Source organism: Saccharibacillus sp. CPCC 101409 (assembly GCF_030518235.1).
Classification (GTDB): Bacteria; Bacillota; Bacilli; order Paenibacillales; family Paenibacillaceae; genus Saccharibacillus.
This window is the reverse complement of the sequence record NZ_JAULSA010000006.1, coordinates 1-360,666: the sequence shown is the minus strand read 5'-3', so window position 1 is coordinate 360,666 and position 360,666 is coordinate 1. Positions and strand designations below refer to the sequence as shown.

At 58.4% G+C, this 360,666-nt stretch carries 309 protein-coding genes, 7 tRNA genes, 3 pseudogenes, 4 CRISPR repeat arrays and 2 riboswitches; of the genes and pseudogenes, 87 read left to right on the top strand and 232 right to left on the bottom strand.

The window, feature by feature from the left end:
- A partial coding sequence (locus tag QWJ34_RS15910) for an IS66 family transposase (RefSeq protein ID WP_302729268.1) occupies positions 1-588 on the top strand: 588 nt, incomplete at its 5' end.
- A gap of 287 nt (positions 589-875) precedes the next feature.
- On the opposite strand, the gene QWJ34_RS15905 is transcribed toward QWJ34_RS15910, so the two are convergent.
- Positions 876-1,349 (bottom strand): VOC family protein, encoded by a 474-nt coding sequence (locus QWJ34_RS15905; RefSeq protein WP_302729266.1) that lies wholly within the window; start codon positions 1,347-1,349, stop codon positions 876-878.
- 151 nt (positions 1,350-1,500) lie between these two features.
- Here QWJ34_RS15905 and QWJ34_RS15900 point away from each other — a divergent pair, with 151 nt between their 5' ends.
- The gene (locus QWJ34_RS15900; RefSeq protein WP_302729264.1) at positions 1,501-2,442 is read left to right on the top strand and encodes a helix-turn-helix transcriptional regulator; all 942 of its coding nucleotides are present in this window, start codon (positions 1,501-1,503) and stop codon (positions 2,440-2,442) included.
- Between the two features lie 84 nt (positions 2,443-2,526).
- Here QWJ34_RS15900 and QWJ34_RS15895 read toward each other — a convergent pair whose 3' ends face one another.
- The 9 genes from QWJ34_RS15895 to QWJ34_RS15855 form a co-directional block, all read right to left on the bottom strand.
- Positions 2,527-3,264: a hypothetical protein gene (locus QWJ34_RS15895; RefSeq protein WP_302729263.1), complete on the bottom strand. Its 738-nt coding sequence runs from the start codon at positions 3,262-3,264 to the stop codon at positions 2,527-2,529.
- 42 nt (positions 3,265-3,306) lie between these two features.
- Positions 3,307-3,708 (bottom strand): hypothetical protein, encoded by a 402-nt coding sequence (locus QWJ34_RS15890; protein WP_302729261.1) that lies wholly within the window; start codon positions 3,706-3,708, stop codon positions 3,307-3,309.
- Between the two features lie 58 nt (positions 3,709-3,766).
- Entirely contained in the window at positions 3,767-4,393 is a 627-nt protein-coding gene (locus QWJ34_RS15885) for a class I SAM-dependent methyltransferase (RefSeq protein WP_302729260.1), read from the bottom strand.
- 2 nt (positions 4,394-4,395) lie between these two features.
- A complete protein-coding gene (locus QWJ34_RS15880) occupies positions 4,396-5,298 on the bottom strand; it encodes a class I SAM-dependent methyltransferase (protein ID WP_302729258.1) in 903 nt (300 codons plus the stop codon).
- Between the two features lie 126 nt (positions 5,299-5,424).
- The gene (locus QWJ34_RS15875; RefSeq protein WP_302729256.1) at positions 5,425-5,664 is read right to left on the bottom strand and encodes a hypothetical protein; all 240 of its coding nucleotides are present in this window, start codon (positions 5,662-5,664) and stop codon (positions 5,425-5,427) included.
- 45 nt (positions 5,665-5,709) lie between these two features.
- Complete coding sequence (locus QWJ34_RS15870) at positions 5,710-6,183, bottom strand: NUDIX domain-containing protein (RefSeq protein WP_302729255.1); 474 nt, start codon at positions 6,181-6,183, stop codon at positions 5,710-5,712.
- Positions 6,184-6,216: 33 nt separating this feature from the next.
- Complete coding sequence (locus QWJ34_RS15865; protein WP_302729253.1) at positions 6,217-6,780, bottom strand: AAA family ATPase; 564 nt, start codon at positions 6,778-6,780, stop codon at positions 6,217-6,219.
- Positions 6,777-7,358 carry a hypothetical protein gene (locus tag QWJ34_RS15860; RefSeq protein WP_302729252.1) on the bottom strand — a complete coding sequence of 194 codons (582 nt, stop codon included), beginning with the start codon at positions 7,356-7,358 and terminating at the stop codon, positions 6,777-6,779. The genes QWJ34_RS15865 and QWJ34_RS15860 overlap by 4 nt, the downstream gene beginning before the upstream one ends.
- 66 nt (positions 7,359-7,424) lie before the next feature.
- Positions 7,425-7,652, bottom strand: a complete 228-nt coding sequence (locus QWJ34_RS15855) for an oleate hydratase (protein ID WP_302729250.1) — start codon at positions 7,650-7,652, stop codon at positions 7,425-7,427.
- Positions 7,653-8,160: 508 nt separating this feature from the next.
- Between QWJ34_RS15855 and QWJ34_RS15850 the strand changes: the two genes are divergently transcribed.
- Both QWJ34_RS15850 and QWJ34_RS15845 read left to right on the top strand, forming a co-directional pair.
- Complete coding sequence (locus QWJ34_RS15850; protein WP_302729249.1) at positions 8,161-8,979, top strand: class I SAM-dependent methyltransferase; 819 nt, start codon at positions 8,161-8,163, stop codon at positions 8,977-8,979.
- Positions 8,980-9,248: 269 nt separating this feature from the next.
- A complete protein-coding gene (locus QWJ34_RS15845; RefSeq protein WP_302729248.1) occupies positions 9,249-9,755 on the top strand; it encodes a PBECR4 domain-containing protein in 507 nt (168 codons plus the stop codon).
- 141 nt (positions 9,756-9,896) lie between these two features.
- On the opposite strand, the gene QWJ34_RS15840 is transcribed toward QWJ34_RS15845, so the two are convergent.
- The 6 genes from QWJ34_RS15840 to QWJ34_RS15815 form a co-directional block, all read right to left on the bottom strand.
- Positions 9,897-11,672 carry an oleate hydratase gene (locus QWJ34_RS15840; protein WP_302729247.1) on the bottom strand — a complete coding sequence of 592 codons (1,776 nt, stop codon included), beginning with the start codon at positions 11,670-11,672 and terminating at the stop codon, positions 9,897-9,899.
- Between the two features lie 167 nt (positions 11,673-11,839).
- Entirely contained in the window at positions 11,840-12,178 is a 339-nt protein-coding gene (locus QWJ34_RS15835) for a hypothetical protein (protein WP_302729245.1), read from the bottom strand.
- 1 nt (position 12,179) lies between these two features.
- Complete coding sequence (locus tag QWJ34_RS15830; protein ID WP_302729243.1) at positions 12,180-12,884, bottom strand: class I SAM-dependent methyltransferase; 705 nt, start codon at positions 12,882-12,884, stop codon at positions 12,180-12,182.
- Between the two features lie 216 nt (positions 12,885-13,100).
- Entirely contained in the window at positions 13,101-13,304 is a 204-nt protein-coding gene (locus QWJ34_RS15825) for a hypothetical protein (RefSeq protein WP_302729241.1), read from the bottom strand.
- 117 nt (positions 13,305-13,421) lie between these two features.
- Entirely contained in the window at positions 13,422-13,709 is a 288-nt protein-coding gene (locus QWJ34_RS15820; protein ID WP_302729240.1) for a hypothetical protein, read from the bottom strand.
- Positions 13,710-13,874: 165 nt separating this feature from the next.
- Positions 13,875-14,726: a helix-turn-helix transcriptional regulator gene (locus tag QWJ34_RS15815; RefSeq protein ID WP_302729239.1), complete on the bottom strand. Its 852-nt coding sequence runs from the start codon at positions 14,724-14,726 to the stop codon at positions 13,875-13,877.
- 151 nt (positions 14,727-14,877) lie between these two features.
- Between QWJ34_RS15815 and QWJ34_RS15810 the strand changes: the two genes are divergently transcribed.
- Positions 14,878-15,789, top strand: a complete 912-nt coding sequence (locus QWJ34_RS15810; protein ID WP_302729237.1) for an SDR family oxidoreductase — start codon at positions 14,878-14,880, stop codon at positions 15,787-15,789.
- 68 nt (positions 15,790-15,857) lie between these two features.
- Here QWJ34_RS15810 and QWJ34_RS15805 read toward each other — a convergent pair whose 3' ends face one another.
- Complete coding sequence (locus tag QWJ34_RS15805; protein WP_302729235.1) at positions 15,858-16,427, bottom strand: TetR/AcrR family transcriptional regulator; 570 nt, start codon at positions 16,425-16,427, stop codon at positions 15,858-15,860.
- Between the two features lie 188 nt (positions 16,428-16,615).
- Between QWJ34_RS15805 and QWJ34_RS15800 the strand changes: the two genes are divergently transcribed.
- Genes QWJ34_RS15800 through QWJ34_RS15790 form a run of 3 tightly spaced genes read left to right on the top strand, consistent with a single transcriptional unit; the run spans position 16,616 to position 19,092 of the window.
- Positions 16,616-17,533: a helix-turn-helix domain-containing protein gene (locus QWJ34_RS15800; protein WP_302729234.1), complete on the top strand. Its 918-nt coding sequence runs from the start codon at positions 16,616-16,618 to the stop codon at positions 17,531-17,533.
- A gap of 17 nt (positions 17,534-17,550) precedes the next feature.
- Positions 17,551-18,318, top strand: a complete 768-nt coding sequence (locus QWJ34_RS15795; RefSeq protein ID WP_302729232.1) for an ABC transporter ATP-binding protein — start codon at positions 17,551-17,553, stop codon at positions 18,316-18,318.
- Positions 18,319-19,092, top strand: coding sequence for an ABC transporter permease (locus tag QWJ34_RS15790; RefSeq protein WP_302729231.1), 774 nt, complete (start codon positions 18,319-18,321; stop codon positions 19,090-19,092). It begins immediately after the preceding gene.
- A 57-nt stretch (positions 19,093-19,149) separates the two neighbouring features.
- Here the strand turns inward: QWJ34_RS15790 and QWJ34_RS15785 are convergent, their stop codons facing one another.
- Positions 19,150-19,890 (bottom strand): sulfite exporter TauE/SafE family protein, encoded by a 741-nt coding sequence (locus QWJ34_RS15785; protein ID WP_302729229.1) that lies wholly within the window; start codon positions 19,888-19,890, stop codon positions 19,150-19,152.
- A 530-nt stretch (positions 19,891-20,420) separates the two neighbouring features.
- Between QWJ34_RS15785 and QWJ34_RS15780 the strand changes: the two are divergent.
- A pseudogene (locus QWJ34_RS15780) lies at positions 20,421-21,333 on the top strand (helix-turn-helix transcriptional regulator).
- Positions 21,334-21,850: 517 nt separating this feature from the next.
- On the top strand, positions 21,851-22,645 hold the full coding sequence (locus tag QWJ34_RS15775; protein WP_302729228.1) for an SDR family NAD(P)-dependent oxidoreductase: 795 nt from the start codon (positions 21,851-21,853) through the stop codon (positions 22,643-22,645).
- Between the two features lie 24 nt (positions 22,646-22,669).
- Here QWJ34_RS15775 and QWJ34_RS15770 read toward each other — a convergent pair whose 3' ends face one another.
- The 11 genes from QWJ34_RS15770 to QWJ34_RS15720 form a co-directional block, all read right to left on the bottom strand.
- Entirely contained in the window at positions 22,670-23,461 is a 792-nt protein-coding gene (locus QWJ34_RS15770; protein ID WP_302729227.1) for an SDR family NAD(P)-dependent oxidoreductase, read from the bottom strand.
- A 3-nt stretch (positions 23,462-23,464) separates the two neighbouring features.
- Positions 23,465-23,815, bottom strand: a complete 351-nt coding sequence (locus tag QWJ34_RS15765; protein WP_302729226.1) for an ArsR/SmtB family transcription factor — start codon at positions 23,813-23,815, stop codon at positions 23,465-23,467.
- A 224-nt stretch (positions 23,816-24,039) separates the two neighbouring features.
- Positions 24,040-24,978 (bottom strand): DUF4340 domain-containing protein, encoded by a 939-nt coding sequence (locus tag QWJ34_RS15760; RefSeq protein WP_302729225.1) that lies wholly within the window; start codon positions 24,976-24,978, stop codon positions 24,040-24,042.
- Positions 24,975-26,378, bottom strand: coding sequence for a GldG family protein (locus QWJ34_RS15755; protein ID WP_302729224.1), 1,404 nt, complete (start codon positions 26,376-26,378; stop codon positions 24,975-24,977). Before QWJ34_RS15755 ends, QWJ34_RS15760 begins: the two co-directional genes overlap by 4 nt.
- A 4-nt stretch (positions 26,379-26,382) precedes the next feature.
- Entirely contained in the window at positions 26,383-27,096 is a 714-nt protein-coding gene (locus QWJ34_RS15750) for an ABC transporter permease subunit (RefSeq protein WP_302729223.1), read from the bottom strand.
- Positions 27,093-28,364, bottom strand: a complete 1,272-nt coding sequence (locus QWJ34_RS15745; protein ID WP_302729221.1) for an ABC transporter ATP-binding protein — start codon at positions 28,362-28,364, stop codon at positions 27,093-27,095. The genes QWJ34_RS15750 and QWJ34_RS15745 overlap by 4 nt, the downstream gene beginning before the upstream one ends.
- Before the next feature lie 1,016 nt (positions 28,365-29,380).
- A complete protein-coding gene (locus QWJ34_RS15740) occupies positions 29,381-29,983 on the bottom strand; it encodes a restriction endonuclease (RefSeq protein WP_302729220.1) in 603 nt (200 codons plus the stop codon).
- 68 nt (positions 29,984-30,051) lie between these two features.
- Entirely contained in the window at positions 30,052-30,711 is a 660-nt protein-coding gene (locus QWJ34_RS15735) for a hypothetical protein (protein ID WP_302729219.1), read from the bottom strand.
- Between the two features lie 135 nt (positions 30,712-30,846).
- Positions 30,847-31,497, bottom strand: a complete 651-nt coding sequence (locus QWJ34_RS15730; RefSeq protein WP_302729218.1) for a TetR/AcrR family transcriptional regulator — start codon at positions 31,495-31,497, stop codon at positions 30,847-30,849.
- 110 nt (positions 31,498-31,607) lie between these two features.
- On the bottom strand, positions 31,608-32,765 hold the full coding sequence (locus QWJ34_RS15725; protein WP_302729217.1) for a YhgE/Pip domain-containing protein: 1,158 nt from the start codon (positions 32,763-32,765) through the stop codon (positions 31,608-31,610).
- 312 nt (positions 32,766-33,077) lie between these two features.
- Positions 33,078-33,962, bottom strand: coding sequence for an S-layer homology domain-containing protein (locus QWJ34_RS15720; RefSeq protein ID WP_302729216.1), 885 nt, complete (start codon positions 33,960-33,962; stop codon positions 33,078-33,080).
- A gap of 121 nt (positions 33,963-34,083) precedes the next feature.
- Here QWJ34_RS15720 and ytxJ point away from each other — a divergent pair, with 121 nt between their 5' ends.
- Positions 34,084-34,443, top strand: coding sequence for a bacillithiol system redox-active protein YtxJ (ytxJ, locus tag QWJ34_RS15715; RefSeq protein WP_302729215.1), 360 nt, complete (start codon positions 34,084-34,086; stop codon positions 34,441-34,443).
- Between the two features lie 299 nt (positions 34,444-34,742).
- Positions 34,743-35,072, top strand: coding sequence for an MGMT family protein (locus tag QWJ34_RS15710; protein ID WP_302729285.1), 330 nt, complete (start codon positions 34,743-34,745; stop codon positions 35,070-35,072).
- A 373-nt stretch (positions 35,073-35,445) separates the two neighbouring features.
- Here QWJ34_RS15710 and QWJ34_RS15705 read toward each other — a convergent pair whose 3' ends face one another.
- The 14 genes from QWJ34_RS15705 to QWJ34_RS15640 all read right to left on the bottom strand — a co-directional run bounded on the left by QWJ34_RS15705 (position 35,446) and on the right by QWJ34_RS15640 (position 49,995).
- The gene (locus QWJ34_RS15705; protein WP_302729214.1) at positions 35,446-35,763 is read right to left on the bottom strand and encodes a hypothetical protein; all 318 of its coding nucleotides are present in this window, start codon (positions 35,761-35,763) and stop codon (positions 35,446-35,448) included.
- A gap of 107 nt (positions 35,764-35,870) precedes the next feature.
- Entirely contained in the window at positions 35,871-36,917 is a 1,047-nt protein-coding gene (locus QWJ34_RS15700; protein WP_302729213.1) for an arsenic resistance protein, read from the bottom strand.
- Between the two features lie 16 nt (positions 36,918-36,933).
- Positions 36,934-37,965 carry a leucine-rich repeat domain-containing protein gene (locus tag QWJ34_RS15695; RefSeq protein WP_302729212.1) on the bottom strand — a complete coding sequence of 344 codons (1,032 nt, stop codon included), beginning with the start codon at positions 37,963-37,965 and terminating at the stop codon, positions 36,934-36,936.
- An 81-nt stretch (positions 37,966-38,046) separates the two neighbouring features.
- Positions 38,047-38,355 carry a hypothetical protein gene (locus tag QWJ34_RS15690; RefSeq protein WP_302729210.1) on the bottom strand — a complete coding sequence of 103 codons (309 nt, stop codon included), beginning with the start codon at positions 38,353-38,355 and terminating at the stop codon, positions 38,047-38,049.
- Positions 38,356-38,706: 351 nt separating this feature from the next.
- Positions 38,707-40,066: direct repeats of the CRISPR family, unit length 32 nt; unit sequence GTCGCACCCCGTGCGGGTGCGTGGATTGAAAC.
- 101 nt (positions 40,067-40,167) lie between these two features.
- A complete protein-coding gene (locus tag QWJ34_RS15685; protein WP_302729208.1) occupies positions 40,168-40,338 on the bottom strand; it encodes a hypothetical protein in 171 nt (56 codons plus the stop codon).
- Positions 40,335-41,699, bottom strand: coding sequence for a DNA-binding protein (locus QWJ34_RS15680; protein WP_302729206.1), 1,365 nt, complete (start codon positions 41,697-41,699; stop codon positions 40,335-40,337). The genes QWJ34_RS15685 and QWJ34_RS15680 overlap by 4 nt, the downstream gene beginning before the upstream one ends.
- Positions 41,700-41,928: 229 nt before the next feature.
- Positions 41,929-42,285, bottom strand: a complete 357-nt coding sequence (locus QWJ34_RS15675) for a helix-turn-helix domain-containing protein (RefSeq protein ID WP_302729204.1) — start codon at positions 42,283-42,285, stop codon at positions 41,929-41,931.
- On the bottom strand, positions 42,272-43,078 hold the full coding sequence (gene cmr6, locus QWJ34_RS15670) for a type III-B CRISPR module RAMP protein Cmr6 (RefSeq protein WP_302729203.1): 807 nt from the start codon (positions 43,076-43,078) through the stop codon (positions 42,272-42,274). Before cmr6 ends, QWJ34_RS15675 begins: the two co-directional genes overlap by 14 nt.
- Positions 43,075-43,488, bottom strand: a complete 414-nt coding sequence (gene cmr5 / locus QWJ34_RS15665; RefSeq protein ID WP_302729202.1) for a type III-B CRISPR module-associated protein Cmr5 — start codon at positions 43,486-43,488, stop codon at positions 43,075-43,077. The genes cmr6 and cmr5 overlap by 4 nt, the downstream gene beginning before the upstream one ends.
- Entirely contained in the window at positions 43,488-44,423 is a 936-nt protein-coding gene (cmr4, locus tag QWJ34_RS15660) for a type III-B CRISPR module RAMP protein Cmr4 (protein ID WP_302729200.1), read from the bottom strand. The genes cmr5 and cmr4 overlap by 1 nt, the downstream gene beginning before the upstream one ends.
- Positions 44,424-44,451: 28 nt before the next feature.
- Positions 44,452-45,711, bottom strand: coding sequence for a type III-B CRISPR module-associated protein Cmr3 (gene cmr3 / locus QWJ34_RS15655; RefSeq protein ID WP_302729198.1), 1,260 nt, complete (start codon positions 45,709-45,711; stop codon positions 44,452-44,454).
- Positions 45,680-47,632, bottom strand: a complete 1,953-nt coding sequence (cas10, locus tag QWJ34_RS15650) for a type III-B CRISPR-associated protein Cas10/Cmr2 (protein ID WP_302729196.1) — start codon at positions 47,630-47,632, stop codon at positions 45,680-45,682. The genes cmr3 and cas10 overlap by 32 nt, the downstream gene beginning before the upstream one ends.
- Positions 47,602-48,927, bottom strand: coding sequence for a type III-B CRISPR module RAMP protein Cmr1 (gene cmr1, locus QWJ34_RS15645; protein ID WP_302729194.1), 1,326 nt, complete (start codon positions 48,925-48,927; stop codon positions 47,602-47,604). Before cmr1 ends, cas10 begins: the two co-directional genes overlap by 31 nt.
- A 33-nt stretch (positions 48,928-48,960) precedes the next feature.
- The gene (locus tag QWJ34_RS15640; RefSeq protein WP_302729192.1) at positions 48,961-49,995 is read right to left on the bottom strand and encodes a DUF6602 domain-containing protein; all 1,035 of its coding nucleotides are present in this window, start codon (positions 49,993-49,995) and stop codon (positions 48,961-48,963) included.
- A gap of 300 nt (positions 49,996-50,295) precedes the next feature.
- Positions 50,296-51,456: a CRISPR direct-repeat array (repeat unit 32 nt; unit sequence GTCGCACCCCGTGCGGGTGTGTGGATTGAAAC).
- Between the two features lie 372 nt (positions 51,457-51,828).
- Here QWJ34_RS15640 and QWJ34_RS15635 point away from each other — a divergent pair.
- Together QWJ34_RS15635 and QWJ34_RS15630 are read left to right on the top strand one after the other, a co-directional pair.
- Positions 51,829-52,464, top strand: a complete 636-nt coding sequence (locus tag QWJ34_RS15635) for a hypothetical protein (protein ID WP_302729190.1) — start codon at positions 51,829-51,831, stop codon at positions 52,462-52,464.
- Positions 52,445-53,374 (top strand): nucleotidyl transferase AbiEii/AbiGii toxin family protein, encoded by a 930-nt coding sequence (locus tag QWJ34_RS15630; protein WP_302729188.1) that lies wholly within the window; start codon positions 52,445-52,447, stop codon positions 53,372-53,374. Before QWJ34_RS15635 ends, QWJ34_RS15630 begins: the two co-directional genes overlap by 20 nt.
- Before the next feature lie 192 nt (positions 53,375-53,566).
- Positions 53,567-54,200: a CRISPR direct-repeat array (repeat unit 32 nt; unit sequence GTCGCACCCCGTGCGGGTGCGTGGATTGAAAC).
- Between the two features lie 187 nt (positions 54,201-54,387).
- Here QWJ34_RS15630 and QWJ34_RS15625 read toward each other — a convergent pair.
- The 14 genes from QWJ34_RS15625 to QWJ34_RS15560 all read right to left on the bottom strand — a co-directional run bounded on the left by QWJ34_RS15625 (position 54,388) and on the right by QWJ34_RS15560 (position 73,525).
- Positions 54,388-56,808, bottom strand: coding sequence for an ABC transporter ATP-binding protein/permease (locus tag QWJ34_RS15625; protein ID WP_302729186.1), 2,421 nt, complete (start codon positions 56,806-56,808; stop codon positions 54,388-54,390).
- A gap of 171 nt (positions 56,809-56,979) precedes the next feature.
- The gene (locus QWJ34_RS15620) at positions 56,980-58,215 is read right to left on the bottom strand and encodes an MFS transporter (protein ID WP_302729184.1); all 1,236 of its coding nucleotides are present in this window, start codon (positions 58,213-58,215) and stop codon (positions 56,980-56,982) included.
- A gap of 397 nt (positions 58,216-58,612) precedes the next feature.
- Positions 58,613-59,442: direct repeats of the CRISPR family, unit length 32 nt; unit sequence GTCGCACCCCGTGCGGGTGCGTGGATTGAAAC.
- Between the two features lie 146 nt (positions 59,443-59,588).
- A complete protein-coding gene (locus QWJ34_RS15615; protein ID WP_302729182.1) occupies positions 59,589-60,383 on the bottom strand; it encodes a formate/nitrite transporter family protein in 795 nt (264 codons plus the stop codon).
- Between the two features lie 451 nt (positions 60,384-60,834).
- The gene (locus QWJ34_RS15610; protein ID WP_302729180.1) at positions 60,835-62,124 is read right to left on the bottom strand and encodes an MFS transporter; all 1,290 of its coding nucleotides are present in this window, start codon (positions 62,122-62,124) and stop codon (positions 60,835-60,837) included.
- Positions 62,125-62,447: 323 nt separating this feature from the next.
- The gene (locus tag QWJ34_RS15605; protein WP_302729178.1) at positions 62,448-63,173 is read right to left on the bottom strand and encodes a type 1 glutamine amidotransferase; all 726 of its coding nucleotides are present in this window, start codon (positions 63,171-63,173) and stop codon (positions 62,448-62,450) included.
- A gap of 73 nt (positions 63,174-63,246) precedes the next feature.
- A complete protein-coding gene (locus QWJ34_RS15600) occupies positions 63,247-63,948 on the bottom strand; it encodes a hypothetical protein (protein ID WP_302729176.1) in 702 nt (233 codons plus the stop codon).
- A gap of 4 nt (positions 63,949-63,952) precedes the next feature.
- Positions 63,953-64,396 (bottom strand): DUF6376 family protein, encoded by a 444-nt coding sequence (locus QWJ34_RS15595; RefSeq protein WP_302729175.1) that lies wholly within the window; start codon positions 64,394-64,396, stop codon positions 63,953-63,955.
- Between the two features lie 175 nt (positions 64,397-64,571).
- A complete protein-coding gene (locus tag QWJ34_RS15590; protein WP_302729173.1) occupies positions 64,572-65,513 on the bottom strand; it encodes an AraC family transcriptional regulator in 942 nt (313 codons plus the stop codon).
- Positions 65,514-65,861: 348 nt separating this feature from the next.
- Complete coding sequence (locus QWJ34_RS15585) at positions 65,862-66,647, bottom strand: carbohydrate ABC transporter permease (protein ID WP_302729284.1); 786 nt, start codon at positions 66,645-66,647, stop codon at positions 65,862-65,864.
- A 132-nt stretch (positions 66,648-66,779) separates the two neighbouring features.
- A complete protein-coding gene (locus QWJ34_RS15580; protein WP_302729172.1) occupies positions 66,780-67,661 on the bottom strand; it encodes a carbohydrate ABC transporter permease in 882 nt (293 codons plus the stop codon).
- Positions 67,662-67,677: 16 nt separating this feature from the next.
- Positions 67,678-69,006, bottom strand: coding sequence for an ABC transporter substrate-binding protein (locus QWJ34_RS15575; protein WP_302729170.1), 1,329 nt, complete (start codon positions 69,004-69,006; stop codon positions 67,678-67,680).
- Positions 69,007-69,243: 237 nt separating this feature from the next.
- Positions 69,244-70,215, bottom strand: a complete 972-nt coding sequence (locus QWJ34_RS15570; protein WP_302729168.1) for a response regulator — start codon at positions 70,213-70,215, stop codon at positions 69,244-69,246.
- Complete coding sequence (locus QWJ34_RS15565; RefSeq protein WP_302729166.1) at positions 70,187-72,085, bottom strand: cache domain-containing sensor histidine kinase; 1,899 nt, start codon at positions 72,083-72,085, stop codon at positions 70,187-70,189. The genes QWJ34_RS15570 and QWJ34_RS15565 overlap by 29 nt, the downstream gene beginning before the upstream one ends.
- Positions 72,086-72,574: 489 nt before the next feature.
- The gene (locus QWJ34_RS15560; protein WP_302729165.1) at positions 72,575-73,525 is read right to left on the bottom strand and encodes a helix-turn-helix domain-containing protein; all 951 of its coding nucleotides are present in this window, start codon (positions 73,523-73,525) and stop codon (positions 72,575-72,577) included.
- Positions 73,526-73,680: 155 nt separating this feature from the next.
- Here QWJ34_RS15560 and QWJ34_RS15555 point away from each other — a divergent pair, with 155 nt between their 5' ends.
- Positions 73,681-76,173, top strand: a complete 2,493-nt coding sequence (locus tag QWJ34_RS15555; RefSeq protein ID WP_302729163.1) for an FAD-dependent oxidoreductase — start codon at positions 73,681-73,683, stop codon at positions 76,171-76,173.
- Between the two features lie 736 nt (positions 76,174-76,909).
- Here QWJ34_RS15555 and QWJ34_RS15550 read toward each other — a convergent pair.
- The 5 genes from QWJ34_RS15550 to QWJ34_RS15530 all read right to left on the bottom strand — a co-directional run bounded on the left by QWJ34_RS15550 (position 76,910) and on the right by QWJ34_RS15530 (position 80,611).
- On the bottom strand, positions 76,910-78,268 hold the full coding sequence (locus tag QWJ34_RS15550; protein WP_302729162.1) for a DUF6080 domain-containing protein: 1,359 nt from the start codon (positions 78,266-78,268) through the stop codon (positions 76,910-76,912).
- A 140-nt stretch (positions 78,269-78,408) separates the two neighbouring features.
- Positions 78,409-78,741, bottom strand: a complete 333-nt coding sequence (locus QWJ34_RS15545; protein WP_302729161.1) for an EamA family transporter — start codon at positions 78,739-78,741, stop codon at positions 78,409-78,411.
- Positions 78,725-79,063: an EamA family transporter gene (locus QWJ34_RS15540; protein ID WP_302729159.1), complete on the bottom strand. Its 339-nt coding sequence runs from the start codon at positions 79,061-79,063 to the stop codon at positions 78,725-78,727. The genes QWJ34_RS15545 and QWJ34_RS15540 overlap by 17 nt, the downstream gene beginning before the upstream one ends.
- A complete protein-coding gene (locus QWJ34_RS15535) occupies positions 79,051-79,689 on the bottom strand; it encodes an HAD family hydrolase (protein WP_302729157.1) in 639 nt (212 codons plus the stop codon). Before QWJ34_RS15535 ends, QWJ34_RS15540 begins: the two co-directional genes overlap by 13 nt.
- Positions 79,690-79,693: 4 nt before the next feature.
- The gene (locus QWJ34_RS15530) at positions 79,694-80,611 is read right to left on the bottom strand and encodes a decaprenyl-phosphate phosphoribosyltransferase (protein WP_483314277.1); all 918 of its coding nucleotides are present in this window, start codon (positions 80,609-80,611) and stop codon (positions 79,694-79,696) included.
- A gap of 273 nt (positions 80,612-80,884) precedes the next feature.
- Between QWJ34_RS15530 and QWJ34_RS15525 the strand changes: the two genes are divergently transcribed.
- The 4 genes from QWJ34_RS15525 (at position 80,885) to QWJ34_RS15510 (ending at position 83,408) form a co-directional block, all read left to right on the top strand.
- A complete protein-coding gene (locus QWJ34_RS15525) occupies positions 80,885-81,838 on the top strand; it encodes a GNAT family N-acetyltransferase (RefSeq protein WP_302729153.1) in 954 nt (317 codons plus the stop codon).
- Between the two features lie 252 nt (positions 81,839-82,090).
- A complete protein-coding gene (locus QWJ34_RS15520) occupies positions 82,091-82,321 on the top strand; it encodes a hypothetical protein (protein WP_302729151.1) in 231 nt (76 codons plus the stop codon).
- Positions 82,322-82,335: 14 nt separating this feature from the next.
- Entirely contained in the window at positions 82,336-82,833 is a 498-nt protein-coding gene (locus tag QWJ34_RS15515) for a GNAT family N-acetyltransferase (RefSeq protein ID WP_302729149.1), read from the top strand.
- Entirely contained in the window at positions 82,830-83,408 is a 579-nt protein-coding gene (locus QWJ34_RS15510) for a GNAT family N-acetyltransferase (protein WP_302729147.1), read from the top strand. The genes QWJ34_RS15515 and QWJ34_RS15510 overlap by 4 nt, the downstream gene beginning before the upstream one ends.
- A gap of 158 nt (positions 83,409-83,566) precedes the next feature.
- Here QWJ34_RS15510 and QWJ34_RS15505 read toward each other — a convergent pair whose 3' ends face one another.
- Positions 83,567-84,331 carry a hypothetical protein gene (locus QWJ34_RS15505; RefSeq protein ID WP_302729146.1) on the bottom strand — a complete coding sequence of 255 codons (765 nt, stop codon included), beginning with the start codon at positions 84,329-84,331 and terminating at the stop codon, positions 83,567-83,569.
- A gap of 264 nt (positions 84,332-84,595) precedes the next feature.
- Between QWJ34_RS15505 and QWJ34_RS15500 the strand changes: the two genes are divergently transcribed.
- Positions 84,596-86,635, top strand: coding sequence for a S9 family peptidase (locus QWJ34_RS15500; RefSeq protein ID WP_302729144.1), 2,040 nt, complete (start codon positions 84,596-84,598; stop codon positions 86,633-86,635).
- Positions 86,636-87,136: 501 nt separating this feature from the next.
- On the opposite strand, the gene QWJ34_RS15495 is transcribed toward QWJ34_RS15500, so the two are convergent.
- Positions 87,137-89,182, bottom strand: a complete 2,046-nt coding sequence (locus QWJ34_RS15495) for a Na+/H+ antiporter (RefSeq protein WP_302729143.1) — start codon at positions 89,180-89,182, stop codon at positions 87,137-87,139.
- A 40-nt stretch (positions 89,183-89,222) separates the two neighbouring features.
- Positions 89,223-90,578: an aminotransferase-like domain-containing protein gene (locus QWJ34_RS15490; protein ID WP_302729141.1), complete on the bottom strand. Its 1,356-nt coding sequence runs from the start codon at positions 90,576-90,578 to the stop codon at positions 89,223-89,225.
- Positions 90,579-90,704: 126 nt separating this feature from the next.
- Between QWJ34_RS15490 and QWJ34_RS15485 the strand changes: the two genes are divergently transcribed.
- A complete protein-coding gene (locus QWJ34_RS15485) occupies positions 90,705-91,622 on the top strand; it encodes a DMT family transporter (RefSeq protein WP_302729139.1) in 918 nt (305 codons plus the stop codon).
- A gap of 627 nt (positions 91,623-92,249) precedes the next feature.
- Here the strand turns inward: QWJ34_RS15485 and QWJ34_RS15480 are convergent.
- Entirely contained in the window at positions 92,250-93,203 is a 954-nt protein-coding gene (locus QWJ34_RS15480; protein WP_302729137.1) for a cation diffusion facilitator family transporter, read from the bottom strand.
- Between the two features lie 341 nt (positions 93,204-93,544).
- On the opposite strand from QWJ34_RS15480, the gene QWJ34_RS15475 reads away from it, so the two are divergent.
- On the top strand, positions 93,545-94,228 hold the full coding sequence (locus QWJ34_RS15475; protein WP_302729135.1) for a FadR/GntR family transcriptional regulator: 684 nt from the start codon (positions 93,545-93,547) through the stop codon (positions 94,226-94,228).
- A 163-nt stretch (positions 94,229-94,391) separates the two neighbouring features.
- On the top strand, positions 94,392-95,603 hold the full coding sequence (locus QWJ34_RS15470) for a CynX/NimT family MFS transporter (RefSeq protein WP_302729134.1): 1,212 nt from the start codon (positions 94,392-94,394) through the stop codon (positions 95,601-95,603).
- 92 nt (positions 95,604-95,695) lie between these two features.
- On the opposite strand, the gene QWJ34_RS15465 is transcribed toward QWJ34_RS15470, so the two are convergent.
- Together QWJ34_RS15465 and QWJ34_RS15460 are read right to left on the bottom strand one after the other, a co-directional pair.
- A complete protein-coding gene (locus tag QWJ34_RS15465) occupies positions 95,696-97,489 on the bottom strand; it encodes an ABC transporter ATP-binding protein (protein WP_302729133.1) in 1,794 nt (597 codons plus the stop codon).
- A gap of 149 nt (positions 97,490-97,638) precedes the next feature.
- Positions 97,639-98,055: a GNAT family N-acetyltransferase gene (locus tag QWJ34_RS15460; RefSeq protein ID WP_302729132.1), complete on the bottom strand. Its 417-nt coding sequence runs from the start codon at positions 98,053-98,055 to the stop codon at positions 97,639-97,641.
- Positions 98,056-98,312: 257 nt separating this feature from the next.
- Between QWJ34_RS15460 and QWJ34_RS15455 the strand changes: the two genes are divergently transcribed.
- Entirely contained in the window at positions 98,313-98,747 is a 435-nt protein-coding gene (locus QWJ34_RS15455) for an Rrf2 family transcriptional regulator (RefSeq protein ID WP_302729130.1), read from the top strand.
- A gap of 132 nt (positions 98,748-98,879) precedes the next feature.
- On the opposite strand, the gene QWJ34_RS15450 is transcribed toward QWJ34_RS15455, so the two are convergent.
- The 4 genes and pseudogenes from QWJ34_RS15450 to QWJ34_RS15435 form a co-directional block, all read right to left on the bottom strand.
- Positions 98,880-99,716 (bottom strand): protein kinase domain-containing protein, encoded by an 837-nt coding sequence (locus QWJ34_RS15450; RefSeq protein ID WP_302729283.1) that lies wholly within the window; start codon positions 99,714-99,716, stop codon positions 98,880-98,882.
- Between the two features lie 909 nt (positions 99,717-100,625).
- Positions 100,626-101,120: pseudogene (locus tag QWJ34_RS15445) on the bottom strand (GNAT family N-acetyltransferase); the annotation flags it as partial.
- Between the two features lie 243 nt (positions 101,121-101,363).
- Positions 101,364-103,313 carry an amidase family protein gene (locus QWJ34_RS15440; protein WP_302729129.1) on the bottom strand — a complete coding sequence of 650 codons (1,950 nt, stop codon included), beginning with the start codon at positions 103,311-103,313 and terminating at the stop codon, positions 101,364-101,366.
- A 48-nt stretch (positions 103,314-103,361) separates the two neighbouring features.
- The gene (locus tag QWJ34_RS15435; protein ID WP_302729127.1) at positions 103,362-103,883 is read right to left on the bottom strand and encodes a tetratricopeptide repeat protein; all 522 of its coding nucleotides are present in this window, start codon (positions 103,881-103,883) and stop codon (positions 103,362-103,364) included.
- A gap of 578 nt (positions 103,884-104,461) precedes the next feature.
- Here QWJ34_RS15435 and QWJ34_RS15430 point away from each other — a divergent pair.
- Positions 104,462-104,710, top strand: coding sequence for a hypothetical protein (locus tag QWJ34_RS15430; RefSeq protein WP_302729125.1), 249 nt, complete (start codon positions 104,462-104,464; stop codon positions 104,708-104,710).
- 19 nt (positions 104,711-104,729) lie between these two features.
- On the opposite strand, the gene QWJ34_RS15425 is transcribed toward QWJ34_RS15430, so the two are convergent.
- Positions 104,730-106,526 (bottom strand): glycoside hydrolase family 2 protein, encoded by a 1,797-nt coding sequence (locus tag QWJ34_RS15425; protein WP_302729124.1) that lies wholly within the window; start codon positions 106,524-106,526, stop codon positions 104,730-104,732.
- Positions 106,527-106,683: 157 nt separating this feature from the next.
- On the opposite strand from QWJ34_RS15425, the gene QWJ34_RS15420 reads away from it, so the two are divergent.
- Complete coding sequence (locus QWJ34_RS15420; RefSeq protein ID WP_302729123.1) at positions 106,684-107,808, top strand: ArsR/SmtB family transcription factor; 1,125 nt, start codon at positions 106,684-106,686, stop codon at positions 107,806-107,808.
- Positions 107,809-108,216: 408 nt separating this feature from the next.
- Here QWJ34_RS15420 and QWJ34_RS15415 read toward each other — a convergent pair whose 3' ends face one another.
- The 9 genes from QWJ34_RS15415 to QWJ34_RS15375 form a co-directional block, all read right to left on the bottom strand.
- Positions 108,217-110,793, bottom strand: a complete 2,577-nt coding sequence (locus QWJ34_RS15415; RefSeq protein WP_302729122.1) for a helix-turn-helix domain-containing protein — start codon at positions 110,791-110,793, stop codon at positions 108,217-108,219.
- Between the two features lie 156 nt (positions 110,794-110,949).
- Entirely contained in the window at positions 110,950-112,464 is a 1,515-nt protein-coding gene (locus QWJ34_RS15410) for an extracellular solute-binding protein (RefSeq protein WP_302729121.1), read from the bottom strand.
- Positions 112,465-112,507: 43 nt separating this feature from the next.
- On the bottom strand, positions 112,508-113,386 hold the full coding sequence (locus tag QWJ34_RS15405; RefSeq protein WP_302729120.1) for a carbohydrate ABC transporter permease: 879 nt from the start codon (positions 113,384-113,386) through the stop codon (positions 112,508-112,510).
- Positions 113,387-113,446: 60 nt separating this feature from the next.
- Complete coding sequence (locus tag QWJ34_RS15400) at positions 113,447-114,427, bottom strand: ABC transporter permease (RefSeq protein ID WP_302729118.1); 981 nt, start codon at positions 114,425-114,427, stop codon at positions 113,447-113,449.
- A gap of 445 nt (positions 114,428-114,872) precedes the next feature.
- Positions 114,873-116,624 carry a helix-turn-helix domain-containing protein gene (locus tag QWJ34_RS15395; RefSeq protein WP_302729117.1) on the bottom strand — a complete coding sequence of 584 codons (1,752 nt, stop codon included), beginning with the start codon at positions 116,622-116,624 and terminating at the stop codon, positions 114,873-114,875.
- 646 nt (positions 116,625-117,270) lie between these two features.
- Positions 117,271-118,302 (bottom strand): ABC transporter substrate-binding protein, encoded by a 1,032-nt coding sequence (locus tag QWJ34_RS15390; protein WP_302729115.1) that lies wholly within the window; start codon positions 118,300-118,302, stop codon positions 117,271-117,273.
- Positions 118,303-118,521: 219 nt separating this feature from the next.
- Entirely contained in the window at positions 118,522-119,517 is a 996-nt protein-coding gene (locus tag QWJ34_RS15385) for a hypothetical protein (protein ID WP_302729114.1), read from the bottom strand.
- Positions 119,518-119,601: 84 nt separating this feature from the next.
- Positions 119,602-121,548 (bottom strand): ABC transporter permease, encoded by a 1,947-nt coding sequence (locus QWJ34_RS15380; RefSeq protein ID WP_302729112.1) that lies wholly within the window; start codon positions 121,546-121,548, stop codon positions 119,602-119,604.
- Positions 121,523-122,293: an ABC transporter ATP-binding protein gene (locus tag QWJ34_RS15375; protein ID WP_302729110.1), complete on the bottom strand. Its 771-nt coding sequence runs from the start codon at positions 122,291-122,293 to the stop codon at positions 121,523-121,525. Before QWJ34_RS15375 ends, QWJ34_RS15380 begins: the two co-directional genes overlap by 26 nt.
- 227 nt (positions 122,294-122,520) lie before the next feature.
- Here QWJ34_RS15375 and QWJ34_RS15370 point away from each other — a divergent pair, with 227 nt between their 5' ends.
- Together QWJ34_RS15370 and QWJ34_RS15365 are read left to right on the top strand one after the other, a co-directional pair.
- Complete coding sequence (locus QWJ34_RS15370; RefSeq protein WP_302729109.1) at positions 122,521-123,393, top strand: CPBP family intramembrane glutamic endopeptidase; 873 nt, start codon at positions 122,521-122,523, stop codon at positions 123,391-123,393.
- An 18-nt stretch (positions 123,394-123,411) separates the two neighbouring features.
- Positions 123,412-124,014, top strand: a complete 603-nt coding sequence (locus tag QWJ34_RS15365; protein WP_302729108.1) for a TetR/AcrR family transcriptional regulator — start codon at positions 123,412-123,414, stop codon at positions 124,012-124,014.
- Positions 124,015-124,145: 131 nt separating this feature from the next.
- Here the strand turns inward: QWJ34_RS15365 and QWJ34_RS15360 are convergent, their stop codons facing one another.
- The 5 genes from QWJ34_RS15360 to QWJ34_RS15340 all read right to left on the bottom strand — a co-directional run bounded on the left by QWJ34_RS15360 (position 124,146) and on the right by QWJ34_RS15340 (position 130,753).
- Positions 124,146-125,141, bottom strand: a complete 996-nt coding sequence (locus QWJ34_RS15360) for a sensor histidine kinase (protein ID WP_302729106.1) — start codon at positions 125,139-125,141, stop codon at positions 124,146-124,148.
- A complete protein-coding gene (locus QWJ34_RS15355; protein ID WP_302729104.1) occupies positions 125,138-125,848 on the bottom strand; it encodes a response regulator transcription factor in 711 nt (236 codons plus the stop codon). Before QWJ34_RS15355 ends, QWJ34_RS15360 begins: the two co-directional genes overlap by 4 nt.
- A gap of 6 nt (positions 125,849-125,854) precedes the next feature.
- On the bottom strand, positions 125,855-127,369 hold the full coding sequence (locus QWJ34_RS15350) for a beta-N-acetylhexosaminidase (RefSeq protein ID WP_302729102.1): 1,515 nt from the start codon (positions 127,367-127,369) through the stop codon (positions 125,855-125,857).
- 177 nt (positions 127,370-127,546) lie between these two features.
- The gene (locus QWJ34_RS15345; RefSeq protein WP_302729101.1) at positions 127,547-129,292 is read right to left on the bottom strand and encodes a glycoside hydrolase family 13 protein; all 1,746 of its coding nucleotides are present in this window, start codon (positions 129,290-129,292) and stop codon (positions 127,547-127,549) included.
- Between the two features lie 477 nt (positions 129,293-129,769).
- Positions 129,770-130,753, bottom strand: a complete 984-nt coding sequence (locus tag QWJ34_RS15340) for an SMI1/KNR4 family protein (protein ID WP_302729100.1) — start codon at positions 130,751-130,753, stop codon at positions 129,770-129,772.
- Between the two features lie 543 nt (positions 130,754-131,296).
- Between QWJ34_RS15340 and QWJ34_RS15335 the strand changes: the two genes are divergently transcribed.
- Entirely contained in the window at positions 131,297-135,958 is a 4,662-nt protein-coding gene (locus QWJ34_RS15335) for a cadherin-like beta sandwich domain-containing protein (protein ID WP_302729098.1), read from the top strand.
- Positions 135,959-136,139: 181 nt separating this feature from the next.
- Here the strand turns inward: QWJ34_RS15335 and QWJ34_RS15330 are convergent, their stop codons facing one another.
- The 19 genes from QWJ34_RS15330 to QWJ34_RS15240 all read right to left on the bottom strand — a co-directional run bounded on the left by QWJ34_RS15330 (position 136,140) and on the right by QWJ34_RS15240 (position 156,698).
- A complete protein-coding gene (locus QWJ34_RS15330) occupies positions 136,140-136,934 on the bottom strand; it encodes an ABC transporter permease subunit (RefSeq protein WP_302729096.1) in 795 nt (264 codons plus the stop codon).
- Positions 136,935-136,953: 19 nt separating this feature from the next.
- Positions 136,954-137,754, bottom strand: coding sequence for an ABC transporter permease subunit (locus QWJ34_RS15325; RefSeq protein WP_302729094.1), 801 nt, complete (start codon positions 137,752-137,754; stop codon positions 136,954-136,956).
- Positions 137,751-138,647 (bottom strand): ABC transporter ATP-binding protein, encoded by an 897-nt coding sequence (locus QWJ34_RS15320; protein WP_302729092.1) that lies wholly within the window; start codon positions 138,645-138,647, stop codon positions 137,751-137,753. Before QWJ34_RS15320 ends, QWJ34_RS15325 begins: the two co-directional genes overlap by 4 nt.
- A 21-nt stretch (positions 138,648-138,668) precedes the next feature.
- Positions 138,669-139,286: a TetR/AcrR family transcriptional regulator gene (locus QWJ34_RS15315; RefSeq protein WP_302729090.1), complete on the bottom strand. Its 618-nt coding sequence runs from the start codon at positions 139,284-139,286 to the stop codon at positions 138,669-138,671.
- 259 nt (positions 139,287-139,545) lie between these two features.
- Positions 139,546-141,285: a SulP family inorganic anion transporter gene (locus tag QWJ34_RS15310; RefSeq protein ID WP_302729089.1), complete on the bottom strand. Its 1,740-nt coding sequence runs from the start codon at positions 141,283-141,285 to the stop codon at positions 139,546-139,548.
- 184 nt (positions 141,286-141,469) lie between these two features.
- Positions 141,470-142,444, bottom strand: a complete 975-nt coding sequence (locus QWJ34_RS15305) for an oxidoreductase (protein WP_302729088.1) — start codon at positions 142,442-142,444, stop codon at positions 141,470-141,472.
- Positions 142,445-142,694: 250 nt separating this feature from the next.
- Positions 142,695-142,901, bottom strand: a complete 207-nt coding sequence (locus tag QWJ34_RS15300) for a hypothetical protein (protein ID WP_302729087.1) — start codon at positions 142,899-142,901, stop codon at positions 142,695-142,697.
- A gap of 139 nt (positions 142,902-143,040) precedes the next feature.
- A complete protein-coding gene (locus QWJ34_RS15295; RefSeq protein ID WP_302729086.1) occupies positions 143,041-143,310 on the bottom strand; it encodes a hypothetical protein in 270 nt (89 codons plus the stop codon).
- Between the two features lie 100 nt (positions 143,311-143,410).
- Positions 143,411-143,725, bottom strand: coding sequence for a hypothetical protein (locus QWJ34_RS15290; RefSeq protein ID WP_302729085.1), 315 nt, complete (start codon positions 143,723-143,725; stop codon positions 143,411-143,413).
- Positions 143,722-144,303 carry a GNAT family N-acetyltransferase gene (locus tag QWJ34_RS15285; RefSeq protein WP_302729083.1) on the bottom strand — a complete coding sequence of 194 codons (582 nt, stop codon included), beginning with the start codon at positions 144,301-144,303 and terminating at the stop codon, positions 143,722-143,724. The genes QWJ34_RS15290 and QWJ34_RS15285 overlap by 4 nt, the downstream gene beginning before the upstream one ends.
- On the bottom strand, positions 144,300-144,830 hold the full coding sequence (locus tag QWJ34_RS15280) for a hypothetical protein (protein WP_302729082.1): 531 nt from the start codon (positions 144,828-144,830) through the stop codon (positions 144,300-144,302). The genes QWJ34_RS15285 and QWJ34_RS15280 overlap by 4 nt, the downstream gene beginning before the upstream one ends.
- A 211-nt stretch (positions 144,831-145,041) precedes the next feature.
- Positions 145,042-145,683 carry a beta/alpha barrel domain-containing protein gene (locus QWJ34_RS15275; protein WP_302729080.1) on the bottom strand — a complete coding sequence of 214 codons (642 nt, stop codon included), beginning with the start codon at positions 145,681-145,683 and terminating at the stop codon, positions 145,042-145,044.
- A gap of 15 nt (positions 145,684-145,698) precedes the next feature.
- Positions 145,699-146,589, bottom strand: coding sequence for a 4-hydroxy-tetrahydrodipicolinate synthase (gene dapA, locus QWJ34_RS15270; RefSeq protein ID WP_302729078.1), 891 nt, complete (start codon positions 146,587-146,589; stop codon positions 145,699-145,701).
- A gap of 18 nt (positions 146,590-146,607) precedes the next feature.
- Positions 146,608-147,204: an SIS domain-containing protein gene (locus tag QWJ34_RS15265; RefSeq protein ID WP_302729076.1), complete on the bottom strand. Its 597-nt coding sequence runs from the start codon at positions 147,202-147,204 to the stop codon at positions 146,608-146,610.
- A 29-nt stretch (positions 147,205-147,233) separates the two neighbouring features.
- On the bottom strand, positions 147,234-148,505 hold the full coding sequence (locus QWJ34_RS15260; RefSeq protein ID WP_302729075.1) for a PTS ascorbate transporter subunit IIC: 1,272 nt from the start codon (positions 148,503-148,505) through the stop codon (positions 147,234-147,236).
- Between the two features lie 34 nt (positions 148,506-148,539).
- Positions 148,540-148,827, bottom strand: a complete 288-nt coding sequence (locus tag QWJ34_RS15255; RefSeq protein ID WP_302729073.1) for a PTS sugar transporter subunit IIB — start codon at positions 148,825-148,827, stop codon at positions 148,540-148,542.
- Between the two features lie 14 nt (positions 148,828-148,841).
- Positions 148,842-150,923: a BglG family transcription antiterminator gene (locus tag QWJ34_RS15250; RefSeq protein WP_302729072.1), complete on the bottom strand. Its 2,082-nt coding sequence runs from the start codon at positions 150,921-150,923 to the stop codon at positions 148,842-148,844.
- 557 nt (positions 150,924-151,480) lie between these two features.
- The gene (locus tag QWJ34_RS15245) at positions 151,481-155,851 is read right to left on the bottom strand and encodes a 2-hydroxyacyl-CoA dehydratase (RefSeq protein WP_302729070.1); all 4,371 of its coding nucleotides are present in this window, start codon (positions 155,849-155,851) and stop codon (positions 151,481-151,483) included.
- An 85-nt stretch (positions 155,852-155,936) separates the two neighbouring features.
- Positions 155,937-156,698 (bottom strand): TetR/AcrR family transcriptional regulator, encoded by a 762-nt coding sequence (locus tag QWJ34_RS15240; RefSeq protein WP_302729069.1) that lies wholly within the window; start codon positions 156,696-156,698, stop codon positions 155,937-155,939.
- 306 nt (positions 156,699-157,004) lie between these two features.
- On the opposite strand from QWJ34_RS15240, the gene QWJ34_RS15235 reads away from it, so the two are divergent.
- A complete protein-coding gene (locus QWJ34_RS15235) occupies positions 157,005-158,573 on the top strand; it encodes a serine hydrolase domain-containing protein (RefSeq protein ID WP_302729281.1) in 1,569 nt (522 codons plus the stop codon).
- A 39-nt stretch (positions 158,574-158,612) separates the two neighbouring features.
- Here the strand turns inward: QWJ34_RS15235 and QWJ34_RS15230 are convergent, their stop codons facing one another.
- Positions 158,613-159,269 (bottom strand): NAD(P)-dependent oxidoreductase, encoded by a 657-nt coding sequence (locus QWJ34_RS15230; RefSeq protein WP_302729068.1) that lies wholly within the window; start codon positions 159,267-159,269, stop codon positions 158,613-158,615.
- Between the two features lie 129 nt (positions 159,270-159,398).
- On the opposite strand from QWJ34_RS15230, the gene QWJ34_RS15225 reads away from it, so the two are divergent.
- Entirely contained in the window at positions 159,399-159,758 is a 360-nt protein-coding gene (locus tag QWJ34_RS15225; RefSeq protein ID WP_302729067.1) for a MerR family transcriptional regulator, read from the top strand.
- A 184-nt stretch (positions 159,759-159,942) separates the two neighbouring features.
- Here the strand turns inward: QWJ34_RS15225 and QWJ34_RS15220 are convergent, their stop codons facing one another.
- The 3 genes from QWJ34_RS15220 to QWJ34_RS15210 all read right to left on the bottom strand — a co-directional run bounded on the left by QWJ34_RS15220 (position 159,943) and on the right by QWJ34_RS15210 (position 163,232).
- Positions 159,943-160,434 (bottom strand): copper amine oxidase N-terminal domain-containing protein, encoded by a 492-nt coding sequence (locus tag QWJ34_RS15220; protein ID WP_302729066.1) that lies wholly within the window; start codon positions 160,432-160,434, stop codon positions 159,943-159,945.
- A gap of 147 nt (positions 160,435-160,581) precedes the next feature.
- Complete coding sequence (locus QWJ34_RS15215) at positions 160,582-161,946, bottom strand: hypothetical protein (RefSeq protein WP_302729065.1); 1,365 nt, start codon at positions 161,944-161,946, stop codon at positions 160,582-160,584.
- A 176-nt stretch (positions 161,947-162,122) separates the two neighbouring features.
- Entirely contained in the window at positions 162,123-163,232 is a 1,110-nt protein-coding gene (locus QWJ34_RS15210) for a substrate-binding domain-containing protein (protein ID WP_302729064.1), read from the bottom strand.
- Positions 163,233-163,360: 128 nt separating this feature from the next.
- Between QWJ34_RS15210 and QWJ34_RS15205 the strand changes: the two genes are divergently transcribed.
- The 5 genes from QWJ34_RS15205 (at position 163,361) to QWJ34_RS15185 (ending at position 170,019) form a co-directional block, all read left to right on the top strand.
- Positions 163,361-164,263: an ROK family protein gene (locus QWJ34_RS15205; RefSeq protein WP_302729063.1), complete on the top strand. Its 903-nt coding sequence runs from the start codon at positions 163,361-163,363 to the stop codon at positions 164,261-164,263.
- Positions 164,264-164,365: 102 nt separating this feature from the next.
- On the top strand, positions 164,366-165,313 hold the full coding sequence (gene manA, locus QWJ34_RS15200) for a mannose-6-phosphate isomerase, class I (protein ID WP_302729062.1): 948 nt from the start codon (positions 164,366-164,368) through the stop codon (positions 165,311-165,313).
- 161 nt (positions 165,314-165,474) lie between these two features.
- On the top strand, positions 165,475-166,749 hold the full coding sequence (locus QWJ34_RS15195; protein WP_302729061.1) for an AAA family ATPase: 1,275 nt from the start codon (positions 165,475-165,477) through the stop codon (positions 166,747-166,749).
- A complete protein-coding gene (locus QWJ34_RS15190) occupies positions 166,742-167,443 on the top strand; it encodes an RloB family protein (protein WP_302729059.1) in 702 nt (233 codons plus the stop codon). Before QWJ34_RS15195 ends, QWJ34_RS15190 begins: the two co-directional genes overlap by 8 nt.
- 221 nt (positions 167,444-167,664) lie before the next feature.
- The gene (locus QWJ34_RS15185; RefSeq protein WP_302729058.1) at positions 167,665-170,019 is read left to right on the top strand and encodes a M13 family metallopeptidase; all 2,355 of its coding nucleotides are present in this window, start codon (positions 167,665-167,667) and stop codon (positions 170,017-170,019) included.
- Between the two features lie 165 nt (positions 170,020-170,184).
- On the opposite strand, the gene QWJ34_RS15180 is transcribed toward QWJ34_RS15185, so the two are convergent.
- Positions 170,185-170,820, bottom strand: a complete 636-nt coding sequence (locus tag QWJ34_RS15180) for a nitroreductase family protein (RefSeq protein ID WP_302729056.1) — start codon at positions 170,818-170,820, stop codon at positions 170,185-170,187.
- Positions 170,821-170,940: 120 nt separating this feature from the next.
- Here QWJ34_RS15180 and QWJ34_RS15175 point away from each other — a divergent pair, with 120 nt between their 5' ends.
- A complete protein-coding gene (locus QWJ34_RS15175; protein ID WP_302729055.1) occupies positions 170,941-171,309 on the top strand; it encodes a helix-turn-helix domain-containing protein in 369 nt (122 codons plus the stop codon).
- Positions 171,310-171,432: 123 nt separating this feature from the next.
- Here the strand turns inward: QWJ34_RS15175 and QWJ34_RS15170 are convergent, their stop codons facing one another.
- The 11 genes from QWJ34_RS15170 to QWJ34_RS15120 all read right to left on the bottom strand — a co-directional run bounded on the left by QWJ34_RS15170 (position 171,433) and on the right by QWJ34_RS15120 (position 186,544).
- Positions 171,433-172,509 carry a sensor histidine kinase gene (locus tag QWJ34_RS15170; RefSeq protein WP_302729279.1) on the bottom strand — a complete coding sequence of 359 codons (1,077 nt, stop codon included), beginning with the start codon at positions 172,507-172,509 and terminating at the stop codon, positions 171,433-171,435.
- Positions 172,510-172,610: 101 nt separating this feature from the next.
- Positions 172,611-173,315, bottom strand: coding sequence for a response regulator transcription factor (locus tag QWJ34_RS15165; RefSeq protein WP_302729054.1), 705 nt, complete (start codon positions 173,313-173,315; stop codon positions 172,611-172,613).
- 270 nt (positions 173,316-173,585) lie between these two features.
- A complete protein-coding gene (locus QWJ34_RS15160) occupies positions 173,586-174,335 on the bottom strand; it encodes an SDR family NAD(P)-dependent oxidoreductase (protein ID WP_302729053.1) in 750 nt (249 codons plus the stop codon).
- Between the two features lie 61 nt (positions 174,336-174,396).
- A complete protein-coding gene (locus QWJ34_RS15155; protein WP_302729052.1) occupies positions 174,397-175,833 on the bottom strand; it encodes a hypothetical protein in 1,437 nt (478 codons plus the stop codon).
- 473 nt (positions 175,834-176,306) lie between these two features.
- Entirely contained in the window at positions 176,307-176,957 is a 651-nt protein-coding gene (locus tag QWJ34_RS15150) for a ThuA domain-containing protein (protein ID WP_302729051.1), read from the bottom strand.
- A gap of 708 nt (positions 176,958-177,665) precedes the next feature.
- Positions 177,666-179,078: an MATE family efflux transporter gene (locus QWJ34_RS15145; protein ID WP_302729050.1), complete on the bottom strand. Its 1,413-nt coding sequence runs from the start codon at positions 179,076-179,078 to the stop codon at positions 177,666-177,668.
- A gap of 170 nt (positions 179,079-179,248) precedes the next feature.
- Positions 179,249-180,430, bottom strand: coding sequence for a GGDEF domain-containing protein (locus QWJ34_RS15140; RefSeq protein WP_302729049.1), 1,182 nt, complete (start codon positions 180,428-180,430; stop codon positions 179,249-179,251).
- A 21-nt stretch (positions 180,431-180,451) separates the two neighbouring features.
- Positions 180,452-180,973, bottom strand: coding sequence for a GNAT family N-acetyltransferase (locus tag QWJ34_RS15135; RefSeq protein ID WP_302729047.1), 522 nt, complete (start codon positions 180,971-180,973; stop codon positions 180,452-180,454).
- Positions 180,974-181,472: 499 nt separating this feature from the next.
- Positions 181,473-183,935 carry a glycogen/starch/alpha-glucan phosphorylase gene (locus tag QWJ34_RS15130; protein WP_302729045.1) on the bottom strand — a complete coding sequence of 821 codons (2,463 nt, stop codon included), beginning with the start codon at positions 183,933-183,935 and terminating at the stop codon, positions 181,473-181,475.
- A gap of 272 nt (positions 183,936-184,207) precedes the next feature.
- Positions 184,208-185,311 carry a glucose-1-phosphate adenylyltransferase subunit GlgD gene (gene glgD / locus QWJ34_RS15125; RefSeq protein WP_302729043.1) on the bottom strand — a complete coding sequence of 368 codons (1,104 nt, stop codon included), beginning with the start codon at positions 185,309-185,311 and terminating at the stop codon, positions 184,208-184,210.
- Between the two features lie 90 nt (positions 185,312-185,401).
- Positions 185,402-186,544, bottom strand: coding sequence for a glucose-1-phosphate adenylyltransferase (locus tag QWJ34_RS15120; protein WP_302729041.1), 1,143 nt, complete (start codon positions 186,542-186,544; stop codon positions 185,402-185,404).
- A 609-nt stretch (positions 186,545-187,153) separates the two neighbouring features.
- On the opposite strand from QWJ34_RS15120, the gene QWJ34_RS15115 reads away from it, so the two are divergent.
- On the top strand, positions 187,154-187,627 hold the full coding sequence (locus tag QWJ34_RS15115) for a DinB family protein (RefSeq protein WP_302729040.1): 474 nt from the start codon (positions 187,154-187,156) through the stop codon (positions 187,625-187,627).
- A 143-nt stretch (positions 187,628-187,770) separates the two neighbouring features.
- Here the strand turns inward: QWJ34_RS15115 and QWJ34_RS15110 are convergent, their stop codons facing one another.
- The 9 genes from QWJ34_RS15110 to QWJ34_RS15070 all read right to left on the bottom strand — a co-directional run bounded on the left by QWJ34_RS15110 (position 187,771) and on the right by QWJ34_RS15070 (position 198,921).
- Entirely contained in the window at positions 187,771-189,573 is a 1,803-nt protein-coding gene (locus QWJ34_RS15110; RefSeq protein WP_302729039.1) for a family 20 glycosylhydrolase, read from the bottom strand.
- A 152-nt stretch (positions 189,574-189,725) separates the two neighbouring features.
- Entirely contained in the window at positions 189,726-190,946 is a 1,221-nt protein-coding gene (locus tag QWJ34_RS15105) for an N-acetylglucosamine-6-phosphate deacetylase (RefSeq protein WP_302729038.1), read from the bottom strand.
- On the bottom strand, positions 190,943-191,737 hold the full coding sequence (locus tag QWJ34_RS15100) for a glucosamine-6-phosphate deaminase (RefSeq protein WP_302729036.1): 795 nt from the start codon (positions 191,735-191,737) through the stop codon (positions 190,943-190,945). Before QWJ34_RS15100 ends, QWJ34_RS15105 begins: the two co-directional genes overlap by 4 nt.
- 233 nt (positions 191,738-191,970) lie before the next feature.
- On the bottom strand, positions 191,971-192,777 hold the full coding sequence (locus tag QWJ34_RS15095; protein WP_302729034.1) for an energy-coupling factor transporter transmembrane component T family protein: 807 nt from the start codon (positions 192,775-192,777) through the stop codon (positions 191,971-191,973).
- Positions 192,774-194,717 carry an ABC transporter ATP-binding protein gene (locus QWJ34_RS15090; RefSeq protein WP_302729032.1) on the bottom strand — a complete coding sequence of 648 codons (1,944 nt, stop codon included), beginning with the start codon at positions 194,715-194,717 and terminating at the stop codon, positions 192,774-192,776. Before QWJ34_RS15090 ends, QWJ34_RS15095 begins: the two co-directional genes overlap by 4 nt.
- A gap of 111 nt (positions 194,718-194,828) precedes the next feature.
- Positions 194,829-195,440: an ECF transporter S component gene (locus QWJ34_RS15085; RefSeq protein WP_302729030.1), complete on the bottom strand. Its 612-nt coding sequence runs from the start codon at positions 195,438-195,440 to the stop codon at positions 194,829-194,831.
- A 177-nt stretch (positions 195,441-195,617) separates the two neighbouring features.
- A riboswitch (TPP riboswitch) is annotated at positions 195,618-195,734 on the bottom strand.
- Between the two features lie 142 nt (positions 195,735-195,876).
- Positions 195,877-196,884, bottom strand: coding sequence for an SDR family NAD(P)-dependent oxidoreductase (locus tag QWJ34_RS15080; RefSeq protein ID WP_302729029.1), 1,008 nt, complete (start codon positions 196,882-196,884; stop codon positions 195,877-195,879).
- Between the two features lie 540 nt (positions 196,885-197,424).
- The gene (locus tag QWJ34_RS15075; protein ID WP_302729028.1) at positions 197,425-198,210 is read right to left on the bottom strand and encodes an AraC family transcriptional regulator; all 786 of its coding nucleotides are present in this window, start codon (positions 198,208-198,210) and stop codon (positions 197,425-197,427) included.
- Between the two features lie 24 nt (positions 198,211-198,234).
- Positions 198,235-198,921, bottom strand: a complete 687-nt coding sequence (locus QWJ34_RS15070; RefSeq protein ID WP_302729027.1) for a MarR family winged helix-turn-helix transcriptional regulator — start codon at positions 198,919-198,921, stop codon at positions 198,235-198,237.
- 154 nt (positions 198,922-199,075) lie between these two features.
- Between QWJ34_RS15070 and QWJ34_RS15065 the strand changes: the two genes are divergently transcribed.
- On the top strand, positions 199,076-199,516 hold the full coding sequence (locus QWJ34_RS15065; RefSeq protein ID WP_302729025.1) for a GNAT family N-acetyltransferase: 441 nt from the start codon (positions 199,076-199,078) through the stop codon (positions 199,514-199,516).
- On the opposite strand, the gene QWJ34_RS15060 is transcribed toward QWJ34_RS15065, so the two are convergent.
- Both QWJ34_RS15060 and QWJ34_RS15055 read right to left on the bottom strand, forming a co-directional pair.
- Positions 199,500-199,931: a protein kinase family protein gene (locus QWJ34_RS15060; RefSeq protein ID WP_302729023.1), complete on the bottom strand. Its 432-nt coding sequence runs from the start codon at positions 199,929-199,931 to the stop codon at positions 199,500-199,502. The genes QWJ34_RS15065 and QWJ34_RS15060 overlap by 17 nt on opposite strands.
- Positions 199,928-200,632 (bottom strand): aminoglycoside phosphotransferase/kinase family protein, encoded by a 705-nt coding sequence (locus QWJ34_RS15055; RefSeq protein ID WP_302729021.1) that lies wholly within the window; start codon positions 200,630-200,632, stop codon positions 199,928-199,930. Before QWJ34_RS15055 ends, QWJ34_RS15060 begins: the two co-directional genes overlap by 4 nt.
- Before the next feature lie 214 nt (positions 200,633-200,846).
- On the opposite strand from QWJ34_RS15055, the gene QWJ34_RS15050 reads away from it, so the two are divergent.
- The 5 genes from QWJ34_RS15050 to QWJ34_RS15030 all read left to right on the top strand — a co-directional run bounded on the left by QWJ34_RS15050 (position 200,847) and on the right by QWJ34_RS15030 (position 208,071).
- Positions 200,847-201,842, top strand: coding sequence for a BadF/BadG/BcrA/BcrD ATPase family protein (locus QWJ34_RS15050; RefSeq protein WP_302729020.1), 996 nt, complete (start codon positions 200,847-200,849; stop codon positions 201,840-201,842).
- Between the two features lie 364 nt (positions 201,843-202,206).
- Positions 202,207-204,198 carry an outer membrane protein assembly factor BamB family protein gene (locus QWJ34_RS15045; RefSeq protein ID WP_302729018.1) on the top strand — a complete coding sequence of 664 codons (1,992 nt, stop codon included), beginning with the start codon at positions 202,207-202,209 and terminating at the stop codon, positions 204,196-204,198.
- 27 nt (positions 204,199-204,225) lie between these two features.
- On the top strand, positions 204,226-206,157 hold the full coding sequence (locus tag QWJ34_RS15040) for an outer membrane protein assembly factor BamB family protein (protein ID WP_302729016.1): 1,932 nt from the start codon (positions 204,226-204,228) through the stop codon (positions 206,155-206,157).
- Between the two features lie 140 nt (positions 206,158-206,297).
- Complete coding sequence (locus tag QWJ34_RS15035) at positions 206,298-206,891, top strand: TetR/AcrR family transcriptional regulator (protein WP_302729014.1); 594 nt, start codon at positions 206,298-206,300, stop codon at positions 206,889-206,891.
- Positions 206,892-207,105: 214 nt separating this feature from the next.
- Positions 207,106-208,071, top strand: coding sequence for an NADP-dependent oxidoreductase (locus QWJ34_RS15030; protein WP_302729013.1), 966 nt, complete (start codon positions 207,106-207,108; stop codon positions 208,069-208,071).
- A 213-nt stretch (positions 208,072-208,284) separates the two neighbouring features.
- On the opposite strand, the gene QWJ34_RS15025 is transcribed toward QWJ34_RS15030, so the two are convergent.
- Entirely contained in the window at positions 208,285-209,151 is an 867-nt protein-coding gene (locus QWJ34_RS15025; RefSeq protein WP_302729011.1) for an MBL fold metallo-hydrolase, read from the bottom strand.
- A gap of 255 nt (positions 209,152-209,406) precedes the next feature.
- On the opposite strand from QWJ34_RS15025, the gene QWJ34_RS15020 reads away from it, so the two are divergent.
- The 3 genes from QWJ34_RS15020 (at position 209,407) to QWJ34_RS15010 (ending at position 213,343) form a co-directional block, all read left to right on the top strand.
- Entirely contained in the window at positions 209,407-210,654 is a 1,248-nt protein-coding gene (locus tag QWJ34_RS15020) for a PQQ-dependent sugar dehydrogenase (protein ID WP_302729010.1), read from the top strand.
- Between the two features lie 118 nt (positions 210,655-210,772).
- The gene (locus tag QWJ34_RS15015; RefSeq protein WP_302729008.1) at positions 210,773-211,978 is read left to right on the top strand and encodes a PQQ-dependent sugar dehydrogenase; all 1,206 of its coding nucleotides are present in this window, start codon (positions 210,773-210,775) and stop codon (positions 211,976-211,978) included.
- Between the two features lie 183 nt (positions 211,979-212,161).
- Positions 212,162-213,343, top strand: a complete 1,182-nt coding sequence (locus QWJ34_RS15010) for an undecaprenyldiphospho-muramoylpentapeptide beta-N-acetylglucosaminyltransferase (protein WP_302729006.1) — start codon at positions 212,162-212,164, stop codon at positions 213,341-213,343.
- Positions 213,344-213,815: 472 nt separating this feature from the next.
- Here the strand turns inward: QWJ34_RS15010 and QWJ34_RS15005 are convergent, their stop codons facing one another.
- Genes QWJ34_RS15005 through QWJ34_RS14995 form a run of 3 tightly spaced genes read right to left on the bottom strand, consistent with a single transcriptional unit; the run spans position 213,816 to position 215,820 of the window.
- A complete protein-coding gene (locus QWJ34_RS15005; protein WP_302729005.1) occupies positions 213,816-214,826 on the bottom strand; it encodes an ADP-ribosylglycohydrolase family protein in 1,011 nt (336 codons plus the stop codon).
- A gap of 24 nt (positions 214,827-214,850) precedes the next feature.
- Positions 214,851-215,327, bottom strand: a complete 477-nt coding sequence (locus QWJ34_RS15000) for a YfbM family protein (protein WP_302729004.1) — start codon at positions 215,325-215,327, stop codon at positions 214,851-214,853.
- A gap of 22 nt (positions 215,328-215,349) precedes the next feature.
- Positions 215,350-215,820 (bottom strand): YfbM family protein, encoded by a 471-nt coding sequence (locus tag QWJ34_RS14995; RefSeq protein WP_302729003.1) that lies wholly within the window; start codon positions 215,818-215,820, stop codon positions 215,350-215,352.
- 376 nt (positions 215,821-216,196) lie between these two features.
- On the opposite strand from QWJ34_RS14995, the gene QWJ34_RS14990 reads away from it, so the two are divergent.
- Positions 216,197-217,504 (top strand): aminotransferase class I/II-fold pyridoxal phosphate-dependent enzyme, encoded by a 1,308-nt coding sequence (locus tag QWJ34_RS14990; RefSeq protein ID WP_302729001.1) that lies wholly within the window; start codon positions 216,197-216,199, stop codon positions 217,502-217,504.
- Between the two features lie 94 nt (positions 217,505-217,598).
- Here QWJ34_RS14990 and QWJ34_RS14985 read toward each other — a convergent pair whose 3' ends face one another.
- The 12 genes from QWJ34_RS14985 to QWJ34_RS14930 form a co-directional block, all read right to left on the bottom strand.
- The gene (locus QWJ34_RS14985; protein ID WP_302729000.1) at positions 217,599-218,087 is read right to left on the bottom strand and encodes a DinB family protein; all 489 of its coding nucleotides are present in this window, start codon (positions 218,085-218,087) and stop codon (positions 217,599-217,601) included.
- Positions 218,080-218,616: a DinB family protein gene (locus tag QWJ34_RS14980; RefSeq protein ID WP_302728998.1), complete on the bottom strand. Its 537-nt coding sequence runs from the start codon at positions 218,614-218,616 to the stop codon at positions 218,080-218,082. Before QWJ34_RS14980 ends, QWJ34_RS14985 begins: the two co-directional genes overlap by 8 nt.
- A gap of 612 nt (positions 218,617-219,228) precedes the next feature.
- Positions 219,229-220,683, bottom strand: a complete 1,455-nt coding sequence (locus QWJ34_RS14975; protein ID WP_302728997.1) for an ABC transporter permease — start codon at positions 220,681-220,683, stop codon at positions 219,229-219,231.
- Positions 220,680-221,441 (bottom strand): ABC transporter ATP-binding protein, encoded by a 762-nt coding sequence (locus QWJ34_RS14970; protein ID WP_302728996.1) that lies wholly within the window; start codon positions 221,439-221,441, stop codon positions 220,680-220,682. Before QWJ34_RS14970 ends, QWJ34_RS14975 begins: the two co-directional genes overlap by 4 nt.
- Before the next feature lie 42 nt (positions 221,442-221,483).
- Positions 221,484-222,926 (bottom strand): DEAD/DEAH box helicase, encoded by a 1,443-nt coding sequence (locus tag QWJ34_RS14965; RefSeq protein ID WP_302728994.1) that lies wholly within the window; start codon positions 222,924-222,926, stop codon positions 221,484-221,486.
- A 161-nt stretch (positions 222,927-223,087) separates the two neighbouring features.
- Positions 223,088-223,507 carry a universal stress protein gene (locus QWJ34_RS14960; RefSeq protein ID WP_302728992.1) on the bottom strand — a complete coding sequence of 140 codons (420 nt, stop codon included), beginning with the start codon at positions 223,505-223,507 and terminating at the stop codon, positions 223,088-223,090.
- 44 nt (positions 223,508-223,551) lie between these two features.
- Positions 223,552-224,787, bottom strand: coding sequence for an MFS transporter (locus QWJ34_RS14955; RefSeq protein WP_483314274.1), 1,236 nt, complete (start codon positions 224,785-224,787; stop codon positions 223,552-223,554).
- 58 nt (positions 224,788-224,845) lie between these two features.
- On the bottom strand, positions 224,846-225,277 hold the full coding sequence (locus QWJ34_RS14950; RefSeq protein WP_302728990.1) for a MerR family transcriptional regulator: 432 nt from the start codon (positions 225,275-225,277) through the stop codon (positions 224,846-224,848).
- 195 nt (positions 225,278-225,472) lie between these two features.
- Positions 225,473-225,769, bottom strand: coding sequence for a hypothetical protein (locus tag QWJ34_RS14945; protein ID WP_302728988.1), 297 nt, complete (start codon positions 225,767-225,769; stop codon positions 225,473-225,475).
- Positions 225,770-225,853: 84 nt separating this feature from the next.
- A complete protein-coding gene (locus QWJ34_RS14940) occupies positions 225,854-226,648 on the bottom strand; it encodes an SDR family oxidoreductase (RefSeq protein WP_302728986.1) in 795 nt (264 codons plus the stop codon).
- Between the two features lie 109 nt (positions 226,649-226,757).
- The gene (locus QWJ34_RS14935) at positions 226,758-227,531 is read right to left on the bottom strand and encodes an SDR family NAD(P)-dependent oxidoreductase (protein ID WP_302728984.1); all 774 of its coding nucleotides are present in this window, start codon (positions 227,529-227,531) and stop codon (positions 226,758-226,760) included.
- A gap of 51 nt (positions 227,532-227,582) precedes the next feature.
- Positions 227,583-228,041, bottom strand: coding sequence for a chemotaxis protein CheX (locus QWJ34_RS14930; RefSeq protein WP_302728983.1), 459 nt, complete (start codon positions 228,039-228,041; stop codon positions 227,583-227,585).
- 444 nt (positions 228,042-228,485) lie between these two features.
- On the opposite strand from QWJ34_RS14930, the gene QWJ34_RS14925 reads away from it, so the two are divergent.
- The 7 genes from QWJ34_RS14925 (at position 228,486) to QWJ34_RS14895 (ending at position 237,380) form a co-directional block, all read left to right on the top strand.
- The gene (locus tag QWJ34_RS14925; RefSeq protein WP_302728981.1) at positions 228,486-229,388 is read left to right on the top strand and encodes a LysR family transcriptional regulator; all 903 of its coding nucleotides are present in this window, start codon (positions 228,486-228,488) and stop codon (positions 229,386-229,388) included.
- Positions 229,389-229,425: 37 nt separating this feature from the next.
- Positions 229,426-230,235, top strand: coding sequence for a histidinol-phosphatase (locus tag QWJ34_RS14920; RefSeq protein WP_302728979.1), 810 nt, complete (start codon positions 229,426-229,428; stop codon positions 230,233-230,235).
- A gap of 43 nt (positions 230,236-230,278) precedes the next feature.
- Positions 230,279-232,099 carry a sensor histidine kinase gene (locus QWJ34_RS14915; protein WP_302728977.1) on the top strand — a complete coding sequence of 607 codons (1,821 nt, stop codon included), beginning with the start codon at positions 230,279-230,281 and terminating at the stop codon, positions 232,097-232,099.
- Complete coding sequence (locus QWJ34_RS14910; RefSeq protein WP_302728975.1) at positions 232,074-233,642, top strand: helix-turn-helix domain-containing protein; 1,569 nt, start codon at positions 232,074-232,076, stop codon at positions 233,640-233,642. Before QWJ34_RS14915 ends, QWJ34_RS14910 begins: the two co-directional genes overlap by 26 nt.
- 170 nt (positions 233,643-233,812) lie before the next feature.
- Entirely contained in the window at positions 233,813-235,522 is a 1,710-nt protein-coding gene (locus QWJ34_RS14905; RefSeq protein WP_302728974.1) for an extracellular solute-binding protein, read from the top strand.
- Positions 235,523-235,572: 50 nt separating this feature from the next.
- The gene (locus QWJ34_RS14900; RefSeq protein ID WP_302728973.1) at positions 235,573-236,463 is read left to right on the top strand and encodes an ABC transporter permease; all 891 of its coding nucleotides are present in this window, start codon (positions 235,573-235,575) and stop codon (positions 236,461-236,463) included.
- Positions 236,464-236,489: 26 nt separating this feature from the next.
- Positions 236,490-237,380, top strand: coding sequence for a carbohydrate ABC transporter permease (locus tag QWJ34_RS14895; protein ID WP_302728972.1), 891 nt, complete (start codon positions 236,490-236,492; stop codon positions 237,378-237,380).
- A 278-nt stretch (positions 237,381-237,658) separates the two neighbouring features.
- On the opposite strand, the gene QWJ34_RS14890 is transcribed toward QWJ34_RS14895, so the two are convergent.
- The 8 genes from QWJ34_RS14890 to QWJ34_RS14855 all read right to left on the bottom strand — a co-directional run bounded on the left by QWJ34_RS14890 (position 237,659) and on the right by QWJ34_RS14855 (position 246,823).
- Complete coding sequence (locus QWJ34_RS14890; RefSeq protein ID WP_302728970.1) at positions 237,659-238,252, bottom strand: GNAT family N-acetyltransferase; 594 nt, start codon at positions 238,250-238,252, stop codon at positions 237,659-237,661.
- 34 nt (positions 238,253-238,286) lie between these two features.
- On the bottom strand, positions 238,287-239,084 hold the full coding sequence (locus QWJ34_RS14885) for an AAC(3) family N-acetyltransferase (RefSeq protein ID WP_483314276.1): 798 nt from the start codon (positions 239,082-239,084) through the stop codon (positions 238,287-238,289).
- A 43-nt stretch (positions 239,085-239,127) separates the two neighbouring features.
- Positions 239,128-240,306 carry a cation:proton antiporter gene (locus QWJ34_RS14880; protein ID WP_302728967.1) on the bottom strand — a complete coding sequence of 393 codons (1,179 nt, stop codon included), beginning with the start codon at positions 240,304-240,306 and terminating at the stop codon, positions 239,128-239,130.
- A 367-nt stretch (positions 240,307-240,673) separates the two neighbouring features.
- The gene (sdhB, locus tag QWJ34_RS14875; RefSeq protein ID WP_302728966.1) at positions 240,674-241,462 is read right to left on the bottom strand and encodes a succinate dehydrogenase iron-sulfur subunit; all 789 of its coding nucleotides are present in this window, start codon (positions 241,460-241,462) and stop codon (positions 240,674-240,676) included.
- A 323-nt stretch (positions 241,463-241,785) separates the two neighbouring features.
- Entirely contained in the window at positions 241,786-243,531 is a 1,746-nt protein-coding gene (gene sdhA, locus QWJ34_RS14870) for a succinate dehydrogenase flavoprotein subunit (RefSeq protein WP_302728964.1), read from the bottom strand.
- Between the two features lie 17 nt (positions 243,532-243,548).
- Complete coding sequence (locus QWJ34_RS14865) at positions 243,549-244,217, bottom strand: succinate dehydrogenase cytochrome b558 subunit (protein ID WP_302728963.1); 669 nt, start codon at positions 244,215-244,217, stop codon at positions 243,549-243,551.
- 578 nt (positions 244,218-244,795) lie between these two features.
- Positions 244,796-245,467, bottom strand: coding sequence for a potassium channel family protein (locus QWJ34_RS14860; protein ID WP_302728962.1), 672 nt, complete (start codon positions 245,465-245,467; stop codon positions 244,796-244,798).
- Positions 245,468-245,482: 15 nt separating this feature from the next.
- Positions 245,483-246,823: a TrkH family potassium uptake protein gene (locus QWJ34_RS14855; RefSeq protein ID WP_302728960.1), complete on the bottom strand. Its 1,341-nt coding sequence runs from the start codon at positions 246,821-246,823 to the stop codon at positions 245,483-245,485.
- Positions 246,824-247,103: 280 nt separating this feature from the next.
- Here QWJ34_RS14855 and QWJ34_RS14850 point away from each other — a divergent pair, with 280 nt between their 5' ends.
- Positions 247,104-248,867, top strand: coding sequence for a CPBP family intramembrane glutamic endopeptidase (locus QWJ34_RS14850; RefSeq protein WP_302728958.1), 1,764 nt, complete (start codon positions 247,104-247,106; stop codon positions 248,865-248,867).
- 475 nt (positions 248,868-249,342) lie between these two features.
- Here the strand turns inward: QWJ34_RS14850 and uvrC are convergent, their stop codons facing one another.
- From uvrC to QWJ34_RS14830, 4 genes are all read right to left on the bottom strand, one after another.
- Complete coding sequence (gene uvrC / locus QWJ34_RS14845) at positions 249,343-251,514, bottom strand: excinuclease ABC subunit UvrC (RefSeq protein WP_483314275.1); 2,172 nt, start codon at positions 251,512-251,514, stop codon at positions 249,343-249,345.
- Positions 251,515-251,789: 275 nt separating this feature from the next.
- Positions 251,790-252,110 (bottom strand): thioredoxin, encoded by a 321-nt coding sequence (gene trxA / locus QWJ34_RS14840; protein WP_302728956.1) that lies wholly within the window; start codon positions 252,108-252,110, stop codon positions 251,790-251,792.
- Positions 252,111-252,325: 215 nt separating this feature from the next.
- Positions 252,326-253,273, bottom strand: coding sequence for a primosomal protein DnaI (gene dnaI / locus QWJ34_RS14835; protein WP_302729275.1), 948 nt, complete (start codon positions 253,271-253,273; stop codon positions 252,326-252,328).
- Positions 253,274-253,599: 326 nt separating this feature from the next.
- Positions 253,600-255,105, bottom strand: coding sequence for a replication initiation and membrane attachment family protein (locus QWJ34_RS14830; RefSeq protein WP_302728954.1), 1,506 nt, complete (start codon positions 255,103-255,105; stop codon positions 253,600-253,602).
- 435 nt (positions 255,106-255,540) lie between these two features.
- Between QWJ34_RS14830 and hemQ the strand changes: the two genes are divergently transcribed.
- Positions 255,541-256,287: a hydrogen peroxide-dependent heme synthase gene (gene hemQ / locus QWJ34_RS14825; protein WP_302728952.1), complete on the top strand. Its 747-nt coding sequence runs from the start codon at positions 255,541-255,543 to the stop codon at positions 256,285-256,287.
- A gap of 864 nt (positions 256,288-257,151) precedes the next feature.
- On the opposite strand, the gene QWJ34_RS14820 is transcribed toward hemQ, so the two are convergent.
- From QWJ34_RS14820 to QWJ34_RS14810, 3 genes are all read right to left on the bottom strand, one after another.
- Positions 257,152-258,414 carry a HAMP domain-containing sensor histidine kinase gene (locus QWJ34_RS14820; protein WP_302728950.1) on the bottom strand — a complete coding sequence of 421 codons (1,263 nt, stop codon included), beginning with the start codon at positions 258,412-258,414 and terminating at the stop codon, positions 257,152-257,154.
- Positions 258,402-259,076 carry a response regulator transcription factor gene (locus tag QWJ34_RS14815; RefSeq protein ID WP_302728948.1) on the bottom strand — a complete coding sequence of 225 codons (675 nt, stop codon included), beginning with the start codon at positions 259,074-259,076 and terminating at the stop codon, positions 258,402-258,404. Before QWJ34_RS14815 ends, QWJ34_RS14820 begins: the two co-directional genes overlap by 13 nt.
- A gap of 168 nt (positions 259,077-259,244) precedes the next feature.
- Positions 259,245-260,435, bottom strand: a complete 1,191-nt coding sequence (locus QWJ34_RS14810; RefSeq protein WP_302728946.1) for an NAD(P)/FAD-dependent oxidoreductase — start codon at positions 260,433-260,435, stop codon at positions 259,245-259,247.
- A 457-nt stretch (positions 260,436-260,892) separates the two neighbouring features.
- Here QWJ34_RS14810 and QWJ34_RS14805 point away from each other — a divergent pair, with 457 nt between their 5' ends.
- The 8 genes from QWJ34_RS14805 to QWJ34_RS14770 all read left to right on the top strand — a co-directional run bounded on the left by QWJ34_RS14805 (position 260,893) and on the right by QWJ34_RS14770 (position 267,718).
- A complete protein-coding gene (locus QWJ34_RS14805) occupies positions 260,893-261,894 on the top strand; it encodes an NAD(P)/FAD-dependent oxidoreductase (protein WP_302728944.1) in 1,002 nt (333 codons plus the stop codon).
- A gap of 337 nt (positions 261,895-262,231) precedes the next feature.
- Complete coding sequence (locus QWJ34_RS14800; RefSeq protein ID WP_302728942.1) at positions 262,232-262,432, top strand: hypothetical protein; 201 nt, start codon at positions 262,232-262,234, stop codon at positions 262,430-262,432.
- A 21-nt stretch (positions 262,433-262,453) separates the two neighbouring features.
- Positions 262,454-263,161, top strand: a complete 708-nt coding sequence (locus QWJ34_RS14795) for a TraX family protein (RefSeq protein WP_302728940.1) — start codon at positions 262,454-262,456, stop codon at positions 263,159-263,161.
- 116 nt (positions 263,162-263,277) lie between these two features.
- Positions 263,278-263,562 (top strand): hypothetical protein, encoded by a 285-nt coding sequence (locus QWJ34_RS14790; RefSeq protein ID WP_302728938.1) that lies wholly within the window; start codon positions 263,278-263,280, stop codon positions 263,560-263,562.
- A 329-nt stretch (positions 263,563-263,891) separates the two neighbouring features.
- Entirely contained in the window at positions 263,892-264,929 is a 1,038-nt protein-coding gene (locus tag QWJ34_RS14785; protein WP_302728936.1) for an ABC transporter substrate-binding protein, read from the top strand.
- Between the two features lie 329 nt (positions 264,930-265,258).
- Positions 265,259-266,179 carry an ABC transporter permease gene (locus QWJ34_RS14780; protein ID WP_302728934.1) on the top strand — a complete coding sequence of 307 codons (921 nt, stop codon included), beginning with the start codon at positions 265,259-265,261 and terminating at the stop codon, positions 266,177-266,179.
- Positions 266,179-266,973, top strand: coding sequence for an ABC transporter ATP-binding protein (locus tag QWJ34_RS14775; protein WP_302728932.1), 795 nt, complete (start codon positions 266,179-266,181; stop codon positions 266,971-266,973). Before QWJ34_RS14780 ends, QWJ34_RS14775 begins: the two co-directional genes overlap by 1 nt.
- A gap of 253 nt (positions 266,974-267,226) precedes the next feature.
- The gene (locus tag QWJ34_RS14770) at positions 267,227-267,718 is read left to right on the top strand and encodes a type III toxin-antitoxin system ToxN/AbiQ family toxin (protein WP_302728931.1); all 492 of its coding nucleotides are present in this window, start codon (positions 267,227-267,229) and stop codon (positions 267,716-267,718) included.
- A gap of 356 nt (positions 267,719-268,074) precedes the next feature.
- Here the strand turns inward: QWJ34_RS14770 and hprK are convergent, their stop codons facing one another.
- Positions 268,075-268,989: an HPr(Ser) kinase/phosphatase gene (hprK, locus tag QWJ34_RS14765; protein WP_302728929.1), complete on the bottom strand. Its 915-nt coding sequence runs from the start codon at positions 268,987-268,989 to the stop codon at positions 268,075-268,077.
- A 156-nt stretch (positions 268,990-269,145) separates the two neighbouring features.
- Complete coding sequence (locus QWJ34_RS14760; protein ID WP_302728928.1) at positions 269,146-269,508, bottom strand: HesB/IscA family protein; 363 nt, start codon at positions 269,506-269,508, stop codon at positions 269,146-269,148.
- A 443-nt stretch (positions 269,509-269,951) separates the two neighbouring features.
- On the opposite strand from QWJ34_RS14760, the gene mqnE reads away from it, so the two are divergent.
- Entirely contained in the window at positions 269,952-271,058 is a 1,107-nt protein-coding gene (gene mqnE, locus QWJ34_RS14755; protein ID WP_302728926.1) for an aminofutalosine synthase MqnE, read from the top strand.
- A 57-nt stretch (positions 271,059-271,115) separates the two neighbouring features.
- Positions 271,116-272,180 carry an NAD(P)/FAD-dependent oxidoreductase gene (locus QWJ34_RS14750; RefSeq protein WP_302728924.1) on the top strand — a complete coding sequence of 355 codons (1,065 nt, stop codon included), beginning with the start codon at positions 271,116-271,118 and terminating at the stop codon, positions 272,178-272,180.
- Between the two features lie 196 nt (positions 272,181-272,376).
- On the opposite strand, the gene QWJ34_RS14745 is transcribed toward QWJ34_RS14750, so the two are convergent.
- On the bottom strand, positions 272,377-272,634 hold the full coding sequence (locus tag QWJ34_RS14745; RefSeq protein ID WP_302728922.1) for a YuzB family protein: 258 nt from the start codon (positions 272,632-272,634) through the stop codon (positions 272,377-272,379).
- A gap of 201 nt (positions 272,635-272,835) precedes the next feature.
- On the opposite strand from QWJ34_RS14745, the gene QWJ34_RS14740 reads away from it, so the two are divergent.
- The gene (locus QWJ34_RS14740) at positions 272,836-273,081 is read left to right on the top strand and encodes a NifU family protein (protein WP_302728920.1); all 246 of its coding nucleotides are present in this window, start codon (positions 272,836-272,838) and stop codon (positions 273,079-273,081) included.
- 232 nt (positions 273,082-273,313) lie between these two features.
- Here the strand turns inward: QWJ34_RS14740 and QWJ34_RS14735 are convergent, their stop codons facing one another.
- The 16 genes from QWJ34_RS14735 to QWJ34_RS14660 form a co-directional block, all read right to left on the bottom strand.
- Positions 273,314-274,174: a MetQ/NlpA family ABC transporter substrate-binding protein gene (locus QWJ34_RS14735; protein ID WP_302728918.1), complete on the bottom strand. Its 861-nt coding sequence runs from the start codon at positions 274,172-274,174 to the stop codon at positions 273,314-273,316.
- A 35-nt stretch (positions 274,175-274,209) separates the two neighbouring features.
- Positions 274,210-274,878, bottom strand: a complete 669-nt coding sequence (locus tag QWJ34_RS14730) for a methionine ABC transporter permease (RefSeq protein WP_302729273.1) — start codon at positions 274,876-274,878, stop codon at positions 274,210-274,212.
- On the bottom strand, positions 274,878-275,894 hold the full coding sequence (locus tag QWJ34_RS14725) for a methionine ABC transporter ATP-binding protein (RefSeq protein ID WP_302728917.1): 1,017 nt from the start codon (positions 275,892-275,894) through the stop codon (positions 274,878-274,880). Before QWJ34_RS14725 ends, QWJ34_RS14730 begins: the two co-directional genes overlap by 1 nt.
- 115 nt (positions 275,895-276,009) lie before the next feature.
- Positions 276,010-276,144: riboswitch (SAM riboswitch) on the bottom strand.
- A gap of 309 nt (positions 276,145-276,453) precedes the next feature.
- Positions 276,454-277,362 carry a COX15/CtaA family protein gene (locus QWJ34_RS14720; RefSeq protein ID WP_302728916.1) on the bottom strand — a complete coding sequence of 303 codons (909 nt, stop codon included), beginning with the start codon at positions 277,360-277,362 and terminating at the stop codon, positions 276,454-276,456.
- 277 nt (positions 277,363-277,639) lie between these two features.
- Positions 277,640-277,990 carry a thioredoxin family protein gene (locus tag QWJ34_RS14715; RefSeq protein ID WP_302728915.1) on the bottom strand — a complete coding sequence of 117 codons (351 nt, stop codon included), beginning with the start codon at positions 277,988-277,990 and terminating at the stop codon, positions 277,640-277,642.
- Positions 277,991-278,099: 109 nt separating this feature from the next.
- Positions 278,100-279,713, bottom strand: coding sequence for a putative polysaccharide biosynthesis protein (locus QWJ34_RS14710; protein ID WP_302728914.1), 1,614 nt, complete (start codon positions 279,711-279,713; stop codon positions 278,100-278,102).
- A gap of 46 nt (positions 279,714-279,759) precedes the next feature.
- Entirely contained in the window at positions 279,760-280,239 is a 480-nt protein-coding gene (locus QWJ34_RS14705; protein WP_302729272.1) for a DUF456 domain-containing protein, read from the bottom strand.
- A 60-nt stretch (positions 280,240-280,299) separates the two neighbouring features.
- A complete protein-coding gene (locus QWJ34_RS14700; RefSeq protein ID WP_302728913.1) occupies positions 280,300-281,133 on the bottom strand; it encodes a Cof-type HAD-IIB family hydrolase in 834 nt (277 codons plus the stop codon).
- Between the two features lie 205 nt (positions 281,134-281,338).
- Positions 281,339-282,316, bottom strand: coding sequence for a Gfo/Idh/MocA family protein (locus tag QWJ34_RS14695; RefSeq protein ID WP_302728912.1), 978 nt, complete (start codon positions 282,314-282,316; stop codon positions 281,339-281,341).
- A gap of 163 nt (positions 282,317-282,479) precedes the next feature.
- Positions 282,480-283,358: a metal ABC transporter permease gene (locus tag QWJ34_RS14690; RefSeq protein WP_302728911.1), complete on the bottom strand. Its 879-nt coding sequence runs from the start codon at positions 283,356-283,358 to the stop codon at positions 282,480-282,482.
- Complete coding sequence (locus tag QWJ34_RS14685; RefSeq protein WP_302728910.1) at positions 283,359-284,306, bottom strand: metal ABC transporter permease; 948 nt, start codon at positions 284,304-284,306, stop codon at positions 283,359-283,361. It lies immediately after the preceding gene.
- A gap of 55 nt (positions 284,307-284,361) precedes the next feature.
- On the bottom strand, positions 284,362-285,168 hold the full coding sequence (locus tag QWJ34_RS14680; protein ID WP_302728909.1) for a metal ABC transporter ATP-binding protein: 807 nt from the start codon (positions 285,166-285,168) through the stop codon (positions 284,362-284,364).
- A 28-nt stretch (positions 285,169-285,196) separates the two neighbouring features.
- Positions 285,197-286,150, bottom strand: a complete 954-nt coding sequence (locus tag QWJ34_RS14675; RefSeq protein WP_302728908.1) for a metal ABC transporter solute-binding protein, Zn/Mn family — start codon at positions 286,148-286,150, stop codon at positions 285,197-285,199.
- A 176-nt stretch (positions 286,151-286,326) separates the two neighbouring features.
- Entirely contained in the window at positions 286,327-286,785 is a 459-nt protein-coding gene (locus tag QWJ34_RS14670; protein ID WP_302728907.1) for a hypothetical protein, read from the bottom strand.
- Between the two features lie 183 nt (positions 286,786-286,968).
- Positions 286,969-287,427, bottom strand: a complete 459-nt coding sequence (locus QWJ34_RS14665) for a hypothetical protein (protein WP_302728906.1) — start codon at positions 287,425-287,427, stop codon at positions 286,969-286,971.
- Positions 287,428-287,514: 87 nt separating this feature from the next.
- Positions 287,515-288,249, bottom strand: a complete 735-nt coding sequence (locus QWJ34_RS14660) for a hypothetical protein (RefSeq protein ID WP_302728905.1) — start codon at positions 288,247-288,249, stop codon at positions 287,515-287,517.
- A gap of 176 nt (positions 288,250-288,425) precedes the next feature.
- On the opposite strand from QWJ34_RS14660, the gene QWJ34_RS14655 reads away from it, so the two are divergent.
- Together QWJ34_RS14655 and QWJ34_RS14650 are read left to right on the top strand one after the other, a co-directional pair.
- Positions 288,426-289,016, top strand: coding sequence for a hypothetical protein (locus QWJ34_RS14655; RefSeq protein ID WP_302728903.1), 591 nt, complete (start codon positions 288,426-288,428; stop codon positions 289,014-289,016).
- Between the two features lie 76 nt (positions 289,017-289,092).
- Positions 289,093-291,300 (top strand): glycoside hydrolase domain-containing protein, encoded by a 2,208-nt coding sequence (locus tag QWJ34_RS14650; protein ID WP_302728901.1) that lies wholly within the window; start codon positions 289,093-289,095, stop codon positions 291,298-291,300.
- A 104-nt stretch (positions 291,301-291,404) separates the two neighbouring features.
- Here the strand turns inward: QWJ34_RS14650 and QWJ34_RS14645 are convergent, their stop codons facing one another.
- The 5 genes from QWJ34_RS14645 to QWJ34_RS14625 form a co-directional block, all read right to left on the bottom strand.
- Positions 291,405-291,929 carry a YcxB family protein gene (locus tag QWJ34_RS14645; protein WP_302728899.1) on the bottom strand — a complete coding sequence of 175 codons (525 nt, stop codon included), beginning with the start codon at positions 291,927-291,929 and terminating at the stop codon, positions 291,405-291,407.
- A gap of 176 nt (positions 291,930-292,105) precedes the next feature.
- A complete protein-coding gene (locus QWJ34_RS14640) occupies positions 292,106-294,163 on the bottom strand; it encodes a peptidoglycan D,D-transpeptidase FtsI family protein (RefSeq protein ID WP_302728898.1) in 2,058 nt (685 codons plus the stop codon).
- A 116-nt stretch (positions 294,164-294,279) separates the two neighbouring features.
- Positions 294,280-296,379 carry a peptidoglycan D,D-transpeptidase FtsI family protein gene (locus QWJ34_RS14635; protein ID WP_302728897.1) on the bottom strand — a complete coding sequence of 700 codons (2,100 nt, stop codon included), beginning with the start codon at positions 296,377-296,379 and terminating at the stop codon, positions 294,280-294,282.
- Between the two features lie 41 nt (positions 296,380-296,420).
- On the bottom strand, positions 296,421-297,551 hold the full coding sequence (locus QWJ34_RS14630; protein WP_302728895.1) for a transglutaminase domain-containing protein: 1,131 nt from the start codon (positions 297,549-297,551) through the stop codon (positions 296,421-296,423).
- A gap of 64 nt (positions 297,552-297,615) precedes the next feature.
- A complete protein-coding gene (locus QWJ34_RS14625; RefSeq protein ID WP_302728893.1) occupies positions 297,616-298,053 on the bottom strand; it encodes an ATPase in 438 nt (145 codons plus the stop codon).
- A 259-nt stretch (positions 298,054-298,312) separates the two neighbouring features.
- Between QWJ34_RS14625 and QWJ34_RS14620 the strand changes: the two are divergent.
- Positions 298,313-298,642: pseudogene (locus QWJ34_RS14620) on the top strand (toprim domain-containing protein); the annotation flags it as partial.
- A 202-nt stretch (positions 298,643-298,844) separates the two neighbouring features.
- Here QWJ34_RS14620 and cyoE read toward each other — a convergent pair.
- A complete protein-coding gene (gene cyoE, locus QWJ34_RS14615; protein WP_302728891.1) occupies positions 298,845-299,771 on the bottom strand; it encodes a heme o synthase in 927 nt (308 codons plus the stop codon).
- A gap of 357 nt (positions 299,772-300,128) precedes the next feature.
- On the opposite strand from cyoE, the gene QWJ34_RS14610 reads away from it, so the two are divergent.
- Complete coding sequence (locus QWJ34_RS14610; RefSeq protein ID WP_302728889.1) at positions 300,129-300,308, top strand: hypothetical protein; 180 nt, start codon at positions 300,129-300,131, stop codon at positions 300,306-300,308.
- An 81-nt stretch (positions 300,309-300,389) separates the two neighbouring features.
- On the opposite strand, the gene trpS is transcribed toward QWJ34_RS14610, so the two are convergent.
- Both trpS and QWJ34_RS14600 read right to left on the bottom strand, forming a co-directional pair.
- Positions 300,390-301,376 (bottom strand): tryptophan--tRNA ligase, encoded by a 987-nt coding sequence (trpS, locus tag QWJ34_RS14605; protein WP_302728887.1) that lies wholly within the window; start codon positions 301,374-301,376, stop codon positions 300,390-300,392.
- 566 nt (positions 301,377-301,942) lie between these two features.
- Complete coding sequence (locus QWJ34_RS14600) at positions 301,943-302,350, bottom strand: O-methyltransferase (protein WP_302728885.1); 408 nt, start codon at positions 302,348-302,350, stop codon at positions 301,943-301,945.
- A 379-nt stretch (positions 302,351-302,729) separates the two neighbouring features.
- Here QWJ34_RS14600 and QWJ34_RS14595 point away from each other — a divergent pair, with 379 nt between their 5' ends.
- From QWJ34_RS14595 to QWJ34_RS14585, 3 genes are all read left to right on the top strand, one after another.
- On the top strand, positions 302,730-303,761 hold the full coding sequence (locus QWJ34_RS14595) for a LacI family DNA-binding transcriptional regulator (protein ID WP_302728883.1): 1,032 nt from the start codon (positions 302,730-302,732) through the stop codon (positions 303,759-303,761).
- A gap of 303 nt (positions 303,762-304,064) precedes the next feature.
- Positions 304,065-305,315: a PTS ascorbate transporter subunit IIC gene (locus tag QWJ34_RS14590; protein ID WP_302728882.1), complete on the top strand. Its 1,251-nt coding sequence runs from the start codon at positions 304,065-304,067 to the stop codon at positions 305,313-305,315.
- A gap of 56 nt (positions 305,316-305,371) precedes the next feature.
- Positions 305,372-305,716 (top strand): cupin domain-containing protein, encoded by a 345-nt coding sequence (locus QWJ34_RS14585; RefSeq protein ID WP_302728881.1) that lies wholly within the window; start codon positions 305,372-305,374, stop codon positions 305,714-305,716.
- 148 nt (positions 305,717-305,864) lie between these two features.
- Here the strand turns inward: QWJ34_RS14585 and QWJ34_RS14580 are convergent, their stop codons facing one another.
- A complete protein-coding gene (locus QWJ34_RS14580) occupies positions 305,865-307,664 on the bottom strand; it encodes a M3 family oligoendopeptidase (RefSeq protein ID WP_302728880.1) in 1,800 nt (599 codons plus the stop codon).
- A gap of 144 nt (positions 307,665-307,808) precedes the next feature.
- Here QWJ34_RS14580 and QWJ34_RS14575 point away from each other — a divergent pair, with 144 nt between their 5' ends.
- Together QWJ34_RS14575 and QWJ34_RS14570 are read left to right on the top strand one after the other, a co-directional pair.
- Complete coding sequence (locus QWJ34_RS14575) at positions 307,809-307,994, top strand: YycC family protein (RefSeq protein WP_302728879.1); 186 nt, start codon at positions 307,809-307,811, stop codon at positions 307,992-307,994.
- Positions 307,995-307,998: 4 nt separating this feature from the next.
- Positions 307,999-308,229, top strand: a complete 231-nt coding sequence (locus QWJ34_RS14570) for a hypothetical protein (protein WP_302728878.1) — start codon at positions 307,999-308,001, stop codon at positions 308,227-308,229.
- Between the two features lie 632 nt (positions 308,230-308,861).
- Here QWJ34_RS14570 and QWJ34_RS14565 read toward each other — a convergent pair.
- The 8 genes from QWJ34_RS14565 to QWJ34_RS14530 form a co-directional block, all read right to left on the bottom strand.
- A complete protein-coding gene (locus tag QWJ34_RS14565) occupies positions 308,862-310,184 on the bottom strand; it encodes a 6-phospho-beta-glucosidase (RefSeq protein ID WP_302728877.1) in 1,323 nt (440 codons plus the stop codon).
- Complete coding sequence (locus QWJ34_RS14560; protein WP_302728875.1) at positions 310,181-311,155, bottom strand: N-acetylglucosamine kinase; 975 nt, start codon at positions 311,153-311,155, stop codon at positions 310,181-310,183. Before QWJ34_RS14560 ends, QWJ34_RS14565 begins: the two co-directional genes overlap by 4 nt.
- Before the next feature lie 97 nt (positions 311,156-311,252).
- Positions 311,253-312,914: an extracellular solute-binding protein gene (locus QWJ34_RS14555; protein ID WP_302728873.1), complete on the bottom strand. Its 1,662-nt coding sequence runs from the start codon at positions 312,912-312,914 to the stop codon at positions 311,253-311,255.
- Between the two features lie 19 nt (positions 312,915-312,933).
- Positions 312,934-313,827, bottom strand: coding sequence for a carbohydrate ABC transporter permease (locus QWJ34_RS14550; RefSeq protein WP_302728871.1), 894 nt, complete (start codon positions 313,825-313,827; stop codon positions 312,934-312,936).
- Positions 313,828-313,849: 22 nt separating this feature from the next.
- Positions 313,850-314,806 (bottom strand): ABC transporter permease, encoded by a 957-nt coding sequence (locus QWJ34_RS14545; protein ID WP_302728869.1) that lies wholly within the window; start codon positions 314,804-314,806, stop codon positions 313,850-313,852.
- Between the two features lie 69 nt (positions 314,807-314,875).
- Positions 314,876-315,817, bottom strand: coding sequence for an AraC family transcriptional regulator (locus QWJ34_RS14540; protein WP_302728868.1), 942 nt, complete (start codon positions 315,815-315,817; stop codon positions 314,876-314,878).
- 1,469 nt (positions 315,818-317,286) lie between these two features.
- Entirely contained in the window at positions 317,287-317,988 is a 702-nt protein-coding gene (locus QWJ34_RS14535) for a DUF2225 domain-containing protein (protein ID WP_302729271.1), read from the bottom strand.
- 90 nt (positions 317,989-318,078) lie between these two features.
- On the bottom strand, positions 318,079-318,456 hold the full coding sequence (locus QWJ34_RS14530) for a globin domain-containing protein (protein ID WP_302728866.1): 378 nt from the start codon (positions 318,454-318,456) through the stop codon (positions 318,079-318,081).
- 597 nt (positions 318,457-319,053) lie between these two features.
- Between QWJ34_RS14530 and QWJ34_RS14525 the strand changes: the two genes are divergently transcribed.
- The gene (locus tag QWJ34_RS14525; protein WP_302728864.1) at positions 319,054-319,854 is read left to right on the top strand and encodes an NAD kinase; all 801 of its coding nucleotides are present in this window, start codon (positions 319,054-319,056) and stop codon (positions 319,852-319,854) included.
- Positions 319,855-320,002: 148 nt separating this feature from the next.
- On the opposite strand, the gene QWJ34_RS14520 is transcribed toward QWJ34_RS14525, so the two are convergent.
- On the bottom strand, positions 320,003-320,812 hold the full coding sequence (locus QWJ34_RS14520; RefSeq protein WP_302728862.1) for a YutD-like domain-containing protein: 810 nt from the start codon (positions 320,810-320,812) through the stop codon (positions 320,003-320,005).
- A gap of 189 nt (positions 320,813-321,001) precedes the next feature.
- Positions 321,002-321,859: a helix-turn-helix transcriptional regulator gene (locus QWJ34_RS14515; protein WP_302728861.1), complete on the bottom strand. Its 858-nt coding sequence runs from the start codon at positions 321,857-321,859 to the stop codon at positions 321,002-321,004.
- Positions 321,860-321,963: 104 nt separating this feature from the next.
- Between QWJ34_RS14515 and QWJ34_RS14510 the strand changes: the two genes are divergently transcribed.
- The 5 genes from QWJ34_RS14510 to QWJ34_RS14490 all read left to right on the top strand — a co-directional run bounded on the left by QWJ34_RS14510 (position 321,964) and on the right by QWJ34_RS14490 (position 327,143).
- Entirely contained in the window at positions 321,964-323,034 is a 1,071-nt protein-coding gene (locus QWJ34_RS14510; protein ID WP_302728859.1) for a Gfo/Idh/MocA family protein, read from the top strand.
- A 2-nt stretch (positions 323,035-323,036) separates the two neighbouring features.
- Positions 323,037-323,951: a sugar phosphate isomerase/epimerase family protein gene (locus QWJ34_RS14505; protein WP_302728857.1), complete on the top strand. Its 915-nt coding sequence runs from the start codon at positions 323,037-323,039 to the stop codon at positions 323,949-323,951.
- 72 nt (positions 323,952-324,023) lie between these two features.
- Complete coding sequence (locus QWJ34_RS14500; protein ID WP_302728855.1) at positions 324,024-324,905, top strand: sugar phosphate isomerase/epimerase family protein; 882 nt, start codon at positions 324,024-324,026, stop codon at positions 324,903-324,905.
- A gap of 223 nt (positions 324,906-325,128) precedes the next feature.
- Complete coding sequence (locus tag QWJ34_RS14495; protein WP_302728853.1) at positions 325,129-325,995, top strand: helix-turn-helix transcriptional regulator; 867 nt, start codon at positions 325,129-325,131, stop codon at positions 325,993-325,995.
- A 128-nt stretch (positions 325,996-326,123) separates the two neighbouring features.
- Positions 326,124-327,143, top strand: a complete 1,020-nt coding sequence (locus tag QWJ34_RS14490) for an ABC transporter substrate-binding protein (RefSeq protein WP_302728852.1) — start codon at positions 326,124-326,126, stop codon at positions 327,141-327,143.
- A 134-nt stretch (positions 327,144-327,277) separates the two neighbouring features.
- Here the strand turns inward: QWJ34_RS14490 and QWJ34_RS14485 are convergent, their stop codons facing one another.
- From QWJ34_RS14485 to QWJ34_RS14430, 12 genes are all read right to left on the bottom strand, one after another.
- Positions 327,278-328,066, bottom strand: a complete 789-nt coding sequence (locus tag QWJ34_RS14485) for a TrmH family RNA methyltransferase (protein WP_302728850.1) — start codon at positions 328,064-328,066, stop codon at positions 327,278-327,280.
- A gap of 660 nt (positions 328,067-328,726) precedes the next feature.
- Positions 328,727-329,401, bottom strand: a complete 675-nt coding sequence (locus tag QWJ34_RS14480) for a potassium channel family protein (protein ID WP_302728849.1) — start codon at positions 329,399-329,401, stop codon at positions 328,727-328,729.
- 24 nt (positions 329,402-329,425) lie between these two features.
- Positions 329,426-331,009, bottom strand: a complete 1,584-nt coding sequence (locus QWJ34_RS14475) for a peptide chain release factor 3 (RefSeq protein ID WP_302728847.1) — start codon at positions 331,007-331,009, stop codon at positions 329,426-329,428.
- 166 nt (positions 331,010-331,175) lie between these two features.
- Entirely contained in the window at positions 331,176-332,732 is a 1,557-nt protein-coding gene (gene zwf / locus QWJ34_RS14470) for a glucose-6-phosphate dehydrogenase (protein WP_302728845.1), read from the bottom strand.
- A 274-nt stretch (positions 332,733-333,006) separates the two neighbouring features.
- Positions 333,007-334,773: a sugar-binding protein gene (locus tag QWJ34_RS14465; RefSeq protein ID WP_302728844.1), complete on the bottom strand. Its 1,767-nt coding sequence runs from the start codon at positions 334,771-334,773 to the stop codon at positions 333,007-333,009.
- Between the two features lie 556 nt (positions 334,774-335,329).
- Positions 335,330-335,983, bottom strand: coding sequence for a response regulator (locus QWJ34_RS14460; protein ID WP_302728842.1), 654 nt, complete (start codon positions 335,981-335,983; stop codon positions 335,330-335,332).
- A gap of 1 nt (position 335,984) precedes the next feature.
- On the bottom strand, positions 335,985-337,007 hold the full coding sequence (locus tag QWJ34_RS14455) for a sensor histidine kinase (RefSeq protein ID WP_302729269.1): 1,023 nt from the start codon (positions 337,005-337,007) through the stop codon (positions 335,985-335,987).
- 86 nt (positions 337,008-337,093) lie between these two features.
- Positions 337,094-337,741, bottom strand: coding sequence for a cell wall-active antibiotics response protein LiaF (gene liaF / locus QWJ34_RS14450; protein WP_302728840.1), 648 nt, complete (start codon positions 337,739-337,741; stop codon positions 337,094-337,096).
- 216 nt (positions 337,742-337,957) lie between these two features.
- Positions 337,958-338,680: a PspA/IM30 family protein gene (locus QWJ34_RS14445; RefSeq protein ID WP_302728839.1), complete on the bottom strand. Its 723-nt coding sequence runs from the start codon at positions 338,678-338,680 to the stop codon at positions 337,958-337,960.
- A gap of 1 nt (position 338,681) precedes the next feature.
- Positions 338,682-339,203: a PspC domain-containing protein gene (locus tag QWJ34_RS14440; protein WP_302728837.1), complete on the bottom strand. Its 522-nt coding sequence runs from the start codon at positions 339,201-339,203 to the stop codon at positions 338,682-338,684.
- A 7-nt stretch (positions 339,204-339,210) separates the two neighbouring features.
- Entirely contained in the window at positions 339,211-339,882 is a 672-nt protein-coding gene (locus QWJ34_RS14435; protein ID WP_302728835.1) for a PspA/IM30 family protein, read from the bottom strand.
- Positions 339,883-339,967: 85 nt separating this feature from the next.
- Positions 339,968-340,273, bottom strand: coding sequence for a hypothetical protein (locus QWJ34_RS14430; protein ID WP_302728834.1), 306 nt, complete (start codon positions 340,271-340,273; stop codon positions 339,968-339,970).
- A gap of 387 nt (positions 340,274-340,660) precedes the next feature.
- On the opposite strand from QWJ34_RS14430, the gene mprF reads away from it, so the two are divergent.
- Positions 340,661-343,540 carry a bifunctional lysylphosphatidylglycerol flippase/synthetase MprF gene (gene mprF, locus QWJ34_RS14425; protein WP_302728833.1) on the top strand — a complete coding sequence of 960 codons (2,880 nt, stop codon included), beginning with the start codon at positions 340,661-340,663 and terminating at the stop codon, positions 343,538-343,540.
- A 188-nt stretch (positions 343,541-343,728) separates the two neighbouring features.
- On the opposite strand, the gene QWJ34_RS14420 is transcribed toward mprF, so the two are convergent.
- The 3 genes from QWJ34_RS14420 to QWJ34_RS14410 are packed head-to-tail and all read right to left on the bottom strand — an operon-like array spanning position 343,729 to position 347,540.
- Positions 343,729-345,261 (bottom strand): PTS transporter subunit EIIC, encoded by a 1,533-nt coding sequence (locus tag QWJ34_RS14420; protein ID WP_302728832.1) that lies wholly within the window; start codon positions 345,259-345,261, stop codon positions 343,729-343,731.
- A 15-nt stretch (positions 345,262-345,276) separates the two neighbouring features.
- Complete coding sequence (locus QWJ34_RS14415; RefSeq protein WP_302728831.1) at positions 345,277-346,710, bottom strand: glycoside hydrolase family 1 protein; 1,434 nt, start codon at positions 346,708-346,710, stop codon at positions 345,277-345,279.
- A 2-nt stretch (positions 346,711-346,712) separates the two neighbouring features.
- Positions 346,713-347,540: a MurR/RpiR family transcriptional regulator gene (locus tag QWJ34_RS14410; RefSeq protein WP_302728830.1), complete on the bottom strand. Its 828-nt coding sequence runs from the start codon at positions 347,538-347,540 to the stop codon at positions 346,713-346,715.
- A gap of 410 nt (positions 347,541-347,950) precedes the next feature.
- On the opposite strand from QWJ34_RS14410, the gene QWJ34_RS14405 reads away from it, so the two are divergent.
- A complete protein-coding gene (locus QWJ34_RS14405) occupies positions 347,951-348,706 on the top strand; it encodes an alpha/beta fold hydrolase (protein ID WP_302728829.1) in 756 nt (251 codons plus the stop codon).
- A gap of 122 nt (positions 348,707-348,828) precedes the next feature.
- Here QWJ34_RS14405 and QWJ34_RS14400 read toward each other — a convergent pair whose 3' ends face one another.
- The 4 genes from QWJ34_RS14400 to QWJ34_RS14385 form a co-directional block, all read right to left on the bottom strand.
- Positions 348,829-349,863 (bottom strand): Gfo/Idh/MocA family protein, encoded by a 1,035-nt coding sequence (locus QWJ34_RS14400; RefSeq protein ID WP_302728828.1) that lies wholly within the window; start codon positions 349,861-349,863, stop codon positions 348,829-348,831.
- Positions 349,864-349,979: 116 nt separating this feature from the next.
- Positions 349,980-351,098: a Gfo/Idh/MocA family protein gene (locus QWJ34_RS14395; protein WP_302728827.1), complete on the bottom strand. Its 1,119-nt coding sequence runs from the start codon at positions 351,096-351,098 to the stop codon at positions 349,980-349,982.
- Positions 351,099-351,191: 93 nt separating this feature from the next.
- On the bottom strand, positions 351,192-351,974 hold the full coding sequence (locus QWJ34_RS14390) for a sugar phosphate isomerase/epimerase family protein (RefSeq protein WP_302728826.1): 783 nt from the start codon (positions 351,972-351,974) through the stop codon (positions 351,192-351,194).
- Between the two features lie 15 nt (positions 351,975-351,989).
- Entirely contained in the window at positions 351,990-353,177 is a 1,188-nt protein-coding gene (locus QWJ34_RS14385; protein ID WP_302728825.1) for a Gfo/Idh/MocA family protein, read from the bottom strand.
- 176 nt (positions 353,178-353,353) lie between these two features.
- Here QWJ34_RS14385 and QWJ34_RS14380 point away from each other — a divergent pair, with 176 nt between their 5' ends.
- Positions 353,354-354,232, top strand: coding sequence for an AraC family transcriptional regulator (locus tag QWJ34_RS14380; protein WP_302728824.1), 879 nt, complete (start codon positions 353,354-353,356; stop codon positions 354,230-354,232).
- 189 nt (positions 354,233-354,421) lie between these two features.
- On the opposite strand, the gene uxaC is transcribed toward QWJ34_RS14380, so the two are convergent.
- From uxaC to QWJ34_RS14360, 4 genes are all read right to left on the bottom strand, one after another.
- Positions 354,422-355,828: a glucuronate isomerase gene (gene uxaC / locus QWJ34_RS14375; RefSeq protein ID WP_302728823.1), complete on the bottom strand. Its 1,407-nt coding sequence runs from the start codon at positions 355,826-355,828 to the stop codon at positions 354,422-354,424.
- Positions 355,829-355,945: 117 nt separating this feature from the next.
- Positions 355,946-356,806, bottom strand: a complete 861-nt coding sequence (locus tag QWJ34_RS14370; protein ID WP_302728822.1) for an SDR family oxidoreductase — start codon at positions 356,804-356,806, stop codon at positions 355,946-355,948.
- Between the two features lie 107 nt (positions 356,807-356,913).
- On the bottom strand, positions 356,914-357,978 hold the full coding sequence (locus tag QWJ34_RS14365) for a mannonate dehydratase (RefSeq protein ID WP_302728821.1): 1,065 nt from the start codon (positions 357,976-357,978) through the stop codon (positions 356,914-356,916).
- Between the two features lie 155 nt (positions 357,979-358,133).
- A complete protein-coding gene (locus QWJ34_RS14360; protein ID WP_302728820.1) occupies positions 358,134-358,793 on the bottom strand; it encodes a GntR family transcriptional regulator in 660 nt (219 codons plus the stop codon).
- Positions 358,794-359,031: 238 nt separating this feature from the next.
- Here QWJ34_RS14360 and QWJ34_RS14355 point away from each other — a divergent pair, with 238 nt between their 5' ends.
- Positions 359,032-359,781: a hypothetical protein gene (locus QWJ34_RS14355; protein WP_302728819.1), complete on the top strand. Its 750-nt coding sequence runs from the start codon at positions 359,032-359,034 to the stop codon at positions 359,779-359,781.
- Positions 359,782-359,938: 157 nt separating this feature from the next.
- Here the strand turns inward: QWJ34_RS14355 and QWJ34_RS14350 are convergent.
- The 7 genes from QWJ34_RS14350 to QWJ34_RS14320 form a co-directional block, all read right to left on the bottom strand.
- Positions 359,939-360,019, bottom strand: a tRNA-Leu gene (locus QWJ34_RS14350).
- 13 nt (positions 360,020-360,032) lie between these two features.
- Positions 360,033-360,109: transfer RNA gene (locus QWJ34_RS14345), tRNA-Arg, on the bottom strand.
- A gap of 28 nt (positions 360,110-360,137) precedes the next feature.
- Positions 360,138-360,211: transfer RNA gene (locus tag QWJ34_RS14340), tRNA-Cys, on the bottom strand.
- A gap of 10 nt (positions 360,212-360,221) precedes the next feature.
- A tRNA-Gly gene (locus tag QWJ34_RS14335) sits at positions 360,222-360,296 on the bottom strand.
- Positions 360,297-360,325: 29 nt separating this feature from the next.
- A tRNA-Gln gene (locus tag QWJ34_RS14330) sits at positions 360,326-360,400 on the bottom strand.
- A gap of 11 nt (positions 360,401-360,411) precedes the next feature.
- Positions 360,412-360,484, bottom strand: a tRNA-His gene (locus QWJ34_RS14325).
- A 43-nt stretch (positions 360,485-360,527) separates the two neighbouring features.
- Positions 360,528-360,601: transfer RNA gene (locus QWJ34_RS14320), tRNA-Trp, on the bottom strand.
- Between the last annotated feature and the right edge of the window lie 65 nt (positions 360,602-360,666).

The window sequence follows — 360,666 nt, the reverse complement described above, 5'->3', positions numbered from 1 at the left end:
GACAGCTATGCGTCGTATTTCAAGACGCATTACCGCTTCGAACACGCGCTGTGCGGCGCGCACTTGCTTCGCGAATGTCAGGGCATTGCCGAGCATGACGGGCATGCCTGGGCAAGCCAGATGCATGCCTTTCTGCAGGAAGCCTGGAAAACGGCCAAAGCGAGCCGCAGCGCGCAGCAGCCGCTGACCGAGGCCGGACTTGGCAAGTGGGAAGCCCGCTACGACGCGATTCTAAAAAGCGGCGAAGCGGAATGGGCGCAAGACGAGCTTCGGGAAAAAACCGGACCCCGCGGACGAAAAATGGGCAGCAAAGCGAGCAATCTCGGCAACCGAATGAACGCGCAAAAACCGGCGATCCTCCGGTTTCTTTCCGATGCCCGGGTGCCGTTTGACAACAACCAGGCCGAACGGGACATTCGCATGACGAAGGTGAAACAGAAGGTATCCGGCTGTTTTCGGACCGAGCAGGGAGCGAAACAATTTGCTCGGCTGCGCTCGGTGATTTCGACCTTGATGAAACAGGGCAAACCGCTCCTCGATTCGTTGACCTACGCCTTACGCCACCGTACCTCGCTGGTGGGGTGCTAAGTAGTAACCGCAGGTACACCTATTTTGTAGAAGCGGCCGCGTTATTTTAAAATAAGCGCTCACGTACAACTATTTGCCGAAAAAAGCTCCATAGAGGCGGAAAATCGGCGATTTAACGGTATGAGCGCAGCTATTTCGCCAAAAGACGCAAATTCGAGGAGAATAAGTGTACGTGTGCCGTTATTTCGAAATCCGGAACCCTGATTGGAGCCGAAGGCGATATTGAAATCGAAACCTACCGGCTCGGAAATAAGAGCCGAGTCGAGATTAAAGTGGAGATTGGCGCCTCAGAACTCATGCCGCGTCACCGTAAACTGAAACACCACGCCGAACGGATCGCGCACGGCGGCGTAGCCGGAGCTGAACGAATTCGGAGCCAGCGGCGACAGCACCGTTACCCGCTCGTCGGCGGTCAAGCGGTTGTACAAGCGTTCGATCTCCGCATGATCCCGCGACTGGATGCACAGCGAGAAGTCGTTGCCCGCGCTCCACGGCCGCGTCCGATCCATCTCTTCTTCGGCCAGCATCAGCTTGCCGCTGCCGATTTGCAGCACGGAATGCGTGACGTAGTCTTCCTGTCCTTTTTCAAAGGTAAACGATTCGTCTCTTCCCGCCATGTCCGCATAGCTGACTTTCAGCAGAATCTCGGCATCCAGGGTCCGGACGTAGAATGCAATCGCTTCGGCGGCGCGGCCGTTCAGCGACAGAAACGGAATGACTTCGAACGTTGACGCAGCCTGCTTATTGGAATTCGGGGTCATGATGATTCCTCCTCTTCGATTGGGTTACACTAAGAAGTATAGGCAACAAAGGTGTCAAAACCTGGACCCTTTTATCTGTAATCTTGCAGAAAGTCCGGCTGGCGGCGAAGCTGCGAGGCGGAGCGAATCTACGCGAAAAGGAGGCTGTCCCGTGACCAAAGCCGAGCGCCTGGGCGTGATGCAGCGTTTTGTCTACCGCAAACGCCGCTTCACCCTGCGCGAGCTGATGGACGAATTCGGCATTTCCCGCAGCACCGCGCTGCGCGATGTGGCTTCGCTCGAAGAGATCGGGCTGCCGCTGTATGCGGAGCACGGACGCGGCGGCGGCTACCGTCTGCTCGAAACGGCGTCGCTGCCGCCCGTTTCGTTTAACGACCGCGAACTGCTGGCGCTGTATTTTGCGATGCAGGCGCTGCGCAGCTTCTCGGGCGAGCCGTTCAACGTTTCGCTGCAGGCGATCGACGCCAAGTTTTTGGATATCCTGTCGCCCGAACAGCGGGAAGAAATCGAGCGCTTCCGGCATCGGGTAGCGTTCGTGCACGGCGAGCAGGCGGAGCCGGGCGAGTACCTGGAAGAACTGCTGCGGTCGGCGGTCCGCGGCCGGACGCTGCGCATTCTGTACGCGTCGCCCGGGCGTAAATCCGCCAGCCGGCATATTCAGCCTTTCGCCGTCTACGCCGCGCGCGGAAGCTGGTACTGCCGGTCTTTCGATCTGGACAAACGCGAATACCGCGTGTTCCGCTGCGACCGTATCCGCTCGGTCGAACCGTCGGACGCCGAGCCGGCGGCCGGCTGGGAAAGTCTCGACCTGCGCAGCGCGCATACGCTGCGGCAGCCCTCGTCAGAAGCGGTTTATTTCCGCTGCCGGGCGGCGGAGGCGGACGAAGCCCGGCTGAAACGCTCGCTTTATCCGACGATGGAGCTGGTCCGCGAACGCGGCTCGCTGTATCTGACCGGCAGCTACGAACCGCAGGAAACCGGGTTTATGCTGGATTATCTGGCGGGCTTCGGCGAGGCTTTGCGGATTCTGGAGCCGGCGTCCCTGAAAGAAAAACTGCGGGATTATTATCTGCGGCGGATCGAGCGGCTTTGACGTTTTTTCATACGCAAATAAACCGGAAGCCCGCCTCGATTGCAGAGACTGCGGCTTCCGGTTTATTTTTGAAATCCAGTTTCCTTACATCCCCATCCGCTGCGCGATCTTGAGCTGAATATACGGTTTGACGAAGATCGACACCAGCAGCGTATACGACAAAGCCAGCAGCAGCGCATACAGCAGAAAGTGGCGATCGCTGCCGAACAGAACGCGGAAACGCTCGGCCGGTCCGCTCGCGATCGGCCGTCCGGCGGCCTGATTGTACGAGAACCAGTAATCGTAGTACACGCTGAGCATGGATTGAAGATAGACCGCCAGCACGACGAAGATCACGTTCAAGACCGGAATCGCCGACAGAATCGAATTGACGATCCCGATCGCGAAACCGAACAGCAGCATAATGAAAAAGGTGATAAAAAAGTAGCGCAGCCCCGTTTTCATCACGGTGCCGAGATTCATCCGTCCGCGCAGCGCAAGACCCGGCAGGAAAAAAAGTCCCGACGCGATCACGCGTACGACCAGTCCCGCCAGCACGCCGATCGCCAGCAGCTGGAACAGACCGGTCAGCGCGTCGATCCATTGATATTGCGAAATCTCGTCGCCCGCGCCGGCCAGAAACTGCATCGTCAGCGCGAACAAGTTAAACAGCTGCATGATATTGTGCATCTGCGTCAGCGTCAGCAGCAGCACGGCGACCGCCGTCGGAAGCGCGAGCAGCAGCAGATGATATTTCAAAAAGTCCCAGTACCCGTATCCCCGCGACATGCCGTAAGAGCGCCTGTCCGTTTCGTATCCTCCGTACGCCGATCGATCGTCCATTGATTCTCGTTCTCCTTTTCGATTGGAATGTTCAAGCTTTTTTCAATCCGCCTCCGGCCGCCAGAAAAAATCGCCGCGCAGAGCTTCAAAAGCGTTATAGCCTTCGATGATCTCGACCGATTCTTTCGGCGCGGCGCACCAGTCGATGATTGTTCCCACCAGACCGGGCGTGATGATCGCATCGTCCCACACCGGAGTTCGCACGACGCACCGGACGTCTTCGCGGTCTTCCAAACCGGCAAATTCCTTGCCTTCTATGACCATCATCGGCCTGGCGAGGCCCGAAGCGGACTGCCCCACTTCGTACGTGACAACCAGCCTGCGGTCGTCCGAGATCAGCCGGAGCTTGATGCGTCCCTCATCTTCCAGGTCTTCACCAACTTTCCAGTAAAAAAGCCTGCCGTTTCGGACGATCTTGCGTTTGCCTTTGGATCGTACGCTCATCGCGGCTCGCCTCCCCTTACTTGCCTTCTTCCGATGCTTTACCCGCCGCCGCGTGCGGTCAAATCATCCTGAGCCCGACTTCCCACAGCCGCTTGACGCGTCCGTAACGATCCGATTCGTACTCCTGCACATGCAGCGGCTCCCATTCGGCGATCGGGAAGAAGCGTTCAATTTGCTCCCGGTCGAAAAAGCGCCGCAAAATCCCTTCGCTTTCGTACAGATAAGGCTCGTCGGTCGGCGACGGATCGGGGGCGCGCTTCAGCTCCTCCACCGCGTTCAGCCGGCACAGCAGCAGCCCGTCTTCGCGCAGCGCGCGCCGGATGCCGCGGACGATGCCGAACGTCGTTTTTTCGTCAAAATAATGCAGGCTGAGGTCGGCGACCGCCGCTTGAAGCGAACCGTCCGCAAAAGGAAGTCCCGCCGCCATATCCATACGCAGCACCGGAAGTTCCGGCTGCTCGCGCCGCAGCCGCTCCAGCGCCGTCTCCGACAGGTCGCAGGCGATCACCGGATATCCCGCCGCATGCAGCGTTCGCGCATTGTGCCCGAGCCCGCAGCCCAGATCGAGAATTGGTCCGGCGTTTCGGTCCAGCAGAGGCTCGTAGCGCTCCAGCCAGCCGTCGTGCTCCGGGCGAAACGACGGATCGGCGAAAGCTTCGTTCCAGTAGGTCTCGCTTCGTTTCACCGTCACAGCGCCGGCCTGATTCCGTACGAGATAAACAAACAGCCTGCGTCCACGATAGAGATCTTATCTTGATGCTCGCGCAAATATTCCGCCATGGACCGTTCGCATTCAAACACGATCACCGCTTCCTCCTCGCTCAAGCCGCGCTCGACCAGATGGCGGACAACATCGGAGCGGCGATCTTCGGTCATCTCCATTACGGTCGAGTAGTCGGCGAGAAACGAATTCAAATTGCGCCGGTATTCCTCCTGTTCGCCATGCGGATTCACAAATGTGACTCGGTCGTTCATGCGCGCCCCGATCTGCTCCAGTCCCGCTTGCTGCATATAGACGGGCATTTTAACGCCGATACAGAAGTCTTTGCCGCTGCGTTCCAGGTCCCGGCTGCGCAGTTTCTGCGCCGCGCCCAATACATTCAGTCCCGCGTAATCCAGCCCGTCCAAATAGATCGCCGCATTCCCGACATCCCGGCTGAGCTCTATACACACTACCCGGCCGCCGGGTACGACGGAGCGCTTCATTTTGTCCAGGATGATCCCGGCGTGCGGAATATGCTGGAGCACGCACTGGCAGACAGCCAGATCGTAGTCGGCCCGCGGCTCGTAATCTTCCAGATCCGCCTGGATAAACGTCGCTTCCCACGGCGAGTCTTCAAACAAAGAGCGGGCTTCTTCGATCAGGCCGCCGCCTTTGTCAATACCGGTATACGTACTGCCTTCCGGCAGAATCGGCAGCAGAATCGCACCCATAAACCCGAGTCCGCAGCCATAATCGACTACGCTGACCGGCCTGTCGATCTTCCACACCCGCTCTACCAGAAATTCCAGATAATCATCATTCCACATCGAACCTCTGGACTCTTTTAAATACTCGATCCGGCTGTTCCAATGATAATCCGTGCTCATCTTCTCGTTCCCCCATCATTCATCGTTCGTGTAATAATTCCGATAAACTCCAGCAGCTCCCCGCGCCGCAAATCCTCGAATACCGTCGGTCCTAATCGCGGTTTTCCGTTCCCCGTCAATCAAGCGTCAATTGTTGAACAGGGACATCGTATAAATAAAAGCCGTCAGCACGAGCAGTCCCCACACGATCAGCCCCAGTACATAACCGATACGCCTCTCCTGCCGGTCTCGAAACGGAATGCGCACATGCCAGTGTCGCCAGGCCAGAAAACCCAGCACGAAGATTCCGACGAAAAAACCAAGTCCCAACAGAAAAAAGATCAAAGCGAATATCCCCATGATCAAAAAAGCCAGCAAAATCCCCATGCCGCACGCTCCGTTTTCTCCATTTTCTTCGCTTTCTTCAAACTCTTATGTACGCAGCACGTCCGACCGGCCGCTTCGCAAATCCTCGAATACCGGGCGCTGCACCGAGCTGATTTCTTCGAGCGTTATATCGGCCGGAGCGCGAAATTCCAGACGCAGCGACTCGTTTTCCGTGTCCCTGAATCGCAGCGTGCGTCCGTCTTCCTCCAACTTCCCGTCCAGATCGACTTTTGCTTCGAAAATAAACATCACGAAGACTACGCGTCCGCCGTCCGGGTATTCGTAGCGCATGCGCGGTCCCGTATAAATGCCGAGCAGCGAGCAGTCCGTCACTTCGAGCCCCGTTTCTTCAAGCACTTCGCGCCGCATCGTTTGCTCGATCGTTTCCCCCGGTTCCATACCTCCTCCCGGCAGTCCCCATGCGCCGTAATCCGATCTTTGCTGCAATAGAAGGCATCCCGCTCCATCCCGGATTACCGCGCCTCCGGTTACGAGGGTGCGTTCCTGCTTCTCGTTCATGTTTGATTCACTCCTTTTATACAGGCATGTAGATCAACGCATCCTGCGGCCGCCCAGTTCTTCCAGCACCAACTTCACCCGCTCTTCGACGCTGTGCGAGCCTTCGATCCGCAGGATCGGGCAGGTCAGGTCCGCCATCCAGCGTTCGTGCAGCTTGAGGCTGCGCACTTCTTCGCCCGCATGGTCGTACAGCGCCGCCCATTCGAGAAATTCCTGCGATTCCCGGTGCATTCGCCCGCCGGGCAGCACGTCTTCGCCGTAACGCTCGATCTCGCGCGCCCGCAGCCGGGCCAGGCGCTCCTCGGGCGGCACATGCAGGAAAACGACGAAGTCGAATAACGGCTTAAAGTCGTCGCCCCAGCCGCATACCGCTCCGGTCAGCATCCAGCGTTCGTGCCGATCCAGATCGGCTTCCAGCAGCCTGGCCCGCTCTTCGGGCGGCCGGGCCTCGTCGAATTTACGCGCCCAGAAATAATCGTCGCCGTCGAGCACCGTATGCGGCAGATTATCGCTCAGCGCCCGGCCGAGCGTAGTTGCGCCGGAGCCGGATGCACCGAGAATGTGCAGATGCCGGTACGACGTTTGGAATGGTTTCATGATATCCTCCCGCTCTGCCGTTCGACGACCGCTTTGCGGATCAGCAGCGCAGCCACCGCCGCGATCGCCGCCCAGCCGACGAACAGCAGGTACGTATTGGTATGAAAAAAGTGGCTGTTCAGATGAATGGACAGCAGGCCGCCGGATGCAACCGACTCCAGCTGATGCGCATCCAGCTCTCCCGTTCGATCTTGCAGCGCTTCCGCAATCCGGGTCCGAAGCTGCCGATAACGCATCGCCTGGATCTCGAAGCCCGCGGCCTGATGAGCCAGCAGACCGAACAGCACAACCAGCAGCAGCCGGGAACGCAAGCGCCGAAAAGGGGTGAGCCAAGCGATTTGGAAGATCAGCGTAAAACCCAGAATAAGCAGCGGGATCGTGAGCAGCAGCGCGGGATTGCCGTTGCCGGACGGATCGCCGGGCTCTACGCTCCCAGCATGTCCCAATCCGAATATCAGCGCAATCAGCAGCAGATTAACGATGATTGCCGCCGGGCTGATCAGCCGCCGGCCGAGCGCGGCCGCGATTACACCGACAACAAACAAACCGGCCACGGCAATCAGGATGAGCATCCACATCAGGGTTCCTCCTTGTTTGTCATTTTTGGAAGCTTCTCCATACTGAACGCCGCGGCGGAGATCGAACTACTCGATAAAAGCGAAGTTCACGCAGCCGTCCGGTACGATCTTCGGCAGGTCGCCCACGGTGCGGGACATGAAGAACGCCGTAATACAAAGCATCGTGTACGGAATACAGCAGGCACCCGTCGCGGCCATGTCCGGGATCTCTTTCGATTGGAGAAAATCAATGCGAGTATTGCGTGTACTCGTCTCCCCGTTCAAGAATTGCCGTAGGGGTGAGCGGCACCGCACACAGCAGCAGAGTGAAGAACGCGCCCCAGATGAAAAGCGTAATTCTGACTCGATGAGATTTGGGAACTTGCGATTTGATACAATATCTAATCCAGAACACTTGCAGCGGAATAAAAATACACAGAAACAGCGTACCGTAAATAACCAATTTGAATAGAGTGACCAACAGCCCCGCTATGGAAAGCGCAAAAAAGAACATCCCGCACACTCCCGCTTCAGCGAATTTTCTTCGGTTCTTACCGCAAATATCGTGATCGGCAGCGCGGCCAGCAGACTGAACATATTCAATTCCCCAAAATAGTTCATCTTCGATCTCCTTTGACGCTTTCTTATTTCGCCATCTTTCGGTTCTTACATAACGATTCCCTGTTCTTTCCTGATTTCCTCTTTTTCATAAAAGGTTATGCAAACGGTCCTTTGCTTATAAACGCCGCGGCGGAGGTGATCGTTAACGCAATCTGTGCCATAATATTGAAAGAAAAAGAAACCGAAAAGGAGTGAGAACGCCATGCTGGAGCATGTACGCAAAAACAACGTGGAGCGTTTCAAAGGATTCGGCAGTCTGTACGACCGCAACCGTCCGGCGGCGCCCGAGGAAGTGGTGCGCATTCTGGAAATGTATCTGGGCGAGCCGCCCCAAACCGTCGTGGATGTCGGCTGCGGAACCGGCCTGTCCACCTTCCTGTGGCTGGACCGCGCGGAACAAATCGTCGGCATCGAGCCGAGCCCGGATATGCGAGGAGTCGCGGAGGAGAAATGGCGCGCGGCGGGAAGTCCGGACAAGCTGTCGTTTCGCGAAGGCTACTCCGACGATCTGGAGCTGCCGGACGGATCGGCGGACCTGATTACCTGCTCGCAGTCGTTTCACTGGATGGACCCGCAGCCGTCGCTGGCCGAATTTTCGCGCGTGCTGCGCCCCGGCGGCGTGTTCGCCGCTTACGACTGCGACTGGCCGCCCGTGCTGAACGAGGAGATCGAAGCCGCCTATCTGGCGCTGAACGAACGGTCCGACCGCCGCGCGGCGGAATTGTCCCCGGAGCGGGAGCAGGCGCATAAACGCTCGAAAGACGAGCATTTGCGGCAGATTCGCGACTCCGGCCTGTTCCGCTACTCGCGCGAAATCGTGTTCCACAACTGGGAAGTTTGCGACGCCGAGCGGTATACGAGTATCGCGCTCAGCCAGGGCGGTCACCAGACCGCGATCAAGCGCGGCGCGCAGGATGTGGCGGATATGGCGGAAGAATTCCGGCGGCAGGCGGACGAATTTTTTGGCGGCGAGGCAAAAGATATGCTGTTCAGCTATCGGATGCGGCTTGGGGTGAAGTAACATACATTGATTTTTCTCGCCCAATTATTGAAAAATGCTAGTTATTCATGTATAATTTACAAGAATCCATAGAGATTTCTTACGCGGAAGGGCACTCTCGCGTACCCGCTTGGGGGTATTAAAGTGGTGATATTCAATTTTCAATCTACTTTAGTGAAAAAAAATACCATTCCTATCCCGCAGGGAGATGTTCTCTGCCGCTGCCAATTTTCTATAATGCGAATCGACCTTGATTATAATCGAGGTCGATTCTTTAGTTAGGGGAAATTATGAATCTATCAGTTGCCGATCTAGCTAGTTTAGAGCAGGTTCCTACGGAAGAAAATTTAAATTCACAAACTTTAGCTTCTTTTTACGAACAATATTTATGCAACAAAATTTTTGATTACAAAGTAAGACATTCTGTTTCGCATATTAAACTTCATTTTAAAAGAACAGATCTACCTCATCTGCTAGGAATTCAGTATTTAAAAACCGGTTCCCATTATAAAGGGCGTAAAGGATTTAACGAACTTCAATCAGGTAAACTTACGCTCAGTATGTTTAAGGAAGCAAACTTGGGAGCTTATGAGTCCGGAATTAGCAGAATCTTATTTTTCCCTTTTATTTATTCTTTAGTTTATGAACCAACCTGTATCGTATTCAATCCTCAAATTGCTCGCAGCAGCATTAATGCCGAATTTATGTTTTATAATCAGAAATGTGGCAGATACATACATTTAGGCCTTAGGAAAGAAGAAAGTACCGACTTATATATTCCCGTTACTTTTATTTAAAGAAAAAATATTTATAGAGGTATGAAGACTATAATAATCGACCAATTGCATGTGTCTGAAGAAGAAAAAAATATTAAAAGGCGCCTCAGTTAAGTTATACTGTGAAGCGCCTTTTTATTTGAATTATAAAAAATTATAGAATCACACAATCCCGTACTTCTTCAACAGATCCCCGATCACCGTGCCCGATACTTTCCGCAGCACGCCCTGCTCGATCAGCTTCAGCAGCACCGGCTGCTTGAGGTCGGTCAGCTTCCTGCCGTCCATCATCTTCGAGGTCGAGTCCAGCAGCACGCGGATATCGAACTCGGACGCGAACACTTCCGGCACGCCGCGGTCTACGCCGAGCAGCGTATACACGGCTTCCATCGCGGTCCGCACCGAGTATTCGGTCGTGAACACCGTGTCGCGCTCCGTGTCGGCGAACTGTCCGATAAAAGCAAAGTTCACGCAGCCGTCCGGCACGATCTTCGGCCGGTCGCCCGCGGCGCGGGGCATAAAGAACGCCGTAATATAAGGCATCATGCACGGAATACAATTGGCGCCCGTCGCGGCCATATCCGGGATCTCTTCGACCGGCACGCCCATATGATACAGCCATTCGGCCGTGATCTCTTCGCCCGTGCACTCGCTCATCGGCTTCTTGATATAATCGCCCGGCACGTCCGGGAACAATCCGTACACCCAGACCACGAGCCGGTCTTTCGGCTGCTTTTGGAAATGCGGCTGGCGGTTCAGCGTCCAACTCATCAGCCAGCTCGAATCTTTGACGCTGACGATGCCGCCGGTGACCACTTTGCCGCTGAACGGATCGCGCCGGCAGATTTTTTCAATATAAGGCGGAATCCGGTCGTCCAGCGTGGTCACCGTCGCCGATTCCCATTTGGTCGCATCGATATTCGTGCAGAACTTGTCCGGGCGGCCGAACGAATCGTCCTGCGCCGCGATGTTGCGCCACAGCTGCCAGCATCCGCCTTCGCCCGACTGCGTATTCAGCACCGGCGCGTGGGCATGGTCGCCGAGCGACGAGTTTTCCGTACAGCTTCCGTTGGTCACGAATACCAGGTCTTCTTCGGTCAGATCGATCGTTTCCGGCTGCCCGCCGCGCACGCACTGTATCTTCGCCGCCACTTTGCGCGTGCCGCGCTGCTCGAAGACGACGTTGGTCACGCGGGTATCGTATACGAAATGCACGTCATGCTCTTCCAGGTATTTCAACATCGGTTGAACGAGCGATTCGAACTGGTTGTACTTGGTGAACTTGAGCGCGGAGAAGTCCGGCAGCCCGCCGATATGATGGATAAACCGCTGGATGTAAAGCTTCATTTCGAGCGCGCTGTGCCAGTCTTCGAACGCGAACATCGTCCGCCAGTACAGCCAGAAGTTCGACGCGAAGAATTCTTCGGTAAACACATCTGTAATCTTGCGGTCGTACAGGTCTTCGTCGCGGGTCATAAACAGCTTGACGATCTCCATCGACGCTTTTTCGCTCAGTCCGAATTTGCCGTCGGTATGCGCGTCTTCGCCCCGGTTCACGGTGGCGCGCATCAGCGAGCAATTGGGGTCCTTTTTGTTCAGCCAGTAGAATTCGTCCAGCACCGAAGCGCCTTCCGTTTCCAGCGACGGGATCGAGCGGAACAGGTCCCACAGACATTCGAAATGGTCTTCCATCTCGCGTCCGCCGCGGATCACGAAGCCTTTGTTTTTCTCTTCGCCGCCGTCGAGCGCCCCGCCCGCCAGGTTCAATTCTTCGAGGATATGGATGCGCGATCCTTTCATCTGTCCGTCGCGAATCAGGAAACACGCCGCCGCGAGCGACGCCAGCCCCGCCCCGACGAGATACGCCGATTTGCCGTCCACGCCTTCCGGTTTCATCGGTCTTGCGAACGCTTCGTAATTGCCGCTGCTGTAATACATGAGCATTCCCTCCATGAATTCGTTGTGGGGTATATCTTCGGAATATGCTCACAGCATAGGCTTTTTGAAAAAAGGAACCTATAGACAATCGCCGCCCGATGCCGAATTTTTGGACATTGGCGGCGATTTGTCTAGAGTTGGCGCTCGCGGCGGACACCCGATCTAAATTATCTTAAAGGATCTTCGTCTCCCGGATGATTAATCTGTTCGATGACATATCGGCCGTTCTCATATCCCTCGTAGGTTACAAAATACTCTTCGTTCGTTTCGATTAGATTCCAGAGGTTGTCGTCGTCGACTTCGATCTGCACTTCCTGTACGTCTTCGGCGCTGGAATTATATCCGACGATCCACTTTGTCTTGTAGTCTTCCGAATGATCTTTTTGCGTCACGCGGATAAACATCGTCGACGAACTGATCGCTTTGCCGCTCCCGCTTCCGCATCCCGTTAGAGCCGCGGCAAGCAGGATAAAGACCAGCCCCGTTTTGGCGAATCCAAATTTCATATTAGCCCGCACCCTTTCTTTGAGCCGCAAACGTTACCCAGACTCCCCTGAATTCGATTTGTTTGCCCTGTTTGTGTTCGTGTACGGTTTGGGGAACGTGTTTCTCGATCAGGATCTCCCAGCCGGCGTACAGCTCCCGCAGTAGACGCAAAGCCTCCCCGGTCGGCAAATTCAACTCAATTAACCCGTCTTGTTCCACGCCGCTCTCCGGATCGTACTCTTTCACTTCCGTATTGATAAGAACGCAGTTGATCCCGTTTCGTTGCGTTCCCCGGATCATTCTTTCCACGACCGCGCGAAAAGCTTGGACGTTCGAAACATGTTCCAGGCACGAGCAGACCACGATGTAATCGTAGGCTTCGGAAGCGATCCCGTAATATTCCGCGTCCGCGGCCTCAACGGTTATCGCTCCCTGAACGTTGTACTCTCCTATGTATGCCGACAATTTGTCGATCGCGACCGGCAGCAGATCCACCGCATGTACGGTTCCGCCGAACTCCTGGATTCTTTGAGCGATCGGGATGCTGTTCCGGCCCACGCCGCAGCCCAGATCGAGCACGCTGACTTTTTCAAGATTCAACCGCTCCAATAAATCCATTACAATCTGAACAGGCCTGGACAACCAGCTTCCGGGCTGAAAAAGAGGCGTTTCCTCGTAAAATTTCTCATGGTAATCCGCTTCGGCTTTTTTAGGATGTGTACGCAAACTCCGAAGGACGCAGATTGAGCTGAATTTTCGTTCTCATCAAGGAACTTTTTCGAAGGCGTGCCGGGGCACGTCAAGGGAAAGTGACGCAGAGGAGGGCGAAAAGGCAGCTAAAGATGCACGTCGCTGAGTTTGCGTACACGGCCTAACTTGAGTGAAGGTTTTGTTCATGGTTCACCTGCTTTGGAGGATTTGTCCGGATTCGATCCAGCACGCTCACATCTTCGCTTTTCGGGTTCTTGCTTTGTACAGCTCTTTTCCTGTGAGGATTAGAAATATCGCGGAAACGGTCATAATCAAAAAACCGAGAATCATCATCCCCCGTTTTTCGCTGTAGTTATTTATCATCAGCAGACCGCTCAAGAAATTCAGGCCGAATATAATGAAAAATGTTTTGGCAGGGATTTTAGCTTTGTTCATCGACAGTACTCCTCTCCATTCATGCCGGCACAGATACCCGCTTCAACGTCGTTGACGGGATGATCGCGATCCAGCAGCGTCCCGTCCAAGTCGAACAGAATTCCTTTGATCAGAGTCTCATCTCCCTTCGTATTCTTTGAAAAAGGTTCCATCCACATACACTTCGTATTTGGTTTTCCTGAATCCGGCCAGCAGCAGCTTCCTGATCTTATCGATCTTGATCCAATGTCTCTCTTCGTACCCGACTTCGAATTCATAGGTCTTGACCAGGCTGAAAGACATCGTTTGGAAATCGCTCATTTCTTCTCGGCCATCGACTTTGATACTCAGGTTCCCTACGATTTGATTGAATTCAAACTCCACGACGTGCTTTTCCCGATATCCGATCTCAAACGAAAATTTCATGGAACGACCTCTTCATTTCATATTTTCATCCCATATCCGATTGCGCTCTGCCGCATCAATAAACAGGATCTATTCGTTCTAATACTAATTATACCAAATTATTGAACGTATTTATTTGAAGTATTTTATTTTGCTCCGATACTTCTTCGCGCTTTTGCTTTCTTTTCAATTATGCTCATCGACGGTTAAAGCCATCCACTCCTTCATTCGCTGATCGGTCGGAGTCCCCGCAGCCGGCGTATAAACAGCCATGACAAAGTCGGTATTTTCGGAAACGGAAAACGTGGTGTGATTGAACTCCAGCAGGCCGACCTTCGGAAGAATAAAATCTTTTTTGCCCGCCTGGGTCTTCGAAACGTCGTGCCGCTCCCAGAACATCCGAAAATCAGCGCTGGCCTCCATCAATCGATGGACGAGGTAGGTGTACCAGGGATCATCGATATAAACGGCATACCGGCTTCTAAACTGTGCAACCAGCGAAGCCGCGAATTGATCCCAATTCACAATCTGCCGTTTATTCGTTTCCAGCATAAAGATACGCCAAAGAATATTCGTTTCGATTTCTTCATGCCGGTCAAAGTCTCCCAACAACGCTTTGGCTGCTTCGTTCCAGGCAATCACGTTCCATTTTTCATTGGATATATAGGCGGGGTAAGTACCGAACCTGTCGAGAATCTGCTGAAGGATCGGTGAAATCGGTTCTTCCGATGTCAACACGGGCGCCGAAGAGGCCGCGTTTGCCAAAATAAAAAAGTGATTCCGCTCGTCTTCGCTTAGTTGAAGCGTTCCGGCGAGGCTGAGCAGCACCTGCTCGGACACCCGGATATCTTTGGCCTGCTCCAATGCCGTGTACCAGGGGAGCGAAATCCCCGATAAACCGGCTACTTCCTCGCGTCGTAATCCGGGCGTCCGGCGGCGCGATGTATCGATATTCAAACCGACATCGGCCGGCGCAAGGCGCTGTCTGCGCGTACGCAGAAAATCTGCGAGTTCTTTTCTTCTCGATGGTTTATCCATGGAATCCCCTCCGTATTGTCGCGCGTTTATCCTAATATTTTCAATAGTAGTATGCACTCTGCTGCTATAAATGCCGTTCTGGCTGCGAGAAGCGCGGTGGCGTATTGTATGGATTACAGATTCGACCTGTACTGAAATGGAGGCAAAAACAATGAGAATTTTTTTGACGGGAGCCACGGGTTTTGTCGGCTCGGCGGTTCTGCGGGAACTTGCGGATCACGGTCATCGGGTCCTGGGGCTTGCCCGTTCCGAACAGTCGGCAGCCAAGCTCGGCAAAGCCGGAATCGACGTACTGCGCGGAGACTTGAACGACCTGGAAACTCTGCGCCGGGGCGCCCATGAATGCGATGCGGTCATTCATGCAGGGTACAACACCGCATTTAGCGAAAATGACGATGCCGCCAAACAGCGTCAAAACGCGGAAAAGGACGGTCAGGCAATCCGGGCTATCGGAGAAACGCTGCAAGGAACGTCGCGTCCTTTTATCGTCACTTCGGGCACGGCGCTGGTTGCTCCCGGCAGGCTGGCCTACGAAACAGATCGACCGGTCTTTACTCCCGAACAATTCCCGCGCGTTTTAACCGAGCAGGCTGCGGACATGGTCGCCGCGCAGGGCGTAAATATCGGCGTCGTTCGTCTTTCTCCCACTGTACATGGAAAAGGAGACCACGGCTTTATTCCGCTGCTTATCGATATTGCGCGCGAAAAAGGGGTTTCGGCCTATATCGGGAACGGGGAAAATTGCTGGAGCGCCGTTCATCGGCTCGATGCAGCCAAGCTGTATCGTCTCGCGCTCGCTAACCGGACTCCCGGCGCGCGTCTGCACGCCGCCGCCGACTCCCGCATTCCTTTCCGCGAGATTGCCTCTGCTATAGGCCGCAGTCTCGGGGTTCCCACAGTCTCTATTTCCCCGGACGAAGCGTCCGGGCACTTTGGCTGGTTCAGGCACTTCGCCGAACTCGATGCGCCGGTTTCGTCCGAACAAACGAGGAAACAATTCGGCTGGAATCCATCCAACCCGTTTCTTCTGGACGATCTTCGCGAAGGCGGTTACTTCGACTAAGTAAGCTTCCCCTGCTCTCAGAACGCCCACACCCGCCGCTTGCAGCGCAACCGGCGGGTGTTTTTTTATTAAACCGTAAACCCTCCGCCCTCAAACCGCTCCAGCGCCCCCGCGAAATCGCCGTGGATCAGCACGCTGAGACGTCCGACGATGTCGTGCGGCTGTTCTTTCATCCCGTTTTTGAGCCAGTCCAGCACCAGCCCGACGAACGCGTATTTATAGAAGTGGGCGATAAACGCTTTGTCGTCTTCTCGCACGTTCATTCCCGCCGCTTTCTCTTCGATCACGCCCATCAAGAGCGCAACCGTCTCCTGGTGCAGATAGCGTTCCAGATACTCGCGGTTGACGGAATGATAGGTGTTCAGCACAAAGTTCCGGTTGTCCAGCACGTATTCGAAAATATGCAGGAAGCCCTGCTGCCACGTCCCGTACGTCTTTTTGCCGTCCAGCGCTTTCGCGGCTTCGTTCGTATAGATCCAGTCGATCAGATCGTAGATGTCTTTGAAGTGGTAGTAAAACGTCTGCCGGTTCACTTCGCAGTCTTCGGCAATATCGATCACCGTGATCTTGTCGAGCGTTTTTTGCGACAGCAGCTTTTTGAGCGACGCGGCGAGCGCGCGCTTGGTTACCTGGGTCATGAAGCTTCGCCTTCCTTCCTTTTTGCGATAAAAATCGTCTATCCTTTTGCTTTTTGCCGAAAAAACGCGTTTTGCAACCATCCGTAGCGCCAAAACAACCGACGGTTGCGGCGTTTTGTATTTGCTTCCGCCCGGTTTCCGGTTAAGCTGATGGCGTCGACGAAAATAACGGAAAAGAGGCTGACTCTATGTTAACCCCGATCGAGATCGGAAATAAAATCGCGGAAGCCCGCAGGTCCAAAAATCTGTCGCAGGCCGCGCTGGCCGGACAGCTGTCGCTCAGTCCTCAGGCGGTCGGAAAATGGGAACGCGGGGAGTCGCTGCCGGATATTCTGACGCTGGACCGGCTGGCGCGGATTCTGGATATCGACCTGAATTATTTTTCGGAAAACGAGGCCCGGGAAGCCCGCGAGCCGTTCTCTGCGGACGAACATCCTGCGCTCCCTCCGGTCCGTGAATTACCGATTCCGCCGGCATCCGAGCAAAGCGGAAAAAGTCCCGGCTGGAATATGTCTGCGGGAAGCTGGGCCGACGCGGATTTCTCCGGTCTGGAAGGCCTGCATGAAAAGTTCGGCTCGTCGCATATTCGCCGCTGTTTATTCGTCGGTTCGCAGCTGTCCGGGCTTCTGCTCAAAAGCAACCATGTCGAGCAGTGCGATTTCTCGGACGCCAGCCTGGCGGGCAGCCGGATCCGCAATTCGAACCTCGTCCACAACGAGTTCCCAAACGCGTCCCTGCAGAAAGCGGTCGTATCGGACAGCCATATCAAGAACTGCGATTTCTCCGGCGCGGACTTTACGGAAGCGGATATTCGATCGTCTTATTTTCAAAAATGCACGATGACCGGCACAATCTGGTCGCGCACCCGCTTCGGCGCCACGCATTTCGACGGAATCGTGCTGGAAGGAAACTTCGACGGCTGCGCGTTCGAGAACTGCGGGTTTACCCGAACGACGTTTCAAAACGCGACGTTTACCCGCACCTTTTTCAAAGGAAAAAGCTTGAAAAAAGTGCGGTTTGTCGACTGCAAAGCGGACCGGCTGACCTATGCTTTTCTACAGAACGCCGGAGCGGATATGAACCAGATCGAGCTGATCGCTCCCTAAAAAAAGGAGGAAACGAAATGCCAACCCAGGAGTTTGCCGTCTCGGTGCGCGGGCTGACCAAGTCGTATTCGGGTACGCCGGTGTTAAGCGGAGTGGATTTCGAGGTGGAAAAAGGGAGCGTGTTCGCGCTGCTCGGTTCGAACGGCGCGGGCAAAACGACGACGGTGCGCATTCTGTCCACGCTGCTGCGCCCGGACGGCGGAACGGCTCTTGTCGGCGGATATGACGCGGTGTCGAATGCCGGCGAGGCGCGCGCTTCGATCAGCCTGACCGGACAGTTCGCCGCCGTGGACGAGATCCTGACCGGACGCGAGAACCTGATCCTGATCGCGAAGCTGCGCCATCTGCCGCAGCCGCGCCGGATTGCGGACGAGCTGCTGGAACGCTTCGGCCTGACCGAAGCCGCCGATCGCCGGGTCTCGACGTATTCGGGCGGCATGCGGCGCAGGCTCGATATCGCGATGAGCCTGGTCGGAAGTCCGCAGGTGGTCTTCCTCGACGAACCGACAACCGGGCTCGATCCCAAAGGGCGCCTCGAGGTGTGGAAGACGGTCAGGCAGCTTGCGGGCGGCGGCACGACGGTGTTCCTGACCACGCAGTATCTGGAGGAAGCCGAACAGCTCGCCGACCGGATCGCCATTTTGCACGGGGGAACGATTATCGCAAACGGCACGCTGGCGCAGCTCAGAGAGATGTTCCCGCCCGCCAAAGTCGAATATATCGAAAAGCAGCCGACGCTTGAGGAGATTTTCCTCGCTATTACCGGCCATAAGGAGGAGAAGTAAATGGACACCGCCAAACCGCGATTTCTCAGCGATACGACCGTGATGCTCGGGCGCTCCATGCGCCATATTTTCCGCAGCCTGGATACGATAATCACGGTCACGATCATGCCGATCGCCTTCATGCTGCTGTTCGTGTACGTATTCGGCGGCGCGATCCGCACGGGAACGGGCGGCAGTTACGTGAATTATCTGCTGCCCGGCATTCTGCTGATCGCGATCGGCACGGGCATCTCGTACACCGCCGTCCGGCTGTTTACGGACAAGCAGGGCGGGCTGTTCGACCGGTTCCGCTCGATGCCGATCGCGCCGTCGTCCCTGCTGTGGGGGCATGTGCTGACCTCGCTCGTTTCGAACTTTATTTCGCTGATCGTCATTGTGCTGACGGCGCTGCTGATCGGCTTCCGCTCGCCGGCGGGACCGCTGGCGTGGCTGGCCGTGATCGGCATCCTGGCGCTGTTCACGCTGACGCTGACCTGGGTCGCCGTCATCGCCGGATTGTCCGCCGGATCGGTGGACGGCGCAAGCGCTTTTTCGTATCCGGTCATCTTCCTGCCGTTTATCAGCTCGGCGTTCGTCCCCACCGATTCCATGCCGGGCCCGGTGCGCGTCTTCGCCGAACACCAGCCGGTCACGTCGATTGTGGAAACGCTGCGCGCCCTGCTCTCGGGAGAACCGGCCGGCGGCGACATCCGGATTGCTCTTGCGTGGTGCGCCGGGATTCTGGTCGTCGCGTACGTATTGGCGATGAGGGTATACAAGCGCCGGATCGGTTGAAAAAAGTCGGTTGAAAAATCGGAAACGAAAGTGTTCGATCCGGAAGCCGGGACGCCCTTACACCCAGCCCAATCCGGTCAGCGCCGTCCAGATGCCGGATACGAGAATCACCCACAGCGACGCCGTTTTGAACAACTTCTCGTTGAATCGGCGCGCCGCGTATGCTCCGGCCCAGACGCCGAGCAGCATCGCGGGAATCATCCAGACGAAAAAGACGCCCATATCCGCGTTCAGCAGCCCGCCCGCGGCGAAAGCGGCGACGCTGACGATATTCAGCGCCACGCCGTTCAGCGCCAGATTCGCCCGGAACGCCTGCTTGCTCATACCCTGATTGGACAGGATCAGCGCAAGCGGCGGGCCGCCGACCGAGATGCTGCCGTTCAGCAGGCCGCTGAGCAGGCCGGCCGTTACGAAAGCGGCCCGCTCGCTGCGGATCGGCAGCGAGCGGCCGAGCAGCATCAGCGCCGCAAACAGCGCGATCAGAATGCCGATCGCCGCTTTGAGCGTCTGGGCGCTGACGACCAGCAGCAGATAAGCGCCGAAAGGCGCGGCGATCATGCCGGCCAGGATCAGCAGCCACACCTGCCGCACATTCACATGGCGCCGGTTCGGAATCACCACCATCAAACTGGTGACCAGACTGAAGATCACGATCAGCGGAACGGCCTGCTGCAGCGGAAGAAACAAGCTCAGCAGCGGCAGCGAGATCAGCGCGAAGCCGAAGCTGGTCAGACTCTGGATAAAGCTTGCGGCCAGGATAATCGCCATCCCCGCCGCCAGTATGCCGAATGAGGTCATGTTTGCTTTCCTTTCCTGTCGCGCCGGATTTCAGGATTTCGCATGCCGGATTGCGGGACTTCGGGATTCGAGGATTCAGGGATTCGAGATTCAGGGATTCGAGATTCAGGGATTCGAGATTCAGGGATTTCGTGTACCGGATTCCGGGCGAGGCGGATTTGTTTTCGGGTAAACGCTTTCTTATTTAAAGATAGCGTATTTGCGACTGTAGCAAAAGGAAAATCACCGGAAAAGTAAAAGAAGCAAAGGCGCGCGGACTGTAACGGATCGAGGCGGCGCTTAGCCGTCAAAAGCCGGAGAAATCCGCAGGACGCAAAAGGCGTTCTAAAGGAATGACGATCCGTTACATCTTCGGATCGGCCGGTTATGCAGCAGCCGCTTCCTACCGGAAGCGGCTGTCGGCGTTATCGGCGGATCGATTGGCGTTATCCGCTAGTTACAAGGCGGAGCGCGGAGGGTAGGATAAGACAAGTAAACCGGCCGCATGCCGGAGGAGGTGTTGAATCTTGAAATCGCAATCCGGCGGAAAGATCACGTTTCCGCTCGGCTTCTGGGCGGCAGCAAAGCGGCTCGGCATCGAAACCCGCGATCTGGCGGGCGTACGCCGAGCTTGCCGGCGGTACCGCCGCCGCGATCGCGGGAATGGCGACCGCTTTCGAGCCGGTCCGGTATCCGCCGACCGTATTGGCGACCTATCACGCCCGCGACTATCGCGATGCGCTGCACCGCATGGCGCGCTACAAGCGGATGTGTCCGCCCGAGCATCTGCGCATCGCCGAACATAACGGGGTCTGCACCCTCGACCTGGCATGGACGAGCCCCGGAACCGGAACGCAGGGGCCGGCTGTACTAAGCGGCCTTACCCTGGTCTTCCTGCTCGAACTCGGCCGGCGCGGCACCGGACGCCCGCTGACCGCGCGGGCCGCCGAGTTCATGCAGCCCCTGGAAGACGAGGAAGCGCTGGAGCGTTATCTCGGCTGCCCGGTCCGAACCGGCGCGCCGCATAACCGGCTGACGCTGCACGCCGCGGATCTGGATCTTCCGTTTATTACGTATAACGAAGAACTGCTGGAACTGCTGACGCCGGCGCTGGACCGGTCGCTGGACGAACAAACCGGCGTCCGTTCGTTTGCCGAAACGGTCAAATGGATCATGAAGCGCGGCTTCTCCGCGGGCCGGACCGATATCCGGGCCATTGCGCGGGAACTGGGCCTCAGCACTCGCACACTCCAGCGGCGGCTGACCGCCGAACACACCGGCTTCGCTTCCCTGCTGGCCCAGGCCAGGCACGAGCAGGCCCGCGAATACCTGGCCGACGCTTCGCTGGATATCCGCGAAGTCGCTTTTCTGGTCGGCTACGAAGACCAGAATTCGTTCTACCGCGCTTTCCGCTCCTGGGAAGGCGACACCCCCGCCAACTGGCGCGCCAAACAGGGACGGTAGAACATCACTGCCGTCCCTTCGGGTCGCACAGAAACTATTTTGCGCACAAATAACCTTCAAGATTCGCAAAAAATAGCGTCATATACACCTTTATTTCGAGCGAATTTTGCTTTTCCGAACAAATAAGTTCACCTGTACCTTTATTTCTCGCTTTTCCGCTTCTTTACGCGCTCTTACTCCCAAATAATTGTACCTGCGCAGCTATTCTCTATTTTGCACAAGAACCTGCTTTTAAAATGCGTTAAAGGACGGTAGATCGCAACTACCGTCCTCTAACCAACACATCACACCCGGATGTGTCGAGAAAGTCTAGCCTGAGAAAAGGCGATTCAGGCAGAGGGGGAATTTCGTGAAGAAACGATAGTGTTCGCCTTTGAAACCGGGAAGATTCCACTGGAGTCTAATCAAACTTCCTGGTTTCAATACGCGATCGGAACGAAACTCCCCCGGCGCCCTCTTGCCTTTTTTGCCGGATTTTCCCGACACCATCCCACCCTCAAAGGAGCATACTCCCATCATGGATCTGCAATTAACCAACCAAACCGCCTTGGTCACAGGAGCGACCCGTGGCATCGGCAGGGCGATCGCGTTCGAGCTGGCCCGCGAAGGAGCCGACGTGCTCGTCAACGGGCGCAGCTTCGAAGCGGCGGAACGCACGGCTGAAGAGATCCGCGCCGCTTTCCCTTCTACTTCGCCCCGTCCCGCCTCGGCCGACCTGACCGACCCGCGGCAGCGCGAATCTCTGTTCCAAAGCTTCCCGGCGGTCGATCTGCTCATCAACAATATGGGCATTTACGCAATCACCCGCTACGAAGACGCGAGCGACGAAGTCTGGGAAACGTATTTCCGCACGAATGTGCTCGCCGCCAATGCGCTGTGCCGCTTTTACCTGCCCGGTATGCTGCAAAGCGGCGGCGGACGGATCTTGTTTATCGCCAGCGAAGAAGCCGTCATGCCGTCGGGACAGATGCCCCAGTACGCCGCGGCCAAGTCCGCGCTGCTGTCGCTGTCGCGCAGCCTGTCGAAGCTGACCGCCGGAACCGATGTGACGGTCAATACGCTGCTGCCGGGACCGACGCTGTCCGAGCACGTACGGGCGATTATCGAATCGGTGTATGCGGACGAAGACATGACGTTCGAGGAGAAAGAGCGGAACTTTATGGCCGGCAATTTGCCGCAGTCCGAGCTGCGCCGGTTTATCCGTCCCGACGAGATCGGCCGGCTGGCCGCTTTCGTGTGCAGTCCGCTCGCTTCGGCTTTTCGCGGCTCGCCGATCCGCATGGACGGCGGGATCGTGCCGACGATTTATTGATGCCGCGCATAAACCGCTCTAAGCTCACGCCGCGCCGGAACTATTTTTCCTGAATATCCGGTAGGCGATGCCCACTACGAATTTGCGCGGGAAGATGCGGGCGATCTGGGCGGTCCAGTAGTTGCCCCGGCCGTCGACGACCGTCATTTTGCCTTTTTCCAGCGCGCGAAGTCCGGTTCGGACCACCTGCTCCGGCGATACGTCTTTGCCCGGACCGACCGCGCCTACTCCCATGACTTCCTGGATATTGGTCGCCGTCCGGCCGGGGCACAATGCGACGACCGAGACGCCTTTGTCTTTCGTTTCCGCCCAAAGCGCTTCGCTCCAGGAGATCATAAACGCCTTCGTCGCGCCGTACACCGCCATAAACGGCGTCGGTTGAAATCCCGATGCGGAGGCGACATTGATTACGGCTCCCCGGCGGCGCTCCAGCATATCCTGCAAAAAGTGATGCGTAAGACTGACGACGGTCAGCACGTTGAGCCTGATCTCGTCCTCCTGTTTTTTCAAAGAAAGTTTATCGAAAAATCCGTAGGATGCCACTCCCGCGTTGTTGACCAGCAGATCGACTTGCAGCCGACGCCGCTTGACCTCGTCGTAAACGCCGAGCGCGGTTTGTTCATCGGAAAGATCGGCGATAATTACGTCCACTTGAACGCCGTGCCGGGCCGATAGGTCCTCAGCCAGCCGCTGCAATTTGTCTCCGGAACGGGCGACGACGATCAGATTCATGCCTTTTCGAGCCAGTTCTCCGGCAAAAGCCGCCCCGATCCCCGACGACGCTCCCATAATCAATGCCGTTTGCCCTTTGTACATTCGTCAATCCCCGCTTTCCGCTTGTTGTTGGGTTTCGCACTGCATCAGCAGTTCGGTCAGAGCTTTGAGCTGTTTAAGCTTGTCGATGGAATCCAGATAATAAAAGTTCATGGTGCCGCGTTTATGGACGTTCACGATCTGCGCTTCTTTGAGAATCCTCAGGTGATGCGACACGGCCGGCCGGGACAGGTTCGTGCGCTCGGTAATCTCGCCGACCCGCATGCCGGGCGTCCGCGAGAACCGCATCAAAGTGATAATAATCGCCTGCCGCGTTTCGTCCCCGATCGCGTTCAGCAGCTTCTGATTGCGCTTGAACGCCTGCGACAATTCCGCTCCGCCGTTCAGGTCTACCATGACCCGCCTCCCTTCGGTCGAACGGTTTAAACCGCCGAGTGCTTACAGGATAGCATGACCGCGGCGGCGGGACTACATCGGGAAAGAAAGTCGAGACGGTTGCCGGGACGGGAATGCCGGAGCCGCGGCAGCCTGTTTCCCGCGGATTCCCTTTCATCGGCAAAAAGGCCCGCCGGCTTCTCCGTGAAGTCGGCGGGCCTTTGTTCGGGTTCCGCAATCTTTGCTTATTCTCCGCCCGCGTCTTCCGTATCCGAAGCTTGGACCGGCGTTTCCGCCGACTTCAAATCTTCCGGCTTCACGGCGAACGCCCAGCCGCTATCCTGCGGAATCACCCACACAAGCGTATCGACATCGGGGTCTTTTTTGCCGGTGTACGTCTGCGTCGTTTGTTTGCCGTTCTCGGTCGTGACGAGCTTCAGCGTGAAGTCGTCCGCGGCTTTCGACAGCGTCGACGCTTTCACCGGCAGCCGGTCGCTGACGATATATTTCAGCGAACCGGATACGGTCGTCGCCTGCGCGTCCTCGATCGGCTTGCCGTCCAGCGTCCAGGCCGGGGAAGTCGCGTCCGACGCCGTATTCGCCAGCGTCCAGCCGGCCGGGCCGCGTGTGTACGTCAGCTCTTTCAGGTTCGCGTCGTCCCAGGAAAAAGGCGACGTGTCGACCAGTTCCGTGATGCTCGGCAGCAGCGAAGACGCCGTGTTCGAATCGAGCCGGATCACGGAGCCGTCGTTTATACGGGCGTAATCGGCCGTGCCGGTCGGCAGCGCGCCGCCGATCGCGAGCGTAACGACCGCGCCGTCTGTTTCGGTCAGCGTGACGCCTTTCTTGGACGCGTCGAGACCGTACTGCGAAGCGTCTTCCGGCGCTTCTTCGATCACGCCTCCCTGCTCCGCCGCGGACAGCGCGCTCAGCAGGGAATCGACGGCATACGAGTTGACCGGGTACTTGTCCGGCTCGGTGAACGCCCAGCCTTCTTCGTTTTTGACGAGCCGGTAGGTCAGGTCGCCGTTGGCGACCCGGATGCCGGCGATCTTCGAGGTATCGAGATCGGCCAGCTTGACGGCCTGCGCTTCTTCTTCGCGGAAAAAGTTCTGCGAAAACGCGTAGCCGAGACCACCGAGGAATATCAGCAGCAGGATCAGCGTCGGGATGTATTTTCTCATACGCGTCTTCGTCTCCACCAGAGCAGCACGCCCGCCAGTACAAACAGCAGCGGGAATACGACCATCGAGCCGATCAGGATATAACGGGCCTGCGGAGCGGTCAGGTACGCCGTTTCGTACTGCTGCTGCTCGCGCGCCCGGATCGTCAGGTCGTTTGCGTTGCCGCTCAGGTAGTTAATGCTGTTGAGCGCGAAGTCTTTATTGCCCTGCTCGCCGATCTGGTCGTCGGTCAGGAAGTACGATGTGCCGAGCAGCACCGCTTTGGGTTTGCCGTCCGCATCGTCCGCCGCGTAGCCGAGATAAAGCGGGCCGCTCAGGTCGGTCCCTTCGGCGTATTCGCTGGTCGATTGCAGCAGCCCGGCCAGATCCGTTTCCCCGTAGCTTTCGGCCGACGTGCTCAGCAGCGGCGAAACGGTCAGGCCTTCCGGCGCTTCCGCGGCCGCGCTCAGCGCGACGGACAGATAAGTCATCGGGTAGACTTTGCTGTCGCGCAGTTTCTGCGTGATCGCATGCGATTCGTAACTCGGCACGACCGTCAGCGGATCGTACAGCTGCGTGTTCGTTTTGTCCACCGCAATCGCATGCTCGTCGGTTACGCCGTATTTTGCCATAAGCGCATCGATATTTTTCCATTCTTTTTTCATCTCCGGGTTGAAGCCCAGCGACAGGAACAGTTTGCCTTTGCCGTCCAGATACGTCTCGATCAGCTTGAGTTCTTTGTCGCTCAGGTCCGTCTCCGGCGCCACGATCATCAGCAGGTCGGCGTCATCCGGAATCTTGCCCGTTTGATACAGCTGAAGCTCTTCGGCTTCGGTATTGTCGGCTTTGAGCCCGGCGGTCAGCTGGGTCATCTTGGTCAGGTCGAATTCGCCGTGGCCGACCACGACGTAGGCTTTGCGGGTTTCGGTCGAAATCAGCGCGTTCAACGCGCCCGTCAGCTTCGATTCGCCCAGGAACGTATACGAGCTGCTGTCGCCCGAACCGAACATATCCTGAAAAGTGATCGTTTGCGTTTTCTCGCCGTAGGTCAGCACGACCGAGCTCGAAGACAGATTGTACTGGCGCGCAAGTTCGGGCTGCTGCACGAGACTATAGGTGTGCACATCGAGCCTGCCGCTTTTTTTCGCATATTCGCCGGTCAGGTCGGTCACTTCGCGCGTCACCAGTTCCCCGTCCGTATCCTGATTCGTAAACACCTCCATCTTGACCTTATCCGGCAGCTTGCCCAGCACGGTGTTCGTCTGGTCCGACAGCGTATACTGCTTGTTCGCGGTCAGGTCGAGCTGGAAGCCGGAGGCCTTGTTCAGAAACAGCGTCAGCAGCACGAAGATTCCGATCGAAGCGACGGCGACGATCAGCGTGTTCGTGTGGTGCAGGACTTTCTTCGTTTTCTTGTTCATCGGTCTACCTCCACCGTTTCCGTTCGATCACCTGGATGCTGAGCACGACGAACAGCAGCGCAAGCGTTACGTAGAAGATCACGTCCGGCCCGTTAATCACGCCTTTGGTCAGGTTCGAGATGCGGTCCGGCAGCGAAAAAGGTCCGATCCACTGCGCCAGCGACTCGTTCTGCGATACCAGCGTGCCCGTCAGCCAGAACATGAGCAGCAGCACGAATCCGGCCACCGCCGATACCATCTGGTGCTGCGACAGCGAGGAAGCGAACAGCCCGATCGCCATCATCGCCGCGCCCATCAGGAACACGGCGAGCACGGACAGCCAGAGCGTCAGCATATCCAGCGTGCCGAACAGAGACATGATCGCCGGGTACACGAGGTTGCAGAGCAGCAGCATCAGCAACACGCCGAGCGAAGCCAGGTACTTGCCGAGCACGACTTCCGTCACGCTCGCGGGAGAAGTCAGCAGCAGCTCGTCCGTGCCCTGGCGGAATTCTTCCGATACCAGCCTCATGGTCAGGATCGGTACGACGATGAGCAGCATAAACAGCATATCGCCCAGGATCAGCCGGTAATCGATCACGCTCGGCTGGTACGTCACGAAGTCCACATAGAACATAAAGCTGGACATCAGCACATAGATCGCGAAGGCGAAGTACGAAGTCGGGGTCAAAAAGTACAGCCGCAGCTCTTTGCCGCAGATCGCGAGAATCCGGTTCATCGCCGCTCACCTCCGTCATCGGTTTGGTCCGGCGATTCGGGGGAAACGGCTTCGACGGAAAAGTCTTCCGCGGCGGTTTCGGCTTCGGATTCGACCGGGGACGACCCGGCGTTGTCCGCCGTCAGCTTGAGGAATACATCTTCCAGCGTCAGATTTTCTTTGTGCAGCTCCAGGATCGGCAGATCGGCTTCGGCCAACAGGCGGAACAGCTCGACGCGGAAGTCTTCATGGCCGTCCGCCGTCAGCAGAGCGCGGACGCTGCCGTCTGCGGAAGACGCAGGGTCGGCGGGAACGGCGGAATTCGCGGGAACGACGCTTGCGGATTGAACCGGCTGCTCAGCTTGTACCGGCCGCGGTACGGACGAGGTTTCGTCAGGCGCCGTTTGTTCGGGCACGCTTTGTTCAAGCTCGGGTTCAAGCGCCGCGGAAACGTTATCATCCTGCGGCAAAACGCGACCGGCTTCCACCGGCTCCGCTTCGCGCCCTTCGGCATCCCGGTGGATCTCGGCGGAGATGCCGCGCGCGCTCGCCCAATCGCCCAGCACTCTCTCGACGCGCCGGCGTTCGCCGCGCACTTCGAGCGAGACCGCGAAGCGGCTTTCCATCCTTTTCCCGATCTCGTCCGGCGCTCCGTCCATCACCAGCTCGCCGCGGTTGATAATCAGCACCCGGTCGCACAGCGCGCCGACTTCCTGCAGGATATGCGTGCTCAGCAGCACCGTATGGTTCTCGCCCAGCTCGCGGATCAGGCTGCGGATCTCGATAATCTGGCTCGGGTCGAGGCCGGATGTCGGCTCGTCGAGCACAAGCAGATCCGGCTGATGGATAATCGCCTGCGCCAATCCCAGCCGCTGCTTGTAGCCTTTGGACAAATGCCGCACCGACTGCTTCTCGCGCCCGTTCAAGCCGAGCCTCGACACCATTTCCGCGATGCGCAGCTTCTGCTCCCTCGCCGGCACGCCGCGCAGCTTCGCGACAAACTTCAAATACGCCTCCACCGTCAAATCCGGGTACAAAGGCGGCGTTTCCGGCAGATACCCGATCTTGGCCCGCGCCCTGCGCGCTTCGTCGTGCACCGACAACCCGTCGACCGTGATCGTTCCTTCCGTCGGGTACAGATAACCGGTAATCATGCGCATCGTGGTCGTCTTGCCCGCGCCATTCGGCCCGAGAAACCCGACGATCTCCCCGCGCTGCATCGAAAAATCGATATTCTGCACGCCGCGCCCGCCGTCGTATCTTTTGCTCACCTGCTTTACTTCGAGCACTCCACTTCATCCTTTCCGTCTTCTATGTAGCTCCGGTCCGCTTGACGAACCTCAAAACTGTTCTAAGGCGTGTCTTAAAACTTCGAAGGAAGCAGATTTGACTGAATTTTCGTTCTCCGCGACTTGTCTCAAATCGATGTTCGGTTTCGCCCGTTTGAATCGCACCTAAGCCGTGTGCCATTCAAACGAACGAAAGCCTACTATAGGAGTGAGACAAGCGACTGTGCAAGGAACTTTTCCGAAGGCGTGCCGGGGCACGTCAAGGGAAAGTGACGCGGCCGTTGAATGAAGCGTACACGCTTTAAGTACGGTTCATTCGTTGAATGAAGCGTACACGCTTTAGGTACGATTCATTAGAGGGCGAAAAGGCAGGTAAAGATGCACTTCAGTAAGTTTTAAGATACGCCCTAAATATAGGCCGGAAAACATAAAGGCGGATTAAGTGGAGTTTAGGACTTGCTTAAAAAATTGTGTCTAAATCGTGTCAGAGCGGACGCGGGCGGATTAAGCTTGCAACAAAAAGAAGCCGGCTCCGATCGGGGATCGGCGGCTTCTGCTGCTGAGGCTGTTAGGTTTTGTGCCCGGTTTGGGTTCGCGTAAGCTTGCAAGACTGCGCAAAAGAGATCATTTTGGGGGATCAGGCGTCGAGTTCGCGCGGAATGTTGCAGGGATGCATCATTCTGAGCATTCAAAGCCGATTTCACGCAAAATATTGCAGGAGTGCATCATTTACGTACGAAAAACGGCTTCGGGCCGGTATCGGGGCGAAAATGATGCACGTACGCAACAATCGGTTCATTTCGCGTGATTTCTTTGAAAAATGATGCACATACGCAGGATTTCCTTCGGCCGATTCTCACGCGGTTTGGGTGCGAATCCGTCTGAGAATTTGTACACGGGTCAGATACAAATTCTCAGACGGGCGAAACCGATCGTTTATTTGAGACAAGTCACCGGCAGGGATTTATAAACTTTTCTTCACGGGGACGCTCGGCTCGCCTTCGTTTCGGGTCCGCTTAACTTTTCGGCTCCAGCACGCGCGGGGCTTCTTCCGGCTCGCTCTCGATCAGCTCCATCGCTTCTTCCGGGCGCCGCGCTTTGAACGCCGCGATCATCTCTTCGAGATCGTCGCGGTCGAGCAGGGTCACGCCGTTGTAAGCGGCGAGCTTGCGGCAGGCGCCGGTGTAGCGGCCGGACGTCAGCACGATCGCGCGCTGCGCGCCGTACACCCGCATCGACCCGTATACTTCCTGCACCGCCGACAGCCCGACCGGATTGCTTACCGAATAGCGTTTGGCCTGGAGCACCGTGCGCGCGCCGTAGCGGTCTTCGAATACCAGATCGGCTCCGAAGTCGCCGCTCGTATTCGTTTTGTACACATCCTCATAGCCGAGTTCGGTGAACAGCCGGTGCAGATACCGCTCGAAGTCCGATCCGTCCAGCATGCCGTCGATGTCTTTGAGGGTGATGCGCTTGGGATCGAGCTGGCGGCGGATACGCCGGCGGCGCAGCGCCGCCAGCCGCAGCGCGACCAGAATCAGCAGCAAAGCCGCTCCGAGCGCAATCCACGGCAGCGCGCCGCCGCCCAGCCAGCCGAAGCTTTCCTGCGGCAGATTCATGAGGTTTCGTTCACTCCTTATCGATTCTCCGGCGGACCTGCCGATGCGGGCGGCGCGAACGATCGTGTTCAGTCACGCCCGGCGGCTTCTTCGAGAAAGTCCGTGTACACCTCGGCCAATCGCTTGAGTATGTCGATCGAGCCGGGCAGGTCGGCCGTTTCCAATCCGTGATTCGCGCCTTCCACTCTTACCGTCCGGACGTCGGACACGCCGGATATATCCGCCAGCCGCGACGTTTCATCCGGGCCGAACGCGGGATCTTCGGTTCCGTACACGACGGTTCCGCCCGTTCGCTCGATATGCGGCAGCGTCAGCGAGATCGGCGTCAGGTACAGATGCCGCAGTTCGTCCAATCCGCGTGAACGCTCCAGAGCAGCGGACACTTCGCCCACCGCGATACTGCCCAGACTTTTGCCGACCAGCACGATCCGCTTGTAGCCGCTCTGTACCTTCTGCACCGCCTCGGCGGATTCGCGCATGACGACCGGAACCTGATCGCGCTCCAAAGCCCGGTGCGCTCCGAAGTACCCGTATTCGATCTCCAGCACATCCAGTCCGGCTTCCAGCGCCGCCCGGCGCGCAATATGCAGCACCGGCCGCGCGCAGGAATAATTTTGCCCCGGCAGCAGCACGACCAGCGTATCCGATCCGTTTCCGTGCAGCGTATGCACGGCTTCCCCCCAGTGGGAAGGCAGCCGGATTTCTTCGCGTTCTCCTTTAATTCCCAAGCGTTCTCGCTCCTTTTCGACCGGCCGCATCGTCGTATGTCCCGCCGACCGGCCGTTTATGTTTACCGCTGCTTGCTCTCCCGATTGTATCACGATTTGCGGATTGCAAAAGCCCTCGCCGGTCGCGGCTTGCGTTCAGCTCCGTGCTCCCGGTTCGTGCGCCGGCCAGATTCTTTCCGGCGTAAACTCCGGTTCTCCGCCGTAACCCAGGCCGCCGAGGATATAACACAGCACATCGCTCACCTGCGTCTCGACATCCGGCGGTTCGCTTTCCAGCACCGGCTCAAAACTCGTGCCGAAGCCGCCGAACAGAATACTGCCCGCTACGTACACGCATACCGCGTCGAGCGAGCGAAACCGGAACAAGTTCTGCCGGCCGCCTTCTTCCATATACTCCCGCATCAACCGCCAGATCAGCAGCTTACGCTGCTGCATCATGCCGGTCCGCGGCGTCCGCCGGGTCATCTCCTGATGGATGATCTGCGAAATCTCCGGATCGGCCGCCCGAAAACGCACGATCTCCCGCGTAAGCGAACAAACGCCCGCAACCGGTTCCAATTTCAGCGCGCGCAGCCGATCGATAATCTCGCCCATCGGGATAAACGCGTCCAGCAGCGCTTCGAATACATGTTCTTTACCGCCGTAATAGTAAGATACCAGCGACAAGTTCGCGTCCGCTTCGCGGCAGATTTCCCTTACCGTCGTCGCTTCGAAGCCTTTTTGCGCGATCAGCTTTTTGGCCGCGTACAGAATTCTCGTCTTGACATGTTCCTCTTCCCTGACCATCGCCCCCACCTTCCGCTTGATGACAAAAGGCCGCCGCATCCGCGGCGGCCTTTCCTCGTTTGCTATTGCCGATGCTGTCCGATCCTATGGCTTATACGTCCATCATACCATCAAGCTTCGGCCGCCGCCACAACGGGAGGAACCGGAGCTTTGTCCCGGCGCAGCGCGGTCGAGACGACGATCAAAGCCAGCGAAACGACGAGAATAATCAGCAGGCCGGCCGCGTCGGCGCCGATGCCCGGGCCCCCGAACAGCGTGTTCATCAGCCCTTCGACCGCGTACGTCGCCGGGAAGATTACCCCGAGCGAGTGATAGAAGTCGGGCAGCAGTTCTCGCGGCATCATCGCGCCGGACGAAACGAGCTGTACGGACAGCACCACGATATTGAACAGCATGCCGCCCATATCGAAGACGAACAGGAACATCTGGGCCACAAACATGAAGGTTAGCAGGAACAGGGCCTGGAAGCCCCACAGCGCCAGGAAGCCGTGCGCCATCTGTCCGCCGAACGCCGCGACGAGCGACGTGCCGACCAGCGACACGATCACCGACGAAGCCGCCGTGACGATCAGCCGGACCGCCATGCGCGGCCAGCGTCCAAACCTCGCGCCGAGCGCTTTCGACGAGATCTGGAAGTTCTGCCCCATGATCATCGCGCCGACATAGGAAGCCAGCACCATCATCATCGGCACCATCTGGTTGTTCATGCCCTGCACGGTATTGACGGACTCCACGTTCGAAACGACACGCTGCGACACGACCGCGGCGGCGCTCTGCGCCTGGCCTTCCGGCAGCTTCGCCTGCGAGGACAGAATGCCCGCGAGGCCGTTGGTCACCGCCTGTTTATTCACGGTTGCGGTGATATTGTCGGCGATCGAGGTCATCATGTTCTTGATCGTGACCGGATTGGATTCATTGATCAAATAGTTGATCTTCGCCGGTTCCTGCGACTGCGCCGCGGACGTGAAGTCCGCCGGAATCTCGACGATCATCTGCACATCGCGGCTTTGCAGCATATCCTGCGCTTCGGCCAGGCTCATGCCGGTCTGCACGCCGACGGGCAGATTCTCCTGCAAATTCTTCACGATCGCGGCGCCCATGACTTCGTCCTCGTTGACGATCGCGACGTTCAGCCGGTCGATCCGGTCCGTAATCCCCTGATAACCGGTCATCCAGACCACGGTAAAAATCAGCTGGAACAGCACGGCGGTAATAATGCCCACGCGCGTCGTAGGCAGCTTCAGAAACGCTTTAAACACTTGACTCATTTCGTTCTCCTTTTCCCGAATCCGCATTCGCGGAGTTACTTAAACCCACGTTTAAAACATTTGTTTTAAATCTTACTTTTGAAGTATATCCGCTGTTTCAGCAAATCGTCAAGCTTTATTTTCAGGTTGTTTACGCATTAAAGACAAATGAAAAAGAGCCCGCGGCGCGGACCCTTTTTCAATCGATTCAATAGTGTCTTTCAAGCTTCCCTTCTTCGACCGCGATCGCCGCCGACCCAACCTTCGCCGGACACCGCGACAAACAACTGCTCGCTCACCGCATCGTGCCGGCCGACTCTGTTTGATAACCGCTCAACCGTTTTCTTTCACCGTAATATCATAAACGACCGGCACGAAAATATAGTCGCTCGCCGGGTAGGAAGTGCCGGATGCGGCGGGCGAGGTCAGGGTATACGTAATGACCGCGTCCGTATCGGACACGAATTCCACTTTGTTGATCTTGAGCCCGTAGCCGGTTCCCGGCAGATTGGAGCGGGTCAGCGTGACTTTGTTGTACTTGGGATCGACGTTTTCGACTTTGTAGGTCACGGTTCCTTTACCGGAAGAAGCGTAGCTTTTGTTGACCATGCGTTCGGCGCCGTAGATCATTTCCGCCGCTTCGATGCGCGTGATCGCGGCCGTCGGACGGAACTTTTTGTTCTTGTCCAGTGAAGCGATCTTGGTCAGCAGCAGGTACTCGATCGCCATCCGGTTCTTGGAAGCGATCTGCTTGGCATCGGCGATCGTCGCGTATTTGGTCACTTTGGCGTAGTTGCCTTTTTGCAGCAGACCGAGGTACAGCAGCTTGGCGAACTGTTCGCGCGTCGGATTGCCGCCCGCGTTCCAGTCTCCGTCGATCGTAACGCCCCGCTCCAGCGCGGTCTTCAGCGTTGAAGCGTACCAGGCGTTGGCGGGCACGGAAGCGTACCAGGCCGGCGCGTTGTTTTTCTTTTTGACCGAATCCAGATCGATCGCGTTCACAATCAGTTGCACAGCCTGCGCGTTCGTCAGTTTGTTGTTCGGCGCAAATTTGTTGGTGGTCACGCCCTGGATCAATCCTTTGTCCTGGAGCGACTGCACGATTTCCGCCTGCTTGGCGTCGGTCAGATCGGAGAACGCCCGGACCGGCGCGGCGTTCGTCAGCAGCAGTCCGGCCGCGGCGGCGGCCAGAATGACGCTGCGCATTTTGATTAACATGGTGATCCCCCTCCCGCTGGTTGTCCGATTGTACATGTATGGTTCTATCATAACACGCTCCGCCGGACAAAACGGGTATAATAAGAACAGAAGCTTTATCATCCGAAAGGAGCGTGCACCGATGAAACCCAATTACCGCGAAATCACTTCGGCTTCGGAATGGACGCAGCTGCTGGAAGGCTCGGACGAACAGCCGGTGCTGCTGCTCAAGCACAGCACGTCCTGCCCGATCAGCGGAGCGGCGTTCAAAGAATTCAGCGTTTACACCCGCAAACCGAAACGCCCGATCGTCTGCGTGCTGGTCAAAGTGATCGAGTCCCGCCCGGTATCGAATCTGATCGCGGATAATCTCGGCATCAAGCACGAGTCGCCTCAGATCCTGCTGATTCGAGGCGGCGAGGCGCTGTGGAACGCTTCCCACTGGGACGTAACGTACGAGCGGATCGAGCAGCAGGTCAACGAAAGGATTGCGAAGGAATGAAGGATGTCAGGAAGGTTGGAAGCAGCAGCGAAACCCGGGACGGCAGGAACAAGCGGGAGATTGAAAAGCTGAGGGAAGAATTCGATCGGGAGCTGTTGAAAGAGCTGGAAGCGGCGGAAGAAGCCGCAGGTTCAGGCGCGAAGCGGGAGACGACGGCGGTGAATTCCGGCGCGATAGCGGAAGCGGCGGAAGAAGCCGCAGGGACCGAGCGGGCGGCGGAAACGATCGCGGGAACGGCAGGCGCCGGAGCGGCGGGCATGACAGATGCCGGAGCGGCGGCGGAAAAAGAATGGAGCGATCTGGCTCCGTTTACCCGGAGCGTGATCGAGGTGATCCGCGCCATCCCCGAAGGCCGGGTGATGAGCTACGGCCAGGTGGCTGCGGCGGCCGGCAGTCCGCGCGGCGCGCGGCAGGTCGTGCGCATCCTGCATACGCTGAGCGGCAAATACGGCCTGCCGTGGCAGCGGGTCGTCAATATCCGCGGCGAGATCGCGCTGGACGAGAACGGCGGCGGCAGCGAGCAGCGCGATCGGCTGGAAGCCGAAGGCGTCGAATTCGGCCTGAGCGGCCGGATCGACTTGGGACGCTATCGGCACGAGCCGGATGCGGAGCGGGAAGTGCAGGGGTGAGGCGGAGTTGAGGCGCGGCGGTAGATCGCCGCAATTGAATAGAAGCAGCGGCGATATGCCTGCCGGTACGGACGGGCTTGATGGTGTAGCGGGTGTAGGAAGTCCACACCCGCTTTTCGTTTGCGGCTGCCTCGGCGACCGAAGCTACATTGACGAAAAAGCAATGAGGAAGCGTAAAATTGGCTGCTCTCGAAGCTAGATTGCTTTTTATGCAACGTACAGAGGCGAAAGCGGCAAAAAAGAGCGAAAATCGGCTTCTACGTTGACAAAAAGTCAACGCAGCCGAATATTCCGCTCCAATGTGCGCGCTACGCTGCCTAAAAAGCAGCGTAGCTATAAATAGCAGGATTGCGGAGCGCACTGCTGCTTCTGCTCAGCCTGGCGGCAGAATAATCGGCCGATAAGCGAGCGCCCGATCCACAACCTCCTCGGCGTCCAGATCGTCCCGGAAGATCAAGTCCGATACGCCCGGCATGGTTACATTGGCCTGAAGCAGTTCCAGGTAGAAATCCCGAAGCTCGCCTGCGTCGGGTTGTTCAGCCGGCGTTTCCGCTTCTTCCGGCCCGGCTGCTACCGCCCGTTCCGGTTCCTGAATGCGGCGCACGATCTCGATCAACTCGTCGCGCGTTATGTCTTCGATCCGCGCCGCGGCCCCGCCGGAACGCGGTTCAAGCTCTGTTCGCAATCGCATAGTTCCGCTCCCTTCGTTCAGCTGCCGTCCTCATGCCATCCGGCACCTGCTCCGTTCCCCTGCTCGATTCCTTCTTTCCTCGTCGCGCCGACGCGCGCCGGCGGCGTTCAAGCCGCAGGTCGCTTCTTCTCCTTCCACAACCAGCGCGGCACGGCGCGCACATACACCAGCTCGCCGACTAATTCGGTCATCGTCTGCGTGACGATGACCGCCGCCGCGATCCCCGCCGCTTCGCCTGGCAGCGACAGCGCCAGCGGCAGCACGACGAGCGAATTGCGGGTAAACGCGCTGAAGATCAGCGCGCGGCCCGAACCCGCGTCCAGCTTCAGCAGCCGCCCGGTCAGCCGGGCGAGCGGCGGCATCAGCAGCAGAAACAGCGCGTAGACCGGCAGCACGCGCAGAACCGCGCCGAGATCGGCCGCGATCCGCCCGATCTGCGAAGCCGTGACCGCAATCAGCACCAGCGCCATAAACGGCACCGGTATCCACGCCGCGGCGTCCAGCACCCGGACGCCGAGAGGCGCGCGTCCGCCGCTCTCTGCTCCAGGCTCCGCTCCCTGCTCCGCTTCCTGTTCAACCGTTCCGGTCCCTCCTCTCGCCCAGAACTGCGTCAGCAGCGCCGCCGCGAGCGGCAGCACGATCAGCGTCATAAACGCTTCGATGAACGGCCCGATCCTCATCAAACCGGCCGCTTCCGGCCCGGCGAATAACGTCAGATACAGCGGCAGCAGCGCCATCTGCACGACAAACAGCACCGGCGTCGCGGCCAGGATCGCTTTTTCGTCGCCTTTTCCAAGCCCGGTAAACACAATCACGTAATCGATGCACGGCGTCAGCAGCACCAGGCACACCCCGATCGTCACCGCCGCCGGCTGCGGAAACAGCGCAAGCAGCCCCCATACGACAAGCGGCGCGACGATGAAGTTGGCGATCACCAGCGCCGCGATAAAACGCCCGTTCGCCAGCGACTGCCGCAGCTTCAGAAACGGGACCATCGTAAACATCCCGTACAGCAGCACCGCGAGCAGCGGAGAGATCAGCGCGCCCATGCTCCGTCCGAAACCGCCGCCGAGCAGCCCGGCCGCAATGCCGATCGCAAGCGCGGCCGCATAAACGGCGATCTGGCGGCGCTCCAGCCAATCCCTTTTTTCCATGTCCGTCACCCGCCTTTCAGAAAAAACCGTCCCGCCGAAAAGTCACGTTCCGCGCATGCCGCAGCTTCCGCAGCACCGCCGGTTTCCCGTCGATCAGATGGTTGGATATCGTCAGATATTGCAGCCTGTGCAAATTCCCCAGCTCGTCCGGCAGTCCGGTCAAGCCGCTGTAATTAATATCGAGCACGAGCAGATTCTCAAGCTGCCCGATCTCGGGCGGAAGGATCTTCATCGTCAGTTCTTCTTTCGCAGGCGGTTTCCAATCGGGACCGGCGTTCGGATCGAGGTGACTGCCGTTGGAGACGCTGAGTTTTTGGAGCGTTTTCGCCCGGCCGACCGCGGCCGGAATCCCGTGCAGATCACGCGTGTAAACGTTCAGCTCTTCCAGCAGCGGCAGATCGAACAGGCTGTCCGGCAGCTCCGTGATCGCGGCGTCGAACAGCTCAAGTGTGCGCAGCGAAGGAATTTCGTGCAGGCGATGCAGCAGTCCCGCCGTGCCCGTTCCCGACAGATTCAGCCGGTCGGAAGCGTGATACCGCGCCAGTTCGAACGTTTCGTCCGGCGCCAAAGGGTCGCGGTAATCGCCCAGCATCACGCCCCGGAGCGTTTCCCGCAGCAGTTCTGCTTCCTCCGCCGTCACGCGCAGCTCCTTGTCCTCTTCGTGCGTCACCGTCCGGAGCCAGTCGCCGCCTTCCGCATTTTGAAAACACAGGTCCTCAGGCATCCCTTTTCCGATCCAGCCCAGCAAATTGTCCGTGTATTTCTTCAGAATAACGGCGGCTTCGGGGCAGCATTTCCAGATATAAACCGGCTGGTCGTAAGGAAAATAACCTCCGCCGGCTCTGCTGTAACCGACTCCGCTCCATTTTTCCCCGACCAGATACGGCTTCAACTCCTCGGCAATTCGCAGCGGCATCATCGGCGGAATATCGTACTCCTCGCCGCCCGGCGTCCGCGTATCCTTCAGCGAAAACGTCTCGCACTTCTCCATCGCGTAATCGATCAGGCGGTAGTAAGCTTCCCCGGACGGGTTGTTGTAGATTTGCATGCGGTTTCTCCTTTATGCAAAAAAACTTTGCTACCACACCGGAAACGAGTCGCTCGACGTCTGCGTATACGCCTGCTTTCCTCATGCGTCGCGGACATATAAGCGATATCTTCGTGCGAAACCGCGCTCATCAAACACTGACCTTCCTTTGAAAAAAAGGCGAGGTCTTCGGGCAGTTTGGGATGATTCCAGCCGAACAGATGGGTAACGGTGGTCTTGAGCAGAACGGCCGTTTCCGGGCAGCAGCGGCCATTCGGGAATCGGCGCATCATCCGGCTGCGGCACACGCTTAATACGCGGACCTTTAAGCCAAAACGTATCGGCGCGCTCGATCATGTAATCGATCAGCCTGCGGTAGGCTTTGCCCGACGGGTCGTTGTAGATGAGCATATCAGGCTCCTTTCGGATCGGACATCGGATAGGGACTTTTTCTTGATTCTCCTGCGTTCGGCTATGATTCATCTTACTATACGCCGCCCTCTCGTGACCAACCAAGCGAAATACTGCCCGACCGATCCGTGCAAACTCCGCCGCCGGTACTGGAGAAGTTATACGATTGCCGTGTTGAAAAAAGTGCGAACCTGAAGCTCCCATGAAATCCCCGGGAGGTTCGCACCCCGCGTCCCGCAAGGATTTGTCCAGTTTTACTTGTATTTTTGTCCAGTTTGAAATACGCTGATTTTGAGGTTCGCACTTTTGAGTCGAAAAAGCCTTGCGGGTCAAGGGCTGGGAGTGGGGACAGTCGCACCCCGTGCGGGTGCGTGGATTGAAACATCAGAGTTCGAACGTTCGGGTAACCGATATTTTTGTCGCACCCCGTGCGGGTGCGTGGATTGAAACAATGACGCACGAGCTGCCGGAACAATCTTTGGATGGGTCGCACCCCGTGCGGGTGCGTGGATTGAAACAACACCTGGCACCGAATAAACAGCGCTGATCAGCCGCGTCGCACCCCGTGCGGGTGCGTGGATTGAAACTACCATGCAGTCACTAAGCACATTAAAGTCGTGTCGCACCCCGTGCGGGTGCGTGGATTGAAACCCGTTGCAATCGTGTTTCCACGGTGGCAAAAATTTGTCGCACCCCGTGCGGGTGCGTGGATTGAAACGGATACCGATAGTTTAGTATTTTATGGGGATACGCGTCGCACCCCGTGCGGGTGCGTGGATTGAAACCCGGTCACGTGGTCCAGCTCCTCGTAAGGATGCAGCGTCGCACCCCGTGCGGGTGCGTGGATTGAAACGCCGAGGGCGACAATGACAAGGAGGATATGCCGCAAGTCGCACCCCGTGCGGGTGCGTGGATTGAAACGACGTATATTGCAAAGAAGAAAAAACAGGATGCCGTCGCACCCCGTGCGGGTGCGTGGATTGAAACTTTTGATTTTGCAGTTACCAGTTTTGAGCGCTCACGGTCGCACCCCGTGCGGGTGCGTGGATTGAAACCGAAAAGGATGGTGTTTTTCGATGCCGAGGCCGAGTCGCACCCCGTGCGGGTGCGTGGATTGAAACGCACATCGAAGGCTATATTTGGAACGAATGCGCGTCGCACCCCGTGCGGGTGCGTGGATTGAAACCGGTTGTGGAAGGTCGTCGTCCGCTTTGTCGCCAGGTCGCACCCCGTGCGGGTGCGTGGATTGAAACCGGAGCGGCTTTTTTCGTGCGCAAAAAAGGAGAAGTCGCACCCCGTGCGGGTGCGTGGATTGAAACATCCATTTTTGCACACCCTTCCTCTCAATATCGGTCGCACCCCGTGCGGGTGCGTGGATTGAAACAGTTCGCTTCCCGAACACGTGCAGCGGGACCTCGTCGCACCCCGTGCGGGTGCGTGGATTGAAACATCCCTACGATCGTTAATCAAGCGCGTCAAGCCGGTCGCACCCCGTGCGGGTGCGTGGATTGAAACATCCCTACGATCGTTAATCAAGCGCGTCAAGCCGGTCGCACCCCGTGCGGGTGCGTGGATTGAAACATCCCTACGATCGTTAATCAAGCGCGTCAAGCCGGTCGCACCCCGTGCGGGTGCGTGGATTGAAACCAAAACCCTTATATTAAACACATCCCTAAGTGGTCGCACCCCATACGGATGCATGGATTGAAAAGGATATTTTCGAACAAATACCGTAAATCGCCTGATATTTACCCCAAAACAAAAAAAGACACCGTTATGGCGTCTTTTTTCCACTTCTGCAAATATATAAGATCACCAAGTACCACTGCCGCCGCCGCCAGTACCATTTGTCGTTAATATGCAGTAGTTAGGATCAACAATATCTGAAGGTGTAACGAACGTTTTTGGAAGATGACTAGAGACACCGTTAAAAGTCATTAACAAAACAAAAGCCATGATAGAATTGGCGAGAACTTTTTTCATACTTCCGATAATCCTCCTATGACCTCTTCATAGCACATTTGTTGTACAGAAGAAGACCATTTTTTATACTTTTCAAAAACAGGAACAAATTTTATAAATGCGTCCTTATCTTTTATCTTAACTATCCTTTTTAAGCCGCGCAATAGATATTCTAGAGCCTGCTCATATTCTTTTCGATGAAGAAAATAAAGAGCGGATTCATAGCAAATCTCAATGTAGAAGTTAAAGCTATTGGCTTGATTGTAGTAAGAATTCTCGTAGTCGTAAATTTCAATCTGAGGTAAAAATTTAGAGAGGAGAAGATCCATAGAATAACCGTAACGATTAGCCGATCCCAGCACAAAGGTAAGCACGACAAGCAGCTCTATTGGGTTCTGATCAATAAAATCTTCGCATTCTTCTAGCACGCCCTTGTTTCCAGCCAGTAGTTCAAGATTCAATCGATTCTCTCTTGCAAAAAAGCTGAATTTGGCAACTTCTTTTTGCCCTTCCGCGTCTAGACCAGGAAAATTACTCAAGTCCGCATAACCGGATATGTATTCTTTCGCTTTACTATAATCACGATGAAAAAACATGACATTTTGCATCGACAAGAATCCATACCCATAATAAACGACGAAAGGATACCGCCCTTCCCAAGTTTCCGCTGTTCCTTTAGCTAATGCTTTCTCCATTTGCCGGTACACAAGCTGAGAAAAATTAAAAAGTTCACGCGAATGCCGCTCGGCTTCAACTTTCTTGTCGAGTGACAGATAGACGTTAATGAGTCGCATCAATCCATCTAAGCGATGATGCGTCGGAAGCCGTTCGCAATAAGGCTCAAATTCGATCGCTGCCCGCAAAGATTTTTCAGCGTCTGCCCCAGCTGCCGCACAAAAAAGACGATAACGACTAATCGCCAACTTCTCAGAATGTTGATACTTTTCATTCAGCGCTACACACTCATAAAAAATAATGGACTCTTGCACTTTTCCGATAGAGTGTAAAGTTTCGGCAATTTCAAAGATCATTTCAAGGTGTTTAAGGTCCTCAAGAAGTCGATTAAGTATTTCTTCAATACAATCAACACGTCCTAATTCGGCACAACGAATCAGAAAAGGTTCAACTCGGCGACGATTCGGCTTTCCCTCATAAAAACATTCTTCTATGTATAGATCAAAGTGCCAATCCTCCGGACAATCAAGCGCACGAATAATGAGCTCAAATTGATTCAGTGAAATGGGCTTCGGTGGATGACCATTCAGTATTGCGCTAAAAATCCCCCGGTTCACTCCGGAATGTTTGGAAAAAGCAGAAAAATTCATCCCGAGTTTTGTGATGCCCGCTTCAATCTCGGATCGAAGCGTGATCGTCGTTTCCATTTAAGCACCTCTTTATATTTCTCGGTTCAAAGCACTTATTTATAATGTGTATAATTTAATCCTTTTATTTCAATTAATTAACAATATACATTATTTAAAACCAGTGGTCAATTCGAAACTTTACAATATGGCGCACTAGTCGAATGAAGGCCTTAAATACAAAATGCCTCTTCCCGCTCCAACCATGGTCGAAGGAAAAGAGGCACTTCATTATCTACTATTCAGCCGTCTAGTTCAGCATCTCCACCGTAATCTCATCCTGCTTGGAATTTGCCAGCTTAACTCCAAGCACCCTAAATACTTTATCGATCGCCTCCAGCTTCGCTCCGCCGAAGCCCGATTCGATTTGGGAGATGCTTTCCTGTGTAATGTCAGCTTTGTCAGCCAGTTCGGCTTGTGTCAGACCGGATTTTTGACGATGCACAAGCACCAGATTAGCAACGAAAACGGAGAAGCTGTCCAGATAGTCGCAAAGTTCACGATCTGCTCGGGACTCCTCAACCAACTTGACGAATTCCTGTCCAGGTTTACTATGTGGCCGGCCGGTAACTTCCGAAATCGGAAAATCGGAATTATGCTGACTCATTCCGTTCACTCTCCTCCATTCTCCCATACCCCGCATTCGTTTTCGCCCCAATCCCTTCCCGTTCCAACGCTTGAAGCAGGATCTCTTTCGCAATCTCCAGCCACTGGGCTGCCGATTCTTCTTCTCCTTCGCAGGTAAGCACGATAAGAAACTCTCCTCCGGCCGTCAAAAAAGGAATCGGAACCGACGAGTCGTCGTCTCTCGGCGCCGGATGTTCGTTGCGCTCGTTTCCTTCCGCAATCACAATCCCGTTATAGTCCTGGTGATGCGGCGTCAACACGTCCAGTTTCAGCGCATCTCCGGCCTTGTCCGGTATAATCAGCGCATCGTGAAATCGAATAAAGCCGGCCGCGGCCTGCGATCCGAACAGCACTTCGGCGTCGCTTCCTCCCTGCCTGAGCGCCGACAACGATTCTTCCGCTCCCGCTATGCTGTGCGCATAATGAACCGCCAGTCCTTTTAACGCGGTTGCGGGCAGATAAGGAACGCCGTAGATCCGGTGCAGCGCCAAACCCGTCTCCAGCACTCCCCCGCCGCCGTGCCCGACCGCAAGCGGAGATACCGAACGTACCCGGAAAGAGAGCTGTGCTTTTTCCGAAAAGTTCGTCTCCCGATAATATCGATCAAAGCAGTACTCATACTCGGCCTGACGTTCCTTGTCGAAACTATTTTTATAAGCCTGAATGACGTTTTCGTAAAAAGGCTGCTTGTTCTTGCCGTCGCCAATCACATCGGTCAAAGACAAGCCGTTTACTTTCCATTTGCTTCTGTTCAGCGTCAGATAAGCGTTCATTGAATCTCCTCCAAAGCAAGCTCATCCGTTCCCTGTTCCACATTCAGAATCGCTTCGGCATATCGTTTAAACCAGACCGAAGCACTCAGCACCTCCCGGGAAAGAGCCAAATAATCGGCGCTTTCGGCTGAAATATTCTTTGCATTCTGCCAGTCCTGCTTAACGGCTTCCCCCATATTCTTCAAATACAAACGGTAGGCCTGCGCCGCAGCCGTATTGCTCGACTCGCCTTTAGCCTTAAAAAAAGCAAAAGCAAGCCTCAGCCCATTCGTCATCACGAGCGAAGGGAATCGATGGCAAAGCTGTCCGTACGCCGCTTCGAACGCCTGGCCCTGCGACTTGGCTTGAGCGCGAGCTTCATTAATCCCTTTATAGGCCGCTTCCGCATGACGCTGCTGTGCCGATTGCATTACGCTTTCCCTCCTTTCGGAATCAAGCAGCGCATCCGGCCTTTGCCGACGCTTGCGTTACCGCCGATCTGCAGAATGCTTTCTTTGGCAAGCGTACCCAGCATTTCATCCCGTTCCGCATCCGCAAAGCGTTTACTTACCTGATCGCACCAGATCATCCCGTAAAAAACAGCTTCGGTCGGGACATATTCTTCGTACCAGAGCGCTCCCTTTTTCACCGTCTTGGTTTCCTCGTTAATACGAATCCGCGGCTCGATCTCGCAGCACATCGTGACAAAATACTGGAACGTATCGTCCGACACGAGTATGATGCGCTGCTGCCAGATTTCCCGCTCTTCTGTATTTTTCTCAAAAAGCTGCTTGCCCACAGCCGCCGCCCAAGCCGTAAAGTTCTCCTGTACCCGCGCCGTCCCTTCAAACTCGTCCAGATATACTTGGCCCGTCGCTTCCGTTGCTTCACCCTTCAGATTCCCCAGGACCGATCCTTTCGCTACCCAAGCTTGCACAGTACCTTCGACAAGCTGCCGGTCAAAAATATCCAGCTGCTCCAAAAGTGGAATAGCCGCTTCAAGTCCCGCCGACTTTACGTCGCGCCGCATACGCTTCAACACCAGCGGGCAGGTTACGTAGGCAAACGTCCCATAGCGGCTGCCGACCGGGAACGCCAGAATCCGGCTGTCCGTCATCACGAGCGCGCCGGCATTCGCATCCTGATCGCCGCCCGTGCCGAACGCCCGATTAATCCACTTTTCATCTTCGGTCCGCGTCAGGTAGTAATCCCGCTGCACGCCCTTGATGCTGCTGCCCGGGATCATCGGCCACTGCGTCGCTTTCTCGCGCATGATCGGCAGATCGATCGCCCCTACGCCTTCTCCCGCGCCCACATGCAGCGGCGACAATCCGTGCAGCCAGTATAAACGGCTTGTTTGCGTCATCTCGTTTGGCTCCTTTTTATGTAAAATGCTAGACCGTCCAGCTTCCCCACAGCGCGAGACCGAATCCGTCTTCGGCATCGTGCGCCTCCGCGCGCCGGTTCAGGTCGGAGACGGATTGCAGCCACTTGTCCCGCGCCAGTTCGGCGGGATCGCCGCTTACGACTTCAAAAAAATACACGCTGCCCGCCGGCGCCATTCGCCGCACGGCCCGGGCCTGCGGACCTTTCTCGCCGCTGTAGGCCCAACCGGATACAGGCTGCCAGCGCGGAATACACGCCCAGCGCAGCTGGAGTTTAACTTTCTCGCTCAAACTTTCTTTGGAAACCAGCTGCTCGTCCAGCCAACCGGGAATCCAGCCTTTACGGAAAAAAGCGGGCGTCGCCAGCACCATGCGGACATAACGTTTACCTTGCAGCGCTTCGGAGATCGATGACGGACAATCCCAAAACGACGTTGACCCATGCTCTTTGACAGAGCCTGCCCCGCCTGCTTCCGTTTCGCCAAAATGAACCAGCCTGCGCTTGCCGCCAAGCGTGTGCAGCTCCGAGAAGTCGTTCAAATTCCGCCGCAGCGTATCCGGTCCTTCCACTTCCGCTTCCAGTGTCATGCCGTCCGGAAACACCAGCGATTCGGTAGAAAAAAGCCGCTGGTCCTTTGCTGTGTAACGCTCCGGATCGATCGCGGTATGCGTGCGTTCTTCACGTACAAACGGATGCAGGAAAAGCGACGGCTTATTCGCGTCTGTCCCGGCCCCCGACCAACCCTCCACCTGCTTTGCACTCTTTTTTTCATCCACCTGTTCGGTCAGCCACTCCAGCATCCAATCCTCCGATACGTAAGCGGGCGAAGATTTCAGCCGTTTATGCGTTCCCGCGCCGAGAGGCAGCCACAACTTATCTTCCAGCCGACCTTCCTTGCCTATGCCCCAGAATCCGGACTCGCCGTAATCCCCGCTCTCGCGATTTACCGGATTGATGCGATGAGCTTCAATAGAAGACTTACTTCCGCTTTCCCCGTCTTTTTCATAAAATTCGATGTCCTGCGGCGCTGTGAAATACAGACTCCCATGCAGCCGATACAGCGGACCGCGGACTTTCAATTTCTTGATCGCGTCGTGACGGCCGGCATCCGGTTCTTTTTTGATCAGCAGCGTACGAAGACTTCCCGCAAACGTACTCGGCATGACATCGCTCAGCGTATGCGCGCGAATACCAGGCACCGCATCGAACGGCCTGCCGTCCCGCACCAGAATAGGGTCAAGGGGTGAGGCTTGCAGACGCTTCTTCATAGACCGTTCCTACCTCCTCCAGCTGAATTGCCAAAATAAACTGCTCCGCCATCCGCTGCAATTGCTCTAACGGCTGCGGGGTCAACGGAAATTGCTCATGCAGCTTATTCGCCCAGCCCTCCGCTTCCTTCGCCGATTTATGCTCCGGTTTCTTTTTGCGCGCAAGCCTCTTTATTTCGCTCCAAAGCAAGTCCTCCAGTTCCTTCTCGCTTTGCAGCCAGGAAGACGAAGCTTGCAGATTCCGGTACGTCCGGTATAGATCGCGCAGCTCGTAAGCGAACCCGGCTGAGAAATCTTCGGCTTTCAGCCAATCATGAATGTACTGCATCCGTTTGACGGGACTGTTCGTCTCGGTCATAAACGGCAGCGCCACCCGCAGCAGATCGCCGCCGCCCCGCTTATGCACATGCACCGCCAGTGCGCCTCGCGTCTCTTTGGCCTGCCGCTCCGCCGCCTGCGCCAGCTGACGCACTTCTTCGAGCGGTTCCAGCATATGTACAATCGCAATGCCGACCGAGAGCGTGACCTTTTCGGCGGATTCGCCCGATGCTGCGGCGAGTCGATCCGCGATCCCCTGCATCTTCTCGCCAAAGGCCTCATACAACTCCCGGGCCGCGGAGATACATTGATGCACGGGCAGATAAGCCATCACATCGTCGCCGCCTCCGTACACCAGCGTTCCCCGGCGACCGTTTTGTTTCAAAATTCCGGCTGCCTGCTTGGAGAATTCGGATAGCGCTTCGGAAAATTTCCGGTGCATATCAGCATTGTCGATCTTGCGCAGAAGTCTGCCCATACGATCGCCGTCCGCAACAAGAAAAGCGTAATAGGGAGAAGGCTGCGCAACCGTGTCGATCGGTTCCTCGCTTTTGCGCAGGCCGTACAGCTTCTCCAATTCGCATACGATCTTTGTTTGCAGTTTGGAGATCGATTCGATTTTGCTGAAATCCCAGACTTTATCGTGTTCTTCCAGATAGTCCTCGATCCGGCGCGCATAGAACAACCGGGCATCGCAGCCGCCTTCCCGGTCCATGAGCGCGGACGCTCCGCCCGAAATACCCAAAATTTCCGCTGTTTTATTCAGGTATCGATTAACGGATTTTTGCATGGCTTCATCGTGCTTGAGCCGATCTTCATACGGGAAAAACGCCGTCTCGCATACGGAGCGGAACGCTCCCTGCTTGAGCGCGCCGGCTGGGTTCTGCGCTTTGAGCGAAAGACGCTTGACGACGGAAACAGCATCGAGCGCTTCGCCCGTCTTTACTCCCAGCCGAGTCAGGCGTTCCTTGTGCTTCACCCGATCCAGCCAGACCGATTCGCGGCCGCCGTCCAGGGATGACTTTTCTTCTCCAAACAGGCGGCCCGGATCGTTGTAAATAAAGTCGCGCAGCGTTTTGCGGGCGGCCAGCAGTTCCTCGACATGCGCCAGCGCTCGGCTGTATGCCGTTTGATGGTTATAGGATTTGTCCTGCCAGCTGCCCAGCTTCGTCCAGGCCGCGTAGCACTCGATCAGATCGCCGATCTGGCGGTCCCATGTTCCGAGATTGACGAATTCTTCAACTTCAAGCAAAGCCCGATCAGCGAATTCCCGCCATTTCCCCGTGATCGCACGGCGAACCTTCCAGGCCGTATCGCGCGGGTTGTCCGTTTCGATGATGCCGAGGATTTTGTTGGGCGCGCCTAGAATCGGGGAATCGGCAGCGCCCTGAGCATTCTCGGCCGCGTGACGGGAATCTGACAGTACGGGATATATAAGGTCTCCGCCCGCCTCGCGAAGCGCTTCTGCCCCCGCCTTCGCCAGCTCCGACAGCAGGTGCGAACCGAACCACAGGTCGCGAGTGCGCCGCGCCTGGGCGATGAATTCTTGTACGGGGCCAATGGAGAAAAGGATTAGCGTTTGTTGAGGTTTGTGCTCTGACAAAATCGTTCAACCTCCTCGCTGTTTAGGAATGCTTCTATGGCGGAATTACGGAGAGTCCCGTTTCGATCTACCATTGGATTGTTGTCATAATGAATTTTTGGATGAATTTCCTTTTCGCCATATGACCACTTATCGGTACGTCCTACCCGCTGCAATTCAAGTTTTTTCAAAGGCGGCTGGTTCAAAAGAATAATAAGTCCAATAGCATCCTGCCGACCGTAAGCAAGCGGTTTCAGAATAACAGGCGAAGCCAAACGATCTTTACCGGCTGGCAGCAGTTGAGTTTTATACGGTTCTTTCTCGAACCATTGTCTTTTTCTCAGTTCAGCAATGGGTATGTTTTTATCCTCATCAAATTTCTGTTTGAATTCAAAGATGATAGGCAGGCCAAATTCCGCTCGCGGAAAAGCAATCAAATTGGCAGGCTTATTGTGCGGGTATCGTTTGTGATGCTTAGGATGCTTCATCCGAGTAATGGTACGGATCGAATCCGCTTCCGGCCAGTGGCTTCTCCCCGGCCGGTTTGGCTGTTTGCCGTCATTTGCACGTCTGCGGAATACTCGGTAAGCTTCAATGGCTTCATCCCAATTTTGCTTGACCTGTCCTTGCTGCGAACGTACTTTAAATCGATTGCTTAATGTAGGCCATTCTCGACTTTCGCCGGCAGGAAGCAGCTTCAGATCGTAATCTTTTACTTTTCGGTCAAACCAGTTTGGAAAACGATTGGCGACAACCTCTGCTTTTTGTGGTGAAAAATCAGGACAATACAAACTGCCGCAGCCTCTGCGCGTTCGAGAACCGATTCCTCCAAAATTGATCCATGCCCATAGCGCCGCTTCGATTTCCGATTTTAAACTTGCATCCTTGTATTCGATATGAAGTTCAAAAGTATAGCCTACAGTATATTCCGCCTGTTTCTTGGCCTTTTCCATCTCGTCGCCAGCAGAATACAATGCATACTTGGGAAAGGACATTCTTCGCTTTAAATTCACCTTCTCGCCGCTTACCCATACTTTCACTGGGCTCGGCCGCTCTGTATCTCCAAAAATTTCGGTTTCTCTTTTTCTTAATTCATATGTAGTATCAAATTTGGCTCCGCGAGTCGCACGCCACCAAAACCGCAGCTGCCCTCGAATTGCGCTTGCACGAATAGGCGTCTCGCCATCTACTTCCCCCGCTTTCGCTCCGCCACCGAACATGGGAGTGACGAGTGTGATCGGATACTTTTCCACTGCTGCATGATCGACTTCCAGACTTTTTAACATATCTGGATTCGGCTTGCTTAACGTTCTCATTTCATCCCCTCTTTTCAGATGGTGTGTTAAGGGCTATTCCTTCTCTTGAGCGATCTCTTTAAAGGCTTTAGCGTAAGCGAAATGCGGAAATAGCATAGGATTATTAATGAGCATAAGAAGTTGATTGAGCTGAAAGTTTAGTGTAAGGAGCGGGTTATTTTCGATTTTTAAGTTGGCGAGAGTGTTAGTGATGGCAATGTCGTGTTCGATCTTTGGGTTGGCAGGATTATCACTGTTCACAATTTCGTTTTTGATTAATTCAAAGCTCACTTCTGGATACCTTTTGCTTAATTGATTTTTATGTTTTTGAATTTGTTCTTCTTTTGTATGGTTCCATATCGTTTTGGAAAGATGTTGTGGGATTACACGTAAAGAATGGTCCTCAGTTATTTCTGGCTTTTCTACTCCTTCTAATTCATTCAACCTTTTCCCCCACCAGCCTAGCTTCTTGTTTTCATGTTTTACAAACAATTCAAAGCTGTGCTGTCCTTCTTCCTCCTTTTTCAAAAGAATAAAATCAAAGCTATCGCCTAATTTTTCTTTAATATTCTCCAAACTACCAGCGTCCTTGCGGCTAAGGTTGCTGGCGAGAATAAGAATGGGACGGGAACGCTGCTGCGTTGCATTGGTGATTCCCGTTGCATAACCAGTCACGATTCGTGCGATTCCAGATGCCTTTGGTTTAAGCTTACGAATTTCAGAGGCCCATTTTTTTAAACTTTTTTCCTTCCAGCTTGAACTTTTGCATTCGATCGCTACGGCCACCGCTTCGATAGGGATAAATTTGAGCGTGTTGTACTGAAAGACATAAGGCGTGTAAGCCTCGTCGTAAACGGCAATGTCGACTTCACGGGAACGGTTTTGCTCGGAATCAATGATAATGACCCCCTGCGCCATGGAATACTTCATCGGGATGATGCTGCGGAAGAATTTGATCCACATTTCTTCCCGATAATTGCCGCTAATGCCCCCATGTTCTGAAGCAATGTCGATCTCCTCGACCATCATCTGATTAAGGTACCGGTAGTTCTCTTTAATCCGTTTGAATACTTTCTTATCTTGAGCCATGCCTGCTCCTCCTAACTACTTCATCTTTATTTATTTTCTTTTCGATGTAATAAAAGAGATAAAGATATCTATTTACCATTGTATTACACATTGTCTTTGGCGTCATGTGACTAAAGCAAAAACTCAAAAAAAGTGCGAACCTGAAGCTCCCATCAAATCCCTGGTAGGTTCGCATCCCGCGCCACATAAGGATTTGTCCAGTTTAACTTGCGTTTTTGTCCAGTTTTAAGTAGGCTGATTTTGAGGTTCGCACTTTTGAAGGTTAAAGGCCTTGCCCGGTAAGGGCCGAAAGTGGGAACAGTCGCACCCCGTGCGGGTGTGTGGATTGAAACAATCCTTCCTGCAGCAGCTTGCGCACCTTCGCCTTGGTCGCACCCCGTGCGGGTGTGTGGATTGAAACATGAAGTCGAACGAAACGCCTGTTTCTGCGGCGATGTCGCACCCCGTGCGGGTGTGTGGATTGAAACCAGTGATAAGCGCCGCCATCAGCAATACGAGTGGTCGCACCCCGTGCGGGTGTGTGGATTGAAACCAAACCTTCAACCCTTTGCGGGGCGCGGGTTTGGGTCGCACCCCGTGCGGGTGTGTGGATTGAAACTCGCCTGTCGTGTGGTAGGTCGAGATGTCGTGTTGTCGCACCCCGTGCGGGTGTGTGGATTGAAACAAAAGTATAAGTCGGCTGTTCCGAAGCCTACGTGTCGCACCCCGTGCGGGTGTGTGGATTGAAACCCGTCTTTGTTGAACCCGCGCATTGTCGTACACCCGCGTCGCACCCCGTGCGGGTGTGTGGATTGAAACTTGAGCCCGGCAGCGGCAATAGCGGCCGGGAACGAGTCGCACCCCGTGCGGGTGTGTGGATTGAAACTCCCAATTGAGAATAACCATTGAGAGCAAAAGTAGTCGCACCCCGTGCGGGTGTGTGGATTGAAACGGACATTTACAGTTCGGTTTATAAACGTGTCCTTGTCGCACCCCGTGCGGGTGTGTGGATTGAAACGCCTGAATGAATAGCTTTAAACCGGTCCTGACAAGTCGCACCCCGTGCGGGTGTGTGGATTGAAACGGATCGTGAAGCTGAATAAAAGCATAAGGTTTGCCGGTCGCACCCCGTGCGGGTGTGTGGATTGAAACAGCTCATCCAGCAGCTTCTGGCCGCGCTTGTCGGCGTCGCACCCCGTGCGGGTGTGTGGATTGAAACAGCAGATCAAGGAAGCGACTCGCTGGCTCGGGGTGTCGCACCCCGTGCGGGTGTGTGGATTGAAACTTTAACGTAGCTTTTACCGACGTTAATACGCTCACGTCGCACCCCGTGCGGGTGTGTGGATTGAAACTCTCAGGTAGTATTTGGCTTGCTCTGTTGTTAAGTCGCACCCCGTGCGGGTGCGTGGATTGAAACGCGTGAACCATATCTCATTAATTAATTTCCTCCGTCGCACCCCGTGTGGGTGCGTGGATTGAAACGCCGTTGCGATCCCACTCGCGTTTTACGTCGCTGTCGCACCCCGGCGGGTGCGTGGATTTAAACTACGCCCACAAAACAATCTCCAACGTCGCAGCCAATCGCGCCGCAAGCGAATGTAAATTTAACCTAAAGCGACTCTGCCATGAAGTTCATCAGCCTTTTCACACTTCACATCTATATACCAATCAAAACCTGTCTCCGCCTGAAATGATTCGAATCATTCCAGGCGGTTGCCTTACATTTACGCAATCGCAAAGCACTCCACCCAAACTCCTGTAAAAAACGCACAAGGAGTTTCTTCTTTCGCTTTATTGTCACGTTTTTATATATTATAATTATTAAAAAGTTATTTTTTGAAAGGAGAAGTTACTGTGGATTTTCTGCAAGAGCTGATCGCGCAATACGGATACGACGAGCCCATTTTATCAGAACAGCTTCGCAACGATACGGCTCTCAAAGACGAAGCTCTGCGCCAACGTCTAAAGCGTCTGGTCGAGCAGGGCAAGCTTCTTCGTTACGATAACGGCATCTATTTTATTCCCAATCCGAACTCTGTCCTTAAAAAGAAGACGCTGAGTTTCAATAAAGTCGTAAAACGAAAATACCTCTATTACAACAGCGCAACGATTGGGTATCGTACCGGCGTGTCTTTTGCCAATGAACTGAATCTTACGACTCAGACCGCCGGGACGCTGGAGATCGTAACGAATAAAGAAACCAACATCAAAAGGCTGAAAAAAATCAAAGAACGCCCTATTATCCTGCGCAAACCGCGGGTTCCTGTTACAGAAGAAAACTATAAGCTGCTGCAGGTCATCGATCTGTTATCGAGTGCCGATCGGTTCAGCGAAAAAAACAACGAGCAAACCCTTTCCGCAGTACTTGATTACCTGCAAGACAGCAGTCTTTCTTCCAAGCAGCTTCGGGAAATTCTCAAAAGCTATCCTTTTAAAACAAGAGCCAAAATCTACGAAAGCGGGTTGTACGATGCGATTGCACAAAGATAGGAACATTTTCGAACAAATCATCGCTGTTACTTCGGAAGAAAGGTCCATCCCGGAAGAACAAGTTGAAAAAGACTATTACGTATCGCTTATGCTCAAAAATCTTGTTCAGCAAATGCCTCAAGTCGTTTTCAAAGGCGGGACCTCGCTGTCCAAGTGTTACGGGGTCATTCAACGTTTCTCCGAAGACATCGACATCCATTATGCGGTCAACCGCAAACCTTCCCAAAACGATAAAAGGGTCTTCAAGCAAAATATCGAGCAGGCCATCTTGCAAGCGGAATTGACTCTATTAAATAGCGGCTCGATACGTTCAAGGAGTGATCATAATCTATATGAAGTCGCTTTTGCTCCCGTGACGTCTTTCTCGGAATCGGTCAGGCGGGAACTGTTGATTGAAACGTATGTCCCTATTAAAGCTTTTCCGGTCGATCACCTTGAGGCTTCTTCTTATATCTTTCAATATTTGCATCAAGAAGAGGAAAACGAACTGATCGAAACGTACAGTCTCAGTCCATTCAAATTGAATGTTCAGCGGATCGACCGTACATTTATCGATAAACTTTTTGCTCTTTGCGATTATTACGATTCTAAAAAGTTCGCCAGAAATTCCAGACACCTTTACGATTTACATCGAATTTGGAGTACCCAACAATTTGAAAAAGAAGAATTTCGGGTGCTGTTCGAGCAGGTACGCAGGGAACGACAACTTCGGCAAAACGTGAATGTTTCTTCGGCTGACGGATATCCGTTGGCCGATAATTTACGTAGTATTTTGGAAAGCGATGTCTTTAAGTCGGACTATCTTGGAATCACAAATACACTGCTGTTTGAAGCCTGCTCTTATGAAACGGCGAAAGCGGGATTGTCCGATTTTCTTGCGCTGGAGTGGATCATCGATTCGGATGAATAGCATTGCGCATTAAGGATAAAAAAAGTGCGAACCTCAAGCTCCCATGAAATCCCCGGGAGGTTCGCACCCCACGTCCCGTAAGGATTTGTCTGGTTTAACTTGTGTTTTTGTCCAGTTTTAAATAGGCTGATTTTGAGGTTCGCACTTTTGAAGGTTAAAAGCCTTGCGGAGCAAGGGCCCGAAGTGGGAACAGTCGCACCCCGTGCGGGTGCGTGGATTGAAACTCGTCGTGCTGATGATCCGGCTGCTCCGCATCGACCTGTCGCACCCCGTGCGGGTGCGTGGATTGAAACAATAGTGGCAACGCCATAAGCTGGATAAATAACTTTGTCGCACCCCGTGCGGGTGCGTGGATTGAAACCAAGCTCCTCAGTGTAGACGCCACATTTAAGGAGTCGCACCCCGTGCGGGTGCGTGGATTGAAACCTGATCACGGGGTGATTGAGGTCAGCTACAACGAGTCGCACCCCGTGCGGGTGCGTGGATTGAAACACGAAATCACGCGGCAGATGCGTCAGTTGCCGCTTTGTCGCACCCCGTGCGGGTGCGTGGATTGAAACACGTAAAGAAGCGAAATCGGGGAAAGCGCGATACGTCGCACCCCGTGCGGGTGCGTGGATTGAAACATTTTGTATTCCTCCTCATTTTGTGTGTCCCTCTGTCGCACCCCGTGCGGGTGCGTGGATTGAAACCGGGAGATCGTGTCCATCTGAACGGTCAGGTACTGTCGCACCCCGTGCGGGTGCGTGGATTGAAACATGTTCCCGTACCGAATACAATCCTCATCCAAAAAGGTCGCACCCCGTGCGAGTGCATGGAGTGACCCTATTTAACTCTATAAAATTTAGAAGTACTTCTGTCCTTCCTCTAAGCCAGACCCTTAGACTAAACCCGATTCGGAATCCACCCTCCCCATCCCGCCACACCTCCCAACATATCCAAGCCGCAAAAACCGAAGCCGGTCTGCACGCAGACCAGCTTCGGTTCAATATATCTTTTTCCGTTCATTCCCCTCACTCCGACCGCAGAGCGATTACCGGATCTTTCTTCGTAGCCGCCCGGGCCGGGATCAGGCCGGCGATCAGTGTCAGCAGCATGCTGCCGGCGACCAGGATCGCGGCGTGCAGCGGCGACAGCTGCGCAAGGTTGTTGATATCGAGTATGCTCAGGATCACCCGGTTGACAACGAGCGTCAGCAGGTAGGCGATCGAGATGCCGAGCGCGCCGGCGACAAAGCCGACGATCAGCGTTTCCGCGTTGAACAGTCTCGAAATATCTTTCTTTCTTGCTCCGATGCTGCGCAGGATACCGATTTCTTTGGTGCGTTCCAGCACGGACACGTAGGTGATGATGCCGATCATGATGGTGGATACCACCAGCGAGATGGCGGCGAAGCCGGTCAGCACGTACGAGACCGTATCCAGCACGGTTTGGATAACGGAGCCGATCATCTCGGACAGGTCCGTATAATGGATCTGGTCTTCGGCCGCTTTGCCTTCGTTATACGCATCCAGATAGTCTTTGATCCGCTCTTTGCCGGCAAAGTCTTTCGGATAAATACTGATGCTCGAAGCGGTCGTATCCGCGCCCAGCGCCTGCATGCGAAGCTGTTTCAGCTCGTCGTCGGCAAAAGGCGCGTTGGACACGACATCGTGCGCCGAATCTTGCTGCGCCTGCGCGATCGCGGAACCGGCCGCATCGTCGGATACCCGCTTGGTCAGCGCTGGCGTATAAGCCAGACCCTCGGACAGCAGGCCGCTGGAAGACGATACGTCTTCTTTGAGCCGCAGAATGCCCGTGACTTTCAACGCCGTCCCATTAGCATCCGCATACAGCTTGGCGTAATCGTCCGCGCTGGCGGGAGCGAACAAACCGTTCTGTCCCCGCGAATAATACTCGTCGTTGGGCACGACTTTCAGGATCGATTGGCCGATCAGGTCGCTGAGTTTCAAATTGCCGGTTTCGCCGCTCATCCCGATTTTGTCGAAAAAGGCTTTGTCCACTTCGTTTCGGGAATTGACGACAAGCGCCACTTCGTTCGCGGCCGACGGATAACGGCTGCCTTCCCCGATCAGATCGTACATGGACAGAATAAAAGACTCATCGCCCGGAATCTCCTGCCAGTACAAGGGCGCGGCGCCGAATCCCCCGGGCGAGGCCCCTCCGCCGCCGGCTCCCGAAGCCGCCGCGGAAGCGGACGTCTCGAACTTGACCACTTCGCCGCCGCCTTTGGCGAGCACGTTCATGTCCACGCCGCTTCCGTAGGATACGGCATTCACCGCGCCCGGAAGTTCGTCTTCGATGTTCGCGACATAATCGAAATACTCCGGGGTCAGCACGTTCGTATGCTGCTCGGTGTTCTCGACGCTGTCGTAAGCGACCAGCACATCGCCGTCCGGAAATTCTTCCTCGCCGCTGCCGCTGTCGCCGCCGGTCAGCGCGTCCGGCGGGCCGGAAGGCGCTTCGATCTGCTGCGCCGTTTCCGATACGGTCAGCGGGAATCCGGCCAGCGTTTCGGCCTGGAGGTTGGCGATATAATTGGATAGTCCGTTCGACAGCGCCAGCACCAGCGCGACTCCGATAATCCCGATGCTGCCGGCGAATGCCGTAATCAGCGTCCGGCCTTTCTTGGTCAGCAGGTTGCGGAAAGAAAGCGAAGCGGCAGTCGGCAGCGACATCGAAGTTTTGCCCAATTTCAGCTTCTCCCCGCCTGCCGAAGAGCCTGCCGGAGCATCGGGAAGCAGCGCGTCCTGCGGGAGCGGATGGCTGTCCGACAGCACTTCCCCGTCGCGCAGATGGATAATCCGGCTGCTGTAGGCTTCCGCCAGATCGGCGTTGTGCGTCACCATGATCACGAGTTTCGTTTGCGAAATCTTTTTGAGAATCTCCATGACCTGAACGCTTGTCTGGCTGTCCAGCGCTCCCGTGGGTTCGTCCGCCAGAATGATATCCGGATCGGTCACGATCGCCCGGGCGATCGCCACGCGCTGCATTTGTCCGCCCGACAGCTGATTCGGTCTTTTGTTCAGCTTGTCGCCCAGTCCCACCGATTCCAGCGCGCGCCTGGCTTTCTCGCGGCGTTCGGATACGGAGATGCCCGACAGCGTCATGGAAATCTCCACGTTTTGCAAAATGGTCTGATGCGGAATAAGATTGTAATTTTGAAAAACGAATCCGATCGAGCGGTTGCGGTAAGCGTCCCAGTCGCGGTCTTTGAAATGCCGGGTCGATTTGCCGCCCAGGATCAGGTCGCCGTCGTTGTACCGGTCCAATCCGCCGATAATGTTCAGCAGCGTCGTTTTGCCGCAGCCCGAAGGGCCGAGGATCGATACGAACTCGCTTTCCCTGAATTCCAGCGAAACGCCTTTGAGCGCATGCACGACTTCGCCGCTGTGATACGATTTCTTGATATCCGTTAATTTCAACTTCGACACGGGTGCTCCTCCTCTTTCCTGCCGTAAGCGGCTGACTTTAGGGTAGCAGAGAAAGTTAAACGGCAGCCGGGAGCAAGTTAAACAGAAGATAAACTGACGTTAAACAAACGTTAAAAAAAGCCCGAGTCCTCCCGGATCGGGCCTGCCGCTGTTTCGACTTTTGCTTCGCGCCTACCTGCCGTCCTCCACGACTTCATACGTCTTCAAATCCCGCAGCATCGGGAACAGGAACATCCAGATCACGGCCACGGCCAGCGTGCCGGCCCCGCCGATGATCGTCGCGGGCACCGCTCCGAGCAGACCGGCCACGGTGCCGGATTCAAACTCGCCGAGCTGGTTCGACGTGCCGATAAACAGCGAATTGACCGCGTTGACCCGTCCCTGCATCTCCTGCGGGGTGTTGATCTGCACCAGCGTGGAGCGGATCACGACGCTGACCACGTCCGAGGCGCCGATCAGCAGCAGCGCAAACAGCGACAGCCAGATGTTGGTCGAAACGCCGAACAGGATGGTCGCCAGCGCGAATACGGCCAGCGAACCGATCAGCATTTTGCCGATCGAGTTCTGCATCGAGACGCGGGTCAGGATCACCGAGACAACAAGCGCGCCGACCGCCGGAGCGGAACGAAGGATGCCAAGTCCCCAGGGGCCGGTGCGAAGCACATCGTCGGCGAAGATCGGCAGCAGCGCCGTCGCTCCGCCGAGCAGTACCGCAAACAGGTCGAGCGAGATGGTGCCGAGGATGATTTTACGCTTGAACACGAACCGCAGTCCGCTCAGGAACGATTCCATGCCGACGGCGTCGCTCTTTTTGACGAAACGCACAACTTTGACCCCAAAAACAAGCACGACCGACAGCAGCAGCGCGCCCAGCGAAACGGAGTACGCATACGCCGGGCCGATCGCCACCAGCACGCCGCCGAGCGACGGGCCGACGATCTGTGCCGTTTGTCCGGCGGAAGCGGACCAGGCCGCGGCGTACGGAAGCTGCTCTTTGTCCACCAGATCGGGCACAAGCGCGGCGGAAGCCGGGCTTTCGAACGTGCGGCATGCGCCGAGAATAGCCGCAGCCACGAGAATATGCGCGGGATCGAGCCAATGGCGCAAACTGCCGAGCAGCAGCAGAACCACCACGACGGCCTCCAGCAGCTGGCAGATATAGACGATGGTGCGCCGGTCGAAGCGGTCCGCCGTTTGTCCGGCGGGCAGCGTCAGCAGCAGCATGGGCAGAAACTGCGCCAGGCCGACGAAGCCGAGCTGGAATGCGCTGCCGGTCAGCGCGTACATCTGCCAGCCGATCGCGACCGACAGCATCTGAAAAGCGGTCGTCGAGAAGATCCGGGCCGTCCACAGCCGCATAAACGAAGCGTTGCCGCGGACAGAGGATCGGGTATGGGTATCGTTCAAAATAGATTTCCTTTCATGGCAGAAGCTTCGGATCGAAGTACGGAATAGAGGTGCCGTTACGATCGAGGCGAAATCGCCATTTTTAATTGCTTGCAGCTGCATGTAAATACAGTCCCGTTGAATGTTACGCCTGGTGTATAGGAATGTCAATTTTATTTTTATGTCTAAATGTACGTATCGAGCAAGGATAGAATCGTATCGAAGATTGTTAGATAGGACTTGTAAAAAAGTGCGAACCCCAAGCGCCCATGAAATCCCCGGGAGGTTCGCACCCCGCACGGTTAGCGGGTTTGTCCGGTTTCGTTTGCCTTTTTGTCCAGTTTCTCTTACGCTGATTTTGAGGTTCGCACTTTTGAAGTCGAAAAGCCTTGCGGGGTAAGCGCTTGAAGGTGGGACAGTCGCACCCCGTGCGGGTGCGTGGATTGAAACAGGAGGCGGTCGCGGAATGGCACGACGTTCTTCGTCGCACCCCGTGCGGGTGCGTGGATTGAAACGTAGCGGTGAATACACCGCCGGATTTCAAAAGACGTCGCACCCCGTGCGGGTGCGTGGATTGAAACAACCAGCTTCGGCAGGGCGTTATTCATCTTGATGTCGCACCCCGCGCGGGTGCGTGGATTGAAACGAAGCCTCGCCCGCTGAAATCCAAAGAAGCGAAAGTCGCACCCCGCGCGGGTGCGTGGATTGAAACCTAACGCGCCTGTTATATGGCTTAATGGTATTTCCGTCGCACCCCGCGCGGGTGCGTGGATTGAAACAAAGCCGTCGATCGGCGAAGCTGGCGAAGATTCTCGTCGCACCCCGCGCGGGTGCGTGGATTGAAACACTCGGTAACGGAGACGACCGGTCGAAACAGGTGAGTCGCACCCCGTGCGGGTGCGTGGATTGAAACGAAAAGTACCCATCGCTCGAAGAGCAGCTTGAACGTCGCACCCCGTGCGGGTGCGTGGATTGAAACATCTTACGTTCAGCGGCCTTGAAACCGAGGTCACCCGTCGCACCCCGTGCGGGTGCGTGGATTGAAACGGGTCGACGTGTAATGGCGACGCCGTCCGCTGATCCGTCGCACCCCGTGCGGGTGCGTGGATTGAAACCGGAAAGCTCGGGAACATTACAACGGGTTCCAAGATCGCACCCCGTGCGGGTGTGTGGATTGAAACAAAATCCGCCTGAACATAAGGGTAAATTCGTCTTCGTCGCACCCCGTGCGGGTGCGTAGATCAAACCTACTCTTACGTCCGCTTCAAATCGGCGTTAACGTCACCTCCCTCCAAACTCGCAGCACAAAAAAGCGAACCGACGATCGTCGGCTCGCTTTTTTCGCTGCATTTCTTTTTACCAAAGCATCTTACCAAAGCATCTGAATCTTCCGCTCAATGCTTCTTGTCCTCTTCCTCCAGGAACGGCAGGTTGACCGCGTAGTACATAAAGCCCATCAGCACCACGCCGCCGACCAGGTTGCCGAGCGTTACGGGAATGAGGTTGTGCACGACGCCGGCCATCGAGATTTCCGCCGGGTGGTTGACGACGAGCGCGATCGCGAACGTACACATATTGGCGATACTGTGCTCGTAGCCGGAGATGAAAAAGCAGAAAACGAACAGCATCATCGCGAACATTTTGGCGCCGTTTTCCTTCATGAACATCGGGACGAAGAACGCCATGCAGACGAGCCAGTTACACAAGATCGCGCGGAAAAAGAGCTGCATGGTCGGCGCTTCCATCTTGTGCTGGACTACGTTCAGCAGAAACCCGTTGATATCCGGCGAAGCGAACAGTCCCGTCAGGAAGATGAATCCCGCGAAAAAAGCCGCTCCGATCAGGTTGCCGACGTAGCTCGTCACCCACAGCTTGACCACTTCGCCCCAGCGCAGTTTCTTGCGCAGCGCCGCGTAGGTGTAGTAGAACGTGTTGCCGGTGAACAAGTCGCCGCCGCCGTAGGAGATCAGGATGATCGCCGCGCCGAATGTGATCGCCGCCATCGGGTAGGTCATCGGGGACTCGGCGAGGTAGAAAAAACTGCCCGCTCGGAACGCGACGATAACGCCGAAGCCGATAAACATACTGGCCAGGATGGAACGCAGGACATAGCGGATGATGCTTTGTTTGTAGATTTTGTGCTTTTTGAGTGCGAGTAGCTCTACGTTTTTTAACGCTTCTGTTTCCATGTCGACCTCCGCATATCCTCTGGATTTGTTAAGCCCGGGCTGCTGATAGGGTGCTGTATGCTGCGATGTTTTATGCTTAACACGCCCGTTTGCGTTTGAATCATTTCCCTATTCTATCGGATTGCGGGGCGGGTGGACATGGGGATAGGGGATTATTTTGAATTTGAATAATGAAAAACCGCCGCAAGTGCGACGGTTCAAAAAGCGGGAAAGTCTCGTTAAAAGAAAAGGTAGTGGGAGCGCCGGGGGAATTTCGTTCCGATCGCGTGTTGAAACCAGGAAGATCGATTAGATTCCAGTGGAATCTTCCCGGTTTCAAAGGCGACTGCTAACGCTTCTCCACGAATTTCCCCCTCTGCTTTTCCGCCTTTTCTCAGGCTGGACTTACCCGCTAAACAAACCGCCGTAAAAGCAGCGGTTTATCTGGCGAAGGAGACCGCCCGGCTTTTCGTCAAGCCTGGGCCTGAGATGATGCGGGTTCGCGCAGGGTTTGGGTATGGGCGGCATGGCGTTCTTTGGCGTATGCGATATACGTCAGCAAGCTCAGAACGGCAATTCCGGCCATCATCCACTGGACATAAGACGGCGGCAGGGTGTCGAGCATACGGCCGGCGGTGACGGAGAACAACCCGCCGCCGATGGCGCAGCCGGCCATCAGGATGCTGGTGTTGCGCGCGATATTGCGCGGCATCAGCGTTTTGGAATAGACGAGCGTGACCACGTACAGGCCTGACAGGGTCAAGCCGAGCAGGACGATCAGCACGTAGCCGACGGCGGCGCTGCGGTTGACGGCGAACAGCGCCAGCAGCGCGATCATACCGATCCAATGAATAAACAGGTATTTGCGGTAGCCGATTCTTTCGGCTTCGTAACCCGCGAACATCCGGCCGGCGATCATCGCGGCCCAGAACACGGTGACGCTGATCGGGGCGGTGCCGGCATCGGCCATGCCGGTCTCCAGCATCAGCGACGGCAGGTAGTTCACGAGTCCGATATCGGTCGCGCCGTACAGGAAGAACAGCAGGATAAAGGCCGGCAGCATCCACGCGCCCGGAGCGCGCCGAATGCGCTTATTGCGCGCCGACGGATGATGGGTCGCGGCGGCGGCAACGACCGCGCCGACCGGACCGGACGAAGCCGCGCCCGCCGGAACGGCGCTCGGCACTTCGGCTTGGTGCGCCGGCAGGAACAGCGCTTCGGCTTCGTTGAAGCGGGTAAAACGCACGAACGCCGACAGCAGCACGCAGTAACCGGCGATGCCGAACAGCGCGTAGTTCCACAATCCCGAATGGATCAGCACCCCGATCGCCAGCGGCAGCATCAGCGAGCCGACGCCGAACGCGATCTCCAGCCGGCTCATGGCGATCGCCGCGTTGGACTGGAGTCCTTCCAGAATCACGGCCGCAATGACGGATTCGATAATCCCGCCGAGGAAGCCGGCGACCGCGATTCCGACCAGCAGCACCGACCACGGCGGCAGGAACGCGATCAGCAGATACGAAGCGGCGACGCCCCAGGCGCCGATGTGGAGCATTTTCTTTTTCGACATATTATTCGCCAGCCACGGCTGGATCAGCATCCCGACGATCGACGCGCCGAACTCGATAAAGATCAGCGTTCCGGCATCGGTATACATCCGGTCGTACATCGGCAGCAGCACGGTCAGAATCGACGCCACGGTAACTTTGATAAATCCCATCAGGAGATAGAACAAACTCCCCATCCAGACCAGCTTTTTCAAGCGCTTGTCAGTCCTCCTTCAATCGACGCTTCCGTTATTTCGGAAACGAATCGTTCGGCTTGGTCGAGCGCCGCATTCGAAGCTTTCAAGGAAAGACCGAAAACGGTTTATATCCAAAATGGACGTTTGCCCTTTTTTCATCGTAAAGAGCGGCCGGTTCGTCATCGCCGACCCGGCCGCCGCTCCTGAAAAGATTATACCGAAAATTACTGCGCGGTACAGAGTTTTTCAAGAAAATTCCGCAATAAATTTTCCGTTTTCCAAAAACTTCCGAATGAGCCTCTGCCTCGGGGCCTATCTTTAAACGCACTCTAAAACTTGCCCTAAGCCGAATCGGCTTCCTTTTCGAGGTTTATCGCGGCAAAATCGTTCAGGATGCCGTGCAGCAGCGCGAACGATTCCTCGATGCGCGAGAACTCGCGGACAATCTCTTCGCCGCTCTGAATCGACGGACTGACCGCCGCCGGCAGCAGATCGCCGCTCCAGGTATCCAGCATGGTGCGCAGGCAGGATTGCGACGTTTCCAGATGGAACTGCACCGCGAGGATACGGTCGCCGCAGGCGTAAGCCTGGTTGACGCAGTGCTCCGAGCTTGCAAGCCGTACCGCGCCCGGCGGAAGATCGAACGTATCGCCGTGCCATTGGAGCGACCGGAAGTTCTCCGGCAGACTCGCCAGCGCCGGATGGCGCTCGGCGCTGCGCGCGATCTCGTGCCAGCCGATCTCTTTGCGCGAGTGCGGATACACCCGCCCGCCGAGCAGCTCCGCCAGCATCTGCGCGCCGAAGCAGATTCCGAACACTTTGACGCCGCGATCGATCGCCTCGCGGACGAAAGCTTTTTCCGGCGCCAGCCAGGGATACTTTTCGTCCTCATAAGCGCCCGCGGGCGAACCGCCGACTATAAGCAGATCGGTGTGGCCCAGCAGCGCCGCATCCGGCGTTTCCTGCGTCGGATTCAGAATCGTCAGGCGATGACCTTCTTTTTCGGCCCAGTCCGTGAAGACAGCCGGATCGTCGAAATCGAAATGTTTGAGCAGAATGACGTTCATGCGCAATCGCCCTTTCTTTTTTTCTGCTCATTATAAAGATTTGAAGCTGACATGGGCAAGGGCTGTGCAAATTCTACCCTTCGAAATATTTTTTAGCCGCTAGCTGTCTTTCCAGATCCTCTATACGCTCATCGTCAATCGGATTCTCCTGCAGCTTTAAAAGGCACCCCTCATGCAGCTGTTCCACATTAAAAATCGGCGCTTCCCGCACTCGTTTCTCTCCGATCTCTTGTACACGCTCCGAACTCCAGTAATTCATCCAGTGCATACGCTTCGATAAATTTCGGCTTCCTTGATCTTTACGCCTCTTGTTCCAGTCATTGACAACAGCCGCCCATTCAGGCCGAAAAACTTCAATGCACCGTTTGAACACAGACTCGACCCGCTCTTTATCCGGTTCGCTGCCGAGTGACAAACCAGACGGCAAACCTATAATAAAGGTATTGTTGAATATAGGTTTTTGTATGCCGACGGTCATTTGTATGGATACCCGATCCTGCTGTTCCCAAGAGGAAATAAAATTAATCGAATAACCCAAATCCAAAAATTCAATCTCACCTTCACGGTTGATCCCTTGACGCAGAGCCTTTTTAAAAGTGCTCAATTCCCATTGAAAAGGCTGTTTGTCGTACTTTTCGTTCAACTGGTATTTAGGATAAAAAGTCTCTCCGTACTCCATCAACACTTCCATCAATTCATAGGCCCGCTCTGCCGCTTCGTCAAAACTCTCCCGCTTCGGCTTTGCCCAGAAAATCAATGAATGGCTCTGCTCCATTGCCTCATTCTCCCAACTGTCTGAACTGCTCCAGCAGCCCCTGAATCTCCCCGATCGTCTGCATCACTTGAGAATTCTCCAGCACTTCCGGCGTGAACTCGCCCGCTTCGGCGCGCTGCCGGAGCCGGTCGATCTCCGTGTTCAGCGAGGCGTTGTAACCGCTGAGGCGCTCGTGCAGGTCCTGCGCAAAAGCCGGCGCTTCGACCTGACCGAATTCGCCGATGCGGCTCTGCACGTTTTCCAATTCCGCGTTCAGCTTCTCCGCCGCCTGCGGATCGTTCGCCGCGTCCTGCGCCAGCTGCGGCAGGTCCTGCGCCCACTGCGAAGCTTCATTAATGTAAGAAACCGCTTCGCTCGTATAATTGACCGTGCGCCCGGCTTCTTCCACCGCCGAACAGCCCGCAAGCGGAGCTCCGAATAACGTTAAAGCCAGAATCATCTTTTTCATCGTTTGCACTCTCCTCCAGCCGCGGCACCCACAGCTCCCTCAAGAGAGGGAAGTCCGGAACGCCGGCGTCTTTTTTCCGTTACATACTGCGCCCGGCGCCCGGAGGTTTCGCTTTGCAGCATTAGAAATCGATGAGAAACGACGCTGCCCGAAAAAGCCGAGCGGCCGCGCCTTCTTATACGTCCCGGATCGGCAGATACAAATCCGCTTCGCAGTAATCTTCGCGCGCCAGCGTGCCGTCGATATATTCGAAATGATGACCGTGCGCCTGCTCGTACGGCGAGCGCTCGATCCATTGGTCCATATAACCCCAGATCTCGTTCAGGTGGTCGATCGTCAGGTTCTCCGGGTGAAAGCCGCCGATGTATTTGAACACCGCGTACTTGCCCGGCGGCAGCTCGGCGGTATCCCACTCCGACTCCAGCCCTTCCAAAGACGACACCTCGGCCGAAGTCAGATAATCCGTCGCGTCGTATCCGTATTCGTCCCGGTACAGCGTCAGCCCGATATACACGCTCGGCCGCAGGTTGTTCGGAATCTTCCCGTACTCGCTGTAGTAAAAAGAAACCCCGTGCGCGTTCGCGGTATACTGCTGCATATTTTCCCGCACCACGATCTTGGCCTGGCGTCCGGCGTAGAAGCTGCGCGGTTTCATCACAAAAGTCGGCTCGAACACGACGCCGCTTCGAATCTCGTGCAGCCCGGCCGTATCGTATTTCTCGACCAGCGGAATCGCGGCCGCGCCTCTGCGGAACTGCGCCGGAGTCACGCCGAACTGGCGCTTGAACGAGCGGATATACGATTGTTCGTGCTCGAAGCCGTAGGACAGCGCCGTATCCAGCACCGTGGCATCCGATCGGCCGCCGAGCAGATGGTGCGCGCTGGCGGACAGCTTGCGGGCGCGGATATACTCCATCAGCGGAAGTCCCGTCGCGGCCCGCATCAGGCGATGCAAATAGAACTTCGACAGGTGCACGTGCCGCGCCAGTTCGTCGAGCGTCACTTTATCCGCCAGGCGCCGCTCCACTTCGTCCAGCACGCGGTCGATCGTTTCGATTCCGCCCGCGATGCGCGGCGAATCGCCGCCGGCTTCTATCCTCTTTTCTTTGTTATCCATGCCGCATCTTCTCTCTTTCCTGCCCAGACAGCTTCCGGTCCCATTCTTTTCTTCATCCTACCAAAAAACAGCGCACAAAAAAACGCCGGAAAGATCCGGCGTCAGACTGTCGAGAAAGTCTGATTTTGAGAAAAGGGAAAGAGCGGAGAGAGAAATTCAGTGAAGGAGCGATAGCGTTCGCCTTTGAAATCGAGAAAATTCCACTTCAATTTAATCCTTTTTCTTGATTTCAACACGCGACCGGAACGAATTTCTCTCGCAGCTCTTGACCTGATTTTGCGAATAGGATTTTCTCGGCCACCTAACGCCGGAAAAATCCGGCGTTTTTCTTGTCACGCGCATTTTCGTTTACCCTTTGACCGCGCTGCCCGCCACGCCCTGGATGATGTAGCGCTGGCCGATCAGGAACACGAGCAGCATGGGCACGATGCCGGCGGTGGCGGCGGCCATCATACCGTTGTAGTCGACCGTATTTTCGAGGATGAAGTTCTGCAAACCGAGCGGCACGGTGAACAGATTGCGGTCGAGCAGGAACACCAGCGCATTCTCGTAATCGTTCCAGTGCCAGGAGAAGTCGATGATCGCGAGCGTCGCCAGCGCCGGCTTGGCCAGCGGCAGCATCAGGCGGAAGAAGATGCGAAAATGCCCAGCTCCGTCGATAAACGCCGCTTCCGTGATCTCGCCCGGCACGCCGAGGAAGAACTGCCGCATCATGAACACGCCGAAGATGGTGAACATGCCGGGCAGGATCAGCGCCAGATGCGTGTTATAGATGCCGATCGCGTCGAACATGATGAATTTGGGCACGAACAGCACCTGCGGCGGCACCATCATCATGGACAAGTACAGCAGGAACAGCGGCTCGCGGCCTTTAAACCTAATCCGGGCGAATCCGTAAGCGGCCAGCGACGACAGAAACACCGCGCCCGCCGTGCTGATCAGCGAAATTTTCAGCGAATTGGCGTAATACGTCGCGAAGCCGTCCGGGCCGGTCCAAACGCGCAGATGGTGCTCCCAGTTCAGGCTGGACGGAATCCATTTGACCGGGTAGACGAATACTTCGGCGGGCGATTTGAACGAAGTGCCGACCATCCAGATAAAAGGCACGACCATCAGCAGCGCGAAGCCGGCCATGACGAGCGTCAGCAGGGCGCGGCCCGGCGCGATCGCTTCGAATTTCCGCAGCCGCCGGCGCGACGCCGCGGCTGCCTGGCCCGCGCTTCCGGCGCGTTCTTCTTTGACATGATCCATAGCCGCAGCCTCCTCTCAATAGTGGACCCAGCGTTTCTGGCCGATCCATTGCAGCGCCGTAAAGGCCAGGATAATCACGAACAGCGCCCAGGAGATCGCCGACGCATAGCCCATCTCGTAGTAGCGGAACGCGTTCTGGTAAATAAACAGCGACAGTACGGTCGTGCTGCTGCCCGGCCCGCCCTGCGTGACCGCCTGGATGATGCCGAACGTCTTGATCGACATAATCAGGCCGGTGATCAGCAGCAGGAACGTGGTCGGGCTGACCAGCGGCCATACGATCCGCCGCAGGGTCTGCCAGGGACGCGCGCCGTCGATCTTCGCCGCTTCCAGCAGCTCCTCGGGCACTTCCTGAAGGGCGGCCAGGTAAATAATCATATTGTAGCCGAGCATAAACCAGATCCAGATGATATCGATCGCGAACATGGAGCTGTCGGTGGTGGACAGCCAGCCCGGCGGATGCGCGATGCCGATCGAGCGCAGGAATCCGTTGATCGGCCCCGACGTCGGCTGGAACAGCAGCATCCAGACGAACGCGACGGCGACGCCGCTGGTGATATAGGGCATGAAGTACAGGGCGCGCAGCGTTTTTTTCCAATAAACCGATTTGTTCAGCGCCACCGCCACGAGAAAGGCCAACAGGATCGACACCGGCACCGACAGCAGGAACACGACCGTATTGCGCAGCGCCGTGTAGAACAGTTCGTCTCCCAGCATCCGCTGAATATTGGCGAAGCCGACGAAGTGAATCTCCGGATTCATAAACGTATAGTCGGTGAACATCAGGTAGAACGAATAGATGGCCGGCAGGATAAAAAACAGCAGCACCCCCAGCATATTCGGCCCGATAAACGCGTATCCGAGCAGGCTTTGCCGTTTCAGCCAAGATTTGCCCATGCTTCTCACTCCTCCGCTACTTGTTCTTAGCCAGCCAGGCGTTGTGCAGCTTGACCATCTTCTGCATCGTTTGCTCTAAGGTCTGGTCGCCCAGGAAATACTTCTCGTATTCCTGCGCTCGCATATCGACCATCTCCTGCGACAATTCGCGGGTGAATGTCGGCGTATCGTTGCCGAACAGCACGTATTCCAGCGATTCTTTGTCGTACGTCTCATCCTGCCCGTCGAGCATCCGTTTGATCGCTTCGTCGCGGTCGGCCGCGTTCGACGCCGGAATGCGGCCGCCCGGCGCCATAGGCAGCATGCCTCCGTCGGCGTACCATTTGAGGAACTGCCAGGCTTCATCTTTATGCGCCGACTTGGCGTTGATCGAGATCAGGTCGCCTACGCCGCCGCTGGTGGAATAATCCGCTTCGTTCTCCATCAGGCGGGGAACCGGCGCGAACGCGATCTTGAAGTCGCGCGGGAAATCGGTCTGGTTGTTCGAGCTGCGCAGCAGCCAGCCGCCGATATTCAGCATGGCCGCGTCGCCGCCGAGGAACAGATTCTCCACCGGCATCTTCGACGTCAACTGCTCGCCGAGCGGCGGCGTGGACGCGTCTTCGGTCATCATCGCGTTCAGCGTTTCCAGCCAGGTCGCGACCAGGGGATCGTCCATATTCGAACTTCCGTCCTGCTTCGTATAGCCGTCCGCGACCATCGCCGAATCCAACGGATCGGAGAACGTCGCCGTATGCTGCACCAGACCGTACTGGAAACCGGACTGCTTGAGCTTGCTTGCGTATTGACGCGCTTCTTCCCAGGTCCACTCCTGCGGCACCGGCAGACCGGCTTTATCCAGCGCGTCGGCGTTGAGAGCGAAGAACGTCGCGTTGCGCGTCGTCGGCAGGCCGTAGTATTTCCCGTCGATCTTCCACGAAGCCGCTTCCTCGCCCATCGTCTTGTCGATATCGTAGTCGGTAAATTCGGCCATATCCAGCGCCACGCCGGACTTGGTCCGCTTGTCCAGATTGGACATGGCGTAATTGACGAACAGATCCACGTTCTGTCCGGTGGACAGCGCCGTATCCAGCTTCAGATTGCCGTCGTCGTCGTTGACGTAGCGCACGTATTCCACCTGGATGTCCGGGTGCTCCGCGTTCCAGTCGTCCACGACTTCCTGCGGGCCGTTCTCCGGCGGCACGCCGCCCCACATCGTCAGCTTGACCGTTCCGTCTTTCGCGTCCGAATCGCTTCCCGTTGCGGCGGACTGCGAACCCGCGTTCATCCCGACGCAGCCCCCCAGCAGCGAAACCAGCAGCACGCCCGCCGCCGCGGCGCTCCATCTTGATGTTTGTTTCCTCATATTCGCGACCTCCCTGAATTCGAAGTGGTGCAGCTTTCCTTTTCAATGTATCAGGGAAGCGCTTACGTTTTTAGCCACAAATCCATGTTTCGGACCGAAGGAATCTGTGCAGTTTGCACCGGGCGCCCGCCGGATCGAAGCACCGTGCAGCATCGATTTCTTCTATCGCCGCGGGATCAAGGCCACAGGGCGAAGCCCGGCGCGGCGAAGCGCTGCCGATCGGGCGCGGCCGAAGCGCTACGAACGGCGCTCGGCCGCGGAAGCTTCGCGCCGGGCGCCTTCCTGCTCGCGGCCGCGATACTGGCTGGGCGTAAGACCGGTCAAACGCTTGAAGATCTTGATAAAATAGTTGTCGTTGGCGAAGCCCACCCGCTGTCCGATCTCGTGCACGGGCAAAGCCGTTTGCCGCAAATAGTCCGACGCCCGGGCTATGCGCACGCCGTGCAGGTAATGGATCAGGGTGCGGCCGGTCTTTTTCTTGAACAGCGCGCTGACGTAGTTCTCGCCCATCATCACGTAACGGGACATCGATTTGACGGTGATATCCGTTTCGTAATTCGCATGGATATATTCGACGATGCGGCGCACTTCCGGGTGCGCGATCTCGTCCTCGCGCTGGAGGCGAAAAGCGTCTTCGGGCTCCCGCGGGCCGACGGGCGCTTCGAGAGCCGCCGCAGCGCCGGACAGCCCCCGGGAAGACGCGTCCGGAGCGCCTGAACCGCAAGCGGCCGGTTCCGGCGCCTGCGAAATATCGGCGGAGCCCGCGGCCCGGCCTTCCGGTCCGGCCGCAGCGCCGTTCCCGCGCGCTTCGCCGGATTCGGCGGCCCGTTCGGCGGACAGCTCCGCGCCGACTTTGCGCAGCGTGTCGCGCAGCGAGTTGACGCTCATCGACAGCTTCAGGATATAGTTGGACGCGCCGTATTCCATCGCCTGACGCACATACTCGAATTCGCCCATGCAGGTCAGCATCACAAACTTGCTTCTCACGCCTTCGGCGCGCGCCGTCTTCAGCAGCTCCAGCCCGTCGAGTCCGGGCATCACGATATCCGACAGCACCAGATCGGGACGGTCGCGCCGGATCAGCTCCAGCGCTTCTTCGCCGTTGCCGGATTCGCCGATCACGCGAAAGCCCAGCTCTTCCCACGAAATAATCTCGCGCACCGATTCGCGCACGAAGACTTCATCCTCCACCAGCAGCACGGTCCACATCTTCTCGTCCTCCTTCTTTTGCGATCGGCCGTTCCGGTTCAGCGGCGGGGCGGTAAGGCGTCGAGAGCAGGAACGGAATCCGGAAACTCACCCGCGTGCCGGGCGCAAGATCCGTCGTTTCCAGCCCGCCTTCTCCGCGAAACAGCAGCTTCAGCCGCTCTTTGAGGTTCGACAGTCCGATGCCCTGCCGTTCGCCGGATCGCTTCAACCGCTTCGATTCGTCCATCCCGATGCCGTTGTCTTCCACTTCGAGCACCAGCAGTTCCTTTTCCCGGCGGACGACGATCGAGATTTCGCCCCGCTGTGCCAGATGCGAAACGCCGTGCCGGATCGCGTTCTCCACCAGCGGCTGCAGGCTCAGCTTGGGCACGAGCGCGTATTCCAATTCTTCGTCGAACAGGCAGGTAACCGAGAACGCATCGCGGTAGCGCATGCGCTGGATATGCAGATACGCCTGTACCAGCTCGATCTCGTCTTTGAGATAGATCAGTTCCACCTCGGAATCGAGGCTGGCTTCAAGCAGCTTGCCGAGCGATACGCACATCTCCGTGATATCGTCGCTGCCGCTGCGGATCGAACTCCATTTCATCGTATTGAGCGTGTTCAGCAGAAAATGCGGATTCATCTGCGCCAGCAGCATATGCACGCGCACCGCTTCTTTCTGGCGTTCTTCGGCTTTGAGCCTGCGGATCAGCTCGTGCGTATCGTCCAGCATCGTATTGAACGTGCGCGTCAGTTCCAGCACTTCGCCCCGGCTGCGCTCTTCGGAGATGCGCACGCGCAGATTTTTGCTGGCGGCTTCTTTCATCCGGCTTTGCAGCAGCGACAACGGACGGGTAAACGCGGACGAGATCATGAAAGCAAACAGGACAAACGCCGCCGTCAGCGCGTAAAAAGTGATAAAATACCGGCTTTTGAGTTCCGAAATTTCCGCGAACAGCACATCCAGCGGAATCCGGCTCACCATATACCAGTCCAGCGATTCGATATACACGTAGTTGACCAGCATCCCGGATTCCCGGTCGGTCACATACGAGCGCTCCGCGCCGCCGCGTATCCGCCGGATCACCGAATCGTCCAGTCCGATCTCTTCCGCCGACCGTGCCAGGATCTCCCCCGTGCCGGTCATCAGAAAATAATCCTGGCCGCCCGGCGTTTCCTTGAGCGCGGAGCGGAACCACGACGAGTAGTCGATCCCGATGCGCGCCATCCCGTAAGGCTCGCCTTCGGGCGCGCGCATATAGGCATACAGCGACAGCAGGTACGGACTCGACGACACTTCGCGCAGGATATTGTTCTCGTCGCGCGGGTCCCAGCGGTAATACAATCGGTCCGGCCCGGAAGGCGATTTCTCTTCCGCGTTTCCCGGCTTGGCATCGAGCTGGCGCTGAAATCGTTCGCGGTAGGGCGCGTACTGCAGCTGCTTTCTCGGCGGATACGACGTATACATATGGCCGTGGAAATCCAGCAGCGTGAAATAAACGTACGGATTGTACAGAAAAAAGCTGTTGCCGAGCGACTTGAATTTTTCTTCGATCAGGTCCTGGTTATCGAGCATGCTGCGGTTCTCCGGCTGCTGCATCGCGCCGCGCACCGAAGAATCCTGCTCGAGAAAAATAAGCGTTTTGTACGCGATGCTCATCTGGTCCTCCAGCGTCCGGTTGAGCTGGACCAGCTGCTCGCGGCTCTGCCGGCTGATCTTCTCCTCGACCAAACGTTCGATCTGGCGGTAGTTGTACGCGTTCAGCAGCGCAAACGGCACCAGGATCAGCAGCACGAACGCGGCGAACAGCCGGTACTTCAGCCGCTGCGGGACGAGGGACTTGCGAAACGGACCGAAGAATCGAACAGGCTTGCTCCATCTGCGCATCGGCTTCCCGCTCCTTCCCGGATAGAAATTGCTTTCATTATATCATCGTCAACATGAAGATCGGCCGCCCGGCGGCGAAACGCTTACAATTGCATGGATTTGTGATATTGGAAAAGAGTCCGGTTACGGAAAGCCGCGGCAGATGCGTAGATTTGTTCTATCGGAAAAAGAGAAAGGACGTGCGCTGCCGTCAGGATAGGCAGCGGTAAAAGAGCGGAAGGGCGCCGGCCCTATGCGTCGACGGCGGTAAGACGATGGACTGACGCAGCCAAAGGCCGCCGACTCCATGCGCCGATAGCGGTAAACCGAAGGATTATACGCGGCGGCGGCGGCGGTAAGCCGATGGGCTGACGCAGCCAAAGGCCGCCGACTCCATGCGCCGATAGCGGTAAACCGAAGGATTATACGCGGCGGCGGCGGCGGTAAGCCGATGGGCTGACGCAGCCAAAGGCCGCCGACTCCATGCGCCGATAGCGGTAAACCGAAGGATTATACGCGGCGGCGGCGGCGGTAAGCCGATGGGCTGACGCCCGTTTCGGCAGCGAAGACCCGGCTCAGGTAGAAGCCGTTCTCGTACCCGCAGCGTTCGGCGATCGCCGCCAGCGTCAGCTCGGTCTCGTCCAGCAGCCGCCGCGCCCGGCTCAGCCGGACCGACCTGAGAAAGCGCGAAGGCGTCTCGCCGAACGCCGCCCGGAAGCGCCGGGTGAACTGCACCGGGCTGAGCCCGAGCTCGCGCGCCAGACTTTCAAGCTGGAGCGGCGAATCGAAGCGCACTTCGATCTCTTCGGCGGCGCGCGCCATCAGCGCGTCTTCGGTAAAGCGCGCGGAATCCCCGCTTCCGCGCATGCGCTCCGCCGCGTGCAGACGCAGCAGGTCCAGCGTCAAATGCGCTTTCCAGGCAGCCGCGGCCGGCGAATCGTCGTCGGCCGCCTGCCGCAGATACGCGTAGTCCGAACTCAGCCGCCGCGTGTCTTCGAACGTCAGCAGCCCGCCGCCCGGCGGCAGAAGCCCGTCCGTATTGCCCCGCTCGAACTGGAGATAGTGAAAAGTCAGCGGCGCGACCGTCTCGCGCCGCAGAATGCCGCCGGGCGGGCACAGCACCGCCGCGCCGAACCCCGCTTCGCCGGCAGTCTCAAGCGGTTGGACCGAAAAGTTTGACGCGTCGGGCAGAACCGGCGTGTTTGACGAGTTGGCTGAGATCGTCGGGTTGGGCCGGATCGACGGATTCGACGGGCCTGGTACGTCGGACAGGCTTCGCGGAGCGTACACACGCGAAGAAGACAAACGCTCCGGCCGACTCTCCCGATCCCCGGGCTCCTGCACAATCTCGAAGCGAAACGATCCTTCTTCGACCGCGAACAGCGTCCACGCCGGATAAAGGTCTTCCGCCAGGTCGAACCGGGCTTTGCGCTTCCAGTAAATATGTCCGTTCCATTTCATCGCCTGTCGCTCCTTTCGTTGCTTCTATTGAAATAAAGTATATGCTATTCGACGCAATCGTGCATGGGAAAAGAAAGTTTCGGATCTTAAGATGAAACCAAAGATATATAGGCGAAATCAGACTTTTCAATCCATTACACGGGGAGCGTGCGAACATGCGAAACGAAACGGTGCGAAGCGATATCACGGTGGTCGGCGGAGGGCTGGCCGGCGTATGCGCGGCAATCGCCGCGGCGCGGCTGGGACGGAGCGTGGCGCTGGTGCAGAACCGGCCGGTGCTCGGCGGCAATTCCAGCAGCGAAGTGCGGGTATGGGTATGCGGGGCGACGGCGCACGGACTGAACCGCTATGCGCGGGAAACGGGCATTATGGGCGAACTGTTCGTCGAGAACCAATACCGCAATCCGGAAGGCAATCCGTATCTGTGGGACCTGGTCGTACTGGAAGCGGTCAAAGCGGAATCCGACATCGCACTGTTCCTCAATACGGACGTGCACGAGGTCGAAGCCGACGGACCGGAAGATTCCCGGCGCATCCGCTCGGCGACCGGCTGGATGATGGGATCGGAGCGGCGTATCCGGTTCGAAAGCGAAGTCTTCCTGGATTGTACCGGCGACGGGCTGCTCGGCTTCCTGGCCGGGGCGCGCTATATGCTTGGACGCGAAGCGCGGGATACGTACAACGAAGAATGGGCGCCGGAGATCGCCGACGATATTACGCTGGGCAGCACGATGCTGTTCTATACGAAGGACGCGGGCCGGCCGGTCAAGTTCGAGCCGCCGTTCTTCGCCAAAGATATCGCGCAGACGTCGATTCCGCTGCGCCGGGTGATTCGCAGCGGCGATTCCGGCTGCCATTACTGGTGGATCGAATGGGGCGGCGAACGCGACACGGTGCACGACAACGAACGTATCCGCGACGAGCTGGCGTCGGTCATCTACGGCATCTGGGATTATATCAAAAATTCCGGGCAGTTCGACGCGGACAACCTGACGCTGGAATGGGTCGGCTCGCTGCCCGGCAAGCGGGAATACCGCCGCTTCGTCGGCGATTACGTGCTGAACCAGAACGATATCGTCGCGCAGCGGCGCTTTGAAGACGACGCGGCTTTCGGCGGCTGGTCGATCGACCTGCATCCGCCGCAGGGGATGTACGCCACGGAAAGCGGCTCGAAGCACTACCACATGGACGGCGTTTACCACGTCCCGTTCCGTTCGCTGTATTCGGCGAACGTGGACAATATGCTGATGGCGGGCCGCAACATCAGCGCTTCGCACGTCGCGTTCGGCACGACGCGCGTGATGGCGACCTGCGCGGCCATCGGGGAGGCCGCGGGCACCGGGGCCGCGCTGTGCTCGGCCCTGGGCGTGACGCCGCGCGAACTGTACGCGCGGCACACGGACCTGCTGCGCCGGACGCTGCTCCGGCGCGGGGCTTCGGTCGTCGGGCTGCGCAGCGACGACGGTCTCGACCTGGCGCGCGAAGCCGCGGTCGACGCGTCCGGGTCGCTCCGGCGCCTCGCGCTGGAGCAGCCGGGCGAGGCGCGCGGGCTTGCGCGCGACGCGGCGCTGCTGTTTCCGGCGGACCCCGGCGTGTCCGGCGTATCCCTGCTGCTCTCGGCGGACGAAGACGCCGAGGTAACGGCCGAGCTGTGGGATACCGGCCGCGGCGAGAACTACGTCCCGCATACGCTGCGGGACTCGGCGAAGGCCCGCGTGGAAAGCGGCGGCGAAGCGCGCTGGGTGCGCTTCGATCTGAACTGGCGGCCGGACGCGCCGCAGAACGCGTTCCTGATCGTCCGCGCCAACGCCGCGGTCAAGCTGTACCATTCCGCCGAGCCGCTGAGCGGCGTACTGGCGTTCGAACGCGGCGCCGAAGCCGCCGTGCCTTCGGACCTGGAAGACCGGCTCGCGAACCAGCCGGTCGTCGAATGGCAGATACGCGGCCTCGCGCGCCGTCCGTTCTGCTTCCGGCTGGAGTCGGAAACCGACGCCTACAATCCCGCGCAGGCGGTCAACGGCTACCACCGGCCGTTCGCCGGGCCGCGGCTGTGGAACTCCGGCCGCGCTTTTGCCGGACATTCCGGCAGCGCCGCCCCGCACGCAGCGGCCGGCGAAGCCATTCCTTCCGCCGGAGTGTCCGGCACCGCCACTCCGCGCGCAGCGGCCGGCGAAGCTGACACATCCACGGAGCCGCCCGGCACCCGCACTTCGCACGCAGCGGCAAACGAAGTCGATTCTTTGGCCAAACTGCCCAACGCCGACGCTTCGCCGGCCATCGCCATCGAAACGTCCGAACCCTGGCTGCGCCTGACCTGGGACGCCGGGCAAACGGTCGGCGAAGTCCATCTGACTTTCAACGACGACGTGAACGAAGACCTCGTCAATCTGCATCATCACCGGACGGAGTTCGACGTGATCCCCGAACTGGTTCGCGATTACCGGCTCGAAGCGGCCGGAGCGGACGGCCGCTGGACGACGATCGCTTCCGGGCGCGGCAACCGCCGCCGGCGCGTCGTGCACAAGCTGGCGGAGCCGGTATGTCTGCGCAGCCTGCGCCTGGTCGTCGAAGACACCAACGGCAGCCCGTACGCGGAGCTGATCGAGATCCGCGTTTACGCCGACGACCCCGAAGCGGCGCGCGGCTGAGCCCGGCCAATATCCGGCTTCGCTGCTCGCTTTGCATTTTTCGCTTTGCGTCTTGCGTCTTGCGTCTTGCGTCTTGCGTCTTGCGTCTTGCGTCTTGCGATTTTCATTCTCCGGCTCCCCGGCGCCACTCCCCTTTACCCGTCCACCGAATAAAGTCACGCCAACCAGGCTGTTCCAAGTCGTTTCGGACGACTTTTCGGAACAGCCTGGTTTGGCATTGAAGATCCCCTTTAACCAAATCCGCAAATAACGGCGCACATACACTTATTTCCGATGAATCCCTCTTTTTCGAGCAAATAGATGCGTGTATACAACTAATAACTCGTTTTCACACCCGATCCCGCTTTTTTTCGCAAAATAGTTGTACCAGCGGCGTTATTCGGAGCATAAACGGCTGAAGCCGCGAAATAGTTGTATCTGTGCAGTTATCGAGTTCCATCCAATCGATCCAATCGATCCAATCGATCCAAGCGCTCCAAACGTACCAAGCGTGCCAACTGCGCCAGCCGCACAGCACACACGTCTACGCCTCGATCTATTCGATTCCGCCCAAACAGAACACGGCTTTCCTCTTCCGCCGTTGGCCTCTCTCTTCCGCCGTCAGTCTGCTTCTTCCGCCGTCGACTTCCCTCTTACACCGCCGGTCTACCTCTTACACCGTCGATCCGCCTTTTCCGTCGACGATCTGCTTCTTACACCGCCGATTCGCCTTTTCTACCGCCGTTTGCGGCTTCGGTCAGGCGCGGCCGTTTAACGCGGAAAACGACTGCGCCGATCCCATCGATCCCGTCGATTCCGCCGACTCCCCCATCTCCTCATACGCCCCATCGATCGTCCGCAGCGTTTCGGCATGCCGGTACACATTGTTCGCGATCGTCGTCAGCAGCGCCGCCAGCAGCACAGCGGTCAGCGCTTTTTTGAACAAGCCTTCCCGCAGCCCGATCGCAAACGCGCCGCCCAGCAGGAAGATCGCGAACAAATAATGCCCCGCGTACAAATACATATCGTACGTAAACACTTTAAGCCCGAATCCGGCCCCCAGATGCAGCGCGGCGGCAAAAGCGATATAAGCCCCGAGCGTCCACGTTTCCCGTTCCCGGATGCCGCGCAGAAAACCCGCCACCGACAGCAGCAGCAGAAATCCGCCCGTCAGACGGACGTGCAGCGGATAAGGTCTCGTCAGATCCGTCACGAACGCCGCCATGCCCGGATCGAGCAGATGCACATGCGGCGCAAGAATCGGGTTGACGCCGAGCATGTAGAAGACCGGATAATGAACCGACAGCTTAAAAGCAGCCGAATACCCCGTCCCGCCCGCTTTCAGGCTGCTGGACCACCCTTCGATCCACGCCTGGCCGAAACACAGAAACTGCACGGCGGTCCCGATCGCGACAAAACCCAGCGCCAGCAGCACGATTCGAACATACCGCAGGATTCGCTCCCGGCCGCGCCGGACCCGCATATTCATCAGCAGCGCCGCGCCGAACGGAATAACGTTGGTCGAAGTGAGCGCGAAATGAACGGCGGCCAACGCCGCGAACGGCCACGAGCGTTCTTTTTCCCCGTCCGCTTCGCGCGCTCTCGCATACTGCATATACACCACGGACAGCACGATCGCGAACTGGACGTACGGATACGAATCGGGAATCAGCGCGGTAAAGATCAGATACGAGCTTGTCCCGAACAGCGCGGCGACCAGCAGCGGAAGCAGCAGTTTGTCGGTCTTGCGGCTCAGAACAATCAGCACCAGCGCGGCGGACGCCCCGTTGACCAGCGATTGCAGCACCAGGAAAAAAAGATTGCCGCCCAGATTGCGTGCCGCCGCCCCCAGCGGAACGGCCAGCAGCGACATCAGCGGATGAATCACGGACGAAGTGCCTATGCCGTAATACATCGACGGATCGAAGTTGAACAGGTTCAGCGTAAACTCCGGCGTCGCAAACGGCGTATGCGCCCGCAGCGTTTCCGCATTTCCCGCCATATACCGAATGTAAGGCGCGTTCAGCCCGATATAAAAAAGCGCCAGCACCAGCACCAGCAGCGACGCCGCCGTATTGATCCGCCTGTTTGCAAATAAGTAGCTTCTAAAACTCATGGTAACCTCCAACCGGCATTCATTCTTTTTCAAAAACGCTTATTCACGTCACTAACGACTTGTCTCAAGCAAATGGAAGGTTACGTCCGTCTGATTCGCACAAGAACCATGAGCGATTCAGACGAACGTAAACCTACTATCTAAGTGAGACAAGCGACTAGCAGCGCCAGTCCGCCCAGAATAAACAAAATCCCGAACCACCGCAGCGGGCCTACCTTCTCTCCAAAGTAAAATCGGGCGAGCAGCAGCGTCCACACATAGGTCAGCGCATTGGCGGGCAGCACCACCGTCAGCGGCAGGACGCGCAGCAGCGCAATATTCAGCAGAGCGCCCAGTCCATAGAAACCGAAACCGAGCAGCAGATGCCGCAAACACCGTCCGTCCGCGTACAATTTGAGCCCCGCCGCGCCCAGCGCTCCGCAGAGCGTCATCGGCAGAAGCAGCGGCAGGAGCCAGCTATTTTCGTTCCACACTGGTCAGCGTCACCCCAATTCCGAGCAGCAGCACCGCCGCTATTTTCGATAAAGTCAACGTTTCGCCCAGCAGAAAATGCCCGTACCCGAGCGCAAACATATACCCCGTGCACAGCAGCGGATAAGCGACCGACAGCTTTTCCAGCGCAAACGCCCGGATCATCAGCAGCGCGCCCAGCCCGTAGCAGACAAAGCCGAGTCCCAGATACGCCCAGCTGTCCAGTCCCCATTTCCAGAACAATTGCCCCGTCGCCGTCAGGAAAGCGGACAGCAGCATCAGCCCTTTTCCGGTATGCCGGCCTGCGCCGTTCATCGTCTCCATCGCAGTTCCTCCGCTCCCGGCACCCGCCTGTTGATAAAATATTTCCGCGCCGCCAGCTCCATCACCGGCAGATCGGACAGCGAGTCGGAGTAGGCGCACGAACGCACGAAGTCGATCTCAAGTCCGCGCTCTTCCAGATACCGGCGGATACGGCGGACTTTTTCTTGCCCTTTGCAGTTGCGCCCTTCGATCGTGCTTGTGTATCCGCAGCCGTCCGCGCCCGGAGCCAACAGCGTGCCGATCACGCCGTCCACTTCGGGCAGACTGCCGAAAAATTTGGCGTAAGCGTGCGGCGAAGCCGTCACCAGCAGCACGTGGCAGCCTTCTTGTTTGCGTTTGCGCATCTCCTCTGCCGCCTGCGGATAGATGGATCGGGACAGCACCTGTTCGTAAAAACGCTCCAGATCGCGCTCCGTCATGGTTGCAATCGCGTGAAAATAACTGCGTTTGGCCGACTCGACGCTCAGCAGTCCCAGCTTGAACAGCAGCGTGTGAGCGGCGATCGCGGGCAAACGCAGCAGCTGCGCCGGCGAACGCCGGATAGCGTAGCGGACGAACTGGAACATGGAATCGCTGTCGATCACCGTTTTGTCGAGATCGAAGATGGCGAGTTTGATAATTGACATAGGTCTACTCCAAAAAGGCGAAAATGCACACGACGGAAATCGCGTACAGCGCCACGGTCATAAGGATCGGTTTGTCTTCGAACAGGACTTTGTCCGGCGAGCCGCCTTTGTTCTCGATATGGATCAGGTACAGATAGCGGAACATGCCGTATACGACCAGCGGAATGGTCCACATCAGGTGGATGCTGCGGCCGGACGTGAACGTAAACAGCGAGTAGCTGATAATCGCCCCCGTCGTCACGATCGTGTTCATCTGGTCCAGCAGCACGATCGAGTAGCGGTCCAGCACTTTGCGGTGCGAGCCGGTGTCCTGACGCAGCAGCACCAGCTCGTGCCGGCGTTTGCCGATCGCGAGAAACAGCGACAGCAGCAGCGTGCACAGCAGAAACCACGGCGTAAACGGCACGTCGATCAGCACCCCGCCCGCGATCGCTCTCAGCACGAAGCCGGCCGCGACGGTCATGACATCCAGAATCACCACATGCTTGAGCGCGAACGAATAAGCGGTATTGATCGCAAAATAAATCACGCACAGCGCGCCGAACAGCGGATTCAGCCAGAAGGAGGCCGTCAGCGACAGGAGCAGCAGAATGCCGCCGAACGCGGCCGCCTGCCCCGCGCCGACCCGCCCCGAAGCGATCGGCCGGCGGCATTTGACCGGATGTGCGCGGTCCCGCTCGCGGTCCGCCACATCGTTGAGGATATACACGCAGCCCGCGACCAGACAGAAGATCAGGAAGCCGAGCAGCGTTTCGCCCGCGGTGCGCGGAGAAATCTTTTCATAGGAAAACAGCAGCGCCGCGAACAGCAGCAGATTCTTGGTCCACTGTTTGGGCCGCAGCAGCAGGAGCAGTCCGCCGGTTACGCTGTTTGCGCCGCCGGATTCGGAGCGCCGGGAAGATTGCGTGGAAGGATCGAGCATAAACAAGCCAAACACCCCTTTCGTTTCATTCGCTTGCGCCGCCGAAGAAGCGGAAGTCCGGCTCGGCTTCGACGCACGCTTTACCCCAAATGACGAATACGGTTGAAAAAACGTTCACTTTTGCCGGTATTTTGTTTCGAAAGCCGGATTACGGAGGACGACGAATGCTGCGATCGAAACGTTAAACTGCGCAAGAACGGTTCATTGTCCGCCGATATTCTGCGGCATACTGAGCGTAGGCAGGCTGCCTGCCGGAAAAGAGGAATATAAACCATGAACGAAAAATTCGATGCAAAAGATAAGCCGGATCTTGAAATCCGGCCGTTTGCCGAAAGCGACTTCGAGGCGCTCGGCGCTTTCTACGACGCGGCGGTCAAAGACCGGCGCCTTGTTTTCTGGTGGGTCGGCGAACAAGACAACTGGCCGAATGTGTTCGGCGCGTTCGAGCAGGGCCGTCTGGTCGGCAAAGGCCAGGTGGAAGTGCTCGCGATCATGCCGCCGGAATCCGGCGCTTCGGCGCGGCACCGGATATTTTTCAATATCAAAACGCTGCCCGAGCGCGCCGCGGACGCGGAGCTGCTCGGCGCGCTGTACGCCAGGGTACACGCACGGGCGCTGGAATTGAAGCGGGAACTGCCGGCCGCCCACGGCGCGATGCTGTGCTTCGGCAATTACGCCGAAGAAACCGCGAACACCGATTACTTTGCCGGCCGGGGCGGATTCGCTCCGCTGAACAAGCAGTTCCTGATGAGACGGGAGCTGGACGGCGGCAAAGCGCAGCCGATCGAGACGCGTGAACTGCCGGACGGTTATGCCTGGCGTGCGTTCGATAAACTGACGGACGAACAAAAGGAGCAGTATCTGGCGCTCGATCGGGAGATCTGGCCCGAAACGACGATCGGCCCCAAACGGCTGGAGGATATGATGCACCAGCCGGGCTGGCGTCTGCTGCAAATCGAAGCGGACGGCGAACCGGCGGCCAGCCTGATGTACTGGATCGAGGAAGAAGACACCGGCGAGATCGATGAGGTCTTTGTCCGCGAGCCGCATCGCCGGCGCGGCCTCGCTTCCGCCCTGCTGGCCCGGGCGCTGGAAGAAATCCGCGCCGCGGGCTGCTCGGAGGCCGAACTGGACGTCGAGACGCTGAACGACTCGGCGCTGCGCACGTATACATCGGCGGGCTTCCGCATTGTGACGGAGGAGCAGCGTTACGGGGTCGAGCTGTAGACTCGGCGGGGTTCAAGGGGCAGTGCTAAGGCAGCGATGAGCTGCCGGGAGCGACAGGCCGGGAATCGGATCGCCGGTATGGAACGATTTCGATGGGCTGCGGCCGGCTTCGACTGGCTCCGGCTCGCTCGGCCATATAGCCTTTACCGGATGGAATAACTTCTACCGGCAAGAAAGTTGTCGTGGCGATCACATTTTGCCCGGATATGCGGCGTTTTCGTAAAAATGTTGCCGCTGCGATCCCATTTTCCTTTGAAAAAGCCCGATTTCTTCTTTTTCGCTTGTAAATGTGATCCAAACGACATCGAATACGCGGATATCCTTCTACGCAAATTCCTGCCCGAAGACCTGGACGACTTCTGCGCCGTCGCGCGTACAGCCGACCTCCCTTCGAACGGCGTGCTGCAAACATGCGGTTCGGTCCGGATTGGCGCGATCGAGCTTGAAGACGGTACGCACAACCCGTACAGGCTGTACCAGTAAAAGGAGGTTCTTGTATGTTAAAAAAGATAGAAGAATACGAAATCGAGCCGTATCTGAAGCTGCTGGGCGAAGTGGAACACGAACGCCTCGATCTGACAGATCTCCGGCACGAAGCATGGCTCAGACGCCGTATTCATCTGAATTACGCACGCGGCGCGCATTATATCGCTCTGCATGACGATGACAATCCCGAAGCATTCGGGATCGTTTCGGTGCTGCATGAACCGGCGCCTCCCGGCATCGAAGCCTGGGGTGCGCGCGCCGAAATCCTGCAGATCGGCGTAAACCGCTCCTGCCGCCGCGCCGGCATCGGCAGCCGGCTGCTTGCCGCCGCCGAACGGTTCGCGCGCGATCGCGGCGTGTACTGCCTGTTCTTAATGACGTACGGCGAAGATTACGACGTGATCGCTTTTTACGGCAAAAACGGCTATATTCCCGTCGCCAGTATCCCGGACGTGTTCGGTCCCGGCACGGAAGGAAATCTGGTCTTGCGCAAGGTTGTAAGCAGTTGAAGCCACGAGAAGCCGAGCCGCGGCTCCAGGCCAACTACGCCGCAATCCGGATTCGCAGGATGCGGCCCGACGACGTTTCTCTGCTAGCGCAGGTGGACCGCTCCGAGAAGATCGAACGCATCTGCAGGGTCGAGAACGGACAAGAAGTCTGGACCGAAGCCGGGCATGAATGTCCGGGCTGGAACGACGAGCAGCTGGAAGGCCTGCAAAGCCGTTTTCTGCGGGAGCTTGAAGCGGGCGGCACGGCGTTCGGCGCTTACGACGGCGAGCGGCTGGCGGGATTCGGACTGCTGGGCCATCGCCGGATCGGGCCGAAGCGCGATAAGCTCGCGGTCGATCTGATGTACGTCGGCCGGCCTTACCGCAGACGCGGTATCGCCACCCGATTCATGCAGCTGCTGGGGCAAGCGGCGGCCGAAGCCGGCGCCGGGTATCTGTATATTTCCTCCGCCGAAAGCAGTTCGGCGGTCGGTTTCTACCGCAGCATCGGCGGCGAGAATACGGCCGAACCCGACGCCGAGCTGCTGGCGCTGGAACCGCTGGATATTCACATGACGCGGCGGCTGAAGTCTTAACGGTCCAAACGGACGGAATTTCCTCAGTCAGGCGCCGCGAAATCTTCGATTTCGCCGAGCGCGGCAAAGATAGGCCAAAAAGGACGGGAAACGCGGCTCTTCTCCGCATCCCGTCCTTTCCTTTTCCCCGTATAATCGACTGTTTAACGCGCAAGCGCTCATCTTCCGCCGTCCAGCTCGCCGTACACGTCCAGCGCCGTTCGCACCACCGCTTCGGCAAGCCCCGTCCTTCGGGAGATGCGCTGGGACCAGGTCTCGTCGCCGAGCGGGGCGCTCTCGTAATAGAGACCGCAGTCCGTGTTCACATGCGAGCGGCCGCGGTCGTACTCCCAGCATACGGTGTGCCCGTCCAGCCGAAATCGCCGCTCCGCCAGCGCAAAACGCAGCAGCCGCTGCGAATAAGCCGCCGCTTCCGCAAATTCCGCTTCGTCCGCCGGCCGCAAATTGAACGTTTTGCGATGCTCCCGGCCGCCGGCGCGCCTGAAGCGAATCTGCGCCTGCCGTCCGTCGGACTTCACCGAGATCCCCATTCCCGCCACAAAACCTTTCAGCAGGTCTTCCGTATAATCTTCGCCGTCCAGATCGACCAGCACCGGCTGTACCCACTGGTCGCCGAGGTCGCACAAATAGCGTTTGCCGTCCGAGCCTACCGCGATTACCGCGGCGTGGGCGCTCGCCGAGCCGAACCCGCTTCCGACCGGATAGCATTCGATTCCGTCCGCGCGCAGTTCGTCCATCAGCCAGTACGCCAGATCGAAACAGTTGCCCGACGTCCCGAACTCTTCCCGCTGCTCTCGCATCCGCTCCACGCTGCGCAGTTCGAATTGTTCGCCCCGCGCATGCAGCCACGCTTTGGTCAGCGTCTCCATCGGAACATCGTCAAACCGTTTCCAGACCCCTAATATCTCTTCCGTCGCTCTCATATCCGATTCGATTCACCTTTCGTCTTCCGGACCTATCGGCCGCAGCGGTGCACGGACCGGAAAGTCTGACTTTTAGTACTTGCAAATCGCTGATGTCATCCATTTTACGGGATTTTTATCCAAACGCCAATGAATCGCAGGTCACAAAAAAGTTGCTTTCGGCAAAAGATACCCACTTATCAATTTGCCGATTATTCGAACATCCCGTATCATGGAAAGCAGTAAAATGAAAGTTCAGCACAGTCTGTTTGAGGAGGATGAATCATGACCGAAAAACGCGGATTGACCGCGGAAGACTTGTACCGCTTTGTGTGGGTCGGCGCGCCGGACGTCTCGAAAGCGGACGGGCGCATCGTATATACGGAACGAACGGTGAACGAGAAGCGGGACGGTTATATCACGAAAATCCGGGCGATGGACGAACACGGGAAAAACGATTTCGTGTTTACTTCCGGCGAGCAGGACGCTTCCCCGCTGTGGTCGCCGGACGGCTCCAAACTGGCGTTTGCGCGCAAGCATCTCGATAAGCGGCAGATCTGGATTCTTCCGGCGTCGGGCGGCGAAGCGCGGGTGCTGACGAAGCTTGCAAACGGCGCGGGCGGCTTCAAATGGTCGCCGGACGGCTCGAAGCTGCTCGTTTCCTCGCAGGTGGACGCGGAACGGACGGATGGAACTCATTCGGATAGAGAAGACGCAAACCGCGATTCGAAAGAAGATCAAGACAAGCCGCTCGAAGCACAAGTAATCGACCGCATCCGCTACAAAGGCGACGGTTCCGGCCTGTGGGACGGCAAGCGGACGCATCTGTTCGTCGTCGACGCGGAAAGCGGCAGCGAAACCGCGGTGACGTCCGGCGATTTCGACGCGGAAAGCTTCGCCTGGTCGCCGGACGGCTCGAAGATCGCGTTTGCCGCCTACATTCCCGAAGAAGGCGACGACACCGATCCGGATCTGCTGCTGGTGAGCGACCTGTACGTGGCCGACGCGGACGGCGGCAATCGGCGCAAACTGACGGGTTCGGACTGGGGCGTCGGCCAGATGGCGTTTGCGCCGGACGGCTCGAAGATCGCGTTCTTCGCGAGCGACCGCTCATACCATAACGCCACGCTGAACCGGCTGTACCTCGTGCCTGCCGAAGGCGGCGAGATCGCCTGCCTCGTGCAGGACCGCGATCTGCTGATCGGCAACTCCGTCGTCGGCGATATGCGCTCGGGCCTCGGCTCGCCGGCTCCCCTGTTCAGCTCCGACGGAAGTTCGGTATACGCGCTGTTCACAAGGCACGGAAGCGCGGGGCTGGCCCGCTTCGCGGCGGACGGCTCCGGCCACGAAGTGCTGCTGGGCGGCGACCGCGATGTGTACCAGGTAACGCCTGACCACAACGACGGCTTTATCGTCGCGGTCTCGGATGCGCTGAACCCGGGCGACCTGTACCGCTTCGCGCCCGGCACGAAGGAAGAAACGCGGCTCACCGATTCCAACGGCGTCTGGCTGGGCGAGCACGAGCTGAGCGCGCCGGAAGCGTTCTGGGTGGAAACCAAGGACGGCTGGAAGGTGCAGGGCTGGATCATGAAACCGGTCGGATTCAAGCAAGAGTCCGGCGGCGGACCGTCCCAAAAAGTGCCGACGATCCTCGAAATCCACGGCGGTCCGCATATGATGTACGGCCATACGTTTATGCACGAGTTCCAGCTGCTGGCGTCGCAGGGCAATGCGGTGATCTTCTCCAATCCGCGCGGCGGACACGGCTACGGCCAGGAATTCGTCAATGCGTGCCGCGGCGACTACGGCGGCGGGGACTACCGCGACCTGATGGAAACGGTGGATTACGCGCTGGAACGCTTCGACTACATCGACGAAGAGCGGCTCGGCGTCACGGGCGGCAGCTACGGCGGCTTTATGACCAACTGGATCGTCGGCCACACCGACCGCTTCAAAGCGGCGGTGACGCAGCGGTCCATCTCCAACTGGATCTCGTTCTACGGCGTCAGCGATATCGGTTTCTTCTTCACGGAAGACCAGATCGGCGGCGACGTCTGGCAGAGCACGGAACTGCTGTGGAAACACTCGCCGCTCGCTTACGTGCAGCAGGTGCGCACGCCGCTGCTCATCCTGCACGGCGAACAGGATCTGCGCTGCCCGATCGAGCAGGCCGAGCAGCTGTTCACCGCGCTCAAACGCCTGGGCCGCAAAACCCGCCTCGTCCGCTTCCCGGGCGCCAGCCACGACCTGTCCCGCGGCGGCCATCCGTCGCTGCGAGTGGCGCGGTTATCGCATATCGCGGGGTGGATGGAGGAGTATTTGTAACGTAGATGTGCGGCGCGAGCCTGCATCCGAACCTATCCTGAAAATGAAAGCCGAAGGGCCTGCCGAACGACTCGGCGGGCCCTTTTTTTGCGAGTTTGGAGACGCGTTTCCGGACATGCTTCGAATGCGCTTCGGGGCGACTTCTGGACGCATTTCCGCTTCTAACGGAACTCACGGACGCTAAATGCCTCCTCACTAGAGTTTTACAGCCGAATTTGCTTCAATAAGCGCATCTGGTTCCGTTAGAAAATCAAAAGTGCCGAAAACGCAGCAATAGCGTCTCCTCGTTCCGTTAGATTTCGGCGCTCCCCTTTCCATGTTCCATGCGAACCGAATCCGCGCGTTGTCCCCTCGTTTTACGCGCAAAAAAGCGGCGCGGCCGTCCCGGTGGACGTGCCGCACCGCTTGGTTTGCTCATTTTCCGCTTAATCCTTCTTTCTTTGCCGGCGGCGGGGCCGATCGGCGTCGTAGCCTGCCCGCCGGCCTTCGCCAAGCCTCGACTCAATGCCCGAAATTCTCCTCCTCCGGCACGTCCGTCTCCAGGTACCGGATAAACTGGCGCAGGCGGCCGGCGAGTTCGCGGGAGATCTCGCCTTTCTCGAACAGGCGCTGCACGTGGTCGCGCTGTTCCTGGATCGCGGCGAGACGTTCCTGCATCCGGTCTTCGCGCTCGGCGCGTTCTTCCGGATTCTCTTCGGCCAGGAAGCCGAGACCCGTTTGGTTCAAACGGTCGACCAGCTGCTGGTAGCCGGTAATCAGGCGTTCGGCTTCAAGCCGGTTTGCGGCGTTCGTGCGCTGCCGGACCGCTTCGATGGCGGCCTGCGCCATGCGCGTCTTGGCGGTTTGCAGCGAGCAGAAGGCCCGCTTGTCGGGGAATTCCCCGCGGCGGCTGCGCGCGAACATCGCAGCCGCGAACCGGCCGATATCCGCGGCCGGCGCGGCGACGCGCGCTTCCAGGCGGCCCGGGACGCTTTCTTCGATGCGCGTCAGGTGCTCGAACAGCGGCGTCGCTTCTTCCTGGCCAAGGTCGCCCGTCTGCACCATCTTGTTCAGTTCGCGGCGCTGCGCCCGGATGCCGGCGTACATCAGGTCCGCTTCGCGGCGCGGCGCGTCGGGATCGACGGCGTAGGAAGTCGTGGCTTCCTCCATCCGTTTCAGGTAGTTCGAAAAGTCCTGGATCTCGGACGCGGCGATGCCGGAGCGCCCTTCGGCCAGTTCATCCTGGCCGATCCGCTGCGCGATGGCGCTCAGGATCTTGCGCTTGAGCGGCTGTTCGGACTGCGGAGCGGTTACGGCGGATTCTTTGGCCGATAGCAGCGGCAGCAGGATGCTGGCCGCAAGCAGCGTGAACAGGATCACGCCCGCCGCCAGGAACAGGATCAGGTCGCGTTCGGGGAACGGCGTGCCGTCCTGCAGCGCCAGCGGAATCGAGAATGCGCCGGCCAACGTAACCGCGCCGCGCACGCCCGAGAGCGAGGTCTGCACGGAAGCTTTGAACAGCGGACGGCCGGTCCGCGCACCTTCTTTGCTTCGGCTGGTCGCGGTCCAGTACAAGTGAATCCAGACGAAGCGCAGCAGGATCAGGCCCGCGGAGATCCAGGTGACATGCCACAGGACTTCCCAGTTGCTGACTGTACGGTCTTCGAAAATATTACCCAGTACTTCCGGCAGCTGCAAACCGAGCAGCACGAACACCAGGCCGTTCAGTACGTACAGAAAGACCGACCAGGTGCTGTTCGAGACAACCTGGAGTTTGACGCGCACCGATTCGGCGCGATCGCGCTCGATCGCGTGCACGACGCCGCCCGATACGACGGCCAGGATGCCGGAGACGCCGATATGCTCGGCGGCCAGGAACAGCACGAACGGCGTAACGAGCTGGAGCAGCACATGCAGGGTCTCGTCTTCCATCCCGAGCCGGCGCAGGAACACGCGAATCCGGATGACGACGAAAGAAAGCAGCGCGCCGACCACAAGGCCGCCGACCGCGATCAGGAGGAAGCTCCAAGAAGCCTGATAGATCGAGAACACGCCGGTTACGGCGGCGGCGACCGCGAATTTGAACGCCACCAGGCCCGAAGCGTCGTTCATCAGCGCTTCGCCTTCCAGCAGGCGCAGGATGTCTTTGGGCAGATTGATCCGCCCGGCCAGCGAGCTGACCGCGACGGCGTCGGTCGGCGACAGGATCGCGGCCAGCGCGAACGCGGCGGCCAGCGGGATCGACGGAATCACCCAGTGAATCAGGTAGCCGAATACGACGACCGTCACGAACACGAGCCCGAGCGCCAGCAGCAGAATCGGCGCCCGCAGATTCCACAGCTCGCCGCGCGGGATCATGCGCCCGTCGTTAAACAGCAGCGGCGCGATAAACATCACCAGAAATAGTTCCGGCTCCAACGGCATATGAATATGCGGCGGCAGCAGTTCGGCGAGAACGCCGAGGCCGATCTGGATAAGCGGCACGGGAATAAACGGAAGAAAGCGGTTGACCACGTTCGAGGCCCCGATGATCCCGAGCATGACCAGGATACTGATAAAAAGCTCCATGCGGCGTTCGCTCCTTTTGATCATATCTACAATTTACAATTTACAGTCGGCAGGAACGCGCGGCGTTCGCCAGCTCCTCGGCGACGACGGCGACGCCGGAACAAATATCTTCTTCGCGGACGCCGGATACGTTGAGCTTCAGCATGTCTTCGCCCCGGTATCCGCTCAGGTAATGCTCCCGCGCCGTCTCGGCCCGGATCGAACGTCTGCGCAGCCGCTCGATCGCCGGCGTCAAAGCGGCCGCCGCGCGCGGCAGCAGATGCGTATGCACGCCGCCTGCGGTCGGCAGCGGGCCCGTCAGCAGGTCGGGATACGCCGCGCGCGCCGCCCGTACCGCTTCGGTCAGCAGCTCCGAACGCCGCCGGTAGCGGGCGCGGATCTTCTCCCGGTGCCGGTTGAACATGCCGCTCTTGAGATACAGCTCCAGCGCGGCCTGCGACAGCATCGAGCTGTCGATATCCAGCAGCCGCTTGTAGCGTCCGAACGCGTCGACCAGCTCGCGCGGCAGCACCGCCGCTCCGATGCGCAGGCCGGGGAACAGGATCTTCGAATAACTTTTCAAATAAATCGTGCGTCCCGAAGTATCGTAGGCGTACATGGGGTCGGCTTTGGCGTCTTCTTCGAGATCGGCCATATAATCGTCTTCGACGATATACACGCCGTACCGCGCCGCCAGCCGCACGATATCTTCTTTCTGCGCGCGCGTGTACGAGCAGCCGAGCGGATTGTGGAAGCGCGGGATCGTGTAGAAAAATTTGACCTCCCCGCTCCGGAAAATCCGTTCCAGCTCGTCCAGGTCGATCCCCTCCGCGTCCCGGCGGATGCCGATCGCGGGAATGCGGTGCGCTTCGAGATACGCGGCGAACAGCGGATAAGTCGGCTGCTCGACCAGCACCGCGCGCCGTCCGCCGGGAAACGGCATATCTGCCAGCAGCGCCAGCGACTGCTGCACGCCCGACGTGATAAAGATGCGATCCGGCTCGGCAAACACCTGGTAGCCCGCGAGATGGCGCTGCATTTCCCGCACCAGTGACGGGAGGCCTTTGGGCGTCCCGTAAATAAACAGATCGTTCCGGTACGTATCGATCGCTTTGTTGAGGCACTGCTGGAAGTCCAGGTACGGAAAAATCTCCGGGTCCGGCGCGGACTGCGCGAAATCGATCGTCCGTCTGGCTTCTTCTTCCCGCTGCGCGCAGCCGAGCACGTAATAACCGCTTTTGGCCGACGCGTAAATCAGATGGGTGCGTTCCAGCTCGGACAGCGCGCGGATCACGGTGCTTTTGCTGCATCCGTAGCGGCCGGACAGCACGCGGATCGAGGGCATCTTGTCCCCTTCCTTGAGCGAACCGGCGATCATGACTTCCAGTTCGTTCAGCAGCTCCATATATTTATACATCCGTTTCCCCCTCCTCGTCCCGCAAACTGTACCGGTACAGATCGGCGTTTTTTACATTGTACCACGTCTATCGTCCCTTTAAAATGAAAAACGCAATCCCAAATCCCAGGCAAAGGATGAATGCTTATGCAGCCCGCCGCTTCGCGCAAAGCTTATGCCGCCGCTCTGCTGACCGCGCTGATTATCGGCTTTTCTTTTTTGTTCGTCAAGATCGCGCTGCAAACCGCGGACCCGCTCGATATCCTGGCTTACCGCTTCGCTCTTTCGTTCGCCGCCGCTTCGCTGTTCGCGTTTCCGGGACGGGACGTTTTGAAAAAAGGACTTCCGGCGATTGTGGGCACTCTGCCGCTCGCCGCGCTGTATCCGGTGCTGTTCTTCACGTTCCAGACGTTCGGCCTGCTCTACGCGTCTTCGGCCGAAGCGGGCATGATCCAGGGCGCGGTGCCCGTATTCACGCTGGTGCTGGCCGCTCTGACGCTGGGCGAGCGAACGGGCGCGGCGCAAAAATTCTTCACGCTGCTGGCGGTACTCGGCGTCGCCTGCCTGTTCGCCGGACGAACCGGAACCGTATTCTCCGCCAGCCTGCTCGGCATCCTGCTGATCCTGGGCTCGGCGCTGTCGCAGGCCGGCTACAATGTGCTGGCGCGCCGGATGACCCGCACGCGCAGCCCGAAAGAACTGACCTATTTTATGAATCTGCTCGGCTTTGTGTTCTTCGGGCTGCTGGCGTTCGGGCGCCATCTGCTGAACGGAAGCCTGCCCGAGCTGATTGCGCCGCTGGCTTCGCCGTCCTTTATCTTCGCTGTAGTTTATCTCGGCGTTCTCTCGTCGCTCGTCACCTCGTATCTGTCGAACTATGCGCTGTCGAGACTGGAAGCTTCGCGCATGAGCGTATTCGGCAGTCTGTCCGCGGTGGTCGCGCTCGCCGCCGGCGCGCTGCTGCTGGGCGAAGAGCTGCGTCCGGCCGCGCTGATCGGCGCGGCGGCGATCCTCGCCGGCGTGATCGGCGCCGCCCTTTCCGGCAAGCGGAAGCGGGAAGCTTGAATCGGCTTCCCCGCTGTCTGCCGTCCACTTTCCCGGCCGGCTGTGATCCGCAGCGCGGAAGGCGCAGGTTCGAAGCCGCAGGAGCCAATAGCCAAACCGCACAGCGGCAAATGCACAAAAAGCGAAGCTCTCTCCGCGTTCGCCGGGAACGCGGGAAAGAGCTTCGCTTTAACGTATAAAGAAATCTGTTTTTGAATGGTCAAGTCCATAATGATGTGTAAAAAAACACTTTCCCAAAAAGGAGACACAACCGGTATTCTTTTTACGCCCTCACCGTGCAAGTCCTTTGAAGCCCCGCAGAAAATGCTGACTTTTCGTCCGCATTTCGAGGTGAAAAAGAACAAGTACGGCAAAATGCTGACTTTTCGTCTACATTTTACAAACCATTCGTCATTTTTTGCGATGTTCACGTCCAAATGTGTACATTTAGTCAGCATTTTCGTTCGATCCTCAAATTTTCCGTTCAAATGCTGACTTGGCGTCAACATTTAAGATGCAGCATGCCCGGTGCTCCCCTTCCGTCTTGAGCGGCGGCCAGCGTCTTCCGACCTCGCTACTAGATCGACGAGTCGTCTCTTTTTTACACACAAATATGGACTTGGCCCCGCGTTTTCCGCCTCTGCCGCCTTAGTCCTTCGGCAGCTCGGCGCCTTCGATACGGACCGGCGCTTCCGGAACCGCCGCGGCCGGAACGCCGGGATACCACGGATTCAAATGGATCATCACTTCGCTGACGTTCGGATGCTTGGCGATGATCGCTTTTTTGATCTTGCGGATCACGTCGTGGCCCTGCTGGATCGTCAGCCCGGCGTCGATGCCGACCCGCAGGTCGATAAGGATATACTGCCCGTGCTCGCGCGCCCGCATACGGTCGATCCGCTTCACTTCCTCCACGCCGCGAACGATGTTTTCCAGCGATTTTATTTCCTCGCCGCCGATCGCTTTTTCCATCAGGATATCGATCGATTCGCGCGCCATATCGGCCGCAAGCTTCAGCACCAGGACGGCGACGATAATCCCCGCGACCGGGTCGCCGTAGGCCAGCGCCGGCACGCCGATCATCTCGCCCAGCAGTCCGAGCCCGATGCCGATTACGGCCGCGCCCGACGCGTAAACGTCCGCCAGATGGTCCTGCGCGGTCGCGATCAGCCCCTTGCTGTTCGCGCGCCGTCCGATCCCGATCGTGTACACGTACAGCGCCAGCTTCCAGATCAGCGACAGCGCGGCGGCGATCAGCGCGACGATATGCGCCTGCGGAATCGGCGCAAACAGCGCGACGATCGAGTGATACCCGACGTACAGCGCGGCCAGCAGTAGAATGGTGGCGACGACGCTGGCCCCGATGACCTCCGCTTTGCCGTGTCCGTACGGATGATCTTCGTCCGGCGGCCGGCTGGAGATGCGCATCGAACCGAGCGCCGCCGCCGACGCGATCACGTCCCCCGCGTTATGGATGCCGTCGGCGATCAGGACCTGGCTGTTAAACAGAAATCCGACCGCGACTTTCAAAATGGTAAGCAGCACATTGCTGATCAAGCTGATCCATGCCGCAAAAATCGACTGGCTTTTCGCCTGCTCCATCTGTTATTCCCTCCGTCATGTTTGTTGTCCTAAGGAAACAAAAAAAGTTCGAGGGGCTTGTTCAGCCTCGAACTTTTATCAAAAAATACCCTATGCGACGATTGATTTGCTTTGTGCCGTGTATGTTCATATGCGTTGTCTCCGAATTGGTGGATTTTTGGGATTTATCGAAATCCGTCAAGGTGTATTATTATACCGGATCACAGGCGATTTGGGAACCGTTTTGTTTTAGCTTTTAAGCAGATCTCGCAGCTTCGCCTCCCCTCTTTACATTTTCCTCGTCTGCTTTTATACTGATTCAAGCAAAGATCCAATCATCCTACCTTTGGAAAGGGGACGCCATGTTCGAAAAATTGGAGAAACAAACCCTGTCCGGGCGCGTGTATGCCCAGCTTGAATCTATGATCGCCAAAGGCGACTGGGAAGTCGGCAGCCGGATTCCGCGCGAAGCCGATCTGATGGAAAAGCTCGGCGTCAGCCGCAATACGCTGCGCGAAGCGATTCGCGGGCTGGTACAGGTGGGGCTGCTGGAAACGCGTCAGGGCGACGGCACGTTCGTGACAGCCAGCAGCGAGCTCAGCGCCATTCTGCACAAGCGAATGATCCGTTCTTCGGAGATCGAAGCGCTCGAAGTGCAGCACGCGCTGGATCGCGAAGCCGCCGTGCTCGCCTGCGTGCGGCGCACGGACGAGGATATGAAGAATATCCGTCACTACTCGGAACTGTGCCGGCGGTCGTTGGACGGCGAAGACCACGACATGTTCAAGAACGCCGACTGGAATCTGCATCGCAGCGTAGTCGCGGCCGCCCGCAATCAGCTGCTGACCGATCTGTATCAGAACCTATTCGAGAAGCTTCAGATCTCGATCACATCCACCCGCACGATATCCGGCAGTTTGTACGAAGTGGGGCACCCCACTCTGATCGCCGCGATCGAAGACCGCGACGCCGACCGCGCGGTGAAGGCGGTCGACGATTATATCGCGCATTTCAAGCAGCAGCAGGAGAACCGCGCGGAAGAGTAAGCCGCTTTTACGCAAAGAGGCTTCGACCAACCGAAGAAAACCCGGGACGATAAGCTTTCTCTGCGCGCTCCGCAGCGGTTACGGCCGCCCGAGCACGGATCGAAAGCCGGCCCTTTATATTTATGCCGCTTGCCAAAGCGGCGGGAACGGAGCTTGATTATCCATGAAAAAAACCGAACTTCCGCGTACGGAAGACGCCTCGAACGGCGTCTATTATTTGCTGCTCGCCGGCATTCTGCTGGTAGCCGCCAACCTGCGCACCCATATTACCTCGCTCAGCCCGATTATCGAGTCGATTCGCGACGCGCTCTCGCTATCGAGCACGATGGCCGGCTTCCTGACGACGCTGCCGCTGCTCGCTTTCGCGCTGCTGTCGCCTTTCGTCGCCAAATGGGCGCGCATCTACGGCGCCGAACGCATGATCTTCGTCTCGCTCGTGCTGATCGTGATCGGCAGCCTGTTCCGCCCGTTCGGCGGCGTCTTCTCCTTGATGGCCGGCACGTTCCTGATCGGTCTTGCGGTCGCCGTATTCAACGTGCTGCTGCCGAGCATCATTAAGCGGGAATTCCCGCAAAAAATCGGCGTCATGACCGGATTGTATTCGATCATGATGGGGATCTTCGCTTCGACGGCGGCCGCAATCAGCGTGCCGGTGGCAAATACCAGCCTCGGCTGGCGCGGCTCGCTGCTGATCTGGACGATCCTGTCCGCGATCGGCCTGATCGTCTGGCTGCCGCAGCTGCGGCGCAATACGCGCGCGGCCAACGCTACCGCGCCCGACGTGCCCAAGCGCAGCATCTGGCGTTCGCCGCTGGCCTGGTCCGTCACGATCAATATGGGCATGCAGTCGTCCATCTATTACATCATGGTCGCCTGGATGCCGAATATGATGCACGCGCAGCATCTCGACGCGACGATCGCGGGTTACATGCTGTCGCTGTTCCAGCTGCTGATGATCCCGGTGAACTTCATCGCGCCGATCATGGCGGCCAAAGTCAAAGACCAGCGGCCGCTCGTGCTCATGACGGCGGCCAGCTACGTGCTCGGCATCCTGGGCTTCCTGTTTGCCGGCGGCTCGCTGACGATTATCGTAATCGCCATCGTATTCTTCAGCCTGGCCGGCGGTTTCTCGTTCAGCCTGGTCATGATGTTCTTCTCGCTGCGCACATCCAGCGCCGCGGAAGCGGCCGATCTGTCGGGCATGGCCCAGTCGGTCGGCTACCTGCTCGCCGGCTGCGGACCGCTCGCTTACGGCGCGCTGCACGATATGACCGGCGGCTGGACGGTTCCGTACGTGATTATGTTCGGCATCATCGCCGTTTACCTGGCGACCGGATTGTTCGCGGGACGCGGCGGCAGGTACGTGCACGAATAAGATAAACCGTGCCAAAACGGCTCTTCCCCCGGGGAAAGAGCCGTTTTTCGTCCGCCTGCTTATAAACGTGGATCATCTTCGCCTGCTTCCGATCAGATAAAAGACTTCGCGTACAGTTCCGCATAAATCCCGCCGCGCGCGAGCAGCTCGTCGTGCGCGCCCTGCTCCGTGATCCCGCGCTCCGTCAGGACGACGATGCGCGATGCGCCGCGGATCGTGGACAGGCGGTGAGCGACCACCAGCGTCGTGCGCCCGACGGCCAGCCGGTCCAGCGCTTCCCGGACCGCCGCTTCGCTTTCGTTGTCGAGCGCGCTCGTCGCTTCGTCCAGGATAAGCACCGGCGGATTTTTGAGAAACAGCCGCGCGATGCTCAGCCGCTGCTTCTGTCCGCCCGACAACCGCACGCCGCGCTGGCCGATCTCGGTCCGGTAGCCCTGCGGCAGACCCGCGATAAATTCATGCGCGCCCGCCTGCCTGGCGGCTTCGACGATCTGCGCTTCGTCCGCGTCCGGCCTGCCGTAGCGGATATTGTCCTCCACGGTGCCGCCGAACAAATACACATCCTGCTGCACCGTTCCGACCGCGCCGCGCAGCGACTCCAGCGTCCACTCGCGCACATCGCGCCCGTCGAGCAGCACCGCGCCGCCCTGTACGTCGTAGAAACGCGGGATCAGCGAACAAAGTGTCGTTTTGCCGGAACCGGAAGGCCCGACCAGCGCCACGTACTCGCCCGCCCGGATATGCAGCGACAGTTCGTTCAGAGTCTCGGATTCCCGGCTGTCGTAGCGAAACGATACGCCGCGAAATTCGATGCCGCCGGCGGCACGCTCGAGCCTGCGGGCGTCCGGACGGTCTTCCACCGACGGAACCGTGCGCATAATCTCCATAAAGCGCTGAAAGCCGGTCACGCCTTCCTGCAGCTGCGAGCTCATATGCGCCAGCCGCTGCACCGGTTCGGTCAGATAGCCGATATACAGCAGAAACGCGATCAGGTCCGCCAGATCAAGACGGCTGCCCGCGATCCGCACGCTTCCGACCAGCACCGCCGCGACCGTAATGAGCTGAAGCACGGTTTCGAACGTGTTGTAGAACAGCGCTTCCGCCCGGTACGTCGCTTTGCGGCTGCGAAAAAAACGCTCGTTGGCCTGTCCGAATTTGCCGTTCTCCAGCTTCTCCCCGCCGAACGATTGGACGACGCGGATGCCCGCCAGACTGTCTTCGGCCTGCTCGTTGACTCCGGCGATGCGCTCTTTGTTGTGCGTGAGCGTACGGTTGAGCTTTTTGTTGAACACCAAAGTCAGCAGACCCAGCACCGGCAAAAAAGCGAATACCGTAAGCGTCAGCGGCGCGTCGATCGTAAACAAAATGATAAACGCGCCGACAAAGCGGACCGAATATTTCAAATAATCTTCGGGCCCGTGATGATACAGCTCCGACAGCAGCAGCAGATCGTGGGTCAGCCTCGACATCAGCTCGCCCGTCCGGCGGCGGTCGTGAAAGTCGAACGACAGCGTCTGCATATGCGCAAACAGCTCGCCGCGAATATCCCGCTCCATCCGCGCGCCGACTTCGTGTCCTTTATAATCCACAAAGTAACCGCCGGCGTTCTGGATCAGGATCAGCGCCAGCATGGCAGTGCCGATCCGCACCGCTTCGCCGATAGCGAAAGCGTTACCATTTGCAAGCGTTTCTTTGGTCAGCTGACGCACCAGCAGCGGGAGCGCCAGGCTTGCCGCCGATACGATCGCCGCGCATACCAGCACCGCCGTAAACAATTTCAGATGCGGGCGGTAGTAAGACAGAAATTTTTTGACCGGAAATTTGCCGTTCGAAGACCGCTGCTTCGAAGACTTCCGTTTCGAGAATCGCGGATTTGAAAAATCCATGCGTTACCCCTCTCCGTGTGGGTGATTCCACGGACAAGGGGGCGAATCGCCTTAATGCTTCAGGAAACCGCGCCGCCCTTATCCGTCCGGCTGCGTCGATTCGTCGCTCTGCTCATGTTTACGACCTCCTTGAAGTTTGAGTGCGCCAATTATAACATACCCGACTGTTTCTTGTAATTTCGCAGCATCATGCCGTTGGCTTTTCTCATGCCCTGGCGCGCGTAGAAGCTTTCCAGCTCCGGATCGCACAGCAGGTCGACCATATAATGCCCGTCCAGCTTTTTCAGCATCCGCCGCGCAAGTTCCCGGCCGATGCCCTGGCTCTGATACGCCGGAATCACTTCCAGCAGCGGGATATAAGCGCTCAATACCCCATCGGACAGCGCATTGATAAAGCCGATGATCTGCCCGCTCTCGTCGTCAAGCGCCAGTACGACGTGAGCCGAACCGTGCAGCACGCGCACAAAAGTCTCGGGACTCGGCGGATTCGGCCAGCCGGCGAAAAAGCCCTCCGCAAAAGAATCTTCCTTAATCGATTCAAGGCTGTCGACATACTGAATGGTCATAGGGGCCTCCTGATTATCCTCGCTTCGAGGGAATATGGCTGTGCGCCGCCGCGATCCTTTTTTTGCGAAAATGAAGCTTTGGCGCTCGAACCCACCCGGATCGTATGGAAAATCCCAAATCCTGGTGTAACGATCTTACAAGAAGATTGACTAGAAATCCAGGGATTGCGACAATGGAAACAGAACATTCCGTACATCCGGCCTTGATGGCAGCTTGGCTGCCGGGCCATCCAATCCATAAATAAGGGCGGTTGACGATGAATTATTCCAAAGGCACGAACTATGCGCTGCATACGATGCTCGATCTGGCGACCCGCTCCGCGGACGTCAAAGTAGGCGTTCAGGAGCTGGCGGCGAAGCAGCGGGTCTCTCCGACCTATCTGTCCAAGATTCTGACCAAGCTGGCGAAAGCCGGGCTGATCGACTCCTACTCCGGCGCGCAGGGCGGATACTGTCTGCGGCGCGACAAATACGAGATTTCGTTTCTGGAGATTATCCAGGCCGTCGAAGGCACCACGCCGCTGTTCAAAGGCTGCGACTCCAACGGTCCCGGCTGCCTGATCGAAGGCGTCATGCGCGAATCCGAGCAGAAAATGGACGATCATCTGCGCGCGACCACGATTGGCCGGATTGCGGACGAAATGCCGCAGCATCTTCATCATTCGGGCGGGCAGGCGGCCAAAGAATCATAACCCTTCAGGCAATGCGTTTGTTCAAAAAAGGACTTCAAATCCCACAGCGGCCTGTGGAACATGAGGTCCTTTTTGCATGAATTTCCCGCTTTCCGGCTTCAAGCCCGAACGGCCGCGGTCTTCGTTCGGCCCCTACCGCTTTCTCCAATCCGACAGCATCTCCTGTACCGAAGCGTACCGCTCCTCCCGGAACTCGGATACGGCTTTGAGCGCAGCCCGGTACAAGTCTTCTCCGGCATCCCACAATTCGCGCGAACGGTCGCGCTCGCCGCCCAGCAGGCTGAACGCCATCGCACCCATCGCGAATACGTTTGTGCGCGAGTCGATCGGCGCGCCCAGCTCGAACTCCTCCGGCGACATAAAGCGCGACGATCCCCACATCCGGCCCATTTGGTTGACGTAAGGCTTGGGACGGTAAAAGTCGATATCGCAGATCGTAAGCCGCCCGGTGTCGAAATCGTAGATCAGACTGCCGTCGTAAAAGTCTATCGCCACGTATCCTAACGACTCCACATGGGCATGAAAATCGAGGATCGCATCCATCGCCGCGATCCGCCGTTCGGCCGGCAGATGGCGGAATCTCGCGGTCGGGGAATCGGGATGCTCGACCGGAAGTTCGGCGCCCGGGCGCAGCAGTTGACCTTCCGCCCATTCGAACAGCAGCGCGTAGCCGTCCGGCGTTTCGAAATGATCCAGCATGCGCACCAGCTCCGGATGCCTCAACGTCTGGTAAACGTCCGCCGCTTCCCTCAGCGCGTTTACGGCATCGGACGTCCGCCCTTCGTACTCGGCGGTCGGCGCGCCCGCGTATTTGATAAACACGCGCTGGCCTTCGATCGCAAGTCCGAACGAGATATTGCCGGAATCCTGGCGGTCCCAGACGCGGAACACCTGCCCGAACGGCGCCAGCCAGTTGAAATCGTGCGGTTCTTTCAGCACGAACGGAATACCGTCGATCCACTGCTCGATCAGCCCGTCGTCCGGCAGGGGCACGTCTGCCTGCGCCGGCTGAACGTCGACCACGATTCCCGACACGGCCGCCGGCACGGCGGGTTCGCCGCTCGCTTCCGTGACTTCCGCCGCGATTACCGGGGACTCGGGTTCATATTCCGTTTCCGCAAATTCCGGCGGGTCCGGATGCTCCGGCCGGGCGCCGAAATCCGGGGAAGGCTGCTGCGTTTCGCCGAAAAACTCGGCGGACGGTTCGGCGGAAGCTTCGATAAAGGGATCGGAAACACCCTCGGAAGCAGCCGGATGTCCAAAAGACGCGGGATCGCCGGAATCGCGCGAAACATCGCCGTAAGTTTGGCTTTCATCGTGTCCGGACGCTTCGGGAACCTCCGGTGCCGCGAAAGATTCGGGCGCGCCGGAAGCACCGGGCGTTCCAAAAGTTTCAGCGGCTTCCGGAGCCGCAAAAGTTCCGGAAGCTTCGAAATATTCTTCGTTTGCGGTCAGGTCCCGCTCGTCGGGCGCCGCCGCTTCAAACGCCTGCCCGATGCCCGGCTGCGGTTCTGCTTCCGGTTCGAACGCATCGATCGTGTGCCCTTCCGCTTCGAGCGAAGCCACGTCGATAACCGGGACGGCTTCGACTTCAACCGGATCCGCGGGCGCCCCGACCACTTCGGGAGAGTCGGCCGATTCAAATACTTCCGCGAGCTGCACTTCCGGAAGTCCTTGCCGTTCCTGCGCCTTAGCCGGTACAGCCGGCTCGCGCGCTTGCGCCGCCGCGTTCGCCGCTGCCGAAGGCGAAGTCTCCGGCCGGTATAGCCGCTCGCGAATCCGCCACTCGTCTTCGAGCAGCGCGTAGACGCACTCGTCCAGCCATTGTCCGTCTTTGAGGATATTGCGGCGAAAATACGCTTCCATCCGCAGCCCCAACTTCTCCGCCAGCTCGCGGGAAGCGCGGTTGTCGGGCGGGCAGGACACCGTAATCCGGTGCAGACCTAGATCGGTAAAAGCATGCCCGAGCAAAGCTTCCGCGGCTTCGAACGCATAGCCGCCTCGCCGGTGCTCCGGCCGGATAAACCATCCAAGCTCGTGCGTGAACGGCTGCGCGTGCGGGCGGTAGATCATATGCCCGATCCGCTCGCCGCCCGCCGCGGACAAAACGGCATAAATGCCGGCGGGTCCCGGCAGCAGGCCGGCCGCCTGTCCGGAGCGCAGCTCTTCGCGGCAGCCCCGCGCGGCATCTTCCTCGTCCGGATCGGACAGCGCCGCCTGCCATTCCTCCGCCGTAAACGGGCGGATCGACAACCGCCGCGTTTGCGTCAAAACGGCCGGAACGCCGCCTTGCTCTTCTTGTCCGCCGGAACCGTAAGTTTCCGGGCTGCCGCCCGGCCGCAGCGCTTCGCCCGGCTCTCTGTCTTTTTCCATGAAATTCCCTCCCCTGTAACCGACCCCGATCGGTCTTCCCGAATCTCGCAGCGGGAGCGCCGTCTGCGGCTGTTTGTCTGTACGGCGCCGGGCCGTGTTTATAGGCGAAATCGCCTGTTTTCAAACGTTTTTCTTAACACAAGGCTTCGCTGCCGAGCGGGTCTTTTCCTGCCCGCGCGCAAGAAGTGAAGATTTTTTAACCCTTTTGGCCGCGGGCGAGATTCCGTTGCGGCACGCCCGCGCTTACGAATACCGCTCCGGCGGCCTGCGGCGCTTCGCTTTGCGCTCGTACCGGTGCGCGATCTCGATCAGCAGCGGATCGGACAGCGCCGTTCCGGACAGCAGCAGGCCGACCGGCTGTCCGGACTCGGTATAGCCGGCCGGAACGGACACAAGCGGGTAACCGGCGCGCGCCGCCAGATCGGAGCCTTCGCTGCCGGTAAACACAAGCGCGTGCACGCCGTATTTGAGCAGCGCAAAGTCGATTCCCCGTTCGCCCGCTCGGCGGATGCCGCGAGCTTTGCCTTCGATATACGCTTCGTCGTCCATAACGCCGCCGTCCGCTTCGGACTCTTCCAGCAGATGCTGGCCGTAGCGCAGACGCCGCTCTGCGTGCTCCGCGTTGAACGCGATCAGCTCGCCCAGATTCGCGGGAAACTCGCCGTGCGGCTGCTCGGCGAGAAAAGCGTCGATCGCCGCTTTGAATTCGCGCCGCAGCACGATGCCGTCGGCTTGCGCTTCTTCCGCATCGCCGTGCGCCGATCCTTCTTCCGGCTCGTCCGCCGGAAACTCCAGCCCGCGCCGCACTTCGATGCCCGCGCGCTCCAGATCTTTCAGCGCCCGTTCGAATACGGCCGCCGTGTCCGGGTCCAGCTTCTTCGCATACGACTCGACCACGCCGACCTTCAGCCTGTCGGGCATGGCCGAGCGCTCCGGCAGAAACGAAACCGGCCGCTGTTTCAGCAGCGTGCAGGCATCCGCTTCGTCGCCGAACGCCATCGCTTCCAGGATCAGCGCGGCGTCCAGCACGGTCCGCGCGATCGGACCGAGCGTGTCCTGCGACAGCGACAGCGGAATCACGCCGCTGCGGCTGATCAAGCCGACGGTCGGCTTGATGCCGACGACCGAATGGGCCGACGCCGGGCTGACGATGGAGCCCGACGTTTCGGAACCGATCGCGCCGAGCGCGAAGTTGGCCGACACCGCGGCGGCCGAACCGGTGCTCGATCCGCCGACGGGGTAATCGCCGTACGGATTACGGGTCTGGCCGCCGCGCGAACTGTAGCCGGACGGCATCTTCCACGACATGCAATTCGCCCATTCCGTCATATTGACTTTGCCGAGCAGGACGGCGCCGGCTTCGCGCAGCCGGGCCGCGGCGAACGCGTCCCTCTGCGCGCGGCGGCCTTCCAGCGCCAGCGAACCGGCCGTCGCCGTCATCTTGTCGGCGGTATCGATATTGTCCTTGAGCAGGACCGGCACGCCGAACAGCGGCAGCGAGCCCAGCTCGTCGAAGTTGTCGTCGAGCTGCTTCGCCAGCGCGGCGGCGTCCGGATTGAGTTCGAGCACAGCGTTCAGTTCGCCGTCCAGACGCCCGATCCGCTCGATATACGCCTGCGTCAGCTGGAGACAGGTCCAGCGGCCGCTTTGCAGCTTCTCCTTGAACGTTTCGATCGTCAGTTCAAGCAGGTCTTCGTCCGTAATCTCTTCGCGGTCGTGCGCCGCGTTGGAACGAAGAGCGCTCCGGTTCGCGGAAGACGAAGCCTGCGGAACTTCTTCGTCCGCGGCAAACGAATTCCGCAGCTTGAGCGCGGAAGCCGTGTCCGCCGCCGATGCCGCAGCGGCGGCGCCGGCTGTATCGGCAGCCGGGCCGCTCGAAGCGGCCCGCGTGTCCGGCGCCGCGCCGCTTGGCGCGCCCGGGCTCGGGCCCGGGTGCGGGTTCGCCGTGCGGGGCGAACCGGTTCCGCCGGCCGGTGAAGCGCCGGCGGCGGCGGGATTCGTCGGCGCCGACTCGGCGCTTTGGCGCTCGCGCCGCAGCCCGCTCGCCGGCCCCGTGCCGGCGGCCGGCCGGGCGATCGGAATTTCGTTCTCCACCGGCGTGCCCAGCCGGCTGTCGGCGGCCCGGCCGCTGCTTGGTTCGCGTTCCGGCCGGCCCGAGCGCTGCCGATCGTGTTCGTGTTCGTTTTCCCGCATCGATCTTCGGCCCCCTGTTCTGGTGATTCTGTCTTCGTTCCCTACGGCTCAATCTTCCGCCGGATCGTCCCGGTCCCAGACCCGATCCAGCTTGTCCGCATAATAGCGAATCGCTCTATGATAGCTTTGTACCCCTTCGTGCGAGGAATGATCGGCGATTTCCGTCAGCAGCAGGTTCATCGCTTCGGCGTGCCGGCCCAGATTGTGCAGCGCCATCGCCTGGAAAACGCGCAGTTCGGCCCGCTCCGGATATTCCGCCGCCGCCGCGCGCAGAATCTCGGCCGCCCGTTCGTATTCGCCGAGCACCCGATACGTGCTGCCCAGCCCGAGCAGCGCTTCCGCGCGGTCCGGCTCGCCGAGCCCCAGCTCCAGGCTGCGCTCGTAATACGGCACCGCCGCGCGCTCCAGTCCCAGATTGTCGTGCGTCGAAGCCAGCTCGTACAGCAGCATCGCCGATTCGCCCTGCCGCTCCAGCAGCTCCAGCATCATCGTTCTCGCTTCTTCGCCACGGCCTTCGCGGCGCAAGCGGACGGCCTGCTCCAACCCGGTCGTTCGATTTTCCGTGTCCACTCCCGTTCCTCCGCTTCCGTTTGTCGTACGCCGGACTTTTTCATAAAGTAAGCGCTTGACAAAAGCTTACCACAGTTCGCCGATCGGCTGCCAAACCCTTCGACAACCTCACAGCGCCAAAAAGCTTTGTCCGGATGCGGCGGCTCCCGAAGAGGAAACGAAACCGACATCGGACAAAGCGTTTGGCGCGAACAGATACAGCAAACGCGGACTACGCAAAAAATCCGGCCGGCCAGGTCGCTGCGGAGTTCCGTTTTGCCGATCGAACTTTACCCAACCGCCAGGCGACTGCCCAAACGCCGCGCGATACGCGCGCTAACGGAACGTACAGACGCTAAACGCCTGTTTTTCCACGTATACGAATTCTAACGGAACGAGGCGACGTTAAAATCAGCAAATCGGCCGAAATCGTCCCTTTTCAGTGAACGGCAGCACGCTAAAGGAATGACGTTCCGTTACAGCTCCGAAAGCGGGAAAGCGGCGGAAAGATTTAGTCCATCGATTGAGACAACTTCCTCGTCCAACGTCGAAAAAACGCCTCGAACGCAGCCCCGGGTCCATAAGGAGGACGCCGCAGGATGCGCGCGAAGCGCTTTTTCAATCAAGCATTCAACCAAGCATTCAATCAAACATTCGCTCAAAATGCCCTCGAACCCTCGCGTCGGCAGCAGGCGCCCGAACCGGTAACGGTTAACGCAGCGAGCCGATTACGTAAACCGCCGCGCTTCCGCAACTTTCGCCGCTTCCCGCAGGAAGGCCGCCGGATACATCCGCCGCATTTTCCACCCGGATTTCCGGCGTACACGCCGGGCCGGCTTCCTTTTTAACGAGTCGAAGCCATTCCCTTTAACGCCCTTCGTTAATCGCCCGGATCTTGTCCAGCGGAATCTTCGGCACGCGGTCGTAGGTCAGCAGGCCGTTGATCTCCTGTTCGACGTCGGTGAGCTGCGTATAGCAGTAGCCCTGCACGAGTTCGGCTTTGAGCAGCGGGTCGATCACGCTCCGCAGGCGCTCTTCGAAATCTTCGTCGCTGCTCGCGCCGGAGTAGCCCCAGCCTTCCCAATCGCTTTTCTTGTACGCGATGCCGCCGAATTCGGTGACCAGGATCGGCTCGCCGCCGTAGGAATAGCCGTAGGCGATAATCGGATGGCCGCCCGGAATCAGGCTGAGCGCTTTGTCGGCACTGTCATAGCGTTCTTCCAGCACTTCGCGCTGCCACTCGTAGTCGTGAATGGTGATGAGATCGCTCGTCGTGTGCTCCCAGCCGTCGTTCGAGATGACCGGACGCATCGGGTCGAGCGATTTGGTCAGGTGCACGAGCGCTTCGGAATGGTGCTGCTGGACTTTGTCCCGCGCCAGATCCGGCACGCCCCAACTTTCGTTCAGCGGCACCCAGACGACGATCGACGGATGGTTGTAGTCGCGGTCGATCGATTCGATCCACTCGCGGTTGAAGCGCTCCACATACTCGTCCGAGTACATATAAGCGTTCGCCGCTTCGCTCCACACCAGCAGGCCGAGCTTGTCGCACCAGTAGAGGTAGCGCGGATCTTCGAGTTTCTGGTGTTTGCGCGCGCCGTTGAAGCCCATTTCCTTGGTCAGCTCGACGTCCCTGCGGATGTCTTCGTCGCTCGGAGGCGTCAGGTTGCCGTCCGGGAAATAGCCCTGGTCGAGCACCAGCTTCATCTTGTACGGGCCGTTGTTGAGACACAGCTTGCCGCCGTCGATCGAGATCTTGCGCATGCCGAAGTAGCTGTCGACCGTGTCGGTTTCCGCGCCGTTTTCGATCAGGGTAAACGTAATATCGTACAGGCTCGGGTTCTCCGGCGACCACCAGGTTTCGCGCTCGTGGAAGTTGAAGTTGCTCAGCCCGATCGCATGGTTGACGGTCCGGCTCGATACCGAATACGTCTGCTCCGCCACCGGCTGTTCGTTAAACGAAATCGACACCCGCAGTTTGAGATCGGTTCCCGGCGCGAAATTCGCGACGTAAGGCATGATCTTGACGCACTTGTTGTCCATGTCCGGCGTGATTTTGACTTTTTCCAGATAGACCGGCGATACCGCCTCCATCCAGACCGTCTGCCAGATGCCCGTCGTGCGCGTGTAGAAAATGCTGGCCGAATCCTGCTTCCAGAACTGTTTGCCGCGCGGCAGCTCCAGATTCCGGCTTTCGTCGAGCGCCTGCACAACCAGCGTGTTGGAGGCGGATTCCCGGTTCAGCGCATGCGTGATATCGGCTTTAAAAGGAGTATGTCCGCCTTCGTGCCGCGCGACGAATACGCCGTTCACCCATACTTTGGCTTCGTAATCGACCGCGCCGAAATGCAGCAGCACATTCTTATCCGCGAACGATTCCGGAATCTCGAACGTGCGGCGGTACCAGACGTTGTCGTGGAAATCCGGGTCGCCGATGCCGCTCAGTTTGCTTTGATACGCGAACGGAACCTGGATTTTTTGCGAAAAAGATTGTTCTCCGCCGTACCAGTTTCCCCGAATGCCTTCGTTTTTGTCGTCGTACGCAAACTCCCATTCGCCGTTCAGATTGGCCCACGCTTCGCGCCGGAACTGCGGCCGCGGATATTCCTCCCGATAGATCGATTCCGCCGCGCCGCCCGTTTCCGTCCCCTGCACCGTGCTCATTGTGTATTCGCTCCTTTTGTTAACTTTAAAGTTATTTAAATAATACGCTTACATCTTCGAAAACAGTATGCAATAAACGTTCATTTAAGTCAACTTTAAATTGATTAAATAACTTATGAGTTATACAATAGACACAAAGAAGCGGAGGAGAGAAACCATGAACGTGCCCGTAACGCTGCAAAATATGCCCCTGCTCGAATGCTTCGCCTCCGAAACGCGCGTGCGGATCGTCGAGCTGCTGGGCGAGAAACCGATGAGCGTCGGCGAACTGGCCGAGGAGCTGCAATTGTCGTCGGCGATCGTGACGAAGCACGTCCAGAAGATGGAGGGCGCCGGCCTGCTCGCGACCGAAAGCGTCTCCGGCATCCGCGGACGGCGCAAAGTCTGCCGGCTGGCGCTCGACAGCCTGGTGCTGAATTTCCGGCCGCGGCCGTCCGAAGAAGAGCGCAGCGCTTATTCCGTATCGCTGCCGGTGGGCCAGTATGTGGCCCACGACGTCAGGCCCACCTGCGGCCTGGCGTCGGAAACGCGGATCGTCGGCATGGTGGACGATCCCCGTTACTTCGCCGATCCGGACCACGTATCGGCGCGGCATCTGTGGTTCGGGTCCGGTTACGTCGAGTACCGGATTCCGAACTACCTGGTCGGCGGCCAAACGGTCCGCGAGCTGTCGGTCACGCTGGAGCTGGGCTCGGAAGCGCCCGGCTACAACGCCAACTGGCCGTCCGATATCGACTTTCATATCGGCGGCCTGCATGTGGGCACCTGGACGTGCCCGGGGAACTTCGGCGGCACGCGCGGGCAGTATACGCCCGCCTGGTGGAGCGAACATAACAGCCAGTACGGGCTGCTCAAGACGCTGTCCGTCCGGGCCGACGGGACGTTTATGGACGGCATGAAGCTGTCGGACGTCACGGCGGACGACCTGGGCATCTCGGCGGCGAACGGACCGGCGTCCGACGCCGCAGCGGACGGCGCGGAAGCGCTGGGTCCGGGGGCGGCGGGCGGCAGGGCGGATCGGGCGGCGGCAAGCGCAAAGGCGAGGGAAGCGGCGGACACGGCCGCGCGCGGCAAAGCGGACAGGACGGCGAGCGCAGCCGCGGAGACGCGTTCCGCATCGAACCGCCCGGCGGGCGGCGAGATCGCGCTGCGGATCGAAAACCGCGCCGACGCCGGCCATCCGGGCGGCGTCAGCCTGTTCGGCCGCGGGTTCGGCAACTACGACCGCGATATCGAAGTATCGGTGAAGTTCGGCGACGGCGGCGAGGAACGGCGGGGATAGCGCGGCGGCAAGAGAGGGCGGCGCCGCCCGCCTGAACGAATCGGAACTCCGCGATCGCCAGTCAACCAAGTGCGAAAATCCACTTTATTTCGCCGAACAAGCCCCGCCCCTATCCAATCAAATGCAAAAATCCACCTTATCTTCTTCCGGAAGCCGACAATCGCCGAGCTCCGAAGATTAAGGTGGATTTTTGCAGTTTATGCGTCAAATCGGACGAATTCCCACGGAATAAAGTGGATTTTGGCAGCTCGCTGTGCGGATTGGCTGCCTCTGGCCTGCTGCGCGGTTCGGCGATCCGGAGCTCGCGATCCGGGCTGGCTTGCCGTTCGCACAGAACCCCTGCTCGCCGCACGAAATGCCGCGCACAAGATATATCCATAATATTGGCCAGCAGGACTTTTTCGCCGTTCAGCCTTCCTTCTCCGCCCGGTATTGTCCGGGCGTCATGCCTTCCTGCTTGCGGAACAGCCGGATAAAGTACGAAGGATGATAGCCGACGGCTTCGGCAATCTCGTTGACTTTGAGATCCGTCGTGCGCAGCAGCTCGCGGCCTTTGTCCAGACGCAGCGTCATGACGTAATCGACGAACGTCTGGCCGTATGTTTGCTTGAACGAACGGCTGAGCGCGTACGGGCTGACGCCGAATCGCTCGGCGCAGCGTTCGAGCGAGAAGTCCGCCGTGTAATCCCGCTCAAGCTCCAGGCGCACGCGCTCGGCCAGCCGCCCGGTCTCCAGCTGCCGGCCCGCTTCCAGTTCGCGGCCGTAAGGCTCCAGCACGCGCAGCCGCAGGAAAGCCTCGATCGCTTCCGGCTGGCGCAGCTCCAGCAGCCGTTCGTACAGATCCGCTCCTTCCGCGCCTTCGGGCCGCGCGCCGTTCTCCAGCATGACGTGCAGCAGGCTGCCCAGCAGATGCAGCGCTCCTTCCCGCAGCTCCGCTTCCGAAGCGGAGCGCCGCGAAAGCTCGGCGACGAAGTTCCCGGTCAGCCCGGACGCTTCCCCGATCCGGCCGAGCCTGACTTCCTGGATCAGCTCTTTCTCCAGCGCAAACGGATAAGCGCCGCCCGCTCCCGCTCCGGGCAGCAGCTCGCCCAGATGCAGCACGCGGCAGGACTCGGCGTCCGGCACGCCGCGCAGAACGCCGCGCAGCGCGTGCAGCAGTTCCGGCACTTCAAGGATGCCGCCCGCTTCGCCGGTACAGACTACCGTCCGCAGCCGCAGCGTGGCGCGCACGACCGACGCCAGTTCTTCGGCGAGCGCTTTGCGCGCCGAATCGGGCGCGCTTTGTCCGCCGCCCGGGGAGACGATGCCGGCTTCAAAGGAAGTCCCTGCATGAAACATAACGTTCTCCCCGGCAGCCGTCGGCCGGAATCCGGCCGTTTCGCCAGGCTCCGTCCATCGCCCCGATTCCGGCGGCGCGCCTCCATGCTTCCGGACTTCGGAAGCCGTGCCTTCATCCGGCTCCGTATACGGAATCAGCGCGGCGACGCTGCCGTCCTGAAAGTTCACGACCTCGGCCCGGTCCCGGCGCTGACCGATGAATTCCCGGACGAGGTTCGCGGCCGCGAACGTCATCAGCAGCTCGTCTTCATCGCGGAACTGCGATTCCGGCGGCGACAGCACGCCGACGCGCAGCAGCACGACGAAGAGCCGCTCGCCGCTCTCCAGCGGCCAGCCGAAATGCGCCATCCGCGGCAGCAGTTCGCGCTCGTCCAGCGAGCGGTAATGTCCTTGCATCAGCTGCATGAAGAAAGCCGCGCGCAGCTCGGGATACGTCCGCTCCAGCCGCGCTTCCGCTTCGCGCTTGGCTCCTTCCAGCTCGCGCCAGCTGCGCTCGATATGGCGCAGCTCGTCGTAATCTTCTTCGCCGCCTTGGCGAAGCAGACCGCGAAGACCCCGCCTGCGGCTCCGGCCGGGCTGCGGCTCGGCCGCGCGCGATGCGCCGAGCATATCCGCCAGCCGACGGATCGGCAGGTGCAGGCGGCGCGATGCCAGCCAGGCGAGCAGCAGCGCCAGCAGCATGCTGGCGAGGCTGACGCCGAGCAGCGAACGGGACAGCATGACGACCGGGCGGGTCAGCGCTTCGATCGGCGACACCGTCGCGTACGTCCAGACCGCGCCGGGCCGCTGAAGCAGGCTGTACGAAACGGAGTACGTTTTGCCCCGCCACTTGAACAGATACGAATCGGACGGCTTCTCCCCGTCCGACGCCCGCGACGAAAGTTCTTCGCGCAGCGAGCTTTCGAACAGACGGTCTTCGGGCATGCCGTCCGCGACGCGGATCACGGACCGACCGCCTTCGGCATACAGATACGAAGCGCTTTTGTCTTCGAACGACGCTTCGCCCACGAATTCCTCCAGCTTGCCGCGGTCCAGGCTGAGCAGCAGCGCTCCGTACGGCGCGCCGTAGCCCGGAAGCTTGCGCACCAGCACCACCGAACCGGGGTCCGACGCGGTCCAGCGGAAATCTTCGATCCAGTAGAGATCGGCGTGCCGCTCCACCAATTCCTGAAATCGCTTACGGTCTTCGGCGAACGAAATCTGCCGCACGCCGCCCGATTCCGACAGCAGCAGCGGTTCGCTGCGGTTGAGCAGCAGCCGCGCGTCTTCCAGACGCGGATAAGTCGCTTTCATCAGGCCGAGAAACCGGTACAATTCGTTCGTGCGCTGATACTCCATGCTCAGGTTGGCCCGCTTCAGCGTGCTGCCGAGCCTGGGGTCGAGCGACCACTGGCTGGCCGACAGTTCCAGCTGGTCGAACAGCTCGTCCAGTCTCGCCGCCGAGCGCTCGACCAGCGTCCGGTGGCTCGCCATCACTTCGCGTTCGATATGCGCGGTGCCGAGCGCGTACGACGCGGCGGCGATCAGCGCCGTGGGAATACTCGCCATGCACAGCGCCAGAATCAGGCTGTAGCGGTAGAATCGCCCTCTTCGTTCGCGGCTTCGCCCGCCCGGCAGCTTTTTGACCCAATCTCCGATGCGCGTCATTCCGTTCGCTCCTTCCCCCGTATGCCGGCCGCTTGTTCGCGGAATGCTTTTTTCTCCGCCCCTATTTTATGTAAAAAAGCCCAAAATCGCAACAGACTTCCGCATCGGCGGAAGCCTGCCCGAATTTCACTTTGCTTCACTTTATTTCGCTTTACTTCACTTCGAAGCCTTCCGCTGCGCGTACGCTTCGTTCAGCTCTCCTGTGATCTTTTGCAGATCCGCGTTGGTTTTCAGCTTCGCGACGTAATCGTCCCACGCCGACAGCGACTGCTTGCCGAGCACGACTTTCGTTTTCATATCCTGGATTTCCTTGCTCAGCTCCGGTCCCGCCGAGACGTTCGTTTCCGAGTACAGCCCGACCGCTTTGTCCGGGATGCTGATCGCGGCGCGCTCGTCGATAATCTTTTTGTTGCGCTCCAGAATATCCTGCGGCATGCCAACCCGGTACGCGCGCTGATACTTGTCGTACGGCATAAAAATCTGTCCGAGCGCCTGCTGGGCGACGATATCCGTTTTGGCCTGCTCGGTCGTCGTTTTGATGCCGTTCTCCTCGGTGTAATGCACGCCTTCCAGCCCGTAGCTCGCCAGCGTTCCGCCTTCTTCCGAAGCGCCGTAATCCATCAGTTCGAGCAGCTTTTTCATTTTGGCTTCCGGCACGCTTTTGGGAATGACGAACATGCAGAAGAATCCGCTGTCCCGGTTGACGTATCCGTTCATCGACACCAGCGGCAGGAAGTCGGCGTCCGGATTGGTTTTGAGCTGCTCCTCCATCGGCTCCCACGCCGCTTCGACCGTATTCTGCGACGCTCCCGCATGGCCGGCTTTCAGCTGATCTTTGGTCTGGCTTTCTTTGAGCACCGCCAGATCTTCCGAGATCAGCCCGTCTTTATAAGCGTTTTGCAGCCATTCCAGCGCGTCGCGCATCTCCGGCAGCAGGTTGACGTTGGTCAGCTTGCCGTCCGTTTCCTTCCAATCGCCGGTCGTCCCGGTAAAAGCATTGACGAGCGTCGAGTAGCTGCCCATATTGCTCTGGCTGACGTAGCCCGTAAAGCCGATCGTGTCGTCCTTGCCGTTGCCGTCGGGATCGTCTTCGGTAAACGCGCGCAGCACTTCGTAGAACTCGTCCGTCGTTTGCGGCACGTCCAGTTTCAGATTGTCGAGCCAGTCTTGTCGTAAAAAAAGAAACGAACCGCCGTCCACCGGACGCACGCGCGGAATGCCGTAGTTGTTGCCGTCGGCCTGCTTGGTGTTGATCCACGTTTCTTCCGGAAATCCCGCCAGATTCGGATAATCTTTGATAAACGGCGTCAGATCCCAGAACGCGCCCTGCTGCACCATCGTGCGCATCTGCGCCGAGAACGGATCGTCCACCAGCATCAGATCGGGAATATCGCCGGACGCCAGCGTCACGTTGACTTTGTCTCCGTAGCTGTTCGGCGAAACCCAGGTAATATTCAGATCGGTGTTGGTCCGCTTTTCGATTTCTTTCAATACCACATTTTCGGCATCGGGCGGCTCGGGCGTAAAATACATCGACATTATGCTGACCGGAAGCGGTTTGCCGTCCTCCGGCACGCCGGAAGCCGCATTTTTGCTCCCGCAGGCGGTTGTCAGCATCGACAGAATCAGCACGGCGGACAGCCCCGCTTTGACGCGCGCATTTTTCCTCATATCTATCGCTCCTTTTCGTTTCGGTTGATTGGCTTTGCTGCGTTTATTCTTTGACCGAGCCGACCATCGCGCCTTTGGCAAAGTGCTTCTGCAGGAACGGATACACGCACAGAATCGGCACGGTGGCGATGACGACGGCGGCCATTTTCAGCGTTTCGGTCGGAATCTGCTGCTCGGCGGCCATCTCCGCCGCGGCGCTGCCGCCCGATGCCGTCGACGAGTCGATCAGCATATTTTGCAGCAGGACCTGCAGCGGCTGTTTGCCGAAATCGTTGATATACAGCAGCGCCGTGAAGAACGTATTCCAGTACGCCACCGCGTAGAACAATCCGAACGCCGCGAGCGACGGCAGCGACAGCGGCAGGATAATGCGCCACCAGACGCCGATATCGTTGCAGCCGTCGATGCGCGCCGCTTCTTCCAGGCTGGACGGGATGCTGTCGAAAAAGCCTTTCATCAGCAGCACATACCACCCGCTCGTCAGCACCGGCAGGATTAGCGACCAGATACTGTTGATGAGATGCAGATCGCGCACAAGCAGATACGGCGGGATAATGCCCGGATTGAACAGCGTCGTCAGCAGGATCAGCAGCAGCACCAGCCTTCTGCCCTGGAGACGTCTGCGCGACAGCGCGTAGGACAAACACGAAGTTACGAACAAACTGAGCACCGTCCCGACCGTGGCGAGAAACGCGCTGTTGCCGATCGCCCGGATAAACGCGCCGGTGGACAGCAGATATTTGTAGGAAGCGAGGCTCCATTTGTGCGGGAACAGCGTCGCTTTGTTGCGGATAAACTCCGACGGATCGGTGAACGACACCACCAGCACGTAATACAGCGGAAACAGCGTCACGAGCCCGATCAGCGTCAGCAGCAGGATATTGAATACGTTGAACGCGCGGTCTCCTTTATTTTCGACCATTGCGGCTTTCCTCCTCTCGGGGTTCGATCAAACAGCGGGTTTGCAGCCGGACGCGGCCGGTCAATACACGCCGTCTTCCCCGAATTTCTTCGCCAGCTTGTTCGCCCCGATGACCAGAATCAGGCCGACAATCGATTTGAACACCCCGACCGCCGTGCTGAAGCTGAGCTGGCCCTGCTTGATGCCGAGGCGGTACACATACGTATCGAACACGTCGGCCACATCGGACACCGCGCCGTTCATCATCAGGAACACCTGCTCGAAGCCGACGTCCATAATATGCCCGATGCGCAGGATCAGCAGGATAATGACGACCGAGCGGATGCCCGGCAGCGTGATATGCCAGATCTGGCGGAACCGTCCGGCCCCGTCCATCTTCGCCGCTTCGTTCAGCTGCGGATCGATGCCCGCCATCGCGGCGAGAAACAGCACCGTGCCCCAACCCGCGTCTTTCCAGATGGATTGAACCGTCAGCAGTCCCCAGAAATAATTCGGATTGGTCAGGAAGTCGATCCGGTGCAACCCGGCCGCGGCCAGCAGCTGGTTGATAATCCCTTCGCCCGTGGACAGCAGCAGGAACGTGATGCCCACGATAATGACCCACGACAGGAAATGCGGCAGATACACGATCGACTGGATCGTTTTCTTGAATTTGGCGCCGCGCAGCTCGTTCATCATCACCGAGAGCAGGATCGGCAGCGGGAAAAAGAACGTCAGCGACAGCAGATTGATCGCCATCGTGTTGCGGAACAGGATCAGAAAGTCGGGATTCGAGAAAAAGCGGATGTAATGCTCCAGTCCCACCCATTCGCTGGCCCACATTCCCTGATACGGCGAGTAGTTCTGAAACGAGATCAAGATCCCCCACATCGGCACGTACTTGAACAGGATAAAAAAGACGATGCCCGGCAGCATCAGCAGATACAGATACCGGTCGCGTTTGACGCCGTTCCAGACGCTTCGCCATCGTCCCGCGGCCGCGCTTTCCGTGTAGGCGCTTTCAATTTCTTTCTTGCCGGCCGCTTCGATCCGGGAAGCCATAGTGCCCCACCTCCATGGTATGATTTGACTGCGTCCGGTGCGCTGCCGGAAGCGGTTAACGACAGCATAGAGGGCGGACGGGTTTCCGGCAATCGACGCTTTTTGCGGAACGGACGCACAGCGGAGAAAGATCGCCGTTTTATTGTATACGCCTACAAAAAAGCGTGAAAAAAGCCCGGATTTCCGCGGAATCACACGGAAATTTCCGGGCGTTGACTTTTTTTGCAGCGGCGGTGGAGAGGCGGAAATCGCCGGTAAAACGCGGCTTTTCGTCGAAAGCGTGCCAAATAAAAGCTCTGTGTGCGCGGTGCGGCTTGAACCGTCCCGGATAGCGGAAGCAACCGGGTATTCACGAAGCAGGTCGAAGAGAATCGGCTGCGCGGACAAGGCCGGAAACGGCCCGCTCCAGTCGGGCGCCCGGGGTTCGCAGCTTAGGAAACGTATCCTATGCTTGGCCGAGCGCGTTCATAACATCGCGTACTTTACGCTCGTGCGCCAGCAGCCCGTAGTTCATCCAGGCGAAGAAATCCGCTTCGTATACCCGGCCCGCGCGGACGGCGGGCAGGCCCCGCCAGACCGGATGCTCCAGCAGCCGGCGTTCGTCGCCGGGGCGTTCGTTCTCCGATTTGTCGAATACGACAAAGAGATGGTCGGCGTCCAGCCGCGGCAGTTCTTCCGGCGCCAGCAGCACCTGGCGCCGCCCTTCGGGCAGCCGGCGCAGCATGGCCGGCGGCTCCAGGCCGAGCTGGCCGTACAGCACCGGCCCGGTGTAGCCGGTCCGCTCGGCATACAGCATGATATGCCGGGCGGAAACGCGCAGGCACGCGACGGTGCCGAGCCCGGCGGCGGGCGAAGCGGAGGAGCCGGCGGAAAGACCGCGTTCGCCGCGGCGGCCTGCGGCCGCGGCGAGCGCGGAGCGGGCTTCGCGCGCCGCTTCGGCGCAGCGGCGCAGGGCTTCTTCGGCCGCGGATTCCCGGCCGAACCATTCCGCCGCCCGGCGCAGCCTGGCCTGCCAGGATTCGCCGGGCGGCTCGATTCTCAGGCTGGGCGCAAGGCCGTCCAGACGGTCCAGGTTCCAGCGTTCGAAGCCGTCGTCGAACAGCAGCACTTCGGGCTTCAGGCGCGACAGATCTTCGCGCGTCCCCTCCGCGATATCGAACGCGGGCACCCCGCCGAGCGGCAGGTATTCCTGCACGCCCCAGGCGCGGTGGCTGTACTGCGCGACCGGCACGATGCCGATCGCGAGCAGCGCGTCTTCGAGATACGGCGCGAAGACGCGAATTTCCCGGCGGTGGAAGCGCCGGTACTGGCCGGGCGACAGCCCGGCCGCTTTCTTGAAGCGGCGGCCGAGATAATACTCGCTGCTGAAGCCCGTGCGCTGCGCGATCTCGTGCAGCCGGTCGTCGGTCGCCAGCAGCAGGCGCTTCGCCTGCCCGATCCGTACGTCGTTCACGTAGTCGAGCGGCAGGCGGCCGGTCATCTCCTTGAACAGATTCGTATACGCCCAGCGCCCGACGTCCGCGCTTTCGGCCAGCGCCTCCACGGTCAGCGGCTCGCGATAGTCCCGCCCGATCCGCTCGACCGAACGGCGCACCGCTTCGCGGACGCTCTCCGCGCTGCCGGCGCGCGGACGTTCCGCCTGCTGCCGCACCGCGGCCAGCAGCAGCTCCTGGAACAGGATCTGCCGCCGCAGCGCCGCGGCGGCTCCGTGCTCTTCGCGGCGCGTGTGCAGTTCCTGCGCCCGCTCCGCGAAGAACGAGAAAGGCGCGCAGTCCAGCGCGCCCGCAAAAGGCAGCCCGCGCTCCGCCGGCGCGGGCCCGCCGTCGGCGTCCAGCATCCTGAACGCCAGCCGGTACAGCGTCAGGGGCTCCGCCTCGCGCGCATCCCGCTCCGGCTCCGCCCCCGCGAAGGCGCCGAGAATCAGCCGCCCCCGCGCCAAGCGATAAGCCGCTCCGCCGAATCTCAGCGTCCCGCTTCCTCCGGTCACGATCCACAGCTCCGCCCCGGCAGCATCCGCCTTTTTCTCGCCGCGCGCTTCCCGCCCGGCTTTCTCCCGCAGAGCTTCGCCGGTCTCCGCTTCCTGCGGTTTCTCCGCCGTCGAAGCGGCCTGTTCGCCGCTGACATCCGCGCCAACGACCCGCCCGTCTGCCTCGTAACGAATATCCGTCAATATGTACGCGCCAATCGGCTGCTCCATCGTTTCGCCTCCTATTCCCCCGCACCGTACCGCCGAATCGTCGATCTTTTTTGCCGTACAGGCGCCGCTTCTCAACATGTCCCTTAATTGAGAACCGTTATCACTGGTGAACAGTATAAAACAAACTCGGGAATCCGACAACGTTTTAACCTCAAACGCAAATGTCGATACGTCATACTGCGATAAATATTTGGAGCGTGCAGGCGTTCAGCCATCCGTACACTCTAACGGAACTCCGTGACGCTATTCGCCTCTTTTATACGATCTCCACAGGCTAACGGAAACAGATGCGCTTAATCCCCCGTAATCCGTTTATCCAAAGCTGCTTTCCGCCAAATAACGCCGCCGGGTTCCGTTAGCCGCTTAACCTCCATCTCCATAGGCGCTGCGATGCGCGGATAGCGTCAAACCCAACCGCCGAAGGTCCGCCCCGCCGTCGTTTCGATGCGCAGACAGCGGCAAAAAGCGTCCGAAAAGTCCCAACGACTTCCCGAACGCCTCGCAAAGCTTTATCGACTTGACCTACTCGATTCGCTTTATCTACTTAGCCTGCTTGATCTACTTTAGCCACTTTATCTGCTTGATCCGTTTCACCTGCTCGACCCGCTTTATCGACTTAATCCGCTTCGGCCCGCCTATTCCCGTTTTACGGCGCCAGATGCTTCATCACGTCTTCAAATTTCATCAGGTTCGCCCGGATGCCGCCGGACTGCCAGTACGAACGTTCCACCACATACACATGATCGTTCTTCACGGCTTTGAGCGACTGCCAGACCGGGCGTTCCAGCAGCTTCTCGGCTTCCTTGTTCTCTTCCGAATCCCAATCGCCGTTGGCCGGGAAAATAAAGATATGATCCGCGTCGAGATCGGCCAGGCCTTCTTCGGAAATAATCTCCTGGTATTCCGTCATCTCGCCCGCCAGCGGATGCGGCGTCAAGCCCAGTTCGCTGTAAATCGAGCCGGTGTAGCGGTTTTTGACGCCGAACAGCGCCATCGTTTTGTCGCCGCCGTTCAGACGCAGCACCGCGACCGTTTCGCCGCCGACTGTTTCCTGCAATTTCGCTTTATCGTCCGCGACCGTCTGTTCGTATTGATCCAGCACTTCCTGCCCCTTGTCCGGGATGCCGAGCGCGTCGGCGACGGCCAGCAGCACTTTTTTCGAATCCTGGAGCACGTCTTCCGGCAGGCGGTACGTCGGCGCGATCTTCTCGTACGTCTCGTAAGCCGCTTTGTCCATGCCGCCGTCGAGCATAATCAGGTCCGGCTGCTCCGCGAGCAGCGCTTCCGGACTTCCGCTGATATCGAATTTGGGCGCGTCCAGATCGAGATAGTCCTGAATGCCCCAGCTCGGGTGATACCACTGCACAACCGGCGTAACGCCGAGCGCGACCATATAGTCTTCCAGATAAATGCCGGCCGGGCGCTTCGGATGCGCCGGAATCGTCACTTCTCCGAATTCGCCCTGAATGGCGCGCGTTTCGCCGTCTGCCGGATTCGCATCGCTCTGCGTCGAGTCGGCCTGCGTTTGTCCCGACGAAGATGTCTCCGTTCGCGGCTCGTCCGTCTTCTGCGCATCGCCCGCCGAACCGTCCGCCCCGCAGCCCGCCAACGCCGCTCCGCACACGAGAATCAGCGCCAGCGCGCCGGTTTGTATCGCTGTCCATCTGCTGCTTGTCATCTGTTATGCCCCCAATTGATTATCGTTCTCAATGATCTGTTCCTCATTCTAGCTGCTGTCCCAAAGAGAAACAATGCACATCGGGGGCGTGTTTTTTGCACAAATACACGGCAAAAAGCCGGAATCGTCCCGGCTTTGCGTCCAAAATCTTAATTTTGCGTCTGCGCGTTTGCAAGTTTTCGCTTTCTCGCCGAAGCTGCTGCGCTGCACCCTTTCGGCTCACCGCCATTCTTCCAGCTTGAACACATGCAGCCTGGCGGCTTTGACCAGCAGCAGCGTATCGCCGCGGCCGTCCGCCAGATCCGGCTCGAACGTCCGGCCGTCTTCAAGGGCGAACAGCAGCGTGTCTCCGTGCGTCAGCACGCCGGAGTCGTCCCGGCTCAGCAGCAGATACTGCCCGTGCGCGCCGTATCCTTGGTCGAACAAGAACCGGCGGCCGTCCGAGGCGAACGCCGACGCTCCTTCGAGTTTGGGATCGAGAAACGAAACTTCGGGCGCCGCCGCCGGACCGGACAGCCTGCACAGCCGGAAATCCGAGTAATAATAAAACCAGACTTCGTCGTCCGATACGACGTTCAGCGCGTAGCAGTCCTGGATATTCGCTTCGACGTTCGTGAATACGCGAATGCCGTTTGAATCCCAGGCGATCAGTCCGCTTTCGCCGATCGGCGTGACCCAGCCGCGATTGCCGAATACCCCTTCGCCGAAATAGCTTGTCCAGATCAGGCCGCCGGCCGTCGTCTGCACGTTCTGGATGCCGTCGCCGAGCACGAAGCGGCGCAGCACAGCGCCGTTCCGGCCGAAGACCGCGGCGTTATCGTCGATCCGGTCGTGCGCGTAATAAGAACAGCGCGCTCCGACCAGCAGCAGTTCGTCTTCGCCCAGCGGCTGGATAAAGTGATAATTGAAACTTTCGCCTTCGATCCGGACTTCTTCCACGATGGAGGCGTCCGTCCGCAGCGGGTCCGCTTCTTCGCGCTCCGCCCGCTCCTCGCCGATATCGACGATCAGCGCTTTGTATGCCGCCGGACGCTTCAGCTCCGTCGGCACGAACGAGCCTTCGATCCGCTCGGGCGTTTCGTCGATCAGCAGGACGTAAGCGCGTCCGTCGTAGCCCAGCGCGGCCGAGACGAACGACCAGCCTTCCAGATGTTCGGACAAATCGGCCGCGGCCGCAAGCGGCACCACGATCCGCTGCGCTTCATTTTTCGCCATATCGATGTTCCTCCTGTTCGCAGCGCCGCCGCAGGCTTGCGGAAAGCTCGCGGCGGCGCGTTTCTTTCTGCTTATTTTATACCCCTATACCATGACTTTCTTCAACCGGCCGATATAACGCGTCTGCACGATCAGGAAATACACCGCCTGCACGGCCAGGAAAGCTCCCATCGTCAGCAGAATCGGCACGCTGATGTCTTGAACGCTGATGAGCGCCAGAATCGGGTCCAGCACGACGAAGGTCTGGACCGCGGACACGAGGATCGGGATAAAAAACAGCAGCGCGATTTGCAGGGTAGCGGATTTGCGCATCTCGCCGATGCTCAGTCCGGTCTTCGACAGCGAACGGTACATCTGCGCGTCGCGCGACAGCTCGGCATGCAGTTTGAAGTACAGGAAGCTGGCCGAGGTCAGCGAGAACATCAGCGCGATAAAGATGCCGATAAAACTGAACACCGCCATATACTGCCGGCCTTCCTCGTAGCTCCCGGCGCGGCTGTTCATATAACCGGATGTGCCGTCGGCGGCCTGCATCTCCCGGATCGAGCGCTGGAGTTCCATGCTCAACCGGACTTCCCGGCTTTCCGGGTCGTACGGCTTCGAATCCCAGTCGGGAACGCGGTAATAAACGCGCGTAATCGAAGGCCGGCCGTCCCCGCGAACCGATGCGATTCCGCCGTAAGTCTCGTCGGATACGACCAGCATGGGAGTAGAGCTCACTTTGCTGAACGAGGCTCCGCCCGCTGTATTTTCGATTTCCAGCGGCTCGTTCAAGGATTCCGCCGGCATCCCCCCGCCCACAACCGGAGCGTTTTTCCAGACGAAGCCGTCCGGAAGCAGCAGCAGCGCGGCGCGGGGCGTCTTCGCTTGATAGGCGGGCGTCTTCCAGTCGGCCGACACCCGCCGGTAATCCGAAGCCGCCACCACTTCGATATAAGGACCTTCCGTATCGACGGTCGAACGCGTATCGGTAAAAGCGATTTCTTGCGCTTGGTAATCGATGCCCGACGCGTCCAATTTCTCCGCGATCTTTTGCATATGCGCTTCTTTGGAAGCCGTGTCGCCGTAATAGTTGAGCTTCATCGCGTAAGGATCGCTGGCATAAGCGCTTTTGGCCTGCTGCCAGTTGAACACGACGAAGCCCGTGCTCATGGCCGCGATGGACGTGACGACGGTGACCAGGAACAGCACCCGCGCGTTATCTTTGATTTTATAAGCCATCTCGGAGATCCACAGCAGGTTGATCCGTTTCCAGACGAACGCCCGGCGGCGCTTGAGCAGACGCATGAATAGGACGGACAGCTGCGAATAGAAGAAATAAGTGCCCGCGATCCCCGCCGCCGCGGCGACAAAGATCGACGACGGATTGAAATCCTGTTTCTCCGTATGCAGCGCCAGATATCCGACAACCAGCAGGGCGACGCCGAGCAGCGCCAGCCAGATCGAGACTTTGGGCTCCGTTTTCGGCTTGGCGCTGCCCTGGATCAATTCAAGAACGTTGCGTTTACGCACAAACAGCAGCGTCAGTACGGAAATCGCCAGAAACAGGATCGAAAACGCGCCGAAAGTCAGCAGCGCGGCCTCGACGGGCCAGTAAAACGGCAGCTCGCCGGTTCCCGTCATCTTCGCGGCGGCCAGCAGAAACAGCTTGGACAGCAGCAGCCCGCCCGCCAAACCGCTGAGAATCGCTCCCGCTCCGATCAGGATATTTTCCAGAAAAACCAGCCGGTTAAGCTGCGAAGGCTTCGCCCCCAGCATCAGCAGCAGCCCGAATTCCTTGTTGCGCGACTTCAGGAACACGCTGATCGAATACAGCACGAAGAAGAAAGCGAATACGAAAATAATGTACTCCGCCGTGCTCATGCTCGCTTTCGCCATCCGGTGCATGCCTTCCCGGTCGTTCGCGGGGTGATAAATAAACACGGCGAACGAAAAAAAGATCATGACCATAAACGCGCTGCTCAGGAAATAAGCGAAGTAAGCCCGCGCGTTGCGCTTGACGTTGTTATACGCGAATCGAGGAAAGTTCATGCGCGCCACCTCCCCAGAACGAGAGGGTGTCGATAATTTTCTGGAAAAAGGCCTGGCGGCTTTCGCCCCGGTGAATCTCCGCGGCCAGCCGCCCGTCCTTGATAAACACGATGCGGTGGCAGTAGCTCGCGGCCAGCGGATCGTGCGTCACCAGCATGATCGTGGTCCGCTCGCGCTCGTTCAGGCTCTCCAGCGACTCCATCACGATGCGCGACGCATTCGAATCGAGCGCGCCGGTCGGCTCGTCCGCGAGCAGGATCGACGGGCTGGTAACGACCGCGCGGGCGATCGCCGTCCGCTGCCGCTGCCCGCCCGAGATTTCGTAGGTACGGCTGTTCAAAATGTCCGTGATGCCGAGCCGGTCCGCGATTCTATGCAGCCGCTCGTCCATTTCTTTGAGCTTTACGCCGTCCAGCGTCAGCGGCAGCACGATATTCTCCGCTACGGTCAGCGTATCGAGCAGATTGAAGTCCTGGAATACGAAGCCCAGCTCGCGCCGCCGGAACCTGGCGAGTTCGTTGCGCTTCATCATGTACGGATCCTGTCCCCCGATCTTTACCGTGCCCGAGCTCGGCGTGTCGATGGTCGACACCATATTGAGCAGAGTGGTCTTGCCGCTGCCCGACGGCCCCATGATGCCGACGAACTCGCCTTCCGCGATCGTCAGATGGATATCGGCCAGCGCCTGCGTGGACACTTTGCCCGGATAAACTTTATTCAGATTTTCGGCTTCCAAAATATTCATTCCCGGATTCCCCTTTCTTTCACTCGTTTCCAGTCTAATGCAGACGCTGTACGGCGGCTATGGGTTCTTCTTAACGCTTTCTTACATGCCGGTTAAGGCGGCGTTCGGGCGTGTACGGTGAAAAAATTGTCAATACAGGCGCTTCAAATAGTTGACTTGGCGCCGATAAACCTTTACATTCATTTTACCGACTGTATAGTCGGTAATTAATTTAAAAGGAGTTAATCATGAAAAAAAATGCTTCGCTCTCTCCGCAAACGGACTACGGCCTCGACCCCAAAATCGGTTTCACCTGGAAATCGGTACTCGGCCTGATTCTTATTTTCGCCGTCTGGCTTATTCTTAGCCCGCTGTTCGTTTCGCTCGCCAACTCGCTGTTTCCGGCTACAATCTCCGGTTTTCCCGGTCTGGTCGTGCTGTATTTGTCTTTTGTCACTCTGCCGCTGGGCCTTTTTCTGGTCGGTAAGCTGTTCTTCGGCATTTCGCCCCTGAAGCTGCTGACGGAAGGCAGACGCCCCAATATACGCCGAATCGTACTATACTTCTGCTCTACGCTGCTGCTCTGTCTGCTGTATCTGCTGCTCGACTGGATGCTGCATCCTGCTGTGTTTTCCGTCGATTTCCGGCTGATTCCCTGGCTGAGAAGCCTGGCGGCAGCTCCGCTCATTCTTCTTGCGGCGGCTTCCGAGGAACTGCTGTTTCGCGGTTATTTGTACCGGATGTTCAGACCGCTCAAGAACGGAAGCGTCTGGGCGATCCTGCTGCCGGGACTTCTGTTCTGCCTGATTCACGGTTATAATCCGGAAGCGGCCGCCAATCCGCTGCCCGCGTTTCTATACTATTTGACGATGGCGCTCCTGCTCGGCTTTATCGCGCGTCGCACGAATGGCCTCGGCGCGCCGATCGCCGCCCACTTCGCGATTAATCTGTTCCTGGCTTCCATCCTGACGTATCCGTCCTCAACGCTCGAAGGTACCGGAATCGGCGGGATAATTGTGCGCGAAAAACTCGAATTCGGTTTTGTATTGATCGTACTTTTTGTTATGGTTATAGGGTACACCGCATACCCATTCTTTTTACGAAAAAGAGGCCGAAAGTGAGCCTCCATGGAGGACGCCGTGACCCGCAGAAGACTGCCGGCCGAAGAGGCCCGAACCTTGATTTTGTCGCACGCCCGCGATCTTTTTATTGAAAAAGGCTACGACCGTACCACAATGGACGATGTGTGCGCGGCGACAGGCATGAGCAAAGGAAATCTGTATCACCATTTTAAAAACAAAGAAATTCTTTATAAGCAGCTGATTGCCGAACACGTGAAACGGTTTACGGACAGCTGGCTTGAATCGCCCGGGCCGGCGCTGCCTCCTGCCGAACAGCTGCTGGCGTATGCCGCCCATTACGGCCGCGACTGCGAAAATCCGCTGCTGCAATCGGCCGAAGAATTCGTGCGGTCGCTCAAACCGGATTCCGATACGCTGCAAGATATGCAGAGTATGCTGGCCCGCAGCGGCGATACCCTTCGCGGGATTGTGGAAAAAGGACTGGCAAGCGGAACGTTTCTCGGAGCCGGGACGGAACCGCTCGCTTTCGCGATCCTGTCGCTTCTGACCGGCACTTCCCAGCTCTGCCTGGCGCTGCCGCCGATGAGCGGCGACGAATATGCCGATTATCACGTCCGGGCGGTCCGCCTGCTGCTTCACGGGATCGAGGCGCGCCGCTAAGCGCAGATTGGACTTCGCCGGCGGACTGCCTCCAAAAAAAGACCTTGCCGCCGCCATAAGCGGAAAGCAAGGTCTTTTAAACGTACAAATCGCACTCGGGCGGCTTCCGCTCCGTACGGCGCGATCTGCTTCTATTCGCCCGGCGCCTTCCGGAACAAGATCCGCAGCGTCGTCCCTTCTCCCGGCTCCGATTCCAGCTCGACGCCGTGTTCCAGACGCTTGCAGACCTCGCGCACCAGATACAGCCCCATGCCGGTCGATTCTTTGTACTGCCTGCCGCGCTGTCCGGTAAAATACGGATTGAATACCCGCTGCAGATCTTCGCGCGCGATGCCGATGCCTTCGTCGGCAATCTCAAGCACCGTATGCGATCCGCGGCTGTAAGCGCGAATCTTTACTTTCCTGCCTTCGCCTTCCGTGTAATTCGCCGCATTGGTCAGAATCTGTCCCAGAATAAAGCGCAGCCACTTGGCGTCGGTATAGACGTTGATCCGCTCGTCCACTTCGATGACGGGCGAGATCCGGCGCTTGATAAACAGCCGCCGCTGCTCGGCCAGCGCTTCGCCGATCGTGCGCAGCAGCGGCGGCCGTTCGACGGCGAAGTCCTGTTCGAAGCGTTCCAGCCGCGACGTGTAAATGACCATTTCCAATCCTTGGCGCAGCCGGTCCAGCTCTTCGTTCATGCTGCTTTCCAGTTCGTCGTCTTCGAGCTCGCGCACGGACAGCTGGAGCACGGACAGCGGCGTCTTCATCTGGTGTACCCAGCGCCCGATAAACGTCACATGCCGTTCCATCGCGCTGCGGCGCGCGGCCAGTTCTTCTTCGTATTCGCGGTCGTACACGGCAATCAGCCCGGTCACCGCTTCGGCCAGCGGCGCGTCGCCGAGCGGTTCCAGCCGCTCGCCTCGCCGGACGTTCGGCTCGCTCAGGCGCCGGTACATCCGGCGAAGAGAGGCATATCGCAGCAGCAGATAGCCGGCCAGCACGGCGGCGCTCAGCAGCACGCCGTACAGCACGATCGCGGGCGGGCGCCCGTCTCCGCTGAGCCAGTAAAGCAGCGGCACGAGCAGCGCGTTCAAGGCGAAGAACAGCAGCAGCGGAAGCTGGTCTTTCCAGAACAGCTTCACGGCCGCTTCCCTTTTTCCCCGTCCGGCGAAGCGAGCATATAGCCCGCTCCGCGCACCACTTCGATGCCCGCCTGCGCTCCCAGCTCCTTAAGCTTTTTGCGGACCCGCGTCACATAGACGTTCAGCGTGTTGTCGTCGATAAAATGATGATCTTCCCACATCAGCCCGAGCAGCCGGTCGCGGCTGACGACCCGGCCTTCGCGCCGCATCAGCGCTTCGAGCAGCAGCGATTCTTTGCGGCTCAGCTCCGTCGAATGCTCGCCGCAGACCAGCAGAAACCGTTCGGGATAAAGCTTCATCCCGCTGCCTTCGACGACCGCCTCCTGCGGCCCGGCCGCGTATTCGCCGTACGCCCGGCGCAGCTGGCTGCGCACTTTCGCCAGTACCACTTCCGCGTGAAACGGCTTCGTCATATAGTCGTCCGCCCCGTTTTCCAGTGCCATAACCTGGTCCATCTGCCCGTCGCGCGCGGAGATAAACAGAATCGGGCAGACCGATTCCGCACGGATCTGCCGGCACCAGTAGAAGCCGTCGTATTTCGGCAGATTGACGTCGAGCAGCACCAGGTCCGCCGACGCCTCGCGGAACTCGTCCGCGATCCGTTCGAAATCCTGTGCCACCTTCGCCTCATAGCCGTATTTGTCAAGCTCGCTTCGCAGCAGTTCCGCGATCTTGGGATCGTCCTCCACGATCAGAATGGTATACATCGGCGATCAGTTCCGCAGTCCCGCCGCCTCGCACGCCTGCGCAAAAGCTTCGTAATCTTCGTAGCGTTTCCCGCCCGTCCAGGCTTTCTCCGCCAGCGCGCGCAGCGGTTCTTTCAACCCGGTCGCGACTTCTTCTTCCGTCTGCGCGTCCGGCCGGTCGCTCCAGACCGAGAACGAGCAGCCGATCAGGGCGTCCGGGTAAGGAGCGGCCCACTCCTGCGGCCGGTTCTCCGCGATGCGCGGCAGCAGGCCCGGATGCCAGTAGTCGTAGATGCGCGCGCCCGTCGGATAAACGTAACCCGCGTTCTCGCCCAGCACGTAGTAAAAATAAGCGTCGTTGAAGTTGACCAGCTGGTGTCCTTTATCGAGAAACACCTGCGCTTCGGCCATATTGGGGTCCCACTTGGTCCAGTAGGTAATTTGCACGGACGGCTTGAGCGCCACTTTCTGCTCCCGGTTCTTGCGGTATACGCCGTCGTTCCAGGCGCGCACCGTAAAGCCTTTGCGCTCCAGCCGCTCCGCGACCTCGTTCAGATACGAAACGTAGGCGTCCACTTCCGTCCCGCCTTCGATCCCCAGCGTATCGCGCGCGTGCGCGCCGAGCTGCGGATAAGAAGCGAAGCGTTCGAACTGGATAAACTCGTCGCCGCCGATGTGGAAATACGGGCTGCCTGCGAACAGTTCCGCATACTCGTCGATCAGGTCGAACACGAACGCCACCGCTTCCGGGTTGGTGATGTCCAGCGCGCCTTTTGCCGCTTCCCCTTCCGCAGTAGTCAGCAGCCACTCCGGCTTATTCCGCAGCGCATAGCCCAGATGCCCCGGCGAATCGAGCGACGGAATCAGCGTGATATGGCGGCGGCGCGCTTCCGCGATAATTTCGCGGATCTGCGCTTTCGTCAGATAACGCTCCGACATGACTTCCGGATGACGTTCGCTTTCGAACGTAAAGCCTTCGTTCTCGGAAAAATGCAGCTGGAGCGTATTCAGCTTCAACTGTTCCATCTCCCGCAGCCGGTCCAGAATCCATTCCTGCGTGTAAAATTTGCGGCCGATATCCAGATGCAGCGCGCGTTCGCCTATTACGGGCCGGTCTGCGATCACGCCGTGCGGCAGGCCGTCGCCCGCCGCCAGCAGCTGGAGGATCGTGCGCAGTCCGTAGGCGGCCGCGCGCTCGCTGCCGGCCGTCAGGCGGACGATGCCGCCGATCTCGATCCGGTAGGCTTCGGGGTGATTGAAGCCGGTATCGCCGGAGATCGAAACCAGTTCGACCGCGAGATCGCCTTCGTCGGCTTCGTCGAAACTGCCGAAGCGCAGCGGATTGGCGAGGACGCCGGCATCTTCGAATTCTTCGCGCATGGCGTCGACGGTTTCGCGCAGCGTCGAAGCGGCTTCGCCGGACGGCTGTTCGACGACGATCAGCGCGGACGCGGGGTTGGGATGCCAGACGCCTTCGCCGGTTTGGTCGTAGCGGGCGGCGCTCGGGACGGAACGGCCGGTGTATGTAGGATTAGGAGTCATTATGCTCACCTCTTCATTAAAAATGGCGGTGCTTTCCCCGTAAGTATAGCGGTTGGGGGCGAAAATGCCAAAGAAGAGGCGCCACTGCTGCGCCTTATCCATCAAAAAAAGAGCACGGCAATGCCGTGCTCCTCCGGAGGTGTTGCAATCATATTGTCTTTATGCGAGTTATATTCGTTACGACAATCGGTAGACGTAATAATCGTACGGCGCAAGCTCGGTAACGTCTTTCTTCAATAAATCGCTTCTGTGTTCGTCGGTACAGACGACGCAGTCGGCGGTTTGGAGGTCGGCGAGCAGGGACTGAGGCAGTCGGGCCTGCCGGGGCGACGTGGAGAAATTCAGGACGATCAGCCAGCGTTCGCCTTGTCTTTCGCGCACGTAGGCGTAGATATGTTCGTCGTCGTCCAATTCCGGTACCGGCTCGTACGAACCCAGCGACAGGGCCGGGTGCTCGCGGCGAAGGCGGATCATCCGGCGGTAGAGGTTCAGCACGGAAGCCGGATCGTCTTCTTGAAGCGCGGCGTTGATCTCGGATTTGTTCGGGTTGATCCGCTGCCACGGCGCGCCCGTCGTGAAGCCGGCGCCCGGTTCGGACGTCCACTGCATCGGGGTGCGGGTATGGTCCCGGGCTTTGCCCAGTATCCGGCGCAGGATGGTTTCCGGTTCCATGCCGCGCTCGTTGACCATCAGGTCGTAATAAGCGAGCGCCTGCTGTTCTTTGATGTCTTCGATACTGTTGAAAAAGTGCGCGTCGGTCATCCCGAGTTCTTCGCCCTGCAGCAGATTCGGCGTGCCGCGCAGCGTCATCAGGAACACGGACAGCATTTTCGCGGATTCTTCCCGGTGGTGCTCGTCGTCGCCGAGGTAGGACACCATGCGCACATGGTCGTGGTTGCTGAGGTACATGCCGATCCAGGCGTCTTCGTGCAGGTCTTTGAGCCATTTGCGCATAATGTCTTTGAGCATGCTCAGCTTCCACGGCTTGGAGCGCCACATATCGTCGGGTTCGTCGCAGATCTTCGAAGCTTCGATCATCAGGATCAGATCCAGTTCTTTGCGCTGCGGCAGGGTATATTTCTCCACGTCCTCGACCGTGACCTGCGACGATTCGCCGAGGGTGAACACATCGGGGTAACGGTCGAATACTTTTTCGCGCATCTCGCGCAGGTACTCGTGGATACGGGGACCGTTTTTATAAAATTTCTCGCCGCTGCCCTGGATGCGCCGGGTTTCGTCGGTATCGGGAAAGTCTTTGTTTTTCGACAGCACGTTCGCGGTATCGACCCGGAAGCCGTCCACGCCTTTTTCCAGCCAGAAGATCATCGCTCGATACAATTCTTCGCGCACCTGCGGGTTGTCCCAGTTCAGGTCGGGCTGATGCTCGGCATACGTGTGGAAATAATATTGATCCGACGCCTCGTCGTAGGTCCAGGCCGGATCGCCCAGGAAAGACGTCCAGTTGTTCGGCGGGCTTCCTTCTTCGCCGCCGGGACGCCAGATGTAGTAATCGCGGTACGGGCTGTCCGGGGACGCAAGCGCTTCTTGGAACCAGCGGTGTTCGGTCGATGTGTGATTCGGCACGATCTCCATCACCAGCCGGATACCGCGTTCGTGCAGCGCCTCCAGCAGTTCGTCGAAATCGTCCAGCGTGCCGTATTCGGGATGGATCGAGAAGTAGTCGCGCACGTCGTAGCCGTAATCCCGGTTGGGAGAATCGAAGATCGGGGACAGCCAGACGGCGGTGACGCCGAGCTGTTCGATATAATCTATTTTCTGAATGATTCCGCGCAGATCGCCGACTCCGTCGCCGTTGCTGTCGTTGAAGCTGCGTACGTAAATTTCGTAAACGATATTTTCTTTCCAGTCCATATCGGATTGAAGCTGCTTTGGCCCGTGGGCTGCATCTAGTTGTTTGGACATATTCTTCCTCCTTCAAAAGCTATCTGCCGGCTGTGTATCTTTCTATTACCCAAAAAACGTAAGCGGCTAAAGATATGTCGGGAATATGCTGAAAAATAACGAAGAATCGGACGGTAAAAAGGCTTCCCGTTTAATGGAACGGAAAGCCTCAGGGTGTCGAGAAAGCGAGGTAGGGTTCCAAACAGAAAATAGCGGCACAGGTACACTTATTTGGGGCGAAATCCTTCGATTTCTTCAAATAACGACTCAGGTGCAGCTATTCGGGAGCCAAAGGCCGAATCGAAGCGGAAAAGCTCGAAATAATGCTATGAGCGCAGTTATTTTCTCGAAAACGTAAGATTAAGCCGGAATAAGGCGATATACGCATCTATTTAGATTCGTCCTGCCTATTAAGGTTACATCCAATCGTTTCTCGACAATCCAAGGCTTCCCGTTTACAAAACGGCAAGCCTTTTTCACGCAGCTGGTCGGCGCCGGTTACGACCGGAATTCGCCGGCGCGCCGCGCCAGCCGCTGCTTGTAAGCGTCCGTGAAGTCCAGTGCGCCGTCCGGACCGATTGCGGCGATATCGCCTTCGCGGATGCGCTCGTCCAGCCAGTCGGACACAAAACCCGGGGCGTAACCGCCCGTTTTGAACACGTCGCCCTGGCCGAAGACCAGAATCGACTCGTAAGCGGCCAGATAAGCGTCCCGCCGCACCGGGCCTTCCGCGTTGGCGTACAGCAGGAATTCCAGATCGTACATCAGATGCGACTTGGGGTCGGCATGCAGCGAGAAAAAGCCTTTTTCCTCTATAATGGCTTGGGCCAGGCCGCGAACGACGCTCTCGGCATCCGGCAGCACCGCGCCCGCCGCATCGGATATTCGCCGCAGCAGCGGCGTAAACGGCGCGCGGCGCGCCGTGTCCAGATCCGCCTGCTTGTCTTCTTCCGACGTATCGTACACCGATTCGTTAACGAGCCCGCGCACGAACGTTTCAAAGTCCTTCGCCAGAAACGTCCGCTCCGGTTCTTCGCCTTCCGGCATCTCCACATCGACGTGGATGACGCGCGGTTCGCCCTGCGGGCCGCATTCGCTGTAATCCAGCATGATCGCGTCGTGTCCCGCCGAAGGACATTCGCCGAACACGATCCCGATATCGGGATAACCCCAGTTGTCGATCATATGGCGGCTGCCCAGATCGTCGGAGTCGATGCCCCACTGCCCGCCCAATCCGCAGATTGCGCTGATCGCGACATGATCGTCCGCCCACGACGTCGGCTCGTCCACCGGAAAGCAGCCGTTGACCGGGCTTCCGCCGTTCTTGGTGCGGATCAGCTCGATATACGATGCCGGCAGCTTATAGCCCAGCAGACGTTCCGCTTCCGCGACCCGCTCGTCCGTCACCTCGCCGGGTCCGGTGTAACCGTCGTAATCGTCCCAGAATGCGGACAGGTCGAAATCTTGAAAACTTTGGCTCACAAGCTTCCCCTCCCTATTTGAACGAACAAATTCGGAATAAACAGATCGAATACCGATTATTTTACTATAGCTAATCCTCGTTCGTATAATCTTGAACTGATTTTTTGGAAATTGTCAAATAATAGCTATCAAACCTGCTGATATTGTTTAATTCATTTGTAAATATATAGTCTTTATTCTTTAGTATTCAATTTAATTTTAAATGATCCCGCTAGGGCGTGTCTTCAAACTTCGAAGGGAGCAGATTTGTCTGGATTTTCGTTCGATACAAGGAACTTTTCCGAAGGCGTGCCGGGGCACGTCAAGGGAAAGTGACGCCGTAGAGGGCGAAAAGACGGCTAAAGATGCACTTCAGTAGGTTTGAAGACACGCCCTAGGGAAAGGATGTGTTCGATTCCGCCGTATTTTAAAATTCCGAATCAACCCGCAAATTATTTTCCTTTTTCCCGCGCCTCCATAATTCTGTCGTCATTATTCGTCCAACTGCATTTTTACCCGCCTGCTTACCGCTTTCCATTCTTATTCAGAGAAAGGGGCACCTCCATGCCGGCTCATCGCTCTGTTCGATCCCTTTATCGCTTTACTTCGTTCCTGCTCTCATTTCTGCTTGTATTCGCTTCCTTTGCATGGCTCGGCGCTCCCCCCGTATCCGCGGCTTCGACGTGGACCAAGCTGCCTGCGACGACGTCCGGCGCAGATATCGCCAAAGCGGTTTACGGCAACGGCCAGTGGATCGCTCCCGAATACAACGGGAAAATACTGGTTTCTTCCGATGCCGTTACCTGGACCGAACGAACGATAGACGCCGCTTACGGCGCGCAATTGTACGACGTTGTATATGCGGGCGGACAATGGGTAGTCGTAGGCGCGGACGGCGCGATCTATACTTCTTCGGACTCCGTGGCCTGGACAAGCCGCGGACCCAATACCTCCGGCCGAAATATCAGCGCGGTTACGTATGCCAACTCCACTTATGTGGCGGTGGGCAATAAAGGCGATATTTTCTACTCCGCCAACGGCGCGATCTGGACCAAAACTTCCGCCGGCGCCAAAGATTTTCTGGGCATCGCTTACGGAAACAGCCTTTTTGCAGCCGTTGGCGAAGGCGGAGCGATCTATAGTTCGCCCGACGCTCAAACGTGGACGCAAAGAGGCGCGCAAACCGAATACTTGTACACGGTCGCCTATTTGAACGGCGCATTCTATGCAACCAAAGACGGCGGGATTTATACGTCGTCCAACGGAACGTCGTGGACCGCTCAAGATATCTCCGAGGCTTCAAACGCTCTGCTGTACGGAATCGCGTATGCGGGAGGCAGATACGTGTTGGCAGGCGCAGGCGGACTGATCCTGTCTTCGACGAACGGCACGTCATGGAGCATTGAAACCTCCGGCACAACCAACGATCTGTACGGGGCCGGCGCAAGCTCCGGCAAATTTGTCGCGGTCGGGGCAAACGGAACGATTGTGACACGGGATACATCCGGTTCGCTCTCGACCGACTCCGCTCTCGCCAGCCTGGCGATTAGCGCGGGAACATTGACTCCTTCGTTTACTTCGGGCAATACGAGCTATACGGCAAGCGTATCCAGCGCAACAACAAGTATTACCGTAACGCCGACTACGGCGAATGCCAACGCAACCGTAACGGTTAACACAACAACGACAGCCAGCGGAAGTGCTTCCGGTCCGATTCCGTTGGCTCCAGGAAACAATACGATCGAGACTATCGTCACCGCTCAGGACGGAACAACCAAGACGACGTACACGATAACGGTCAATCGGGCAGCCCCGGCAAGCAGCGATACCAAGCTGAGCGGCTTAGCCGTCGATCAAGGCTCATTATCGCCGGCTTTCGCTTCGGAAACCACGAGCTATTGGGTCAATGTGGACAACAGCGTAACCGATATCAATGTCACGCCGACGGTGAATCAATCCGGCGCAACCGTCACCGTGAAAGGCGCGGCCGCAGCAAGCGGCAGCGCGCAAAAAGTGTCTCTGACGGTCGGGAACACTTCGATTCCGATTGTAGTCACGGCCGAAGACGGATCGAAACGAACGTACACGTTGAATGTGAATCGGGCTTTTAGCGCCAATGCCGATTTGAGCGCTTTGTCCGCCAGCACCGGCACATTGTTTCCGCCGTTTGCTTCGAACAAAACCAGCTATACGATCAACGTTCCCAATTCGGTCGACAGCATTGCTTTTACGCCGACCGCCGCGGACAGCAGCGCCACGATTACTGTGAACGGCAGGGATACGACAAGCGGAAACAGTTCGGCCAATATTCAGCTGACCGTAGGCGTAACCACGATCCAGATCAAAGTCACGGCACAGGACCAAACGACCACCAAAAGCTATGCCGTTAACGTTGTCCGCCCCCAAAGCTCCAATGCCGATCTGAGCAGCCTGACCGTCAGCTCCGGCACATTGTCGCCAAAATTCGCTTCGGGAACCACAAGTTACACCGTCGACGTGCCGAATACGACAACCGGCATTACGGTAACGCCGACGGCGGCGGAAGCTAACGCGACCGTAAAAGTAAACGGAACTCCGGTAACCAGCGGAAGCGCATCCGGCCCGATTCCGCTGGCGGCGGGCGCCAACACCGTCGAAGTCGTCGTCACGGCGCAAAATAACACGACCAAAACGTATATACTCACCGTGAACCAGGTCTCGCCCAGCAGCAATGCGAACTTGAACGGCCTCACGATCAGCAAAGGCGCTCTAAGCCCTTCGTTCGACAAGGCGACAACCTCCTATACCGCCACCGTGGATTATACGGCAGGCAGTATCGATATTACGCCGACGGTAAGCGATCCGAACGCAGCGGTCACTGTAGACGGAAAAACCGCAGCGAGCGGCAGCCCTTCTACCGTAACGCTGAAGACCGGAAGCAATCCGATCGAAGTGAAAGTAACGGCGCCGAACGGATCGGCCCAAACGTATACGATCAACGTTACTCTTTTGCAAAATCCGACCCTGTCCGGCCTGACGATCAATCCGGGAACGCTGACGCCGGCTTTCGATTCCGACTCCGCACAGTACGGAGCGAAGGTCGACTATTCGGTATCCGCGATTCAGATTACCCCGACGGCCGCGGGAAGTCCGCAGACGCTTACCGTCGCGGGAACGGCCGCTGCAAGCGGCGTCGCATCGAATGTGCCGCTGAAGACAGGGGTCAATACAATCGAGGTCGTCGTTACGATGAGCGACGGCGCGACGAAGACGTATACCCTGACCATCACGCGCGGCGAGATCGGCGATCAGCAGGCGGTCGATGCCGATAAAGCATCGCTGCAAATCGGATACGCGCCCGGCGATAACGATTCTTTCGTTACACAGAACCTGGCTCTTCCGGTATCGGGAGCCAACGGCACCTCGATCGCCTGGACGTCCGACCGGAACGAATCCGTGGGAACGGATGGAACGGTGCGGCGCGGTCCATACTCGGAAGGAGACCGGAGCGTCGAATTGACGGCGACAATCAAGCGCGGAACGGCTGTAGAGATCCGCAAATTCCAGGTTACGGTCAAAGCGCTTCCGGCTTCCGCGGCTGCCGATCTGAAGGCTCTGGCGATCAACGGGCAGACGCTTGTTCCGGCTTTCGATCGGGAAACGCGCAGCTACAGCCTCAATGTTCCTTATTCCACCGCAAGCGTAACGGTAACGGCTTCGGCATACGATCCGAACGCAGCCTTTACGATTCAGGGCGCTGCGGCAGCGGACGGCTCTTCTTCCGCTCCGATCGCGCTGAATGTGGGCGGTAATGCAATTACCGTCAAAGTCACCGCGCAGGACGGAACCACGCAGCAGACTTATACCGTCAACGTTACGCGCGCGGCGAATACGTCCACCGAAACCGGCGGCGGCACGGGAACCGGAGGAACGGGAAGCACGACCCCGACGCCTTCCGTTACGACTCTGGCACCTTCCGCCTCTAATCCGGTACCGTCCGCTTCCGGCGGATTCGAGATTCGCGTCAACGGGCGTCCGGTCGAGCAGATTGCAACGGGTTCGCCGACGCAAACCGGCGGGCAGAACACATTCAACGCCGTAATCGACACCGGCAAATTGTCCTCGCTGCTGGCCGCCGAAAGTTCAAGTCCGCTGGTCGTCGTTCCGGTTACGACCGAAGCCGACAAAGTCAGCACCCGCTTGACCGGAGAAGCCGTTCAGCTGCTGCAAGAACGCGCCGCGACGCTTCGAGTCGAAACGACGCTCGGCAATTACACGCTCCCCGCTTCCGAACTGCGCCTCGCGCAGCTCGGCGGAACCGTAGGCGGCAACGCGGATTCCGAACAGCTGAATGTCGTAATCACGGTGCAGCGCAGCGACGACGCGGCCGTATCGGCACTGAATAAACGCGCCGCGGCCGAAGGATTCAGTGTGGTGCAGGCGCCGGTAGACTTTAATATCGCCGCGTCTTACGGCGGTCAAACGATAGAGCTGAATACTTTCTCCGACTATGTGGAGCGCGAGCTTCCCGTTCCGGCCGGTTACGATCCGAACCGGATCACGACGGCGGTCGTGATCGAAGCGGACGGAAGTCTCCGACACGTGCCGACGGCGATCACCCGCGCAAACCAGGATTACTTCGCGAAGGTCAACAGCCTGACCAACAGCGATTACGCCCTGATCTGGAGCCCGAAAGAATTCTCCGATGTCGCGGGATTGTGGTCGCAAAGCGCGGTTAACGATATGGCTTCCCGCCAGATCGTGGACGGCGTCGACGCTTCGCGCTTCGATCCTTCCGGCAGCGTGACGCGCGCCGAATTTGCGGCAATCCTGGTCCGGGCGCTGGGCCTGCCGGATAACGAGACGTCTTCGACGTTCCGCGACGTTCCTTCCGGCGAATGGTATACCGGCTCGGTAGCAAAGGCCGCGCAGTACGGCCTGATCGACGGATATGCGGACGGAACGTTCCGTCCGCAGGCGGCGATCTCGCGTCAGGAAGCGTTCGCGATTCTCGGCCGCGCCGCGAAGATCGCAAAGCCGGCCTCGACTTCCGGCGGAACTTCGCTCTCCGACTACAGCGATGCCGCCCGAGTCGGAAGCTGGGCAAGAGACGCCGTGCAAGCCGTGCTCGCCGCCGATCTCGTGCAAGGCAGCGGAGGCCGACTCAAACCGCTGAGTCCCCTGAGCCGCGCGGAGACGGCGGCAGCCGTGCAGCGCCTGCTGCAAAAATCCGGGCTGATCGACTGAAATCCACCGCGCAAACAGAAATAAAGAAACAAAAACTTCCGGTCTTCTGGAGACCGGAAGTTGAACTATCCAGAAACCCGTCCTCCGTCCGGAGCGTCGGGTTTCTTTTTTACGGCGTTCTTTTTGCACGATTTTTCGAAGACTTCGCTTTCCGACTTTCCTGAAGCGGGCTGAGCTCTGCTCAAAGATTCAACTCGCGCCGGCCGTAGAACCGATAGGTCAGCGCGGCGAGAACGGCCGTCAGCGCAAGCGCCGATAGAGCGATTCCGATGCCCAATCCGTTTCCTTCCGCAATGCGGTCGATGCTGAAATACTTAAACGGCGACAGCGCGTTGAGTATACTCAGGCGATCGGTCAGATCCGTAATCTTGGCGATCGCGAACGATCCGAGCAGGATGCCGGCCGCCGCCGGGCCGGAATTCTTGGAATTGCGCAAACACGCCGACAAGAACGCGCCGAGCGACAGAAAGATCAGCTGTACGATGAACATGCTCAGCAGGAACAGCACGATTTCCGCGGCGACGCTTTCCCCTTTATTGTACGCGTTTACCATGACGACGGAGGAGATCAGCGTCACCAGATTGAGCACCGCGACGTTCGCCAGGGCGGCCGCCAGCTTCGCGGTCACGACCGAAGAGCGCGAGATCGGCTTCGTCATCAGAAACTCCGCCGTCTTATCCCGTTCTTCCTTCGCAAGGATGCCGCTTCCCAGCAGCGCGGCGTGCGCGGCGGCCGTCAGCTCGATATACGTAAACAGCAGGGCGAAGAACCCGCTCATCGTCGTCACGTCCAGCGTACCGATTCCCAGCAGCGCTTTTAACGAAAACGGCATATGCTCGAACACTTCGCTGCTTGTTCCGCCGGCGGAATACGCCGTATATTTGCCCATTCCGCCGGCGACGAGCAGAAACATGCAGGCGCTCCATATCGTCAGCGATTTTCGGTTGGCCTTCATTTCTCTCCAAAACAAATTCATGATCGCGCCCTCCCCATGCTTATCCCGCATGAATGTCTTTGCGGATGTACCCCCCGTAACTCACGGCGATGCCCGCCGCAACGATTAAAATGCCGGCAAGCATATAAGACCATTCGTACCCGGCATCCCGGATGATGCGGAAGCTGTCGAAGTATTTGAACGGCGAGAGGTAGCGGGCCGCCTCGTCGCCTGCGTCCGATGCCAGCAGCGCGCCGAGCACATAGAATCCGAATACCGTACCGAGCGAGATCGACAGCACATTTTTGAGCCGGGCAAAAAAGACCGAAACCGCAAGCCCCAGCGCCAAAAATATCAACTGAATAAAAAGCAGCGTCAGATTGATCAGCAGAAACGTCTTCCCGCTGTAACCCCCGGCGGCCACGGCGCTTGCGACAACGGATACCGCGGCGAAGAAGACGAGATCCGTCGCGACCAGCGCGGTGCACGCCGCCGCCAGCTTGGCCGTAACGATGGAAGATCGCGAGACGGGCTTGACGAGCAGAAAGTCCGCCGTCCGCTCGCGCGACTCTTTGGACAGGATCGACACGCCCAGGTTCATTCCCTGGATCGCGCCGCAGAGCGTAACGAACGCAAAGACCATCGAATAGAAGCCGAGCAGCGACGCGACCGTATCCAGATCGATGCCCAGCATCTCGCGCACCGGTTCCGGATAACCGCTCAGCAGCTGCTTGAAGCCCGCCGCGTCGGAGGCCATGCCCGGGTAAACGGCGAGAAACAGCGAAGCAAGCGCGATCATGGAGCACGTCCAGATCAAGGCCGATTTGCGCAGCGATTTCAGTTCATGCCCGTACATATTCATCCCGCCCGATCCTCCTTCGCGTAATAATGCAGGAAGATCTCCTCCAGATCGGGCTCTTCGATCGAAATATTGCGCAGCTCGATGCCGGAAATCCGGCGCAGCATATCGTTGATATCGCCTTTGAACATAAACGTAACCGAGTTGGCGCCCTGACCGTTCTCCAGCTTGCTTACGCCTTCGATCTGTAAATCTTCCGCGCGAATCGCCGACGCCGCTTCGAGGGTGAACCGTTTGTAGCTGTCGGCCTGAAGGTCGCTCATTTTCTCCAGCTTGATCAGCTCGCCTTCCTTGATAAAAGCGACCCGGCTGCACATCTTCTGCACTTCGCTCAAAATATGCGAGGAGAAAAAGACGGTCGCCCCTTTGCGGTTCTCCTCGGCGAGCAGATCGAAAAACCGCTGCTGCATCAAAGGATCGAGACCGCTCGTCGGCTCGTCGAGAATAATCAGCTTCGGCTCGTGAAGCAGCCCCTGCACGATGCCGACCTTCTTCTTATTGCCGAACGAAAGGTCGTCGATCTTCTTGTTCAAATCGAGGTCCATGATATCCGCCAGCTCGCGGATGCGCCGCGCGCAGTCTTTCTTGTAGAAGCCGGCCGAATAGTTCAGCAGCTCCCGCACCCGCATATGGTCGTAGTAGAACACTTCGGACGGCAGATAACCCAGTTCGCGGCGTATGTCCGGATGCTCCAGGCAGCTTTGGCCGAAGATGGTCGCGCTGCCGCCGGTCGGACGCATCAGCCCGAGCAGCGTGCGGATCGCCGTCGATTTGCCTGCGCCGTTGGGACCGATAAAGCCGAAGATTTCTCCTTCTTCCACCGTCAGATTTATATCCGCGATTCCCCGCGATTTGCCGTAATGCTTGGTCAGGCGGTTCATTTCGATTACGTTCATCCCGTCATCCCCCAGCGCTGATTAATGGAGATACTCTTCTTTGTAAAAATGATTCCGCAGCAGTTCCATGACTTCGTCGAACTCCCGCACGATGGCTTCCGGGTCGATCGCGGCGGAGTTCGGCTGTTCGCTGACGATTCCTTCCGAATAGCGGACGAGTATCTTCATGACCGTCTGCGGGTCCACGCCTTCCTTGAACTTGGAAACGTCCATTCCTTCCAGCGCCATCTGATTGCGCAGCCCTTCGCTCGACGCGATAAACGCTTTGATCTCCGGTTCCACTTCCGGGTCCTGCTCGAAGAACATGCTGCTCAGAAACGACAGGATCGCGCGGTGTCTGGCGAGTACCGCCAATTTGATAGCGCTCGCCATGCGAATCCGTTCGAAAAAATCGGTAATGTCCGGATCGAACTTTTCCTGCACCGCTTCTACCACGATATCGCTGCAAAATTGCATCAAATCCAAATACAGTTCTTTTTTGGTGCCGAAATAATGAAAAACCATCGCTTTCGAGATGCCCGCCGCCGCGGCGATGTCGCTGACGGACGCTTTTTTGTAGCCGTTGGTGCTGAAAGACAGAAGGGCGCCGTCCGTGATCTGTTTCTGCTTGTCTGCCGGCAGATGGGCCAATTTCTCCATAGCCACGCTCCTTGTTCAAAATCTCCGAAACGATCGGCGTCCAAAATGTCGACCGATTCGGTTTACGCCTCTACTATATTCTCATCGACCGATTCGGTCAATACCCGATTTTGGAAATATTTTTTGGCTTGCGTTGGACCGTCGCCTTTACCCGGTACGCAAAAAAAGCCCTGTACCCTGCGGCAATCCGCTGCACGGTACGGGGCTTCGTTATCGAATACGGGCTTTTGTCTGATCGTTTCCCGGAAACAAAAGCGGTTTAAGAGGCGTTCTCCGCGCCGGCTCCGGCGCTTTTGCACAATCCCGCGCATTCGCGGAACGCCGCCATCGGGCAGCCGGCGCAGCGGGAAGCGTCGATATGGCGCGACAGCGCGGCGTCGATCGCTTCGCCGGTATGCTCGAAGCAGCCGTCTTCGCCGATCGAGGCCAGCAGGCCCGACTTCTCCAGCATGCGCCGCGGCTGCGGGCGCAGGCCGGAGATCAGCAGCGTGCCTCCGGCGGCGCGAACCCGCTTGACCAGGCTTTGCAGCGACGCTTCGCCGGAAGCGTCGACGAACGGCACGCCGCCCATGCGCAGCAGCAGCGTGCCCGCAGGATCGTGCGAAGCAAGAAAGTCCGGCGTATCGAACGGATTCGTGACGCCGAAGAACAGCGCGCCGTGCACGCTGAAGATACCGAGCTGCGGGCAGTCGCGGTCCGGCGTAACGGAGCCGGCCGAGACTTTGCCGTGACGGGCCTCGCGGTCCGGCAGCACTTTGTCGAGCCGCTGCTCGCCGGCCATGCGCTTGACGAACAGCAGCACGGACAGCGCAAGTCCGGCTTCCACGGCGGTGGTCAGCGTGGTGAACACGGTCAGCGCGAAGGTAACGACGAGTACGATCGAGTCGCTGTTGCGCAGTTTGAGCAGCCGGGCGAACGATTTGCGTTCGCTCATATTCCAGGCGACGAGCATCAGGATCGGAGCCATCGCCGCGAGCGGAATCGCCGAAGCGTACGGCGCGAGCAGCACCAGCACGAGCAGGACGACCAGTCCGTGCACGATGCCGGACAGCGGCGAAGCGGCGCCGTTCTTGATGTTGGTCGCGGTCCGGGCAATCGCGCCGGTCGCCGGGATACCGCCCAGCAGCGGCGCGGCCATGTTGGCGATGCCCTGGCCGATCAGCTCGCGGTTGCTGTGGTGCTTCGAGCCGCTCATGCCGTCGGCGACGACGGCGGACAGCAGCGACTCGATGCCGCCGAGCAGCGCGATAATCAGCGCCGGACGAATCATCAGGGTAATATTGTCCCACGACAGGTCCGGCAGCCGGAACGAAGGCAGCGCCGCCGGAATATCGCCGTAAGCCGAACCGATCGTAGCGGCTTTGCCGCCGAGAAGCAGCACGGCGACGAGCGTGGAAAGCACCAGTCCGACCAGGGACGGCGGGACTTTGGGCAGCACTCGCGGCACGACCAGCAGCGAAGCCAGGCAGACGGCCGCGATAAGCACGGCGTAAGGGTTGAGCGTGCCGATATGGACGGCGAGCTCTTTCATATTCAGCAGAAAGCTTTCATGCCGCTCGAGTCCGCTCAATCCGAGGAAGTTGCCGATCTGTCCCGCGAAGATCGTGACCGCGATACCGGCGGTAAAGCCGACCGTGACCGGCTTCGGAATAAACTTGATCAGCGCCCCGAGCCGCAGTACGCCCATCAGAACGAGAATAATGCCCGCCAGGAACCCCGCGACCAGCAGCTTGTCGTAGCCGTACTGAAGCACGATCGCCAGCAGGATCGGGATAAACGCGCCGGTCGGTCCCCCGATCTGAAACTTCGAACCGCCCAGCAGCGAGATCAGAATCCCGGCGATGATCGTCGTATAGATGCCGGTTTCCGGTTTGACCCCGGACGCGATCGCGAATGCCATTCCGAGCGGGATCGCGATAATCCCGACAATGCAGCCCGCGATCAGATCCCGCTTCAGATCGCTTTTCCCGTACCCCTCGAACCTTCCCCAACCCTTCATGAATATGCAAACCTTCTTTTCATTATTTTCAGAAAACCAGAGCTTTCTAAACGTAACACAGGATTGGGAAAAAGAATATGCACAGGATCAACAAATAGAACGAATTTTACTTTAAAATCACAAAATGCTCAAATAAAAACAGCTTCTTTCCCTTTGCAGGAAAAGAAGCCTGATGCCCGCCGCCTTACAGCTTGACTCCGTACAGCCGTTCTTCCTTGCCGCCGCTTTCTTGCGGCCGCACCTGGAAGTCGTAACTCACGCCCGTCAGTTCCTCCGATACCCGCCACAGCTTCGCCATCGTTTCTTCGTTCATCTTGTGGTCGACCGACAGGTCGAAGCCGGGATAACCTTTGCGGCCGCCTTTGCCGGTCGGGCCGATATATTCGCCGCCGTACAGCTTGGGCTCGGTCGCCGCATACAGCGTCGGCAGCGCGCCCATCGCCGCGGACTGGCTCATCAGCCCCCAGAGCATAGCCATGGCGCGCCCCGCCTGCTTGCCCGATCCGCGCGAGATCAGATTGGTATTGGATACGCCCGGATGGCAGGCGACGCTGATCGTATCCGCGCCGGCGGCCGACAGGCGTTTTTGCAGTTCGCGCGCGAACAGCAGATTGGCGAGCTTGCTCTGGCCGTAGAACTTCATCGCGCCGTAGCCGAGATGCCCGTCCAGATTGTTGAAATAGATATAGCCGCTTTTGGCCGCGATGCTGCTCAACGTCACGACGCGGGAACCCGGCGTTTGGAGCAGCAGCGGCAGCAGGCGTCCGGTCAGCGCAAAGTGGCCCAGATGGTTGCTGCCGAATTGAAGTTCGAAGCCGTCCTTCGTTTGGCGGTAAGGCGGGATCATCACGCCGGCGTTGTTGACCAGCACGTCCAGCGAATCGTGTTTGCGCAGCATTTCGGCGGCGAATGCCGCGATGCTGGACAGATCGGCCAGATCGAGACGCTCCACCTCGACGCGCGCTTTCGGGAATTTGCCCAGCAGCCCGGCGGCCGCCTGATGTCCTTTTTCCATATTGCGCACGGCAAACACGATTTCCGCGCCTTTCGCCGCAAAGCCCAGAGCCGTTTCCAGCCCCAGTCCCCCGCTCGCTCCCGTGATGATTACACGCTTGCCGGTCATCTCCGGCATCGAATCGATCGTCCATACTCCGTCCATTTCATATTCCTCCTCGCCCGGCGCCTTAGGGTCGTCTCCCGCATGTCGAAGCTTCCCCAAGCGCCTGTTCGTTTATCGAATGTGTAACTCCAGTTTGCCTCAAACGGTACCGATTTTCAAATCCGGTCAACCGGTCGGCCAAATCCGCTTTATTTTCGAAAAAGGCATCCGCGGCAAAAAGCCGCTTTGTACCGCGCGCCGCACGGCGCTGCAAAGCGGCTGTAAGAAGCGGCGAATACATACGGACGCGTTAAGCGCCGGCCAGCATCGTCATGACGCCGAGCGAGAACGCGACCAGCAGCAGCAGAAATCCGAGCGCGCGGAAAGCTTCGTCGCGGAAACCGGCAGGTTCGGAAACCGTTTCGCCGGGCCGTTCGTTCAAAGGGTGGACGATCCGGTCGGGTCTTGAGATCACAAGCGGACACAGCAGCAGAAAAGCGCCAAGCAGCAGTAGCATTTGCCGTTCCTCCTCGGGGTTCCGGATTCGGACGGCCGGCGCATAAACACAACCACCTGCGCCGGCGTATCGGCCGTGATCGCTCCGAGCCGTCCTTTGTTTCATATGTACCCGGAATTCGCCCCGCGATAACGCCTGCTTACTCTACGCCCGATTCGGAACGCCGCTCCGCAAGTTCGCTCTCCAGCGCTTTCAACCGTTCTCCCTGGACGCGCAGCTGTTCTTTGGCTTCCTGAAGACTGCGGTCCAAGATTTGAAACCGATCCGAATGTTTGCGGTCCAGATGATCCAGCTGCGGGCGAATCAGATCCGGAACCGTATTTTCGATGGCGCTTTTCACAAGGACGTAAATGATCCACAGCACAAGTACCTGCACAATCAGCCAGATAAAGAAAGACAGAAAAGTCATCGGTCGGCAAAGCTCCTTTCCAAACCCGTAAGATCTTCAAGCAACATCCCTTTATTACCCATAAGATCCTGTTTCGCACTCCCGATTTAAAAAGATCGCTTTAATCCGCCGGTGTAATCTCGAATCTATACGGGTAGCCCGGCAGCTCGAAGCTTCTCGCTTTCGGCCCGTCCACCGCGATCTCCAGCGGATGGATATCGGCGGGATAGCTCGATCCGTACCAAGTACGGCCTTCGCGGGTCAGGATCAGCAGTCCTTCCTCGTCGCCGACCGGCGTAAACGCCGGCGTCCCTTTCACATACACAGGCGCTTCCAGCTCCCGCCGGAGCAGTTCCGCAAGCTTCGGCACCCGCTCGTAAAAATCCCGGACCCGTCCCAGGTCGCGCGCGGTCAATCGGATTTCCCGGATATTCAATGGTGGTTCCTCCTGTCGTGTGGGGTCTGCGCTCCCTCCGCATCCAACCGCAGCTCGTACCGTTTCCCCGGAATCCCGCCTTCGCCCGCTTCGCCGACCGCGCGGAAGCCGAGGCCGGTGTAGAGCCGCTGCGAGCGTTCGTTGTAGTCGTAGATGATGCCGACGTTCAGCACTTCGCGGCGAAGCTCGCGCGCCCGTGCGATCAGGCGCTCCAGCACCCGGCGGCCTACGCCGCGCGAGCGGTACGCGGAATCGCCGACGGTGATCGGCACATTGTCCGCCGTCAGCGCCGCGTCCCCGATCGGCCGCCAGCGGCCGCCTTCCTGCGTCTCGATCATGTACAGCTCGCCGCTCCCCTGCAAATAATCGTACATCCGCCCGATCGCGGCGGCGTCGTAGATTCCTTCTTCCATGCCTTCGGACATTCTCAGCACCTCGCGGTCCCGGTACCAAGGCTCCGCCGCCGCGATATCGGCCGCGCCCGAGTAAGACCGCAGCCGCAGCGTTTCGTCGATGTCCAGTATCCGCCGCGCGCCGCCGCTTCCGTTCGCCGCTCCGCCTTCCTGCAAACCGCTCATCGCCCGCCCTCCTGTTCGATCCATCGCTCTTCGGCGGCATCTTCCGGGAAAGCTTCCTCCAGCAGCCGGCGGCTGTAGACGAAATACGCGGCAAAGCTGGACGGATCGTAGCCGGGCGGCTCTTCCTCCATCCAGCATCCTTCGTCCGCTTCTTCGTCTTCCTCCTCCGGCCAGAGCAGACGCCGATCGCGCAGCAGCTCCAGCGGATCGTCCGGGTAAGACGGAAGCGGTTCGCCCGACTCGTCGTGCTGCCGCGCCGCTTCCCACACGGAAGCGTACAGAAACCGTTCATCCTCCGGCAGTTCTCCGATCCGCCTGCCCGCCGACCGCCGCAGCAGGAACAGCAGCGTCCACGGCGTGGCCTGCCACAGCGTTCCTTGATGCTCGATCAGGCTGGCGATTTCCCGGAAGCGGCGCTGTTCGATCAGCTCCGGCATCTGCGTCGCGCGGCCGTAAGCCGTCGTAAGCCGCCGCCAGGGGATATCCTTCAGCCGCAGACCCTCCAGCGATTGCATTAGCGTTTTCAACGTGTTCCCTCACTTTCCGCATGCTTCTCTTTATCCGAATTATATTCGACGCTTCCATGCGCCGAACCTGTTTCTGTGACGCCGAAGCGGTCAACGCAAATCCGCGCAAGCCAAAAAGCTTCCGCTCCGGCTGTTTACACAGCACCGGCCCGGAAGCTTTTTTCGGTTGTTCCGTATTCGAATATTCGGCATCCCATGAGCAGCCGTACAATCAGACCTCTCGATCCGTCCGCGCCGCCCGAATGATTTCCGTGATCTGTTTGGCGTTTGCGGCGATCTCTGCTTTGCCGCCCCGGGTCAGCAGTCCGCCCAGGCCCACCGAATCGACGCCGCTGCCCATCCATTCCGCCAGATTGTCCAGCGTCACGCCGCCGGAAGCCAGGATGGGCATATGCGGCAGCGGCGTTTTGACGATGGAAACCAGGGACGGACCGTAGAAATTGGAGATCGGGAACGCTTTGACAAAAGAAGCGCCCAGCTCCAGCGCCTGCACCATTTCCGTCACGGTCGAGCAGCCCGGCGCGTACGGAATCCGGTACCGGTTGCACATGACGGCGACTTCCCGGCTCAGGGTCGGGGCGATAATGAATCGGGCGCCGGACAGAATCGCCAGCCTTGCCGTTTCGCTGTCGAGCACGGTGCCCGCGCCGACCAGCAGCTTATTGCCGAAGCGCTCGTTCAGCGCCCGGATGACTTCTCCCGCGTTCGGGAGCGTATAGCTGATCTCCAGCACATCCACGCCGCCTTCCAGACAGCCTTCGGCGATTTCGATTCCGCGCTCGATCGTGTCGGTTCGGACGATCGCCATCGCTCCGGTATTAACGATTCTTGTTTCGATTTCCGCTTTGTTCACGCCGCACCTCCGGTATTATAGATGATAATGCCCCAGCATATCTTTGATTCGTCGCACCGTTTCTTCGCCCGGCGTGCCGACCGGAGCGCGGGCCGGACCGACCGGAATTCCCGACAGTTCGATCGACTTCTTCAGGATCGACGGCACGGTGCCGAGCTTCAATACCGCGCGGAAAGGTTCGATCTCTGCCTGCGCCCGTTCGGCGGCGTCCAGATCGCCGTTGACGTAATGGTCGTAGATCGACACGTCCAGTTCGGTAATCAGGTTGGCCGTGGCCGCGATCGCGCCCGACGCGCCGGCTTTCAGCGCTTTGAGGATCAGCGAATCGGAGCCGGACAGCACAACGAATTCTTCTCCCGCCGACGCTTCCACATAACGCTCGATCCGCTCCAGGCTGCCGCTGCTGTCTTTGATTCCGACGATATTGCCGATGCGGGCCAGCTCGCGCACCGTTTCCGGTTCCAGATTCATGCCTGTGTTCTTGGGGATGTTGTAGAGCACGATCGGGGTCGAGACGGATTCCGCCACGGCCCGGTAATGACCGGCAAGTTCCGCCTGGGTCAGCGGCAGGAAGTACGGCGTAATGACCGACAGCGCGTCCGCGCCGAGCCGCTCCATTTCCCTGGCCAGGCGAACGACTTCTTTCGTGCTGTTGCCTCCGGCACCCGCATAGACCGGTACTCGGCCTCCGACTTGATGAATCACGATCTCCGCAAAAGCAAGCTTCTCCGCTTCGCTCAGCATATGGAATTCCCCGTTGGTTCCGAGGATAAAGATTCCGGCGACTCCCGCTCCGATCAGCCTGTCGACCAGCTGTCCGGCGGCTGCCGCGTGAATCTCCCGATTGTCGTCAAAAGGAGTGACCATCGCGGCGATGATCCCTTTGATTTGCGATGCTTGCAGCAAAGTCCTCGCCTCCGTTTTCTACTTGTTCACCGACTTGCCCAGCGTCCCGCCCGGATGCCACTTGACGTATTTCTCGGGCGTCAGGTCTTTCTCGTCCTGAAGCAGAATGCTCAGGCTTTGCAGCATAATGATCTCGGCGACGATGGAAGCGCGCGGCGGCTTGTTGAGCGGATCGCCTTCCGTTTTCACGCCGGCGACCAGCACTTCGTCGCCCCGGTCCGCCAGCCAGGAAGACGGATTGCCGGTAACGGCGATAATCTTCGCCCCGTTGCGCTTGAGCGTCTCGATCGTCGCTTTGAGTTCTTCCGTTTCTCCGCTGTTGGAGATCGCGATCACCACGTCGCCGGGCAGCACCTGGCCGGACGAGCCGTGCACGGCTTCGGTGCCGTGCAGCTCGTAAGCCGGCGTGCCGGTCGACGACAGCAGCGAAGCGGCGTAGCCGGCCACATGGCCGGGCTTGCCGATCCCCGTCACATGGACGCGGCCGCCGCCGCGTTCCGCCTGGAAGATCAGGTCGCGGGCCCGGCCGATCGCGGCCTGGTCCATCGAGATAATCAGGCGGGAAATTTCACTGTGCAGATTGCCCAGAAAGTCGGGCAGCGTATTCGGGATCATGACTTATCCTCCTTGCAGCCTCATACTTGTCAGATAGGCTTGATAAACTGCAGAATGCTGTGCAGAAGCGTGCCAATCACGTTGTAGTCAATATTAGGGAAGGTAGCGCCTTCAATACCAAGCGTGCCATAGACCGGATATAGGATCGTCGGCAGGAAAGCCAGCAGCAGCCCGACCACGAACGAACCGGCGACCGCTCCTCTCCAGCCGCCAGACGAGTTGCCGAATACGGCGGCGGTCCCGCCCGAGAAGAAGCAGATATGCGCGGCCGGGATAATCACGACGGGGAATACGGCCGGAAACGAAGCCATGACCACGATCGCCAGCAAACCGGCGGCGTAGGCGCAGATAAAGCCTACAATGACCGCGTTCGGCGCATAAGGGAATACGGTCGGCACGTCCAGCGCGGGACGCGAACCCGGGATATACTTTTCGGAGATGACCACGAACGCCGCGGTGATCTCGGCCAGGAACATGCGGACGCCGGTCATCAGCACGGACATGCCCGCAACAAATGTGAACGCCTGCACAAGCGGGAATACCAGCCAGTGCTGCGTGCCGGCCAGCTCCTGGGTGAACGCCTGGCCCGCTTTGAGCGTCGCGACGTAGAACAGGATCAGCATCACGATCGCCAGGCCCATCAGGAAATCGCGGAAGATGGACAGCCATTTCGGAAATTTGATCGTTTCCGTCGTCTGGTGCTCGTACTTCGAGAACAGGCGGCCGATATACCCGGACAGCCCGTAGCCGATCATGTTGAAGTGGCCGATCGCCTGCTCGTCGCCGCCCGTCATCTTGCGCATAAACGGCTGACAGAACTGCGGCAGCGCCGCGGACATAAAGCCGAGAATCGTGCCGCCGACGATAATCGTGGTCGTGCGGTCGAATCCGTGCGCGCTCATAATCAGCACCAGCACGCAGGAGAAGAACAGGCTGTGCCCGGTGGTGAAGAAGATATTTTTGAACTTCGTGATGCGCGCGAACACCAGGTTGAGCACAAAGCCCAGGATCAGCGTCAGCGATACTTCGAAACCGTAGGTGCTCTGCGCGAGCGCCGTCGCCGCTTCGGGCGACGCGATAACGCCGGTGATGCCGAAGCCGTACTGGAACAACTTGTTGAAGTTTTGCAGCGCCCCGGTCATGGCCGCGGCGCCGATGCCGAAGATCAGGAACCCGATCAGGGTTTTCGACGCGCCGGTGAAGACCTCGGTCGCCGATTTCTTTTGCAGCACCAGGCCGACAAAAGCCACAACCCCCAGCAGCACGGCGGGCGTGCTTAACAAACTGATAATGAAATCCACTTACGTTCCTCCTCGCCCGATTCGGTTCCGGCGCTTATTTTTGCCTGGATGCCAGGAATTTCTCCAGTGCGGCTTTGATCTCGCTGCGGTCCACCACATTGTGGATGCCGATAATATCGATCTTGAGATTTTTGCCGCGCAGTTCTTCCGCCACGTCGATCAGCGTTTCCACCGCGTCCCCGTCGAACCCGTTCAGCGAATCCAGCGAACCGTGCTCCACCTCGATCGGGAAATTGTTTTCCTTGATAACCTGCTGGGTCTTGATCTTGAGCATCAGGCTCGATCCGACGCCCGCCCGGCATGCAACCAGAATTTTATACATGACGACTCCTCCTTTTACAGTTCCTGAGCTTTGATAAAATCGATGATTTCCCCGGCGTTTGCGGCGTTGTCCAGCGTTTGGTAGAACTCGTCCATCTCCAGCAGCTCGGCAAGCTCGGACATGGCGCGCAGATGGCTGCTGCTGTCGACGGCGCTCAGCGAGATCACGTATTTGACGGGATCGTTGCCCTTATGGCCGAACTCGATCGGCGTCTCCAGCGTGGCGATGCCGATCGCCATCTGCCTGGTGCCCGTTTTCGGCCGTGCGTGCGGCAGCGCCACATGTTTGGTAATCACGATGTAAGCGCCGGATTCCCTCGCGGCTTCGACCATCGCATCGACGTATCCCTGCGTGGCTTTGCCGTTCTCGACCAGCACGGACGCGGACAGCCGGATCGCTTCCTCCCAGTTCCGGGCCGGCACCTTGAGTTTGATTAAATTCTCGTCAACCAGATCGTTCAGCATCGGGTCTTCTTCTCCTTTGGGCGTGAAATTCTCGATTTGCGTAAAATAGGACAGCAGTTCGTTGGACAGCATCGTTTCGGAAGAGATCCGGGCATGCCTGCGCACGATATCCATCACTTCGTCGATCCGGGGCTGCTTCAAGAAAATGTCGCCCAGTTGAATATAGACTTCGCGCGCGATTTTATATTTTTCTTTTTGCGTCATCACGGGGCTGACTTTGACGACGGGCACGCCGATATCGAGGCTTTCCGCTTTGTAACCGGTTGTAAAGACGATATCCGCGGACCCGGCGCAGCGGCTGAGTTCGGCGGATTCCAGCGGCGGCAGCACATGCAGTTCGGGAAACAGATTCGTCAGTTCCGCATACAGGATCGCCGAGCTGCCCACCCCGTTCGAACACACGATCAGCGCCGTTCTTTTTTTGAGGATATCCAGCTCTTTGCGGTTGGAGAACACGGACGCGAAGTGCATGGTCAGGTACGCCAGTTCCTCCTGCTGAATCTCCTCGCCGAACAAACTGTAGAACTCTTTGGTGGCGTTGCTGACGATCCGGTACACCAGGCGGTACTCTTCTTTCACTTTTTCGCACAGCGGATTGTAGATCGGCATCTTGAACAGGAGTCTGTAATAAGCCGGTCTGAAATGCGAGTACAGCTGCTTGAAGATCTTGTCGCGATTCAGGAAATGCACCCCGCTCAAATATTCGAACTTGGTCGTCATCTTGGTCACCATATCCCAAATCACGGCGCGGTCCCGGGTATCTTCTTCGGGGTTGCCGACGGAAGTGCCCAGAATCCACGCTCCGATATACATCACGTCGTGCGGTTCGATCCTGTCTGCTTCCGCGTGCGTTTCCAGCAGTTCTTCGGCGAACCGGTATTCTTTCATCGAGTTCATGACCGCGACGCTGGGAATATCGATCCGCTCCGGAGCCTTGGGATTGCCCGAGAACATTCTGGCTTTCATCAAAATAAAAATGTAGATGAACTCGACCAGCCGGTCTTCGACAAAGCCGATTTCGTGTTTGCGCACCAGCTCCGTAATCCGCTTCTTCGACGTCTCGAAGCTGTCCAGCCCGTATTCTTCGATAAACAGGTCGAGCACTCTCGAACTTTCTTCGGCGGCCAGGCTTTCGATCACGCTGCGGATCAGCACCCGCCTGATTTCCATCTCCGAACCGGCCAAGTAATAGCCGTTGGTGCGGTTGTTTTTCAGTTCGATGCCTTTTTGAGCAAGCTCGGGAATCAGGTCTTTGAAATCGAGGTTCACGGTGGAACGGCTGACCTTGAGCGAATCGATAAAGTGATGGATCGATACGTCCTCCAGGTCGATGAACAAGATCAGATACATATACAACAGCCGTTCCGTTTTGCTCAGGTAATAATTGTTTTTGGAATATTTCCGGTCGAGGATTTCCTTGATCGCTTCTTTGGTTTCTTTGGGAATCAGCGTATCTTTCTGCGCCCCCAGCACGATAGGCGGAGCTTTGCGCTCTTTGAAAATATCGTTGATCTTGTTCATCCGGTACGTAATCTGCCGCTTGGAAGAACGCGTTTCTTCCTGCAGGCTTTCGGCCGTGACGACCGTGCTGCTCAGCAGGACCCGAAGAATCGATACGATTTCTTTATCCATCTGCCGTCCCCCTTTCCGGACTCCCGTTTATCATAATCGCGGATTTCTTTTTTGCGTTTCCCTCCTCGACATTTATTCTAGGCGAGGAGGTTAGCGCTTTCAATTCTATTTCGGTCCGACTTTTGTTCGGGGAGCGGACAAAAATTAACTGCTGGAATCCGCGCTTGTTTCACTTCAATACTGGGCCTTGTACGCAAACTCAGCTAAATCTGCTTCCTTCGGAGTTTGCGTACACGCCTTAGGCTTCCGCTCGCCGCCGGTGCACCGGATTCCAAGCCTAACCGGCGCACCGCTCTTCATAATTGGATTCAAACCCGGAGCAAATGCAAAAATCCATTTCCTTATACAGGCAGGGACGCCGGAACGAAGATGAAGCGCGAAAATCCACTTTATTCTCGATTGGAAGGCTGAAAAAGCGCCGGAAACGCGAATAAAGTGGATATTTGCATCCGGTCGCGGCGGCGAAAAGCGAAAAAACCTTCGCGCTTCCGGCGCTTTTGCGCGCGGAATCGCGAAGGTCCTCAAGAAAACGGGCCTTCCCTTGGTTAACGAACGGTTCAGTCGCCCGAACCGGCGGGCTCGGCGCCCGTAAGTTCGCCGAAACTCGCCGCGGCGGCTGTGGGCGTCGAGGTCGCCGGAGCCGGGGTCGCTAATGCCGGAGCCGGCGGCTCTGTTTCGCTCGTCCGCAGCGTCTTCATCGCGGTGGACAGCATCAGCTTGATGCGATTAAGCTGGTTGACCTCGGTCGCGCTCGGGTCGTAATCGACCGCCGCGAGATTTGCCTGCGGGTGCAGGCGTTTGACGGCTTTGAACACGCCGCGGCCGGTGATATGGTTCGGCAGGCAGGCGAACGGCTGGAGACAGACGACGTTGTCGACGCCGCCTTCGAGCAGTTCGAGCATCTCGGCCGTCAGCAGCCAGCCTTCGCCGCACTGGTTGCCGAGCGAGACGATCCCGCTCGCTTTGTCCGCCAGCTCGCCGATCGGAATCGGCGAAGAGAAACGCTCGCTTGCGTCCAGCGCCGCCCGCAGCGGACGGCGGTACCACTCGATCACGCTGGTGAAAGCCGCGCCCGCGAAGCGCTTGCCGAGCGACTCGCCCAGATGCCGGGCGTTGAAGCCGCCGTCGTTGAAGCAGTACAGGAAGAAGTCCATCAGGTCGGGCATGACCGCTTCCGCGCCTTCGCGCTCCAGCAGCTCGACCAGATTGCCGTTGGCGTCCGGATGGAACTTGAGCAGGATCTCGCCGACCACGCCGACGCGCGGCTTGCGCAGGTCCAGCAGTTCCAACCGGTCGAATTCGCGCACGATGCGCGTAATATTCGTGCGGAACGAACGCAGCGAGCCGCTGCGGATCGAGCGTTTGCACGGTTCGATCCACGATTCGTACAAACGGTCCGCGGCGCCGAGCTGCGCTTCGTACGGACGCGTGCGGTACAGCGCCCGCATCAGCGCATCCCCGTACAGGATCGCCATCAGCGCCCGGTGCAGCAGTCCCGGCGTAAGCTTGAAGCCGGGCTGCTCCGCGGTCGGCGCGGTGCCGAGCGCGATGACCGGCACGTTCGGGAAGCCCGCGTCGCGCAGCGCTTTGCGGATAAAGCCGATATAGTTGGTCGCCCGGCAGCCTCCGCCGGTCTGCGTAATGAGCACCGATGTGTGCTCGGGATCGTAGCGGCCGGACTTCAGCGCGGCCACAAGCTGGCCGGTCACGATGATCGACGGGAAGCAGGCGTCGTTGTTGACGTGGCGCAGCCCGGTATCGATCGCGACGCCGCCCGCGTCGCGCAGTATTTCCAGCCGGTAGCCGGAAGCGCCGAACGCTTCTTCCAGCAGATCGAAGTGCATCGGCGACATCTGCGGCGCGATGATCGTATGCGTCAGCCGCATTTCCCGCGTAAACGCCGGCGGCAGCGAAGCCCGTTCGGCCTGCGCGCGCTCCGCTTCGCCGCGGGCGCGCTGCTCCAGCACGGCGGCTTTGAGCGAGCGCAGCCGGATGCGCGCCGCGCCCAGGTTCGAGCCTTCGTCGATCTTGAGCTGCGTATACAGCCGGCCCGACGATTGAAGCAGTTCGGCCACCTGGTCGCCGGTAATCGAGTCCAGGCCGCAGCCGAACGAGTTGAGCTGCACCAATTCCAGGCAGTCGTTTTTGACGACCGCGTCGGCGGCGCCGTACAGCCGCGAGTGGTACATCCACTGGTCGACGAAGGTGAGCGGCCGGTCCGGCTCGCCCAGATGCGAGACGGAATCTTCGGTCAGCACGGCCATGCCGAGGCTGACGATCAGCTCGGGAATGCCGTGATGGATCTCGGGATCGAGATGGTACGGCCGTCCGGCGAGCACGACGCCGATCTCTCCGTCCCGACGCAGCCGGGCGATCGTTTCTTCGCCCTTGGCGCGGATATCGGCCTGGACACGCCGCTCTTCGAGCCGCGCTTCGGCGACCGCTTCTTTCGCTTCGGCCGCCGTGACGCCGTAATCGGCCAGTTCTTCGGTCAGGCGCTGCGCCAATTTCTTCGTATCGTCGAACGGCAGGAACGGCGCGAGATAGCGCACTTTGCCGCCTTGCAGCGAATCGACGTTGGCTCCGAGCACCTGCGGATACGACGAGACGACCGGGCAGTTGAAATGGTCGTCCGCCCCCTTCGTCTCGCTGCGCTCGCGCGGCAGCGACGGATAGAAGATCAGGTCCACGCCGCGCCGGACCAGACTTTCGATATGGCCGTGCGACAGCTTGGCCGGGTAGCAGGCGGTGTCCGACGGGATGGTCTCCAATCCCCGCTCGTAAATCTTCTTCGACGAGCGCGGAGACAGCTCGACGCGGAAGCCCAGCTTGGTAAAGAACGTATGCCAGAACGGATAGTTCTCGTACATATTCAGCACGCGCGGGATGCCGACCCGGCCTCTTTTCGCTTCGTCAAGCGCCAGCGATTTGTAGCCGAACAGCCGATCCAGCTTGTATTCGAACAAATTCGGCAGCCCGTCCGGATCTTTCTCCCCGCCCGCGCCGCGTTCGCAGCGGTTGCCGGTGATATATTCCCGGCCGTCTTCGAACCGGTTGACGGTCAGCATGCAGTTGTTGCCGCACAGCCCGCAGCGGCGCATGGACGAATCCGCGCGGAATTGTCGCAGCTCGCCGACTCCGGCGATGCCGCTGCGCAGCAGTTCGGCGCCGCGCTCGCGCGCGATCAGGGCCGCGCCGAACGCGCCCATCAGCCCGGCGATATCCGGCCGCACCACGTCGCGTCCCGCTTCGCGTTCGAACGCGCGCAGCACCGCGTCGTTGTGGAACGTGCCGCCCTGCACGACGATGCGGCTGCCCAGATCCTGCGGGCCGCGCACTTTGATCACTTTGTACAGCGCGTTCTTCACGACCGAGCCGGACAGCCCGGCCGAAATATCGCCCAGCGTCGCGCCTTCCTTCTGCGCCTGCTTGACGCGCGAATTCATAAACACGGTGCAGCGCGAGCCCAGATCGAGCGGCCGCTCGGCCAGCAGCGCGGCTTCGGCGAAGTCGCGCACGTTCATGCGCAGCGATTCCGCGAACGTCTCGATAAACGAGCCGCAGCCCGACGAACACGCTTCGTTCAGCAGGATGCTGTCGATCGCGCCGTCTTTGACGCGCAGGCACTTCATATCCTGTCCGCCGATATCGAGAATAAAGTCCGCGCCCGGCAGGAAAAAGTCCGCCGCTTTGTAATGCGCCACCGTCTCGATCTCGCCGAAGTCGGCGCCGAGCCCCGACTTGACCAGCCCTTCGCCGTAGCCGGTCACGGTCGTGCCCGCGATGACCGCGCCCGCCGGCATGCGGGCGTACAGCGTGCGCAGCGCTTCGGCCACCGATTGCAGCGGACGCCCGCCGTTTGCGCCGTAATGCGAATGCAGCAGCCGCCCTTCGTCGTCGATCAGCGCGAGCTTGGTCGTCGTCGATCCGGCGTCGATGCCGAGATAACAGCGGCCGCGGAATTCCGACAGATCGCCACGCGCGATCCGGTTGTTCGCGTGGCGCTCGCGGAACGCGTCCAGCTCTTCGCGGCTCGCAAACAGCGGGTCCAGCCGCTCCCCGTTCTCTTCTCGCGCCCGGAGCAGATCCGGCAGCCGCGCTTCGAGCTGCCGCAGATCCACCGGCCGCTCGCGCAGCGCGGCGACGGCCGCGCCTTTCGCCACGAACAGCTCGGGCCGTTCCGGCAGTACGATCCGCTCCGGCGGGACTTTGAGCGTCTGCACGAAGCGGCTGCGCAGCTCGTCCAGGTAATGCAGCGGACCGCCGAGAAACGCGATATGCCCCGCGATCTTTTTGCCGCACGCCAGTCCCCCGATCGTCTGGTTGACGACAGCCTGCAGCACCGACGCCGCGATGTCTTCGAGCGCCGCCCCTTCGTTGAGCAGCGGCTGCACGTCGGTCTTGGCGAACACGCCGCAGCGCGACGCGATCTCGTACAGCGTGCGGCTTCCTTTCGCCAGCTCGTTCAGCCCCGCCGCGTCCGTCTGCATCAGCGCCGCGATCTGGTCGATAAACGCGCCGGTTCCGCCCGCGCACGAACCGTTCATCCGCTGGTCGACCGTCGCTTCGAAGAACGTGATCTTCGAATCTTCCCCGCCCAGCTCGATCGCGACGTCCGTATGCGGAATAAAACGCTCCACCGCTTCCGCCCCGGCCGCCACCTCCTGGATAAACGGCAGCTCCAGCCATTTGGACACGGCGATGCCGCCGGAACCTGTGACGCAGATGCGGCACTCGCCGCCGGCTTTCTCACCGTCCGCGCCGCCTTCCCCGTAAATCGCGCAGGCTTCTTCCAGCACCCGCTTCACCGTTCCGCGGATATCTGAATAGTGTCTCTCGTATTTGCCGAGCCGCAGCTCGAAATTCTCGTCCAATACGGCCAGCTTTACCGTGGTCGAACCGACGTCCAGACCGATATGAATCGGCATCGTGCATTCATCCTTTCTTCGCTGGGACTTGGTCTGCATATAGATATGGCGATTTTGCATACTCGATCCGTTTTCGATCATCGTTCTATTCTCTCGGCCGCAGCCCGTTGAACAGGATATCCAGCATCATGTCCATCTCCCGGGTATCGTCCCACTCCCCGTCCGGAACGAGCTGCGAACGGATCATGGCGTAGGAGGCGAGCACCGGAACGAGTACCCGCATGACCGTCGCGACCGGAAGCCGGCGAATTTCGCCTTCGTCCATGCCCGCTTCGATCGACAGGGCGATGAGCGGCGCGAGCTGTTCCATCCACAGTCCCGTAACCGCTTCCCGGTATTCGTCCCGCAGCAGAATCTCCTGGAGCGTCAGCTTGACCGTATCCGGATTTTCTTTGGCAAAAGAAAGCCGTTCCAGCCCGATCGCCCGGATTCGACGCATGAGCGTGTCCGGCGGCTCGGCGGCGGCTCGAAATGCTTCCTCCTTATCGTGCTCGGGCGTTTCCCAGGCACGGAACGGCGCGGAATCGGGGCGTTCTTGTTCAAAATCGAACCGGCCCAAGTGATTATCTTCACAACTCAGCTTAACAAGAGGATCGATCACGTCGAGCAGCGACGGATGGACGGCCGCGACGAACAGCTGCTCTTTATTTTTAAAATGCTGAAACAGCGTCTTCTCCGATACGCCGGCCGTTCTCGCGATCTCCAGCGTCTTGGCGCCCTGGTAACCGCAGCGGGCGAACACTTCCAGCGCGGCGTCCAGAATTCTGCGGTCGATCGCGCTCGGCGCTTTGCGGCTGCCCTGCTCTTCCAAAGGCGCGTTAAGCAGTTCTTTTAGCGGATAGGTCATCGGTCGTCCTCCTTCGTTTGTCTGCTTTTTCCTTTATTTTATCTCTTCCGGCGCATACGGATAAGTAAGTACTCACTTTACTTTTTGACGGTTTGGTGTCGGATAAACAAGTTTGCGTCCGGACCCGGGTTCAGTACGCTCGCGTCCGGGAGACGGACCCCGATTTCGGGCCGGCGGCCGATTTGCGGCATGCACCGATTCGTTACAATAAACGAGGCGCTGAGGAACGCGGAGAGAAAGAAACGACAAAGTCGAGAAACGAACAGATACATAAAAAAGGAAACCGGAAGGAAGATCGAATTGAATATGACCAAGAAGTTCAAAATACTGCTGGCCGGGCTGCTGCTCGGCGTCTGCGCCATACAGCCTATCGGAGCGGCATTCGCCGCCGCGGCGGCTGGCGAAGAAGCTCCGGCGTCGCGGCCGGCGGAATCGAATACCGTCTCCGCCGAGAGCAGCTGGACGCCGGAGCAGATCGACGCTTACGCCGAAGCCGCGATGGAGCGCCTGCATATTCCCGGTCTTGCGATCGGCATCGTCCGGGGCGGAGAAGTGCTTTACACGCAGGGCTACGGCAGCGCCGGGCCGGGAGCCGGACCGATGACGCCGCAAACGCCGCTTCCGATCGGCTCGACGACCAAGTCTTTTACCGCGCTGGCGGTCATGCAGCTTGTCGAAGACGGTCGGATCGACCTTAACGCGCCGGTTGCGGATTATTTGCCGGACTTCCGTCTGGCCGATGCCGCCGCTTCCGGCCGGATCACCGTCGCCGACCTGCTGCATCAGACGAGCGGACTGTCCACCTACGACGGCGTCGCCTTTTTGGGAGAAGGAAACGGCACGCTGATGCAGCATGTCCGCAGCTTGAAGCGGGTCTCGCAGACGCAGCCCGCCGGAGCGGGTTACCAGTATTCCAATCTCAATTACAATATTCTCGGCGCGATCGTGCAGCAGGTATCGGGAGAAACGTACGGGGATTATATCGAAGAACGCATTATGCGTCCGCTGGAGATGAACGACAGCTTCTCTTCGCCGGAACGGGCGGCTGTCCGATTGTCCGAACACTCCGAGCTGCGGCCGCCTTCGGGCCATCAGCCGGTCTTCGGACTGACCGTGCCCACGCGGCTGATGCATCATTCCGGCACGGTGCCTTCGGGCTATCTCGTCTCCACGGCGGAAGATATGTCCAAATATCTGATCATGCAGATGAACGGCGGCACTATGGGCGGCACGCGTTTGCTGTCCGAAGACGGTATCCAGCGCATGCACGCGCCGGCCGCGGATATGGGAGGGGGTTCTTTTTACGGGATGGGCTGGGTGAGCGCCGGCGATTCGCTTTCGCATAACGGCACGACCGAGAATACGTATTCCGAAATGCGCATCCGCGACGGCTACGGCTTTTTCGTTCTTGCCAACTCCGTCGATCCGCTGATCGTCAGCTATGCCGGCATTCTTCCGGGGCTGGACGATCTGGTGCACGGGCAAACGCCGGCGCTGGACAGCCTGCCGGATTTCGTTAAACTGTATGCGATCGCGGACAGCGCGGTCGTCGTCATGGCGCTGCTGTTTGCCTGGTCGGTGCGCAGTCTTTTCCGCTGGAGAAAAGCGTTCCGCCCCGCTCCCTGGAAGATCGCGCTGAATACAGTGCTGCTGCTGGTTTGCAACGCCGCTTTCCCGCTGCTGCTTCTGCGCTTCGTATCGGGACTCGCGCCGTGGAACGTCGTCGTGACCTGGGCGCCCGGCATCGGCTGGGGATTGGCCGGTCTGCCGTGGCTGCTGTTTGCCACCGGAGCGATCAAGCTGGCGCTCATGCTCGCGGCGATTGCCGGACGCAAACGCACGGTGCCGGCCGTACCGGAAAGCCGGGCGGCTTGAGCCTACCCGGCAACCGTTTTTCACTTTTCCTCCGTAAACTCATCCGCCGTAACGGCTCAGATCGTAAGTATGAATAGCGGAATCGTCGCTCAAGAGCCGGTAGTTGTATCTGGCGCAATCTTCGAACGTGAGCAGGCTGAATTTGGTTCGGTGTCTTTGCGCCGTTCCTTTTGAAGGACCGTCCGAGGTGATGCTGGCGCGATGCACCGTCCAATCGATGTCCTGCGCTTCTTCGACCAGGTACTCGATCACGGCTTCATTGTCCCGATGCTGGCCGAGCAGGCCCGCGGGGCGGAGCAGCACGCTTTTGAGAATCCGGCTGGCCAGCGGCAGGTTTCGTTTATACGGTCGAGTAAAGCCTCCTGCCTGGTAAAGCAGACGCTTGACTCCCTGCCGCCGCATGGCGGGGATCAGCTTTTTGAAAAAAGCGGTGTTGACCAAATTCTTGCTTTGTTCCCGCGCATTGCCGAGCATACAGATCACCGCATCGACGCCTTGCAGCAGTTCGTCCAAATGTTCATCATCCGCGACGGACCCTTCGACGAGCTCCAGGTTTGCGTGCTGCCGCCGAACTTTCCCGGGACTTCTGACCAGTGCTTTTACCCGATGACCTTCTTCAAGCGCGATGTCCACAAAATGCCGGCCGGTTCGCCCCGTGGCGCCGAATACCAAAAATATCGATTGCGGCAGTTCCATTTCCAACTCCTCCAATGCTGTCGGTTTCATGTTCTTCAAAGCGGCCGTTCTTTACTTCGCTCTATTCGGCCGCTAATATTTCAAATATAAAGTATGGAGTCGACACCACAGCAAGAGGAGGATTGTGAAATGGATGCCGAAGAAGTCTATTATTCGACCCGGCAAACGATCGAGCTGACCGGATTGTCCAAAGATACGCTGCGGTATTACGAGAAAATAGGGGTGCTCCAGCATATCGCCAGGGACGTCAACAACTACCGAAAGTACGCCGGAGAAGATATCGAGTGGCTGATTCTGATCAAACACCTGCGAGCGATCGGGATCGAAACGGCGGAATTTATCGGCAAACAGCACGCCGGCGACGCCGAAAGACTCGATTATCTCGAGAAGCATAAACTCAAAATCGAGCATAATATCGAACAACTGCGGCAAACTCGGGATATCGTAAACGGGAAAATCGCATTTTTGAAAAGCAGGTCGGGTTCGTAGCTTTCTTCCCGAATTGTTCCCGGCAGCTTCTTCGGTTTGAAAAAGCGAGTTTCCGGACACAGCGATACGCAAAAAAGAACAGGACCGTCCCTCTCGGGAACGATCCTGTTCTTTTCTTTGTTACCGCCAGGCTGCGTTCGGCCCCCGCCGAACACCGGCCCGGCGAGCTGCGCTCCGGCGTTCGTTACTTGATCGAATCGCCGATCCACAATGTTTTGTTCGCTTTGTCCCATACGGCTTTCTCGCCTACGCCTTTGACGATTACGCCGACCGGAACGCGCAGCACGCCGCGTTTGAAGGTGGCCGATCCTTGAAGCTTCACTTCTTTGCCATCGACCCAGGCGACATTGCTGTCGGCTTTGATCACGACTTTGTGGTCGTCTTTCATGTACGTGTAGCTTTTCGTTTTGTTATCCCACGAGATGCTCAGGCCGTCGATATCGAGCTGTTTGATGACGTCTGCGGTCGCATACAGCGTGCTTTTGATAAAGTACGGATATGCGCTCGGCGTAACCATTCCGTCGTTGCCGTAGATCATGGCTGCCGGTTCGGAAGCGGTCGTTGTCGCGGCAGGCGCCTTCGCGGCTGCGGCAGGCGTTGTCGCCGGAGCGGCCTGCGCGGCGGAAGCGCCCAGCACGGCGGAGCCCAGCAGAGATGCAATCAGAATTTTTTTCATGGGAAAAGTCCTCCTCTAATAGATGCGGTTTTAAAAGGCGCTCATAAAAACGCCCTACCTTCTATATATAAACCTTTCCGCGGTAAAATAAGTTGCAGCTTTGAAAGACTTCGGAAAAAGTTTTGTTTACAGCAAGCCGGCAGGCTCTCAATCGAACACGGAAAATTCGATCCGATTGCCTTCGAACAGATCCCGGCCGCCGGCCGAGCGCATATTCCCGATCGTCAGCGACATACTGTCGATCTCGTCGAAAAGGTCGGCGGGGAACAGGAAAACGGCCAGCCGTTCGGCGCGCGCTCCGGGTTTGAGCCGGCCGTCGGTCTTCGGCCGAAAGGCGGTCGTTTCCTGCAGCGAAGCGTTCAGGCCGCCGCTCAGCTCCATCGTATTGTTCAGCGCGTCCAGATCCACCGTTTGTCCGGAGCGGTTCGCGATCGTATATTTCAATGTCAATTCGACTGCGCCGCTATCTTCGAAATCGCTGAAATTCTTTTGATAAGCTTCCTTGATCGTCAGGTTCGCCCACTGGTATCCGACCAGTTCCAGCTCGATGCCGCCCAACGATTCTTTGAAATTCGGCGTCCGCTCCTTGAACACTTCCTTGTCGGCCATGCCTTCTTCGACCAGTACGTTCTGATAAGGCGCGATCGGTTCCTCAAGCACGTAATCGCCGCTGCCGATACGCAGGAAGTCGTAGTCTTGGCCGGACGCGAAAAACATTTTCCGCTCCCGCTTCCCGTCTTCGTAGGTCAAATTCAGGGTATACCCCGAAACGCTGTATGCGCCGGAAGCTTCCGAACCGCCCGCGATCGTGGTCGAAGTCCCGGTCCCGTCGCCTCCGTTCTCCGATCCGTCGGAAGCGACTCCCGTCCAATTCCGGTTGGTAAACGTGCCGTCGGCACGGAATACATAGACGTCTTCCACTCCCCTGCCTCCTGTCGCTCCTCCCGCGTAGCCGCTCGCCCGATAGGTTCCGTCGAGCTCAAGGCGGGCAAGCGGTTTGTAGCGGATATAATCTTCGCCGTCGAGCGTCAGGTCGCCGTTGGACTTGACGGCCAGCGAATACGTCTCGCCGCTGCTCAGTTCGAGCTTGCCGCCTTCCGCCCGATAGGTCGCGCATTCGCCGGACGAACAGTCCAGATCGTCCACTCCGCCTTCCGGCAGCTCCGTTACGACATGCGTATCGTCGACAAAATACAGCTCGCTCCAGCATACCCCGCCGCAGTTACTGCCGCCGTTCAGATCGAGCGAATGGCTGGCATACAGCCCGCTCGGTTTGGACGCGGCATCTTTCGCCGAGGAGTCCGAAGACGCGCCGCCTCGCTGCGCGCCCGACTTGGACGAACCGGTCTTCGACTCGCTTTCGGTGCCGGATGTGTTTACCGTCCGGCCCGACGCGCTCTCGGCGACTTCGGCTTCGCCTGCTCCGCAGGCGGCCGCCAGCGGAAGAAACAGCAGCAGGGCGATAGCCGACAACCCCGACCTCGCCCAGGACATATACAGCGTTTTTAACATCGCAAGTCCCCCTTGCTTGTTTATTTAACGCGATCAAGCGACAAAGCGAACGTTTCTACCCATTACCCGTCTTATCCATCGCGAACCTCCAAAAACAAGAAAAAACCCTTTATGAAACCGCAAATTCATATCGACGACAAGAATTACAATCTCGAATAACATGCCTGCGTCGCCTGTCAGCCGGCCGGAATGCCCGCCGCCGCCCAGCGCACTGCTTCCCTCTTCGCCCCGTATCCGCCGAGCAGCAGTTCGACCGCGGCTTCGCACATCCTGCGTTTGTCTACCCGCATAGTGAGCAGGCCCGGTTCCTGCTCGACCGCCTGTTTCAGTCCGTCGAAGCCCGCGACCTTAACCTGCCGAGGCACGGCGACGCCCAGCGCCCGCAGGCGGCGGATCAGCAGCAGCGCGATGCGGTCGTTCCCGCAGAAGAACGCGGTCGGAAGCTTCGCGGACAAACCGTCCGCCGTTCGTCCCGCTTCGCCGGAAACGGCTCCGGCCGCCTTTTTCCGCTTCGTCCCGTCTTCTGCCGTCCCGTCCGCGGCGATCCGCTCCAGAAACTCGCCGATCTCGCGCTCGTTCTCGGCTTCGCCGAAGCCGCCGGCTTCGAGCAGCGTATGCTCCGGCCGGATCGGCAGTCCGGCTTCGCGCATCGCGCGCCAGTAGCCGAACCAGCGCTCTTCCTGGCTGGTCGTCAGGTTGGCCGGCCCGATAAAGCCGATCTCGCGGTGCCCTTCCGCGATCAGCCGGCGGACGACCGCTTCCGCGCCTTCCGTATTGGCCGATACGGCCGCCGCGCACGGCAGGTCGCGGTAATACGAGTCCAGCATCACGAGCGGGGCGGCGCTTTCCCAGACCATGCGCGCATACGGCTTGTCGATAATGCCGAACAGGATCACGCCGATATGCTCCACGTCTGCGAACAGCCCGGGCAGCGCGAGATTGCGCTCCATATCCCCGTCGATCCGCGCGATCACGGCATTGCAGCCGCGCGCCCGGATGCTTTCTTCCAGAATCCACAGCATGTCGTGGAAAAAGTGGAAGTGTTCGTTGTCCGCGCAGCTGACGACCCGCTCGGGCACCAGCACCAGCACGTTCCGGCTGCTGCGGACGGTCCGGCCGGATTCGGCGGACGGTCCGTAGCCTAGCTCCTTCGCCGCCGCCAAGGCCGAACGCCGCACCTCCTCGCTCACGCCTTTTTTTCCCGACAAAGCCAGAGATACCGCATTTTTCGAAATGCCCAGCCGGTCCGCGATATTTTGCATCGAAACTTTTTTCGGTCTTGCCATTTGGTCGTACCTCCTTGATCAAAACGCTGTTCGCCCGTATCGAAAAAATGTGGTATGCTGATTCCATGTTACTTTACAATTTTTAATTTCGTCAAGTTTTGTCAAGTAGAAATGGAGGACGCATAACGATGATCGCTATCGGAATCGATATCGGCGGAACCAAGATCGCGCTCGGACTGGTGGACGAAACGGGGAAAGTGCTGGCGCAAACGTCGCTCAAGACCGACCCGGACAAAAAGCCGGCGCAGCTGATCGGCGAAGTCGCGGACGCGGTAAACGCCATGCTGGCCGAGCGGAACGTCTCGCCGGACGAAGTCAAAGGGATCGGCGTCGGCGCGCCGGGACCGCTCGACGCCAAGCACGGACGGCTGGACAGCCCGCCCAATCTGCCGGCCTGGCACGGCTTCGGCGTGGTCGAAGAGCTGCGCAAGCACTTCGGCGCATGGCCGGTGCATTTCCAGAACGACGCGACGGCGGCGACGTTGGCGGAGAAATGGCTGGGCGCGGCGCGCGAAGCGGAGAACTTTATCTTCATCACGGTGAGCACGGGAATCGGGGCCGGCATCTATATGCACGGACGGCTGATTACCGGCGCATCCGGCAACGCGGGCGACGTGGGCTTTATCACGGTCGAACCGGGCGCCGCGGGCACCGACGGCTACTGGGAGCAGATCGCGTCGGGCACGGCGATCGCGCGCCAGGCGTCGGAAACGCTCGGCCGCGAAGTCAGCACCAAAGAAGCGTTCGACCTGGCGGCCGCCGGGGACGCGCAGATGACCGAACTGATCGAGCTGACTTACCGCCGGCTCGGCGTGGGCTGCGTCTCGCTCATCAACACGCTCGATCCCGAGCTGATCGTCATCGGCGGCGGCGTGTCGCAGATCGGCGATCCGCTGTTCGACGCAATCCGCGGCTACGTCTCGCAGCACGCGCTCAGCCCGGCGGGCCGCCGCACGGCGATCGTGCCGGCCGCGCTGAGCCAGAACGCGGGCCTGATCGGCGCGGCTTCGCTGGTGCATCAGGCGTATTAATTGATCGAAGTTCCCGCCGCGGCCTGCGCACGAAGCGCGCCGGGCGGGTAATAAGAAAACGGAACGACCAATAGACCCATCCAAAAGGAGTGCGAATCATCCATGAGCGAACCGATTTTCCTGACCCCCGTGTTCCAGGAGCGTATCTGGGGCGGAACCAAGCTGAACACCCTGTTCGGCTACGAGATTCCCAACGACAAGACCGGCGAATGCTGGGCGGTGTCCGGCCACAAGAACGGACAGAGCGTCGTACATAACGGACCTTACGCCGGCGCCAAACTGGGCGATCTGTGGAACGATCATCCCGAGCTGTTCGGCGATTCCGAATCCGACGTGTTCCCGCTGCTGACCAAGATCCTCGACGCTTCCGACGACCTGTCGGTGCAGGTGCACCCGGACGACGCTTACGCGCGCGAATTCGAGAACGGCGAACTGGGCAAAACGGAATGCTGGTACATCGTCGACGCCGAGCCGGGAGCTTCGATTATTTACGGCCACAACGCGCAGTCGCGCGAAGAGCTGCGGTCCATGATCGAAGCCGGCGACTGGGACAAACTGCTGACGCAGATCGAAGTGAAGCCGGGCGACTTTTTCTATGTGCCGAGCGGCACGATTCACGCCCTGGGCAAAGGCATCGTCGTGCTGGAAACGCAGCAAAGTTCGGATACGACGTACCGCGTGTACGATTACGACCGCAAAGACGCAAACGGCCAGGGCCGCGAGCTGCATCTGGAAAAAGCGATCGAAGTGACCACGGTGCCGCAGTCCTACACGGGCGGCGCATACGAGACCGACCGTCTGGACGGCGTGACGATCACCAAATTCGTCTCGAACGAATTCTTCACCGTGGAAAAATGGGCCGTCGACGGCGCCGCAAACTTCGGCTCGCGCGAGCGCTACACGATCGTCAGCATCCTCGACGGCGAAGGCACGCTCCGAAGCGAAGACGGCGAATATCCGCTGCAAAAAGGCGATCACTTCATCCTGCCGGCGGGCTTCGGGCCTTATTCGATCGAAGGGGAATTGACGACGATTTCTTCTTGGGAATAGGATTTTTAAAACGCAGGATGTCAAAAACCACTTTTCGATGCCCGTTATCGTTAAGTGGTTTTTGGTTTTTTATTCGATTCAATCGAATTTAACCTCTTTAATTTCATTTAACAAGATAGAAATTGGGGTATAATTGAGAAAAAAACGAAAAGAGTGGTTCTATGCTGATTATGTTTCGAGCCAAAAACTTTGCCTCTTTTCGGGATGAATTTGTCCTGGATATGCGGGCAACGAATTATCGGGAACATTCTTCTCATTTAATCGAAATCGAAGGTCTGCCGTTCAAACTGTTGAAAACCGCGGCGATTTACGGAGCGAATGCAAGCGGAAAGTCCAATCTGGTCAGTGCATTGTTCGGTTTCGAAGCTTATATCTCCAATCACTTTTTCGAGCAGGAAACCGACCGGCAAGTACGCACCGCTTTCAGTTCGATTCATCCCTTTTCTTTGCTTGATCGGCAGGAAGAACGAATCGAATTTGAAATGATCTTTAGGCAACATTCAAGAATCTATCAATACGGTTTTGCTTTCGAAGGCGAGCAAATTTGCGAAGAATGGTTTGAAGTCGACGGTGTACAGGTGTTCGAACGGTTTAACGATCGTCTGAATATCCATTCCCGATACAAAAAGGCGTTAAATCATCTGAAAGATATTCGCAGCGATCGCCTGTACCTTTCGTTTCTCGATTTTTTCGCTACGGGAGAAATCAAAGAGTTTGTCGATGATTTTAAGTTCTTTTTTAAAAACCATTTTGATATTCATTTTGAACTGTCGATTGAATCAAGTATAAAGGGGGCCGGAACATTTTCAACTCGTTCTTTAGACCGCCTGATGGAAGACGATGTGTTTCGCTCTAAAGTAGCCGGGTATTTGCGTAAAATCGATCTCGGTGTGGAAGACATTGTAGTAGAGAAGAATTTGCAAAAAGGATGGTTTTCAAAAGAATCGACAGAAGTGCCCTCCCTTAAAATCACACACCCTGTATACAACGAAGCCGGAGAGAAAACAGGAAGCCGTGCTTTCGAGTTGGCAAATGAATCGTCGGGAACCTTGAAATTTCTGGCTTTCATTTATGAGATTGCAACTCTGATGGAAACCGGCGGTGTGTTTATCGTAGACGAGCTGTCCGCAAGACTTCATCCGCTGGTGACCAAATTTATCGTGGATTTGTTTCAATCCGAAGAGAATCTTCAAAACGCCCAGCTCATTTTTACTACGCATGACGTCTCGCTGCTTAACAACGAGCAGTTCCGGCGCGACGAAGTTCTTTTTGTCGATAAAAATCAACGCGGCGAATCCTCTCTATACTCGCTTGCCGATCTGAAAAAGGTTCGCCAGGACGCTACTTTTCATAAAGATTATTTTAACGGAAAGTATGGGGCGATCCCGATTATAAAAGAACCGCCGGTCCCTGCAAGCAGCGGAAGAGGTGATTGATATTGCCCGCTTAAAGTTAAATATGCCTCGTTCCATACAAACCCGTTCACAAAATTTAGGGCGTTCGCTGCTGTTCTGCGAAGGTCCGACCGAGCAGTATTATTTCGATCATTTCGCCGGAATTCTGGAGAGTTTACCGAATAAATTTACCGATATGGAGATCAAAACGTTACCAGGAAGCGGCGGAGGCGCTAATGGAGTACTCGTTTTTGCCGAGGAATTTTTGAAAGACGACGTTAATGCAAAAGGGTATGAACTTTACGATAAGTACCTTGTCTTCGACTGCGATGCTCCTGAGAATATTGAAGACGTTATCCGCGATATGAGGCAGTCGGCCAACGACTATCGGCTGCTTATTACGAATCGGGAATTTGAAAGTTGGCTGGTGATGCATTATGAAGACCCGGTACCTGGACAAGCGAAAAGCGAATTGGGCTCCCCGCGAACGATCCTGTCTTTTCATTTGTACAAGAACTACAAAAAAGCTTCCAAAGGAATCGTAAGGCAGATTATCGGAGACGGAGAAGCGGTTCGAAAAGCGATCAATTGTGCCGAAGAGATCGAAGCTCATTACAACCGGCAGGGAATGTCGCTTGAACAGATTGAGCACTATATTAATCAGATGAATCCTTATACTTCCGTTCATCATTTTATGGAAGCCGTACTTGAAGAAATGAACCGCACCAAAAATTAATTCCCATCATTTTCTTCCCGATACCAATCAATGATCCGGAACCTTTTATTTCCTTTGGCGTATACTTAAAGGAAAGCAAGCAAAACCGAAGCTGTTCCTATCGGATTCCGAGCACGGCTTCGGTTTCGTTTTGCCGCAATGTCCGGACGGCGCTCGCCGCGGCTTCCCGCCCGGGACCGCCGTCCACTCATGCAATCCTACATACTCAAGGAGGAAATCAAGTGAAAAAAGCTGCAAAGCTGCTCCTCGCTTCATCCCTGCTTCTGTCCGCCCTGCCCGTATCCGGGCTGGCGCTGGCGCAGGAACATACGCTGACCCGGGCCGAGGCGGTGAATTATCTGCTCGGCATCTCGGACGATTACGCGCCGAACGTGGGCAAAGGCGATATCCTGCGAGGCGACGCTAAAGGAAACACCAACGAAGACCGCGCGGTCACCCGCATCGAAGCGCTGCTGATGCTCGGCCGGGCTTTCCCGGATCTGCCGGCTCCTAAAGGCAACGACCTGCGCCAGACCGGCACTCCCGCCGCATTCACCGACGTGCCCGCCTGGGCGCAGAGCGAACTTTCCAGACTGGCGCAGGCGGGCATCGTCGGCGCGACGGCGGACGGCAAGCTCGGCGCTTCGCAGCCGGTCACGCTGGAACAGCTGACGACGTTCACGCATCGCGCCATGGCGCTGGAAGGTTCCAATCCGCGCGACGATTACTACGAATACATAAATAAAGACTGGCTGAACAAATCGACGATCGACTCGGGCGAAGCCACGAACGGCGTATTCAACGAGCTGACGGCTTCCAACGACTCCAGGCTCGGCGAGATGATCGCCCAGATCGCGTCCGGCCCGCAGACCGCCGGTTCCGTCGAGCAGAAGATCGCGGATTTCTACGGCAACGCGCTCGACGTCAAACACCGCGACGAACAGGGCGTCGAACCGATCGCCAAATATCTCAAAGCGATCGACGAAGCGTCCGGCGTCCAGCAGCTGCTCGACGTCACGACAAAGATGGAAGACGAACTTTCGACCGGTTCGATCTTCTCGTTCGGCATCACGAGCGACGCGAAGAACAGCAGCGTCAACGCGCTTTATTTCGGCGGCATGAGCACAGTGCTCGACAAGAGCAGCTACGAAGCCGGAGACGCCAAAGTCAAACAGCTTTACACGTCCTACCTTTCCGCGCTGTTCCGGTTGGCCGGAAGCGACGCCGAATCCGCGCAGTCCCAGGCGGAGTCGATGTTCGCGTTCGAAAAGCAGCTCGCCGCCGCTTCGATGGACATCCAGGATACGGGCGACGTCAACAAATACTACAATCCGTACACGATCAAAGAATTCGAAGCGCTGTACCCGTCGATCGACATGGCCAAAGTGCTCAAAGAATTCAAGCTCGATTCCGCCGACAAAATTATCGTTACCGATATCAAGCTGACGAAGAAATCGGCCGAGCTGCTGAAGAGCGGCAATCTGCCCGCGCTGAAAGCGTACACCAAAGCGCTGCTGCTGATCGACACAAGCGGCGTGCTGTCCGAAGACCTGGAGAAGCTAAACGAAGACTTCCAGGCGCAGATGTTCGGTATCGAAGGCCAGAAGACCCGGCAGCAGAAAGCGGTCGCCCTGACTCAAAGCGTGATGGACGACTACCTGGGACGAATGTTCGCGGAACGCTATTTCAGCCCGGAAGCGAAGCAGGACGTGGAGAAAATGGTCGGGCAGTTCATCGGCGTCTACAAACAGCGAATTCAGGATCTGGACTGGATGTCCGAAACGACCAAAGCCAAAGCCCTGAAAAAGCTGGATACGATGAAGATCAAAGTCGGTTACCCGGACAAATGGGAAGACAGCCTCAAAAACGTGTCGATCGCCTCGGTCAAAAACGGCGGATCGCTGTTCGACAACTTTATCGCCATCGGCAAAGCGTCCAAAAAAGAAGCGATCGAATCGCTGGGACAGCCGGCGGACAAAGACGGCTGGGCGATGAGCGTTTATACCGTCAATGCTTATTACAATCCGATGAACAACGAGATCGTGTTCCCGGCCGGCATCCTCCAGGCGCCGTTCTACGATATCGACGCCAAGCACGAAACGAATATGGGCGCGATCGGCATGGTCATCGCCCACGAGATCAGCCACGCGTTCGACAATATGGGCTCCGCCTACGACGAGAACGGCAACGCCCTGAACTGGTGGACCGAAGAAGATTACGCGAAATTCAAGCAGAAGCTCCAGCGGGTGGTCGAGTATTACGACAGCGTGGAGATCATGCCGGGCGTAACCAACAACGGCGCTCTCACCGTCAGCGAGAACGTCGCCGACCTCGGCGGCATGGCCGCTTCGCTCCAGGTGCTGTCGCAGATGCAGAACCCGGACTACAAAGCGTATTTCGAAGGCTATGCGACGATCTGGCGCACCACGATGAATCGCGAGACCGCGGCTTATCTTTCCGCCAACGATACGCACTCGGCCAACAAAGTCCGCGTCAACCGCACCATCGCCAACTACCCGGAATTTTATCAGGCTTACGGTATCACCGAGAAAGACGCCATGTACGTCGCGCCGGAGGAGCGGGTCAGCATCTGGTAAAATTCGCTTCCTCGCCCCGCTCGCCATGCGCGGAAACCGCGTATCCGCGGATTTCGCGCAGCACGCAGCACGGCAAAGCCATCCTTCAATACGAAGGATGGCTTTTTGGCAGTCCTTTTTACAGGCTGTTTTGCAGCTCTTTTTCATTCTTTTTCGCCGCTGCTTTTACCGCCAGAACGTAATCCGCTCCGGTTCCAGCCGCACCGATTCGTAACCCGTTTCTTCGGCTTTGCCGAGCGCCAGAATCATAACCGGCGCATACCGCTGCGGGTCCAGATCGAACGCTTCGGCCAGCTTGTCCGCTTCGAAGCCGCCGATCGGATTGGTATCGTACCCGCGGGCTCTGGCCGCCAGCATAAGCTGCATCGCGAACAGCGCGCTGTCCACTTTGACGATATCGTTCGATTGTTCTCTCGTCAGCGCGGCGTAGTGCGGCTTGATCGCTTCGAGCTGCCGGTCGCGCACTTCCGGCGGCATCTTGCCCTGTTCGACGGCCGTATCGAAAATAAAGTCCGCGTTCTCGTACTGCCGGTGATCCCCGAAGATCAGCAGCATCGCGGAAGACGTATCGTTTTGCAGCGTATTGAACATCACGAGCGGACGCAGACGGGCTTTGCCTTCTTCGCTGTCCACGACCACGACGCGCCAGGGCTGAAGATTGCCCGAAGAAGGAGCGGTCGCGGCGTCCCGGATGATCCCGGTCAGTTCTTCCCTCGATATGCGGTAATCGGACCGGTAAGCGCGGATCGAACGCCGCCCTTTCATAATCGCGTTGAAATCGTTGGATGGGACAGGTTTCATATTCAAAACTCCTTTTTCCGTGCAGGATATGTTATCGTGTGAGATGTCATCGTCGTCACACTGAGGAGTTTAGACTATGAACCCCGCTTCATAGCAAGAAAGAAAATTCGAGGTGATTGCATGAAGATCAGCGAAGTGGCAAAAGCGGCGCAGCTGCCCATCTCCACGATCCGCTATTATGAGAAAATGGGCATTATCCCCGACGATTATTTGCGCAGGGACCGCAATAATTACCGCGTTTACGACCAAGAAATTGTGCGGCATCTGGATATCGTCAAGTTCTGCCTGTCCCTCGGGTTCTCCGTCAACGAAGTCAAGGCCATGATCGACGGCGTAGGCTGCGAACGCTTCGAACAGGACCGCCTGCTGCGGGATAAAATAACGGAGATCGAACAGGCCCAGCAGAAACTGGAGGAAGCCAAACGGCATCTGAGCAGCTTTATGCAATCGGGCGTAACCTGCGACGAGAAGTTCGGCACGCCGTCGTAACGCCGTCCGTTCGCCGGGCCGGCGCGATTCGCGAAGCGGCGGGATCTTGCCCCACAAAGCGCCGAAACCGAAAGAACCGAAGCCTTCCTTCCCGGCTCCGGTTTTTTCGCTTGTCCACAGTCCTCAATCTTCCCGATCCCGCGCCAGCGGAAACCGCATCACAAAGTCCGTCCGGCCCGGCCGGCTCAGCGCTTCGACCGTGCCGCCGTGCTGCTCGACGATCGTGCGCACGATCGCAAGCCCCAGCCCGCTGCCGCCGGTCCGCTGCGAGCGGGACGCGTCCACCCGGTAGAAGCGGTCGAAGATATACGGCAGATCGCTTTCCGGAATGGGATCGCCGAAGTTGCTGACCGCGACCCGGGCCCGATCGTTTTCCCGCGATACGTCCAGCTCGACCCATCGTCCGGAGCTGCCGTAGCGGACGGCGTTGCTGAGCAGGTTCTCCAGCACCCGCGCCAGCTCGCCCGGCGAAGCTTGAATCCGCAGTTCTTCTTCCGCGGCGTTCACCCGGTATTCCATGCCCGCGGCTTCCAGCATCGGCGCCGCTTCTTCCGCGGCCTGGCGCACCAGCCGGCCCAGGTTCAGCGGCACGAAGATCCGGGGCGAACCGCCGCTTAGACGCGTGTACTCGAACAGGTCGTCGATCAGCTTTTTGAGCGTCAGCGCTTTTTCGTAGGCGATATTCACGTAGTAGCGCAGCTCGATTTCGTCGCGATAGCGGTCTTTTTCCACATACTCCAGAAAGCCCAGAATCGACGTCAGCGGCGTGCGCAGATCGTGCGAAACGCCCGTAATCAGCTCGTTCTTGGCTTTCGCGGCGGCGCGCTCTTCCTCGATCGAACGCTCCAGGCGCTCGGCCATCCGGTTGAGCCCGTCCGCCATGCGGCCGAATTCGTCGGACGACGTCACTTCGAGCCGGTGCGACAGCTCGCCTTCCGCCATCCGCTCGATCCCGCGCGCAAGGTTCTGAAGCTCGTTGACGATCCGCCGCGAGAACAGGAAGAAAAACAGCACGAACGCCGCTACGCCCACCACCGCCATCACCGGCCCGGAACCGATCGAATTGACGATTCCGTTTAGCAGAATCCCTCCCGGCGAATCGCCGGAAGCGGAATCGAGCTCCATCGCCAGAGCGGCCGACCGGTAGCCGAGCAGCAGCAGCGCCGCCGTCCCCAGTCCGCTGAGCACAAACGCGTACATAAACCGCCAGCGCACGCTGTGCAGCGGATTCGAAGCCGGTTCTTTTTGCCCGCCGTGCCGCTCGACTCGCCGACTGAACCAAGCCCCGTCCAAGTTCCGGTTCACTGTTCGTTCCCCCGGAACTTGTAGCCGACGCCCCAGACCGTTTGGATATACCGCGGCTTTTTGGCGTCGCGTTCGATCTTTTCCCGAATCTTGCGCACATGCACCATGATCGTATTGGACGATTCCATAAACGGTTCGTTCCACACCCTGTCGTAAATCTGCTCGGTGCTGAAAACATGTCCGGGCGTGCGCGCCAGCAGCTCCAGAATCGCGAATTCGCGCGGCGTCAGATGCACCTCGCCGCCTTCGACGGTCACCCGGCGGTTGTCGGTATCGATCGTCAGCCCGTCCACCGCGATGCCGCCGCAGCCGGATTCCGCCGCCGTATTCGCGCCCAGCCGGTTGTAGCGGCGAAGCTGCGATCTCACGCGCGCCACCACTTCCAGCGGATTGAACGGCTTGACGACGTAGTCGTCCGCGCCGATGCCGAGCCCCGCGATCTTGTCGTCATCCTGCCCTTTGGCCGACAGCATGATGACCGGCATATTATGGCGTTCCCGCAGTTTGGCGCAGGTCTCGATCCCGTTCATCACGGGCATCATCACATCGAGCACGATCAGGTCCACCTTTTCCCGCTCCAGCGCCTCCAGCGCTTCCCGTCCGTTCTCCGCCGTCAGCAGCCGATAGCCCTCGCCCCCGAAATACATGCGAAGTAATTGCAATATTTCCGGCTCGTCGTCGACCAGCATGATCGTTTCCATCTTGTTCGTCTCCCCTTTATCGCATGCGCCGGCCGCAGCCCGCGCAGTAAGTTCGTTCGTCCCGGAGCGGCTTCTCGAGCGGGCTCCACAGATCCAGCATACTCCGGGATTATGAACTTTTTATGCACGGGCGTCAGGGCAGTGAGCGGCGGGCGAAGGGCGGATTCGGGTTTGGTCAAAAACGCGGGCGCGTCAAAAAGCGGGGCCCGGAGGTCCCGCTTCGCGTTCGGCGCACGGCCGAATGTCGGTCTATGGAGAGGGGCTGCGCGGCTACCAGGGCCATTCCCTGCCCTGCCAGTCGCGCATAACCAGCCGGTCTTCGTCGACGGCGCGGGGTTTTTCGTCCCACGGCAGCGCGGCGCCGAGGAAATAATCCAGCGCCGGCGCGGCGGATTCCGCCGGTTCCAGCTCGGCCTGCTCGTTTTTCTCGCCGGACATATACGTCTTCATCCAGCCCGGATGGTAGACCCGGAACGTATAGCCGTCCGGGCGCAGCCGGCTGAACAAACTTTTGATGCCCATGTTCAGCGCGGCTTTGGACATGCAGTACGCAAACCAGGCGGTGCGCTCCGCTTTGCCGATGCTGCCCGCTTCGGACGATACATAGCAGATCCGCTTCTGTTCGCCGCGCTCCAGCAGCGGCAGGAACGCTTCGGTCATCCGCACCGGACCGAGCGAATTGACCTGGTATACCCGCAGAATATCTTCGTAATCCTGCGGCGCGCGGATCGAATCTTCGCTCTTGTCCGTGATGACGCCCGCGTTGTTGATCAGCAGGTCGATGCTGCGCGTGCGCTCCTCCACGGCGGCCGCGGCGGCCAGCACGGACGTGTCGGAAGACACGTCGAGCGGCAGCCGGACCAGCATTCCGGGATAGCGCTCTTCCAGCTGCTTCAGCTGCGGCCAGTCCGGCAGGTAGCTGCCGGCGAATACCCGCCAGCCGCGTACGAGCAGCCCTTCGGCCAGCGCCAGCCCGAGTCCCCGGTCCGCGCCGGTGACAACGGCGTTGTGCTTGATCATAAGCTCATCCTCCTTTGGATGGGACGTCCGGCGGACGGCAAACGCACGGGCAGCGGCCGGATCAAAACGGCCACTCCTCGCCCCGGCTGCCCGTCAGCACCAGCCGCTCTTCGTCGGCGTGCGGGTTGGCGAAGAATCCGGCGGCGAAGCGCGCCGATTCCGCGATCGAGGCCGGCAGCGAAGCCGCCGGGCGGGAATGTTCGGCCGGAGCGGAAGCCGAACCGCCGTGCGTGTCCGCGCCCGGTCCCGGCGCGGACGATCCGGGCGCGGCCGCCGCGCCGTGCCGGCCGTTCAGGCCGGGATCGTACAGCCGGAACGTGTACCCGTCCCGGCCGAGGTCATTAAACAGCAGCTTCGCCTGCATGTGCAGCGCGGTACGCGCCATGGCCCGGCCGACCGGCGACTCTTCGCCGCCGCCCGCCGAGATGCTGCCTTCGCGCGAAGACACGAAGCAGATCCGTTTCAGGCCGCCGCCGTCTTCCATCAGCGGCAGCAGCGCCGACACGGCGCGCAGCGGCGTCAGCGCGTAGGTCTCGTAATCGCTCAGACGGCTCTGCGTCGTCTCGCCGCCTTCTTCGCCGCCGAGAGCGGACGACGCTTCGCTTCGGTCCGCCGGCTGCGCGGGCACGATCTCGCCCGCGTTCAACACCAGCAGGTCGATCCGGCCCGCCAGATCGGCCGTGAGGCGCGCCGCTTCCTCCAGCGCGCCTGGCCGCCCCGCGGCCAGCGGCAAAGCGTGCAGCCGCCCGTGCTCCGGCAGCGCGCCGGACACTTCCGCGCCGCCGCGTTCGCCGGCGGCTGTGAAATCGGCCGCCGGGCTATCGGCGGCGGTTTCCGCATCGTTCGCGATTCCGGTTCGATCCGCCGCGCTGCCGACCGCTTCCGGCCCGGCCGCCGCGCCGGAAAGATTCGCCGCGCCGCTCGCAGCTCCCGGTTCGTCCACGGCTTCGAAAGCGCCCGCCGTACCCCCGGCGGTTCCCGGCTCGTCCACCGCCGCAAAAGCGCCGCTTTCATCCGAAGCTTCGGACACCGCCTCCGCTTCCCGGGCTTCTCCCGCTTCAATCCCCGCGCTTTCCGCTTGAGCGCCGGGTTTGGGCCGCTCGCCGCTTTCCGGCCCGTAGCCGACCGAGCCTTCGAAGTCGCTCAGGCCCGAAGCGCCCGTGCCCGACGGGATATCGGCGTTCTCGCCGATATGCGGGCCGTGCGTCCAGCCGCTGGCGCCGCCCGGCTCTTCGATATCGCCGGCGCGCGGGCGGCCGGGCGAAAACTTCGCTCCTTCGGCTTCCGGCGCGGGACCCGCGCTGGCATAACCGCCCTCTCCCCGGCCTTGTTCCAGGCCGGCTTCTCCCGCAGACGAAGCGGAAACGCTCCGCTCTCCCGTTTCCCCTTCCGCTCCCGGATCGCCGCCGATCACATTCCAGCCCCGGGACACCAGTTCCCGACCCAGCGCCGCTCCAAACGGCTCGCGCAAATTAAGAATCCATGCGGTTCTGTCCATCGCCAGCTCCTCCTTGGATGTTTTTTTTGGATGATCCGTTTATGCTCCAACGAACCTTCCGCTTTCGAGCAGGTCGTCTATCTTTGAGCAAACCGCTCTATCTTTCGCCGATCGGCCGTACTTCCCGTCGAGCGGCCTCAAGCCGGCGCAGAAAACGGTCTTGCGTCGTCTCTCGCCCGCTTCTTCCGCGTCTAACGGAACAGAGAAGCTCTATTCCGGCTTTTTTGGCCCTGTTCGTTTTCTAACGGAACGAGGCGGCCTTATTCCCGCGTCATCTACCGAATCGGGCTCGCAAATCGCCGATTAACGCCGCTGGGTTCCGTTAGCTTTGGCGAAGCCGCTCAAATCACTCAATAGCGTCTGTGAGTTCCGTTAGTCCCGAATCAGCGGCCGCCGCATCGAGCGATTCGCTTATATACTCACGTAAGAGCACGCGCACGGGGTCAATGAATATCGCGGATCGCGGCTCCCGCTCAAACGCCCTGCTCCGCCGGGTCCCGCTTGGCGCACCAGTACAGCGCGTTTCGCAGCAGGCGGAGGAACATGGGATGCGTCCATACTTCCGGTTCGTGGCCCGGCGTCAGTACGCAGACCCGACCCCGGCCGTACGTGCGCGTCCAGCCGCCCGGCTGCGCGCCGTGCTCGGACACCGTGGTCATAATCAGGTCGGAGACCGGGTCTTCCCATTCCATAAAATAGTGCTCGTCGTGTACCGGAAACGGTTCGACGCCCTGCGCGATCGGATGCTGCTTCTCCGGATTGACCGTCACCTCGCAGGCTTCGGGATGGCGGATAAACGCGCCTCCCAGCAGCCTGCGGAACGGCTCGTCCTCCTCGTAGCCCGCCGTGCCCGCATGGACGGCCAGCAGGGAGCCTCCACGCTCGACGTAATGCTCGAACGCCTTCTGCACCCGTCCGCTCATCCAGAATTCTTCTTCTTCCGGCGACTGGCGGTTCGACCGGCAGACCAGCACGACCGGATACGCTTCCAATTCTTCGGGATCGAAATCCTGCACCCGGTCCGTGATTTTAAACGAAAACTCTTCGCCGTCCAGCTCTTTCAAGCCGCCGCGGACCGTATCCGCCGGATGCCAGCGGTCGCCGCAGATTGCCCATACGTTCATCCTCCAACACTCCCTTTCTTGAAAACGGCCTCCGGCGGCAAGCTCCGCCGCCGCTTCCGGCCGTTATGTAAAACGGGATATACTTCCTTTCTTATATTAACCCGAAAAGCCCCGTTCTCCCCGTCAATCGGCGGCAATGTTGCGGGAGTGCGCGATCCGCCGATTTGTTTCCCTTCATTCGTTCAGCCGAATCGCACACGGTTTAGGCGCGAAACGAAAAAGCGAACCCGACATGGGATTGAAACACGCCCCAGATGTCAAAACTCTATTTTATCAAAGTCGTTTCAGCCCCGAGTACAAGCCGGCAAGACATGGAATACCGCACAAAATACTCAAATAGCTGCGCAGGCGCATTTAATTCGGTCAAAATCCTGGGTTTGCTCAAAATAGCTTCGCAGATACAATTATTTCATGGAAAATATCGTGTTCGGACGCAGCTCGGCGGAAATAATTGTATGAGCGCAGCTATTTGCTTTAAAAGCCTATTTTCATTGAAAATAAGTGCATATACGGCGCTATTTGCTGCTCCATGCGCAATATTTTATCCGGTCTACGGCATACAAGATCCCAACAAAAAAGGAACCCGCGGCAGCGGATTCCGAATTTTGTTTTTTTATTCTTTTAAATAACACGGTGCATAGCCGTTCGGACGCGAAGCGCCTCCGCACCGCAGCCTTTTCCCTTGCACCTGCTCGCCTTAAGCCGCAATCAGGCGCTCGCGGCGGGAGCCGTCTCGATCTGTTCCGGTTCGGCATGCTGGACGAGCGAGTGTTTTTTCCACACGCGGCTTTTCCAGCGCATATACATGACCGATACCCGAATCCATTCGTCCGCCGCGATGGCGAGCCAGATGCCCGGAAGACCCATGTTCATTTGGAACACCAGCACGTAGCCGAGCGGAAGGCTGATGCCGACCATCGACACGAGGCCGACGTAGACCGGGAACTTGGCGTCGCCCGCGGCGCGAAGCGAGCCGATTACGATCATATTGAATGTGCGTGCGGTTTCCAGCACGATGCTCAATACCAGCACCTGCGTCGCCATGCGGATAATATCGGCGTCGTCGGTAAAGATGCCGACGAGCGGATGGCGCAGGGCGATCACGACCAGATCGACCAGCACGGTAATAACGATCGCTCTTTTTACGCTGCTCCATACTTGATGGTACGCGTCTTCTTTACGATTCGCGCCGACCAGGCGGCCGACGATAATGCCGGTGCCGATCGCCACGGCGACCGCGAACAGGTAGATGAACATGGAGATGTTCGTCGCATACTGGCGGGCGGCGAGAGCCTGCGCGCCCAGGAACGTCGCGTAGAAGAAAAAGATCATCTGGCACGACTGGTACGTAATCTGCTCCAGCGCGGATGGCACGCCGATGCGCAGGATTTTCATCACATACTCGCGCGACAAATTCAGGTAGAACTTGAATTCGATCCGCACTTCCATAACCTGATACAGCATCCACAGCAGCACGACCGCCGCGACGGCGCGGCTGGCTACGGTCGAGATCGCCGCGCCCTGCACGCCCATCGCCGGGAAGCCCAGATGGCCGAAGATCAGGACGTAGCCGCCGGCCACGCTCAGGATATTCATGCCGAGCGCAACGAACATGGTCAGCTTGGTTTGTCCGTATGTGCGGATCGTGGCCGACAGCATATTGATCAGCGCCTGGAGGAAGATCGCTCCGCCGACGATATGCAGATAAGATTTGGCGAAAGTCAGAATATCGCCGTGCAGGTTCAGCGCGACCATCAGATGATGGCCGAACAGCAGGAAGATCGCGCTCATCGTTACGCCGAGCATCACGTTCAGCGTCAGCGACAAACCGGAAATCTTGGCGGCTTCGTAATGATTGCGCGCTCCCAAATATTGCGCGATAACGATAGCGGCACCGTTACCGACGACTTCGAGAATCAGGATGGCGATCGAGATGACCTGGTTGGCCGCGCCTACCGCCGCCACCGCGTCGTCCGACACGCCGCTGAGCATCATGGTATCCGTAATCCCCATCAGCATAAACAAGAAAACTTCCAGGAATATCGGCCAGGTCAAACGGAACAGATTGAATTCACGCTCCAGCGGAAGCTTGGCCGCAGCGGCTCCGTTCTTCGTTTTCATCTCTTCACCCTCCTTCGATTGTTTGTGTAGGATGAGGCTGGCCGATTCGCGGACAGCTTCAAAACAAACAGTATCTTAGCACGGCGAAGATGAAAATACAGCCCTTTTTGCGAAATTTCCTGAAAATTATATTTCACGTTCTCAAAGTTTCCGTTTTTATATATAAACTTTCATAAAGGCAAGCTTTCGAGGACCGGTTCCGGCACGGAATCCATATGCGGTTCGGCGCGGCGTACCTGATTGCGGCCTTCCCGCTTAGCCTGGTACAGCGCCAGATCGCAGCCTTTGTAAATGCGGTCCAGATCGACGCGGCTTTCCGGCACGAACGTGACCGCGCCGATGCTGAGCGTGTACGATCCTTCGACCGCAATCCTCAGCCGTTCGGCGGTCAGCGTCGATTCGGCGCGGCTTGCGCCCGGCAGCAGCACGGCGAATTCGTCGCCGCCGTAGCGGCCGAACAGATCGTCCGGTCCGAGCTGCCGCTCGACGATTCCGCTCATTTCCCGCAGTACCCGATCGCCGGTATCGTGGCCGTATGTATCGTTGATCGTTTTGAAGCTGTCGATATCGAACAGCAGAAAAGAAACGGGTTGGCCGCGTTTGGCATAACGTTCCAGTACGGCGCCCGCTTTGTGCAGAAACGTGCGGCGGTTCCAGATCTGCGTGAGATCGTCGATGCTCGCCAGCCGCACCAGTTCTTCGTCGGCCTGCTGCTTGGCCAGCAGCACAAAGCCGGTATTGCCCAGAATCATGACCAGATAAGCGGCGATGGAAAACAAATCGCAGCTCACCTGCATGGCAAGCGGATTCGCCGCGCCGTGCGGCAGCAGCGCCGCGACCGCCCGGATCAACAGTGCGACCGCGACAAAGACGTACAGGACGCCCATCAGTTTGCGCAGCGCGGTCTTGCCCCGCAGCGCAAGCAGCCGGAGAGCCGGCGGCAGAAGCAGCAGCGCGGGGAACACGGAAGCGACCGCGATGCGCACGCCTTCCACATTGTGAATAAACACGACCGCATGGAAAGCCGCGACAGCCAGCACGGTCAGTCCGGCATACAGCCGGCGCACGCGCAGGCCGAACGCTCCCTGCAGCCGCAGCAGCGCGGCGGCTTCGAAAGCGATGCCCACAAACATCAGCGTATTCGACAGCAGCACGATCGCCGGGCCGCCGAGCAGCCCCTGCGTCAGCAGCACCGCCCAGGCGCAGGCCTGGACCAGCTTGGCGATAAAGAAAGCGGAGATCGAACGGTCCCCGCTTTCGTTTCGGCGATAGGCATAAAGCAGCACGACGGTAAATATATGCCCGCAAATCAGCGTGATGTATACGGTTTGCGGGTCCAGATGCACGAGCATAATGTTGTCCTCACTCTTTCTTCAAACCGTCAGACGGTCGATATCGTTCCAGCAGAACGCAATTTCCGTAAACGGCTCGTCGCCGATCCGGATTTCTTTGCGTTCGAACTCTTCCGCTCCCAACCGTTTATAGAAATGAACGGCCGGATTCGGTTCGAGCACCCAGACCATCAATGAACGATAACCCCGTTCTTTCAATTCGGCAACCATTTTTCGAAACATCTTTCGGCCGACGCCTTTGCGCTGTTCGCTTTGCAGCAGGTATACCGCATACAGTTCGGCTTCCTGCGTGCGTCCGGTCTCGCGGCTCTGTCCGAAATCGAGAAATCCGCAGATCTGGCCGCGTTCGTTCTCCGCCACCATGACGCCTTCGTCGAGATCCGGGCGGCGCAGGCGGTCTTCCCAGCGCGTCCAGCGCTCCTCGACGGACAGACTGTCCAGATAAGCGTCCGAAACGATTCCTTTATACGTCGTTTTCCAGCTGTCGACATGAACCTGGGCGATGCCTGCGGCATCTTCGGGTCTGGCGATTCGAATGTTCATCTGGATCGCTCCTCTGTAAAAAGATTCAAGCAACGCGAACTTGCCCGTTTGCGGTCGACGAACGGGCGGGAAAGCGGCATGCCGATTGTAGTTCTATTCTCTGCGGCGGCGGGATATTCCTGCATCTGGAAAAGAATTCTTTTCCATGTATGGCTATTTTGACAGGGGTTGAGGGTAGGAAAGACCGCTTCTGTTGGGGCGGCTTGGAGCTGCCTGGAAATTCCTATTCGCAGGAGAAGCATATAGGCTGCGGGAGAAATTCGTTAGCGTATTCTTCCGAAGTGCCTTTCTTCGAAAGGCTTTAGGTCGCGTGTTGAAATCGGGAAGACTGATTGAATTATAGAAGGTATCTTCCCGATTTCAAAGGCGATCACTATCGTTCCTTCACTGAATTTCTCCCTCCGCTTATCAACTTTTCTAAAACTGACTTTCCACACAGCAAAACGGCCGCTCCCAAAGGAAGCGGCCTGTTTTTTAGAGGTAGAGAAATGAAGATATTTTACCGGCGGCCGCGCACGCCGGAACGGCTCTCGCGCGCGACGGGATCGATTCTCCAGATATCGGATGCGTATTCGGAGATGGTGCGGTCTCCGGCGAAGCGGCCCGATTTGGCGATGTTCAGGATCGACTTCTCGGTCCATTCTTTGCGGCTGCGGTAATCCGCGCCGATCGTTTCCTGGGTATCGGCGTAGCTGGCGAAGTCTTTAAGAACGAAGTATTCGTCGTTATGGCTCAGCAGAGAATGGAAGATCGGGTCGAACGATTGGCCGTTCTGGCAGAACGGGCCGGGCTGCACGAGCTGGTCGAGCACGGTCTTGACGCGCTCGTCGCTTTCGTAGATCGCCCGCGCCGAGTAGCCGCCTTCGCGGTAGTACTGCTCCACTTCTTCGACTCTCAGGCCGAACAGGTACATGCCTTCGTCGCCCAGCGATTCGTACATTTCCACATTCGCGCCGTCGAGCGTGCCGACGGTCAGCGCGCCGTTCATCATCAGCTTCATGTTGCCGGTGCCCGACGCTTCTTTGCCCGCCGTGGAGATCTGCTCGCTGACGTCGGCCGCCGGAATGATTTTTTCCGCCAGCGACACCGAGTAGTTTTCCAGGAAGAACACGTTCAGCAGATCTTTGGTTTGCGGATCGTTGTTGACGGTCTGGGCGATATTGTTGATGAGCTTGATGATCTGCTTGGCCATGTAGTAGCCCGGAGCCGCTTTCGCGCCGAAGATAAAAGTGCGCGGCGTCAGGTCCAGCGAAGGCCGGGCTTTGATCCGGTTGTACAGGTCCATGATATGCAGCGCGTTCAGCAGCTGGCGCTTGTACGCATGCAGACGCTTGATCTGAACGTCGAAGATCGAATCGGTATTGACGGCGACCCCGTGCTTTTTATAGATATAGGAAGCAAGCCGTTCTTTGTTCGTGTGCTTCACCGAACGGATTCTGTCCTGCAGCACGGCGTCTTTGGAATGGTTCAGCAGGTTTTGCAGTTCGTCCGGATGCTTTTTCCAGCCGTCGCCGATGACTTCTTCGATCACGTTCGCAAGGTCCGGATTGGCGTGCATCAGCCAGCGGCGATGTGTAATGCCGTTTGTTTTGTTGTTGAAGCGCTCCGGGTACAGCTCGTTGAAGTCTTTCATTTCGCGTTTTTTCAAAATATCCGTGTGCAGCGCGGCCACGCCGTTGATGCTGTGGCTGCCGTGAATCGCCAGGTGCGCCATCTTGATCTGCCCGTTTGCGATGATCGCCATTCGGGAAACGCGGTCCTGATCGCCCGGATGCTGTTCGAGCAGCGAAGCGCAGAAGCGCCGGTTCACTTCTTCGATGATCATGTAGAGGCGCGGCAGAAGATCGCGAACCATTTGTTCCGGCCACGTTTCGAGCGCTTCGCTCAGGATGGTGTGGTTGGTATACGATACAACGCGGGATACGATATCCCAGGCGTCCTGCCATCCGAAACTTTTCTCGTCCAAAAGAATGCGCATCAGCTCCGGAATAACCAGAGTCGGATGCGTATCGTTGATATGGATCGCCACTTTCTCCGGCAGGCGGTCGTACGGCAGGCCGAGTTTGTCGAACGTGCGCAGCACGCTCTGCACGCCGGCCGAACACAGGAAATATTCCTGCTTCAGGCGCAGCAGTTTGCCTTCGTATTGGGAATCGTCGGGATACAGGAATTCCGATACCGTCTCGACCGAACGCTTATAGTCGAGGAAGTTATAGTAGCTGCCGTCGGGACCGCCGAAGCCGCGCGCCGGATCGGCCGCCGATTCCGCGCTCCACAGGCGCAGCGTGTTGACGGCCGCGTTCTCGTAGCCCACGATCGGAACGTCGTAAGGCACAGCCCAGACGTCTTCGCCGTTTTTCGTTTCGTACGTATAGTTGCCGTCTTCTTTTTCGACGATTTCGACATTGCCCCAGAAACGAACGTTCAGTTTTTTGTCGTCGCGGCGGACTTCCCATACATTGCCTTTTTGCAGCCAGTAGTCGGGCAGTTCCACCTGATGGCCGTCGATGATCTTCTGTTCGAACAAGCCGTATTTATAACGAATGCCGTTGCCGTGTCCCGCGTAACCGAGGGAAGCCAGCGAGTCCAGGAAGCAGGCGGCCAGGCGGCCCAGGCCGCCGTTGCCGAGACCCGCATCCGCTTCGTATTCTTCGATATCTTCCAGATCCCAGCCCAGTTCGCCCAGTCCTTCCCGCACCGTTTCCAGTACATTCAGGTTCAGCAGGTTGTTGCCGAGCAGCCGGCCCATCAGGAACTCCATGGAGAAGTAATACACCTGGCGTTCCGCATTCTCGGTGTACGCGCGGTTGGTCGAAGCCCACTCGCCGCCGATCCGTTCGCGGATCATACTGCCGAGCGCGGCATATACATCGTCTTCCGTGACTTCGTGCATCTGCCGTCCGGACGTACCGACCAGCCTCTGCTTGAATTCGCGTTTGAAGTTTTCTTTATTGGTAAACATTGGGTTGAGCCCCTTTCCCATTCGACGGGCCGGCGTCCGGCCTGCGTGCGAATCGAACAAAGTATGGTTTTTCTATCAAACGACTCAGCCGTCGGAGTATCGTTGACACGTTGACAGTATAACAAAAATCACAAAGGGCCTTCCACAACCACTTCGCAGCGAAGTGGTTCAGAAGGCCCGTGGTTTTATTATATATCGGGTGAAATGCCCGATTTTTGTAGAGCTTTGTCGACCCGCGGCAAAAACGGTTTCCGGAGTTCAGCCGGCCCGAATCAGATAATGCTGCGTTTGGCGATAACGAACGGTTTGCGGGAATCGCCGACCAGATTCCGGTTCTCCGTCAGCTGCACGTCTTTGTCCATAATCACGTTCTCGACGATCGCGCCCGCTTTGATCACGCATTTCTGCATGATGATGGAATTGATGACTTTGGCGCCTTTTTCCACCTGCACGCCGCGGAACAGCACGCTGCCGTCCACTTCGCCGGCGATGCGGCAGCCGTTGGCGACGAGCGAATTCTTCACGTCGGCGCCTTCGAGATACTTGGTCGGCGCTTCGTACTTGATCTTGGTCTGGATCGGCATGTCTTTGGAGAACAGCTGCTCGTACTTCTCCTGATCGAGCAGGTCCAGGCTGTTCTTATAATAGCTTTCGACCGAGTTGATAACCGCGTGATAGCCCGTGTATTCGTATGCGGCGATCTTCAGCCCGTTCGGGTTGCGCAGGATCGCGTCGCGGAAGAAGTAGCTGTCGCCGTGCGCGATGCAGTATTCCATCTGCTGCATGAACAGGTTCTTCTCCATGATGAACAGTTCGAGATAGACATTGTGATGATCTTTCTCGTTATGGATGCCGGTGACAAAGCCGTCTTCGCCGATGTCCACCCGGAAACACGGTTCGTGTTCGGGCTGGAGCACGTCGATTTTCTTGTAAACGACGGTGACGTCCGCTCCTTTTTGCTTGTGGTATTCGGCCAGATCGCAGAAGTCGACTTTCGACACTTGATGGCTGCCGGAATGCACGACGTAATCGCTGGTGCTGCGGTCGAAAAAGTCGCGGTTGTTATGCATGTGCTGGAGGTCGCCGGCCGAGATGTCGGTCGGGTCGTTCCAGTCCGGAGGCAGAATAAACAGTCCGCCGCGCTTGCGGTCGAGATCCCACGGCCGGCCTTCGCCGATGTGGTCGAGCAGCGAACGGTATTTGCGCCGAACGAACAGCGCGATATCCTGCACTTCGGCGTTCATCATGTTCGACAGAGCGAAGTCGATCAGACGGTAACGACCGGCAAAAGGAACGGCCGCTCCCGCCCGGAAATAGGTCAGTTCGTTAAGTTGGTCCAGCTCGTGGTCCAGATTGATTATGCCCATGAGTTTCATGGTTCCACCGTCCCTTTTCTGCTTTGTTGATGCAAAGCTATGCGTACGCCCGTAGTAAGGGCCGTTTATATTCTCGATTGGTGTGCGCGGTTAAAAAGAAGAATCCCCGTTAATCAGCACGATTTCGTTCGGATCTTCGCGGTCTTCCCCGATGACGGTTCCGTCCGGAATGTCTTTGCCCTGATCGACGATCGCGCGGTGAATGCGCACGTTCTTGCCGATCTTCACTTCCGGCATGATGACCGATTCCGTAATCACGCTGCCTTCGCCCACTTCCACGCCGTAGAACAGCACGGAATGATCGACTTCGCCGTAGACTTTGCAGCCTTCGTTGACCATGCAGTTCGTCAGTTTGGCTTCGGGAGCGATGTACTGCGCCGGTTCGTTCGGGTTGCGCGTATAGATGCGCCAGTTCGGATCGTTCAGGTCGAGCTCGGGCTCGTCTTTCAGCAGATCCATATTGGCTTCCCACAGGCTCGGGATCGTACCCACGTCGCGCCAGTATCCTTCGAACGGATACGCGAACAGCGACAGGCCGTCCGCCAGCATTTTCGGTACGATGTCTTTGCCGAAGTCGTGCGCCGATTCCGAATCCGGCTTCTGCAGATCTTCCACCAGATATTTGCGCAGCAGATCCCATTTGAAGATATAAACGCCCATCGACGCCAGCGTGCTTTTCGGATGCTTCGGCTTTTCGTCGAATTCGTAAATGCGCAGATCGTCGTGCGTGTTGAGCATGCCGAAGCTGGACGCTTCTTCCAGCGTCACGTTGATTACGGAGATGGTGCAGTCCGCGTTCTTTTCTTTATGGTAAGCCAGAAGTTTCTCGTAATCCATTTTATAAACGTGATCGCCCGACAGCACCAGCAGGTGCTCCGGATCGTATTGGTCGATAAATTTGAGGTTCCGCGAAATGGCGTCCGCCGTGCCCCGGTACCAGCTGCTTCCGTTCTCGCGCTCGTGCGGCGGCAGAACAAAAACGCCCCCGTTCTTACGGTCCATGTCCCAATCGCTTCCGACCCCTATGTAAGAATGCAGCACAAGCGGCTCATATTGGGTCAGTACGCCTACGGTGTCGATGCCCGAGTTCGTGCAGTTGCTCAGCGGGAAGTCGATAATCCGGTACGTGCCTCCAAAGTAAACGGCTGGCTTGGCCAAAGACTTGGTCAGTCCCATGAGTCTTTTGCCCTGTCCGCCGGCCAGCAGCATGGCGATCATTTCTTTTTTCTTCATACAGACGAACCTCCTCGGCAATATATACAGCTGTGCAGATGACGGAAACGAATTCCGCCGCGATGCGCAAATTTCGAGACTCCAAGCGGCTGAGCGCCTTGTCCGTTTCGTTCGAACCATTCGAAAAAGCGGTTCGTCGATCCGAAAACGTTCGGGAGCGGCCGGCGAATCCGAAAACGCGCCTGGATGCGATAATCATGTTCGGGAGCGAAAATTCTACATCCTTAAAAGGAAAAAACCGGAGGATTCACAAGCGAGACAGGGTTACCCACATAACATGTTTAAACATAGATAACGATTTGGAATCGCGGCAAGCCCGCAAATTTCGGAAGAAAAATCCGGGACGCCGCAGCCGTTATGCGTGCAAACGATTGCCCTGGAAGGAATTAGGGGAGTTCAGCAATCTTCGGTTCCATCATAACAGATGATGTAAAAAAAACAAAATTCATGTAAGTAATGCTGAAAACCCGCTTTCCGAATAAAGGATTGAATAAAAATGCAAAATTATCGTACTGCATAAACTTGCCAAAACGGAAACGTATGTTCTAAAATGAGAGAGTGAGCTTTTGCAGACCAACGAAAATTCCCGGCCGAAAGGAGAAACCAATCATGCCCCCATACTGCCAAAACGTATATGTACAGCTGGACGTCGCCATCGAATCGCTGATCGGCATCCTTCGTTCGCTGAACGAAGACGATCTAACAGCAAGGCCAACTGAAGGAAAAATGTCCGTAGGCGAGCTGCTGGCGCATATCTCCATGCTGTGCGAAGCGGACTTCCGGATCGGATCGGGCGCTTCGCAGGCGGAAATGGAACAGTTCTACAGCGCGGCGCAGCCCGAGCTTGCCCTGCCCGATATCGAGCGCGCGCTGCGGCATCACTACGCGGCCTCGAAGCAGGCGGCGGAGCGGTTGACCGAAGAGGAGTGGAACGCGCCTTCCGTCTCGTACTGGGGAACGTCCTACACGCGCTTCGGCTGGCTGCTGGAAACGCTGGCGCATCTGTACCACCATCGCGGCCAGCTTCACGCCATGCTGGTGCACGCGCTGCGCAAAGACCCGCGGGTGCCGCTGTTCGAATAAACCGGACGCCGGGATTTTGCGGAAGCGGGCGAATTCCTATTTCCTTCGTACATCAAACGTACATCAAAAAAGACGGGTCCCGGCGCCGACCGCCGCGAACCCGTCCGTTTTGAACCCCGCCGCCACCCCTTTCTTCTTCCGTCTCAAAGTTCCGTATTCAGCCCCAGCTCCCGGTACAGCGTACGCTCCAGGTAGTCGTGCAGATAGAAACGGGAGCTTACGTAATGCGCGGCCATATCGGCCGGCTGATACCGCTCCAGCGCTTCCGTCATGCGGGGCCGGACTTCTTCCCGGCCCCGGCGGTTGCGCCGGTAAATGTCCAGCAGGTTATGCCGCTCGGCTTCGTCGCCCGGATACAGCTCCAGCCGATACGCATATTTATGGGCGGCGCGCGAGCGGTCCGTGGCGGCTTCGTAATCGTGCATGACCGCAATCAGCTCGGCGACGTCCGGGTTGACGCGCGCTTCGTCCGGCAGTTTCCGGGCCAGTTCGTAGTAGTCCTCAAGCCTGAGGTTTCCTTGAAGCACGCGCGCCCTGTCCGCGGGAATGCCGTGGAACCGTTCCAGAAAACGGGCGATATACGTGCCGGTATCGACTTTGCGGTTCCAGGACAGCTCGGCGTGGAGCAGCATGGGATACCAGGTCGTTTCGAAAATGCCGTACGGATAACCGAGGCTGAACGTCGCCGTCCAGTTCGTCGCCACCATGCAGCCGATGTCCAGCGTTTCCGCCGCCCGGTTCCATTGGAGCAAATTATCCGTTCGGTTCGCGAGCAGCGGATAGTTCTGATGTTCCACCCCTTCGAAACTCCGGACGGCCGGCGCGCCCATCACCCCGATGCCCAGCGCCCGGAACTTGTCCGCCATCGCCGCGACCTGCGACTCGATCTCCCTTCCGTTGTAGATCCAGATCATCGCCACGCTCCGCGGGTCCAGCGCTGCCAGTTCCCCGGGCGGACATTTGTCCAGCATATCGTGCCAGAAGATCGGCGTTTTGCCGCGGGTCGCCGCGAATTCGATCAGCCGGTTCAGAAAAGCGATAAACGCGCGTTCCCGGATACCGCCGAACGCTTCCCGGCACTCTTCGCATTCGCACAGGCTGTATACTTCGTCGCAGCCCAGATGGATATACGGCGAATCCGGATGCGCTTCCATCATTTCTTCCAGCAGGTCCGTGACCAGCTCGTACGATTCCGGCCGCGACGGACAAATCTCGCCGATCGAAGCTTCCGTCTCGCGCAGATGCCGCCACCGGTCGCGCCGAAGCGCGTATTCCAGATGCCCGAAGCTCTGCTGCAGCGGAATAATCTCGATAAAATGCTCGTGCGCCCGACTCTGGAGTTCTTGCAGCTGCTCCTCGCTCAGCGCGTGCAGGGGATGCGTCAGCTCCGGATACTTGCGAAACGGGAACTTGTCCTCGTATTCGATCAGCAGCGCATTGATCTTATAGCGGGCGAAATCGGCCAGGTAGCGAATCAGCAGCTCCGGCTTGGAAAAATTCTGGCGAAGATCGTAGTTCATCGCGCGCAGGCGGGTATCCGGCCAGTCTTCGATGACGACCGGATCGATATTCCCCTGCGAATCCGGCAGCTGCAGCAGCGTTTGCAGCCCGTAGTACAAGCCGGCCGCATCCGGCGCGACGATATGTATCCGCTCCTCGGCCGCCTCCAGCCGGTAGCCCTGTTCCCGGCTGGATGCAGCCGCCTCTTGCCGCGGCGCTTGCGATTCGCTCCCGTCCTCGCTGCCGGATGCGCCGATACACAGCGAATATCCGCTGCCGCCGACGATGCAGGACAATTGGGCTTCGGGAAACGCCCGGCGGCAGTGCCGTTCAAGTCTCGGTTCCTGGCGTTCCGTGACCAGTTCCAATACGCTGTCCTTACCGATTCGAAAAGGCTTTCCCGTCTTCCTGCGCAAACGCTGCGGCTGCGGCAGTAACTGATTCATAATTCTCCTCCTAATCGTTTGTGTTGAATAGATACGTCGTTCGTCCGCCGGAGACTTCGCATCCGACTCGTGCGTAAAGTCTCCAATGGATTCACGGATTCATAGATTCACGGGTTCAGCCGGACGAAAACTCGCCGGTCAAGGAAGACAAACTACCCGTCTTGACGTTCTTGACGTTCCGCATGCGGCGGCAGTTCGATTCCGTTCTTCCAGGAACCCTCCAGCTTCAACCGGGCGCCTTCGCGGCGGAAGCCGACGAGATCCGCCGGCGCTCCGGCGGCCAGGCCCGCCGCCTGCGGCAGATTCAGCAGCGCGGCCGGATGCAGCGAAGCGCAGTTCCACGCTTCTTCCAGGCCGGCGAGACCGGTCTCCAGCAGATAAGACACCTGGTCGGCCAGCTGCATGGCGGAGCCGGCAAGCAGTCCCGGATTGCCCGCCAGGTGCAAACGGCCTTCCTCCGTCAGTACGACTTCCCCGCCGATATGGAGCTTATAGCGGCCCGGCGTCATTCCGCTGAGCGAAACCGCGTCGCTGACCAGGATCGCCCGCTCTTTTTTCATGCGCAGAATAATCTTGAGCAGCGCGGGCGGCAGATGGAACCCGTCGGCGATCATGCAGCCGTAAAGCTCGTCGGCCGCCAGCTGTTCCAGCAAATAATTGGGATGCCTCGGCAGGCTCAGATGCGCGCCGTTGCCCAGATGCGTCGACATGCGGGCGCCGGCGGCGACGGCTTCGCGAATCTGCTCCGGCGAAGCCGCGGTATGGCCGATCGAGGCGATCACGCCCGCTTCGCCGCACCGGGCGATAAAGCCGGGCGCTTCCGGCCATTCCGGCGAGATCGTCACGATCGCGATCCTCCCTTCCGCCGCATCCTGCCAGCGGCGGAATTCGTCCCAATCCGGCGGCCGGATATGCTCCGCCGGATGCGCGCCGCGCGGCCCGTCTTCCGGCGACAGAAACGGCCCTTCCAGATGGATGCCCGCAATAGCGCCGGCCGGATCGAGCCGCGCGGCGGCCGCAATCGCCGCGGCCGCTTCCGCGATCGCCTCGAAGCTGTTGGTGATCAGGGTCGGGCAGAAGCTGGTGACTCCGCCCGCCAGAAGCCGCCGCGACAGCTCCGATACCCTGCCGGGATGCAGCGGCAGCGTATTGAAGTCGATGCCCATGCCGCCGTTCACCTGGAGATCGACCAGTCCCGGCGCAAGCCAGAGATCGCCGTCCGCTTTTTCCGGCTCCGCTTCGTCCGAAAGTTCGGTTACGGCCGCGATCGTACCGCCGTCCAGGGTTATTTCGATCCGGCGGCCGCTTCCGTAGTGCCTGCCCACAATGACGCTTCGCCGATGACCGCCCCGTTCTTCCTGCGCGGCCGTCATCGTCCGAACGCCTCCTTGTCCGCAAACAGCACGATATTCGGATGGGTGCGCAGAATCGTCGCCGGACAGCCCGTGCCGATCGGAGCTTCGAGCGCCGCTCCAAGCGCCTCCCGTTTGGATGCGCCCGGCACGATGCCGAACAGCTGCGCGCCCGCCATCAAAGCCGGCACCGTCAGCGTCAGCGCTTGTGTCGGCACTTCTTCCAACGCGGAGAAGCAGCCGTCGTTCACCTGCTGGCGCCGGCAGGCTTCGTCGAGCTGCACGACTTTGACCGTCACGGGATCGTCGAAGTCCGCTACGGGCGGGTCGTTGAACGCGATATGGCCGTTCTCGCCGATTCCCAGACATACGATATCGATCGGAGCTTCGCCCAGCAGCTCCGAATATCTCGCGCATTCCCGATCCGCATCGGCGGTTCCGTCCAGCAGTTCGACCCGTCCCGGCTTTACCGCGCCGAACAGCCGTCCGGTCAGGTAATTCCCGAAATTCTGCGGCGCTTCCGCGTCCAGCCCGAGATACTCGTCCATATGAAACGCTTCGACCCGGGACCAGTCGATTCCTGTTTCCCGGATCAGTCCTTCGTACAGTTCGTTCTGCGAAGGAGCGGCGGCGAATACCATTCTGACCCGCCGGCCCGGTTCCTCCAGCAGTTCCCGCACGGCGCTTCCCGCCCGCGCCGCCGCGGCTTCCCCCATCGCTTGCCGGCTTTCGTAGACCTCCACGCTCAGCCGCTCCGCCGTCCTTGTTTCCAACAATCCGTCCTCGCCGATCATCGCGCACACCCTTTCCATCCTTTTCCGCCGGCCTCTGCCGTGAAGAAGGCCAGACCTTCGGTGTCTCAAGCTTACCCCACTTCTTCGATTTTCGCACTTTTGGCGCCGGGAACGTTGATTGACTCCGCTGTTTATCCGCATCAATTTGGACCGATCCCAGCGGATAAACGGCCATTGCCGCGACTTCGAAACAAACAAAAAGCAGCCCGGAGCCGTGAAACGGTCCGGGCTGCTCGGGAAAGCGGCGAAATTCATGGGTCCATTCGCATATCGCCCAATCCGAATACCGGCAGGTTCCGCGCCAGCAGGAACGCCGCCGCGACGGCGGCGGCCAGCAGCAGAAGCGCCGCGGCGTCGTTTGCGGTGACGGGCGAAGGGTAGTAATACGTCCGCCGGCGGCCGGCGTCGAAGCGCTTGACCTCCATCGCGGCGGCGGTGCGCTGCGCGCGGCGGATACTCTGCGCAAGCAGAGGCAGCGCGTAGCGCTCGGGCAGGCGCAGCAGGCCGCCGAGGCCGGAAGATCCGCCGGCTCCGCGCACCGCGAGCGCTTCGCGCCGGATGCGCAGTTCTTCGCCGACCATCGGCAGCAGCCGGATCGAGGCCATAAAGCTGTAAGCGTATTTGGGACTCAGCTTCAAGCGCTGCATCAGGGCGTAGAACAGCCCGGTCGACGAGCTGGTCAGCACGAACAGCAGCCCCTGGCAGCCGAACGCGATCGAACGAAAGCCCAGATGCAGGCCTCGGTAGAAGCTTTCTTTGGAAATATGAATCGGACCGAACGACCACCAGATCTCTGCGCCTTTGCCGAACAGGATCATGGTCAGCGACGCCGAGACGAAGACGAGCGCAAAGCCCGCCGTCAGCAGCGCCGTTTTCCAGAGCGGATAGCCCGAACACACAAACAGCAGCAGCAGGAAAGCGCAGGCCAGGTAGAACGACGCGTCGATATGATGCACGAACATCGTCATTACAAACAGCGCGACGAACAAGATCAGCTTCAGCGCGGGATTCGCCCGGTGCAGCCAGGTCGTATAAGACGGTTCGAAGAAGCGTTTCATTCCGTTCCCTCCTTCGAAACAAGCGATACAAAAGCGCCGCCGCTTCGGGAGCGCCCGGTATGCTCGGCCGACACCAGCCGACCGCCTTCGATCCGCCAGATCTGCGTAGCGAGCCGGTCCGCGATCTCCAGCTCGTGCGTGACCATCAGGACGGCGTGCCCGGACGCCCGCAGACGCTCGCACAGATCGAGGATGGCAAAGGCGTTTCGGGCGTCCTGCCCGAACGTCGGCTCGTCGAGCAGCAGCAGCGGCTTGTCCGAGACGACGGCCGAAGCGACGCTGAGCCGCCGCTTCTGGCCGAGCGACAGCAGATACGGATGCCGGTCTTCGAAGCCGGCAAGTCCGAAGCGCGCCAGCTCGCCGCGCGAGCGCCGCAGCATCCCGCTCTCGGCCGCGGCGTCCGGCTTCGGCCGGCGGCCGAGCAGCGGACGGCGCCCGGCGCGCAGCGCGCGTTCCGCTTCGCTGCGCAGCGTGAACGCCACTTCATCCAGCGCCCGGTTCGTCACGAACTGGAACTCGGGATTCTGGAATACAAAGGCGGCGTGCTTCGCCGCCGTCTCCCGCGCCGCGCGCCTGCCGGCCGGCGCGATTCCGCCGAATTCGCATACGCCTTCGTGCGCAAGCAAGCCCATAAGCCCGAGCAGCAGCGAGCTTTTGCCCGCTCCGTTGGGGCCGACCAGCGCGATCAGGTCGCCCGGCAGAACCTCAGCGGCTTCGGCCGCGCACACCGTGCGCCCGCCGCGCCGCACGCGAAAGTCCCGCAGCCGCAGCAGCGGAGCGCCCGCCGCGGGAGCTTCGCCGCGCGCTTCTCCGCCGCCGGGCGCGGCTCTTCCCGCGGGACGCGCCGCCATTCGCGGCGCGTTCGCTTCCCCGCCCGGCCGCTGCGTGCCGGCCGGGCTTTCGGCTTCGCCGTCCGCCGGAGCCCCGCGGCGCGCGTTCTCGGCCGCCAGGTCGGCCGCGCCGGCTTCCGCGCCGCCGTAGGCGTCGTCCCACGCCCCGGGATACCAGACGCCGTATTCGCGCAGCTCCGCGCGATAGCGGCCAAACAGCCCGGCCGGCGCGCCGTCGGCCAGGATCGAACCGTCGGACCGAAGCAGCACGATCCGGTCCACCCAGTGCAGCACCTCCTCGATCCGGTGCTCCACGATAATGACCGTGCGCCGCGCCGATACCCGGCGCACGGCTTCCCAGATCGTCCGCCGCCCTTCGGGGTCGAGCAGCGCGGACGGCTCGTCGAGCAGGAGCGCATCCGGCTCCAGCAGCAAAACGGAAGCCAGCGCCAGCCGCTGCTTCATCCCCTGCGACAGATCGCCGATCGGCATATGGCGATCGGGCAGGTCCAGTCCGACTTCGCGCAGCGCGGCTTCGATCCGCGCATCCATCTCCCCGCGCGGCACCGCGAGGTTCTCCAGCACGAAAGCCAGCTCTTCGTCCACGTAAGACATGCAGAACTGCGTGTCCGGGTCCTGGAACACGAGGCCCGCCGAATCGGGAACCGTCAGGCGTTCGGCTTTGAGCGGCACTTCGGTCACGCGCGGGATCACGCCGCCGAGCACCTGGAGCAGCGTCGACTTGCCGCAGCCGCTCGGCCCGAGCAGCAGCACTTTCTCCCCGCGGCGAATCTCCAGCGACAGATCGCGAAACAGCAGCTGCTGCGTACCAGGGAACTTCAGCCGCAGCGCCCGGACCTCCGCGGCGTACTCTTCGGAAGCGGCCGCTTCCGGAGGTTGACGCCGCGCTTCCCCTTCCGCTTCGCGATCGATCGTTCCGGCGGGAGTCGTTCCGTCCGGATACCCGCTTTGCGTTTGCGCGTCTGCATCCGGAGCCGCGCCATGCGGCTCTCCGGCTTTGGTCTTCGCTTCGCGGCCGGCTTCTTTCCCGCGCTTCGTTTCAAGCCCCGGCTCTATTTCTATCGCTATATCCATCGCCGCTTTTTTCATCTCCGGTCCTCCCCTTTCCCGCTTTGCTTTTTCCGCTCGTCATTAGCGCGTGTCTTCAAACCTGCTTCCATCGAGGTTTGAAGACACGCCCTAGGCGGGTCCGCGTTGTATTCAATCGTTCAGCGCGTCGTATTCTTTGCGGTCCACCGGCCGCAGCGACTGGGTCACGCCCGCGCGCTCCAGCAGCTTCGCAAGAGCATACATCAGATAGCCCGCGATCACGAACGAGCTGACCGCGCGCATGGCGTATTTGGCAATCAGCAGCCAGGTCGCGTAATCCTCGACGTAGCCGTAATAAATATCGATCAGCAGCGAGCCCGCCGCCGCGCCGATTCCGGCCAGTCCGGCGACGAAGGCGCTTGATTTGCGATAGCGGAACGCCGCGAACACCAGCTCCGCCCCCAGCCCTTGAACGACGCTGTACAGCAGCAGCTGAATTCCGTAGGCGCTGCCGAACGCGATCTCCAGATGCGCGGCGGCGATCTCGGCGATCAGCGCCACGCCCGGCTTGCGGATCAGCAGGAACGCCAGCGTGGAAGCGGCGAACCACATGCCGTACACCAGCTCGTCGGACTGCACGAACAGCACCGACACCAGACTGTAAACCGAACTCCATACGTGATACACGACGCCCAGCACCAGCGACACCACGACCGTCACCAGCACATCCGTCAGCGTCAATCCTTTGCGGCGCGCGCCCGCGCCCGAAATTTGCGTACTCATTTTCTTCATTCTCCCGTCTTCGATTGGCGTAACCCGCCGCGGCCGGACGCCATGGAACAGCGGTCGGCTAAAGCGGGTCCGATTCTGCGCTAACGACGCAGGGTTCTCCCGGTCTTTCGGCGCCGTACAAACAAAAAAGCGGCTTTCCGGCATAAAAATGCGCAGAAAGCCGCCGATTCACGGACGGATACGAATTCTCTACGCTGGCATGACCCAGATCAGATTAACGGTCAGAAGCGGCAAAGTTCGGCTTCAATCTCAGTCCGGCTCTCCCGGACCCCCGTATCGTTATGCAGTTGCCTTTTACCATACACAGTTTTGCGCGCAGGCGCAATATGTAAATTTCCCATGCGGCTGCGCGCGGCCGGGCGAACGCGCGCCGGGCCGCAGAATTCCTGCCGCCCGCTTTTGCCATGCTTCGACGCGGCCGGCGCGGTCAACGCGGCGGCTTCATGCCCCGCCGCAGGATCCGCAGCATAACCGCCTGCACCAGGCGGAACGGCAGGCGCTTCTTGAGCGCCGCGAGCAGCGCCGCTCCGCGCGGGACGACGTAGCGGAAGCGCCCGCGTCCCCGGCGGCCCAGCGCCAGATCCGCCGCCAGCTTCGCCACGTCGCGCGGATCGCCGCCGCTTTCCGCGCTGGCGCGCGACATGTCCAGCATGCGATCCAGCGCGGCGGCGTTCGGCGAGTTCTCCGCGCGGTGAATACCGGCGAAGCCTTTGTCCCAGATGGGCGTCCGGTACGAAGCGGGCTCCAGCACATAGGTGCGGACGCCGTAAGGCGCCAGTTCGAGCGCGAGCGTTTCGCTGAAGCCTTCGACCGCGAATTTGGACGACACGTAGGGCCCGTAGCCGGGCAGCCCGATCGCTCCGCTGACGCTGCTCATCTGCACGATGCAGCCGCGGCGCGCTTCGCGCATATGCGGAATCACCGCGCTCGTCATGGCGATCAGGCCGAACACGTTGACCTCGAACTGCTCGCGCCAGCCGCTCTGCGGAATCTCTTCGATAAATCCGCCCATCGCCATCCCTGCGTTGTTGACCAGAATATCGATCCGTCCGTACTCCGCGGCCACAAGCTCCACCGCTTCCCGCACGCGGTTCTCGTCGCATACGTCCAGCCGGATCGGACGGATCAGCCTCGACACCGGGCCTTCGCCCAGCGGCTCCAGATCGGCTGCCGGCGCAAAATCCCGATCCGCCTTATCCGCGGCGCTGTCGCTCTCCGCCGGACTTCCCCGATCCGCGCCAAGCGCCGCTTTCTTCAGTTCGCCGCCCGCTTCGGGGCGGCGCATTCCGGCGATCACGATCACGCCCGAACGGGCCAATTCGATGCAAATATGCAGCCCGAAACCGCTCGTCGTTCCCGTCACGATCGCCACCTGTTCGGGAATGCCCGCGCCGCGCTTTGCCGTCGCCGCCGTTTCCTCCTCGATTCGCTTCATCCGGCTCCCCTCTCTTTCCGGCTCCCGGCCGCGTCCACGGCCGAAAGCGGCTTCCCGGCATCATCACTTCTGCCGAAAAGCCGCTCTCCGTTTCAAACTTATGTACGCTTCTTCCGCGCCCCGTCTTGTTGGTCCGACGCTCGATCGGAACAAGCAAAGCGGCGCGAGGCGCGTATAAACGATGTCACTGTTACGCATATATATTCGCTATCATTATAGGCATCCGTAGAGATTCGTTAGAACCACAGCTCGCTCTGTTCGGCGGCTTTGACCCGGCGCAAACGATTGCGGAAAATAGCATTGCCACCGGTGCGTCCCGCCCCGCTGCGTACCCGACGTCTGATCAGCATACTGACTCCTCCTTCCCCATCCCCGCGCTTTGAACCCGGCAGATGAAAGCTAACGAGTTATTACCCTTCGGCGTCAGCTTCAAAACAGCGGGAACGACGAAAACCCAAAATTTTAGTTATCGGCTTACCGAAGAAAATTCGTCCGGGGCGGGCCCGCGGCTCCGGCTTTCTTGCGGTGCGGACGCGCCGCTCAGCGGATCTCGGACGGGCTTTTCCCCGTATACTGCTTGAACTGCCGGCTGAAAAAGAATATATCCCGGTAGCCCAGCGCTTCCGCCACTTCCGTTACGTTCATGCCCGCGTGACCGAGCAGATGCTGCGCGCGTTCGATCCGCATTTTGATGATGTACGACTGCACCGACGTGCCGAGCAGTTCTTTGAATTTCGCGGAAAAATATCTCGGCGACAAGCCGGCTCGCGCGGACAGATCCTCGACGCGGTGCGCCAGGCTCGGATGCTGGCGGACGTAGTTGGCCGCTTCGTGCACCACTTCGTACAGATGATTGCTGCCGCGGCGGACAGACGGCTTTTCCCGGTCGCCGCGCAGCAGGTGGATCATCATCTGCTTGAGCAGCAGGCGCGCTTCTTCCTCCATTCCGTACGTTTCGTTCAGAAAAACGCGCACGTAGCGCGACAGCAGGTACTCGAAATCCACCGTTTCGCGCAGCACGCGGTACGCCTGGGGAATCTCGTACGCTTCGGCTTCGACATTGAAATGGATATACGTCAGCACGAGCGGTTTCTGCGGATTGTGCGTAGCGCTCGTGTGGTCGCCCGGCCGGAACAGGAAGCAGCTTCCTTTGCCGATCTTGTGCGGTTCGTCGTTTAGCAGCAGCTCGCCTTCGCCGCTCCACACGTAGAACAGATCGAAATTTTGCAGCGGCTGCTCGCGTTTTTGCCATTTCCAGCCCGGTTCGCAGACGATCTTGGCGACATAAGGAGTCAGTATAAAAGAGGACGGCGGTACGCTCAGCAACGGCACCCGCTCCTTTCGCTTGATTTATGACGGATCTTCCGGATCGGCGGCCCGGCGCGCTTCCTCGGCGGTTTCCTCGAACGTCCACAGCCCGCCGTTTCCGCGGGGCGCGTTTTCGCCGGAATCGGGAACCGGGCCGGCCGGCGGCGCGGTCTCCCGTTCGCCCTCGGACCGGCCCGCGGGCGGCGCATCGGAAGAAGCGCCGCCCGCGGCGGAGTCTTCGTCCGCAGCGGCGACCAGCCGGTCGTAATAATCGTGGATATACGGACGGCGGCCGCCTTTTTGCACAAAGCGCCAGTCCTTCTCCACGTTGAGCCGAATCCGGTACAGCATATCGAGCAGCCGCTCCGTTTCTTCCGGCGACAGTCCGCGCAGCGAAGAACGGTCCGAATACTGTCCTTCTTCGCGGATAAACAGGTAAGCCGACTTGCCGGGTTCGGTCGGATACACCCGCTTGTCCTTGCGCAGATCGGACGCTTCGCGGCTCCGGATCAGTCCGTCGTCTTCCAGCTTCTGCAGCGCCCGGGCCGCCGCGGCGCGCTTGACTTTGAGCCGGTCCGGCACTTCCCCCGCCGCCGTGCCCGGATTCTCGCACACGAACGTCAGGTACAGATGCAGGCCCCGGGACAGCTTGAGATGCTTGAACTCGATACTGCTGATCGCTTCGGAGCATCGGGCGACCGCTTCGATTTCGCGCAGCACTTCCTTCACGATTTTTCCTCCCCTCGGCGAACCCGAGATTCAATTTATGCCGCATACTCCGTATAATAAAACGCTGGACGGCCGAATACCCTCGGGCACCCGGTCCTCGTTACAGCATTCGACCAAACACTCATTCCCATTATACCAGAAAGAAGGTCTTCTCATGAAGTTCGAACTGCGGGATGCCGCCAACGAAGAACAGCTTCAATCCTGCAAAAATATCCGCAAAACCGTATTCGTCGACGAGCAGGGCGTCGCCCTGGAAGACGAGTTCGACGAATGGGACGTTCTGCGGCCGGAAGTCCGGCATATCCTCGCTTTCGACGGAAACGTTCCGGTCGCGACGTCGAGGCTGCGCCGTGCGGACGGCTGTGCCAAGCTGGAACGCATCTGCATTTTGCAGCCGTACCGCAAGTACGGTCTCGGCCGGCTGCTGATCGCCAGGCTCGAAGAGCTGGCGCGCGCGGACGGACTGAATAAAGCCAAACTGCACGGTCAAACGCAGGCCGCCGGTTTTTACGAAAAGCTCGGTTATTCCCGCGGCTCCGAAGAGTTTATGGAAGACGGCATTCCGCATCTGCTGATGGTCAAAACGCTGGATTAATCCCGGAAGCGCCGGGATAGATCCGTTCGAGCCGGAGTATCGTATCCCGCGCGAAAACATCGACCTCTTCCCGGCCGTTCGTCCGCGCTTTCCGCTCCGCTTGGGATTCCGCCCCGTTCGGGTCTTCGACTCCGGCCGCAATCAAACGGCGCAGCTCGCGAACCCGTTCGAAGCGAAAAGGCGGCAGGATTTGCAGCAGAGGCGCGATTGCGCCCCGCTCGTCTTCGCTTAACGGACGGACGGCGGTGTAAGCGCTCAGCAGTCCCTCCATGATCGCGTCCGCGTCCATTCCGGCCGGCGGGTACATCAGCGCGTAATAGACGAGCAGCGCGCACAATTCGCCGACCAGCACTTCGTCGCCGGCGATATTCACATCGAAAACGCCGGCGATACGGCCGTCTTCGCCAACCGTCATATTATATTGTACGGACAGAAATCGCCCTGAACCGCGGCCTGCGGCAGGCTCTTCCAGAGCTCTCGCAGGGCGGTTCTTTTCGACGTATAGAGCTGCCCGATTCTTTCAAGTAGTCCACCGTCGCATCCCGCGAAGCGCAGCAGTCCGGCGATCTCGTCGAATCCTTTTTCATTCTCGTCGTAAGGACCCAGCTCCTCGCTCGCATTGCCTCCGAACAAACTCCAGCTTGTGCCGTGTCCGAACAGGATGCCGGCGCGTTCGCTTTCGGCGTGCATCCGCCCCAGCAATCGTCCGATGCGCCGAATATCGCCGATCTCCCGGCAGACGAACTCGCCGCCCGGCGCAAAGTCTTCCAGCGTGGTCAGCCAGCGGCTTCCGCCTTCTTCCAGCACGGCGAAATACCGCCCTGCGCGGCTGCGCCGTCTGCGCATCAGCGGAAGCCCGGCATCGGCCATCGCGCCGCACCATTGTCCCTGCCGCTCCAGGCCGTCCCCGGTCAAGTGGCGAAATCCTTCGCGGCCTTCGGCCGGAACGCCTTTTAGCACATATACATTCCCGTCCGCCGCCGTAATCTTGACGATCGGTTCCCCATTCTCCCGCAGCGCTTCGTGCTCCGCGACTTCGCCGATTTCGTGCTGCAGGGCGGCGTGCTCCGCCCATTTTGCCGTATCCGGTTTGGTTTTAGCCGTTTCCGTTCCCACTGTGCTCCCCCGTTCGCTTGATTGACTGTCATCGCCGGAAATGAATGTCCTGTCCGGTTTTGCCCGGTCGTTTGCCTGTGTTTGAATTGTAGTCGAAAAATCGGGCGGAGTCACCGCCTGGCGGCTTCGGGCGTTTGAAGGTTTGATGAAAAGCCGGCAGGCGGTTACAATTCGGGTACGTACATATTCGTTATTTCAAGGAGGAACGTTATCCATGCTGGAACACATCAATGCGAATGCCGTGGTCGTCGGACTCGATATGGGCGGGACGAATATCCGGGCGATGATCGCGGACCTGTCGGGCCATGTGCTCGCCTATGTCAAGAACGGTTCTTCGCTGCGGCCCAAAGACCAGCGCGACCCCGAACCGCTGCGTTCGCTGGTGCGCGAAGCGCTGCGGCGCGCGGGCCGCGCGCCGGAAGACGCGATGTTCCTGGCCGCGGGCGTAGCCGGCTACGACGACGCGGACGATCTGCGCTGGGTCGAGCGCCTGACCGGCGGCATCGGGCTGAACTGCCCGTCCCGGCATGTCAACGACGCGGTCATCGCGCATCGCGGCGCTTTTGCGGGCAGCCCCGGCATTCTGATCGCGGCCGGCACGGGCGCGATCCTGCTGGGCCACACCGAGCGGGGCGACTGGCTGCGCAATTACGATTTCGGCCATTACGCCGCGGCCGCGGCGCGGTTTATTTCGTACGAAGCGGTCTACGAAGCGCTGGCCGGCGGCACCGGCGCGGGCGACGAGGCGCTGCTGCGCGATATGCTGAGCCATTTCGGCGCGGGCTCGACGCTTGAACTGGCCGAATCCGGCAGCCGGGGCTTCGGCCTGGACCCGGCCCGGCGCGACCGGCTGTTCGGCGCTTTCGCGCCGGTCGTTACGCGCGAAGCGGAAGCGGGCGCTCCGCTCGCGGAGCGGGTATGCGCCGAAGCGCTGCGCCAGATCGGCGTGGGCGCAAGCCTGCTGGCGGCGTTCTTCGCCGGCCCGGATATCCGCATCTCGCAGACCGGCAGCGTCGCGGACAGCGAGTATTTCCGCTCCGGCATCCAGGAGCTCCAGTGCACCCAGCCGTTCCGGCGCTTCCTCTGGTCGCCGCCGCGTCTGTCCCCGGCGGCCGGAGCCGTGCTCGTCGCCTACGAAGGCCTCGGCCTGCCGGCCGGCGAAGATCTGCTGCGCACGCTGGAAAGCACGCCGGGGGCCCGGCTGTCTTAGGCAGTGCGGGGCGACGCGGCAAAGGAGCGGCATCATCGCAGCCGCGCGGAAAGAACTGCGCAGATCCCCTTATTTTCGAGAACAAGCCGCCCGATTTGAAAATAACGGCGCACGTATATCTATTTTCACGAAACTGCCAAATTGATGCGTGCCGGCGGCGAAATAGATGTACCGGAAACGTTATTTGAGCGAAAAGCGCGATTTTGCGAAAAATAGCGGTACTGGGGCAGTTATTTGCCATGAACTTTGCTTATGAAGAAGCTTCGCCGTTTGTGCAACTCTTTTTCGGGAGCGGAAGTCTATTAAGCAGAAGCAGGGGGCGAGTTCCGCCGCTTCTGCCCAATACTCCGCACGGAGGTGCAGCATGAACGATTCCGACATCGACGAATTCGCCTTGCATTATGCTTTAACCAACGATCCCGTTATCGCAGGCGTCGAGCCGCAGACTTCGACGTCCTTTTTGCCGTCCCGCGCTTCGGGACCGCAGCGTATACCTGCGTCCGGCGCCGGCTTTTCGGCAATCGGCCGTTCCGGAGCCGGCGCTGCGCTGCGCCGGCTTTCCGCCGCGCTGCTGGCCGCGGCGCTGCTGTTTGCGCCGATCGCGCAGGCTTCCGCCGGCGCCGAACCGCCGAGCGTTTCCGATGTAAACAGCGAAAAGGGCCGCGCCGCAATAGATGCCCGGCTGAAGCCGGGCGCGGGCGAGCAGTCGGTGCTCAGTCTGCTCGGCGAGCCTTTTTCGATAACAAAAGCGCCTATGGTCTGGCCTTCCGATCCGGGCAAAGACGGCTTGCACCGTTGGACGGACGGCGGCGAAGAATGGCGTTACGAATGGCCGGATGCCCATCTGCTGGTCTACATTTCGGAGAAAGGAAAACTCACCGGCCGGAACTGGATTCTGCCGAATCCTTCTTCCAAACCGGAATCGTCCGGCGGCGAGCTTCGGCCTCAGCCTTACGAAATCTTATCCGGTCCGCTCAAGCTGACGCCGTCGATCAAGCCCGAACTCGACTGGCGCGCGAATATCGACGTGGATTACGCTTACCTAGAATACGCCAATGACGATATGCTGCTTGTCCGCGGCGACGACGGCGGATTCAGCGGCTTTCATATGAGTTCCGTGATCTACGGTCTGGACCGCGTCAGCGGCAAAACCCTGTGGAAACGCGACGTCGGCTGGAACTTTCCTGCGCTTCTGCCCGACTCGACAGGCGAAAGTCTGACTTTTGACAATTATCAGCCAAACGACGGGATAAACGGAGAGCCCCTGCTGTACCAGATTGGGCTGAGCGACGGAAAACCTCTATGGCGCTACGAGCCATCGGCCGCAAGGCAGGGCGTGCTTGTCGCCGCCGCTCAAGGAACGGTCGTCGCCTACCGCAAAGCGGAAAAATACGGCGGTCTGGGAACGGTCGCGGCGCTTGATTCCAAGACCGGCCAAGTCAAATGGAAACAGCAGGTCCGCGAGCCGTTCGGGCTGCTGAACGAAGGGGCGGACGATCCGTATGTCCTGCTCGCTCAGGGAACGACGCTGCGCGCGCTGAACCCCGACACCGGCAAAGCGGTCTGGAGCGCCGAGATCGGCAGAGCGGATGCGGTCGGTTCGGCGGTGTTGAATCCGGCCAACCTTCCGGTTGCGGAAAAAAGTCCGCCTGAGCGCTGGGTCAAGATCGGAGGCGAATCCTGGAAAAAGATCGACCTGCTCAGCGGAAAAACGCTCGCCGGCTATGCCATTAACGATTCGGCGTCGTTCGAGGACATCGGCGGCGGTTACCTGCTTGTGCGGCAGTCCAAAGACGACAAAAAGCCGTCTTCGCAAACGACGAAGATTCAAACCTCGCTGGTCGAAGCTTCTTCCGGCCGCGAACTGTGGACGCTGCCCGCCGAGGTCGGATACGGCAGGATCGAGAACGGGACCCTGTACGCGATCGTCGACCGGATTCCTTCCGCCCTGTCGCTCGATTCGGGACACACGATTTGGAAAGCGGCCGAAAGCGGTGCGGATTCGGGTACGGCCAAACTTGACGGAGCCGGATCCTTCGCGATCCTCGGCGGTTACCTGCTGCTGCCGTACAACCGCGATCTGCTGGCGTTCGACAAAGCGACGGGCGAGCAGATCGGGCGAATCGACGGATTCCGGTTCGGCTACCCGGAGACGCACGATCGCCTTGTGCAGCGCTCGCTGCTCAATATCCAACACGGCAAACTGTACGTCGGCTCGGCTTCGGGCTCGTTCGCGGTGCTCGATACGACGAAGCTCGAACAGACACTGGACGAAGCCAAAGCTTCCGGCCGCGGCGCGCCGGCTTACTCGCCGCAGCGGGAAGCCGCGCGCTGGTATCCGAACCAACCGTACTGAGAAACTTCTCCACCAAGGAGGCGCAGCATGAACAACCCGATTTCAACTTCATCCTCGAATACTTTTGAAGACGACCGCATCCGTGCAGCACATCTGAGCGCGGCGAAGAAACGGCTTCGCTCACCCGACCGATTGCGCCGGCTTTCCGCCGCGCTGCTGGCCGCGGCGCTGCTGTTTGCGCCGATCGCGCAGGCTTCCGCCGGCGCCGAACTGCCGAACGTTTCCGATGTAAACAGCGAAAAAGTCCGCGCCGCGATAAACGGTCTGCTGACGCCGGGCGCGGGCGAAGAAACCGTTCGCGACCTGCTGGGCGTGCCTTTTTCCGTGACGGACGCGCCTATGAATCCTCCAGGAAACGAACCGGATGCAAAAGGCTTCTATCACTGGACCGACGGCGGCACAGAATGGCGCTACGAATGGCCGGACGCGCATTTGTTGGTCCGCTTCTCGGACGAAGGACGGCTGACGCATCTGAAATGGCTGCTTCCGCTGACCGCTTATTCGCAGCAGGATTACCGTTCCTGGCTTCAGGACGAGCCGTTTGCCCCGATCTACAGACCGCTGACGCTGACGCCGTCGATCAAGCCCGAACTCGATTGGCGCACGAAGATCGACGTGGATTACGCGTATCTGGAGTACGCCGACGACGATAAGCTGCTGGTCTACGGCGACGACGGCGGATTCAGCGGCGGTCATTACAGCTCGGCGGTTTATCTGCTCGACCGGGCAAGCGGCGGCATCGTGTGGCAGCGCGAGTTGAAATTGGGTGCTTCCGGCATCCTTATGGATTCGACGGGACAAGCTTACACTTCCTTTGCAGATTCGAACAACGACGCGGATGAAACCGGTTCGGAAAGTGTTGAGCATATCCGCTTGAACGACGGCAAAGTGCTGTGGAGCTACGAGCTCCAGCAGGCGGCAGAGACTTCCGTTCACTTTACTTCCACGGCCGATTCGGTCGTCTTGTACCGGAACTCCGGCAAGCGCGACGGCCAGGGCAGCCTGATCGCGCTGGACGAATCCACCGGCCGCGTAAAATGGAAGCAGCAGGTCCGCGGGTCGTTCGGGCTGCTTAACGAGCGCGGCGATCCTTTCGTGCTGCTGGCCCAGGGCACCGCTTTGCGGGCGCTCGATCCGGAGACCGGCAGGACGGTCTGGAGCACCACGCTCAACAAGCAGATCGACATCGGCGGCTCGGCTGCGATGAACCCGTTGTTATCTCCCGCGCTCGACGATCCGGAATCCGCGCGCTGGGTCAAGTTCGGAACGTCGCAGGCGGAATGGCAAAAAGTCGAACTCTCCAGCGGCAAAATACTGGCCCGATATCCATACAGAAATTCGGAAAAGCTGGAGGATTTGGGCGGCGGCTATCTGCTGGTGCAAAAATTCAAAGGCGACGGCGGCTTCTACCGTTCGCAGGCGTCTGATCTGCAAACCTCGCTGGTCGACGCTGCTTCCGGACGCGAGCTGTGGACGCTGCCCGGGCTGATCGAGCACGGCAAACTCGAAGGCGAGACGCTGTACGCGGTCGTCAACCAGATTCCTTCGGCGCTTACCAGGGACTCCGGGCAAACCCTCTGGAAAGCGCGGACGAACGGCTTCTACCCGAACATGAATTTCACGTACGGCACCGGAGCGTTCGCTCTGCTGGAAGATTATCTGCTGCTGCCGTACAACGACGATCTGCTGGCGTTCGATAAAAAGACCGGCGAACAGATCGGACGCCTGGACGGTTTTCGGTTCGGTTATCCCGAGACGATGGAAACCCGAACGGCCGAGGGACTGCTCAATGTCCAACACGGCAAACTCTATGTCGGCTCCGCTTCGGGCTCGTTCGCGGTGCTCGATATCGCGAAGCTGGAAAAAAAGCTGGACGAAGCCCAAGCGTCCGGACGCGGCGCGCCGGCTTCTTCGCCGCAGCTTGACGCGGCGCGCTGGTACCCCGACCAGCCGTACTGACGGCTTTGGACCCCGCCGAAGCCGACGCGTCGAATCGCCGTCTGTCCGGTTTTATTTTGCCGATGTTACGAATCATGTAATTCGAAACTCGCAATCAAACGTGCTATACTCGGAAATAAAACAGGAAAGCGGTCATTCATTTGAAGAAAACCCCGTTGGACAAAGAAATCATTCTTGGCGCAACCGAAGAAGTGATCCGCCGTTTCGGGCCGGAGAAAGCGAATATTTCCGATGTGGCGAAGTCGTTAAACGTCACTCACGCCGCTTTGTATCGATACTATAACGGGAAAAGCGCTCTTTGGAATGCGGTTACCGAACGCTGGCTGGCAGGCATGAACGCGACTTCGGAAGCTATTTTAAAAGAAGATCATCCCGCCGACATCAAACTGTTTCGCCTGCTCGAAGACTTTGCGGAAACCAAACGCCGCAGCGCGGCCAGCGACCCGGAGATGTTCGCAAATTATCTCAAAGTCGCGCACAGCTCGGTGGAAGTCATCGAAAAAAGTATAGAAGAAGGCATCAAGCGGATCGAAGAAAGTATCGTTCAAGGGATGTCCGAAGGGATATTTTTCACGGATTCCCCCGGCCGGGCGGCAAGAACCGTATATTTTGCAACCAGCGTTTTTATCAACCCGAACACTTTCGAAGATCCGCAGCGCAAACAGGATATCGAGTCCGTCATCAATCTGCTGATTAGAGGACTGAAAAATCCGGACCCGGCTCCGGACAAATAAACGAATAAGCTGCGCCCTCGACTTCCTTAACGGGACGGCCGGGGGCGTTTTCGATAGGCCGATGCAAAAGCAAAACCATGATCTTTCGTAACAAGTTACAAATAATATATATTGTATTTAAATAAGCGCTATGATACGATTCGATCTACAAGTTACATTTTATCATAAAAGTAACTTGAAACTAAGATTTTATCGTTTAAAAGGAGGATTTTATATGCGTACTCAAGAAACGGGCTTCGATCCTTCGGCCGCTGCGAACCGAGCGGTGCAGCTTGATTCGTTCGGAGGCCCCGAGGTTCTTCGTATCCGCGAAATTCCCGTGCCGCAGGCCGGGTCGGGACAAATCCGCGTCCGCGTTAGGGCGGCCGGCCTGAACCCGATGGACTGGTTTATGACCTCCGATCCGGATACCGCCGCCCGGTTCGGTTTGAACCTGCCGTCCGGGTTCGGGACCGATTATGCCGGGGTCGTGGACCGGGTCGGCGAAGGCGTAACCGGGTTCGCCATCGGGGACCGGGTGTTCGGCGGAGCTCTTTCCCGCTCGGTCGCCGAGTACGTTATCATCGACACGGCCGGGACGATCGCGGCAGGCGGCGACGCGCATCATACCCCGGAAGGCGTCGACGACCGAACCGCCGCCGCGCTTACGATCGCGGGCTGCACAGCCTCCGCCGCCCTGGACGTGGTCAAGCTCGGCCCTGACGACACGGTGCTGATCGGCGGCGCGGGAGGCGGAGTCGGCGTGTTCGCCGTCCAGCTTGCCCGGCTTACGGGCGCGCGGGTCATCGGAACCGGATCGGCGGCCTCGGCCGATGCCCTGCGCGCGCTCGGGGCCGAGCCGGTCGCCTACGGCGACGGCCTGGTCGAGCGGCTGCGCGCCCTGGCTCCCGATGGCATCACCGCGGCGATCGACCTGCACGGAACCGACACGGTGCAGGCGGCGCGGGAACTCGGCGTTTCCGACGGGCGCATCACCACGATCGCCGCGCTGGTCGAGGGAATTACGCCGGCAAACGGCGCCAATGCCGCCCCCGGCGCAATCGAAGAGATCGCCCGCCTGGTCGCGGAAGGCCGGGTGCGGGTGCCTATCGCGGCTAGTTTCCCAATGGAGCGGATTCGCGAAGCGGTCGAGCTTCAGTCCGGCCGGCACGTGCACGGCAAAGTCGTGATCGACATCTAGTCCTCTCGGGCGGCCTGCGTCAAACGGACGGCGGCGCGGAGCCGTGCCGGCCTCTCTTCTCTCCGCTCGATGCGGCCGCGGGGTTCTCCGCCCTGCGGGAGAACCGCCGCGGCTGCCGCTTCCCACGCCGAAAAAGCCGTATCCGGTCGCGCAGTCCGCGCACCGGTACGGCTTTTTTTCATACAAATTATAACGTTCTTCCGCTTCGGCCTTCTACTTCGACAATCCGTTCATAAAGTACGTCACGGCTTCGCGCAGTTCTTCCGGCAGCGCTTCCGCTCCCGTCAGTCCCAGCTCGGCCGCCAGGTCGCGCTCCACCGCATCGCGGTCGGCGCCGCGGCGCAGCACCACCCGCGCCAGCTGCTCGTAGCGCCGCACATCGTGATAGAACTCTTCGCGCGAAGCCGGACGGCCGTGCGACTCGACCAGCACATCCGCGCCGTAAGCGAAGATCGTGTCGAGCAGCGCCAGGAATTTCCCCGTCGTGTACTTCATCGGGCCGCCGTAGACGGAAGGCGACAAAGCGTCGCCGAGGAACAGCGTGCCTTCTTCCTTGACGAATACGATGCAGGAATCCGCGGAATGGTCGCCGCCCACAAAGCGAATCTCGCACGTCAGCCCGCCCAGATGCACGTCGATAAAGCGCTCGAACACGATGTTGGGCTCCTCGACGCGAATGCCCGCCAGGTCTTCCCCGTACTCCTTTCGCATATCCGCGGCGGACCGTTCGCTGAGCACGCCGTCCGCGGCCAGCCTCCGAACCGTCTCTTCGTTCCACTCAAGCTGCGCGAAACCGCGCAGAATATCGGCCGTCTGACGCTGCGCGATCGCCGGCAGGCTCCATTCGGCCAGGCCGAAGGAGTGGTCCCAGTGATGATGCGTCAGCACCAGCACGTCCGGACTGCGCACGCCTTCCCGCTCCAGATATTCGCGAAACGCCGCCGCATGGGCCGGCGAATTGCCTCCGTCGATCAGCAGCGTCCGGCTGCTTCCCGCCACCGCCGCCAGAATCGGCCGGTCGGTCGCCTCCTCGGCGTGCATGATATAAATATGTTCGCTGATGCGTTCGAATTCGGACATTTCTTCAACCTCCAGGCTGCAAAATAACAAAATTCCGGCGGTATCGCCTCGCTTTATTTTACCATTTCGGCTCTGTTCCACCAACCGCGCAGCAAGGGCTTAACAGGCTTCGAAAACGCTTTTGACCTTATGTTTACGAAGAAGATGCGAAAAGTTTCGGCGACCGCGCTTCTTCTCCTACCCGATTGACCGCGTGTCGGGCGGGTAAAAAGCCCCTAAGGAAAGCCATACCGAGAAACCAGGGAGGAATCGAATATGCGCAGAAACGATCGGCCGGACCGGAAAAAGTGGGCGGCTCTGCTGCTGCTGGCGCCGCTTGCGGCCTGCTCCGGTCATACCGGCGCGCCGGCCGGTTCGGTGCCGGATACGCAGACGCCGGTGCAGACCCCGAGCGACGCGGACGATGCCGGAAACGAAACGGACGACGGGGAAGAAACGAACGGCGGCGCGCAAACAAACGACGACGGCGCGGACGGAACTTCGGACACCGACGCGGAAGGAAAAACCGACGCAAGCGTCACCGCCGGGCTGACGGGCGAAACGCAAACGCTGGCGGACAATCTCGATACGCCGTGGGAGATCCAGTTCGACGGCGATACCGTTTATATGACGCTTCGCGGCGGCGGTCTGGTCAAGGTGGAAAACGGCGAACAAACGGAGCAGAAATTGAACCTACAGCAGGGAGTCAGCGAGAACGGCGAAGGCGGACTGCTGGGCCTGGCGCTGGCGCCGGACTTTGCCGATTCGCGCGAAGCTTACGTTTATCATACCTACGAGCAGGGCGGCGAGCCGCGCAACCGCGTCGTCCGGATCGAGCAGGCGGAGGACGGATCGGGTTGGAGCGAAACGGCGGTGCTGCTCGGCGATATTCCCGGCGCGCGGGTGCACGACGGCGGACGCCTCGCGTTCGGTCCCGACGGCATGCTGTATGTGACGACGGGCGACGCGCAGAACGAACAAACCGCGCGGGACACGAGCAGCGTTTCCGGCAAAATCCTGCGTATGACCCCGGACGGCAAAGTGCCCGCGGACAATCCGATCGAAGGCTCCTACGTCTACTCGTACGGCCACCGCAACCCGCAGGGCATCGACTGGACGGCGGACGGCGCGATGTACGCTTCGGAACACGGGCCGAGCGGCAGTCCCGGCGGCCGCGACGAGATGAACCGCATCGAGCCGGGCGCCGATTACGGCTGGCCGGACGCGATCGGCGACGAGACGGCCGAAGGCGCGACGCCTCCGCTTTATCATACGGGCGAGCAGGCGATCGCTCCGTCGGGCATCGCGGCGACGCCGGACGGCAGGCTGCTCGTGGCGAACCTGATCGGCGAAAGTTTGACGGAATTCGATCCCGCGACGAACGAGATGACCGAAGCGGCGAGCGGGCTCGGACGCATTCGCGACGTGGCGGTACAGGGCGGGAACATTTACGTGATTACGAACAATACCGACGGCCGCGGCAGTCCGGGCGAAGGCGACGACAAGCTGCTGCTGCTCAAATAAATGGCGGCTTGCCTGCGGAAAATCGATCGTTTTGCATAAAAAAGCCCCTATTTGTTCCAAAAAAGATTAGCGCTCCGGCCAGCGGGTATAAAGTGAAAAAGCGGAAAGGAGGAATATTATGCCTGTTTTTAATTCGAAAGGAAAAATGCTGACGGCGGCTCTGGTGCTTGCCCTGCCTCTTTCCGTGTATGCGTCGGATCGGGAAAAAGCGGAACAAACGGTGCAGAAAAGCGTGCAGTTGGAATCGCAGCTGGCGCAGCCCGTCAAGATCGGGGGAGTCGCCTCGGCCGCTTCGACAAGCGCAAGCAGCGGCGCTTCGAAGCTGACCGATTCGCTCAAAGGCGGCTATACGGAAGCGGCGACCCAGCTCAAAGTGCCGTGGTCGATGCAGTTTGCGGGGGATATCGTGTATATTACGCAGCGCGGGGGCGGCATCGTGCAGGTCAAAGACGGCAAGCAGACGGTGCAGGAAGTTCGCACGAAAAAAGCGCTGCGGGTGGAAGGCGAAGCCGGTCTGACGGGATTCGTGCTCGACCCCAATTTCGCGAAAAACAAGTATGCCTACGTGTACCATGCTTACGAGGAGAACGGTCAGCCTTACAACCGCATCGCCAAAGTCAAGCTGGTCAACGGCGTCTGGCGAGAACAGAAATCGCTGCTCGAAAAGATTCCGGGCGGACGAATCCACGAAGGCGGACGTTTGAAGATCGGACCGGACGGCATGCTGTACAGCACGGCCGGCGAGACCAACCGTCGGGAATTGTCCCAGGACCCAAGCAGCTACGGCGGCAAAATCCTGCGGATGACGACCAGCGGCAAAGTGCCGAAAGACAATCCGATCAAGAACTCGTTCGTGTACGCTTCCGGACTGCGCAATTCGCAGGGACTGGCCTGGACGTCGGGCGGCAGCCTGTACGCATCGGACCACGGCCCGAGCGGCGCTCCGATTCCGGGCGGCGGCGTAGACCGAACCGGATTGGACGAGATCAACCTAATCAAGCCGGGCGCCAATTACGGCTGGCCGAAAGTGATCGGTACGGAAACGGCTCCGGGCTTCGTTCCGCCGGTATTCGTGGCGGGAGACACTTCGATCGCTCCGTCGGGCATCTCGATCACGCCGGACAATACGCTGCTCGTGGCGACGCTGGCCGGACAAAGTCTTAAAGAATTCGATCCCAAAACGAAAAGCATGACCGACATCGTTACCGATGTGGGACGCGTGCGCGACGTAGCCGTGCATAACGGCAAGATCTATATCCTGACCAACAATACGTCGGGCGGAACGCCGGGCGCAAACGACGACCGGCTGCTGATTCTGAAATAACGGATGCAGCGGCGCGCGCCGTCTACCGGCCGGGTGTGGCAGGATCAAAATGACGAAGAACGGGCCGCTTCCCGGCAATCAGCCGCCGGGAAACGGCCTGTTTGGTATGCCTCGCTTTTCTTTTGACGGAATAAAAAGTAAAATACCAGACGTAATGACTTGTCTCAATCAAAGGAGAACATCATGAACCCGGATTCCCGTTCCTTTACCTATTCGCAGCGCCGCAACTTCGACCCCCCTCAGTCCTCGCCCAGAAGAATCGTCCTCACCGGAGGCGGATCGGCCGGACACGTCTCGGTCAATCTGGCGCTGATCCCCGTGCTTCAGCAGCGGGGTTGGGACGTCGATTACATCGGTTCGGACAACGGCATCGAAAAAAAATTGATCGCCGAGCTTCCGGACGTCTCGTACCATGCAATCGCTACCGGCAAACTGCGGCGATATTTCTCGCTGCAAAATTTCACCGATCCGTTTCGCGTGTTGAAAGGCGTAGGCCAATCCCGCCGGCTGATCCGGCAGTTGAAGCCGGACGTCGTTTTCTCCAAAGGCGGATTCGTGTCCGTACCCGTCGTGTTCGGCGCCTGGCTGAACCGCGTGCCGGCGCTGATTCACGAATCGGATTACTCGCCCGGTCTGGCGAACCGGTTGGCCCTGCCGTTCGCATCCGCGCTGTGCACAACGTTTCCCGAAACGGCCGCTTCGGTCAATGCAGGCCGCGCCGGCAGAAACGTGAACGCTAAAAACAAAAACGGCAAGGGCAAAGCCGTCCAGGTCGGCTCGGTCGTCCGGCCCTCGATTACGGCCGGCGATACCGCCCGCGGCTTTGCCCGGCTCGGCTTCGACGGCGGCAAGCCGGTGCTGCTCGCAGCGGGCGGCAGCCTGGGCTCGCAGGCGCTGAACGGCAATCTGCGCCGCAATCTGAGCGCGCTGCTGGAGCGCTTCGATGTTGTGCATCTGTGCGGACGCAGCGGTCTCGATCCGCGGCTCGAAGGCCGAGACGGCTACCGGCAGTTCGAGTTTCTGAACGAAGAACTGCCGGATGTGCTGGCCGCCGCCGGCATCGTGTTCAGCCGCGCCGGCTCCAACGCCATCTTCGAATTTCTGGCCCTGCGCCGGCCGATGCTGCTCTGCCCGCTCGGCCGCAGCCAGAGCCGCGGCGATCAAATCCTGAACGCGGACTCGTTCGTCCGCGCCGGCTACGCCGAGTCGATCGACGAAGAGTCGTGGAGCGACGAAGAATTCCTGCGCAAGCTGGACCTGCTGCTTGCGCAGCGCGAGACCTACGCCGCTCGAATGGAAGCGGCCGGCGAAGGCAATTCGCTGGAGCTGCTGCTGCGGCAGATCGAAGAAACCGTATCACGCTGATTTATTCCATGAAAAAATCCGCGCGTACCGACTGTACAGCCTGCTTCTCCCGTATAGCTGCCGCCATTTACGGCTTCGCTCAAAGCACAAAAAAAGAAACCGTTCGGCGTCCTCGTATACCCACAGTTCCGGCCGGCGCTCCGGTTGTTCAATGCGACCGGCCTCTTCCTTATACATAGCTAGGCACGAAATCTCAGGCGGACGAAACCCAATCCCAAATCAAATGCAAAAATCCACTTCGTTTAACAGACAAGGACCATAAATCGAGCATAAAGCGCGAAAATCCACTTTATGCTCGATTCGAAGGCCGAAAAAGCGCCGGAAACGAGAATAAAGTGGATTTGTGCAGCTGATCGCCATTTTTGGGGACCGGTTAGGAGAATAAAGTGGATTTGTGCAGCTTATGCGGCTCGGAGGCGGCTAAAGAAAGGCGCGCTTCATGAGGTTGAAGGCGCGCCCCGGTCGAAACCAATCACCAGCCGCGCTCTTCCCGCCGCGCGAGCGACGCGCCGAACCGCCCGCACAGCTCCCGCAGCTCTTCCAGCTTTGCCAGCTTTGCCAGCCATTCCCGCGGGATGCCGGCTTCGCCGTACAGGATGCCCGCAAGGCCGCCGGCGACGGCCGCGGTCGTATCGGTGTCTTCGCCGAGGTTGACGGCTTTCAAAGCCGCAGCGCGGTAATTGTCGGTCGTCAGCACGCACCACAGCGCCGCTTCCAGCGTATCGACGACGTAGCCGCTCGAACGGATTTCGTCCCGCTTCAGTTCCGCCAGTCGTCCGCCGAGCACCCGCTCGTACGCCCGCAGTTCTGCATGACCGGCAAAACGCTCCGGGATCGCCGCCGCCGCTTCCCGGTACGCCTGCTCCGCCGAGCGGCCGTCCAGCAGCCGCTGCGCCGTTTCCACATAAATATGGCAGGCCAGCAGCGAACGCGGATGCCGGTGGGTGATCGACGAGACTTCCCCGACCAGCCGGTCGCGTTCTTCCGCCGGCATGCCGTAGGTATAGAAAGCCAGCGGCAGAATGCGCATCAGCGAGCCGTTGCCGTTGGACTGTTCGTGCGTCAGCCCCGCGAATCGCGCCCAGACCGCTTCCGTCCGGTAGCGCTCCAGCGCTTCGCGCGTCGCGTTGCCGATATCGAACAGCTCGCCGCGGGGCGTCATATACCCTTTTTCCAGCCAGCGGACAAACCGCCCGGCCATATCTTCGGTATCGCCTTCCGGATGCAGCGCCAGGCTTTCGACCGTGCACCACGTCATCGTACTGTCGTCCGACCAGGTGCCCGGCGGCTGGTTGTACGTGCCGTAACCGAACATGTCCGTGACCGGATTCCGGTCCAGAACGCTCCTCGACCGGAACTCCACCGGCACGCCCAGCGCGTCCGCCGCCGTAAGTCCCAGCAGCGCGCCGCGCAGACGATCGTCCTCCCGCCAATCCGGGCTTTGCGCTTTATCGTTCGGTATTTCGTTCGGTTCCCGTTCCATCTCTTCCCTCCTCCAATCAACGGCTCACAAAATATAAATCAGCATGCCTTCGCCGCGCTCGGCCGCCGTTTTGTAATACTCCTTCATCTGCCGGTAGTAGTCGAGCACATAGTCCAGTTCGCCTTCTTCGTTCCAGTCTTCCGACGGATAGACGCCGGCTTCGTTCATATCGTCGGGCGAGAATCCGGCTCTGAGCTGATCTTCGTCGATCACGTCCAGCGCTTGCGCCACATCGCGCGTCTGCTGCGGCCGCAGGTAGCGCACATTCTCTTCTTCGCTGCGTCCCTCGAACGAGGTTCCGCCCATCAGCGCGTCGAACAGCGGTCCTTCGCCTTCCCAGCTGTCGCCGCAGAGCAAATAATGAATGCCGTGCCAGGCTTTGTCGAGATCGAGTTCTTCGCCTTCCGCGCCGTAAATATAATCGTCCAGACTTTCATTTCCGCCGATCAGCGCCGTCAATCTTTCGTCCGGCACCCGTTTCAGATGTCCGATCATGCCCATATCCAGCACCTCCTTCAGATGATTAAAATGAATACAGCAGCATCCCTTCGCCGTTCGCGGCCGCCGTTTGATAATAAGCCGTCAATGCCCGATAACGCTCCAGCAGATGGTCCAGCTCGCCGGGAGCGCTCCAATCCGCCGACGGATACATGCCCTCTTCGTTCATTCGCCGAGGGTCGAACCTCGCCGTTAACTCCGCTTCCGATCGGGCTTCCAGCGCCTGCGCGACTTCACGGGTCTGTTCCGCAGTCAGCGAACGAACCAGTTCTTCCGCGTGTTCCAAAGGACGTCCGCCCATCAGCGCATGGAACAAAGGCCCTTTGCCCGTCAGTGCGCCATCACAGATCAAATCGTGCAATCCATACCAGGAACGGCTAAGGTCCAGCGATTCTTTGCCTCCTTCAAACAAATACCCGTCCGGATCTCCGGTTCCCTCGATCATCTCCAGCAGTTCGCTTTCGGTTACGGCTTTCAGCTGCATCGTCACGCCCATCGTCCATGCTCCTTTCTTTTGGCGCACGCTGTTTTTTTAAAAACGTGCTTTTGTCGGTGTTTCAGGCAGATGTCGCGCATCTTATGTCGTTTTGAACTTCAATATTTATTGTATACGGTTTTGTACACGTCAAGCGATTCGCTTGAATCGTGTCCGCCTACCGCAGACTCTGTCAAAAAGATCGATCCGACCCCAAACAATCGGTTCGTTTCCTATTGAAACTTCGTTCGCAGGAGAAGGACAAGCCGAAACGATTTCGGCAAAGAAAGCGGCAATATCGATAAGAACCCTTAAAAAATCCGGGCATTTTCCGTGACGAGGTTGGGGGAGAATGCTATAATTGACGCAATTCAGGTTGGAAGGATGAATACGCGCAATGAACCCAATGGCTGAACAATGGAACGAGAAGATCAAATCCGGAAACGAACACGTCTACGACATGCTGTCGGGACTCGGCCGGGAGATTTATTTTCCGAAAGAAGGCATTCTGAGCCAGTCCGCCGAGGCAGCGGCCCACGCCAAGAAATATAACGCGACAATAGGCATCGCCACCGAAAACGGCGGACCGATGCACCTGGGCGTCATTCAGGACAAGCTGTCCGCTTACAGTCCGAAAGATCTGTACGGCTACGCGCCGCCCGCGGGCAAGCCGGAACTGCGCGCCGCCTGGCGCGAGAAGATGATCCGCGAGAACCCTTCGCTCGAAGGCAAAGCGTTCGGCAACCCGGTCGCGACCAACGCGCTGACGCACGGGCTGAGCATCGTGGCCGACCTGTTCGCCGACGCGGGAGACGCCGTCGTTTATCCGGACAAGAACTGGGAGAACTACGAGTTGACTTTCGGCATCCGCCGCGGCGCGAAGATCGTCAACTACGAGCTGTTTACCGAAGAGATGAAGTTCAACGCCGAAGCGTTCCGCAAAGCACTGCTGGAGCAAAAAGGCGCGGGCAAAGCGATCGTGCCGCTTAACTTCCCGAACAATCCGACCGGCTATACGCCGAGCGTGGAGGAAGGCGACGAGATCGTCGAAGCGCTGCTCGAAGCGGCGGAAGCCGGCATCGATCTGGTGGTCGTAACCGACGACGCTTACTTCGGCCTGTTCTTCGAAGACTCGCTGCACGAGTCGCTGTTCGGCAAGCTGGCCGGGCTGCATCCGCGCATCCTGCCGGTGAAGATCGACGGCGCGACGAAAGAAGAATTCGTGTGGGGCTTCCGCGTCGGCTTTATCACCTATGCGTCGGACAACGCGGACGTGCTGGCGGGCCTGGAGCAGAAAACGATGGGCATTATCCGCGCCACGATCTCCAGCGGTCCGCATCCGTCGCAGACGTTCGTGCTGGACGCGCTCAAGTCGCCGGAATTCGAAACGCAGAAGCAGGAGAAGTTCCTGATTATGAAAGGCCGCGCCAACAAAGTCAAAGCCCTGCTCGACAGCGGCAAATACGACGGATTCTGGACGTACTATCCGTTCAACTCCGGCTACTTCATGTGCTTGAAGCTCGAAGGCGTGAACGCCGAGGAACTGCGCCAGCGGCTGCTGCACGAATACGGCGTCGGCACCATCGCGCTGGGCGAGACCGATCTGCGCATCGCGTTCTCCTGCATCGCCGAAGAGAACCTGGAAGACCTGTTCGATCTGGTGTACAAAGGCGCAGGCGAACTGCGGAGCGTGAAGGCGGAGTAATGCGACTTGAAAAAACGAAAAACGGCTTTCCCGCATCGGGCGGAGAAGCCGTTTTTTTGTCGCACGTATCGGCGGCGTATCGATAAAGAAACGCTCACATATAAAGCATCGAAAAATGCAGTTCGTGCCCGTGCTGCTTCAAATAGTTGTACAGCTGCGAGCGGTGATGGAACAGATGGGTCAGCGTTTCGATCTGCCACTGGATCTGCGTATGACTGTCTTCCGCGTAAAAAGCTCGGGTGGAGCGGTCCAGCAGTTCCTCCGGCGTCAGCGAAACGATGTACGCTTTGTACAGATCGAAGCTTTCGCGCAGCGCCGACGCCAGCCGTTCGGGATCGGTCTCCTCGTCCAGCGCGGCTTCGATCTCCTGCACTCTCTCCAGCGCAGCCTCCTGCATCACTTCCAGATCCAATCTCGGCACCAGCGCGAAATGCCGTACCAGTTCCGGCAGCGAACGCATATTGTCCTGCGGGCGGTAGGTCCAATCTTCGGCGCGGATACGGCGGATCAGCGTCTCGCCCGTCCGCACCCCCGTTTCCAATTCGTCCAGCAGATGATCGCGAATCCGCAGCGCTTCACGCATGGCGTTTCCTCCTCGATCCGCTCCAGGTCCAGCCGACCGCGGACACTTCCGCTTCGCGCGCGACTCTGCTCTTCACCGCGTCGAGCTGCGCCGTATGATGACGGTCGTGCCGGAGAAAGTCGCGCAAATATTGTTCGAGCCGGAACTCGCCGCCGCCGATTTGCGGATGGACATCCAGATAGACATCGTCCGGCATGGCGCGGATCGTCCCGATAATCGCTTCGCGCGCCGAGATCGTGCGGGCCGCCAGCTCGTACACGGGCAGCATCTTGCCGCAGACCGCCGCTTTGGCGTTGAACGCGTCGAAGTCCGGCTTCGCAAGCGTAACCGTCCGCTCCCGCGCCGCTTTCTGCACCGCGTGTTCGTAGAAATAGCAGTCCCACTCCAGCATATGCGCCGTCATTTCCCGCACCGTCCATTTGCCTTCGCCGAGCGGAAGATCCCAGAAGTCTTCGCCCAGCTCGCTCATCCGCCGCACATACCCGCTCCACTGCGCAAACTCCTGAAGCAGCCGTTCTTTTTGCGTCATCGCCATTCTCCTTTGCCGTTAAGATGGTTAAGTCCAGCATGATCGTAAAACCAGTATAAACGGACAAACCGGACAGGAGTGTGTCCGGTTTGGGTTTGGGTTTGGGTTTGGGTTTGGGTTTGGGTTTGGGTTTGCTGAAGTACCGGAACTGCGCCGATGCCGGCTGTTCCACCAGGTCTTGGCAAATGTTCGAAACGCAAAATAACGTCCTGTGTACCATTATTTTGTCTTACAGACGCTCTTTTTTCGAAATAACGACCGTGGTACAACTATTTTCTCGATTTAGAAAGCTGTGCCAAGAAAATCGTGAAAATAGTTGTACTGGGGATGCTATTTTGAAATTCGAGGCCGAATTGAACAAAATAAGTGTACCTGCGCCGTTATTTGTTTCAGGGTATTGAGATCGGGCGGTTTCATGGACAACCGACGCCGGAATGGCGGGCTAACAATCGTGGCTGCGGCGGCAGCCTGCGCTTTGCAGCATGTAAAAGCCGTCCGCTTCGTGTAGAAGCGAACGGCTTTCCTGTATACGTACAAGGCGAGAATCCGCAGCGGACAGGTCCAATTCGGTTAAAACCGGCGCAGCGCCTGAACAGGTTTAGTCCCCGGCTATCAATCTTCATCGCCTTCAAGCTTGCTCCATTTGCGCCGCGCGGAGCCGCGCATCAGCCAGGAGAGCGCCAGGCCGGCGGCCAGAGCGGCCGCGGCAAGCATGGGATCGCTTGGCAGCGTCAGCAGGAACGGCAGCCACATGAATACGGCCGCTCCGGCCAGGACGCGAATAAGGATATGCAGTCCCGCGCGCCGGCGCGAGTCTTCGGGAATCGGGTACAGCGCCAGCCAGAGCGAATCGCTATGGACGCGGCGCAGTCCGTTCAGCTGCACGCCGAGCATGAACACGAACAGCAGCAGCAGCGCGATGCCCAGCCACGACGTGCGCGACAGCAGGATGAGCACGAAGCCGACGACCGACAGGCGCGCGACCATTCCGGACAGATCGCCGCGGATAAAAGATTGGGTCAGCAGGAAGCGGTAAGCTTCCGAAGGCTTCCACGGAATGCGCCGTCCCGCGCCGGAGAGCCAGCGGCGCCGCCGGATGCGCGGGTCCTGCGTCGGCACGTCGACGAACCAGCCGAGCATGCGCATGGCGCGGCCCGCGGCGGCGCGTTCGGCCGCGATCAGGCGCTCCCATGGCACGCGGTGCCGGGCCGTCGCGCGCAGCGCCAGCGCGTACAGCGCCGCGCCGATTACGAGCGCCAGGGCCGCCGGCAGCAGCGGCAGCCAGAACCAGGCCGCGATCGCGGCGGCGGCCAGCGCCCAGCGCAGCAGCGCGAACCCGTCCGCCTGACGGGCGGACACCATGCGCTGTTCCTGCCACGCGCCGTAGGCAAACAGCAGCTTCAAGCCGAGCAGCATCAGCAGGCTCGCCCACAGATTGGCGTGATCGCCCGGCAGCGCGCGGATATAGATCGGCCAGGCGACCAGCAGCACCAGCCAGGCCGGCAGCTGCTTGGCGATCACGCCGCCGCGCCAGGCCGGCGCGAAATAAGCGTTCATCTTCGATTCCATCGGCAGCAGGAACACGGTGTCGGCCGGCTGGAGATACGTCCGGAAGCCGCTCCAGGCCGTGAGCGGGAACAGAAGGATCAGCAGCACCCAGCGGATCGGCAGATTGTCCGGCATATTTTGCAGCAGCGACGTGTACCAGGCCGCGAACAGAATCAGCAGCAGCATCGTCGTGACGGCGAGGCCGCTCTGGATAATATACGGCGTATACGGCACGATCCGGCCGAGGAAAGCCGCGCGGCGCTTGCCGCGCAGCGCCAGCAGATCGCTGTCGCCCATCGGCGTCCGCGTGCCGGGCGGCCACGGTAGGCCGTTCGCGGCCGCCGCTTTCTCCGACGCGAAGCGCGCGCCTTCCGGCGGGACGCCGCCTTCGGTCCTGGACGGCGGAAGGCCGCCGCCGGCCGGGCGGCCGTTTGCCGGCGCGTCCGGACCGCCGGCTTTCACCGTAAGCCGGTCCCGCTCCGGCTCACGGCTGTTGCCGCCGGTTCCCGGCCCGCTCATTGCACGCCTCCGGCGCCCTCGGCCCGGACCAGGCGGTCGAACATGTCTTCCAGCGACGCGCCGGGCATATTCGAAGCGGAGCGGATCTGTTCCAGCGTGCCCTGGACGATGATTCGTCCCTGGTGCAGGATGACGAACCGGCTGCAGTAGTTCTCGATCGTGGACAGGATATGCGAGCTGAGCAGAATCGAAGCGCCTTCGCGGTTCACTTCGACCATGTAGTCGAGCAGATCGCGGATGCCGAGCGGATCGAGGCCGAGAAACGGCTCGTCGATCACGTACAGCGGCGGACGCGCGATAAACGCGCACATAATCATGACCTTCTGCTTCATGCCTTTCGACAAATGCGAAGACAGGCTGTGTTCTTTGTCCTTCATATAGAACAGCTTGAGCAGCCGCTCGGCGCGTTCTTCGAACGCGGCCGGATCGACGCCGTAAGCCCGCGCCGTAAATTCCATATGCTCGCGCACCGTCAGCTCTTCGTACAGCACAGGAGACTCCGGCACGAACGCGAGCGAAGCGCGGTATTTGTCGGGATCGTCCTTCAGCAGCGCGCCGCCGATGCGGACCTCGCCTTCCTTGGGCGACATCAGGCCGAGAATATGTTTCATCGTCGTGCTTTTGCCCGCTCCGTTGAGGCCGATCAGGCCGACCATCTCGCCGTGACCGACTTCGAAATCGACATTGTGCAGCACCGGGCGATTCACGCTGTAGCCCCCGGTCAGCCCCCCGATCTTCAGGACGGCTTGTTCACTCATTGACGTTCACCTCTTTTTGTTTCGGATACTGTCCGGCGCGTGTCAGGACGGGTCCTGCGAAGACCGCTTTTCTTTCAGCCATTTCGGCGCGCCCTTGTCTTTGTTGGGCTGCTTTTTGCCGCCCTTCGGGCCCCGTCCGGCCGACTTGGCCGGATTGGCGCGGTCCGCCGCCGCTGCGCGCGGCGCGGATTCCGCCCCGGAAGCCGCGCCGCCCTGCGCGGCGGCTTCGCTCCGCGGCGAAGACTCGCCGCCGCGTCCGCTTTGTGTGCGCTTGGCCGCGGCGCCTGCCGGGCGCCCTTTCGGCGTGCGCCGGGAAGCGCCCGAGCGGCGCTCCTGCGCTTCCTCGGGCGACAGCACCGCGCCCTCGTACAGGGCGCGCTCTTCGATCGGCGCGTCCAGTTCGCGCGCGAACTTGCGCATGATGAACGCCTGGCGGTCGGTCACGATCGAGACCGACAGGCCTTTGCGGCCCATCCGGCCCGTCCGGCCGGCGCGGTGCACATAGTGCTCCGAATCGGCCGCCGGGTCGAGATGCACGACCAGTTCGAGTCCCGGAATATCCAGGCCGCGCGCGGCTACGTCGGTCGCGACGAGCAGCCGGAATTTGCCGGCGCGGAACTGCGACAGCACCGCGGCGCGGGTGACTTTGTCGGCGTCGCCGTACAGCGTCCGGGCCGTCAGCCCGAGATGGTTCAGCTTCGCTTCCACTTCGGCGATCGTTTCCGCCTGATTGACGAATACGATCGCGCGCTGCGGATCGTAATGCCGCACGAGGCGGCGCAGCGTATCCACGCGGTCGCGCTGCTGGCAGACCACGTACAGATGCTGCGTCGAACCGGCTAATTTCCGATCCGGCTCGATGCCCACGTCGGCCGGATCGCTCATTTCGCGATCCGCGAGCGCCCGGACGCCGGGTCCGAGCGTCGCCGACAGGAAGACCAGCTGGCGGTCGCGCAGCGCGCCCTTGAGCAGCGAGCGCACATCGTCCGCGCCGCCCATCTGGAAGATCTGGTCGGCTTCGTCCAGCACGATGCTGCGCACTTCGTGCAGCTTCAGCTTGCGCGTGGACAGCAGCTCGCGCAGCCGTCCCGGCGTGCCGACGACCAGATGCGGCCGCTGGCGCAGCTTCTCCACCTGCCGCGCGGCCGAAGCACCGCCGATCAGGCCGATCGAGCCGATACCGAGATCGGCGCCGTATTTCTCGCCTTCGCGCACGATCTGCATCGCCAGTTCCTGGGTCGGCGCGATCACGAGCACCTGGCTTTCTTTTTTCTCCGGATCGATCCGCTGCAGCAGCGGCAGCAGGTAAGCGAGCGTCTTGCCCGTGCCGGTCTGCGACTGCGCCAGCACGTCCCGTCCTTCCAGAATAAACGGAATCGCTTCCGCCTGGATCGGGCTCGGTTTGCCGATTCCGTATTCAAGCAGCCTGGCTGTCAGACTCTCCCCGATGCCGAGCTGCGCAAATTGTTCGATTTCTTTTGTCATGCTTGATTTCCACCTTTGTATTCAGTCGTTTCCTTCCTCTTATTATAGGGGCAATCCCCGCAAATCCCAAATGAAAAAGAAAGCAGGACGCCAAAAGACGCTTCCCCGCCCGGCTGGACGAAGAAACGCCTGGATAAACGTTTTATTCAATTGCGAGACAATCAGCGAACCGTCATCACCGGGCAGGGCGCGTGCTGAATCACCTTGTGGCCGACGCCGCCGAGCAGCAGTTCCTTCGCCAGGCTCTGGCCCCGCGTGCCCATTACGATCAGGTCGCAGCCTTCGCGCCGCGCAAACTCGCCGATCTCGGCGGCCGGATCGCCCCGGCGCACCGCCGTTTCGCAAGGCAGACCGGACTGCGCGAGACGTTCTTGCACCGGCCGCAGCAGCGCCAGCCCTTCTTCTTCGATCCGCTCGTCCAGGTCCACGCCGAGCGGCGCTTCGTTGATCGTCACCGATGGATCGACGTGCAGCGCCGTGATCCGCGGAGCCTGCGCCAGTTCCGAAGCCAGCTTGATCGCTTGTTCCAGCGCCCGGTCGGCTCCGGCCGAACCGTCTACCGCCACTACGATATGCTTCATGGTTTCCGCTTCCTTTCTTTATTTACGACTTTTTTGCGATTGGATCAATGGCTGATCGCCGCGTCGATATGCGACAGATGCCGGCGGCGAACCAGCAGCGTGACCACGCCGACCACGACCATCAGCGCGCCGAAGTAAAACGGCATTTCCGCGCTGAACCATTCCGCGAGTTTGCCGGCCAGGAACGGGGATACCGCGCCGCCCATAAAGCGGACGAAGCTGTACGCCGCCGAAGCGGTCGAACGTTCCACCGGCGCGGATTCCATCACGGCGGTCGTAATCAGCGTGTTGTTGATGCCGAGAAACGCCCCGGCAACGATGACGCAGACGATAACGATCTTCGGACTTCCCATCACCGTACCGACGGCCATCACAAGCAGATCGATCGCGAACAGCGTCAGCATGACGGCGATCGACCGCACGGTGCCGAACCGGGCCTGGATGCGCGGCGCGACGAACACGGACGTGACCGCCAGCAGCAGCCCCCAGCCGAAGAATACATAGCCGAGTCCATGCTCGTCCAGATCCATGACATAAGGCGAATAAGCCATCAGGGTGAAAAAGCCGAAGTTGTACAGGAAAGCGACGATGCCGAGCGTCATCAGCGCCGGATACGTCAGCGCTTTGAACGGATCGGACAGTTTGCTGGTCGTTTTGGGTTTCGGGATCTTCGGCAGCAGCACGGTGACGGCGACGAAAGCCAGAGCCATCAGCACGCTGACGCCGAAGAACGGACCTCTCCACGAGATCGAACCGAGTTCGCCGCCCAGCAGCGGGCCGACCGCGATGCCCAGACCGAGCGCCGCTTCGTACAGGATGATCGCTTTGGCCGTGCCCGAAGTGGACAGGCCCACGATCGCCGACAGCGCCGTTGCGATAAACAGGGCGTTGCCCAGTCCCCAACCGCCGCGGAAACCGACGATCCCGGCGATCGTATCGGACGATCCGGCCAGCGCCGCGAACACGACGGTGATCAGGATGCCGGACAGCAGCGTTTTTTTGACGCCGAGCCGGCTGGAAACGAATCCGGTAATCAGCATGGCGACCCCGGTCACGAAGTTGTAGCTGGTAAACAGCAGCGAGACCTGGCTCGGCGTCGCTTCCAGCTGCTTGGCGATGGCCGGCAGAATCGGATCGACCAGCCCGATGCCCATAAACGATATGATACAGGCGAACATGACGGCCCAGACCGCTTTCGGTTGGGACATCATGCCGCCTTCTTTCAAGCTTTTGCCTTCCGGCGGCAGCGTATTGGCGCGTATAGACGGTTCACTCTTCATTTTGTATTTCCCTCCACCTATGATTGTTCATGCTGTTCATGCTGCGCGCAGCCGCGCGTCAGTCTTTAGGTTCAAGCCGGTCGATGCCGCCGCGCACCCGTTCTTGCAGCTCGGTCAAGTCTTTTTTCAAAGCCAGGATCTTGCCGATCTTCTCGTCCAGCTTGCGCAGCTGCGCGTCCAGCGTAACGTCCATCTCCCGCAGCTTGCCGAGCTGCTCCGCGGGATCTTGAATCTGCCGGTACAGTTCGCGCTGGCCGGTCAGTTCCTGCGCCGAGATCAGATACTCCTGGATCTCCTGCAGCGAAAAGCCGAGCACGTCCCGCGCGTCGATCACCCGGCGCAGATGGTCGATGTGCTCGCGCGTATATCGCCTCGTTCCTCCGTCGCTGCGCTCCGGAGCCGGCATCAGCCCGATTTCTTCGTAATAGCGGATCGTCCGTTTGGTCAGCCCGGTTTCCCGCGCCACATCGTCGATTTTATAAGTGCTCACCGCAAAGCCTCCTTCCGGCCGTTTACCGATTTTTTTGATTCTTTTCTGAAAAATATCGACGTTCCCGAAAATATTTCAACATTTACATATGAATAATACTACATATTAACGTTAACGTCAACGTTAGATTTTGATTTGTCTTAAACGCAAAAAAAGCCGTTCCCCATCAACAAAGGGTGCGGCTCGATTAATTTTCTATTCGTTGTAACCGCCGAAAGGCATGTCTTTGAACCGGTCGATAAAGCGGCCCGGATCGGTATTCACCGTGTAGGAGAATACGCCGATGCTCGTATGCAGATATAGAAACCCGACTCCTCCGCCTATCCGTCGGTAAGAAATATCGAATACATCGGTCAACACAAACACGCGCCTGTGCGTCGTAATCCGGTCGTGGTAAAGATCGATGCGACGATCCGACACGATTCGTTTCTGCTCGCCTTCCGTCACTTCCCGCTGCACCTGGTAATAAGGCTGCGAAGCCACCAGCGCCATCCGCCGACACTCCTTTCGTCCGTCTGCCTGTCACAATAATTGAATACCCAAAAAAAGACGCAGGCTATCAGGCCGGACGCCCCCTTAAAATCCGCCTCTGGAATGAATGATCTGGCCGGTGATCCAGCGCGAATCGTCGCTTGCGAGAAAAGCGATCAACCGCGCGGCGTCTTCGGGAAGACCGATCCGCCCCATGGGAAAAGCCGGCAGCAGCTCTTGTTTGATCGATTCGGTCATCCAGCCCGAATCGGTGGCTCCGGGATCGACGGCGTTCACCGTGATATGCAGAGGAGCCAGCTCCGCGGCCAGCGATTCGGTAAACACCGAAATCGCTCCTTTGGTCGCCGCATAGATCAGATTGCCCGGCATCGGGCCTTTGCCCTGACCGGACGTCAGATTGATGATCCGCCCTCCGGGCTCGCCGGGAGCGACAGCCGCCTGCTCCGCTTCGATCATGCGCGCGAACAGGGCGGACAGCATGAACGTGCCCTTTATATTCACCGCGCAGTGCGCGTCGATCAGGTCCTCGTTCAACTGCCGGAAATCCGCATCGATGCCGTAAGCGGCATTGTTCACCAGAACGGTCGGCAGCCCGACCGCTTCTCTCGCCGCTTCCAGAAGCTTCGCTCCCGAATCCGGCAGACCGAGATCCAGATTCATATGTCCGACTTTTACGCCCGATCCGCGCAGTTCTTCGGCAAACCGTTCGGGCCAGTTCGCGTCGGCGAGTTCCGGATAAATGTCTTTATCGTAATCGTACAGATGCGTAAAAAACAAGTCGGCGCCTTCGGCGGCCAGCGCCCGGCAGACGGCGGCCCCGATTCCGCCCGCCCGGCCCGCCGCCGTCACAATCGCCGCTTTCCCGCTCAATTTCCCCATTTGTTCGTCCTCCTCCATATCTGCTCCGATATCTATCTTTCAACGCAAAAAAGCCCGGCGAAAACTTTTCCTCCCGCAAAAAAGGAAAAGCTCTCGCCGGACCGGCCGGCTATTTCAAATTCAAAAACCGTCCCGCCAGCTTGTCGGCCGTGCGCGGCATCAGCCCGTACAGGCGCACCAGCAGACCTAGATAGCGCGGCAGATCGATCTCGTCTTTGCGCGTCTCCATGATGCGCACGATCTGACCGGCGACTTTCTCCGGCGGCAGAATAAATTTCTTCACGCTCTTGACGTAGCTGCCGTCCGGATCGGCCGTGTCGAAAAACGGCGTATCGATCGGTCCCGGATTGACCGAAGACACGGCGATCCCGCTGCCGCGCAGCTCCTGGCGCAGCGAGTTCATAAAGCCGAGCGCCGCGTGCTTGGACGCGGCGTAGCCGGCGGACTTCGCCGTCGCGAACTTGCCGGCCATCGACGCGACGGTCACGATCTGGCCGCCGCCCTGCTTCCGCATAATCGGCAGCACTTCTTTGGTGCAGCGCACAACGCCGAAATAGTTGACGTTCATGATGCCTTCGTAATCGCCGAGGCTCATATCCTCCGCGGTCTCGAACAATCCGTAACCGGCATTGTTGACCAGCACGTCGATGCGCCCGTACTCTTCGACCGTCTCGCTCACGGCCCTCCGCACCGATTCGGCGCTGCCGACATCCAGCAGACGGATTCCGTGCGGTCCCGGCACGGCGGCGGCCGCGGTCCGCAGCTTGTCTTCCGATCTTGCCGCGAGCACGGGAACCGCGCCGCGCTCGGCCGCATAACGCGCAGCAAGCGCTCCGATTCCGCTCGAAGCGCCTGTAATCAATACGATTTTGTTGGTTAGCATATGGGCGAATGCTCCTTCGTCGATCCGGGTGAGTCCGGTGTTCCCTCTATTCTAAGAGATCAGCACCTGAATATCCAGCTCGCCGATTCCGTCCATCAGCAGAGGAATCGTCAGCGCCTTGTCCGGCATCACGCCCGCGAAGGCTTCGCCGTGCAGGACGTGCGGCGGCGTGATGTCGACCGTCAAGCCCTGGTTCGACAGCAGGATGCCCGCGTTGCCGCTGATCATATTGCCCAGCTCCGAGATGGCGCTGCGGCCCATATCGTCCATTTCCGTAATCGTAAAGCCGCCCATCATTGCGGATACGATACGCAGTGCTACTTGTTCATGCAGACCGAAGATGATGTTGCCGCTCAATTGTCCGGTCATTCCGATTTGGATCCAGATATGATCGTCGATCGGTTTCACGCTTTTGATGGCGAGAGTTCCCGTCGAAGGAGAGATCTGGATCAACTGCTCAAGCACAAGCTTGGCCGATTCCAAAAACGGGTTGATTACCTCCGCTTTCATAATTACATTCGCCCCCTGCTACTTAGGTTTTTGGAATCACGTTTTTGGGTCTTAGGGCTTTCAACTTAATAACCTAAAGTCCCAAGTCATTGGTTATCCCAATTATACGCGAGAGAAAAGAATAAAGCATCCTATTTTCAATCATTATTTCAGTCCGCACGACGGCCGTTTTTCGGCAGCAGACGGCTGAGAATCGGGCTCAAAAAAAAGCCCCTATTCCGACTCCCCGCCTGCCGCGGCCGAAGTCGAATCTTGTAAAAAATTCGGCTTATTACTTTATCGCCCACAGAAGCGGTTTTTTTTACAGCTAAAGGCCCAATTTCTGAAAAATAGCGACTTAAGGACCGGTTTTTCTTAGGTTATGCCAGCTCTTACATTGCTTTTCCTTTTATTTTGCCCCTATAATTTAAGGAATAAAGTCAACGCGGTGGGAGGAGAAGTTTCATGAATATGAGTCAGCTGGAGACACTCGTCACCATCTCCAAAACGATGAGCTTCCGTAAAGCCGGAGAACTGCTCAATCTTACACAGCCCGCCGTTTCCGCACAGATCAAAAGTCTCGAAGACGAATTCAAAGCCGTTCTGGTCGACCGCAGCCAGCCGGTCACGCTGACCGACCGCGGCCTTGTGTTTCTGGAGCATGCCGAGCGCATCCTCACCGTCGTCGAAGAATTGAAGCAGAAGATGACCGATCTGGAAGAAACGCCGCAGGGTCATATCATGCTCGGAACGACCACCTCGATCGCCATGCAAATCCTGCCGCGCGTCCTTTCTTATTTTCAGAACCAGTTCCCGCTGATCCAGACCAGCATCCAATCGATGCCTTCTTCCCAAATTTACAGCCTGGTCGAGAGCGGCGCCGTCGATATCGGCATCGGCTACCTGATCGAGCGCAATCCGGATCTGGAAACGTCGATACTGTATTACGATGCGTTCGAGCTGGTCGTTTCGCCCGAGAACCCGCTGGCCCGCAAGCCCAAGATCGCGATCGAAGACCTCAAGAACGTTCCTCTGGTCATGCTGTCTCCCGATACGGTCGGACGCCGCTTCGTCGAGCAGGTGTTCAAAGAGAACGGCATCGCGCCGCGCGTCGCCATGGAACTGTCCAGCAGCGAGGAAGTCAAGCGCATGGTCGAGCTGAACCTGGGCGCGGCCGTGATCTCCAAGCTGTCGGTCGCCAGGGAAGTCCGGCAGGGCTCGCTCATTATGCTGCCGCTGACCGAGTTCGAAGTCAGTCATCCGGTCGGCGTGATTTACCGGTCGGGCAAATACCTCAATTCCGCCATGCGCCAGTTTCTGGCCGATCTCAAAGGCATGCCGGAAACCCAGTTTATCGGCTCGGAGTAACGGCGGATATATAAATGAAGCAAAAAGGAGACTGTCCATGAAGTTCGATCTGCATACGCATCATTACCGCTGCGGCCATGCGGACGGCGATATTCGCGATTATATCGAAGCCGCCGTGCGCGAAGGCCTGTCCGTGATCGGCATCTCCGACCATATGCCCCACCTGTTCAGCCCGCTCGACCACCCTCTGCCGAATATCGCCATGTCCCGCCTGGAATTGGGGTCTTACGTGGAAGAAGTGCTGCGGCTGAAACAAGAATACGCCGGAAAGATCGATGTGCTGCTCGGGATCGAATCGGATTACTTTATCGACCATGAAGCGGTATACCGCGAAGCGATCGGGCGCTATCCGTTCGATTACGTCATCGGCTCGGTACATATCAGCGGCGGACGCAGCATCTTCGACCGCAGCCGCTGGGAAGGCGTTCCCGCGGAACTCATGATCGAAGCGAAAAAAGAATATTACCGGCTGATCGAAGCGTCCGCGCGCAGCGGCATGTTCCAGATCCTCGGCCATATCGACGCGATGAAAGGTTATTATCCGGCTTTCGTCGATATTCCGGCGGACGACGCGGTGGAGTCGGCGCTGCGGACGATCGGCGAGCTGGGACTCGCGATCGAGGTCAACACGTCGGGCGGCACCAAGCTGTGCGGCGGCTGGTATCCGTCGGACGCCATCCTGGAGCGCGCGCTGCATTACGGCGTCTCCATCTCGTTCGGATCGGACGCGCACAAGCCGGAACGGGTCGGCGAAGACTTCGACGCGGTGGCCGCGAAGCTGCGCGAGATCGGCTTCAAGGAATGGGTGTATGTCAAAGAACGGCGTCCGGTTTCGGTGCCTCTGTAAGCGGGCCGCAGGCTATTTCGAATCGTAAGGCGGTGACGACGACATGACCGATTGGCGCAGCAGGCGGTACTGGCCGCGGCCGGAGCGTTTTACGCTGAAAAATCGCATTTTGCTGCTGTTCGCGGCGGGTGTCCTGATTCCGTTTCTGATTACGACGCTCGTCTCCAACCGCACGATCTCCGTGATCCTCGGCGACAACCTGAACTCCGGCGTGCAGAGCAATCTGCACCAGGTGCAGCTGTCGCTGGAAAATACGATCGCCAACTTGAATCACGTCTCCCAGCAGCTCGCCTATCCCGGGAGCGTGGGCCGGCTGCTGGAGCAGTATCTGGCGGCCGAGCAGGCTTACGACCGGGCCGCGCTGATCGAAGATATCCAGAGCGAGCTCAACCTGATTACGTTTACCAATCCGTCCACGGGCTTTGTCATGTATGTCTTCGGCGACGAAGACCGGACCCTGTTCGCCAATGCCGGCCTGCGCGGAAGCTTCGATCCGGACGAGCTGCCGCTGCTGGCCGGCTATTACGGCATTTCTTACTACGGTCCGCATATCAGCAAAGACCATTTCAACGACCAGTACGTGCTGTCGGCGCTGCGCAAAGTCAATCTGCCGGGCCGCGACAACGTCTACGTGTATATCGAATCCGGCTTCGAACTGACGCAGAATATTCTCGACAGCGACAACATCGTCAAGACTTCTTCGCACCTGATTCTGGACAACGATCTGCGCATCGCGTACAGCGAGCTGCCCGGCGTTTTTGCGGAAAACGATTTCTTCGCGCCCGCTTCCCCCGAAGCTTCTCTTTCTTCGGGCGCCGGCTCGCCGCAAAATGAAGGCGCTTCCGATATTTCTTCGGGGCTGGCGGACAACTATTACTGGTTCAAAGGAACAAGCAATCAAGGCTGGAGCATCGTATCGCTGATTCCCAAAAGCGACTACGAAGCGGAAAAGCGCCGCTGGATGCAGATCATGCTGATGCTGCTGCTGCTCTTCCTGGCGGTGGGACTGATTATGGCGGGGCTGCTGTGGAAAATGGTGTACAAGCCGCTGAACCGGTTCAACCGCGAGATGAACAACGTGATCGACAGCCGGTTCGATGCGCCGCCCGCGCCGGCCCGGATACCGGAATTCCGGAATTTGCAGACGCAGTTCCACCATATGAAGCGGCAGATCGCCGCATTGATTCGCGAGGTCGAACAAAAAGAAAAGCGGCGCGCCGACCTGGAAGTCGAGAAGCTGCTGTACCAGATCAATCCGCATTTCCTGATGAACACGCTCGACACCGCGCACTGGCTGGCCGTCATGAACGGCCAGAAAGAAATCGACCGGCTGCTCGTTTCGCTGAATCGGCTGCTGCATTACAATCTGGGCAAGCTCGGCCAGGTCTCGACGATCCGCGAGGAAGTGGATTCGCTGCGGCAGTACCTCATTTTGCAGCAGATTCGCTACGATTTCGATTTCGACGTGCGAATCTCCGTGGAAGACAAAGTGCTGGAGACGCCGGTGCCGCGCTTTATTTTGCAGCCGCTGGTGGAGAACGCGCTGTATCACGGCCTGGACGACGAAGGACATATCCAGGTGGACGTCAAACGGGCGGACGGCATGATCGAGCTGGCGATCCGCGACAACGGCGGAGGCCTGTCCAAAGTGGAGATCGAGCGGATTCTGCACGAGCCGAACACCTCCGGCGAGAAAGTCGGCATGGGCATCGGCATGAATTACGTGAAGCGCATGATCGAATCTTATTACGAGGGCCGGGCGGAGCTGCGCCTGGACAGCGAACCCGGCCGCGGGACGACGGCCCGGCTGCTGCTGCCCGACGAGGAGGGATCGACGAATGTTGAACGTATTGGTGGTGGATGACGACAAGCTGGTGCGCCAGGGGCTGATCTCGGCGATGCCGTGGTCGGCGTTCGGGCTGCGGGTGGCCGGCGAAGCGCGCAACGGGGAAAAAGCGCTGGAATTCCTGGAGACGCACGAAGTGGATCTGCTGCTCACCGATCTGGCGATGCCGGTGATGTCGGGGCTGGAGCTGATGCGCATCGTGCGCGGCCGCTATCCGCGCGTCTTCATCGTCGTGCTGACGCTGCACCAGGACTTCTCCTATATCCAGGAAGCGCTGCGGCTCGGCGCGATCGACTATATCGCCAAAGTCCAGCTCGAAGAAGAACGCTTCGAGGAAGTGCTGGAACGCATCTGCTCGCGGATTGCCAGCGAGCGCGCCAAAGAAGCCGCGCCTTTTGCCGGCGCGGCGCAGTCGGACGCCGGCTATGCCCTGCTCGGCGGCGCGGAAGCGCAGGCACTGGCGGAAGCGGCTTCCGCCGAGGGCTGCCCGCCGGACTTCGCGGCGGCGGCCGGACTGCCGGTGTGGCTGGCGGCCGCCCCGCCGGAGGAAGAGCGGCTCGCCGCGGCGCTGTCGCGGCTCGTTCTCGGCGGCCGAAGCGTTTCCCTGCTTCGGCTGGACGGGCTGCGCGGCCGAAGCGCGGCCGAAATCTCGGCGCGGCTGCGCGCATACGCCGAGGGCGAATGGTACTACGCCCGGCGGCCGGGCGAACGCTTCTACGCCCTGGATCTGGGCGCGGCGGAGGCGCCGGAAGGCGCTGCCGCGCGCGGGGCCGCCGGGAGCGCCGCGCCCGGCGGAAGCGGGACTGCCGGAGGCGAAGCCGGCAGTCGAGGCGGCGGACCGCCGCGCGGCGAGCCGGGCGCAGCAGCCGCGGGAGCAGGCGGCGCGGCCGGTCCCGCCGACACGCCCGGCAGCCCGGCGGCCGCGGAGCGCCCGCTGGACGATCTCCGGCGGCGCGGCGCCGAGCTGGAGTGGGTGCACGACGCCGCGGCTTTCGACGCGTTTCTGGCCGAGCTGGCGGCCCGGCGGCTGCCTCCGCCGCTGCTGCGCGGCGAGCTGCTCGACTGGACCCATACCTGGAACCGCATCTACGAGGCGGCTTCGGGCGAACGGCTGGAACCGCCGGAGCCGGGCGGTTCCTGGTTCGAAGCGGAGCGCGGACTGCGCGCGATGCGCGAACGGCTGGCGGCGGCGCTCGGCGCGCAGCCTTTCTCTCCCGAGGTGCGCGCCAGCGTGCTGCGCGCGGCCGCGCTGGTCCGCGAGCGGCTGTCCGATCCGCTTCAGGCGGGGCAGATCGCCCGGGAAGTCAATATGAGCCGAAGCTATTTCAGCCAGTGCTTCCGCGATATGATCGGCAGGACCTTCAACGATTACGTGCGCCAGCAGCGGATCGAACGGGCCTGCGAACTGCTGGCGGAAACGCGCAGAACGATCCAGTGGGTTGCGGAGCGCACCGGGTACGCGGACGAGAAGTATTTCAGCCGGATTTTTCGCGAACAAACGGGGCTGCTTCCGAGCGAGTACCGGCAGCGCTTGCTGTCGAAGGGGACGAATGTCCGCTGACAGGTAGGAGATTCGTCCGATTTTTGCCTATTCATGCCGCTTTCCACACATTTGCCTAACGCGATCACGAACCGCTTTCTACCCATGAAAGCGGTTTCTTTGTGTTAGATTAGTTCTAGCATCACTATCTCTCGACGGAAAAACTCTTGAGGAAAGAAGGGGGAACGTTTATGAAGAGAAAAGTCAATGTCATGTGGACGCTCCTGCTGGCGTCGGCGCTGACGCTGAGCGCCTGCGGCGGAGCGGAAGAACCCGCGGAAGAAGCGGGCAGCGAAGCGGGAACGCAGGAAACCGGGCCCGCCGATCCGTACGGCAAGTACGAGGAACCGGTCACGATCAGTATCGGCATGCAGGTGGACCCGACGGACAAAGATCTGCCGCAGGGCGATACGCCGCTGGACAACCAGTATACGCGCCAGATCAAAGAAGCGCTCAATGTCGATGTGGAGCACGCCTTCACCGCTTCGGCCGCCAATATGCGGCAGAAGATCAGCCTGGCGATCGCCAGCAACGATCTGCCCGACGCCCTCGTCGTCAACGCCGTGGAACTGCGGCAGATGGTCGCGGCCGGACAGCTCGCCGATCTGACGCAGATTTACGAACGTTACGCTTCGCCCGAAATCAAAGATATTATCGACAAGACCGAAGGCGCGGCCCTGAAGTCGGTTACGTTCGACGGCAAGATGTACGCGATTCCGGGCGTGCAGGCGGACGCGGACGGCGTCCATATCATGTGGATTCGCCAGGACTGGCTCGACAAGCTGAAACTCGAGCCGCCGAAAACGATGGAAGACCTGGAGAAAGTCGCCCGCGCTTTCGTCGAAGAAGACCCCGACGGCAACGGAACCGCCGATACGATCGGGATCTCCGGACCGCAGAGCGGCGACGGCAAGATGTACGCCAACTTCCTGGAATCCAAAAACAATCTGTACGGCTTCGACGCCATTTTCTCGGCCTACGATGCGTTCCCGGGCTTCTGGCTGGACGACGGTAACGGCAGTCCGGTCTACGGTTCGATCCTGCCGGAAACGAAAGAAGCGCTCGCCGGTCTGCGGGATCTTTATTCCAAAGGGCTGATCGATCCGGAAATGGCCGTGCGCGAAGCGTCCGACGAGCCGGTTATCAACGGCAAATCCGGCATTTTCTTCGCGCCGTGGTGGATGGGCTACGGCCCGCTGACCAACGCGGTCAAGAACGACGCGGAAGCGAACTGGCAGGCTTACGCGCTGCCGCTGAACGCGGACGGAGCGTTCAAGCCGCACGCGGCGACGCCTTCCACGGAATTCGTCGTCGTGCGCAAAGGCTACGAGCATCCCGAAGTGCCGATGAAGATGCTGAACAATCTGTTCAAGAACGAAATGGAGAATACGTTCGACCCGAGCAAAGGCGGACCGGGCTTCTACCCGCTGCGCGTCGTATTCGCTCCGTCGGACGAGATCGAATTCACGAACAAAGCGATCAAGGAAGTCCTCGCCGGCGCCAAAACGAAAGAAGACTACGCCGAAGACCGTCCTTACAAACTCCTCCCTTCCGACCTTGAGAATATCAAAAAGATCAAGCAGGAGCCTTACGACGACTGGAATATCGGCACCTGGACGCCGGACGCCGACTGGGGCGCCTGGACGCGCGCCTACTCGATCATGGTCGGCGGCAATCCGCTCGTCGAGACGGAGATGGAAGGCGTCAAAAGCCTGATCTACGAGCAGACTCCGCTGATGGAAAGCCGCTGGGTCAACCTCAAGAAGATGGAAGACGAGATGTTCTTGAAGATCGTGATGGGCGTGGCCCCGATCGATACGTTCGATCAATTCGTCGAAGATTGGAAGCGCCAGGGCGGCGATCAGATCACGCAGGAAGTCGCCGAAGCGATCAAGCAGTAGGTCGCGGGATGCGAGACTGCTTTGCCCGACCCGGAAAGGAGTTCTGACGGATGCGGATCAAAAGTTTCGAGAAGCACTATTACCTGATGCTGCTGCCCGGTTATCTGTGGCTGACCGTGTTCACCATCGTGCCCATGTTCGGCATCGTCATCGCGTTTCAGCATTTCAATCCGGGCAAAGGCGTATTCGGTTCCGAATGGGCCGGGCTCGAACATTTCAAATACATGTTCGTGCTCAAAGACACCCGGGAAGTCTTTTTCAATACGCTCATTATCGCGGTGCTGAAAATTATCGCCCACCTGATCGTGCCGCTCGTGTTCGCGCTGATGCTGAACGAACTGCGCCGGATCGTGGTCAAGCGCTGGATTCAGACGATCGTCTATCTGCCCCATTTTCTGTCCTGGGTTATTCTCGGCGGCATCGTGCTGGACCTGTTCTCGTATAACGGCCCGGTCAACCAGCTCGGCGCGATGCTCGGCTTCAAGCCGACCCTGTTCTTCGCCCAGGCGGAGCTGTTTCCGTGGCTGGTCGTCGGCAGCGATGTGTGGAAAGAATTCGGCTTCAACACGATCATTTACCTGGCCGCGCTGACCGGCATCAACCCGGCGCTGTACGAAGCGGCCGGCATGGACGGAGCGGGACGCTGGCAGAGCCTGTGGCATATCACGCTGCCGGGCATCCGCACCACCGCCGTGCTGCTCGCGGTGCTCAGTCTGGGCAATGTGCTGAACGCGGGCTTTGACCAGATCTTCAACCTGTACAACCCGCTCGTCTACTCGACCGGCGATATTATCGACACCTGGGTGTATCGAACCGGCCTGCTCAACTTGCAGTATGAACTGGCGACGGCGGTCGGGCTGCTCAAATCGTTGATCGGCTTTATCCTTATCAGCGTGTCGTATTACCTGGCCTACCGGCTGATCAATTATCGGATATTTTAATTTTAGCTTATGCGGGAGGTACGTTTATGATCCGGGACAAGACCTGGGGCTCGCGCCTCACGGACATCGTGCTGATGGTGGTGCTGATCGGCATCACGCTGACCTGCATTTTGCCCATCTGGTATACCTTCGCCCTGTCGCTCAGCTCCAATTCGGCCGCGGCGGCGGGCCAGGTATGGCTGTGGCCGGTCGGCTTCAACTTCAACGCGTATACGCAGATATTGAAAGACACGCAGTTCTTCGGCTCGTTCTGGATTTCCGTGCAGCGGGTCGTACTGGGGGCGACGCTGAACTTCGTGGTCGTGCTGCTGATGGCGTATCCGCTTTCGCGCAGCTCGCGGCAGTTCCGGGCGCGCGGCGTGCTGATGTGGATTCTCGTGTTCTGCATGCTGTTCAACGGCGGACTGATCCCTTTGTATCTCACGGTAAAAGGACTCGGCATGCTCAACAGCATCTGGGCGCTCGTGCTGGTGGGCGGCGCGCAGACGCTGGTGTTCAATATCATTTTGACCGTCAACTTTTTCCGCAATCTGCCCAAAGAACTGGACGAAGCGGCGCTGGTCGACGGAGCGGGGCCGTGGTATTCGCTGCTGCGCATCTATCTGCCGCTTGCGGTGCCGGTGCTCGCCACCGTAACGCTGTTCAGCATCGTTTATCACTGGAACGAGTTTCTGTACGGCCTGATCTTTATGACGCGCGAGCAGTACTATCCGCTTCAGACGTATATCCAGCAGCTGGTCGTCTCGGTCGATCCGGCCACGATGAGCGAAGACCAGTACCGTCGGCTGTCGGAGCTGTCCAACCGTACGCTCGACGCCGCCAAGATCTTTATCGCGATGCTGCCGATTATGGTCGTCTACCCTTTTCTTCAGCGGTATTTCATCCACGGCATCACACTCGGTTCGGTCAAGGAATAACGATTGCGCGCGAAAAAGACAAACCTGTTTTACCCCAAAAAAGCGGGCCCCGGCATATCGGCGGGCCCGCTTTTTTACGTTTTTACCCGGAGCTTTTGAACAAAAAAGTGACCCGAACGGTTGTCCGGGTCCAAACACTTCTATTTCAAAAGGGGGTCATGTCTTATTTATACCCCATGCATGTTAGAGAACGGTGTCGCTTATATTTCATTTGTGTAACAAACGTCTCTTGCTGCGTCAAAGCCTGCTTTCCGTTCACACTCCTGTCACCAAAGCGGTCAGGCTCTAAGCTGCAGCTGCTCCGGCGTCAGCGAGAATACGACGATCCCGAGCTCGTCTTCGCGCCGCTTTACGCCGAAGCCGAACTCCGGCCGGTGCTGCCGCTCCATCCCGATCTTCGCCAGCACGCGCAGCGAAGCCAGGTTCTTGACGAAGCAGCGGGCTTGAATCCGTTCGAGTTCGAGATGCTCGAAACCGAACGCCGCCAGCGCGGAAGCCGCTTCGGTCGCGTAGCCCCGGCCCCAGTATTCGTGCGACAGCGCGAAACCCAATTCCGCTTTGCCTCCCCGGGCGTCCCAGCGCTGGAACGAGCACAGCCCGATAATGCCTCCGCTTCCTTCGCGCAGGAATACGCCCAGATGCAGCGCGCTCATGCTGCGGTAAGACTCTTCGATCTGCCGGTATACCCGGTCCGGATTGCCGACGCCGAACGTCCGCCCGGCCGACGCCAGATAACGGTTGACGTCGGCGTCGTCCGCGCTCCGGCTCCACACGCGAATATCCTCGTTGGTGAGCATTCTCAGCTCCAGCCGTTCGGTACGGATGGGCAGCCATTCCGGCAGGTGTATCGCAATACGTTCTTTATCCGCCATATTCTTTGTTCTCCCCTCTCTGTCTGACCTGTCTTCAGCGGTACAGCTCCAGCCAGCGCGCGGCGTAATCCACCATGACCCGCTGCGGAACCAGCCGGCAGTCCGCGCGTCCGATGCGTCCCCGGCGGATATGCGCCGAGCGCTCCGTCTCGAAGTCGCCGCCCAGCCGCGCGAAATCTTCGGAATCGAAATTGATATCGCCGAAGCGTACCCATTCCGGTCCGTTCGCGCCCATTACTTTGGCTTTGGGCCGCAGTTCTTTCTTGCCGCGATACGCGGACCGGTACTCGCCCAGGTGAAACGACGTATTCGTGTCGTAGCCGGTTCCGAGCATCAGCACCCGGGCGTCGCGCTCGTAAAGGCGTCCCAGCGGCGAGTCCTCGCCCAGCCCGTAATCGAGCGGGTGCCGGCCGACGATTCCTTCCACTTCCGGCCCTCTTGCCGCAAAGGACAGATGCGGATGCGGGCTGCGCCGCGTACCGCGCTGCTTGCGGAACGTTTCCGGTACCGCGCCCATTCCGCGGGTGGCGCTCAGATCGGGATCGTACAGCGGCATCTCGTCGCGCACGAGATCCCACCAGAGAGGATCGAGCGGCGGATTCATCCAGATCGCCGGATCGGTCAGGTCGGACGACTGCGTCGGCATAACGAGCGTCCCGTCGTCGCCCAATGCGTCTTCGAGTCCGAGCACGACCGCTTCCGCGCCGCCGGCGATCCAGCCGCCGATCGCTTTCATGGAAGAGTGCACCAGCAGCACCATGCCCGGCTGCACGCCGAGCGCGCGCGCTTCCTCCGCGATCGAGCCGCGGGTATAAGGTTTTTCCGTAATCATCTTTTTCATTTCGCGCCGCATTCCCCTTTGTGCTAAAAGTGTATCATAAACCCGGCGGATTCGGTTCGTTCCCGCGCGCCCGGTCGTTTCTTTGCAGCAGGATCTTGAGCAGAGGCGGCGTAATCAGCGTCGTCAGGATCACCATAATCAGCGCCGGCGTAAAATACTCCGCATGCAGCAGTCCGCTTTGCAGTCCGCTGGACGCGATAATCAGCGCGACTTCGCCGCGCGAGATCATCCCGGCTCCGATCGCCAGCGAAGAAGAATTGTCGAAGCCGGTCAGCCGCGCCCCGACGCCTCCTCCGATCAGCTTGGTCAGCACGGCCACAACCGTAATGACGGCGATAAAACCGATTTGGCCGCCGATTCCGTCGAACGTCACATTCAAGCCGATACTGACGAAAAATACAGGCACGAACACTGCGTAAGCAATCGGCTCCACCCTCTGCTCCACTTCGTGCTTGTGCGGCGTCAGCGAAACGGCGATGCCGGCGGCAAAAGCGCCGATGATTCCGGCCACGCCCATGCTTTCGGCAAAGTAAGAAAAAGCGAAGCAAACGATCAGCGCGGCCGTAATGGTCGTCTCGGTTACTTTCAACCCGGAAATCCATTTCATCAGCGGCGGCACGAGCAGCCGGCCGATCAGGAATATGCCGCCGAAGAATGCGACTTTCTTGACGATCATCAGGCCGAGCGCCGGGTCTGCGCCCCCGGCTCCGAGCAAACTCATCAGCACGGCCAGCAGCACGACAACCAGCACATCGTCCACGACGGCCGCTCCGAGGATCGTCGTGCCTTCCCGCGTGCCCAGCTTGTTCATGTCTTTCAGCACCTGTGCGGAGATGCTGACGGACGTAGCGCAGAACAGGATGCCGAAGAACAGCGCGTAATGCGCTTCGAAGCCGAATGCCAACGCAGCGCCGTATCCGCCGAAGAACGGCAGGACCACGCCGCCTACCGCGACGGCAAAAGCCGATTTCCAGTTGCGGCGCAGCTGGTCGAGATCGGTTTCCAGCCCGGCGATAAACATCAGCAGCAGCACGCCGATCTCGGACATGGTATGGATAAATTCGTCGTTATGAATCCAGCCGAGCACGGCGGGTCCGAGTACGATACCGGCAATCAGCTTGCCCAGCACAGGCGGCTGTCCAATCCGTACCGACAGGTCGCCGGCTGCTTTGGTAAACAGCAGAATCAAAGCCAGGTACAAAATAAACGTCATGAATTCTCTCCTTTTTCCCGTCCGCGGACCGTTCTGTCCGAACCGGCCCTTCTCTATGGCCTCCGTGACGGCAGCGATCTTCGCCGCCTCGGGGTCGCCGCAGACTTTCTCCGAAAAAGGCATAGAGGAGCCTGCGTTGACAGGCTCCTCCGGAAAATAAAGACGAGTGCATCGGGCTTCCGGCTCTTTGCAAAACCGAAAGCGCGGTTGCTCGTCTTCGTTATATGCGATTGGGATGTTTTCTGTAATGTGACGGTTCTCCGGTTATTGTACAGAAAACGCCTTCCCGGGTCAACGCGCGCCGCTTTCCGGCAGATCGGCGCGCCGGGCGATCATCCGTTTCGCACGATTGAGTTCGATAAACTTTTTATTGGACGAACCAGCGTTTGAACATGCGCTTGGTCGTCTGCTTGTTCAGTTCGGCGATGGAAGTGGTCAGCGGAATGCCTTTCGGGCAGGCTCTGACGCAGTTCTGCGAGTTGCCGCAGCCTTCGATGCCGTCGGAACCTTCCATCAGCATATCCAGACGATCGTCGGCGTTCATTTCGCCGGTCGGGTGCGCGTTGAACAAGCGTACCTGCGACAACGCGGCCGGACCGATAAAGTCGGTCTTGTCGTTGACGTTCGGGCAGGCCTGCAGGCAGACGCCGCACGTCATGCACTTGGACAGCTCGTACGCCCACTGGCGCTTTTTCTCCGGCATCCGCGGACCCGGACCGAGATCGTACGTGCCGTCGATCGGAATCCACGCTTTGACTTTCTTCAGCGCGTTGAACATCCGGCTGCGGTCGATTACGAGGTCGCGCACGACCGGGAACGTCGACATGGGAGCCACGCGGATCGGCTGTTCGAGCTGATCCACCAGCGCGGAACAAGCCTGGCGCGGTTTGCCGTTGATGACCATCGAGCAGGCGCCGCACACTTCTTCCAGACAGTTCGATTCCCAGCATACGGGAGCGGTTGAGCCGCCGTTGGCATTGACCGGGTTGCGTTGAATCTCCATCAGGGCGCTGATGACGTTCATTCCCGGGCGGTAAGGGAGGTCGAATTCTTCGGTGTAGGACTTACCCTCCGGCGTATCCTGACGGGTGATGATAAATTTGACTCTTCTAGCTGTCGTCTGCGCGGGTTGTGGCACGGTTGTCGTTTCCGCCATGGTCTTCTCCCCCATTCATTTTTGTTGGACGGGCAGGTTAAATATAAAAATTCCTATTCGTTTAGAAAAATTAAGAAAGGAGGGAATGAGAGATCCGTTACGGTCGCTTGTTGAAACCAGGAAATTTTGATTGGATCAAAATGGAATTTCCCGGTTTCAAAGGCGAACACTTCCGTTCCTTCACGGACATCTCCTTCCCTTTTCTATTTTTGCCAAACCGGACTTTTTTTATTCAACCTTTTTATCGGTTGGAAAAGCGCTCCGCGCAATTGGGTTATTGCGCGGCGCTTCGGCAAGTCGCTAAATCGCTTACGCGTTCACAATCAGTCTTTCGAGTAGTCGCGGATACGAGGCGGGATCAGGGAAATATCGACTTCCTCGTAGGAGATACTCGGACCTTCCGGGGTCCAGGCGGCTTTGGTCGTCTTCAGGAACTCTTCGTCGTTGCGCTCCGGATAATCCGGCTTGTAGTGGGCGCCGCGGCTTTCGTTGCGCAGCAGGGCCCCGAGCGTCATCGCTTCGGCCAGTTCGAGCATATTCCAGAGCTGGCGGGTAAACGCGACGCTGGAGTTGTTCCAGCGGGCCGTGTCGATCATATTGATGTTGCGGTAGCGCTGCTTCAGTTCCTTGATCTTGCCGATCGTCTGCTCCAGCTTGTCGTTGTAGCGCACCACCGTCATATTGTCGGTCATCCACTCGCCGAGTTCGCGGTGCAGCACATAAGCGTTCTCGGTGCCGGTATCCATGCCGAGCAGCTCGTTGTAGCGCGCTTCGTGCTTGGCGCGCGTGTTGTCGTAGAGGCTGCTGGAGAGATCGGCGGCCGATTTCTTGAGGCCTTTGATATATTCGACCGCTTTCGGTCCGGCCACCATGCCGCCGTAGATGGCGGATACGAGCGAGTTCGCGCCCAGGCGGTTCGCGCCGTGGTACTGGTATTCGCATTCGCCGGCGGCGAACAGGCCGGGGATATTGGTCATCTGGTTATAATCGACCCACATGCCGCCCATCGAATAATGCACGGCCGGGAAAATTTTCATCGGAATCTTGCGCGGGTCGTCGCCCATGAACTTCTCGTAAATCTCGATAATGCCGCCGAGCTTGACGTCGAGTTCTTTCGGGTCTTTGTGCGACAGGTCCAGGTAAACCATGTTCTCGCCGTTGATGCCGAGCTTCTGGTCGACGCAGACGTTGAAGATTTCGCGGGTCGCGATATCGCGCGGAACCAGGTTGCCGTAAGACGGATACTTCTCTTCGAGGAAGTACCACGGCTTGCCGTCTTTGTACGTCCAGATCCGGCCGCCTTCGCCGCGCGCGGATTCGGACATCAGGCGCAGCTTGTCGTCGCCCGGGATCGCCGTCGGGTGAATCTGGATAAATTCGCCGTTGGCGTAATGCACGCCCTGCTGGTACGCGGCGCTGGCCGCCGTACCGGTGTTGATGACCGAATTGGTCGTTTTGCCGAAAATGATGCCGGGGCCGCCCGTCGCCAGGATTACGGCGTCGGAAGCGAATGTCTGGACTTCCATCGTGCGCAGGTTCTGCGAGCAGACGCCGCGGCAGACGCCTTCGTCGTCCAGCACCGAGCCGAGGAATTCCCAGTTCTCGTACTTGGTGACGAGACCGGCGGCCTCGTAACGGCGCACCTGCTCGTCGAGCGCGTACAGCAGCTGCTGGCCCGTGGTCGCGCCCGCGAACGCCGTACGGTGGAACTTGGTGCCGCCGAAGCGGCGGAAGTCGAGCAGGCCTTCCGGCGTGCGGTTGAACATGACGCCCATCCGGTCCATCAGGTGAATGATGCCGGGAGCCGCTTCGCACATGGCTTTGAGCGGAGGCTGGTTGGCCAGGAAATCGCCGCCGTACACGGTATCGTCAAAGTGAACCCACGGCGAATCGCCTTCGCCTTTCGTATTGACCGCTCCGTTGATTCCGCCCTGCGCGCACACGGAGTGCGAGCGTTTGACCGGAACCAGGGAGAACAACTGTACAGGAACGCCGGCTTCGGCCGCTTTTACGGTAGCCATCAGGCCCGCAAGCCCGCCGCCGACGATAATAAGTCCGGATTTTGCCATGTCTGCTTAAGTCCCCCTTAACCGATCAGTGTTTTCAAAGATGTAACGATGCTTGCCGTGCTTGCGAATTCCTCGCCGCGGAACGCAAACAGCGACAGCATGAACAGGGCCGTAACGATCACGAACAGACCCATGCAGATGTAAGAAGAAATGCGCTGCGCTCGCGGGCCGACCGTGATTCCCCAGCTGACGAGGAACGCCCAGACGCCGTTGGAGAAGTGGAAGGTGGTGGCGATTACGCCGACCAGGAAGAAAGTAAAGAAGCCCGGGTTGGTCACGATATCGTGCATCCAGGTTCCCAGCTCGTCATGGGTAACGTTGCCCAGCGTAACCTGGAAGCGCGTCGTGTAGACGTGCCAGATGATAAAGATAAAGGCGATCACGCCGGTCACCCGCTGCAAAACGTAGCGCCAGTTGCGCTCCGTGCTGAAGTGCCCCACGTTAGGCTGCGCCTGGTACGCAATATAGAGGCCGTACACGCCGTGAAAGAGCAGCGGAAGCCAGATCCCGAAGAGTTCAAGGAAAAATACAAGTGGTAGATCGTTTAGTGTGCGTACACTGTTGCGAAACCCTTCCTGCCCGCCGTCGAACGCCGCGTAGTTGGTAATCGCGTGCTCGATAATAAATAAGCTGAGCGGAATCAGTCCCAGTAACGAGTGCACCTTTCTGGCGTAGTAACCTTTCATCTGCCGAACCGTCCCCTTTCATGATTTGACACTCCGCAGTCCGGACCGCGAGTACGACCGCCTGCTGCAAAATGTCCATTTTAGAACGTTTTCATAACCCTGAGCGAAAGCGCTGCCGAGTTGCCGCTTCATCCGCAAGAACGCGGGGAAAGCAGGCGAGTCACCCTTTACAATATTGTGAACAAAACGGCTTCCCTTTTATGTTACTCCAAAAATTCGGAGAATGGAACCGATTCGGCAAGTTTTTGCACACAAAAAGTTCCTGCACTGTATATGTAAGCGCGCGTAAAGGTTAACGTCTTAACAACCATTTAAACGTCCGCCGCGGCGATGAATCGACAGCCCGCTCGGTATCTTGAAGACGCGCCGGGCGCCGGGGTGCGTATCGAACCGCCGCATGGAGCCCGTCCGCGCAGCGGGGATGGCGGCCCCCGGAACGGAAGCGCCGAACCGGCAGAGCGCGCGCGGCAAAAAGGCGGAAAGCGCCGCGGCCGATCCCGCGCGTCTTTCCGCCTTTTTCGCGCCGGTTCCGGCCCGACCGAATCCGCCTTCGATCCGTGTCCGCCGCTCTGCCGCCGCTACTCTTCGATATTCACCACTTCGCGCTCGAACTGCTCGATCCGGTCGTTGGGACCGGCGATGACCATAATGTCCCCTTCGCGCATCTGATCCAGCGCCGTAGGCGCGATCGTAACGCCCGCTTCGGTGCGCAGCGCCACGATGCTGCACCCGAAGCGGGTGCGCGAATTGAGGTCGGAAACGGTACGCTCGTGCAGACAGCCGGGCACCCGCATCTCGACAATGGAATAATCGTCCGACAGCTTGATGTAATCGAGCAGATTCGGCGTCACGAGCTGATGCGCCACGCGGATGCCCATATCGCGCTCGGGAAAAATCACCTGGTCGACGCCGATTTTCTCCAGCGCCCGGCCGTGCAGCACGGTGATCGCTTTGGCGACGACCTTTTTGACGCCGAGTTCCTTGAGCAGAATCGCGGCCAGAATGCTCGTCTGCATGTTTTCGCCGATCGCCACCACGCCGCAGTCGAAGTTGCGGATGCCGAGCGAACGCAGCATTTCTTCGTCCGTCGCGTCCGCGACCGCCGCGTACGTAAACCGGTCTCCGACCTCTTCGACCACTTCTTCGCTGCGGTCCACGCCCATGACCTCGTAGCCGAGCTCGATCAGTTCCGTGCCGAGGCTCATGCCGAACCGGCCCAGTCCGACCACGACAAATTGCTGCGTACTCATAACAGATGCACCGCCTTATCCAATGATGATTTTGCCTTCGGGATACCGGTATTTCTCGGGGGTCTTCTTCGGTTTGAGCGCGTAAACGAGCGTCAGCAGACCGACCCGGCCGGCGAACATGGACAGCGCGATCACGACTTTGCCGAACGTCGACAGATCCGGCGTCAGGCCGAGCGTCATGCCGACCGTGCCGAACGCGGACATCGTTTCGAACAAGATGATCATAAAGTCGCGATCTTCCGTGGCCGACAGCATCATGGCGACGCCGATGACGTAAGCGAGAGAGAGCAGAATGATCGTCAGCGCTTTGATGATGCGTTCGCGCGCCAGCCTTTTGCGGAAAAAGACCACGTCGTCGCGGCCTCGCATCATCGCCACCATCGCGCCGATCGTAACGGCGAACGTGGTCGTCTTGACGCCGCCGCCCGTGGAGCCCGGCGACGCGCCGATAAACATCAGGATCAGCAGCAGAAACTGCGTCGCCTGGTGCAGCGTCGTCAGATCGACCGAGTTGATGCCCGCCGTCCGCGGAGCCACCGCCTGCAGCAGCGAGCCCCAGAACTTGCCGCCCAAGCCGAGCCGTCCGATCGTGCCGGGATTGCCCCATTCGAACATCAGGAACACGGCGAAGCCGATCGCGATCAGAATGCCGGTGGTGGACAGCACGACTTTCGAATGCAGAGAAAGCTGCTTTTTCCGGCGAAAATCGGCCAGATCCGACAGCACGACAAACCCCAGGCCGCCCAGTATAATCAGCCCCACCGCGGTCAGGTTCATCACCGGATCGTCGACGTAAGCCGCCATGCCGAGGAACTGTCCGAACAGGTCGAAGCCCGCGTTGTTGAAAAAAGAAATCGAATGGAACAACCCGAAATAAAGCGCCCGGCCGAGCGGCATATCGAACGCCATTCTCGACGCGAACAGCAGCGCGCCCGCCGCCTCGATCGCCAGCGAATAGTACAGCACGCGCCGGATCAGCCGCACGATGCCTTCCATCGAGCCCTGGTTCATCGCTTCCTGGAGCAGCAGCCGGTCCCGCAGCGACAGCCGCCGCTGGAGCACCAGCGCCAGCAGCGTCGCCAGCGTCATGAACCCGAGGCCGCCGATCTGGATCAGCACAAGAATGATCGATTGTCCGAAGCCGCTAAAAAAAGACCCCGTATCGACGACGACCAGACCGGTCACGCACACGGCCGAGGTCGCGGTAAAAAAAGCGTCGATCAGCGGCAGCGGACGGCCCGTCGTATTGGATACGGGCAGCATCAGCAGCAGCGTGCCGATCAGCACCATCGCGGCATAGCCGATCGCCAGAATCTGCGGCGGAGCAAATTTGAGTTTGGGAACCGCAATCGCCATCTTTTTCGCGCCCCCCTTTCCAAAGTTCCGGTCGTATCACGAAAGCAGTCGTCCTATTATATGCGCACCCGCCCGCTCTCCACAAGAACGATTTGCGCCGCGCCCGCCGCTTCCCCGGACCGCCGCCGCGGCGCGGCGATCGGCCGAAAAGGGCAGGCTCCGCGAACGTCCCTGTTTGAACTCTTCTCTTCGGGGGGAATATGGTGTCGGGGTTTGGGAATATGGTATTATTAGAAAGATATCCACAAGAACGGATATGCACTTCAGAAGGAGGGGAACCATGACCGATCCGCAGCAGCGCATCCTGCATGTCAACTACAAAAAACTCGGCTTGGCCGCGGCGCTTGCGCTCGTCGTTTACATCCTGTTCAACTTCACTACCCTGTTTCAGAGCGAGATGACCGAACAGACTTCGGGCTACTCGCTGATTACCCCGGAGCAGGCCCAAAGCAGCGCCGCCGATTTCGCTTCCTCCGCGCTTGCGATCGAAGCGGCGCTCGGAGAACCGCAGATCAGCTATCGAAGCGACTCCGATCTTTACGGCTACCTGTCCAAGAACGACCTGATCGGCGAATACGACCGTACATATGTCGACCGGTTTCCTTACGAAATGTTCCGCGTGATCTACCACTACGAAGAAGGCGGAGCGGAGCGCGTGCTGCTGGTCGACGTCGGCGGACAGACCGGTAAGGTAACGGCGTTCAGCGATCTGCCGTCCGACTTCGCTGCGCAGCTTTCCGACGGCACGGTCGATCCCGATGCGCTGGAAGACACCGGCATCGCGCAGACGGACAAAGAAGCCGCCGCCGCTCCCCTGCTCGAAGAGCTGGAGCTCGATCCCGCCGAACTCGAGCCGACTTCTTCCGCCGACTCCGGCGGACTGAGTTATACGGATTCGGAGGTCGGGATCGGCGATTCCGACCTGAATGTCAGCCTGACGTTCGAAGGCGACCACGTCGCTTCGATCCGTCCGGCGTTCCAGATTCCGCAGGCTTACACCGCTTATATCGACGAACAGACCAAATGGGCGGAAATCATGACCTACGGCGGCTATATGCTGCTGTCGTTCGTTCTCGGCGTACTGGCGATCGTCTACGCGATCCGGCTGCGCAAATACTCGTCGTTCAAACGGGGCATCTTCCTGGCGATCTTCACTTACGCCGTGTCGGTGTTCTCCGTCTGGAATTCGCGTCCGTACTTCGAAGGCGGAAGCTTCTCGAGCATCATGTTCTGGGTGGCTTTTATTCTGCAAATCGGATTGGGACTGGTCACTTCGGCTTCGCTGTACTTCTCGTTCGTCGGCGGAGACGCGCTGTGGCGCAGCCAGGGACGCAATATGTGGGCCCGGCGCGGCGAGCGCTTCTACGGCCGTCACGTGTGGGCGGCGGCGCGGACGGGCTATCTGTGGGCGTTTATTCTGCTCGCCGTACAGGCCGTGATCTTCTTCGTGCTCGAACGCACGCTCGGCGTGTTCTCGACGACCGACGATTCGCAGTCCACCTACAATATGATGTACGCGTGGTTGTTCCCGATCCTGGCCTGGATGGCCGGCATCTCCGAAGAAGCGATCTACCGGCTGTTCGGGATTCCGATGCTCAAAAAGATCGTGCGCAGCACGCTGCTGGCCAGCGTGATTACGTCGATCATCTGGGCGTTCGGCCATACGCTGTATTCGATCTATCCGGTCATTACCCGGCCGATCGAGCTGCTGGTGCTGGGCCTGCTGTTCAGCTTCATCTTCCTGCGCTACGGCTATATCACGGCCATGTTCGCGCATGTGGTGTTCGACAGCATCCTGATGGGCCTCAGCCTGATCTTTATGGGCACTCCCGGCTATATCCTGATCGGCATCATCTCGATCGTGCTGCCGGGCATCGTCGCTTTCGCGATCTACCTGTTCAACCGCAAAGACAAGCCTTTGCCCCCGGGGGGCGAGTTCGAGGAACATCCGCCCGCTCCGCGCGACCCGCAGTCTTTGCTTCCCGGCGCGCCGAAAGTACCCGGCTGGTCGCTGGCGAAAGACGAGCGTCCGACTTCGGTGTAGCTTGTATGCGCGCAGCAAGAATGAAGCCGGAACATAAAAACCGAACCCTGCAAAACGGCCGCTTGGATACGGCCGTCCTGCAGGGTCTTTTTTTGTCCGATAATCGTCTTATCAATCGATTGCGACAAGCTGCCATTGACCGGCGTCGAATGAACCCGACTCCCGCCTGCTGGCACGGTCCATTTCCGAAGCAGCTTTTGGCCCGGCATTCGTCGGGGTTCCTGCCGGAACTTCGTCCGCCGCCGGACTTGTCCCGCAGGCGGTTCACGAGCCGGCTGCTAATAAAACGGCTCCGACCGTCATCGTTATTTTCCGCATATCGCGCCTCCTTTATACGATTGGACGCATCGAGTCGAACAAGAGTCCGCTTTGCAGCCGAAATTCGCCGCTCGCTTAAATAAGCCGGGCGCGATTGTCCACTTGCAACAATCGCGCCCGGCTGCCCGGCTTCGCTATCAAATTAAAAGGATACGGTCTATGCTTCTTCCTTCAGCGCGTCCAGAATCTGCCGCGCCAGCTTGTCGCCGATCGACAGCGGACGGAAGTCCTCGACGGACGCTTCGCGAATCTTCTTGAGCGAACCGAAGTGCTTGAGCAGCGTCTGGCGGCGCTTCTCGCCGATACCCGGGATCGAGTCGAGCTTCGACGTGACCATCGACTTGGCGCGCTGCTCGCGGTGGAACGAGATCGCGAAGCGGTGCACTTCGTCCTGGATGCGCTGGAGCAGATAGAATTCCTCGCTGTCGCGGGCCAGCGGCACCACTTCGGCCGGGTCTCCGCTCATCAGCTGCGCCGTGCGGTGCTTGGAGTCTTTGACAAGCCCCGCGACGGGCACATTCAGGCCCAGCTCGTTCTCCAATACGTCGATCGCGACCGAGATCTGGCCTTTGCCGCCGTCGACCAACACAAGATCCGGCAGCGGCAGCTTTTCTTTGAGCACGCGTTCGTACCGGCGGCGGATGACTTCGCGCATCGTCGCATAGTCGTCCGCGCCGACCACGGTGCGGACTTTGTATTTGCGGTACTCCTGCTTGGCCGGTTTGCCGTCGAGGAACACGACCATCGCGGACACCGGGTTCGCGCCCTGGATATTCGAGTTATCGAACGCCTCCACGCGATGCAGCGTGTCGAAGCCGAGCGCATGCCCCAGCCGGTCGGCCGCGCCGCTGGTCCGTTCCTCGTTCCGCTCGATGAGGCGGAACTTCTCCTCCAGCGAGACGCGTGCGTTCTCGCGCGCCATCTCGACCATCTTGCGCTTGGACCCGCGCTTGGGCACCAGCGCTTTGACGTTCAGCCACTGCTGCAGCGCCGCAGCGCCGTTCAGGTCGCCCAGCCCGGCCGCATCCTGCCGGGCTTCGCTTTCGCCGGAAGCGGCGGCTTCGCCCGCCGCCGCTTCCGGCAGGCTCGCGGACGCATCTCCGGCGTCCGCAGCGGCGGAGGCGCGGTACTCCGCCCGCGCCTCCGCCGCAAACGGCGGCGCCTCGGCCGCGCCGCCGTACTGCCCGGCGGCCGATCCGGCCGCCGCGGCCTGCTCCGCTTCCGCGACTTCGTCCGCGGCGCGCCCGCCTTCGGCGCTTCCGGCCGGCTGCGCTTCCGCGCCTTCGCCGGCTTCTTCCTCGCCTTCGGCGTCGGCGGCTTCGTTCGCCGCCATGATCGCCGCCCGCGAAGCGCCGGCGATGCCGCCCGCTTCGGCCGGAGCGGAAGTTCCCGGCACCGCATCGCCTTCCGGCAGCAGGATCTCCTGCGGCAGCGCCGGGTTGTCGCTGTAATACTGCGTCACATAGGACAGGAAATCGGCGTAAGCTTCGCCATAGAACGGAAAGCTCGACGCGTGCCGCTCGATCATTTTTCCCTGGCGGATATACAGGATCTGCACGCACATCCAGCCTTTATCGACGGAGTAGCCGAACACGTCGCGGTCTTTTTTGTCCACGGCATTAATCTTCTGCTTCTCCATGACCGCTTCGATATTGGCGATCTGGTCGCGCAGTTCTTTGGCCCGCTCGAAGTACAGGTCTTCGGCGGCTTCTTCCATTTTGCGGCGCAGCTCTTTCTTGATCTCTTCGTGGCTGCCGCCGAGGAAACGCGCGATCTCGTCGCGGATGCCGTCGTATTCTTCTTTGCCGATATCTTTCACGCACGGCGCGAGGCACTGGCCCATGTGGTAGTACAGGCAGACTTCTTTCGGCATCACGCCGCATTTGCGCAGCGGGTACATCCGGTCGAGCAGCTTCTTCGTCTGCTGGGCCGCGTAAGCGTTCGGATACGGGCCGAAATAGCGCGCTTTATCTTTGAGCACCCGGCGCGTGACTTCCAGCTTGGGATGCCGCTCGTTCGTAATTTTGATATACGGAAACGTTTTGTCGTCTTTGAGCAGGACGTTGTAGCGCGGCTGGTGCAGCTTGATCAGATTGCATTCCAGAATCAGCGCTTCCATGTTGCTCGAGGTGACGATGTATTCGAAATCCCGGATATCGGCGACCAGACGCTGCGTTTTCCCTTCGTGGCTGCCCGTAAAATAAGAGCGCACGCGGTTTTTCAGAATTTTGGCTTTGCCGACGTAAATAATGGTGCCTTCTCTATTTTTCATCAGGTAGCAGCCCGGCAGTTCCGGCAGCAGCGCCAGCTTGTCCCGGATATGCGCCATCGCTTTCTCCTGTTCCTGAATCGTCTCGAGGTGCGTATCCACGTTAAATTCGACCTCCCTGTTCTCTTCCGATGCGGTAGTTTCTCTGGATGAATTACCCTCTTTTATTATACGTCAAAAATACTCCCGGCGTATAAAAAGACGAACATCCGCTCTGTCCTCCGCATTCGGCGCGCGAAGAACGCAAAAACCCCCGGCAGATTGCCGGGGGCTTGCCGCTTCAGAGCCGCTGCCGTCCGATCCCGTAAGACCGAAGGCGCGCCGCCGAACGGAAATTATTGATGCTTCGCCAGAACGCCTTTCAGCGCTTCCTTGGAGTTTACGCCGATCAGTTTGTCGACCGGTTGGCCGTCTTTGAAGAAGATCATCGTCGGGATGCTCATTACGCCGAAACGGGAAGCCGTTTCCGGGTTTTCGTCGACGTTGACTTTGGCGATCTTCACGCTTGCGCCCACTTCGCCGTCGAGTTCGTCGAGGATCGGAGCCAGCATCTTACAAGGTCCGCACCACGGTGCCCAGAAATCCACCAAAACCGTACCTTCTCCCGCTTCCACTTCCGTTCCGAAATTTTGGTCGGATACATTTACAATCGCCATGGAAAGTTCCTCCTTATATGTGCATCAAATTTATCTTAAATCGCATATTTAAAGATAACGTGCGGTTATCTACATGTCAATTATAACACGGAATCCAACTTACCGAAACAATAAATTGTATGTTTTTATAAACATCTAACCTTTAGTAAGTGAAGATTTCATGAAGAAACCGTTCTTCGGACCGCTCCGGCAAACACATATAAAAAAACAGGCGGCTATCCGCGTTTGTTTTCCCCGAGCACGCGCACCACTTCGACAAACGGCGAAACCCGGTTCATCAGCCGCTGTCCTTTATAGGCTTCTTCGCCGTCTTTGTTGGTAAAACTCAGATGTTTCTCCAGATCGGACAGCGAATAATTGGAGGTGTAGAAAGTCGGCTTGCGGTTCATCCGGTGATTCAGAATCGAACCCAGCACATGGTCGCGAACCCAGGGTCCCATATTTTCCGCGCCGATATCGTCGAAGATCAGCAGATCGGTTTGTTTCATCAGCTCAATCGTATCGCGCAGCTTCTCGCCGTCCTGGATCATCGATTTGACGTCTTCGACGAAGTCCGGCATATAGACGATGACGCCCGAGTGCCCTTTTTTGGCCAGCTCGTGCATCAGATAGCACATCAGGAACGTTTTGCCCGTGCCGAACGGGCCTTCGAGATACAGCCCTTTGGTCGGGAGCCCGACCGTATTGGCTTCGTTGATATAACGGAATATCCGGTTTACGGCCGGAGACCGCACCGGGTCTTTCGTCATGATCTCCACTTCGTCGTACCCTTCGGTCAGCGCGCGCTCGTCCACGTAAAAGCTGCGGATGCGGCTGCCGATCAGCTGGTCGCGCTCGTGGGCCAGCTGCAGATTGCACGGCGATTTGTAGTCGCGAATGCGCAGCTCCCCGCCGACTTCGTCGACGCTCAGCTTGGTGTAATGTCCCTGGAAATCGTTCGGACAATTCTCCAGCCCCGGACAGTTGGCGCAGTGCTGCTTTTCTTTCATATATTCGTACAAACGGCTCATATTGCGCGTCAATTCCTGCTCGGTCAGCTCGGGATAGCGCAGGCGCAGCTGGCGAACGTCGGGTTCGTTTAAAATCCTGGCTTTCAGGTCCTGCGTCCGGCGCTGGATATTCGATCCGCCGAACTGCTTCAGCACATCGCCGATGGAGTCCATTGACATGGGTGGGGGGTTCTCCTTTCTGGGGCGCTACGCGATACCGCGGGTTCATCGCTCCGCGATACCACGGTTCGCTCCGGCTTGGTTTCTGCCCGAGAATATTTCATTCTCGGGTAAAGGAAATCCAAAAGTCGCTCACCCCGGTATCGCTTCGCTGGGGGGGATTAACGGGTGCCCCGTTAATGCAGACCTTGGTTGGAAAGATCCCGCGCGGAATCTCGCGGGGAAAGCGGGGCTCGGAAGCGCCGGGATTACTCCGGCTGTCCTCGCGGGAAGACCGGGCTCGCAGGCGCCGGGATTACTTCGGCTGTCCTCGCGGGATTCTAGTTCCGCGATTTATTCTTGCTGGCTTTCATCTCTTCGGCCATGCGGACGTATTCGGCGAATTCTTCGTCGGATACGGCGGTCTGGACCGGGGAGTTTTGCACGATCGGCAGTTCCGGTTTGCCGCGGGAGGCTTTGCCGGAAGTGCGGGCGCGGCCGCCGGTCTGGGCGGACGGTTTACGCTTCGGGTTGTCCTGGTCGCGGATATATCGGACGGCTTTCTCGTACGTATCGATCTGGCGCAGCAGCATGTTGGACGCGATGGAATCGACGAAGTTGCGGCTGATGCGCTGGTCGCCGTCTTTGCCGAGCAGAGTGACGAGGTAATGAATCAGCACGTTGATGACTTCGCCCGGCAGCTTGTAGCTGAGGTCGATCTTGCTGAACATATCCAGCCACGGGCCCGGGACGGTGCCGGGGAAGAAATTGCGCAGCAGGCCGGTGTAAGGCTCGTTGCGCAGCAGCATATTGTATTGATGAATATCGCACTTGGACTGGAACTGCTGAGGAACTTCGAGATAGTATTCCATCTCCACGGCGTGCTCGACCGGCGTGTCGTCGGGGGCCGGTTCTTCCGGGCGCACCGCGCGGGCGGCTTTGACCTGGCGTTCTTCGGTCCGCTTGGCGGTCTGGCGGAACGTCAGGTTGGCGCGGTTTTGCAGGTTGTCCAGCAGCAGCTCGCCGCCCTGCGTGAAGATTCCTTCCTCGTCCAGCAGGCGCACGATGTCTTCGACGTTGAGGTCGAATTTGCGCGCCACGTGATTGATCATGCCCATCTGTTCGCGGTTGTGCCGCAGCCCTTCGACAAACGAACGGTTGCGAGCGCCGCGCGGAAAATGCAGGATCACGTCGGAGTAATCGAACAGCGGCTCTTCGGCCGGCACGTTCTTGCTCTGGCGCCGGGCGGGCGAAGCTTCGGACAGCGCCTGCTCCAGCTCGTAGTCGATCACATGCGTATTGAGTTCGAAGATTTCGTAAAACGGCTGCGAAATATTTTCTTTGGCGGCGCGTCCCGCTTCGCCCAGTTCTTCCGGTTCCCCGTTCCAGAATCGCTCCTGAAGCGACAGCACGGCGAATTTGCCGATCCGGTCGCGCAGCAGCAGCGTCAGATGCTGGGTCGCGAAAAAGTCGGACGGCGGCAGCGGCTGCTGCAGCTCGTATTCGTACATGTATTGGTCCTGCTCCGGCAGATAAAGTCGGTGCGTCTGCAGCAGGCCGACCGCTTCGAGCTTCGAAGCGTTCTCGATCATCAGCGTGCGGCCCCGTTCGCTGGGCTCCACGCCGAGCGTCAGAAACAGGCCTTTGTGCGGTTCGGGCTTCGAGTACCCGGTCTGTTCCGACGGCAGATGCTGGGCCAGCAGCCGGTACAGTCCGACCGCCGAAGCGCCGACCATCGGCTGGTAAATCAGGGTCAGCATGCGCTCGTCCAGGCTGCTGAGGCTGAAATCGCGATACGTATAATAACGATGATGTTCGGTATAATGCAGCAGACTTTTCATGCGCATCGGCGGATCTCCCCCTCTTATCCTGCGATTGCTTCTCTCTGTGCTAAAAAATAGACGTGCTCCGCGGAACGCGCCCTTGATTGTGGACAGGTTCGTTGGAGCCCCTCTATTTTAACACAATTCCCGCCTCAGCAAAGAGCCGAAAGCGATCAAAATTCAAACAGGATCGTCGGACCGCGCGGCCGGATGCGGCCGGGCTTCGAATTGCTTCTTTTTTTGCGAACGAAAGTTCCGCGCTGTCCGTTTGCCCGTCCAAACTGTCCGCGGCCCGAATTGCTCTTCCGCTTCGCGTTGCGCTACAATGGAGATGGAAGCATTTGAAAGCATCGTTTCGGCGCAGGCCTTCTTAACCGGATTTTCGCGAAGTTTTTTTGCGATGCACGACTTGTGAAAATTCCGACTACCCCATTACTTTATTTTAGGAGTGATCGATTCATGAACGAAGCCACGCTGACGCTCGAGGGCTGGTACGCGCTGCACGATTTCCGTTCGATAAACTGGACGATGTGGAAAGCCGCGGACAACGAAGAGCGCGCCGTCGCCATGGAAGAGCTCGAAGAACTGATGAAAGAATTTTCGCAAACGTCGCAGGCAGGGCTCGGCAGCACCGCAGTCTACACGATCGTGGGCCAGAAAGCCGACTTCGTCTTTATGTATCTGCGCGAAACGCTGGAGGATCTGAACAAGCTGGAAACGGCGTTCAACAAAACGACGTTTGCCAAATTTACGACCAAAGAATACTCCTATGTCAGCGTCGTCGAGCTCAGCAACTATCTGGGCAAAGAAGGCGAAGACCCGATGCAGAACCCGCATGTGGCGTCCCGCTTGAAGCCGGAGCTGCCGAAGTCCGCGTATATCTGTTTCTACCCGATGAACAAAAAGCGCGAGCTGGACGACAACTGGTACATGCTGTCGATGGACGACCGCAAAACGATGATGCGCAGCCACGGCCTGATCGGACGCAGCTACGCCGGCAAGGTGAAACAGATCATCACCGGCTCGGTCGGCTTCGACGATTGGGAATGGGGCGTGACGCTGTTCGCGGACGACGCGCTTCAGTTCAAAAAGCTCATTTACGAGATGCGGTTTGACGAGGTCAGCGCGCGTTACGGGGAGTTCGGGCCGTTCTATGTGGGGACTCTGCTGGATTGGGCGAAGGCTGTGGAGATGTTGAAGGTTTAGGTTTCGGCGGGAAAAGGCTTCTTGAGCGCTTTGGACGACTGATTGGTCGTTCGGGGCGCTTTTTTGCGTGGGTGCGAGGGCGGGGGCGTTGGCGGAGGCGCGTCCGGCGAAGAATTCGGCTCCGTCGCTTCCTGTAATCGGGAAATTTTCATTGGAAGAAAGGGCCGAGGGGATTTCCCGATTACAGAGGCGATCGCTCCGCTCTTCGCTCGAATTCTTCGCCTCCCGCGCAGTTACCGCGCACGTTTACCCGCTTGGGGCCGCGAAACGCCCCGGACTGAATTCGTCCGGGGCGTTTCGCCTTTTCCCGCCTCTTGGGTTGGAGGCGGCGGTAAGGGCACGAGCGCGGCTTGTCGCAGCGCTCGATTGCGGGCGATTCGAGGCGCCCGGCTTCGCTTCGGAGCTGTCGAATCGGAGGGCGACGGGATTCGAGGCGCCCGGCTTCGCTTCGGGCTGTCGAATCTAGGGCGGTGGGATTCGGGGGCGAAGTTCAGGATCTTGTATGAAAAGCACTCCAGCTGCCAGCGAAGCGAAGAACAGGAATCTGTGCGACGTTTATGTTGTCCGGATTTCTTTTGAGTCGCGCTGCAAATGTGCGCATCCGGTCAACATTTTCGGCAAAAAAAGAAGGCTGTCGGCAAAATGTTGACTTTTGGACCGGATTTTACGGACAAATCGACGTTTTTTACGATTTTCATAGCTAAATGTGTGCATGAAGTCAGCATTTTAGTACGCGCGCTCGATTTTCGCGAAAAATGCTGACCTGCGGTTCACATTTTGTATATCGAGCTTTTTATATTAAGGATATGGACTTGATCGGCTTCGAGACGCAGGGTTCGCGTCGCGCTGTCGAAGCGGAATCGTTTAAAAAGAAGCAGGGTCGGGGATACTTTGGAATACAGCTTTGATTTCCGCGCCGCCTGTCGGCGGGTTGTGCAGGGTCAGGCTGCCGCCGTGTTTGTCGCACAGCAGGCGGCACAGGTAGAGGCCCAGGCCGAAGTGGTCGGCGGAAGGCTCGCCGGCGCGGTAGTAGGGCTCGGCGGCACGGGATAGGGCTTCGGGCGCGAAGCCGGGACCGTCGTCGGAGACGGTGATCGCCAGGGAATCGGCGGTCGTATCGATCGAAACGAAGATCGAGTCGGCGGCGAAGCGTTCGGCGTTCGAGATCAGGTTCTCGAATACCCGGGCGACGATGCCGGCGTCCAGGGAAAGGATGCCGGGCAAAGGATTGGTTAGAGTCAGTTTCTTGGCGCGGCTCAGGCTACGGCCGATTTCAGCCAGTTCTTCGGCAAGTTCCGCCAATTCGACGGGCTGAGGCTGCGGAGAGAGTTCGTCGAGCTTCTGGACGGCATTCATGGAAGAAACGTAGCGCTCCAGCCGGTCGGCGCTGCGGCGCAGGGCGGAGATGGCGGACAGGGTTTCTTCGCGGTCCAGTTGGCCGGACGGATAGAAATCGGCCAGCAGGTCGATACGGCCTTTGAGGACGGCCAAAGGAGTGCGCAGATCGTGCGAGAAAGCGGCGTTCAACCGTCTGCGTTCCTCGGCGACTCTCCACATTTCCCGGCTGCTCCGTTCAAGCCCGGCGCGCATGTTCTCGAATGCTTCGCCGATCCGGCCGAATTCGTCGCGGCTGCCGGGAACGACGCGAAAGTCTAAATCTCCGGCCGCCACGCGGTCGGCCGCTTCGATCATCTCCCGCAGCGGCAGACGGACTCGGCGGCGGTAGAACAGGAACAATCCGGTTCCAGGCAGAAGCAGCAGGTAGAGAAAAGGGCTGCCGTGCATGGCGAATAGATAAAAAGCTGCTTCGATCTTATGCGCCGGAGAGAAATCGCTAAAACGAGGTTCGCGTTCTACAGGCGCCTCGATTGTTGCTCCGCTCCAGTTTTTGGCCCCCCACTCTACCTGTTGGCCGTCTTCGTCAACCGGAACGGTAGTGGCATGCAGATCGGGATGGTAAACACTTTTCAGCTCCGAATATCGGTTCTGAGCTGCCGACACCGTTGCGGACGACAAATAGAACCAGAATATCGCCAGCACCGCTATCAGCAGCACAAACTCCGTCAATACGGAGCGAAAGCCGAATCTTCTGCGCCGCCCCGCCGCGCGTACATTCAAGATCTCCATTTATATCCCAACCCCCATATCGTTTCGATCGGGGAATCCGCGCCGGCTTCGGCCAGTTTCCCTCTCAATTTGCGTACATGTTCGGCCACGACGGCGCTGCTGCCTTCTCCTTCGCGTCCCCAAATTTTTTCGTAAATCGCTTCTTTGTCGAATACGCGGCCCGCGTGCAGCGACAGCAGTTCCGCGATCCGGTATTCCTGGCGCGTCAGCGGAACCGGAGCGCCGCGATACGCGATTTCCGCCGCGGAGTAATTGATGACCAGGCCGCCGGCGAATTTCACCTCGGCTTTTGCGGTCTGCCGTTCTTCTCTGCGCAGATGCGCGGCGACGCGGGCGGCCAGCTCGGACAGGCTGAACGGCTTGACGATGTAATCGTCGCCTCCCGCGGCGAAGCCGTTCACTTTGTCCGCGTCCTCGATGCGCGCGGTCAGAAACAGGATCGGGCAGGATACGGCGTCCCGCAGGCTGCGGCAGACTTCGAGCCCGTCCATATCCGGCATGCCGACGTCGAGCAGAATCAGATCGGGCCCGCGCAGCGCGATCCGGACCGCTTCCCGCCCGCCTTCGGCGAGCAGCACTTCGTAACCGCATTTGCCGAAATAGCTCGCCAGCATATCGCGGATATCGCGTTCGTCGTCCGCAATCAGCAGCGTATAGCTCATGTTCACCCCTCCTCCCTTTTGAGTATAAACGCCGTTTTTCAAGATTCGTCCAAGAAACGCGGGAACAATCGCCAAAAAAAGCCGCCTCCGCAGTCCGTATACACGGTGCGAAGACGGCTTTTGGCCAATCGAATAGTTGGATGATAACGTTCGTTTAAAAAAGGGAGCTTACAGGAAGCGTCCTTTTTTCAGCACGAGGCTCACGCCGCCGATGATGAACAGGTAGCGGGCGTCGACGACTTTTTTGAGCTGCGCCGCCGGCCAGCCTTTGATTTTCTTGCCGGCTACGACGGCTACGGCTTCGCCTTTGCCCAGGGAAGCGACGGTGCCTTTGTTGCTGAATACGAATTTCTCGGTTTCCTGATTGCGGATCGTCGCGATCAGGTTCTTTGCGACGCGTTCGCCCTGCTGCATGGCGATCTGAGCGGTCGGCGGGTAAGGACGGCCCTCCGGTCCGATCATGAGCGAGCCGTCGCCGATGATGAATACATTGTCGTGACCCGGAGCTTTGAGGTATTCGTCGACTTTGACGCGGCCCCTCATCGCTTCGAACCCGGCTTCTTCGATCAGGTGGTTGCCGCGGATACCGCCGGTCCATACGACCGTTTTGGCTTCGATGCGCTCTCCTTCGCCGACCGTTACGCCGTTTTCGTCGCAGCCTTTAACCGGTACTCCGATGCGGAAAGTAACGCCTTTGTTTTTGAGCGTATCCATCGCGTAAGTAACCAGCTCCGGATCGAAGCCCGGCAGAGCGGAAGGAGCGGCTTCGACGTTGTACAGGCCCACTTTGTCCACGTCCACGCCGTACTGCTTCGCCAGTTCCGGCAGGCGATTCGCCAGTTCGCCGACGAATTCGATGCCCGTGAAGCCGGCGCCGCCGACCACGAAGTTCAGGCGGGTTTCGTCGCCGTCTTTTTTGAATTCTTTAAACTGCGTTTCGATATGCTCGCGGATCGCGCGCACGGAGTTGATGCTGCGGATCGAGAACGCGTGCTCTTTCATGCCCGGGATGCCGAACGTTTCCGGGTCTCCGCCCAGGGCGATAACCAGGTAATCGTACGAAAGGGTGCCGTCTTCCAGCACGACTTTGCGCTCGTCTGGACGGATTTCGATCACGTTGGATTTGACCAGGTCGATCTTGAACTCGTCGATCAGGTTGGAGATCTTCTCGTACGTCTTCGTATCGGGCTGCGTGCCGGCGGCCGGCATATGCAGTTCGGTCGTGAAGTAGTGGTAGTCGTGACGATTGACCAGCGTAACGTCGGCTTCGTTGTTCTTCAGTTTCTTTTGCAGGTTTTGCGCCGTAAGGATACCGCCGTATCCTCCGCCCAGAATGACGATCTTGGGAATGCTGCTCATGATTGTTCAAAACTCCTTTTCATTATCTGTAGTCGTGGTGCGGTTTTCATTGATGCGCCTGCTTTCGCAGACTCGTCGCTAAACATTTATGGGATAATCCGCAAAGGATCGAACCTCATGTGAAAACATACACAACGGTGGGGATAATCCCCCCACTCGTTCTTTTATCCCGTTCGCAGTCTGACTGCGACTTTTATCACATCTATTGTACGCTTTTAAGCGGCACATTTCAAAACAAAATTTGAAATTTCGCCGCATAACGGACAAAAAGTATTCACAGTTGTCATGGAGCCCGAAAAGCGCGCCGTCTGCCGGCCCTCAAAATCGGGGGACGAACGGAGCCGGAGCGCTTCTTATGCGAATTAAACGCCGAACTGCTTTGCAATCCGGTGAAAAACGAGTTTATAATTGAGGGGTGTGACACAATTTCGAGCTTACCTTCGGAGGTGCTTATTAAGTGACAGAGATCCAAAACGGTGACAATCTTGCCGACATTTTGATCATCGGCGGCGGACCCGCCGGATTGTTCGCCGCTTTTTACGGGGGAATGCGCCAGGCATCCGTAAAGCTGATCGAGAGCATGCCTCAGCTTGGCGGGCAGTTGGCCGCGCTTTATCCCGAAAAATATATTTACGACGTAGCCGGTTTTCCAAAAGTGACCGCACAGGAATTGGTTAACCAGCTTGTCGAGCAGATGAATCATTTCGAGCAGGAAATTTGTCTGGAAGAAAAAGTGGTGGCCGTGGACAAGGAAGAAGAGCAGCGCTTCAAGGTCACGACCGACAAAGGCGTGCACTACGCCAAGTCCGTGATTATCACGGCGGGCGTGGGCGCGTTCGAACCCCGCCGCCTCGGGCTGGAAGGCTCGGAACGCTTCGAAGGCAAGAATCTGCACTACTTTATCAGCGACCTGAGCAAGTTTGCGGGCCGCAAAGTGCTGATCAGCGGCGGCGGCGATTCGGCGGTCGACTGGGCGCTGATGCTGGAGCCGATCGCGGAGCAGGTCACGCTGGTGCACCGCCGCGACAAGTTCCGCGCGCACGAGCACAGCGTCGAGAACCTGATGGCTTCGAAAGTCAACGTGGTAACGCCGACGGAGATTACGGAATTGATCGGCGAAGAGCAGATCGAACGCGTCGTTTTGTCGCACGTGAAAAGCCGGGAAATGCAGGAGATCGAAGTGGACGACGTGATCGTCAATTTCGGGTTCGTTTCCTCGCTCGGTCCCATCTCCGAATGGGGCATCGAGATCCAGAGCAATTCGATCGTGGTCGATACGCGGATGGAAACCAATATCCCGGGTATTTTCGCCGCGGGCGACGTGACGACTTATCCGGGCAAACTGAAGCTGATCGCGGTCGGTTTCGGCGAAGCGCCGACGGCCGTCAACAACGCCAAAGTGTACTTCGATCCGGACGCGAAGCTGTCGCCGGGACACAGCAGCAGCATGAAACGTTAATTATCCACAAAATCGACAAATTCCAGCCCGTTTTGCCTTCCAGCGCCGCGGCGCCCGGCATTACGGGCTTTTTTTCTGTTTATAACTCCGGTTTTATCCCCCGTTTGTTGTGGGCAACTTGTGGGCAGACTGGGTACAATAGGCTTAAAAGCTTTATGTCGCGCTGTGGATATGGGGATAACTTTATTCACAGGCGCTTTGCTTGCATGACGAGGCGGGCGGCGTGGTATGATGGGAACGAACGTGATTTTTTTCATTTATAAATACAGCCGCTTCCGGTCGCCCGATATTGTCCGAAACGGTTTGATGTTCGATTTTGCGCAAAGGAGGAACCCGCGTGGAGACATTCGCAAAAGATTTGTATCTGGTGATCTCGATCGTCGAAGTCGTGATTCTGCTGATGATCGCCGTATTCATGGTTATGCTCGGCATTAAATTCTGGAAAGAAAAACGCTTCGGGCCCGTGATCGCTTTCGCCGTATTTCTGATCGTCTGCCTGACGCTCACCTGGTGGAGCGTGCAGGATAAATTTCTGTAGCGGTCGAAAGGAGCCTCAACGATGCAGCTTATCGCCATGCTTACGATGCTGATCGACCATCTCGGCTATGTGTTTTTTCAAGACGAGCACTGGATGCGCATCGTGGGACGAATCGCTTTTCCGATCTACTGCTATCTGCTGGTCGCCGGCTATAACCGCACCCGAAGCCGGAAACGTTATGCGCTGCGTCTGCTCGTTCTTGCGCTGGTGTCGCAGCTCCCGTTTACGTTTGCATTCAGGACGCTGCACGTCAATGTCATCGGCACCCTGCTGGTCGCGCTGCTGATTATCATGGCGATCGATCGCTTTCGTGGACGGGCCGCTTTGCAGTGGACGGTCGGGATTGCGCTCGTTGCGCTTACTTACTGGCCGATGGAGGCGCTTCATTTCGACTATGCGACGTACGGCGTGCTGCTGGTGCTAATTTACCGTTATCTGCCGAACGCGGGAGCGATGCTGGCGGGCCACTTTTTGCTGAACGTTCTGTACGTCTACGAGTTTGAAAGTTTTACGCAGTTCTACAGCATCTTCACCACGCTTGCGATCGCGGCTGTCCGGCTCAACGCGCCCGATGCCCGGACCGAGGTCCGTCTCCCCCGCTGGCTGTGGCGCTCTTTTTATCCGGCCCATCTTGCACTGATCGCGCTGGCGGAATGGTGGATCTACGGCGATCTTTACTCCGAAGCCATGCGGTGGGTGTTGGTCCCCCTGTTCGGCAATCCCGTTTAACCTGATTCACCCCCCGTCCGATTGGGTATTATACCGTGACTTTACTTTTAAAACACATAAGGAATATGGGGGAGTATCATATGGTGCTCGCGCGTACGTTTAAGGGGATTAGCGGATTGTTCGAGTTGATCCTGGGACTTCCGCTGCTCGGCGGCATGGTCGTCATGGGCAGCGGGTGGGGCATTTCCGGGGTTATGCTTGCCGTGCACGCCGTTACGCTCCTGCTGTCGCTGCAGCACCGTCAGTCGTTTTACGGGTCGGCGGCGGGGATTGCCACCTGTCTGCTCGTCTCCGTGCCGGTTGCGGGAATGTTCGGGCACTGGGTGACGGCCGTTCTGCTGCTTGTCAGCATGGTGGACCGTTACGGAGCGGGAGTGTCGGGCGGCTTTCGCCGCTTCTGAACCGCACAAGCGTCAAAGCGGCTCGCCGCCTGCGAAATCGGACTCCGGTTTCGCAGGCGGCGGGCCGTTTGTAATTTTGCGGGGCAAAGATGGTATTTTCGATTGACTGCCGCACAACGCGCAACGTAAGATAGGAACAAACGTCGAAGCCGGCGAATTTTCGCCTTTGTTCGCTTTAATCCTTTCATACATAAAAGCAACAATGCGGTTTCGCGTTTACTAATTGAACGGATGTCGATTCTGCGGCATTCGCTTCAAAGCGGCACAAGCATCGTTTCGGAAAAGAACCGAATAGTGGCACAGAGAAGATTAGAGAGGGGTCCTCCACCATGTCGAAAAAGAAATGGCTTCCGCTTGCTTTGATTCTGTCGCTTACCGCCCTCGCGGGTTGTAGCCAGACCGATTCCGCCGGAGACGCAAAAAGCGGCGATTCCGCCGACGCTTCGTCTTCCAAAACGTACAAAATCGCGATTACGCAAATCGTGGAGCATCCGTCGCTGGACGCGACGCGCGAAGGCTTCGTCGCCGCGCTCAAAGACGCGGGCATCGTCGAAGGCGAGAATTTGACGCTCGATTACAACAACGCTCAGGGGGATTCGACCAACAATCTGTCGATCGCCCAGAAAATAGCCGGAGCCAAAAACGATCTCGTGCTCGCCATCGCCACGCCGTCCGCCCAGGCGGTCGCCGCGCAGGTCAAAGACACGCCGGTGCTGTTCGCGGCCGTGACCGATCCGGTCGGCGCCAAGATCGTGTCCAGCATGGAGCAGCCGGGCGGCAACATCACCGGGGCTTCGGACACCAATCCGGAAGCGATCAAGCAGTTGGCCGACTTTATCGCCGAACAGCTGCCCGATATCAAGACCGTCGGACTCGTGCTGAACGAAGGCGAACCGAACGCGGTCGTCATGGCCGACCGGGCCGAGCAGGAACTGAGCGCGCACGGCATCAAGCTTGTCAAAGCGGCCGTAACCAACACGTCCGAAGTGCAGCAGGCCGCGCAGTCGCTGGTCGGCAAAGCCGACGCGCTCTACATCACGCTCGACAACACCGTGGTCAGCGCCGTCGATACGATCATCAAGATCGCGAACGACAATAAGCTGCCGTTCTTCTCCAGCGACCGCGATACGGTCGAGAAAGGCGCGTTCGCGACCGTCGGCTTCAAGTATTACGACCACGGCTATCAAGTGGGCGAGATGGCCGTCGAGATCCTCAAAGACGGCAAGAAGCCGGCCGATCTTCCGGTCGCCATGCAGGAAAAGCTGGACCTGATCCTCAACCTCAAAGCCGCCGAAGCGCAGGGCATCGAGGTCACCGACGGGATGAAGAGCAAAGTGCAGGACCAGGAGAACGATATTATTCAATAAGCGCTCCGCCGGGATCGACAAGAACGGGATGAGCATTCGCTTCATCCTGTCAATGCGTCGAGACAGTCTAACGTGACTGGAAGCGAGACGGCGGAGAGAGAAATTCAGTGGAAGAGCGATAGCGGTCGCCTTTGAAATTGAGAAAATTCCGCTAGAATTCAATTCCATTTCTCAATTTCAACACGCGACTGGAACGAATTTCTCTCGGAGTCGGCTCGCTTCCCCCGTCTGCGTGACTTTCTCGACAACATGACGGGATGAGCATACGCTTATCCCGTTTCGCTTACCTCGCGGCCGCTCACCCATTTTTGTACAGGAGGCGTCATTTTATGTTCGGAGACTTTATCGGCTCGCTGCCCGGCGCCGTTTATCTGGGACTGCTCTACGCCCTGATGGCGCTCGGCGTTTATATCACTTTCCGCATTCTGGACTTCCCGGATTTGACTGTGGACGGCAGCTTTACGACCGGCGCCGCCACCGCAGCGGTCATGATCTCGCACGGCATCTCGCCGTGGCTGGCTTCGCTGACGGCGATTCTCGCGGGCATGGCGGCCGGAGCCTGCACGGGTCTGCTGCACACCAAAGGCAAGATCAACGGGCTGCTGTCGGGAATTCTGATGATGATCGCGCTGTATTCGATCAATCTGCGCATCCTCAAAGTGCCGAACGTATCGATCATGGGCGAAGACACCGTACTCAGCGCGTTCCCGCCCATCCCGTTTATGATCGTCGTCGTCATCGTGTTCAAACTGCTGCTCGACGCTTTCCTCAAAACGGATCTCGGCCTCTCGCTGCGCGCCACCGGCGACAACAAACGGATGATCCGCAGCTTCGGCGCAAATACCGACAACACCACCATTCTCGGCGTCAGCCTGTCGAACGGTCTTGTCGCCCTGTCCGGCGCGCTGATCGCGCAGCAGTCGTCGTTCGCCGACGCCACGTCCGGGATCGGCATGATCGTCATCGGCCTGGCCTCGGTCATTATCGGCGAAGCGCTGTTCGGCGCCAAGACCGTGTTCCGCGCCACGCTGGCCGTCGTGCTCGGCTCGATCGTGTACCGCATCGTCATTACGCTGGCGCTTCAAATCGAAGGCTTCCAGACCTCCGACTTGAAGCTGATTACGGCCGTTATCGTGATTATCGCGCTTGTGTTCCCGACCGTTCGCGGCGCGCTCAAGCAGAGAAGCGCGGCCAAACGGCGTTCCGCCGAACTGCTCAAATCGATCGAAACCGCGGGAGGCGAACGCTGATGCTGAATATCTCCAATGCTTCCAAACTGTTCAATTCCGGCACGATCGACGAAAAAGTCGCGCTGATCGGCATCAACCTGAACCTGAATCCCGGAGACTTCGTGACCGTAATCGGCAGCAACGGCGCCGGAAAATCGACGCTGATGAATATGATCTCCGGCGTGATGAAGCCGGATACCGGCGATATCCGCATCGACGGCCGCGTGATCACGCCTCTGCCGGAGCACCGCCGCAGCCGCTGGATCGGCCGCGTGTTCCAGGACCCGATGGCCGGCACCGCTCCGCATATGACCATCGAAGAGAACCTGGCGATGGCTTATCTTCGCGGCAAGCGCCGCGGCTTCTCGCTGGGCGTTACCTCCGCCCGCCGCAAACTGTTCCGCGAAGAGCTGAGCCGCCTCGGCATCGGTCTCGAAGACCGCCTGACCGCCAAAGTCGGCCTGCTCTCCGGCGGCGAACGCCAGGCGCTGAGCCTGCTGATGGCGACGTTCACCCGTCCGCAGATCCTGCTGCTCGACGAACACACCGCCGCCCTCGACCCGGCCCGCGCCGAGCTGATTACCAGCCTCACCGCCGAGATCGTGCGCGATATGAACCTGACCACCCTGATGGTCACGCACAATATGGAACAGGCGATCCGGCTGGGCAACCGCCTCGTCATGATGGACAAAGGCCGCATCATCCTCGATATCGGCGAAGCCGACAAAGAAACGCTCACCGTCGAACGCCTGATGAACGAGTTCGAACGCATCAGCGGCCATAAAATGGCCGACGACCGCGCTCTGCTGGGCTAGAAAGGCTAAGATCGTATCCGTAAAAGAAGCAAAAATTCCAAAACGGTATCCAGAACTACTCTTGAATCGGCTTAAGAAATATCGTATAATTGATATACAATTATTGGTGTCTCGCCACCATAAAGGGCGAACGAAAAAATTGGGGTCTCGCTCCCATCAAAGGCGAACGAAAAAATAGGTGTTTCGCTACCAACAAGTGCGATTAAAAAGACGGCTTAAATGCCGTCTTTTTTAATTGACAGGAGGACTTAGTATGAGATTTTACAGATTAAAAAATGAATACGTAAATTACTTAAAAACTTTCGATAGCAAAATGCAGGACAATTACGACGGAACCCGAGCATATGCGGGCATTGTCGTTCGTATTGGACTACATAATTATTTTGCACCTCTGTCTTCTCACAAAAAGTCCCAGGATAAATATAAAAAGAACGATACTATTTTTAAACTTCATAGTCGGACAAACGAAAACGACAAATTAGGACTTATACATATAAATAATATGATCCCTGTGCTGCCGACTGAATTAGAAGAAATAATCTTTTCAAATGAAGAGAAAAAATATTCCACTCTTTTACAAAAACAGTATGAATTCATTCTTTCCAACGAAAAAAATATCAATGAACAAGCAGAACGTTTATACAAAAGAGTCGTCGAAAGAAAAGAAAGCTTTTTTGTTCGCTTGTCTTGTGACTTTCAGCTGCTCGAAAAAAAATACTTGCTATTCAACAAAACAGATATATAAATTCTTTAAACAAAAACGCTGCCCGATTCGCATAGCGAAGGCAGCGTTTTTTGCCCTACCTCGAGGCATAGGGCCCAACAAGGCCCGCCTGCCTCGCTTCCCGCCTTTGCCCCGCCGCAAGGCACAGGGCCCGACAAGGCCCGCCTGCCTCGCCCCCGCCCTGCCCTTCTTCGGCTTCAGGCATGGAAGCCGGGGCTCCCCGCCCCTAATCTTGAAAGAAGCTTCGCTTCTTCCACTCCGGCGAGCTAATCCCGATTTGGAGCGACTTTCGGCTTTCTTCCCCTTCCACTAAATGTTTTATTCAAATGAGGGGGAAGAAAACGACCCGGAGCCGACAAAGCGGGATTAGCGAGCCCTCATCGGAGCTCCTCTTCAAGCCGCCCCATAAACTCCTCCACCGCGCTGTATCCGAGCTGCTTGAGGTACCAGTTGTTCGCCGCCGCTTCGATCAGGCCCGACGTATCCCGCCCCGGCTGGAGCTGAAGCTCGATATGCGGGATCTTCACCCCAAGGTACTCGGTGAACTGCGGCTCGACCTCCAGCTCGTTGTTGAGCGCTTTGTCTTCCCATGGCGTCAGCTCGATATCGAGCACGATGCGCGTCTCGTCCTGGAACGCCGTGCGGCCGTACTGGCGTACCACGTTGATCAGCCCGATGCTGCGCAGCGCCAGAAACTCGCGCGTCGTCGTATTGTGCGTACCGAGCAGCGTCGAGGGTCCCAGCTTTTTCAGCACGACGATATCGTCCGCCACGAAGCGGTGTCCGCGGCCGATCAGCGTATGGGCGGTCTCGCTCTTGCCGATGCCGGAGCGCCCGCGCAGCAGCACGCCGATGCCCGAGACGTTGACGCATACGCCGTGGATCGACATTTCCGGCGCCAGCGCCTTCAGCAGATAGCCGTCGAGCTTGGTGATGAATTCGGTCGTTTTATCCGGCGTCCGCAGCAGCGGGATGCCTTCCTGGTCGCAGAACATTTCGAGAAAAGGAATCTCCTGCTGCCCCGTCGTGACGACGAAGCACGGCGGATGGTATTTGACGATATTGCCGATATGGAGCCTGCGCTCTTCGACGCTGAGTTGAAGCAGGTACGTGATCTCTTTGCGCCCCAGCACCTGCACCCGGTTCATCGGAAAATATTCGAAGTATCCGACGAACTCCAGTCCCGGCCGGTGCGCTTTGGAGCGGGTGATTTCGCGGTCCAAACGGTTTCCGCCGGCCAGGATTTCCAGTTTGAACGTATTGACGACACTTTCCACGGTAACGGTTTTCATGATGCTCTCCTCCTGCCTGCAATCTGTTGAGGCTTGCGCCACAATTCACAACGATGTCCGGACCGGCGATCCGCCCCGGCATATATTCGTATCAAAAAAAGCTTCCAGCCCGGAATGGCATCCAAGCCGAAAGCTCTATAAACGACGGTTCGCTTTTTAGTCGCAGGGCTGTGCCAGAACTTCGTCTTCCTGACGGGTCCGGAACGACGATCCGCAGCCGCAGGTTGCCACCGCGTTCGGATTGAAGATCGTGAAGCCTCCGCTCATGCCGGATTCTTCGAAATCGACCTGCAGGCCGTTGAGGTATTTCAGGTCTTCTTTGGATACGACCACTTTCAAATCCTGTACATTCATATATACGTCGTCCGCGTCGGACTCCTCGTTGTCAAAGCCCATCGCGTACGAAAAACCGCTGCATCCGCCGCTGGCTACGCCCAAACGAAGAAACATGCCCGGCGTCTCCTGCTGCTCCAGCATGTCTTTGATGCGCGAAGCTGCCGCTTCTGTGATTTCGATCATGGTTTTTCCTCCTTTACGCTTCTCTTTTGCATTATACGCTTCATCCCGCCGGGACTCAAGCTTTTCGGCCGGCGGAAAGCCCGCCGCGCGCGCTCCGAAGCCTTTTTCCGCGGCCGCCCGAACGCCCTTTCCCCCTTCCCGGAGAGCGTCCGCAAATTTGCGGGTTTCCCCCGTATTGCCCCGGTTCTCCAGTAGGTTTATAATGGGAGTTGAATAAAACTTTAAATATTCGCATTTTCGACATGGAAACGTGGAGGGATTGTGCTCAGCAAGGCGATGTAACTTTTTTCACATTTTTAGGACGGGCATTCCGTTCTGCATGATAGCTGCCGCAGAGAGCGGCTTTGTTTTTGTCGTTTGTCCATTTTTCCGGATCTGTCCGGAACCGGCCGCTACGACGCGTTTCCGCGCCGCCCCGGGATTAACAAGGAGGTTCTTCATTTATGTCTACAATCATCAATCCTACAATGGATAAACGCATGGCGGAAATTGCCGAGAAGGTCCACAACGGACAGCGTTTGAGCTTGGAAGACGGCGTTTATTTATATCAGAGCGAGGATATCCTGACAATCGGCCAGCTGGCCAACGAAGCCAATCTGCGCAAGAACGGGAAGAAAGTCTATTTTATCGAAAATATGAGCCTGTACTTCACCAACGTCTGCGAAGCGCACTGCGCGTTCTGCAACTTCCGCAAAGACCAGGGCGAAGAAGGTTCGTATACGCTTTCGGGCGATGAAATGGTACGCTATGTCGAGGAGAATATCACGCCGGGCGTGCGCGAGTTCCATATCGTCGGCGGACATAACAACCACGTGCCGTTCCAGTATTACGTCGATTCGCTGGCCGCGCTGAACGAACGCTTCCCGGAAGTGACGATCAAAGCGTACACGGCGGCGGAAATCGATTTCTTCACCCGCATCAGCGGTCTGTCGATCGAAGGCGTATTGAAAGAGCTGCGGGGAGCGGGCCTCAAATCGCTGACCGGCGGCGGCGCGGAGATCCTGTCCGACGAATACCGCAAGAAGATGCGCGTCGACAAAGCGAATGTGGACCGGTACCTGGAAGTGCACCGCACCGCCCATAAGCTCGGCATGCGCACGCACACGACCATGCTGTACGGCTCGATCGAAAGCTACGAAGACCGCATCAACCATATGATCCAGATCCGCGAACTCCAGGACGAAACGAACGGATTCATGGTATTCATCCCGCTGTCCATGCAGCCGAAGAGCCGGAACGCCAGCATTATGCGCCGCAACTCGGCTTACGAGGATCTCAAAACGATCGCGATCAGCCGCCTGATGCTCGACAACATCGACCATATCAAAGCGTACTTCATCAATATCGGCACGCAGCTGACCCAGATGGCGCTCACGTTCGGGGCGTCGGACGCCCACGGCACGATCGTGAAGGAGCGCATCAGCCACGCGGCGGGCGCCAATACGCCGGAAGGCCTGACGCGCAAAGAACTGCTCTGGCTGATCAAGGGCGCGGGCCGTACTCCGGTCGAGCGCGACACGTTCTACAACGAAGTCGAAGTTTACGAGTAAACAACGCGTCGCCGCAAGCCGGCCGCTTGACCATTCCACTCACAAGGAGATCTGCACATGAAAAATCTCGTTATACTCGGCGGGGGCTACGGCGGCCTGACCATTTTGGACGAAATTCTGGACCAGCTTCCTTCGGATGTGAATGTGACCTTGATCGACCGGCTTCCTTTTATGGGTCTCAAAACGGAATATTACGCGCTCGCGGCCGGGACGGTATCCGACCATAAGCTGCGCATCGCGTTTCCGAGCCATCCGCAGTTCAAAACGCATTTCGGCACGGTGGAACGTATCGATCCGGAGAGCAAGCAGGTCATGTTGCAAAACGACGACCCGGTTCCTTACGACCAGCTCGTGATCGCGCTCGGCTGCACCGACAACTATCACGGCGTTCCGGGCGCGGACGAGTTCACGTACAGCATCCAGAGCCTGAACGCGTCCCGCCGCACCAACGACAAACTCAGCAGCCTCAAGCCGACCGCGCACGTGCATATCGTCGGCGGCGGCCTGAGCGGGATCGAGCTGGCGGCCGAACTGCGGGAAAGCCGGCACGATCTGCGGATCACCCTGCTCGACCGGGGCGAACGCCTGCTGTCTTCGTACCAGCCGCGCATTTCGCGCTACGTGCAGGAATGGTTCAAAAAGCACGACGTCGAGGTCTGCCACAAAGTTTCGATCAGCCGGGTCGATCCCGACGCGCTCTATAACGGCGACGAGCTGATGAACAGCGACGCCGTCGTTTGGACGGCCGGCATCCAGCCGGTCGAAGTGGTCCAGAACCTGAACGTGACCAAAGACCGTTCGGGCCGGATCGCAATCAACGAATACTCGCAGGTTCCGGCTTACCCGGACATTTTCGTCTGCGGCGACTGCGCAAGCCTGGAGTTCGCCCCGAGCGCGCAGGCCGCCGAAGCGCAGGGCGAACAGATCGCGCATGTGCTGCTGGCGTTCTGGAAGAACGAGAAACCGAGGCTCAAGCCGATGAAGCTCAAAGGCATGCTCGGTTCCCTCGGCCAAAAAGCCGGCTTCGGCCTCAACGTGATCGGCGATACGTCCATCACCGGCCGGGTACCCCGTATGCTCAAGAGCGGCGTCCTGTGGATGTCGAAGCATAATCTGGGTTAGGGAGATCCGGCTTCTTGCAGCCGGTAAAATCCAATTGTTGTCCGGGCTGCGAGGCTACGGAGAACTTGATTCCGATCGCTTGTTGCCTTCGTTACCAACCCAAAAAGCCGTACTCCAGCCCGAGTACGGCTTCTTTTTTGTTTAATGGCTAACAGCCTTTAACTTGTGGAAAGGCAAAGAAAAAATATCAAATCGTTTAATCCAGATCCAGCGAAGCCCACGGATCTTCTTCGTTGATCTTCTCGCCGATCGCTTTCTCCAGCGCTTCCGGCGTGTCGGCTTCGACGACTTCGCCGTTGACCATCGCGTACGGGCCGAAGTCGCACCGGCCGCAGTTGCCCAGGCAGCCGTATTCGATTACGTCGTATTCCGGGTCGGCTTCCAGCTTGTCGAACAGTTCGTGCGTGCCGTGATGCATGTTGCTGGCGCAGAACTCGATAATCGGTCTGATCATATTCTCACCTATCCTAAAGCATTCTCATTCGCAGCGCGAAGAACGCGTAATCTTTCTTTAATTTTTGTTCCATTTATATTATAATACAAGAGAGACTTTTGCAAAACGCGTTTTCGTTTTCATCCGTTTGCAAAATGATTCTCCGAAGTGGTTAAGCCGTTATGACTGTACGCTTCAAACATTCGAGAGGAGCTGACTATAATGAGTGAAAATACACAACTCGACATGTACGATGAGGTATCCGATATTTTGGACAAGCTGCGCCCGTTTCTCCAGCGCGACGGCGGCGACGTTGAACTGGTGGACGTGGAAGACGGTATCGTTAAGCTGAAACTGGTCGGCGCTTGCGGCAGCTGCCCGAGCTCCACGATCACGCTGAAAGCCGGTATCGAGCGCGCCCTGTTCGAAGAAGTCGAAGGCATCAACGAAGTTATCCAAGTATTCTAAGAGTGGCTGCACTCTTTCGGGAATGTTCCGGCGCACAGCCGGCATCCCGATAACGAAAGCGTCGAATCTTACGATTCGGCGCTTTTTTATCGTCTTTTTTCAATCGGACCAAGTCCGGATTCCCTGTCCGTCCATAGAAAAAAGACCCGCTCTCCTCCAAAGGAAAGCGGGTCTTCGCGGCAGCCGGAAAAGCGGCCAAGCCGAATGTTCAAGCGGGATTCGCGGCGTTCGATCAGAATGCCGGAATAATCTCGCCCTGGTATTTCTCTTCGATGAACTTCTTTGTATCGTCGGAGTTCAAAGCGGCGATCAGCTTTTTGACCGCATCGGAATCTTTGTTATCCTGGCGGGTCACCAGCAGGTTGGCGTAAGGAACGTCGCTGTCTTCTTTGAACAGCGCGTCTTTACCCGGCGACAGGCCGGCTTCGAGCGCATAGTTGGCGTTGATCATGCCCAGATCCACTTCGTCCAGCTGACGGGGAATAGCGGCCGCTTCAAGCGGCAGGAATTTCAGGTTTTTCGGGTTCTCCGCAATATCTTTCTCGCTGGATGTGATATCGGAGCCTTCTTTCATCGTGATCAATCCTTGTTTTTGCAGCAGCAGCAGCGCGCGCGCCGTATTGGTCGGGTCGTTCGGGATCGCAACCGTCGCGCCGTCTTTCAGCTCGTCGATCGATTTGATCTTTTTGGAGTAAGCGGCAAACGGTTCGATGTGGACCGCGGCTACGCTGACCAGATCGGTTCCGTTTTTCTCGTTTTGCACGTCGAGGTACGACTGCGTTTGGAAGAAGTTCGCGTCGATCGTTTTCTCCGCCAGCTGCGTGTTCGGCAGGATATAGTCGGAGAACTGGATGATATCCAGGTTGACGCCTTCTTTTTCCAGCTCGGGCTTGATGTGTTCCAGAATCTCGGCGTGCGGTACCGGAGAAGCGCCGACTTTCAGTGTAACGGTTTCCGCAGTGGTCGTCGGTTCTTCGCTGCCTGCCGCATCGGTGCCTGTGCCTGTAGTCGTCGTGCCGCCGCTGTTATTGCCGCAGGCTGCCAGAAGCAGAACCAGCGACAGCGTCAGAACGGTATAGAGCCATTTTTTCATGAGTAAACTCCCCTTTTTCTAAAATGATATATTTTTTATTTCCGGGTAAAATGAATCACCAGACGATCGCCGATCATCTGAATCAGCTGGACCAGCAGGATGATGATCACGATGGAAACCAGCATGACCGCCGTTTCGTACCGGTAATAGCCGTAGTTGACAGCCAAGAAGCCCAGACCGCCGCCGCCGACAAGGCCGGACATGGCGGTGTAAGAGATCAGCGCGATTACCGTGACGGTAAAGCCCGCGATCAGGCCCGGTCTCGACTCGCGCAGGATGACTTTGTACACCACCTGCCAGGTCGACGCTCCCATCGCCTGCGCCGCTTCGATAACGCCCCGGTCAACCTCGCGCAGCGAAGTCTCGACCAGTCTGGCATAGAACGGCGCGGCACCGATGACGAGCGGCGGAATCATTCCGCGCACCCCGATCGACGTATGCACGATTTCCTTCGTTACCGGAATCAGCGCGATAATCAGGATGATAAACGGCACGGAGCGTAGGATATTGACGACGATCGACAGGATGCTGTAGAACAGCCGAAGTCCCACGGAAGAAGAACGCGACGTCAGAAAGAGTATAATTCCTATCGGAAGACCGAGAATTAGCGTAAAAAGACTGGAGTAGGCGAGCATCTGAAGCGTCTCGACCGTCGCTTTGCCGAACTCCTCCCAGTTGACCTGGGAAAAATCGAGATTGTTGATCATCGCACTTCCTCCACTTCGAGCTTTTGTTCCGCGAGTCTTTGCAGGGTACGCTCAATCGCTTCCGGAGTCCCTTCGAACCGCACGATCAGCTGTCCGTACGGCGTTTCCTTGATCCGCGAGATCGTTCCCTGCAAAATGGCGAAGTCGACATTCGTTTCCTTGACCGTTTGCGACAGGATCGACTGGTAGGTCAGGTCGCCGATAAACGTGACTTTGACCGTTCTCGCCGATTCGGGATGCGGAGCATGAATCGCTTCTTCCAGCACGTCCGCGCTGTCCGATTCGCGCCGGATAAAGTCTCTCGTTACCGCTTCGCGCGGCTTGAGGAACACGTCGATCACCGGACCTTCTTCCAAGATCACGCCGCCGTGGATAACGGCTACTTTGTCGCAGATGCTCTGGATAACGTGCATCTCGTGCGTAATCAGCACGATCGTCAGCCCCAGCTTGCGGTTGATGTCGAGCAGCAGGCGCAGGATGGAATCCGTCGTCTGCGGATCGAGCGCCGAGGTCGCCTCGTCGCACAGCAGCACGCGGGGATCGGTCGCAAGCGCCCGGGCGATGCCCACCCGCTGCTTCTGCCCGCCGGACAGCTGCGCCGGGAATTTCTTGGCGTGCTCGGTCAGGCCGACCAGTTCGAGCATCTCTTTGACTTTACGGTCCACCGCGGCGCGGGGCGTGCGCACCAGCCTCAGCGGAAAAGCGATATTGTCGTAGACGGTCGCCGACGACAGCAGGTTGAAATGCTGGAAGATCATGCCGATCCGGCGCCGCTCGCGCTGCAGCTGACTCGTACCGAGTCTCGTCATGTCGGTCTCCCCGATCGTGACGCTGCCGCTCGTCGGCTCCTCCAGCATGTTGATACATCGGATCAGCGTGCTCTTGCCGGCCCCCGAGTGGCCGATAATGCCGAAGATTTCTCCTTGGGCGACTTCCAGGTTAATCCCTTTGAGCGCCGCTGTCGCTTTGGCGCCCGTTCCGTACGTTTTGACCAGATTTTTGATCGTAATCACTCGGCTGCTCCTCCCGCTATACTCGGCCGCTTCGATTCAACGCCCGTCGTTCGGATAAAACAAAAAGCCCTTTCGATAGAACAAAAAGGGCTCGCATCTTCTGCGTACAGTCACCTTCTCATCTACCAGAACCCCTATCGGTTCTGTAGGAATTAGCACCATGACACCCCGCTGCGAACTCACTTCGTTCGCATACAGGATCGGTTGCCGGGCTTCATCGGGCCTATCCCTCCGCCTCTCTCGATAAGAAAAAAATCAAGGTTATATAATTGGCAAGCTTTAAAGTCGTAATTACGTAGTCTTCGGCCCGAGCCGAAATCCTTAACTCAGTATATTCACTTTGACACGTTTTGTAAAGGTTCCCGATGAAAATTTTCATAAGCTTTTTCGCTATCGTTTGCCGAAAACGGTTTGTGCGAAATGTCCGTCTGCCGCGGACGACAGCCGTTCGGAGGAAACCGGAACGAAAAAAGGGAGCCCGCAAGAGCTCCCGCCGTAGTTTATCCGCTTCTTTGTACGGACAAGCCGTTACAACTTGAACCGGCGGACAAAGCCCGATTCAAACGCGAACAGCTTCCTTCACCCGCCGCGAAGCAGCCGCTTCCCCGGCCGGAATCCGGCTTAATTCCCAGGTACGGATGCTCATGAAGCACAGGAACGCGAACAGGAAATCCGTAATCAGCGTATGCAGCATCGGAGCGAACATATAATATTCGCTGCCGAGCGAAACCAGATTGACCACGCCGCTGAGCGGCAGCGCGATAATCAGCGCGACGACGATGATGCCGAGCTTGCGAATATCCGGGATATGCCCGTAGCCGCGGACCGCCATATGGCCGACCATCAGCACCAGTACGAGCAGCAGCGCCGAAGCGATATGCAGCACGACCGCTGCTTTGGCCAGTTCGGTGTGGCTGACCAGCGCGCCGGTATACACGACCGCATACGTAAACGCCGCCGAGAAAACGGTCAGATTGCGCGTGCGCTTGCTTATCCGATGTTCCGCCGGAGGCGCTTCGTAGCGCTCCAGGCTGCCCGCCCTTCTGACCGACAGCGCCAGTACCAGCGCGCTGGCGAATGCGATCAGCGCAAAGCCGAAGTGCAGCGCCATGATCGCCGGCACCTGCGAGAAGACGACGGCCAACGCGCCCATGATCGCCTGAACCACGACGAACAGGAACATCACGCCCGCGTAAATCTGGAAATCGCGGCGCTTGCGCGACCAGACCAGGAACGCGATCAGCGTCGCCAGCGCCAGCAGTCCCGCGACTCCCGCAGTCAGGCGGTGCGTGTACTCGATCAGCGACCCGATCGTCGTGCCCGGCACGAACTTGCCGTGACAGAGCGGGAATTCGCGCCCGCATTCCAGGCCGGAGCCCGTGCGCGTCACCACGACGCCGTTAAACGATACCAGCAGCATAATCAAGCAGGATGCGTAACTCAACCATTTCAATACTTTATATTGCAAAATTCTCACCCGCCGATTCGAGAATAGTAGTCGGTATTCCTCTCCGCCGCGCCCGGCGGCGGTCCGCGAAATACACTGTTCCTTCTATTATACCGGAAATCCGGGGATGCCAAGAATCGCGTTTGTGACAATAAATGTTCAAAATGATTGTGCGTTTGCACACCGATTCGGCCTTTCGGTATGACTTACTTCACTGATATGCGGGTATCCCGAATTCCGCCCGCCGCAAAACGCAGTAAAGCCGCCGAACCCGAAGGCCGGCGGCGGTCCGCTGCTGTTAGCCGTTATGCGCCAGCTGGCCGTGCACTTCGGCCGCGCGATCGAGGAAGCTTTCGATCTCCGCGCGCGATTTGCGCGCTTTGTTCACAAAGCGCACCAGTTCCTGCCCGTTCGAGAACGCGACAAAGCTCGGGATGCCGAGAATATTCAGCGATTGGCTGACCTCTTCGACTTCTTCGACGTCGATCTGGATCAGCTTCAGCTGGTCTTTGCGCTGTTCTTCGACTTCCGGCATAAACGGGTCGATAAAGTGGCAGTCTCCGCACCAGTCCGCGCGGAACACGGCTACCGTCAGGCCGGGACCGGAAATTTCCCGGTCGAAATCGGCTTTTGTACGAATTTGTTCCATCTCGATTCTCTCCCTTTGATGAAATATAGGCAAACCTTTATCCGAAAAAGTAAGGGCTGCGGAAAAACGGCACAACGCCGCTTTTCCGGACCTTCATTCTAATCCCAAATCAGCCGCGCTGCAACCGCATCAGCGGACGCAGCACCCGCTGGAGCGGACGCGGATACGCGCCCAGCTCGTCGCGGCGGATGACCCGCAGCAGCACCAGCAGCACCAGGTAGATCGCCGGCACGGCAGCGCCGACCGCGCAGCAGGCGATAAAGAATGCGATGCGGGCGTTCATGAAGGCGGTCAGCCAGATACCCCATTCGCTCAGCCCGAAGCTTGCCGCGGCGATAAGCAGGCAGGTAACGGCAAACGCCGGCCAGCGCTTGCCCAGCACCGAAAACGACACAATGCCGCGCAGCACGCGCAGGTTCAGCATCGTAATGACCAGGAAACAAACGCCGGTCATGCCGATAATGCCGTAAATACCGAGAAACGGCGCCAGCGCCAGACTGCCCAGAAGCTTGACGGCCAGACCGATGCCCACGTGCACCATCGAGCGGCGGGCCAGATTCATGCCGAGCAGCATCGAGTTTGTGATCATCATCGTAATCTGGAAGATCGTCCCGAGCGTCAGCACGGCGATAATGCCCGAGCCGTCGCGCGTACTGAACAGCAGTCCGTTGACGGAATAAGCGGCGCAGCCGAGCGCGATTACCATCGGCATACCGGTCAGAACGGCGGTGCGCAGCGCCATCGTAATCTGCTGCTGCATATGCTGCACATCTTTGCGCGCGAACGCCGCCGAGATAATCGGAATCAGCGATGTGCTGAGCGCGATTGCCAGAATCGGCGGAATGCCGGCCACGCTCTGCGCGCGGCTGCCCAGAATCCCGAGCTGCGCCGTCGCCAGCACATCGCCGATCTGACCGATCAGCAGCGGCTTGACGATCGTGGTATCGATAAAGTTGATTGCCGGCACGGCCAGCGAAGAAAGCACGATCGGAATCGACAGTTTGAAGATATCCGCGTAAATCCGGCTCAGCGGAATCGTCTGGTCCTGACGGTTGATCAGCGTCCGGCCTTTCTTCCGCTCGTTCTTCGACAGCTTGGCCGAAGCGAACAGCATAATCCCGAACGCGCCCAAACTGCCGAGCACGCCGCCGAACGACGCGCCCGCGGCGATCGTTTCGCCCGGGCGGCCCAATTTCAGCAGAATGTAAGCGAGCAGAATCGCTGTGAACACGCGGGCGATCTGTTCGACGATCTGCGATACACCGCCGACCGCCATCATGTTGCGGCCCTGGAAGTAGCCACGCATCATCGCGATCGTCGGGAACAGAATAAGCGCCGGCGCCAAAGCGCGAATAGCCGGAACGGCTTCCGGCAGTTTGACGACGGATGCGTACCACGGCGCGAATACGTAGAGCAGCACCGTGATCACGACGCCCATCATGCCGGAGAACAGCAGCGCCGCATAATAGATACGGCCGGCCTCCTCCGGCCGGTCCAGCGCGTAGCGCTCCGAGATCATTTTGCTCAGCGTACTCGGAATCCCCGCCGTCGCCACCGTAAGCAGCATCAGATACAGCGTGTTGGCGACGGTAAACGACGCGTTGCCGACGCTGCCGAGCATGTGCTCCAGCGGAACGCGCTGAACGAGACCCAGTACTCTGGCGACAAGCGCGGCCGCCGCCAGAATGAGGGTCCCTTTGACAAACGATTCTTTTTTAGACAAACCCAATTCCCTTCTTTCCCCCGTAAACAAGCCGCTGCCGGCTTACCTATACGATCCAGATGATGAAAACGACAATCATGACGATCTGCAGAATCGCTTTGACGAGCGTGCTGCTGAGCAGTCCCACCAGCGCGCCCCAGCCCGCTTTGAGCGACTGTTTGAAGTCCGATCCGTGAATCAGCTCGCCGATCACCGCGCCGATAAACGGTCCCAGAATCAGGCCGAACGCCGGAATGACGAACGGACCGAGAATCAGACCGACCGTGCTGAGCTGCACCGACAATTTGGAACCGCCGAATTTCTTCGTCCCCCAGGCGCTCACCACGTAATCGGCCACGATCAGCGCGACGAAGATCACGGTCTGAATAATCCAGAACCAGACCGTCAATTCATGGAACGAGAAAAACCAGCCGTATACGAAAAATGCAAAGTAAATCGCGACCGCGCCCGGCAGAATCGGGAAAATCAATCCCGCCATGCCGACGATAAACAGCGCGACCACCAGCACCCAGCCGAGTATGTCCAGTGCTACCACGTCAGGCCCACCCCCGCTTTTCGTTTAACTTTATCTTTCATCGCGAACGCTTTATGCCGACGGATCGTCTTCGGGCCGCGCGCCGGCGGACGCTTTTGTCTTTGTGCCCTCCGCCGGATCTTCCTCGTCCCCGAATTCTTTCCCGGTCAGCATATATTCGCGGATCACTTCGACGATGCCGTCGTCGTTGTTGCCCGCCACCGTGATGTCCGCGAGTTCTTTGACCGGCGCCTGGGCGTTGCCCATCGCGACGCCCAGGCCCGCTGCCTGGATCGCGGCGATATCGTTCAGGCTGTCGCCGACCGCAATCACCTGCTCCATCGTAATGCCCAGCAGCTCGCATACCTGCGCGATGCCGCTCGCTTTGGAGATGCCTGCCGGGTTGATCTCCAGATTGTCCGTCGAGGAATTGGTGATTTGCAGGCCGCCCATGTCCTGGAGACGGAGCAAAATCCGGTGCAGCGCGTCCCGGTCGGGCGTATTGTAGCCGAATTTGAGCCATTCTTTATCGTCGATGCTTTCGGCCCAGTGGTCCCGGTTGTACAGCCGTTCCGTCGTATACGCCCAGAACCAGACCCCGAATTCTTCGGCGAGCGCGTGCATCCGCTTGATCAGGTCCGGTTCCATCAGCGCCCGGTAATGCAGCTCGTGCGGCGCTTTCCACACTTCGCTTCCGTTTACCGTCACCATCGGCGTTTCCAGTCCCAGCTCGACCGCATACGGCAGCGCGTGCATCGCGGCCCGTCCGGTCGACAGGCACACATGGAATCCTTCGCGCACGGCGCGGCGAATCCACTTCGCCGTTTTTTCCGACACCTGGTGGTCGTCGTTCAGCAGCGTGCCGTCCATATCCAGCGCAAGCAGTTTGTAATCGTATTGCGTCATTCGATTTGCCCCTTTCGAAACGTGGTCGCTCTCGCCATTCTATCACACTTGGCCGCCCGTCTCCAAAGCCCTGCGCGCCTCCGCCGAATCCATGCAAAAAGCCCCCGAGCGGCTCGTTCGCCGGTTCGGGGGCCTGGCATTCTTAACGGGTTGCGGAAGGCGGCGGCGCCTGTGCCGACATTCGACCGCACCGCCAGGTAACGGATCAGAGCTTGATGCTTCGGCCGGTCAAAGCGGACTGGAGCGCGGCGAAGGTCACTTCCTGCGTTTTGCAGGCGTCGGCGTAATCCGAACGGATGCCCGATTTGTCGCCGGTGCGCACCGCATGCAGGAACGCTTCCGTTTCGCGTTCGTACGGATTGCCCGTTTCCTCGACCGTGCGGCGTTCGCCTTCGGCCAGAATGCTCGTCAGATGGCCCGGCGTCCACTCCCACAACCCTTCGCGCGCATAAAAGGACAAACCGACCTTGCCCGCTCCCGGCGGCAGCACGCAGGTGTTCGAGATATTCGCCACCGCGCCCGATTTCAGCTTCAGCGTGACGGTGCCGATATCGTGCACATTCGTGTTTTCCCATTCCTCGTCCGGAAAACGGCTGGCGTAAACGGCCTGCACTTCCTCCACCTCGCCCGCGCAGTATCTCAGCAGGTCCACGATATGCGTCGTCTGCTCGATAAACTGCCCGCCGGAGCTTTCCTGTCTGCGCCACCACCCGGCCTGCGGCATATCGCCCATCCACAGTCCCGTCGCCATGCCGATCCGGCCGGGATGCAGCGCTTCTTTCAATTTCCGGACATTGTCCTGATAACGGAAATGATAGCCGACGGACGTGACCAGATCGGGCGCTTTGAGCCGCAGGAAGCCCAGCAGGTCCTGAGGCAGCTCGGCATCGGCGCCCAGCGGTTTCTCCACCAGAAAAGGAATGCCGCGTTCGATCAGCTCGCGCTCGATCTCCCCGTGCGCCATCGGCGGCACGCAGATATACACGGCGTCGAGAGGCCCGGCTTCCGCCATTTCGGCGACGCTTTCATAACCCGGCGCGTCGTAGCGGATGCCGAACACGTCCCCTTTGTTCTTCGAACTGCCGACGATGCCCGCGATCTCGACGTCTTCCGTTCCCGCCAGAATCTCCGCGTGCTTGCCCGCAAACCATCCCGTGCCCACGATTCCGATCCTCAGTGCCATGCGCCATTCCCCCTCTTCGATCCGGCGGTTTTTTTGCAGGTGTGTTCGCCGGCTTTTTCTCCCTCTAAGAGTACCACGACGTTTCCGTAAAAATCCACCGCGTCCCGCGGAATAATCCGGGGACGCGGCGGCAGATCGGAGGCGCTCGGCATGTTTTTCTTTTTTACAAAACGCCGGCTGCCGATCTTCTGCGCGAAGCTTTCGCGATCAATCCGTGCTTGGGCGACAGCAGCAGCGACAGGATAAACAGAATACCGGCGACCGATACGATACAGCCCGCGATCGAAGCGTCCAGCAGGTACGACGCGAGGTAGCCCGCCACAGCCGATACAACGCCGACCGCCACGCTCAGCCCGATCATGACGCCCAGGCGGTCGGTCAGCAGATACGCCGTCGCCGCCGGGATAATCAGCATGCCCACGACCAGGATCGCGCCGACGCTCTCGAACGAAGACACGGCCGTCATCGACACCATGCCCATCAGCAGGTAATGGAACAGCAGCACCGGAATGCCGCAGGCCGCGGCCATCGCAGGGTCGAACGCGCAGAGCTTGAACTGTTTGTAAAACAGCCCGAGCAGCAGCAGGATCACCGTCACCGTGATGCCGAGCATCCAGACCGCCCGCGGCCCCATATCGGTTCCGCCCAGCGTCCACGTATCCCACGGCACATAAGCGATCTCGCCGAACAGCACGCAGTCCAGATCGAGGTCGATATGCTGCGCGTTCAGGCTGATCAGCAGCACGCCGACCGCGAACAGCGCCGTGAACACGATGCCGATCGACGCGTCGGACTGCAGGCCGGCCGTTTGCAGCGTTTGGATCAGGAACACGGTCAGCAGTCCGAACGCCGTCGCGCCGAGCAGCATCCACATGGAATCGCGGGTGCCGCTCATCAGGAACGCGATCGCGATGCCCGGCAGCACGGCGTGGCTGATCGCGTCTCCGACCAGCGCCATCCGGCGCAGAATCAGGAAGCAGCCGAGAATCGAGCAGGCGCCCGCGACCAGCACCGCCGTCAGGATAATCCAGAAATCCATCATTTACGACTCCCTCCCTTCGGCGGCGCCGGTTGGCGGCGCGCCGCCGTCTACAGTTCGCGCGTAAGCGGCTCTCATGCCGCGGTGCCGCAGCGCTCTGGCGGCAAGACCCCGGCCGGGCGCCAGCAGCAGCGATACCGCAAACAGCAGCGTCGCGGCCAGCACGGTCACCGGACCGGTCGGGATACCTTCGCCGAGCGTGCTGATCGCCGCGCCCGCCGTGCCGCTGAGAGCGCCGAACACGCCGGCCGCCGCCAGCATGACCGGCAGGCGGTCGGTCCAGTAGCGCGCCGCGGCCGCCGGCGTAATCAGCAGCGCGGCGACGAGCACGACGCCGACCGCCTGGATGCCGGCCGCCACCGCGACCGTCGTCAGGATCAGCAGGACGTGCTCCAGCAGCCCGACCGGCAGCCCGATGCCGCGCGCGAAGCCCGGATCGAAGCTGATCAGCTTGAATTCTTTGAACAGCAGCAGCGCCAGGACGATCAGCAGCAGCGAAACGCCCATCAGCACGTACACGTCGCCCGTGACCATGGCCGCCGCCTGGCCGAACAGATATTTATCCAGCCCGCTCTGGCTGCCGCTTCCGCTGTGCTGGATATGCGTCAGCATCACCGTGCCGACGCCGAAGAAGAAAGTCAGCACGATGCCCATCGCCGCATCGGGCTTGATCCGCGTATGGCGCGAGATCGCGCTGACGCACAGCACAGCGGCCACGCCGGCCAGCAGCGCACCGGCCAGGAACAATCCTGCCGATTTGACCTCGGTCAGCATAAAAGCAATACATACGCCCGGCAGCGCGGCGTGCGCCAACGTGTCGCCGAGCAGACTTTCCCGGCGCAGGAACGTAAAGCTCCCGATTACGCCGCTGCCCAGCCCCAGCAGCGTGCAGCCGAGCAGAATCCAGCGCGTATTCGGATCGCTCCACAGCGAGATCAGCCATTCCAGCATAGCGGATTCCTCCTTTTCCGTCCGTTGCTCCCGTTCAATTCGCCCATTCCTTCGCTCATTTGACCACCAGCGCTTCCCGGCCGTCCTGGCCGACGATCGCCAGCTTCCCGCCGTAGGTTTCGTGCAGCTTGTCCGGTGTAAAAGTCTCCGCGACCGGACCGGCCGCAACCAGCCGTTTGTTCAGCAGCAGCACATGGTCGAAATACTCTTCGACCGTCGACAGGTCGTGGTGCACGACCAGCACCGTTTTGCCTTCTCTGCGCAGCTCGCCGAGCAGCGCGATAATGGCTTTCTCCGTTGCGGCGTCCACGCCCGCGAACGGCTCGTCCATGAAGTACAGATCCGCTTCCTGCGCCAGCGCCCGGGCGAGAAATACCCGCTGCTGCTGGCCGCCCGACAGCTGGCTGATCTGTCTGCGGGCGAAGTCCGCCATGCCGACTTTCTCCAGGGTCGCCATAGCCAGTTCCTTCTCGCGCCGCCCCGGGCGCTTGATCCAGCCCAGATGGCCGTAACGGCCCATCATGACCACATCGAGCGCGTCGGTCGGGAAGTCCCAGTCGACCGATTCGCGCTGCGGAACGTAACCGACGCGGCTGCGCATCTTTTTGTACGTATCGCCGTAGATGGCGACCTGCCCCGAAATCGATGGGATCAGGCCCAGAATCGCTTTGAGCAGCGTCGACTTGCCCGCCCCGTTCGGTCCGATCAGCGCGACCAGCTTGCCTTCCGGCAGTGCAAAACTTACATCTTCCACCACGGCTTTGCGCTGGTAAGCGACCGTTATATTGGAGACCGCCAGCGGCGCTGCCGCCGCCTCTTTTGCCGCCGTCCGATGCTTAAGCTTATTCGTTTCCTCGCTCATATCTTCTCCTCCTCCGCGTATGGTTCTTCTATTTCAAAGCTGCCGCAATCGTATCCGCGTTATGCCGCACCATGCCGATATACGTGCCTTCCGCTGTGCCCGGCTCGCCCATCGCGTCCGAGAACAGTTCACCGCCGATGCGCACCGTGTGGCCTTTTTGCGCCGCGCCCGCCACGATCGCTTCCATCGACCGGGCCGGCAGGCTCGATTCGACGAACACGGCTTTGATGCCGCGCTCCACCAGATAATCGCGCAGCGTGCTCACGTCCCGCGCTCCGAATTCCGCCGCCGTGCTGATGCCCTGCAGCCCGACCACTTCCACGCCGTAAGCCCGGCCGAAGTAGCCGAAGGCGTCGTGCGCCGTCACGAGCACGCGTCCTTCTTCCGGAATCTCCTGCATCCGTCCGCGAACGTAAGCGTCCAGTTCCTCAAGTTCGCTCAGATAGCGCGCGCCCTGCTCCCGATACGCTTCCGCGTTCGCCGGATCTTCGGCGATCAGCGTATCCTGCACCGTCCGCGCCGCGCTCATCCAGAGCTCGACGTCGAACCAGACGTGCGGATCGTATTCCGTTCCTTCCTCTTCTCCGCTGAGCAGCCGATCCTCCGGCATATTTTTCGTAACCGCCACGACCGTCTTGCTCTGCTGCATCTTCTCCAGAATCCGGCTCATGTTGCCTTCCAGATGAAGTCCGCCGTAGAAAATAATCTTCGCCCGGTCCAGCTTGCGGATATCGCCCTGCGACGCTTTGAACAGATGCGGATCGACGCCGGGGCCCATCAATGTCGTAACTTCCACGTACTCGCCGCCGATTTCCGCCGCCGCATCCGCCACCATGCCGGTCGTCGCCGTCACCAGAAGTTTGCCGTTCTCGCTCACGCCTTTGGCGCTGCCGATTCCGGAGCAGCCGGCAAGCAGCAGGGCGGTCAGCAGGATCAACAGCGCGTTCAAACCGTGTTTCTTTCTCGCCGCTTTCGCTTTCATCGCAGCCTCCTTTGTCAATCTTTCCATAGGGTAATTTTCTTTCTTTCATGACTCTTTATTTCTTTATACTAAAAAAGTTTCCTTAGGGCAAGTTTTGGAGTAAAAAAAGAAGCTGCCGGTTCTGCGGACAGCTTCATAAAAAACATTGTAAAGTTCTCTTTAACTTTTTAGTTTATTTAATAATTTTGAATTCTGGCTACAGCCGCATCATTTCCAGGAGCAGTCAATTTCACTTTGTAAGAGTATCCGTTTTTCATATAGTATGAGCCCGAAGCATTCGCGCTGGAATCCGTTACGCTAACGTAAATGTAATCTACCTGTTTCCATGAAGACCCATTGTACTCCAACAGATATGCTTCTACCAAACTGCCGCCCGTCTCATAAGTCAAATAGAAATGACCTGTTCGATTCCTTCCGTTTACTTCCCCGCTGTATTTAGGACCGTAAGGCTCGTAAGTTTGCTTGCTTACAGTAGATTGCTGTTGATCGGCTTGAATCGAAATAGAACCTCCGGAAGAATCAATAAGCGGACTGGAAGGCAAAGAAGCAGGCTTTGCAGTTTCTTGGGCAGATGCCAGACTTGACGCTCCCAAAATTACGGACGCAGCCAATATACCCGAGATCATTTTCTTCATAACAAAAACCTCTTTCCTTTTTATTTTGATAAAATTTTCAAAACAAAAAAGTTCTTCTGCTCTTCTATAATGCGACTCTGGATAATTTTGCACACTAGAGATACAGCTTGTTTTCTATTTTTTAAATTGAATCTTATCAGAGACGCATGTTGTAATGAATATTTCATTAAACAATAGACAATATCAATAATTAGTAATAGCTGCTGATCCTCCATCACCATCGATTACTTCTAATTTTAATTTATAGTCATACCCATTCTTCATGTAATAATATTTTGTTTTTGAAACATATCCTAATGTCACATTAATATAAATATTATCCACTTCATTCCAACTAGAACCATTATATTCTAACAAATGCACACTCGCTACGCTACCACCATCTTCATACGATAAAGTAAAACTTCCAGTTCTATTTCTACCATTTACTGAGCTACTATATTTAGGCCATCCAGTCTGATAAGTAGCTTTACTTACCGTAGCCCTTTGTTGATCGGCTTGAATCGAAATAGAACCCCCGGAAGAATCAATAAGCGGACTGGAAGGCAAAGAAGCAGGCTTTGCAGTTTCTTGAGCAGACGCCAGACTTGACGCTCCCAAAATTACGGACGCAGCCAATATACCCGAGATCATTTTCTTCATAACAAAAACCTTCTTTCTTTGTTATTTTAACACAATATATAAAATAACCAATTTCCCATATAATAAACATTTTTATTGTAAGCTATTTTATTTCTCATATTCTCGATTCCAAAAAACTCGAAAAGAATTCTTGGCACGCTGCACCAGCTTGCGCATTCTGGCATTGTATTCCTCTTCGCCAAAAGCCGCCGCGATCTCTTGATTGGCGGCTCCTTCGTTAAGCATCTTAATTACGCGCGCATACTTTGCATTGATGTCGCTGAATCCGTCCAGCAATCTTCGAATTTCCATGCGTTCCATAAATTCGTTTTCCGCTGAAGTCGCGGTAGGAAGAACGGCTTCTCCAAGCGTTCGATTCGATTCTTCCGGCAGAGCGACTAAACGATCAAGCGAATCCAAACGCGCTTTGTCGTATCGACGTTCATTTTTGTCGTTTTTACCTCCTTTATTCGCATACTGTCTCCAAACATCGGATTCCCTAAATCGCAGAAAGTTCTGCAGCCGGGGCATAAAACTCCCCAGCTCTCGCCGAAATGTCTTTGTCGCCTCGTATAAACCTTCCGCAAACCGAGATTCAAAATCTTCGGCAGGTATCGATATACCAAAACGCTGCGCTCTGATCCGGGCCGATTCGGCTTTCTTTTTAATAAAAGGATAAACTTCTAAAAATAAGTCTTCAAAAATGAATGGATCCTCTTTTTTTGAAAATTCGGCGGCCAGAGCGTCTATTAATTCCTCATTTATTCCAATCATTATTCCTGTTCCCCTTTTGATCCCCGATTTCCCGGGTTTAGTAGAGGAATAATTTTTACTAATTTCCAAATTACCCTCTCTACTATAGAAGGAGTTTTTAAGTCTGTTTCCACAACCAAAAAAAGAACGTTTGTTCCCTTTATTTTTAAACAGATGCCACAAATCAAATAATTACTCGACATAGGAAGTCAAAGCTTGGGACGGCGCCACCGGCTTTTAATATTTCCAATCAGGAGGTCTTTACCATGTGGGTTTGGGTTTACAATTCGACAAATGCCGAAACGAAAGATGCTTTTATTCACGATACCGGCACTTCTGTACAAGCACCTATTTATGACGGCCAGCTTTTTTTACAAGATAATTCTTCTCCCGGCAACTTTTATACTTGGGATCGCGCTCATGCGGGGTGGGTCAAAGTCACCGCTATAAACGGCGTGAATACAGCGCAAAAAACAGCAACTATTTCGATTTATACCGGATTCGATTTCATATGGGAGCAAATTTATCGGCTGGATAACTTTAATTGCAGCATCTGGAACTCCTGTACTGCCGACGGAAAATGGGGATCTCATTACAGCCTGCGCAGTCCGCTTAAAATCTATACGGACGACGGAAACCTTGCTGAAACGCTGCCTTCAACTTATCGGATCGAATTTACAGGCGGATACGGATTCACGAAGTCCAGCACTCTTCCTACGAACGTTTCCGGTGTAGGCATCCGAGCTTCGGGCTGGAAAAATGCTTCAGGCAATCTCCATTCTTATGGCACCAATATTCGATTTGCCACCGTTGATTTCAAAGCTCATCCACTTAGCTACGGAATCAACACAGCGTGATGAGCAAGGACGGATAAAACTTATTCGCTTACTGCAAAGTCGGAAATCAAATATCATTCGAGAGGAGATTCACAATATGGACGCAAGAGTACTGCAAACACAGAAATGGCTGAACAGTACGTATAAAACAAGCGTGGGGTATAAACATGTGGACGAGGACGGTCTTACCGGCTGGAACACAATCTACTCCCTAACACGTGCGCTTCAACTTGAACTGGGCATTTCCGGCACGGAAACTTCCGATAGTTTCGGACCCAAAACGGAAAGCCTGTTCAAGCCGCTCCGCAAACAAGACGCCGGCGCCGCCAAAAACAATCAGTATTTTATTTTGCAGGGCGCGCTGTTCTGCAAAGGCTACAATCCGGGCGGATTGACCGGTAATTTTTTCGACGGGACGGAAAAAGCAGTCAAAGAACTGCAAAGCGATATCGGTCTCACGGTTCAGGACGGCGTGGTAACTGCGGCCTTGATGAAAGCTTTAATGAACATGAACTCTTATAAGCTGTCGTTCAAAGGGCGGGCGGAAATCCGTCAGGCTCAGCAGAATCTCAACCAGGACTATAACAAGTACTTCGGCCTGATGCCGACGGACGGCGTTTACTCCCGCGACACCAACAAGGCTTTGATCTACGCGCTGCAAGCGGAAGAAGGCCTCCCGGTCGGCACCGCCAACGGCAGCTTCGGCCCGAGTACCATCGCTCGCTGTCCTACGCTGAGCGAGAACAACGCGCCGCGCAAGCTGGTACAGATTCTGCAATACGCGCTCTCGTGCAACGGTTCCGAATACGATACGGGCGAGTTCAACGGCGTGTACGGTGCCCGGGTCAAAAGCAAAGTCTCGTACTTCCAATCCTTTATGATGCTTCCCGTTACGGGAATTGCGGACTTGACGACCATCAAACAGCTGCTGACCAGCAACGGGGATACCAGCCGCAGCGCCAAAGCCTGCGATGCTTCGACGATCCTGACGGAGGCCCGCGCCAAAACGCTGGTCGCAAACGGATACGAAGTCATTGGCCGCTATCTGACAGGCAACGTGTCCGACGGTAAGGGCGGGGTTCGCTCCAAAGCGATGACCCCCGATGAGTTGAAGATTATCTTCAACGCGGGACTGCGCGTTTTCCCGATCTATCAGGACGGAGGCTACCGCTCCTCTTACTTTGTGCCGGGCCAGGGAACGATCGACGGCTATAAGGCGCATCGGGCAGCAAGACAATTGGGCTTTCCGAGCGGGACATCGATTTATTTCGCCGTCGATTACGATGCTTACGATTACGAAGTCACAGAGAAGCTGATTCCTTATTTCCGGGAAATCCGGGAAGCATTCGATACTCTGGACAACTCCAAAACGCTGCCTTCCTACAAGATCAGCATTTATGGCGCCCGCAATACTTGTATTCGTACGGCGGCGGACTACAAAGCGCAAACCGAGTTCAGCTTCGTTTCGGATATGTCGACAGGCTTTAGCGGCAACCTGGGTTTCCCAATGCCGGACAACTGGGCGTTCGACCAATTTTTCGAAACCTCGATTGGAACAGGGGACGGGCTTATCGGCATCGACAAAGATGCTTATTCGGGACGCGACCCCGGCGTTTCCGCGCTGGTCCAAGCTTCCGATCCGGATAAAGACGCCCTGTATGCCGCCTGGGTAGAGATGGTTTCTTCCTTCCCTCTGCTCAAGGATATTAGATCGTTGTATACGGGAAATCTGATTCTGAACACCAAGCAAAGAATTTACGAATCTGCGATTGTGGATGTCGATCTGGAAACGAGAACTACTTATACCGCAGAAGGCAACGAGATGCACAAGATCAATATCACAAACGGCAAACCTGGCGTTTCGGCCGAAACGATGCTGGGCGATACCAAGATTAAACTTTCCGTCGATCAGGTGAAAGACTTCAAAAACTTTCTGAATAACGTATCGCTTACCGTCGAAAACGGCAGCCTGGCGCTTGCCGTGACTCCAATGGGCGATAAGTTGACCGTAAAAATCAAAGTCTCCAAAACCGCGGTTCCGCTTACGGACGGGACTAAGGCGACGCTTGAAATTTATGTCATCTATACATTCAAGAAGCTGCCGGACGAAGATAATCCGAATTACGATTCGTTGAATCCGGATCTGGCCATTGCATTGGGAGCCACTGTAGCCGGCCTTGCACTTGTTTTCTTGGTAGCTCCTTATATTACTGTAGGAGGCGCCATTTACGCAGGGGCGGCGGCAATCATCGCTTTTCTATCGGGACTGCTGCCGTTCGGCGACGACGGAGAAGCGGACGCTTAACCTAATACGCATTTAATCGACAAAGATTAAAAAGCAGCGAAAAGCGCGTCCTTATCACCAAGGATGCGCTTTTTCGCTGCTTAAATTCCGAATATTACGGAAATTTATTTAGTATTAGAGGTCTGGCGATTCCAGTCGAACTTCAGATGACGATCGAAATAATCGCTCAGCCTCTGCATGTCGTCTTTATCTTCAACCCCTCTTTTGGGAATAATAAAAGCCTCTTTAGCGGAAACGTATAAAAGATAATAGCCTGGAATCTCTCGACCTGAAATAAACTGACTCCAGTTAAAAAATACTCGATAAAGTGGAGTTTGCCGCTGTATCCCCTCTTCGCCGATCAAAAGCGTAGTCGATCCCTTAAGCTTCGAATCCATGTTTTTGTGTATATGCCGACGTATAGACCAGAGAGCAACAGAATTATAAATAAACGGAAAAACAATCACCCAACTCAAGAAAACAATTAGAACCGAAACATCGAATCCGCTTCTTAGAACGAGTATACCCAAGATTAAAGCGATGAACGCGTAAATCATCCATTTTACTTTTTTATGCTCACTGGAACGAGGAACGAAATCTTTCTGAACTTGAAAAAGATCATCCGGAGTAAATTCGAACTTTATTTCCACAATCAGCAGTCCTTTCGAATTCGATTACCTATACTCCATTAGTATAATCCACTCGTATCCATCTATTCAATTTTGTTCTACGTCCCGGATTAATAAAAAGACGGTTCCAAGCTCTTGTGAACTTTGGAACCGTCTTTTTAAGTTTCCGTAACAGGGACGCAGCTTGCAGATATTCTTTACTCCCCGCCCTGCCCTGTTTCTCCCTCCGCGCCTTCTTCCACTTTCTCCAGCGACTTCTTCGGCACGCCGTCGAGTCCGTATTCGTAATCGTACGCGTCGAAGATCGCGCGGGCGATCGGAGCGGCGCTCTTGGAGCCGAAGCCGCCTTCCGGCACCATTACGGCGACGGCCAGCTTCGGATTCTCGCGCGGCGCATAAGCGATAAATACGCCGTTATCAAAGTAATTCGGCTTAACCCCCTGCGTCGACGTACCGGTCTTGCGGGCGAAGTCGTAAGGGAAGTCCTTGAATGCTTCGTCCACCTGCGTATTCATACCCCGCTGAATCACGTTCCAGTACTCGTCCGGATACGTCACTTTATCCATTACTTCACGGCCAAACTCTTTAACCGTTTCGCCTTTGGAATCGGTGATTTTGCTGACCAGATGAGGTTTCAGGCGTTCGCCGCGATTCGCCAGCATAGCCGTATACTGTGCAAGCTGCATGGTCGTGTATTTGCCTTTTTGACCGAAAGAAGCAAACACCATCCGGGACAGTACGCTGCTGTTATCGGCTTCGCCGCTGAGATAATCGTTTCCGCCCGTAGATTCGCCCGGAAGGTCCACCCCCGTTCTGACGCCGAGTCCGAACTCGTGCATGTATTTGTCCCAGACTTTGACCGAGTCGGCTCCGTAACGGTTGTACATCGGCTCGCCGACCATATCGATCATAAAGGCGTTTGAAGATTCTTCGATCGCACGGGCCGGTGTAATATTTCCGATGACATGTCCGCCCGCATTCTGGACCCGGTCTTTATTTTCCCGTCCGTATGTGGCAAATCCTTTATCGTTATAGACGGTGCCCGTACTGTAGAATCCTTCCTTCAGGCCGATCAGTACGCTGAGCGGTTTGAGCGTCGAGCCGAGATAAACGACCGATTCCGCATTTTTACCCGTTTCGCTGGTCGGCTTGGGACGGATCGTTCCGTTCAAATAGGCGTATTCGACCGCTTTCGAATCGGCTTCGCTGATCGATCCGCTCCGATAGACATTGGGATCCAGATCCGGCATCTCGGCCATCGCGACGACGTTGCCGGTGTCGATCTCCATCGCTACGGCGCTGCCCGAGATAGCATCCGGCAGTCGGGACAGCTGATTGGCGATCGCTTCTTCCGTTTTCATCTGCACGTTCTTGTCGATCGTCGTCCAAATATCGTTCCCCTTTACCGGCGGCACGATCTCTTCCAATCCCTGCACGGTATTCTGCGCGGTGACGCCAAACTTCTGGTAACCGTTCTCGCCGCGAAGTTCGGCCTGGTACTGCTGTTCGAGTCCGTAATAACCGACCAGCTCATCCTCGCTGTACTGCAAGCCCTGGTTTTCCTGCTTTTTCAATCCTGCGTTGATATCTTTATAGACCTTGATGCCCGTATCCGGGTCGATAACGGACTTGAATTTCTTCACATAACCGATCGTTTGCGGCGCCACGGTGTCGGTATCGTAACGTCTGCCCGTTTCTTCCACGACTTCGAAGGTCATCAGGTCGGCATATTTCTGTTTGTTTTCTTTAAAATAAGCCACTTCTTTATCACTGAGATCGGTCTTAACCTTACGCGGCGAATAGCCGAATTTGACTTTGTTGTCCACGTCCAGAATAGTCTTGCCGACAAGTTCTTTCAGCGTTGGATTCTCTACGTTCGGATCGCCGAATTCACTGAAATTCTTCAATACCTCTTTCAAAGCGGTCTTTAGCGCGGGACGATTTTCCAGCCCTTTCCCTTTGCTGAAATCCTGCTTCAATGTGATATACAGCGACTGCGTCGGCACGGAATAAGCGAGCTTTTCTCCCTGCTTCGCATAAATGATTCCGCGTACGGGTTCCATTGGAATATCGCGCGTTTTGCGATCTTCCGCTTCTTCCTGAAGCTTGGGCGCTTCCACAAACTGGAGCGAAGCGGTACGCAAGATGATGACGGCAAATACGGCAAATACCGTGAAAAAGAACAGGCTCATCCGCGTATTGAAGCTTCTGCGTTTGCGATGATCGTCCTGCTCTTCCCTCGTCCAAATCCTCATCTCATCCTCCTTCATCGGCTGCGCGGCAAGAGACGCTCCAGGCAGAGCGCCTCCCGCGCCGGCATCCGGCTATTGTTTTGATTTGTCCGCTTAGACGGACGCAGATTATGCAATCGTTACGGGTTCTGTCCTTCGACCGCGGCATTCGTCCCGTCGGCGGAAGCGCCGTCTACCGGAGTGCCGTCTTCGTTGGTTTGCTCCAGCGTTTTCTTCGGCACGCCGTCCAGGCCGTATTCGTAATCGTAGGCGTCGAAGATCTTGCGGGCGATCGGCGCCGCGCTTTGCGAGCCGAATCCGCCCTCCGGTACGACTACGGCTACTGCCAACTTTGGGTTCTCGCGTGGAGCATAGGCGATGAAGACACCGTTATCGATATCCGTCTCGCGTACACGCTGAGTAGAGGTACCGGTTTTACGCGCAAAGTCGTACGGGAAATCATCGAATGTTCCTTCAAGCTTGGTGTTCATGCCTTTTTGAATAAGATCCCAGTACTCATCCGAGTATTCGGCCTTATTGATTACTTCGCGTTTCGCCTCTTTGACAACCTTGCCGTTAGAATCTGTAATCTTGCTTACAATATGCGGTTTTAGGCGTTCGCCCCGGTTTGCCAGCATTGTTACATACTGGGCAAGCTGCATCGTTGTATATTTACCCTGCTGACCGAACGAAGCATAAGCCATCCGCGAGAGTAAACTTTCTTTTTTATTCGTATAATCTCTTGTACCCGACTGTTCGCCGGGAAGATCCACCTCAGTAAGAACCCCGAGTCCGAATTCCTTCATATGTTTGTCCCAGATGTCGAGAACTCCGGAACCATATTTGTTCAGAAGCGGTTTGCCTACCATATCAATCATAAAGGTATTCGATGATTCTTGAATAGCCGTTCTTGGCGTAATGTTGCCCAAAAAGTGCCCTCCGGCATTTTTAATCCCTCTTTTATCGGTTGGGGTTAAGTAAGTGATGCCATCATCGTAGTACGGTGTATAAAGACCGAATAACCCTTCCTTTAAACCAATCAGTACACTTAAAGGTTTGATTGTCGAGCCCATGTATACAACCGATTCCGCTTTATTGCGCAGGTCGTCCGGCGCTTTGGCGCGAATCGTCCCGTTGACATACAGATTTTTAATCTCTTCATAATGCTCGCCTGATATACTTCCTGTACTGTAGTAGTTCGCATCAAAATCAGGCATGCTCGCCATCGCGACTACATTGCCGTTTTCAACATCCATCGCTACGGCAAAACCGGTAGAAACATAAGGATGCGTAGAACGAAGAGTCTGAATCTCTTCGGAAATCGCTTTTTCCGTTTCCGTCTGCACATATTTATTGATACTCATCCAAATGTCATTGCCCTTCTGCGGTGCTACAACCTCTTCCGTCCCACCTTCTTTTGCCATACTTTGAGGCGTAATTTCGATACGTTTATACCCGTTTTTTCCCCGCAGCTCTTCCTGATACTCCTGCTCCAGACCATAGTAACCGACAATCTCATCCTCCAAATATTGAAGGTTGGGTTTGGACTGAGCGGTCTGCTGTTTATAAACTTTCTGATAAAATTCAAAATTCGGGTTCTCCCGTACAGACTTGAATTTGGACAAATATCCCACCGTCTGCACCGCCACCGAATCCGGATCGTACGCACGCGTCGTTTCTTCGACCACATCGAGCATCAACACGCCTTTGAACTCGTTCTTATGCTCTTTGAAATAAGCGACCTCGGCTTCGTTCAGATCGGTTTTGATCTTGCGCGGCGTATAGCCGTAGTGGCTTTTATTGTTCAGATCCAGCCGCTCTTTGCTCAGCATTTCTTCCAGTGTAATCGGTTCTCCGCCCGGGTTGAGCTCCTGGAATTTCGCCAGCAGCTGATTGACGGCCTTTTTCAGCTCGGGGCGGTTCTTGAGCCCCAGCTCGCTGTCGTCGCCGTAAGTCTTGAGCGGAGTCGCGTACAGTGTCTGCGTCGGCTCCGAATACGCGATCGGAACTTTATCCGCCGAGTAGATCGTACCGCGCACCGGCGCCATCGGGATATCGCGCGTGGCCTGATTGACCGCCTGTTCTTTCAGCTCCGGCCCTTCGACGAACTGGAGCATGGCCGTGCGTACAATAATGACGGAGAAAATCACAAAAACGCTGAAAAAAAACAAATTAAGTCTGAGACCGAAACTCCGCTGACGCCGGGACTCGTTCTCCCGGTCCTTATCCTGCACTTTCATGGACGCCTCCTCTTGATGAACCTTCGCCGCAGGCGGCCGGCTTACAGCACGCTCTGCTTAATATGGGTGTCGGCAAAATCGTCGCGGTCGAACCAGTCGCCTCCGGCCGCCCAGGTCGGGTCGAGCGAAATCCAGCGGTCTTCTTCCGGCGCATACACCTCGTTCCAGGCATGCGAGCCGTATCCGCCTTTTCCGTCGGCGCCGAGTCCGGTCACTACGCGGACCTGCAGGCCTGCGGAGCGTGCCATAACGGCGTAAAGCCTGGCGTAATCGATACAGACTCCGCGCCGCGTATCGTAAGTGTCGCGGGGCGTCTGCTCGTGCCAGATTCCTTTATTTTCATAATCGCTGACTTTATCGTAATCGTATTGGATTCGCGTTCCGACCCAGCGGTACAGCAGCTTGGCTTTATCTATGTCTGTGCCGCCGTCCTGCGTAACCTTCTTGGCCGCCTGCCCGATGTCTGCGGGAATATCCCGGTCGATCACATCGTACTTCTGCCGGATGATATTCTCCAGCTCGCTTGAAGCCGCTTCGGTCAGCACCGGAAGACGGCTGCGCAGCCAGTCTCCCGCCGCCGGCGCGAATACGTTCTGCGCCGTGTAGCGATAGGCCGGCGACGCTTCCGCGTAACGGCCGACCGGGCTGTCCGGGCGCAGCGACACGAATACGAACAGCAGCGCGAGCAGCAGCAGGCTGCGCCAGATTCCGGCGACCAGCCCCAGACCCGCACCGCCGAGCCGGTCCAACGCGGCGTTCGAACGCCGGCGCTTGCTTTTCTTTTTGGCCGGTTCCGCGGCGGAAGAGCGCCATCTGCCCAGCAGCGACAGCGCCGTCAGACAGACCGGATAGATCAGCAGAAACAGCAGCGCGATCCGCAGCAGCGGAAAGTCGGACACGAAGCCGAGCAGCGTGTAGCCCGCTTCTGTCCAGCGCGGCAGTTCTCCGGCCGGCATGGCGAGCACCGTACGGTCGGCCCAGTCCTGGACGTAAGGAGACGTCCAGCCGGCCAGCAGCAGCGCGGCCAGAACGCCCAGCAGACGCAGCAGCAGCCGGCCGAACATAGTGCCGAGCCCCGCCGCCGTGCGCCGCGTACCCATGAGAGCGCCGCGCAGCGCGGACAGCGCCAGGACGGCAAGCAGCAGGATCGTCACGATATCTGTGCTCAGCACTTGGCTCACCCCCCGAATATTGGACGACGCGGGCCTGCCGATTCCCTGCAGGAACCGTTCGCGTTCATCGGCGGCTTTTCGCGGCGCGGATCAAGGCGTTCACCTGTTCGCTGCGTTTCCATTCGCCCAGCGGGACCCCGCGGTACGTCACTTCGACCGTGGAAGCGTTCGGCTGCCCGACCAGCTTCAAGCTGGCGGTCTCCACCGTAAACGAATTGTCGGCGTTTTGTTTGAACTTCGCCTGGTCCGCTTCGTCTTTCAGCATCTTGAGCGCTTCCTGCTGCAGCTTGCTTACCGCTTCGTTCTTGACATCCGATACCGTACTTTGAATCTTGTCCAGCGACACGCCGCTGTATACAATCAAAGCGACGACGATTACGACGGCTATCGCCCATTTGATCATCGTCTTCACCACGTTTACGACCAACAGGATCGCGACCAGCGCGATCAGCAGAATCAGCCAGTTCTGCCTGGCAAATTCGAGCCATACTTCCGTATTCAACAGGCCATTCCCTCCGCTTCCGCAGCTTTCGATTCACGCGGCCGCCCCCTCGTTTCATGCGGCCCTGCGCGCCTTTCAATTATACAGGAAAAAAAGGCTCCCTGTCAGCTTTCGCTTACTCCTGCTTGCCTTTTTGCAATCGCCGCATACGCCCGGTAAACTAAAGGCAGCGGACTGCGCTCCATGACGAATCCGGCCGCCGCGGCCGAAATTCCCACTCCACCCCAAGAATCTCATCACGGCAGGAGGCGAATCATCCATGTCGATCACCATCATCGTAGAAGGCAAGAACGACCGCAGCAAGCTGCGCCGGCTGCTGGACGAAGAAGTCCGCATCCTGTGCACGTTCGGCACGCCGAATTCCGCCAAGCTGGAATCGCTTTATCTCGAAGCGCGCCGCGACGACGTTTATTTGTTTCTGGACAACGATTCTTCGGGCCGGAAGATTCGCGCTCTGCTGTCGGATTTGTTTCCCGACGCCGACCATCTGTATACGCGAAGAGGCTACGCCGGCGTCGAAGGCACGCCCGACGAATACGCGGTGCAGCAGTTGGAGAAAGCGGGACTGGACGAATACATCCTGTATCCCGACAGCATGCTGCGGCCGGAACCGGAGGCGCCCAGGCGCCGCGGCGCTTTCGCTTCCGACCCGCATCCCGCCCCGGGGCGGGAACCGTACGAATAGATCGCCCGCCATGCAGGTTGTCCGGACGCGAAGCGCACATGAATAAAGCCGCCCTCCGCCGGGATTGCCCCGAATGCGAAGGACGGCCGGTCTGCCGATCCGCGAATCAATGCGCGGTGTCGATAATCATCAGCAGGAACGTGACCATCATATAATAGATGGAATACATGAATACTTTCTTGCCCCAGGCGTCGGGGTCCTGTCCTTTGGCCAGGCCTTTGACGGCGAAGTACAGCCACAGCACCGTAATGGCGACCGAAGCGATCGTAAAGATCAGGCCGACATAGCCGTAAGCGTACATCAGGACCGGAACCGGCAGCAGCAGGACGATGTAAGGCAGCATCTGCCACTGGGTGCGGCGAATGCCTTTGACGACCGGCAGGATCGGGAAGCCCGCGGCGCGGTATTCTTCGACCCGGCGAATGCCGAGCGCCCAGAAGTGCGGCGGCTGCCAGAGGAACATCCACAGGAACAGCAGCACGGCGCCCATGTCGATCGTATTGGTAACGGCGACGTATCCGATAACCGGCGGCATGGCGCCGGAGATTCCGCCGAGCGATGTGCTCCAGGTGGAGGTGCGTTTCAGCCACATGGTATACAGCACGACGTAAGCGAACATGCCGATCGCGCCGCAGACGCCCGTCAGCACGCCGCAGAATCCGAACAGGATGGCGAGTCCGAGCACGCCGAGCACAATGGCGTAGGTCAATACGATTCCCGGCGCAATCCTGCCGGTCGGCAGCGCGCGGTTGCGCGTGCGTTCCATCTTGGTGTCCATCTCGCGGTCGAGATAGTTATTGAACACGCCCGACGAACCGACGATCAGCATCGTGCCGGCCAGCGTCGCGATCAGGTTCGCGAAGTCGATCTTCCACTGCGAAGCCAGCCAGAAGCCGGCCAGCGTCACGAACAGATTCGAGCGCAGGATGCCGGGCTTGGCCAGCGTAACGAAGTCTCTCCACGTCGCCCGCGCCTCTGCGCGTTCCGAAACGGGCGCGGCTTCCGAAGCCGCATAATTCAATGATTTGCTCACGCCCTTGACTCCTCCTTATGTCTTTCAAATCCGCGGCCTCGTGAAGGCGCGCGGGTGTATGACGATAATGACCAGAATCGGCCGAACCATCGGCCGAGAAACGGTATCGCTATGACGTTTATCATATCAAACCCCCTTCTAATTGCCAACGATTCTCAATACAAGTTCGGTAATTTGACAATTTCGTGAGCTTTTCATTTTAAATATAGATTGCAGCTGTGAAAAACCGTGTGAAATTGGGTACATACATAAGCGAGAAAATTTTGGATTTTTGCGTCTGTTATGGCGTATACTAGACAGAGATAAGCAAACTCCGGTTTGCCGAAACATTCCCCATACAAAAACGGAGGTTTTTCGATGAATAAAGGTCTCGCACTCTGGTTCGCCGCCTCTTCGATGGCCCTGATTACGCTCTGCGCCATTCTGATTAACGAATCTCCCCTGCTGGCCGCCGGCGTCGGCGTCGTAGCGGTGCTCAATATCGGCTGGGGCTTCGTCACCAAAGCACGCATCCGCCGCAAAACGAGCGGCGTTTAGCGGCCTGCCTTTCCTTATAAACGGTCTTTCCAAAAAGCTGCCGGTCCTCCGTTCAAGGAGGCGGCAGCTTTTTGGCATGCATCAGTATTTCGGCAAAAAGCCCATCCGTTCGCGCACGCCTTTCATCGTTTCTTCGGCGACGGCTCCGGCGCGTTCCGCGCCTTTGGCCAGAATGCGCTTGATCTCGCCGGATTCGCGGATCTCGCTGTAGCGCTGCTGCAGCGGTTCCAGCACCGACACGACCGCTTCGCCCAGCTCTTTTTTGAACGCGCCGTACATTTTGCCTTCGAAATGTTCCTGGACCTGCGGCAGCTTAAGGCCCGTGCATTCGGCGTAAATGCTCATCAGGTTGCTGACTTCCGGTTTGTTCGCCGGATCGTAGCGCACTTCGCCGCCGGAATCGGTCGTGGCCCGGTTCAGTTTCTTCCGGATCACGTCGGGCGGATCGAGCAGCGCGATATAACTGCCGGCGTTCGGGTTGCTTTTGCTCATCTTCTTCGAAGCGTCGTCGAGCGACATGACGCGCGCGCCCACTTCCGGGATATACGGGTCCGGCACTTTGAAATACTCGCCGAAGCGGCTGTTGAAGCGTCCCGCCAGATCGCGCGTCAGTTCCAGATGCTGCTTCTGGTCTTCGCCGACCGGCACCAGATCGGCCTGGTACAGCAGGATATCCGCGGCCATCAGCGCCGGGTAGACGAACAGTCCCGCGCCGACCGAACCTTTGCCCGCCGATTTGTCCTTGAACTGCGTCATCCGCTCAAGCTCGCCCATGGCGACGAGCGTCGTCATCATCCAGCCGAGTTCCGCGTGCTGCGCAACATGCGACTGCATGAAGATATTCGATTTCTCCGGATCGATGCCGGCCGCTGCATACAGCGTCGCCACCGATTCCGACTGCTCGCGCAGCGCCGCCGGGTCCTGCGGCACGGTGATCGCGTGCAGATCGACTACCGAGAAATAACATTCGTGGTCGTGCTGAAGAGTTACGAAGTTTTTGATTGCCCCGATATAGTTGCCGATCGTCAGCTGCCCGCTGGGTTGAATGCCCGAAAGTACTTTTTTCATCTGCCTGATTCCTCCATTTTCGTTGTCCGCTTCGAAAAAGAAACACAAAAAGGCCCCGCGTCCGCAAGGGACGTGAGACCGTGGTACCACCCTTATTCATCGATTCGCGCGAAAGTATGTACTTCCACAATTGCGCGCGTCAAATCGATCTTGACCGTCCCGGTAACGGGGAACGGAATCCGGCCGGCCTACTGCGGAAGCGGTTCGCTCCCGGTTCGGCTCCGGCACTCCAGGGTCCATTCGGTCGGGCCGCTTCCGCCGGCTCGCATCAGCCGCCGGCTTTCTGCAGAAAGCCGCACCCGCCTACTTGTCCCCATCATCGCATTGTCGTGTGCAGACATCATAAGTCCGCGCACGTTCTTTGTCAAATTTCCTAAGCGAATCCGATAGTCCTTATCGGCATTCGCTCCCAGCGAGTCCGATAGTCCTTATCGGCATTCGCTCCCAGCGAATCCGGTAGTTCTTACCGGCATTCGCTCCCAGCGAATCCGATAGTCCTTATCGGTATTCGTCCCCCGGCGCATCCGGCTCCCTTTCCGGAATGCGCATCCTTTCCCGCCTCCCGGTCAGGAAAGGTCCGAACGGGCTTCTTTGTACGAAGGCTTCGGATAACGAATCATGCTGCTCGCCATATTGTAGTTGGATTCGAACTGCGCATCCACGACGACGGCCGCTTTACGGATCGCAAAATCGTAGTTGATTTCCCCGTGCGTCCAGCTCTTCTTGTAGTCGAGCGATTCGATCGCCATATTGCGGAATGCGCGAATCTGCTGTTCGTTCAGCCCGCAGTCCGGTCCTTCCAGATGTCCGTCCCGGCCGGCAAGCGGCGTATGACGCACCCCGAATTTCCCGATTACATTGTTGCGAATTTGAACGAACACAGTCCCCGACTCCAACCCCGACAATTCTTCTCCCAGCTCTTTGAATACGATATCCAGCTGTCTTGGAAGCGAATACTCGTTGACGACAAACATTATAGTCCCCCTTAGTAGATGACCCGCTTAAACTAGTTATTTCATACCGGTATGCAGCGCTTGATCTAATTATAAATGGCTAAATTGCCATCTTCAATACATGTCTAAAGAATTGGGTAAATATAACTATTTTATTGCAAATAACCTCCATTTTTCAGTCATATTCAAACAAAAGGCGAGCGCATTCGACTTTTGATCGCCTTTTTTCGAGCTTCCCTTTTTGGTATCGCAATCGTTATGCGCGTTTTTATTTCCCCGGCAATAGCCGGCGCGTTATACTTGAAAAGTACAATCAGGACGCCGCTTTTTCAAAAATTAGACTTGCGGCGCTCCGAATTTCATTTTGCTCGGTAAACCAGCTTGGGAGGCTGAACGATCCATGCCATCAACGTTAAAGGATGTAGCCCTGCGCGCCGGCGTATCCAAAAGCACCGTGTCGCAGTATCTGCACCAGCGGTATCACTATATGAGCGAAGAAACCAAGAAGAAAATCCAACTGGCGATCGAAGAGCTCGACTATATTCCGAACGAAGTCGCGCGCAGCCTCAAGCAAAAAAAGACGTTTATCGTTGGCGTAGTTTCGTCCACCATTTTATCGAAATTCACGACGGAAGTGGTGCGCGCGATCGAAGACGAGTGCCAGCTCAAAGGGATTCAGGTGATCGTATGCAACACCGACGACGATCCGCTCAAGGAAAATAAGTACGTCCAGTCGATGATCGCCCGCCAGGTGGACGGTCTTATCATTTTCCCGACCGAACAAAACCGCAAGCTGTATCAGTCGATGCTCAAAAGCGGCTATCCTTTCGTGTTTATCGACCGCAAAATCGACGGCATCGACGTGGATACGGTGCTGCTCGACAACGAACTTGCCAGCAGCCTCGCGGTGCAATCCCTGGTCGAACGCGGCCATACCCGCATCGGCATCCTGACGTTCCCCCTGGGTCAAAAAGCGATCACGACGAGAAGCGAACGTCTCCAGGGCTATCGTCAAACGCTTCAAAACAGCGGAATCGAAGTCGACGAAGCCTATGTCAAAAGCGGCAGATTGGACGAGATGCAGACGCTGATCGGGGAACTGTTTCGCTTATCGCCTCCTCCGAGCGCGATCGTCGCCACCAACGACATGATTCTCGAACAGGTGCTGATTTATGCCAAAAACCAATCGTTGTCCATTCCGCGCGATTTCTCCCTGATCGGGATCGACGACGTTTCGTTCGCGTCTTTCTATACGCCCCCGATCACGACCGTATCCCAGCCCAGCTTCGAGATCGGTAAAAGGAGCGCGCAGCTGCTGCTGCGGCAGATCGACCGTAAAGAACACGAACCGCGCCGGGCGGCGGAAATTTTTCGGTTGAGTCCCGCGTTGAATCCGAGAGAGTCCGTGCAGAACGCGAATGAACAAGATTAAGCCGGCCTTTTCGGCGGATCGACGGGATCGAACGGCAGCAGCCGAAGATTCCGTTTTCGTTTTTTTGGTAGCGCTTTAATTTTGTTGTTGCAAAACGGAAATAAGACGCTATAATTGGGCTAGGAAAGGAGGAGCGCCGGGAAACGGACGTTTTACACAGCGAATTGTGATTATATTCACAAATTATTCGGGCTATATTCTTTATCGCTCTGCTGGTTCAAAATTTTTTTGCGCTTATACTAAATCGATTTAGTAAGAACGGTTGTTTAAAAAATCCCTCACAGAAAGAAGCCGGAGATTCTTATGCATACGTTTATGAGCATTATCCGCGAACCTTCCATCATTATCGCCATCGTGACGTTTCTGGGCCTGATCTTCCAGCGCAGGAAGCTGACCGAGGTTATTACCGGGACCACGCTTTCTTTTATGGGCTTCACCATGATCAAAGTGGGCGGCGGCATTCTGGGCGGCGTGCTGACGAATTTCAGCCAGATCTTCTCGCACGCTTTCAATCTCAAAGGCGTGGTGCCGAGCAACGAAGCCATCATGTCGCTGACGATCGATCAGCTCGGCGCGGACGCCGCGGTTATTCTGCTGTTCGCCATGATCGTGAACATCGTGCTGGCCCGCGTCACCAAGTTCAAATACATCTACCTGTCTTTGCACCTGATCCTGTTTATGTGCTTTGCCGTCACGGCGGTGATGCGCGGGCTCGGAATTAGCTCGCTCGTTACGATCATCGTCGGTTCGGTCGTGATCGGAAGCTATATGGCCGTCTTTCCTTACCTGCTGCGGGGCGCGAGCCGCAAGATTATCCAATCCGACGAATACACGATCGCCCACGCTTCGATGACCGCTTACCTGATCGGCACCTATCTCGGAAAGTGGTTCGGCAATCCCGCCCACGATACGGAAAATGTCAAAATCAACGACCGCATCAGCTTCCTGCGCGATCCGAACGTAGCCACGACGCTGACTATGCTGATTCTGCTGCTCGTATCCGGACTGTTTGCCGGCTCCGCTTTTGTAAGCGAACTGGCCGACGGCAAAGAATACATCGTGTTTATCCTTGAACAATCGGCGATCTTCGCCGCGGGTCTGTATATCGCCAAAGCGGGCGTCAAATTGTTCACGACCGAGATCGTCCCGGCGTTCAAAGGCTTCTCGCAGGTATTTGCGCCAGGCGCCGTTCCCGGCGTCGACGTGCTCGTCCTGTTCGACAAATCGCCCAATTCCGCTCTGGTCGGCTTTCTGGTCAGCTTTTTTACCGGCGTCGCCTGCGTGTTCCTGTTCCCGGTCTTCGGCCTGCCCGTGATCGTGCCCGGCATTATGGCCTGCTTCCTCGCCGGCGGCGCGGCCGCCATCTTCGGCAACTCGACCGGCGGATTCCGGGGCGCGGTGCTGTCCAGCGGCTTCTGCGGATTCCTGCTGTGTCTGCTGCCCGCGCTTACGCTGCCGCTGTTCTCGTATCTCGGCGCCGAAGGCGTTACGTTTGCCGATCCCGACTTTACGACGCTTTCCGGTATTCTCTGGGGGATTTTTCGCTGGTTTTAACTAAATCGATTTATTTGAAAATAGAATAAGCTATACTATCCATATAGGAGGAGATTATGATGTTTTTTAAAGACTCGGATATTCGGTTGGATACGGTGGATGGGAACACGACCCGCAAAGTGCTGGCGCACAGTCCGCAGCTGATGTACGTCAAAGTGCTGTTCGCCAAAGCGGCCGCAGGCGAGATTCCGCTGCATAAGCATATTCACGAACAGGTTACTTACGTGATGCAGGGCAGCTTCCGCTTCGCGATCGAAGACGGCGGGCGGCGCGAAGAGCAGATCGTTCGTGAAGGCGACAGCATCCATTTCCCGTCCAACGCTCTGCACGGCTGCATTCCGCTCGAAGACGATTCCGTGCTGCTGGATGCGTTTACGCCGGCGCGCGAAGATTTCCTGTAAACCGCGCGGCCGAAACAATCATCGAACAGCCGTAAAAAAGCGATTCCCCGAAACCGGGAAATCGCTTTTTGCCATAGGAGGCGAACGCATAGAGAATCGGCCTCTGCGGCTTGATCCGTTCGCCCGAAGAGAAAAGCGCAAGCCGCGATCAGACGCGGTCTTTCGTCATTTCCAAGAACGTATGCACATCCGCAATGCTGACGTCGATCGCCGCCTGCCAGAAATCGGGCTGCGTCAGGTCGACGCCCAGATGTTTCTGCGCCAGATCTTCGACCCGCATCCGTCCGGTATCGAGCAGCAGCGCGTCGTATTTGTTCGCGAACGCCGCGCCTTCCTGCTGCGCCCGCGCATAAATGCCGGTGCTGAACATATAGCCGAACGTATACGGGAAGTTGTAGAACGGCACGCCCGTGTTGTAGAAATGCAGCTTGGACGCCCAGAAATGCGGATGGTAGTCCGACAGCGCGCCGCAGAACGCTTCCTGCTGCGCTTCGACCATCAGGTCGCTCAGATCCTGCGGCGTCAGCAGCCCTTCGCGGCGCTTCTCGTAGAAACGCGTTTCGAACAGGAAGCGGGCATGGATATTCATGAAGAACGCGATGCTGCGCTGAATTTTGTCTTCCAGCAGCACCAGGCGTTCTTCTTCGCTGGACGCTTTGCGGACCAGCGAATCGGCGACGATCATCTCGGCGAACGTCGAAGCGGTCTCGGCCACGTTCATGGCATAGCGCTGGCTGAACGTCGGCAGTTCGTCCATCACGTGCTGATGGTAGCCGTGACCCAGCTCGTGCGCCAGCGTCGATACGTTGGATGCCGTGCCGCTGTAAGTCATAAAGATACGCGTCTGTTTGGTCAGCGGCAGCGCGGTACAGAAGCCGCCCGGCCGTTTGCCGGCGCGGTCTTCGGCTTCGATCCAGTGCTGATCGAATGCGCCGCGCGCGAAGTCCGCCATGCGCGGGCTGAAGCTGCGGAACTGCTCGACGATCAGCTCCGCCGCGTCGTCGTACGGAATCTTGTCCGCCGACTCGCCGACCGGAGCGTCGACGTCGTGCCAGCCGAGCTTGTCCGTGCCGAGCAGCTTCGCTTTGCGGTTCAGGTACTCGACAAAGACCGGTTTGTTGTCGGTGATGACCCGCCACATCGTTTCCAGCGTTTGGTCCGACATGCGGTTGATTTCGAGCGGCTCGCGCAGCACGTTTTCCCAGCCGCGTTTCTCGTACAGCGCCAAGCGGAAGCCGGCCAGATGGTTCAAGGTATCGGAGCAGTAGTCTTCCACATCGGCCCAGGCCTGCTCCCAGTTCCTGCCCATCTCTTCGCGCTGCTTGGGATCGGCGGAACCGAGCTTGTTGGCCGCCTGCGCCGCGGACAGCAGCTTCGTTTCGCCGTTTTCCGTAAACTTGACGCGCACATGGCGCACAATCGTATTATAGAAGCTGCTCCAGCCCTGGTAGCCGTCCACCGACAGCGAAAGCGCCAGGCTTTCGAGTTCCGGCGACATTTTCTCGCGTGCCTGCAGGCGGCTTTCGCTCAGATTGAACGACACCGGCGATACCACTTCCCGGCTCATCCACGCTTCCCAGACGCCGTCTTCCGTATTTTGCAGCAGGCTGTCGAACGTCGCGAGCACGCTCTGCCAGCGGGCGCGGACCGAACCGACGCGCGCGGCGAGCTGCCCCGCTTTCTGGTCGTTCTGATCCTGCGCGCCCAGGCACGACACAAACGCCCCGGCCTGACGGAAGCGCGAGGAAATCCCCTGCACGTCGTCGAACACCGAATCGAACGCGGCGGTTTCGTCCGCCGACGAAGGAGGCTGCATGCCGCCGATCTTCGCTGCAAGCGCATCCACGTCTCCCGCCAGCTTTTTCAAAAAGGCATCGAATTCCTCAGAAGAAGATCCTCCGGGGAAAATCGTTTCCAGATCCCATGTTTGTCTCAACCGTTGACTCATTGCTTCCTCACCTTTCGCTGCTGATCTATACGGCTCTGCCGTTCGTTCTCGGAGCCCGTATGGTGTTTGGACGGGCCTCATGGTACAGTATAACTATATCGAAAACGTCTCATGAAGCCAAATCTCACATGGGAGGGAAAGCCAATGCGACCCCTGCAAATCTCGCCGGACACGGCGATCAAATTATCCAAACAACTCAACGTTCCGATCGAACAGTTGATGCATATGCCGCAGCACATCCTGATGCAAAGAATGGCGCAGCTCGCCAAACAGGAAGAAGACGCCGCTTCGGCAAACAAACCCGAAGACGGCAGCGGGGAGAAGAAGTAACCTCATGATTCCTTTTGAAAAAGCGCTGCCCTACGACCGTTCGATGGGTGATCTCACGGTGCCTGTCTGCCCGTTCTGCGGCGCCGAGAACGTCCTGCTGCCGATCAAGCCGAGCGAGCTGGACGATATTCATACCGGCCGCAAACGGCTGACGGTGTTTCCGTGCTGCCACGGGCGGCTGACGGTATTGGACTGCGACGACGATTATTTGTTGACGGACACGATCGTGAAGTGACGTTTTGGCTGCGTTTGAAAGTTTTTCGGAAAAGGTGGGTAGACTTTCAAAAGCAGCAGACACGAGCTTCGCGCTCGTGTCTTTTTTACGCGTGAAAAAAGCCCTTCGAAGAAGCTGGGATCTTCAAAGAGCTTAGGAAGTGCGCTTGGGGCGATTCTACGTTGCTCAAAAAGCAATGTAGAACGGAAATACGAGCTAAAATGCAGACTAGATTGACAATTCGGCAACGTAAAAGCGTAGATCAGGAGGAATTCGTCCATTTCAAGCTTGTACGTTGCTTTTTCGGCAATGTAAGTCGGCAGTAGGAGGTGTATTCGACGCCTACGTTGACAAAAAGTCAACGTAGCTCTGTAGCTCAGCGACTCAGCAGCCCAGTTGCCCGGTTGCTCAGCCAGATCAGCGGCTCAGCAGCTCGGTTGCTCGGTTGCTCAGCAAGATCAGCGGCTCAGCAGTTCGGTTGCTCGGTTGCTCCACAGCTCTACCCTGCCAGGTCGCCGAGTCATCCTGCAATTCGCATAGTCCGAGCACCTTCGGGACCGATAAAACTTGCGGCTTATGCCAATCCTGTCCAGCCTCCCTGTTCAACTTCCCATCGGTTACTTTACTTCTTACCCTCTTACCTTCTTTCCCTCTTACCGCACCGCCGCTTCGTCCATAAAAAACCGCCCCAGATAAGCTTTGTTCCGCTCCAGCATCTCGTTTAGCATCTTCTCGGCGGCGCTTACCGAAGGCACGAGGGGGTGGTGGGCCAGGGCGGTGAGGGCGAGATCGCGGCTGCCGGTGACGGCGGCCCGGATCGCGAGCTGTTCGTACGTCTTGACGGCGTGGATCAATCCTTTGGCCGCTTCGGGCACGGTTTGGACCGGAAGCGGGACGGGGCCGCTTCGCTGTACCCGGCAGTTGACTTCGATGCAGGCGTCGTCCGGCAGGAAGTCGAGGATGCCGTTATTCGCCACGTTCAGCGTCTGGATATCGCCTTTGTCGTTGTGAAGGGAGTTCATCAGCCGAACGGCGGCTTCGGAGTAGTAAGCGCCGCCGCGCTGCTCCAGCTGCTTGGGTTTCTCGGCCAGATTGACGTCCTGGTACAGCTCGAACAATTCCTCCTCCAGGCGCTGCACCGTTTCGGCCCGGGTCTCGCCCCTGGCCGCGGCTGCCTGCTGCTCCGCCAACAGTTCGCGGTGCAGATAGAAGTATTTCAGGTAGTAGGACGGAATCGCGTTCAGCGTGCGCAGCAGCGCGCCGTTCCACTCGTACTGCGGCACGTTCCGGGCGGAGTACCCGTCCCGGTTGTCCAGCAGTTCTTCCAGCTTCGACTCCCCGTCGATCTCGATGCGGCTGATATAATGCAGATGGTTCAGGCCGGCGAATTCGCAGGAGATGCGTTCGATCGGGACCTTGTAGAGCTGCGACAGCCATTTGTAAGCGGCGATCGGCGAATTGCACAGCCCGATCGTCCGGATGCGCGAATACTTGTTGACCGCTTCCGTGACCATGCCCGCCGGATTGGTGAAGTTGAGCAGCCAGGCGTCCGGGCACAGCTCTTCCATATCGCGGGCCACGTCCAGCAGGACGGGAATCGTCCGCAGCGCTTTCATCATGCCGCCCGGACCGGTCGTTTCCTGGCCGATCATGCCGTACTTGAGCGGAATCGTTTCGTCCCAGCCGCGCGCTTCGAGCATGCCGACCCGCATCTGGGTGGATACGAAGTCCGCTCCCGCGAGCGCTTCGCGCCGGTCCAGCGTCAGCTTGACCGTAATCGGCAGTCCGGATTTGGCGACCATGCGCCGGGCGAGCTGGCCGACGATCGACAGTTTGCGCCGGCCCGGCTCGATATCGACCAGCACGATCTCCCGGACCGGAAACGTGGCGTAATTCAAAATAAACCCTTCGATCAGCTCGGGGGTATACGAAGAACCGCCCCCGATCACCGCTATTTTCAAGCCCTGCTGCGTCATACGCTCGCCGCCTTTACGTTCAATTGTTGATGAATGCGCCGGTAAAGTTCTTCGTCCGCCGGTCCGTCTTCGTTGATCGCCATAAACAGAGCGCCCGCCACCGGTTCCATCGTCAGAATCGCCGGACTATAGTCCGGCGCGGCCGCCCGCATCTCTTCGTCGAGCGCCGGCACGATGTACCGGCTGTCCCCGCGCGTCAGCACGCTGCCGGCCAGCACAAGATCGAAGCGCTCCCGCTCCATGTCCAGCCGGCGGACGACCGCCGCGGCGGTCCGGCCGAGTTCCCGTCCCTGGCGCGCCAGAATGGTTCTTGCCGTTTCGTCGAATTCCGCCACCTCGAACAGGGCTTTGGCCAAGACGGACGGAATACGCCGTCCGGTGTCCAAATAACGGTGGAACATTTCTTCTTCCGAGTTCAGCCCGAGCTGCCGCAGCACGGCTTCCGTGAGCAGCGTCGGATTCTGCCGGCCTTCCCAGGCCCGGATTACCGCGCGGAACGCTTCCACCGCAAGTTCCGAACCTCCGCCGAAATCGCCGAACGCATAGCCGAAGCCGCCGATCTGAAGCTGTTCGCCCCGCGCGTTGATTCCGTAGCAGTTGGTGCCCGTGCCGCAGATGGCGACGACGCCGTAAGCCCGGCGCGTTCCCGCGCGCAGACCGATCACGGTATCGCACACAATGAGGTGCGGGTCCAATCCCATGCGCGCGACCATCGGCCGCAGAATCCGGAAATCCGCTTCGCGGTCGGCTCCCGCCAGTCCGAATACGGACCGCGTCACCTGTTCGCGGCTTACCCCCGCCTGCTCCAGCGCGTCTTCCACCGCCAGGCGAATATTGCGTTCGGCGGCGTCCGCGCCCAACTGATGGTTGCCGCATCCGCTTTCGGCCCGGCCGACAATCCGGCCCGTCTCTTCGCATACTACGACCAGCGTTTTGCTGCCTCCGCCGTCAACGCCCAAGTAATAATTCAACTTTCTTCGCTCCCGTAAGCGTCCCGGGCCCCGCATCCGATAAACGCGGGGCCCGCTGCCGCCGAATTATAGTCGTGCGCTTGGTTTGCCGCTTAAGTTACCGGCCCAGCTTGCCCAGATTTTCCTGCCACTTCTTCGTTTTATACTCCAGAAGCTGCGCGTAGCCCACCTGCTGCGCGTCTTTTTCCGCTTTGTCCAGGATATCCAGCACTTCCGCTTCGCTGCCCGCGTTCAGGATCGCCTGCGCTCTGGCTTTCTCGTAGATCTCCCCGACGCTCTGCTCGATAATGCCTTCATTCGAATCGCCGGCCGGGTTCAGATTGACGAACTCCGTCGTATCGTACTGCGTTTTCCAGGTAATCTCGGACTGCCATTTCGTTTCCCAGCTTTTCTTCTCCTCCGGCAGCGTGGATTCGAACTTCATCTTGGAATTGTCCACGTACACGGTATTGCCGACCCACTGCAGATTGACGGTGGAGTTCATCAGCTCGTCGCGCCCTTTGGTGTCGGTGGTAAACGCGTCCGTAAAGAGCGGGGCTTCGTCTTCGTCCACGCCTTTCCAGTACGTCCCTTCCGGTCCCCACATGCTGATGCGCTGGCCTTCCGGCCCGGTGAGCCAATCGAGGAACGCGAAGATCGCTTCCGGGTCTTTCGCCGAAGTGGTAATCACGCTGACGTTCCAGCCGAGCAGATTGTAGGTGCCGGGAAAAATTTTGTTTTTGTCCAGCCCCGCTTTGTGCACCGGCCAGACCATGATATAGCCCGCTTCGGGATCTTCGGCGCTGAGCATCGAGTTGCCGATCGCCCCGAATTCGGTCGGACTGGACGCGACGTACACGGCCGCTTTGCCGGTTACGATCTTCTGCTCCACCTGTTCGAGCGGCTGCGTAAACGCATCCTGGCTGATCAGCTTTTCCCGGTACAATTCATTGGCGTACACCAGCGTTTCGCGGAACGTCTCGTCCGTAAACGCCGAGGTCATCGCATCCCCCGACGGCACGGCCATCATGCTGCGCGAGCTGTACAGATACGGGCGGTTTTCCGCAAAAGCCGAGCTCATGATATCGATGCCCGACGCGGACTGACCCACTTCGAGCGGCACGACGTCCAGGTACTTTTCTTTGACTTTCAATAGATAATCGTGCAGATCGTCGGTCGTTTCGAGCGATGGCGCGCCCAGTTCGTTGTAGATTTTTTTGTTCACCAGATAACCGGCGTTGCCGTTGGGCTGCGTCGTATACCAGTTGGGAAACTGATACAGCTTGCCGTCCTCGGAGCGCAGCATGTCCAGCGTTTCGTCGCCGGCCCACTTTTTGAGATTCGGGTATTTGTCCAGATAATCGTCGAACGGCACGAGCGCCCCGGCCTGCCGCAGCGATTCCACGTCCGCCCCGCGTTCCGTCCAGATCACGTCCGGCAGCTCGCCCGACACGATCATCGTGCTCAGCTTCTGCTTGGCGTTGCCGCCCGAACTGACCGGAACGACATTGACCTTTTTGTTGGCCTTGATCCATTTGGACGCTTCGTCTTCGCCCCAGTTCGGCATCGTATACCAGTCGTAGTGGCCGTAAAAAGAAAATTCGAGCGGATTCTCGCCCAGCACATACGCGCCTCCGCCGGACTGTCCCGCCGAAGCTTCCGCTTTGGTGTCGCCCGCCGCGGTTCCCGCGCCGTCTCCGCCTCCCGAACATCCCGCCAGCCCAAACGCGACCGCAAACGCCGCCGGCCAGAATCCGAACGTCTTTTTGCCGATTTTCATCGCCCTGCCCCCTTGTCGTCTATTCTTTCAGCGAACCGACCAGTACACCTTTGACGAAATATTTTTGCAGAAACGGATACACGCACAAAATCGGAATCGTCGCTACCATCATCGTGGCCATGGACAGCGATTTGGTCGTCACGGCTTTCATTCGTCCCATCCGGCCCTGCGCCGCGGCGTCCAGTTGGGCCATCTGCTCGCTCATGATATTCGAATTCAGAATCTGCTGAAGCTTGGTCTGAATCGGGAGCAGATCGGCGTTGCTGATATAGATACTGGGCGTAAACCAGTCGTTCCAGTGGTAAACGGACGTGAATAAAGATAACGTGGCGATCACGGGACCCGACAAAGGCAGCACGACCCGGAAAAGCACGCCCCAGTTGGTGCAGCCGTCGATCCGGGCCGATTCCTCCAGCCCCGCCGGTATACTTTTGAAAAAGGTCCGGAAAATGATCATGTTCCATACGCTGATGATGCCGGGAATCACCATGACCCAGAAGGTGTTGAACAGGTCGAGCGAGCGGATCAGCAGGAATGTCGGAATCAGCCCGCCGCTGAAATACATGGTAACGATGCAGAACACCATATAGGATTTGCGGCCGATCAGCTCGGTTTTGCTCATGCCGTAAGCGAAGATCGCCGTGGCGCCGATCGAGACGAAGGTGCCGACGAGCGTGCGCAGCACCGAGATCAGGAATCCGTTAATCAGGCGGCTGTCCCCGAACACGACCCGGTAATTCTCCAGCGTAAAGTGCCGGGGCCAGAATGTGATGCCGCCGCGCATAGTGTCCGTGCCGTTGTTGAAAGAGATCACCGCCGCGTTCCAGAACGGGTAAAACGAGATGAAAGCCATGACGGCCAGCAGCGCGTACACGACCGCCAGCAGCGTCCGGTCTCCGGCCGAAGATTTCACGGTGACGCATCTCCTTTCGTGTTTACCATAAACTGTTGCCGGAACGGCGAGCCGCGTAATTCGCGCCTACCAGCAGCAGGACGCCGAGCAGCGATTTGAACAATCCCGCGGCGGTCGCGTACGAGTAACGGCTGTTCTGAATCCCGACCCGGTATACATATGTATCCAGCACATCGCCCACATCCCGCAGAACGGGGTTCGAGCCGAGCAGCAGAATATCTTCGAATCCGGCGCTGAGGAGATTGCCGATATCCAGAATCAGGAACACGATAATGACGGGCATAATGGCGGGCAGCGTGATGAAAAAGATCTGTCTCAACTTGCCCGCTCCGTCCATCGCCGCCGCTTCGTGCATATGCGGATCGACTCCGGCAATCGCCGCCAGATAGACGATGGAAGCGAAGCCGATTTCTTTCCAAACGCCCGTCGTCACCAGAATCGTCCAGAAGTACTGCGGCAGAGCCAGGAAATTGATCGGTTCTTTAACCAGATGCACATTCTGCAGCAGCATGTTGACGCTCCCGTTCTCCGTGGACAGCATGGACATCACGAAGCCGGCGACGATGACCCAGGATAGAAAGTGCGGCAGGTAGCTGATCGTTTGCACCGTGCGTTTGAACAGCGGATTGCGCACCTCGTTCAGCAGCAGCGCCAGAATAATCGGAGCGGGAAAGCCGATAAGCAGCTTCAGCAGACTGATCACGATCGTATTGCGGATCACGTTCCAGAACTCCGGCGCATTGAAAAACATCTCGAAATGCTTGAAGCCGACCCAGGGACTGGCGGAAAATCCTTTGAACAAACTGTAATCCTGGAACGCCATCAGCACTCCGTACATCGGAATATAGCTGAATACCAGAATAAACAGCAGCGGCGGCAGCACCATCAACTGCAGATCCCACTGCTTCCGGAAACGTTTCAGCAGCGACGGTCGGTCTTTTTTCTTCTCGGCCAATCCGGTATGCGCGGGATTTTGCATATAGCCTCCCCTTCCCTTGCGGATGTGTAAGTAGCCGTTACTTGTAAAGTAATATTTCCTGACTCTATCTTACTTCCCGTTTTCCCCGCTTTCTCCGACAAAATGCTCATAAACCGGTACCATCTTACTGCATCGGCAGTTGGCCCGGCTGCGGATATGGCGCGGTTCCGTGCCGATATGGCGTTTGAACAGCCGGTTGAAGTTGGACAGCGTGCGAAAGCCGCATTCCATCGCGATATCGAGAATCTTGAGATCGGAGGTTTCCAGCAGATGGTACGCGTTCTCCAGCCGAACCTGGATCAGGTACATCAGCGGAGACGCCCCGACCGCGCGGCGAAACACATCGCTGAAGCGCGAAGGACTGAGGTAGGCGAGCGCGGCGAGTTCTTCCAGCGTCCACGGGTAGGCGTAGCGTTGTTCCATGGCAAGGATCACGAGGCGGATTTTGTCGAGCTGGGCGGAAGAAACGGTGTCTTTGCTTTGCCGGACGTTCTCCTGGCGAAAATGACGGTTGACCCGAACGAAAAATTGCAGCAGGTAGGAGTACACGACGGAAACGTAAGAGGGCCGCGCGGCTTCGTGCTCTTCCTGGATGTCCAGGAGCAGAGCGCGCAGCGCGGGAATTTGCGGATGATTGCGGTCGAGCACGGGGGTGAAATAAACGCCCATTTCTTTGAAAGGGTTCAACACATCGGGATCGGAGCGCAGATTGCCCATAAACCAGGCGGCGTCGAACGTCATGACCTGCATGACCAGCCCGTCCGTTTCGTAAGCGCAGTGCAGCGCCCCCGAGCCGATCAGCGCGATATCGCCCGGCTGAAAATCGTACCGCACCCCGTTGATGATGTAATAGCCGGTACCCGATTTGATCATGTTGATCTCCAGCGCGTCGTGCGCGTGCAGCCTTTGATACTGCGACGTAACCCCGATGGTGTCCGACAGATGAATCGGATATTCCCTCGGAAAAACGACCTTTTCCTTCAGTCTGTCATGATTACGGATGATGTCCATCATAATCCCCCGTTCCATAGAATCGCTGATTGTTGCAGGTTTTCAAAGTAAGTTCCTGTATCTTACTGCTTTTCTCTGAAAATTTCTTCATAATTATTTTCGGACATTTTCAGCCCAATTATCCACCCCATATTAGGATAGCGCTACCACGGCGTCAATATAGATTACATAGAGGAGCGAAGCCTCTGCTCTGCGACTGGGGTTCCGCTGAGTTTGATTGACGTGCTGAGAAAGTTTGGGGGAACGCGAGGAGGGGGCGCCGGGAGGTTCCGCTTCGATCGCGTGTTGAAATCGGGAAGCTGGGATGAGATTAAGATGGAGGCTTCCCGATTTCAAAGGCGAACGTTCCACTTCTCCACGGAACCTCCCTCTGCCCCTGGCGCTTTTCCAGGGGGAACTTTCTCAACGCCTCAAAGCCTCTGCGGGCACTTCCGCAGAGGCTTCTTGTTGGGGGAGGGCAGGGCCAGAGCGAAGAGAGCGAAGGTGGGAGCGAGGGTGGGAGAGGCGAAGCGCCTTTGGGGAAGGCGGTTTCTTCGTAACGGCTTTTTCGTAACGGCTTTTCGTTATAGCGCCTCTCTACGAAAAGAAGACATGCTCCGTAAATAAGGAGCATGTCTTTTCGCAGGAACACTTAGATCATATGACAATAGCGAATTCCAAATAACTCGGATCCTAAACAGCTCGAATCCCAAATAACTGCCTCTATACACTTATTTCCCGCAAATCGGCGCTTTTCAGCCAATTAACTGCGTGTATACAACTAAATCGTCGTTTTCTCTCTTCCATCCCGCTTTTTTCGCAAAATAATTGTACCTGAGCAGTTATTTCGAAATAAATCACCCAGCGGCATCAAATAACTGCACCTGCACAGTTATTTGCACATCCATCCCGGATCCGACGCATGCGCATATCGCATTCCGCCTTCGAACGCCCAATCCCGGCTGTTCGCCTCGCCCTTTTCCCTAAGGGTTATCCCCGGCCAGGTCGTATCCGCTCTTCTTTCCCCAAGGACGCAGCCCGACACTGGGCAACTCGTCCTTCCTGCCCCAAGGACGCAGCCCGACACTGGGCAACTCGTCCTTCCTGCCCCAAGGACGCAGCCCGGCACCGGGCGCCTCGTCCTTCCTGCTCCCTAGGACGCAGCCCCGAAGCCGGGGCGCCCGTCCTTCCTTCACCGGCTTTTGCTCTTAAAACAGCCGGCGAGGCACGCGGCGGCCTGCCCTCCCGCCGCCTCTCCCTCCGGAGGAGAGGCGGCAGTCGGAGCGCCGAAGCAGCGGAGGGGCGGTGAGAGTCCGAGACCGTGAAGCGGAAGCGAACATCGCCTTTGAAGCCCGGCTTCCAACCTTCCTGTTCCCATCCAAAAGGAAGCCGGGCTGAGACAGCGATCGAGGGCCTCACCGCCCCGCAGCGGCCGCCCAAGCGCAACCTCCCCTCCCAGCACGCTCCCCGAATTCCCAGCTCCCCCGCCGTCAAGACTGCTGCATCTCCTCCGGCAGCTCCATCTTGCGCGCCAACATATCCTCGCGCAGCGTCGCCCACTGCTCCCGCGACGCGCGGATCATCGCCGCGTCCATAATCCGCTGATCGTGAATGACGCGCGAGAACCAGCGGACCGCTTCGTTGAATTCGTCCAGCCGCCGGCAGAGCTCGCCGATCAGGTACATCAGCCGCGCGTCGCTCGGGCCCGCGTTTTCCGTCTCGTATACGCGCACATAAGAATCCCGCGCGTAGCCGATAAAGCGCCGCTCCTGCTCTTCGTTCTTGCCGTAGCGGTACAGCCACGCGATATGATGCAGCAGGCTGGCGATGATCCGCTCTTTGTCGCGCACGACCTGCGCGCAGATCAGGGCCAGTTTGTACGTATCGAGCGCGTCTTCGAGCGAGCGCTTGCCGCCGTAATCTTTCTTTTTCGACGCCGCGCCGACTTTCTCTTCGAACGCTTTGCGCTGGGGATCGCTCAGCTTGGCCGCCGAGTTCTCCGTCGACGCGAATCCGCAGTGCGGACATACCCGCACGACGTAGAAGTCCGGGTTCTCGTTTTTGTAATACGCGCAAAAATCCGCATCCCGACGCACCGCGTGCTTAAAGCTGGGTCTGACCCTGCTCGTCTGAAACGTTTTCTCGCAGCAGACGCATGCCGTCGTGATTTGAAATAACGGATCGATCTCCACCATCATGCAAGCCTTCTTTCCTGTCTCTAATGCCGTTCGTCCGTTTCGAAAGCGCCGCCGGAGCCTTCCGGCTTCGATTCCCGCTTCCGCTTACGGGGTATTAACAAAATGATAAGCCGGTCCCGACAGTCTCGCAATCACGAACTCCCGCAGTTCGTCGTCCACGCCGTTCTCCCGCAAAGCCGCGTTCATGCAGCCCAGCCAGGCGTCGGCGCGTTCGCGCGTCACGGGAAAAGGCATATGCCTCGCCCGCATCATCGGATGGCCGTGCAGATCGGAATACAGCGACGGTCCGCCGAAGAATTGGGTCAGGAATTGATGCTGCCGTTCTATCACGGGCGTAATATCCTCGGGAAAGAGCGGGGCCAGAAGAGGCTCCTGCACCACTTTGCCGTAAAAAGTTTCGATAATCCTGCGCAGTCCGGCCGATTCGCCCAGCTGCTCGTACAGGGTTTGTCCGGAATTCATAAGATTACCCGCTTTCCATTGTCTTTTTGGTCGAGCTCGACAAGCGGCAGTTCCATTTCCACCGTCCGCCTGCTTGTATTATAGCAAACCCCGGGCCGTTGCAGACCGGTCTTTATGCGCAGGTTTGCGGGAAAAAGCAAAAAGACGCGGAGCCCCAAGGCCCCGCGTCCAAACGCCGGCCGCATCCGTCCCCCGGAAACGCGCGCCGACGCTCAATACCGAAAAATCAATACCCGCTCCATTCTTCTTCTCGGGACGGGTCCTGAGAAACGCGGATCACATAGACAAAAGCGCATACCATAATAGCCGTTACGATACTCATTCGACCACTCCGTCCGTATCGAATTTAAGGACAACCTGCCGACATCCTGTAAATGTAATCCGCCAAAAGGCCGGAAAAGAGTTTGGTTTTTTTATTCTACCACACATCCGCGAAAAATAAAGCGATTCTGCAACCGTTTACAATCTAATTCGGCACTTGTTCGACAAAAAAAGTTTTCCGCGCCTCGAACCTGCGGTCATGTTAGAATGGAGCTTACAGGAACCGGCAGGACCGCCGGCCGCAACGCCAAACTCCGAGCAAAGGAGCGTTCACCGTTGAAATATTATGTACTGGACCGCGGCGACCAGCTGTCGATCGACCTGACCCAGCAGTTCCACAAACTCGCCGCCGAAAAAGGCTTCGAGCTCGATTCCGAGTCGCCGGAAATCGTTGTGTCGATCGGCGGCGACGGCACCATGCTGCACGCTTTCCATTCGTTTATCGACCGGATTCCGGATATCGCTTTCGTCGGCGTGCATACGGGCCATCTGGGCTTTTACGCGGACTGGAAAGCCGAAGACCTGCCCGAGCTGATCGAGTTTATGGCGGGCGAAGGCGAGGGCGGACTGGGACCGAAGATCGTCAAGTATCCGCTGCTCGAACTGGAGCTGGAACGCAAATCCGGCACCTCCATCCATACCGTGCTGAACGAATTCGCCATCAAAGGCGCCGAAGCGACGATGGTCGTGCAGATCGATATCAACGACGAGATCTTCGAGATGTTCCGCGGCGACGGGATCTGCGTCTCCACGCCTTCGGGCAGCACCGCTTACAACCGGGGTCTCGGCGGCGCGATCATGCACCCTTCGCTGGAGGCGCTGCAGATCGCCGAGATCGCTTCGATCAACAACCGCGTGTTCCGGACGCTCGGCTCGCCGCTGGTGCTTCCCAAGCATCACCACTGCGATATTTACTCGCGCAAAGAGCAGCGGCTGCTGCTGACGATGGACCACCGCTACCTGGCGATCGACGATCTGGTATCCGTGCGCTGCCGTGTATCGAGCCAGAAAGTCAGCTTCGCCCGCTACCGTCCGTTTCCGTTCTGGAACCGGGTGCGCGAAGCGTTCCTGGGCTGAACGCTCGCCGTTTCGCTTTTTTCGCGGCTTGGGTTTCTTCGCGTCTTCGCCTTTGCAGTCTCGACTTCAATTCCATCGGAACGCACAAAAGCGGCTCGCTTGAGCCGCTTTTCGTTTGCCCGCTATAAGATTGTCCGGCCCGGATAGATTATTTCGCGCTTTCCTGGTCCGGCCGTTCGTTCGGTCCGGAGTTTGGGCCGGGATTCGGTCCCGGATTTGTTCCCGGGTTCGTCCGGGAAGCCGGGTTCGCGTTCGGAGCGGACTGGGCCTGCCCCGCCGCGCCGTCGCGATGTTCGCGCCGCGTTCCCGGACGGGAGTCGCCGCCGCGGTCTTCGCGTTTGCGGTTTTTCTGCTCGCCTCCGCCGGACGATTTCGCATGCTCGCGTCCCTGCGATTCGCCGCGGTTCGGCCGATCGCGATGATTCTGCTTTTTGCCCGAATGGCCGTGCGGCTTGTCTTTCGATTCGCGCGGTTCGCGTTCGGCATTCTCCTGGGCGCGCGCGCCTTTGGAGTCCCCGCCGCGGCCGCCGCGGTAATCTTTGCGCTCTCTCGGCCCGCGATGCTCGCGAACTTCCTTGGCCGCTTCGCGCCCTTCCTGCGGTTCGCGTCCGTCTTTCGCCGGTTCTTTGATCTCGCCGAGATCCGGATACTGCGCCGCTTCGGCGATATCCTTGCTGTCCTTCAGGTCTTTGACCTTGTGGAGCACGAAGTACGCACAGCCGAAATTGCAGTGCTCCGTGATATAGTCGGTCGTAAACGAAAACTGGGATTCTTTCGCCACCTTGGGCTGCCCGTCGCGGTACATGCCTTTGAGCCGCAGCTGATTGTAGCCCCAGTCCCCGACGATGTAATCGTAACGCTCCAGAATCTCGCTGTACCGGCTGCGAAACGCTTCCGCGTTCCAGCCGTTCTTGTGATTGATCATGACTTCGTAGACTTTACCGCCGATTTGAAACAACAAATTCCCCTCCCCTGCCGAAACGATAGCTGTCGCGATTCTCTATATGGTCCTGGCCTTTACGATAAAAATTTTACAAATAACGGATATCAAAAAGTTTAAAGCTAAACCTATTATAACGGCGGAAGTCGAAAAAACCAATACGGTCTTGTGGATAAGTTTGTTTCAACCTGCACGGCTGCGGCGCGGTTACGGCCCGATCCGGCTGCGGTACTCCCTCGGCGACACTCCCGTAATGCGTTTGAATACCCGCGAAAAGTAAAACATGTCTTTGTACCCGAGCCGCTCCCCGATTTCTTTGACGCTCATGTCGGTATTCAGCAGGATATTGCGCGCTTCCGCCGCCCGCAGGCGATGCACGAATTCGTTGAACGGATACCCCGTGTAATCGTGCACGATCCGCCTGAGCGTCGAGACCGATATATGATGCCGCGCCGCCATGTCCGAGACGGTCGGCGGCAGATGCAGCACGGACTGGATATCTTCGACCACCAGCTGCGCGAAATGTTCCCGCCCCGCTTCCCGTCCGGTTCCGCCGGCGGCAAGCTCGTACAGAAACTCCTCCAGACGCAGCGCCGCCCGATCGAGATTGTCCGGCGTCCCGCTGTCGATCAGCCGCAGCATATTTTCCATCCGCTGAAGCAGCAGTTCGCCCACCGGCAGCTCGTACACCCGTCCGTGCGCAGGCAGCCAGTCGCGCCGCCATTCTTCGAGCCTGACGCCCGCCGCCGTAAAGTAATACTCGTCCCAGTGCGCGCCGGCGTCCGGCCCGTAATCGAATATCGCGCCCGGATACAGAAAAAACCACGAGCCCGCGCTTACCCGCTGAACTTCTCCTCCGTCGACCCGGTAATAGCCCCGTCCGCCTGTAATCAGCACAAGCGCCCAGTGACGAAACGACGCCCCGTCCCGACGCAGCGTCCGCCCCGGCAGATGCCCCGCGTTGACGACCGTCAGCGACTTGATGCGCAGACGGGCGGGATCGACCGAGGGAGTCAGAACGCGAATCGGCACTTTGCTGATCGTATAGTCCATATACTGGGGCATCCTGTACATTCTCTCCTTTTGTACGCTGTGCTAAATTAGACGTATCGCACAACCTTTATATGAACAAATATAACATATGGATAACGGGAAGGATGAATTTGAACATGGAAAAAGTACGTATCGGCCTGATCGGCTGCGGCTCCATCTCCGATTCGCATTTGCAGGCTTACGCGGCCAATCCGCAGGCGGAGCTGGTCGCCGTTTGCGACCTGAACGCGGACCGCGCCCGGCAGACGGCGGAGAAATACGGCGTTCCCGGCGTTTACGGCGATTACCGCGAGCTGCTGGCCGACCCGGATATCGACGCCGTCAGTATCTGTACCTGGAACAACTCGCATGCCGAGATCAGCATCGAAGCGCTGCGCGCCGGCAAGAACGTGCTGTGCGAGAAGCCGCTGTGCAAAACGGTGGACGAAGCGCTTCGCGTACAGCAGGCGGTCCTGGAAAGCGGCAAGCAGCTCCAGGTCGGTTACGTTCGCCGCCACGCCGCCAATATCGACGTGCTCAAGCGCTTTATCGATGCCGGCGACCTGGGCGAGCTGTATTACGCCAAAGCCAGCCTGATCCGGCGTCTCGGCAATCCGGGCGGCTGGTTCGCGGACGTCGAGCGCTCCGGCGGAGGACCGCTGATCGATATCGGCGTGCACGTGATCGACCTGTGCTGGTACCTGATGGGCAAACCCAGAGTCGTTTCCGTCAGCGGCAATACGTATCGCAAGCTCGGCAACCGTTCGCATATCGAAAACTACGATCATTACAAAGCGGCGGATTTCGATCCGTCCGTCAACACGGTCGAAGACATGGCGAACGCGCTGATCCGGTTCGAGAATGGCGCTTCCCTGATGGTGGACGTCAGCTTTACGCTGCACGCCCGCAAAGATTCGGCGCAGATCGCCGTATTCGGCGAGCGCGGCGGAGCCGAGATCGAACCGGCGCTGGCGATTTCCGCGGAACGGCACAACACCATCCTCAACCTCGATCCGCAGCTGACTACGCCGGGCTTCGACTTTGTGGACAGTTTTAAACGGGAAATCGATCATTTCGTCCGGCTCTGCCAGGGCAGCGGGGAAAATATGTGCCCGGTCGAAGACGGCGTGGAAATGATCCGCATCCTGAACGCGGTATACCGTTCGGCGGCGGAAGGCCGCGAAATTCGTCTGGACGAGGAGGAATAAACATGACCGCAAACCATGATTCCACGCTTAAACTGACCAACAAAATAGGCGTCATCGTCGACAGTTTCGGCATCGGCGTCGCGGAAGGCCTCAAGAAAGCCAAAGAAGTCGGCGCGGACGGCGTGCAGATCTATGCCGTGTCCGGCGAAATGGACCCGGCCGTCCTGACGGGCGCCAAGCGCCGCGAGCTGCGCAGCACGATCGAAGGACTCGGCCTGGAAATCTCCGCGCTGTGCGGCGACCTGGCGGGCCACGGCTTCCAGGACGCTTCCGTCAACGCGGAGAAGATCGAGAAATCCAAGCGGATTCTGGATCTGGCGCTGGAACTCGGCACGAATATCGTCACCACGCATATCGGCATCGTGCCGGAAGACCGCAGCGGCCCGATTTACGAAGCGATGCACCGGGCGTGCATGGAGCTGAGCCGGTATGCGAGCAGCCTGGACGCCTATTTTGCGATCGAGACCGGACCGGAACCGGCCGCGCATCTCAAAAGCTTCCTCGATACGCTCGGCGGCAAAGGGGTATCCGTCAATTTCGACCCGGCCAATATGGTCATGGTCACCGGCGACGATCCGGTGCAGGGGGTGTACACGCTGAAAGATTATATCGTGCACACGCATGTCAAAGACGGCCGGCGCCTGCGCATCGTCGATCCCAAACAGGTGTACGGCTATCTCGGCTACAATAAGATGGACCACGCCGCGATCGCCGATATGGCGGCCGGCGGCGAGGAAGCCGACTTTATCGAGCTGCCGCCGGGCGAAGGCGACGTGGACTTCGACGCGTATTTCCGCGCGCTGCGGGAGATCGGCTACACCGGCTATCTGACGATCGAGCGCGAAGTCGGAAGCGATCCGTCCGCCGATATCGCCGGAGCGGTGCGTTTTATCGAAAAATATCGCGGCTTGAATTAAACGCGGGATATCGAATATCGCCGGAGATCGGACGTTACAGCCTTACATCACTCGAATAGGAGCTGCTGAATCATGAAGCTTGGCATCAGTTCGTACAGCCTGTATCAGGCCATGCACCAGGGACGAATGAATATCGAGGAAGCGCTGGACTGGGCGGCGGAGCTCGGCGCCGATCATATCGAGATCGTGCCGGGACTCGGCTTCGGTTTCGACGAAGATCCGGGACTCGAAGAACGGCTTGCGCGCAGAGCGCAGGAACGGTCGCTTATCCTCTCGAACTACGCGATCGGCGCGAACTTTATTACCGACAGCGAAGAAGCGTACGAAGCCGAGATCGCGCGGGTGATCTCGGAAGTCGATCGCGCGGCCCGCCTGGGCATCAAACTGATGCGCCACGACGTCGCTTCGCGGCCGGATACTTCCATTCACCGCTTCAACGAAGACCTGGATAAGATCGCTGCGGCGTGCCGGCGGATCGCCGATCACGCCGCTGGACGCGGCATCACGACCAGCGTCGAGAACCACGGCTACTACGTCCAGGCGAGCGACCGGGTGCAGACCCTTGTCCGCGCGGTGGACCGCCCCAACTTCCGCACCACGCTGGATGTCGGCAACTTCGTCTGCGTCGACGAGAATCCGGCAACCGCCGTCGCCAACAATCTGCCCATCGCTTCGATGGTGCATATCAAAGACTTCTATATCCGCCCCGCCCGCCGCAATCCCGGCGAAGGCTGGTTCCGCAGCGCGGGCGGCAGCTATCTGCGCGGCGCGATCGCCGGCCAGGGCGATCTCGATCTGTACGAGATCGTCGGCCTGGTCAAAAGCTCCGGTTACGACGGATTCCTGTCGATCGAATACGAAGGCATGGAAGACTGCTTGCAGGGCACGCGGATCGCGTTCGACAACGTACGGCGGATCTGGGACGAAGCGCCGGCTGCAAGCCCGGCGCGTTAAGCCAGCCGGACATCCGGGCTGCCGGCAGCCCGTATCGCCGAGCGCGCGGCGGCAGCGAAGCGAATATCGCAGCCGCCGCCCGATCGAATCCGCTCGGCCGCGCAGCGCGCCGAATCACGGCCTTTTTCCGAATCCTTATCGGACCGGAAAAAGGCCGTTTAATTTGCGCGGATACGCCGTTCGTTATAAGCTGAGCATAAATCCCACCACAAAGGAGCTTCGCATGTCCCGAACCTACGAAGTGCTTGCGGACTATTTTGCGGCTATGCCCCTGCAGCTTTTCGGCGCTTACCGAACGCGGATGGACGGCGGCCGACATTATGACGGGCATCGCCGCAGACCGACGGAACACTGCGCGGTCATCGTCGCCCTCGAAGGCGAAGCCGTATTCGCTTTCGACGAAACCGAACGATACTCCCTGTCGCCGGGCCGCGTACTGATCGGCGGAGCCGGCAGAAGACTCGAAGTCTCGACCGGAACGGAAGGTTTCCGCTATTTCCTGTGCCATTATTCGCCGATCGGCGGCGAAGACCTGCCGCAGTATCGCGAGCCCCGGCGCGTCTCCGTGCTCGACATCTCGCTCGATCCCGGACTGCTGGAGCTGATCGAGCGTCTGCTGGACGCTTCGTCGGCACCGAACGCGATGGACCGCTTGAATCGGCGCACGCTGTTTTACCGACTGATCGCGGACATTTTGCAATCGGAACGCCATCTGCGGAATCCGGACAGCTACCGCATGGCGGAAGACGCGATCGCTTATATTCAGGCCCATTTTAACCGGCCGCTTACGCTCGCCCAGCTTGCCGGACGCTACGACATGAAGCCCAAATACTTTTCTTATCTGTTCGCCAAGTATACCGGTACCGGCCCGATCGATTACCTGATCCGCTATCGTATGAATAAAGCGCATGAATGGCTGCTGACCAAGCAGTTCTCCGTCGCGGCCGTAGCCGCGGGCGTCGGGTATTCCGACCCTTATTACTTCAGCCGCCTGTTCAAAAAGTACAAAGGAGTCGCGCCCAGCCAGGTCGATTTCGACCGTCCGCCTATCTTTCCCGCCGACGGACCGCCCGCTTCGTTCCCCGATTGAAGCCGCGGAAGAAATTGTCCATCATTCGCCGGGAATTTCTTCATTCTCAAACATGCGGGATGGTGATACGATCATTCCTGTAATTGAGAATCATAATCATTTATGAATGAAGAAAGAAGGTACCGGTCATGATCCGTCGATTTCGCTCCACGCCCGCTGTATGGGCGAGCCTGCTTCTTATCCTGCTGCTGAGCGCATGCTCCGGCACTCCCGCGCCGGCTTCCGGGACCGAGGCCGATTCCGCCCCGCCGGCCGAGTCCTCGGATACGACAACCGAAGCCGCGGCATTCCCGCGCACCGTCGAAGCCGCCAACGGCAGCGTCGTGGTCGAACGCAAACCGGAGCGAGTCGCCGTTGTGCACTGGGGCTGCGTCGATTCGATCCTGCTGTTCGATCTGCCTTCGCTGGGCCTGACCCTTCCGTTTACGCAGAGCGATTCTTCGCTCGGCTCCGACACGTACAAGCCTTACATCGATCGTGTGGACGAGCTCGCGATCGTCGGAGAGAATACGACCGTCAATCTCGAAGCGCTGCTCGCCTACAAGCCCGACCTGATTATCGCCGGCAGTGCGATCAACGCCGAACAGCTGGAACAAATTGAGAAGATCGCGACAACCGTCGTCCTGGACGAAAACCAAACCGACGTTTGGACCGACTGGCCGTCCGTGGTGACGAAGTTCGGCGAGATCCTCGGCCAGGAAGAAATCGCGCGGCAGTTTATCGGCAGCTATCAATCCAGGCTGGCCGAAGCCCGAGCGCAGCTTGCGGATACCGCCGGCAGCGCCGCATTCCTCCAGGTGCGCGCCGATACGGCATGGCTGGGCGGCACGAAGACGCTGACGCCTTACTACGACAAAGGACTCGGCCTGACCCCGCTGGACGATCCCGCCGCCGCCGACGGCAGCGAATTGTCGCTCGAAGGCCTGGCGAAGCTCGATCCCGACTACCTTTTTCTCGGCTACTTCAATTACGACAACCCGGACGCCGCTTCCGTTACCGACGAGTGGGAGAAGACCGAAGTCTGGAAAAGCCTGCAAGCTGTCAAAGAAAACCGCGTCTATCCGCTCAACGGAATCCTGGCGATGGGCTACGGCCCTCTCGGCCATCTGTACGGAATCGAAGCCGTGACGGACGCGCTGACCAGGTAACACGCCTGCGTCCTTTTTTCAAAAAGTCCGGACTGCGCTCTTGCGCAAAAAGAAAAACAAGACCCGGACGTGTCGTCCGGGTCTTTCGTTATATCGAGACAGCGCCGCCGAAATAAATCCGCTGTTCGCTTGCGCTACATCCGCCGCTGCCGCACCGCTTCGAACAGCAGCACCGAAGCGGCCATCGCCACGTTCAGCGATTCCGCGCGGCCCGGCATCGGGATGATGATCGACTCGTCGACGAAAGCCGAGGCCTCCGGCGAGACGCCGCTCGCTTCACTGCCGAACAGCAGCCAGGTCGCGCCGCGATAATCCGCTTCGTAGCAGTCGCGTTCCGCCTGGAGGCTCGTGCTGACGATCTTGGCCGACGCTTCGCGCGCCTGCGGCAGAATATCGGTCAGCACCGCTTCGACGATCGGCAGATGGAACAGCGAGCCCATCGTCGAACGCACGGTCTTCGGATTGTAAATATCCGCGCTGCCCCGGCCGACGATCACGCCGGCCGCGCCGGCCGCGTCGGCGGCGCGGATAATCGTGCCGACATTGCCGGGGTCCTGCACGCCGTCGAGCACCGCGACGAGCGCATTCGGCGTGCGCAGGATGTCCGCCAGCTTCGCGGCCGGCTTGCGCACCACCGCGAACACCGGCTGCGGCGTGCGCGCTTCGGTGCATTTGGCGACGATTGCCGCCGATACGGCGATCCATTCCGCCGCCCCTCCGCGCGCGTCTTCCGCCAGCTCGCCCGGCACGCCGAGCTCCACGTTATACGCGACGCACTCCACATCCGCGTCCGACCGCAGCGCTTCCTGCACCAGATGAATGCCTTCCACGATAAACTTCCCCCGGCGATCTCGCTGCTTTTTCTCCAGCAGCCCCGCCCATTCCTTGACCCGGGCGTTCGCCGTCGATTCGATATGCGGCATCTCCAATTCCTCCGCTTCTAAAAAATATTAAGGTATCGCAGAAGCGATACCTTCAGGCTGTCGAGAAAGCCGGGTAGGGTTCCAAACGGAAAATAGCGGCACAGGTACACTTATTTGGGGCGAAATCCTTTGATTTCTCCAAATAGCGACGCAGGTGCAGCTATTCGGGGACCAAAGGCCGAATCGAAGCGCAAAAGCTCGAAATAGATGTATGAGTGCAGTTATTTGCTCGAAAACGTAAGATAAAGCCGGAATAAGGGCCTATACGCAGCTATTTGGATTCTTCTTGCCGCTGGCTTTATTTCTCCAGCCCTTTCCCGACCTTTCCTTCCAATCGAACCGCCTAAATTAGGTTTACATCCAATCGTTTCTCGACAATCTGAAGGTATCGCAGAAGCGATACCTTCAGATTTTTATTTTTCTCTTACCTACCTAAAGGTTAGAAAGCCCTGTTGTACTCTGAAGCGATAAGCGGAGGGAGAAATTCAGTGTAGGAGCGTCAGCGTTCGCCTTTGCAATCGAGAAAATACCAATTCAAAGTATAATATGTTTTCCCGATTGCAACACGCGACCTCAAGCCTTTCGAAGAAAGGCACATCGGAAGCATACGCGAACGAATTTCTCCCGCAGCCCTCAAGCTTCTTTTCCAAACAGGACTTTCTAGCCGTGCTTTTCGAACGCCAGCTCCAACCTCACCAGATCGTCCCGCTCGCCGACGATGACGAGAATATCGCCTTCCCACAGCCGTTCCTGCGGACTCGGCGAAATATTCATCTTCTCGTTTCTGCGCACCGCGATCACGTTGCAGCCGTACTTCTGCCGCAAATTCAGCTCGATCAGATTGCGCCCGACCATGCGCGCGGGCACCAGCATCTCGAAAATGCTGTAATCGCCGGACAGCTCGATATAATCGAGCACATTCGGCGAAATCAGATTATGCGCGAGCCGCAGCCCCATATCCCGCTCGGGAAAAATGACCTTGTCCGCGCCGATCTTGCTCAGCACTTTGCCGTGCAGATCGTTCTGGGCTTTGGCGATAATAAGCCCCGTGCTCATCTCTTTCAGGATCAGCGTCGTCAGGATGCTGGCCTGGATATCCTGCCCGATCGCCACGACCACAACGTCGAAATTGCGGATGCCGAGCGCCCGCAGCGCTTCTTCGTCGGTCGAATCCGCCGATACGGCGTGCGTGACCAGACTGGAGATCTCCTGCGTGCGCTCTTCGCTGGCGTCGATCGCCAGCACGTCGAAGCCCATCTGGCTCAACGCTTTGGCGACGCTCGATCCGAAGCGCCCCATTCCGATGACCGCGTACTGCTTTTTGCCCTTGCCCATGCTTAACTCAGGCCTCCTTCGGAATCAGGGCGCCATTTCCAGGAACTGAGCGTCCGGGTTTTTGTCGATCGCGGTACGCATCGCGTACTCGTTCTCGAACAGCGCGACGTAATTGCCTTTCTTGTCCTGCACCAGCGTCGAGTTGATCCGGAACTTGGACGGATCGATCTGCGGCGCTACGATCCAGCGCGCGAACTGGAACGACTGGCGCTGAAGCTGCACATCGACGCCGTACTCGTTTTTCATCCGGTACTCGAACACTTCGAATTGGAGCTGCCCGACCACGCCGAGAATCGTATCGTCGAAGCTGACCGTACGGAATACCTGGATCGTGCCTTCCTCCGTCAGCTGGTCGATGCCTTTTTGATACTGCTTGTGCTTGAGCGCGTTCTTGACCGTCACCTTGGCGAAGATCTCCGGCGAGAACGTCGGCAGTTCTTCAAATTCGAAGTTCTGGCCTTCCACCAGCGAGTCCCCGATCCGGAAAATACCCGGGTCGAACAAACCGATAATATCGCCGGCGTAGGCCGTCTCGACGATATCGCGGTCCTGGGCCAGAAACTGCTGCGGCTGCGCCAGTTTGATGTCTTTGCCGACCCGGACGTGCTTGACGCTCATGCCGCGGTCGAATTTGCCCGACACGATGCGCAGAAACGCGATGCGGTCGCGGTGCGCCGGGTTCATGTTGGCCTGGATCTTGAATACGTATCCGCTGAACTTCTCGCGCACAGGCTCGATTTCGCCTTCCGTGCTGCGGCGCGGCGCCGGCTTCGGCGCGAGTTCCAGGAAGTTTTCCAGGAAAGTCTGCAGACCGAAGTTGTTGATCGCGCTGCCGAAAAAGACCGGGGTCAGCTCGCCGCGTTTTACTTTTTCGTAGTCGAACTGGTCGCCCGCCACGTCCAGCAGCTCAAGCTCCTCGGCCAGCTGGTCCGCGTGATAGTCGCCCGCCATCTCCCGGATGACCGGGTCGCGGTAGTCTTCGACTTTCTGGACTTTGATCTGCGAGTGGTCGTCGCCCTGGAACAGCTCGACCTGATTCTTCATCCGGTCGTAGATCCCGTTCAGTTCGCGGCCCATGCCGATCGGCCAGTTCATCGGAACCGAGCGGATGCCCAGCACCTGTTCCAGTTCTTCCATCAGGTCGAACGGGCTGCGGCCTTCGCGGTCCAGCTTGTTGATAAAGGTAAAGATCGGAATGCCGCGCTTCGCACAGACCTGGAACAGTTTGATCGTCTGCGCTTCGACGCCTTTCGCCACATCGATCAGCATGACCGCGCTGTCGGCCGCCGTCAGCGTCCGGTATGTGTCTTCACTGAAATCCTGGTGACCCGGGGTGTCCAGAATATTGATGCGGTGTCCGTTGTAATCGAACTGCATCACCGACGACGTCACGGAGATCCCCCGCTGCTTCTCGATTTCCATCCAGTCGCTCGTCGCGTGCTTGCTGGCTTTACGGGCTTTGACCGTTCCGGCCAGACGAATAGCGCCGCCGAAGAGCAGCAGCTTCTCCGTCAGCGTGGTTTTCCCGGCATCCGGGTGGGATATAATTGCAAAAGTTCTGCGTTTCTCGACTTCTTCGCGCAAAACTTTGTCACTCACTTGGCTCATGTTCACGTTCCCCTCTGCAATCGTGCGTTCATCCCTACATTGTACCATAATTTGTGCGTGCACAAGAGAAGAATCTGCATGAAAAAAGCGCGAAAAAAGCCGCCGCGCTGCCGGATGTTCCGGCCGCGCGGCGGCTTGCATGCTCGAATCGCTGCAAAGACCGGGATTAGCTGCTCGAAGCCGCTACCCAGATCACATTGTCTTCTTCCTGACCGTTAACCGGCCACCAGTGGAAGCCGTCGCGGTCGAGCAGCTCGTGCGCCGCGTCCGGTCCCCAGCTTCCCGCCGGATACTCGCTGACGTCGGCCGGATTTTCTTTCCAGGCCGCGTCGATCTTGTCGATAAACGACCAGGCCGAAGCCACTTCGTCCCAGCGCGTGAAGTACGTCGAATCGCCTTTGGCCGCGTCGTGGATCAGGCGCTCGTACGCTTCCGGCGAGTTGATGCCGACCAGACAGCTCTGACAGAACTCCATCGCCACCTGGGCGATCTCGGATTCCGAGCCCGGCTTCTTCGCGTTGATCTTAAAGTAGATGCCTTCCAGCGGATTGACGCGAATGACCAGCAGGTTCGGCTGCAGGTCGTGCTTCTGTCCGAGGTAGATATTGCCCGGCATCTGCTTGAATTCGATCACCACTTCGGTCGTCTTCACCGGCAGGCGCTTGCCTGTGCGGATATAGAACGGCACGCCGGCCCAGCGGAAGTTGTCGACGAATACGCGGGCCGCGAAGAACGTTTCCGTGGTCGAATTCGGATCGACTTTGTCTTCTTCGCGGTAGCCCGGCAGGTCTTTGCCTTTGCTCTGTCCGGCGACGTATTGGCCGCGCACGACGTTCGCTTTCACTTCGGCCGAATCGGCGAAGTGGTGCAGCGAGCGCAGCACTTTGACTTTCTCGTCGCGGATGTCTTCCGCGAGCAGACGGCTCGGCGGTTCCATGGCGATCATGGTAAGCAGCTGGAGAATATGGTTCTGGCCCATATCGCGCAACGCGCCCGCATGGTCGTAATAGCCGCCGCGCTCTTCGACGCCGACCGTCTCGCCCAGCGTAATCTGCACGTTGGCGATATATTTGTTGTTCCAGAGCGATTCGAAGAACATGTTCGAGAACCGGATGGTCTCGATATTCTGCACCATCTCTTTGCCGAGATAGTGGTCGATGCGGTAGATCTCGTCTTCCTGGAAGACCTGTCCGAGTTCTTCGTTCAGCTTCTCGGCCGATTGGAGATCGTAGCCGAACGGCTTTTCGATCACCAGGCGATGCCAGCCTTCGCTATCCAGCATGCCGCCTTCGCGCAGGTTCAGCGAAACGCTGCCGAACAGTTCCGGCGCGAGCGCCAGATAAAAGAGACGGTTGCCCAGAATCGAGAATTTCGACTCGATCGCTTCCGTCTGTTCTTTGAGTTCCTGGAATCCCGCGACATTGTTGATATCGAGCGATTTATATTCGAAGTGTTCCGCGAAAGTATTCCACTTCTCCTGATCGGAAGATTTGTACCGTCCGAATTCCTGGATCGAGCGAAATACGTCGTCGCGAAACTCTTCGTTGGTACGAGGTCGCCGAGCGACGCCGACTACGGCAAAGTCCTCCGCCAGCTTCCCTTCCCGGTACAAGCTGTAGATGGCCGGGAACAACTTGCGACGGGCCAGGTCTCCGGTAGCCCCGAAGATAAAAAAGACCGCGCCCGGTGCTTTCAATGCTTCAAGATTTTGATTGTCCGCCATAGCTCCCCATTCTTCCTCTTATAGTATAGTTTTTTATAAAATGTCTGCCTCTCCACTCCCGCGCAAGCGCGGAAACCAAACAAATGTGATGCTGTCGCATCGACATGTGCTGTTATTCTACCATATCCCTCAAATTGATGCTATCGCATCGATATCAGTTCTGCTGATGCGCGATGAAGATTTCATTAATATTTGGGTACAGCAAACAGACCGGCCGCGTTCGGCCGATCCGTTTGTTTTCATAGCCGTCTTTCCGTCCGGGACATTCTTTTCCTCAATCTCCCAGCACGATCTCCCCGTAAACGCGCGTATCGGCCCAGTACGGCAGGTTTTTGTCGATCCAGCTCAGGTACGTATCTCGCTTGCCGTCTCCGTTCGCGTCGTCGTTGGCGCTGGCGTTGAATCCGATCACGTCTCCGGCTTTCGGCGTCAGCGCGACATACGGAACGGCGAACTCCGCCGTATACGTCCCGTCCCCGCGGACGACCGCGCTGCGAACTTTGGACAGATTGAAACCCTGCACGACCGAAGAAATTTTATTGTTCAGATCGACGCGCAGCTGATAATCGCCCGTTGTGCGCGTCCCGTTCTTCGCGTTCAGCTCGTCCGTCCACACTTCGACGGAATCGTTGTGCTCTTCCGAAGCCAGCGCATACGGCGTGCGGTCGGTCATTTCGAACAGATAGTACAGCGCGCTGTCGTCCCATGCCACTCTCACCGTGCCGGTCGTTCCGTTGGCGTCGACGTTCAGCTTGAGCGGCGTCGCGTTCAGCCAGACGTCGTCGACCGCCCCGTCGATAAACGGCGTGCCGCGCGCGGCCGTATAAGCGTCCGTTCCTCCGTTGTCTTCCGGCGCGGAATTCGGCAGATCGCTCGTTACCCGGGCTTTCGACGAGTTATAGAAGACCGATCCGCCCGGCTGGACGACGGCGTTCTGCGCGAATCTCAGCGTCCCGACTACCGTTTTCAAAATATAAATGCCGTGCACCGCCGGACGCAGGATCTGATTCTGCTCGAACGATGCGTTGACGATGCTCGCCGAACCGAGAATCAGGATGCCGCTGTCGGCCGAATCCTTGATCGTATTCTGCGCAAACTGCGCATTGACGATGCTCGGCTCTTTGTACGTCGCCTGCACGCGGATACCGCCTTTTTCCGGGATGGAAGGGTTGAGGCTGTCCCGGGCGACGGTGTTGCGGACGACTTTCAGATTGGTCACGGCATACGTTTTGTAGCTGCCTTCCGAAGCGATAAAGATTCCGGCTCCGCCCGTGTCGGCAATGCGGTTGTCTTCGATCTGGACGTTCATCCCGCCCGACACCGTGATTCCCCGCGCATGTCCGCCCGACATGTCGTTGCCGGAGATCTTCACATTTTTCACCCAGTCGCCGTTCTTCTCGTAAGAAACGACCGCGATCATATCGTCTCCCGTGCTGCGCAGCGTATTATTCTCCACCCGGATATTCGCCGATACGCCCGTGATATGAATCCCGTCGGCCAGCGTATCGCGGATCGTATTGCCGGTAATCGTCCCGTTGACTCCGTAAGCGATAATGCCCGCCGAGGAGCCGCCTTCGATAATCGTGTCTTTGACGGAATAATTCGACGCGCCGTCCGTCACATGCACGCGCGCCGACACCGAGCTCGACAGCCGCGCGGACACCGGAATCGTCGTCAGCTTGACGCGGCTGAGATCCGAACCGCTTCCGCCGAGCTGGACCGCCTGCCGCTGCGCATTGGTGCTTTTCAGCACGGATACTTCGCCTTCGCCGGTCAGATCGACCCCGTCGAGCACGATCGCATCGCTGTATAAAAAAGTTCCCGGCGGCACATAAACGCTTTTGCCCGCCGCTTTCGCCGCCGCGGCCGCCTGCCGGATCGCCGGCAGGTCGTCGTTGGCGTCGTTCGGGACAGCTCCGTAATCGGTAATGGAAACGTATTTCGAGGAAACGACTCCTGCCGCCTGCGCGGAAGAAAAGGGAACCGGCAGAACCAGTATGGAAGCTGTCAACACATAAGCAAGCATCTTCTTCGCGGTCATCAAACAACCTCCCCTTATTTTTTTTGAAAATGATCCGATCCGTAACGCTTGGAATCCGAACCCCTTCCTGCATCTTTTAAGCCTTTCTTTCCCCGGCCCTATCCCCCCTTTCCCGCACTCCAATATAAAGCGCTTTCAAATTATAATCCCTTTCGCTCCCTAAGAAGCGAAATCGCATAATCCGTTAGCCGGTAAATTTTTGAATACCGGCTCCTTTCCGCCCCAAAACCCGAAACGGACCGGCCGTATTCAGGCCGGTCTGTTTGGCGGATTGAGAAATTCAGGTTCAAAGCGAAGCGAAACAAGCGGAGGGAGAAATTCAGTGAAGTAAAGACTTTCGAAGAAAGTCACTTCGGAAGCATAAGCTTGATAGTGTTCGCCTTTGAAATCGGGAAAATTCCACCTATAATCCAATCAGTCTCTTCCCGATTTCAACACGTGACCTCAAGCCTTTCGAAGAAAGGCACATCGCAAGCATACGCTAACGAATTTCTCCCGCAGCCCATACGCTTCACCTGCGAACAAGAATTATCCCAACCCAAAAAACGGACCGGCCCTATTCGGCCAGTCCGTTTTTATACGCATAGATCGCAGCCTGCGTCCGATCCTCCACATCGAGCTTCGCAAGCAGGTTCGTGACGTGGAACTTCACTGTTTTGATCCCGATCACCAGCTCGTCGGCGATCTCCTGGTTCGAGCGGCCTTTGGCAAGCAGCCGCAGCACTTCCATCTCCCGCTCGGTCAGATCCTCGTGCGGGGCCCGCGCGGCGGCGGGACTGCGGAAGCGGTCCATCATTTTGGCCGCCACCTGGGATTCCAGCACCGACTGGCCGCGCACGGCGGCGCGGATCGCGTCGGCGACTTCTCCGGCGCGCGACGTTTTCAGCAGATAGCTGAACGCGCCGGCTTCGATCACCGGGTACATTTTCTCGTCGTCCAGATAACTCGTCAGCACGATGACCTTGCATGCCGGACACGTCTTCATCACTTCGCGCGTCGCTTCGATGCCGTCCATGCCGTCCATGACCAGGTCCATCAGCACGACGTCGGGATTGTACTGCTGCGCCAGTCGCACGCCTTCTTCCCCGCTGCTCGCTTCGCCGACGACTTCGATGCCGTCTTCCGTATCCAGCACGGCCGCCAGGCCGATCCGCACCATCTCGTGATCGTCCACCAGCAGCACCGTAATGAGTTCTTCTTCCGTTTCCATCTCAGTCCTCGATCCCCCTTTGCTCTGCGCCGCCCATCAGCGGCACCGTCAGCTCGATCCGCATGCCTTTGCCCGGAGCCGTGATATAGCGGATCGAACCGCCGATCTCGCTGACGCGCTCCTGCATCAGCGACAGTCCGTAAGACGCCTGCTTTTTCTCGTCCAGGTCGAACCCGACTCCGTTGTCCTTGAGCGAGACGCGCAGCGCGTCGCTGCGGCGCAGAATCAGAATCTCCATCTTCGTCGCCTTGGCGTGGCGCAGCGTATTGGAGAGCGCTTCCTGCACGATGCGGAACAGATGATTCTCGATTCCTTTGACCAGCTGCAGGCCGGCGTCCATTTCCAGCGTGATTTCAATCGGCATCTTGGATTGTATCTCGCGCACCAGCTCGCTGAGCCCCTGATACAATGGCTTGCCTTCAAGATACACCGGCCGCAGATGCAGCAGCAGCGCTCTCATCTCCGACTGGGCGACCGAAGCCATCTCCTCGATCAGCTCGACCTGCCTGCGGGCGCGGGCCAGGTCTTTCTCGAACGTCCGGCCGACGGCGGTCGCGGTCATCGAGATCGCGAACAGCTGCTGCGACACGGCGTCGTGCAGCTCGCGCGCCAGACGCTGGCGTTCCTCGACGATCGCGGATACCCGCGCCTGCTCCGCAAGCTGCGCGTTGTGCGTCGACAAACGCTGGAGCGAGCTGACCTGCTCCTCCCAGCGCTTGCCGACGCGGTCGAGCTGCTCGATCAGGCTGTCGATCTCGCCGCCGCCGAGCGGCCGGACGGGACGGGCGGGATTGCCGTTCTCCCACAGCAGCAGCGTATCGCGCAGCCGGTCGAACTGGATCTTGAGCAGCATGCCGCGGTACAGGCCGTACAGGGCGCCGATCGCCGCGCAGAGCGCCAGCACGGTCAGCCCCGCGCCGACGCGGATCTGCCATTTGTCCGGGACCAGCAGCAGACCGTAGGAATAGAGCGTATACAAAACGGCCAGCAGCACCACGATCGACAGCAGCATCCCCGCTCCCATGCTGCGGACGATCGTATTCGTTTTCTTCGTTCTTCGAGCTTCGTTCACCGCTTGCGCTCACCGCCTCTCTCCGTCCGCCTGCGGATTCAACTCATCCGGATATTGATGTCCCCGGTCGCATAAGCCATCACGACCCGGATTTTCTGTTCGCTGCGCTCATAGCCGGGCGATCTCCAGATAAACTTGTTCAAGAGTCCCGAATGGGCATGTCCTTCGAAGCCTACTTTGCCGTAACCGACAAAAATATCGAATTCGATCCCGTATTCTTCGGGGAAGATCAGATCGGCGTCGCCGATCAGCCCCTGCATATGGATCACCGTCAGCGGCTCCGCCGGCAGCGCGAGCGCGAAGTCGCAGCCGACGTCGCCCAGCAGATTCCACAGGCTGATATTTTCCGGCACCCACGGGTCCCGTTCGCGGTGCAGCTGCGACACCAGTTCCTGCCTGCGGATATAGTCGCGGCCCGCGTGCAGTTCTCTGGCCCGGGCGTAGAACACGCCGATCGAGACCAGGATGCCGCCGAGCAGCAGCACGATATGATCGAGCAGCATCAACCCCGCGCCGGCGGCCAGCCATTTGTAGCCGGACGACGTGCGCCCGGCCCGCATCGTATAAACTCCGTACAGCAGCACGAGGAGAGCGGCCAACGACAGCATGCTGACCCATTTTCCGAGCAGCATCAGCGTGCCCACGGCGATCAATACGATCGCCCACGTCCGTTTTCTCGTTCGCATACCGCGCCTCCTCCTGCCCTGTCTTTTTTGTGGCTCTGCTTGTATACTTCCTTATTTCCGTTTGCCGCTTTTCCTGCAGCGCAAAAGCCATAGCGGTATGACTAGCATACCGTATGGCTTCGCCGCAATACAATACAGTTGGCTCAATGATCGGAATCTATCCGGAAAAGATTCCGCCGGACCGATTCCCGCACCATTCCTCGTTCACGCGTTTGCTTACGCTTCGTCGCCTTTGGTGAGGGAAGGACCGTTCGAAGAAGACGATCCGTTCAGGCGGTTCTTGAGCGCGTTAAGCTGCTCGTCGACCTGAAGCTGCTTCTGGGCGTCGACCGGGCTGATGTAAGCGCTGCGGCCCGATCCGCCGCCGTAAGGCGTGCGCAGCACGTCGGCTTCGGCTTCCATCTGCATGATTTTTTCTTCCATCCGGCGGAAGCCCGACGAAGAGCTGCCTTTGTCGATCGCGTAGACCGGGTTGACCTGGGCCATCTGCTTTTTGGCTTTCGCCATCTGGGCGCGGGCCACCAGTTCGTTGCGCTTGTTGCGCATTTGATAGAACTCGTCTTTCATTTCGTGCAGCTGGCGCATCAGGTCGGAGACCTGGGCTTCGGCCTGGTCGTGCAGATCCTGGTATTCGGTAATTCTTTGATCGAAGTAGATTTTCTCTTCCAGCAGTTTGCGCGCGGCTTCTTCCTGGCCGTTCTTCAACGCCGCTTCCGCCTGCGATTCGCGCTGGTCGGAGATGCGGACCGCTTCTTCGAAGCGCTGCTTCATGCGGCGCTCGTTCGCCATCTGTTTGGCTACCGTCACTTCGGCCTGGTGAATTTCTTCTTCCATATCCCGCAGGTACTGGTTGAGCATCATGATCGGGTCTTCCACCTTATCCAGCAGTTCGTTTACCGAAGCTTTCGTCATATCGCGCAGTCTTTTAAATACTCCCATTTTACAAATCCCCTTTCGACTTTTCGTTTTCGTATTGGGCAAGCTTTTGCTTGAGTTCTTCGACTTCTTTTTTGAGCGCCTTTTTCTCGATATCTTCCATCATGGCGTCCAGGCCGGAATCCGGCACGTCGCGCTTTTTCAGATCCGCCCGCGGCGCCGGACGATGCGGCGCAAAAGAGCGTTCGAATTCCCGATCCGCATCCAGCGGTCTCGGGGCCCGATGATCGCGGTGGTCGCGCGGGCCGCGGAACTGCTCTTCGCGAGGATCGCGGCCGGCATAACCGTCGCGGTACGGGTCCCGGGCGTAAGGGTCCCGGTCGTACGGAGAGTACGGCGGCGCCGATTCTCTCGGAATCACGAGCGAAGCGATAAAGTAAATCGGCAGCATCGCCCCGCTGGTCAGCGGAATGGCGACAAGGAACAGAACGCGCAGCAGTGTGGGACTGATGCCGAACTCGTAGGCGATCCCGCCGCAGAGTCCGGTCAGCATGCGGTCCCGGGTCGAGCGGTACAGTCTTTGCATCCCTGGCTTACTCCTTTCTTTCGTCGCGTTTCAGCTTTTCCTTCAGCCGGTCCATCTCCTGTTCGAGAACCGCTCCGATCTCGCCGATCTGGCGCGAAGCGTCCTGGCCGAGTTTGCGGATATCCCGCAGGCTGTACGTTTCGTATTCCATCGAAGACATCTGGTCGTCCAGACGATCGAACATTTTCGGAACGTCCGAGCCGTAGCCGTTGCCGCGGCGGTTCATCCGCTGCTGGAGACGAAGCGTCTCCATGCGGGCGTAGTAGTATTGGCGTTTATTGTATACGGTCTGGTATTCGTTTCTAAGTACGTTAAGCTGCTCGCCGAGTTCCTTGAAGGTTTCCTGGCTCTGCTCCCACAGCTCCAGGTACTGGCGTTCTTTTTCTTCATACAGCATTTTCTCCTGCAGCGCCAGCTTGGCAATCGTTTCCTCTTCCGCCTTGAGCGCCAGCATCGCCTGCTCTTCGCGCTTCTCGCGCATCGAAGCCGCATGGTCGACCTGCTGACGGAGCTGCTTGCTGTGATGCGAACATTGATCGTAAAGCCGCTGAACTTCCGCAATTTCCTGCCGGGTCTCGATCAGAAACTGGTCGATGATGCGCACCGGGTCCTGGCTTTCCTCCAGCTTGTCGTTCAGAGCGGCCAGCGTAATGTCTCTCATTCGTTTAAACATGCTCATTCGGCTTTTCTCCCTCCCTTGCGTGATTCCGCGTTTTTCCGGCTAAAAGACGACTGCGTGCTTCAAAGCGTTTCGGCCGGGAGCCTTAGCCGCCGAAGCCTCTGCGATTGTTCGAGCGTCTGCCCGCGATCCATACGATGCCGGCCCCGATCAGGACGATCCCGAGCAGCGGTCCGATCAGCCAGGACAGCTTTGCCAGCAGCATGCAGCCTCCGACGACCATCAGCAGCCAGCCCAGAAACGTCTTGCCCGTCTTGACTCCGTAATAGCCGAGTGCGAAAAGAGCTACGGCAAACAGCAGACCGACAACACTTCCGAGTTTTCCAAACAGCATCAGCGCTCCCAGTACCACAAGTACGATGGCCGGGATATTAAGTTTCATGCTTCTCATTAAACTTCTCACCGCCTTTCGCGAATCAATTTCCTTATGCCTTTATTCTAGACTCCGGCGCGCCGCCGCAAAACGGACCGCAGGCGGTTTTTGAACCTGGACCTTAGGCGGGGAAAGCACCCGGACCCCGGAGCGTGCGGGCAGCGTAAAGGCAGGGTACGGGCAAACCCGCGCCCCGCGTTTCATCTTAAAGGAATGCAGGGGAACCCTGTTTTCAAGCGTCTATTGGCCGAAGAAACGCCCGTTTCCCGAATCGTAACCGAAAGGTTACAAAGATGTTCGGTTCGAAAACGGGGTTTTTATGTTAATATTTATTGCATATATGCCGATGGAAATAATTGTATCGTTTAAAAACACAACCTACTTCTGATTAGCGCAGGTGAATCCATGAAACGAATGAAGCTTATCCTGGAACGTTTGCAAATTCTGCGGCTGTTCGCTTTCCTTTATCGAATGAAGATCGTCAAGCTGCTGATTCCGATCGCCGTGATCGCTTTCGTTTACTATGAAAGCCAGGGCGAGCTCCGCAAGCTCAACTTCTCCCGCATCCTCGTCGATATCCGGACGATGCCGCCGGGAGCGATCGCCGCGATCCTGCTGATGTCGCTGTTCGCGGTATCGGTCATGAGCGCTTACGATTTCCTGATCCGCAAGCATTTCCGCCTGAACGTGACCAAGCGCGCCGCGTTCCGTTACGGCTGGATCTCGAATACGTTCAATAACTTCCTGGGCTTCGCCGGCTTTACGGGCGCTGGCGTCCGCGCGCTGCTGTACAAGAACAGCGGCGTCACGCTGGCGCAGATCACGCCGGCGATCGTGTTTCTCTCGCCGGCGATGGTCACCGGCCTGTCGGTGCTCTCGTGGGCGGGAATCGTCGGCCTGCTGCCGATCGGGCCCATGCTCGGCGAGCACCGCTGGCTGATCTACGCCGTCTGGGGCATGGCGCTCTATCTGCCGGTCTTCCTGCTGATGCAGCGGTCGAAGCTGTTCGCCAAATGGTTCCACAAAGAAGGCCAGGGCAGCCGGCTGCCCTGGAGCGTCATCGGCACCTCCGTGCTGGCTTCGCTGCTGGAATGGTTCTTCGCCGGCCTCACGTTCTGGTTGATCTGCTCGTACTTCCTGCACGGCGTGCCGATCGACCGGGCGCTGGCGATCTACAGCGTGTCGGCCGTCGCCGGCATCGTCAGCCTGGCGCCGGGCGGCATCGGCGCGTTCGATATCACGGCGCTGCTCGGACTGCAATTGAGCGGCGTGCAGCCGGAAGCCGCGCTCGCGGCGCTCGTGCTGTTCCGGGTGTTCTATTTCATTATTCCGTGGCTGATCGCCCTTGTGCTGGCCGCGTTCGAAGTCGCGCCGAAGCGCCGCGCGGCCGGAAACGCGGCGGCGGCCGAAGCGGCGCCGGCCGCCGAGGCGCTTCAGACGCCGGAAGCCGCTTCCGCGGGCGCGGAGGGAGGCAAAGCCAAGAAAGCCGGCGAAGAACGGATACGCGAAGACCGCCGCGAAAGCGACGGCCTGCTGAACACCTGGCAGCGGTTCTGGAACTGGCCGGGACAATTCGGCTTCCTCAGCGATATGGGTGTCTGGGCGCTCGGCAAGCTGGTGCTGGCCTGCGGGCTGATCCTGCTGCTGTCGGCGGCGACGCCGGGCCTGCTGGAACGGCTGCATTTCATGTCGCGGTTTCTGTCTACGCCGCTGATGAAGCTGTCGCAGCAGATCTCCGTCGTGATCGGCTTCCTGCTGATTATTCTGTCCATGGGCATTTCGCTGCGGCTGCGGCGGGCCCATCGGCTCACGTCGCTGCTGCTGGTGGCCGGCGCGGTATTCACGTTCGTCAAAGCGTTCGATTACGAAGAAGCCATCGTGCTGCTCTTCGTGGCGCTGCTGCTGTGGGTATCGCGCGCACGGTTCAACCGTTCCGGCGCCACGCTGCCTGGCAAACGGATTCTGCTCTGGTTCGGCTTTACGCTGCTGGTGGCGTTCAGTTATTATCTGATCGGTTCGTCCGTGCGCCCCGGCTTCCTGTACCATCTGCCGCGCGGCATCCGGCCGGAATGGGCGCTGCGGCCGCGCGAGTACGCCGCTTCGGCGGTCGGCGGCATCGCCGGCGCCTGGATTCTGTTCTCGATCCTGGTGCTGCTGCGTCCCAAACGCGAGAAGACTTCTCCGCCCTGCGGAGAAGAAGTGCAGAAGCTGGACGGATTCCTGGCGCGGGAGAAGGGCAATCTGCTGACGCATATGCTGTATCTGGGCGACAAGCAGCTTTACTGGGCGCAGGGCGGCCAGGTGCTGATTCCCTACTCGCGCTCCCGCGACAAATTGATTGTGCTCGGCGACCCGCTGGGCCCGAAGAAAAAAATCGGGGAAGCGATCGAGGAGTTCCAGGCATTCGCCGACCGCTATGCGCTGTCCGTTTCGTTCTACCAGGTATCGCCCGAATACCTGTCCGTGTATCACGAGCGGGGCTACCGGTTCTTCAAACTGGGCGAGGAAGCACTGATCAATCTGGAGACGTTCACGCTCAGCGGCAAGAAGATGACCGCGTTCCGCACCGCCAAAAACCGCTTCGAGCGCGACGGATATACCTTTACCGTGCAGTCTCCGCCGTATAATGAAGAACTGCTCGCGGAGCTGCGCGGCATCTCGGACATCTGGCTCGGCGACCGCAAGGAAAAAGGCTTCTCGCTGGGCTGGTTCAACGAGCGTTATCTGCAGCGTTCGCAGATCGCCCTGTTGAAAGACCCCGAAGGCCGCACGATCGCTTTTGCCACATTGGCGCCGGCTTACGACGAGCGGACCGTGTCCGTCGATCTGATGCGCTACCTGCCGGATACGCCCAACGGCACGATGGATCTGCTGTTCGCGCGGTTGATCGAATGGGCGAAGGAGAACGGCTACGGCACGTTCAACCTCGGCATGGCGCCGCTGTCGAGCGTGGGCAAGAGCCGCAGTTCGCTGCGCGAAGAGAAATTGGCCAATCTGGTATTCCGCTACGGCGGCCACTTCTACGGCTTCGCGGGCCTGCGCCGCTACAAAGAAAAGTTCTACCCGGAATGGGAGCCGCGCTATCTGGCGTATCCGTCTTCGGTATCGCTCCCGCTGCTGCTGATCGACCTGGTCGTGCTGGTTTCCAAAAAGCCGAAGAAACGCGGCGGTTCCGGGGACGGTACCGTGGAGATCGGCGAACCGCTGCCGCTCGGCATGACCGCGGACGCGCAAGCGGAATCGCAGGAAAGCCGCAGCGCGGAGCATCCGACCGGCTCGCATTAAGATCGTGCGCCGAACGGCGCAAAATCAAAAAAAGGACTCCGGTTTCCGCGGCCGCGGAAACCGGAGTCCTTTTTGCGTATAAACACTGAAGATATAGACGACGATGCGCGGCACGGATTGTCCGGAACGGCGGCTACCGGTCGGTACCAAACGGCTTCCGGTCCGGAAGAAAAAGCTTTTATCCGCGCTCAGACCTGCGGGCTGCCGGAACCGGAAGCGCGCAGCGAAGACTGCGCCGGCCCGGGCGTTTGCGCCTCCGGACTGCCGCTGCGGTCCGGGCGGCTGAGCACAAGCGTAACGCCGAACGACACCGCGACGGCAATCGCGATCGTGGCGATCGAGAACCAGAAATTCGTCGTCAACCCGGACCCGTCGGTCGGGATAAAGGTCGGAATCGCCGCGAGGCCCGGCGACACGACGGCGTACTGCTTGAGGCCGACGATGCCGGCGAACACGCCGCCGGCCAATCCGCCGGAAGCCGCGCCGATCAGCGCTTTGCGGAAGCGCAGCAGGATGCCGAAGATCGCCGGTTCGGTAATGCCCATCACGCCGGTGAGGCCGGCGGAGAATCCGAGCGCGCGCGTATCTTTGCTGCGCTGCGTCACGGCAATCGCCAGAGCCGCCGCGCCGATAGCCGTATTGGCCGCCAGCATACCCGGCATGACGAATGCGTCGTAGCCGTTGTCGGCCATCGAAGCGAACACGAGCGGGAACAGCGCCTGGTTGGTGCCGGTCATGACCAGGAACGGGGTAAGCGCTCCCATAAGTCCGACGGATAACCAGCCCAGCTCCTGATTGACGAACTGGAGAGCGGCTGCCAGGTAGCTGCCGATAAAGCTGCCCAGCGGTCCGAGCAGAATCAGCGTAACCGGGGTGACGACCAGAATCGTAAGCAGCGGTTTGGCAAAAAATTTGATCGACTGATGGATAATCTTATCGAATCCTTTATCGACCAGCGCCATGAACAGCACGCCGATAATGACCGGGATAACCGACGAATTGTACGTAACCTGCGGAATGGAGATGCCCAGGAAGTCCAGGCCTTCCGCCCCGTCGACGGCGCTGTGCACCAGGATCGCGCCCAGATACATGCCCATCAGCGGATTGATGGACAGCTTGCGGGCCGCGCTGTAGCCGATAAAGATCGGCAGGAAATAAAAGCCCGCGTTGTTGACCGCCGTCAGCACCGTATACGTGCCGCCCTCGGCCGGCAGGCCGAAGAACGTCACCGCGATATTGAGCACGGCCGAGACGAGTCCCGCGGCGACGAGCACCGGCAGAACCGGCACGAAGGTGCCGCTGATAAAGTCCACGATGCGCGACAGGATCGCTTTGAAGCTTCTGCCGCCGCTGCGGCTTCCCGCCTCTTTGGCGGATGTTCCCGCGCTCGAAGCTCCTGCCCGCGCGGCGGAAGCGGAAGCCGGGGAATCCCCGGCCGCCGACTGGTCTCCGCGGTCCTTTTTGCCGTCGAAACCGCCCGCTTCCATAAAACTGCCGTACACATTGCCTACATCCGGACCGATAATGACCTGCAGCTCGCCGCCGCCCCGCATCACGACGCCCATTACGCCCGGAATACTTTTCAGTCCGCCCTGATCCACCAGGTCCGGATCGGCTACGGTCAACCGCAGCCTCGTCGCGCAGTGGTTGACTACCGATACATTGCCCGGCCCGCCGACTTCGCCCAGAATCCGTTCGGAAATTTCCGTGTATTTGCTCATCGCTCTATCCCCGTTCTATCCCCAATTTTGTCCGTTGGACTTGATCAAATCGGAATACCAGTAGTACGAGTCTTTCGGAATCCGGCGCAGGTCGAGCACGTCTTCGTCCGTCGTATTGATATAGACCAGCCCGTAGCGTTTCGCCATGCCGTTGCCGGTGCTGAGCAGGTCGGTAAACGACCACGGATTGTAGCCGATCACGTCGCAGCCGTCCATGATCGCCAGACCCACCTGGTAAATCTGGTCGCGCAGGAATTCGATCCGTTCGGCGTCGTGCACTTTTCCGTCTTCGGCCGGGCTGTCGTATTTGCCGTAGCCGTTCTCGGTAATCATCATCGGCAGCCGGTAGTGGTCCCAGACGTAGCGCAGCATATACCGCATCGCCACCGGATCGATCTCCCAGTCCCAATCGTTCGTTTCCACATAAGGATTCTCCGTCAGCTGGTACAATCCCGGCACTTTGGGGAAGATCAGCTGCCCTTTGACGCCGTTCTTGTTGAGCAGGTACTCCTGCGGCTCGTCCTCGATCCCGCAGTGCTTGGCCGTGTTGGAGCGGTAGCAGTTGAGGGCGAAAAAGTCGATCTTCGCGGACTCGATCAGCTCCATGTCCCCTTCGCGGATATCCGGGTCGATTCCGTTCTCGTTCCAGTAGCTGCGGATAAACCCGTTGTACTTGCGGTGGACGTACAGATCGTTCCAGACTTTCTCGGTCAGCTCTTCGGCGTTCATCGCCGCGATCTGGTCGTCCGGATTGGCCGAAGCCGGGTAGATCGGCACATAGCCCGGAACGGGTCCGATCAAGCCGCCTTCGACCAGTTCGTGGCAGGCGACGACCGCTTTGGCATGGCACAGATTCATGATATGGTTGACTTTCCATTGATCGTGCAGCCAGGTTTCTTCGTTCTTGCACACGCCCAGCCATTTGCCGTAGCAGATCTGCATATTTTGTTCGTTGATGGACAGCCAGTACGTGACCCGGTCGCCGAACGCTTCGAAGCAGGTGCGGGCATAGCGGTCGAACGCGTCGATAATGCCGCGATCGTACCAGCCGCCGTATTTCTCATCCACCCATACCGGCATATCGTAGTGATACAGCGTCACGATCGGCTCGATCCCGTACTTCAGCAGTTCGTCGATCAGATTGCTGTAGAACTCGATACCTTTGGCGTTCGGTTCGGCCGAGTCCGACGGATAAATGCGGGGCCACGACAGCGAAAAACGGTACGACGTAAAGCCGCAGTCGGCCATCAGCTTGACGTCTTCTTTGTAGTGATGATAATGGTCGGAAGCGATCGAATTGTCGGCGTACGGCTTTTTCTTCTTGCTGTTCAGATCGATAATCGCCGGCGTCCGGCCGTCTTCGGCTACCGCGCCTTCCACCTGCCAGGCCGCGCTAGAAGCTCCCCACATGAATTTTTCCGGAAAAACGGGCTGATTCTTGTACTGCATCTTCAATTCCTCCCAAGATTCGTCTGATGTGTCCGGGCGTACTCGCTGTAGAGCACGTCCAGCATAAAAGTGACGCCGTAGCGGCTGTAGACCGGAGTGTTGATCCGCCCGTCGGGCCGCTCCGACAGATAATAAAGCTCGTCGTAACGCTCTTTGGCCGAAAAGGCCCGGTTGCCCGTAATCAGCGCGTTGCGCACGTTCAGAGATTCCGTGAACCCGGCCGCTTCTTCCGCGAACACGCCCGAAACCGACAGGGTAATCAGCAGGTCGCGTTCGTCCAGGCTGCGAATCAATTCATTGTCCATATAGTTTTCGAACACGACGTAAACGATGCGGTTGTGCGCCAGCATTTTCTCCTGAAAATCTTTGACCGCTCCGCTGTACGCGCCCGGAATCAGGAAAACGGTATAGCGGCTGGCGTGAATCCGGTCCACAAAGCTGCGCAGCATATCGTCGGTCAAGCTGGACGAAACGTCGCGGATCATCTTCTCGATCTCGTCGAACAGCTGCTGCTTGTAGCGCTCCTGTCGCGAAGACTGGATATTGGCGTAGTAGACCTGGTCGTAGCGGGCGAATTCGGCTTTGAGGTCGACGAAGTTGTCGTAGCCGATCGCTTTGCAGAAACGGCGGACGCTGGAGCGGGAAACGAAGCAGTCGGACGCCACGTCGAAGATGTTCAGGTGCCGGAGTTCGCCGTAATGTTCCAAAAAGTAATGCGCCAGCACGTAAGCGGAATCGCCCACGTTGCCTTCGTTGATAATCGCAAACAGCGTATGCAGCAGGCTGGAATGAAGCGGATTGGACGCGGCGGCCGGTTTGTTCGTGTTCATATCGAAGATCTCCCCCGGGTAATAGAGTGGGTATTGCAACCGCTTTCTCTATCTGGTTTAAGTGTAGTCGAATCGCGGCGGCTGTGCGGTGCACGTTATGCACCCAGACACGCAGATCGCCGCAGCTCGATTATAGACCCGTGTAGCGAATCTGCCGGATTGCCCGATTGGAATCGAGCGAGGCGGCATTGGCCGCGCGGTCCCACAGCGACTAAAAAGACGTTCCGCGCAGGCGGAACGTCCACAATTTATACCCGTTTTCTGCGCCGGATTGATTGCCGGCGGGCTTCTGTTATAATATCTTTAAATGAGAATGGTTATCAATACAAAGGATTATAGCCCAAGCTATATCCCCCGGGCAGCCGGTGCGCCGGAGGTCGTTCGGGAACGTGACGAGGAGGGAAATCGCGATGGAATTTCGTACTTACGGCAGTCCGGAACTGCCCGCCGTTATGCTGGTGCACGGCGCAACCTGGTCGGGCCTTTTTGTCCGGCAGGCGGAGATACTCCGCGAACGTTACCACATCATCCTGCCCGTGCTGGACGGTCACGGCTTGACGGCGGCCGCGCCCTACGTTTCGACGGAACGCTGCGCCCGTCAACTGCTGGACTATGCGGATCGGCATCACGACGGCCGGCTGTTTGCGCTGGGCGGCGTATCGCTCGGCGGACAGATCGCGATCGAGATGCTGACGCGGCGCAGCCGGCTGTGCCGGCGGGCGATCATCGAGAGCGCCTCCTGCACTCCGCATCCGTGGATGCGCCGAACCGGCCGAATCGTTCATCGGCTGATGTTCCGCGCGCAGGCGCTGAACGCCGGACGGTCGAACCGGCGAAAGCCGCCGGAGCTCCGCCTGCCGGAGCGGGAAATGGAACTGTATGCGCGGGAGCTGTCGCGGCTCTGCCGGGACGGCCGAAGCGTGGACGCTATCTTCGACAGTCATCTCGCTTACGGCCTGAGCGAAGAAATTCGCGGCTGCGAAGCGGAGATTCTGTGCTGGTACGCAAGCCGGGAACCGAAAGCGATCCGGGATTCCGCCCTGCTGCTGCGCGAGTATGCGCCGCGCTGCACCGTGCAGGAGCTGACCGGCTATCGGCACGGGGAGCTGGCGGCCCACCGACCGGATGAATGGGTGCGCCGCGCCGAAGCGTTCTGGCAGGCATGAACGGCGGCTGCGCGCCGCGCAAAAAAACCTTTGCCGAAGTTCCGGCAAAGGTTTTTGGGTAAGTTTTTCATGCGGCCGGGTCCGCGTTCGGCCCGGGCGGCGTTCATCCGGCGGCCGATCCTTCAGCCGCGCGCTGCGCCCGCCGCGGATACGGCGGCGCCGGCTTTGGACGATTCGTAGATGCCGTGGATCAGCCGCAGAGCTTTGATGCCCGCTTCGGCGTTCAGCCAGAACTGCCGGCCTTCCCGCACATGCCGATGGAAATCTTCGATCAGCAGACCGTGGGTCACGCCCCAGTACGACTTGGCGCCCGTGGCGACCTGCGAAGGCCGGCACAGTTCCGTTTCTTCGCCGTCTTGCAGCAGATACAAGCGGTCGCGCCGCTGAAGCAGCGTGCCTTTCTCGAAGATCAGTTCCAGTTCGACGGGGCTGTTCGCCAGATAAGCGTTCGTGCCGTAGAACAGCGCGCGCGCCCCGCCTGCAAAGTCGATGCAGGCATGGGCGCTGTCTTCGACTTCGATCACGTCGCCCAGCGCGTCCGTCGTTACGCTGCCGGATATGCGCAGGACGTCCTCTCCGGCAAACCACTGCAGCAGATCGAGCGTATGGATCGTCTGGTTGATAAGCAGCCCGCCGCCTTCGGTTTCCCGGCGGCCGCGCCACGGACTCTCCGTGTAATACTCTTTGCTGCGCGTCCAGGTGACGACGCCTTTCAGACATTCCAGCCGGCCCAGCCGGCCGGAATCGATATACTCGCGAATCCGGCGCGAACTCTCGTTATAGCGATTCTGGAACACGACGCCGAGCTGCGCCGAACTGCGCGCCGCGGCTTCGCGCAGGTCTTCCGCCGCCTCGACCGTATGCGCGATCGGCTTCTCCGTCAGCACATGTTTGCCGGCGGCGAGCAGTTCCCGCGCCAGCGGCGCATGCTGATGATGCGGCGTGCACAGATGCACGACTTCGATATCTTCCCGGTCCAATATGACCCGGAAATCTTCCGCCGCTTCGCAGCCGTACGTCTGCGCCGCCCGCCGCGCTTTGGCCGGGTCGGTATCTACGACCAGAAGCAGCTCCGCTTCCTCCATCGCGTTTACCGCCCGCGCGTGCAGATCGAAGATCGCCCCGCAGCCGACGATGGCCGTTCCCGTCTTGTTCATGCTTCGCACCTTCCGTCTTCTAAGATTCGATTCTCCGGAGCTCTGCGTTTACACATTCGTCCGGGCTTTCTTCTCCGCCCTTCCGCTTTCCGTTTCCGCCGGGCTCCGCTCCGCCGTCAGCGCTCCGCCCGCGCTTCTTCGGCCGGCTTGCGCAGCGTGTCCGGCGTCAGATTGACCGCCTGCTCCTGCGCTTCCAGGCACAGGCGCGCGGCCATAAACGCATGCTCCTGGGTCATCGCATTCTCTGTCCGGTTCAGACAGTCCAGGATCAGCTGCCCGAAGAACGGGCAGCCGATTTTGCCGGACACCTGCTCGTAATGCTCGCCTTCCCGGTCTACCCAGAATACGTGGTCGCCCGAATCCGAGCGGGCCACGTCCGTATATTTGCGCAGCTCGATATATCCTTCCGTCCCGAGGATGACGGTCCGCCCGTCGCCCCAGGTGCCGAGCCCTTTCGGCGTCAGCCAGTCGACGCGGAAATACTGCGTCGCCCCGTTGTCGCCGACCAGCGTCGCGTCGCCGTAGTCTTCCAGTTCGGGATATTCCGGGCTGTTGTAATTGGCGACTTTGCTGTGCAGTACCTTCGCGCTCCTGCAGCCCGCGTAATGCAGAAACTGCTCGATCTGGTGGCTGCCGATATCGCACAGGATGCCGCCGTAATCGTCGCGGCGGAAGAACCAGTCCGGACGGCTGTCCGCGTTCAGCCGGTGCGGACCCGTGCCCATCACCTGGACCACGCGGCCGATCGCGCCCTGCCCGATCAGCTGGTCGGCGTATACCGCGCTCTCGACATGCAGCCGTTCGCTGTAATAAACCATGTATTTGCGCCCGGTCCGCGCGGCGCATTCCTCCGCCGCGCGCAGCTGCGCGAGCGTCGTAAACGGCGTTTTATCCGTAAAATAGTCTTTGCCGCTTTCCATAACCTTTATGCCCAGCGGCCCCCGCTTGGCCGGAATCGCCGCGGCGGCGACCAGCTTCACGTCGGGATCGTTCAGAATCTCTTCCAGCGAGCCCGCCGCCTGTACGTCGGGATACGCTTTGCGGAAATTCTCCACTTTCTTCTCGTCCGGATCGTACACCCATTTCAGCGTGCCGCCCGCTTCCGCCAGGCCGTTGCACATGCCGTACACATGTCCGTGATCCAGCGCCGCGGCCGCAAATACGAATTCGCCGGGCTGTACAACCGCTTTCGCTTCGTGCTTGGGCGCATAATTCATTCCGTCGTTTCGGCTCATGCTTTCCTTCATCCTTCCGCTGTGCGTTTTCGCCGGTTTCGGCTTATCTCATTCTTGCAGTCCGCTGCGCCGCCCGGCCGCTTCCCCGGTTCCCTACAGCGTTTTCTCGCGTTCCAGATATTGATGCAGATAATCGAGACTCATCGTCACGCTCTCAAACGGGTCCCGGCGGCAGATGTCCTGCTCGACCACATACCATTCCACGCCCGTCGCCCGGCACGCTTCGATAATTGCCGGCGTATTCATATTGCCCTGCCCGATCTCGGCGAACACCGGCTTGCCGTCCACGATCTCCATGTCTTTCAGGTGGACCACCTGCATCCGGCCTTCGACTTTGTGCGCCCACTGCGCCGGATCGCCGCCGCCCGCCTGTACCCAGTACATATCGAGCTCGAAGCCGAAACCTTCCGGATCGCTTTCTTCGAGCAGGATGTCCATGCCCGTCCGGCCGCCGAACTTTTCAAATTCCACCTGGTGGTTGTGATACACGAACTGCAGCCCGTAATCGCGTTTCAGCCTCAGCCCGATCTCCGACGCTTCCTGCGCGAATTTGCGGTAGCCTTCCTCGCTCGTCCGGTAAGACTCGGGCGCCATGCCCAGACCGACATACTTGCAGTCCCACAGCTTGTGCTGCTCCGCAACCGCTTCCAACTCGCCGGTCAGCCGGTCGAACGGGATATGCGTCGCGCAGATGGCCAGCCCGTTTTGGTCCGCCAATTTTTTGACCGTACGGTGATCGATCGGGCCGATACCCGATACCTGAACCGCTTCGTACCCGATTTCTTTCAGCCGCGCAAACGTCGAAGCCAGATCTTTTTCCGTCTGGGCCTGTTCCCGAAACGTGTACATCTGCGCCGCAATCGTCGATTTTTTCATCGCCGCTTTTCCTCCTCAGTGCGTGCCCGATACGTTCAGCGTTGCTTCCGGGCCGGTTTTTTTCACAAAAGTCGACTGCTCGATCCGTTCGTTCAGCTTCTCCAGGTACGCTTCCTCGTCGATCGGCAGTTCCACCCAATCGTCGGTCCAGCTCGACAGATGCATGGCGTTGGACAGCGTCAGGCCGCGGATGCCTTCTTCGCCCGGCGCGATCAGCGCTTCCCCGTGCAGAACGGCGTTCGTAAAGTTGCGCAGGATGCCTTCGTGCTGCTCCCCGCCTCCTCCGCCGACCGGAATTTCGCATTTCCAGCATTCCGGCTGTCCGAAACCGCCCGTATACGTCGCGTTGAACTCCGGTTCCGGCGTGCGCAGTCTCCAGAATGTCAGCTTGTCGTCTTCGACCACGATCTTCCCGTTGTCGCCCGTGATCTCGAACCGGTTGGTGCCCGGCGCTTCGCCGACCGTGGTCACGAACAGTCCCGTCGCTCCGTTTTCGTACTCGGCATAAGCGGTCACGTCGTCCTCGACTTCGATCTTGCGGTACTTCCCGAAGCTGCAAAAAGCGCGAATGCGCTTCGGCATCATGCCCGTGGCCCACTGCCACAGATCGAGCTGGTGCGGGTCCTGGTTCAGCAGAACGCCGCCGCCTTCGCCTTCCCACGTCGCCCGCCAGCCACCGGAGTCGTAATAGCTCTGCGAGCGGTACCAGTTGGTAATAATCCAGTTGGTGCGCCGGATCTCGCCAAGCTCGCCCGATTGGATCAGCTCGCGTAGTTTGCGGTACAGCGGATTGGTCCGCTGGTTGTACATGATGCCGAACACGAGGCTCTGCTCTGCCGCCTTCGCGGCCGCCTCGTTCATCTGACGCACCGCTTTCGTATAGACGCCCGCCGGCTTCTCGATCAGCACATGCAGTCCGTGTTGAAACGCTTCCACGGCGAGTGTCGGATGATCGTAATGCGGCGTCGCGATCAGTACCGCGTCGATCTCGCCCGAACCCATCATCTCCGCGGCGTCCGCGTACCGCTTCACTTCCGCGGGCAGTTCCCGCTCCGCCCATTCCAGGCGCTGCTCCCGCATATCGCATACCGCGGTCAGCACGGCTCCCTCGATGCGCCCGGTCAGGCTTTTGGCGTGGGAAGTCCCCATATTGCCGATGCCGATAATGCCGAAACGCACTTTTTCTCCGCTGCTCGTCTTCATTTTTGTCCCTCCGATTTATCCGGCTTGAAGTGTTCGCCCTGCATACAGCTTGAGGATACCCCAACGAAGCTTTGAATAACATGCGTACAACTAAGGAATTCTTGTCCAAAACTAAGGCATTTTCGTCAAAATAAAGTATACTTCGAATAGAAACCATGCCGAAAAAGGAGGCCGTTATGCACGAATCCCCGTTTGACGCCGGCCTGGGTCGGACGCCCGATTCCAATTCCTACTTCCGGACCGACGTCGCCGACCGGCTGCTGGAGAACCTGACCGTTCATGTTTCGCATGCGTTCTACCGGGCGGGTTACTATGGCTGGAACGCCCCGGAAGAGAAACCGTCGTTCAACCGGCTGTACTATGTGTCCGAAGGCGAAGGCGCGGTTACGCTGGACGGGGTCCGGTACGAACCCCGCGCGGGCCAGCTGTTTATTATGCCGGCGGGAGCCGTGCAGACGCGCTTTACGCCGCCGCATAATCCTTATTCCCGCTACTTCTGCCATTTCGACGCGAGAATCGGCGAATGGCCGCTGTTCCAGGCCGGAGACGACTTTCATATCGCCGACGCGGAGGACCCGGGCCGGATCAAAGCGCTGTTCCTCGAAATGATCGCGCAGTCGGAGCATCCCGGCCCGTTTTCTTCCCTGCGCGTCAAAGCCTGTCTGCTGGAGCTGCTGGCCCGCTGCCTCGAAAGCGGCGGCCACGCCGGCTTTATGGACCGGTTCATGCAGAGCAGCGAGCGCAGCAAATTGGCCCGGGTGCTGGAATACATCGACGCCCGGCTGCAGGAATCGCTGGAGGTGGAGCAGCTCGCCGAACTCGTCCATCTGCATCCCAACTACTTTATCCCGTATTTCAAAAAGCAGCTCGGCACCACCCCGATGAACTACGTCCAGCATAAGCGGATCGAGCTCGCCAGACGGCTGCTTACCTCCACCGATACCGGCATTTCCGCGATCGCGGACCGCGTCGGCATGGAGCCGGCCCACTTTTCCCGCACATTCAAAAAAGCCACCGGCGTCTCCCCCAGCTCCTACCGCAACAGCACCCGCTGATCGGATGTCGGCGCCGCGGCCGTTCCGCCGGGATCGAAAGCCGCGTTTTTTTCGCATCCGGCGGACCGCTTCCTTCCGTGCATCTTCGCAGCCGCGGCATCTCCATGCCGAAAAGCCCGACGACGCCGCAGGCGGATCGGGCTTTTATCTCGTTTTGCGCGGTATCCTTCCGCCGCTTCCTTTTCCTGCCTACAGCTTCATGCCGAAATACGCATTGGCGTTGTTGAACGACACGTCCTGCACAAGCTTGCCCAGCAGCGGCAGATCGTCCGGCACTTCGCCGTCTTCCGCCCAGCCCCCGATCAGATTGCACAGTATGCGGCGGAAATATTCGTGGCGCGTATACGACAGGAACGAGCGCGAGTCGGTCAGCATGCCCACAAAGCTGCTCAGCAGCCCGATGCTCGACAGGGAAGTCAGCTGCTTGAGCATCCCTTCCTTCTGATCGTTGTACCACCAGCCCGAACCGAACTGCATTTTGCCGCGAATCCCTTCCTGTTGAAAAGAACTGATCAGCGCCGCCAGCACATCGTTCGAGGTCGCGTTCAGGTTGTACAGAATCGTTCTGGGCAGCAGATTGTCGCTGTCCAGCGCATCCAGCAGCCCGCACAGACTGTCCGCAACCCGCGGATCGCCGATCGTATCGAAGCCCGTATCCGGTCCGAGACGCTTTAACATGCGGGTGTTCGGATTCCGGATCGCGCCGATATGCAGCTGCATGGCCCAACCTTTTTGCGCGTAGGCGCGGCCGAGCGACAGAAACAGCTCCGTCGTATAGCGGTCGCTTTCTTTTTTCGACAGCTCTTCTCCGCCCAGCTTTTTCGCAAAAATCGTATCCAGTTCCACTGCGGTGGCTCTGGTGTGCGGCACTTCCGTAAACGCATGGTCGGAGATCAGGCAGCCGCTCCGGTGAAAATGTTCGATCCGCTCGATCAGCGCCTGTTCCATTTTGGCATACGAATCGATCGTGTAGCCGACCGCTTGGCCCAGCGTGTCCAGATAATCGACAAAGCCCGCCGCCCCGATCTGGAGCGCTTTGTCCGGGCGGAACGTCGGCGTCACCTTCGCGTCGAACGACGTCTGCTCCGCGATGCGTTTGTGATGCGACAGATCGTCCGCCGGATCGTCGGTCGTGCAGATCCATTTGACGTTCGAGCGGATAATCAGTCCCTGCGCCGTGAAGTCCGGCTCCGCCAGACGCTCGTTGCACCGCCGGTAGATCCCGCTCCAATTATCCGCCGTCAGCAGTTCGTCGATGCCGAAATACCTTTTCAGCTCCAGCGCCGACCAGTGAAACAGAGGGTTGCCCAACGTTTGCGGCAGCGCCTCGGCCCATCTGGCAAACTTTTCTTCATCCGGAGCATCTCCGGTAATATAGAGCTCTTCGACGCCCAGCGTGCGCAGCGCCCGCCATTTGTAATGATCGCCGCCCAGCCAGACTTCCGTCATGCTGCCGAAGCTTTGATTGTCCGCGATCGCTTTCGGATCCAGGTGGCAGTGATAATCGATAATCGGCATCGGCTCCGCGTATTCGCGATACAGCTTCTTGGCCGTATCCGTACGCAGCAGAAAATCGTTCTGGATAAAAGAACTCAAATCCGTTCTCCCCTTCCGTATAAGCCGGGACAGCCCGGCCGTTCCTCGTTCTTGCATACTTTGCGGCCGCGCAGATTTGCGTTCTCGGCCGCAAGTTCCGTTCCGCCGGCGTTACGGTTATACGCCCGAGTAGGCCGAGAACGCCCCGTCCACCGGAATCACGACGCCGTTGACGAAACCCGACGCCTGTTCGCTCACCAGATACAGCATCGTGCCCACCAGCTCGTGCGCTTCGCCGAAGCGCCCCATGGGCGTGCTGCCCAGAATCTTGGCCGAGCGCGCCGTCAGCGTGCCGTCTTCGTTCTTGAGCAGCTTCTCGTTCTGCGCCGTGACGAAAAAACCCGGAGCGATCGCGTTCACGCGAATGCCCGCTTTCGAGAAATACACCGCCAGCCACTGGGTGAAGTTGCTGACCGCCGCTTTGGCTCCGCTGTAAGCCGGAATCTTGGTCAGCGGCGTATAAGCGTTCATCGAAGAAATATTGACAATCGCCGCGCCCGGCCGTCCCGGCATATCCCGCGCGAATTCCTGGCAGGGGAGCAGCGTGCCGAGAAAGTTCAGATCGAGCACGAAGCGCAGCCCGTCCGGATCGAGATCGAAAAAGCTGATCGTCTCCCCGCGCTCGTTCTCCGGCAAATCCGGCGTCCAGTATTCCTCCGTCGTCGTGGCCCGCGGATGATTGCCGCCGGCTCCGTTGATCAGAATATCGCAAGGTCCGAGCTGCTCCAGAATTTGCTCGTGCGCAGCTTTGAGTGCCGCTTTGTCGAGCACGTCCGCTCCCACGCCGATCGCCCGGCCGCCTCTTTCGACCACTTCCCGCGCTTTGGCCTCGGCCTCCTGCAGGCTGCGGCCCAATACGGCCACCGCCGCGCCGCATTCCGCCAGCGCGTCCACGAAGCCCGAGCACAGTACGCCCGAACCTCCGGTGACAACCGCCACTTTGCCGCTCAAATCGATTTTAAAAGGCAGATTCCCCATTCCGATATCAAACTCCTTTCCTGCTTGCCAAAAGCTGAATTCGTTCCGGGCGCACGGTTCGAATCCGTCCGCCCGCTCTCCGGCAGCTCATTCTATTTCTTCCGCAATCAGGCCTGCTCCGCCGCCGCTTTGGCTTTGGTCGCCGCTTCCGCCAGCCCGTTGATATAAACCGCGCCCAGCGCCCGGTCGTACAACCCGTAACCCGCGCGCCCCGTCTCGCCCCAGATCATCCGGCCGTGGTCGGAACGGAACGGTCCGTCGAATCCGTAATCCACGTAAGCTTTGACGATCTCGTAGAAATCGAGCGAACCCCACTCGGACAAATGCCCGGATTCGCGGAACGACTTCTCGCCCGTAATCTTGATATTGCGCAGATGCGCGAAGTGAATCCGGTTCTTCACGCCGCCGAAATACTTGACCATATCGACGAAGTCGTTGTTCGGATCGCAGCCAAGCGAGCCCGAACACAGCGTCAGGCCGTGAACCGGCGAATCGTGCAGATTCAGGAAGCGCTCCAGATTACGCTTATTCGTGATGATGCGCGGCAGCCCGAAGATCGGCCACGGCGGATCGTCCGGATGGATCGCCATTTTGACGCCGCTCTCCGCGGCGGCGGGAATCACGCGCTCGATAAAGTAACCCAGATGCTCCCACAGCTGTTCCTCGCCCACGCCCTCGTACTGCTCCAAAATATGGCCGAGGCCGCCTTCTCCGTACGAAGTGTCCCACCCCGGCAGCGCCAGCTCGCCCAGCTTCGGGTCCATGCGGCGAATCGTTTCTTCTTCGTAGATCAGCGTCGTCGAACCGTCCGGCAGTTCGAATTCAAGATCCGAACGCGTCCAGTCGAATACCGGCATAAAATTGTAGCAAACGACCGGAATGCCCGCCCGGCCCAGATTGCGCAGCGTCTGCGCATAATTCTCGATATACCGGTCGCGCGTCGGCAGGCCCAGCTTGATATCTTCGTGCACGGGAACGCTTTCAATAACCGTCAGCTCCAACCCGACGCTCTCCACCCGCTCTTTAAGCGCCCGGATCTTCTCCATCGGCCAGACTTCGCCGACCGGCACATCGTAAACCGCGCTGACGATCCCTTTCATGCCGGGAATCTGCGCAATATACTCCAGCTTGACCGGATCGTCTTCGCCATACCAGCGAAACGTCATTTCCACAGTTCTTCACTCCTTCGGTGAATTTGCCATCTATCGGCATACTAGCATGCCAGTTCGCGCGATGCAACCCCAACGTTTGTCGGACCGCTTCTCCTGCCGGCATAACGAACCGCTGCCGGCGCGTTATGCCGGCTGCGGTTCTACTTAAAGCCGGCTCAGACTTGAACTTCTTCCCAGCGGCTCATCGGCTCGATGATATGTCTGCGCACCGCCGCTTCGACGTCTCCGGTCCGCTTCCCGGCAATCAGCTCGATCATGCCGCGATGCTGCTCCACCGCTCCGTCGAAAGGGTGTCCCATTTCAAACTTCAGCCGCATCCGGTTGTAATGAGTGCTCAGCCGGGTGATCGAATCCCAGACGTGTTCTTTGCCGCAGCCGCGAAACAGCATCCGGTGAAACGCATTATCGAGCTCATGAAAATCGGCAGCAGCGCCGCGGCGATTCTGCAGGTTCTCCTGCCGCTCCACATTGTGCCGAAGCTCCAGCAGTTCGTCCGGCGGAAACGTGTCGCAGGCAAGCAGCAGCACTTCCTTTTCCAGCGTAAACCGCATAAAAACAGCTTCCTCGATCAGGCCGGCGTCGATCTTCGATATATACGTGCCCACCTGCGGAACGACTTCGACCAGATGCTCTTCTTTCAATCTGGCCATAACTTCACGCACCGGCGTCCGGGATACTTGGAGCGCATTCGCCAGGTCGACTTCGCTGATCGCCCGTCCCGGTTCCAGCGTCAGATTCATAATGTTTTCGCGGATCACCCGGTAAGCGTAGTCTTTGCCGTTCTCTCCCTGGCGCCTCGTCGTTCCCTGTAACATGCGGTTTTCCTCCTCTTTGGCTGCTGCGCTTATTATAACAAAAAAGGCCGGCGACAAAACAGCACGACCGATTGAGCAGCAAAGAGCCTGAATCAAATTTTCACAACAAGATGCCGGGATTTCGTTTAGTTTAGCGAGCAATAGGGTACATATGAGCGAAAAATAACCTTAAAAGGAATGAGAGGGGATATTATTGAAAACAGTCACTCTAAGGTCTTCCGCTTACAGGCGTCCGTATTTGCTAATTTTCTTGCTGTCCGCAGTCTTAGCGTTAGCGGGCTGCTCCAAGGACTCCGCGCCGCTATCTATCGGAGGCAGTCAAGCGGACAGCTCCGGCGGCTATAAGCCTGCCGGTACCGGCAGCATCGATCTGGAACGGCTGCAGGGCATGTACTACGGGTTCAGCCCGGACTATGACGGATCCGAGTGCGGAGGCATGTGCTGGAATATCTATACGTTTCTGCCGGATCAGAAAGTCGTGGTGGACGCGCCTCCCAGCGGCGGACCCGAAACGATCGACTGCGGCGACGGCAGCTGTCAGACTTACAAGATCGAAAACGGTCAGCTTATCATAGAGGGCGAAGAAGCTCCTCTCGGCATCGAGACGGCCGACGGCAAGCTGCTTATCGACGAGGTGGAACTTCAACCGGTGGAGCCGGTCCAAGACGGGCTGACGCTGGATCAGAATTACACGCATGAAGGCTTCAGCGGGCTGGTCGGGATCTCTGCAGGCTCCAGTTCCTGGACGGAGACGCTGACTCTTCGGCCGGACGGCACGTACGAAGGCGACGACTTTATGATCGGTTCCGTCGAAGGCGGCGATAAGACCAGCGGCGCGGCAGGCGGAGCTTCCACGGGTACCTATCGCATTGGCGGCAACACGATCGAGTTTACCGACGCCAACGGCGAAACGACAAGCGAGCTGTTCTTTATTCAAGCCGAAGACGACAGCATCCAGGTTGGCGACCGCAATTTCTGGATCGAATAACGCTTCGTCCGAACTTTGAATTAGACACAACGCTAAAAAAAGCCCCAGATTCTCTAACGGAGAATTCGGGGCTTTTTGCTAAACAAATCGAAAACCAGGAAAATAAAAAAAGATTTGCAAGATTACTTTAGAGTAATCCTGCAAATCTTCTGTGTAATACCGGTGAAAGGACTCGAACCTTCACGGGTCTCCCCACTCGATTTTGAGTCGAGCGCGTCTGCCATTCCGCCACACCGGCACAAACAAAAAAATGGCGCGCCCTAAGAGATTCGAACTCCTGGCCTTTTGATTCGTAGTCAAACGCTCTATCCAGCTGAGCTAAGGGCGCATTCTTATATGAAATTAAAAAAATAAAATGGAGGCGCCACCCAGATTCGAACTGGGGATAGAGCTTTTGCAGAGCTGTGCCTTACCACTTGGCTATGGCGCCGAAATAAAAATGGAGCGGACGACGGGAATCGAACCCGCGACCCTCGCCTTGGCAAGGCGATGCTCTACCGCTGAGCCACGTCCGCTTATTGAATCATTATTCACTTGATAAAAATGGCTGGGGGTATAGGATTTGAACCTATGCGTGACGGAGTCAAAGTCCGTTGCCTTACCGCTTGGCTAACCCCCAAAAAAATAAAGGGCGATCGACGGGATTTGAACCCGCGCATGTCGGAGTCACAGTCCGATGCGTTAACCCCTTCGCCACGACCGCCAAATTAAAAGGTAAATCTTTGGGTTAAATATGAAATTTTCTATGGCAGGGGCAGCAGGAATTGAACCCACACTAACGGTTTTGGAGACCGCTGTTCTACCTTTAAACTATGCCCCTATAAACTGGTGGAGGCTGATGGATTCGAACCACCGAACTCGGAGAGAACAGATTTACAGTCTGCT

Bases quoted from the DNA above. Each gene is read 5' to 3' on its own strand.
- QWJ34_RS15005 (WP_302729005.1), bottom strand. From the start codon at position 214,826: ATGGAACGGGAACCGAACGAAATACCGAACGATAAAGCGCAAAGCCCG.
- QWJ34_RS15895 (WP_302729263.1), bottom strand. From the start codon at position 3,264: ATGGACGATCGATCGGCGTACGGAGGATACGAAACGGACAGGCGCTCT.
- QWJ34_RS15195 (WP_302729061.1), top strand. From the start codon at position 165,475: ATGCTGATTATGTTTCGAGCCAAAAACTTTGCCTCTTTTCGGGATGAA.
- QWJ34_RS14675 (WP_302728908.1), bottom strand. From the start codon at position 286,150: ATGAAAGCGAAAGCGGCGAGAAAGAAACACGGTTTGAACGCGCTGTTG.
- QWJ34_RS15405 (WP_302729120.1), bottom strand. From the start codon at position 113,386: ATGGTCGAAAATAAAGGAGACCGCGCGTTCAACGTATTCAATATCCTG.
- QWJ34_RS14865 (WP_302728963.1), bottom strand. From the start codon at position 244,217: ATGAAAGGTTACTACGCCAGAAAGGTGCACTCGTTACTGGGACTGATT.
- QWJ34_RS14860 (WP_302728962.1), bottom strand. From the start codon at position 245,467: ATGAGTACGCAGCAATTTGTCGTGGTCGGACTGGGCCGGTTCGGCATG.
- QWJ34_RS15640 (WP_302729192.1), bottom strand. From the start codon at position 49,995: ATGGCTCAAGATAAGAAAGTATTCAAACGGATTAAAGAGAACTACCGG.
- QWJ34_RS14895 (WP_302728972.1), top strand. From the start codon at position 236,490: ATGATCCGGGACAAGACCTGGGGCTCGCGCCTCACGGACATCGTGCTG.
- QWJ34_RS15460 (WP_302729132.1), bottom strand. From the start codon at position 98,055: ATGACCATTCAGTATGTCGACAGCCTTGAATCGATTAAGGAAGATTCT.
- trxA (WP_302728956.1), bottom strand. From the start codon at position 252,110: ATGGCGATTGTAAATGTATCCGACCAAAATTTCGGAACGGAAGTGGAA.
- QWJ34_RS15795 (WP_302729232.1), top strand. From the start codon at position 17,551: ATGCCAACCCAGGAGTTTGCCGTCTCGGTGCGCGGGCTGACCAAGTCG.
- QWJ34_RS15505 (WP_302729146.1), bottom strand. From the start codon at position 84,331: ATGAGAGCGACGGAAGAGATATTAGGGGTCTGGAAACGGTTTGACGAT.
- QWJ34_RS14590 (WP_302728882.1), top strand. From the start codon at position 304,065: ATGCATACGTTTATGAGCATTATCCGCGAACCTTCCATCATTATCGCC.
- QWJ34_RS14715 (WP_302728915.1), bottom strand. From the start codon at position 277,990: ATGGAACAAATTCGTACAAAAGCCGATTTCGACCGGGAAATTTCCGGT.
- QWJ34_RS14545 (WP_302728869.1), bottom strand. From the start codon at position 314,806: ATGCAAAATCCCGCGCATACCGGATTGGCCGAGAAGAAAAAAGACCGA.
- QWJ34_RS14970 (WP_302728996.1), bottom strand. From the start codon at position 221,441: ATGAGTGAACAAGCCGTCCTGAAGATCGGGGGGCTGACCGGGGGCTAC.
- QWJ34_RS15820 (WP_302729240.1), bottom strand. From the start codon at position 13,709: ATGAAATTTTCGTTTGAGATCGGATATCGGGAAAAGCACGTCGTGGAG.
- QWJ34_RS15425 (WP_302729124.1), bottom strand. From the start codon at position 106,526: ATGAGCACGGTGCAGGGGACGGAAACGGGCGGCGCGGCGGAATCGATC.
- QWJ34_RS15600 (WP_302729176.1), bottom strand. From the start codon at position 63,948: ATGGAGCAGAGCCATTCATTGATTTTCTGGGCAAAGCCGAAGCGGGAG.
- QWJ34_RS14900 (WP_302728973.1), top strand. From the start codon at position 235,573: ATGCGGATCAAAAGTTTCGAGAAGCACTATTACCTGATGCTGCTGCCC.
- QWJ34_RS14400 (WP_302728828.1), bottom strand. From the start codon at position 349,863: ATGAACAAGACGGGAACGGCCATCGTCGGCTGCGGGGCGATCTTCGAT.
- QWJ34_RS15115 (WP_302729040.1), top strand. From the start codon at position 187,154: ATGCCCCCATACTGCCAAAACGTATATGTACAGCTGGACGTCGCCATC.
- QWJ34_RS14610 (WP_302728889.1), top strand. From the start codon at position 300,129: ATGAATAAAGGTCTCGCACTCTGGTTCGCCGCCTCTTCGATGGCCCTG.
- QWJ34_RS14460 (WP_302728842.1), bottom strand. From the start codon at position 335,983: ATGGAAACGGAAGAAGAACTCATTACGGTGCTGCTGGTGGACGATCAC.
- QWJ34_RS15765 (WP_302729226.1), bottom strand. From the start codon at position 23,815: ATGGTAGACCTGAACGGCGGAGCGGAATTGTCGCAGGCGTTCAAGCGC.
- QWJ34_RS14495 (WP_302728853.1), top strand. From the start codon at position 325,129: ATGTCCCGAACCTACGAAGTGCTTGCGGACTATTTTGCGGCTATGCCC.
- dnaI (WP_302729275.1), bottom strand. From the start codon at position 253,273: ATGGACTCCATCGGCGATGTGCTGAAGCAGTTCGGCGGATCGAATATC.
- QWJ34_RS15605 (WP_302729178.1), bottom strand. From the start codon at position 63,173: ATGAACGTCATTCTGCTCAAACATTTCGATTTCGACGATCCGGCTGTC.
- QWJ34_RS15540 (WP_302729159.1), bottom strand. From the start codon at position 79,063: ATGGAGACGATGAACGGCGCAGGCCGGCATACCGGAAAAGGGCTGATG.
- QWJ34_RS15555 (WP_302729163.1), top strand. From the start codon at position 73,681: ATGCGAAACGAAACGGTGCGAAGCGATATCACGGTGGTCGGCGGAGGG.
- QWJ34_RS14435 (WP_302728835.1), bottom strand. From the start codon at position 339,882: ATGAGCATGTTTAAACGAATGAGAGACATTACGCTGGCCGCTCTGAAC.
- QWJ34_RS14580 (WP_302728880.1), bottom strand. From the start codon at position 307,664: ATGAGTCAACGGTTGAGACAAACATGGGATCTGGAAACGATTTTCCCC.
- QWJ34_RS15395 (WP_302729117.1), bottom strand. From the start codon at position 116,624: ATGGAGCAGCCGATTGGCGCGTACATATTGACGGATATTCGTTACGAG.
- QWJ34_RS15020 (WP_302729010.1), top strand. From the start codon at position 209,407: ATGCGCAGAAACGATCGGCCGGACCGGAAAAAGTGGGCGGCTCTGCTG.
- QWJ34_RS15150 (WP_302729051.1), bottom strand. From the start codon at position 176,957: ATGAACGTATGGGCAATCTGCGGCGACCGCTGGCATCCGGCGGATACG.
- QWJ34_RS15040 (WP_302729016.1), top strand. From the start codon at position 204,226: ATGAACAACCCGATTTCAACTTCATCCTCGAATACTTTTGAAGACGAC.
- QWJ34_RS15295 (WP_302729086.1), bottom strand. From the start codon at position 143,310: ATGACTTTTCTGTCTTTCTTTATCTGGCTGATTGTGCAGGTACTTGTG.
- QWJ34_RS15050 (WP_302729020.1), top strand. From the start codon at position 200,847: ATGCTGGAACACATCAATGCGAATGCCGTGGTCGTCGGACTCGATATG.
- QWJ34_RS15415 (WP_302729122.1), bottom strand. From the start codon at position 110,793: ATGACGCGCATCGGAGATTGGGTCAAAAAGCTGCCGGGCGGGCGAAGC.
- QWJ34_RS15100 (WP_302729036.1), bottom strand. From the start codon at position 191,737: ATGGAAAGGGTGTGCGCGATGATCGGCGAGGACGGATTGTTGGAAACA.
- QWJ34_RS15890 (WP_302729261.1), bottom strand. From the start codon at position 3,708: ATGAGCGTACGATCCAAAGGCAAACGCAAGATCGTCCGAAACGGCAGG.
- QWJ34_RS14775 (WP_302728932.1), top strand. From the start codon at position 266,179: ATGCTGAATATCTCCAATGCTTCCAAACTGTTCAATTCCGGCACGATC.
- hprK (WP_302728929.1), bottom strand. From the start codon at position 268,989: ATGAAAACCGTTACCGTGGAAAGTGTCGTCAATACGTTCAAACTGGAA.
- QWJ34_RS15850 (WP_302729249.1), top strand. From the start codon at position 8,161: ATGCTGGAGCATGTACGCAAAAACAACGTGGAGCGTTTCAAAGGATTC.
- QWJ34_RS14600 (WP_302728885.1), bottom strand. From the start codon at position 302,350: ATGTTTGTCGTCAACGAGTATTCGCTTCCAAGACAGCTGGATATCGTA.
- QWJ34_RS15875 (WP_302729256.1), bottom strand. From the start codon at position 5,664: ATGGGGATTTTGCTGGCTTTTTTGATCATGGGGATATTCGCTTTGATC.
- QWJ34_RS15500 (WP_302729144.1), top strand. From the start codon at position 84,596: ATGACCGAAAAACGCGGATTGACCGCGGAAGACTTGTACCGCTTTGTG.
- QWJ34_RS15215 (WP_302729065.1), bottom strand. From the start codon at position 161,946: ATGTTAAAAACGCTGTATATGTCCTGGGCGAGGTCGGGGTTGTCGGCT.
- trpS (WP_302728887.1), bottom strand. From the start codon at position 301,376: ATGAAAAAAGTACTTTCGGGCATTCAACCCAGCGGGCAGCTGACGATC.
- QWJ34_RS15700 (WP_302729213.1), bottom strand. From the start codon at position 36,917: ATGGAAAAAAGGGATTGGCTGGAGCGCCGCCAGATCGCCGTTTATGCG.
- QWJ34_RS15750 (WP_302729223.1), bottom strand. From the start codon at position 27,096: ATGAACCGGATTCTCGCGATCTGCGGCAAAGAGCTGCGGCTGTACTTT.
- QWJ34_RS15380 (WP_302729112.1), bottom strand. From the start codon at position 121,548: ATGAACTTTCCTCGATTCGCGTATAACAACGTCAAGCGCAACGCGCGG.
- QWJ34_RS14905 (WP_302728974.1), top strand. From the start codon at position 233,813: ATGAAGAGAAAAGTCAATGTCATGTGGACGCTCCTGCTGGCGTCGGCG.
- QWJ34_RS15350 (WP_302729102.1), bottom strand. From the start codon at position 127,369: ATGACTCCTAATCCTACATACACCGGCCGTTCCGTCCCGAGCGCCGCC.
- mqnE (WP_302728926.1), top strand. From the start codon at position 269,952: ATGTCTACAATCATCAATCCTACAATGGATAAACGCATGGCGGAAATT.
- QWJ34_RS15335 (WP_302729098.1), top strand. From the start codon at position 131,297: ATGCCGGCTCATCGCTCTGTTCGATCCCTTTATCGCTTTACTTCGTTC.
- QWJ34_RS14945 (WP_302728988.1), bottom strand. From the start codon at position 225,769: ATGGCGCTGGTGGCTTCGCAGCCTTATTACCAGGTGCAGCGGGAAGTG.
- QWJ34_RS15430 (WP_302729125.1), top strand. From the start codon at position 104,462: ATGCGCGCGAAGCGCTTTTTCAATCAAGCATTCAACCAAGCATTCAAT.
- QWJ34_RS15575 (WP_302729170.1), bottom strand. From the start codon at position 69,006: ATGAGGAAACAAACATCAAGATGGAGCGCCGCGGCGGCGGGCGTGCTG.
- QWJ34_RS15690 (WP_302729210.1), bottom strand. From the start codon at position 38,355: ATGCTCATCTACAACGACCCGTCGGGCAAAGCCTACCGCAGGCTGATC.
- QWJ34_RS15585 (WP_302729284.1), bottom strand. From the start codon at position 66,647: ATGGCCGGCTTCGCGCTGCTGATGGTCGTGCCTTTTATCTGGATGGTC.
- QWJ34_RS15305 (WP_302729088.1), bottom strand. From the start codon at position 142,444: ATGGACGGAGTATGGACGATCGATTCGATGCCGGAGATGACCGGCAAG.
- QWJ34_RS15385 (WP_302729114.1), bottom strand. From the start codon at position 119,517: ATGGCGAAAAATGAAGCGCAGCGGATCGTGGTGCCGCTTGCGGCCGCG.
- QWJ34_RS14515 (WP_302728861.1), bottom strand. From the start codon at position 321,859: ATGCCCCAGTATATGGACTATACGATCAGCAAAGTGCCGATTCGCGTT.
- QWJ34_RS14390 (WP_302728826.1), bottom strand. From the start codon at position 351,974: ATGAAAAAATCGACGATTGCGGCGCAGATGTACACGTTTCGGGAACAG.
- QWJ34_RS14920 (WP_302728979.1), top strand. From the start codon at position 229,426: ATGAAGTTCGATCTGCATACGCATCATTACCGCTGCGGCCATGCGGAC.
- QWJ34_RS14540 (WP_302728868.1), bottom strand. From the start codon at position 315,817: ATGGACATCATCCGTAATCATGACAGACTGAAGGAAAAGGTCGTTTTT.
- QWJ34_RS14750 (WP_302728924.1), top strand. From the start codon at position 271,116: ATGAAAAATCTCGTTATACTCGGCGGGGGCTACGGCGGCCTGACCATT.
- QWJ34_RS15675 (WP_302729204.1), bottom strand. From the start codon at position 42,285: ATGAGTCAGCATAATTCCGATTTTCCGATTTCGGAAGTTACCGGCCGG.
- QWJ34_RS15220 (WP_302729066.1), bottom strand. From the start codon at position 160,434: ATGAAAAAAATTCTGATTGCATCTCTGCTGGGCTCCGCCGTGCTGGGC.
- QWJ34_RS15525 (WP_302729153.1), top strand. From the start codon at position 80,885: ATGAACGAAAAATTCGATGCAAAAGATAAGCCGGATCTTGAAATCCGG.
- QWJ34_RS15135 (WP_302729047.1), bottom strand. From the start codon at position 180,973: ATGAACATTCGAATCGCCAGACCCGAAGATGCCGCAGGCATCGCCCAG.
- QWJ34_RS15250 (WP_302729072.1), bottom strand. From the start codon at position 150,923: ATGGATAAAGAAATCGTATCGATTCTTCGGGTCCTGCTGAGCAGCACG.
- QWJ34_RS14815 (WP_302728948.1), bottom strand. From the start codon at position 259,076: ATGAGCTATACGCTGCTGATTGCGGACGACGAACGCGATATCCGCGAT.
- QWJ34_RS15160 (WP_302729053.1), bottom strand. From the start codon at position 174,335: ATGATCAAGCACAACGCCGTTGTCACCGGCGCGGACCGGGGACTCGGG.
- QWJ34_RS14855 (WP_302728960.1), bottom strand. From the start codon at position 246,823: ATGGCGATTGCGGTTCCCAAACTCAAATTTGCTCCGCCGCAGATTCTG.
- QWJ34_RS14745 (WP_302728922.1), bottom strand. From the start codon at position 272,634: ATGATCAGACCGATTATCGAGTTCTGCGCCAGCAACATGCATCACGGC.
- QWJ34_RS15325 (WP_302729094.1), bottom strand. From the start codon at position 137,754: ATGAATATGTACGGGCATGAACTGAAATCGCTGCGCAAATCGGCCTTG.
- QWJ34_RS15345 (WP_302729101.1), bottom strand. From the start codon at position 129,292: ATGTCCAAACAACTAGATGCAGCCCACGGGCCAAAGCAGCTTCAATCC.
- QWJ34_RS14420 (WP_302728832.1), bottom strand. From the start codon at position 345,261: ATGAGCAAATACACGGAAATTTCCGAACGGATTCTGGGCGAAGTCGGC.
- QWJ34_RS15245 (WP_302729070.1), bottom strand. From the start codon at position 155,851: ATGCCGATTCATATCGGTCTGGACGTCGGTTCGACCACGGTAAAGCTG.
- QWJ34_RS15805 (WP_302729235.1), bottom strand. From the start codon at position 16,427: ATGACCCAGGTAACCAAGCGCGCGCTCGCCGCGTCGCTCAAAAAGCTG.
- QWJ34_RS14760 (WP_302728928.1), bottom strand. From the start codon at position 269,508: ATGATCGAAATCACAGAAGCGGCAGCTTCGCGCATCAAAGACATGCTG.
- QWJ34_RS15535 (WP_302729157.1), bottom strand. From the start codon at position 79,689: ATGTCAATTATCAAACTCGCCATCTTCGATCTCGACAAAACGGTGATC.
- QWJ34_RS15110 (WP_302729039.1), bottom strand. From the start codon at position 189,573: ATGAATCAGTTACTGCCGCAGCCGCAGCGTTTGCGCAGGAAGACGGGA.
- QWJ34_RS15095 (WP_302729034.1), bottom strand. From the start codon at position 192,777: ATGAAACGCTTCTTCGAACCGTCTTATACGACCTGGCTGCACCGGGCG.
- QWJ34_RS14635 (WP_302728897.1), bottom strand. From the start codon at position 296,379: ATGAAAGTGCAGGATAAGGACCGGGAGAACGAGTCCCGGCGTCAGCGG.
- QWJ34_RS14770 (WP_302728931.1), top strand. From the start codon at position 267,227: ATGAGATTTTACAGATTAAAAAATGAATACGTAAATTACTTAAAAACT.
- QWJ34_RS15810 (WP_302729237.1), top strand. From the start codon at position 14,878: ATGAGAATTTTTTTGACGGGAGCCACGGGTTTTGTCGGCTCGGCGGTT.
- QWJ34_RS15120 (WP_302729041.1), bottom strand. From the start codon at position 186,544: ATGAAGAAAAAAGAAATGATCGCCATGCTGCTGGCCGGCGGACAGGGC.
- QWJ34_RS15170 (WP_302729279.1), bottom strand. From the start codon at position 172,509: ATGTACGCGTTTGTGCTCAGCGGACTGGGGACGGCGGCGCTGCTGCTG.
- QWJ34_RS15595 (WP_302729175.1), bottom strand. From the start codon at position 64,396: ATGAAAAAGATGATTCTGGCTTTAACGTTATTCGGAGCTCCGCTTGCG.
- QWJ34_RS14475 (WP_302728847.1), bottom strand. From the start codon at position 331,009: ATGAGCCAAGTGAGTGACAAAGTTTTGCGCGAAGAAGTCGAGAAACGC.
- cmr6 (WP_302729203.1), bottom strand. From the start codon at position 43,078: ATGAACGCTTATCTGACGCTGAACAGAAGCAAATGGAAAGTAAACGGC.
- QWJ34_RS14650 (WP_302728901.1), top strand. From the start codon at position 289,093: ATGGACGCAAGAGTACTGCAAACACAGAAATGGCTGAACAGTACGTAT.
- QWJ34_RS14585 (WP_302728881.1), top strand. From the start codon at position 305,372: ATGATGTTTTTTAAAGACTCGGATATTCGGTTGGATACGGTGGATGGG.
- QWJ34_RS14735 (WP_302728918.1), bottom strand. From the start codon at position 274,174: ATGAAAAAATGGCTCTATACCGTTCTGACGCTGTCGCTGGTTCTGCTT.
- QWJ34_RS14885 (WP_483314276.1), bottom strand. From the start codon at position 239,084: ATGATTACGGAAAAACCTTATACCCGCGGCTCGATCGCGGAGGAAGCG.
- QWJ34_RS14680 (WP_302728909.1), bottom strand. From the start codon at position 285,168: ATGAGCGAGGAAACGAATAAGCTTAAGCATCGGACGGCGGCAAAAGAG.
- QWJ34_RS15870 (WP_302729255.1), bottom strand. From the start codon at position 6,183: ATGAACGAGAAGCAGGAACGCACCCTCGTAACCGGAGGCGCGGTAATC.
- QWJ34_RS15180 (WP_302729056.1), bottom strand. From the start codon at position 170,820: ATGAAACCTGTCCCATCCAACGATTTCAACGCGATTATGAAAGGGCGG.
- QWJ34_RS15565 (WP_302729166.1), bottom strand. From the start codon at position 72,085: ATGCGCAGATGGAGCAAGCCTGTTCGATTCTTCGGTCCGTTTCGCAAG.
- QWJ34_RS14490 (WP_302728852.1), top strand. From the start codon at position 326,124: ATGATCCGTCGATTTCGCTCCACGCCCGCTGTATGGGCGAGCCTGCTT.
- sdhB (WP_302728966.1), bottom strand. From the start codon at position 241,462: ATGGCGGAAACGACAACCGTGCCACAACCCGCGCAGACGACAGCTAGA.
- QWJ34_RS14430 (WP_302728834.1), bottom strand. From the start codon at position 340,273: ATGAGAAGCATGAAACTTAATATCCCGGCCATCGTACTTGTGGTACTG.
- QWJ34_RS15235 (WP_302729281.1), top strand. From the start codon at position 157,005: ATGACCAAGAAGTTCAAAATACTGCTGGCCGGGCTGCTGCTCGGCGTC.
- QWJ34_RS15165 (WP_302729054.1), bottom strand. From the start codon at position 173,315: ATGGAAACGATCATGCTGGTCGACGACGAGCCGGAAATATTGCAATTA.
- QWJ34_RS15320 (WP_302729092.1), bottom strand. From the start codon at position 138,647: ATGAACGTAATCGAAATGAACCGCCTGACCAAGCATTACGGCAAATCG.
- QWJ34_RS14990 (WP_302729001.1), top strand. From the start codon at position 216,197: ATGAACCCAATGGCTGAACAATGGAACGAGAAGATCAAATCCGGAAAC.
- QWJ34_RS15720 (WP_302729216.1), bottom strand. From the start codon at position 33,962: ATGTTAATCAAAATGCGCAGCGTCATTCTGGCCGCCGCCGCGGCCGGA.
- QWJ34_RS14410 (WP_302728830.1), bottom strand. From the start codon at position 347,540: ATGAACACGAACAAACCGGCCGCCGCGTCCAATCCGCTTCATTCCAGC.
- QWJ34_RS15760 (WP_302729225.1), bottom strand. From the start codon at position 24,978: ATGAGAAAATACATCCCGACGCTGATCCTGCTGCTGATATTCCTCGGT.
- QWJ34_RS15465 (WP_302729133.1), bottom strand. From the start codon at position 97,489: ATGGATTTTTCAAATCCGCGATTCTCGAAACGGAAGTCTTCGAAGCAG.
- QWJ34_RS15485 (WP_302729139.1), top strand. From the start codon at position 90,705: ATGCAGCCCGCCGCTTCGCGCAAAGCTTATGCCGCCGCTCTGCTGACC.
- QWJ34_RS15905 (WP_302729266.1), bottom strand. From the start codon at position 1,349: ATGACCCCGAATTCCAATAAGCAGGCTGCGTCAACGTTCGAAGTCATT.
- QWJ34_RS14595 (WP_302728883.1), top strand. From the start codon at position 302,730: ATGCCATCAACGTTAAAGGATGTAGCCCTGCGCGCCGGCGTATCCAAA.
- QWJ34_RS15230 (WP_302729068.1), bottom strand. From the start codon at position 159,269: ATGGAACTGCCGCAATCGATATTTTTGGTATTCGGCGCCACGGGGCGA.
- QWJ34_RS15310 (WP_302729089.1), bottom strand. From the start codon at position 141,285: ATGAAGGGTTGGGGAAGGTTCGAGGGGTACGGGAAAAGCGATCTGAAG.
- QWJ34_RS14740 (WP_302728920.1), top strand. From the start codon at position 272,836: ATGAGTGAAAATACACAACTCGACATGTACGATGAGGTATCCGATATT.
- QWJ34_RS14915 (WP_302728977.1), top strand. From the start codon at position 230,279: ATGACCGATTGGCGCAGCAGGCGGTACTGGCCGCGGCCGGAGCGTTTT.
- QWJ34_RS14690 (WP_302728911.1), bottom strand. From the start codon at position 283,358: ATGATGGATTTCTGGATTATCCTGACGGCGGTGCTGGTCGCGGGCGCC.
- QWJ34_RS14820 (WP_302728950.1), bottom strand. From the start codon at position 258,414: ATGGAGATCTTGAATGTACGCGCGGCGGGGCGGCGCAGAAGATTCGGC.
- QWJ34_RS15695 (WP_302729212.1), bottom strand. From the start codon at position 37,965: ATGCAAATCTACAACAACCCGTCCGGGGAAGCTTACTACCGCCTGATC.
- QWJ34_RS14695 (WP_302728912.1), bottom strand. From the start codon at position 282,316: ATGGCACTGAGGATCGGAATCGTGGGCACGGGATGGTTTGCGGGCAAG.
- QWJ34_RS14995 (WP_302729003.1), bottom strand. From the start codon at position 215,820: ATGGGCGTGACGATGCAGCTGAAAGCCGTAACCGAAAGCGAACTGCTG.
- QWJ34_RS14940 (WP_302728986.1), bottom strand. From the start codon at position 226,648: ATGGGGAAATTGAGCGGGAAAGCGGCGATTGTGACGGCGGCGGGCCGG.
- QWJ34_RS15440 (WP_302729129.1), bottom strand. From the start codon at position 103,313: ATGCGGGAAAACGAACACGAACACGATCGGCAGCGCTCGGGCCGGCCG.
- QWJ34_RS15530 (WP_483314277.1), bottom strand. From the start codon at position 80,611: ATGCTCGATCCTTCCACGCAATCTTCCCGGCGCTCCGAATCCGGCGGC.
- QWJ34_RS14935 (WP_302728984.1), bottom strand. From the start codon at position 227,531: ATGCTAACCAACAAAATCGTATTGATTACAGGCGCTTCGAGCGGAATC.
- uvrC (WP_483314275.1), bottom strand. From the start codon at position 251,514: ATGGCGCATATCCGGGACAAGCTGGCGCTGCTGCCGGAACTGCCGGGC.
- QWJ34_RS15730 (WP_302729218.1), bottom strand. From the start codon at position 31,497: ATGGTCAGGGAAGAGGAACATGTCAAGACGAGAATTCTGTACGCGGCC.
- QWJ34_RS14570 (WP_302728878.1), top strand. From the start codon at position 307,999: ATGATTCCTTTTGAAAAAGCGCTGCCCTACGACCGTTCGATGGGTGAT.
- QWJ34_RS14415 (WP_302728831.1), bottom strand. From the start codon at position 346,710: ATGCAGTACAAGAATCAGCCCGTTTTTCCGGAAAAATTCATGTGGGGA.
- QWJ34_RS15570 (WP_302729168.1), bottom strand. From the start codon at position 70,215: ATGTGGACCGTGCTGCTGGTGGAGGATGAAGTCTTCGTGCGCGAATCG.
- QWJ34_RS14565 (WP_302728877.1), bottom strand. From the start codon at position 310,184: ATGACGCAGCAGGGCTTGAAAATAGCGGTGATCGGGGGCGGTTCTTCG.
- QWJ34_RS15560 (WP_302729165.1), bottom strand. From the start codon at position 73,525: ATGAAATGGAACGGACATATTTACTGGAAGCGCAAAGCCCGGTTCGAC.
- QWJ34_RS15775 (WP_302729228.1), top strand. From the start codon at position 21,851: ATGGATCTGCAATTAACCAACCAAACCGCCTTGGTCACAGGAGCGACC.
- QWJ34_RS15355 (WP_302729104.1), bottom strand. From the start codon at position 125,848: ATGTATACCATTCTGATCGTGGAGGACGATCCCAAGATCGCGGAACTG.
- QWJ34_RS15370 (WP_302729109.1), top strand. From the start codon at position 122,521: ATGAAAAAAAATGCTTCGCTCTCTCCGCAAACGGACTACGGCCTCGAC.
- QWJ34_RS14380 (WP_302728824.1), top strand. From the start codon at position 353,354: ATGCACGAATCCCCGTTTGACGCCGGCCTGGGTCGGACGCCCGATTCC.
- QWJ34_RS15420 (WP_302729123.1), top strand. From the start codon at position 106,684: ATGAACGTGCCCGTAACGCTGCAAAATATGCCCCTGCTCGAATGCTTC.
- QWJ34_RS14795 (WP_302728940.1), top strand. From the start codon at position 262,454: ATGCAGCTTATCGCCATGCTTACGATGCTGATCGACCATCTCGGCTAT.
- QWJ34_RS15090 (WP_302729032.1), bottom strand. From the start codon at position 194,717: ATGAAAAAAGCGGCGATGGATATAGCGATAGAAATAGAGCCGGGGCTT.
- QWJ34_RS14445 (WP_302728839.1), bottom strand. From the start codon at position 338,680: ATGGGAGTATTTAAAAGACTGCGCGATATGACGAAAGCTTCGGTAAAC.
- QWJ34_RS15000 (WP_302729004.1), bottom strand. From the start codon at position 215,327: ATGGGCATGATCGGACATCTGAAACGGGTGCCGGACGAAAGATTGACG.
- QWJ34_RS15140 (WP_302729049.1), bottom strand. From the start codon at position 180,430: ATGCTCGTGCATCTGGACCCGCAAACCGTATACATCACGCTGATTTGC.
- QWJ34_RS15240 (WP_302729069.1), bottom strand. From the start codon at position 156,698: ATGACCTATCCGCTAAAAGAACTGCTTAACGCGCCTTTGGAAGAGCAG.
- QWJ34_RS14655 (WP_302728903.1), top strand. From the start codon at position 288,426: ATGTGGGTTTGGGTTTACAATTCGACAAATGCCGAAACGAAAGATGCT.
- QWJ34_RS15225 (WP_302729067.1), top strand. From the start codon at position 159,399: ATGGATGCCGAAGAAGTCTATTATTCGACCCGGCAAACGATCGAGCTG.
- QWJ34_RS15210 (WP_302729064.1), bottom strand. From the start codon at position 163,232: ATGGCAAGACCGAAAAAAGTTTCGATGCAAAATATCGCGGACCGGCTG.
- QWJ34_RS14665 (WP_302728906.1), bottom strand. From the start codon at position 287,427: ATGAAGAAAATGATCTCGGGTATATTGGCTGCGTCCGTAATTTTGGGA.
- QWJ34_RS14965 (WP_302728994.1), bottom strand. From the start codon at position 222,926: ATGACAAAAGAAATCGAACAATTTGCGCAGCTCGGCATCGGGGAGAGT.
- QWJ34_RS14700 (WP_302728913.1), bottom strand. From the start codon at position 281,133: ATGACGCAATACGATTACAAACTGCTTGCGCTGGATATGGACGGCACG.
- QWJ34_RS15390 (WP_302729115.1), bottom strand. From the start codon at position 118,302: ATGACAAGCAGCAGATGGACAGCGATACAAACCGGCGCGCTGGCGCTG.
- QWJ34_RS15825 (WP_302729241.1), bottom strand. From the start codon at position 13,304: ATGAACAAAGCTAAAATCCCTGCCAAAACATTTTTCATTATATTCGGC.
- QWJ34_RS15590 (WP_302729173.1), bottom strand. From the start codon at position 65,513: ATGGATAACAAAGAAAAGAGGATAGAAGCCGGCGGCGATTCGCCGCGC.
- QWJ34_RS15755 (WP_302729224.1), bottom strand. From the start codon at position 26,378: ATGAACAAGAAAACGAAGAAAGTCCTGCACCACACGAACACGCTGATC.
- QWJ34_RS15495 (WP_302729143.1), bottom strand. From the start codon at position 89,182: ATGGAGCTTTTTATCAGTATCCTGGTCATGCTCGGGATCATCGGGGCC.
- sdhA (WP_302728964.1), bottom strand. From the start codon at position 243,531: ATGGCAAAATCCGGACTTATTATCGTCGGCGGCGGGCTTGCGGGCCTG.
- QWJ34_RS14500 (WP_302728855.1), top strand. From the start codon at position 324,024: ATGAAGCTTGGCATCAGTTCGTACAGCCTGTATCAGGCCATGCACCAG.
- QWJ34_RS15490 (WP_302729141.1), bottom strand. From the start codon at position 90,578: ATGTATAAATATATGGAGCTGCTGAACGAACTGGAAGTCATGATCGCC.
- QWJ34_RS15455 (WP_302729130.1), top strand. From the start codon at position 98,313: ATGAATTATTCCAAAGGCACGAACTATGCGCTGCATACGATGCTCGAT.
- glgD (WP_302729043.1), bottom strand. From the start codon at position 185,311: ATGAAACTCATGGGCATAATCAATCTGGACCACGAGCTGGACCAACTT.
- QWJ34_RS15265 (WP_302729076.1), bottom strand. From the start codon at position 147,204: ATGATCCCGAATACGCTGCCCGACTTTCTGGGCAATCTGCACAGTGAA.
- QWJ34_RS14505 (WP_302728857.1), top strand. From the start codon at position 323,037: ATGACCGCAAACCATGATTCCACGCTTAAACTGACCAACAAAATAGGC.
- QWJ34_RS14465 (WP_302728844.1), bottom strand. From the start codon at position 334,773: ATGACCGCGAAGAAGATGCTTGCTTATGTGTTGACAGCTTCCATACTG.
- QWJ34_RS15400 (WP_302729118.1), bottom strand. From the start codon at position 114,427: ATGGCTTCCCGGATCGAAGCGGCCGGCAAGAAAGAAATTGAAAGCGCC.
- QWJ34_RS14980 (WP_302728998.1), bottom strand. From the start codon at position 218,616: ATGACGCAAAAAGAACGGCTGCTTCAGGAGTTTGCGCAGTGGAGCGGG.
- QWJ34_RS14830 (WP_302728954.1), bottom strand. From the start codon at position 255,105: ATGCGCATGAAAAGTCTGCTGCATTATACCGAACATCATCGTTATTAT.
- QWJ34_RS15130 (WP_302729045.1), bottom strand. From the start codon at position 183,935: ATGTTTACCAATAAAGAAAACTTCAAACGCGAATTCAAGCAGAGGCTG.
- QWJ34_RS15060 (WP_302729023.1), bottom strand. From the start codon at position 199,931: ATGACGGTTGGCGAAGACGGCCGTATCGCCGGCGTTTTCGATGTGAAT.
- QWJ34_RS15470 (WP_302729134.1), top strand. From the start codon at position 94,392: ATGAAAAAAACCGAACTTCCGCGTACGGAAGACGCCTCGAACGGCGTC.
- QWJ34_RS14405 (WP_302728829.1), top strand. From the start codon at position 347,951: ATGGAATTTCGTACTTACGGCAGTCCGGAACTGCCCGCCGTTATGCTG.
- QWJ34_RS14530 (WP_302728866.1), bottom strand. From the start codon at position 318,456: ATGAATTCCGGACAAACCCTGTACGAGCAGCTGGGCGAATCGGCCGGA.
- QWJ34_RS15015 (WP_302729008.1), top strand. From the start codon at position 210,773: ATGCCTGTTTTTAATTCGAAAGGAAAAATGCTGACGGCGGCTCTGGTG.
- QWJ34_RS14555 (WP_302728873.1), bottom strand. From the start codon at position 312,914: ATGAAAATCGGCAAAAAGACGTTCGGATTCTGGCCGGCGGCGTTTGCG.
- QWJ34_RS14360 (WP_302728820.1), bottom strand. From the start codon at position 358,793: ATGTTACAGGGAACGACGAGGCGCCAGGGAGAGAACGGCAAAGACTAC.
- QWJ34_RS15615 (WP_302729182.1), bottom strand. From the start codon at position 60,383: ATGGAAACAGAAGCGTTAAAAAACGTAGAGCTACTCGCACTCAAAAAG.
- mprF (WP_302728833.1), top strand. From the start codon at position 340,661: ATGAAACGAATGAAGCTTATCCTGGAACGTTTGCAAATTCTGCGGCTG.
- ytxJ (WP_302729215.1), top strand. From the start codon at position 34,084: ATGAAACCCAATTACCGCGAAATCACTTCGGCTTCGGAATGGACGCAG.
- QWJ34_RS15880 (WP_302729258.1), bottom strand. From the start codon at position 5,298: ATGAGCACGGATTATCATTGGAACAGCCGGATCGAGTATTTAAAAGAG.
- QWJ34_RS14685 (WP_302728910.1), bottom strand. From the start codon at position 284,306: ATGCTGGAATGGCTGATCTCGCTGTGGAGCGATCCGAATACGCGCTGG.
- QWJ34_RS15845 (WP_302729248.1), top strand. From the start codon at position 9,249: ATGAATCTATCAGTTGCCGATCTAGCTAGTTTAGAGCAGGTTCCTACG.
- cmr4 (WP_302729200.1), bottom strand. From the start codon at position 44,423: ATGACGCAAACAAGCCGTTTATACTGGCTGCACGGATTGTCGCCGCTG.
- QWJ34_RS14930 (WP_302728983.1), bottom strand. From the start codon at position 228,041: ATGAAAGCGGAGGTAATCAACCCGTTTTTGGAATCGGCCAAGCTTGTG.
- QWJ34_RS15800 (WP_302729234.1), top strand. From the start codon at position 16,616: ATGTTAACCCCGATCGAGATCGGAAATAAAATCGCGGAAGCCCGCAGG.
- QWJ34_RS14960 (WP_302728992.1), bottom strand. From the start codon at position 223,507: ATGAAGCATATCGTAGTGGCGGTAGACGGTTCGGCCGGAGCCGACCGG.
- QWJ34_RS15860 (WP_302729252.1), bottom strand. From the start codon at position 7,358: ATGTGGATGCTCATCCTGATTGCCGTGGCCGGTTTGTTTGTTGTCGGT.
- QWJ34_RS14575 (WP_302728879.1), top strand. From the start codon at position 307,809: ATGCGACCCCTGCAAATCTCGCCGGACACGGCGATCAAATTATCCAAA.
- QWJ34_RS15080 (WP_302729029.1), bottom strand. From the start codon at position 196,884: ATGAAGCGAATCGAGGAGGAAACGGCGGCGACGGCAAAGCGCGGCGCG.
- QWJ34_RS15175 (WP_302729055.1), top strand. From the start codon at position 170,941: ATGAAGATCAGCGAAGTGGCAAAAGCGGCGCAGCTGCCCATCTCCACG.
- QWJ34_RS15155 (WP_302729052.1), bottom strand. From the start codon at position 175,833: ATGGACAGAACCGCATGGATTCTTAATTTGCGCGAGCCGTTTGGAGCG.
- QWJ34_RS15030 (WP_302729013.1), top strand. From the start codon at position 207,106: ATGCGTACTCAAGAAACGGGCTTCGATCCTTCGGCCGCTGCGAACCGA.
- QWJ34_RS14910 (WP_302728975.1), top strand. From the start codon at position 232,074: ATGTTGAACGTATTGGTGGTGGATGACGACAAGCTGGTGCGCCAGGGG.
- QWJ34_RS15255 (WP_302729073.1), bottom strand. From the start codon at position 148,827: ATGTATAAAATTCTGGTTGCATGCCGGGCGGGCGTCGGATCGAGCCTG.
- manA (WP_302729062.1), top strand. From the start codon at position 164,366: ATGAGCGAACCGATTTTCCTGACCCCCGTGTTCCAGGAGCGTATCTGG.
- QWJ34_RS15740 (WP_302729220.1), bottom strand. From the start codon at position 29,983: ATGAATCTGCCGCAGGAAAGCTTCGGCTGGCTGGGCGGCGGCGCGCTG.
- hemQ (WP_302728952.1), top strand. From the start codon at position 255,541: ATGAACGAAGCCACGCTGACGCTCGAGGGCTGGTACGCGCTGCACGAT.
- QWJ34_RS15475 (WP_302729135.1), top strand. From the start codon at position 93,545: ATGTTCGAAAAATTGGAGAAACAAACCCTGTCCGGGCGCGTGTATGCC.
- QWJ34_RS14670 (WP_302728907.1), bottom strand. From the start codon at position 286,785: ATGAAGAAAATGATCTCGGGTATATTGGCTGCGTCCGTAATTTTGGGA.
- QWJ34_RS14385 (WP_302728825.1), bottom strand. From the start codon at position 353,177: ATGAAGACGAGCAGCGGAGAAAAAGTGCGTTTCGGCATTATCGGCATC.
- QWJ34_RS15010 (WP_302729006.1), top strand. From the start codon at position 212,162: ATGAACCCGGATTCCCGTTCCTTTACCTATTCGCAGCGCCGCAACTTC.
- QWJ34_RS15025 (WP_302729011.1), bottom strand. From the start codon at position 209,151: ATGTCCGAATTCGAACGCATCAGCGAACATATTTATATCATGCACGCC.
- QWJ34_RS14890 (WP_302728970.1), bottom strand. From the start codon at position 238,252: ATGGCGGATAAAGAACGTATTGCGATACACCTGCCGGAATGGCTGCCC.
- QWJ34_RS15300 (WP_302729087.1), bottom strand. From the start codon at position 142,901: ATGCTACTGCTGCTTGGCGCTTTTCTGCTGCTGTGTCCGCTTGTGATC.
- QWJ34_RS15550 (WP_302729162.1), bottom strand. From the start codon at position 78,268: ATGAGTTTTAGAAGCTACTTATTTGCAAACAGGCGGATCAATACGGCG.
- QWJ34_RS14455 (WP_302729269.1), bottom strand. From the start codon at position 337,007: ATGGGAGCGGGGATGCTGCTGTCGATCGTGGTGCTGCTGGCCGTTTTG.
- QWJ34_RS15085 (WP_302729030.1), bottom strand. From the start codon at position 195,440: ATGAGTACGCAAATTTCGGGCGCGGGCGCGCGCCGCAAAGGATTGACG.
- QWJ34_RS15840 (WP_302729247.1), bottom strand. From the start codon at position 11,672: ATGTATTACAGCAGCGGCAATTACGAAGCGTTCGCAAGACCGATGAAA.
- QWJ34_RS15770 (WP_302729227.1), bottom strand. From the start codon at position 23,461: ATGTACAAAGGGCAAACGGCATTGATTATGGGAGCGTCGTCGGGGATC.
- QWJ34_RS15205 (WP_302729063.1), top strand. From the start codon at position 163,361: ATGATCGCTATCGGAATCGATATCGGCGGAACCAAGATCGCGCTCGGA.
- QWJ34_RS14510 (WP_302728859.1), top strand. From the start codon at position 321,964: ATGGAAAAAGTACGTATCGGCCTGATCGGCTGCGGCTCCATCTCCGAT.
- QWJ34_RS14440 (WP_302728837.1), bottom strand. From the start codon at position 339,203: ATGCAAAGACTGTACCGCTCGACCCGGGACCGCATGCTGACCGGACTC.
- QWJ34_RS14780 (WP_302728934.1), top strand. From the start codon at position 265,259: ATGTTCGGAGACTTTATCGGCTCGCTGCCCGGCGCCGTTTATCTGGGA.
- QWJ34_RS14880 (WP_302728967.1), bottom strand. From the start codon at position 240,306: ATGACGTTTATTTTGTACCTGGCTTTGATTCTGCTGTTTACCAAAGCA.
- cmr3 (WP_302729198.1), bottom strand. From the start codon at position 45,711: ATGAAGAAGCGTCTGCAAGCCTCACCCCTTGACCCTATTCTGGTGCGG.
- QWJ34_RS15330 (WP_302729096.1), bottom strand. From the start codon at position 136,934: ATGAATTTGTTTTGGAGAGAAATGAAGGCCAACCGAAAATCGCTGACG.
- QWJ34_RS15065 (WP_302729025.1), top strand. From the start codon at position 199,076: ATGAAGTTCGAACTGCGGGATGCCGCCAACGAAGAACAGCTTCAATCC.
- cmr5 (WP_302729202.1), bottom strand. From the start codon at position 43,488: ATGCAATCGGCACAGCAGCGTCATGCGGAAGCGGCCTATAAAGGGATT.
- liaF (WP_302728840.1), bottom strand. From the start codon at position 337,741: ATGCGAACGAGAAAACGGACGTGGGCGATCGTATTGATCGCCGTGGGC.
- QWJ34_RS14785 (WP_302728936.1), top strand. From the start codon at position 263,892: ATGTCGAAAAAGAAATGGCTTCCGCTTGCTTTGATTCTGTCGCTTACC.
- QWJ34_RS15815 (WP_302729239.1), bottom strand. From the start codon at position 14,726: ATGGATAAACCATCGAGAAGAAAAGAACTCGCAGATTTTCTGCGTACG.
- QWJ34_RS15410 (WP_302729121.1), bottom strand. From the start codon at position 112,464: ATGAGGAAAAATGCGCGCGTCAAAGCGGGGCTGTCCGCCGTGCTGATT.
- QWJ34_RS15375 (WP_302729110.1), bottom strand. From the start codon at position 122,293: ATGAATATTTTGGAAGCCGAAAATCTGAATAAAGTTTATCCGGGCAAA.
- cmr1 (WP_302729194.1), bottom strand. From the start codon at position 48,927: ATGAGAACGTTAAGCAAGCCGAATCCAGATATGTTAAAAAGTCTGGAA.
- zwf (WP_302728845.1), bottom strand. From the start codon at position 332,732: ATGGCGGACAATCAAAATCTTGAAGCATTGAAAGCACCGGGCGCGGTC.
- QWJ34_RS14810 (WP_302728946.1), bottom strand. From the start codon at position 260,435: ATGAGCAGCATTCCCAAGATCGTCATTCTGGGCGGAGGATACGGCGGT.
- QWJ34_RS15790 (WP_302729231.1), top strand. From the start codon at position 18,319: ATGGACACCGCCAAACCGCGATTTCTCAGCGATACGACCGTGATGCTC.
- QWJ34_RS15785 (WP_302729229.1), bottom strand. From the start codon at position 19,890: ATGACCTCATTCGGCATACTGGCGGCGGGGATGGCGATTATCCTGGCC.
- QWJ34_RS15285 (WP_302729083.1), bottom strand. From the start codon at position 144,303: ATGAGCGGTTTGCAGGAAGGCGGAGCGGCGAACGGAAGCGGCGGCGCG.
- QWJ34_RS14480 (WP_302728849.1), bottom strand. From the start codon at position 329,401: ATGGGCAAGGGCAAAAAGCAGTACGCGGTCATCGGAATGGGGCGCTTC.
- QWJ34_RS14370 (WP_302728822.1), bottom strand. From the start codon at position 356,806: ATGGGGAATCTGCCTTTTAAAATCGATTTGAGCGGCAAAGTGGCGGTT.
- QWJ34_RS15685 (WP_302729208.1), bottom strand. From the start codon at position 40,338: ATGAAAAAAGTTCTCGCCAATTCTATCATGGCTTTTGTTTTGTTAATG.
- QWJ34_RS14985 (WP_302729000.1), bottom strand. From the start codon at position 218,087: ATGCGTGAAGCGCTGCGGATTCGCGATCATCTGCTGGACGAATTGGAA.
- QWJ34_RS15515 (WP_302729149.1), top strand. From the start codon at position 82,336: ATGTTAAAAAAGATAGAAGAATACGAAATCGAGCCGTATCTGAAGCTG.
- QWJ34_RS14850 (WP_302728958.1), top strand. From the start codon at position 247,104: ATGACCGATCCGCAGCAGCGCATCCTGCATGTCAACTACAAAAAACTC.
- QWJ34_RS15580 (WP_302729172.1), bottom strand. From the start codon at position 67,661: ATGGGCAAATCTTGGCTGAAACGGCAAAGCCTGCTCGGATACGCGTTT.
- QWJ34_RS15315 (WP_302729090.1), bottom strand. From the start codon at position 139,286: ATGGAGAAATTGGCCCATCTGCCGGCAGACAAGCAGAAACAGATCACG.
- QWJ34_RS15835 (WP_302729245.1), bottom strand. From the start codon at position 12,178: ATGAAATTTGGATTCGCCAAAACGGGGCTGGTCTTTATCCTGCTTGCC.
- QWJ34_RS14975 (WP_302728997.1), bottom strand. From the start codon at position 220,683: ATGAGCGGGCCGGGAACCGGCGGCAACAGCCGTGAGCCGGAGCGGGAC.
- QWJ34_RS15145 (WP_302729050.1), bottom strand. From the start codon at position 179,078: ATGAAAACGAAGAACGGAGCCGCTGCGGCCAAGCTTCCGCTGGAGCGT.
- QWJ34_RS15045 (WP_302729018.1), top strand. From the start codon at position 202,207: ATGAACGATTCCGACATCGACGAATTCGCCTTGCATTATGCTTTAACC.
- QWJ34_RS15705 (WP_302729214.1), bottom strand. From the start codon at position 35,763: ATGCGATTGCGAACAGAGCTTGAACCGCGTTCCGGCGGGGCCGCGGCG.
- QWJ34_RS15680 (WP_302729206.1), bottom strand. From the start codon at position 41,699: ATGGAAACGACGATCACGCTTCGATCCGAGATTGAAGCGGGCATCACA.
- QWJ34_RS14955 (WP_483314274.1), bottom strand. From the start codon at position 224,787: ATGAAGAGTGAACCGTCTATACGCGCCAATACGCTGCCGCCGGAAGGC.
- QWJ34_RS15725 (WP_302729217.1), bottom strand. From the start codon at position 32,765: ATGAGTCAAGTGTTTAAAGCGTTTCTGAAGCTGCCTACGACGCGCGTG.
- QWJ34_RS14925 (WP_302728981.1), top strand. From the start codon at position 228,486: ATGAATATGAGTCAGCTGGAGACACTCGTCACCATCTCCAAAACGATG.
- QWJ34_RS15630 (WP_302729188.1), top strand. From the start codon at position 52,445: ATGCGATTGCACAAAGATAGGAACATTTTCGAACAAATCATCGCTGTT.
- QWJ34_RS14640 (WP_302728898.1), bottom strand. From the start codon at position 294,163: ATGAGGATTTGGACGAGGGAAGAGCAGGACGATCATCGCAAACGCAGA.
- QWJ34_RS14395 (WP_302728827.1), bottom strand. From the start codon at position 351,098: ATGAGCCGAAACGACGGAATGAATTATGCGCCCAAGCACGAAGCGAAA.
- QWJ34_RS15480 (WP_302729137.1), bottom strand. From the start codon at position 93,203: ATGGAGCAGGCGAAAAGCCAGTCGATTTTTGCGGCATGGATCAGCTTG.
- QWJ34_RS15865 (WP_302729253.1), bottom strand. From the start codon at position 6,780: ATGAAACCATTCCAAACGTCGTACCGGCATCTGCACATTCTCGGTGCA.
- QWJ34_RS15105 (WP_302729038.1), bottom strand. From the start codon at position 190,946: ATGACGGCCGCGCAGGAAGAACGGGGCGGTCATCGGCGAAGCGTCATT.
- QWJ34_RS14485 (WP_302728850.1), bottom strand. From the start codon at position 328,066: ATGCCGCATATCGAATCGACGGCGAACGCCCGGGTCAAGGAATGGGCG.